This is a genomic window from Ruegeria sp. CF2 (assembly GCF_056537385.1).
On sequence record NZ_JBQFRL010000004.1, the window covers coordinates 1 to 336,374 of the forward strand.

Consider the following 336,374-nt stretch of genomic DNA (forward strand, 5'->3'; position numbering starts at 1 on the left):
ACCGCGTGCGTGGCAAGTGCCACGCACTGCGCTCGCGTCCAAACCGACGCCGGTAACCATCAAGCAATCTCTCAGGCTTTCGTGATGGTTGAGCGAGTAGTACAGGCAGGTCACATCACTGGTGATAGGCTCAGGTCGTCACACGCATTTCAACGCTGAGATCCGTGCCAGACGTTCTCTCAGATAGCCGGCTAGTATCTTTCAAGAAACGCCGGGAAGCGGGATAATTTTTCTAGGGCAAAATGGGATCTATCAATGCTCGAATTAGGCATACCCTGTTCTGCTGATGATCGATCCTAAAAAACAAAATGACCAGCACCCCATATGCTGGTCATTTGTCGAGTGAGCGTGTCGGCCAATGGCCTCACCGGTCGAATGTAGTGTTGCGATTACCGTACCTGAATTGAGCAAAAGGGAATATAAGGGTTTTCCCGTATTTCTGTCCGCAACTGAAGCGCTTTCGGTTGAATCCGCGGCGGACGTAACTCACGAGCGTCGTTAAAACAGCAATAGTGGTGTGCGAGCGTCTTAGTGATTCGGGTGCTTGCAGTGGCGGTCATCTGCCAGACAACCTCGACCGGAGGTCGTCCGTCGGCAGACCTCTGTTTGGTAAAAAACCGTCTTAGCCCTCCGGCGGCCTTGCGGGTCGGCTGGATCAGTTGATCGGAGAATAAAAAAGGGGCCGGTCAGTCGACCAGCCCCAGTCATTCGCGGAACCGAGGGATCAGTTCGACGCGGCCATCAGTTTGTCGTTGTGCTCGCGCAGCGAGTCCGAAACGATCGCGTACCATTCGCCGGATTCACGCATTTCGTTCAGGCCCTTGTTCAGCATGGCCAGGTACTGCTTGCCGAACGGGTTCGAACGGTGCGCGATGAAACGCAGCGACGACAGCGAGGTCACGAAGGGGTTCTCGATCAGGTCGTTCTGGTTCAGGCCCATTTCAACCATGGTGTCCGAGAACAGCTGGACCTCGAAGGTTGCAACATCTGCAGTGCCGGTCAGCACGGCATCCAGACATTCCCGCGCGGTGATCGGCTGCATCAAGGTGATGGTGTCGCCATTGATCAGACCTTGCTGTTCCAGATCGTGGATGAACCAGCCGTCCATGCGGCAGATGGTCGACCCTTTCAGCTCGTCAAAGGTGGTCGCGTTGGCAAACTGGCTTTCGGGCAGGGTGTAGAAACCGACCACGATGTCATAGACCGGGACCGACGAGTCGAACTGCGTGCAGCGCACCTCGGTTTCCCAGGACCATTCGTAGCTGCGGTTGGTGCAGTCCGGCATGTTCCATGCCATCGACACGTCGAACGCGCCCAGCGGCAGAAGGGTTTCCAGGTGCGAGTTCCAGTCGTCAACAAAGCTGACCGAATAGTCGCGGGCGTTGCCGCCCCGCTGCAACGAGGTGGTTGCCAGACGCGGGATGATACCACCGCCATTCAGCGATTCATCTGCGAAGGGCGCCCAGCCGTTACCCGTGACCAGTTTGATCGGCGGCTCATAGACGCTCGAGCGTTTCACGCTTGCAGCGCGCTGCTCTTCCGCGGCGATGATTTCCTGCGCGCTGCGGCCATTCGGCAGGCTGCCGTCTTCACAGGGCAGGGCCAGAACGATGCCCGGCTCAAGCGAGTTCGGGTTGGTGATGACGTTGCGGTTTGCGTTGAAGATCGGCTGGTAGTTCGATGTGCCGTAGGCCGCGATGGCGATGGTTGCCATCGTGTCACCGTCCTGAACCGTATAGTTGGTACAGGCCTCCTGAGCGGCGGCGGCGCCGGCGCTGAGGGCGGTTGCTGCGGTGGCTGCCGCCACCAGTTTCTTCAGATTGATTTCAAACATGTCCACTTCCTCCAGACTTTTGTTTTGTCAGACCTTTCCGGCCCTTATCCGTTTTCCATTTGGTACCGCAGAGCGGTCGAGACGATGTCGCGCCATTCGCCCGATTGCTGCATGATCGCCAGACCCTGATTGAGCGTCTCGAGGATCGCTTCCCCATCCGGATTGTCCTTGTGGGTCATGACGTTGAGCGACTTGATCGCCGCCAGGTTGGGGTTTTCGATGATCTTGTGTTCATAGCCCAGCCGACCGATGGCCTCGACGGCCAGATGCGCTTCGATGGCGACCAGGTCAGCCCGCCCGTCCATGACCGCGTGGAAACACTCGTCCGGATCGACGGGGCGCAAGATGGTGATCGCAGGCTCATAAAGACCTACAGCGTCCATGTGCGAGGTTGACCAGCCCTCGGGGCGGCAGATCGTGGTGCCGACGAATTCCGCGTAGCTGAGCGAGGTTTCGTAGCCTGAGCCATCCTTGGCGAAGAACGTATCGACCACTTCATAGAACGGGTTCGAGAAGTTGTAGGTCTCGCACCGGTTCCGGTCGCTTTCCGAAAGTGTCTCGGCTTCTTCGCAATTCGGGCGCGACCAAGGGAACGTGGCATCGAAGGCCAGGGTGGGCATCAGCAGGTCCAGATGCGACGACCAGTCGTTCACGAACTGGATCTTGTAGGCCTGTTCCGGCGCCGCCCGCAGCATCGCGGTTTCGACTAGGTTCGTGTACAGACCGCGATTGGGCAGGGCTTCGTCGGTAAACGGCGCGTAGTTGCCCCCGGTGATCAGCAACAACTGCCGGTCGCGGATCTCGGGGCGGGTGCCGTCACCGGCGTTGCGGATCAACGCGGCACCTTCTGCGCGGGCGGCCTCGATTTCCTTCTTCGCGGCTGCCTTGGCTTCGATGACAGCCTTGTCGCTGGCCTGCTGGGCCTCCGCAACGCGGGCTTCGGCCTCGGCAATGGCCTTGGCGGCACGTTCTTCCGCGGCCTTGACCAGTTCGGCTGCCATCTCGGCGGCCATGCGCTCGGCCTCGGTTTCCGGTTCAGGCGCGGCGCGGCCGACATCCTCGAGACAGGGGAAGGTCAGAACGTCGCCGACGCGGATGATGTTGGGGTTGGGCCCGATCGTGTCGCGGTTGGCGTCGTAGATGATGCGATAGTCTTCGGTCGCATAGACCTTGATGGCCAGTTCACGCAGGCTGTCGCCGCGCTGGATCTCGTAGGTCGAGCATGCCTCTTGCGCCGAGGCTGCCCCCGTTGCTGCCGCCAGGGCAATGCTGGATATGATCAGGTGTGTTCTCATGGGTCCTGTTGCTTTGCTTTTGTTATTGTCGGGCCGTTTTGATGACGGCGATTGAAATGTTGTCCTGATCCGGATCACCCTTGGCGATCAGTGCCTTGAGGAGGCTGTCGGCGATGTCCTGGGAGAGGGCCGAAGCGTTGTCCTGAAGGATGGACTGGATGTCGTGGTTGCCCAGATACTGCAGCCCGTCACTGCCGAGGATGAGGATGTCATCGGTCGTCAGTTCCAGTGCGTCTTCGGGGCAGTCGACCTTGGGGATCGCCGCGCCCATGATGACCGAGGTCAGCTGGTTGCGGTCGGGATGGGACTGCGCTTCGGCTTCGGACAGCTCCCCTCGGGTTACCTGTGCGTCGATGACCGGTGCCATCGAATGATCTTCGTTGATCTGGGACAGAACGCCGTTGCGGAACAGGTACAATGGGCTGTCGCCGATCGAGATCCAGAACACTTTGTTGCCCAGCAGCAGAACTCCCAGCAGGGTCGAGCCCATGTTGAAGCCTTGTTGCTGGTCGTCGCTGTACCCCGCCACGGCCGCGTTGGCCTGCATTGCGGCCATGGGCAGCGCATCCAGCAGCGTATTCTCCGTCAATTCCGGAGTCTCCAGAACTGCGTCGAGCACTTCGCACCAGGACTTGACCACCAGATCCGAAGCCACTTCGCCCGCGGCGTGACCGCCCATACCGTCTGCCACCACGACATAACCGGCGTTGGCGGCATCAAAGACCCGCGAGGCAACCGCGTCTTCCTGCGTGTCGCGTTGACCCTGATCCAGGATCAGTGCAATGTCATATGCCGGAGTAGCCAGCATCCGTTATGCGTCCCGCCAGTCGAAGTTTTCGTCACAGAAGGCCACGAACCGCAGCGATGTTTCGCTGATGCGGATCAGGTCGCCGCTGGACAGCGGCACGGTGCTGAGGACGGGTTTGCCGTTCAGGCGCACAAGGTTTGCCTTGCCGCCATGGCCCAGATAGCATTTGCGGTCTTCGGGGTCATAAGCAATGACGGCGTGGTTCGACCGTGAAATCCCGGTGTCGCCAAAATCCAATTGGATCGCCTGGTCATCGTTGCGGCCAATCTGCATCAGCCCTTCGGTCAGCGTGATGCTGGACCCCCGCCCGGGGCCACTGGTTACTGCCAGCCAACCGACCGGGAATGTCGCGCCTGCGGTTTCGGTCTTGGCCACCGGCGCGGCTGTTTCGATCAGTTCCTGCACATGTGTGTCAGGGCGCTCGAACCCGAGGAAGGTGGTCTTGACGCGCGACCGACGATCCGAGGCCGGCGCTTCGGCGACTTCCGGGGCGGCTTCGGGTTCTTCGGGCTCGGTGGCCACAGGTTCGGCATTTGCCGCTGCTTCGTCCGGGGCAGTTTCGATTGCAATGGGTTCCGGCAACTCGAACGGGGTCGGCGCCGAGGCCTCTTCCTCTTGGACTTCCTCCAGATCGGGTTCGGCAGTTTCGGCCATGACCGACTGGATGGTCTCTTCTTCTTCGGTTGCCGCAACGTGCAGCGTCACGACCTGTTCGGCTTCTTCCGGCGCTTCAGGCGCGGCTTCGGCTGTTTCTTCGCTCTCTGTTGCCTCTTCCACCGTCTGTTCGGTCTCGGCGAAATCGGGCATCTTCTCTTCAGGGATCAGCTCGTCGGTTTCCTCGTAGCTGTCCGTGCTCAGGTTTCCACCAGCCAGAGCCTGGCGCAGTGCATTGAAGTCCGCAATCGGCTCGGCCTTGTCTGTCGTTTCGACTTCGGGTTCCGACCCTTCGGCTTCTTTGGTTTTGCCGGCACCCTCGAGAAGCCGGCTGAGTGGGCTTTTGTATTTGAACATGGTGTCGACACCTTTTGACTACTTGCACGGGCTTAGGTGACCCGTGGGGCTGCTACGAACCTCTGCGCATGGCGCAGCGGCACTTATGAAGTTGGAAACCTGAAACACTCTTACCTTTCGCGGCGGGCCGGCCCCCACCAGGAGGGCCAAAACACGGCATCCTCCTCAGCAAACACAAACTGGCGGATCAAATACGTACCGGTATGATCACTCCTGCGCCAAAGGCATCACGGCGGTTGTTTCCGACCCGTTTCTAAGCACAACCAACCGTGCTTCGGGCTTGTTTTCGGAAACCAACGCGTTCAGCGCGGTATCCAGACTGTCGGCAGCAATCATCTCAGTTCCCGAGACAGTCTCGCGGACAAGAATGTCGCCGGTCTGCAGGCCACCTGCCGTTGCGGCCGGTGCTCCGGCAACAACCGTCTGCCATTCGGGCAAATCGGCGCCGCGGGCTTCGAACGAGTAACCGTTGGCCAGCCCGAACTCGCGGATTGCGGGCAGGGCCAGGAGGCCGTTCTGCGCGCGGGTCTGTCCGATGGGGCGATACCGCGCCGCGACACGGATATAGCCGTCAGGGTCAACCTGGAGGTTGTCCAGAACCTGTGCGGCAAGCGTCGTTCCGGCGCGCACAGGGTTGCCGTTCAGGGTATAGATCGCTGCGCCTCGCTGAACCCATTCACCGATCGTGGACATGTCCTGGTCGGCATCCACACCGGTGATGGCGATGATGTTTCCGGTCGAGGCGCGCCGCTGCGAAGTCGAGAACGGGATTTTGACATCCCAATGGGCATAGCTGACTTGGGTCTCGGCAAGATTGACCGGAGCGCTCGGTGCAACCGCCGCCACTTCGACGGGTTCTTCGGGCTGAGCCGCTTCTTCCTGTGCTTCCACCGCCGGCGGTGAGACAGCCGCGGCGGTCTGCTCGACAGGCTGGTCTTCTGCCACCTGCTGTTCTGTTTCGGTTGCTGCTGCGGTTTCTTCTGCCTTGGTCGTTTCTGGTGCGATCACTGGTTCGGCCGTCTGCGTTTCGGAAGGTTCGGCCGTTTCGGTGGGCGTCGCGGTCTGGATCGGTTCCGGGTCCGTCTCGGTCGAGCCGCCGGAAATCACGAAGAATCCACCAGCGGCCAGAATCGCGATTGCGGCGACACCCGCGATCAACTTGCCGTTGCTGCCCGATCCTTTTTGGACGACCGTGTCCACTGCCGCTGCGGGCTCGTCCTTCTGGGCAAAACTTGCCGGTCCGTCGTCGTTTTTTTCGCCGTGCCCAAGAGCCAGATCGGAATTGCCGGCCAGCAGGGCTGTTACCACCGCTTCGGCGTTTTCGCTTTCGGCCTTGATGCGGGCCTTTTCGGCCTCTTCGTCCTTGCCGTCCAAGGCGACAATTACCGAAACGGGGCGATAGGCAAAGCTGTCGAATTCGACACCGGGGCCGCGGAACATCCGCAACCAGTCCAGTGCGGATTGAAGGCGGTCGGTCGCGTGGACCTCCATGGCCTTGTCGATCGCCTCAAGGAAGCCGTCCGGGTAACCCTGGAAGCGGCCGGTGAGCGGCTGATAGGGATCTTTCTGTCCGTTGTTGAAGGCATTCAGGCGCGATTGGCCGTCGATCGGGCGCTCGCCGCTGATCGCGTGGTAGAGCGTTGCCGCCAACACATACAAGTCGCTGCTGGGACCTTGCTCCGAGCCGCGCACGTAGAACTCGTGCGGCGAGTACCCATCCTTGATCACCCGAAGCGTCAACAGGGCGGCCGATTGGTTGGCAGCCTGCTCGCGCGCGGCGCCGAAGTCGATCAGGATCGGTTCGCCGTTTTCGTCGATCAGGATGTTGTCTGGCGAAATGTCCCGATGCAGCATCCCGCTTTGGTGGATGAACGACACCGCGGACAGCATCTTTTCGGTGACTTGGACGATAAAGTCCGGGCCGGTTTCGGTCTTGGGGTCCTCGATGTAATCCAGCAGATCGCATCCGCGGATCAGGTCCATCGCGATATACGCAGTATCGTTGTCTTCAAAGACCTGGTGCACGTCGACGATATTGGGGTGGACCAGGCGAGCATGGTTGCGGGCTTCCTGAATGAACAGGTCGATGATCGCGCGCAGGTCGTCCTTGAAGGCCGGATCATTGGGTTCGACCAGGTCACCGTTGCGGCGGCACAAGGCACCCGGATAGCATTCCTTGATGACCACATCGCGTTCCAGGCTGTCACGCGCCAAATACGTGATGCCGAACCCGCCATTGCTGAGGAAGCGAAGAATTTCGTACTGGCCGCGCAGCAGCTTCGCGCCCGGTTGCAGACCTTGAATTTGAGGTTCGTCGTGCGATGCACCGACAGCCTGGTTGTGGTTCATTTCTTCCCGCCCATCATTCCAAAAACTTGCGGCCAAAGTAACCGGGCAATCAGCCCGCGAACACACAACCAACACAACCGCAGGACACTTGAGAACGGTTAGACGTTTCAAATTTGACTTTAATGGGGCCGCCTCGTGGCTTCACTGAGAACGGTTTCGGGCGCAGATCAATATATTGATACTAAAGCTGACGAAGCGCATATATGTAGTGTAGTCCGGCGAAAAAAAGGATTCAGTCCGGGCGCCAGACGACCCATGGTCCACGGATTCGAAACAATGAAATCATGATTCCAGTGTTAACGATTCGCCGCGCCGCGGCTCAATCTTTGCGGGAATGACTCAGGTTCCGGTCTTCGGAGGGGCCGAAGCGACCGTGCTGCCGGCCCACGCCAGGTTGTCGCTGAGCTGCGCCAGTATGCTGATCGCATCCTTGAGTGGCCCTTCGCCGCTCTCGAATTGAAGCAGCAGAAGCAGGTCGGTGGCCTTTTCGAACTCGCCCGGAATCCAGTCGGCTTCGGGATCGATCTCGGACCCGTTTTCCAGCCGTTCAGCAAAATCCTCGACAATTTCCTGACAGCTTTGCAGGAAGGCGGCCGGTTCGATGTCCGAACTGTCGCGCAGGTCTTCGTAAATGCTGGCGATCGCCGCCAGCCAGTCTTCGAGGATCGGGTTGTCCAGCGGCGGCAGCGCAGATTCCAGACTGGGCTGTACCGTTCTGGTGTCCGAGGCTGCGGCTTCGCCCGCGCCGGTCAATGTCTCCAAGAACGGCAGGAAGTCAGCGGCAAGGTCCTGCCGCGCAGCCTCCAGATCCGTTCGGCGGCGATGCGATGCAATTTCAAGCACCTTCTCCGCAAGGTTCTGGCCGCCGCAGGTTTCCCACAAGGCGAAGTCCGGTTCCGGCTCTTGCGCCATGGCGCGAACGGCAACTGGTGTCCCGATCGGTACGATCGCGTGGAACATGCCCGACTTCTCCTTCTCCAACCGCGACAGAACGCGATCGAGGGCGTCGCGGACAGGGGGCAGGTCCGTGTGAGTGACGGCTAGCAAGCTGTTGTCGCGCAGGTTTTGCGGGACTTGTGCCCACAAATGGCGCTCGGTCTCGCGCCAAGCGTTGGTTCCGTTCGTGCACCAGATGGCGCAATCGACGAATTTCAACAAATCAAGCGTTTGTTTGTAAGTGTCGTCCAGCGCACCGGAGCCGGGCAGGTCGAACAACGAGATTTCGCGCAGGGCAGGGGTGTTCAGCCCCACCGAGATAAAATCAGGATTGTCGGCCGCAGCCTTTTCCAGCGCGATGCCGGAATAAACCTTTGGCTCGCGATCCCACCACCCAACGGTCGTTTCAGGGGTGTCCGCATAGGTGACAATCACCAGAGGCAATTTCAGATGTTGCGGACCCGTGGGCAGGATGTCAGCTCCGGCGAGCATGTTGGCAAGACTGGACTTCCCGGCGCCGAATTCCCCTGCAAAACCGATTGAGACCGCGTTTGACAACCGCTCGGCGTGGGACTGTGCCCGCGCGCGCATGTCGTCCAACTCGGGCGTGGACGGAAGGCGTTCGGTTGCGGTCAGAAAACGGTCAAGCTGACGCACTTCCGTTTCGGTTCCGGGAAATTCAATCACTCGGCGGCCTCCGCTTGTCGTTCGTCGCTGTGTTCAGCGCCAAAGGTCGATTGCAATTCGTCCGCGATCCGGCGTGCGCGGTCGAAATCGACCTGCGCCTGGGTGCGCTCGCATGTCTCGCCCGTCGCGGTGCGGTTTTCAAGATGCCCGGCGAGCAGGGCCAAGAAATGGTCCAGAGCGGTGTTCAAGCGCTCCAGCAGGTTCTCGCGTGCGGTATCGATCAGATCATCTCCGATCATTTCGAATTCCTGCACGATCATGCGCTCGGCGCGAGAGACGACGGATTTCCGCGAAATCAGACGCGACAACCAGTTCACCCGCAACTCGACCGTAATACCCCGGGTCAGAGCGGTGGTGTCCGGACGGAACCAGCGCACGGCACTGGTGTTCATACGGCTGTCGGTCGGCTCCTGCCAGCCTGGCAGGGACCGCAGGGACGCGTTGGCCTGCATGTCGATGGCATAGAGTTCGCTGAGCATCCGCTGGCGAATGACCTGAGTCGCACCCTGCACCAGTTCGCGCATGCGTTCGCGCAACGGTGTAAAGTTCAGTTCGGTTGCGCCACCTTTTGCAAGCAACGGGGATTGCCCGTCGGGTCCGCGCACAACCGATACGACGGCTTCGGCCACGGTGTCATCCATCACACCACGCAAGTTTGCCAGAACATCATCCATGTCCCGAGTGATTTCTGCGGTTTTGTCCGATACCAGCTTGCGCAACTCGGCGAGGGTCTTGTCATTCTCGCCAGCCGCATCGTCCGAAGGTTGGCCATCTTCTTCCAGCGCGCGGAGGCGGGCCTTGCTACGCTCCAGCTCGCCCTGGGCAAAGCCGTTCAGATGTTGCCACGCCATACGCAGTTGTTCGTTGCGCGGGCCATCAGTCAGCGCGGTGGTGACATGCCGGCGCAGATCGGGCAAGCCCGAGGCGATCATCGCAGCATACCGCAGAACCGCCTCGCGGCTGATGGGGCCGGGGCCGCGTTTGATCTCTTCGACGCCGGCAAGGTATTGCTTCATCTGTTCGGGATGCGCCCGCAGCCAGGCGAGGATGTGGTCGTGGTTGACGCCGGTTTCGTCCCCTGTCAGTGCGTAATGCGCCCACTGAGCGCTGCCCATCAAAACGTCGATGCTGGACTTCCCCAGCGCCTTTTCCAACCCGTCCAAAACGTCGGCGCGCACTTTCGCCGCGTCTTCCGCACCGCCGCCCAATTCGTCGACCCTGTTGATGAAAACCACGATCTGACCCAGCTCAAGCGCCTGCATCAGCCGGAACAGTTTCAAATCGGCGCGCGACAGGGCCTGGTGTGCGGACAGAACCACCACGAAAAAGTCGGATTCCTTGAGGTACTGGCGCGAAATCTCTTCGCGGATCAACAGCGGATCATTGACGCCGGGCGTGTCGGTCACGGTCAGCGGGAACGGGAAGTGGCCCAGATCGAAATACACCTCGGCCTTGCGGGTGATGTCGCTGTACAAACCCCGGTCCGAGCCCGGATCATGTTCGGCTTCGTCGGTCGGATCATCCCCGGCACAGACATAACGGGCTAGATCATCCGAGGTCAGCTCTTCGAGGTCGTGATGCTGGCCCATCAGCTGTTCGAAACTGTCACCCAGGCGCAGACGAGCGCGGGTTTTCATCGCCTCGACCTGCTCCTCGATCATCTCGCGCTTATAGCTGTCCTCATCGTCGGGGAACATGTTGCGCAGTTCTTCGCCTTCGGCGATCAGCGCCTGCCATTGGCGGTTGTCGAAGAAATGGAATTCGGCCCCCGATGTGCGCCCGGAGGGATGTCCGAAATGCATGTCGGTGATCACGGTCGTCCACGGGTTCACGTCCGACGGCAGAAATTCTGCCTGTCCCGTAAAGCCGTTGATCAGGCGGGACTTCCCGGCCTTGATCTGCCCGACGAATGCAATCGATGGTTTCAGGCCGCTGAGATCGTCAACGATGCGAGAGATGAACTGACAGGTCTCGTCATTGCTCACCTCTTTCATTTCGCTGGCGATCCGGATCAATTCCCGGCGGTTGGTCTCACTCATAACACTACCCTAAAAACTGGTACCCAAGATTTGCTTCAAACTTAACTTCAACTGTCGCGAAAGCGGTGCCATCAGACCGACTCCCGCAGAGATTTCCACAGGTTGACGACGGCACCCAGCTTGCGCGCGTCATGTACGGCGGCGGCTGTATTGCGACCATCCCGGACCAGAGCGACACCCGCGCCCTTGCCACCTGACGGCCGCATGACGATCAGTTGCGGCTGCTCGAGCAGCCCGGCATTGTCGGTATCCCACCCCGCCAGATCCTGTGCGAACCGGGTCAACAGATCATCCGAAGGGTGAAGAGGCTGGCCATCTGCGCACACGCCATCGAACTGTTGGGTCGCACCCTGCGCACTTGTCAGCAGGCGTCCCATGGCGAACCGCTCGGCGCCGTCGAAGAAAGCCGCGGCTACGCTGGGTTCTGCACCTTCAGCGCTGTCCTGCTCTTTCGTATCCTCGACGGGATCGGGGACAACCGAAACCCGTGGCTCGGACGGTAGAACGATCTCGGCACAGGCTTTCTGCATTTCGCTGAACGTGATGCCGACGTCATCCGCCTCCAGCGGCCCGTCCGGTTTCAGAGACACCACTTCGATCGGAGGGGCGGTCGCTGCCAGGTCGGACACGAGCCGCGCCAGCTTTTCGATCAGTGCTTCGCGCGGTTCGATTTCGAAATCCAGAAGGGGGCCGGCGCTCGCCGAATAAACATCCGTGATCCGTGAGCTGTTCACCTCGATCGCCAGTATCGTTCCGTTCTGGGCGTTGAACTCCAAGCGTCTTGGAAGAACCGTTCCCCGGATCAGGTTCAGTATGCTGGCCCGCCGGGCCTCGGCCGTGTCCCCGGTCAACCGAACGGCCGGCGACAAACGGGGCGTCGCAGACCGCCCGATGTTTTCGAGCATGTCGATTATGTCTGTCGCCATCATGCCGTGACCCCCTCTGGTCCCGTCTAAACTGCGGCCGCTACCGGCCCCAGGCTGAGATGTGATTTCGTAAGCGTCAGCCCGATATTCGCGCTGTCGCGGCAGATGTAGCAGACCACGTGTTCCGGATAGGCCCGGGTCCGCATGAAGATGTGCAGCCGGTCGTTCGAAAACACCGAGATTTCCCCAAATCCCGGGTTCTCCGGATCCTGAAGTCCGGCCGAGGCCAACAGCGCTTCGAATGCTTGAACGCCCCGGCCCTGAAACAGATTTGCCACCGCAACGGCGAGGGTTTCCAAGGCTGCGCCATCCTCGGTACCGGTTGCCGACATGCCCAGAAGCATGCCCGTTTCCATGTCGACATATCCCGCTGCGATGCAGTCGGGAATGGTCTCCATGGCGGTGGTCAATGCGGCGTCAATCGTCATCTAAAGCTCTGTTATCCCTTATTAAGCCCAAAGGCGCAGCGGTTCGAAACCGTCGCGCCGCTGAGTAGCATTGCCGTTCGGGGCGGGAAACGGTTTATCGTTTCCCGCGTGTCCCTTGAGGCCCGGTTACAACACATGCCACTCCGCCCTGTCTTTCGGATTTGGCACCGGTTGAATCCTGTCCTGTTCGTCGCGCCCGGTGTGCTCGTGAGCGATCTTGTCGAACTCCTCAAGAAAGGCCTGGAACACGGCGTGCAGCCCGTCCACGTCTTGGGGAATATCTTCGCTGGCCGCGATTTCCCGCCACATCGCCGCCGCGCTGAGCGGAGCTCCTGCCGGCACGCTCAAAAGGTGTTCCAGCGAGGTTTCGCCTTCGCCGACCTGCTCACAAGGCGCTTCGGGTTCCTGGTCTTCAGGGGTTTGGGCCGCAATCAGGCCGTTCGATTCCGGCTCAGGTTCATATGTCGTGGCATCGTCACCCTGTTGCTGGGACAACAGCGAAGCGATGGACGAGACCGAGTCTTCGACACTGGGTGCCGGTGTCTCGTCCTGATCGTCCGTCGCCGGCGCGGGGGACTCGCCAACCAACCGTTCTGACAGCGTGGCCAGCAGGTCTTCGTCCTGCGCGCCTTGATCGGTGGTCTGGTCATCGCAATCTGCGACCAGCATTTCGTCGCCCTCGACGTCGAGCGTATCGTCATCGATCTCGTCAAAGTCTTCGTCGTCCAGCTGAGTCACCGCAGTCGAAGTTGCCGCGACGCTGAGCCGATCCTCTTCCTCGTCCCGGAACAAGGCCCGCAAATCGTCATCGGGCACCGGCGTCATTTCGGCGCGCAAACGGTCGGCGTCATCCGGGTTGATCCGCTCGCGTTCGGTCGACTCGCCGCGGCGCTCCACCCGGGCCGGTCGAACCGGGAAGGTTGCGATCACATCGTCCGAGTTCCGGACCGCCTCGAATCCATCATCCTGATCCAGCGGGTTGGTCAACTTGAAAGGCGCGGGCTCTTCGGCTGCGGTCTGGCGATCGGATCGTTCGGGACGCACCGGTTGAACCGGGGGCGTGCTGGCGAGGCTCTTGTCGATCTGGTAGCGGGCAAGTTTTTCCGCACGGCTGTCCATGATCTGCTCGGTGATCTCAAGAAAGCTGTCGATCATCTTGCCGCCGCCGCTGCGCGACCACAGCTCGGCGTCGCCCGTTTTGTCACGCGCGATGATCGCGTCACGGGCGGAAAACAGGATTGTCCGATTGAACAGGTGCCCCGCTTCGCGGTTGATGCGGCGGAGCACTTTCTGGCGGTCTTTCAGATCCAGTGCGTCCGCGCGCGTGACCAACAGAAGCGAGTTGTGCTGAAGCCGTTCCGGCAACGAAACCCACGTGGCGCGTTCGGTCTCGCGCCAGGCCTGCGTCGAGTGCGTACACCATAGCACCCCGTTGGCTTGACCTACCGCACGGCGCCAGACATCGGCCTGAATTTTGGGGTCCGAAATGCCGGGCGTGTCGATCAGGTCGACGGCCTCGAGAATGTCCGCTTCAAGATAGATGCGGATGAACTGCGCGTCGTTGACGCCCACCTTGTCCAATTCGTCCAAACCAATCGGAGAAGTGGTCCCGTCATGGCGCTGGACGTAAGCCGGTTTGTTGCCCCAACTGAACCAGACCGGCGGCAGCTGGGTGGCTGTCACCTGCGTCGGTAGGGCCTGCTTGCGCAGAAGAAAGTTCATGAGCGTGGACTTTCCGGCGCTGAACTCTCCCATCAGCGCAAAAACCGGTTTGCGGCGGGACCACTGCTCGATGCGTTCCCATGCCCGAGGAGAGACGAAGCGGATTTGTGAATCTTTTGCCATGGCTTTCTTACGCTGCTTCGTTGCTGAGGTCTTTGAGGATGTCGCCGAGGATTTCGTCACGAGATTTCTTCGGCTCGAGCCCGGCCATCAGGTCCGGTGCGGTCCCCGGTGCCTTTTCGGCCGATTGCGAGATGCTCAGAAGGGTTTCCTGCTGCTCGCGCATGAAATCCGACAGGACGGCCCGAACATTTTCCAGAACGGCTGCGATCTGGGTTTCTTCGAGATCCTTGGTGATCGAATTGGCTTCTGATGCGATCAGGCGGGTGTAGTCCGCCGCATAGGCTTCAAACCCTTTCCGGCGTTGCCACCAGCGACGCCACCATGTGCTTTGAAGGTCCAGCGCGATCGTTCTGCCAATGCCCAATGGCGGCGGTACGCGCGGCACAATGGGCGCCTCGATGCTGAATTCGCCCAAGTGGTTACCCAGAAGCTTCTGATACAGGGCCTCGACATCCGCTGCGGCTGCGGAATACAGCGCGCCGGCATCCTTGCGCATTGCGCGGGCAAAGCTGAAATAGGCAGCCTTCTGAAGGGTACGAAGCCCGGCCGGGTCGTATTGCCAGGTGCCCTGTTCGCCGTTCTGCTCGAGATGCGCGATCAACGAGTCCGTGGCACGTTTGACGAAGTTTGCCTCGGCCGAAGCCAGACGTTCCAACACCTTGTCGCGCAGGGATGTCGTCAGTGCAGCAGCTTTCTTGTCATATTCGGCCGCGACGGTGGCGATCGCATCTTCGGGTGATACGCCGTCCAGATCGCGAACAACACCGTCTCCGCCCGACAGGCTCTTGGCGACCGAGGTGGCGCGAATCTGACTTGCGATGTTGCGGGCGCGGTGACGGACCCGGTCCAGAAGGCGCGTGCCTGCGCCTTGGGCGATACGTTCGTTCATGGCCAACAGCAGGTCAGGCAGACCAGAAAGGGCCCAGATCTTGTCCAGCGATGCGGCCTGGTCGCCAAAACCGGCGGCAAGATAGAACGTGTTGAGGGCTTGGCGGGAATCGTCGGTCAGAATATCTGGGTTGCCGGTCAACGCGGCCTCGGCCCACAACGCACTGCCGAAAACAACGCTGGTGCTTGTGTCGATACCATTCTGCTTGAGCGTATCCTGAATTCGGTCGCGAATTTCGGGGACTTGCTTGACCGGGTCGGTCAGTTCGTCGATCCGGTTGACGAACAGAACAATCTGCCGGTTCTCGAACTGCGCGATGATCCGCATCAACGCCATGTCCATAGTGGTCAGCGCCTGGCTTGCCGCCAGAACCACGACGCAGACCTCCGATCCGCGCAGGCTGCGCAGAGTGATCTGTTCGCGCACCATGAACGTGTCGTTGACGCCCGGCGTGTCGCACAATTTCAGCGCGATCGGGTACTGCGGAATGTCCATGTACAATTCCGCGGCTTTGGTCACGTCGGCGAACCGGCCCGTTTTCGGGTTGATGTCCGGATCGTCTTCGTCACCCAGGCAGACATAGCGCTGGATCAGCTCTTCGTCGAAGTAATCGTATTGGTGGCTTTGGCCCAGGATCAGGTCAAAATGCTTGCCAAGGCGTTCCTCGGACTTGGCCTTCATCTGCGCGATCTGACGGCGGATGTCCTCCATCTCGTCGTCGGCGCCTGCGCGATTGGCCAGTTCGCCCAAACGGCCACCGCCGACCATAAGATTGTCCCATTCTTCCTGCTCGAAGAAGGTGAACTTGGATCTGTATTCACCGGGCATGCGGGTGTTGATGTTCAGGGTGGTCACAACCGAGGTCCACGGGTTCACATCCGACGGCAGCAGACCAGGACGACCGGCCAGAATGTTGACGATCGAGGATTTGCCCGCCTTCACCTGGCCGACGAAAGTGACGCTGGCGGTGAAGTTTTCCATACGGGTCTTGAGCGTGGCCAGCCGCGCAGTCGAGCGCGCATCCGCCACCTCTGTCAGTTGGTCGATCTGTGTCGTCAGTGCGGACATGGCTTCCGACATCGGCGCCAATGCCTCGTTTCCTACAGACAAAAGGTGGTCGTTGCGGGCCATGTTCAGCCTCCGGTTCCGGTTGCAGCGATTTGGGTATGCCCGGATTCCGTCAAACTGGCAGGCGCCATGCCTGAAAAGCTGTCGATCCGGGCGATCAGTTCGAGAGCGTTGCCCAGCATCTCGGCCTCTGTTCCGGGCGAGATGGTATCGAAGGCACGCGAATCGGCCAGCACTTCGATCGAGCTGAACCGGGTTCCATTGTCCAGGCGCGCGACCCGACGTCCGGTTGGAAATCCATTGGATTTGGCCGATGGAAGGGGCATTCGCGCATTTGCCAACAGGTATTCGTTGCCCTCATGCGTCTTCAGGGCAATGCCGAAACCTGTGTTCGGGAATTGCTGGTTGAGGTTTTTGAGCTCGCCGACAAAGCTTTCTCTTGCAAGAAAGACGACGTCTTGCTCGGTGGTAGCGGAGTTGATCTGTTCGGTCACGACTGAGACCCTTGTACTGGAGTTGAGCAAAAAACTCGTACGGTGCCGTAAAGGCGAAAAAGACTCATTAACTCCTTGGTAGACAGAATTACCTTCATCACGGTGTTATTTTGACGTGATTGAGATATTTTGGCGTTTGAAATGTGGCGCAATTATGGTGGCCGTTGCATGACAATGCCGCAACTTCAGGGTGTAATAATCAAAATAGACAGGACCGCCGGGTTTGAAACCGGGGTGTGTTTCGGCGTGCGATTTGTTTTGTCGTGATGAATTCGACTGATGTTTAGTGTTTTGTAAAATAAATGAAAAATGGAAAACCAGATCAGAGGATGAGTTCACGCCACGGCAGAAGGCGGAGGGACCGCATTGCTATTGGTTCAGTGCGGGGTTTATAAGGGTGGTCGAGACGTCCCAATGTGATCCACAACGTCAGCGAGAATTTAGCAATTTTTGAAAATTTGGGAATGTGTCCAAAAACAGAACAATTATGGCGCTTTGTTTCGCTCCGAAAACGACGGGTTTCCGCGTCAAGAAATCCATTTGGCGATAAAAATAAACCGGGAAGCCGGATGCCAAACATTCTGGCGCCGTTGCGCGGGTCGATCTTCCCCTCGCCTAGGTCATTTCCATTGTTTCCGAACGGGGGTCAATATTCCGCCGCAGACGGCAAGATTTCCTCTCGCGCTTGTCCAAAAGGTTTGTTATCAGCCCTTCCATTCGGCGCGTCGGCGCCGTGTTGCGGGTGTGGCGAAATTGGTAGACGCACCAGATTTAGGTTCTGGCGCCGCAAGGCGTGGGGGTTCAAGTCCCTCCACCCGCACCATTTTCTTTCTTACCGATCATGCTGCGTGGGCGGATGCTGAGGCGCTACAAAGACGCCGCCGCGCGGCTGGCTTGGTCATAGTGGCCGGACAGGGCCCGCAGGTCACGGGCCAGGTCCCTCAGATCCGGGCCCGACAGGTCGGTGGCTGACAGCCCCTCCAACAGGCATTGTTGGCGAACTTTCCGGTAGGCGTCGCATAGCTCTACGCCTTCCGGCGAGGTGCGGTAGAACACCTCTTTGCCACGCTTTTCCGAGGAAAGCAGCCCGGCCTTCAGCAGTTTCCGCAGGGCGTAGTTCACGGTGTGGCTGTCCTCGATGTTCAGAAGAAAGCAGATGTCGGTCAGGCGCTTGTCGCGTCCGCGGTGGTTGACGTTGTGCAAGATCAGGATGTCGAGCGGTCCCAGATCGGCCTGCCCGGCTGCGGCCATGCAACGGGTCATCCAGCGTGAGAACGCATTATAGACAATGATCAGGCCGAATTCGAGTTCGGAAAGTTCCCAGCCTTCGCCCTCGGCCAAGTGGCGAGACGAAACGATGCGGCGTGTGTCGGGGGAAGAATCGGTCATATTGCGGCCTTTTGATCTGCAAAACGCTGAGAAATTATCAGTGTTTTGGCATGAAGGGCGTGTGTTTTCAACGTGCTGACCTTTGGACTCTGCAGTGTTTTGGTCAAAACGATAACAAAACGTTGACAAATCGCAAACGTTGAGTCAGCTTCTGCGCCAGTACTCAAGCAGGGAGAGCCAAAATGAAACTGATGAAGATTGCCGGTGGCGCTGTTGCCGCGCTGGCCGGGTTGGCCATGCAGGTGCAGGCCGAGACCTGGGACATGCCGACGCCCTATCCGGACGCCACCTTCCATACCGTGAACATCCACGACTTCGCCAAGGACGTGACCGCGGCCACAGACGGCGCCCTTGAAATCAAGGTCCATTCCGCAGGTTCGCTGTTCAAGCACCCCGAGATCAGCAAGGCAGTCCGCAGCGGCCAGGTGCCCGTCGGAGAGTTTTTTCTGTCGTTGTTGGCCAATGACAACCCGGCTTTCGGCGCGGATTCGCTGCCATTCCTGGCCACCAACTATGACGACGCCCAAAAACTGTGGGCGGCACAGAAAGACGTGATCAACGCTCTGCTGGACGATCAGGGCATGATGGTGCTGTACGCCGTGCCGTGGCCGCCGCAGGGCCTTTACACCACCAAGGAAATCAACAGCGTGGATGACCTGGCGGGCCTGAAGTTCCGCACCTACAACGCCACGCTGGAAGAATTCGCCAACCTGGCGGGGGCCGCGCCCACGCAGGTCGAGGTTCCGGACATTCCGCAGGCCTTCAGCACCGGCCGGGTCGAAGCGATGATCACCTCGCCCTCGACCGGGGTGAACTCGAAGGCGTGGGACTTTCTGACCCACTACACTGACATCCAGGCCTGGATTCCCAAGAACGTGGTCGTGGTGAACAAGCGCGCCTTCCGCCGTCTGGATGACGCAACCCAAGCCGCCGTGTTGGAGGCCGCCGCCGCCGCCGAAGCCCGCGGCTGGGAGATGAGCCAGGCCGAGACCGCCACGCAGACCGCGGTTCTGCAGGAAAACGGCATCACAGTAGTGCAGCCGTCCGAAGAACTGATGGCTGGCCTGCGCGCGATCGGTGCACAGATGCTCGAGAACTGGACCGCCGAGGCCGGCGACTCGGGCGCTGCGTTGCTGCAGGCCTATCAGCAGTAAACGATCCGACCCGGCCGGGCGCGACACGTCCGGCCGCGGTTCGACAACAAGGGGAGGGGATGGCGATGCTGCGGCGCAGTCTTGATTTCATCTATCGTGCGGCCGGCGGATTGGCGGCGCTGTTCATTCTGGCCATCGTCTTGCTGGTCTTTGCGCAGGTCGGGTTGAACCTGGCCGACAAGGTCTGGGCCGCGTTGACCGGGCAGGGCGTGGGCCTGACCATCCCGTCCTATGCCGATTTCACCGGATTCTTTCTGGCCGCATCCAGCTTTCTGGCGCTGGCTTATGCGTTGCGCGCCGGAGGGCATATCCGGGTGACGCTGCTGATCGGGCGGATGCCCAAGGGGCCGCGCCGCCTGACCGAGATCTGCGTGGTGACGGTTGCCCTGGCCATGAGCGCCTATGCCACTTGGTATCTGGGCCTGCTGGTGCTGGAATCTCTGGAATATGGCGACCGCAGCCCGGGCATGGTTTCGGTGCCGTTGTGGATCGTGCAGATGCCGGTCCTGCTGGGGCTGGCCATCCTGACACTTGCCCTGATCGACGAACTTGTCGGTCTGCTGGCGGGCCGCGCGCCCAGCTGGGACGGCAAGGGCGAAAACCTTTTGAGCGAATAGGGCCAGCAGATGTCGATTGCCACGCTTTCCATCATTCTTCTTGTTCTGCTGTTCGCCTTTCTGGGGTCGGGCCTGTGGGTGGCGTTTTCGCTGCTGGGGGTCGGGATCGCGGCGATGGCGCTGTTTTCGGATGCGCCGCTGGGGCTGGTCATGGCGACCACCTTGTGGGGGCACAGCAATTCCTGGGCGTTGGCGGCGCTGCCGCTGTTCATCTGGATGGGCGAGATCCTGTTCCGCTCGCGCCTGTCCGAGGACATGTTCACCGGCCTGTCGCCCTGGATGAACCGACTGCCGGGGCAGTTGCTGCATGTGAACGTCTTTGCCTGCGGGATATTTGCGGCTGTGTCCGGGTCGTCGGCGGCCACGGCGGCCACGATCGGCAAGCTGTCGATCCCGGAACTCTCGCGCCGCGGCTATCCCGAGAAGATGATCATCGGTACGCTGGCCGGCTCGGCCACGCTGGGCCTGCTGATCCCGCCGTCGATCATCCTGATCGTCTATGGCGTGGCGACTGAGCAATCCATCGCCCGCCTGTTCGTGGCCGGAGTTCTACCGGGACTACTGCTGGTGTCGCTGTTCGTGGGTTATGTCGCAATCTGGGCGCTGATCAACCGCGCGAGCCTGCCCACCGAGGATATTCGGGCGAGTTTCGCGGAAAAACTGCGTCGCTCGCGCCGACTGGTGCCGGTGATCCTGCTGATCGTCGGTGTGATCGGCTCGATCTATGCCGGGATAGCCTCGCCCACCGATGCGGCCGCCGTGGGCGTGGTGCTGGCGCTGCTTCTGTCCTGGCGCGAGGGCACGTTGACCCGGGCCAGCTTCGTCGACGGGTTGATGGGGGCCACCGTGACCTCGTGCATGATCGCCTTCATTCTTGCAGGGGCCTCGTTCCTGACCGTGGCGATGGGCTTTACCGGCATCCCGCGCGTTCTTGCGGAATGGATCGGGTCGCTGGGCCTGTCCACCTTCACGCTGCTGGCGGCGCTGACCGTGTTCTTCGTGATCATGGGGTGTTTTCTGGACGGGATCTCGGTTGTGGTGCTGACGGCTTCGGTGATCATGCCGATGGTGATGCAGGCGGGGATCGACCCGCTGTGGTTCGGCATCTTCCTGGTGATCGTGGTCGAGATGTCGCAGATCACCCCGCCGGTCGGCTTCAACCTGTTCGTGCTGCAATCGCTGACCGGGCGCGACATCCTGCGGGTGGCGCATGCGGCGCTGCCGTTCTTCTTCTTGATGATCGTGGCGCTGGTGATCATCGTGGCTTTTCCCGGCATCGTGACCTATCTGCCGAACCAGATGTGACGGGGGCGATGCAGGATTTTCCAATCATACGTACCGCCGGCGTGGACGGGCTGTTGATCAGCTTTGCCGCCGCACTCAGCGAACCGGCCAACCGCGCAGCGCTCGCCTTTCGCGCCGCGCTCGAGGCGGAGGGCTGGGCGGGGGTCGAGGAAACCTCGTCCTCGCTGGTCTCGGCCTTCGTCCGGTTCGATCCGCTGCGCCTGACACACGCCACGTTGCACCGGCAGGTGCAGACGCTGTTGGACCAGCGCGACTGGTACGCTGCCGACCTGCCCGGCGGGCGCAGGTTCTGGCGGGTGCCCACCGTCTTTGGCACGGATCTGGCGCCGCAGCTGGGGCAGGCGGCGCAGGCGGCGGGCCTGTCCGAGGCCGAGGCGGTCCGGTCGCTGTCCGAGGCGCGGGTACGGGTGCAGACCATCGGCTTTGCTCCCGGTCAGCCATATCTGGGTGAGTTGCCGCCCGCCTGGGACATCCCCCGGCAAAAGGAGTTGACCCCGCGCGTACCCGAAGGCGCGCTGGTGGTGGCGCTGCGGCAGCTTGTGCTGTTCTCGGTCACCACGCCGACCGGATGGCAACATGTGGGCCAGACCGCCATCCGTTTGTTCCAGCCTGATATGCCCCAACCCTTCCTGCTGCGCCCCGGGGATGAGGTGCAGTTCACCCCCACCGACCCGGAAACGCTGGCGCGGATGCGCAGCGATCCGCGCGGCGGCGCCAGTTGCGAGCCGTTGGCATGAGCGCGCATCTGACCATATTGCGCGCGGGGCCCGGCCTGACGGTGCAGGACATGGGGCGACCCGGGTATCTGGACATGGGCCTGTCGCGCGGTGGTGCGGCGGACCGGCTTGCATTGGCCGAAGGCGCAGCGCTGCTGGGACAGGCCGACAGTCTTGCCGCCCTGGAAATGGCCGGTATGGGCGGCGAATTTCAGGCTGATCAAGACCTGCGCATCGCCCTGACTGGCGCGCGGATGCGGGCGCAGATCGACGGCGCGACCGCAGTCTGGAACGCCTCGCACCTCCTGCCTGCGGGCGCCCGGCTCAGCATCGGTCCGGCCGTGGCCGGCAGCTATGGGTATCTCAGCGTCGGCGGCGGGGTGCAGGGTGACCCGGTATTGGGCGCATGTTCGGCGCATTTGACGGCGGGGATCGGAGCCGTGCTGAAGGCGGGGGACCGCCTGGCGATCGGCTCGGACGCGGGCAGTGCAACCGGCATGACCTTCGACCCCGAGGACCGGTTCTCGGGCGGGGAAATCCGCATCGTGGCCAGTTTCCAGACCGACCTGTTCGCCGGCGACGTTCTGGAGCGGCTGCAAACCACTACGTTCCGCCGGGACGCGCGCGCCAACCGCATGGGCGTGCGGCTGGAAAGCGACGGACCGGGCTTTCATGTCTCGGGCGGGCGCAGCGTGCTGTCGGAAACCATCGTGCCGGGTGACATCCAGGTCACCGGCGACGGCACGCCCTTCGTGCTGTTGGCCGAGTGCCAGACCACCGGCGGTTATCCCCGCATCGGCACCGTTCTGCCCTGCGACCTGCCCAAGGTGGCGCAGGCCCCGGCCGGGGCCGACCTGTGGTTCCGCTTCGTGTCGCTGGACGAAGCGGTGACTGCCGAGCGCGCCGCGGCGCAAACCCGCGCCGCGCTACCCCGGGCGCTACGCCCGCTGATCCGCGATCCGCGCAGCATGTCCGACCTGCTATCCTATCAACTGATCAGCGGCGCCATCGCCCGCGAAGAGGACGTTTTGTAGAAAAGGAGCCTGTGCCATGGCACATCAAGTCGATCTGAACGCCGATATGGGCGAAAGCTTTGGCCCCTGGAAAATGGGCGATGACGCGGCGCTGCTGAAGATCGTGACGTCGGCCAACGTGGCCTGCGGGTTTCATGCGGGCGACTGGGACGTGATGGCCACGACGATGGCGCAGGCGGTCGAAAACGGCGTGGGCATCGGCGCGCATCCCGGCTTTGCCGATCTGCACGGCTTTGGGCGTCAGCGGATGCACTACCCCCTGCCGTCGCTGGAGAACCTGATCCGCTATCAGGTCGGCGCGGCGCAGGCGATGGCACGGGCGGCCGGCGGGCAGGTGCGTCATCTGAAGCTGCACGGCGCGCTGGCCAACATGGCGTCCGAGGATCAGGCGATGGCACGGGCCTGCTACGAGGCGGCGCTGTCGGTGGCTCCGGATCTGATCATCATGGTTCTGGCCGGAACCGCCCAGCAACGCGCCGCGCGAGACCTGGGCTGTCCGGTGGCCTGCGAGATCTTTGCCGATCGCGCCTACAACGATGACGCCACGCTGGTCGACCGCAGCCTGCCAGGCGCGGTGATCCATGACCCCGACCGCGCCGCCGCCCGCATGGTCGAGATGGTCAAGGCCAGGGCGATCATCACCGAAAGCGGCAAGCATATTCCCACTCGGATCGACACGATCTGCCTGCACGGAGACACGCCGACGGCCGTGTCGATTGCGGCCGGTGTCCGCCGTGCCCTGCAGAAGAGCGGGGTGGAGCTCAAGCAGTTCGCCGGTGGCCCTGCCTAGGCTTCTCGATTGACGCGGCTGTTCAATGCGTCCCGCGTTCGATGACGCTGGGGTCCAAAAAGATACTCTCTTCGGGACGTCCGGGATCGACGAGCCTACGCTCCAGCAACGCGATGATCGCGTCAACGGCGGCGTCGATGGGGTTCCGGACTGTCGTCAGGCGGAATGTCGGCCATTTCGCCATGGCAATGTCGTCGAAACCAACAATCGCCAAATCGCCGGGTACGTTCAGAGACAGATCGCGCGCAGCCGATAGCGCCCCGATCGCCGTGGCGTCATTGGCGCAGACAAGCGCATCCAGAGAGGCGCGGGACAACAGACTGCGCGCGGCGCCGTATCCGCTGTCGACCGAGTAATCAGTCGGGTGTTCGGCCACGAGGTCAAGCCCCGCCCGATCCAGCGCCTGGAGGACCCCGGCGCGGCGCCGCGAAGACGAGTAGAACTCCTCGGGTCCGCTGAGAAACCCGAACCGCCGCCGCCCCCGGCTGATCAGCAAGTCGGTGATCATGGTCATGCCATCGGTATTGCGGCAGCAGACATTGTCGACACGGGGCCCTTGAACGGGACGGCCTGACGAGATCATCGGGATGCCGAACCGCGCACATCTGTCGACGATTTCTTCGGACATGCTGCCGCCGCGCAGAATCAATGCGTCCAACGGATAGCGCAGCAGCTCTCGCAGCGCCTGATCCGTGTTGGCGCCGGTTCGGTCGATCAGAATGGGCCATTTCTTCAACCCACTTAGGGCCTGGGCCAGTTCACCAACAAAGGCCGAGTCGTAGGGGCTGCGCATGTTGCCGACGAAAACGGCGACCAAATTTGATTGCCCGGCTTTGAGGCCAGCGGCCAGGGCATTCGGCTGATACCCGGTATCGGCTGCGATCTTCAGGATCCGTCTACGCTTCTCGGAATCGACATAGGCACCGGGCGTGAAAGCCCGCGAAACAGCTGAACGCGAGACGCCCGCAAGGTCCGCAACGGTCTGGGCCGTTGCGCGCCGGGGGCGTTTTGCGTCCTTGTTTCTCTCGCTACACATGCGGTTTGCGTTTCGCCTGTTCAGAGGGTTTCAACATTCTTGCAATGAATCGAATCTTTCATCAAACTGTCACGGTTGGAAGCTAGTGAACACGTGTGCACATTTTGCGAAAGGTGTCAGCCTTTTTCTGGATGTGAAATATGTCATCGGGGAAAATACCCCATAGTTTCCAGGGCTTTGGCCCGCCCGTAGGGGCGCAACATGAATCGGAGGAACTACATGATAAACGTCAAAACAGGTGCTGCTGCTGCCGCGTTCGCGATGATGGCGAATACGGTATCGGCCGAAGTCGAGATTACGTGGTGGCACGCCATGGGAGGAGCCCTGGGTGACACCGTCAACCAGATTGCCGAGGATTTCAACGCGTCCCAGGACGACTACAAGATCACGCCGGTTTTCAAGGGCACGTATGAAGAGACCCTGACTGCCGGCATCGCCGCATTCCGTGCGGGTGAACAGCCCAACGTCCTGCAGGTATTCGACGCGGGCGCCGCCACCGTGATTGGCGCAAAGGGTGCGACCGTTCCGGTTCAGGACCTGCTGGAGCAGAACGGCGTTGCGTTCGACATCGAGGACTATATCTCCGGCGTTCGCTACTTCTATGCCGACAGCGACGGCAAGATGATCGGGATGCCGTTCAACTCGTCCTCGCCCATCATGTATTACAACGTCGATGCGCTGGAAAAAGCGGGTGTGACGCCGCCGAAAACCTGGGAAGAGTTCCAGACCGTGACGGCGCCGGCGCTGAAAGAGGCCGGTTATATCGGCCTGTCGCAGTCGCATCTGCCCTGGATCTTCACCGAGAACTTCCATTCGCGCCACGACCTGCCGTTTGCCACCAACGACAACGGCTATGAAGGCGCTGACGGCACCAAGATTCTTGTCAACAACGACGCGATCAAGGCACACTTCAGCGCCGTCAAAGACTGGAAGGACAACGGGTTCTTCGAATGGTATGGCACCGGCTGGAGCGACAACCAGACCCCGTTCGAAGAAGGCAAGGTTGCCATCTGGCTGGGCTCGTCCGGTTCGTTCGGCGGCCTGTCCAAGAAGGACCTGCCGTTCGAGTTTTCGGCCACCTTCCTGCCCTATTGGGAAGCTGTGACCAAAGAACCCAAGCAGACCTTCATCGGTGGCGCGGCCCTGTTCGCGATGGCCGGCAAGAGCGACGAGGAAAACAAAGCGACCGCGGCGTTCTTCGAGTTCCTGACCAAGCCCGAAACCCAGTACATGTGGCACCGCGAGACCGGCTATGTTCCGATCACCACCGCCGCCTATGAAATGGCGAAGGGCGATGGTCACTATGACCGCGCTCCGGCGGCCGAGGTCGGCATCAAGCAGCTGTCGCTGCCTGCTGGTGAGAACACCAAGGGCTATCGCATGGGCTTCTACGTCCAGATCCGCGACGTGATGAACCGCGAATATGGCCGCATCCTGACGGGTGAAACCTCGGTCGAGGACGCCTTCAAGGCGATCGAGAACGAAGCCAACGGTCTGCTCGAGCGTTTCGCAAAGACCCAGAGCTGATCCCACTCGCCAAGAATCGGGCGGTCGCAGAAGTGCGACCGTCCTCCCTTTTTCGGAGTTTTCATGAAACGCGCTGGTTTTTCCACTCGCTGGCTGCCGGTTCTTCTGCTGTTGCCGCAGCTGTTGATCATCGCGGTCTTTTTTTACTGGCCTGCCGCTCACGCGGTGCAGTCTTCGTTCTTCCTTCAGGATCCGTTCGGGTTTGGGTCGACCTTCGTCGGGCTGGACAACTACAGCGACCTTGCCGGGAATTCCGAGTATCTCAGCATTGCCTGGTTCACGGTGATCTTCACCGTTCTGGTCACGTTCTTTTCGCTTTCGATCGCGTTGTTGCTGGCCGTAAAGGCCGACAATGTGCTGCGCGGCGCCAAGACCTATCGCACGCTGCTGATGTGGGTCTATGCCGTGGCGCCGCCGGTGGCGGGTTTCATCGGCCTGATCCTGTTCAACCAGAGCTGGGGGCCATTGACCGAAATGGCGCGCTCTATCGGGTGGGATTTCAAACTGGGCGTGAATTTCAATGACACCGCCACGGCGATGGTCATCGTTTCGGTCTGGAAACAGGTTCCGGTGAACTTCATCTTCTTTCTGTCTGGCCTGCAATCGATCCCGCGATCGGTGCGTGAGGCGGCTTTGATCGACAACCGCTCATCCACGGGCCGGTTCTGGGACGTCACTTTTCCCCTGCTGGCGCCGACAGGGTTTTTCCTGCTGATCATCAATATCACCTACGCATTGTTTGATACTTTCGGTGTGATCGACACGATGGTGAAGGGTGAGCCGGGCAACAACCCGATGACGTTGGTCTACAAGGTCTATGTGGACGGCTTCCGCGGCAACGACCTGGGTGGCAGCTCGGCGCAGTCGGTTGTTCTGATGGTGCTGGTTCTGGCCCTGACGGTGTTCCAGTTCCGGCTCGTCGAACGGCGCATCCACTACACGTAAGGAGGGCAGACAATGACCGAAGCACATACCCCTGCGATGGCGTCCGCCACTTCACCCACCCAAACGCGAAAGCGCGGCATCCGACTGTCCACGATCCTGGATCACACGATTCTGATCGTCGGATCGTTGTTCATGATGCTGCCGCTGCTGATGATCTTCCAGATGACGACCGTTCCGGATGTCGAGGTCATCAAAACCGGACCCAGCCTGACGATCGGGGACGAACTTGGCCCCAACTTCCAGAAGGCAATGTTCGAGGCCTCGGGCTTTTCCGGCCAGAACACGGGCATGAACATGCTCAAGAACTCGTTCATCCTGGGCATCGGTTTTGCCCTCGGCAAGATCATCATCGGCATGATGGCGGCCTATGCGATCGTCTATTTCCGGCTGCGCTTTGCCACGCTGGCTTTCTGGGTGATCTTCACCACGTTGTTGCTGCCGCTCGAGGTGCGCATTCTGCCCTCGTACGAAGTGGTGCAGAAGCTGGGGATGCTGAACACCTATCAGGGCCTCATCATCCCGCTGATCGCCTCGGCCACCGCCACGTTCTTCTTCAGGCAGTTCTTCCGCTCGGTTCCAGAAGAGTTGGTCGAGGCCGCGCGGATCGATGGCGCCGGCCCGGTGAAATTCTTCATCGACATCCTGGTGCCGCTGTCGCGTACGATGATTGCGGCGATGTTCATCATCATGTTCGTGTTCGGGTGGAACCAGTATCTGTGGCCCACCATGATCACCACCGAAGAGGACATGTTCACCCTGGTGCGCGGGATCAAGCAGATCACGCAGGTGCTGGAGGGCAACCGCATTCCCGAATACGGCCGGGCCAACCTGCTGGCGATCATCGCCATCATCCCCCCGGTCATGGTCGTCATCTTTTTCCAAAGCTGGTTCGTCAAGGGCCTGACGGAATCCGACAAGTAAGGCAGAATCAATGGCTCAGGTATCCCTGAAGAACATCCGAAAAATCTATCCCAACGGCGCCGAGGCGCTGACCCCGTCCAGTTTCGACATCGGTGATGGCGAATTCGTGGTTCTTGTCGGCCCGTCGGGCTGCGGCAAGTCCACTCTGCTGCGCATGGTGGCCGGCCTGGAAGAAATCACCGAAGGCGAACTGACGATCAATGGCCGCGTCATGAATGACGTCGATCCGGCCGATCGCGACATCGCCATGGTGTTCCAGAACTATGCGCTGTACCCGCATATGACCGTGCGCAAGAACATCGCCTATGGTCTGAAAAATCGAAAGACGCCCAAGGACGAAATCGAGCGCAAGGTGGCCGAAGCCGCTTCGATGCTGAACCTGAACGAGTTTCTGGATCGCAAGCCCTCGCAACTGTCGGGCGGTCAACGCCAGCGGGTTGCCATGGGGCGGGCCATTGTCCGCGATCCGGCGCTGTTCCTGTTCGACGAGCCGCTGTCGAACCTGGACGCCAAGCTGCGCAACCAGATGCGGATCGAGATCAAGGCGCTGCAGCGGCGTCTGGGCGTGACCTCGATCTATGTCACCCATGACCAGGTCGAGGCGATGACCATGGCCGACCGCATCATCGTGATGAACGCGGGCCGGATCGAACAGATCGGCACCCCGGCCGAGATCTATCACCGCCCGGCCTCGACCTTCGTGGCCAGCTTCATGGGCGCTCCGCCGATGAACCTGATCGGCGCACGTCTGGAGGGCGGCCGCGTGATGATCAACGGCGACACGGTGCTTGCCACGGCCGAAGGGTCTGGCGCGGTGACTGTAGGTGTGCGGCCCGAAGATGTACTGATCGGGGCGGAGGGCTCGATCGCTTTTCACGTCGACATCATCGAAGAGCTTGGCGCGCACCGCCTGTTGCACGGGCGTCTGGCGGATCAGGAGTTCACGATCCACGTGGGCAAGGATGTCGAAGCCGCGCCCGGAGAAACGCGGATCTCACTCAAGCCCGACGCGATCAGCCTGTTCCACCCGGAAACCGGAAAAGCCCTGTGATCACGAACATCGTGTCGTCTTTGCCGCCGGTCTCGGATGATGTCCGAGACCGCATATTGGCGGCGCCGCGAACGGCCGAGGCGCACCGCGCCCTGATGGCGCAGACACCGGCGATGAACGCGGTGCAACTGGGCGGAAACGCAACCCGGGACGTTCTGGGTGCACGTTTCTCGGCTGCGGCTTGGAATGTGGAACGCTGCCTGTTCCCCGAAGAAAGCGCAGCCCACCTCGCGGCTGTGACCCCGGACATCGTTCTGCTGTCCGAGGTGGACCACGGTATGTCCCGCACCGGTCAATGTCACACGACGGCAAAAATGGCCGACAAGCTGGGTATGGCCTACGCCTTTGGAGTTGAGTTCCACGAACTGGATCTGGGCGGTCCGACCGAGCGGGCCTTTTGCAAGGATGATTTCAACACCCTCGGGTGGCATGGGAACGCGATTCTGTCCTCGGTTCCGTTCAAACGCGTGGCCATGATCCGTCTTGACGACCATGGCCACTGGTTTGCGACCGAGTCCGGGGCGTCGGATCCGCAACAACCGCGGCTGGGTGGCCGAATGGCGATTGCAGCAGAAGTCGCGACCGAGAACGGGCCTGTATGCGTGGTCTCCACCCATCTGGAAAGCAACGCCGCGGCCGCGCATCGACATGCGCAGTTTCAGCTTCTGCTGGATGCGCTCGATGAGTTTGCGCCCGGGATGCCGGTGCTGATCGGGGGCGATCTGAATACCGGCAACCACCTGCCACCGGATTTCGACTGGCGCCGGGAAACCCTGTTTGCTCTGGCTGAGCAGCGCGGCTTTTCCTGGGAGTTCACGACCGAAGGCCACACCACCCGGCCCAGCCTGATCACGCCGCACCCGGACCGGGTGATGAAGCTGGACTGGTTCGCCGGCAAGGGGCTGATCTGCCGCGACCGAGGTCTGCTGTCGTCGCTGACCGCCGACGCCAAGCCGCTCTCGGATCATGACTGCGTTTGGTGCGCGGTTGAGGTGCCTGACGCCGGGTGGCTCCGGCCTGTCCGCGATATTTGGTCACGTGGCCCAACGTCCCGATGAATTTCGGGGCGTTTTTTCGCGGTTCGACTGTGGAAAACGGTTTGGAAACCCCATAAGAACGAGGCCACCTATTCAACAGGCGGAAAACCAGTCCAGTGTTTGACCTCCCCGCGCAGCGCGCGCATCTTGCCGAGAAATTCGATCTGACCCCGTCGCCCGAGCTGGCCGCCAGCATGAGCGACATCTACGACCGCATGTCGCGTGTCGTCACGCCAGCGGACTGGGCGATCTACGCGCCCTATGTCAAGGCGATCAACGAATTGAAGGCCGAACGCAACGCGGTGATCCTGGGCCACAATTACATGACGCCTGAGATCTACCACGGCATTTCCGATTTCGTCGGCGACAGCCTGCAGCTGGCCATCAAGGCGACCGAGGTCGAGGCCGATGTGATCGTGCAATGTGGCGTGCATTTCATGGCCGAGACCTCGAAGATCCTCAGCCCCGAAAAGTCGGTTCTGATGCCTGACATGGAGGCCGGCTGTTCGCTGGCCGAGTCGATCACCGCCGAGGGTATCGCCGAGATGCGCCGCCGTTATCCCGGTGCGCCGGTCGTGTCCTATGTGAACACCACGGCCGAGGTGAAGGCGGCATCCGATATCTGCTGCACCTCGTCCAACGCGGCGCAGATCGTCGCGGCGATGGACAGCGACACGGTCATCATGACCCCCGACCAATACCTGGCGCAGAATGTGGCGCGCGACGTGCCGCAGAAGAACGTGGTCTGGTGGGAAGGCTCGTGCATCGTGCACGAACAATACACGGCGCAGGACCTGCGTGAGTTTCGCGAATGGAACCCGGGCACCCGCCTGATCGCGCATCCCGAATGCCCGCCCGACGTGGTGGCCGAGGCCGACTTCTCGGGGTCTACCAGCGGCATCATCAAATACGTCACCGACGAACAGCCCGAAAAGGCGATGCTGATCACCGAGTGTTCGATGGCGTCGAACATCGCCGACGCGCTGCCGCAGGTCGATTTCGTCGGGCCCTGCAACATGTGCCCCTACATGAAGAAGATCACGCTGGAAAAGGTGCTGTATGCGCTCGATACCATGACCGGGCAGGTCGAAGTTGACCCCCACGTGGCGGAAAAAGCGCGCCTTTCGGTGCAGCGGATGATCGACCTGTCGCGCAAACTGGGAATTTGATCGGGGCGATGCAGACGGTCTCGACCCCTCGGGTGGTCATCATCGGCGGCGGGCTGGCGGCGGTCTATACCGCACTCAAGCTTGCTCCGCATCCGGTAGTGATGATCTCGCCCGAGCCGCTGGGCTCGGGTGCCAGTTCGGCCTGGGCGCAGGGCGGGGTGGCGGCGGCGATGGACCCGTCCGACAGCCCCGAAGCCCATGCCCGCGACACGATGCGCGCCGGTGCGGGGTCGGTCCTGCAGGAAGTGGCCGAGTTCGTCACCCGTGCGGCGCGGGATCACATTCTGGACCTGTCCGATCTGGGCACCGGGTTCGACCGGGACGCCGAGGGCGGGTTCATCCAATCGCAGGAGGCCGCCCATTCGGTGGCCCGCGTGGTGCGTGTCAAAGGCGACCAGGCCGGTGCCGAGATCATGCGCGCCCTGATCGCCGAGCTGCGGCGGCGTGCTTCAGTCCAGGTGATCGAAGGGGCGCTGGCGGTGGGGCTGGAAAGCGACGGGGCCAAGGTCTCGGGCGTATATCTGGCGCCGACCGATGCGCCGGGGGCCGAACCGGTGCTGCTGCGCGGGGCGGCGCATGTACTGGCCACGGGCGGGTCGGCGGGGCTCTATGCGCGCACCACCAACCCGGCGCGGATCCGGGGGCAGGGGATCGGCATGGCCGCGCAGGCCGGGGCCCGGATCGCCGATGCCGAGTTCATTCAGTTTCACCCCACCGCGATCGACGTGGGCGAGGACCCGATGCCTCTGGCCACCGAGGCTTTGCGTGGCGAGTGCGCCGTACTGATCAACCGCCACGACGAACGGTTCATGCAAGGCATCCACCCGGATGCCGAGCTGGCCCCGCGCGATGTCGTGGCACGCGCGGTCTATCTGGAAACCAGGGCCGGCAACCGGCCCGCTCTGGATACCCGTACGGCGATCGGCGCGGCAATCCGCAGTCAGTTTCCGGCGGTGACCGAGGCCTGCCTGCGCAACGGTGTCGACCCTGTGACCCAACCGATCCCGGTGGCGGCGGCGGCGCATTACCACATGGGCGGCGTGGCCACCGACCTGAATGGCCGCAGTTCGCTGGCGGGGCTCTGGGCCTGTGGCGAGGCGGCCTCGACCGGGTTGCACGGGGCGAACCGGCTGGCGTCGAACGGACTGCTTGAGGCGCTGGTCTTTGCCCGCGCCTGCGCCCGTGACATCGCCGGCACCCTGACGGTGGCCGACGCGCCCGAGGTGCGGCTGCGCCTGCCGTCGGGCGGCACCGAACCCGACCCCCAAGCCGTAGCCGAACTGCGCCAGCTCATGACCGATGGCGTGGGGGTGGTCCGCGACGCGGACGGGCTGCACCGCGCCTTGGGCCGGATCGCCGTGTTGGAGTCGCTGCACGGCCAGTCGCACCTGTTCCGAAACATGACCGCAACCGCCACGCTGATCGCGGCGGCGGCGCTGATGCGCACCGAAAGCCGCGGCGCGCACTATCGGTCGGACTGTCCGGATACGGCCGAAGGGCCGGGGCGGCGGTCTGATCTGACATTGGACGAGGCCGTGGCGCTGCGGTCGAAAATCTTCAAGGAAACCGCAACATGCATCATGCCACTGTCCCCGACCTGATCCTCGAACCGATGGTGCGCGCCGCGCTGACCGAGGATCTGGGCAACTGCGGCGACATCACTACCCGGACCGTGATCCCGGCGGACGTGACCTACGCCGCGCGACTGAACGCGCGCGAGGATGCGGTTGTGTCGGGCATGCAGGTGGCGGCCCTGGCGTTCCGGCTTGTGGACCCGACGCTGGAGATCAACCCGCTTGTGGCCGACGGGGACCGTTGCACCAAGGGCCAGACCCTGATGGAAATCACCGGCAGCGCGGCCTCGATCCTTTCCGGCGAACGCGTGGCGCTGAACTTTGCCGGTCGTCTGGCCGGGGTGGCGACCCTGACCGCCGGGCTGGTGGCGCAGACCGCCGGGACCAAGGCGCGCATCACCTGCACCCGCAAGACCACACCGGGCCTGCGGATCGTCGAGAAACTGGCCGTGCTGCATGGCGGCGGGTTCAATCACCGCCATTCGCTGTCCGACGCGATCCTGATCAAGGACAACCACATCGCCGCCGCCGGCGGCGTGCGCGCGGTGTTGGAAGCGGTCAAGGCGCGCGCGTCGCACATGATGAAGGTCGAGATCGAAGTGGACCGGCTGGACCAGCTGGCCGAGGTTCTGGAAACCGGCGGCGCCGATGTCGTGTTGCTGGATAACATGACGCCGGACATGCTGGCCGAGGCCGTGGCGATGGTGGGCGGACGTCTGGTGACCGAGGCGTCGGGCAATGTCACCGTGGACACGGTGGCCGAGATCGCGGCCACCGGGGTCGATTACATCTCGTCCGGGGCGCTGACCCATTCCTATCGGACAGTCGATCTGGGTCTGGATTTCTGATCACGGATCACGATGGTATTGGCCATTCGATTGGATCCAGCCGGAAGTATTTGGACAGCTGTCCGTAAAATTCGGGCGCGGTTTCCCTGAGGGCCTCGGGGCGTTCGAAGAACAGCTCGACCGTGACGGCAAAGAACTCTTCGTGTCCCGTGGCGCCATAGGGGTCGATCACAGTGCGCCGGCCTGTCTCGACCGCGTGCAGATGCGCGTCATACGCGGCCAGAAAAATGCGTTCCCACTCGGCATAGCTTTGACCCTTGGCCAGTACGGGCACACCGTTGGTGCCGCCGGACAGATCATCCAACTGATGGGCAAATTCGTGAAACACGACGTTGTGTCCGTCATGATCGTTTGCCGCGCCCTGCCGGCTGTGCGCCCAGGACAGGATCACCGGCCCCCGATCCCAGCTTTCGCCGGTACGGATGATCTCTTGTTCGGTCACGACATAGCCGCTGTGCCGCTGTTGGCGGGACTTGAAGGCGTTGGGGTAGATCAGGACCGTCGTCAGATTGTCGTACCATTGGTCCGAGTTGACGACCAGAAGGCAGGCCTGTGCAGCAATCGACAGGCGCATCTCGTCCGTGACCTCCAGACCGTCGCAGCCGATGAAATCGACCTGATTCAGGAACAGGTTGATCTTGCCTTCCAAAGTGGCGCGCAGCTTGGCAGGCAGCCGCTCGAGGATCGGCACCGTCGCGTGGATGGTCCGCCGCTCATCATCGCTCAGCGGTGTTTGCAGCAGCGCGGCCTTGGCTTTGGACTTCGACCAGAAATACCAGGCCACCAGACCGGCGATTGTCGCAACAAGGGTCAGAAAAAGCACCATGTGGCGACGGTATCTCTATTGCCCCACCTCGGAAAGCCGATTCATTCGGTCGAGGGTTGCGCGAAGTCCGCCAGCCAGGGCCGTTCGACATCCATGCCCTGATACAGCGCATGCAGCAGCAGATGTGCCGTCACCGGGTCGGGGGCAAGGGGGCGTCGGTCCAGTCGCCCCTCTTTGACCGTCGTATCGGCGTCGAAGATCACCGCATTCTCTTTGATGGTGGTCACCACACGAAGCTGGGCCAGCGTTTCGGGGTCGACCGCGGTCGGGTCGTCCGAAAGGATCACGAAATCGGCCAGTTTGCCCACCTCGATCGAGCCCTTCTGGTCTTCCTCGAAATGCTGCCATGCCGGCCAGATCGTCATCGCCTTGAGGGCCGTCATCACATCGACCCGTTGATGCGGGCCCAGGATGTCGCCTGATCGGGTGCGCCGGGTGACCGTTGCGGCCAGAACCCGCATGCTGTCGGGAAACGCCACGGGCGCGTCGTGATGCGTACCGAACATCATTCCACGTTCCGTCACCCAGCCGGTGGGCGAGATGTTGTCGGCATTGACCGGCCCGACCGTGTGGTCGCGGTGCCAATCGCCCCAGTAGAAGGTGTGCATCGGAAACAGCGAGGGGAACACGCCCAATCGTTTGAGGCTGGCCACCTGATCCTCGCGCAGGAACTGACCGTGCACCAGAACCGGCCGGTTGCCCGGATCGCCATAGGTCAGCTGCGCCTCGTCGATGGCAGCGATCAGCATGTCCGTGGCCCCCTCGCCATTGGAATGGGTCAGGATTTGATGGCCGTTCTCGAAACACCAGTTCACCGCATCCTGCAACTGTTCGCGCGTGATGGCGGCGTATCCGGCATAGCCGGGCGGGTAATCCCCGACCGGATCGTAGTAGGGCCGATCCCGCAACGCGGTAAACCCTTGCGGCGAACCGTCGATTGTCAGCTTGCACCCGCCGACTCGCACCCCGTCGGCATAGGTGCGCGAGGCGTCCGACTCGATGAAGTCGCGCGATTCCAGAACGTCGGGAAAGGCCACGACGTCGATGGGAAGGTCGCCGTCCGCGGCCACCCGGCGCAGGGCTTGAACCGCCGCGCCCGAGGTGCGCCCCTCTTGCGCGGTGGTGTAGCCAAAGCGCGCCCACATCCGGCTGCCGGCGCGCGCGAAAGTCTGCAGCCCGTCTTCGCCGACACTGCCAAGCAGGGGCACCAAGGCGCCGAAAAATGCGTATTCCTCCAACACGCCGTTCGGCTCGCCGGCCTCGTCCTTTCGGATCACACCTCCGGGCGGGTTCTCGGTTTCTGCGGTGATCCCGGCCAGTTCAAGTGCCTTGGAATTGCCCACCCCCAGATGGCCCGATTGGTGGATGATCATGATCGGAACGTCGCGCGATACCGCGTCCAGTTCGGAACGGGTAGGGTGGCGCAGTTCGGCCAGTTGTGCGTTGTCATAGCCAAAGCCGATGATCATCCCCATCGCTTTGACGGTGTCACCATTGGCCTCGGCCCACGCGGACAACGCCGCCTGCAGGCTGGCAATGTCGGTGACCTTGCCATCCGGTGGGGCCAGCAGGTTCGCCGACAAGGCTTGCAAACCGCCCATGACCACGTGGCCGTGGCTGTCGACAAAACCGGGCAGCATTGCGCGCCCGTCCAGATCAAAGATCGTCGTGTCGTCGCCCTGGTGGCTGCGCATCTCGGCCAGTTCACCTACCGCGATGATCCGCCCATCCTTGACCGCGACCGCCTGTACCGTGGGCCTGGCGTCATCGATCGTCAGTATCGGACCGCCGGTATAGATCGTGTCCGCGATCTGTTGGGCCAAAGCCATGTTGCCGAGGGTCAGACCGGCAGCAACGCTCACGGCAGACAGGGACAAAAGACGCATTCCGAACCTCCAGCAGCATATGGCAATGCGCTGGAGTCTAGCACGAAGTTGGCGTCCGGCCCGTGCAATGTTGAATTGCTGATCCGACGTCGGCGTTTACTTGAGCGCGCGCGCCAGGAATTGCCGTGTGGCGTCCTGCTGCGGGTGGGCGAACAGCTGCTCGGGCGGGCCTTCCTCGACGATGCGGCCGTTCTGCAGGAAACACACCTTGTCTGCGGCCTGCCGGGCAAAGCCCATCTCGTGCGTGGCCATCACCATCGTCATGCCCTGCTGTTTGAGCATCAGCAGCACGTCCAGAACCTCGCCCACCAATTGCGGGTCCAGAGCCGAGGTGATCTCGTCGAACAGCATAACCTCGGGCTGCATGGCCAATGCCCGCACGATGGCGACGCGCTGCTGCTGTCCGCCCGACAGTTGGTCAGGATAGTTGTGCATCCGGTCGGCCAGCCCGAAGCGTTCGAACATCTCTTCGATCTGGGGCAGCAGCTCGGCGCGCGTGCGGCCGCGCACGCGGCGCGGCGCCAGCATCACGTTGTCCAGCGCCGTCATGTGCGGGAACAGGTTGAAGCTCTGGAACACGATGCCGATGCGGGCGCGCACCGATTGCGGATCCAGCCCGGGCACCGAGATGTCGACCCCGTCCAGCAGGATCTCACCATCCTCGATCGGTTCGAGCAGGTTGATGCAGCGCAGAACGGTGGATTTGCCCGCCCCGGAGGCACCGATCAGGCAGACCATCTGCCCCTCGTCCACTGTCAGGTCGATGCCGTCGCAGACGGTGCGGTCGCCAAAGCGTTTGACGACGTTGCGCAGGTTCAGTTTCGACATCAACGCCGCTCTCGCATTTGTCGGGCCATCAGGTGGTCGGCATAGCGCGTCGCCGGGATGGTCACGATCAGGAAGATGATCGCCGCGCCCACGTAAGGCGTGAAATTGGCCAGCAGCGATTTGAACACGCCCGCCTGGCGGAAGATCTCGACCGGGCCGATGAAGCTGAGCAGCGACACGTCCTTTTGCAGCGCGATCAGCATGTTCATCTGCGACGGCACGACGTTGCGGACGGCCTGCGGCAGCACCACATCGCGCATCACCTGGCCTTCGGTCAGGCCCAGCGACAGGGCGGCGGCGCGCTGGCTGTGATGCACGCTGTCGATGCCCGAGCGGAAAATCTCGGCCACATAGGCCGAATAGGTCAGGATCAGCGCCAGCGACCCCCAGATATAGGGTGAGTTCCACGGTCGGGTCAGGCCCAGCCCGGGAATGCCGAAGCCGATCAGATAGACGGTCAGGATCACAGGCACGCCGCGGAAGATGTCGGTGAAAGCCGCGCCGAAGATGCGCAACGGGAACAGCGCGGGCGATTTGGTGTCGCGGGCCAGCGCGATCAGCAGCCCCAGCACCGCGATCGCGGGCGCCGACCAGGCAAAGATCATCACGTTGATCTTGAAGGCTTCGAGCAGCTTCGGGAAGGTCTTGACCAAAACCTCGCCGTTGAAAAAGCTCTGCTGGACCTTTGCCCAGCCCGGCGCCAGCGGCACCAGCACGATCAGCGCCACGACGACCAGAACGGTGCTGGTCGCGGCGATCCGGATCGACCGCCGCCGCTGCTGCGCCTCAAAAAGTTCGCGGCGGGTCGGGCCCGCCGTTCTGTTTCGTGTCATGTCACTTGATCAGCGGAACGCCCGTCGTGTCCTGCAGCCATTTGGCCTCGATCTCGGCCAGCTTGCCGCTTTCGGTCAGCGCAGCGATGGCCGCATCCACGCAGGATTTCAGTGGGTTGCCTTCCTCCATCAACATGCCGAACTGATCGGGGTTGTCGCCTTGATCGGCAGGGAACTGGCCGATCACCTTCGACCCTTCGATCATCACCGCGCTCAGGAACAGGGCGGTAGGCAGGTCGAACAGCGCGGCGTCGATCTGGTTCGCGGTCATGGCCGCGTTCACGTCGGCATTGTCGCCATAGAGCAGCGGGTCGGCATCCGGCTGGATCACGCTGGCCAGTTTCGGCACGGCGGTGGTCGACCCGACCGCGCCCCATTGCAGGCCCTTCAGCGCCTCGAGCGTGGGCGGGGTTTCAACGGCGTTTGCGCTGACCAGAACCGCCATCGGCGCGGTGTAATAGGGGGCCGAGAAATCAACGACCTGATCGCGCTCGGGCGTGATCGAGTATTGCTGGATGTTCACGTCGAAATTCTTGGCGCCGGGCTGGATCGCCTCGTCAAAGGACGACCGGACCCAGACCACGTCATCCGCGGCAAAGCCCATCTCCTCGGCCACGGCATAGGCGACGGCGGCTTCAAAGCCCTGGCCGGATTCGGGCGCGTCGTCCATCACCCACGGGTAATAGGCCGGGTTTCCGGTGGCCACGGTGAACTTGCCCTCGGTCAGGGTCTTGCCCGCGGCGCAGTGCCCGTCCGCAAGGGCCGAAGTTGCGGTGAACGCAAGGGTTGCGGCCGCGATCGAAAGCATCTTGGACATGGATCTGGGTCTCCTGTTGGGAATGTCGGGCCCACGGTAGTGTTGCCCGCCGACCCTGTCCAGTTGGTCGCGGTCTATGCCAGACACCGCAAGAAGTTCAAGCCGTCACGCGGGTGGAATGTTGTGGTTCACCCGGAACAGGTTGCCGGGATCGTACCGCCCCTTGATGCGCGACAGCTGCGTGGCATTTGCCCCGTAGGCGCCGGACAGGTGATCGGCCTCGTCCGCTGGCATGAAATTGACATAGGCACTGCCGGTTGCATGCGGCGTCATGCGATCATAGAGCGCACGCGCCCAGGCGATGCAGGTGTCATCCTTGGCCGGATCTTCCCAACGGGTGTGCACGTTCATGATGAAATGGGCCGAGCGTTGGGGATAGGCTGTCGCCGCAGCCTCCACCCGGGCCATCGCACCGCCGACATGGGCAATGAACACCTCGCAGGACGGGTCCGGAAGGGTCGAGATACTGTCCAGAAGCCCTGCGATTGCATCCGCGGGCAGGGCATCAAAATCGTGGCTTTTCCAATAGTTTCTTGCGCCGGGGGTCAGCAGGGGGTCAAAAGCGGCTTGCCAGTCGACGAAGGCGTGCGGCGAGATCACGTCCACGATCGGGTCCCCGAGGGCGCGCAGCGGCTCCATCGCGGCTTCGCCGTTTTCGATGGGACCTGCATAGCAGGCAGCAAAGATCAGCACCTCGCGCCCGTGCCATTCCTCGGGAAGGAAGGGCAGGGGAGGGGCCTTGCGCATCACCGTCCAGACCGTCAGCTCGTCAGGCGCAGTGTCAGCGATCCGCGCGTATTCGGGCAGCAGGGCGGGGCCCTGCTCGATCGGATGCACCACAAGGCCGGACAGCACCTGCGGCCCCAGCGGGTGCAGGCGGAACTCGAACGAGGTAACCACGCCGAAATTGCCGCCACCGCCGCGAATGGCCCAGAACAGGTCCGGGTGGCTGCTTTCCGATGCGGTCACGATCGAGCCATCGGCCAGAACAACCTCGGCCGAGATCAGGTTGTCGATGGTCATGCCGAACTTGCGTGTGGTCCAGCCAAAGCCGCCACCCAGTGTCAGCCCGGCGATCCCGGTGGTCGAGTTGATGCCCGTCGGAACCACCAACCCGTGCGCCTGCGTCTCTCGGTCCACGTCACCCAACACCGCGCCCGGCGCCACACGCGCGGTGCGCGCTTTCGGGTCGACATGCACCGATTTCATCTGCGACAGGTCCAGCATCACCGCATCATCGGCTACCGCATGTCCGGCGATCTGGTGACCGCCCGATCGGACGGACATGATCAGCCCTGCCTCGCGCACGAAATTCACGGCCTTTTGCACATCGCTGGCCCCGAGCGCCCGGATCACAAAGCCGGGTTTGCGGTCGACGATGCTGTTCCAGGTGGTGCGGGCACTATCGTATTCGGGGCTGCCGGGAAGAAAGACGGATCCACGCAGCGACGCGTCCAAAGCGTCCAGCGCTTCTTGGTCCACGGTTTTGGTGCTGCCGTTCAGCGTTATCAGGTCAAACATGATCAGTCCTCCAGATCAGGTGGACAGGTTTCCTGCGGTGCTGCCTCGGGCAATGGGTTGCGCGCCCCATTCGAGCGAAGGGCGCGCAATGCAAATTGGGTCGCTTCAGGCGAAGATGCCGGGATCGATCCGATCAACTGGCGTGATGACGTCAGCCGGAATGTTCAGACGCTTTGCCGCCTTGCGCAGGCTTTCCGCGTCCGGCGCCTCGTACAGGCAATAGGTTTTTCGCTTGTCCGCGCTCAGGAACGAGAAAATCCACTCGATCCCTTCTTCGTCGTTGATTTCCTTGATCTTTACCTTGTCATCGTCGCCAAGCTCAAGCTGTTCGGCGAAGTTCCGTTCGATGATGTACCTTGGCATTATGCACCCCCCTGCGCATGTGCTCGGAGTCTAAGACGCGGATCCTTCAAGTTTTGACCTAAGGGAAACCATACCCAATTCCCGGGCAGTTGCCAACGCTTCGGCCTCAAGCGACAGGGCCGAGCGCAGATCCTGAGCGCGACCGCGACGGCGAAGAGCCCAGGCCCGCGCGGCTTTGCTGTGAGCGATCCACGGCGGTGCGGCCATCGCTGTGTCCACTTGGATCGCGGTTTCGAACAGCTCGTCGGCGGTGTCCCAATCACCCAACACGGCGGACAGAGCTCCCAGCCGCCGGGCCGCGGATCCGGTGCAGACGGTTGTCGCGCCGGCCGTGATCGTCAGGTCCCGGTAGGGCAGCAGCTTGTCGATCAGCGTTTGGGCATGGTGCGTGTTCTCGACCGCGACGCAGATATCCGCCAGATAGGACAGGGTGGTCGAGTACATCGCGTCCTGCGGCAGGTCAAAACCGGTGTCCGCGATCTCATTGAGAATACGCTCGGCGGGCTCGCGAAACCCGAGTTCGGCGGCTATCAGGCCGAAACCGGGTTTCCAGCTGGTTTCGCCGGGACTGTCGGACATGAGCCGTTTGATCACAGGGGCCACTTCATGCAACCGGGCCTGCTCGCGCCGGATGGTGAACATCTGAACGCCGTAGACACCCTCGACATGGGCGCCGTGTGTCTGCCGCCCGATTTTGACGGCTTCGCTCGCATAGGTCTCGGCGCGTTCAAAATCGCCATCCAGTATGGCTACCATTGCACGGGCGTGGATCTGAACCCAGTACAGCTGTCGGTGGTTGTCCTTGTCCGAAATCTCGGTCAGCAGTTTCAACGAGGTGTCGACCAACTGGCGATCCGCCATTTCGGCACCGACAAACAGGCTCAGGGTACGGTCGCGACCCTGATCGATGTTTCCAAGCTTTTCCGCCACTTCGTGCATGGATTCGAGGTTCTTGCGCCAGTTCAGCCGATCTTCGCCCTGGCGCGCCACGAAGGGAGCGCCGAAGCGAGTCATCATGACGGCGAACCGGGATTTGTGATCCCCCAGCCGGGCGGCCAGTTCCATGCATTGCTGGCCATATTTGGTGCCCTCGGCAAAGTCGCCGATGAACATGTAGGCGCGGGCGATCTGGGCCATCAGACGACACCGCCGAACCTCATCTGTCGGCGGCAGGCTGTCCAATGCCTCGAGGCACAGGCTGATCGCCTGGCCGTGCCGTTGACCGGCCATCATGCATGAATCGGCAAAGTGATGTGCCGCGTCGGCAGCAAGGTCCGTCTGGCCTGAGTGCCGGGCGGCGTCCGAGGCTTCCTTCAGTTTGGCGATTCCTTCCGGCAACCTGCCTGCGCTGTCGTAGCTGCGCCCAAGCAGCAGGTTTCCAACGATCGTCTGAGGGCTTTTTTCGTCGCCGAGTTTTTGCGCGGCCTTCAGGGTTTCCGTCGCATTGGCCAGGGCTTCCTGGCTGGCCGACCGTGACAGAGCCATTTCCGTCGCCGCGCGCCACCGGTCATAGGCGGCAGCCCAGTCTTCGGCCTCGGTCAGGTGCCGGGCGGCCAACTCGGGGCGTCGCTCAACCTCGGCCGACCGCAACTGCATCAGCGCGCGGGCGACATTGGCGTGTTGGGCCTTGCGTGTGCTGCTGAGCATGGACTGATAGGCGGTGTCCCTGATCAACGCATGGCGGAATACATAATGCCCTTTGTGGTGCCCGCTTTCAAAGACCAGACCAGCGCGGCACAGCTCAGCCAGACAAGTGTCGAGCTCTGCCGGGGCTTCCGGCATCGACGCGGCAAGCAGAGCCGGTTCGAACTCGCGACCGATAACGGACGCGGCAAGAGCCGTTTGTTTGGCGTCAGGCGATACGGCGTCCAACCGGGCCATCAACGCTCCGCTCAGGGACGAGGGCACGTTCACACCGACCCCGCCGGTTTCGTGTATGGCGCGGGTCAGTTCCTCGACAAAAAGCGGCACGCCGTCGGTTTTGTCGACAATCAGGTCGACCAATTCCGGATCCGGATCGCGGCCCGAGACACGTTGCACCAGATGGGCGACCTGCTCGGCATCAAGCCGCCCCAGATGCAGGGTTTGCACATGGCTGTCCCCTTCGGTCTTCTGCATTTCCCAGCCGGGGCGATGCGTGATCACGATCAGAAGGGGAAGGTCGACGCACAATGCTTTGAAACGGTCCAGCAACGCGTGGGTCGAAGCGTCGATCCAATGGGCATCCTCGACAAACAGGATGACCGGACGTTGGACGGCGCGGGCCTTTACCGTGGTGATCAGCGCTTGGATCGTCAGGTCTCGCTGTTCCTGGGGCGACAGTTCCAGGACCTGCTGGGCCAAGGTGCTGCGCGGGGCGACCAAAGCGGCGAAGGCAGGAAGAACTAGGTCCAGATCCAGTCCTTGCCGCTGGGCCAGCATGTCGTGAACACTCTCCTGCACCCTGTCGTCGTCAAAATCCGGGTCGACGCCCGCATCCTGCGAAATCCGTTCGGCAACCGGGTGAAACGGGCTGCTGGTCAGATAGGGAGAGCAGTTCAGTCTGATGATGTCGGCCTGTTGGACCACGCTTTCGTCCTGCAGAAACTCCTCGATCAGGCGCGACTTGCCGATTCCCGCTTCACCTGACAGCAGCACCACTTCGCCTTTGCCGTCCTGCGCGTGTTTCCAGGATTGCAGAAGGATGCCCTTTTCAAAACTGCGGCCGATCAGGAACCCGTGGGCACCATCCCCGCGAACCGCGTGAAACCGGCTTTCGGCGCTGCGCTCAGCCACGACCTGAACCAGGTCGTGCGCGACATCGAAGCCTTTCAAAGGCACGCTGCCCAAGGATGAAACCTCGAACACGCCATCCAGTGACCCTGTCAGGTCTGTACGGGGCATGACGACGGCGTTTGCCGGGGCTTTTTCCTGCAACCTGGCGGCCAAGTTCAACACCGGTCCGGTCATGGCGCCTTCTTCGAACGAGTTTTCACCGATCGCGTCACCGACAACCACGTCGCCGCTGGCGATGCCGATGCGCACGGCAAGCGGGGTTCCGTCGGGCGTCGTCATCTGCCGGACCCTTCGCACGGCTTCGAGACCAGCTTTGACGGCCCGAATGGCGTGATCCTCATAGGCGCGGGGCCACCCGAAAAAGACCAGCAGCCCGTCGCCAAGGTATTTGGCGACATATCCTCCATACCGGCTGACGGCACCTGCAACGGAATCCTGGTATCGCTGCAACAGGATCCGCATGTCTTCGGGGTCGATCCGGTTGGTCAATTCGGTCGAGCCGACGAGGTCGGCAAAAAAGACCGTTAGATGGCGCCGCTCGGCCGGAGCGCGCGACGGTTGCCCATCCGTGTCGGGCCGTATTTCGGCTGCTGCTGCCGCGATGTCAGATGTTGGCTGCTCGGGCGTTTGTTCATCAGACAGGACGCGGGCGGCAGCCAGAATGACCTTGCGGTGTCCGAGGCTGACTCCAAGCTCTCGGAGATCGTCATTGGTCAGCAGAGGCAATACGCGTGCATCAACGTCATTTTCCGCAAAGGTCTCTGCGTATTGGCCCAGACCAAGATCGTTCAGCCATGTTTTGACCGTGAACCCCATTGACGGATCATGCGTGGTTGCAATTCGTCAATCAAGCGTGAGGAATAAACTTTACATAATCATGATTACGCGGCTTAGGGATCAGAACTCATTCCGCGGCCCACGTGATCCGGTCAGGCGCGGTCAGTCTTTGCCAAGCGTCATATTGCGACAGGAAGACCTGCCCGTTCAGTTCGTCGAGGAAATGTGACTGCTTCAGTCGGTCCATGACCGGGCCCTTGACCTCACTCAGGTGCAGCCCGACACCCATGTCGCGCAGGCGGTGGTTGATCGCCTCAAGGCTTTCGAGCGCCGAGAAGTCGACCTCGTTCACCGCCGAGAACATCAGTACCACGTTGCGGATCTCGCAACCCTCGGTCACGCGCGACTGGACCAGATCCTCGAGGAAGCGGGCATTCACGAAATACAGGCTTTCATCCACCCGCAACGTGACCAGCGTGGGGTCGGTCTGGACCTTGTGGCGCAGGATGTTGCGGAAGTGTTGAGTGCCCGGCACCAGCCCCAGTTCGGCCACATGTGGACGTGAAGTCTTGTAAAGATGCAGAAGGATCGAGATTGCCACGCCGCTGGCAACACCCGCTTCGACGCCGGCCATCAGGGTCAGGACGATTGTAGCGGCGACGGCGGTGAAATCGGCCCGTGAATAGCCCCAGGTCTTTTTGAGGATTGAAAAATCCACCAGGCTAAGCACCGCCACGATGATCGTCGCGGCCAGCGTCGCCTTGGGCAAGAAATAGACAAGCGGGGTCAGGAAGAGTGCGGCAACCGCCAGCCCAACGGCGGTGAAGGCACCGGCCGCCGGGGTCTCGGCGCCCGCGTCGAAGTTCACCACCGAGCGCGAGAATCCGCCGGTGACCGGAAAGCCCCCGGTGAAGGCGGCGCCCAGATTGGCCGCGCCCAGGCCGATCAGTTCCTGATCGGGGTCGACGCGCTGGCGTTTCTTGGCCGCAAGCGTCTGCGCGACCGAGATGCTTTCGACAAAGCCGATGATCGAGATCAGGATGGCGGGCACCAGCAGCACGCCGATTAGGTCCGCGGACAGCCCCGGCAGGGTCAGCGGCGGCAGGCTTTGGGGCACCTCGCCCACGATCTTGACGCCGCGCGCGTCCAGCCCGAAGGCCCAGACCGCCACCGTGGTTGCCACCACCGCCGCCACCGGCCCGGCCTTGGTCAGCACATCGGCCAAAAGCGGTGGTACGCCCACGCGCCGCAGCGCGGGTTTGAGGTTCTTGCGCACCCAGAACAGGAAGGCCGTGGCCAGTGCGCCGATCACCACCGTAATCCCGCTGGTCTGGTCCAAATGCGCCAAGATCGAGCCCAGCATCTCGGGCAGGGTATGGCCATGCGCGCTGACCCCCAGGATGTGTTTCAGCTGGCTGGTGGCGATCAGAATGCCCGAGGCGGTGATGAAACCCGCGATCACCGGATGAGACAGGAAGTTGGCCAGAAAGCCCAGCCGGAACACACCCAGCAACACCAGGAACCCGCCCGACAGAAAGGCCAGTGTCAGCGCCGCCACCGCATAGCCGGCGGTGCCCTGTTCAGCCACCTGCCCCACGGCGGATGCGGTCAGCAGCGACACCACCGCCACCGGACCCACCGCCAGCGCCCGGCTGGTGCCGAAGGTCGCATAGAGGATGATCGGCACGATCGAGGCATAGATACCCGCCTCGGGCGGCAGCCCCGCCAGCAGCGCATAGGCCAGCGATTGTGGGATCAGCATGATCGTCACGATCACCGCGGCGATCAGGTCATTGGACAGCGCCGCCCGGTCATACCGGCGGCCCCAATCCAGAATTGGCAAGTATCGCAACAGGTTGTGCATCGGTTCCACGTTCAAGAGGGCACAGGGCGGGTGTTGGATGGCGCAGGGCAAGAAGCCCTAGCGACCTATTCGGCCGCCACGTTCAGCGGCTCGGGCTTGGCCATCCATTCCTTGCCCTTCAGCATCGCCGACCAATAGACCGGCGGCAGCAGCTTTTCCTTGAGGACCCAGGCCGCGCGGCTGGGTTTGGTGCCGTCGATCAGGAACTTAGGGAAGCTGGGCTTCAGGACACCGCCATAGCCGAACTCGGCCAGCACGATCTTGCCGCGTTCCACCGTCAACGGGCACGAGCCGTAACCGTCATAGGCCGCCACCGGGCCGCGGCCCTCGATATCGGCCACGATGTTGTCGGCCACCACCGGCGCCTGCTTGCGGGCAGCGGCCGCGGTTTTCGCGTTCGGCGCGTTCATCACGTCGCCCAGCGACCAGATGTTGTCAAAGCTCTTGTGGCGCAGCGTGGACTGATCCACATCGACCCAACCCGCCGCATCTGCCAGCGGCGATACCCGGATGAAGTCCGGCGCCACCTGCGGCGGGCAGACATGCATTATGTCGAACTCGACCGTCACCTGCTCGGGCTGCTCGTCGTGCTTGGCGACCTTGAACGTGGCGGTTTTCGCCGCCCCGTCCACCGCCACCAGATTGTGGAAGAAGTTCAGCGTGGCGTCGTATTTCCTGACATACTCCATCAGCGCCGGGACATAGTCCTTGACCCCGAACAGCACCCCGCCCGCATTCATGAACTGGATGTCGATATCCTTCAGAACCCCGCGTCGGACCCACGCATCGCCCGACAGATACATCGCCTTTTGCGGCGCGCCCGCACATTTGATCGGCATCGGCGGCTGGGTGAACAGCGCCCGTCCCGCCTTCAGCCCTTCGACTAACTGCCAGGTATAGGGCGCCAGGTCATAGCGATAGTTCGAGGTCACGCCGTTGCGGCCCAGCGTTTCCTCCAGCCCTTCGACCGCACCCCAGTCCAGCTTGAGCCCCGGAGTCACCACCAGACGGTCGTATTTGACCACTCGGCAACCATCCAGAATGACGGCGTTGTTCTGTGGCTCGAACGCGGCCACGGCGGCCTTGATCCATTTGACCCCGCGCGGGATCAGCGCGCCCATGGTCTTGGCCGTCTGTTCCGGCGTGAACACGCCGCCGCCCACCAGGGTCCAGCCGGGTTGATAATAGTGCACATCCGACGGGTCGATGATGGCAATCGACAGGTCGGATTTACGCGCATGCAGGCTGGCGGCGGTGGCGATGCCCCCTGCCCCGCCGCCCACGATCACCACGTCAAAGGACGCGTCGCCGGTGTCGGTGGGAGTCTTGCCGCCATTGGCGATGCGGCGGGCCACGCCGCTCATGTCATATCCGGCAGCCTTGGTTGAGGTCAGGATGTCAGGCAAGGCTCGGCCCTGCGCGGCCTCGTGCAGCGACCAAAGCGTGGCCGAGCGCGTGCCCGTCCGGCAATAGGCCAGGATCGGACCTGGCAGTTCGGTCAGGGCTTGACCGAAGGCCTTCGCGTCCTCATCCCGAACCAGGCCAGTCTGGACGGGAACGTACCGGGCTTCGATGCCAAGCTTTTCTGCAGCGGCCTCGATCTCCTCGAATGTCGGTTGATCGGACCCTTCACCGTCGGGGCGATTGCAGATGATGGCACGGAAGCCCGCGGCCTTGATCGCCGGGATATCGGCAAGCGTTACTTGTGGCGACACCGAGAGTGCGCCCGAAATCTTTCGGATTTCCATTGTTGTCTCCTGCGGTCAGATCTTGTTGACCGGAACCTTGAGCATCTGGTTGCCGTCATTGTCGGTCGGGATATCACCCGCCCGAATATTGACCTGGATCGACGGGATGATCAGGGTCGGCATCGCCAGCGTCGCGTCACGCTCGGTGCGCATCTTGATGAACTCGTCCCGCGACTTGCCGCCGCCCACATGAATGTTGTGCGCCTTTTCCTCGGCCACCGTGGTTTCCCAGCGGATGTCGCGACCGTTGGGGCCGTAATCGTGGCACATGAACAGACGGGTTTCGTCCGGCAGGCTCAGTACCTTCTGGATCGAGTCATAAAGCGTTCCCGCATCTCCGCCCGGAAAGTCGGCTCGGGCCGAACCGCCATCGGGCATGAACAGCGTGTCACCCACAAAGGCCGCATCGCCGACCACATGCACCATGCAGGCCGGTGTATGGCCCGGTGTGTGCATGGTGAAAGCGGTCATGTTGCCGATCTTGTAGGTCATGCCATCGGTGAACAGCGCATCGAACTGACTTCCGTCACGCTGGAACTCGGTGCCTTCGTTGAAGATCTTGCCGAAGACCTCCTGCACGATCTTGATGTTCTCGCCGATGCCGATCTTGCCGCCCAGCTTCTGCTGGATGTAAGGCGCCGCCGACAGGTGGTCGGCATGGGCGTGGGTCTCGATGATCCACTCCAGTTTCAGACCCTGCTTTTCGATCTCGGCGATCAGCAGGTCGGCATGTTCGAAGGTGATCCGACCGGCGGCATAGTCGATGTCCATCACGCTATCGATGATCGCGCAGGCGTTGGATGTCGGGTCCGAAACGATGTAGCTGATCGTAGCCGTGGCCTCGTCGTAGAAGCCCTGAACCTTGGGTTTGACGCTCAGATCCACCGGATACGCGGAAATCGGTGTCGCGATTGCGTCAGCCATTTTCTGGTTGTGGGTGTCGATTGCCTTTTGGTCGGTCATGATCGTGCCTCCTCTCTGACGCTCAGGCCTTGGCCGAACGTGAAATCAATGGTTGCCCTTGCAGAATGCGCGCCAGGGCCAGCCCGGCGGCGACCGCGCCCAGAAACAGCAGAACCTCCCACCGTCCGGTGCCCAAGGCCGGAATTGCCGCGCCCGGGCAGAATCCTGCGATGCCCCAGCCCACGCCAAACAAGGCTGACCCGCCGACAAGCTTCATGTCGATTTGCTTTGCGCCCGGAATCTGGAACCGGTCCGCAAAAAGCGGCGCGGCGCGTCGCCATATCAGGCGATAGCCGATGAATGTCACCACCAGCGCCCCGCCCATAACGAAGGCGAGGCTGGGGTCCCAGGTTCCGGCCAGATCGAAGAAGTTCAACACCTTGGCCGGGTTCATCATGCCCGAGATCGCGATGCCTGTGCCGAAGACAAGGCCGGTCAGGAACGTATGGAACAGTTTCATTGCCTCACCCTCCGAATACGTGGCGGATCACGAAAACCGTGATGGCGGCAGTTGCCATGAAGGTCGGAACGGCAACCAGGGACCGGGTCGACAACCGCGACAGGCCGCATACTCCGTGACCCGAGGTGCACCCCGAGCCGAGGCTGGCGCCCAGACCGACGATGACGCCGCCGACCACGATCATCAGCGGGCTGATCGGCACCTCGATGGCCGGCATGGAGCCGGTCAGCACGTAGATCAGACCCGGCGCAACGATCATTCCGGCAACAAGCGCCAGTCGCCAGGAAAACTCGGACCCGCTGTCAGGAAAGACCAGACCGGACATGATCCCGGTGGCACCCATGATGCGGCCGAGGCCCAACATCAACAACACTGCGCCCAAGCCTATCAGCAGGCCGCCGCCAAAGGATGCAAAAGGCGTGAATACGGTTTCCATATTATCTGGTCCTGCAGGTTTTGATGCCCAAAAGCGTGTACACCGGGCAGAATTTCATGGTCGCGGTCAACAGCATGATGATGCCGACGATCACAGCGCCATATTTGAAAAGGGGTGCGGCGAACAGGGCCAGCTCGCTGAAGAGTGCAAGGTACAGCAGGACCAACCCAAGAGCCGCGCGCAGCGTGCGGTCGATCGTTCCGACGTTGTTGGTCATATCGCCCTCCATATTCAGGTTTCTGAATGGCATATATGACGCCAGGAGCGTCTCTTCAGTGACAATGTCACGAAAGCCGAAAAGATTCCCGAAAAATCAGGTGCTGTGCGCCAAAGCCTGCAAAGCCGGTGTGTCGGTGAGCGTGATCTTGCCCCGAGATTGCGAAACCAACTCGCGTTTCTGGAAGTCGTGCAGCACCCGCGAGACAACTTCACGCGCGGTTCCCAGTTCGCTGGCCAGTTGTTGATGTGTGGCCTGCACCTCGTTCGCGGGATCGGCCAATGCAAGCAGACGTTCCGCCAGCCGGACATCGATCCGGCCGAAGGCGACGTCATCGACCACGCGCAGAAGGTCGATCAATCGGCGGGAATAGGCCTGGAACACGAAATCGCGAAACGCGTCCTCTTCCGCGGCAAGGCGGTCGAAGGCGGGCTTGGGCAGGACGATCGCGGTGACATCTGTTTCAGCAATGCCTTCGGCGTTATAGGCCTCTTCGGCCAGCATACATGCCGTGGTCAGCACGCAGCTTTCGCCGGCTTCGACCCGATACAAGACGATTTCGCGCCCCGTATCCGAGCTTTGTGAAACGCGGATCCGGCCTTCGTACAGAAACATGAGGCTGTCCGGCACATTGTCGGGCCCGAACACCTGGGCCCCGTTCGGGAACTTCACGATCCGCGCGGCCGCGCGCAACCGGGCGCGGACCGCATCGGGCAGGTGGCTGGTTCCGTGGAACCGCTGGGTCCAGTCAGTGATTGTCATGTGGCTGCTTGCATGGGTGGCCCAAAGCCCTCGTAGATAAGTACGGTTCTGCCGTCTTTCGCCCGGCCCGGATGATACGTTAGTAACGGAGCATCCTGTGCATCTGCCGCATGGCGTAGGACAGAACCGTGGTCACGATCAAGGGAAAGCGCCCGAAGGTGCCTCGGGTCCACCCTGTCAGTCGCGACCCAGATCCTTGAGGATCGGACAATCCGGGCGGTCATCTCCGGCGCATTCGTGGATCAGGTGCGACAGTGTTTCGCGCATGGCTTTCAAGCCTTCGATCTTGGCATCGATCTCTTCGAGGTTCTGTTTGGCGATCCGCTTGACGTCCGCGCTGGCGCGGTGCTTGTCCTCGTACAGCGCCAGAAGCGAGCGGCAGTCTTCGATGGTGAACCCCAGCGACCGCGCGCGCCCGATGAACGCCAGCTTGTGCAGTTCTTTCTCGTCGAAATGGCGGTATCCATTGGTCGATCGTCTGGGTTTGATGAAACCGATATCCTCATAATACCGGATGGTCTTGGCCGGCAAACCCGAGCGTTCGGCGACGTCCCCGATGTTCATGGCGGCTCCTTTCCTATTCGGCGGGTGTGGGTGCGTGTGCGATGGTCTGCGGTTTGCGGTCGGATCCGCTCGGCGGTCGGGCCGCCTTGACCCAACGAAGCCGCAGTGCGTTTGACAGCACAAACACGCTGGACAGCGCCATGGCGCCAGCCGCCAAAACCGGGGACAGCAAGGGTCCGCCAAAGGGATAGAGAACTCCCGCGGCCACCGGGATCAGCAGCGTGTTGTAGCCAAAGGCCCAGAACAGGTTCTGCCGGATATTGCGCATGGTGCGCTGGCTGATATCGAAGGCGTTGACCACGCCGATCAGATCGCCCGACATCAGCACCACGTCTGCGGCCTCGATCGCAACGTCGGTCCCGGTGCCGATGGCAATGCCGACATCCGCGGCCGCCAGCGCCGGAGCGTCGTTGATCCCATCACCGACAAAAGCCAACTTGCCGCCGTTCACGCGCAGGTTTTCCAGTGCAGCGACTTTGCCTTCGGGCAGGACTTCGGCGACGACTGTGTCGATCCCAAGCTGTGCTGCGATGGCATCGGCCGTCGCCCTGTTGTCGCCCGTGATCATCGCCACTTTGAGCCCCAGCGCGTGCAAGGCTTCGATGGCCTCCGGTGTGCTGGGCTTGATCGGGTCGGCCACCGCGATTGCGGCGGCAGCGGTTCCGTCGATTGCGGCGTAGAGCGGTGTTCTGCCCTTGGCGGCCAGCGACGCGCCGTGATCTGAAAGCGCGCTGATGTCGATGCCTTCACGCTCCATCAGACGATCGGCACCGATAAGGATACTGTGCCCTTCGACGACCGCTTGAACCCCATAGCCGGTGATCGACTTGAAATCCTCGGGTTTCGGCAGAGTCAGGCCGCGTGTCTCGGCCGCGCGCACGATGGCGGTGGCGATCGGATGTTCCGAAGTGGCTTCGACGGCTGCGACCAGGCGCAGGACGGTGTCTGCATCCAGCCCTTGGGCGACCACAAGATCAGTCAGTTCCGGGCGGCCTTCGGTCAGGGTGCCGGTCTTGTCCACCGCTACAACAGTGGTTTCCTGCAACATCTGCAGCGCGTCGCCCTTGCGGAACAGAACGCCCATTTCCGCAGCGCGCCCCGTGCCCACCATGATCGATGTCGGCGTAGCCAGACCCATTGCGCAGGGGCAGGCAATGATCAGCACCGCGACCCCGGCAACCAGAGCCATGCTGAGCGCCGGGTCCGGTCCGAACAGCAACCAAACAAGGACTGTCGCGACCGCCACCGCGATCACCGCGGGAACAAACCAAAGGGTGATACGGTCAACCAAGCCCTGAATGGGCAGCTTCGCGCCCTGAGCCTGTTCGACCATCTGAATGATCTGCGCCAGCATTGTATCCGCTCCGATCTTTTCGGCGCGGACGGTCAATGCTCCGGTACCGTTCACGGTGCCACCTACGACGTTTGCGTCAGAGGATTTCTCGACCGGAACCGGCTCACCCGTGATCATGCTTTCGTCGACATAAGAAGTGCCGCTCAGCACTGAGCCATCGACCGGGATCTTTTCGCCGGGCCGCACATGAACCAGATCGCCTACTGCGATCTGATCAATGGGCAGTTCGACAATGCGGTTCTCCCGTTCGACCCGCGCGGTTTTGGCCTGCAGGCCGACCAGCTTGCGGATCGCCTCGCCGGTTCGGCCTTTGGCGCGTGCTTCAAGGAAGCGGCCCAGCAGGATCAGAACCACGATGACCGCGGCCGCCTCATAATAGACATTGGCCGTGCCGGCCGGAAGGATTTCGGGCGCAAAGGTCGAGATCAGCGAGAACCCATAAGCCGCCGACGTGCCCAAAGCGACCAGCGAATTCATGTCTGGTGCGCCTTTGGCAAGTGCTGGAAAGCCCTTGGTGTAGAATTGAAGACCGGGCCCGAACAGGACCAGTGTCGCCAGGACGAACTGAATGTAGTGGCTGGCTTGCAGGCCGATGGTGCTTGCAATCAGATGATGCATGCCGGGAATGACATGCGCGCCCATTTCAAGGATGAAAACCGGCAAAGCCAGGATTGCCGCAAACCCCGTTCGCAGTGCCAGTTTGCGGATTTCGTCAGCTTTGCGATCCTGCGCCGCTGCCTGAGCCGAGTTGCGTGGCGTCGCCGGGTACCCGGCCGCGTTGGCCAGTGCAGCAATGGCTTCAGGTGTCGTCGCGCCCGTTGCAAACTCGACGGTCGCGCTTTCCGAGGCGAGGTTGACCGACGCCGCCAGCACCCCCTGCCCGGCAAGCAATGCCTTCTCGACCCGGCCGACGCATGAAGCACAGCTCATGCCCTGGATGTTGAGCGTGACGGTCTCGGTTACGGCTGGATAGCCCGCCGCCTCCATCGCCTGTGCGATGGATTTGACATCAGCCGGAGCATGGAAATCGACCTGGACGCTCTCATTCGCCAGGTTTACGGCAGCCGAGTCGACACCCGGAACCGCGCTAAGCGCACGCTCAACCCGGGCCACGCAAGACGCGCAACTCATCCCCTGAACCTGAAATTTGGCATGTGAAATATTGGCCATGTCGTCACCACGATTATTCGGTCGACCCTGTACATAAGGGTTCCAGCAAGTGGAAGGTCAAGTCCCTCTTCGGAATACCCCAGCACACCAAGCAAACCATCGCTTCAGGGCAAGAGCAGTTTGCGGCTGTGCTCCGTCGGCAACAGGGCAACGATGGATGGCGACGGATCCTTGGTGAATTGAAGCGGGATCGCTTGGATGCGAAGGTATCACGCAAAGAGAATCACTTGGGAATCGGAAAGGTGCGGCATGACAACGAGGAAAGCATTGATTGGGCTGTGCGCGCTGTCCCTGATTGCCGCCTGTACCGAGACCACGTCGATGTCCGGCGACAAAGCCCCCGGTGATCTTGCCAAAGTGCCCGAAGGCGTGGTCGAGATCGCCGCGCCGGGGCAGGACCTGACCGCCGTTCGGATCATGCCCGAAGACGGTTGTTACTGGTATCGTTACGTGGGTCCGGTCGAAACGACATACCTGCCGCTGAGAACCGCCGATGGCCGCCCGATCTGCGCCCGGGCGTGACGGATCAGCTGCTGGCAGTCGCAAATCTTTCGGGTGGATATAGATGAGCCGTCGCGCCCGGCTGCACCCGGTCATACAGGCCAATAATATGGGCCATGACCATGCGCACACAGCCTGAGCTTGCCCGCCCGCCGATAGACCGGGAATAGGGTGTTCCGTGGATGCGCAGATATGTGTCGCGATTGCCCTGAAACAGGTAGAAAGCGCGTGCGCCCAAGGGGTTGTTGGGTCCGCCGGGCATTCCGTCGGCAAACTGCGCATAGTCCTGCGGATCACGTTTGATCATGTCCGCGGTCGGGGTCCAACGCGGCCATTTGGCTTTGCGCCGGATCGTATAGGTCCCGGGTTCGTAGAGATTGCCACGGGCGATCGCCACGCCGTATCGCATCGCGGTTCCGCCCTCTTCGATGAAATACAGGTAGCGCGCGACGGCATCCACGTGAATGTCACCGGGCACCAGCGACCGGTTGGTTTCGACCCGTTGCGGCAGAAACCGGGGATTCAGCCCCCAAGGGTTCGAGGTGGCCGGGTCATAGTTGGCCGGTGTCACCTGCCTGTCCCAAGCCGCCCATTGAGATGCGGTCGACGCTTCGGCCGATGTCGCGCCGAGAATCGGTTGCGAGAAAACAGCAAGCGAAGTCGCAACAAAATGTCTTCTGGTCAGCATGTCTGCACCTCCAGTCGCCTTGCCGTGGCAGCAAGAAAAAAGATCGGACTAAACGATTCCCTGAAACAGACCCCGAGTCCATTCACTTGTTCGTTGGACGCAAAACCTTGTCGCAACTGGTGTTTTGAGGTCGTGCACAAACGGTTGCCGAAAGCCGCGCATCTGGATCAGACGAATTTTTGAACCGCCCCGGGTGGGTTGTCATAAAACTGTTACGAAAGCGTTACATAAGCTTCGCACGCCCGGACTACTGCACTCAACAAGGCCGCAGGGGGCGGCCAAAGCTGATTCTCAGGAGTGACCATGACCACCATCAAACTGACCGCTTCGGTTCTGGCAATCACCGCGATCGCCGCGTCCGCTGCTTCGGCGCGCGACGCCATCCGTATCGTCGGATCGTCGACCGTATTCCCGTACACCCAAGCCGTGGCCGAGCAGTTCGCCAACAACACGGGCGCAGCTTCGCCCATCGTCGAATCGACCGGTACCGGCGGCGGCATGAAAATCTTCTGCGAAGGCATCGGCGAAAACACCGCCGACATCACCGGCGCATCGCGTGCCATGAAGGCCTCGGAATACGAGCTGTGCCAAAAGAACGGCGTGACCGACATCTCCGAAGCTCTGATCGGTTTCGACGGCCTGTCGATCGCCATCTCGCGCAGTAATGAACAGGGTTGGGACCTGTCGCTGGCCGACATCTACATGGCCCTGGGCGCCCAGGTGCCGGTTGATGGCGAGTGGAAGGACAACCCGTACAAGACCTGGAACGAAATCAACCCCGACCTGCCGGCCGTGGAAATCCTGGCTTATGGACCGCCGCCGACCTCGGGCACCCGCGACGCGTTCGTCGAGCTGGCCATGCATGAAGGCTGCAAAGAGCTGGACTTCGTCAAGAATGGTGATTTCGACAAGAAATGGGTCAAGGAAAACTGCTCGCGCATGCGCACCGACGGGCCCTTCGTCGAAGCGGGCGAGAATGACAACCTGATCGTTCAGCGCCTCGAGGCGGACCCGAACGCCGTAGGCATCTTCGGCTACTCGTTCCTGTACGAGAACCTGGACAAGCTGAAGCCGGTCACGATCGAAGGCGTCGAGCCGAATGCCGATACCATCGCCGACAAATCCTATCCGGTGTCCCGCCCGCTGTACTTCTATGTGAAGAACGCGCATCGCGGCGTGATCCCGAACCTGGATGAGTTCCTGGAAGAATACATGTCGGATGATGCTTTGGCATCCGACGGCTACCTGGCCGAACGTGGTCTGGTTGGCCTGTCCGACGAGCGCCGTGAAGAGCTGCAGGATGCAATCCTGGACGGCCAGAACATGGAACCCAAGTCGTAAGACTTGCAATTAACAGGGCTGTCCGGCCGCGAAACCGGGCAGCCCATTTTTGTGCCTGGGGGGCAGATGACTACTTTCGTGTTTGCGGCGCTGTTGGGCGTCAGTATCCTTGGATATTTGCTGAACAGACGGGCTGCGGCCGGTCTGCGCGCAGATGGGACGTCCCTGCACTCCCTGCCCGGCTATCACGGGCTGTTTTCTTTTCTGTCCACGCTGGTTCCAGTCTTTGTGCTGATCGTACTTTGGCTGATCTTGCAGGGGCCGGTGATCGACCATGTGGTCATGTCGGGCCTGCCTGCCGGCAGCCTTGACGGATTGGACACTGGCGGGCGCCAGCTGGTGCTGGCCGAGATCAAGTCGATCTCGCGCGGTCAGATTTTCGGCGAGCCGGAACAGTGGAAGACGGACGCAGCCCAGCGGTATCTTGAACTGCATCAGATGTCGGGATGGGTTCTGCTGTCGATCGTTGTCATTCTGTCACTGGCCATCGTGGCATTTGCCCGGTCGCGTGTCGGCGTCGAATTCCGCGCCCGCCACAGTGTGGAACGCATCGTTTCCGGCCTAATGATTTTCTGCTCGACCGTCGCCATCTTTACGACCGTCGGCATCATTGCCGCGCTGCTGTTCGAATCCATCCGCTTTTTCGAGATGGTGCCGATCACCGAGTTCTTCTTCGGGCTGAACTGGGAACCGCAGATTCCTCTGCGCGAGGACCAGATTGCGGCCGAAGGTGCCTTTGGCTGGCTTCCGGTCATCCTCGGCACGATCGTCATTACCGTGGTCGCGTTGTTCCTGGCGGTGCCGGTGGGCCTGCTGTCGGCCATCTACCTGAACGAATTCGCGCCCGACCGCTTGCGGGCGGTGGCCAAGCCAGTGCTGGAGATTCTGGCCGGCGTGCCGACCGTGGTCTATGGCTTTTTCGCGATCCTGGTCGTGGCCCCGGCCATGCGCAGTTTCGGAGCCTCACTGGGCATTCCGGTTTCGCCCAACACGGCGCTGGCCGCAGGCAGCGTGATGGGCATCATGCTGATCCCGTTTATCTCGTCCTTTACCGACGACGCCCTGTCAGCCGTGCCGAAATCTCTGCGTGACGGAGCACTGGCGCTGGGTGCGACACGGGCCGAGACGGTTCTGAACGTGCTGTTCCCCGCCGCCATTCCCGGCATTGTCGGTGGCATCCTGTTGGCCGTCAGCCGCGCGATCGGGGAAACCATGATCGTGGTGATGGCGGCGGGCCTGATCGCCTCGCTGACCATCAACCCGCTGGACAGCGTGACCACGGTGACCGTGCAGATCGTCACGCTTCTGATCGGCGACACCTCGTTCGACAACCCCAAGACGCTGGCAGCCTTTGCCTTGGGCATGATGCTGTTCGTCGTCACCCTGATCATCAACGTCTTCGCGCTGCGCATCGTGCGCAAGTACCGCGAAGCCTATGACTGAGGCCAAGAATCATGGCTGACCTGACCGCAGGACAAAACAATTCGCCCAAAGGCGGAGACACCGCCGACGCCGTGCGCGCCGGCCTAGCCCGCCGCAACCGCAAGCAGAAGATACTGCAGGGCCTTGGCCTGGGCGCGATTGGGTTTGCATTTCTGATGCTGTTCATCCTGGTGGCCTCGCTGGTGTCATCCGGATACCAGGCGTTCACCCAGACCAAGATCACGCTCGAGGTCTATGTCGACCCCGAGGAGATCGAGCCCGAAAAGCTGCCGCGGGGCGGTTTCAAGGACGTGTTGCAAGCCTCGCTGTCCGAGTTGCTGCCCGAGGTGGACACCAGCGATCGGGCTACCCGAAAGGCCCTGTCAGGCATTCTGTCCAACGGAGCGCAGTTTGATCTGCGCGACCGGGTGGTGGCCGACCCTGCGCTGATTGGTCAGACCATCACGATGACCGTGCCGGTATCTGACCCGTATGACCAACTGAACAAGGGCACCATCGACCGCGACACGCCCGAACAGAACCGCCGCTTGAACGATGCCGAGATTGCGTGGTTCGATCAGCTCAAGGCCGAAGGCGTGATCAGCAAGCCGCTGAACACCGGCCTGGTCACCAATGCCGACAGCCGGTTCCCCGAATTGGCGGGCCTGAAGGGCGCGCTGATCGGGTCGTTCTGGGCGCTGTTCGTGTGTTTCGTGATTTCCTTCCCGCTGGGCATCGGCGCGGCGATCTACCTTGAGGAATTCGCGCCCAAGAACAAGGTCAGTGACTTCATCGAGGTCAACATCAACAACCTGGCCGCGGTGCCGTCGGTCGTTTTCGGCCTGTTGGCGCTGGCGGTGTTCATCGGCTGGTTCGGGCTACCGCGCTCGGCCCCGTTCGTGGGTGGCATGACGCTGGCGCTGATGACCATGCCGACGATCATCATCGCCACCCGCGCGGCGCTCAAGGCCGTGCCGCCGTCGATCCGCGAGGCGGCCCTGGGCATCGGTGCGTCCAAGCACCAGGTGGTGTTCGGTCATGTGCTGCCGCTGGCGATGCCCGGCATCCTGACCGGTACGATCATCGGGCTGGCGCAGGCCTTGGGGGAAACTGCTCCGTTGCTGCTGATCGGGATGAACGCGTTCATCACCTCGGCCCCGGCTGGCCCGTTCGACAGTGCCACCGCCCTACCCACGCAGATCTTCATCTGGGCTGACAGCCCCGAGCGCGGCTTCGTCAGCCGGACCTCGGCCGCGATCCTGGTGCTGCTGGGGTTCCTGGTCACGATGAATGCAATCGCGATCTATCTTCGCAACAAATTCGAGCGCAGCTGGTAAGCGCAAAGGGGTCATCATGATGAACGACATGAGCAAGATCGAGCCGAGTGCCGCCGTCGACGCCATCAAAATTCAGGCGAAGGGCGTCCAGGTCTTTTACGGCGACAACCAGGCAATCAAGGACGTATCGGTCGACATTCTCGACAAGACGGTAACCGCTTTCATCGGCCCGTCCGGATGCGGCAAGTCCACGTTCCTGCGCTGCCTGAACCGGATGAACGACACGATTGACGTCTGCCGGGTCGAAGGTGACATCCGGATCGACAACGAAGACATCTACGACAAACGGATCGACCCGGTGCAGCTGCGTGCCAAGGTGGGTATGGTGTTCCAAAAGCCGAACCCGTTCCCCAAGTCGATCTACGACAACGTAGCCTATGGTCCCCGGATCCACGGGCTGGCCAGAACAAAAGCCGATCTGGATGACATCGTTGAGAAATCCTTGCGCCGGGGGGCCATCTGGGATGAGGTGAAGGATCGCCTGCACGAGCCCGGCACCGGCTTGTCCGGCGGTCAGCAGCAGCGCCTTTGCATCGCGCGCGCGGTTGCCACTGAACCCGAGGTCCTGTTGATGGACGAGCCGTGCTCGGCTTTGGATCCAATCGCGACCGCCCAGGTCGAGGAACTGATTGACGAGTTGAAGCTGAACTTCTCGGTAGTGATCGTCACGCACTCGATGCAGCAGGCGGCTCGGGTCAGCCAGAAAACGGCGTTCTTCCACCTCGGCAGCTTGGTGGAATACGGGGACACGGGGCACATCTTCACCAATCCCGAAGACCCGCGCACGGAATCCTACATCACCGGGAGAATCGGATGACCCAGGACGCCATGAAGGACAAGCACATCGTCCGATCTTTTGATCAGGAACTCGAGTCCGTTCAGGCGCACCTGATGCGCATGGGTGGGTTGGTCGAGAGCTGCCTGTCGGACGCGATCCGGGCACTGTGCGACAAGGATGTCGAACTCGCCGCGCGCACCGTCAAGGCCGATCGCGCCATCGACGAGTTGGAAGAGATGGTCAAGAACGACAGCGCTAACATCATCGCGCGGCGTGCGCCTACGGCCATCGACCTGCGCGTGGTCCTGGCGACCTTCACCATCGCCAACCAGCTCGAGCGCAGTGGGGACCATGCAAAAAACATCGCCAAGCGTGCCGTGACCCTGGCGGACTCGGCGAGTTTGGACGAAGTCAAATCGGCCATAGCGCGTCAGGCCCAGCTGGTGCAGAGCATGATTGCGGATGCCCTGGATTGCTTCATCCAGCGGGACGCGGACAAGGCCCAGGCCATTCGTGAACGTGACGCTGATGTGGATGCGATGTACAATAACGTGTTTCGCGCTCTGCTGACCCATATGATGGAGAACCCGGGCAATATCACCCCGGGCATGCATCTGCATTTCGTGGCCAAAAACCTCGAGCGGATCGGTGATCACGCTACCGGGATCGCGGAGCAGACCATCTACCTTGTCAGTGGGCAGTTGCCTGATGATGACCGCCCGCGCCTCGACAAGACACCAACGGAAACCACCGAGGTCTTGTGATGCCAACGCCATCGATCCTTGTCGTCGAAGACGAGCCCGCGCAGCGCGAGATCATCTGCTACAACCTCGAGGCCGAAGGCTTTGACGTGCGCCAGGCCGAAACCGGTGACGAGGCGCTGTTGCAGATCAAGGAAGTGCCGCCCGATCTGATCCTGCTGGACTGGATGCTGCCCGGCGTTTCCGGGATCGAGATTTGCCGCCAACTGAAGATGACGGCCGCGACCCGTGCCATTCCGGTGATCATGCTCTCGGCAAAATCCGAAGAGGTCGACAAGGTGCGCGGGCTTGAGACAGGTGCCGACGACTATGTCACCAAGCCTTATTCGGTGATCGAACTGATGGCCCGGGTCAAATCCCAGTTCCGGAGGACCCGCCCCGCAGCCGTGGGCGAGCGGTTGGAATACGATGACATCGTCCTGGATGCCGAGACGCATCGCGTGACCCGTGCGGACGAGGACATCAAGCTGGGCCCGACCGAGTTTCGGTTGCTGTCGACCTTCATGGAAAAGCCGGGCCGGGTCTGGAGCCGCGAGCAATTGCTCGACCGGGTCTGGGGGCGCGACATCTACGTGGATACCCGGACCGTCGACGTGCACATCGGGCGTTTGCGTAAAGCTTTGACCGTGCGTGGGGGGGATGATCCGATTCGCACCGTGCGCGGGGCCGGTTACGCGCTCGGCTGAGCCCGGACCTCTGCCATTTCGCGCAGGTGGCACCCTAGCATCAGGAGCGCCGGCCAGAGCAGATAGGCCTCGATCTCGATGTTTTCGCCGAAGGTTAGCAGCAGCAGGGTCATCAGCAGGCCCAGCGGCAAGCGTCCGCGCGCCGAGCGGACCGCGTCGGTGATCACCACGCCGAGATGCACGGCGAAGGGGACAAGAAACGCCACGAAGCCGGTGATGCCCTTGACGAACAGAAGCCCGTACCAGGTGTGGTGGCTTCCGATGGGCATGTACTCGACCAAATGCGCACCGGGCTTAACGGTTCCGTGACCAAACAGCACCGCGTCTGATTGCCAGCGCTCATAGGCGATGCGTTGCAGGGTTTCGCGCACGCGGGTGCTGTCGGCGCGGGCCGATTTGAAATTCTGCAGTGCCTGGTTGCCAAGATCGATCGCGGCGGCCCCCCACGCCGCGGACGCCGTCGCCACGGCCGACACCAGAAACCATCCGATGCTGCGCGCCACCAGCGGCAAGAGGCGTGGCCCCAGCGTGCAGGCCACCAGCCCGACCAGCCCCATGCGGGATTTCGACGCCAAGATCATGAGAATACCCGCGCTCAGCCCGACGGCCATCCATCCCCGGTGCCGTTCTTCGAGCGCGAACAGGACCATGCATACCCCCAGCAAGGCGGCAAATGGTGACCACGGCGCGAAGAACTGCCACCGGGGCGTCCAACTGGCCGGGTCGATTGTGTAGAGATAGACCGAGAAATACTCGGGGCCCGGCCCACCGACCGCCTTGAGCGGTGAGGTGAAGATCTGGCTGGGCAGGCCCAGATAAGGTGCAGCCAACAGCGGGGGCGCAAGGCACAGGGTCCACAGCCCCAGCTTGCACTGGCCTCGCACCAGAACCTCTCGCCGGATCGGCAGCACGGCCCCGGCCAGAATGAACAATGGAATAAGCGCCCAGCCCTTGGCCCAGCCGATCGAGGACTTGATGGTCTTGCCCAGCCCCAGCCCCCAATCCAGATGGCCGGCCCACAGTGCAAACAGCATCAACAACATGCCGGCCATCCACAGCCAAGCCAGCGCCGGAACCGGCCCGGTGGCCCGCAGGTCCGGACGGATCGCCGGCCCCAGATACAAAGCCAGGGCCGCCAACCCCGCCAGGGACCATCCCAGTACCGGCCCGACGACATAGAGCGCGCCGATGGCATAGAACGGCCATGTCCAGACCAGCGCGCGCCAGACAAGCCGCTCGGCCGGGTTCTGCGGCGCGGCCTCGGTCATGCCGGGGTCTCGCCTGTGTCTTTCAACAGCCGCGAGATCAGCGGGTTGCGAACCCATGCCAGCGTCAGCCCGATCAAAAGCATCAACGTCGCGGCAATCCCGGCCGCGATCGACAGCTTCTTGTTGGGTGAAGACGGCCGGTCCGGCAGCGACGGATTCTCCAGCACCTGGATCAGCGGGTACGAGGCATAGACATCGGTCTTTTTCGATTCCGACCGGGCGATGGCCGAGGCAAAGACGGCTTCGGCCACGGCAAAATCCCTTTGACGGTCTTCAAGTTCAGCGGCCGCCGGCGCCAGCGCGGACAGGCGCGCAGTTTCGGCCGCGACCTGTGCGGCGAGAGTTTTTACGTGCTTTTCCTGCCCCGCGCGCAGGGCGTTTTCGCGGACAAGCTCGCTGAGCAACTGCGCACGCTCTCCCTCGGGGGCGCGGTCCAGACCCGAGAGCTGTTCGACCGACAGGCCGGTCACCTCGGCCGCGCGTTGGACGGCAACCTTCCGTGCGCCTTCATATTCGTCCCGCGCTGCGCGATAGACCGGATGGCGCGGCCCGTAATTGGCATCGGCCTGCGCCAGCTTGGCCGCGCCGGCCGAAACATCCTTGAGCAACGACATATATTGCGCGTCGGCGTACAGCTTCAGCGTCACCGCGGCGGCATCCGGCGGCAGATCCAGCGCAGTCTCAAGCGCCGCGACGCGCTCGGCCTGGCGCGCCAGTGTGCTTTCCTCGGCCCGCAGCGTCTGGCGCGCGCGGTCATTGGCGGCCACCTGCTCACGGTATTGGGCGGCCGAGAGCAGCCCGCTCTGCCGCTGCAACTGCTCGATCGCAGCGCGGGTTTCACGAACCGAGCGCTGATACTCGTCGATTGCGCCACTGTTGCTGGCTTCGCGCGTGGCGATCTCGTCCGCGCGCAAGGCGTCGATCTCGGCAAAGAACGCAGCGACAAGGGCATCGCCGTGGCGTTGCGCGTCCCCCGGGCTGGCGGCCTCCATTTCGATATGGATCAGGCTGGTCTGGTCCACCAGGCGGATGCGCGGCTTGCCGAACGCATCGCGCTCGGCTCCGACGGCGCGTGCGGCCGCATCCAGAATGCGATCGGCCGACAACAGCCGCTTGTAGGTTTCGGTGGGGCTGATCGAGCCGTTGGCAAAGGCCGAATTGGCGTAGGACGAGGCCTGCCCGATATTGGCCAGATTAACCGAGGCCGACGCACCCGACCCCGGCAGGATCAACGAGGCGTGGGATGCGTATTTGACCGGCGCGGTTGCCAGATACCCGCTGATCGGGGCCCAGATGCAGCTGGATCCCAGAAGAAACAACGCAACGTATCGCGGCAGCCGTCCCGCATCGGTCAGCCGCCCGCCCTTGAGAACGCGGCGCCATCCCAGCGACCGGATGTCCGTGCGGCTGATGCGCGCCCAGTCCCAAGGGCGGTTTGGCGCAAGCGTTTGTTGGTTGTCGGAAATCTGGTTCGGCATATCAAATCCTCTCTTACAGGATTGATATACGGATGCGGCTTGGGCTGTCCGCTGCGCAAGGGGTTAGGCCGGGGCGGGTTGGGACAGGCCCCCTATCCGAAAGGATGGGCGCGGGTCAGAACAGGCCCGCCTCGCGCGCGGCCATCGCGGCCTGAGTACGGTTGCTGACACCCACTTTGCGGTACAGCGTTTTCACATGCAGCTTGATCGTGGGCTCGGACAGGTCCAGATCGCGGGCGATCTCCTTGTTCGACTTGCCCTCGGTCAGACCTTTGAGGACCTGGCGCTCGCGCTCGGTCAGTTTCTTGGCCATCGGGTGGGTGTCGTTCGGTTGCTCGGCGCTCATGAAACCGACGGGCAGATATTGCTCACCCATGGCCATGAAACGGATGGCGTTTACCAGAGACTTGGCCGGCAGGGTCTTGGGCACGAACCCGGCTGCCCCCAGCTCGAGCGCACGTTCAGCCAGATCGCGCGAGGCATCGCCGGTGAACAGCGCCACATGCCGCGCGCGATCCATGCCAATGCAGGTTTCCAACCCGCTCAGCCCGTTCATGCCGGGCATGTTCAGATCCAGCAGAACCAGATCAAACGGACCTTCGGATTCGATCTTGGCCTTTGCGGTCGCAAAATCCGGCGCGGTGGTGGGCTCGATCCCGCCCGCGGCCTCGATAAAGGCGACGAGCGTGTCCAGAACCAGTTCGTGATCGTCGGCGATAAGAACTTTCATCAATGAACTCCATGTGCCTCCACCCAGACCTGAAAAGGTTAATAAACCATTGATGATTGGCGGTGAAGCCTGCCGAACGGACAGGCAGATACCCGATCGGATAGGCGCAGCTGGCCGGATGTCCGCGCGGTGCCGCATCCGGGCCGTGTCAGTCAGCCGATTTCTCCGCGTGCTCTCCCGATGCTCGTCTGTTGCGGTCCCGGCACAGCGGGCAGGTTCAGAGCAACAGTTCAGTTCATGTTCGGAGAGTTCCATGCACTTTCAAGCCGCTCACGCCCTTTTCGACGGCGCACACACCACGCCCGGCACCGCGCTGCCGATCACCGAAATCCTCGGGCAACCGGTGGTGAATGCAGAATCCGGGCCGGTCATCACCACGCTTTTGGATGGTCACCGCCGGACCGTCTTTTTCCTGAACGCCCATTGCGCAAATGTCCGGGCAAAGAATGACCAATATCGAGCAGCCCTGACGCAAGCCGACCTCGTCCTGCCCGACGGGATCGGGGTCGAGCTTGCCGCCGCGATGCAGGGCGAACACCTGGCCGAGAACTTGAACGGAACCGACTTTGTCCCGCGCCTGGTCCGGCGCGCGGCCAAGCTGGGCCAGACGGTCTATCTGCTGGGCGGAACGCCCGGCACCGCACAGGCCGCGGCAGCGCGCCTGCAAGACATGGCGCCCGGCCTGAGGATTGCCGGTTGCCGCGACGGGTTTGGGGGCATCGAACGGACGGACGAAGCCTTGGACGAGATCAACCAGTCCGGCGCAGACATCCTGCTGGTGGCCATGGGCGTTCCGTTGCAAGAACTGTGGATTGCGCGGCACCGCGCACGGCTGAACCCGAACCTGGTGCTGGGTGTCGGCGCGTTGTTCGACTTTCTGGCGGGCAACGTCCGGCGGGCGCCCGGGATCGTACGGCGGGTTCGGATGGAATGGGCGTGGCGGTTGGCGATGGAGCCACGCCGCATGGCCCGCCGCTATCTGATCGGAAATTTCGAATTTCTGGGACGGTGCGTCGCCCAGGTTCTTGGCGGGCTGACGCCCAGCCGTATTCTTGACCTGACCGTCGCGCTGGCGGCCATGACGGTTCTGGCCCTGCCGATGCTGGCCATTGCCGCCCTTGTCCGGCTGGACAGCCGCGGCCCGGCCCTGTTCCGGCAGACACGGGTGGGAAGGAACGGGGTGCCTTTCACCGTCTACAAGTTCCGCTCGATGACCACAGACGCCGAAGCGCAAAGGGCAAGCCTCCTGGCGCAGTCCGACCGCGCAGGCGTGTGCTTCAAGGCCCGTCACGATCCGCGTGTCACACGGGTGGGCAAGGTTCTGCGCCGCTTTTCGCTGGATGAGTTGCCGCAGATCCTCAACGTGTTGAAGGGCGACATGTCGATCGTCGGACCGCGCCCTGCCCTGCCCGAGGAGGTCGCCAAATACCCGCCCCGCGCGCTTGAACGCCTGGCCGTCCGCCCCGGGATCACCGGCCTCTGGCAGGTGTCGGGCCGGGCTGCCATCGACTTTGACCGGATGATCGACCTGGACACGGCCTATGTGCGGTCCCGCTCGGCCCTTCTGGATCTGATGCTGATTGCCATGACCGTGCGGGCCGTCGTGTCCGGCCGCGGCGCCTACTGAGAAAACCCAAGGAGAATTGATATGACCAAGATTCGCAAAGCCGTCTTTCCTGTCGCCGGACTGGGCACAAGGTTTCTGCCCGCGACCAAGACCGTGGCCAAGGAAATGCTGCCCCTGATCGACCGCCCGCTGATCCAATATGCCGTCGACGAGGCGCGCGCGGCCGGGATTGAAGAATTCATCTTCATCACGTCACCCGAGAAAACCGCGCTCGAAGCCTATTTCGGGCGGAATACGGCGCTTGAACGCAAGTTGAAGGATGGTGGCAAGACCGAGCTTTTGAACAACCTGCGCTGCGCCGATCTGGAGGATGGCAAATACTGCTTTGTCCGGCAGGACGCGCCCCGTGGATTGGGCCATGCGGTGTCGCTGGCGCGCGAGTGTGTGGGCAATGAGCCGTTTGCGGTGATCCTGCCCGATGACGTCATCAGCGCCCGACGCCCGGCCCTGTCACAGATGGTCCAAAGCTATTGTGACCAGAGCGGCCACATGGTTGCGACCCAATCCGTGCCGTCCGACAGGATCGGGTCCTACGGCGTCGTCGATATCGCCCTGCAGGCCGGGCGTGTTCAAAAGCTGCGCGGCCTGGTCGAAAAGCCCAGCCCCGAGCAGGCGCCGTCGAACTACGGCATCGTCGGGCGGTATATCCTGCAGCCGTCGATCTTTGATCGACTGGCCGGCCAGGCACCGGGTGCGGGAAATGAAATCCAGCTGACCGACGCCATCGCTGCGGATATCCAAACCGCTGGCTGCTCGGGCTACGCCTTTGCGGGTGAACGCTTCGACTGCGGGTCGGTCGCCGGATATCTTGAGGCCACCGCGGTCTTTGCCCTGCAGCGGTCAGAGCTGCGCGAAGGGTTTGAGCGGATCATGGCACAGCGCATGGGCCACCTGCGCCCGGCCGCGTAACGGCGGGCACCTATCCGTTTGGATAGGTGCTTATCCCGATGCCCGACTGTTGCCCGGTCACGCTTTCTGATCTTGTGCAGTTGGACACTAGGAGAATGAAATGCGGATTTTACTTGTAGCCCTGGCAATGATTCTGACCTTGGGCCAGGCACAGGCCCAGGATCTGGCCGAACCCACCGGAGACGTGGTTCTGACGATCACCGGCAACCTGACCCAGTCCGGAGCCGAGGATGGTGCGCGGTTCGACATGGACATGTTGAAATCCTTGCCCGCGCGGACTTTTGCGACCTCGACGATCTGGACTGAAGGTGAGAACACCTTTGTCGGCGTACCGTTGTCGGTGGTGTTACAAGCAGTCGGTGCCGATGGAAGCATGATCCGCGCCACGGCGATCAACGACTATGCGGTCGAAATCCCCATGGACTCGGTCACCGAAAGCGACCCGATTGTGGCCTATGAGATGGACGGCGCCGAGATGTCGCGCCGGCAGAAGGGCCCGCTGTGGATCGTCTACCCCTATGACAGCGACCCGAAATACCAGACCGAGGTGACCTATTCGCGCAGCATCTGGCAACTCGATCGTCTTGAGGTCGTTAAATAGCTTGCAACCGGAATGAGTGCAGTAATGAGTAAAGCGCAGTGAACAATCGATGAGGCTCGGATTGAGCGATACCGATACGCAGGTTTTGCGCCGCCGATGGGTCTTCGGGCTCATCGGCTTCGGCGTTTTGTTGGGTCTGGTCGCGGTGGCGTGGTTGTCGGCGCAGGTGTTTACCGATTTCAACGACCGGCGAGCGGCGCCTTCGGACAATGTCCAATGGACGCTGTCGCAGGTCGAGGTCGACTATCTGTCATACCTGAACGCTCTGGAAACCGCGTCGGCGGCGCAGGAAGCGCAAAATGGCACGTTGGATCTGGTGCGCCGGCGGTTCGATCTGTTTTACAGCCGTGTCGATACACTGGCCCAATCACGCGTATTCCAGCCGTTGCGTCAGGATGACCGGTTCCGCCTGCCGTTGGAGCGGGTGACCCGGCACCTGAACGCCGCGATCCCCTTGATCGACGCGCCGGATGCCGAGCTGTCCGAAAAACTGGACGATCTGAAACGCGCCGCCCTTGAGATCGGTCCGCATGTCCGCACGTTGGCCGTTTCGGGCATCTCGTATTTTGCCACCGAGTCGGACCAGCAGCGCATCCAGACGGCGGCAAACCTGCTGCGGTTGGCGATTCTGTCGGGGGCCTTGCTTCTGACCCTGGGCGCCGTCAGCGCCTATCTTCTGGTGGTCAACCGACGCGCCACGCGGCGCGGCCGGGCCCTGCGGCAGGCGAATGAACGGATGAACACGATCCTCTCCACCTCGTTGGACGGGGTGATCGTGGTCGATGCCAAGGGCGACGTGATCGAGTTCAACCCTGCCGCCGAGGCAATATTCGGCTATGCGGCGGATCAGGCCCGGGGGCGCTCGATCGGTGACCTGATCGTGCCGCCGCATCTGCGTGAGGCACATCGCGCCGGCATGGTGCGCATGCAGTCTGGCGGGGAACGCCATGTCGTCGGCAAAGGCCGTGTCCAGTTGGAGGCGATGCGCGCGGATGGCGAGCAGTTCCCGGTCGAACTGGCGCTGCAGTCGGCCCGGGCGGGCGATCAGGAAATCGTCATCGGCTTTGTCCGCGACATCTCGCAGCAGGTGGCGGCGCAGCAGGAACTGATCCATGCCCGCGACCAGGCCCTTGCCGGCGAAAAGGCCAAGGCCGATTTCCTGACCGTGATGAGCCACGAGATCCGCACGCCGCTGAACGGGCTGCTGGGCAACCTCACGCTGTTGAAAAACACCCGCACGTCGCGAGAACAGGCACGGTTTGTCGAGAACATGGAAATCTCGGGCCAGATCCTCCTTAACCACGTCGATACCGTTCTGGACATCGCCCGGTTCGAGGCCGGGAAACTGTCGGTGGCGTTGCAGCCCTCGAACCTGAACGACATCCTGCAAGAGATTGTGGACGGTCAAAGCGGCAACGCTGCCTCGCGTGGGAACTCCATCTCGTGGCAATGGGTGGGCGAGGCGCGCCCCTGTGTTGCCGCCGATGCCCAAAGGTTGCGGCAGATTCTTCTGAACCTTGTGGGCAATGCCATCAAGTTCACCGAAAACGGCCGGATCTCGATCGAGGTCGAAGTAACCGAGCCTGGCCCAACGGCCGGCGTCAACATCTTTGAATTCCGCATCATCGACACGGGTATCGGTATCGGCCCTGATGAGGTCGACGTCATCTTTGCCGATTTTCACACCAGCGATCCAAGCATCGGTCGGGCCACCGGGGGCACCGGTCTGGGCCTGGGCATCGCACGTCGGTTTGCTCGGGCCATGGGCGGCGAGATCGGCGTTGAAAGCACACCCGGCGAGGGCAGCGTGTTCTGGGTTCGTCTGCCGCTGCAGGACGCGGAATTGGACGCCAACGTTGACAGCGACCAGCCAGAGGTTCAGCACGCCCAGCCGTTGGACGTGCTGGTGGTGGAAGACAACGAGATCAACCGCGAGGTGATCTGCAACATGCTGAAACTGGACGGTCACCGGGTGACGGTTGCCAAGAACGGCCAACTGGGCGTGGACGCAGCGGCAGCGCATCGGTTCGACGTGATCCTGATGGATATCAGCATGCCGGTCATGGACGGCCCGACGGCCACGCGCCAAATCCGCAGCGGGGGCGGGCCTTCGGCGGAGATACCGATCATTGCCGTTTCGGCCAACGTGCTGCCAGATGCGGTCGACGCGTTCCGCGCCGCCGGGATGACGGCCTTTGTCGGCAAGCCGATTGCCCTGGATGCCTTGCGCAAGGCCTTGTCGGTGGTCACCGGCCCCGGAGATTCGACCCGGTCCGAGGACGAAACGGATCATATCGGCGATCTGCGCGCCAGCCTCGGCGCCGACGTCTTTGACCGGTTGCTTGCCAAATACCTGTCCGAAGGGGATGCCGTCGTCGCTCAGCTTGCCCAGTTGGAGGCCGGTGAAGCAGATCTGGACCAGGTCGCGCAGGAGTGTCACAGGCTGGCGGGAAGCGCGGCGACCTTTGGTGCGATGGGGTTCCGCGATGCGCTGATTGCGATCGAGATGGCCGCAAAATCAGCAGAACGTCAGCAGGTCGCCCTTCTGTTGAACGGTCTGCCCGAGGTTTGGGAGCGGGCAAAGGCTGCGTTGCCCGCCCCCGGTGCGATCAAGGGATGAGCAGCGCGGCGGCCCCGACGATGCCCAGCGACCGGGCGATTTCGGTCACTCCGGTGACCTTGCTGTCGTAACAGGCCACGGCATCACCTGGCAGAACATAGGGGTCGAAGTCGTCACGGTCTCCGCGCCGCAGCAGCTTTTCGATATTGCGCTCGATCACGACCGAGGATCCGGTCACTGGGTTGCGCGTGAACAACACTGCGCTGCGGTTGGCGTTTGTCGTCTTCGACCCGCCGACGCAGTTGCTGTCGACCACGGCCTGCAGGAAACGGGTGCCATAAGGCACTTCACGCACGTCGCGCCCGATGGCGGATTCTGCATTGCCCGCGGCCGGTTGGGTCAGGTTCGACATGTATAGCGTCACGCCGGGCGGGCTGATCGGGCTGGGGCGCATCAGCGCGTCCTGGAAGCAGCCGCGGCTGTTGACCACGATCTGGTCGCCGGTCAGCAGCATGATGTCGGTCGGGTCCGATCCTTCGAACACGCCGCGCAGATCCATGCGATAGATGCGCCCCTGGCGGTGCAGTTCGACCGCTGACAGATCGGCATCCGGCCGCACCCCGCCCGCGGCCCGCAGCGCCACCGACAGGTTGCGCCCCTCGGTCGAGGCCCCCAGCGCGCCCTGGCGCCGACGGTCAAGGGAATCGCCCGGAACGCCGCCGATCTCGACCGAGTGCGGCTCGAACACCGCGCCGCGGACACCCACTGTCACCGAGGCGAAATCGCTGACCCGTACGGTCACGCGGGGTTCGATGTCATAGAACTGGGCCGCAACCAGAACGCGGGCCACCTCTTGTTCGACCTGCTCGGTGGTGCGGCCCTGGGCGCGCACGGGCGGCAGGTAGGGCAGCTTGAGGTCTCCGTCACGTGAGACGACATAAGCGTCGCTCAGCAGGTCGTCCCCTTCGATGGTGATCTGGACCATGTCGTTGCGCGACAGTTTCTCGCCCAGCAAGGGGCTGAGCGCCGGTTGCGACCATTTCGCATAGGCATTTGCGCCCTGATCGCCGGCCTGCGGCATGCAGGTCTGGCCGTTCATCGCGGCGGCCTGCAGCAATTGCGTATCGCCCCGCCGACGACCGGGTTCGCGATATTGCGCCTGATAACTTTCGCCGCGCGATACGGCTTCGATGTTGCGCGGGGTCTGCATGCTGCTGCACCCCAGCAGGGTCGAGGCGCTGACGGCCGTAATAAGGAAGGTCTTGAAATTCATGGTCATTTTCATCTCCTGATCTGTCACAGAAGATAAACCGCGCCGCGCGCCCTGCGTCAGTCCGGCATCGGGATGGCGGTTTGTCCCATTCGGATAGGTCCCTCTCCGAACGGTCCCCTGCCCCGTCCGACCGCGTCCGGGACACAGACCCTGGCCACCCGTACAACAGAACCAACAACTGTTTTTCGGGATAACGGCGTCATGACGCACAGCTTTGCACGATCAGGCTTCCTACAGCATCTTTTGGCCTACACCGCCTCCGAAGTGGCGGCCAAGGCGTCGCGCCTGGTCGTCGTGGTGGCCGTTGCCCGTACCCTCAGCCCCGAAGCGATCGGTCTGGCAGCAGCAGCTCTGGCGGCGGGCGACATACTCAAGGCGCTGACCGAGAATGGGGTGAACCAGCGTATCATTCAGGCTCCGTCCGAGGAGTTGGCGCGGCGGTGCAACACGGCGCACCGCATCTTCTGGGTCTGGTGCGCGGGGCTGTGCCTGCTGCAACTGGCGGTCGCGGCGGCGCTGTTCATCATGGGCCACACCATGCTGGCGATGCTGCTGGCGGTGCTGGCCGGGGAATACCTGTTCATGCCGGGGGGCCTGGTTCAGGCCGCACTGGCAATGCGCGAGGGCAAGCTGCAGCAGACCGCCGCGATCGCCGGCGGGCAAGTCGTGGGGGCCAACGCCCTGACGGCGCTGCTGGCGGTGGTCTGGGCTTCGCCCCTGGCGCTGGTCCTTCCGCGCCTGCTGACTGCACCTGTCTGGCTGGTGCTGATGCGCCGCCTGCGTCGGTGGTCGCCTGATCGTCAGGCCGGGTTTGCAGCCTTGAAACCTTTCGTGGTCTACGGCTGGGCCGTTCTGGGCGTCGAACTGGTCAAGGTTCTGCGCCTGCAGGCAGACAAGCTGGTGGTGGGCGCGATGATGGGCGCAGAGGCGCTTGGCATCTATTTCATGGCTTTCAATGCGGGGCTTGGGCTGGCCACTTCGTTCACGCAAGCCTTCTCGGTCGTTCTGTTCCCGCATCTGTGCGCGGCCGCGGACAAGAACGGAGCGCTGCGCCACGGGCTGGGGCTGTCGCTGCTGATCCTGACGCCGCTGGTTTTGCTGCAGGCGGCATTGGCCCCGGTCTATGTGCCGCTGCTTCTGGGACAGGGCTGGGCCGAGATCGCCCCGGTGGTGTCGGTTCTGTGCCTGGCGGCCCTGCCGACGGTGATCTGGTCGGCGGTCGCCGGATGGCTGCGGTCGGAAAACCGCCCCGTCACGGAATTGCGGGTCAGCACGGTTCTGGCCGTGGGCCTGATCGCCAACACGGCCCTGATGGCGCCGCTGGGCTTGATGCCCGTCGCCGTCGGGTATGTCTGCACCTGCAGCGCCATCATGCTGACCGCATCTTGGGCGCTGCTGCCGCGGGGTTCTGCAATCACTCAGGAGGCACGCGCCCAATGACCCGGTTTTCCATCATCGTTCCCTTCCACAATGACGCGGCAACTATTGTCGCCACCCTGAACAGCCTACTTGGGCAGAGCTTTTCGGATTTCGAACTCATCTGCGTGGGCGACAAGCCCTCGCGCCAGACGACCGAAGTTGTCCGGCAATTCTGCGCGCGGGACACCCGGGTGCGGGTTGAGGCCAATCCTAATCGCGGTCCCAGCTCTGCGCGCAACCATGGTGCGGCAGTGGCCTCGGGCGACATCCTCGCGTTCTGCGACGCGGATGACCTGTGGGTCACCCACAAGCTGGCCCAACTGGACCGGTTGTTTGCGGATACCAGCATTGATGCGGCCTTTGGCCAGATCGGGTTCATTTCCGAAACCCCCGGCGATTGTCCGACGCGCTCGACGGTTCCCACCGATCCCCTGACCATTCCGGACCTGCTGGCGGAAAATGCGGTGTGCACGATGTCGAACCTTGCAGTGCGCCGCCAGGTGTTCGCTGCCGTCGGCGGGTTGAACCCGGCAGCGGTCCACAACGAAGATCTCGAGCTGCTGATCCGCTTGGCGGGCGAAGGCCACGTGATCACCGGGGTTGATCGCCTGCAGGTCTGGTACCGGACCAGCGGCAGCGGTCTGTCTTCGGACCTCGAGGCGATGCGGGCCGGGCGCGCACGGGCGGTTGCAACGGCGGCCCGGTATGGCGTTGCACCGTCGCCCGCATCTGAGGCGATCTACATGCGGTATCTGGCCCGGCGTGCGCTGCGTCTGGGGGCAGAACCGTCGATGGCCCGCGCCTATGCCCGCGCCGGGCTGGCGCTGAGTGCACGCAGCTTTCTCAACCCAATCCGTCGCGGTGTGCCCACTGCACTTGGCGCGGCACTGGCCTCCGCCCTGCCGCGCCCGATCCGTCAGGCGCTGTTTGCCCGCTGATCCCAACCAGGAGACCCTAAATGCCCCAGTCATCCATCATCGTTCCCGCCTACAACACCGCCGCGACCCTGGCGGAGACTCTGGCCTCGCTTCTGTCGCAGACCCTTGATGATTTCGAAATCATCATCGTGGATGACGGCTCGCAGGACGAAACCCCCGCCATTGCCCGCGCCCATGCGACCGACCCAAAAGTGCGGGTGATCCGGCAGGAAAACCGCGGCCTCGCTGGGGCGCGCAATACCGGCATCGCGGCCGCGCGGGGAGAGTTCGTCGGCTTCTGCGACGCCGACGATTTGTGGCTGCCCGAAAAGCTGGCCACCCATGTGCGCCACCTACAGGCAGAACCCGACGTTGCGATCAGCTATTCCGGCAGTGCCATGATTGACGAGGGTGGTCGGTTGATGCGCGTCCGCCAGTCGCCGCGCCTGCGGGACGTGACGGCGGCACATGTCCTGAAACGCAACCCGATCGGCAATGGATCTGCAGCGGTGATGCGCAAATCCGCCTTGCTCGATCTGGCCTACCGACCGGCGTTCGAAACCAAGCGCGACTGGGTCTTTGACGAAACCTTTCGCCAGTCCGAGGACATCGAATGCTGGCTGCGGCTGATGCTGACGACGGATTGGCAAATCGGAGGCGTACCGGGGTTGCTGACCCGCTACCGAATCCATGCGACCGGCCTGTCGGCGGCCTTGGACCGGCAGTTGCAGGCGTGGGAGCGGATGGTTGACAAGCTGCGTCCGCTGAACCCCGAATTCTTTGCCCGGCACGAGGCGGCGGCGCGCGCCTATCAGCTGCGCTATCTTGCCCGCCGCGCGGTCAGCAATCTGGATGCGCACAAGGCCTGGGAGCTTGCGCAGCGGTCGGTTTCAACCAGCGCCCTGCCCGTGATCGAAGAACCCGCCAAAACGTTGACCACCATCATCGCGGCCGCAGCCCTGCGCGCGGTCGGGCCAGCGCCTGTTGTTCAAGCCGGTCGCCTCATGCGCCGCCAGACTTCCATCTGAACCGAGGTTTCCAAATGTCCAAGATCACCGTTCTTCACCTTGTTGATGACACCACGGCCGGTGGGGTCATGCGTATGCTCGACCATCTTGCGCAGCTGCCCGAACTGGCCGACGAAGTCCACCAAGAGGTTCGCCCGGTCAAGCGGACCGCCTTCAGCTGGGGCAGTTTCGACGCCGATGTCATTGTGTGCCACATCGCCCCCGGCTGGCGTTGCCTGCCGGCGTTCTCGGCCCTGCGGGCGATGCATCCCACCACGCGGCTGGTGCATGTCGAACACAGCTATACCCGGTCTTTCACCGCCTTGAACGTGCCGCACAAGCGGCGGTTCTTTGCGATGCTGCGCGTGACCTATTCGTTGTTCGATCAGGTTATCGCCGTCAGCAAGGCGCAGGCCGGCTGGATGGCCGAACGTCGATTGGCCCCCGCATCCAAGCTGAGCGTGATCTCGCCGCAGGTTGACCTGAGCGCAGTTGCGCGCGCAGCCGGGCCGGTCGAGGCGGCCCGGGTCATCGGTGCGATCGGACGGCTCGAGCCGCAGAAAGGCTTCGATCTGCTGATCGAAGGGTTTCGCATGTGCCCCAACCCCGATGCGCGGCTTGTGATCTTTGGCGAAGGCAGCCAGCGCGACCGCCTTGCAGCCTTGGCCGCAGGAGACCGGCGGATCGAGTTTCGGGGCCACGCCGACGACCCGGCCGAAGCCTATCGGGTCGTGGACGTGGTGGCGATGCCCTCGCGATGGGAGGCCTACGGGCTGGTGGCGGATGAGGCGCGCGCGGCGCGGCGTCCGGTCATCGTCAGCATGGTCGACGGTCTGCGTGACCGGATCGGGGCAAACGGCGTGATCCCGTGCGGGTCCGATCCCAAGGCGTGGCGCAAATCGATCGAGGCGATTCTGGCGGGTACGCCTCCGGTGGTTCCCGTCCTGGCGCCCAAGGCTGATAGATCCCGCTATGCACAGCGGTGGCAGCAGGTGTTCGACCCGGCCAAACGGTTGTGAGGGCGGCGTGGCCACGGCTACGGCAAGGGGCGCCACAAGAACCAGCGGCAATGTCCGGGCGGGTTTTGCGTGTGCGTGTTGGCCAGGCGACCAAAGGGCTCGAAGCCCGAAGCCTGATAGAACCGTGTGGCGGCCGGGTTGGATGTGTCCAGCCACGCAGAATGACACCCGCGTCGGCGCGCCTCGTCAAAGGCGTGGTCCAGCAACTGCCGACCCAAACCGCGGCGTCGATGGGCCGGGTCGATCCATAAGGTCTTGATCAGCAGCCACCCATAGGAGGTGGCGCCATGCAGGCCGCCAACCCGGCCCGCACCGTCCTGTGCAATCAGCGTGATGCTGGCATTGACCCCTTGCGGCGCGGTTGTCCGCAATTCCGCAAGAAGGGCTTGCTCGACCCAGTCCGCCTGACCGGGGGCGGAAAGAATGGACGGCCCCGCCATCGGTCAGGCCCATGCCCGTTGCGTGGGGACCGGTGCCGCGCCGCTCATGCCGGGGTGGTTTCCGCGTTCAGGATCTCGATCACCATCGCGGCCGTCCAGGTAAAGCTGCTGCCGCCGCAGGGTTCGGCAGTGACTGGGTCGTAATACTCGGCAAAGCCGCTTTGCTCGATCAGGCGCAGGCTGTCGTCGACGATCCGCTGCACGATCCGGGTCTGGCCCGCGCGTTTCAGCCCGTCGGCGATCATGTAGTTCACGATCAGCCAGACCGGCCCGCGCCAGTACCTCAGTCCGTCGAATTCAGAGGCCGCCGGGTCATGGCTGGGCACCAGATACGGGACTGCGGCACCGATGGCGTCCAACCGCTGGGCGATGGCCTGCGCACGGTGCTCGGGGATGGGACAGAAGGCCGCCAACAAGCCGCCGATCGAGGGGCTGTCGATCAACGCTCCGGTGGCCCGGTCAAAGCACAGATATTGCCCGCGGGCCTCACTCCACAGGGCGTCCATCGCCGCGATGCCCGCCTGCGCAAAGGCGCGCGAAGCGCTGGCGATCTCGGCCTCGCCCAGATCGTCGGCCAGCGCAGCAAGGTCAAGGCACGAGCGGATCAGGATCGCGTTGAATCCCGGGTCCAAGACCCGGAACGGCGAGGCGTCATGCAGCCTGGAATTGTCCCAGCCAAGGCCGCGGAAATGTTGCACCAGCCAGATATAGCGGCGGTATTCTTCATCGGTCGGCCTGTGCGCCGGGTTGGCATGGGCTACGTCGCGACGCTGGAACGGGGCCACGCCTTCGGTCGGGACCCGGGCCAGCGCCTCGTCCCAATCGACCGAGTTGTCGCGCCCGGATTCCCACGGGTGGATGATGGCGACCAGACCGGTGCCCTGCGGGTCGCGGTTCGTGTAGAACCATTGATGCCAGGCGTGGATCTTGGGCAGCAGGGCGCGGGCCTGCGCATCAGCCAGCGCCCGGTTTTTCGCCCGCGCATGGATCCGCCGCACGGCGAACCCGGCCACCGCCGGCTGCGTGATGCCCGAGGTGGGAACCGCGCGGCTCGTGGCCCAGACATCCGGCCCCGGGAAATAGCCGTCATTCATCTCGTGGAAGATGATATGCGGCACCATGCCGTCATCCCACTGATGCCGGAACAAGGTCTCGATCTCGCGCCAAGCGCGGGCCTCGTCGAAATGCGAGAATCCAAGGGCGCTGAGCGCGCTGTCCCAGTTCCACTGGAACGGATAGAGGCCGTGGGTGGGCACCGTGTAGTCGCCCCGGTCGTTTCGGGCCAGAACGGCGCGGGCCTGTTCGATCAGATCCTGTTTCATTGCGCGCTCCTCAGGCCACGGCCAGGGTTGTTTCGGGGTCGAACCAGCGCACCCGGTCGGGCTGCGGGGCCAGGGTCAGGGTGTCGCCGCGGCGGACGGTCAGATCACTGTCCAGAACCGCGCGGAACAAGGCGCCGTCCACGCTGCAGGTGACAAGCAGATGCGCGCCCAGGGGCTCGACCACTTTGACTGTGGCGGCCAGGCCCGTATCGGCCGGGCGCAGATCCTCGGGGCGGATGGCGAAATGCAACGGCGTGGTTCGGGACGGCCCGTCGAGGATCCGGCCCGCGACGGTCCATTTGCCGTCTCCGGACGGGGTGGCGGGCAGGAAGTTCATCGGCGGATTGCCGATGAACCCGGCCACGAACTCGGCCGCCGGGTTGCGGTAGACCTCGATCGGCGAGGCCGCCTGAACGATCTTGCCCTGATGCATCACGCTGATCCGGTCGGCCATGCTCATGGCTTCGACCTGGTCGTGGGTGACGTAGATGGCGGTGGTATTGCTTTCGGCCAGAACGCCCTTGAGCTCAGCCCGCATCTCCATCCGCAGCAGTGCGTCCAGGTTCGACAACGGCTCGTCCATCAGGATCACGTCCGGCTCCATCGCCAGGGCGCGGGCTACGGCGACGCGCTGGCGTTGACCGCCGGACAGCTCGCCGGAATAGCGCCCCAGCAGCTGGTCGATATGCATCAGGCCCGCCGTGCGCTCGACCCGGCGCTTGACCTCGTCATTGGGCAGTTTCTGCATCCGCAGGCCGAACCCAATGTTTTCGAACACGGTCAGATGCGGGAATACGGCATAGTTCTGGAACACCATGGCGATGCCTCGATCCTTGGGCGGCAGGTGATCCACCCGGCGCCCGCCGATCCAGACCTCGCCCTCGGTCGCGGTCTCCAGCCCGGCGATGATCCGCAGCAGCGTGGTCTTGCCGCAACCCGAGGCCCCCAGCAGAACCATGAATTCCTGGTCCTGGATGGTCAGGTTGATGTCGTGCAGCGCTTGATAGCTGCCAAAGCGTTTCGCGACATTCTTGATTTGAATTTCTGCCATTATTCCAACTCCTTGGGGCTGTCAGCGGTTGGCGATGCCCCACATGGCGAACAGGTATTTGCGCACGGCGAAGATGAAGATCAGCGCCGGCACGACCAGGATGAAACCGCCCGCGAACTTCAGATGCAGCGGCGAGGTGTCGAGGTTCTGCAGCAAAAAGGCCGTCAGGGTCCGGTTCTCGATCGTCAGAACGGCGGCGGCGAACACCTCGTTCCACGAGATCACGAAGGCGAAGATGGCCGAGGCCGTGATCCCCGGCAGGATCAGCGGCAGCACCACCTTGGTGAAGGCGGTCAGCCGGGTGCAGCCCAGCGTCCAGGCGGCCTCTTCCAGTTCCAGCGGGATGCCGGAAAACAGCGAGAACGTGATCAGCACTGCGAACGGGATCGCCAGCGTGGTGTGCACCAGCGACAGGCCGAATACCGTGTCATCCAGCCCGGTCTGGATGAACATCACCGCCAAGGGCAGCGCCAGCAGCGGCAGCGGAAAGGCCCGGGTCAGCAGGATCAGCAGGCGGAACGCCTCTTTCCCGCGAAAGTCGAAACGCGACAGGGCATAGCCCGCCGGCGCGCCGATCAGGATCGACATGATCATCGTCAGTCCCGCCACCAGGATCGAGTTCTTGAGTGCGGTCAGGATGCCCGCGAAACCGGCAAAGAACCCGAGGCTGCCCAAGTCGAATTCAGGGATGAAGGGCTTGGGAAAGCTGTTCACCGTTTCCGGCGAAGACAGCGTGTTGATCAGAAGGAAATACAGTGGCACCAGCACCCAGGCGCACAGCAGCACCACCGCGGCGATGTAGACATAGCGTCCGGCCCGGCGCGTATCGGGCGCGGCGACATCGGTCGTGACGGTCGTCATATCGTGGCTCCTTTCGGGACACGCAGGGCGCGCAAGATGATCAGGGTGAACCCGATCGAGATGGCGAGGATGATCAGCGCCATCGCCGCCGCTGCGCCGCTGTCAAGCAGGTCGAATTGATAGGCGTAGGTTTCACTCATGAGGACGGGGAACAGGGTTCCTCCCAGGGCCAGCACCACGGCGAAAACCTCGAAGGCCAGGATCACGCGCAGCACCAGTGCCGTCTGCAGCGACGGGCGCAACAGCGGCAGCGTGATGCGGGTGAAGCGTTTCCAGGGCGAGGCGCCGAAGACCTCGGCCGCCTCATAATATTCCTTGGGGATCAGGCCGATCCCGGCCACTAGGATTACCAGCATGATCGCCGTGGCGCGCCAGATCTCGGCCAAGGCGATGGCCAAGAACACCACGCCGGGGTGCTGATAGCTGAGGAAATTCACCGGCCGGTCCACCACGCCCAGCCCAGAAAGCATGGAGTTCAGGAAGCCCGACTGTTCGAAGATCGCCAGCCAGATGATGCCCGCGGCCAGATCCGAGATACCCAGAGGGATGGTCCAGACATACAGCACCAGGTCGCGCCCGCGCTGCATCTTGTTGACCATCGTGGCCATCAGCAGCGCCAGCGCCAGTTGCACCGGAACCACCGCCGCCGCCAGCAGCAGCGTATTCTGCAGCGAGATCGGGAATTTCCAGTACCCGACCACCTGCCGGAAATTGTCCAGCGTGAATCCGTCGCCGGTGTTGAAAGCCTGCTTGGCGACCAGGACGAAAGGATACAGAAAAAACAGGCACAGAAACGCCGTCACAGGCAGGATCAGCACATAGGGCAACACACGAGCGTTCATCTGATCGCTCCTTTCCTTGCGGAAGTTCCGGTGGTTTCGGGCAGTGAGTTCGGGGGGGAGACACCGGGCCTGCATCAGGCCCGGTGCTAGGATCAGGTCAGACCCTTATTCGACAGGGCACGGACCGTCCGAGGGTGCATCCGGAGCCCAGCAGGGCGCGCCGGTCTCCTGCATGATCGCCTCCAACGCGCCTTTCTGATCGTCCAGCACGGTGCGGATTTCCTGACCGCCCAGTACGATCCGCTCGAACGCATCGGTATAAACACGGTTGAATTCACCGCCCTTGTCGCCCAGTCCCGCGGGCAGCAGCCCGGGGTTGGCATCAGCCGAGCCACTCATCTTGGCGACCGCGTCGCCTGCGGCCTTGACGGCCGGCGGCAGGTCGGCGGGCAGGTCAACAGCGACGACCGGGAAGAAGTTGGTGGCACGCAGCGTGGCGATCTGGGTTTCCGGCTTCATCATGTAGGCGACCAGAGCTTTGGACGCTTCCATGTCCGGTGCGGTTTTGGGGATCGCAACACCAGCCAGAACCGGCATGAAGCCGCGCCCGGTCGGACCCGCCGGGGCCGGGAAGGCCACGAAGTCATCAGGCCGCTCGTTGAAGGCCTGCGCCAGACGCGAGGTGTGGTCGAAAACGATCCAGGCGTCGCCCGACAACAGCTGTTCCTGCATGAACGAGAAGTTGGTCGAGGCCGGGTTGGTATGCGTCCACAGCTCGCGGAATTTTTCCCACGCGGTCACGGCATCGTCGCTGGCAAAGGTCCGCACCACGCCGTTCGTATAGGACGGATACAGATAACCCTGGAAGAAGCGGTGCTTCAGGCCCTTGGGCCCGGCCGGAAAGCCGAATTTCGGCTCGCCCGCTGCCTCATGGGCGTTGGCGGCCCATTCGATCAGCTGGTCATAGGTCAGCGCATTGATGTCGGCACCTTCGGGCAAGTACTGCAGCGCTTCTTTGTTGGCCGCCATGATATAGCTGGCCTGCATCCAGGGAATGTATTGCAGGCTGCCTGCCCCAAGCGTCGCCAGCTCGTTGAACGTGTCCGAGGCCGAGGCGACTCCCAGATCATCCAGGTCGACCAGATCGTCGGGGTTCATGGCCGAGAAATCGCCGTGCAGCGCGCCCAGAACGCCGATCGTGCCCGAGCCGGCCTGCAATTCGGCTTGCAGACGCGTCAGCCAGGGGCCGCCGTCATTGGGCTGGTAGTCCACGCCACCCTCGAAGCCTGAAAGAACCTGTTCGCGCATGGCCTGCGCCTCTTCGACCGGCTTGGCCTGTGTCGACCAGAACAGAACCTCGGCCTGCGCCACGTTTGTGACCAGGGCCAGAACAAGGCCGGATGCGGCACCGACCAGCTTGGATTGAATTGACATGGACTCCTCCCAGAGTTTCGATTGGGCCTTTTGCCCGTTCTGCCCGGTGGGGTCGGTTTGCTGTGCTTGTCGTGCGGCGACTCACCCCAGGCGATGGCATTAGCATGGTATAACGATATATCTTCCGTCAATGAATATTTTCCAATCGGTTGGCCCGAACTTTAGTAAGTTGTGGGAATTGCTCGTTGCAATGCCCTAGTGAGTTGGGCATTTTGATGATGCAACGATATATCAGAAGTCCGAGAAATGCCCGCCAAACCCACCCTCGCCAGTGTCGCCAAAGCCGCCGGAGTCTCGATCCCGACGGTCAGCCAGGTGATGCGCGGCACTGGGCGGATTTCCGAGCAGACCCGTAAGAAAGTGCTGCAGGCGGCCGAGGCCTTGCACTATGTCACGGACTCGCGGGCGGCGTCGATGCGATCAGGCGAGAACCGGGAAATCGGATTCGTTCTGAACCAGTTCGCAAACCCGTTCAATGCCGAAGTCGTCAGCGGCGCGGTCGAGTTGCTGGAGGCCGAGGGGTATCTGGTTTCGATCTTGGACACGCGCGACGACGCGGACCGGCAGGGCAAGCAATTGCGGGATTTCATCCGCAACGGGCGCGGCGGCCTGCTGTGGGTTCCCGCACTGGAGACCACGGCGGAAACCCTTCAACTCTTGCGCACGCATGGTTTGCCCACGGTGACCTTTCTGCGCCATGTCAGCCCTGATTTTGATCATGTGGGCATCAGAAATGCCGAAGCGACCGCGACCGCGACCAATCACCTGGCGGAACTGGGGCACAGGCACATCGCATTCTTCGGCGGCATCGGCATGAACCCCGTTCGAAAGCAGCGCATAGCCGGGTATGAGCGTACGCTGCAGGACTTGTCTTTGGGGCCGCCGATCATCTGGCCCTCACCTGACACCAAGCGTGCGGGTATGCAGGAGATGCTGAAATTGCACGACGCCCATCCGGAGGTCACGGCGGTGGTCTGCAATGGCGACATGGTCGCTTTGGGGGCGTGTTTCGGCCTGATGCGGGCTGGGTTGCAGCCGGGGCGGGATGTTTCGATTGTTGGATTTGACGATACCGAGGATGCCTCGGTCGCAATTCCCGCGCTCAGTACCATGGCGGTTTCGCCAAAGCGGTTGGGCCGCAAGCTCGCACGTACTCTGCTGGACAGGATAAAAGACCCTGACATGCCGGTAATCGTGTCCGAAGTTTCAGCCCGGTTCATCGCACGGGAAACCACGGGGCCGCTGCAGAAGGACCGCTGACGAGTCAGGCGCGCGTATCCGGCAAGGTCTCACTCCACTTCCGCAGCTCGTCCAGAAAACCCAGCGCGGTGCGTCCACGGTCGGTCACGGAGTACTGCACCGAAACCGGTGAGGTTTCGAGCACTTGGCGGTGCACCAGGCCCTGTTGCTCCAATTGGCGCAAGCGTTCGGCGATCATCTTTTTGCTGGCGCCACCGATCATCCGGGCCAAGTCATTGAATCGTACCGGCTCGTCTTTGAGATGCCACAGGATCGACCCGGTCCACTTGCCACCAATGATCCGCATGCCGCGCTCGATGGGGCATGGTTCGCTGCACGCATCCACTGCTTGCCGCTTGCCTTGGTCGTCCTGTTCGATACGGGCACGCATCACCTTCTCCAGTCCAGTCACAGGTTACAAAAAGTAAACTGGTTGCAATTCATCACTACTGTTCTCAAGTTCGGTTTCACCCCGACCGAAGTCAAGGGGCAAGCAGTTTCAAAACCAAGGATATGGACATGAGCAAGATCCTGATCGTGAACGGTACGCAGCCTTATGAATTCGCACCTGGCCGCCTGAATGCGTCGCTGGTGCAATGGGCGCAGGACGCGCTGACCGGCATGGGCCACGAGGTGCGCGTGACGACGGTTGCCGAAGGATACGACATCAATACCGAGATCGACGCCCATGTCTGGGCGGATGTGGTCATCATGCAGTTTCCGGTGAACTGGATGGGTGTTCCGTGGGTGTTCAAGAAATACATCGACGAGGTCTACACCGCGGGCATGGACGGCCGGTTGCTGGCCGGCGACGGTCGGACCGCCGACGCGCCCAAGGCAAATTACGGCACTGGTGGCCTGCTGCACGGAACGAAATACATGCTGTCGGTCACCTTCAACGCCCCGCGCGAGGCGTTCGACAACCCGGCCGAGCCGTTCTTTGCCGGGGCCAGCGTCGATGACCTGTTGTGGCCCATGCACCTGAACGCCAAGTTTCTGGCGATGCAGCCCCTGCCCACCTTCGCGGCTTTCGACGTGATGAAGAACCCCCGGATCGATCAGGATTTCCAGCGGTTCGACGCACATCTGAAACAGCATTTCGAGGAGATCGCGCATGTCGCAGCCTGACATTCACCTCTACACCGCGGCCACGATGAATGGCTACAAACCGGTGATTTTCCTGGAAGAGGCAGGCGTACCCTACGACCTTACCCCAATCGACTTCTCCAAACAGGAACAAAAGACGCCGGATTTCTTGTCGCTGAACCCCAACGGCAAGATCCCGGTGATCGAGGACCGGGCCGAAGGCCGCGCGATTTTCGAAAGCGGCGCGATCCTGTGGCACCTCGCGCAGAAATACGGTCAGTTCCTGCCCTCAGATCCGGTGCAGCAGTCCGAGGTGATGCAGTGGATGCTGTTCCAGGTCGGGCATGTGGGTCCGATGATGGGCCAGGCCATGTATTTCCAGCACATTGCTGCACCCAATGGCCATACCGAACCGTTCTCGATCCGCCGCTACGTGGATGAAAGCCGCCGCCTTATGGAGGTGATGAATGATCGCTTGAATGGGCGCGACTGGATCGCGGCGGGGCAATACACGATCGCGGATATGATGCTGTTCCCTTGGGCGCGGGCCTATGTCTGGGCGCGGGTTCAGGTCGATGACCTTCCGCATCTGAACGCATGGTTCGACCGCATCGATGCCCGCCCCGCAGTGCAGAAGGCGCTGACCATTCCCAAGGCCAATCCCCAGTTCTGGGATGCCTCGGCTGATGCCAGCGCCTTTGCGCGGGAGAACGCCGCGCGGTTTGCCGGTGACGTGAAAAAGGACTGAGGCCGCGGCCCGGGCTCCCTAGCCCGGGCCCGCACCACAGCACCTTGGGCGCCGCACCGCCCGCGCGCAGGTCGATGGCCGGGAGGACGCTTTACTCGGGTGTCAAAAGCGGTCAGTCTGAACCATCGGCGCGCTGGGTGATCCCCTCGGGCCGCGCTGTCACATCATTGTCGTCATAAACGTTCAGATGATGCGTCGACCAATTTATTTCGAGAGGTGCCTCATGACCCTATCCAGCAAATTCGCGATGTCGCGGCGTCAATTCCTGGCCACCACCACGGCCGGCGTCGCCATGGTTTCCCTGCACCCGTTTTCTGCCGCCGCCGCAAGCAACCAGGCGCATCTGCGGATCATGGAAACGACCGACATTCACGTTCACGTCTTTCCCTACGACTACTATGCCGACAAGCCGCGCGATACGGTGGGCCTGTCACGCGCGGCCTCGATCATCAACGAGATCCGGGCCGAGGCCACAAACTCGATGCTGGTCGACAATGGCGACTTTCTTCAGGGCAACCCGATGGGCGACTACATCGCCTACGAGCGTGGCATGAACGACGGCGATACCCACCCGATCATCAACGCGTTCAACACGTTGGGCTATGATGCCGCGACGCTGGGCAACCACGAGTTCAACTATGGCCTGAGCTTTCTGGAAAAATCGCTGGCCGGGGCGCAGTTCCCGATCGTGCTGGCCAATATTGCCAAGGAACAGGGCGCCAATCCGCGCGCGGACAAGACGCTGGTGCAGCCCTATGTCATCCTCGACCGCGAGATCGAGTTGGGAGACGGCAGCAAGCAGCCGATCCGCATCGGCGTCATAGGCTTCACCCCGCCGCAGATCATGAACTGGGACCGCCGCCACCTGGAAGGCAACGTGCAGGCCCGCGACATCGTCGAGACCGCCAAAGCCTACGTGCCCGAGATGAAAGAGCAAGGCTGCGATCTGATCCTGGCCCTGTCGCATTCGGGCATCGGCGCGGCCGATCACGCGGACGGGATGGAGAACGCCTCGGTCCCGCTGGCCGGGGTCGATGGCATCGACGCGCTTGTGACTGGGCACAACCACCTGGTCTTCCCCTCGCCCACTTTCGCCGACCGCGCGGGCGTTGACGTGGACAAGGGCACGCTGATGGGCAAGCCGGCCGTCATGGGCGGGTTCTGGGGGTCGCATCTGGGCGTGCTCGACCTGCTGCTGGAACGCGACGGCAACGAATGGCGCGTGGTCACCACCACCTCCGAGGCACGGCCGATCTCGAAGCGCAACGAAGATCGCTCGATCACCGCGCTGGTCGAGGACGACCCCAAGGTGCTGGCCTCGGTCGCGCAGGATCACGAGGAAACGCTGGCCTATGTGCGCCGCGCGGTGGGCAAGACCTCGGCGCCGCTGCACAGCTATTTCGCGCTGGTGGCCGATGATCCGTCGGTCCAGATCGTGTCTATCGCGCAGAAATGGTATGTCGAGGAGATGCTGAAAGGCACCGAACATGAGGGCCTGCCGATCCTGTCGGCCGCGGCGCCGTTCAAGGCCGGTGGCCGGGGTGGCCCGGAATACTATACCGACGTGCCGGTGGGCGATGTGGCGATCAAGAACGTGGCCGACCTTTATCTCTATCCCAACACCGTGCGCGCGGTGCTGGTGAACGGCGCGCAATTGCGCGGCTGGCTGGAGCGTTCGGCCGGGATGTTCAACCAGATCGAGCCGGGCGCCAAGGATGCGCTGCTGCTGAACCCCGAATTCCCGTCCTACAATTTCGACGTGATCGACGGTGTGACCTATCAGATCGACCTGTCTCAGCCCTCGCGCTTTGGCCCGAAGGGCGAAGAGGTCAACCCTGATGCGGCGCGCATCGTGAACCTGCAGTTCAACGGTGCCCCGGTGACCGACGACATGGAGTTCATCATCGCCACCAACAACTACCGCGCTTCGGGCGGCGGATCGTTCCCGGGCGCGATGGGCGACACCATCGTGTTCGAGGCCCCCGACACCAACCGCGACGTGATCGTGCGCTATATCGTCGAGCAAGGCACGATCGACCCCAAGGCCGACGGCAACTGGTCCTTCGCACCGCTGGGCGACACCACGGTTCTGTTCGAAACCGGTCCCAAGGCGCGCGATTACATCAGCGACGTCAAAGGTTTGGCGCTGGAAGACGCAGGCGACGGGGCCGACGGTTTCGCGGCCTTCCGCATCACGCTCTGACCGGCGACAGACACCGGATCGGGCGGCCAATCTGGCCGCCCTTTTCTCTTGGTTTGTGGCTGAAGGCCGGATTATCACACGCATTGGCGGGATGCTTATTTTTCAGGCGATAGGGGAAAAAATGCTCAGAAATAGGGCGAACGAGTTTTCTCAACCAACTGCCTCTGCCGTGCTGCACTGACACCAGGAAAAGGCTGTGGTGCTTTCGCATCCGACAGTCCTTTTGCCCGGAGCTTCCGATAACCTCTTTGTCCGCAATAACTGCCGCGCAAGCGATCGCCACGCCCCCCCGTGCTGTCGGGCGGGGTGTTGTGTCCGTGGTTGGCCGCGCGGGCCGGACCGAGTTGCGGGACCTGCGCCAGCAGGGGTCGCTGAAGCTGCTGTTTCCTCGGCGCGATGGCGCTGACATGCAGGCCGTTCTGGTCAATACCGCCGGCGGCGTCACCGGCGGAGACAGTTTTGACCTTTCCGCCACCGCTCTGGCAGATGCACATCTGACCCTGACCACGCAGGCGGCCGAGCGGGCTTATCGCGCGTCCGGAGCAATTCCGGGCCGGATTCGGACGCACCTGACTGTGGAGGCAGGCGGCCAGTTGAACTGGCTACCGCAGGAAACGATCCTGTTCGACGGTTGCGCGATCGACCGCCGTCTGCGTGTCGATCTGGCCCCCGATGCCGGCCTGCTGCTGGTGGAATCGCTGATCTTCGGACGCGCCGCAATGGGCGAGCAGGTCACATCGGCCCACTTCCAAGACCGCCTCGAAATCTGGCGCGCGGGCCGGGTAGCCCATCTGGACGCGCTGCGTCTGACCGGTGATCTGGCGGCGGAAATGGCCCGGCCGGGCGTTGGCGACGGCGCCGGCGCACTCAGCAGCCTGATACTGATCCGGCCGGATGCCGCCGCGCATCTGGACCCGATCCGCGCGGCCTTGCCTGACACCGGCGGCGTTAGCCTTGTGGGTGAGGACATGCTGTTGATGCGCCTGCTGGCGCCCGACGGTTTCGCGCTGCGCCAGACCCTTGTGCCGATCCTGAACCGGCTGACCCGCAACTCCCTGCCAAGACCCTGGATGATCTGACATGCAACTCTCGCCGCGTGAAAAAGACAAACTGCTGATCGCCATGGCCGCCGAGGTGGCGCGCAAACGCCTGGCCCGGGGCGTGCGCCTGAACTACCCCGAGGCCATCGCGCTGATCACCGATGCAGTGGTGGAGGGCGCCCGCGACGGCCGCTCGGTCGCCGACATGATGGAGGCCGGCGCACAGGTCATCACCCGCGAACAGTGCATGGACGGCATCCCCGAGATGATCCACGAGGTGCAGGTCGAGGCGACGTTCCCCGACGGCACCAAGCTGGTCACCGTCCACAACCCCATCCGCTGAAGGAGATGACGATGAAACACCTGGCTTCCCTGCCCTTCGCCCTGATGGCCGCGCCCGCGCTGGCGCATGACGGGCCGCACCTGCACCCGCATGAAGCCGGCACCTGGCTGGTGCTGGTCTTGCTGCTGGCGATCGGCGGCGTCGCGATCTGGCTGAAGGCGCGCAAATGATCCCCGGAGAGGTCATCCCCGCCCCCGGCGAGATCGAGCTGAACGCGGGCGCGGCGGCGATCACACTGATGGTGGCCAATACCGGCGACCGGCCCGTGCAGGTGGGCTCGCACTATCATTTCGCCGAAACCAATCCGGCGCTGGACTTCGACCGGGCCGCCGCCCGCGGCATGCGGCTGGACATCGCCGCCGGAACCGCCGTGCGGTTCGAACCCGGTCAGCGGCGCGAGGTGCAGCTGATCCCGATCGCCGGTGCGCGGCGTGTCTTCGGGTTCAACGGCGCAGTCATGGGAGACCTCTGATGCCAGCCCGGATCAAACGTTCCGACTATGCCGCCATGTACGGCCCTACCACGGGCGACAAGGTGCGGCTGGCTGATACCGACCTGATCGTCGAGGTCGAACGCGACCTGACCACCTATGGCGAAGAGGTCAAGTTCGGCGGCGGCAAGGTGATCCGCGACGGCATGGGTCAGTCTCAGGCTACCCGCGCCGAAGGGGCGGTGGACACCGTCATCACCAATGCGCTGATCGTTGACTGGACGGGCATCTACAAGGCGGATGTGGGCCTCAAGGATGGGCGCATCGCCCGGATCGGCAAGGCGGGCAACCCCGACACGCAGCCCGGCGTGGATATCATCGTCGGCCCCGGCACCGAGGCCATCGCGGGCGAGGGCCGCATCCTGACCGCCGGCGGGTTCGACAGCCACATCCATTTTATCTGCCCGCAACAGATCGAGGATGCTCTGCACTCCGGCCTGACCACCATGCTGGGCGGCGGCACCGGCCCGGCGCATGGCACGCTGGCCACCACCTGCACGCCCGGCCCCTGGCATATCGGGCGCATGCTGCAGGCGGCCGATGCCTTTCCGATGAACCTGGCCTTTGCGGGCAAGGGCAACGCCTCGCAACCGGCGGCCCTGCGCGAACAGGTCCTGGCCGGGGCCTGCGCCCTGAAACTGCACGAGGACTGGGGCACCACCCCGGCGGCCATCGATTGCTGCCTGACGGTGGCCGACGAGATGGACGTGCAGGTGATGATCCACACCGACACGCTGAACGAAAGCGGCTTTGTCGAAAACACCGTGGCCGCCATGAAAGGCCGCACGATCCACGCCTTCCATACCGAGGGCGCGGGCGGCGGCCACGCGCCCGACATCATCAAGATCTGCGGCGAAGCGCATGTGCTGCCATCGTCGACCAACCCGACCCGGCCTTTTACCGTGAACACGGTCGAAGAGCATCTGGACATGCTGATGGTCTGCCATCACCTCGACAAATCCATCCCCGAGGACGTGGCCTTTGCCGAAAGCCGCATCCGGCGCGAGACAATCGCGGCCGAGGACATTCTGCACGACATGGGCGCCTTCAGCATCATCGCCTCCGACAGCCAGGCGATGGGCCGCGTGGGAGAAGTGCTGATCCGCACCTGGCAGACCGCCGACAAGATGAAGAAACAACGCGGGCGCCTGCCGGAGGAAACAGGCGAAAACGACAATTTCCGCGTGCGCCGTTATATCGCGAAATACACGATCAACCCGGCCATTGCGCACGGGCTTGGCACCCATATCGGCAGCATCGAGGAGGGCAAACGCGCCGATCTGGTGCTGTGGAGCCCCGCTTTTTTCGGCGTGAAGCCCGAGATGGTGCTGTTGGGCGGCACCATCGCCTGTGCGCAGATGGGCGACCCGAACGCCTCGATCCCCACGCCGCAGCCGGTCTATTCGCGGCCGATGTGGGGGGCCTATGGCCGCTCGGTCGAACAGGGCGCGGTGACCTTCGTGTCGGAAGCCGCGCAGGAGGACGGCATCGCGGCGCGTCTGGGCCTGGCCAAGCAGACCGTAGCCGTGCGCAACACACGCGCGATCGGCAAGCGCGACCTGCGGCTGAACGATGCCCTGCCCGAGATCGAGGTGAACCCCGAAACCTACGAGGTGCGCGCCGACGGTGAATTGCTGACCTGCCAGCCCGCAGAAACCCTGCCCATGGCACAACGCTATTTCCTGTTCTGAGAAGGGACGCTCTGATGCTTGCCACATCACAGAAAATCCGCCGCAACGGTCAGTGGGACGAAACCCATGGTACCGTGACGCTGAACTACGAAGACCGCTTTCTGCGCCGCCGGATGCTGCGCACCGCCCAGAACGAGGAGTTCCTGGTGGATCTGTCGCAGACGACCTCGCTGGATGGAGGAGACGCATTCGAACTGGCCGATGGCCGCCTGATCGAGGTGGTCGCCGCCGAAGAGGACCTGTTCGCCGTCACCGGCCCCGATCTGACCCGGCTGGCCTGGCATATCGGTAACCGCCACACCCCCTGCCAGATCGAGCCCGGACGGCTGGTAATCCGTCGCGACCATGTGATCCGCGACATGCTGCTGAAGCTTGGCGCGACGGTCCAGGACATCCGCGCACCCTTCAACCCCGAAGGCGGCGCCTATGGGCACGGACGGACGCATGGCCACAGCCACTGACCTTGATCTACTGACGCTGACGCAATGGCTGTCACCCGCCTACCCGGTCGGGTCTTTTGCCTATTCGCACGGGCTGGAACGTCTGGTTCAATCGGGCGCGGTGCACGATGCGGCCAGCCTGCGGGACTGGCTGCATGATGTGCTGGAACACGGTGCCGGATGGTCGGATGCCCTGTTTCTGACCGCCGCTTGGCGCGCCAAATCCGAGCTGGCCGTGGCCGAACTTGACGATATGGCCCGCGCCTTCGCCGGCCCCTTCGAGCGCAGATTCGAGACTGCGCAACAGGGCGCGGCCTTCTGCGGTGTGACGGCTGCAGTTTGGGGCATCGAACTGACGGAACTGACCTACCCCATCGCCATCGGCTGTGCTGCGCGCCACGCCGGTTTGCCGGTGGAGCCGACCGCGCGACTGTATCTGCATGCGTTCATCAGCAATCTTGTTTCGGCCGCGCAGCGGCTGATGCCCTTGGGCCAGACCGCTGCGCAAGGGGTCGTCCGGGACATGGCGACCTTGTGCGCAAATCGGGCGCACGCAGCGGTGCAGGCCGATCTGTCGGCCCTGTCCGGCACCGCCTTTCTGGCCGAGATCGCGGCCATGCAACATGAAACCCAACAACCAAGGATTTTCCGCACATGAGCAGCATGAACGGCCCTCTGCGGGTGGGCATCGGCGGCCCGGTCGGTGCGGGCAAGACCAGCCTGACCGCCGCCCTCGCCCGCGCGCTGCGCGACACCCATTCGATCGGGGTGATCACCAATGACATCTACACGCAGGAAGACGCCGAGGCGCTGATGCGCATGCAGATCCTGCCGCAGGACCGGGTGATCGGCGTGGAAACCGGAGGCTGCCCGCATACGGCGATCCGAGAGGATGCCTCGATCAATCTGGCCGCCGTGGCCGAGATGGTGCGCCGTCACCCCGAGGTCGAGATCGTTCTGATCGAATCCGGCGGTGACAACCTGTCGGCCACCTTCAGCCCGGAACTGGCGGATGTGACGATCTACGTGATCGACGTGGCCGCGGGCGAAGAGATCCCGCGCAAGGGTGGCCCCGCGATCACCCGTTCAGACATCCTGATCATCAACAAGATCGACCTTGCCCCGCATGTCGGAGCGGACCTGTCGGTGATGCAGCGCGATGCGGCCCGGATGCGCGGCGACCGTCCTTTCGTATTTACCAACCTGCGGAGCGGCAGCGGAACGCGTGAGATCATTGACCTGTTGGACAAGATCGCCGGCATCGACGCCGGACGGCGTGCAACCGCGTAGGACCCACAACACGACTTTGGGCGTTCCCGGTTCCAGAATTTGGAACCTTGCGCCTGCAAGGCAATCCGATGTAACCGGACTCGACCACCGACGCTGTCCTAGCGATAGCCCGGTGCGAGAAAGTTGCAGCCGGGCCGATCCTTCTTGGGGCCGCCCCATCACCTGAGGACCGCCGGTGAGCCCATTCGTCGTCGCGATCATTCTGTCGGCTGCCATCCTGCACGCCGTCTGGAACGCCATCGTCAAAACCGCGGGCGACCGGACGACGACGCTGGGCCTTGTGGCCTTCGGGCATGTGATCCCAGCCAGCGTCATGATCCTTGTCCTGCCTTTTCCAGGCGGCGACAGCTTTGTCTACATCCTTTTGTCCACCGTGGTGCATTTCGGATATTACTTCATGCTGGGCAAAGCCTATCAGCATGGCGACCTCAGCGTGGTCTACCCGATCGCCCGAGGCATCGTTCCGGCGTTGGTGGCGCTTTGGGCCTATCTGTTGCTGGATGAAGTTCTGCCCCTGCAAGCCTGGATCGGCATCGGCCTGATCGCGGTCGGCATCCAACTCAGCAGTTGGAGTTCGCTCCGGCAAGGCGTCGGCGGCGCGGCGCTGGGGTTTGCGGTGGGTACCGGACTTTGCATCTCGGTTTATTCGGTTGTGGACGGCATCGGGGTGCGGCTGTCTGGAAACACGCTCAGCTACTGGGCTTGGGGGGCGTTTCTGCACCTGTTCATCGCCGGCTTCGTGGGCCTGCGACGGCGGCAGGTTCTGACACAGCTTCCGGCGCGCACCTGGGTGATCGGCATCCTGGGCGGTTTCGTGTCGATGTTGGCTTATGGGCTGGTGCTCTATGCCAAGAATTTCGCGCCGCTGGGGGCGGTCTCGGCGTTGCGGGAAACCTCGGTGATTTTTGCGGCCCTGATCGGGTTCGTATTCCTGCACGAAGGCTATTGGGTGCGCAGGCTGGGGGCCGCTATCCTGATGGCGGGGGGCGTGGCGCTGGTTGGACTTTCGGGCTGAGCCGGTCCGTCAAGTGCCGTAACGCGCCATGAACATGTCAACGGCGTTGGTGGCCACTTCGTCGATTTCCTCGTCCGAGAACCGGGTTTGGATCCCCAAAGCCGCCAGCGTCCACAGGCGCACCTTGCACAATTCCGAGAACTGTTCGGCGGCAAAATGCACGTCGTCAATCGCCAGCTCACCTTTGGCCACGGCTTTTTCCAGATACTCGGCCATCTGGCGCTGACCGTTGGCGGGGCCGGCTTCGTAGAACGCTTTGCCCAGTTCCGGGAACCTGTCACGCTCGGCCACGCAGATGCGGAACACCTGCTGCGCAAAATCCGAAACCAGAAACCGGGTCAGATGCGTGGCGGTGATCATCAACGCCTCGCGCACTGGCTTGGTTTCGTCGATCATGGACAACACGTTTTCCGCCATGCGGCAGCACTCGGTCTGCGCCACCTCGGAAAACAGAAGTCGTTTGTCCGGGAAATAGCTGTAGAGCGTTGCCTTCGACACACCCGCCGCGCGCGCGATGTCATCGACGCTGGCGCCTTCGAACCCATCCGCCATGAAAACCTCTCGGGCGCCGTTCAGAACCTGGTCGAATTTCCGTCCGGTACGCACGATGGTTGCGGCTTGGGTCATGGTGTCTCCTTGGCTGAGTGCTGCGTCAAATCTATAAACCAGTCAGTTCAGTTTCAACGGTTTTCAATTCGGCTTGAAAGTTCCGTTACGCGGCGTAGATTAGAATAATTCTAAAACGAGGGTGGCAATGCGGTTTTTCACTCAGCGCAAACACTTCAGAGATCTGACCGAGCAGGAAGTCATCGCGCTTGCGATTTCGTCCGAGGAAGACGACGCACGGATCTATAGGTCATATGCCGAAATGCTGCGCCCCGACTATCCGGCGACGGCCAAAATCTTCGATGGCATGGCTGCCGAGGAAGACGAGCACCGCCGTCGCCTGATCGCTCTGCACGAGGATCGGTTCGGCCCGGTGATCCCTCTGATCCGGCGCGAGCATGTCGCCGGTTACTACGCCCGCCGTCCGATCTGGCTGGTCGAGAATCTCGGAATCGAGCGAATCCGCGAAGAAGCCGAGATGATGGAGCGCGACGCGGAGCGCTTCTATCTGGCGGCTGCCGGTCGCACGACCGATGCAGCAACACGCAAACTTCTGGGCGACCTGGCTGCGGCCGAAGCAGGGCATCAAGCCGCGGCCGCCGAATTGGAAGAAGCTCACCTGGATCACGATGAAAAAGAAGCCGAAAAGGTGATTTCACACCGGCAATTCATCCTGACCTGGGTCCAGCCGGGATTGGCCGGGCTCATGGACGGGTCGGTGTCGACCTTGGCGCCGATCTTCGCGACGGCCTTTGCCACGCACGACCCTTGGACGACCTTTCTTGTGGGCCTTGCAGCGTCAGTGGGCGCAGGTATTTCCATGGGCTTCACCGAAGCGGCATCGGACGATGGCGAGTTGTCGGGCCGTGGATCACCGGTCAAGCGGGGTTTGGCGTCCGGCGTGATGACCACGGTCGGCGGATTGGGCCATGCCCTGCCCTATTTGATCCCGGAATTCTGGACGGCCACGATCATTGCATTCATCGTGGTGTTTTTCGAATTGTGGGCGATCGCGTGGATTCAGAACCGCTATATGGAAACTCCGTTCTTCCGTGCCGCTTTTCAGGTCGTTTTGGGCGGAGCGCTGGTGCTGGCAGCCGGGATATTGATCGGCAGCGGGTGATGACCCTGCTTGCGATGTGGTAATTCTATGTTACCAATCTGCGCATGGTCGATATCTTTCTGCGCACCCTGCCCTTCTTTGCGATCATCGGCCTGGGATACTGGGCCGGGCGCAGCCGGTTCTTCACCGAAGACGCCACGGCCTATCTGACCAAGTTCGTGTTCTATTTCGCGTTGTCGGCGATGCTGTTCCGATTTGCCGCCACGCTGCCCTTTGCCGAGATCTTCAACGCGCGGCTGATGCTGGGCTATCTGATCGGCACGGCGGGCGTATACGCGCTGGCCACGTTGGTCGCCTATCTGCGCGGGCTCGACATCCCCACCGCCGCGGTAGAGGCGCAATGCGCCGCCATCGGAAATGTGGGCTTTCTGGGTCTGCCAATGTTGGCCCTGCTGTTTTCCGAAGCCGCAATCGGGCCGGTCATGCTGGTTCTGACGGTCGATCTGGTGGTGTTTTCCTCTCTGATCGTGATCCTGATCAACGGCGGGCGGGATGGAAAGCTGACAGTTGGGACGCTGCGGCTCATCGGAGTCGGGCTGCTGAAAAACCCCATGATCGTCTCGATCTCGGCCGGGTTGATCTGGTCGGCCCTGCAGATGCCGGTGCCTGACCCGCTGAACGATTTTCTGACCATTCTGGGCGGCGCCGCCACTCCGGGCGCGCTGTTCGCCATCGGCGCCTCGCTGGCCAGCAAATCGGCCGAGCGGGTTCAGATCGCGCTGTGGCTCAGCTTTTGCAAACTGGCCGTGCACCCGACCTGTGTGGCCGTGGTGCTGCTGTGGCTGCTGCCGACTGATCCTTTTGCCGCGGCGGTGGCGATCTCCGCCGCCGCCCTGCCAGTGGCCGGCAATGTCTATATGCTGGCGGCCCACTATGGGGTGGCGCCGCACCGGGCATCTGCCGCCATTCTGCTGTCGACCATTGTCAGCATTCTGACCGTGCCGGTGGTCATCGCGTGGGTTGCCGCATTCTGACGCGGCGACTTCAAAATGCGTGCGAACATTGGTGCCCGGACTTTACGCCGGGGCCTTCGCCCGTTAGCCATGGCACGAACCCAACGTAAGGATGATGCCAGATGGAAACCCTTTCCGAAAACGCCTGTTTCGGTGGCGTGCAGGGCGTGTACCGCCACGCCTCGGCGGCGTGCCAGTGCGACATGACCTTTGGCCTGTTCCTGCCGGCCGAGGCCAAGGACGGTCCGGTTCCGGTCCTGTGGTATCTGTCGGGCCTGACCTGCACCCATGAAAACGCGATGGTCAAAGCGGGCGCGCAGGGCTGGGCCGCCGAACAAGGCATCGCACTGGTCTTCCCCGACACCTCGCCGCGCGGCGAAGGGGTCGCCGATCATGAGGATTACGACCTGGGCCAGGGCGCCGGGTTCTACGTCAACGCCACGCAATCGCCGTGGGCGCCGCATTTCAACATGTGGGACTATGTGGCTGACGAGCTGCCCGCGCTGCTGGTTGAAAACTTCGCCATCGACGGCGACCGGCAGGCCATCACCGGCCATTCGATGGGCGGCCACGGGGCGCTGACGCTGGCGATGAACCTGCCGAGCCGGTTCCGCTCGGTCTCGGCCTTTGCGCCGATCTCGAACCCCACGGCCAGCGACTGGGGCCGCAAGCAGCTGAGTGCCTATCTGGGCGATGACCCGGCCGCCTGGGCCAAACATGACGCGACTCTGATGATGGAGGAAAAGGGCTTTGACGGCCCGATCCTGATCGACACCGGCACCAACGACCAGTTCATCGACCTGCTGCGCCCCGAGGCTCTGGCCAAGGCCATCGCCGAACGCCGCCAGCAGGCCACGAACCGGTTGCAGCCCGGCTATGACCATTCCTACTTTTTCGTGTCCACCTTCATGGAGGACCACGTCACCTTCCACGCCGAAGCCCTGTACGGAGACTGAGGGATGAGCAAATACGACTATGACCTGATCATCATCGGCTCGGGTCCATCGGGCCGCGCGGCGGCGATTCAGGCGGGCAAGCTGAAACGCAAGGTTCTGGTAGTTGACCGCCGTGACCGGTTGGGCGGCGTGTCGGTGCACACGGGCACGATCCCGTCGAAGACCCTGCGCGAAACGGTGCTGAACCTGTCTGGCTGGCGCGAGCGCAGCTTTTACGGCCGTTCGTACCGGGTCAAGGACCAGATCCGCGCCGAGGACCTCAAGGCCCGGCTGCACATGACGCTGGACTATGAGGTTGACGTGCTGGAACACCAGTTCAACCGCAACCACGTTGAAACCATGGACGGCGTAGCCCGTTTCGTGGGCCCGCACGAGATCGAGGTCACTGCCGATGCGGGCGACACCACCCGCCTGACGGCCGCGAAATTCCTGATCTCGACCGGGACGAAAACCTATCGCCCCGATTACGTGCCCTTTAACGGCAAGACCATCGTCGATGGCGACGAGTTCCTGGAAATGGCCGAGATTCCGCGTTCGCTCTGCGTGATCGGCGCGGGCGTGATCGGGGTCGAGTATGCCACGATGTTCTCGGCGCTGGATGTGCGGGTGACGCTGATCGAACCGCGCGAGACCTTCCTGGATTTCATCGACAAGACCCTGATCCAGGAATTCACACACCAGATCCGCGAAAACGGGGTGGACCTGCGGCTGGGCTCGGCCGTGGAAAAGATCGAGGACGCCGGCAAGCATGTCGAGATCACCATGTCAAACGGCCGCCATGTTCGGGCCGAGATGCTGCTGTTCGCGGCGGGCCGCATGGGCAACACCTCGGCGCTGAATCTGGGTGCGGTTGGGATCGAAACCGACCACCGCAACCGCATTTCGGTGGACCGCAAGACCTATCAGACCTCGGTGCCGCATATCTATGCCACCGGCGACGTGATCGGGCATCCATCGCTGGCCTCGACGTCGATGCAGCAGGGCCGCGTGGCCGCCTGCCACGCGCTCGAGACCCCCACCCTGCCCGAAAGCCCTTGGTTCCCTTATGGCATCTACTCGGTGCCCGAAATCTCGACCTGCGGCATGTCCGAGGAAGAGCTGCAGGAACGTGGCATTCCCTACGAGGTGGGCGTGGCCCGGTTCCGCGAGACCTCGCGCGGGCATATCATGGGGCTCGAGCACGGAATGCTGAAGATGCTGTTCTCGCTGAAAACCCGCCGAGTGCTGGGGGTTCAGATCGTCGGCGAAGGCGCGACCGAGCTGATCCACATCGCCCAGGCGGTGCTGAACCTGAAGGGCACGGTGGACTATTTCGTGCAGAACACCTTCAACTATCCGACCCTGGCCGAGGCCTACAAGATCGCCGGGCTCGACGCCTTCAACCGGATGCCGATCCCGGACGAGTTCAAGGTGCGCAAGTCCGAAGCGCCCGAGCCAGCGAAGTTGGCGCCCAAGAAGGCCAAGCAGGCGTGACGACCCTGTATGTCGATGGCGACGCCTGCCCGGTGAAGGCCGAGGCCGAACGCGTCGCCACGCGGCACAAGGTGCCGATGGTGGTGGTCGCAAATGACGGGCTGCGCCCCTCGGCCAACCCGCTGGTTCAGATCGTGACCGTTGCGCAAGGCGCGGACGAGGCTGACAAGTGGATCGCCGAGCGGTGTGGCTCGGGCGACATCGTCATCACCTCGGACATCCCGTTGGCCGCCAAATGCGTCGAGGCCGGCGCGCGGGTGCTGCGCCCCAACGGCGAGGCCTTCACCGCCGCAAATATCGGCCAGCAACTTGCGATGCGCGATCTGATGGCGGATCTGCGCGCCGCCAATCCGCTGGGTGCCGGGGGCGGTGGCAAACCGTTTTCCAAGGCCGACCGATCGCGGTTTCTGGACGCGCTCGAGCGCGAGATGCGCGCCGCCTTGCGCGGCTGAGATTGGCCTTGCATCTCGCCCGGCGGGTTGGTTCAGTCAGCCCCGAACGCAACACAAGCGAACAGGAAACCCCATGCCCGTAGAAGCGGTCGTTTTTGACATCGGCAACGTTCTGATCGAATGGCAGCCCGAGCGGTATTATGACCGCGTGATCGGCGAGGACCGGCGCCGCGAGATGTTCTCGACCGTCGACCTGCACGGCATGAATGACTTGGTCGATCAGGGGCATCACTTCACCGACACGATCTATGCCTGGGCCGAGAAATACCCCGAATGGCGCAATGAGATCCGCATGTGGCACGACAATTGGATCGAACTGGCCGCGCCCGAGATTCCGCATTCGGTCCGGCTGCAGCGCGCGCTTCGGGCCAAGGGTGTGCCGGTCTTTGCGCTGACCAATTTCGGGGTGCAGAATTTCGACTATGCCACAACCGTCTATCCGTTCCTGAACGAGTTTGACCGGCATTATGTCTCGGGGCGGATGAAAATGGTGAAACCGCATGAGCCGATCTACCAGATGGTCGAACAGGATTGCGGCCTGCTACCCGAGAAGCTGCTGTTCACTGACGACCGGATCGACAACATCGAAACCGCCCGTGCGCGTGGATGGCAGACCCACCATTTCGACGGCCCGCAGGGCTGGGCCGAAAGGCTGGTGGCCGAAGGTCTGCTCTCCCCGGACGAGGCCGCCTGATCCTAGGCGGCAGCGGGCTGCGCGGGGCGATTCTCGCGGATTGGGAGGTGCACGATCGCGCTGAAGGCGCCGATGGCCACGCCGATCCACCAGACAACGGTGTAATCGCCATAAAGGTCATACATGCGGCCGCCTAGCCAGATGCCCAGGAAACTGCCAACCTGATGGCTGAAGAATATGATGCCATACAGCGTGCCCATGTAGCGCAAGCCGTAAAGATGCGCGACGAGGCCCGAGGTCAACGGGATCGTCGCCAGCCACAGTGACCCCATGACCAGCGAGAACAGGATCACGGTCAGAGGCGTGATGGGAAACAGGATGAACGCCGCGGCCGCGATCGTGCGCCCGGTGTAGACCGCCGCCAGAAGGTATTTCTTGGGGAAGTGATTGCCCGCCCATCCGGCCAGAAGGGTGCCTCCGATATTGGCGAGCCCAATCAGCGAGATCGCCAGCGCACCCAAAGCAGACGTTGTGGTGATGCCCATCGCATGCAGGACACCGCCGGGTTGGATCGGGCCGCACATCTCGGTCACGAAGGCCGGGAAATGCGCGGTGACGAAGCCCAGTTGATAGCCGCAGCTGAAAAAACCCAAGAATATCAGCGCATAGGACGGGTCGCGGAAGGCCCGGCCCAGGATCTGGCCCATGCTTTCTTCCAATTCGGCCTTGCTGACCTGCGCGGGTGCGCGCATGAAGGGCAGTGTCAGCACAAGGGCCAGAATGGCAATGGCGAAGATGATGAACACCTGCTGCCACGGCAGAAAGGTCAGCATCCATTCAGCCGTCGGCGCACCGATCACCTGCCCGAAGCTGCCCGCTGCCGTTACGATCGCCAGCGACATCGAGCGGTTCTGATCCGTCGAGGCCCGCCCGACCACCGCCAGCACGACGCCAAAGCCCGTGCCTGCGATACCGAAGCCCACCAGCCAGGCATAAAGCTGATGCCCGAAGGGCGTAACGGACCAAGCCGACAGTACCATCCCCGCCGCATAGGTCAGCGCACCAAGAATGATCGCCCGCCGGTCGCCCATCTTTTCGGCGATGGCGGCAAAGATCGGCTGGCCGATGCCCCAGGCCAAGTTCTGGATCGCGATGGCCAGCGAGAAATCAGTGCGCAGCCAGCCGAACTCCTCGGCGATCGGAATCTGGAACACGCCGAACGAGGCGCGCACGGCGAAGCTGACCGTGATGATCACGCATCCGACGATCAGCACCGGGTTGAGCAGACGGGCGGTTGGGGTCATGGGGCCTCCGGTTTCAGCCCGCCGACAGTATCCGCTTGGGCCTGCTCGTCAATTCAGGAGTTTTGCGGTCACGATTAACCAAAATTGATGCGTGCCGGAGGATGCCTTCTTTTCAACGGCGCGGGCGGGCGCTATGGCTCGGGCCATGACCGACATGATCTCGTTGTACGAGGCCCGCGTTGCCGATGGCACCCTGAACCGCGACGACGCGCAAGAGGCCGTTCTGCCCCAGTTCGAGCGTATCCGGGCGGCTCTGGCCGCGCCGGTGAAACGCGGGCTGTTCCGCAAGGCTCCGACTCCTCCCAAGGGCTTGTACCTGTGGGGCGGCGTGGGGCGTGGCAAGTCCATGTTGATGGACATGTTCGTGGAAACGCTAGGCGAAGTTCCGGCCCGGCGCGTCCACTTCCATGCCTTCATGCAGGAAATCCACGCCGGCATGCATGAGGCGCGCGAAACCGGCGTGCAGGATGCACTGGCGCCGGTGGCGGCCTCGGTCGTGAAATCCGTGCGCCTGCTGGCCTTTGACGAGATGCAGATCACCGACATCACCGACGCGATGATCGTCGGACGGCTGTTCGACATGCTGCATGCGGGTGGCGTCGTCGTTGTGACTACCTCCAACCGGCATCCCGACGATCTGTACAAGGATGGCCTGAACCGACAGCTATTCCTGCCCTTCATCCACCACATCAAGCAACAACTCGAGGTGTGGGAGCTGACCTCGCCCACGGATTACCGGCAGAACCGGCTCGAGGGCTCGCCGGTCTATTTCACACCCATCGGACGCGAGGCACGAGAGAAGATCCGGGCCGTTTGGGCCGACTTGTCAGGTGGGCCGGCCGAACCCCTGACCCTGCACGTCAAGGGGCGCGAGGTGGTGTTGCCCGCGTTTCGCAATGGTGTGGCACGGGCCTCGTTCTACGATCTGTGCGGCCGGATGCTGGGGCCGGGGGACTATCTGGCAATTGCTGATGCGGTAAGAGTGCTAGTGCTCGAGGACATACCGCGCCTGTCGCGCAACAACTTCAACGAGGCGAAGCGGTTCGTCACGTTGATCGATGCGCTGTACGAGGCGAAGGTGCGGTTGATCTGTTCAGCGGCCGCCGAGCCCGAGATGCTGTATGTCGAGGGGGAAGGTGTTTTCGAGTTCGAGCGCACAGCCTCGCGCCTGCGGGAGATGCAGGCACTGGACTGGGGACAATAGCGAACGTTGCCTCCGGCGTAGCTGTGACTCAATGAATGGTCAGCCGTTTTCGCGCAGGATGTTGCCCGCGAGGTAGAGCGAGCCGCAGATCAGCACGCGCGCCTGTGGGTTGGCTTTGATGATGGTGTCGAGGGCTTGGGACACATTGCTGGCGGTCGTCGCGGGCAGGTTCACCGATTTGGCGGCGGCGGCGGTTTCTTCGGCGCTCAGCGTGTTGGTCTCGCCCGGGATGGAAACGGCGGTCAGGCTGGCAGCTTCCTGTGCCAGTGGGGAGAGGTAGCCGGTTACATCCTTGGTATTGAGCATGCCGCAAATCAGGTGTGTGGGTCGCGGGGGCAGCTTGGCCAAGACGTCCGCCAGCGCGACACCGGCGGCGGCGTTGTGGCCGCCGTCCAGCCAGAGTTCGGCCTGGGGCGCCTGTTCGACCAGCGGGCCGGTTTTCAGGCGCTGCATCCGGGCGGGCCATTCGGCGCGGGTGACAGCGGCCTCGTAGGCCTCGTCGCCGAGGTCGAGGTGGCGCAGGACCGCCAGTGCGGCGCCGGCGTTCTGGACTTGGTGCGCGCCCAGCAGGTTCGGCAGCGGCAGGTCGCGCAGGCCGTTTTCGTCCTGATAGATCAGGCTGCCATGTTCCTCGTGGACGTGCCAGTGCTGTCCGTGGGCCAGCAAGGGTGCGCCGAGGCGGGCGGCGGTGGCCTCGATGACCTCCATCGCCTCGTCCGGCTGCGGGCCGACGATGCAGGGCACGCCGCGCTTGATGATGCCGGCCTTTTCGGCGGCGATCTTGGCCAGCGTGTTGCCGAGGAACTGTTCGTGGTCGATCGAGATCGGGGTGATGACCGTGACCGCGGGCTTTGCGATTACGTTCGTGGCGTCGAGTCGTCCGCCAAGTCCGACTTCGAGCAATGTGTAGTCGGCAGGTACACGGGAGAAAGCCAGCAAGGCTGCGCAGGTGGTGATCTCGAAATAGGTGATGTTCTCGCCGCCATTGGCGGTGTAGCACTCATCCAGAACGGCGGTCAGGTCGGGTTCCGAGATCAGCTTGCCCGCCAGGCGGATGCGCTCGTGAAAGCGTGCCAGATGCGGCGAGGTGTAGGCATGGGCCGTCAGCCCGGCCCCTTCCAGCCCGGCACGGATCATCGCCTGGGTCGAGCCCTTGCCGTTGGTGCCGGCGATGTGGATCACCGGCGGCAGCTTGTCCTGCGGATTACCCAAAGCTTCGAGCAGACGCCAGACACGGTCCAAGGTCAGGTCGATGATCTTGGGGTGCAGCGCCATCATCCGGTCGAGGATGACGTCGGATGTGGGCGCGGTCATTTCTTGGGCTGGTCTTCGGCAGGCTTGGCCTGCGCGTCAGGCTGTTCGGCTTCGCCTTCTTTCGGGGCGGGCAGATCGCCTTTGATCGCCGGGGGCAGACCCATCAGCATCCGGGTGATCGTGATCAACTCGTCCCGCAGCTCGGTCCGTTTGGTGACGCGGTCCAGCATACCGTGATCCAGCAGGTATTCGGCGCGCTGGAAGCCGTCGGGCAGTTTCTCACGGATCGTCTGTTCTATCACGCGGGGGCCGGCGAAACAGATCAGGGCGTTTGGCTCGGCAATATGCACGTCGCCGAGCATCGCGTAGGAGGCGGTGACCCCGCCGGTGGTGGGATGGGTCAGAACGACGATATAAGGCAGGCCGGCCTCTTTCAGCATCTCCACCGCGACCGTGGTGCGCGGCATCTGCATCAGGCTGAGGATGCCTTCCTGCATTCGGGCGCCGCCGGCGGCGGAGAACAGGATCAGCGGGCGCTTGAGCTTTACCGCCTCTTGCGCGGCGGCGATGATGGCGTTGCCGACATACATGCCCATCGAACCGCCCATGAACGAGAAGTCCTGCGCCGCGGCCACGATGGGGGTGCGGCCGATCTCGCCGGTGGCGACCAGCATCGCCTCTTTCTCGCCGGTCTTTTTCTGGGCCGCCTTCATCCGGTCGGGGTATTTCTTCTGATCGCGGAATTGCAGCGGATCTTCCTTGGGCGCAGGCACTGCGACTTCGGTGAAAATACCGCCGTCGAACAGGTGCTTGAACCGCTCGCGCGGGGTGATCAGCATGTGGTGTCCGCACTGGGTACAAACGTTCTGGTTGTCCGCCAGTTCACGGTGGAACAGCATCGTTCCGCACTCGTCGCATTTGTGCCAGAGATTCTCGGGCACCTCACGGCGGGAGAAGATCGAGTTGATCCGGGGGCGGACGTAGTTTGTGATCCAGTTCATGTCGGAACCTTGCTGATGCGGGTTGCAGTCAAATAAGACGCTACGGAAGGAAATGCAATCAGCGCCTGAGGGCAAGTCGCGCAACCAGCCAGCTGACGATCATCACCGCGAAATCCACGACAAGCCATTGGCGCAGGATACCGCTGTCCGATGTTTCGAACGGAAGATGATAGAGGGCCAGCCCACCCAAGCCGTCAGGCAACGACACAATCAAAAGAGCCGTTACATTGTTGGCAAAATGCATGGCGATTGCGGGTCCCAGCGTTCCTGCTCTGGCGGTGATGTCGGCACTAAGCAGGCCAAAGACGAAGGCCCAACCTGCGATCAGGATCGCATTGTCACCGGCGGCAAGAGGTGCGTAGTGCCCGGCAGCAAAAATCAGGGAGGGTACGCCCATCCAAATCCACGGAGCCCTGAACCGAGCTGCCAGCGATTGTTGCAGGAACCCGCGGAATAGAATCTCTTCGGCGCTGACCTGAATAAGGACAGCCACCAGCGCCAGCGGCAACAGCAGCAGCCACCTGAAAACCGGCAGGTTTGGCTCCAACGGCGGTCCCATATCGTATGGGGGCAGAACAAAAAGCAAGGCGCCCAGCACGACCAGCGCCCGCAGAACCCGCCAGAATTGCCGAGCAGTCAGAATCGGTGGCCCGACCACCGAGATCAGTTTCCGGTGCTGCAACTGTCGCACGGCCAATCCGACGCCCAATGTGGCAAAGGCGAAACTGGAAAGGATGACCAGCAGCGCCAGGGCCGAGGACCCGTCTTCGAAACCGGACACCAATTCGGCCGAACCAAACGAGGTTACAGCGGCAAGTAGAACCAAGTTGAGTGCCAGCACCACGACCGTGATGATCGCGAACCCCAGCAGCAGTCGCCAGAGTTCGGGATAAGCCCTGGCCGGCGCCACCAGGATTTCGTGCGGGGCATAGGCCGGGTGTGGCTGCAGTTCGCGCATCCTAACCGCCCGCCCCGGTCTCGGCTTCGGGTGTCAACGGGGTGTTCGACAGCAACAGTCGTTCCGAGACGGTTGTCAAATACCCGGCCACCGTTTCGAGAAGGCGCATCGAAACAGCCGCGTCACCCTCTACCACGGCGCGCAGCTCTTCCGCGCCGATCCGCAGGAACGAACAGTCGGTCATCGCAACGAGGTCCAGTTGCCGAGGCGCGCCGGTGATGATCGACAGGTCGCCGATCAGGCGGCCTGGCTCGACGACGGAGATGTTGCGCTTTTCGCCGTCCGGCATCGTCCATTCGAGGCTCGCCTGACCTGAGATGCACAGATAGGCCGCGTCAGGCGTTTGCCCGCGCGAGAATATGGTCTGCCCCGCCGCCGCGTCGTACCATTGTGCCGAAAAGGCCAGCAGACGCTGATGTTTTCCGTCAAGCCTCGAAAACAGTTCGGTTGCCGAAATGATCTTGAGTTTTCGGCTGAAGTCTTCGGGTTGTTCGTCATCCGCCTCGACCTTGGAACGCGATACACCGTCGATTCGGCCGTCCTTGATTTCCACGTACATGTCATAGGCTTCGGGATGGCCAAAATGATCTTCCATGAAGATCATGACAGAGTCGGGAAGCAACTCACGCAGCTTGAGGCGCGTACGCAAACGGCTTTCCGAATCGTGGCTGGCAAGAACCTTGTCCAGGATCAGGATGTCGGGCCGCTTGATGGCTGCCCGTGAAAACGCGGCACGTTCCTGGAACACCGTGGGCAGGTTGGCCCCGCCAAGACCGGTCGGCAGATCGTAGATGATAGCCGCCAGGCGACGGGTGAGACCGGCCTCGATCAGGACTTCGGCTACGGCATCCTCGATCTCTTCGGCATGTGCCCCGGCCATCAGCGACACGCGGCCATACAGGGCATTTTCCATTACGGTCAGGCGCGGAACATAGGTTTCGGGTGCCACGGGAATGAACAGCCCGTCGAAAGATGCGTGCAGGTTTTGGGCCTGCGTGCGCCGGATCGACAGGATCTTTTCCTTGTACTCCTCGGGGAAACTGGGGCCGATCTGTTCGGCGGTCAGCATGAACGGCACCGTCAGCAACAATGCCATTTCACGTTCGGACAGGGTTGCCTCACCTTTCGACATGCGGCGTTCGTCGATGTCGAGCAGTCGGTGGTACATGTCCTTGGACATGCCCAAGCGCAGGAACAGCGGGTGATCCGTCCCTTCGCGGCCGAATGTTTTGCGCAGCGTGCCGAGAACCGCCGTCGCGATGCTCAGGGCGTCCTTGTCCAGATCATGGGCCCGCAGCATGGCAAGAAAACGAGCGTCCCCGGCCAGGATGTCCGGTGAAATGTTGCGCGACGGTGAGGCAAACAGAAGGTTGCCCCCCAAAGGCACGGCTGGGTTGAACCGGTCCGGATCGAACCGGTAAACGTATTTGTCCAAGCCCTTTTCCTTGAGACGCGCTGCAACCTTGTCGCGCGCATCCACGATCGCCTTGGCCAGATGGGGGTGCAGTTCGGGATCGAATTGCGACCGCAACGTCCGCCGGAACATGAATTCGTCGATGCCCATCGCCTCGACCAGTTCGAACCACCAATCCCGGATCTCGTCGATGCTCTGCAGCCCGGCAAGGCGTGGGTCGACCCATTCGTCCTCCAGCAGGTCCGGGGAGTTGCCGGCGCGCACGGCTTCGACCTGATAACGTGATGGGGCCTTCAGAGCTTCGGCCTCGTGCTGGGGATGGGGACGCAAAGGCATCAGCAGGTTGTCCCCAAGCGTGCCGTTGAACAAGTAGGGTCGCGAGTGGGCATAGCCGACACGGGCGGCGATCACCGCCTGATGGAGTTCGCGAAGGTTATGCCCAGACAGAAGGACCTCGCCCTGAACCGGCAGAATCTCGCGGATCAGCAACTGGGCCAGCGCCTGTCTTTCCGAGTCGTGCGAGGCCTTGATGGCGACCCGAGCGCCCTTTGGGATCGTCAGGTCGATGTCTTCAAGGATCAACTTGCCGTCTTCGTCGCGCACCGTGACATTGCGCAATTCGATGTCGCCCTGCAGGTGCGGGATGCTCTCCGGCTCGCCATAGAACAGTTCTTCGGGGATCATGTTCTCGGGCGCAAATCGTTCGGTGACGACCTGCCAGCGCAACGACATGTCCTGAACCTGATTGTAATAGGTCAGCAGATCGCGCCAAGGGCCACTGAGGTCCTTGTACGCCCCCAGCGCCGCAACCAGCGCACCGACTGTCACTTCGCCCGTGATAGCGAGATAGCCACCGACCGAATAGAACAGGAACGGCGTCATCTGCGTGATCAGGTTGTTGAGGAACTTCATGAAGAATTTCTTGTTGTAGATCCGGACCCGGATATCGAACAAGGTTCCCAGACGATGACTGAACTGCGCCAGCCGATAGCGCCAACCACCGTTCGCGCGCAGGTCGCTGATACCGGCGGCGGTTTCGCCGATCTCGGTGCTCAGGTGGCGGATCTCCTGAATACGGTCCTTGTTCAAGAGGTTGATCTGGCGCTGCAGGCGCGGGATCAGCCAGGCTTGCAGCGGGATCAGCGCGATCGAGGCCAGCCCGAACCAGACGCTCTGCATGAACAGGAAAGTGACAATCGTCATCATCTGACCGAACTGAAAAACCGGCTGGGCGATCGCGTCGCCCATCAGTCCGCCCATCGGTTCCGCTTCGGACGATATCATCGACACCAGCTCGCCCTGGCTTGTGGTCGAGAAATACGGTTTGGGGAAGCGCAGCATCCGGCTGATCAGGGTGAATCTGAGCCGACGCAACATGCGTTCGGCCAGGATCCCCTTCATGGTGTTGATGCGCATCTTCATGAGGCCGCCAGCCAGGACGGTTCCCAAGAACGCAAAACACAGGATCAGCAGGTATTGGACCTGGGTCACCTTCGTGCCGAACAGCGTTACCGTGTTTCCGGTCGCGCCGATGGCGTCGTTGATGATCTGCTTGGGCAGTTCAAGCGAGGCATAGAGAAACGGAAACGAAAGTACGGTCAACAGCAGCAGAATGAACTGCTGTTTCTTGGAATGTTTCCAGATGAACGCGAATAGGGTGGGTTCCATGCCCCGGCCTCGTCTTGTTTTTTGGACTGCGGCCCGTTGCGGAGGATCCACGGCGACCGGGTGACTGACGGTAAGCTTTGCCCCGTGCTATTTCAAGAACGTGCCCCGGCGTGATCTTGCAAAAATCCGGGCGGCAGGACCGGCGTCGTTCACAATTCGGGAATTTTGCAGTGCTATCTGTCGAAGGCGGGTTTATTCCGCCCGCGGAATCCGACTAAAGAGGTGCAGTTTCAAGCACTGGGCACATGAGCAGACTTCTGGATCGGTATTTCAGCCGCAAGGCAGTTGGGCACTGGAAACGGACGGCGCAGAACGCGCCGCACGAAGACCTGCCCCTGCTTCGCCAGCAGCGTGATCAGGCGCGAGTGCTTCGCGCCCAACTTGATCGGCTGATTCAGATTGCGGACGGGCGCCTGACCCGCCCGCATATCGGCACCCAGAATTTCCCAAGACCGCTTGGCACGGATTGGGCATGGCGCCCGGATTTGTGGGGCAGCCCTCTACCCGTTACGGGCCTGGTATCACTGTCTCGCAAGGCGCAACTTGATGACAGCGTGGCGCTTTTCCATGACTGTCCGCTGGCCGAGATTGCAGTCCGGCAAATGCGCAACAGCGGGGAAAAGGACCTGGCGCCTTTCAGCCTGGCGATCGACGTATTCAGCTTTCAAGGCTCGTTCCTCTCCGTGTCTGTCGAACTTCCGGGCAGCGCCGCCGAGGGTCTGACGCGGCAACACCTGGTCCGGACCCATGTGACGGTCGACAGTGAACGCCCGGCCGAGGTCTTTGCCAGGCTGAATATCCAGAATGGACCGAATACCGAGCAAGTGCTGCGAAAGCTGGAACCGCAACATGCGACGTCCGACATCGATTTTGATCTTGCGCATCTGTCCTTGAACGAACGTCGCATCGAGAAGATGTGGCTGGACCTTATCATCCAGGATCCTGGTATGAACCGTGTGGTGCTGCGGGATTTGACCCTGTGCCGCCATCATCGCGCTGACTTGTGAAAGGAAAGGCCATGGTGGAAACAAAACTCGTCCCGATCCGGTTCGAAGACGGCGTATGGGAAGGCCACTTTTCAAGAAGTACCGCACCCCAACTTGAAGCCCGGTACCGGGATCAGGTCCTGCAAGGTATCGAGGTTTCCGAGGCCGAAGGTGGCTGGCATGTTCGGGTTCCCGTTCCAACGGCCCTGTTGTCCGAAGGTGTACACAGTGTGATTATCCTCGACAGCGCTTCACAGGAAAAAGTGGGTGACATCACCGTAATCGCGGGTGCGCCGGCCGTAAGCGATATCCGAGCCGAGATGGACCTGCTGCGCGCCGAACTTGACCTTCTGAAGCGCGTGGTGCGTCGGTTGAGCGCTGATCAGAGTTGATCGGGCAAAAGCCTGCAGGTTCAACGTAGTCGAAGCCTGCTTGGATGCATTCCTATCTTTTTCGCTGAATTCATGCATGATTGAGCCACCAAGGAAACTCAGGGGGCCGAATGGAACGTGACAGCATTATCAAAGTCATAGCGCTGATGGTAACGGCGTTTGGCATCGGCATAGACTTTACCGGTGCGCTGATGCTGGTGCCGGCGATCGAAAACTCGTTTGATGCCGATATCACGAGTACTCAGTGGGTGTTGAACATCTACGCGTTGTTCTTCGCCATGACCATGGTCGCCGGCGGCCGGCTGGGCGACATGTACGGTCATCGCAAGATCATGATCATAGGATTGTCGCTGTTTCTATTCGCCTCGGTCATGTGTTTCGTATCTCCCAGCCTTGATTTCCTGATCGGCGCACGTGCGCTTCAAGGTATCGGCGCGGGATGCGTGTGGCCGTGCACGCTGGCCTTCGGGGCCACGAGGGTATCCCGTGAGGAACACCGTGCGATGGTTATGGGTTTGATCCTTGCCGGTGTCACGACGGGCAACGTATTTGGTCCGATGATCAGCGGGTTTGTCGCCAATCTTGGGGATTGGCGCCTGTTCTTTCTGGCAAATGTCGTCTTCTCGTGCATCTCGATGGCCACGGCAGTCCTGCTGATGCAGCCTGACAAGACCCACAAGACAGGTGAGCACATCGACTTTACCGGAATGGGTGTCCTTTCTTTTGCTGTCCTTCTGCTGCTGTACGCGCTGGATGTCGGATCGGACTGGGGCTGGCTGTCGGTTCCGCTGATGTTTCTGTTTTTCCTCAGCGCGTCGCTGTTTCTGTTGTTCCCACGCGTGGAAAAACGGGTGAAAGAACCGCTATTGCTGCCGCAGATGATGCAAAATCCGCAATTTCGCATCACCTTGGGTCTGAACATGTTCAACGTCTCGGCAGTCTTTGTGGGATTGCTGTATTTTCCGCAATACATGCAAAAGGTTCTTGGCTGGTCGGTATTTGAATCCGCTCTGGGCCTCGCGCCGCTGACCGTTCTTTTGGCTGTCGGGTCGATCGTGTCTGGCACCTTGTACAATGATTTTGGACCCAAGCGCCTGCTGTTCTGGGGGTATCTCTGCGCTACGATAGGCGCGGCCAGTGTCGTCGTAATGCCGGCCGGGCTGGGGTATTTCCAAATTCTTCCGGGGATGGCTCTGATCGGATTGGGAGCGACACTGACGGTTGGACCGTCGGGCACCGCCGCCGTTTGCGCCGTCAAGCCCGAACGCGCAGGCTTGGTTGGCGGTCTGAGCTTCATGGTGCACTTGGTCTATGGCGCCATTTCGGTCGCCTGCGCGACGGCCATCATGTACATGGTCAGCCTGTCCAGCTTCCGCGAGCACCTTGCCAAGGCCGGCATCGATATGTCCCTGGCCGATCAAAAAGCCATCAATGGCGGTACTTTGACGACCAAGTCCGCGCAGGCTGTCATGCAGAAATTCAGCGCGGCCGAGGCCGAAAAGATCAAATCCGCGTTGTCGATGGCGTTTGACAGCGGGATGGACATGGCTTTTGTCTTTTCAACGCTGTCGGTGTCGATCGGCCTGGTTCTGGCGCTGATGCTGGACGAAAAGAAACTGCACAAAATCGAGAGCTGAGCCAAAAGAAAAGGCCGCGGAAAACCGCGGCCCTTCGGTCACTGTTTGCGCAGCTTACTGCGATGCCCGCTCTGTCGGATTGAAGGCGGACAGGCCTTTGAGAATGTCGATCGCATAGGCCAACTGGTAGTCTTCGTTGCGCAGTTCGGCGGTTTCTTCCGCTTTGGTGCGGTCTTCCTCGATCTGGCGGATTTCATCCTCGGTCAAACTGTCATTGTTCAGGCTGCCCCGCAGGTCGGCCTCGGACCGGGTGCGGGCGTTGCTTTCTTCCTCTTCCTCAGCCTCGGGACGGACGCGGGGCTGTTCCACGATGATGTCGGGGCTGACACCCAAAGCCTGGATCGACCGACCCGACGGGGTGTAGTAGCGCGAGGTGGTCAGACGCATCGCCCCGTCGCCACGCAGCGGCATCACGGTTTGAACCGATCCTTTGCCGAAGCTTTTGGTGCCGACGACGATCGCGCGGTGGTGATCCTTCAATGCACCTGCAACAATTTCGGAAGCCGACGCCGATCCGCCGTTGATCAGCACTACGATCGGCTTGCCCTGGGCAAGATCACCCGGGGTTGCGTTGAAGCGTTCACCATCTTCGGGATTGCGCCCACGGGTCGAGACGATCTCGCCTTCGTTCAGGAATGCGTCCGATACCTTGATGGCTTGGGTCAACAGCCCGCCGGGGTTGTTGCGCAGGTCCAGAACAAAGCCGTTCACCTTGTCGATGCCGCCAGCTTCGGCGATCTGCTTTTCCATCCCCTCTTTCAGGTTCGGGAAGGTCTGATCGTTGAAGGTGGTCACACGAAGCACCACGCTGGTGCCTTCGGTGCGGGCGCGAACGGCGGTCAGTTTGATCGTGTCGCGGATGATGGTCACATCGAATGGGTCGGGTTCGCCTTCCCGCACGACGGTGATGACGATTTCCGAACCGACCGGGCCGCGCATCAGGTCGACTGCCTTGTCCAGCGTCAGGCCCAGGATGCTTTCGCCGTCCACATGAGTAATGAAATCGCCGGCCTCGATGCCCGCTTCGTCCGCAGGCGTGCCGTCAATTGGCGAGACGACTTTGACGAAGCCATCCTCTTGGGTGACCTCGATGCCCAGCCCACCGAATTCACCGCGCGTCTGCACGCGCATCTGCTCGGCGTCGTCCGGGGAAAGATAGCTTGAATGCGGATCCAGCGACGTCAACATGCCGTCGATCGCAGCCTCGATCAGTTCTTCGGGGGCGACTTCCTCAACATACTGGGCGCGGATCCGTTCGAAGATGTCTCCGAACAGGTCAAGTTGTTCATAGACTCCGGCCTTGTTTTCGGCCTCTTGCGCCAGCAGTGGTCCGGCGATCTGGGTAGTCGCAATAATCCCAGCCACGGTGCCGGCCAGACCGGCCATCACAAATCTCTTCATACTCGTCTATCCATCCTTGTCTGTCCGGAACCATGATTCCGGATCCACGGGGCTATTGTTCTCTCTTACCTCTATATAGAGCGTTTCTGGACGATCAGTTCCAGTGCGATCACCGCTTGTTGACAAAATCGCGCCGATTTCTGGTGTTTGACCGGGCATCAGGCCCACTGGCGTCCCTTCGGGGATCACCTGACCGGGGTCCCCATACACCTCCTGAAGGCCGGAGAAGACAAAAAGCAAACCGGGCTGCGGTTCCAGGATCACAAGGTTTCCAAGGTCCAGAAGCGGCCCTCGGTATCGGATCGTGGCCGCTGTCGGCGACAGCACCAAGGCACGTGGTCTGGTTCCCAGTACAAGCCCCGGACGCGTGACCCCTGCGGCGTCCGTTTCGCCGGAACGATGGAGTATGACGCCTTGGGTCGGCAGCGGAATCTGTCCTTTCAGTTGGGACACATCCGCGTTCGAGGCTAAGATTTCTCCATCCGATATCTCAGACAGACCGCTGGCGAACCCATCCAGCGTCTCCGTTGATGAGATCAGGATGGCTGTCCGTACCGGGTCTTCGATGAAGCGGCGCGGCAAGTCGGTACGGTCCGCTATGGCCTCGCTCAGCTTCGTCCTGGCGTTCTGCACGCCTTCCAACCCTTCGGTCAGCGTGTCCGCAGCGCTTTGTTGCAAGCGGCGCAGGGTCTGCACCTCGTCCAGATCCCGGGCCAGCGCCTGGGCTCTGGTGTTCAGGCCAGGGGTGACTTCGGACAGCATCATCCCGGTGCGCGCCGCCCCCAGCGGCCCGGCCGGGTGCAGCATCAGAACCGGTGGCGCCGTGGTTTCGATGGTTTGCAGCACGCCCAGCAACTGGCGGATTTCGCGTTCGCGCGCGTTCAACTCGGCGGTCAGCTGGCTTTCGCGCAAAGCCGCTCGGCGCAGCCCGTCGCGCATGGCGGCCAGCCCGGCCTCGTAGGCCTGGATCGTCTCGGTCAGGGCACGCACGCGGTCGCGGGCGGTTTCGGCCTCGGTCAGCGCGATCGAGGCCTGTTCCAGCATCTGCGCTGCCTCCAGTGCCGCCTGCGCGGGGTCCGGCGCGGCCCGGACCGCCTGCCCCGCCATCAGGGCCGCCAGAAGAAGCGCGCGCAGCCTCATGACAGCAGGCTCTGACCCGTCATTTCCGGCGGCTTGGGCAGGCCCATCAGGTCCAGAACCGTAGGCGCCAGATCGGACAGGCGACCTTCGCGCAGGGCTGCGCCCTCGGGTCCGCCAACCAGCGCCACAGGCACCGGGTTCAGCGTATGGGCGGTATGCGGCCCGCCGGTTTCGGGGTCGATCATGGTTTCGCAGTTGCCGTGATCGGCCGTCAGGATCATCGCCCCGCCCGCCTTTTCAAGCGCGGCGACCACGCGAGCCAGGCCTTGATCAACGGCCTCGCAGGCTTTGATCGCGGCCTGCAGGTCACCGGTATGGCCTACCATGTCGGGGTTTGCATAGTTGGTGACGATCAGGTCATAGCCGGCCTCGATCGCCTCGACGAACTTGTCCGTCACCTCGGCGGCCGACATCTCGGGCTGCAGATCATAGGTCGCCACCTTGGGCGACGGGGCCATGTAGCGGTCCTCGCCGGGCTCGGGCGATTCCTTGCCGCCGTTCAGGAAGAACGTGACATGGGGGTATTTCTCGGTTTCGGCCAGGCGGAACTGGCGCAGGCCCTGCTTGGCGACCCATTCGCCCAGCGTGTTGACGATTTCGCGCTTGGGGAAAACGGTCGTCATATAGGCGTTGTGGCCGTCGGAATATTCCACCATGCCCAGCAGCGCCGACAGATGCGGGCGCGGGCTGGTGTCGAATTCGGCGAAATCAGGTTCGGCAATGGCGCGCAGGATCTCGCGGGCGCGGTCGGCGCGGAAGTTGAGGCAGAAGAAGCCGTCACCGTCGCGGACGCCGTCGAAGTCGGGCAGAACCGTGGGCGCGATGAACTCGTCCGTCTCGCCCCGGTCGTAGGCGGCCTGAATCGCGGCGCTTGCGGTATCAGCCTGCCCGCCCCTCCCCTTTATGATCGCGTCATAGGCACGGCCGACCCGCTCCCAGCGGTTGTCGCGGTCCATGGCATAGTACCGCCCCGAGACGGTGACGATGCGCGCGAACGCGGGCAGGCGGCGCTCCAGCTCGGCCAGGAAGTCCAGCGCCGATTTCGGGGCCACGTCGCGCCCGTCGGTGATGGCGTGCAGGGCCACCGGCACGCCCGCCTCGGTGATCGCCTTTGCGGCGGCGACGATATGGTTCAGATGCCCATGCACCCCGCCATCCGAGACCAGCCCCATCAGATGCGCGGTTCCGCCCGCCGATTTCACCTTGGCGATGAAGTCCTGCAGCGCGGCATTTTCGAAGAACGAGCCGTCCTCGATCGCAAGATCGATCTGGCCCAGATCCATCGCCACGACTCGCCCGGCCCCGATATTGGTGTGCCCGACCTCGGAATTACCCATCTGGCCGCTGGGCAGGCCCACATCAGGGCCATGGGTGATCAGCCGCGCGTGCGGACCCTTGGACATGATCGCGTCGAAAGTGGGCGTGTGGGCCAGATAGGGCGCATTGGCCTGCGTGTCGTCGGACAGACCCCAACCATCAAGGATACACAGGACGACGGGTTTGGGTGCGCTCATGTCGGGTCTCCGGTAACTGCTCTTGTCCGTTCTTCTATCCCCTGCCCGCCGCATCGTGAACCGCCTTTTGCGGCGATGCGCCCCTCTCCGGGTTATTTCCTGATCTGCTGCCAGGGCCGCGCCTTGCGGCCGCGATACTTGACCGTCAGCTCGGGCGGGGCGTCGCTTTCTTCATAGGCGCCTAGGATCACGCCCTTGCCGCGACTTTTTGTGCGCATCTCGACCAACTCGGCCGCCGAACGGGTGGTACGCTGCGACGGACGCCGCGCCCAGGCGAACAGGTGATCATACATCTGCGCGATCACATCAGCATGGGCCGCGCTGTCGCCCAGATCGGTTAGCTCGCCGGGGTCGTTTTCCAGATCGAACAGGATCGGGCGGAACCCGCCTTCGCAATGGATCAGCTTCCACTGTTTCGTGGCCACCATGAACATCGCCGCATCACGCACCGACACGCCCAGCGTTTCCGCGATGGGCGAGGCCGAATAGTCGTATTCGCAGATCGCGAATTTGCGCGGGGTCTCGTCCGCCCGCCCGTGCAGGATGGGCAGCAGCGAGTGGCCTTCTAGGATATGATCAGGCACCGCACCGCCCGCGACCTCGACGAAAGTGGGGGCCAAGTCGATCGACTCGACCAGCGCGTCGCAGGTGCTGCCGCGCGTGGCATCGGCCTGTTCGGACGGGTCAAAAATGATCAGCGGCACCTTGGTCGAAGCGTCGTGGAAGAACGTCTTTTCGCCCATCCAGTGATCGCCCAGAAAATCGCCATGGTCCGAGGTCAGCACGATCATCGTGTCGTCCATGCGGCCGGTCTGCTCCATCCAGTCCAGCAGCCGCCCGATCTGGTCGTCGGCCTGCTTGATCAGGCCCATATAGGCGGGGATCACGGCCTCGCGCACATCCTGCCGCCAGAAGGTCTGACCGATCTTGGTGTGCATGAAGGCGCTCAGCACGGGGTGTGCCGCCGCCCGTTCGGCCTCGGACCGGTTGGCGGGCAGAACCTGTTCGGGTCCGTACATCGAGGCATAGGGCTCGGGGACGATATAGGGCCAGTGGGGCTTTATGTAGCTCAAGTGGCAGCACCACGGTCCGTCATGGGTTTCCATGAATTCCATGCCACGCGAGGTCAGATAGGGGGTCTCGCTGTCCTCTTCGGCGATGTTCGCGGCCTGCGGCGCGTTTTTCAGAAACCAGCCCGACAGCACGTTGCCGTCCTCGTCCAGCCCGGAATTGGCAAAGTCGTGCCAGGGGTTGTCGCCGTCATAGCCCTTGTCGGCCAGCCACGCGTTGTAGGCGCGGGCCGCGTCGGGGTCATAGAACCCGTCAGGGCCTTCGGGGCGCATCCCGTCGTCGCGCTCGAACACGTCGAAACCGCATTCGGCCACGCGCGCGCCGATCAGGCTGTCGGGTTCCAGGCCCAGCCGCGCCATGCCCTCGGCGTCGGCGCGCATATGGGTCTTGCCGACCAGCCAGCAGTCCATCCCCGCCTTGCGCAGATGGTCGCCCATGGTCTGCTCGCCCACCTTCAGCGGGATGCCGTTCCACGAGGCGCCGTGCGACTGCACATAGCGCCCGGTATAGGTGGACATGCGCGAGCTGCCGCAGATCGGCGATTGGATATAGGCCCGCTTGAACCGCACGCCGCGCGCGGCCAGCCGGTCGATATTGGGCGTGTGCAGATGCGGATGGCCGTAACAGCTCAGGTAATCCCAGCGCAGCTGGTCGAACATGATGAACAGGATGTTGCGGGCCTTGGCCATTCAGTGCTGCGCGCCCTGGCTTTCCATCTGCTCCACCATCCGGCGGGCGCGCTTGCAATGCAGCTTGTCACGCAGGGGGCTGTTGGGGTCCACGTCCTTTTGGCACACCACGCATTTGTCGGCCCCCGAAATCGCGTTCAATCCGCCGCAACTGCCTTTGATGGTCTTGCCCATCAGCATCACGCCCAGCGACATGCCGACCATGATGATCAGCAGCAGAACAAACGCGAGGATAAAGGTGCTCATCGGCCGGCCCGCCCTTCAGTTCGATCTCAGCGCATCCTTGAACGCGCTGCTTTGTACCGTGATATAGGCATCTTCGCCGCCTGTCACATCCCGCGAGATGAAAAACACCGCCAAACCCAGCTGATCGGCCAGTTTCAGCCCCCGCTCCTGCCCCAGCGCCAGCATCGCAGTGGCCCAGGCATCGGCCATCATCGCATTTTCGGCCAGAACCGTGACCGAGGTCGTCCGATGCGTGATCGGACGTCCGGTGGTCGGGTCGATGATGTGCGAATACCGCACCCCGTCCTGTTCGAAGAAGTTCTTGTAATCGCCCGAAGTCGCCATGCCGCGGTTGTCCAACGGCACGATGAACTGGATGGTCTGCGACCCGGTTTCGGGTTTTTCGATGCCGATGCGCCAGGCCTCGCCCTTGTCGTTCTGACCGCGGGCCACCAGGTCGCCGCCGATCTCGACCATGTAGCTCTCGATGCCGGCTTCTTGCAGCGTCTCGGCCACGGCGTCGATCCCGTAGCCCTTGGCGATGGCCGACAGGTTGATCCCCACGCCCGGCAGCGCCTTGGCCAGCGCCCCGGCCTGCGCATCCAGCGTCAGCAGGCGGGCCTGCCCCACCTGTTCCAGCGCCGCCGCGATCTCGGCATCCGACGGAACCGGGTCTTCGGGCTTGCGCGGGCCGAAGCCCCACAGCTCGATCAACGGGCCGAGGGTCACGTCGAAAACGCCGCCGCTTTGCTCGTGCACCTGGTTGGCCGCCGCGATCACATAGGCGAATTCCTGTGACACCGGCATCGGGTCGGTGCTGGCCGAGGCGGAAAAGACCGAGACTTCGGAATTCGGGTCCCAGTTGGACATCTTGGCATTCACCTGCGCCAGCGTGTCCTCCACGGAGGCGGACAGAGCAGCCTCGTCCAGATCCTCGCCGATTGCGGTGATGTGATATGTCGTGCCCATGGTTTCGCCGGACAGACGGACGATCTCGGGCTCCTCGTCGAACAGACAGCCAGAAACAACAAGCGGCAGGGCCAGAGCAAGCAGTCGGCGCATGGGGCGATCTCCTGGAAATGCGTTGCCCGGCATATGCCAGCGGCCCCACCCAGAGTCAAACCTGCGTCAGGACGCCAGCGGCAGGAAGCCCAGGATCAGCAGCCCGACCGCAGCGGGCACTCCAAACAGCCACGCACGTTTCTGCCAACCCGGGGGCTGTTCTTTCCACAGTTTGCGGAAATTATGCCCGCAGATCACGACCAGAAGGAAGATCACGGCGGCAACCGCAGGAGACAGATGGAGTTGGGTCACGGGGTCCGGTTTTTCCTTGCGACCCGGCGCGGTTGCACCGGTTTTTGAATTTGCACCCTATACAGGTTTCTCTGCTGCGATAAGGTGGTGAGGACAGCCTGTAGCGTTGAAGGAGGAGACCGCCCATGGCCCCAAGCTCTTACCAGCCCCCGACACGTGGCGACAAGGCCGGGTCAAGCACTTACAGCCAATCCGCCGAGTCGAATTTGTCACATACTCAGACCACTGTCGCCAAATTGCTGGAAGGAAAAGGTGATGCGGTGTTTTCGGTTCGGCCGAATGACACCATCCATTCGGTGGTCGAAATTCTAAAGGAGAAACGCATCGGGGCGGTTGTCGTCACCGATCAGAACGGCGCACTGCAGGGAATCCTGTCCGAGCGGGATATCGTTCGCCGCATGGCGGATACTCCGGGTCAGACGCTGCCACAATCGGTCGAGGCGTTGATGACCCGCGATGTGCGGACCTGCACACCGGACGACCTGCTGATGGATGTGCTGAAGACGATGACCGAGGGGCGATTCCGCCACATGCCGGTTCTTCGCGACGGCAAGCTTTGCGGCATGATCACCATCGGAGATGTCGTGCATTTCCGGCTGAAAGAGCTGGAATACGAAGCCCTGCGCATGAAGCAGATGATCGTCGGCTAGATCGTCACACGTTGTAGTAACGGGCATAGGCCCCATAGGCCTGCCCACCTGTCTTGGTCTGCTTTCGGGCAGACCCCAGGTCCGACATGACCAGCACGGTGACCTGCAAGTTCACGCTGGAAGACTCGCGCATCGCTTGTGCCAACAGGGCGCCGAACAGCGCGACTATGTCTATCTGGGGGGCGAGTTCCGCAAGAACGCTCGTGTTCCCCTGCCCTACGGCCAGCACCTGAGCCTGGCCGGTGCTTTGTTCGGTGAAGGCGTTTACAGCACCAGAACGGCGGACGCATCGCAAATCTTTATACTGCGTGCCTCTCGCAAGCCTGAGGAATTCGGCGCCGTAACTGCCTGGCACCTGGATGCGCGCAATCCCTCGGCATCGTCGATCGCGGCCCGTATGGAACTGGGGCCCCACGATATTGTTTTCATCCAGGAGCAGCCGATCACGACTTGGGGTCGGGCGCTGGATCAATTCCTACCCTCGCTGGTCAATGCGGGGTTGGACGCGGCAAATGGTTGACGCGCCCCGCCCTGCATCGGATATGAGGCCCCACCGACCGATAATCCCCTTGACCTTGACGGGTCGAAAGGGTCCCTGATGGTCGGGATTGTTGATTTGCGTTCGAGGGTTTCATGCAACGGGTATTGATTACGGGCACTGCGGGCTTCATCGGGTTCCACCTGGCCAAGCTGCTGTTGTCCGAAGGGTTTCAGGTCCATGGCTATGACGGGATGACGGATTACTACGACGTCACTCTCAAACAGCGCCGCCATCAGATGCTGTTGCAGACGCCCGGCTTCTCGGCAACCGAGGATCTGTTGGAAAACCACGAACGCCTCATGCAGGTTGCAGACGAATTCCAGCCCGAGGTTATCGTTCACCTCGCCGCTCAGGCGGGTGTGCGTTACAGTCTTGAACACCCGCGCAGCTATATCGATTCAAACGTTGTGGGTACGTTCAACGTGATGGAGGTGGCCCGTCAGCACAAGGTCGGGCACCTGCTCATGGCATCTACCTCTTCGGTTTATGGGGCAAACGAAGACATGCCCTTTACCGAGGTTGAAAAGGCCGACACCCAATTGACGATCTATTCTGCCACCAAGAAGGCGAACGAAGCGATGGGACATTCCTATGCCCATCTCTGGGATCTGCCCACGACCATGTTCCGGTTCTTCACCGTATACGGCACCTGGGGCCGTCCAGACCTGGCTCTGTACAAGTTTGTCGACGCAATTCTGGATGGGCGCCCGATCGACATCTACAATCACGGCGAAATGTATCGCGACTTCACCAATGTGAACGACCTGGTGCGCGGGATCCGGTTGTTGATCGATGCGGTCCCCGTCCGTCCGGACAGCCCCGAGGATATCGAGGAGGGTGACAGCCTTTCGCCGGTCGCGCCCTATCGTGTGGTCAACATCGGAAATGGTGACAAGGTGCGTCTGATGGATTTCGTCGAAGCAATCGAGGAAGCCGTGGGCAAGAAGGCGATCCGGAATTACATGCCCATGCAGATGGGTGATGTTCCGGCGACATGGGCCAATACCGACCTACTGCAACGCCTGACCGGGTATCGTCCGCAGACCGATTTCAAGGATGGAATCGCTCAGTTTGTCGAATGGTTCCGCGAATACCACGGCAAATGATCTAGTGACCCGGACCTGACGTATGCTTGAAACGAACCCCAATTCCCGTCGGATCGCCGTGATCGGTCTGGGCTATGTCGGCCTGCCGTTGGCCGCTGCCTTTGGCAAGATCGGACCGGTTCTGGGCTTTGACATCAATCCCACGCGCATCGACGCGCTGCGCCAGGGCAATGACGCCACGCATGAGGTCAGCGAAGACGAGCTGTCCGCCGCCGGGGGTCTTAGGTTTACCACTGACCCCGCTGATCTGGCGGACTGTGACACGTATATCGTGACGGTGCCCACACCGATTACAGCACAAAAACAGCCAGACCTTGCACCGTTGCTGCGCGCCTCAGAAACGGTTGGACGGGTGTTGAAGCCTGGTGATCTGGTCATCTATGAATCAACCGTCTACCCCGGCGCGACCGAGGAAGACTGCGTCCCGATCCTCGAGCGGGAGTCTGGCTTGCGTTTCAACGTGGAATTCTTTGCCGGGTACAGCCCTGAAAGGATCAATCCCGGCGACAAGGCGCATCGCATCGCCGATATCTGCAAGGTCACGTCGGGATCGACGCCTAAGGCCGCCGATCTGGTGGACGCGCTATATGCGCGGATCATCACGGCGGGGACGCACAAGGCCGAAAGCATCCGCGTGGCCGAGGCTGCGAAGGTGATCGAGAACACACAGCGCGATCTGAATATCGCCCTGGTGAACGAACTTGCCATGATCTTCGGCCGCCTCGGCATCGACACTGATGCGGTGCTGCGGGCGGCGGGCACCAAATGGAATTTCCTGCCCTTCCGCCCTGGCCTTGTCGGTGGGCATTGCATCGGGGTCGACCCCTACTACCTGACCCACAAGGCCGAGGCCGTTGGCCATCATCCTCAGGTCATTCTGGCGGGGCGGCGCCTGAACGATGGAATGGGCGCATATGTCGTGTCCCAGTTGGTCAAGCGGATGATCCGCGAGCGGATCGAGATGACGGACGCCCGGGTCCTTGTCATGGGGCTAACCTTCAAGGAAAACTGCCCTGATCTGCGAAATACCCGGGTCGTCGACATCGTTCACGAGTTGCAGAGCTACGGTGTGACCGTAGACGTTCACGATCCCCATGCCGATCCGCAAGCCGCACGTGACGAGTATGGGATCGACCTGCTGGAGCACCCCAAGCCCGGCACCTATGACGGTATCGTTCTTGCAGTTGCCCATGACGCATATCTTGCGATGGATCCGGCCGAAATCCGAGCGTTCGGAAAGGCCCGGAATGTCCTGTTCGACGTCAAATCCTGCCTGCCGCGCAGCGCCAGTGATTTGAGGCTCTGACCCGCGCCAGCACACTGAAATGAGAGACATTTTCTGACTGTGAGACCTCTGTCCGCAAGGTCCGAGGCCCTGTGGGTTGCCGCCGGCCTGTTCAGTCTTCTGACTGGCGTGCTGGTGCTTGGTCCGCTGTGCTCTGCGTCCTTGCTTTTGTGTCCACGCTGAATGGCGCAGCGACCACCGCGCTGATTGCGATGGGGAATGCAGCACGTTCTCGTCGGGTGGGCTCAGGGCCGGAGCCTATTTCCTGTTGCGATACGTGATCTGGCTGGGATTTTTGGATAGCCGCCAAGGGCGGCGTTTTCCCCGGCTGCGGGGTCTTGGGTATCGTCGTCGTGTCGAACGGACGTTGGCGTTGGTAGAACGCTGCATGCGGGACAACCGCGTTGACCCACTGACGGCAATACGCAGCGTTTTGGGTTTTGATGTTACAAAATGAAACCGGCGCAAGATTGCGCCGGTTTTGTCTTAGCCACCAAAGTCGTCCAGCATGATGTCTTCTCGATCAACACCCAGATCCAGCAGCATGTTGATGACTGACTGGTTCATGATTGGCGGACCGCACATGTAGAATTCGCAGTCTTCGGGCGCCGGGTGGTTCTTGAGGTATTCCTCGAACAGAACGTTGTGGATGAACCCTGTGTAGCCATCCCAATCGTCGCCCGGTTGCGGGTCGGACAAAGCAACGTGCCACTCGAAATTTTCGTTCTCGGCGGCCAGCTGGTCGAAATCTTCAACATAGAACATCTCGCGGCGCGACCGCGCACCATACCAGAAGGTGATCTTGCGTTTGGTGTTCAGACGCTTGAGCTGGTCGAAGATGTGGCTGCGCATCGGGGCCATACCTGCGCCACCACCGACGAACACCATCTCCTTGTCGGTGTCGCGCGCGAAGAACTCGCCGAACGGACCCGAGATCGTAACCTTGTCACCCGGCTTCAGGTTGAAGATGTAGGACGACATCTGCCCGGGCGGAATGCCTTCGGACCCCGGCGGGGGCGAGGCGATCCGCACGTTGAGCATGATGATGCCTTTTTCGTTGGGGTAGTTGGCCATCGAATAGGCGCGCTCGATCGGTTCGGTAACCGTGGATTTGTACTGCCACAGATTGAACTTGTCCCAATCCTCACGGTATTCCTCGGCGACGTCGAAATCGCTGTAGTCGACCTTGTGCGCCGGGGCGGCGATCTGGATGTACCCGCCCGCGCGGAAATTCACATCCTCGCCCTCGGGAAGTTCCAGCACCAGTTCCTTGATGAAGGTCGCAACGTTGTCGTTCGACCGGACGGTGCATTCCCATTTCTTGACGCCAAAGACCTCTTCGGGAACTTCGATCTTCATGTCCTGTTTGACGGCCACCTGGCACGAAAGACGGTCACCACAAGTGGCCTCGCGCTTGGTGATGTGGCTTTCTTCGGTTGGCAGGATCGACCCGCCGCCCTCCAGCACTCGCACCCGGCACTGCGCGCAGGTACCGCCCCCGCCGCAAGCCGACGGAACGAACAGCTTTTCGGCTGCCAACGTCTGCAGCAGCTTGCCGCCGGCAGGAACCGAGATGGTTTTCTCACCGTTGATGGTGATGTTGACGTTGCCCGATGAAACCAGCCGAGACCGGGCCGCCATGATAAGCGCGACCAGGGCCAGAACGATCAGGGTGAAAAGGACAACGCCGAGCGAGAAAGTTTCCATGCCCCTGCCCCTTTACAGTTTGACGCCCGAGAAGGACATGAAGGCCATCGCCATCAGACCTGCGGTGATGAAGGTGATGCCGAGGCCCTGCAGTCCGTCCGGAATGTCGGAATATTTCAGTTTTTCGCGCACGCCGGCCATGGCGGTGATCGCCAGCGCCCAACCAAAGCCGGAGGACAGGCCATAGGTCGCGGCCTCGGCAAAGTTGTAGTCGCGCTCGACCATGAACAGCGAGCCGCCCAGGATGGCGCAGTTCACCGTGATCAGCGGCAGGAAGATACCCAGCGCGTTGTAGAGCGGCGGGAAATACTTGTCCAAAACCATCTCGAGGATCTGCACCATCGCGGCGATCACGCCGATATATGAAATCAGGCCGAGAAAGGTCAGGTCCACATCCGGGAACCCGGCCCACGCCAGCGCACCCGGCTTGAGCAGGTAGTTCAGCAACAGGTTGTTGGCCGGAACGGTGATGGCCTGCACGACCATGACCGAGATCCCGAGCCCCAGCGCCGTCGAGATTTTTTTCGACACGGCGATGAAGGTACACATGCCCAGGAAAAAGCTGAGCGCGAGGTTTTCGACGAAGATGGCCTTTACGGCCAGTGAGATGAGACCTTCCATCAGTGCGCCTCTACCTGCTGGATCTTGTATTCACGTTCCTCGACCTGGTTCGGCTTCCACGTGCGGAAGGCCCAGATGATCAGGCCGATGATGAAAAAGGCCGACGGCGGCAGCAGCAGCAAGCCGTTGGGCACGTACCAGCCGCCATTGTTCACGGTTTCCAGGATGGTCACCCCGAACAGAGAGCCCGAGCCGAACAGTTCGCGGACGACGCCGACCAGCATCAGGATCAGGCCATAACCCATGCCGTTGCCCAAGCCGTCGATGAAGGACGCCACGGGCGGGTTCTTCATGGCAAAGGCCTCGGCTCGACCCATCACGATGCAGTTGGTGATGATGAGGCCCACGAAGACCGACAGCGTCTTTGAGATCTCGAAGGCATAGGCCTTGAGGATCTGGTCGACCAGGATCACCAGCGACGCGATGATGACCATCTGCACGATGATCCGGATCGAGCCGGGGATCTGGTTGCGCAGGCATGAGATGAAAAAGGACGAAAACGCCGTCACGAACATCACCGCCAGCGACATCACGAAGGCCACTTGCAGCGACGAAGTTACCGCCAGCGCCGAGCAGATGCCCAGCACCTGCAACGTGATCGGGTTGTTGTCGACAAGCGGGTCGACCAGCAGATCTTTCTTGGTCTGTGACATCAGATCTCTCCTGCTTGCAGCTTGGCCAGGAACGGAGCATAGCCCGCGTCCCCCATCCAGAATTTCACCAGGTTGTCGACGCCGACCGTCGTCAGGGTCGCGCCAGCCAGCGCATCGATATAGAAGTCGGGCCCTGCGGCGGGCATGGTTTTGGCAACCGTGATCTGCAGATCACCCGCATCGTCACGCAGCTTCTTGCCGCTCCAGAGGGCTTTCCAGCGCGGGTTGTCCACCTCGGCCCCCAGGCCCGGCGTTTCCCCGTGCTGATAGAATTGCAGCCCGAAGATGTCGTTGCCATTCGCTTCGAGCGCGATGAAGCCATAGAGCGTGGACCACAGCCCATAGCCGTGGACCGGCAGGATCACCTTGTCCAGCGCGCCGTTTTCGTCGCGCAGCAGGTAGATCACGCGGTATTTCGCCTTGCGGCCGATGCCGGCAGGGTCGTCGGCAAGCGGCTCGCTCAACTCGGGGTCACCGGCGGCGGCAATGTCGTCGAACGTGGCCGGGTCGAACTGGTCGTCGACGAATTCACCCGTCGCCAGCTCCAGCACATGCGGTTCGAAAGCGGCAAAAGCCTCGGCCACGTCGATGCCCGGCTCATAGACCCCCGCGACCTGCAGAACGTTGATCTGCTTGTCCTTGAGCTTGTTGGCCTCTTGCACCGGGCGCAGGCTGACCGCCGCGGCCGACACGATCATCGAAGCAACCAGGCACACGGCGACCGCGATGAAGATCGTCTTGCCAACCGAGTCCGGCGAGGCCGCCAGGAACCGGGCGATGGCGCCTTTGGGTTCAGGGGATTGCGTATCAGACATGGCGACGCGCCCTCCGTTTGATGTTTGCCTGAACGACGAAGTGGTCGATCAGCGGCGCAAAGACGTTGCCGAACAGGATGGCCAGCATCATGCCTTCGGGGAAGGCCGGGTTCACCACCCGGATCATCACGACCATGACCCCGATCAGCGCGCCATAGATATAGCGGCCCATATTGGTGTGGCTGGCCGAGACCGGCTCGGTCACCATGAAGGCCAGACCAAACGCATAACCGCCCAGCACGACGTGCCAGTACCATGGCATCGCGAACATCGGGTTCGTATCCGACCCGATCAGGTTCAGCAGCAGGGTAAAGCCGATGGTTCCCGCCAGACAGCCCACGATCAGGCGGTAGTTGGCAATCTTGGTCATCAGCAGGAAGGCCAGCCCGACCATGCAGGCCAGGGTCGATGTCTCACCAAAGCTGCCCTGGATCGAGCCGAAGAAGGCGTTCCACCATGTGATGCCCTCGGCCGCCAGCGCCTGATAGCCGTCAGCGGCCGAAACGGCCAGCGCGGTCGCGCCGGAGAAGCCGTCGACCGGGGTCCAGACCGCGTCGCCCGACATGGATGCGGGATAGGCGAAATACAGGAAGGCGCGCCCCACCAGCGCGGGGTTGAGGAAGTTCTTGCCGGTGCCCCCGAACACTTCCTTGCCGATGACCACACCAAAGATGATCCCCAGCGCCACCTGCCACAGCGGCGCGGTGGCCGGCATGATCAGCGTATACAGCATCGAGGTGACGAGAAAGCCCTCGTTCACTTCATGCCCGCGCACGGTGGCGAAAATCACCTCGAAGGTGCCGCCCGCGACCAGCGTGACTATGTAGATCGGCAGGAAATACATCAGCCCGTGCATCACGTTGGCAAAGATGCTGGACGGGTCCAGAGAAATGCCCAAGGCCTGCAGGACGGCGATGCGCCAACCGGTTGCCGACTCCGGGCCCAGCGTCGCGATTGCCGAGTTGGCCTGGAACCCGGTATTGTACATGCCCCACAGGATGCAGGGGATGGTGGCGATCACGACATAGGTCATGATCCGCTTCATATCCACGTAGGACCGCGCGTGCGGTGCCACGGATGTTACGGTTTTCGGAGTGTAGATGAAGCTTTCCACCATCTCGTAGATGGGGAAGAACTTCTCGTACTTGCCGCCCTTGGTGAAGTTCGGCTCGATCCGGTCAAAGAAGCTGCGCAAACCCATGTGGATCAGCCCTCCTTTTCAATCTTGGTCAGGCAGTCGCGCAGCGCCAGCCCGTATTCATACTTGGCCGGACAGGCAAAGCCCACAAGGCCCAAATCCTCTTCATCCAGCTCCAGCGCGCCCAGGGCCTGCGCCGTGTCGGTATCCATCACCAACAGCGCCCGCAGCAGTTGCGTCGGCAGGTAATCCTGCGGCATGAGCTCTTCGAAGGTACCGGTGGGCACCATGGCGCGGCGGCCACCGTTCAGGTTCGACGTGAAGGCGAACAGCTTTTTGGCAAAGGCCGAACCCAGAACCGGCTGCACCGCGTATTTCGACGGCATCGGACGGATCCAGCCCATCGGGATCTGGTCGTGATCCTCGCGGATGATGCAGATCTGGCGCGCGAAGCGTCCCAGATAAGCGAACGGCCCGGTGGCGTGACGCCCCGACAGGACCGAGCCGGAAATGACGCGGGCCTCGCCGTCGACATTTATTATCTCGTCGCGGGTCAGATCCTCGGTCGAGGCCCCCATGACGGTGCGGATCAGACGCGGCTGACGCGCGCCGGGGCCGGTCAGGGCCACCACCACGTTCGGGTCCAGATGGCCCGACTGCAGCAGCCGCCCGATGGCGATCACGTCCTGATAGCCGATGGTCCAGACGGTTTTCGCGGCGGTCACGGGTTCGAGGAAATGGATATGCGTCCCGGCCAGGCCCGCCGGATGGGGGCCGCTGAAGGCCGCAGCCTCGACGCCCGGCAGATCGGCGCCGGGGATCGTGTCGCCATCCTTCTGGCACAGATAGGTCTTGCCTTCGGTCAGCTTGGCCACGGCGGCCAGACCGGCGGCAAAGGCCTCGGCCGCGTCATTGATGATCAGCGCGGCATCGGCAGCCAGCGGCTCGCTGTCCATGGCGGTGACGAAAATCGCGGCGGGCGCGGTGCCCGGCTGCGGCATCTTGGAATAGGGCCGCGTGCGGAACGCGGTCCACAGGCCGGCGGCGCACAGCTTGGCGGTGAGGCCCTGCGCGGTCTCGGCATCGCCCACGCCCGAGAAATCGACACCGGGGTCGTTGGGGTCCGACACTTCGATGACGACGCTCTGCAACACGCGCCGCGCGCCGCGGTTGATGGCCACGACCTTGCCGGTCAGCGGCGCCACCATCATCGCCTCGGGTGCGTCCTTGTGGCAGAACAGCGGCGTGCCGCGCTGGACGAGGTCGCCTTCCTGCACCAGCATCCGTGGTTTGAGCCCGATATAGTCTCCACCCAGCACGCCAACCGAAGAATATGCTGGCCCAGGCTGAATGACCCGTTCAGGCGATCCCTCGATCGGAAGGTCCAGTCCCTTTTTCAGTTTGAAAGTTTGCATGTCGCTACGTTCTTCCAAGCCTTTTTCTTGCGCCCGTCATACAGGGCCCTTTGCTTTGGGCACTGAATGGCGCGGAGTTTCGTCAAGCCCGTCGCTAAAACGACGAGGACCGGCCGAAATCCGCGGGCGTCTCTCTGATTACGGCCCCTTTACGCGGCGAAGCGGCCAAACGCAAACCTGTTACCGCCCAAATCGCGCGCCGTGTAGATATTTTTATCCGAAACCACGGGCAGAGTACCAAAAACTTGGTAGGAAATTTCGTGTCGCACGGATGGCCCTGCTGATATAAGCAGCCGGAATGGAAAATACCGATCTTGAGATTTTTCTGGTCGCGACACCCGGTCTGGAGGCTCCCCTCCTCGCCGAAGCGCAGGAGGCCGGATTCGCTGAGGCCCGACTTGCACCCGGAGGTGTCACGGTTCGTGGCAACCTGCGCGAGGTCTGGCGGGCCAACCTCCAGTTGCGCGGGGCCAACAAGGTGTTGGTTCGGGTGGGCTCGTTCCCGGCTGTGCACCTGGCTCAGCTGGACAAGCGGGCGCGAAAGTTTCCGTGGGGAGTTTTTCTGAAACCCGACGTTCCGGTCCGGGTTGAGGCCACCAGTCGAAAGTCCCGCATCTATCATGCCGGCGCCGCACGGCAACGGATTGAAGGCGCAATCTCTGACACGTTGGGGGCTCCGATCTCGTCCGAGGCGACGGTCCGTGTTCTGCTGCGAATCGAGAAAGACATCTGCACACTTTCCCTCGACAGTTCCGGAGAGGCGCTGCACAAGCGTGGGCACAAGGAAGCAGTCGCCAAGGCCCCCATGCGCGAAACGATGGCGGCTATGTTTCTTCGCAATTGCGGCTTTGACGGATCTGAACCGGTGCTGGACCCGATGTGCGGCTCGGGCACTTTCGTGATCGAAGCCGCGCAGATCGCGATGGGCCTGCCGCCCGGCCGCGACAGAGCCTTTGCCTTTCAGGACTTTGCTGGATTCGACCCCAAGGCATGGGCAGAACTCCGCGCCGACTGGGTCGCGACGCAGACAGATACCGTGTTCTTTGGCTCGGACCGGAACGATGGGGCGATCGCGGCCGCGCAGGCAAATGCCAGCCGCGCCGGGGTGGACGGCGCGACGCAATTCCAAAAACGCGCAGTCGCAGACCTGAAACCGCCCCTGGGCGGGCCGGGTCTGGTAATCGTCAACCCACCGTATGGAGCGCGCATCGGCGATGAAAAACGCCTGCGGTCGCTGTATGGAAGCTTTGGCAAGGTGATGATGTCCAGGTTTTCCGGCTGGCGTGTCGGCGTCGTTACCAGCAACCAGTCTCTGGCGCGCGCCACCCGCCTGCCGTTGCTGCCTCCGGGTCCGATCGTCGATCATGGCGGCACGAAGATACGCCTCCATCAAACCGAAGCCCTGCCCTGACCGGCCAATTCCTGCGGGTCCAAGCGGCAGAGCGAGTTCGGACAAAAAGCACACAGAATCCCTCTTGCGCATCAAATCCACTGGGTATAGATCACGCGCCACGGTCGGAGTGTAGCTCAGCCTGGTAGAGCACTGTCTTCGGGAGGCAGGGGTCGGAGGTTCGAATCCTCTCACTCCGACCAATAAAACAAGGCGCCCTGTGGCGCCTTTTTTTGGTTGGTCGTATCTCCAAACATGTCCGGGGCAGCAACGTGATGAATTATTCGGCATCCGCGCACGATCTGCCATCTGGATAGGCGCTTCCCAGGGAATTGAGCGCAGCGCTCCGAGGGTGGCATTGCCTCGCTCTGCCTGCTTGGTCAGTTCGATGTTATGAACCAAACGTTGACCGTTGTTGTAGTCGAACAGAACCCGGACCGCGCCGATGCGATCCTCGAGGCCCTGAAAGCGGCGGGGAGCGTCGAGGCGCACGTGATCGATGGCGTGTCTGAATTGCCGCGCAAGATTGCTGTCCACAATCCCGATGTCGTTCTGATCGACATCGACAATCCATCTCGGGACATGCTCGAAGAACTGACAACCGCCTCCGGCCCGATGGAGCGGCCGGTTGCCATGTTCGTATCCGGGGCTGCAGGCGGCCTGTCCAAAGCTGCGGTCGAAGCAGGTGTCTCGGCCTATGTCGTCGACGGTCTGCATCCCGAAAGGGTCAAGCCCATCATCGACACCGCCATCGCCCGTTTCCAAGTACTGCGCCAGATGCGAACCGAGTTGGCCGAAACCAGACGCGCATTGGAAGAGCGCAAGGTGATCGACCGCGCGAAAGGGCTGTTGATGAAAGCAAAGGGCATTCAGGAAGATGAAGCATATGCCCTGCTGCGCAAGACCGCCATGAATCAGAATCGTCGGGTGGCCGATGTGGCCGAGGCTTTGGTGACCGCTTCGGGGCTGTTGTCATGAGGGCGGTCTCGCTCCGAGCGGCCTATATGCCGTTGGTCGATGCAGCCCCCCTGATCGTGGCGCACGAGATGGGATATGATCAGGCCGAGGGCATCTCTCTGGACCTGCGCCCCGCCCCGTCCTGGTCCTCGTTGCGGGACATGCTGGCCTTCGGACATGTTGATGCGGCACATCTGCTGTCCCCTGTCCCGGTGGCCATGGCGCTGGGGCTTGGGGGGATCGTCACGCCCCTTTCGGCCGTATCGGTCCTGTCAGTCAATGGAAACGTGATCGGCGTCGGCCGCCAACTGGAAGCGCGGCTACGCGAAAATGGCTATGCCTTCGATTTCAGCGATGCTTTTGCGGCCGGAGCGGCCTTGGCAAAGGCGGCCGGTGGAACGCTGACCTTCGGGGTTCCGTTTCCGTTTTCCATGCATGTGGAACTGCTGCGATATTGGGTCAGCGGTACGGAACTCGCCTCGACCCAGGTTGAGATCCGCACCGTTCCCCCACCGTTGATGGCCCAGGCCCTGGCCGCCGGTGAGATCGATGCTTTCTGCGTGGGTGAGCCGTGGGGGTCGTTTTCCGTCGACGACCGGGTGGGTGCGCTTCTGCTGCCGGGGAACGCGATCTGGTCCTGTGCCCCGGAAAAGGTATTGGCCGTGCGAACGGATTGGGCACAGACGGAACCACATCTGACGGGCGCGCTGCTGCGGGCGATCTGGCGGGCGGGCCGGTGGCTTTCAAATCCCGAGAGCCTGACCACGGCGTCGGAGATGTTGGCGCAGAGGCTCTATCTGGACGTTCCCGCGGACCTGGTCGACCGGGCATTGACCGGTCAATTTGCGATTTCAGCGCGCGGAGACCAGCGTCAGGTCGACCGGTTTGTCACTTTTCATGAAGGCGCAACGGGCTTTCCTTGGCGCAGTCAGGCCAAATGGATCGCGCATCACATGGCGCGAAGATATGGACTGGATCCGTCAGATGCCGAGCGTACGGCAGCCGATGTGTTCCAAAGTGACCTGTATCGGCGCGAGCTGCAGGGAATCGGTGTTGTCATGCCCGCCGATTCTGAAAAGCCCGAGGGTGCCGGCAACGACCCGACGCTAGTGTCCGGCCCGGGTGGAAAGTTGATGTTGCCGCAAAACGTCTTTTTCGACAGTCGGATTTTTGAGCCTTCCCAGTAAGTGCGCCTAATTTTTTTGCACTGCAGCGTCAAATTATGCTGCGTTGCAGAATTTTCACCTGATGGCCGTCAATTTCGGATGACTCATCTGCTCACCGGTGCCTTTATCAGGACAACGGCAGGCAACGTCGCCCACCGTAGGAATTCGCCCGATGTCTTGGGCAAAACTTCTGAGCAAAGCCGCTCGACCAACCGCCTTCTCCTTCCGGCGGTGTGTGTCGGCGGCTTTTTTTTGGCCCGAACGTTGCTCGGGTCGCCACCCAGCCCGGTTTGGGCCGGACCGAAAGGAACAAAGATGAAAAAACTCATTCTGAGTCTTGTTGCGACGACAGCCCTTGTTGCGCCGGCCACCGCAGAAATGCTGGAGCTGGAAAAGGACGAACTGACCTTCGGCTTCATCAAGCTGACCGACATGGCGCCGCTGGCCGTTGCCTATGAGCAGGGGTATTTCCTGGACGAGGGCCTGTTCGTGACGCTCGAGGCGCAGGCCAACTGGAAGGTTCTGCTGGACGGCGTGATCGGCGGCCAGCTGGACGGTGCGCATATGCTGGCCGGTCAACCGCTGGCGGCGACCATTGGTTATGGAACCGAGGCGCATATCATCACGCCCTTCTCGATGGACCTGAACGGCAACGGCATCACGGTATCCAACGAGGTCTGGGCGGAGATGAAACCCAACATCCCGGTGATGGACGACGGCCGCCCGCAGCATCCGATCAGCGCCGAGGCACTGGCTCCGGTGGTCGAGAAGTACAAGGCCGAGGGCAAGCCCTTCAACATGGGCATGGTGTTCCCGGTTTCGACCCACAATTACGAGCTGCGCTACTGGCTGGCCGCCGGGGGCCTGAACCCGGGCTATTACAGCCCCGAAAACGTGACCGGCCAGATCGGCGCGGACGTGTTCCTGTCGGTCACCCCGCCGCCGCAGATGCCCGCGACGCTCGAGGCCGGCACGATCCATGGCTATTGCGTAGGCGAGCCGTGGAACCAGCAGGCGGTGTTCAAGGGCATCGGCGTTCCGGTCATCACCGACTACGAGCTGTGGAAGAACAACCCTGAAAAGGTATTCGGCATCACCGCCGAATTCGCCGAGGAATACCCCAACACGACCTTGGCCGTGACCAAGGCGCTGATCCGCGCGGCGATGTGGCTGGACGAGAACGACAATGCCAACCGTCCCGAGGCGGTCGAGATCCTCAGCCGCCCGGAATATGTGGGGGCCGATTACGAGGTGATCGCCAACTCGATGACCGGCACGTTCGAATACGAAAAGGGCGACAAGCGCGAGGTGCCCGATTTCAACGTGTTCTTCCGCTACAACGCGACCTATCCGTTCTATTCCGACGCGGTCTGGTACCTGACCCAGATGCGCCGCTGGGGTCAGATCCCCGAAGCCAAGGCAGATAGCTGGTATGACGAGGTCGCCAAGTCGGTCTACAAGCCCGAGATCTATCTGCAGGCCGCGCGCCTTCTGGTCGAGGAAGGCTTGGCGGACGAGGCCGACTTTCCCTGGGACAGCGACGGCTACAAGGCGCCCACCCCGGCCGAGGACATCATCGACGGTATTCCCTTCGATGGCCGCGCGCCAAACGCCTATCTCGAAAGCCTGCCGATCGGCCTGAAGGGCGACCAGAAGGTCGTCGGGACCGAAATCCAAGGCTGACCCCGAACCGCCCTGCCCGGCTGCGGTCGGGCAGGGCCCCTGAAACGCCCCGCCATCGCAAGGACGCATCAGATGACAACGGTCGATCCGGAATTCAACGCAGACGCCGCACGGGACGCGCGCCGCGCCCGTCTTTTCACCCGCATCAACGCCGCCGACAAATGGTTCCAGGTGCTGGGCCTCAGCTGGGCCACCCCGGTTCTGAAGGCCGCCGCCGGCGACAACCCCCGCGCCCAGATGGCCGAGATCTGGCGGCTGCTGATCGTGCCGATCCTGTCGATCTGTGCCTTTTTGCTGCTGTGGGCGACGCTGGCGCCCAAGGTGCAGACCTCGCTGGGGGCGGTACCCGGCCCGGCGCAGGTCTGGGAGGAAATGGTCAACCTGAATCAGGACGCGCAGGCCAAGGCCGCCAAACGCGCCAAGTTCGAGGCGATGGTCGAAAAGCGGAACCAGAAGCTGATCGAGGCCGGCCGCGCGGACGAGGTCAAGCAGGTCGCCTATACCGGCGCACCGTCTTACTACCAGCAGATCTGGACCTCGATCAAAACAGTGTTCTTCGGGTTCCTGATCGCCACGGTCGTGGCGGTGCCGCTTGGCATCGCAGCGGGGCTGTCACCGACCGCAAATGCGGCGCTGAACCCGTTGATCCAGGTGTTCAAACCGGTCTCGCCGCTGGCCTGGCTGCCGATCGTGACGATGATCGTCTCGGCCGTCTATGTCACCAATGACGGCTGGTTCGCGAAATCCTTCCTGATCTCGGCGATCACGGTGACGCTGTGTTCGCTGTGGCCCACGCTGATCAACACCTCGTTGGGCGTGGCCTCGATCGACAAGGATCTGGTGAACGTGTCCAAGGTTCTGAAGATGAACACCTGGACCAAGATCACCAAGCTGGTGCTGCCCTCGGCGCTGCCGCTGATCTTCACCGGGCTGCGCCTGTCGCTGGGCGTGGGCTGGATGGTCCTGATCGCGGCCGAAATGCTGGCGCAGAACCCGGGCCTGGGCAAATTCGTCTGGGACGAGTTCCAGAACGGCTCGTCCAGCTCGCTGGCCCGGATCATGGTGGCGGTCTTCACCATCGGCATCATCGGCTTCCTGCTGGACCGGGTGATGTACGCGCTGCAGTCCCTGTTTACCTTTACCAACAACCGGTGAGCGTGATGAGCATCCTCAGCTTCGAAAACGTCTCGAAATCCTTCGGCGAAGGCACCGGGCGCACCGATGTTCTGAACGGCATCGACCTGCAGGTGCAGGAGGGCGAGTTCCTGGTGATCCTGGGCTTTTCCGGCACCGGCAAGACCACGCTGATCAACCTGATGGCCGGGCTGGACATGCCCAGCCGCGGGCAGGTCACCTTCAAGGGCGCGCCGATCAAGGGGCCGGGGCCGGAACGCGGCGTGATCTTTCAGAACTACTCGCTGATGCCGTGGCTGACGGTCAGCGGCAATGTCGGGCTGGCGGTCGATACGGTCTTTCCGGGCCTGCCCAAGGCCGAGAAGGCCGCGAAGGTGGCGCATTACGTCAAGATGGTCGGCCTCAGCCACGCGGCGACGCGCCGTCCGGCCGAATTGTCGGGCGGGATGCGTCAGCGGGTCAACGTGGCCCGGGCGCTGGCCATGAACCCCGAGGTCTTGTTGCTGGACGAGCCGCTGTCGGCGTTGGACGCGCTGACCCGCGCCAACCTGGCCGACGAGATCGAGCGCATCTGGGAAGCCGACCGCAAGACCTGCGTGCTGATCACCAATGACGTGGACGAGGCGATCACTCTGGCCGACCGGATCATCGCCCTGAACCCCGACGGCACGCTGGGGCAGGAGTTCCGCGTCTCGATCCCGCGCCCGCGCGACCGGGCGGCGATGAACACCGATGAAACCTTCAAACGCCTGCGCGCCGAGGTCACCAAATACCTGATGGATGTGGGGATCGAGGCCAAGGTCGAAGGCACCCGCATCCTGCCCGAGGTCACGCCGATCCACGGCGTGCCCACCGCCGTGACCGAGGCGCAGAAGGGCATGATCGACAGCCGGTTCCTGGATTTCTCGCAACTGCACAAGGTCTATCCCACGCCGAAGGGGCCGCTGACCGTGGTCGAGGACTTCGATCTGAAGATCGACAAGGGCGAGTTCATCTCGCTGATCGGCCATTCGGGCTGCGGCAAATCCACGGTGCTGACCATGGCGGCGGGGCTGAACGAGATTTCCAAGGGCGCGATCAAGCTGGATGGCCGCCACGTCGAAGGCGCCGACCCTGAACGCGCGGTGGTGTTCCAGTCACCCAACCTGTTCCCGTGGCTGTCCGCGAAAGAGAACGTGGCGATCGGGGTCGACAAGGTCTATCCGAACGCCAGCCAGGCCGAACGGCAGGACGTGGTGGAATACTACCTGGAACGCGTCGGCCTGGCCGATGCGATGGACAAGCAGGCCAGCGACCTGTCGAACGGCATGAGACAGCGCGTCGGCATCGCCCGCGCCTTTGCCCTGTCGCCCAAGCTGCTGCTGCTGGATGAACCTTTCGGGATGCTCGACAGCCTGACCCGCTGGGAGCTGCAGGAGGTTCTGATGGAGGTCTGGTCGCGCACCAAGGTCACCGCGATCTGCGTCACCCATGACGTGGACGAGGCGATCCTGCTGGCCGACCGGGTGGTGATGATGACCAACGGCCCGCAGGCTACGATCGGCAAGATCACCCGCGTGGACCTGCCGCGCCCGCGCACCCGCAAGGCGTTGCTCGAACATCCCGACTACTACGCCTACCGGCAGGAAGTTCTGGATTTCCTCGAAGAATACGAACACGGCGCCAAGCCGAAATCGCCCGCCCCCAAGGCCATTGCAGCGGAGTGACCCCATGAAACAGAAACTTGTCGTGATCGGTGCCGGGATGGCGTCGGGCCGCGTGCTTGAACATCTGACCGAGACCGCGCCAGATGTGTTCGACATCACGCTTTTCAACGCCGAACCGCGCGGAAACTACAACCGCATCATGCTCAGCCCGGTTCTGTCGGGCGAGAAGACCTATGAGGACATCGTCACCCATGACGGCGACTGGTACGCGCAACGGGGCATCGCCTGCCGCTTTGGCGAGCATGTGGTGAAGATCGACCGCGAGATGAAGGTGGTCGAGGGCGAAAACGGTCATGTGCCCTATGACAAGCTGCTGATCGCCACCGGCTCGGCCCCGTTCATCATTCCGGTTCCGGGCAAGGACCTGCCCGGCGTCATCTCCTATCGCGATCTGGACGACACCAACGCGATGATCGACGCGGCCGCCAAGGGTGGCAACGCGGTGGTGATCGGCGGCGGGCTTCTGGGGCTCGAGGCCGCGGCGGGGCTGGCCGAGCGCGGCATGACCGTCACCGTGGTGCACCTGATGGGCCATCTGATGGAACGGCAGCTGGACGAGGCCGCCGGATACCTGCTGCGCAAGGATCTGGAACGCCGCGGCATCACCGTGCGGACTCAGGCCTCGACCAAGGCCATTCTGGGCGAAGGGCGTGCCGAGGCGGTGCTGCTGGAAAGCGGCGAAATGCTGCCAGCCGATCTGGTGGTGATGGCCGTCGGCATCCGCCCCGAAACCCGGCTGGCCACCGATGCCGGGCTGGACGTGGCCCGTGGGATCGAGGTGAACGCACAGATGCAGAGCTCGGACCCGGATGTGCTGGCCGTGGGCGAATGCGTCGAATTCGACGGCCACCTGTTCGGCCTGGTGGCGCCGCTTTACGATCAGGCCAAGGTCGTGGCCAATACCCTTCTGGGCCAGCCGGACGCCTTCGTGGTCAAGGAACTGGCCACCAAGCTGAAGGTCACCGGCTGCGACCTGTTCAGCGCCGGAGACTTCGCCGAGGGCGAGGGACGCGAGGACATCGTGTTCCGCGACCCGGCGCGCGGGGTCTACAAGCGGCTGGTGATCGAAGATGACCGCCTGATCGGCGCGGTCATGTATGGCGACACCGCCGATGGCAGCTGGTTCTTCGGCCTTATCAAGGACGGCACCGACATCGACGAGATGCGTGACACGCTGATCTTCGGCCCGGCCTATCAGGGGGGCGACACCGCGGACCCTCTGTCAGCCGTTGCAGCATTGCCGCCTGAGGCGGAGATCTGCGGCTGCAACGGCGTATGCAAGGGCACCATCGTCGAGGCGATCGCCGCCGGGGCCACCGATCTGGCCGCCGTGCGCGCCAGCACCAAGGCCAGCGCATCCTGCGGGACGTGCACGGGTCTGGTCGAACAGGTCCTGCAGGTCACGCTTGGCGATGAGTTCCAGATGCCGGCGGCGCAACCGATCTGCGGGTGCACCGACCTGACCCACGAGGACGTGCGCCGCCTGATCAAGGCGCAAGAGTTGAAAAGCCAGGCCGCCGTCTGGCAGGAGCTGGGCTGGGAAACGCCCAATGGCTGCCATGTCTGCCGGCCGGCGATCAACTATTATCTGCTGGCCGACTGGCCGCTGGAATACCGTGACGACCCGCAAAGCCGGTTCGTCAACGAACGCAAACACGCCAACATCCAGAAGGACGGCACCTTCAGCGTCGTGCCCCGCATGTGGGGCGGCATCACCAACCCGGCCGAGCTGCGCGCCATCGCCGACGCGGCCGAGAAATATGACGTGCCCACCGTCAAGGTCACCGGCGGTCAGCGCATCGACCTGCTGGGCGTCAAGGGCGAGGACCTGCCCGCCATCTGGGCCGACCTGAACAAGGCCGGCCTGGTCTCGGGGCACGCTTATTCCAAGGGTCTGCGCACGGTCAAAACCTGTGTCGGCACCGATCACTGCCGCTTCGGAACCCAGGACAGCACCGGCCTTGGCATCAAGCTGGAACAGATCCTGTGGGGCTCGTGGACACCGCACAAGCTCAAGCTGGCGGTCTCGGGTTGCCCGCGCAACTGTGCCGAGGCGACCTGCAAGGATATCGGCGTGGTCTGCGTGGACTCGGGCTATCAGATCGGTATCGGCGGGGCGGCCGGGATGGACGTCAAGGAAACCGAGCTGCTGTGCCAGGTCCCGACCGAGGACGAGGCGATCGAGGTTGTGATGGCCGTCACCCAGGCCTATCGCGAGGGCGGCAAGTATCTGGACCGGTTGTACAAATGGCTGGCCAAGGTCGGCATGGACTGGGTCAGGGCCAATGTGGTCGACGACCTCGAAAACCGCCGGGCATTGGTCGAGCGGTTCGAACTGTCGCAGAGCATCTATCGCAAGGACCCCTGGGCCGAGCATGTCCGCGACAAGGCGCCGAGCTATGCCCCGATTGCAGATTTCACCCTGGAGGCCGCGGAATGAGCTGGATCGACATCGGACATATCGACGACGTGCCGCTGCGTGGCGCGCGTCTGGTGAAAACCCGTCTTGGCTGCATCGCCATCTTCCGCACGGCCGAGGCGGAACTGTTCGCGGCCAGCAATGCCTGCCCCCACAAGGGCGGCCCGCTGTCCGAAGGCATCGTGCATGGCCAGTCGGTGACCTGTCCGTTGCACAATTGGGTGTTCGACCTGAATACCGGCGAGGCCCAAGGCGCGGATGAAGGCCGGATCACCACCTATCCAGTTCGGCTGGAGGCCGGGCGCATCCTGCTGGACGCCCGCGCCGTCACCGAGCGGAGCGCCGCGTGATGGACGGCTCGAACCTGCCCGAGGTGCGATCCACCTGCGCCTATTGCGGCGTGGGCTGCGGCGTGCTGCTGCGCCCGGACGGGGCGGGAGGTCTGACCGTGCGGGGCGACCCGGACCACCCGGCGAATTTCGGACGGTTGTGTTCCAAGGGCACAGCTTTGGGAGAAACGGTCGGGCTGGAGCACCGCCTGCTGACCCCGTGCGCCTTTGGCCGGGACGTGGGCTGGGACGAGGCGCTGCAACTGGTGGCCGACCGGTTCCGCGAAACGATCGCGGCGCATGGTCCCGACAGCGTGGCCTTCTATGTCTCGGGGCAGTTGCTGACCGAGGATTACTACGTGGCCAACAAGCTGATGAAGGGCTTCATCGGATCGGCCAATATCGACACCAATTCGCGGCTGTGCATGGCCTCGACCGTGGCCGGGCACAAGCGGGCCTTTGGCACCGACACCGTGCCGGGCACCTACGAGGATCTGGACCAGGCCGATCTGGTGGTGCTGGTAGGGTCGAACCTGGCGTGGTGCCACCCGGTTCTTTATCAGCGGGTTCTGGCGGCCCGGCAGGCGCGCGGGACCCGGATCGTGGTGATCGACCCACGGCGCACCGCCAGCTGCGATCAGGCCGATCTGCATCTGGCGCTGAATCCGGGCAGCGACGTGGCGCTGTTCAACGGGCTGCTGACCGAGATTCATCGGCTAGGGGCCGTAGACCCGGGCTTTGTCAAGCAAACCTCGGGTCTGGAAGCCGCTCTGGAAACGGCCGGAAACGACCAGATCTCGGAAACCGGCCTGCCTGCCGAAAAACTCGCCGCATTTTTCGATCTATGGATCAATACCCCCCGCGTCGTGACGGTCTTCAGCCAGGGAGTGAACCAGTCTTCCAGCGGGACCGACAAAGTCAACGCCATTCTGAACTGCCATCTGGCCACCGGTCGGATCGGGCGGCCGGGAATGGGCCCGTTCTCGGTCACCGGCCAACCCAACGCGATGGGTGGGCGCGAAGTGGGTGGTCTGGCCAACACGCTGGCTTGCCATCTGGACATCGAAAACGCCGATCATCGGGCCGCGGTTCAGGCGTTTTGGCAATCCCCTTCAATACCGCAGTCTCCGGGGCTGAAGGCCGTGGACATGTTCCGCGCGGTCGAAGATGGGCAGATCAAGGCCCTTTGGATCATCCACACCAACCCGGCGGCAACCATGCCCGAAGTTGACAGGGTCAGCCGCGCAATCGCCGCCTGCCCGTTCACGGTCGTCAGTGACCTGACGTTGCACACCGATACGGCACGTCTGGCCGACGTCGTGCTGCCTGCCGCCGGGTGGGCCGAAAAGAACGGAACGGTCACGAATTCCGACCGAACCATCAGCCGGCAACGCGCCGTTCTGCGGCCACCGGGCCAAGCGCGTCCGGATTGGGACATCCTGGCCGAAGTTGGCCGCCGCATGGGATGGAAAACCGCGTTCGACTACGCTTCACCGGCCGAGATACTCCGTGAATACGCCGCCATGTCCCAAATCGCCGCGCGGTTCGGGAAAGACTTCGACATTTCGGGCTTCTCCGAAATTGACGAGGAAGGCTATGCCGAACTGGAACCCACCCGCTGGCCATTGGGTCGCAGGCGTGCAGGTGGGAGATTTTTTGGTGACGGACACTTCTTTCACTCCGACAGGAAGGCCCGGATCGTTCCCGTTGCCCATCGACCTCCGGCAGCCCTACCCGGACAGCAATATCCCTTTGTGATGAACACCGGACGCACACGGGATCAATGGCACACCATGACCCGGACCGGTCTTTCAGCCCGCCTGTCCGCCCATCTTGCCGAGCCGTTTGTGGACATTCATCCCCAGGACGCCGCCCGCGAGGGGATATCCAGCGCAGACCTTGTCGAGGTCACCAGTCCCGCTGGGCGTGGCATTTTTCGCGCGCGCATCACCCAAGATGTTCGCATCGGTCACGTCTTTGCTCCCATCCATTGGACTGCGGAAACGGCCCCTTCGGGCCGGGTGGACATGCTGGTTCCCGGCACCACTGATCCGTTTTCCGGACAACCCGAAAGCAAGGCCACACCCGTTTCGATCTCGGTCATGCAGGCGGCGTGGTACGCCTTTGCCGTCTCCAGGAGACCCCTGAAACCCTCGGTCGCCTACCGCGCGACGGTCCGAACGGACAACGGTTACAGGACAGAGCTGGCTGATCATGCCCGGATACAGGATTGGGAACAAACCGCCCGCGAATGGTTTGCGCTGGCGGATGCGGACGCGGTCACGGCAGGTGATCCGGCCCGCGGGTCATTTCGCATTGCGTTGTCGCAGAACGGATGCCTGCAAGGGGCACTGTTCGTGTCGCCGCGCGCCCTGCCCCTGATGCGGGACTATCTTGCGACGATGCCTGACATATCACCCGCACAGGTTCTGACCGGCCGCGCACCCGCAGATGCCAAGGACACCGGACCGATCATCTGCGCCTGTTTTGGCGTCGGGTTGAAGACGATCGTCGACGCGATCTCGTGCGGGAAAGCGATCAGTGTCGACGCTATCGGCGCGGCGTTGAACGCCGGAACAAATTGCGGGTCTTGCCGGCCTGAATTGGGGGCCCTGATCGACCGGTATGCCCCGGATGCCGCCGACAACCTGAGCCGACAATTGCAGGGAGACGTCGCCTAACCCGGTCGCATTTCTGTTGACAGGTGATCCCGCGATGGGCAGCATTTTTCCATCGGATCGACAACCAGAGTGATCAAGCCGTGATTGACTGCGCCAAAGATACCCAAGGCCGCCGGGCAACCGGTTGCGACCTCGTCGTCTGACGAGAGGCGGATCTTTTTCGCAGTCTCTGGATGCTGAACCAACAGCCCGGAACGATCTGAAACTTCTGCCCATGGCTTCGTTTTATGCACAATCACGCTGGGCTTCGGCTGGCCGTCGATATTGGCGGCACATTTACCGATACCGTTCTGATGGACGGGCAATCCAATATCCTCGCAACGACGAAAACTCCGACGACACCGGACAACCCAACCGTCGGTGCCGTGACTGGTGCAAAGCGCGTTCTGGATGACGCCAACGCCAGTTTCTCGCAGGTTTCCGGGTTCATTCACGGCACCACGCTGGCCACCAATGCCCTGATCGAGCGGCGCGGTGCCCCGGTTGCGACAATAACCACCGACAGGTTTCGGGACATACTCGAGATTGGGTATGAACGTCGCTACAGCCAGTATGACATCAATCTGGTCAAGCCCAACCTGCTGGTCCCACGCGCTCGTGCCTTCACGATCGGCGGGCGAATGGATGCACGTGGTGACGAACTGACACCGCTGGATGTCGCCGGTATGAGCGATCTGGTGCGCCGGATTGAGGATAGCGACGCCCAGTCCGTGGCGGTATGCCTGATGCATTCCTATGCCAACCCAAAGCACGAGCTCGCCCTGCGGGACCAGTTGCTCAAGGCGCTCCCCGACCTGGCCATCTCGCTCTCGCACGAAGTCAGCCCCGAGGCGCGCGAATTTGACCGCCTGTGCACCACCATCGCCAACGCCTATATCCAGCCCCAGATGGCCGGGTATCTGGCCGAGTTCCAATCCCGCTTCGCCGCAGAGGGGCTGACCTGTCCCATTCTCATGATGACGGCCGGCGGTGGCATGACAACCCTGGAAACGGCCGCCCGCCTGCCAATCCGGTTGGTCGAATCCGGCCCGGCCGGCGGGGCCATCCTTGCCGCACGGATCGCGGCTGAAACCGGTGCGCGCGCCGTAACCAGCTTTGACATGGGGGGGACGACGGCCAAGCTGTGCCTGATTGATGCTTTCCGCCCGCAGACCGCGCGCAGGTTCGAAATCGCAAGGGCCGCGCGCTTCATCAAGGGCTCGGGCATGCCGGTGCGCATCCCCGTGATCGAGATGATCGAAATCGGCGCAGGCGGCGGCTCGATTGCCAGGGTCGATCGGCTGGGTCGCCTGCAGGTTGGCCCCGAAAGTGCCGGCGCACAGCCAGGCCCTGCCGCCTTCGGCAATGGCGGCAGGGCGGCGACCGTGACAGACGCCGATGTGGTGCAGGGCCTGATAGAACCCGGCCGGTTTGCCGAAGGCCGACTGACGATTGACACGGCAGCCGCCGAACAGGCCATCACCGTGGAAATCGGGAGCGCGCTGGACCTGGCACCGGACCTGGCCGCACGTGGTCTCAGCGAAATCGTCGACGAAAGCATGGCCGCCGCAGGTCGGATGCACGCGGTCGAGTCCGGAAAAGAGTTGGCAACCCGAGTGATGATCGCCTTCGGCGGCAATGGGCCATTACACGCAACGCGAGTAGCCCGGCGGTGTCAGGTCGACCAAATCGTGATCCCGAAGGACCCGGGCGTAGGGTCAGCGGTCGGATTTCTGTATGCGCCGGTCGCCTTCGAAATCGTCCGGTCGCGCTATGCCACGCTGGACCAGCCGGATCTCGACGGCCTCAACGCCTTTTTTGACAAAATGACAGCCGAGGCGCTGGCCGTGGTCCGTGCCGGTGCACCTGAAGCCGAATTGTCGATCCGAAAACAGGCCTTCATGCGGTACCACGGCCAGGGTCATGAGATCGAGATCGCGCTTCCGGATCGGGCACTTGGGCCTGCAGACATCGAAACCCTGCGCCGGGATTTCGAATCCGAGTACAGCCGGTTGTTCCGCCGCGCGGTACCGGGAATGTCGATCGAGATTCTCAACTGGTCCGTCGAGGTGTCGTCACCCGCCCCTGCCCTCAGCCGGGTTCCTGACGCAGCCCACCAGCGCACGGTGCGCCCGTACTGCCATCGACGCATTCTGTGTGATGTCAGCGGGCATTGGTGCGACGCCGGTATCTACGATCGATCCGGGCTTGAACCCGGCGATAGCTTGCGCGGACCGGCGCTGATTACCGAGCCTCAAACCACCACATTCGTCAGCGCGGATTTTCAGGCCAGCGTCGATGGCGGCGGCAATCTCTGGCTCAACCGGATACAGGAGGACGCCGAATGAACACGACGAATACCCGTCTGCAGGTCATGTGGAACCGGCTGTTAGCGGTGGTCGAAGAACAGGGCCAGGCGCTGATCCGCGCCGCCTTTTCTCCGATCGTTCGTGAATGCGGCGACATATCCGCCGGCATTTTTGATGTACGCGGCCGTATGCTGGCCCAGGCCGTTACCGGAACGCCGGGCCACATCAACACGATGGCCGAAGCGGTTAAGACCCTGTGCGGGCGATACTCCAGCTCCGAAATGAAGCCGGGCGATATTTTTCTGACCAATGATCCTTGGATCGCATCCGGCCATTTGAACGATTTCCTGCTGATGATGCCGGTTTTTCATCGTGGCAACGTGGTTGGGTTTTCGGCCTGCACCTCGCATCTGGTCGACCTCGGCGGTTTGGGCATGGGTCCCGAAGGCTCGGATATCTTTGATGAGGGGCTTCAAATCCCGCCGTGCAAACTGGTCGACCAAGGTCAGTTGAACGCGCTGCTGATGGATATCGTCAAAGCCAACTCGCGCGAGCCCATCGCCAATGAGGGCGACATCTACGCATTGATCGCGTGCTGCGAAACAGGCGCAGCGCGCCTAGCCGACATGATGGTCGAGTTTGGCATCGATACTCTGGACAGTCTGGCCGACTACATCATCGAAACCTCGCGCCGCGGCACGATCGAGGCCATTTCGGCGCTTCCGAAGGGCACGTGGCACAATGTGCTGACCGTCGATGGGTACGAGTGCGAGATTGATTTGCACGCGGCCCTGACCATCACGGACGACCGGGTTCTGGTCGACTTTTCGGGCACGTCGGGCCTGTCGCGCAAAGGCATCAACGTCCCGCTCAACTATGCAACGGCTTACACGGTATTTGCCCTGCGCTGCATCATCGGCCCAGACATCCCCAACAACGCAGGCTCTTTGGCGCCATTCCACGTGACGGGACCGGCGGATTGCATTCTGAATGCGCAGCCACCCGCTCCGGTGGCCATGCGTCATACCTTGGGACAGATGACCCCGGATCTGGTCTATGGCTGCCTGTCGCAGGCTCTACCGGACGCCGTGCCGGCCGAAGGTGCATCGTGCATGTACGACCTGCCTCTGCGCCACGCACCCGAGGCGGTTTCCCGCGGTGGCACGCAGTTTGCTCTGGAATTGGTGTTCAGCGGCGGAACCGGCGCAAGGCCAAGCCTGGATGGCCTGTCGGCGACGGCCTTCCCCTCGGGTGTTTGGGGCAGCCAGGTCGAGACAACCGAGGCTGTCGCGCCTGTCCTGATCACGCGTCGCGAATTGCGCCAGGACAGCGGTGGCCCCGGTCGCCTCCGCGGCGGATTGGGGCAGGACATCGAAATACGCTCCTCCACCGGCGAGGATTTTATGCTGTTCCTTTCGGTCGAACGCATCGCAAACCCAGCCAAGGGACGGCACGGCGGACTGGCGGGCGCGCCCGGTCGCATCCGTCTCGGCCCCGACGGCCCGGACTTGCCAGGCAAGGGCGAGGTGCGAATTGGCGGCGGCGAAACGCTGATCTTCCAAACTCCGGGCGGCGGCGGATTTGGGCCACCCGATGAAAGGTCACCCGTGGCTGTTCGACAGGATGTGCGGGACGAGCTTGTGAGCGCCCGGGCCGCGCAGCATGTCCATGGGGTAAAGCCATGATCCGTCCCGTTTCCCATGTCGCTGCCATGTCACCCTATGCGTTGGCTCAGCTGGATCCGCCGGCAGGACAGCGCCTTGTTTCGCTGTCGCAGAACGAAAGCCTGCGCCCGCCAAGTCCCTTGGTCGGACAGGCCGTCGCAGAGGCGGCCGCAAACGGGCACCTCTACCCGGAACCGGACTGGACGGCATTGCGTGCGCGACTGGCCGAGCTTCATGATCTGCCCGAGCAAGGTCTGTTGTGCGGGAACGGGTCGATGGAGCTGATTGCGGGTCTGGCGCTGGCCTTTGCCGGACCAGACGCCGCCGTTCTTGCCCCTGCGAACGCATACCCGTTTTTTCGTACCGTGGCGCAGTTGGCTCGCGCCCGTTTCGACACCGCCGCCGAGGTGGACGGATGCGTATCCGTCGACGCGCTTCTGGCGGCCGTGCAACCGGATACCAAGGTGGTGTTTGTGGCCAATCCCGGCAACCCGACAAGCACCCGTATCTCCCGCCGCGATCTGGTGCGGCTTCGGGAAGGGTTGCGGGACAACACCCTGCTTGTGATCGACGAGGCCTATGGCGAGTTCGCCGATGATCTGAACGAGCCGATGTTCGACCTTGTCGCGCGGGGGGACACAGTCGTTCTTCGAACTCTGTCCAAGGCCTACGGGATGGCCGGGTTTCGCGTGGGTTGGGGCCTGTTCCCACCGCAGATCGCCGTCCAGATACGCAAGGTGATGAACCCAAACAATGTGTCGGTGTGCGGACAGGCGGCTGCCTTGGCCGCACTGAACGATCAGGACTACATGCACGAAACATGTGCACTCACGGTCGAGCTGCGCGACCGGTTCGCCGATCGCCTTCGGTCTGCCGGGTTCGACGTTCCCAAAAGCCATACGAACTTTCTTCTGATCCGCTTTGCGGACCAATCCACCGCGACCAGAGCCCACAAAGCTCTGCGGGAAAAAGGCATTTTCCTGAGACCTCAATCCGGCGCGGGACTTGCCAATTGCCTACGTGCCACCATCGGTCAGACTGCAGACCTCGAACTCATGGCCGCGGTTCTGGAACGTTGGGCCGAGGAGTTTCAGCCATGACGCAGAGAAATTTCCACCCATCTAGGGGCCGGTCCCGTTTCGGTATTCTCGTGCCGTTCACGAACACCAATCTCGAACCCGACATGACGATGCTGCGGCCCGAGGGCGTTTCACTGCACTTTGCCCGGATGGGTGGCTATGATCAGGAAGAAATACCCGATGCTGCCCAAATGCACGGTCTTGGCGCCGCCGATCTGGATGAGCCGCTCAGGCTTTTGCTCGGTGTCCGGCCGGATGTCATTCTTTATGGGTGTACCTCGGCAACGCTGACCCATGGCCCGACCTTCGACCGCGAACTTGCCGACCGTATCAAGACCAGCAGCGGGGCGCAGACCGTTACGGCCGCGGGCGCCTTGGTGCATGCGCTGCATACGCTGGAGGCGACACGCATCGGCTTTGCCTCTCCCTATGTCGCAGACATCAATGACTTGGCAATCCGGTTCCTGGCCGAGACTGGCATTTCAACCGTGTCGCGGTCCGAAGTGACAGGCCAGCTGGACAATTACGGCCAAGGCGCCCTGACCCCGCAGGCGGTGTTTGACCTGGGTTTGGCCGCAGACTGCCCCGAGGCCGAGGTGTTGGTTTTGTCCTGTACGGACATGCGCAGCGTGGAAATCATCGACCGGCTTGAGAAAGCTGTTGGCAAGCCCGTTGTCACTTCAAATCAGGCGATGGCATTCCAGGCAATGCAGATGGCCGGGATCACCACGCCGCCGTCCGGATTTGGCCGGCTGATGCTGAACCTGCATCGCTGAAGTCTTAGCGCCAGAATAAGCAGTCGTTTCAGCCGAGACTTTTTGGGGTGTTCAAATCTTAAATGCCCTCAATACCTTGGATTGCTCGTGCTGGAAATACCCGTTGCGGTCACACAGGTCGTTCAAATCGGATTGCAGTTCCTTGGCCTCTTTCGTTCTGCCTTCCTGCGCCAGAACCTGCACTTCGGCCGACAGCAGCCAGGCGACGAAGGCCTCCATCTCCATGTCCCGCGCCAGTTCGAGACCTCGGTTCAGGACCAGTCGGGCATCCGGAAGCTCACCCAACACCGACTGCACCCGAGCCAGAGGAGCCGCTGCGAAACAGCACAGAACATCGATTCCAGCATCGTCCGACACGCGCAAGGCGCGGCGCAACGCAAAGGTGGCGTCAGCCGGTTCGTTTCGCTGCCAGCACCAGATCCCCCGCGCGATCAGCGCAAAACTCAGGTCATAGGCCTTGCCGGTTTCTTCGGCGATCGACAGCACCTCGCGGATACCGGCATCCGCCTCGTCAAACCGATGCATCATGCTGTTGGCGTTGGCACGGGTCGCAAGCCCGAGCACCGAAATCGACCCGGTGGTGCCCGCTTCGGCCACACGGAACACCGTCTGGAACAGATCCGCATGTTGATCAATCGCCGCCCGTGCGGCCGCGAAGTTGCCGTGAAACCACGCAGCCTGGGCCAGTGCAAAGGCCGCGTTTGCCTGCAGGCGCGGATCTTCGGCGTCGGTTGCGGTCCGCAGCGCGCGCTCAGACACCTCCATTGCTTGCCGCACATCCGCCAAGATCGTCAGCATGATCGCCTGGTCGACCTGAAACGCAACGCGCGCGGATGTGTCCCCCAACGCGTCGGACAAGGCTTCCGCCTCGCGTGAAATGGTCAGGATACGGTTGAAGTTGCCGCTGGCCACCAGCGAAACGCGCAGACCGCGCCGGGCGCGTAGCCCGAGGTCAACAGCCACCTGGGTGCCGGTCCGCTTTTGAACTTGGTCGATGCACCGCAGGGCGTTTTCGAAATATGAGACGGCGGCCTCAAACGAAAACAGCTTGATCGACATCTCGCCGCACCGCGTATAAGCTTCGGCGGCCTCCAGCCATAACTCGCCCTTGTCCGCGTGACGGGCGATGGACTGTGCCACGTCCAGATCGTCGGATGTGCCGCGGCTCAGCAGAGTTTCATGGATCGCACGGTGCAGCCTTGCGCGGCGCTGGCGTGGAATACTGCGATACCCGACCTTCTGCACCAACGCATGACTGAACCGCAGCTGCTGGCCGTCCTGAGATTCCGGCAGCTCAAGAAAACCGCGCTCAACCAAGGTCGAAATCTGGGTTTTGGCGTCGAAGCCCAGCCGTTGAAGCGTGTCGGCCAGAACGCCCCAGGTCCACTGCAACCCGCCGACGGCAACCAGCTGTAGAGCTTTGCGGTCCTCGCTTTGCAGGGCATCAATCCGGGATGCGATCAACGGTTGAACCCGGGCGGGGATCTCGATGTCGCCCAGGCTGTCCATCGCTCCGTCCTTGAACCCGGCTTGCGACATGCGGTCCCGCATGTGGTGGGCAAATTCTTCAACGAAAAGCGGTGTGCGGCCGCTCATGGCTTCGATGAATGAGCCCAACTGTCCATCGATGTCGCTCTGGCCCAGCAAGCGCGTGATCAGGTCCTTGCAGGCCGCCTCGCCCAACGGGGCGACCGGAACGACCTTGAGCAAACCCATCGGGTCGTTCGTGAACAGGTTCGCGTTGCGCGATGTGAGGAGGATCAGAACATTCGTTCCCCTCACCTGACCCAGCAGGTTGTCGATGACGTCCAGAGTCCCCTGGTCGGCCCAATGCAAATCCTCGAACAACAGAAGCAGTGGCTTGTCCTGTTTCATCGACAGAACCAGCCGCGACAGCATCTGGTTCAATTGCCTCCGTCGGCGAGACGGGTCCACAGCCGAAAGCGCCGGTTCCGTTTGGAAACGGCTGAAAAGCGAATACAGGGCCGATCGGGTATGCGCATCCAGGAACTTGGTTCCGCCCAGAACCTCGGACAGCTTTTGGTCCAGTTCGGCATCGGATTTGGTGTCCGACAATCCCAACCGGGCATTGATCACACGGGTGATCGGCAGATACGCAGCTTCCTGATCCAACGAAAAGCAGTTGAATTCCAGAACCTGGTGCGCGCCGAGGGGCCAGTTCTCGACCAGCTCATGCAGAAGCCGGGATTTGCCGACGCCGGCCGCCCCCAGCAACAGAACCGAGTTGCCCTTGCCGTCACGCGCCTGATTCCACGCCGCAACAAGCTCGGCCAGTTCCCTTTCGCGTCCGACAAATGGCGAACGTTCGCGACGCGCCCGCGCCATCCAGCGCGACACCTGTTCTTTGCGGCCGGTGATTTCGAATAGCTTGATCGGACCCGCACCCCCGTCCAGCTCGAGATCGCCCACATGGGTATGGTTGAACAGATCACCGGCATTCTCCAAAACCTGACCGGAAACCGTGACCACGTTCTTTCTGGCGGCGGCCTCGATCTTGCTGGCGATGTTCATGACCGGTCCTAGAAAGGCCTGCTCTTCCCCGAGGGTGTGTTGCAACTGGCCCACCAGCAATTCGCCGGAATGAACGCCAACCCGCACATCCAACTGCCGATCGTCCAGCTTGCCGATGCGGTCGATGATCCGCTGGGCGCTGGCTATTGCCTTGACCGCGTGATCCTCGTCCGCGTTCGGTGAACCAAAAACCGCGAGCGCGCCATCGCCCGTGAACAACGTGGTTGCGCCAAACTTTTCGCAGATCGACATGATCAGTTCGATGGCAGGGCCCAGATGGCTGACGGCGTCTTCGGGATCCAAACTGCCGATCATCATGGTCGAACGAACAATGTCGGCGAACAGAACCGTGCACATTCTGCGCTCGGTCGGTTCGATCTGGACCTGTTTCCTCATGTTCAAGCGCCCCCCGACTGCCCGAGTTCAGTATGTCGCTGATCAAGGCCTTTTTCCAGACACCACACAAGGGTGGCGCGGACCATCCACGGCATTGATATTGAGTAAAAAAACTATTAACAATTGGCCTTGTATTGCGAAAGGAACAATTATGAGTGACCACCATACTCGGGGTTTGACCCTGGAAGATGTTCAGCAGATCATTGGCCGCGGCATCCTTGACGAGGCCTTTCGAAAAGAATTCATCGACAACCCCGAAGGCGTAGTAAACCGCTTGGGAATTTCGCTCGATCAGGATGGCGAGGCGCGCAAGCTGTTGGCCGCGATTGGGAACGTCTTTTCCGGTGAATCCGACCTGAAGTCGGCGATGCAAGACATCAAGAATGCCTACGAAGATACGTCCGACGGTGTGATCCGGCCCCGCTGCGCGTAACTTCGCATGAGCGAAAGCGCGGCCGTCTACAGTCACGACCAAGGCGCAGCCCTGCATCAGCTGTGTCTGGTGTCCATGCCGTTTTCTTCTCTGCAACATCCCGGGCTTGGGATATCTCTTCTCGCGCAGCTGGCGCGGGACAACGGCTTTGCGACGACCGAGAAGTACTTCAGCTTCGACTATGCCGAGGCGATCGGCCTCGATGAGTATTTCATGCTGTCTGATGGCCGCTGCTATCAGGCGCTGCTGGGTGAATGGATATTCAGCGATCTGATCTATCCGCGCAGCGATCTGGACGCGATGGACTACCTGACCACGGTGCTTGGTGACTATGTTTCCGGAGTCGAGTGGCTGGCGTTCATGCAAAACGCCATCGCAGCCCGAAAGCAAGCCGGAGCGTTTGTCGAACGTTGCGCCGATGCGGTGATGGAACAGAACCCGACCGTGATCGGGATTACGTCTTCGTTCCAACAGGTCATGGCCTCGATCGCACTGGCCCGGGCCGTGCGGAAACGGTCAGCCGACGTGATCATCGTCATGGGCGGCGCCAACTGCGAGGGGCCGCTCGGGCGCGCGCTTTTGAAGGCGCATCCTGAATTGGACGCGGTCTGCATTGGCGAAGGCGACCATGCCTTTCCCGAGTTTCTGAAAGCTCTGAAGCCCAGCAGACCCTTGCCTGTGGTCGAGGGGTTTCTGAACCGAAGCCAATTGGACAACCCGCTGGAGGATTCTCGACCGCGCCTGACCACGGATCTGGACACGCTGCCCATCCCGGACTTCAACGCCTTCTTTGATCAATTTCAAAACACTGCGGGACTATCAGAGCGCCTTGTGCCATCTGCTACGATCGAAACATCGCGTGGCTGCTGGTGGGGAGCGAAACACCATTGCACTTTCTGCGGGCTGAACGGCCAATCGATGACCTATCGGAGCAAGTCAGCCGAGCGGGCTTATGCCGAATTCTGTACGCTTGCCGATCTCTATGGCCCAGATCTTGTCGTGGTCGACAACATTCTGGATCACCGCTACCTCAAGACCCTGATCCCAAAGCTTGCACAGGACACCAGACCATTCCTGATGCATTACGAGGTCAAATCGAACCTCTCGCCGACCGTGATCGCCCGTCTGGCCGACGCAGGCGTTAGAAAGATCCAACCGGGGATCGAGACCTTCGATACTCCGACCCTTGCGCATATGAGGAAAGGGGTCAGCGGAATTCAGAACATCCAGACGCTGAAGCTGTGTGCCGAGGCCGGAGTTTTTGTCGAGTGGTGTTTCCTCTACGGGTTTCCCGGAGAAAGCCCCGAGGCCTTCGAACGGATGGCAAAACTCATTCCGCTGCTGCATCACCTGCAACCACCCGGCTCGATTGGGCCCGTGCGAGCGGACCGGTTCAGCCCGTATTTTGAACACCCCGAAGCATTTGGGGTCGAAGTCGAACCAGCGAAGCCGTATTCATTCATATTCGACCTGCCGCCCGAAGAAGTCTGGAATTTCGCCTACCATTTCGACATCGTCGACAACGGTCCAAGCCCGCCAGCGCAGCGCGCGGCGTCGACGTTGGATGCTCTTTCCGCATGGCAAAGCGAGGCCGGTACGTCAGCCCTCTACGTCGAGGGCGACGCGGTGATCGACCGGCGAGCGTCAGGACAACGCGTTGTTCACCAATTGGACGAGGCGGCTCGGGCCATCCTTGACCTGAGCCCCGTGATCATCGGCAGGGCGCTTCTTGGTGATCAGATATCCGACTTATGCGGGGTGGACGCTTTTGAAGCCGCGATGGACCGCCTTGAGAAGCTTGGGCTGATTTATGTCGAGGACAAATCCGTGCTGTCCCTGGCCCTCAGATCGCCAGGCTTCCAGCGGGCGCCGACCTGGTCCGAGATCCGCAATGAGCCAGAACGTGCTTTCGCCGCTCAATTTCCAGCAACATTCACAAGTGCACAGGTAGCGGGACCACAACCCGCGGAATGAGATCGGACCCGGAGGCTATGAATTCCCCGGATCCTACCAATACTTAAAGAGCGACCCTGAACAATCCGGTCAGGTTTTCCTCGGTCAACTCGATTGGGTTGCCACCGCACGAGGGGTCGATGATCGCACCCTTGACCAGCTCCGGGATTGCATCTTCGGTCACGCCCAGATCAGACAGCTTGCGCGGGATACCCAGCGAGTCGTTGAACTCCTGCACGAAGGCCCGGAACCCGTCGAACCCGCCCGAAATGCCCAGATAGGCTGAGGCTGCTTCGAACCGGTCGGCGATCACAGGCGCGTTGAACTCCAGTACCGCAGGCATGCAGACCGCGTTGGTGGTGCCGTGATGGGTGTTGAACACCGCGCCGATCGGGTGGCTCATGGCGTGGATCGCGCCTAGCCCCTTCTGGAAAGCCGTTGCACCCATGGCGGCCGCGCTCATCATCTGGGCGCGGGCCTCGATGTCGGTACCATCGGCATAGGCGCGAGGCAGGTACTCCTTGACCAGCCGCATCCCCTCCAGCGCGATGCCCTGGCTCATCGGGTGGTAATGGGGGCTGGAATAGGCCTCAACGCAATGCGCAAAGGCATCCAGCCCGGTCCCGGCGGTGATGAATTTCGGCATGCCCACGGTCAGTTCAGGGTCGCAGATCACCACGGTCGGCAGCACCTTGGGGTGGAAGATGATCTTCTTGGCATGGGTTTCCGAATTGGTGATGACGCTGGCGCGGCCGACTTCCGAGCCGGTGCCGGCCGTCGTCGGCACCGCGATGATCGGTGCGATCGCGTCGGCATCCGCGCGGGTCCACCAATCGCCAATGTCCTCGAAATCCCAGACCGGCCGCGTCTGACCGGCCATGAAAGCGACCATCTTGCCCAAATCCAGCCCCGAACCACCGCCAAACGCGATCACACCGTCATGTTCCCCCGCCTTGTAGGCGGCCACACCGGCCTCCAGGTTCTTTTCGTTCGGGTTGGGATCGACCTCGCTGAACAGGCCCCGGCCAAGCCCTACGGCCTCAAGAATGTCCAGCGTCGCAGCGGTGATCGGAAGATCGGCCAGGCCGCGGTCGGTCACCAGCAGCGGGCGTTTGATCCCAGCCGCCGCGCAGGCCGCGGGCAGTTCCTTGATGCGGCCCGCGCCGAATTTGATCGTGGTCGGATAGGACCAGTTTCCAACAAGACTCATGTCAGTTTTCCTTGTGTCTAAGGCCTGCCCCGGCGAGGGGGTCGGTCCGGGGCAGGCAAATCGTCCTCAGCCCGTCACCTTCTTCAGGTGGTAGGATTTGGGACGTGTCAGGTTGTGATATCCGATGATCGAAAGGCCGCCGCCGCGGCCGGTATTCTTGCACCCGGTCCAGCACAGACCCGGGTCCAGATAGTCGGCACGGTTCATGAACACGGTTCCGGTCTCGATCCGGTCGCCGATGCGTTCGGCCCGCGCCACGTCGCGTGTCCACAGCGAGGCGGTCAGGCCGAACTCGCTGTCATTCATCAGGGCGATGGCCTCGTCATCCGAGGACACCTTCATGATCCCCACGACCGGGCCAAAGCTTTCGTCGCGCATCACGCGCATGTCGTGCGTGACGTTGGTCAGGATCTGCGGCGTCAGATAGGCGCCGCCGTCATCTCCGGCAAAGGTCTCGATATGCGCCACTGCACCGGCGGCCACGGCCTCGGCGATCTGGGCGCGCACCTCGTCGGCAAAACGCACGTTGGCCATCGGCCCCAGCGTCGTCTCCGGATCCAGCGGGTTGCCCAGCTTGTAGCCCCTGACGATCTCGACCGCCTTGGCGACGAAATCGTCATACAGGCTTTCATGCACATAGATCCGCTCGATCCCGCAGCAGCACTGGCCCGAGTTGAACATGGCCCCGTCGATCAGCGTGTCGACCGCCGCGTCCAGATCGGCGTCCTCCATGACATAGCCCGGGTCCTTGCCCCCCAACTCGGTGCTGACGGGGGTAAAGGTACCGGCCGCCGCCCGCTCCATCGCCTGCCCTCCAGCGACCGAGCCGGTGAAATTCACGAAATCGAACGCCTTGCCGGCAATCAGATCGTTGGTCACGTCGTGGCTCAAGAACAGGTTCTGGAACACGTCCTCGGGCACGCCGGCCGAGTGGAAGGCACGCGCCATCCGCTCGCCCACCAACAAGGTCTGCGTGGCATGTTTCAACACAATCGTATTACCCGCGATCAAGGCCGGCGCCACTGTGTTGATCGCCGTCATGTACGGATAATTCCAGGGCGCCACGACGAACACCACACCATGCGGCACGCGCTTGATGTAGCGCTTGAACGTCTCGTCCTCGCCCACGGCAATATCGGCCAACGCATCGCGCGCGATGCCCGCCATATAGGTCGCGCGTTCGTTGAAACCGCCGAACTCGCCGCCGTAGCGCACCGGCCGGCCCATCATATGGGCCAGTTCCGGCACGATCTCGTCATTCATCGCACCCACGGCCGCGACGCCGGCCATCACCATATCGATCCGCTCTTGCAGGGGCCGCGCCGCCCAATCCGCCTGCGCCGCCCGCGCCCGACCCGCAGCGGCGAATGCCGCGTCACGATCCAGGGTGTCCCGCTCGGCAAACACCGATCCGTCGATCGGCGAGATACATTTCAACACCTGACCCATTGGTCACTCCATCCTCAAGAAAAGCAGGCCCGCTGCTTCATCTGGCCAAAAATATCCCGGGGAGCGTGAGGGGCTGGCCCCTCACATCCACCCTCTACGCCCGCTCGAACCCGCGGGCAATCTCCCAATCGGTCACCACGCGCTCGAATTCCTCGATCTCGACCTCGGCGGCACGTACATAGTGATCCACCACGTCATCGCCCATGGCCGCCCGCAGCATGGTCGAGCCATGCAATGCATTCCGCGCCGCGCGCAGGTTGCCCGGAATCATGCCCGTATCCCCCTGATAGACATCGCCCTTGGTCGGCGGCTGCAGCTCCAGCCCCTCCTCGATGCCCGCAATCCCTGCGGCCAGCATGCCCGCGATGGCCAGATAGGGGTTCATGTCCGAACCCGGAATCCGGCATTCCACCCGCACCGCCTTGGTGCCATCGCCACACAGCCGGAACCCCGCGGTGCGGTTGTCCACCGACCAGATGATGCGCGTCGGCGCGAATGTGCCCTTCATGAACCGCTTGTAGCTGTTGATGTAGGGTGCCATGAAACAGGTATAGTCGGGCGCGTATTTCAGCAGGCCCGCCATGTAGTTTTTCATCAGGTCCGACATGCCCAGCGGATCGGCCTTGTCAAAAAACGCCGGTTGCCCGTCCGTCCACAGCGACTGATGCACATGCGACGAACTCCCGACCCGGTCATGATGCCATTTCGGCAGGAAGGTCGCAGCATGGCCGTGCTGCCACGCGATCTCCTTGACCGCGTTCTTGGCGATCGAGTGATACTCGGCGGTCTGCATGGCCGGGGCGTATTTGATGTTCAGTTCTTCCTGTCCGGCCTCGGCCTCGCCCTTGGAATTTTCGACCGGAATGCCCGCATCCCACAGGTGATTGCGGATCGGCCGCATCACATGCTCTTCTTTGGTGGTCTGCAGGATGTGGTAATCCTCGTTGTAGCCCGAGATCGGTTCCAGATCGCGGAAACCCTCCTTGCGGATCTGATCAAAGCTCTTCTCGAACAGGAAAAACTCCAGCTCGGTCGCGCACATCGCCTCATAGCCCATGGCCTTCAGGCGATTGACCTGCTTCTTCAGAATGGCGCGCGGAGAATGCGGGACCTCCTCATGCGTGTGGTGATCCAGCACGTCGCACATCACCATCACCGTGCCCTCCAGCCACGGCACCGGGCGCAGAGTGCTGAGGTCGGGCTTCATGACATAGTCGCCATAGCCGCGCTCCCAGCTGGTCGAGGCATAGCCGTCCGGCGTCGCCATCTCGAGATCGGTGGCCAGCAGGTAGTTGCAGCAATGGGTTTCTTCCCAGGCCCCTGCCACGAAATGACCGGCGTGGAATCGTTTGCCCATCAAGCGGCCCTGCATGTCCACCATGCAGACCAGAACCGTATCGACCGAGCCTTCGGCAACCTGGGTCTTGAGCGTGTCGAAGTTGAGCATGAGCCACCTATTTCTGCGCCGGCGCCACCTGCCGGACTGACGTTTTCGACGGCCTGCCCCCGGTATGAGGGCAGGCCGGTTTCACCTTAGCCGTACCGGTAGGGACGGCCAGCCTTTTGCATGTCGGCATTGTACTTCTTGATGATCTCTACAACCTTGGCCTTGGTCTCGGACTCGGCTGCAATCTCATCCCAGAAGGCCACTGCGGCGGCTTCGACCTGCGCCCATTCTTCATCGGGGATGGAGGTCAGCTTCATCTTGTCGCCATTGACACGCAGCGATGCCTCGCCGCCCCAATACCACCACTGGCGGTAGTAATGCGACTGGTCGGTGCAGACGCGGAACAGGGTCTGCAGATCTTCGGGCAGTTCGTTCCAGCGGTCCATGTTGGCAAAGAACGACCCGGCCCAGGCGCCCGAAATGTTGTTGGTCAGGAAGTAGTTGGTCACATCCGCCCAGCCGACGGTGTAGTCCTCGGTGATGCCCGACCACGCGATGCCGTCCAGCTCGCCGGTCTGCACGGCGACCTCGATGTCCTCCCACGGCAAGGTCACCGGGACCACGCCGAACTGCGACAGGAACCGGCCCGCCGTCGGGAAGGTGAAGACCCGCTTGCCCTGAAGGTCCGCCAAGCTATTGATCGGGTCTTTGGTGGCGAAATGGCACGGGTCCCACGCACCGGCCGAGATGTGCTTGACGCCCACCTTGGAATATTCCTCGTCCCAGATCTCGTTCAGGCCGTACTGGTTGAACAGGACGGGAACATCCAGCGAATAGCGCGACGCAAACGGGAAATAGCCGCCGAACACGGTCACCTCGGTGGGCGAGGCCATCGAGTCGTCATCCGACTGCACCGCGTCGATCGTGCCGCGCTGCATGGCGCGGAACAGCTCGCCCGTGGGCACCAGCTGGTCGGCATAGAACAGCTCGATCTGCATCCGGTCGCCGGCGATCTGGTTGAACATCTTGATGGCCGGGTCGATCACATGCTCAGCCAATGCCGGGCCGGCATAGGTCTGCATGCGCCAGCGGATCGTGGATTGCGCCAGCGCCGGGGTGGCCAGCGCGGCTGCCGGGGCCGCGGCGGCCCCTTTCAGGAATGTGCGTCTGTTCGTCATCTTCTCTCTCCGTTGTCGGTTTCGATGGGCGAGAGACCAACCTCTCGCATGTGCCCCGGTATGTCCGGGGTCATTTGTTGTAGATGTAGTCGGGCAGCCACAGCGCGATCTGCGGGAAGGTCATGATGATGGCCAGCGCCAGCGTCATCACCATCACGAAGGGCAGGATCGAGCCGTAGATGTCGCGCAGCGAAATCTCGGGCGGGGCCATGGCCCGCATCAGGAACAGGTTATAGCCGAAGGGCGGCGTCATGTACGCGATCTGCGTGGTGATCGTGTACAGCACACCGTACCAGATCAGGTCAAAGCCCAGTTCCCCCACCAACGGCACGTACAGCGGCGCCACGATCACCAGCATCGCGGTGTCGTCCAGGAAGGTTCCCATGACGATGAAACTCAGCTGCATCAGGATCAGGATCACCCAGGGGTTCAGGCCCAGCCGCTCGGTGAACAGCGTCTCGATCGCGCGCACGGCGCCCAGCCCGTCGAATACCGCACCAAAGGCCAGCGCGGCCAGGATGATCCACATGAACATGCAGGTGATGCCCAGGGTCGAGCGCACCGAGACCTCGAACACCTTGCGCGTCATCCGCCCTTTCAGCACGGCGGCGGCAAAAGCCGTCAGCGCACCGATGGCCGAGCTTTCGACCAGCGAGGTCCAGCCATTGACGAAGGGCACCATCATCGCCGCGAAAATCGCCAGCGGCAGCAGTCCCGCGCGCAGCAGCCGCAGTTTTTCCGCCATCGGCACGTCGCGCTCTTCCTTCGACAGTGCCGGGCCGAGTTCCGGGTTTATCCGGCACCGGATCACGATGTACAGGATGAACATCCCAGCCATCATCAAACCCGGCAGGATGCCCGCCAGCCACAGCTGCCCCACCGGCTGACGCGCGATCATCGCATAGAGAACCAGCACCACGGACGGCGGCACGAGAATGCCCAGCGATGACCCGGCCTGGATCACCCCGGTTACCATTTTCTTGTCATAGCCGCGCTTGAGCAGTTCGGGCAGCGCAATCGTGGCGCCGATCGCCATGCCTGCCACGCTCAGGCCATTCATCGCCGAAATCAGCACCATCAAGCCGATCGTGCCGATGGCCAGCCCGCCATTCAGTCCACCCATCCAGACATGAAACATCTTGTACAGGTCGTCAGCGATTTTGGACTCGGCCAGAACATATCCCATGAAGATGAACATCGGCAGCGTCAGCAGCGGGTACCATTTCATCAGCTTCATCGCGGCCGAAAACCCGATGTCATAGCCGCCGCGGTCGCCCCATAGCAGCAGCGCCGCCACCACGGCCACGAAACCGATGGCACCGAACACGCGCTGACCGGTCAGCAGCATCAGCATCATGGTCGAGAACATCAGGATGGCGATCAACTCATACGACATCAGATCACCTCGCGCGGGATGTCATCGCCCTTGAGGCGCAGAATATCTTTGAACAGTTCGGAAATGGCCTGCAGCAGCATCAGGATCAGCCCCACGACCATGATCACCTTGATCGGCCACAGATAGGGGCGCCACGCGGTCGGGCTGCGCTCGCCATATTGCAGGGAATAGCTGAGCGAGTCGAAGCCGCCATAGATCATCACGCCGAGGTAGAAGATCAGAAACAGAACGGTGATCGCATCGGTCCAGGCCCGCCGCCGGTGCGACCATTCGCTGTACAGCAGGTCCATCCGCACGTTCGAACCCATCTGGATCGAATACGGCCCACCCAGGATGTAATAGGCGACCATCGCAAACTGCGCGACTTCGAGCGTCCAGAGCGACGGAAGGAAAAAGGTCTTCGAGATCGACGACCACAGCAGGATGCCCATCATCACGAAGATGCCGTACATGACGACCCGCCCGATCCAGCGGTTCATGCGGTCAATGACCGCAATATATCCCCGCATGAAGCTCATACCTGCACCCCTGTCCTCATGTGTTCTGCCCTGCGTCGGAAAAGGTTTCGACCGTGGCGGCCAGTATTGGCGTCAATAGCCCCACGATCCGATTGACCCCGGTCGGCGTGTCGATCAGATCATTGCGGATCTCGATCATCACGTTGGGCAAGCCCCGCACGATACCGTGCTCGCGCAGGGTGTGCGTGACACCATCCTCTGGCGAATAGGGTTCGTTCAACGCCACTCTCAGCCCGCAATGCGCTGCATGGTTCAGCATGACCTGAGCCGCACGGTCATCAGAGTCATGCAAAATCCCCAGTTCGACCGCCCGGGTCTTGCCGTTGTAGATTGGTGTAAAACTGTGGATCGTAATCAGAACAGGCGGTTCTGGGCGGCGGTCCAGCGTTTGCGACAAGAGACCCCGGAACGGTTTATAAATGTCGCGAACTCGCTGGGCGCGCTGTTCCGCGGTCAGACCATGATTGCCTGGCACCGCGAACACCTCGCTGCGCGGCGGCATCGAGTCTTCCCGTTCGGGCGGACGATTGCAGTCATAGACCAGCCGACTGACCCGCGAGTGTACGAGAGGCGCATCCAGGGCGCCGGCCAGTTCAACTGCAACCTCCAGTGCCCCGATATCCCAGGCCGCGTGTGAACGGGCCGCCACGTCGTCCAACCCCAGCCCATCCAAAGCCGCAGGAATGAACCGGCTTGCGTGTTCGCACACCAGAACCGCGCGCGCCACGCCACGCGCGTTCAACACACGTGCGGCGGGCGCTTCCAGCGGGGACAACAGAGATGACTCGGTCTTGGACTGCATGCGTAGCATTTGTTACAGCGGCCTTGAGCCTGTCAAGAAAATTTCTGTAGACAAAATTACAATCGCTCATATCCTGTAGCAAATTGAATAATATGAGGGCACCGATGGCCTCTGTCGCCAAAACGGTCAAACAACGCATTCAGGACGAACTTGAAGGCCTGACCCGCTCGGAACGGCAGCTGGGATCGGTCCTGTTGCAGGATTATCCGATGGGTGGGCTACAATCGATCACCAAGCTGGCAGCGGCGGCACAAGTGTCCACCCCGACGGTCATTCGCATGGCGCGAAAACTGGGTTTCGATGGGTTTCCGGCGTTGCAGGAGGCGCTGCGCGAAGAAGTCGCGGCACAGATCCAAAAGCCGATCTCGAAACGCGACGCCTGGATCGTGGATGATGAAACCGAGCATCCGATCACGCGTTTTGCCCAGGCCGTCTGGACCAACATGCGCCACACGCTGGAGCGGTTGGACAAGTCGATGTTCGACTCAGTAGCCCAGTTGCTGGCCGATACCGAGCGCCATCTCTATGTCGTGGGCGGCCGCATCACCCGCTCGAACGCCGACTATCTGTTCAACCACATGCAGATCATCCGGCCCAACGTGACGATGCTGGGCAACTCGGCCAACGTATGGCCGCAATACCTGCTGGACATGGACGAAAGCTCGGTTCTGGTCATCTTCGACATCCGCCGATACGAAGCGCATCTGGAGAAGCTGGCGCAAGTTGCGTCCGATCGCGGGGTGACTGTCGTGCTGTTCACCGACCAATGGGGGTCGCCCATCGGCAAATCGGCCAACTATACCTTTCACGCTCTGGTCGAAGCTCCATCAAGCTGGGATTCAACGATCGCCCTTCAACTCATTTCGGAAACCCTGATCGCCGAGGTTCAGGAAGCGCGCTGGGAAGAAAGCAAAGAGCGTATAGAGGAGTTGGAGCGCTATTTCTCGACAACACGGATTTTCCGCAGCCACGAGGCGTGACGAATAAACCACCACCTTAGTCCGGAACTTGGCTAGAAATGCCGCATCGGCTTGGTCGCCATTGCGGACGTCATAGGAAAATCACTGAAAGAGGGTCAGGCTGCAATGCTAAGATTTGCCTACGACTGCGCAGGGGCACGGCACATTTTGACTCACGTTTTGTGTTCCGCGAATAGCCAGCTCACACCGCTTCGAGGTTTCCAAGCAGGATCGAAGTCATGTCCACACTGAACACCCCATCTGATACGGTAACCGCAGCGCCAGTTTGATAGTCGACATTCGTGGGCGTGATTGAGGAAAGATCGGCGTTCTGGTCCAGGTAGACCCATTCCGGCTCGTGTGCGGTGGGCAACCCAACGGCAACCTGCAGGATCGCCAGGGCATCCAGTGCATTGACGGTGCCATCCCGGGTGATGTCGGCCGCAATCAGGTTTTCGGGGGCTGCGGGTCCCCAGGTCGGTCCCAAACCGACCGCTATCCGCAAAACCTGCAGCGCATCGAGGGCCGTGATCTCTCCGCTGTCATGGGAATACGATTTGATGATGTCCACATGACCCGGCAACGAACCTGATGGCAAATCAAGATCGAATTGGCCCTGATCGTCGGCCTCTACCGATATCGGGCTGTTTCCAACTGGCGAGAACACGATCTCAGCATCGCTCAGCGCAGGGTTTGAACCGGAAGACTCTACCGTGATTGGACCCGTCACGCCGGCCGAGGCCTCCGGCCCCGTGAGCACGCCAAAGTCAACGGGGATATGATCCGGCCCCTCAAAACCGGCCCCGAAGATTTCGGCGCTGGTGAGTGTGCCACCGTCGGCCGAAAATAACTCGACGGTTTCATCCATGAACTCAATCCGAGCCCCTTGTGCCGTTGACGTCACGCTCAGCTGCCCGGGGTTGCGCAACATCGGGAAGTCGAACAGATCCAACCGATCGGTTCCGGCCTCGAAATCCGTGATCGTCGTCAATCCACTGCCGAACCGCATAACGAAGATGTCCGCGCCGGAACCGCCCTGCATGGTGGTTTCACTGCGACCAGCAATCAGAATGTCGTCACCGCCACCGCCCTGCAAATCAGTGTCTAAGACGCCAGCGCTCAGCATGTCGTCCTGAGCGGTTCCAGTTACGATTCCATTCCCCTCGATGACATTGCCCAAGGAGTCCAAAGACACTGTCAGCTGGGTTAGCCCTGCATCCTGCTGCGATGCCACAAAGATTTGAAGGTCGCCGCCAACATCGGCCACCTCGATAGTCTCAACATTCTGAAGACCGCTATCCAGCGTATCCGCAAAGCTGTCCAGGTAGATCAGCTTGCCATCAGGGGTCATCGTCAGCAGGGTCACCCCGTCATCTCCGCCACCGGCAACGACAAAGACACGTCCATCGACCTCGACGACCTTCATGTCCTGAACTGCGCCAAAACGGGTACCCAACGTATCCAACGCATGATCCTTTGGAATCAGTGTTCCGTCTGCGCGCAGCTCCATCACACTGATGGAGTTGCTGCTGGACCCGGCCACCAGAACCCAGGTGTGTCCATACGCATCAACCGTCTCCAGCGCTGTCGGAGAACTGATCCCAAGCGTTTGGGTTGTCGTGTTGTCCACTTCGATCAGCGTCCCGCTTCCCTGATCGGCGCTGAACACACGGATCGCATTGTCGGCGGCATTGGCGGTGACGACATACTGGTTGCTTCCCACCGCCGCGGTCTGCATCGCCCCAGCATTACCCGCGACCGAGCCCACATGACTGAGTGAACCATTCGAGTTCACCACGTAGGTGCCGATGAGCCCACTGTCCTGATGGGCCACCGTCAGGTAGTCGACCGCCCCCACCGAGTACTGGACCAATGCGGTGACATCACCGCCTCCGGAAATCGCCGCCGTTTCCTGCAGCGCCCCGATCGTGCCATCCGTATTCAACGCGTACCCGACAAGGCCTGTGGCGGTATCGACGTCCAGCGCCAACAGATCGCTTGCGCCCAATGCGACCAGAGCACCAAGGCTGCCAACCTGCAACGATATGGTGCCGCTGAAATACTGATCGTCGTGGAATTGCGGAGCGCCACCGTCCACAAGCTGCCAGACGACGATGCCGCCGCCTGCCCGGGTCGTGCTGTACAGATACGTAACACCGTTAAACGTTTTTAAAGCCGTATCGCCGATACCTGAATCGAGCGCCGGACTCCCCGTTGCAACCACTCTTTCGAACTGAAGCATCAACTCAGATCACCCCCAGTGCCATCGCTGGCAGTCCTTTCAAGGGTGACGCGGTGCCAAGGCAAAGACGAGAACGAAATTGTGGTGAAAACGAGGAATTCGGCTCCAGATTAACTCAATTTTTCAAGGTCCGACCGCATGAATAACTCGGCAGCAGGAAAGAAGAACAGAACTTGGCTTCTTCGGTCTTGCCGCGCGGGTATCCGCGGCCACCAATTGTGAGGGCATGATGACGATGAAACCTGTTTCGCACGAAGTCTCCATCCAGAAGGACTCATCAGATGCAGGGCATGAGAAGCATGTCCGCAAATGGGTCAAAGCGCGTCTGCGCCGATGGGCCGGATCGGGCGTCGGCGGTGGTTTGGCCTCTGCCCTTCTGGCCTTGCCGGCGCTGGCCCAAGCCACTGAGGAGGAGTTGAGCACATTTCAGTTTGCCGATGTCCTGCCCGGTGTCCAGTCGGTCAAACTGCTGCCAAACGGCGACGTCCAACTGAAGCTCTTGGACGGTCGCACAGTCCTGGTTTCCGCGGAAAACGTGCACGTTCTGGACAACGGTTCGATCATGATTGCCGAAGACGTGGCCGTTGAAGTCGCGCAGCTTGCAGTGGCCGCTGAAGCCGCCGGGGCAGCGGCAGCTGGTGGTGGCGGCATGGGAGCCGCAGGCGCGGTGCTGGGTGGTTTGGGTCTGGCCGGTGCGGCCGCCGCTGGCGGCGGTGGCGGCGAAGATGCCGCAACGCCCGCGGAATCGTCACGCCCGCCCAGTCTGAACCTGTCACAATTGCAGGGAAATTCGCTCAACAGCACCACCGCCAACTCGACAGCACCTGATGGCACCGTTTCGGTCGAGGTAACCATCGGGTCGGTCACCAAGACCGTTTCAGCGGGGCCGGACGGCAGTTGGAGCGTTTCGCTTAGCCAAATCGAGGCGGCAGGGTTGCCTCAGGGATTCACATCCGTGACGATCCGACACCTGGATGGAGCCGGAGGTGAGATCGCTGTCGAAACAGCCACGTACAACATCGACACCATCGCTCCGGCCATCGCGGTAACAGGATTTTCCCACGGGGCGGTCATGAATGCGGCCGAGAGCGCGTCAGATCTGGAAATCAGTGGTACGACCGATGCGGAAAACGGTCAGATGGTGACTGTGGGGTTGAACGGTCAGATCTATACCGCAACCGTGTCCGGCGGCACTTGGAGCGTCACGGTTCCTGCCGCCGATCTGGCGTCTCTGCCCGATGGCGCGACCGTCACTGTGACCGCTGATGTGGTGGATCGGGCAGGCAATCCGGCGGGTCAAGCCACCAACAGCTTTGATACTGACTTTTCCGCCCCAGCCATAACAATAGACGCTGTCGCAGGCGGCCAGATCGACCTTGTAGACGTCGGATCAGACCTGACGATTACCGGCACGACGACCGGCGAAGATGGCCAACCGGTTGTGCTGACCTTCAATGGCCAGACTTACAGCGGCATCGCCTCAGGCGGTGTTTGGAGTGTGACAGTTCCCGCAGCCGACCTCGGCGTTCTGGTCAGTGGCAGCCCCATCAGCATCAGTGCCGCAATCAGCGATTCCGCCGGAAACCCGGCCACGCCTGCTGCGGTTTCGGTGCCCGTGGACCTGAGCGGACCGTCCATCTCGATTTCGCCTCTATCCGTCGGTGCGGTGTTGAACGCAGCCGAAGTCGGGGCGGATCTGACGATCAGCGGCACGACCGGAAATGTCACCGATGGCCAGACAGTCACCGTAACTTTGGACGGGCAGACCTACACGGGCCCTGTGTCCGGAGGGACGTGGAGCGTGACCGTGCCGAGCGCGGAATTGATTGCCCTGACCGACGGCGCAACTTTCACCATCACCGCCGACGTGACGGATGCCGATGGCCTCGTGGCCCCGCAGGCGAGTGCAGGAGTTTCCAAAGACGCGACCGCGCCAACGATCAGCATCGACACGTTTTCGGACGGCGGGGTCATGAACGCGGTCGAACAGGGAACCAACCTCAGCATATCCGGAACGACGACCGCCGAAGACGGCCAGACCGTGACCATCGGAATGAACGGCCAAACCTACAGCGCCACCGTTTCAGGTGGAAACTGGAGTGTCAGCGTTCCCTCAGCCGATCTGGCCGGCCTCTCCGACGGTGCCACCGTCACCGTGACCGCCGATGTTTCGGACCTTGCTGGGAACCCGGCCGCACAGGCCACTGGCAGCTTCGACACGGATTTTACGGCCCCCACTCTGTCAATCTCGACGGTATCGGCCGGGGGCGCCATGAACCTGGCAGAGCAATCCGGCGGAATGACGGTCTCTGGCATTTCCGACGCGCCTGATGGAACGGTCGTCTCGATCCAGGTTCAACGAGCGGACGGGACTGTGGATATCTCGGGCACCGCCACAGTGACGAGTGGCGCGTGGACCTACACCGCTTCACCCCTCGACCTGAGCGGCCTTCAAGATGCCGAATCGTACACAGTTTCCGCGTCAGTCAGCGACGCAGCCGGAAATACACAGACGACTTCGACTGGGTTCAACACCGATTTCAGCGCCCCGACCATCTCACTGAACCCCCTGGGAACTGGATCGGTTCTAGACGTCACCGAGAAGGACAGCGACCTGACAGTATCGGGGACAACGACAGCCGAAGATGGGCAAACCATTACTGTCGGGCTGAACGGGCAGACCTATATAGCCACCGGTTCGGGTGGTGTCTGGTCGACCACCATCACTACAGCTGATCTGAACGCGCTTTCCGACGGAACAACCTATTCTATCACCGCATCAGTTTCGGACATCGCTGGTAACCCCGCTACTCAGGCGGCAGCCTCGGTGACCACCGACTACCGACCCATCCTGACCTTGAATGAAGTCGGAACCAACGACGCGGTTTCGCTGAGTGACGCGCAATCCAGCGGCCTGACGGTCAGCGGTTCATCCATAGGTCTCGGCGCAGGACAAACCGTTGAGGTGATGCTGAACTCGGTCTCTGTTGGAACAGCCACGGTCGCGGCCAACGGCACGTGGAGCCTGAACGTACCTGCCACGGCGTTTTCGGGTACAACGGCGGGTGACCTTTTGGATTTTTCGGTTTCAGCGACGGTTACCGGAGGACCGAACCCCCTACCCGCGACAGACCAGGCGACGGCTCACGTTCCAGCGGCCTATTTCATCTCCGAGGCAGGTCGCAGCGGGTCGACGATAGCTTTCGAAATACATGCCGATGCGGACCGGGACATATTCAGCGGGATGGCTTTCACGGCCAACTTGGGTTTTGACCCCGCGGTCGTGACCTATGACACGGGATCCGAGGTCGAAAACACCGATTTTGATCTGTTTCTGGCAAACCCGAACGGGGCGGCGGAAATTAGTTTTGGCGGAGCTGCGACAAGCTTCAGCGACCTGACCCAGCCTATCGTGACGTTCACGATGACGGTGCTGGACCCGACGAAGCCGATCGAGCTGACGATCAACACGCCCGACGGTGGCCCGACCCATTGGGTATTGGGAACAGACGGCACAGACACATTGGCGGCCACGGGTATCGACGATGTCATCCGCGGTGGGGATGGTGACGATGTGATCGATCTGTCCGGCGTGGGCCGAGATCTTATCGTTTTCGAAGCGGACCCGATGGCGAACGGCACCGACATCGTAACGGGTTTCACCCTGGGGCCTGCAGCCGACATGGCCGACGCCATTATGTTCAGCGGGTTGGATGTCTCATCGCTTCGCGGTGATGGAACAGGTGTCGAAACACTGGCGATTGGCGACATGATCGCGACCAACACAGGTTTTGTAGGGCTGACAACCACACTCAACGATCTGACAACCGATACTCTGGAAACCGCTGCCGAAACGCTTACCGGGGCTCAAGCCGGAGATGAGATCTATCTGCTGGCCAGCGATGGAACTGACAGTGTGCTGGTCAAGGTGGACTATTCCGCCCCAACCTCTGCCACGGTCAGCACGGTCGCGCAGTTTGACGGCCTGGGTGATCTGAGCGGTCTGAGCAGCGACAACATTCTGCATACCGATCCGACCGGCGCGTCAAGTTGATCCTGACAAGCATGAAAAGGTGGGGCCGCCCCGGCCCTTTCTTAACGGACCAGCGGAGACATCAATGGCACAGAACGGCCCAGTACCCGTCACTTTCGACACGCATTCCGATCGCTCGTGGCACAGATTTACATCCTACGATTTCGCGCGCTGCAGATTGGAGTGCGAGATCGTAACTGCGGAAGTCTCAGAAGCCGCCGCCGCTTTTCCAATTGCGTTTCGATCCTCGGGGGGCGGGGTATCGCCGCATGCTATTCTGGCGACCGCAGCTTCTCCGGAAACACCATTTGTTTCGGACCAAGGACGCTGGCGGGCCACCTATGTTCCTTCCTTGCTGAGATGCCATCCGTTCTCAATCGAAATGGCCGGTGGCAAAGCTGGATCGCGCACCAACTCAGGCAAGCTTGTTGTAGATGAAACCACCGGACTCGTGTCCTGTGACCAATCCGGCAGCCCGTTCTTCGCAAAGGACGGCTCGATCTCCTCTGAACTGGAAACCCTGAAGGGCTTCTTCAAGAGCTTTCTGGCCGATCGCAACGCAACCCGACGTGCCTGCGCGCTGATAAAGGAATTGGGCCTCTTCGTCGAATTGACTCGTTTTCAGGATGCGGAGTTGCCCGACGGTTGGATGAGCGTGGACTTTCGACGCTTCAACCAACTTGGGCCGGCGCAGACAGCGGTTCTGCAATCTAGCGGAGCGATGCAGTTGATTTACGCTCATCAAGTCTCGCTCAACCATCTTCTGTGGATGCACCACTGCCAGACGCATTCTCCCAAGGTGATCAGCACTCCTGCAAACGGCAGGGACTCCGACCTTGTGGGGTTCTTGGATGCCATTGCCTGGGAACGAGACTTGTCGGATGCGGAGGCCAAATTTGCCTACATCTGATCGACTCATCTTGCCTCTGCTGATCGGTTTGGTGGCCGTGCTCACTGCGGCTTGTGAGCCGGTTCCGGATCTTGCCCCGATTGAGATGGCATTTTCAGAAGGATCAACGGGCGCTGGCGCGACAAAGCCGTCGGGCCATCTGACTCGCAGTTCATTCGGCCAGAGAATACGGCGCGCGGTAGAAACAAGCCCGAACCTGGCACAGAGCGAGACCGGGGTTAACGCCGCCTTTGCCGATATGGACGCGGCAGAAGGAGCCTTTCTTCCGCAGGTGTCACTTGGCGTGAATGCCCGATCGGAACGGGTGGACTCGGATATTGCGGATGTATCGCCATATCTGCGGGTTTCACAGCTTGTATACGACGGGGGAGCTGCCGCCGGAGACTTGGCAGCGGCGCGGGCCCGTATCCTCGAAAGCCGCGGCGATCAGCTTCAAACCGCAGCCGCGACGGCCCTTGCCGCAATTGAAACCTATGTGTTGGTCATCGACCGGCGGAAAATCGTTGAAATCGCTTGGGAAAACGTCCGCCGCCATGAGGAGATCGAGAAACAGATCTCCGACCGCGCCGCGCAAGGGGCCGGTTCCGCGGCCGACGTTCTGACGGCGCGTTCTCGGGTCGCGGATGCCAGGACCAAGTTGGCGGATGCCCGGGCTCAGGCTGATCGTGCCAATGCGCGATTCCAAGAGGTGTTTGGGACCCCACCAGGCAAACTGGATCCCCCTGTCCCAGCGCCCAACCTGGCGAGAAGCGACGCCGACATCGTGATGGACAGCCCGCAGGTTCGACGCGCAGACGCTGCGGTTCTGGCGGCACAGGCAGACCGCTCTGCCGCAATCGCACGACGTCAGCCGGACGTGCGGGTTTCGGCATTTGCCAACCAGGACGACAGCAGGGACGCGAATTTCGGCGTAGACCTCTCGGTCAACTACGAGCTGGACAGCACCGGTCAACGGCGGGCTGCAATTGCCGCCGCCGAAGCGCAGGTCAAACAAGCGGAATATGCCCGTGAGGCTCTTGTTCGGGAAATCCAGCGCGAGCTAGGTTTCATTCGATCCGACCAAAAGGCCGGCGCCCAGCGTCTGCGCGAGGCCCGCATCGCAGTTGCCGCAAATGCCGACAGCGTTGCCGCCACTCAAGAGCAATTCCAGATCGGGCGCAGCAGCTTAATCGAAATACTGGACGCGCAGCGCGATTATGTGAACACCCAAGAGCGCCTGATCCTGGCGGAGCAGAATTACTTCCTAACGAACTACGCCGCGCTCAGCCTTACGGGCGACATCATTGATCTGCTCGGCATCCAGCTCAGAACATGGGGCAACAGACCATGACCCAAAGCAGCCAGCCTCCTACATCCCTGCCCCTCACCAACTTTGAGGCATGTCTGCTGCATGTGGCGGCAGAGCTTGGCCGACCATTGACCAAAGCCAGCCTTTTGGCGGCCCAATCCTCGGTCTCTGGTGGGTTGAAGGTGCAGGACGCGATTGCACTGGCCCATGACCATGGATTGCAGGCGGGCTTCGGGCCGCGCCGGCTGTCGGAGTTTGATCCCAGCCTCGCACCGGCGATACTGTTGCTCGAGGACCAGCGGGCAGTGGTCTACCATGGCCGTTCGAAGTCTGGCCGTCTGTTGATCCACGACCCAGAGCTTGGAGACAGCATTGGTGAGATGGATGAATGCCAGCTCGACGCCGTCTATTCCGGCTATGCGATGTTGTTTCGTCGAGCATACTCCGAGGAAATCAAAAACAACCCAAGCCAACCAAGCCGTCACTGGTTCCGATCAGCGCTTGTGGCCAATCGGTGGTCGTACTTGCAGGTTGCTCTGGCCGCGGCTCTAACGAATATTCTGGGGCTTTCAACCTCGGTTTTCATCATGACCGTTTATGACCGGGTTCTGCCAAATGAAGCCGTGGAATCTCTGGTCGCATTGACCATCGGTGTCGGCATCGCGCTGTTTTTTGATTTTGTGCTGAAGATCCTGCGCGCCAGTTTCATCGACAGGGCAGGACAGAATGCGGACATGTTGATGGGTCGGCGTGTTTTCGATCAACTTCTGAATATCCAGATGAAGTCCCGAACCGGATCAACCGGCGCCATGGCGAACACGGTGCGTGAGTTCGAAACACTCCGCGAGTTCTTTACGTCGGCTACGCTGGTCATGGTGGTTGATTTGCCGTTCATCGGTCTGTTTTTGCTTACGATCTACATGGTCGGCGGACCGCTGGTTCTGATCCCAGCTCTCGCCGTACCAGTCGTGCTGATCGCCGGGCTCGCCATTCAGCCGCTTTTGTCCCGCTTGGCGGAACGCAGTTTTTTGATGGCCAGTCAAAGCAATCCGTGCTGATCGAAACTCTGGCCGGTCTGGAAACGATCAAGACGACAACTGCGGCCGGTACTATGCGGCGACGCTGGGAAGAGGCGATCGAACGACAATCCGGCAACAGTGTTCGGTCGCGTGCCATCACTCAATTCGCCTTGAACCTGACCGGTTTCACGCAGCAGGCGGCCCAGGTCTTGATCGTGTTTTATGGTGTTTTTCTGATATCGGACGGCCTGACCAGCATGGGCGCTTTGGTCGCCTCGGTGATGCTGACCGGAAGGGCTTTGGCACCGTTGGGTCAGCTGTCACAAACCCTTACCCGGTTCAACCAGGCCCGCAGTGCGTATCGGAATCTGGACGCAATGATGCAAGCCGATAGTGAGCGGCCGTCGGGACGCACCTGGATCAGCCGCTCCAACTTCAAAGGGCGTATCACGTTCAACAACGTGTATTTCGCCTACCCAGACCAGGATGAGGACACACTGAAAGGCGTGTCCTTCGACATCAAACCGGGGGAAAAAGTTGCGATTCTCGGGCGGATCGGATCAGGAAAAAGCACCATCGCACGACTGCTTCTGGGATTGTACCAGCCCCGTGTCGGTTCGGTACTTTTGGATGGGATTGATATCCGCCAGATTGATCCGGGGGACCTTCGGCGCAACATTGGGTCGGTCCTACAGGATGTTTGGCTGTTTTCGGGCTCGGTCCGCGAGAACATCGAGGCTGGCGCCATCCGCCCGCGCGACGAAGATCTGATCCGGGCCGGGCGCATTTCGGGCGTCGAAGACTTTGTATCGCGGCATCCCAGCGGGTACGATCTGATGCTGGCCGAACGTGGCGAGGGGCTCTCGGGCGGGCAACGTCAGACGATCGCCCTAGCCCGGGCATTGATCGGGCAGCCGCCTGTCCTGTTGCTGGACGAACCCACCAGCGCGATGGATCTCAAGAACGAGGCGAACATCATTCAGCGGCTGAAGGCAGCGGCTGCGGATACGACTATGGTCATCGTTACCCATCGGGCCAGTCTGCTGGAACTGGTCGACCGGGTCATCGTGATCGAAAACGGCAAAGTGGGCGTTGATGCCGTCAAGTCAGTTCTCACCAAACGAGCCAAAGACGCGCGGGGGCACATGAATGTCGCGGCATCCTGACCTTGCAACATTGGCCCGCGAGATGAACGGCGGCTCGGGGTTTCGCGGTTCGGTTTTGCTGCTGGCCATAATGGGCTGCATGCTGACAGCCGGCGTCTGGGCTTTCGTCACCGAATTGGACGACGTGGTCCGCGCGGACGGTCGCGTTGTGCCGTCTGGCGACGTTCAGGTGATCGAAGCAACCGAACCCGGGGTTCTTCAGGCTGTTCATGTTCAAGAGGGTCAGATCGTCGACAAAAACGCTTTGCTGATGGAATTGGACGCGACACAAGTCGGCAGCGAGTTGGACGCCGAGCGGCAAAGGGCATTGGGACTAAGGGCGCGTATTAAGCGATTGCAGGCCGAAATTGACGGATCCGATTTGCGGTTCGAGCCCGAGCTTGTGCAACAAGCACCGGACGTCGTTCGCTCGGAAACGGCTCTTTATCTCGGCCGAAGATCGGAGTTGGCCGACGAGATCGCCATTCTGGAACGCCAACGTGAGCAGAGGCAGCGCGAATTGGAAGAGGGGTTGGTGGACCGGGTCACTGCAGAAGAAACACTCAAGGTCCTGTCCGAAGAGCGCGCTTTGATGGAGCCTCTGGTCCGCCGCAAGATGGAACCTGCGACAACTCTGCTGGCCCTGCGACGCAGCGAGGCCGAATGGAAGGGGCGCAAGGTAAGAGCCGAGGCCGCTGCAAACCGTCTGGAAACCGGGCTGAGTGAAATCGATGACCGCATCACGGCTACCAAAAGCCGGTTTCGCAGCGCGGCACTGACCGATATTGCCATTGCCACTGCGCAGCTTGCGGCGCTTGAGCCCGCCCTGCCCGCGTTGGAGAACCGCGCGGCGCGCGCGCAGGTTCGTGCGCCAGTCCGGGGCATCGTAAACCGAATCCACCGCACGACCTTGGGCGGTTTGGCCCGCAGCGGCGAGGATCTTGTCGAAATCGTTCCACTGGACGACAACCTGCTGGTCGAAGCCTATGTCCGCCCTGACGACATCGCATTCCTGCGCGCGGGTCAGCAGGTCAAGGTCAAGATCACCGCCTATGATTTTGCCAGATACGGCGCGCTGGATGGTGAAATTGTTCGCATCGGTGCGGATACGATTACACGGTCAGAGCGGCAGGACGAGGAAGTCTTCGTCGTCGAAATCCGAACCAGCGGCACCTTGTTGGACGCCGATGGCTTGGCGGTAGAGATCATTCCGGGGATGATCGCACAAGTTGACATTCTGGCCGGCCGGAAGACCGTTCTCGACTACCTCATCCAGCCTGTTCTCAAGGTAAAGAACCAGGCTTTGCGGGATTGATTATGCAGCCGGCGTCTTGAATTGCTGATCGAACAGGCGGCGGAAGCTGCCATTCTGTTCCATCAACTCATCCAACTTGCCCTGTTCGATCACCTGACCATCCTGAACAACCATGATCTTGTCTGCCTCAAGCACGGTCGACAGCCGGTGAGCGATGACGATCGTGGTCACGTTCTCCGTCAACTTATCCAACGCCTGCTTCACCAGAGCCTCGGACTCGGCATCCAGCGCGCTGGTCGCTTCGTCGAGCAGCAGAATTTCAGCCTTCCGAAGAATGGCGCGGGCAATGGCCAACCGCTGTTTCTGCCCTCCCGACAGAAACGCACCGTTCTCTCCGACTTCAGTGTCGTATCCCTTGGGCAGCGACATGATGAAGTCATGCGCATGCGCGGCTTTGGCCGCATCGCGAATCTCGTCCTCGGTCGCATCGGGACGGGCATATCGCAGGTTTTCCATGACCGTCGCGGAGAACAAAAACGTATCCTGGCCAACATAAGAAATCTTGCGCCGCAGGGAGGCAAAGCTGACATCCTGCAAATTCTGTCCGTCGATCTCGACATAGCCTTGGTCAGGATCGTAGAACCGCATGATGAGGCCGAAGATGGTAGACTTGCCCCCACCCGACTGCCCCACCAGAGCGGTTGTCTTTCCAGCCTCGAAGGTCAGGTTCATTCCATTGATCACCGGCATACCACCGCTGTAGCCAAAGGTGACGTTCCGCAGGCGTACCTCGCCCGGACCGGACCGCAGCTCTTGCGGTTGCGGGCTTTCGCGCATTGGGTCTTCCTGATCCAGCAGTTCGAACATCATCTCGATCGGAACCAACGTGGATTCGATGGTCACCCGCATCCGGGACAGCCGCTTGGCCGGCTCGTAGGCCATCAGCAGCGCCGTGATGAAGGACATCAGCTGACCCGCGGTCGGCGGTTCAGTCCCGGCAATTCCCATAGTGCTGACGACCAACACGCCGGCAACGGCAACGCCGGCAAGGAACTCCATCATTGGGCTGGCGATGGACTGCAGCTTGGCAATTTCGTTCGAGCGTTTTTCAACGCTTCTTATGGCCGAGTTCATCCGCTCGGTCATTCGATCTTCGAGTGCGAAGACCTTGATGATTTTGATCCCGGCCGATGTTTCCTGCAGAACCCGGATGATTTCGGCCAGTGATTTGAGCTCGGATTGCATGATCGAGCGGACGCTTTTCAAAAGATAGCGCACGCTCAGCAGCGCGACCGGCCCAACAATGAAAAATAGCCCCGAAAGCACAGGCTGCTGGTAGACCATCACAAAAATGAGACCCACGAGCGTCAGCGCATCCCGAACGAACGTAGTCACGATCACGTCGACCAGCGTCCGCGCTGCCCCCGCGCCCCGGGTCACACGCATCAGAAGGTCCGAAGACTCGCTTTTGGAAAAGAAATCCACCCCACGCCGAAGCAGTTTTTTGTACAACTTCTCCTGCTGCTCGGCGATGATGCGGTTGCCGGCGCGAGCCAGAAACACGGACTGGACGTAAGATGCCAGCGCCTTGACCAGGAACAGCACGATTACTGCCGACGCGATGATATGAACCTGAGACCGCATGTCAGGCGACGTCATGGCATCGACGATGTTTTCCATCATCCAAGCCGTCCCTGCGGTGGTCGCGGCAACGATCATCATGGCAAACATGGCAACCGCATATTTCTTGCCTTGCGCCCGTAGGCTGTCGCCCACCAGCCGACCGATATGGCCGGATCGCCACTTGGCCCAGGTTTTCCTGATCATAAGGGTCTCCAAATCAAGCTGACGCTTTCTTGCGCGTCAGCGCAGAGTTTGCAAGCTGCCATAGTTACGCGCTTCAATACCGCACCGCAAAGTGTAGCCGGCAGAAGTTAAGGTCACTTCAGCCGGATTTCCAGATGCAGCCCAAGAAACAAGAGCGCATCACCAGTGGTTTGGTTCGTCGTCGTGCAGGTCAAATCCAGCCCGCGGAATTGGTCAATCCCATGCGACATCCCCCAAAAAGATATACCCTGCGCCGTATATCGTCTTGATCAGGCGCGGGTTTTTCGGGTCTTCACCAAGTTTCGTGCGCAGGCGAGAAATACGCACGTCCATCGCCCTGTCAAAGCTTTCACCGGCCGCGCCACCCAGTGTTTCCTGCATCTGCGCGCGGCTGATCAGGCGTTTGGGACTTTCCAGAAACAACCGCAATACTTCGCCTTCGGCATGGCTGAACGGCGTTTCAGCGCCGGTATCGGACTCCAACACATAGCGATCGAAATAGGCCGTCCACCCGTTGAACCGGGCCACATCCGAATGGTGTTGCTGTGCCTTGGGCGCACGCAGACGGGCGCGGATGCGGGCCACCACCTCGGCCGGGTCAAAGGGTTTGGTGATGTAGTCATCGGCCCCCAACTCCAGTCCCGTTACCCGGTCCTGCACCTGCGCCCGGCCCGAGATGATGATGACCGCCGCCCCCTGTTCCAGCGCCAGCCGATGCACCAACGCCAGCCCGTCAGTGTCGGGCAGCGACAGGTCCACCAGACAGACATCCGGCGTGACTCGTTTCAGAGAAGCTTCGAATTCGCGGGCGCGGGCAAAACTCTGCGTTCTAAACCCGGCATCCTCCAGGGCCTCAGTCAGAATCCGGCGGATTTCGGGTTCGTCGTCCAGAATGGTCACCAGGGGTTGGGTCATCAGGCGGCCTCGGTTCGGATCAGCGCGGACAATTGCGCGCGGGTGAAGGGTTTGCGCAGGACCGGTGCCTTGGCAAGAGCCTGACGGTGCAGCGGATCATCATAGGGCAACGAGGTCATCAGAATCACCGGGATTGGCAGAGCAAGCCGTTCGATCAGATCAATGCCGGTGGCAGCGCCCTCCAACCGGATGTCCGACAGGATCAGCGAGATGTCGTCCAGGCTGGTGGCCAAGACCAGCGCTTCATCCGCCGAGGTCGCCTCGATCACCGACAGACCCAGATCGACCAGCATGTCGCGGAACTGGTGGCGCAGATCGTCGCTGTCTTCGACCAGCAGCGCCAGGCCCGACTGAACGGGCGGCGCGGGCCGGTAAGGCAGCCGCAGCATTACGGATGCGCCCGAGGGCGTATTGCGCAGTTGCAGGTCTCCGCCTGCCAGCTTAACCGTGTCATAAACCATCGGTAGGCCCAGCCCCGACCCCTTGCTGCCCTTGGTGGTGAAAAACGGGTTGAGCGCCTTGTCCAGCGCATCGGGCGAAAACCCCGGGCCGGTATCGGATACGGTGATTTCCACCCAAATCCGGCCGATCGCATGGGCACTGATGGTGATCTGGCCGCTGCTGCCGCAGGCGTCGCGGGCGTTCAGCACCAGGTTCAACAACGCGTCCTGAACCATGCCCGGGTCCAGCATCAGCGCCTCGTCCGGCAGGGTGTTGACCACCGACAGCCCCACGCCACGCGGGAGCGAAGGCGAGGCCAGCACCCGCAGATCCTCAAGCAAGCCGCGCATGTCGGTGGCCTGCGGCTGCGGGGTGCGGTTGCCGGTCATGTCCGCGATGCGGTTCAGCAGCTGCCCGCCGCGCCGCGCAGTCTGCTGGGTTGCGGCCACAAGCTCGGCGGCGTCTTCGGGCAGGCCCATCTTTTCCAGTTTGGCCTGCATGCCCAGGATGATGGTCAGCAGGTTCGAGAAATCATGCGCCAGCCCGCTGGTCATTTGCGCGGCCATCGCCCGGCGTCGGGTCTGCTGCAGGGCCACGCGGGCCTGCGTTTCCTCGGTGATGTCCACCGACATGATATAGACGCCGCCCGTGCCATCGGGCGTGAACGAGACACGGATGCGGCGCGAATCCTGATCCTCGGTGAATTCGAACACCGAGGCCTGGCCGTCATAGGCCTGTTGCAGATGCGGCCGGACCCGCTCGTAGGCGTGCGCGCCGAGGGCATGCGAAATGTGCAGCCCCAGGATGTCCGACGGCCGCCCCGGCAGGACCGAACTGAGCCGCCGGTTGGAATAGTCGTACCGCCCCTCGGCATCCAGATGCGCGATATGGGCCGGCATCATCTCGGTGGTCATGCGGGTGCGCGCTTCGATCTCGGTCAGCTGGCGCTTGGCCTCTTCCAGCGCGCTGATCGTGGCGGCCAGTTGCCGGTTGGTGGCCGAAAGCTCTTCGGCATGGCTCAGCAACTGATCCGACAGTTCCTCGGATCGGCTGCGCAGCAGCTCTTCGACCCGCTTGGTGCTGGTGATGTCGGTATAGACGGCAACCCAGCCTCCGGTGGGCAGGGGTGCACCCTCGATCGCGATCACCTGACCGTTGGGGCGCACGCGCTCCATGTAGTGCGGCTCGAACGCCAAGGCCTGTTCGACCCGGACGCTGACCAGATCCTCGACCGATTGATCGCGACCATATTCGCCCCGGCTGGCCAGAAAATGGATCGTGTCGCTGAACAGCGCGCCCGGCTGCACCAGGGCTTCGGGCAGGTCGAACATTTCCTGAAAGCGCTTGTTGCTGACCACAAGGCGCAGCTTGTCGTCATAGATCGACAGGGCCTGACCGATCAGGTTCAGCCCTGCGGTGGTCATCTCTTTGATGCGCTGTTCGGAAATGTCCAAGCCGATCCTCCCGTCAGCACAGGCCTATCACCAGATTTCGGGCAGGTGTAGGGGGGCCGGATGCGACCGGTTGGCCCCTAGCCGGGTTTGCGGGCGATGATCCAGACGGGGTGATAGGTCAGGCGCACGCCTTCGGGGCCGGAAAACGCGGCGCGATAGCGCGTGCTGAAATCGGTCAGGTCTGCGCGGGTCCAGACCTGCGCCGCGCGGCCGTTCACCCCGGTCTCACGCAGGTGGCGCAGCACGTCCAATGGCGTGTCGAACCACAGCGGTTGCCGATCCTGCCACAGGTCGAGGATTTCAACCTCGGGGCCGATGCCTGCGGCCAGATCCTCGGGGGCACGCAAGCCGGGCGCGCGGGCAACTGACCCCAGCGCGGACAGCTCGGCGTACTGGTCGGGGCCGAATCCCGAAATGGCCACCCAGCCTCCGGGTGCAACCTGATGCAGGGCGCGGCGAACCACGGCCGCCGGATCGTCCAGCCATTGGACCGTCGAGGCCGAGGCGATCAGGTCCGGCCGCGCGGGCCATGTCACCTTTCGGATATCGCCGGGCAGGAAATCCGCGCCCCATCGCCGCGCAGTCTCCCGGGCCTCGGCCATAAGGTCGTTGAGCGTGGACCGGCCGAACGAAAACTGCTGGTGCAGCGCCTCAGTCAGATGGCCGGTTCCGCAGCCGATTTCGAACAGGGTGCCAAAATCGCGGGGCGCCCCGAGATCGACCAGCCGCTGCGCCAACGCGCGGGCGATCCGGGCCTGTGGGCCAGCGGCGCAGTGATAGCTGCCGAAGCTGCGGCTGAAACTGCGCCGGATGCGGTCCGTGGGCAGGGCGTTCATGCGAACCACTCCGCCCAGGTCTGCCCCGCCGCGAAAGGCTGGTGCGGGCCGGGGATGCGGCGCACGGCGTCCGATTGGCCCCATGCCATTTCCTGCGCGGCCGTCGGCACGATACGGTCCGACGCGGATATCCAGACCCGGTCGAACCCGGGATCGGGCGCAGGTCCGCGCGCCGCGATGGCCCGCAGTTCCTCGGCCGCGGCGGCAAAATTGATCCCGGGCGCGGGGCCTTCCAGTCCGGCCCGTCGGCAGAACCGGGCAAAGCTGGCCGCGCTCAGGCCATCGGCCGTGGCCACCACCGTCTCGGGCGCGATGCCCCGGTCCGCATCCGCCGGAAACAGCGTGCCGTTGACCGCAACCCGGCGCGCGCAGGTCAGCCCGTGACCCGCCAGCCAATGCGCGGCCGAAGCGACCCCGAAGGAATAGGCCAGCAGCCGGACCGTATCATAGCCGCCGGTTTCGGGCAGCGCGTCGTCGAGGCTGCGATAGTCGTCCACCACCAGAACATCCGCCGCCCCGGACAAGCGCGCAAACGGCGCAGGCCCCAGCGCCCACCCGCCGAACACCAGCGTCAACTGCGCTCCTCCGTCACGGGTCAGCCAATGCCGCCTCATGCTTCGCCTCGCGCCAGTTCGACCATGGCCGCGGTCACCCGGCTCAGTTCGTCGCCCGAGATCACATAGGGCGGCATACAGTAGATGTTGCGCGCGAAGGGACGCAGCCAGACACCGGTTTCCGGCGCCCGCCGATGCGCGATGCGCGGATCGACCGTGTGCTCCATCTCGATCACGCCGATGGCGCCCAGCACCCGCACATCGGCGACGCCGGGCAGGCCACGCGCCGGCTCCAGTTCGGCCTTCATCTGCGTCTCAATGGCCCGCACGCGGGCCTGCCAACCGCCGTCTTCCAGCAGCCCCAGACTGGCGATGCCGGCAGCGCAGGCCAGCGGATTGGCCATGTAGGTGGGGCCGTGCATGAACACGCCGGCCTCGCTGTTGCCGATGCCATAAGCCACCTGTTCGGTGGTCACGGTCGCAGCGAAAGAGACATGTCCCCCCGTCAGCGCCTTGCCCAGGCAGATGATGTCCGGTGTCACCTCCGCATGGGTGGCGGCAAACAACTCTCCGGTGCGGCCGAAACCCGTGGCGATTTCATCGAAGATCACCAGAACATTGTGGGCCTGACACAGAGCTTTGGCCCGGCGCAGAAACTCGGGGTGATAGAAATACATGCCGCCCGCGCCCTGCACGACCGGTTCAAGCACCAGCGCAGCCAGCCGGTGCGCCTTGTCCCGCAGCAACTGTTCCAGAGCGTCGAGCCCGTTCTGCGACGGGTCCTCGGGCCAATCGTCGCCCAGACGTACCGAGGGGCGCGGCAAAAAATGCTGGATCGACAGCGCGCCGCGGAACAGCCCGTGCATGCCGTTGACGGGGTCGCAGACGCTCATCGCCTTCCAGGTGTCGCCGTGATAGCCGCCGCGGATCGTGGCGAACTCGACCTTGTCGGTGCGGCCATGGGCCATCTGGAACTGCACCGCCATCTTCATCGCCACCTCGATCGAGACCGAGCCGCTGTCGCAATAAAAGATCCGGTCCAGCCCCTCGGGCAGCAGGGCCACCATCTTGCGGCCCAGATCAATGGCGGGCCGGTGGGTCAGGCCTCCGAACATGACATGGGGCATCCGGTCCAGCTGTTGCTGCATGGCGGCGGTGATCGCCGGGTGGCGGTGGCCATGGATGGCGCACCACCACGAGGACATGGCGTCGATCATCTTCACTCCGTCCTCGCGGTACAGATACACGCCCTCGGCCCGGTCGATCAGGTGCATGGGGCCCGGGTCGGCCACGTTCGTGTAGGGGTGCCACAGGTGGCGGGCGTCAAATTCCAGCGGGGTCACAGGGCACCTCGGATCGTGTCCATGTCGATCGTCTCGAAGGCGTGGCGCAGGGTGTCCGGTGTCAGGTTCTCGATCCGTCCGAGGCGTCCCAGGTGGGGTACCTGCGACATCTGGATGATGGTCTGTTCGACCTCGGGCTCGGGGTCCCCGATAAAGGCCACGCCGACCACCGTGCAGCCGGCGTCACGCAGCGCCATCAGAGACAGGGTCGTGTGGTTGATCGTGCCCAGGGCCGTCCGGGCCACCAGGATCACCGGCGCCTGCCAGCGGGCAAACAGGTCAAGGTAATAGGCCTGCCGGGTCAAAGGCACCATGACGCCCCCTGCCCCTTCGACCACCAGCGGGCCATCGGTCTGCGGCAGGGTCAGCCGATCGAGGTCGATCTCGACCCCCTCGGCCTCGGCCGACAGGTGCGGCGAGGCGGGCAGATCCAGCAGATAGGCCTCGGGCAGGACCGGTTGGCCGGACAGGCGCGCCACGATCTGGCTGTCGGTCTCTTCCTCAAGCCCCGATTGCACGGGCTTCCAGTATTGCGCACCCAAGGCCGCGGTCAGCCCGGCGGAAAACACGGTCTTGCCAACGCCGGTGTCGGTTCCGGTCACGATCACTGTGGTCATGCGGGTCCTGCCTGTTGTTCGGCGATGGCCTGAAACACCGCCGTAATGTCCTGTGCGTCCACGTTGCCGGTGATCGAGACCCGCAGCCGCGAGCTGCCGCGCGGCACGGTGGGCGGGCGGATTCCGCGCACGTCAAACCCCAGCTGCTGGAGTTTCGCCGCGCGATCCATCGTGGCCGCGTCCTCGCCCACGATGACGGGCACGATCTGGCTGTGAAATCCGGTCAGACCGCACAAACGCGCGGCCTCGGCATGGGCATGGGCCATCCGGTCGCGCGCGGCCAATGTCAGGCCCGGGTCCTGTCCGACGGCCTGCAGCGCGCCCCGCACGATTGCGGCGTCCAACGGCGACGGGGCCGTCGCAAAGATGAACGGCCGCGCCCGGTTGATCAGGGTGTCGATCATTTCACGCGGTCCGCAGATCAGCCCGCCGCTGGCGCCCAGCCCCTTGCCGCAGGTGTGAAGGGTCAACGTCTCAGCGTTCAACCCATGGGCCAGCCCCTGCCCGTTCGGGCCGAAGACGCCCGTGGCGTGGGCCTCGTCCACCACCAGCACTGCCTGCTCGGCCCGGGCCAGTTCGGCCAGGGCGATCAACGGGGCCAGATCGCCCTCCATCGAATAGACGCTTTCGACCGCGATCCAGACCTGGCCCGTGCCGCCTTGCGTACGCCAGTCGGCCAACACCGCGCGTGCCGCCGAAATGTCATTGTGCGCAAAGCCACGGGCCTCGGCCCTGCTCAGGCGCATCCCTTCATGCGCGCTGGCATGGACCAACTCGTCATGCAGGATCAGATCCCCAGCGGCGGGCAGGGTCGAGAAAATGGCTTGATTGGCCTGAAACCCGCCGCCCATGTACAGCGCCGCCTCGGCGCCGAAAAAGGCGGCGGCCTCGGCTTCCAGCGCCTCATGCTCGGGGTGGTTGCCGCGCAGCAGGCGCGACCCGCCCGAGCCCAGCGGAACGCACCGGTCCAGCGCGTCCTGCGCCGCACGTTTCAGAACGTCGGACCCGGCCAGACCCAGATAGTCGTTGGACGCGAAATCCAGCCCCGTGCGGGGCGCAAGCCTGCGCAGCCGATGGCGCGTTTCCAGCACCTTCAGCGCATTGCCCAGCCTTGCGGTCGCTGTCATTCGGCCGCGTCCACGCGGGCCTGGGACTCCGCCTCCATCGGCTGGATGCCCAGCTTGGCGAACAGGATCGCGTCCTTGCTTTCCTCGGGGTTTTCGGCGGTCAGCAGCGTGTCGCCGGCAAAGATCGAGTTGGCACCGGCAAAGAAGCACATGGCCTGCATCTCGTCGCTCATGTCGCTGCGGCCAGCGGACAGGCGGACATGGGATTTCGGCATCATGATCCGCGCCAGCGCGATGATGCGCACGAAATCGATCGGGTCGATCGGCTTGGCGTCAGCCAACGGGGTGTCGGCCTGCGGCATCAGCATGTTGATCGGAACCGAGTCCGGCGCCTCGGGCAGGTTGGCCAGCGTCACCAGCATGTCGATCCGGTCCTCGCCATTTTCGCCCATGCCCAGAATGCCGCCCGAGCAGACCTTCATCCCCGCCTCGCGCACGCGGTTCAGCGTGTCGATTCGGTCGGCAAAGGTGCGGGTGGTGATGACCTCGGGGTAGTAACGCTCGGACGTGTCGATGTTGTGGTTGTAGTAATCCAGCCCAGCATCGCGCAGCTGCACCACCTGGGTGTCGTCCAGCATGCCCAGCGTCATACAGGTCTCCATGCCCATCGCCTTGACGCCCTGAATCATCGCCACCAGCGCATCCATGTCGCGCGCCTTGGGCTCGCGCCAGGCAGCACCCATGCAGAACCGGGTCGAGCCAGAGTCGCGCGCCTTGCGGGCCTCGGCCAGAACGCGCTCGACCTCAATCAGTTTCGAGGCGCTCAGCTTGGAGCCGTTGCGCGCGGATTGCGAGCAATAGGCGCAATCCTCGGCGCAGCCGCCGGTCTTGATCGAAAGAAGCCGCGACATCTGCACCTTGTTGGGGTCAAAATTCTCGCGATGTACGGTCTGCGCCCGATACAGAAGATCCATCAGCGGCAGGTCATAGATGGCCTGAGCGGTTTCGCGGGTCCAGGTGTTCGATGTAGCCGACATTTTATAGATAATTTTTCCCGATGATTCAGATTTACCCGGGTTTATCAATAAAGCCGAAAAACGCAACATCCGCGATGTCACAGGCGCAGAAAATGACCGTGACCGCTAACGGTGATTCAACCGTGAAGTGGCTTGTTGTTCGCCGCCCGATAGGCCTGAACATAACCGCGCGCGACCGAACGGACGGCGCGGCCGATCTGGGTGTATGCCTCGTCCGGCAAATTGGCGAAAGACACCCGCGCGGACCAGTTCGGCGCATCGAAACCGCTGCCGTTCAGCAGCACGATCCCGTAGTCCTCGGCCAGTTTGAACGCGATGTCCAACGGGTGGACGTTCTTCTTGATCCAGTCCACAACCTCTTCGCCGACGTATTTGCGCAGCCAGAATTCGAAGTCGATGATGCCGTAGTAGGCATCGTAGTGATCGCCCGGCTGGACCTCGATCCCCAAGGCTTCGGTCAGCAGGTGGAACCGTCGATGCACCAATTCGATACAGGCGGTCTGATAGGCTTTCTTTGTGTCGGCCAGCTCGCAAAGCGAGAACAGTGTCATCATGACCTGCTGCGGCAGGGACAATCCGGCGGTGTGGTTCAGGGCCACATCCCGGCTGTCGGCCACGAGCCTGTCGACGAATTTGATTTCGCTGGGGTGCAGGCTGAGCGTGCCGTAACGCTTGTCGAGCTTCTGCTTGATCTCGGCCGAATGCGCGGCGAGCTTTTCGTCAAAGATATTATCCTGCGCGACGGCGATCACGCCGAGCCGCCAACCGGTGCAGCCGAAATATTTCGAATAGGAATAAACGCCGATCGTGTTGCGGGGCATGTAGCCCATGACCGAGGTGAAATCATGTACGAAAGTGCCGTACACATCATCGGTCAGGACAATCAGGTCCGGCCTGTGGTTCTCGACCAGATCCGCGAGTTTGCGCAGAGAAGCATCGCTGAGGGCCACCGAAGACGGATTGCCCGGATTGACCAGAAAGAAGGCCTTGACCTTGGGGTCCTTCAGCTTTTCGACTGCAGCATCGGTCAGTTGGAACCCATCTTCCTCGTCCGTTTCAACGTGAACGGACTCGAGGCTGTAATCCTCAAGTTCGGGCATCTCGAGATAGGGCGTAAAGATCGGCGTGCACAGGGCAATCGTGTCGCCCGGGTTCAGCAGCCGATTGGCCTTGAGCGATTTGAAGATATAGCACATGGCCGCCGTGCCGCCTTCCACCGCAAACAGGTCGAACTGCGCATCGGGACGGTGCCCGGCACACATGGCCCACATCAGGTATTCGTGGGCGATGGCGGCGTTGTGTTTCAGAATACGGTCGGGAACAGGGTAGTTGTCGCCGATGATCGAGTCCGTCAGCTCGTGCACGAATTCGTCGGCGTCGAAACCAAAGGCCCGGATGGCGTGGTCGACTACATCCAAAAGCGTGTCGGCGCCCGGCATCTCGGAATTTGCCTTGCCCCACTCCAACAGACGGTCATGGCAACCTGCCATTGCCGGCATCCCCCCCAGACCCGCCGAATGATTCATGACGCGGCGCGACTCGGTCACGGCAAACTGGCCAAGCGCAAAGAACGCTTCACGCGGGCGGGTGGCGACCCAATTGGGATTGCCCCGGCCGGCATTCAAAAAGGCGCTGTTGGATTTGCGCGCCTCGACCGAGGCCAGCTTGATCAGTTCGTCCTTGATCTGAAAGGGGCTGAGGGCTTCGTAATCGTGCAGCTTCAATCTGTCCATGACTCAAGACCTTTCCAAATCAACTGAGGATCAAAACGACGACCATCCCGAATATCGTCAGCAGGGTGTTTCCGATCGCGTAGGGCATGCCGTAGCCCAAGGCCGGAATCCGGCTTTGCGCGGCCTCCTGGATCATGCCGAGCGCAGCCGTCGTTGTGCGGGCGCCCGCGCAGGCGCCAAACAGGATGGCAGGGTGGAACTTGAATACGTAATGCCCGACATAAACTGAGAAAATCATCGGCAAGGACGTGGCCACAATGCCCCATAACAACAGCGCGATACCCGCCTGCTGCAAACCGGCCACGAAACCGGGCCCGGCCGATATCCCGATGACCGCGATGAAGACATTCAGGCCCAGCGTATTCATCAACCACAGCGACGGTGCGGGAATGCGACCGAAGGTCGGGTGAACGGTGCGCAACCACCCCAGCAGCAGCCCGGCCAGCAACGCGCCACCAGTGGTGGACAGGCTGATTGGAAAACCGCCCATTGTAATTGCAAGCGTGCCGATGACACCCCCGATGAAAATGCCCCAGCCCACAAAGGCCAGATCGGTCGTGTCAACGGGCCGGTCGGCGTACCCGATTTCGGCAATGGCCGCCTCGACATGGCGCTTGCTGCCCAGAATGGTCAGAATGTCACCGCGATGCAGAACCGTGCCCGGCAGCAGCGGCAGATCAATCATGTTGCGCGTCAGCTTCGACACATACACGCCACGTGCCTGAGGCATCTTGCTGAGCTCATCCAATGTCTTGCCGTGCACGTCCTTGCTTGTGATCAAAACGTCCAGTTTTTCCGATGGGATGCTCAGCAGTTCGGGCGCATCGGCTTCCTTGAGGCTGGGCTCGAGCGCTCCGACAAGATCACCGCGGCGGCCTGAGAACATCACGACATCACCCGCTTGCAGCACCGTGTCCGCGTCAACCTCGACGATCTTGCCACCTCGGCTGAGGCGTTCGGCATAGACGCGGACGCCCGGCAACAGATCCTTGACCGGCTGGCCGAGCAATTCGCTGCTTTCGGGAATCTCAAAGGCGCGCGCCTCGATCGCGCGATAGGCCGAAACGATGCCGCCACCGGTCTCGACATCCTCGCCGCCACTCAGCTTGGCCTCGTATTCCTTGCAGGCGGCCACCAGGTCAACACCGATCAGGCGCGGGCCGATCTTGGCCAGAATGATCGCCGACCCGATCGTGCCGTAGATATATGTCACCGCATAGGCAACCGGGATCTGGTTGGAATAGGTTTTGGCCTGCTCGGCCGACAAACCCAACTGGTTGATCTGGTCGGTCGCCACTCCGATCGCCGCAGAAATCGTTTGCGAGCCGGCATACAGGCCCGCGGCGTAGCCAAGCTCGAGCCCGGCGATCTTGGCCGACACGACCGGCACGATCAGACACAAGGCGAGGACGCTCAGCGCAAAAAGCACCTCGCGCGCGCCGTCAACCTTGAGGCCGCGAATGAACTGCGGCCCAACGCCGTAACCAACTGCGAAGATGAACAGGATGAAGAAGGTGGACTTCACCGCTGAATCGATACTGATCTGTGCCTGCCCGATCACGACGGCCGCCAACAGGGTGCCCGTGACCGAACCCAGACTGAACCCCATGACCTTGATTGGTCCGACCAAAAACCCGATGCCGATGGCGAGGAAGACAGCCAGTTCCGGATAGGTTTGCAGGATATTCACCAGCCAATCGACCATACTGCGCCTTTCGGGTTTGTTGCGTCGCTCAGTCCACCCTGAACGTCAGCTGTCCGGAGGCCCGGACGGGTGCGATCAGCGCAGGAATTTCCAAGGTCACGATACCCCACGGAAACCGTTTGTCCATTGAATTATCTGAATTTGTTTGGCGCCGGGGCTGCGCGGAACTGTGTCCGCCAGCGGCGGCACAGATCTGGAAAATCGTCGGCAACCGCCTGGATCAATCGAACCTGCGCACTGATTTCGGCCCCTGCGATGTCACGGAATGCAGGGACAGGGAATGATCCATGTTCCGCATACGGTGGCGCAGCATTTCACGACCAAGCCGCGCCAAATCAGCTGCGTATTCAGGGTTTGCGGCGACACTCTCGGCCTCGCCCCGACCGTGGTGGTCGAACAACAACGGCGGCAGGTCAGCTGCGAACTCGACCAGGGTAAAGCGCTCGTCACGTAGGATGCCCAGACACGAGTTGCTGTGACCCGTTCCAAGATCACGCTGAAACTGAGTGGGCGTCAGTGGATCGGCAAAGTCCAGCTCACTGAAGGAATACCGGCGCCAGTCCTGTGGCACGGCACCACGCAGCAGCGGCAACAAGGATCGACCATCCATCGAGTTCGGTATCTCTTGCCCAACCCAATCCAGGATCGTGGGTGCGACATCAATTGACTCGGTCGGCACTTCGACGCGCTGGCCGGCCATCTGAGTGTTGCCGGGCAGGCGAATGATCAGCGGCGTGTGGTAAGCCGCGTCATACACCGACATTTTGCCCCAGGAATAATGATCGCCCAACATCTCGCCGTGATCCGCGGTGATCACCACCAGCGTGTCATCGTACTGGCCGCTGTCCTTGAGAAAGCGGATGACCCGGCCGATATGATGGTCAACCTCGGTTGCCAATCCAAGATAGACGGCCCGCAGGGTCTGAATGTTCTCATCCATCGGCTCCACCTCGGCAAAACCTTGCACGCAGTCTTTTGGTGTATTCGAGGCCAGAGCGGGTCCAAAGAACGGGTGCACGGCCTTTTCGTCCTCGGGGCTGGGCAGACGGTTTGGCAAAGGCAACGCGTTGGGATCGTACATCCGGTTGTAGGGCGCGGGCGCCACCAGTGGCGGATGCGGTCGGATATACGTCAAATGCGCGAACCATCCCGAGTTCCGATAGGCGGCAATTCCGTCCAGAAATCCGTTGGTCAGAAATGCGGTGTCGCTGTCCTCGGCCGTGTAGAGGGCCGGGTCATTCAATTTTGGGGCCGACCCATCCGGCGAAACCGGCTTGTATAGATCCCAGTAGTCTTCAAACTCGTATCCCCGGCGCATCAAGTAGGACCGCCAAGGATAGGACTCCTCAAGGCGCATTTCGAGTACTTCATGAAACCCGTGCATCGGGTTTTCGTAGGTCTTCACCGACGGATCATTCGGATGATGAACCCGAGGATCGGCCGAGGTGTCCGTATAGCCGAACAGCATCGGCAGATAGCCGGCTTTTCGCATCTCGGTCGCGATGTTTGGCGTGTCGTGGCGCAGCGGCGTGCCATTGCGGACCGAACGATGGTTCATCGCATATTGCCCGGTCAGGATAGAGGCGCGGGACGGCCCGCAGGGATTGGTAACGGAAAAATGCCGGTCGAACGAAACGGCCTCGTCCATGAAGGCGCGCAGATTGGGCAGGTTGACATGATCAGCCAGAGCGCCGCGCAGACAATCGGCCCGCAATTGGTCGATGATGATGAAAAGAACATTTCCTGCTTGGCTCATGCCGTGATTCCCATTGGAAAACTGGTGTTCGACGGTGCGGACTGTGTCGGGGTTCCCACGGGCAGGCAACCGGTTTTGCGCCAATTCTCGCCTCTTGGGCGACCCGGGCCGTGCAAACCGGTAACCCCCGCACCCAAATCGCCGCCCGGTTGAACAAAGCCATTGCGGCCCGGAACGGTTTCCCGTCTGATACCGGCATGACGAAACCCTCGATCGCAGTCGAACAGGAAGGCGGAACAGCGCGCGTGATTGTGTCTGGCGAAATGCTGACACAGTCGTTGAGCGCCGTCGAAGATGCCTTTCGCGCCACCCGCCCGGATGCGGCGCATGTGACGGTCGACATGTCCGAAATCGATGCGCTGGACACCGGCGGCGCGTGGCTGATCGCGGACCTGAAAAACCGCTGCGCAGCCATAGGGGCGACCGTGGCTTTCGACGGGTTGAAACCGGCACATTCCGCGCTGCTGGAAACCGTCTCGGAGAACATTCCCAAGGACATTCCCGCCGAGGCCCCACCAAAAGGATTCATGCCATGGCTTGAGAGCCTGGGCCAATCAACGGTGGGCGCCGGGCGCGACACCATGTCGATTCTCGGCTTTCTGGGCCTGACCCTGCACCGGCTGGGCCGCACGATGATCATGCCGTGGCGCCTGCGCCGCGCGGCGGTCGTGTCGCAGATGGAGGAAACCGGGTTCAAGGCCCTGCCCATCGTGGCGCTGATGGGGTTTCTGATCGGCGTGGTGCTGGCTTTTCAGGGGGCCACCCAGTTGAAACAGTTCGGCGCGGAAATTTTCGTGGTCGAGCTGATCTCGATCTCGGTATTGCGCGAGCTGGGTATCCTGCTGACCGCCATCATCGTGGCTGGTCGATCCGGCTCGGCCTTCACGGCCTCGATCGGCTCGATGAAAGTGCAGGAAGAAATCGACGCCATGCGCACATTGGGTCTGGACCCGATCGAGGTGCTCGTCATACCACGGGTTCTTGCACTGCTTATCATGCTGCCGATCCTGGGCTTCGTGGCCGACATCGCAGGCCTTTTTGGCGGCGCCCTGATGAGCTGGATCGATCTGGGCGTCAGCCCCGGAATGTTCATTACGCGCCTGAAGGAAAACACCAGCGTCTGGCATCTGGCGGTTGGGCTGATCAAGGCGCCTTTCTTTGCCATGGTCATCGGGGTGATCGCCTGTTGGCAGGCAATGCAGGTCAAGGGTTCCGCCCAAAGCGTCGGCCAACGCACCACCGCGTCGGTTGTTCAGTCGATTTTCATGGTCATTGCCATCGACGCGCTGTTTTCCATTTTCTTCTCCGAGATCGGTGTCTGACATGGATGGATCCGCTCAGACATCGACCGCCAAGCTGGACGCGCAGCGCGAAGCGGTGATCCGTGTGCGCAATCTGCGCAACCAGTTCGGTCCGCAGGTGGTGCATGACGACCTGAACCTGGATGTCTGGCGCGGCGAAGTGCTGGGCATTGTCGGGGGGTCCGGGACCGGCAAGTCCGTCCTTCTGCGCACCATCGTCGGGCTGAACAAACCGGCGGCAGGCAGTATCGAAGTTTTGGGTGTCGACGTGCTGAACGGCCCCGAGGCCGACCGACGCCGCATCGAGAAACGCTGGGGCGTCGCCTTTCAGGACGGGGCACTGTTTTCCTCGCTGACCGTGCTTCAGAATGTCATGGCCCCGTTGCGCGAACACACCGGTCTGAGCGAGAGCTTGATGCGGGCGCTCGGCAGCCTCAAGATCAGCCTTGTGGGGCTGCCACAGCTGAGTTGCGGCAAGTTCCCGTCAGAGCTGTCAGGCGGAATGCGCAAGCGGGCCGCGCTGGCCCGAGCATTGGCATTGGACCCCGAGATCGTGTTTCTGGACGAGCCCACCGCCGGGCTGGATCCCATCGGCGCCGCGGCCTACGACGAATTGATCGGAGAATTGCAACAGGCCTTGGGATTGACCGTTTTCATGGTAACACATGACCTGGACAGCCTGTACGCGATCTGCGACCGCGTTGCGGTTCTTGCAGAAAAGCGCGTGCTAGTGGAAGGTCCGATTGAAGACATGACCAAGGTCGACCACCCTTGGGTGCAGGAGTACTTCACTGGCCCCCGGGCCCGCGCGGCGCAACAGAAGGGGCAGGACAGGTAGAGGCGATGGAAACCCGGGCGAACTATATCCTGATCGGCGCGTTTACACTGGCGGGCATCCTCAGCGCGTTCGGTTTCTTCCTGTGGCTGGCCAAGTTCGAAGTCACGCGCCAATACGCTTACTATGACGTGCTGTTCGACAACGTGTCGGGCCTGTCAGCCGCCGGTGGCGTCAGCTACAACGGTCTGCCCGTGGGACAGGTGATTTCGCTGGACCTGGATGACGATGATCCGTCCAAAGTAAGGGTCCGGCTTGAGGTTGATGCAGACATTCCGGTGACCACGGACACGATCGCGCAGTTGCAGTCACTGGGGGTGACCGGCGTCAGCTATGTCGAGCTGTCGGGCGGTTCGCCCGATGCCGAGAGGTTGCCGCAGAACAGTGTCATCAAAAGCAAGCGCAGCGCCATCCAATCCCTGTTCGAAGGCGCACCCAAGGTCCTGGACGAGGCGGTGACCTTGCTGGAGAACCTGAACGCAGTGGTGGATGACAACAATCGCAAGGCCGTGTCGGATATCCTCGACAACCTGGCTTCGGCCTCGGGCCGCTTGGACAAGACCCTGAACGATTTTGAATCCCTGTCCAGCGATCTGGGCGGCGCGGCAAAGGACATCGGGGCCTTCACCAAACGCCTGGATCAGTTGGCCGATACCGCAGAAACCACGCTGACCACCGGAACTGATACGCTGAACAGCATCAAAACGGCCTCGGAATCGGCAAAAACCGCACTGGACAGCGCGAACCAGACGCTGGCCACGGCAAACACGGTCATCGAAGACGACGTCCGCCCCTTCATCGAGCGCGGGTCGCAACTCGCGGACCGCCTGATGGGGTTGTCGGATGAAGCCGCGGTCACAATGGCAACGGTGAACAACACGTTTGCAAACGCCAACCAAACGCTCGACTCGGTGACCTCGGCCATGGATACGGCGAAAGGAACTCTGGCATCCGCAGAACGCGCGTTCGACTCGGCCAATCGCGTGATGGACGAAGATGTCGCTCAGGTTGTTGATGACATCCGAAACGCCGCCACCAAAGTGGCCGAAACGGTAACGAACGTGACCGACAAGATCGACCAGATTTCAGCGGACGTTCTGAGCGCGTCGCAATCGGCATCGGACCTGTTGGGAACGATCGACGGCATCGTTCAACAAAACCGCCGGCAGGTTTCAGACTTCCTGCGGGTCGGACTGCCACAATTCGTTCGTTTCGTGGAAGAATCCCAACGCCTTGTCATCAGTCTGGACCGTCTTGTCGACAAGGTCGAGCGCGATCCCGCGCGTTTCCTTCTGGGCACCCAAGCATCGGAGTTCCGTCAATGATCAGGCCCCTTCTTCTGACCCTTGCAATCACGACGCTGGGCGGATGTGCCGGTCTTGGCACGTTGAAACAGGCCTCGAAACCGAACGACCTGTATCTGCTGACCCCCAAGAGCACGTTCTCGCAGTCTTTGCCCCGGGTGCAGAAACAGATCGTCATCCAGGAACCCACTGCGACCGCTGCGGTGAACACCGACCAGATTGCCGTGCAGCCGACGCCCCTGCAGGTCCAGTATCTGCCGCGTGCCCGGTGGGTGGACCGAGCACCTTTGATCGTTCAGGCGTTGATGGTCGAAAGCTTTGAAAACAGCGGTCGCGTCGCCGCCGTGGGTCGTTCCACGGTCGGCCTGCGCGCCGACTACGTCATCGTTCCGGACCTGCGCGAGTTTCAAGGGATTGTCGTCGGAGAAACCGAAAACTCGAAAACCGTAAAAATCGAAGTGCGAATGAACATCAAGATCATCGACGAGTTCGAAGACAAGATCATCGCTTCAAGCTCGTTCCAGGAAGCCGTTGTCTCGACCAGCGACGAGACGCCGGATCTTGTTACCGCTTTTGACACCGCATTGGGCAAAACCATGCGAGACGCAGTTGAGTGGAGCGTGCGGAAGATTCATTCGCACGCTGCCAACAATCCGCGCCCGTCGTTGAACTGACACGGATTGCCCACCCTTTATTTTGACAGGGATTGCGCCAGACGCATCAGGGTCACGGCTTCGGTCCGGTACCCGAAAGGATCGGCCCCACGGGCTGTGTTGCCCATCGCGATTGCATCATCATAGCTCCAGTCGGACAGGTAAGTGCCGCCGCGCAACAACTGGCCGAAACCTGCAATCGCGACGGAAAACCTCACGTCGTCCGTCTGGCGGCCCTGCCCGTCCAAGATCGGTTGCTCGATCAATTGGCCGCGCGTGTCGCCGGGTGTTTTGTACCGCAGCTTGAAATAGCCGATTTCATCACTGCCCGAAGCGGGGGCGGTGTTTCCATACCGTAGCGGTGCATTGCGAATTGCGTTGGAGCCGACCGGCGTGACTTCGTAAATCGCGGTCACGCTGTGGCCAGCACCTATGTCGCCCGCATCAACAGTGTCATTCAAAAAGTCCTCGCGGCGCAAAGCGCGGGTTTCGTATCCGATCAGGCGGTATTCGGCGATTTGGGCAGGGTTGAATTCGACCTGAATCTTGACGTCGTTGGCAATCGGAAACAGCGCACCGGTCAGTTGGTCAACCAGCACTTTGCGGGCCTCACCCAGCGTGTCGATGTAAGCCGCCTGACCGTTTCCGTTCTGGGCCAGGGCCTGCATCGTCGCGTCATCAAGGTTACCGCGCCCGAAACCCAGAACGCTCAGGTATGTTCCGCTGTCGCGCTTGTCAGAGATAAACTCCTTGAGAGCTTCGGGATCGGACAGGCCAACGTTGAAATCCCCGTCCGTGGCCAGAATGACCCGCGTCACCTCGCCCTCGGCGGCCATGTCTTCAGCAACCTGATAGGCTTGCTGAAGCCCGGCTTGTCCCGCTGTGGACCCGCCCGCGTCCAATTGTTCGAGCGCCCGCAGGATCTTGGCCTGATCGGCTGCAGATGTCGGCTCCAGAACCTGGCCCGCACTGCCAGCATAGGTCACGATCGACACCTGATCCTCGGGTCGCAACTTGGGCAACATCAGGCGCAAGGACCGTTTCAACAAGGGCAACTTGCTGGCGTCCTGCATCGAGCCCGAGGTGTCGATGAGAAAGACAAGATTGAGCGCCGGACGCTCCTCGATCACCGGAAGCGTTCCCTGAATGCCGATATGGACCAGTCGAGTACCGGTATTCCAGGGGCTGGGCATGACCGTGATGCTTGGCTGAAACGGCACCGCGCCGTCCGGCGCCGGATAGGAATAGGGAAAGTAGTTTGCCATTTCTTCAATCCGCACCGCGTCACGCGGGGGCAAGTGACCAGCCAGAAGCGAGGACCTGACGATGGCGTAAGATGCGGTATCGACGTCAATCGAAAACGTGGAAACCGGTTCTTCCGCGGTGACCTTGAGTGAGTTGGTTTCGGCGTTTGCAAATTCTTCGGACGACTGCTCGGGTCGCGCTGGCGGACGAAAAGCGTCGCTCGAAACCGAAGGGGCCACTGTGCTGTCGGCGAGGCGGCCTTGCGAGAGAAGGCTGCGTTTTGCCAGAGGTTCCCGGGCTTCATCCACAACCATCGGCGCTTCGACAACGGGTTCCTCGAGATCCATCTCGGCCGTTTCAGCGTCTGATCGACCGGTTGGCCGAACCGCCTGCGGCTGGCCGATCACCCGGGTCTCGGTACCGAACCTGGGGGACAGCACACCGTCCCGTGTCTGCGGCACGATCATGATCAGCGCAACGGCAGCGATGGCTGTTGTAGCGGCCAGCGTGCCGCGGGTCGAAATTGCATTCAACATGGCTTTGGTTCCTTCTGTCACGCGGGCCAACGGGCCTCGCTTGACATTGGGACGCGTACCGGGTCGGGATCCTTGGAGATCAGCAAAGTTTTTTCTGGCCAGCTCCAAATTGACGGCCCGCCGCTTTTCATCTGCTGCAGGCGTTGCGGCATCCATCAGTGTTTTCAGATCATCGAGCTCATCACTCATTGGGCAAGCTCCTCTTGTTTGATCGCGCGCAGGCGCTTTCGGGCTTCGGACAGGCGCCATGAGACCGTGCCCTCGGACACGCCCAGCACGTCGGCGGCCTGTGCATGGGTCATTTCATCATCCAGCGTCAGCGCCAGTGTCTGACGCAGATCTTCGGGCAAGCTCTGCATGGCCCGTTGCAGCCATGACAGGGCCTCGGCCGTCTCGACGGCTTCGGCGCGCCGCATCTTTTCCACATCGCCCCAGCCGATTGCTGCACGGTTTCGGCTGGCCGTTCGACGCCGCGCATCGTGTGCCGCGTTGCAGACGACCCGATACAGCCAGGTCGTGAACTTTGAACTCGCTCGAAAGCCGACAATTTTGGCGGGCAAGGCGGCACATATGTCCTGCGTCAGATCTTCGGCGACCTCGGCGCTGCCGGTCAGCCGAAAGGCCAGCCGGAACACGCGGTCATAGTGCCGCCCAAGCAGCGTCGCGAACGCTTCCGCGTCCCCGTTGGTGGCCGCATGGGCCAATTCTTCATCCGAGGTCAGTTTGCTCATTCTGACTATTCAGACGCAAGACAGGAACGGATCCTTGGACCATTCGAGAAAAAATCAGAAATGGCTGGCCGACGCCTTCTGCCAATCCGCTGCAAATTCCTGCGGCACTGTGTCTTTCAACAAGGCACCTGGCTCGATAAAGGTGTAAAGTTCCGCGTATGAGCACTCGCGCTCGTTGGCAATTCGGCGGTAGATATCGGATGGGCCGAGGTCAGATACGCGCTCTTTCCCCATTGCACCCAGTATTTCGCGAAAGCTTTCCAGGGTGGCGTCATGAAAGCGGTGAACCCGCTTGCGTTTCTGCGGCACGTTGACCGCGCGGCCGCGAATGGGATCCTGTGTTGCGACGCCCGACGGGCAGCGGTTCGTATTGCAATGCAGGGCCTGAATGCAGCCCACGGCGAACATCATCGCCCGCGCCGCATTGCACATGTCAGCCCCCAGCGCGAATTTCTCGATCATGTCATAGCCGGTTGCCACTTTGCCTGAACAGATCACCCGGATCTTGTCCCGCAGACCTACTCCGCGCAGACAGTTGTTCACGAAGATCAGCCCTTCGTTCAACGGTACGCCCAGACGGTTGGTGAATTCCACAGGCGCCGCGCCGGTCCCGCCCTCGGCCCCGTCTACGGTGATGAAATCGGGCAGAATGCCGGTTTCCAGCATGGCCTTGCAGATCCCCATGAACTCGGACCGGTTGCCGATGCACAGCTTAAAACCGACGGGTTTGCCCCCGGACATTTCGCGCAGGTGCTGCACGAAATGCATCAGGCCCGTTGGCCCGTCAAAGGCCGAGTGAATGGGTGGCGAAATCACATCCTGATGCACGGGTACGCCGCGAATAAGCGCGATCTCTTCATCGACCTTGGCCGCCGGCAGAACACCGCCATGGGACGGTTTCGCGCCTTGGGACAGTTTGATCTCAATCGCCTTCACGACATCCTTCTGGGCATTCTGGGCGAACTTGTCCTTGTCAAAGCCGCCCTCTGCCGTCCGACAACCGAAGTATCCGGTGCCAATCTGCCAGATGATATCGCCGCCTTCGGCAAGATGGTGCGGCGACAGCCCGCCCTCGCCCGTGTTGTGTGCGAAACCGCCATCCTTGGCCCCGCCGTTCAGGGCGCGGATCGCGTTGGCGCTAAGTGCTCCGAAGCTCATCGCTGAAACGTTCAGCCGCGATGCGAGATAGGGCTTTTCACACTGAGGACCGCCCAGCATCACACGCTCTTCGCTTTCTGGAACGTCCTTAGGCGCAAGCGAATGGTTGGCCCGGTGATATCCGACTTCGGTGATATCGTACTGGGTGCCGAAGGCCTGAGTGTCGACCTGTCCCTTTGCTCGTGAATACACCAGCGCGCGAATGATCCTATTGAAGGGCCGCCCGCTTTCGTTGGTTTCCACGAAATACTGGCGGATTTCCGGGCTGACGAACTCCAGCATGTACCGGAAATGGCCCAGAACCGGATAGTTGTTCAGTACGTTGTGTTTGGTGGTCAGCATGTCGTACAGCCCGACCAACGCGTAAGGGACGAGCAAAATCAGCAGCCAGAATGCCGGAGGCCAGTACAAACCCCAGACCACGGTCAAAGGCAGAACCACATAGGTCACGACATAATAGATTCGACGTACGATCATCTTGCTCTCCCTTGGGCCAACCGGTCAGAGGTTGGCCTTGAGTTCCTTGACCCAGTTGTCCCACTGCGCGTGTTCACCCTTGGCCAGCAGGATGCCTTCTTTCAGTTTCGACATGCCGAAACCCCAGGCCATCTTGGTATCGATATGCGGAGGCATGACCAACTCGCCGGGCGTGACCATGGCGTCGATGATGAATGGCTTTCGGCTGGCTTTGGCCCGCGCGACGGCCTCGGGGATGTCAGCCGCACGTTCCACACGGACCCCATCCCCACCGCAAACCCTCGCGTATTCCGCAAAGTCCGGGTTCACCAGATCGGTAGCAGCGGGGTTCAGCGGATAACCCGCCACCTCCATCTCCATCTTCACGAAGCCGAGCGTCTGGTTGTTGAAGACCAGCACCTTGATGGGCCACTCGTAGCGCACGGCAGTCACGAAATCCTGCATGGACATGCCAAAACCGCCATCCCCGCAGAACGCCCAAACCTCGCGCTGCGGATCCAGTGCGGCGGCTCCCAACGCCGAAGGCAACCCGGACCCCAGTGACGAATGGTTGAACGACCCCACCATGCGCCGTCCGCCTTTCATCCGCGTCTGACGCGCCACCCAGACCGTGCATTCGCCGATGTCCATTGCAAATATCGCGTCATCGGCAGCCTTGTCGGAGACCTGCCGCGCGAATAGCTGCGGGTGGAGTGGCTCGGTGTCGCGCTCGAGACTGGAGTCGCGGTCTTGCTGCGCCAGCCATTTCGTACACAGCTTGACTTGACGATCGGCAAACGCCCTGTCGTCCTTTGCGGCCAGCTTTGGCAAGAGCAAATCCAGCGTCGCGCCCACATCTCCCAGCAATCCCGATGCGATGGGCGCGCGGCGTCCCAGATGTTCGACGTTGCGATCGATCTGGATGATTTTCGCGTTTTCCGGCAGGAACCACTCGTATGGGAAGTCCGTCCCCAGCATCACCAGCACATCGCAGTCGCGCACTGCATGATACCCGCCGGGATTGCCGATCAACCCGGTCATCCCGACCACGTTGGGATCATCATAGTCAAAAATGTCCTTGCCCTTGAGGGAATGCGTGATCGGCGCGTTCAGCCGTTGGGACAGAGCCAGAACCTTGTCTTTGGCTTCTCTGCATCCCACGCCGGCGAAAAGAGCGACTTTCCTGCCCGCGTTGATGATCTCAGCCGCACGGTCGATTTCGGATTCGGGCGGGATCAGCGTTGATGGCGTTTTCAGGATCGGGTGCAGTTGGTGCAAGCTGGGCACCTGCTGTTCGGATATGTCGATGGGCAGTTCGATCCGCACGACCTCGCGGTTGATCAAGGCGCGTTGCACGGCGATCTGAGCCAGTCGCGGCATCTGGTCCGGCGAATTGATCACGGCCTGATAGCCGCAGACATCCTCGAACACTTTCTCAAGATTGACTTCCTGGTGGTATCCGGTCCCGCGCTCCCGATGAGCGACCTGACCTGTGATCGCCACGACCCCTGCACCCTCACGCCGGGCGTTGTACAGTCCATTGATCAGGTGAAGCGCGCCGGGACCGACGGTTCCGGCACAAATCCCGATCCCGCCGGTCAGATGCGCCTGGGCATAGGCTGCATAGGCTGCGTTTTCCTCGTGCCTGACCCCGATCCATTCGAATCGGCTATCCCCGCGCATGGCTTCAAGCAGGGGGTTGAGCGCATCGCCCGTCACGCCGAAGATCTGGCACCCTCCGGCATCCGCGAGAATATCCAGCAATACCTTGCATACGGAATTCGACGTCATGACCTGCCCTCTGGTTCCGACCCCATCGGGCCTGTCCCGATAGATCGTGGGCAGGTTGCCCTTTGATTGCAAGCCTTTGTACAGCCACCCCGGGCATCGCGCGGATTTGCGGTGGCTTGGTTGCGGCGGTTGAACCCGGGCGGCACAGCCGCTATCCAAATCCAAACCCCACAGGCGGAGAAGCGTCCTTGGCCAAAACTCAGGCGGCAGTTTCGGGGAAGCCCATGATGTACGCCGCCGTCTTTGTCGGCGGGGCGGCTGGGTCGATCCTGCGCGAACTGTTTGCGCTGGAAATCCCGGGGATGCCGTTGCTGACATCGACCTTCGGCATCAATGTCGTGGCCTGTTTCATTCTGGGATGGCTCTACGCCATACGGGGCCGGGTGCATGCCCATGTTCTGCACCTCGGGGCCGTTGGTTTCTGCGGCGGATTGTCGACGTTTTCGTCCTTTGCCGCCGAACTGGAACGGATCGCTGAAACCGACGGCTGGTCGGTCATCTTCCCGTTGGCGGCCGAAGTTATCTGTGGTTTGGGCGCGGCCATTCTGGGCGAGGCAATCGGACGCCGCCGCAGCTCAGGAGGGCGGGCCGAATGACCGATCTGTATCTGCATGCGGTGTTTGGGCTGGGCGGCGGACTGGGAGCAGTCCTTCGCCACTGGGTCGCGCGGGCCATCACCCACGACCTGCCGGTCTCGACGCTGGTCGTGAACGTATTGGGCAGCCTGTTGTTGGGGCTTTGGATCGGGTACCTCGGCGGGCCCGTGGAGATGGCCGAAGAAGAAAAGCGCCTGGTTTTCGGCTTTTGCGGAGGGTTCACGACATTCTCCAGCTTTGCCTACCAGTCTCTTGAACTGCAGCGTGAGCGGACGATTGTCCTTGCGGGTGGAAACATCCTGCTCAGCCTCGGACTGTGCTGGCTGGCCCTGTGGCTGGGACTGTGGATGATGGGCTAGCCGGTCGCTACATGCCCGGCATGTGCATCCGCATGGCCAGATTGCCCAGGATCCAGACCGTTCCAAGAATGATGATCAGCAGAACCAGCGTCGAGAACAGGACCAAATCCAGATCTTCGCGGCTGCTGCGGCGACGGTCGATATGCAGGAAATAGACCAGTTGAACGATTAGCTGCGCCAAACCCAACAGCCCAATTGCAAGGTAGACACCCTTGGTCTCGATGCCGAACCAGTAGGCGATCGCAAACACGGTGAGTGTCAGCAACAGCGAGCCGCCATAGCCGATCACATACCGGCGCCGCTCGCGCCTGTGCATCTCGGACCGTTTATCCATAGGTCAGCCCTCCGAAATACACGATGGTGATGATGCCGATCCAGATCAGATCAAGGAAGTGCCAGAACAGTGCCAGCCGCACCACGCGCGAAATCACGAGGTCGGTCATCCCCATGACCCGCAGTTGAATGCCCAGAACGACCAGCCACACACAGCCCGCAGCCACATGCAGCCCGTGCAGAGGCACCAGCCCGTAGAAGGCGGACAGGAAACCGCTGCGCTGCGGGATGCCGCCCTTGTCCGCCATCGACATGAAATCGCGGATCTCGAGGACCAGAAAACTCAGCCCAAGCAGCAGCGTAACCCCGAACCACAGGACGATCCGACCGCGCGGCAGGTTGTATTTCAGCGCCAGCATGGCAAGTCCAACAGTCAGGCTGCTGGTCAACAAGATCAGCGTCTGGGCAAAGATGCTGTAGAGATCGAACAACTCGTGCGGACCCGGACCACCGGCCTGCGCGTCGATCATGGTGATGTAGACGCCGAACATCAGCCCGAAATAGACCAGGTCGCTCATCAGAAAGACCCAGAAACCGAAGGTCACCACTTCGGTCGCCTTGTGGGCGCTGGCATGACGCCGCCCAAGGTTCAGACCGGGGTAACTGTGGGTTGGTGCAGGCTTCATGTCGCTGCCTCCAGATCCGGTCGGGCAAGCCCGGTGTTTTCTGGGGCGCCTTCGTGATCCCGGTTCACAGGGGTCGCGTTGCGGACCAGGTCCAGCCAGGCCTCGTGCTGCCTGCGCACCTCGTCAGCAGACACCACTTCTTCGGTATCGGTCTGAAAGGTCCACAGGATGAACGACAGGATCATCATCACTGTCACCAGCGCCGCCAGCCACCAGATCCACCAGACCAGCGCAAACATCCACACACCGCTGAGCACGCAGAGCACGAAACCGATGCCGGTGTTGCGCGGCATGGTGATGTCCTCGTACCGGTCGGGGTGCGGGTAGGCCTCGCCACGCTCTTTCGCGGCGGCAAAATCGTCGCGGTCCGTGACATGCGGGATGATCGCGAAATTGTAGGGCGGCGGCGGGGCCGGAATCGACCATTCCAGCGTGCGGGCGTCCCAGGGGTCGCCAACCGGAACGCGGCTCTGTTCCCGGTTGCGGATGCTGACCCACAGCTGCACGACGACCGAAAGCAAGGCCGCCAGAATGACCAGCGCGCCGATGACGGCTGTGATCATGTAGGGGTGAAAGCTCGGATCCTCCCAGCTGTAGGAGCGGCGCGGCATACCCATCAGACCCACGAAATACAGCGGCAGGAAGGTCAGCATGAAGCCCACCGTCCACAGCACGACCGAAACCCGCCCCCAGGCCTCATCCAGGCGGAAGCCGAACGCCTTGGGAAACCAGTAGTTGTAGCCAGCAAGCAAGCCGAACAGGACACCCGGCAGCAACACGTTGTGGAAATGCGCGACCAGGAACAGCGTATTGTGCACTTGGTAATCGACGGTCGGGTTGGCCAGGATCACACCGCTGAGCCCCCCGATCACGAACAGCAACAGAAAGGCCAGCCCGTACAGCATCGGCACCGAGAACCGGATGCGGCCGCGATACAGGGTGGCCATCCAGTCATAGACCTTAACGCCCGTGGGAATGGCGATCAGCATCGTGGCTATGCCGAAGACCGCGTTGATCAGGGCGCTTTGACCCATGGTGAAGAAATGGTGCAGCCAGACGGTAAACGACAGCACCGCAATCGACATGGTCGCGATCACCAGCGAGTTGTAGCCATAGAGCCGCTTGGCCGAGAAGGTCGCGAAGACTTCGGAATAGATACCATAGGCCGGCAGAACCAGCAGGTAGACCTCGGGGTGACCGAACAGCCAGAACAGGTTGGCATAGTTCATCATGTTGCCGCCCAGGTCATTGGTGAAGAAATGGAAATCAAGATACCGGTCGGCGGCCAGCAACAGCGCCGCCACCCCCAAAGGCGGCATGGCGAACACGATCAGGATCGAGCTGCAGATGATCGTCCAGCAATACATCGGCAACCGCATGAATTTCATCCCCGGCGCGCGCAGCTTGTAGATCGTGACGGCAAAGTTGATCCCCGTCAGGGTGGTGCCGATGCCCGACACCACGATCGCCCAGATCCAGTAATCCGGCCCCACGCCCGGATTGAAGGCCGCGCCGGTATAGGGCGGATAGGCCGTCCAGCCGCCGGTGGAAAACTCGCCCACCACCAGGCTGACCATCAGCATCATCCCCGCCGAAACCGTCAGGCCGAGGCTGATCTGGTTCATCACCGGAAAGGCCACGTCGCGCGCGCCGATCATCAGCGGGACAAGGAAATTCGCCAGTCCGAACACGAAAGGCACCGCAACGAAGAAGATCATGATCGTGCCGTGGGTGCTGAACAGCTCGGCAAAGTGTTCGGCCTCGAGGAACCCCTCGCCCGGCCCGGCCGCCTGTTGGGCGCGCATCACGACGCCTTCAAGAACGCCGCGCGCCAGCATGACGATGGCGAAGACGATATACATGATGCCGATCTTCTTGTGATCCGCGCTGGTCAGCCAGTCACGCCACAGCGGCCCCCACAGGCGAAACCAGGTGAGCAGCCCCAGAACCGCGACCACACCGACGATCACGACGCCCGCCGCGGCATTGGCCACGATTTCATTCGTATTGGGGTCTTGGATCAGCCCGGCGATGGGGAAGGCATCCCAGTTCAGACGGCCGAAGAAACCGGACTCGGCAGATGTCATTGCTTGTCCTCCTGGCCGAATTGGGCGGTTCCCGGTTGCTGATCCAGTGGCAGAGGTTGCCCGTTGTGATACCGGCCCAGGATGCTGTGGAACAGATCGCGATCATCCAGACGGAAATACAGCGCATTGTCCGGCATCTGCGCGGTGCCAAGCGCGGCCTGAACCTCGTCCCGGTCCGTCCGCATGGCCAGTATCCGATAGGTTGCCGGGTCCAGAACGATACCGTTCTGCCGAACACGGTCGACCCATGAGTCGAAATCCGGCGGCGGCATCGCGACCGTCTGGAACTTCTGCTTGGTGAAGCCGCGCCCGTTGTACTGGGTGTTTTCGCCCTGCATTTGTCCGGGGGCATCAGCCACGAGATGCAATTGGGTCGTCATTCCCGGCATCGCATAGATCTGCCCTGCCAGGGCTGGAACCATGAACGACTGCATCACCGTGTCCGTCGTCAGTGTCAGGGCGACCTGTTGTTTTGTCGGTACCCCGAACTCACCCACCGTCGCGATGCCCAAGTCGGGGTAGATGAACAGCCATTTCCAATCCAGCCCCACCACCTGCACGCGCAGGGCTGGTTCATCGCCGAACGGGGCCGCGTAAGGGTCCAGCCGGTGGGTTGCTTTCCAAAGATAAAAGGACAGCAGCGCCACGATCACCACCGGCACACCCCACATCGCGGTTTCCAGCATGGGCGAGAAATCCCATTTGGGCCGATAGGCAGCCGGGCTTTGCGCGCGGCGCCGATAGCGTAGAGCGATCAAGGGGACCAAAACCAAAACCGGAATGACCGCGATCAGGATCAACGCGGTTGCGCGCACCAGGTGTGTTTTTTGGACCGCCGCAATAGGACCTTGAGGATCCATGAAACTGTCGCTGGCCAGAGCCGATTGCGCCGTGCCCAACCACAATACGACCACGATCAGCGCTGTCAGTACCGCAGGTATAGTCCTGTTTCCACTCACGCCGGATCGCCCTCATCAAACCTCAGGTTGGTGCAACTATCGGCAGAGTCAGCAAATTTCACAAGGTTTTTCCCCGGCGGCCAGGAACCACGTCACCGTCGAGTTGACTTGACCAGTGGCTCGGGTCAGTCATTGTGTCATGCGTTTACTGCTTTTTCTGATTGGACTGATCGCGTTTTCCGGCGCAGCGATCGCGCAGGACCGAGCTGTGGTCGAGCGGCAGTTTCAGGACTGGTTGCAACAACAGGTCTGGCCGTTGGCACGGGCACAGGGTGTATCGCGCCGCACGTTTGACAGCGCAACCGACGGGGTTCGCCTGAATTGGGAACTGCCTGATCTTGTGCCGCCGGGCTCTCCAGCACGGACACCCCAAAAGCAAAGGCAAGCCGAGTTCGGGTCCCCCGGCCGGTATTTCAACGCAAATTCGGTTCAGGGTGCCGCCGCCGGCGGTCGGCGTATGGCCAAGCGTCATGCGGAAACGCTGCGCCGGGTCGAGGCGCAGACCGGCGTTCCCGCCCGGATCATCCTTGCGGTCTGGGGCCGAGAAAGCGGCTATGGGCAGGTTCCGATCCGGCATGACGCAATCCAGGTGCTGGCCACCAAGGGATTCATGAGCACGCGTGCGGAGTATTTCACCGGCGAACTGATCGCCGCGCTGCAGATCGTCGAGGCCGGTCACGTGAACGGCCGCGCGATGAAAAGCAGTTGGGCCGGTGCGTTGGGCCAGCCGCAATTCATGCCGACCAGCTTTTTGAACCACGCCGCCGACGGTAATGCAGACGGCCGAGCCGACATTTGGGGGTCGGCAGACGACACGATTGCGTCGATCGGAAACTACCTTGCGCGGCACGGTTGGGTCAGCGGCCGCGATTGGGGGTTCGAGGTGACCGTACCGGCGTCTGTGTCCTGCGCGCTTGAGGGTCCCGACCAGGGCCGGGCGATCCGCGACTGGGTTGCCATGGGCATCACACGCGTCTCGGGCCGCCCCTTCCCCGAACACGAGCTGCGCGGCGAGGGCTACCTGATGATGCCAGCTGGCCGGAACGGTCCGGCCTTTGTCGTAACGCCCAATTTCTACGTTCTCAAAGACTATAACATGAGCGACCTCTACGCCCTGTTCGTGGGCCATGTGGGCGATCGCATTCAGTATGGCGTGGGCGATTTCAAAGGGCGCTGGGGCAAGGTGGGCGGTCTGTACCGATCGGATATCGCGACCATGCAGCAGGCGTTGATCGCGATGGGGCACGACGTGGGCGGTGCCGACGGGCTCCCGGGATACAAGACCCGCCGGTCGATCGGCCGCTGGCAGGAAGAAACCGGCCAGCGCCCCACCTGTTTCCCCGAAGCCGGGATGAAGTCGCGGCTGCGTCCCTGACCGCTGGCGATTCGCCTGATCGGGCGAAAGCGAGCGGCGAAATTCTGCCGAAACAGATCGCGCCTCGGGCTGCAATCCGGGCGGCCTGGGCACAAAAATATCGCAACGATACACGCCATCGTTACAAAATTTCAGCGACCACGCGTCACGAAGTTTCTTTCTACCTTTAGGCGATCCGAACTCATGGGAAGGCTTTAACCCTGCCCAAAATAGTGGCACGGTCTCGGCCAGCGAGAGGAAGCTCTTGCATCCACTTCACCGACTGCAATCCAGAAAGCTGCGACGCAGTGTTCCTTGCGAATTGGCACAACCCAAAATTCAAAAGAACCGGGTCCCAGCGGATGTCGGGCAACCAGGGCCGCCGGACGCCATCCCATATGGATGCGCAGACCGCCGCCACAATAATTGGGAGAAGATCATGAACACCATCCTTCGAAACTCGGTGGCGGGCCTGCTGTGCTCGACCTTCATCACCGGAGCCGCGCTGGCCGCGGGCACCCATCCGGTCACCGGCGAGCCGCTGGCCGATGACCAGACCTTCGTCTACCGCGTGCTGGACGAGCACAGCTCGGTCGACCCGCAGGTGGTCGAGGACGTGTCGGGCGCCGAGATTGTCCGCGACCTGTTCGAAGGTCTGATGAACCAGGACGAAGACGGCAACCTGGTTCCGGGCGTGGCCACCGGCTATACCACCAACGAAACTAAGGACGTTTACACCTTCACCCTGCGCGACAACGCCAAGTGGTCGAACGGCGATCCGGTCACCGCACATGATTTCGTTTTTGCGTGGAAACGCGCCGTCGATCCGGCCCTGTCCTCGCCCTATGCCTGGTTCATGGAACTGATGTCGATCGAGAACGCCGCCGAGATCATCGCGGGCGACAAGCCGGTCGACGACCTGGGCGTCAAGGCGATCGACGACCACGCGCTGGAAGTGAAACTGAGCGCGCCGCTGCCCTATTTCCCGCAGATGACCACGCACTCGACCACCTTCCCAGCCCCGCAGAAGGTCATCGAGCAGTTCGGCGATGAATGGACCAAGCCCGGCAACATCGTCTCGAACGGCGCCTATGTCCTGACCGAGCACCTGCCCAACGAACGCTCGGTGCGCGAGCGCAACCCGATGTACTGGGACAACGACAACACCATCATCGACAAGGTCGTGGCGCTGGTCATCAACGATGAAAACGTGGCCCTGACCCGCTATCTGGCCGGTGAGCTGGACCGCACCGAGGTGCCCGCAGGCCAGTTTCCGCGCCTGAAGAAAGAATACCCGAACGAGGCGATCAGCTTCCCGCGCCTGTGCAACTACTACTACACGTTCAACCTGTCCGACGGCGGCCCCGAGGCCTTCAAGGACCCGAACGTGCGTCAGGCCCTGTCGCTGGCGGTTGACCGTAAGATCATCACTGAGAACATCCTGGCCGGCGGTCAGCCCGAAGCCTATACCTTCGTCCCCGAAGCCACCGCAGGGTTCACCCCGCCGGTCGTGGAAATGGCGTCGATGACGCAAGCCGAGCGCGACGAGCTGGCCAAGGAACTGCTGGCCGAGGCCGGATACGGTCCCGACAACCCGCTGAGCTTCGCGATGGTCTACAACACCTCGGAGGCGCACAAGAAAGTCGCCGTGGCCCTCAGCCAGATGTGGAAGCAGAAGCTGGGCGCGCAGGTCGAACTGGCCAACATGGAATGGAAGATCTTCCTGGAAGAGCGCGGCAACCAGAACTTTGAACTGGCCCGTGGCGCATGGTGCGGGGACTACAACGAAGCCTCGACCTTCCTGGACCTGCTGCAGTCGGATTCCGGCTATAACGACGGCAAGTACAACAATGCCAAGGTCGACGAGCTGCTGGCTCAGGCCAAAACCTCGGACGATCCGGCCCCGCTGTACACCGAGGTTGAGCGGATCATCGCACAGGAAACCCCTGTGATCCCGATCTACCACTATGCCGGTGTCTACATGATGGACAGCGACGTGGGGAACTGGCCGGTGAACAACGTCGAGCAGAACTGGTACTCGAAGAACCTCTACAAGATCGCCGAGTAATCATCATCCTTTGATCGCGCCCTGCCCCGGACATGCTCTGGGGCAGGGCCAATAATTGGGGGCATGAAATGCTTGCCTATGTCATCCGGCGACTGCTGATCGCCGTTCCGACGATCCTGTTGCTGATCGTCGCCAGTTTCTTTCTGATGCACTTCGCGCCCGGCGGGCCCTTCACCTCGGAGCGGCCGTTGCCGCCGCAGGTTCTGGCCAATATCGAGGCGCGCTATGGGCTGGACCAGCCGCTGTGGAAACAGCTGTGGGACTACCTGTACAACATCGTGGTGCATTTCGATTTCGGCCCGTCCTTCAAGTTCAAGGACCGCGACGTGAACGACATCATCGCGCAGGGCTTTCCGATTTCGCTGACCTACGGGATGCTGTCCTTCCTCGTGGCCACGCTGGTGGGCGTCAGTTTGGGCATCGCCGCCGCGATCCGCCACAACAGCTGGATCGACTATTTCGCCGTGGGTCTGGGCATCGCTGCCCAGGCGCTGCCGAACTTCATCATGGGCCCGATCCTGATCCTGACCTTCACCCTGTGGCTGGGCTGGCTGCCGGGCGGCGGCTGGAACGGGGGCCAGTGGCAATATTTGATCATGCCCGTCATCGCGCTTGCGACCTCGTACATGGGCTCGATCGCGCGGATCACGCGTTCGTCGATGCTCGAGGTTCTGAATTCGAACTTCATCCGCACCGCGCGGGCCAAGGGCCTGCCCACCAGAACCGTGATCTGGCGCCATGCGCTGAAACCCACGCTGCTGCCGGTGGTTTCCTATCTGGGGCCGGTCTTCGTCTATGTGCTGACCGGGTCGGTGTTTGTTGACATCTACTTCTCGACCGGCGGCCTGGGGCAGGCCTATGTGGGTTCGGCCCTGTCGCGCGACTATGCCGTGCTGCTGGGGGTCACGATCCTATATGGCGTTCTGACCGTTCTGGTGAACCTGCTGACCGACTTGGCTTATGCCTGGTTCGATCCGAAAATCCGTTACTGAGGGGGGTTGGCAAATGCTTGGAAAATCTCAGAAAGCCGCCCATCTGGCCGAAGACATCACCGATTACACGGTCATTCAGGGGCGTTCGCTTTGGCAGGACGCGCGGATGCGTTTTGTCCGCAACAAGGCCGCCATGGCCAGCGTGTTCATCCTGGGCCTGATCGTTCTGTTCACGATCATCGGGCCCTACTTTGCCGTCTGGAGCAACGAGGAAATCGACTGGAACGTCATGGGCGACGTGGCCGGCATGGGGATGCCGTCCATCGAGACCGGGCACTATTTCGGAGTCGACGATCTGGGGCGCGACCTGTACAGCCGGGTCATCCAGGCCACCACCACCTCGTTGCTGGTGGGTCTGATCGGGGCGGCCACCGCGCTGATCGTCGGCACCTGCTACGGCATCGCCGCCGGTTACATCGGCGGGCGCGTCGACGGCGTGATGATGCGCTTCGTCGACATCCTGCTGGCTATTCCGGCCACGCTGGTCATCATCCTGCTGCTGGTCGTGGCGGGGCGGTCGTTCTTCATGCTGTTCATCGCGCTGGGTGCGGTGGGCTGGCTGACCATGGCGCGGATCGTGCGCGGCCAGACCCTGACCCTGAAGAACCGCGAGTTCATCGAGGCCGCCCGCGCCGCCGGTGTCAGCGAGTTCACCATCATGTACCGCCACATCCTGCCCAACCTGCTGGGCGTGGTGATCGTCTATGCCTCGCTGCTGGTGCCCGAGATGATCCTGACGGAAAGCTTCATCTCGTTCCTGGGGCTGGGGATCTCCGAGCCCTATACCTCGTTGGGTCGTCTGATCGCCGAGGGCGCCGGAACCATGGGTTACGGCACGTTGTGGCAACTGATGTACCCCCTGGCATTTTACGTCACCATCATCATCACGATGTTCTTCATCGGCGATGGCCTGCGTGACGCACTGGATCCGAAGGACCGCTGACATGAGCCTGCTTTCCGTAAAGAACCTGAGCGTTCAGTTCGACACGCCCGACGGGGTGGTCGAGGCCGTCAAGAACATCAGCTTTGAAATCGCGCCGGGCGAATGCCTGGGCATCGTCGGCGAAAGCGGGTCGGGCAAAAGCCAGACCTTCATGGCCGCGATGGGGCTGCTACCGCCGGCGGGCCGGGCCACCGGGTCGGTGCTGCTGAACGGGCAGGAAATTCTGAACCTGCCCGTGAACAAGCTGAACCAGATCCGCGGTGCCGATGTGGGCATGATTTTTCAGGACCCGCTGACAGCCCTGACTCCGCATCTGCGGGTTGGCCAGCAGATGCGCGAAGTCTTGCAGGTGCACGAAGGCCTGCAGGGTTCGGCCGCGCGGCAACGGTGCCTGGAATGGCTGGACCGCGTGCGCATCCCTGAGGCCGCGCGCCGTCTGGACCAGTTCCCGCACGAGCTGTCGGGCGGGATGCGCCAGCGGGTGATGATCGCCATGTCGATGCTGTGCAATCCCAAGCTGCTGATCGCCGACGAACCGACCACCGCGCTGGACGTGACCGTTCAGGCCGACATCCTGGACCTGATGGTGCGTCTGCAAAAGGACGAAGGCACGGCCATCGCCCTGATCACGCATGACATGGGCGTCGTGGCCCGCATGTGCGACCGGGTGCAGGTCATGCGCCTGGGTGAGTTCGTCGAGGCCGGTGACACGCGCGAGATCTTCCACGCGCCCAAGCACGACTATACCCGCACCCTGATCGAGGCCATGCCCCGCATCGACGCGGGCGACGCGCCCAAAGCGGTGGAGACCGACGAGGCGCCGCTGCTGAAGGTCGATGACGTCAAGGTGCATTTCCCGATCCACGTTCCGGGCGGCATCTTTGGCCGCAAGGTGCCGTTGAAGGCGGTGAACGGGGTCAGCTTTGACATCCGCAAGGGTGAAACCCTGGGCGTGGTCGGTGAATCTGGCTGCGGCAAGTCCACCCTCGCCCGTGCCGTGCTGCAGCTGATCGAGCCGAGCGACGGGAATGTCAGCTGGCTGGGCCATCCGATCGTCGGGCTGAAACGGGCCGAGCTGAACAAGTACCGCAAGGATCTGCAGATCGTGTTCCAGGACCCGCTGGCCAGCCTGGACCCGCGAATGACGATCTCCGCCTCGATCGCGGAACCGCTGAAAACCTATCGCCCCGACCTGACCGAGCGCGAGCGCAAGCAGATGGTCGCCGAGATGATGGAACGGGTCGGCCTGAACGCCAACATGATCAACCGTTACCCGCACGAGCTGTCGGGCGGTCAGAACCAGCGGGTGGGCATCGCCCGGGCGATGATCAACAAGCCCAAGCTGATCATCTGCGACGAGGCGGTCTCGGCGCTGGACGTATCGATCCAAGCGCAGATCGTGCAGCTTCTGAAGGAACTGCAGCAGGAGTTCGGCCTGTCGATGATCTTCATCAGCCACGACCTGTCGGTGGTGCGCGCGGTGTCGAACCGGATCATGGTTCTGTATCTGGGTCGCATCGTCGAACTGGGCGATGGCGAGGTGATCTGCGCGAACCCGGTTCATCCTTACACGCAATCGCTGATCTCGGCGGTTCCGATCCCGGACCCGGATGTCGAGCGCAGCCGCCAACGGCTGAAACTGCCGGGCGAACTTCCCTCACCCATGGATCCCAAGGCGGCGCTGCGGTTCCTGCCCAGCCGTCTGGCGGCGGGTCAGACCGACTATGTTCCCGCGCTCAGCGAGATTGCGCCTGGGCACTTCGTGGCCGAGCATGATCCGCTGGAAGCGATCATGGCAAACGCTTGATCCTGTCCCCGAAGCCGGACAACCGGCTTCGGGGTCCTTGCCCGTTAAGGCAGAGTTATTGGAACTGGGTGTTTTGACTTTGCCATGAGCAAATGGCACCCTTCGGTCGTTTTCGGCCTGTTTTTTCGGGCATCATTGATTGATCCGGTTTCGCAGCCTAAGAGGAAGCCCCGGATGCACCACGTCCGCCGGCTAAGTTTTTGAATTTGAGAGGTCACATGTCACGCAAGGTCACCAAGGCGATTTTCCCTGTCGCAGGATTGGGCACCCGGTTTCTTCCGGCAACGAAATCCGTTCCGAAGGAAATCATGACGCTGGTCGACCGGCCCCTCGTTCAATATGCCATCGACGAAGCACGCGCTGCGGGTATTACAGAGTTCATCTTTGTCACATCACGCGGGAAATCGGCGCTCGAAGACTATTTCGACCACAATCTCGTGCTGGAGCAGGAACTGAAGGCCAAAGGCAAGGATGATTTGTTGGAGGTTCTCGAGAACACCAACATGGAAAGCGGTGCTATCGCCTATATCCGCCAACACAAGGCTCTGGGGCTGGGACACGCCGTATGGTGCGCCCGCCGCCTGATCGGCGATGAACCCTTCGCGGTCATGCTGCCAGACGACGTTATTGCGGCCGACAAACCCTGCCTGCAGCAGATGGTCGAGGCTTATGAAGAAACCGGCGGCAACATGGTCGCCGCGATGGAGGTCGCACCCGAAAAAACCAGCTCGTACGGGATTCTGGACGCCGCCGACAGTTCCGGCAAGGTGATCCGCGCCCGCGGCATGGTTGAAAAGCCCAAGGCCGACGAGGCTCCGTCGAACATGGCGGTCATCGGTCGATACATTTTGGGGCCATCGGTGCTGTATAACCTCAATCAGATGAAGAAAGGCAGCGGCGGAGAGATCCAGCTGACCGATGCCATCGCCGAAGACATCGGCAACGGTGTCCCGGTTTTCGGATACCGCTTTGATGGTCAACGCTTCGACTGCGGATCAAAAGCGGGCTTCCTGCAGGCTACCGTGGCCTTTGCCCTGGCCCGGAATGACCTGCGCGACGACCTGAGCGCCTATTTGAATGATATTGTTGCCACAGGTCGGGCCGCCCAATAAGCAGCGGTCCTTCACCCACCCTGTGATGACTGCGATAAAACGTCAGAAAATCAGCCGAAAAGCCCATTCGTCATGACCACCATCTATCCTGTCATTCTGTGCGGCGGCTCCGGAACCCGGCTTTGGCCGCTGTCCCGAAAAAGCTATCCCAAACAGTTCGTGCCTCTGGTCGGAAACAGCAGCCTGTTGCAGGACTGTGCGGACAGGATGCGAGGGCCCAAGGACGCGCCGTACGCCAAGCCCCTGATACTAACCAATGAATCGTTCCGCTTTATCGTCACCGAGCAGCTTACCGCCATTGGTGTCGACCCCGGTCCGATCCTTATTGAGCCTGAGGGCCGCAACACGGCTCCGGCGGTCTTGGCGGCCGCGCTTTACCTGTCGAAGGTAGACCCGGAAGCTTTGATGCTGGTGGCGCCGTCCGATCACGTCGTTCCCGACAAGTCCGCGTTCCACGCGGCGGTTTCGCAAGGTGTGACCGCCATCGAGAGGGACCGCCATCTGGTGACGTTCGGGATCACTCCGGACCGGCCGGAAACCGGATATGGATATCTGAAGCTCAGCGCTGCGCCCGACGCGACAGGTGCTGCGGTCGCATTGGACCATTTCGTTGAAAAGCCCGATCTGGATCGGGCCAAGGCCATGATTTCCGATGGCAGTTACCTGTGGAATTCCGGCATTTTCCTGTTTGCGGTGCGCGACATCATCGCTGCATTCCAGGATCATGCACCCAACCTGTTGCCGCCGGTACAGACTGCCGTCGAGGACGCGAAGGCCGATCTTGGCTTTCTGCGACTGGATGCATTGGCCTGGGGGAAAGTCGAAGACATTTCGATCGACTACGCGGTCATGGAACGGGCCAAAAACCTGAGCGTTGTTCCCTATGCCGCCGGCTGGTCGGATGTCGGCAGCTGGTCGGCCGTCCAGGAGCTGAGCAGCCCCGACGAAAACGGCGTTGCGACCACCGGTGAGGTGACGACGATCGACTGCAACAACGTGTTGATCCGGTCCGAGTCAGCCTCCCAAGAAGTCGTGGCCATGGGGCTCGAGAACATGATCGCTGTGGCCATGCCGGATGCCGTTCTGGTGGCCAGCATGGACAAGGCACAGGATGTCAAACAGGCCGTGGCCGCCCTTAAGGCGAAAGGGGCACCGCAAGCCGAAGCTCTGCCGGTCGACCATCGCCCCTGGGGCTGGTTCGAGAGCCTGGTCGTAGGCGAACGATTCCAGGTCAAACGGATTCACGTAAACCCCGGTGCGGCCCTGAGCCTGCAATCCCACCACCACAGGTCCGAGCATTGGATCGTTGTGGAAGGTACCGCCAAGGTCACGATCGATGACAAGGTTCGTCTGGTCAGCGAAAACCAGTCTGTCTACATCCCCCTTGGCGCGGTTCACCGCATGGAAAACCCCGGTAAGGTGCCTATGGTCCTGATCGAGGTCCAGACCGGCGCCTACCTCGGAGAGGACGATATTATCCGGTACGAGGATGTCTACGCCCGCAACTGATCGTGGCTGAACACCTCGGCTCCGGTCGCCAACGGTTCACACTTTGGGCGAACAAGACAGAATCAGCTGGCCGACTTCCATACTAAAAATATCCACAGCCGCCCCGAAAGGGCGGCTTTGTTTCGTATTTGGAAATCCACAAGTAACCAAATCCTTTTTGTGCCGTTCGCACGTGAAAGCGGGGATTCATCCCATCCGCGGCAGGGTGGCGCGCAGCGAATTCCGTGAATCGATGGCCCAAGGAGGATCCCGCCCGTGTCCCAAATCACCCCCCGTTTGAATCTGCCGTTTCTGCAACCGTCACAGGCGCAAAAACACGTTACCCACAACGAAGCGCTGCGGCAGCTGGACCTGATCGTGCAGCTGAGTGTTGTGGCTCTGGATGAAACCATTCCACCTGCGGCACCAGGTCAAGGTGCCATCTACGGCTTGGGGGCCAGCCCGACAGGCGCCTGGGCGGGGAGGCCTGGGCAACTCGCGGCTTGGCTGGACAATGCTTGGGTCTTTGTCACTCCGGCAAACGGATGGCGCGTTTGGGACCAAGCCAACGCCGCGCTCAAGGTCTGGGACAACGGGGGATGGATCGATCCTCCGGTCAATACTGCAAACCTTGCCGGGGTCGGGGTCGCAACCGGATACGATCCGACCAACCGGCTTTCGGTACGAAGCCCAGCCACATTGCTGAGCCACGACGGAAGCGGCCACCAGTTGAAGATCAACAAGGCAAGCGCGACTGACACGGCCTCCCTCCTGTTTCAGTCCAACTGGACCGGCCACGCCGAGATGGGCCTTGCGGGCAGTACCGATTTTTCCATCAAGGTTTCACCGGACGGAGGCTCTTGGACCGAGGCGGTGCGCGTGGATGCCACATCAGGAACGATCAGCGGCTCGGCCGTTCAAGCAAACCCTGAAGATGTAACACCCGGACGGCTGATGCGAGCCGACTACGGATATGGACCGGGCAACCTCGTGGGTCCGGTGACGCAGTCTGGCGGGACCCCGACCGGCGCGGTGATCGAACGCGGCGCAAATGCGAACGGCGAATTCGTTCGTTTCGCGGACGGAACCCAGATCTGCACCCTCGCGGCGAGTTCGGTGGCCTGTACTGCCGGCATGGGGCCACTGTTTGCAAGCGCCCAGAATACTTGGATTTTCCCTGCGCCTTTTGCTGTGGGCAGTACTCCGACCCTGAGCGGCAGCGGTAATGCTCTGGGACGGTTCATCAGCTTCGATTTGCCAACCGAAACGCAGGTAGCGTGGCAAGTTCTGTCGGCGGCGTCCGATCCGGCAACTATAAGCCCGACAGTCGCAGCCATCGGCCGCTGGTTCTGATCACCGAACGCACCCGGTCTTTGGGCCGGGTGCTTATTTGGCCCGCAGGTCGTCGGCCGATTGATCAAGGAACCAAGCATAGGTCTCGCGGATACCATCTTCCAGCTCTATGCGTGCCTTCCAGCCCATCTTGGCCAACCGGGAAACGTCCATCAGCTTGCGCATCGTACCATCTGGCTTGGTGGTGTCCTGCGTGATCCAGCCGGTATATCCGGTGATTTTGGCGATCAGTGCGGCCAGCTCGGCAATCGAAACGTCCTGCCCGCAGCCCACGTTTATGTGGCTCAGCATGGGTTGCGTATTGGCCTGATACACGTCCTGCGGCAAATCCATTACGAACAGCGATGCCTCGGCCATGTCATCGACATGCAGGAATTCACGCCGCGGCTTCCCAGTTCCCCAGATCACCACTTCGTCCAACCCGTCGCGTTTGGCTTCGTGGAAGCGGCGGATCAGTGCTGGCAGAACATGGCTGTTCTCAGGGTGGAAATTGTCGCCCGGCCCATACAGGTTGGTCGGCATGACCGACCGGTAGTCGACCCCGTGCTGGCGGTTGTAGCTTTCGCACAGCTTGATTCCGGCGATCTTGGCGACCGCATAGGGTTCGTTCGTCGGCTCCAAAACACCCGTCAGCAACGCGTCTTCGCGCATCGGCTGCGCTGCTTCACGCGGGTAGATGCAGGAACTGCCCAGCTGCAAAAGACGCCGTACGCCGGCCGCAAAAGCCTGATGGATCACGTTGCACTCGATCATCAGATTTTCGTAAATGAAATCTGCAGGATACGTGTTGTTGGCGTGAATCCCCCCCACCTTGGCAGCGGCCAGGATCACGACGTCTGGCCGCTCGGCCTGCATGAAGGCGCGGACGGCCGCCTGATTGGTCAGATCCAATTCGGAATGGGTTCGGGTCACCAGTTCAAGCGCCTCACCATCAGCCTGGCGCGCCTTGAGCTGACGCAGGATTGCTCCACCCACCATGCCACGATGTCCGGCGATGTAGATCTTGCGCATTTCTGCCTCCTCAGCCGTTTTCCAGGCTGACCGGCAATTCGAACCCGTGCTCTTTCAACAAGGCGTGACGCTTGGCGGTTTTGAGGTCTTCCAGAACCATCTCTGCGCACATTTCCTGCACGGTCAGCTCCGGCTCCCAACCCAATTTGGCCTTGGCGTTCGACGGGTCACCCAGCAGAGTGTCCACCTCGGCGGGTCGGAAATACTGCGGGTCGATCCGCATGATCACGTCACCGGGTTTCAGCGCTGGGGCGTTGTCGCCGTCGATCGCCGTCACGGTTGCAACCTCGTCCACACCGCTGCCCGAAAACTCCAAGGTGAGCCCAAGCTCGGCCGCCGACCATTCGATGAATTGGCGCACGGAATACTGCTTGCCGGTGGCAATAACAAAATCCTCGGGCTTGTCCTGCTGCAACATCATCCACTGCATCCGCACGTAGTCCTTGGCGTGGCCCCAATCGCGCAGACTGTCGATATTCCCCATGTAAAGGCACTTCTCCAAGCCCTGGGCGATGTTGGCCAGACCACGCGTGATCTTGCGGGTGACAAAGGTTTCGCCGCGGCGCGGGCTTTCGTGATTGAACAGGATTCCGTTGCAGGCATACATCCCGTACGCCTCGCGGTAATTGACCGTGATCCAATACGAATACAGCTTGGCCACCGCGTAGGGCGAGCGGGGATAGAACGGAGTCGTTTCGCGCTGCGGAGTTTCCTGGACCAGCCCGTAGAGTTCCGACGTGGACGCCTGATAGAACCGGGTCTTGTTTTCAAGTCCCAGGAACCGGATCGCCTCAAGCAGGCGCAGGGTGCCGATGGCATCGACATCCGCGGTATATTCCGGCGACTCGAAGCTGACGGCCACGTGAGATTGGGCACCCAGATTGTAGACTTCGTCGGGCTGAACCTCCTGAATGATGCGGGTCAGGTTCGAGGTATCGCTCAGATCGCCGTAATGCAGCCGCAGCTTCGGATCAGGCTCGTGGGGGTCCTGATAGATGTGGTCGATCCGCTGGGTGTTGAACGAGGATGCCCGACGCTTGATCCCGTGAACCTCATAGCCCTTTGCCAACAGAAATTCGGCCAGGTAAGACCCGTCCTGTCCGGTAATTCCGGTGATCAGCGCTTTTTTGGTCATCAGTTTGTTCCACCAGTTTCATGGACGCCCATTTGTCGCCCCAAAAACAGCAAGATGTCATGGAATGCAACCCGAGGCCACTGTCAGGCATTGAAACCGGCGGAAGTTTCTCCGAATGTGTGGCCGCCCGAGGTGGCATTGGTAACAAGGGAATTTGAATAATGCGTATTGCGATGATCGGCACCGGATATGTGGGTCTGGTGTCGGGTGTATGCTTCTCGGATTTCGGCCATGACGTCATTTGCGTCGACAAGGCCGAAGCTAAGATCCAGATGCTGCAGGACGGACAGGTTCCGATCTACGAACCGGGACTGGATGTTTTGATGGCCAAGAACGTGGCCGCCGGCCGGCTGAGCTTTACCACTGATCTGACGAATGCGGTGAAAGGCGCGGATGCCGTCTTTATCGCTGTCGGGACACCAACCCGCCGCGGCGACGGCCATGCGGATCTAACCTATGTGATGGCAGCGGCCGAGGAAATCGCCCATGCCATGGATGGCTACACCGTGGTGGTGACCAAATCCACGGTTCCGGTCGGGACCAACCGCAAGGTTCAGGAAGTTGTCGCGGCGGCAAACCCCAAAGCAGACTTTGATGTCGCCTCGAACCCGGAATTCCTGCGCGAAGGCGCTGCGATCGACGATTTCATGCGTCCGGACCGCGTCGTTGTAGGGGTCGAGAACGACCGCGCCGCCGAGGTGATGGCCGAAATCTACCGCCCACTTTACCTGCGCGATTTTCCGATCCTGACGACGGATCTGGAAAGCGCCGAAATGATCAAATACGCGGCAAACGCCTTTCTCGCCACCAAGATCACGTTCATCAACGAAATCGCTGGCCTGTGCGAGCGGGTCGGTGGCGACGTCAAGGAAGTGGCGCGCGGCATCGGCTTGGATGGGCGTATTGGAAACAAGTTCCTGCATGCCGGCCCCGGTTACGGCGGATCATGCTTTCCCAAGGACACCGCGGCGCTTGCGCGGATCGGACAGGAACATGCCTTCCCCATGCAGATCACCGAAACCGTCATGCGCGTGAATGACGAGGTCAAAAAACGCATGATCGAAAAGATCCGCGAAGCCTGTGACGACAGTTTCAACGGCAAGACCGTGGCGGTTCTGGGGGTGACGTTCAAACCCAACACCGACGACATGCGCGACGCTCCATCACTGACCATCGTGCCCGCCCTGATCGGTGGCGGCGCCAAAGTTCGGGTGGTCGACCCTCAGGGCCGATCCGAGGGTGAGGCTCTGCTGCCGGGTGTTGAGTGGGTCGAAGACCCGTATGCCGCAGCCAAGGACGCCGACGCAGTGGTGTTGTTGACCGAATGGAACGAGTTCCGCGCGCTGAACCTGACGCAGATGGCGGCTGAGATGAAATCTCCACGCATGGTCGACCTGCGAAACATCTATTCACGCGACAAGGTCAAGAAATCTGGTTTCGAAACCTATGTCGGGGTTGGGCGCTAGGCGTCCAATCCCCTGGCCTTTGGGTTTCGAACCCGGCTCAATCATAGAGCGGAACGGTGGCCTTGGCCCCAGCTGCCAGCGCCTTGCCCAGATCGCGGCGCACCTGTTCGTACAGGGCAAGCGACTCGTCGGAAAACAGGGTGGCGGGCGGATCGACATGGATGAAGTTTCCCTGCCGGTCCTCTCCGCGCGCGACCATCGCGTAGTCGCGGTCCGCCACCAACTGCTTCGCATTCGGGCTGATATAGCGGATGGCCATCCCGATACGCCGATCGTCCGACCGGTTCGGACCCGAGCCATGAATGGTCAGCCCGTGGTGCAGTGACATCTGCCCGGGCGCCAGTTCGATATGGGTTTTGTCTTCCTCGGCCACTTCGACCGCAATCTCCTGCCCGCGCGACAGCAGGTTGGTCTCGGAATAGGTATCATTGTGCGGAAGTATTGGGTTCTTGTGGCTGCCCCGGACAAAATCCATGCAGCCGCTTTCCACGGTTGCCGGCGACAGTGCCAGCCAGGTCGTAACCTGATCCGGGGTCTCGCCCATCCCCCAATAGGTCAGGTCCTGATGCATGCCAACTGTCTGGACGGTGCGCGGTTCTTTGATGAAAAACTCGGCCGACCAGATCATGATGTCCGGACCCAAGACGCCTTCGACGGCATCCAGTATACGCGGATCCATGGCCAGTCGCGCCGCCAGAGGCATGACGAGGTGTGAGTTCACGCGCTTGTAGGTATTCAGCGGCAGAGGCAGATCGGCGGCCATCCAGTCGCGTTCAATCTGCTCGAGTTCCGAGCGCACCTGCGCGGCCTCGTCAGCAGACAGAATATCCAGCGGAAACAGGAAGCCGTCTTCCCAGTATTGCGCTGCTTGCGATGGGGTCAGTTTGTGCCGGGCCAGGTCTTGGATGTCGGGCATGGGTGCACCTTTTCGGATCGGTTCACGCACAGCCTAGCCGAACCGGTCTTGCGACGAGAACGCAAAGCCTTGCCTGTCAGGACAAGTTCAGCTTAGCCTGATTGCCATGTCGACCCGCATCCCCTCTCTCAACTGGCTGCGCGTTTTCGAGGCCGCGGCCCGCACCGAAAGCTTTGCCCGTGCTGCCGCCCAGCTAAACATGTCGGCCGCCGCCGTCAGCCAACAGGTCAAGGCGCTGGAAACTCGTCTGGGCACGCCGCTGTTTCATCGCCATGCCCATGCCGTCACTTTGACCGAGGCCGGGCGGGCGTACCTGCCGGTCGTGCAGCAATCGCTGGTGATGCTGGAATCAGCCACTACCGGCCTGTTCGGCCAGACCCGGGACCAACGGCTGTATGTCCAATCCGTGTTGTTGTTCGCGCAAGGGGTGCTTGCGGCGGGCCTGACCCAGTTCCAAAAATCCCATCCTCAGATCAACCTGTCCCTGACGACCGGGAACCGGATCGCCGACTTCGCCAATCGTTTTACCGACCTGCAGATCGTGTTCGGCAACCCGACGCTGTTCGGGGCTGAAGGTGACATGCTGTTGACCGAGACCCTTTTTCCCGTGGCGCCACCGCACATTGCCGACCAGATCAGCACTCCGCTGGATCTGGCCCGGTTTCCGCTGATCGAGGTTTCGACCCACAGGGCCAGTTGGCCGCACGTGTTCGAAGCCCTGCGACTGCCGAGCGGGCAAGCCCAGTATTTCTTCGCGGACAACTCGGTGATGGCGGCCGAGCTATCCGCGCAAGGGGTCGGGATCGCCCTGGCCCGCGCGCCCGCGTCTGGCCGGATCATGCGGATGTCGGGCCTGGTGCCATGTCTGCCCGAGGTGGCCGTGCCGGGCCGGGATGCCTACCACCTGATCTACCCATCACGGGCCACATTGCGGCCACCCGCGCACGCGTTTCGCGAATGGTTGCTGGACTACAGCGCGGCAGCCCAGACCCGATAACGGCCCTGCCCGGTCACTTCGCGGATCAACCCACGTTCGGTGAACTTGTCGAGATTGCGCTGCACGGCTGCACGCGAGGCCTGCGTCAACTCCTCGGCCAATGGCGCAGATACCATGGGCCATGCGGTCAGCACATCGATCAAGACCGGCGGCGTCCGCCCGCTGAGATCCGTGGTGGCCTCGCGTGCCCGGGCCTCCCACGCGCTGACACGATCCAGATGCAGCAGCGCGGCCAAAGCTGCCTGCCCTGCCCCCCGAACCCATGCGTTGAGTTTTTCCTCTGGCGTGCCGATGCCGCGCAGCGCCCCGGGGCCCGACAGTGCCAGCGGCATGAACAGTGCCCCGCCCCGACCCATCGTGGCCGCATGCCGCGCAGCGATCACCGCTGCTTCGGTATCCTGTCCATTTCCTTGCGAAAGCGCGCGCCACGCGTGAAAGGCAATGGCCGACTGCGTGACAGGGTGCAGGGCTTGTGCGCTGTCCATCACTTCGGCCAAGTCCGCGATCGCTTCCGGAACTTCGTCTATCCCCTGAGCCATCCGGTCCAGAAAGGCGGCCAGTCCCGATTGCCAGCCGCCGTCCGACGGCCCTGCGCCAGAAGTCAGTCGCCGAACCGCCCAACCCGCCCGAAACAATGCTTGCACATCGTCCCCGGTGGCTCCGATACGCAATCCGGTCCACAGGGCAAGCCGATCAACGCTGATCCGGTCACCGGTCCACCACCCCAGGTCGGATACGTCCATCAGGGCCAGCCGGTGGGTCCACCCCTTTGGACCACTGCGCAACCGCTCGTCCAAGGACCCGAAGGTCAAGGTCAGATCCGCCAAGCCCTGCGCCACTTCTGCCTGAGCTGCGCGCCAGTCCCGCGGGTCGAACAAAGCGCCCCGATCGGCACGCGGACCCGGCGGCAACATGTCCTCGGGCGCCGCTGCATCTTCGGGCGGCAGAAACCAAAGGTCTTCGTCGTCCGGCGGATCGACGTCATAGATACTGCGCGGCCCGTCCAGGACATCGTCCTCGTCCGGGCCCGGGTTCGTGGCCTTGGTCGTCATGCCATGCATTGTTCGGCCAATCGCACCGGTTCACAAGAGGTTTCGCGCAAGGCGGCTCAGCCGGCGAATGTCTGGGCCAGGTAATCCAGCTGCACGGTCAAATCGTTGTCCGGCCGGTTCCCCAACAGCATGTATCCGTATCCGTCGCGCGCCCACCGGGCCGTTGCAAGCCCGCTCAGGACTTCCTGCTTCAACGCTGCATTCGGCGCGCCATCGCCCTGGCGGATCACGCACAGCGCAAAGGGATTGCCATCAGCGTCGGCAAAAACGATCTGAACCAATGGTTTGCCCTTGAAGGACAAAACCTGCGCGGCCTTCAGTTCCAGCCCCGGCAAACCTTCAAGCGAATCCCGGTTCAACGGGCGGCCCAGTTTCTCTTCGGCCAATGAGATCTGGGCGTCGACGACAGCCGGCGGGTATTCCAGCGTTGCAATCGAATCCGCCGTGTAAAGCGACTGGTATAAGGCCGCCTGTTCTGCCCATCCCATCGGCTGTGGGCGGGTCAGCCAAAAGGTCAGAGATACGGCCAACACGGCCGCGGCAGCCGCGACGCCCAACAGGCGCCAGGGCCCAGCCGAAGTCGGAATTCTGGGCGGCAGTTCAACTTGTGGCGCCGCGTCGGGAATGTCACGGAACACCTCGCGAACCACCGGCGCGACCGGATCCAGATCCATCAGGCGCTGCTCCAGTTCCGGATCGTTCTCAACAGCGTTCTCGATGGCATCGCTCTCCTCAGGCCCCAATGAGCCTTGCAGATAGGCCTTTAGCGTATCGTCGGAAAAGGTCATGAGTCCCTCCGTCGGTCGGACGCACCGGCATCCTGCGGCATCGCAGCTTGCAGTTTCTTGCGGGCATTGGAAAGCCGGCTCATGATCGTACCAATCGGAACCTCCAGCAACGCGGCGGCCTCGCGATAGCTGTAGCCCTCGACAAAGACCAGCATGACCGTTTCGCGTTGCGCCTCGGGTAGTTGCATCACCTGTGTAAACACTTCCCGCGCAAAAATATTCATTTCGGCGTCGGTACCCGGCGCGATCAATTCGGCGTCCGGCGTTGTTGCCAACCCCTGGGACTTGCGCACGGTCCGCGCGCGCAGCTCGTTCAACCAGATCGATCGGCAGATCGTCATCAGCCACGAATCCAACCGATCAGTATGCGTAACCTGATGGCATCGCTCCAACGCGCGCAGGCAAGTGGCCTGGGTCAAGTCGTCGGCAACATCCTGCGCCCCGGACAGAGCCAGCGCAAACCGCCAGACGCGTCTGGAATACGCCCCAATCGCCTGACGCACGGCCTGTTCCGAACTGTTTAGGTCATCACTGGGCACCTGGTCGATCCATGTTTAGGCACGCATCCCGCGACGCCAGAACTGGCACAGACAGAGAAGAATTGAAAACGCTTTCTTTCCGGTCGCTTGGCGTCAGCGTCCGATCGCTTCCTCGGACGCTCGCTTGGCAGCCACCAGTGCCAACAATTGGTCCTTGGTTCGTCCGACATGCGCGGACAGAAGCGCACAAGCCTGCTCGACCTGTCCATCCCGGGCAAGGCGCAGCAATTCGCGATGCTCTTTGCGGGCCGGTTCGCGTTGTTGCATCACACTGAGATGCATTCGGATGTACCGGTCCGACTGCAGGCTCACACGGTGCAGCAGCTCGTTGGTCAGGCTTCGGTTCGCGGCCGCATAGAGGGCCGAATGGTACTGGTAGTTCAGCGCGCCCCACCGGCTGACGTCGTTGGCGTCGTACGACGCCTCCATCTGCTCCAGCAGTTGTTCGCAGCGCGCAAAGTCAGATTGGGTCATCTGCGGAATTGCCCGACGGAACAGGTCGGTCTCCAACAGCGACCGCAGGTCGAAGATCTCGCCGATCTCGGACAGGGAATGGCGCGTGACCCGCGCACCGCGATTGTTCGTCAGCTGAACCAGTCCTTCGGCATCAAGCTGTTTCAGCGCCTCGCGCACCGGCATGCGCGACACGTCATAGTCTTCGGCCAATGCCTCCTGACGGATGGTCTCGCCTTCCGCCAGATCACCGCTGAGAATGCGTTCACGCAAGTCGGACGCGATTGCATCGGGAAGGCTTTGACGGGTGATTGCGCGTTTTGCTGCCAAGGGTCTGTCCGCATTTGCATTTTGGATACAAATATCCGCCCCGAGGCGCTTTTCCAACCGCCTATCGGGTTGAACAGGGCTAGGGTTCCCCGCTACCCCTTTGGCAACCGAGATCAAACCCAGGGACGGAACATGAGCGAAACGGTACGGCTGACGCCTGAAGAAATGACCGATCTGAGCCTGAAGGTTCTGTCCCATGTGGGTTATGGCCCCGACCACGCGCAGGCGATCGCGGAACTATTGACCACCTGCCAGATGGACGATTGCCAGTCGCACGGGCTGTTTCGCCTGTTCATGTGCGCCCAGACCATGCAGGCCGGCAAGATCGACGGCCATGCGCAGCCCCGGGTCGCCCCCTCGGACAATGCCATCGTTCGCGTCGACGCGCAGGGCGGCATGTCGTTGCTGGCCTTCGAAACTGGCCTGCCGCATCTGATCGACAAGACCCGCACCCACGGGATCTCGGCCATGGCGATCAACCGCTGTTTTCATTTCTCGGCCCTGTGGCCCGAGGTCGAGGCCCTGTCGGCCCAGGGGCTTGCGGCCATGGCGATGGTGCCCAGCCATTCCTGGGTGGCCCCGGCCGGAGGCACGCGCGGCAGCCTGGGCACCAACCCACTGGCCTTCAGCTGGCCCCGCATGGGCAAAGACCCGTTCACCTTCGATTTCGCGACCAGCGCCTTCGCCCGCGGCGAGATCGAGCTGTACAAGCGCGCGGGCAAACCCCTGCCCGAAGGCGTGGCGATCGACAAAGACGGCAACCCCACGACCGACCCGCAAGCGGCGCTGGACGGCGCGATGCTGACCTTCGGCGGCTACAAAGGCTCGGCCCTGTCGATCATGATCGAACTTCTGGCCGGCCCGCTGATCGACGACCTGACGAGCCTGGAGAGCATGGAGTTCGCCCAAGGCACGGGCGGCGCGCCTTATCACGGCGACATCATCATCGCCTTCGACCCCGACCAGTTCAGCGGCGGGCGGCGACAGGCCAACGACGCGCGGGCCGAGCGCCTGTTTGCCGATATCCTCGATCAGGGCGCGCGCCTGCCGTCACAGCGCCGCTTTGCCGCCCGCGCGCGCAACACCGCCCGGGGATATGCCGAGGTTTCCGCGCAACTGCACCGCGACCTGCTGGCCCTACTGGACTAGGCACCCCAGGTGTCGCGCAGGCGGTAACCTTGTGGCCAGGGGTCGTCGGGGTCCAGCATGTGCTGATGGATGCCGGTGATCCATCCCCGGCCCGAGATCTCGGGCAGGATGGCAGGATGGTCTCCCACCTGGGTCGCGCCCAGTATTCGGCCGGTGAAGCGCGAGCCGATGATCGACACCGCCTCAAAGCTCTGGCCCGGCTGCAACTGCCCCCGCGCGGCCATCAGCGCCATGCGGGCCGAAACGGCGGTACCGGTGGGCGAGCGGTCGACCTTGCCGGGCTGGATCGCCACCGCGGTTCGGCCGGTCAGGCCGGTTTCTGTTTCGGCCAGCGGTCCGCAGAACGCGCAGAACGAGATGTGGTTCCAATCCGGGTTTTCGGGATGCGCAAAGCCCAGCTGCGCATTGGCAGCGTCGGTGATCGCCACCCCCAGACGGGCGATGTCGGCGGCCTCGTCCTCGGTGATGCGCAGCCCCAGCGCCGCGGCGTCGACCACGACGAAACTGTCCCCGCCATAGGCGGTGTCCACCGTCAGGGTCCCCAGCCCTGCGACTTCGAGCGGCGCGGCGAGGCGGTCGGCAAAGCTGGGCAGGTTCTGGACGTAGATCCGTACTGCCTTGCCGTTGCGGCATTCGGCCCGCACCCGCACCAGCCCGCCCGGCGCCTCGAGCGTCAGGTGGGTTTCCGGTTCGGTCATCGGCAGGATGCCCCCGTCCAGCAGCACTGTCGCCACGCATATCGCGTTCGAGCCGGACATGGGCGGCGTGTCCTCGGGCTCCATTATGATGAAGGCGGCGTCGGCATCAGGATGTTTGGGCGGCACCAGCAGGTTGACATGGCGGAACACCCCGCCGCGCGGCTCGTTCAGCACGAAGTTGCGCAGGGTCTGGTCGCGGGCGATGAAGCTGCGTTGCGCCCAGATCGTGTCGCCGGGCGGCGGGGCGACACCGCCGACGATCACATCCCCCACTTCACCCTCGGCATGGGCCGAGATCACGTGGATGGTCTTGCTGCTGCGCATCCCCCGCTCAGAACCGGGTGGCGGCGAAGGGATCGACCGGGATGGACGGATCGGTGCCGTCGATCAGCGCGCCCACCAGTTCGGCGGTGCCGGCCGACTGGGTCAGGCCCAGATGGCCGTGCCCGAAAGCATAAACGAGGTTCGGCGATTTCGAAGACCGCCCGATCACCGGAATGCTGTCGGGCAGCGAGGGGCGGAACCCCATCCACTGCGTCCCGCCTTCGGTCTTCAACCCCGGCAGGAACTGGCGCGCCTTGTTCAGCAAGGTATCGGCGCGTTTGAAATTGGGCGGCAGGTCAAGCCCGCCCAGTTCGACCGCGCCGCCGATGCGCACACCGCCGTTGATCTTGCTGGCCACGAAGGCATGACGCGAGAACGCCAGGTGCAGCCGCAGGTCGAACGCGCCCGGCGGCAGGGTCGTATTGTAGCCCCGCTCGGTTTCGAGCGGGATCAGATCGCCCACCGTTCGGGTGAGGTTGTGCGACCACGCGCCTGCGGCCACGACCACCTTGCTGGCATCCGCCGCACCCTGGTCGAAGCGCACCCAGACGCCCGTGTCCGACAGCTCCAGTGCGCGTACGGGGCGCGTTTCGATCACCCCGCCACGGTCGCGAAACACCTGTGCCAGATGCTCGACCCAGCGTTTGGGATCGACGGTATTCCACCAGTGCGGCGTGAACCCGGCATGGGTAAAACGCGGGCTGAGTCCGGGCTGGATCTCGGCGATCGCTTCGGGGCTTTCCAGCAGATCGAAGGCGATACCATGCTGGCGACGCAGCTCCCACGTGGGCAAGGCGGCGCGGAACTCGGCCGCGCTTTCGTACAATTGCAACTGCCCGTCGCGCTGCATCATCGCCTCGCCACCCGTGTCGGCGATCTGCCGTTCGGTCGCGGCCTGGCACAGGCGCATCAGGTTGGCCTGCGCGGCGACCAGCGCCTGGTATCGGCTGGGGCGGCTGGCCCGCCAGAACCGCCACATCCACGGCGCGATCTGCAGGGCATAAGCGGGCGGGATCGACAGCGGCCCCAACGGATCGAGCAGCCATTTCGGGGCCTTCCTCATGACCCCCGGCGTGGCCAGAGGTTCGACCTCGGGGAAGGCGAACGCCCCGGCATTTCCCGCCGAACTGCCCGCGGCCACGCCTTCGCGGTCCAACACCTGAACCGTGTAACCCCGACGCTGCAATTCCAACGCCGCGCTGATACCGACGACGCCGGCACCTATGACGATGACATCTTTCTTCATGTGATCTCTATACCCGAACGGAACGGATCGGCGGGATCAAAAATCAAGCGGCTTTCGGCCATCACGAAAGCCTGACCGGTGATCGATGGGATCACCCCGCCGTTCGGACCCGGCTGATAGGACAGTCGATAGGGGCTGCCGATGACGCTGGCCTGTACGATTTCTTCACCCGGCGCCAAGCGCCCGTCGGCCGCCAGACAGGCCAACCGCGCCGAACTGCCCGTGCCGCAGGGCGAGCGGTCATAGGCGTCGTCGGGGCACAGAACGAAGTTTCGGCTGTGGACGTCGGGGGCCGGCGCGGCCTCCTGAAAGATCACATGATCGATCGGCTCTCCGGCTTCGCCGCCCACGCCCTGCGCGACCGAGGCCTGCCGAATGGCGACGCCCAGATCGGTCAGTTGCCGGATGTTCGCGGGCTCGACCGGCACCGGGCTGGGATCGACAATGAAAAACCAGTTGCCGCCATAGGCCACATCACCTGTCACCGGCCCGAAATCCGGAACCTCGATCGTAACGGCCTGATGCACCCGCCGGCTTTCGATGTTGGTTACTGTCGCTGTGTTGGGATCGTGCAGCTCCACCGTGACGACCCCTGCGGGCGTTTCGATCCGGTGGATGCCAACACCGATCCGCCCCAGATGGGCCAGCGTCACGGTCAACCCGATCGTGCCATGCCCGCACATGCCAAGCACTGCATCCACGTCGAAATAGATCACCCCGGTCACGCAGGACGGATCGACCGGAGGCACCAGCAGCGCCCCCACCATCGCTGGCTGACCGCGCGGCTCCAACATGATCGAGCGCCAGAACGGGCGATGCTGGGTCGCCAAAAGCCCTGCGCGTTCGGCCAGAGGACCGCTGCCCAGATCGGGCGCGCCGTCCAGAATCACGCGTGTGGGCTCTCCGCCGGTATGGCTGTCGATCACATGCACGCGGCAATTACCCCGCCTTGCCTTGACCAGTCTGCAAACCAGGCGCGGAACAAGCTGTACTGCTGTTCGCAATAGTGGCGCTGCGCATCGGTCAGCGCGTCAGTTTCGTTGAAGTGCAAACGGTATTCATCCTCGCCGTTCAGCACCAGAAGGTGCTTGTAGTACAGAACCAGATCAGGGCCTTCATCGAAACTGGACAGCACGTGGATGGCCTCTGTCAACTCCTGTGCGCGCTGGCGGGCTTCGGCATTGCCTGCTGCCGCTTTTTTCGACAAGGCGGTGAGCAGCAGAACCTCTTTGGGCAGTACGTTGCCGATGCCGGTGATTGCGCCGGTTGCGCCGGAATTGACGATGCCATGGTAGACCGCCGTATCGACCCCCACCATCAGCGTCACCTGGTCATCACGGCTGGTGATGTTCTCAGCCGCATAGCGCAGATCGTCCTTACCACCGAATTCCTTGAAGCCCACCAGGTTGGGATGCTCGGCCCGCAGGGCGAAGAACAGGTCAGCGCGGGTGGCGAACCCGTAATGCGGACTGTTGTAGATGACCGCCGGGATATCCGGAGCCGCCGACAGGATGGCCTTGAAATGGTTGCGCTGCGCCCTGACCAAACTGCCGCGCGACAGGACCCGCGGGATAACCATCAGCCCAGCTGCACCCACCTTTTGCGCATGCGCTGCATGCGCCACGGCGGATTGCGTGTTGACCGCCCCGGTGCCCACCACCACGGGCAGGCCCGCGCCGATCAACCGCTCGACCCCTTCCATCCGCTGTTCGTCGGTCAGCAGCGGCCAGTCGCCCATCGACCCGCAGTAGACGACTGCGGACATGCCCGCCTCGATCATCTGCTGACCCTTTCGCACCAAGGCGTCAAAGTCGGGCTGACGGTCGGGCGTACAAGGGGTCATGAGCGCGGGCATGGTGCCGGTAAAGACGTCGGGTGACATGTGGCCGATCCTTTCCAAGTTGCCCGCGTCCATCGCCGGGCGGTCAGATTTACTGTCTCAGCCCCGCAGTATCGGTTTTTGTATCCAAAATCCATCCGATTCGTCTGACAAAAGAAAAACGCGCCAGGCAGATGGCCCGGCGCGTTGACACTTTCCAACTGAACAGCGGTTCAGCGCAACCGCATCCCGCTTTCCGGGTCGAACAGCATGGCCCGTTCAGGCCGGACCGAGATTCCGATCCGTTCTCCCGTTTTGCTGCGCTGGTCGTCCCGCTCTTCGACGATCAGCTTGTCGCCGTTGGGCGTCAGCAAATAACTGTAGGAGACGCCGCCAAGCGCCTCGGTCAGATCGACAGTACAGGTGTCGCCGGATCGATCCACGGCAATATGTTCCGGACGGATCCCCAGGATCACCTTCCTGGCATCGGTCGGCACGCCATTGGTGACGGGGATCGAGTCCGTCAGAGCGGGGTGACGCACCGTTCCATCAACGACATCGCATTCCAGAAAGTTCATTGCGGGCGAGCCGATGAACCCCGCCACGAACCGGTTGTCGGGGTCGCGATACAGATCCATCGGAGCGCCGACCTGCTCGATCCGACCATCGCGCAGCACTACGATCTTGTCGGCCATGGTCATCGCCTCGACCTGGTCGTGGGTGACGTAGATCATCGTCGCGCCGATCTCCTGGTGCAGTCGGGCGATTTCGACCCGCATTTCTACGCGCAACTCGGCATCGAGGTTCGACAGCGGCTCGTCAAACAAGAAAACCTCGGGGCCGCGGACGATGGCCCGGCCGATGGCGACCCGCTGACGCTGCCCCCCCGACAAAGCCTTGGGCTTGCGCTTTAGATACGGGTCCAGTTTCAGGATTTCCGACGCTTCGGCCACCTTCTTGTCGATCTCGGCCTTGGGCACACCGTTCATGCGCAGACCAAAGCCCATGTTCTCGGCCACGGACATGTGCGGATACAAGGCATAGGTCTGGAACACCATCGCGACACCGCGCTTGGCCGGGTCCATGTGGGTCACATCGCGCTGACCGATACGGATTTCGCCCTCGGTGGTTTCCTCCAGCCCGGCGATCATCCGCAACAGGGTGGATTTGCCACAGCCCGACGGCCCGACGAAAACGCAGAACTCGCCGTCCTCGATTTCCAGATCAATGCCGTGAATGACCTGGGTCTGGCCATAACGCTTGATTGCGCCCTTCAGGGTAACGCCTGTCATGATGCTTGCATCCTGTCCTTGCGGCCCTCGGGGAACCGCCATGCTTCGGCTTCAGCCCCGATCTGGTCGGCCGATCGCCGAACCCGAGGGACCCATTTCTTCAACTGGTCGAAATCCATGCGCTGGGTCGATCCGGTAATCGAGATCGCCCCCAGCACCCGCCCGCCCGATGTCAGGATCGGACAGGCCACGCAGATGATGCCGGGCTCGTGCTCTTCATCATCCATGGCGAACCCCCGTTCGCGGATCCGGGCCAAATCCGCCCGCAGCACCGCCTCCGAGGTCAGCGTCTTGTCGGTAAAGCGGTGAAAGCTTTGCTGCGAGATCGCCTTGTCCAACCGGTCGTCATCCAGAAAGGCGAGCATCGCCTTGCCCACACCGGTGCAATAGGCCGGACCAACCTTTCCGGCCTCGGAATACATCTCGACCGGGTTCTTGGCATTGCGCTTGTCCACATACAGAACCTGGCTGGCATCCAGCTGCGCAAGGTGCACCGTCTCGCCGGTTTCCAGGCTGAGCGCATCCAGGATCGGCCGCGCGATCGGCGCCAGCGAGCTTTGCGTCCAGGCCGAATGCGCCAGCCGCACCAGCCGCAGGCCGGGCGAATAGGTCTGCCGGTCTGGGTCGTAAGACAACATGCCCTGATTGGTCAGCGACTGCAGAAACCGGTACAGGGACGCCTTGGGAAAGCTGCTGCTTTCCAGCAATTCGGCGAACCGCACAGGCCGGCCGAACGCCGCGACCTGTTCCAGCACGTCACATGCCTTGCCGATGGTTCCGTCACCTGCCACGGGTCTGATTTCTCCTCCACTTCCCCTTGCGGACGGGCCGCGAGGGTATTGACAAGCCTAGCCGATTCGATGTGTAGTTTTCAATATATAAAACTTGGTTTCATTATTTGGAACCTCAAAATGGAAGCTAAGGGAGGAAACCATGCATTCCATGTTCAAGCGCACTGCGGCGGCACTGGCGGCCAGTGTGGCACTTGCAGCGCCCGTTTCGGCAGAACTGACCGGCGAGCTGCGAATCTTCCTCGACACATCGAATCCGGCGCCGCGCGCGACGATGGAAGCGATGATCGAGCGTTTCGCGGCACAGCACCCGGGTCTGGAGATCGAGACCACGGTCATCGACCGTGAGGCGTACAAGACCCAGATCCGCAACTTCCTGACGGCGGACACGCCCGACGTCGCGACCTGGTACGCGGCCAACCGCATGAAGCCTTATGTCGAGGCCGGACTGTTCGAAGATGTATCGGACCTGTGGGCCGAGCCGGAAATCGCCGAAAACCTGGCCTCGACCAAGGGCGCGATGACCATCGACGGCAAGCAGTGGGGCGTGCCCTACACCTACTATCAGTGGGGCGTCTACTACCGCAAAGACATCTTTGACGAGCTGGGCCTGTCCGAGCCGACCACCTGGGAAGAAGAGCTGGCCAACTGCCAGAAGATCGTCGACTCGGGTCGCGCCTGCTATACCATCGGCACCAAGTTCCTGTGGACGGCTGGCGGCTGGTTCGACTACCTGAACATGCGCACCAACGGCTTCGACTTCCACCAGAAACTGGCCAATGGCGAAGTCAGCTGGGAAGACGACCGGGTCAAGCAGACCTTCGCCAACTGGAAGCAGCTGATCGACATGGGCGCGTTCATCGACAACCACCAGACCTACAGCTGGCAAGAGGCCCTGCCCTTCATGGTTCAGGGTGATGCAGCGGCCTATCTGATGGGCAACTTCGCCGTGGCTCCGCTGCGCGAGGCCGGTCTGACCGACGACCAGTTGGACTTCTACCAGTTCGTCGCGATCAACCCCGATGTCGAGCTGGCAGAAGATGCGCCGACCGACACGTTCCACATCCCGGCGAACGCGTCGAACAAAGAAGCCGCGCGCGAGTTCCTGCGTTTTGTTGTTTCGGCTGACGAGCAGACCGAAATCAACAACGGCAAGAACCTCGGACAACTGCCCGTCAACGCCAAATCCTCGGTGGATGACGACAAGTTCCTGCAGGAAGGCTTCAAGATGCTGTCGACCAACAGCCCCGGCGGCGTCGCCCAATTCTGGGATCGCGACGCACCGGCGGAAATGGCCAAAGTGTCGATGGAAGGCTTCCAGGAATTCATGGTCAAGCCGGACAACCTGGACAGCATCCTGGCCAAGCTGGAACGCGCACGTCAGCGCATCTACGACAACTGATCGGATGGTGGCCGGGGCAACCCCGGCCACGCCGTAGCCAAACGCAGGACGGGCACGATCCCGTCCTGCCCATTCCAAACCGGGATTGACCATGACCGCTGTCGACGTCACCGAACACGAAAGCTGGTTCCACAGAAATCAGCAACGTATCGCACCTTGGCTGTTTCTGGCTCCGGGCGTGCTGTTCTTCATGGTCTACGTGATCATCCCCGTATTCCAGTCCTTCAACCTGTCGCTTTACGAATGGGACGGGCTGGGCGCGGCCGAATATGTCGGTATGCGCAACTATGAAGACCTGTATTGGGAATGGGTCGACCGTGACGCCTTCTATGTCTCGCTGAAGAACAACCTGATCTGGCTGATCATGTACCTGCTGGCAATCCCGGCAGGCCTGTTCATCGCACTGTTCCTCAACCAGACGGTCTGGGGAATCCGGTTGTACAAATCCCTGTTCTTCTTTCCCTTCGTCATCAGCCAGGTCGTTGTCGGGCTGGTCTTCACCTGGTTCTACGACCCCACTTTCGGACTGCTGAACGAGCTTTTGGGCTTGGTCGGGTTGGGTCCGCTGAACGTCCTTGGTGACGAACGGTTCGTAACCTACGGCATCATTTTCGCGGGCCTCTGGCCGCAGACCGCCTATTGCATGATCCTGTATCTGACCGGCCTGAACGCCGTGGACCCCGAACAGATCGAGGCCGGCCGGCTGGACGGCGCCAAGGGCGGGCGGATGCTGTGGCACATCATCCTGCCGCAACTGCGCCCGGCAACCTTCATCGCCTTCGTGGTGACCATCATCGGCGCGCTGCGCTCGTTCGACTTGATCTCGATCATGACGCAGGGCGGGCCGTTCGGGTCAAGCCGCGTGCTGGCCTATTACATGTTCGAAGTCGCCCTATCGGAATACGGGTTCCGCATGGGCTATGGCGCGGCCATCGCCGTGATCCTGTTCCTGATCATGCTGTGCTTCATCGCCTACTTCCTGTGGTCGATGTACCGCGAAGAAAAGGGGCACTGAGATGTTTCCCAAACCGATCGAAAAACAACCCCGCGCGGCGCAGATTTCCTATCAGGCGATGCTGCCGGTCGCCCTTCTGCTTTGGCTCGGCCCTCTGCTGGCGGTGGCCCTGTTTTCCATCAAGCCCGAGGCGGATTTCACCAACGCCAACTACTGGGGCCTGCCCTCCAGTTTTGAAGGCGCCAGGAACTATGGCCAGGTCTTCTTCAACTCTGACATGCCGCGCTACCTGCTGAACTCGTTCCTGATCACGGTTCCCACGGTGATCGGCGCGGTGGCGCTCAGCTGCATGACCGGGTTCGCGCTGGGGATCTACAAGTTCAAGTCGAACCTGTGGATTTTCTTCATGTTCGTGGCCGGCAACTTCGTACCCTTCCAGATCCTGATGGTGCCGGTGCGCGACCTGACGCTGGACTTGGGGCTCTACAATACGAAAACCGGGCTGGTACTGTTCCACATTGCGTTCCAGACGGGGTTCTGCACCCTGTTCATGCGCAACTTCATCCGCGCCCTGCCCTTTGAGTTGATCGAGGCCGCCCGGGTCGAGGGCATCAGCGAATGGCGCATCTTCTGGTACGTGGTCCTGCCGCTGATGAAACCCGCGATCGCCGCGCTCAGCGTACTGATCTTCACCTTCATCTGGAACGACTATTTCTGGGCCGTCGTGCTGACCCAGGGGGCCGAGAGCCAACCCGTCACCGCCGGCATCACCAGCTTCAACGCGCAGTTCCGCGCAGCGTATCACTTGATGAGTGCCGGCTCGATCGTCGCGGCCCTGCCGCCGGTGGCCATGTTCTTTCTGATGCAGAAACACTTCATCGCGGGTCTGACCCTCGGTGCCGTAAAATAACGCCTAGTCAAGGTTTACAGTCATGACCAAGATCACCTTCATCGGTGCAGGTTCCACGATTTTCATGCAAAATATCGTGGGCGATGCCCTGCTGACCCCGTCACTGGCCGACAGCCATTTTGCCCTGATGGACATTGACCCCGAGCGTCTGGCCGAAAGCGAAACCGTGGCCCGCGCCATGATCCGCTCGGTCGGGACCGGCGCGACCGTGTCCACCCATACCGACCGCCGCGCGGCGCTGGACGGGGCCGATTTCGTCATCACCGCCTTCCAGATCGGCGGCTACAGACCCTGCACCGTCACCGATTTCGAGATCCCCAAGCAATATGGCCTGCGCCAGACCATCGCCGACACGCTGGGCGTGGGCGGCATCATGCGCGGCCTGCGCACCGTGCCGGTCCTGTGGGATGTGGCACGCGACATGGCGCAACTGTGCCCGAATGCCACGCTGCTGCAATACGTCAACCCGATGGCCATCAACACCTGGGCGCTGGCCGAACGGTTCCCGGCACTGAAACATGTGGGTCTGTGCCACTCGGTCCAGAACACGGTCGAGGAACTGGCCCATGACCTGGACCTGCCCAAGGATGAAATCCGCTATCGCGTTGCGGGCGTGAACCATGTGGCGTTTTTCCTGCGGCTGGAACATCAGGGCCGCGACCTGTATCCGGCGCTGCGCCGGGGCTATCACGCGGGCCAGCTGCCCAAGGCGCCGCTGCTGATGCCGCGCTGCCCCAACAAGGTGCGGTACGAGGTGATGGATCACCTGGGCTATTTCTGCACCGAAAGCTCGGAACACCTGGCCGAGTATGTCCCGTGGTTCATCAAGGACGGGCGTCAGGACCTGATCGACCAGTTCCAGATCCCGCTGGACGAATACCCCACCCGCTGCGAAGAGCAGGTCGCGAATTGGAAGGAACAGGCCAAGACCCTGACCGACGGGCGCGACATCGAAGTGATCCGCAGCCACGAATTCGCCGCCGACCTGATGAACGCGATCGTCACCGACACGCCTTATGTCGCCTATGGCAACCTGCCCAATACCGGGCAGATTCCGCAGCTACCGCTGGGCGCCGCAGTCGAAACACCCTGCCTGGTCGACAGCAACGGTGTGCAGCCCTCGGTCGTGACAGACATCCCGCCGCAGCTGGTCGCCCTGATGCGCAGCCAGATCAACGTGCAGGAACTGACCGTGCGCGCCTTGGTCGAGGAAAACCCCGAATACATCTATCACGCCGCCATGATGGACCCGCACACCGCCGCCGAACTGGACCTGCGCCAGATCCGTAGCCTGGTCAGTGACCTGCTGACCGCCCATGCCGACTGGCTGCCGGATTGGTGCCGTCCGGCTCGCGCGGCCTGATCATCCGGCAAACACGCAAGAAACCCACGACCCAATACGAAAAAGAAACACAGACATGAAGAAACGCCGCTCACAGCACTGGTACGGCAAGCTCGACAAGGACGGGTTCATCCATCGGTCGTGGATGAAGAACCAGGGCTTTCCCGATCATGCGTTCGACGGACGCCCAATCATTGGCATCTGCAACACATGGTCGGAACTGACGCCGTGCAACTCGGGCCTGCGCGACCTCGCCGAAGGCGTCAAGCGTGGCGTATGGGAGGCCGGCGGCTTTCCCGTCGAATTCCCGGTGATGTCGCTGGGCGAAACCCAGATGAAGCCCACAGCCATGCTGTTCCGCAACCTGCTGGCCATGGATGTCGAGGAATCGATCCGCGCCTATGGCATCGACGGCGTGGTGCTGCTGGGCGGCTGCGACAAGACCACGCCCGGCCAGCTGATGGGCGCGGCCTCGGTCGATCTGCCCACCATCGTGGTCAGTTCCGGGCCGATGCTGAACGGCAAGTATCGCGGCAAGGATATCGGCTCGGGCACCGATGTCTGGAAGTTCTCGGAAGCCGTGCGCGCCGGCGAGATGACCTTGCAGGATTTCATGAACGCCGAATCCGGCATGAGCCGGTCCAAGGGCGTGTGCATGACCATGGGCACGGCCTCGACCATGGCGTCGCTGGTCGAGGCGATGGGCATGAGCCTGCCCACCAACGCCGCCCTGCCCGCCGTCGATGCCCGCCGGATGGCGCTGGCGCACATGACCGGCAGACGCATCGTCGAGATGGTGGACGAAGACCTCAAGCCGTCGGACATTCTGACCAAGGCGGCGTTTGAGAACGCCATCCTGGCCAATGCCGCGGTGGGTGGGTCCACCAACGCCGTGGTACACCTGCTGGCGCTGGCCGGCCGGGTGGGCGTGGACCTGACCCTGCAGGACTTCGAGATCGGCTCGGACATTCCGCTGCTGGTCAACTGCATGCCCTCGGGCAAATACCTGATGGAAGATTTCTGCTATGCCGGCGGGATGCCGGTGGTCCTGTCCGAGCTGAAATCGCATCTGCGCCCGGCCCGCACCGTTCTGAACAAGGACATCTCGGCCCACTATGAGGGCGCGGAATGCTTCAACCGTGACGTGATCCACGCCTTTGACGATCCGGTGAAACCGGCCGCCGGGCTGCGCGTTCTGCGCGGCAACCTGGCGCCGAACGGGGCCATCGTGAAACCCTCGGCCGCCACAGACAGCCTGCTGGAGACGGAAGGTGAGGCCTATGTCTTCGACAGCATCGAGGACCTGAAGGCCAATATCGACCGCGACGACCTGCCTGTGACGCCCGAGACCATCCTGGTGCTCAAAGGCTGCGGGCCAAAGGGCTATCCGGGCATGCCCGAGGTCGGCAACATGCCGATCCCCGCCAAACTGGTGAAACAGGGCGTACGTGACATGATCCGCATTTCCGACGCACGCATGTCGGGCACTGCCTTCGGCACAGTGATCCTGCATGTCAGCCCCGAGGCGCAGGCGGGCGGTCCTCTGGCGCTGGTGAAAACCGGCGATCGCATCCGCGTCTCGGCCAGCAAGGGCGAGTTGGAACTGCTGGTCGACGAGCAGGAACTGGCTGCCCGCCGTGCGGCCTGGCGGCCCGACGACCCGCATTACACCCGCGGCTATGCCAAGCTGTATATCGACCATGTCCTTCAGGCCGATCGCGGCGCTGACCTTGATTTCCTGGTGGGCAAGGACACCCGCCTTGTGACCAGAGAGAGCCATTGATGACCCAGCCAGCAACCTTCCATGACCTCGACGGCGCGTCCGTCTTCATCACCGGCGGCGGGTCCGGCGTGGGCGCGGCCCTGACCGACGGCTTCCTGGCCCAGGGCGCCAAGGTCGCCTTTATCGGCCGGTCCGACGCCAGCGCGTTCGTCGAAGAGATGCGCGCCAAACACGGCCGCGCGCCCTTGTTCCTGCAGGGCGACATGACCGACACCGCGCTGCTGCACGAAACCATGACCAAGGCCGCCGAGGCCCACGGTCCGCTGAACGTCCTGGTCAACAATGCCGCCAATGACAAGCGCCACAGTCTCGAGGAAACCACGACCGAGTTCTGGGATTGGATGATCGAGGTCAACCTCAAGGCCTATTACTTTGCCTGCCAGCAGGCCGCGCGCCAGATGGCCGAAACCGGCGGGTCGATCATCAACTTCAGCTCGATCAGCTACATGATGGGCAATGCGGGCTATCCGATCTATACGACTGCCAATGCCGGAATCACCGGCATGACACGCTCGCTCGCGCGCGAGCTGGGGCCGAAGAACATCCGCGTCAACGCGCTGGCGCCCGGCTGGGTGCTGACGCAGAAACAACTGGACATGTGGGCCACGCCCGAAGATCTGGCCGCGCATATGGATCGCCAATGCCTGAAGGAACATCTGAGCCCGGACGACATGATCGCACCGACGCTGTTCCTGGCATCGACGGCCAGCCGCGCCATGACCGGTCAATGCATGGTCGTCGATGGCGGCGTGGTCACAACGGGGTGAGGACATGAACACCGAGTGGATCGCAGTAGACTGGGGCACCTCGCATCTGCGCGCCTGGGCGATGCAGGTTGACACGGTGCTGGACCACGCCCAATGCGACCAGGGAATGGCGACACTGGGCCGGGATCAATTCCAGGACGCGCTGCTGACGTTGGTCCAGGGCTGGCTGGGCGCGGCGCCCGTCGACGTGATCGCCTGCGGCATGGTCGGTGCCCGGCAAGGCTGGGTCGAGGCGCCCTATGTAGCGGTTCCGACCAAGCCGATCTCGACCGTTCCGGTGCGCGTGCCCGGCACCGATCCGCGCATCCGCGCCTTCGTGGTACCCGGCCTCAAACAGGACGACCCCGCCGACGTGATGCGCGGCGAGGAAACCCAGATCGCCGGCTACCTGTCCACGCGACCGCATTGGGATGGTGTGATCTGCCTGCCCGGCACCCACACCAAATGGGTGCAGGTCAGCGCCGGCGAGGTCGTCAGCTTCCGCACCTTCATGACGGGTGAACTGTTTGATCTGCTGGGACAGCACTCGGTGCTGAAACACTCGGTGGGAGAAGGCTGGGACGACGACGCCTTTGCCACGGCCGTGGCGGACACGCTGTCCAAGCCCGAGCAACTGGCCGGGCGGCTGTTCGGGCTGCGCGCCGCTGACCTGCTGCATGGGCAGGATCCGGCCACCGCCCGCGCCCGCCTGTCGGGCGCTCTGATCGGTGCCGAACTGGCCGCCACCCGCCCTTATTGGCTGGGCCAGCAACTGGCCATCATCGGGGCCGAGGCCCTGTCGCACATCTATGCCACCGCGCTGCAGCAACAGGGCGCGTTCGTCGAAACCGCCGACGCGACCCAGGCCACGCTGGCCGGTCTGCTGCAGGCCCGCACCCTCACGAGGCAAACTGCATGAGCCGCCCCATCATCGCCATTCTGCGCGGACTTGACCCGGCGCAGGCCGCGGCCGTTGGCCAAGCCATCCTGGACGCAGGGATCGACCGGATCGAAGTACCGCTGAACTCGCCCAACCCGCTGGACAGCATCGGCCGTCTGGCCCGTTCCATCGGCGACCGCGCGCTGGTCGGCGCCGGAACCGTCCTGACCGTGGACGAGGTCGAACAGGTGGCCGCCGTGGGTGGCAAGCTGATCGTGTCGCCCAATTGCGATGCCGAGGTGATCGCGCGTACGGTGGATCTGGGCCTGCAAAGCTGGCCCGGTATCTATACGCCGACCGAGGCCTTCGTCGCCTTGCGCGCCAGGGCCACCGGGTTGAAACTGTTTCCCGGGGTGATGGCCGGACCGGTGGGGCTGGCTGCCATGCGCCCGATCCTGCCCAAGGGCACGCAGGTCTATGCCGTGGGCGGCGCGGGGCCCGAGAATTTCGGCGACTGGCTCAAGGCCGGGGCCGACGGGTTCGGCATCGGTTCGGCCCTGTTCAAACCCGGAATGTCCGTGGACCAGATCGCCGAAAACGCCCGCCGGATCGTCGGCGCCTATGACGGGGCCGCGCGATGAGCCAGGTCTTTGACGACCGCCCCTGCGCGTTGGGCGAAGGCCCGCTGTGGCACCCCGAACGGCAACAGCTGTTCTGGTTCGACATCGTCAACAAGCGCCTGATGACCCGCGACGCGAATGGACCGCAAAGCTGGGATTTCGCCGAGCACGTCTCGGCCGCAGGATGGATCGACCGCGACACGCTGCAGATCGCGTCGGAAACTGGACTGTGGCGGTTCGGGCTTGAGACCGGTCACAAGGACCGCATCGTCGCGCTCGAGGCCGACAACCCGGTGACCCGCTCGAATGACGGGCGGGCTGATCCGTGGGGCGGTTTCTGGATCGGCACCATGGGCAAGCGCGCGGAACCGGGCGCGGGGGCGATCTATCGTTTTTGGCGGGGTGAGCTGCGGCAGCTGGTTCCGGACGTGACCATCTCGAACGCGATCAGTTTCGCGCCCGACCGGTCCTGCGCCTATTTCTGTGACACGGCCACCGGGCAGGTGCGGCGCTGGGGTCTGAACCCTGAAACCGGCTGGCCCGAGGGCGACAGCGCGGTGTTTCTGGACCTGCGCGCCGAAGGTCTGAACCCCGATGGCGCGGTCGTCGATGCCGCGGGCAATCTGTGGGTCGCGCAATGGGGCGCGGCGCGGGTTGCGGCCTATGACGCCGGCGGAACCTTCCTGCGCGCGGTGCCTTTCGCGGCGGCCCATACCTCGTGCCCCGCTTTCGGCGGGCCGGATCTGACGACGCTGTTCTGCACCTCGGCCCGTGAGGGGCTGGATGCGGACACCATCGCGTCGCACCCCACCAACGGAATGACCTTTGCCGCCGAAAACGCGGGCCAAGGTCAGGCAGAACACAGAGTCATCCTATGACCCCCGAACTTGGCGTTTGCTATTACCCCGAACATTGGCCCCAGTCGATGTGGGCCGAAGATGCCGCGCGCATGGTCGAGGCCGGTCTGCGCTGGGTCCGGATCGGCGAATTCGGATGGAGCCGGATGGAGCCGGAACCGGGCCGGCTGACATTCGACTGGCTGGATCAGGCCATCGAGACCCTTGGTGCGGCTGGGCTGAAGGTGGTGCTGGGAACCCCAACCGCCACGCCGCCGCGCTGGATGCTGGACCGGCACCCGGACATGCTGGCGGTGGACGAAAACGGGCAGCTGCGCAAGTTCGGCTCGCGCCGTCACTATTGTTTCAGCCATCCCGGATATATCTACGAGTGCGTCCGCATCGCCCGGATCATGGGCGAACGTTATGGCCGCAACCCGCATGTGGCCGCCTGGCAGATCGACAATGAATATGGTTGCCACGACACCACCGTCAGCTTCAGCGAGCCTGCCCGGCAGGCTTTCCGCCGCTGGCTGGCCGAACGCTATGGCTCGGTCGCGGCGCTGAACGCGGCCTGGGGCAACGTGTTCTGGTCGATGGAATACGGCGATTTCGGTCAGATCGACCTGCCCAACCTGACCGTGACCGAACCCAACCCGGCGCATGTGCTGGCCTTCCGCCGATTCAGCTCGGATCAGGTGGTAGCCTTCAACCGGGCACAGGTTCAGGTGCTGCGGCCGCTGACCGACGCGCCGCTGCTGCACAACTACATGGGCCGGATCCTGGATTTCGACCATTTCGAGGTGGGCGCCGATCTGGATATCGCTACTTGGGACAGCTACCCGATCGGGTTCCTGTCCGACCGGCTCGAGGCCGACGCGGCGCACAAGGCGACCTTTCTGCAGCAGGGCGACCCGGACATGCAGGCCTTTCACCACGATCTGTACCGCGCCGTCGGACGCGGCCGTTGGTGGGTGATGGAACAACAGCCCGGACCGGTGAACTGGGCGCCCTACAACCCGGCCCCCCTGCCAGGCATGGTGCGGCTCTGGTCGCTCGAGGCCGTGGCCCACGGGGCCGAGGTGGTCAGCTATTTCCGCTGGCGGCAGGCGCCTTTTGCGCAGGAACAGATGCACGCGGGCTTGCTGACGCCGAACAACCAACCCGCCCCCGGTCTGGCCGAGGCGCAGCAGACGGCCGCGGATCTGGCTGCGCTGGGACCGGTGGAACCGGTGCAGGCGCGGGTGGCCATCCTGTTCGACTATCCGTCGGACTGGGCTTGGGCGACCCAGCCGCAGGGCGCGGGGTTCAACTATTTCCGGCTGTTGTTTTCCGCCTATCGCGCTCTGCGCCGCGCCGGGCTGTCGGTCGATGTCGTGCCGGCCTCGGGCCTTTGCGACGCCGACTATGATCTGATCCTCGCCCCCGGGCTGGCCACGCTGGACGACGCGCTGGACGACCGCCTGCGGGCGGCTGCGAAACTGACGGTTCAGGGCCCGCGCGCCGGAGCAATCACGGCTGATTTCCAGATCCCGGCCCAAGGCCGCCCCGGCCTGCAGGCGTTGGACTGCGACGTGGCGCTGGTGGAATCCCTACCGCCCGAGATCACCCGCCCGGTTCAGGGCGGCGGAGCGGCGCAACACTGGGTCGAGCGGTTGACCGGCCACGCGCCCGATCAGTTGACCTTCGAAGACGGGACTCCGGCGCTCAAGGGCAGTGACCAGCTTTGGTACCTGGCCGGGTTCCCGGACGAAGGCCTTTGGGACCGGATAGTTGAGATGGCGGCGCAGAAAGTCGGGCTGCCATTGCACCAGATGCCGCCCGGCCTGCGGCGGCGCGAGACCGCGACCCATGACTTCCTGATCAACTACAACGCCACACCGGTGGATTGGAACGGCCACAGCATCGCTGCCTGCGGAGTCGCCATCCTGAAACGCAATCCGCCCGGCCAGGATTGAACCTGAACCGGGCGGATGTGGTGCTCTGGTAGGCGCTTCTTCCTACTCGTCGGTCTTCAGACTGTTTGGATCGAAGACATTGCCGAACCCACTGTTGCCCGAAGGCTGATCGTCAGGCTCGGCTGAGCTTTCGTCGTCCTGACCACCCAATGTATTCGGAGCGAACACATTGCCAAAACCGCTGTTGTTCGACGGTTTGGGCGTGGATTGCTGCGCGTCGCCTTGCTCGGCCTCGCGCTGCTTGCGCTGCTCCTCGCGTTGTTTGCGCAATTCCTGAATGCGCTGCTCGGCTTCCAAACGCTTTTCTTCCTTGACGTCCGCGATGCACTGGGCCGGGTTGTAAGCCATGGCCGTCCCGACGACAGTGATCGTTGCCACGGCAAACATGACCAGCAGCACGGCCGCCATGTTCCCCGAGAAAAAGCTGGGCAGTTTGATCTTGCCCGCCAGCTCCTCGACCGTGGCTTCCTTGCGCGCGGCGGCGACCAGTTCCTGACGCTTCAACTTGGCTTCGTTCAACAGGGCGAAAAACACGGTCAGCGCCACGATGATAAAGGCCAGCGCCGAAATCGCGGGTGTAATGCCGTAGCGCACCTTTTGAGCCAGTTCGATTGTCAGTGTCGGATATTCGCCGAACGTGAAGGTGGTGGTGTTGTAGTTCTCGAACGAGGCAAGAAACGCCAGCACCGCCGCCGAAGCAATCGCCGGGCGCATGAACGGGAGCAGGATCTTGCGAAACGCCTGTGCATGCGTTGCACCAAGGTCCAGTGCCGCCTCGGTCAGCGCCAGGTCATATCGCTGCAACCGGGCCACCAGAACCAACATGCAATAGCTGGCTATGAAGGTGGATTGGCCAATCACGGTCAGGAAAATGCCGTTCGACAAAAAGCTGTCGGCGCCCAGCCCCAGCATCCGGTTGATCCGGTCCCAGAAGACCAGCGTCGAGATACCCAGAACAACGCCCGGGATCAGGATCGGTGCGATGATGATCGTGTAGTAGGTGGCGCGCAGCTTGGGCCAGATCTGGGTCAGCATCAGCGCTCCGGCCAAGCCCATCGCCACCGACAGAACCACGGTTCCCGCGCCGATGATCAACGAGTTCTTGATGCCGTTCAGGATGCGTTGGTCCTGAAACAACTCGCCGAACCACTGGAAGGTCAGGCATTCCCACGGGCTCATGCGCGGGAAACCGGACGAGTTGAAGGCGGTGATCGACATGATCACCAAGGGACCCAGCAGGTAGGCAAAGAAGATCGCCAGATAGACCCAGATGCTGATACGGAGGAAGGACATGTTCATTTCCCGATATCCCCCATGTTCACCTTGAACAGGCGCATCATTGCCAGCACGAACAGGATACAGGTGACCAGCAGAACGATGGCGTAGGCCGCGCCTTGTGGCCAGTCGTTGTTGTCATTGAACTGCTGATAGATCAGTTGCGTGAACCACAGACTGGATGGCCCGCCCAGGATTTGCGGTGCGGCCAGCGCACCGGCCGACAGCATGAACACCATCGTACAGCCGGAACTGATGCCGGGCTTGGCATAGGGGATGACCACCCTCCAGTGGATCCGCCACCACGGAGCGCCCAAGTCGCGCGCCGCTTCGATCTGGTTTCCATCCAGGCTTTCGATGACGTTGTACATCGGGAAGATCATCAGCAGGATGTACGCGTAGCCGAGGCCCGCATAGAGCGCGATGTCGTTGCGAATGAAATCGAACGGCGTGTCCCAGATCCCCAATCCGACGAACAGCGTGTTCAAAACACCCGTCTCTCCGAAGATGATACGCAGCGCAAAGGCACGCAGGATCTCGTTGATCCAATATGGGATGATCAGCATGATCGCGAAGATACGGATGTGATTGCCCTTGGACTGACCCAGGTAATAGGCAATCGGATAGCAAATAATCAGGTTGAAGATCGTCACGCAGACCGCGGCGATCAACGTCCGGAAGAAAACGCGCAGATCAACGGCGTTGTAGGACTGGCTGCCGCCTTCCGGCCCGTAGATCAGGTATTTGTAGTTCTCCAACGTGTACACGTCCTTGGGGCCGCCGATTTCCGGGGGCGGCAGGTTGGGACGGAAGGAAAAGTCCAGCATCGACAGCTGAGGCAGGATGATCAGGCCGATCGTCCAGAACAGGACAAGTCCCAGAATCGCGAGCCCCATGCCGAAACCGTTGCGGTTGAAGAAGTCCCTGAGGAAGCCAGGCATCGTCGGGCCTCCTTATTCCGCAGCCAGCTCACCCGCTGGAACGACGACCGCGTTGCGGGTTTCGTATTCCAGCGTGATGTTCTGCCCGGTGTGATCTTTGAACGACTGCCCATGGTTCGGGATCGAGACCTTGATCTCCTTGCCACCCTCCCCTTCGGTGAAGATGTTGAAGACGTTGCCTTCGAATTCCTCGTGGGTCACCCGTGCCGTGACGAAGTGATCGCCGCTCGTCCCCTCGGGTGCAATCGAGAACGCCTCGGGTCGGATGAACATCATGGCGTCGTCACCTTCGGCCAACTTGCCCTGATTGGCGGTCGATATCCGCGCCACCAGATCGCCGGACCGGTTGGTCGAGATCAGGGCCTCTGCGCCCATCACTCTTTTGACCTTGCCGCGGAAGACATTGTTCTCGCCCACGAACGAGGCAGCAAAAGCGGTTGTCGGGTCGTTGTAGATGGTCTTGCCATCGGCGATCTGGTCGATCACGCCAGCGCGCATCACGGCAATGTTGTCAGACATGGTCAGGGCCTCGCCCTGGTCATGGGTGATGTAGATGAAGGTGATGCCTACGCGCTGCTGAATTTCGCGAAGCTCAGTTCGCATGTGCTGACGCAACTTGAGGTCCAGCGCCGACAGCGGTTCGTCCAGCAGCAGCACGTCCGGTTCGGCGCACAGGGCGCGCGCGATGGCCACACGCTGGCGCTGGCCGCCCGACAATTCGCTGGGCAGCTTGTCGCCCTGGCCCGGCAGCGCGATCATGTCCAGCAGCTCATCCGCGCGTTTGCGGCGCTCGGCAGCGCTGGCGCCCTTGATCTCCATCGAAAAGGTAATGTTCTCCCAGACCTTCATCAGCGGAAACAGCGCAAGGTTCTGGAAGATCAACGCGGTCGGGCGCTTGTTCGGCCCGATGCCCTTCATGTTCTTTCCACCGATCAGCACATTGCCTTCGCTGGGCTCCAGGAACCCGGACACCGCGCGCAGAATCGTCGTCTTGCCGCAGCCCGAGGGCCCCAGGAACGAAAAGAAATCGCCCCCGTTGATGTTCACGTTCGCATCTCGCACAGCGACAAAATCGCCGAAGCGGATCCACAGGTTTTCCAGATCAACTCCGATCCCTGCACTCATTTTTGGTATCTCCCTGTGATGCAGCCTCCGGCCGCACCGCATCGTTGTCCGTCACGCGGGGCAAACGCGTGCGGGGTCCAAAGGCCCCCCGCGCGACAACGCGAGGGGCGCGATCTCAAGGCGATCAGGCGCTCTTGAACTTGTTGACGAACTCGGTCCGGGTCTCGGCGTACCAGGGTGCTTCGGCAGGCCACGGGTTCAGGTTGGCCAGCGAGTCGCCCGGATAGGCCTCGGCAAAGTTCTTCTTGTAGGTGTCGCCCGAATACTGGTCGGCACCCAGAACAGGCGAGTTGTAGCCGTGGCTGTCGATCGCGACACCGGCGGGTTTGGCCTGATAGGCGAAGTCGATGAAGGCGTAGACCTGGTCGATATTGGTGGCACCAGTCGGCATGGACATGCCGTCGACCCAAGCCATCGCACCCTCGACCGGAGCCTGGTAGTGCACCGGTTCGCCAGCGGATTTCAGTGCCAGCGGCGGGCCATCCCAAGTCTGCCCGACGACAACCCCTTCGTTCAGCAGGCCGTTCTTCTGGGTGTCGGCATCGTTCCAGATCAGTTTGATCCGGTCCTTGCGGGCGATACACCAGTCGGTGATCTGACCCCAGACCTTGCGCATGGTGTCTTCGTCGCCATATGCGGCCCAGACCGAGCCGGGCTCCATCTCGCCGATGCGCTCCATGTACAGACCCGCGCCCAACATCATCGAATGCGCGCGACCCATGGTCTTGCCGGCGTTTTCTTCCGACCAGACGTCACCATAGGACGGAGCGTCGCCTTCGGGCAGCCACAGGTCGGTGCGATAGGCAATGCCTTCGGTACCCCAGATATGCGGCAGCCAATGCGCGCCGCTGTCACCAAAGTTCCAGGCATCGGTACCGATCTTGGCCATCGCCGGGTTGACCTTGTCGATCGGAACCCTGTTCATGTCGAACGGCTGCAGAAGCTCCAGCGGCTCCCACTGCAGCGACCGGTTGTTGGTCGGCGAAACGATGTCAAAGCCCTGGCCCTTGGTGGCCTTCATCTTGTTGATGATCTCTTCGTTCGAGCCGATACCGGTGTAGTTAACCTTGATCCCGGTCAGGGTTTCGAACTCTTCGATGAAGCTGGGCGGCAGGTAATCCGACCACATCAGGATGTTGACTTCGCCCGAAGATGCCAGGGCGCTTTTGCTGTACAGAGGTGCCGCCAGCGCAGCTGCGCCGGCCCCTTTCAACACCGTACGACGGCTGAAGTTTGACGATTTGGTCATTCGTGTTTCTCCCGTGTTTGGACTGAGTTTTGTTTTTTATCCGTGCGTCACGTTAGAGTTTTGCGGTCGCCCCGTCAGTCCAAAAAGTGACAGTTTGCGAAATTCTTAGGTCCAGTTCCCTTGGAAGACTAAGCCCGGAGCCCGCCCAAACAGGGCGCGACTCTGCTGGAATTCGCGCGAGGATCATATATCAAAAGGGCCGACGATACCTAACGGCGCATCGGAACTGGCCTCATGTCACACAGGGAGATCACGCGAATTTTTTGCGCATCCGCCTAATAGATGCGCATCATTTCAGCCGCAAAAATCGATTTGCGACAAACTCAGACCAGAATCACGACGCGGTCGGAGCTATTTGCGCATTGACCGACCGTCATGGAACAGGTGGATCTTCTCCGGCGCGGCAGTCACCGAAACCGTCTGGCCACGCAAGCCACGATGGATGCCCGGCAGTTTGCCGATCACCGACTCAGCGCCGGGGGCTTTCGCGAAATAGAGCAACGTCACCTCGCCCAACGCTTCGGTAAAGTCCACGGTCCCGGTCAGGATGGGGTCACCGTCGGCGACCACCAGATCCTCGGGCCGCACACCCACGTTGACCTTCTTGCCGGCGTCGGCGTCTTCGGTAGGTATGGCCGAAACAGCCGTTCCGCCACAGTCCAGCGCAACGGTCGTGGTGGCACCGGTGCCGGTGATCGTGCCCGGCAGCAGGTTCATGGCGGGCGAGCCGATGAACTGGGCCACGAATTCATTGTCGGGCGTCTCGTACAGCTCCAGCGGCGTGCCAACCTGTGCGATGCCTTTGTTGGCCAGAACCACGATCCGGCTGGCCAGGGTCATTGCCTCGACCTGGTCATGGGTGACATAGATCATCGTGCTGTCCGGCATCGCCTCCTTCAGGCGCGCGATCTCGATCCGCGTGGCCACCCGCAGGGCGGCATCCAGGTTCGACAGCGGCTCGTCGAACAGATAGACCTTGGGGTCGCGCACGATCGCCCGGCCGATGGCGACCCGCTGACGCTGCCCGCCCGACAGGGCCTTGGGCAGCCGGTCCAGAAACGGTTCCAGCTGCAGGATCTGCGCCGCGCGGTTCACCGCGGCGTCGATCTGTTCGGCGGGCATCTTGGCGATCTTCAGGGCAAAGGCCATGTTCTCGCGCACAGTCATGTGCGGATACAGCGCATAGCTTTGGAACACCATGGCGATGCCGCGCTGTGCCGGGGGCACATCGTTCATCACCTGCCCCTCGATCTCCAGCGTTCCGCCCGAAATGCGTTCCAGCCCCGCGATCATCCGCAGCAGGGTAGACTTGCCGCAGCCCGAAGGGCCGACGAACACGATCAACTCGCCGCGCTCGATTTCGAGGTTGATGTCCTTCAGGACATCGACATTGCCATAGGTCTTGGCGACATCGGTCAGCTTGAGCTCGGACATGGGTTACCCTTTCTCTCGGACCATCAGGCAGAATTGCGAGGGCGCCAGCGTGGCGCGGCCCTGCGCCTCGACTGCGCCCAGATCCTGACCGATGCAGCGCCAGGTGCCTTCGGGCAGGTCGATTTCGGCGGCGCCATTGCCCAGGTTGAAGGCACAGAACACTTGCTGGCTGTCATCCTCGCGCAGGAAGCTGAGGATCGGGCCGGTTTCGCGCATGTCGGACTGGGTGCCCGACATCAGCGCCGGATATTCATGGCGCAAAGCGATGGCACGGCGATAGTGGTTCAGCACCGACTGCGGGTCGGCATCCATCCGGTCCACGGCGCGCTCGGCCTGCGCGGTGCTGACGGGCAGCCAGGGCGCACCGGTGGTAAAGCCCGACTGTTCGTCCTGCGCGGCCCAGACCATGGGCGTACGGCAGCCGTCGCGGCCCTTGTATTCGGGCCAGAACTCGATGCCATAGGGGTCCTGCAGGTGCTCAAAGGGCACGTCGGCCTCGGGCAGTCCCAGCTCTTCGCCCTGATACAGGCAGGCCGAGCCGCGCAGGCACATCATCAGAACCGCGTGCTGCCGGATGCCGGCCTCGTCCAGATCCCAACGCGAGGCGTGGCGCTGCACGTCGTGGTTGGAGAACGCCCAGCACGGCCAGGCATCGCCGGCTTTGGACAGAAGCTGGTCGAACACGTGCTTGGTGTATTCTGCCGTCAGTCGGCGTTTTTCAAGAAATTCAAAGGCATAGCACATGTGCATGCGCTTGTCGCCACGGGTGTATTCGCCCATGATCTCAAGCCCGCGCTGCGCGTCGCCCACCTCGCCCAGGCATGCGCGACCGTCATATTGGTCGGTCAGGGCGCGCAGTCGTTCCAGAAACGCGATGTTTTCCGGCTGGCTCTTGGAATACAGGTGGTCCTGATGGTTGTAGGGGTTGACCATCGGCGCGATGGTGGCGTTGCGCTGATCCAGCGGCAGCGCCGGGTTGTCGCGCAGTTGCGCGTCATGGAAGTAGAAGTTGATCGTGTCCAGCCGGAACCCGTCAACGCCCATGTCCAGCCAGAACCGCGCCACGTCCAACAGCGCGTCCTGCACGTCGGGGTTGTGGAAATTAAGGTCCGGCTGCGAGGTCAGGAAATTGTGCAGGTAATACTGCTGCCGGCGCGTATCCCACTGCCAGGCCGAGCCGCCGAAGATCGACAGCCAGTTGTTGGGCGGGGTCCCGTCAGGCTTGGGGTCAGCCCACACATACCAGTCGGCCTTGGGGTTTTTGCGGTTGCTGCGGCTTTCGACGAACCACGGATGCTGGTCCGAGGTATGCGACAGAACCAGATCGATCATCACCCGCAGGCCCAGGCCATGGGCGCGGTCCAGCAACGTCTGGAAATCCTCCATCGTGCCGAACATCGGATCGATGGCGCGATAGTCGCTGACATCGTACCCGAAATCCTTCATCGGCGACTTGAAGAAGGGCGAGATCCAGATCGCATCGACCCCCAGACCGGCGATGTAGTCCAGCCGCTGGGTGATGCCCCGCAGGTCTCCGATGCCGTCGCCGTTGCTGTCCTGAAAGCTACGCGGGTAGATCTGATAGATCACCCCGCCGCGCCACCAGTCGGACGCCGTCTTGGTTGAGTGCTTGAGGTCCACGTTGTTCTGCACGTTCATCACACGCCCTTATTTGACTGAACCGGCCAGCAATCCGCGGACCAGATATTTCTGCATTGCAAAGAAGACGACCAGCGGCACCGCGATCGACACGAATGCGGCCGTGGCCAGGATTTCCCAATTGCCGCCACGGGTGCCCAGAAGCTCGACGATACTGTTGGTCATCACGGTTGTTTCGCCGGATGCGTCGATCAGGAACACCTTGGCCACCAGCAGGTCGTTCCATGTCCACAGGAACTGGAAGATGGCGAACGAGGCCAGCGCCGGAAAGCTCAGCGGCAGGATCAGCTTGGTGAAGATTTGAAATTCGGTGGCGCCATCGACCCGCGCATTCTCGATCAGGTCGCGGGGCAGCCCGGCCATGTAGTTGCGCAGAAGATAAATCGCCAGCGGCATGCCAAAGCCGGTATGGGCCAGCCAGACACCCAGATACCCTTTGCCGATGCCGATGTTCAGGTGGAATTTCAGCAGAGGGATCAGCGCCAGTTGCAAAGGTACCACCAGCAGACCGACCACGGCGGCGATCAACAGCGCACGGCCCGGGAAATCCATCCAGGCCAGCGCATAGGCCGCAAAAGCCGCCACCAGGATCGGGATGATCGTGGCCGGAATCGTGACCGTCAACGTGTTGAAGAACGCCTTGGCCATGCTGTCAGTGCTGTCCTCGGCCAGCAGGACCTTGTGGTAGTTGTCCAGCGTGAATTCGGGCGGCAACTCGGCGGTCACGAAGACGCGTGACCCACGGCTGCCGGTGAATTCCTCGGTGTTCTCCATCCGGTAGTCGCCATTGGCCTGAACGGTGATCGTACCGCCCTTGCGCAGCTCGGCCGTCTGGCCCGGCTCAAACGCATCGATCTCGCGGGAGCTGATGCCCCATTTCGAGATGCGCGCTTTGGTTCCGGCGTCGAACAGGTTGCCCTCGATCACATACAGGCCGTTTTCCTGCATCTGGGTGTCGGGCGCGGCGCTGCGCAGCGTCAGGTTCTGCTCGGAGGGGAATATCGCCCGCCACCAGCCGCTGGTCGCGATCTGGTCCGCCGTGCGAAACGACGAGATGAACAGGCCCAGCGTGGGCACCACCCACAGCACCACCAGAAACAGAACCGAGGCATGTACGGCCCACCTGAGCGCCGGGCGGGTTCCTGCGATCTCACTCATGACGCACCCCCTATTCCATTTCCTTGCGCGCGTTGCGCACGTTCCAGACGAGGATCGGCGTCACCAACAGCATGATCACCATGGCCGAGGCCGACCCCACGCCCCAGTCATTGGCGCGGAACAGCTTGTCGAACATGTAGTTGGCCAAGACCTGTGTCTCCCACTGGCCGTTGGTCATGGCAAAAACGATGTCGAACACCTTCAGCACGACGATGGTGATCGTGGTCCACACCACCAGAATCGTCGTCTTGATCTGCGGCACCTTGATCTTGAAGAAGATCTGGAACGGGCTGGCGCCATCCAGAATGGCGGCCTCGACCGTTTCTTCGGGAATGCCGCGCAGGGCCGCCGACAGGATCACCATGGCAAAGCCCGTCTGAATCCAGACCAGCACGATCATCAGGAAGAAATTGTTCCAGAACGGGATCGTCAGCCAGGTCTGCGGGTCGGTTCCGCCAAAGAAGATGTACAGGGCATTCAGCATGCCGATCTGGTCCTGCTCGACCGGACGGGTGTCATAGACAAGCTTCCAGATCACCGATGCGCCCACGAACGAGATCGCCATCGGCATGAAGATCAGAGATTTGGTGACATTGCCCCATCGGATGCGGTCGGTCAGCTGGGCGACCAACAGGCCAAATGCTGTCGACAGCGCCGGGACCACGATCAGCCACAGCATGTTGTTACGCATCGCTTCCCAGAATTTGGGCTCTCCCATCATTTGGGCGTAGTTGTCCAGACCCACCCACTCGTATCCGCCGCCGGGCACCCGGTCGGTCAGGGACAGGCGTAGCGTTTCCACCACAGGGTAGGCCAGGTACAGCCCCAGCGCGACCAGAGCGGGCAATAGAAACAACCATGGCCGGACCATGTTCGCCCGATTGATGTTGCGTCCGGCGTTCGGGCCGCGCGGCGGAAACAGAATCTTGTCCAGAAACTGGTTGGACAAGTAGAAGTAACCAACACAGCCGGATACGCCGATGGCGATCGTCAGCAGACCTTGCAATGCGGGATGCATGTCACCCTCCCTGGCGACAATGGGTCGGGCAACCCTGAGGTCGGATTGCCCGGTTTCATGGCTTTATTGGATCGCGTCCCAAGACGCCTGGATCTCGTCCGCCACGTCTTGCGCGGGTTTGCCACCGGCATAGTCGACCATGCCCGTCCAGAACGTGCCTGCGCCAACCGCGCCCGGCATCAGGTCAGACCCGTCAAAACGGAAGGTGGTCGCACCCAGAAGAATGTCGTTCATCTTCTTCAGCGTCGGATCCGAGAAGGCCGAGGTATCGACACCCTTGTGCGGCGTCAAAAAGCCGCTGAGCGCCATCCAGGTCTCATGCGCCTCGGGGGTCTGCAGATAGGCGATCAGGTCATGCGCTGCGGGGCTGTCATTGGTGATCGCCCACAGGGTGCCAGCGCCCAGTACCGGGCTGCCCAGATCCTTGCTTTCATAAGCCGGGAAGTAGAAGAAATCGGCATCTTCACCCACGACCGTGCCTTCGGGGAAGAAGGCCGGGATGAACGAGGCCTGACGGTGCATGTAGCACTGCGGCGGCGAGCTGAACATGCCTTTGGGGCTGTCGCGGAAATCCGTGGTTGCAACCGCACCGGCCCCACCGGCGACGTAGTCGTCATTGCGGGCGAATGCGCCGAATTCCTCGATCGCGGCCACGACCTTGGGATCGTTGAACTTCAGCTCGTTGGCAACCCACGCGTCATAATCCTCGGGGGATTGGGTGCGCAGCATCATATCCTCGACCCAGTCGGTCGCAGGCCAACCGGTCGCGCCACCCGACCCCAGACCGATGCACCAAGGCGTGCCGCCATCGGCGACGATCTGATCGGTCAGGGCCTTGAGCTCTTCCATCGTGGTCGGAACTTCATACCCAGCGTCCTCAAAGTTCTCGGGTACGTACCAGACCAGCGATTTCACATCGACCTTGTAGAAGAAACCATACAGATGATCCTGACCGTCCGGCCCGGCATAGGTGCCCAGGTCGACCCAGGACTGGCCCGCGGCATAGTTGTCCCGGATCCAGTCGGCGGTCCCGTCAGCAAGCGGCGTCAGAAACCCGGCCTTGGCCATATCGGCTGCAAGACCCGGCTGGGGGAACACGGCGATGTTCGGGGCCGATCCTGCCTCGGCGTCGATGCGGATCTGCTGCTCGAAGCTGTCCGACCCGACATAGGCATATTCATGACCGGTGGCAGCGGCAAATCCGTCCAGAACCTTTTCGACATTTTCCTGGTCCGGACCAAGCCACGGGCCGAACACGGTGACCTTTTCGGCCTGGGCCGCGCCCGCCATCAGGGCAAACGTGGCCGCACCTGCCAAAAGCGAGTGTTTCATTGATTTTCCTCCCAACTGTATCCGCGCGTGTGAGACTCAGTTTTCAAAGCGCTTTGAATGCGGCCGTTATCCGCTAACATGTTGGCCCTGTCAATGGCTAGATTTTGACATGGGCCGTCCGTGTCCATGTTTTCTTGACATATAGCAACGAATGGCAAAACAACTTGACGCAAGCCGCAAATCCCCACACAACAGGGCGCACACAAGCATTGAAAGCCATTTGAAACCGCTATGAACCTCAAACAGCTCTCTCAGATCCTGGGTCTGTCACAGACAACGGTCAGCCGCGCGCTGAACGGTTACCCAGAGGTGAACGAAGAGACTCGCATGCGGGTTCAGGCGGCGGCGGCCAAACATGGCTATCGGCCGAACGCCCGCGCCAAGGGGCTGGCGACGGGTCGTTCGATGGTGATCGGCCACGTGATCCCCAGCTCGTCGCGCCACGAGATGGTGAACCCGATCTTCGGCGATTTCGTCGCCGGCGCGGTCAAGAAATATGCCGAGCACGGCTACGACATGATGTTCACCAATGCCGACGACACCTCGATCGAAGACGCCTATCGCAGCCTGTTCCAACGCGGTGCGGTCGACGGCGTGGTGCTGCAGGGCCCCAAGGTGAACGAGCCGCGGATCGAGGTTCTGACTCGGATGCAGGTGCCGTTCATCGTGCATGGCCGGTCGACCGGCGTGAGCGTGCCCTATGACTGGATCGACGTGAACAACAAAAGCTCGTTCCTGCGTGCGACCCGCTTTCTGATCGACCTGGGCCACCGGCGGATCGCGCTGATCAACGGTCTGGAAGACATGGATTTTGCCCAAAGGCGCCGCGACGGGTATCTTGAGGCGCTGAAACAAGCCGGTCTGTCGCCTGACCCGGCCCTGATGCGCAGCGCCGAGATGACCGAAGTCTATGGCCATCACGAAACCCGCGACATGCTGCGGCTGGACGATCCGCCGACCGCGATCCTGACCTCGTCGATGATCTCGGCGATCGGGGTGCGGCGCGCGCTGGACGAGGCCGGGCTGAAAATGGGCCGCGACGTGTCGGTGATCGCACATGACGACGACCTGTCCTATCTGAAGAACGGGCAGGACGTTCCGATCTTTACCGCCACCCGGTCTTCGGTGCGCCACGCCGGCGAACTGGCCGCCGAGATGCTGATCGAGCGCATCCGCGCGCCCCACGACCCGGCCAAGACTAGATTGCTCGAGGCCGAACTGGTAGTCGGCGGCTCGACTGGTCCCGCCCCCAACAGGTTCTGAACATGAAGTACACCCGCGCTGATTTCCCCAAAGACTTTCTCTTTGGTGTCGCAACTTCTGCCTATCAGATCGAAGGCCACGCACAGGGCGGCGCCGGCCCGACCCATTGGGACAGTTTCGCAGCCACGCCCGGCAACGTGGTGCGCGCCGAAAACGGCGATCTCGCCTGCGACCACCTGCACCGGTACGAACAGGATTTCGACCTGATCCGCGAGGCCGGGTTCGACTGCTATCGTTTTTCCACCAGCTGGGCGCGCGTGCTGCCCGAAGGGCGCGGGCCGGTGAATCAGGCCGGGCTGGACTATTATGACCGGTTGGCCGACGCCCTGCTGGAACGCGGCATCCGCCCCTGCGCCACCCTGTATCATTGGGAACTGCCCTCAGCCCTGGCCGATCTGGGCGGCTGGCGCAACCGCGACATCGCCGACTGGTTCGCCGATTTCACCGAGATCATCATGGGTCGCATCGGCGACCGAATGTACAGCGTCGCCCCGATCAACGAGCCCTGGTGCGTCAGTTGGCTGAGCCATTTCGAGGGCCACCACGCCCCCGGCCTGCGCGACATCCGCGCCACGGCCCGCGCCATGCATCACGTCCTTCTGGCCCACGGCCGCGCGATTCAGGCGATGCGGGGCCTTGGCATGTCGAACCTGGGCGCGGTGTTCAACCTTGAATGGGCCGAACCTGCCGATGACACCCCCGAGGCCCGCGAAGCCGCCGATCTGTACGACGGCATCTACAACCGGTTCTTCCTGGGCGGCGTTTTCAACAAGGCCTACCCCGAGAATGTCCTGCAGGGGCTGCAGGCCCACCTGCCCGACGGGTGGCAGGATGATTTCGACACGATCGGCACGCCGGTCGACTGGTGCGGGCTGAACTACTATACCCGCAAGCTGATCGCGCCCGCCGACACGCCCTGGCCCAGCCTCCAAGAGATCCCCGGCCCCCTGCCCAAGACGCAGATGGGGTGGGAGATCGAGCCAAGCGCGCTGACCCGGTTTCTGACCCGTACGGCCCGGGACTACACGGGCGATCTGCCGATCTATGTCACCGAAAACGGCATGGCCAGCCCCGAGCGGCAGCAGGATGACGACCGAATCGACTATCTGAATCAGCATCTGGCTGCGGTGCAGGACGCGCTGGATCAGGGCGTTCGGGTCAAGGGCTATTTCATCTGGTCGTTGTTGGACAACTACGAATGGGCGCTGGGATTCGAAAAGCGGTTCGGCCTGGTCGATGTCGATTTCGACACGCTGGAACGCCGCCCCAAGGCCTCGTTCCGGGCGATGCAGGCCGCTTTGGCCCAGGGCGATCCGGTCTCGGTTCCGATGGCGCAGCCCAGGGGCGCGATGCACGACCACTGGAATCTGGTGGCCGATATCGGCGGCACCAACACGCGGCTGGGGGTCGTCACCAAAGGCACCCTCACCGATCTGCGCAAATCGCCGACCGGCACCCTGCCGGAGTTTCTGGCCGCCCTGCACGACCTGTGCGCCGAGATCGGAACGCCGCCGCGCGCCGTAGTCGCCGCCGGCGCGGGCCCGGTGCGCAATGGCACGATCCGTCTGACCAATGCCAATCTGGACCTGTCCGAGGCTGACATCGCCTCGGCCACCGGCGCGGACCACACCTTTGTCATCAACGACTTCACCGCCGCCGCGTGGTCGGTGGCCGAAATCACCGGCGATGACGTGCAAGCCCTGCAAGGCGACCCGACCCCGCCCAAGGGGACCCGACTGGTGGTCGGCCCCGGCACCGGGCTGGGCGTCGGCGCGCTTTTGTATTCCGAAGGCCACTATCACACCGTCTCGGGCGAGGGCGGCCATGTCGGCCTGTCACCCCGCACCCGCGACGAGGTGGACGTGTTCGAAGCCGCCCGCCGGATCGCGCCCGAGTGTTTCTTTGGCGACTGCCTGACGCTCGAGGCCGAGATGTTCCTCAGCGGTACGGGCCTGCCGATCCTGTACCGCGCCGCGGGCATGGCCGCTGGCCAACCCGACACGCCAGACCTACCCGCCAAGGACATCCTGCAGGCCGCGCGCGACGGGTCCGATCCGCTCGCCATGCGCGCCGCGCAGATCTTCATCACCCATCTGGGCGCCGTGATGGGCGACATGGCCGTGACCGTGATGCCCACAGGCGGCGTCTTCTTGGTGGGCGGCGTGGCCGAGAAGAACCGCTGGTTGTTCGGCGACGACTTCCTGGCGGCCTTCAACGCCGGAGGCCGGTTCGACGCGCTGCGGCAGGGCTTTGGCGTTTATGTGTCGGAACAGGCCGAATTTGGCATTGTTGGCGCTAACAACTTCTGCAAAAATGCGCTCGCGCGGTAAACTCACCGCCTGATCTTTGCAGAAGGAAGGAGCCGGGACATGATCCTGTGCTGTGGCGAGGCCCTGATCGACATGATCGCGGAACCGACGGTTTCGGGCGCGCAAGGTTTCGTGCCGCATTCGGGTGGCGCGGTGTTCAACACCGCCATCGCCCTGGGCCGGCTTGGTGCGCCTGCCGGAATGCTGACAGGGTTGTCGAGCGACATGTTCGGCCAGCAATTGGCGCAGGCCCTGAAAGACAGTCATGTGGACGGCTCGCAGGTTGTTCTTTCGGACCGTCCGACCACGCTGGCCTTCGTACAACTGCAGGACGGGCACGCAACCTATACCTTCGTCGATGAAAACTCGGCCGGGCGGATGCTGCGCCCCGAGGACATGCCGGACCAGTTGAGCGCGACCTCGGCGCTGTATTTCGGCGGCATCAGCCTGGCCTGCGAGCCCTGCGCCGATGCCTATGCCGCCCTGCTGGACCGCCACGGGGCCGAGCGCGCGGTGATGATCGACCCCAACATCCGCCCAGGCTTCATCCAGGACCAGACCCGCTATCGCACCCGCCTGAACCGGATGATCGCGCAGGCCGATATCGTCAAGGTCTCGGACGAAGATCTGGACTGGATCGTCCCCGGCCCCGAAACGCTGGAGGAAAAAGTGCCGCTGCTGCTGCAGGCGGGCCCCGCCGTGGTGATCGTCACGCGCGGCAGCCAGGGCGCGACCGGGTATCTGGCCGATGGCCGCACGGTTTCAGTGCCGGTCACGCCGGTTCAGGTGGTCGACACGGTGGGCGCGGGCGACACGTTCAACGCCGGGGTTCTGGCGCAACTGCACCGCGCCGGGCTGCTGACCAAACAGGCGCTCCGCGCGATCTCGCCCGACGACCTGCGCGCCGCGCTGGAACTGGGCGGCAAGGTCGCCGCCGTCACCGTATCCCGCGCCGGGGCCAACCCGCCCTGGGCACACGAGCTATAAGTCATCGAAAGCACCGATATGAAACGATCCGAGATCAACCGCATCAAAGCCGAGGCGCAGGCCTTCATCAATTCGTTCGGCTTTGCCCTGCCGCCCTTTGCCGACTGGACGCCCGAGCAGATGCGCAGCCCGCACGCCGCCGGCATCCGCGCCCGCGGCCTTGGCTGGGACATCACCGATTACGGCCAGGGCAGGTTCGACGAGCTGGGTCTGTTCCTGTTCACCCTGCGCAATGGCGACGAAAAGGACCTGAGCGCAGGACGGGGCATGCTCTATGCCGAGAAGCTGCTGATTTCGCGTGACAAGCAGCTGTCGCCGATGCATCGCCACATCGTCAAGGCCGAGGACATCATCAACCGCGGCGGCGGCGATCTGGTGATGGAGATCTACGCCTCGGCCCCCGATGGCAGCATCGACCGCGACGCCCCCGTCACCGTACCCAGCGACGCCTGCCCGGTGACCATCCAGCCCGGCGAGCATCTGCGCCTGAAACCGGGCGAAAGCGTCACGCTGATGCCCGGTATCTGGCACGCCTTCTGGGCGGAAAAAGGCGATTGTCTGATCGGCGAAGTCTCGACCGTCAATGACGACCGCACCGACAACGTGTTCGAGCAGCCGATCCCGCGCTTTGCCACGATCGAAGAAGATACCGCGCCCGAATTCCTGCTGGTCGCCGATTACTGAGCGCGCTGGGCCGGACCAAAGGGCGGGTCCGAGGCCAGCGTCAACGCGACCCGGCCCGGGCTTGCGGCCTGGGCCAGCCGGTCGCGGACGGCCTCGAAGGCTTCGATCGTCACGGGTTCGGCGGGTTTCAGATAGACAAGGTGGAACAGTGCCCGCCCGCCGCGCACCGTCGCCACATCCAGCACCTGAAACGGGCTGTCTGCACAGATCCGGCGGGCCTGCCCAATGATCTCGGCCCGGGCATCGGCCGGCAGCGCCACACCCACGATATCGCGCAGCGCGCCCAGAAACACCTTGATGGGCTGCGGCAGCAGCGCCAAGCACAGCAGCAACACCACCAGCGCATCCGACACCGGAACCAGACCGGCAAGCGGCCCGCCCTCAAGCAGGTTGATCGCGAAAAACGCCGCCCCGGCCCCAAGGCTCAGCACCCCGTCGACCATCGCGGCCCGGGCCTCGACCCGCAGCAGATCGCTGGTCTTGCCGGTGCGGCGCCAGTTCCAGCGGTGATAGGCGAACAGCGTCAGACAGATGGCCGCCATCGCCCCGGCATAGATCAGGATCCATTCCAGAACCACCGGCGCGGCTTCGCCCGTCTTGGCATAGGCCAGCAGACGGTTCACCGCCGAACCAGCCGCCATCACGATGATCCCGAACAGCAGCAGGCTGCGGAACATCACGAAGACGGATTCGTCGATCTCGTATCCGAAGGGGCGGTTCTGGTCCGGGGCGCGTCGGATCGAGGCGGCGACCCATCCCGCCACCACAGCCGTAGCGAAATTGAGCCCCGAGAACAGCCCGTCCAGCAACAGCGCATCGGAGTTTGCCAGCAACCCGGCCACAACCCCCGCACCCGCCATGAACAGGCTGGCCCATTTTGCCGCGTTCAGCGACCGGCGTTCAAAGATCAATGTGTCCTGCATCGGTTCAGCTTTTCCGGTTGATGAGGCTGGCGGTCATTTATGTCCGACAGGCCAACGCGCAAGCCCCGTGTTCATGCCCGTCCACGTATCATGTCGGCAGCCTTCTCCGCGATCATGATCACGGGCGAGGCCGTATTGCCCGACACGATCTTCGGCATGACCGAGGCATCGACCACCCGCAGCCCCTCCAGACCCCGAACGCGCAGCTGTGGATCGACCACCGCGGCGGCGTCGCTGCCCATGCGGCAGGTGCCGACCGGATGAAAGATCGTGGTGGCGATGTCGCCCACCGCATCCAGCAGGCGCTGTTGGTCGTTGATCTCGGGGCCGGGCAGAACCTCTTGCGGGTGATAGGGTGCCAGCGCCCGCGCGGCCATCACCTGCCGGGCCTGCTGCACGGATTTGACCGCCACCTGCCGGTCGCGCTCGGCCGAGAGGTAGTTCAACCTGATCTCGGGCTGGGCCTTCGGATCGGGTGTTGTGATGTGGCAGTGGCCCCGGCTTTCGGGCCGCAGATTGCAGACCGAGACGGTGATCGCGGGGAACGGATGCAGCGGGTCGCCCAGCCGGTCGGTCGACAGCGGCTGCACGTGATATTCCAGATCCGGCGTGGCCAGCATCGGGTCGGACTTGGTGAACATGCCGAACTGGCTGGGCGCCATCGCCATCGGACCCGACCGGGTCAGGGCGTATTGCGCCGCGATGCGCGCCTTGCCCCACAGGCTGTTGGCCATGGTGTTCAGGGTTTTGGCGTTCTGCACCTTGAACACGGTTCGGATCTGCAGATGGTCCTGCAGGTTCGCCCCCACGCCCGCGCTTTCATGCTGAACCGAGATTCCATGCGCCGCCAGCACCTGAGGGTCGCCGATCCCCGACAGTTCCAGCAGCTTGGGCGAGTTGATCGACCCCGCCGCCAGCAGAACCTCGGCCCGGGCCAAGGCCCGGTATTCGGTGCCGCCCCGGGCAAAGCGCACGCCACGCACGGCTTTGCCTTCCAGGATCAGGCCCAGCGTCTCGGCCTCGGTCAGGACCCGCAGGTTGGGCCGTTTCATCGCCGGGCGCAGAAATCCCTTGGCCGTGTTCCAGCGCACGCCGTTCTTCTGGTTGACCTCGAAAAACCCCGAGCCCTCGTTGTTGCCGTCATTGAAATCGGCGCGCGGCTGGATGCCGATCTCGCGCGCACCGTCCTGCACGGCCTTCAGGATCTCCCAGCTCAGCCGCTGTTTCTGAACTTTCCACTCGCCACCGGACCTGTGCATTTCGCTGTCGCCGGCGTGGTGATCTTCGGATTTCAGGAAATAGGGCAGCACGTCGTCCCAGCCCCAGCCCGCATTGCCCAGCTGCCGCCAATGGTCATAGTCGGCCGCCTGCCCGCGCATGTAGATCATCCCGTTGACCGAGCTGCACCCGCCCAGCACCTTGCCGCGCGGATAGACCAGCGACCGCCCGTTCAGCCCAGGCTCGGGCGCGGTTTTCATCATCCAGTCGGTGCGCGGATTGCCGATGCAGTACAGATACCCCACCGGGATGTGGACCCAATGGTAATTGTCCGACTTGCCCGCCTCGAGCAGCAGAACCCGTGTCCTGGGATCCTCGGTCAGCCGGTTGGCCAGCACGCAGCCCGCGGTACCCGCGCCTATGATGATATAGTCGTACTCACCCTCAAGCCGGGCGGTTTCAGATGTGGCGGAATTCATTCTCGGTCTGCTCTGTGCATTGTTCCTGATCCTGCGGAGCGCAGCTTAGCAGCTGTTGCGGTCAATGCACGGGTCCGATGTCGCATTCCGCAACAGTATTTCGCAATCCTGCAGGTCGCGCCCCTGGTCGGCGGCCAGACTGGTGGCAAAGGAGGCCCAGAATGACCCAGACCGCCACCCGCGCCCGCACCGGAGGTCGCGCCGCCCGCCGCGCTCTGCGCGCCGCACCCCGCTTTGACATGTTGCCGGGCCTGACCCGCAACATCCCGCTGTGCGAGGTGATGGACGGGTCGCAGGTCGAGCGGATCGACGCGGCCTCGATGGACATCCTCGAAAACGTGGGCGTGCAGTTCCGCGACCCGATCGCGCTGGCCGACTGGAAAGCGGCTGGAGCCAAAGTTGACGGCGAGCGGGTGTATCTTGATCGCGGGCTGGTCCGCGACTTGATCGCGACGATCCCGTCGGATTTCACCTATCACGCCCGCGACCCGCGCAAGAATGTGCGCTTGGGCGGACCGCACGCGATTTTCGTGCCGATGACCGGCGCGCCGTTTCTGCGCGATCTGGACGACGTGCGCCGCAACCCGACGCTGGACGATCTGGCGATGTTCCACAAGCTCAGCCACATGCTGCCCGCGCTGCATTCCTCGGCTCACCACATCGTGGAACCCTATGATCACCCGATCAGCCAGCGCCACCTGCGCATCACCTATTCGTCGATGAAATATTCGGACAAGACCTTCATGGGCATGACCACCTCGCCCAAGAACGCCGAAGACGTGATGGAGATGTGCGCGATCCTGTTCGGCGAAGAGTTCATGGAGGATCACCCCGTCACCACCGGCAACTGCAACGGCAACTCGCCGCTGGTCTGGGACGAGACCATGCTGGGGGCGATGCGCGCCTTCTGTCGCCGCAATCAGCCGGTGCTATGCTCGCCCTTCGTGCTGGGCGGGGCGAACACGCCGGCCAGCGTACCGGCGGCGGTCGCGCAGCTGAACGCCGAGGCGCTGAGCGCGCTGGCCTATACGCAGGTGATCCGGCGCGGCTGTCCGGCGATCTTTGGGCATTACCTGTCGACCGTCAGCATGAAATCCGGCGCGCCGATGGCGGGTACGCCCGAGATCAGCCTGATGAACTTCATGATCGGCCAGATGGCCCGGCACTACGGCGTGCCCTGGCGCAGTTCGAACACGCTGGGCGGGGCCAAGACATTCGATGCGCAGGCGGGCTACGAATCCGCCACCACTCTGTCGGCGGTGATCCATGCGGGGGCCAACTATATCTGGCATTCGGCGGGCTGGAACGAGGCCGGGATGCATTGTTCAACCGCCAAGTTCGTTGTCGATGCCGAGCAATGCGCCATGGCCTACCGCATGGCCGAGGGCCCTAAATGGCACGACTTCGACGAGGCCGTTGCCGCCGTGTCCGATATCGGCCCCGGCGGGCATTACCTGGGCCATCCGCACACGCAGGACAACTTCCAAGAGGCGTTCTTCATGCCCGAACTGTTCGACAACAACTCGATCGAACAATGGGTGGCCGAGGGCGAGGTCGAAATCACCGAGCGCGCCCTGAACCACGCCCGCAAGCTGTTGGTCGAGTATCAAGAGCCCCACCTGGACCCGTCCACCGACGAGGCGCTGTGCGACTACATCGCCCGGCGCGAGCGGGAAATTCCCGCCGCCGACGAATTGAACCAGCACTATTAGGAAACACTCCACTTGCCCGCCTGCCTGTCAGGCGGGCCTTTTTCATTCGTCCCGCGCGCGCCATTCCTTCCAGCGCAGCACCATGTTGGCGCCGATCTCGGACAACGGTCGGGGCAGCAGGCGTTTGGGCCGGTCCTCGGCGCCGAAATGCTCGCTGATCCCGGACCGCACGCCACAGGCCATTTCGGCCGCTGCGATCCCGGTCAGGGTGCCGCGCGCTGTGCCCAACCCGTTCTGGACGCAGGCGGAATAAACGCCGGTCTCGATCTCGCGGGTGACCGAGACGCCGTTCAGGCTCAGGCACAGATGGCCGGCCCATTCGTACTCCATCGCGATGCCTCGCAACTGCGGAAAGCGCCGGTCGAATTTGCGACGCATTACCGTAGCCGCGCGCCGCAGGTCCGCTGCCCGCGCCTCCATGCCCGGGCGCAGCACGGCGCAGGTGCGGGTGATGATCCGGTTGCCGCCCTGCCCGGTGTCGATCCGGCGCATGGTGGTGCCCATCGGATCGGACGGGGTCACGCCCCAGCGCGGCTGGCCACTCAGCCTGGCCAGCGCATCGGCCTCCAGTTCTCGCGTCATCGCCGCGAACAGAAACAGCTGCATCAGCCGGCCACGCTCCACCCCGAAACTTTCCAGATGGCCGTTCACCGACAGGATCAGCCGACCGGTCGACACCTGCCCTTGCGCAGTCTGCACGCGCCAGCCTGCCCCGTCGCGCTGGAACCCCGTGACCGCACTGTTTTCAAATATCTGCACCCCATCGGTCGCCAAACCCGCCGCCAACCCGCGCACATAGCCCGCAGGCTGCAGCATGAGCGTGCCCGGCGTATACAACCCCGAGACATAGTGCCCGGACCCGGTGAGTTCCTGCATCTGTTGCCGGTCCAGCATCTCGGACCGCTCGCCGAGGCTGTCCAGATGGCGGGCATAGCTTTGGTTGTGCGCATGTCCCGCCGGGCTGGCCGCGCCGTTCACCTTGCCCGCCGGATCGAAATAGTTGGGGTCAATGCCGTATTCCTCGACCGTCGCGCTGGCAAAGGCGATGGCCTGCCGGTTCAGCTCGATCATCGCCCGGTCATCGCCCGCCCCGGCATAGTCGTCCGAGGCCAGATCATGTGGCAGATCGATCATGAAGCCAGAGTTGCGCCCCGCCGCGCCTTCCGCCACGCGCCCGGCTTCAAGCACCACGATCCGCGCATCCGGCACCAGCTGCCGCAGACGCCGCGCCGCAGACAGGCCGGAAAAGCCTGCGCCCACGATGGTGAAATCTGCGGTGATTTTGTCCGAAAGCTGACGCGCGGCAGGTTGCGGGTCCAGCAGGGCATTCCACGCCGCCGGGCCGCGCTGCACCGGCAGGCGGCAAGCGGCGAACCGCGTCAATCCACCGCCTCGTCGGCATCATCGGACAGGTCGATCCACAGCGTCTTCAGCTGCGTGTACTGGTCATGCGCATGCAGCCCGTTGTCCCGCCCGCCAAAGCCCGACTGCTTGTAGCCGCCGAACGGGGTCGAGATGTCGCCCTCGCCAAAGCTGTTCACCGTCACGGTCCCGGCCCGGATCGCGCGGGCGCCGCGCAGCGCGCGCTTGGCGTTGGCGGTGAACAGCGACGCGCACAAACCATATGGCGTGTCATTGGCCATCGCGATGGCCTCATCGAACCCCGCGACCTCGATCACCGACAGAACGGGCCCAAAGATTTCCTCGCGCGCCAGCGGCGCGTCATTGTCCGGAATCTCGACCACGGTTGCTTCGACGAACCCGTTTTCAGCCTTGCCGCCCAGAAGAACTGACGACGCCTTGTCGAGATAGCCGCAGACCTTGTGGAAATGGTCTTTGCTCACCAGCGCGCCCAGCCGGGTTGCAGGGTCCAACGGATCGCCCACAGTCCATTGGCGGGCGTGATGGGCGATGCGCTCCAGCAACTCGGGTTTGACCGCACGATGCACGATCAGGCGTGACGTGGCCGAGCAATTCTCGCCCATGTTCCAGAAGGCCCCGTTCACCACATGGGCGGCAACCCGGTCGACGTTCTCGGCATCCTCCATCACGATGGCCGGGTTCTTGCCGCCCATTTCCAGCACCACCTCCTTGGCGTTGCTTTCGGCCGCATAGGACAGGAATTTCTTGCCCGTCACGGTCGATCCGGTGAAGGACACCATGTCGATATCCATGTGCCGCCCGATGGGTTCACCCACCTCGGCGCCGCCACCCGGAACCACGTTCAAAACCCCGCGCGGCAGCCCGGCCTCGGCCGCCAGTTCGGCCAGACGCAGGGCGGTCAGCGGGGTTTCCATCGCCGGCTTCACCACCACCGAGCACCCGGCCGCCAACGCCGGGCCGATCTTCCACGCCAGCATCAGCAGGGGGAAGTTCCACGGCAGCACCAGCCCCACCACCCCGATCGGTTCGCGCAGGATCATCGCGATGTGGTCGTCGCTGGCGGGCGCGACCTGGTCATAGATCTTGTCGATCGCCTCGGCATGCCATTTCAGGCAGTGGATCGCCTCGGGCACATCCACGGTTTCGCAGTCAAAGATGGTCTTGCCGCTGTCGATGCTTTCCATCACCGCCAGTTCGCGGGCATTGCGGGTCATCAGCTTGGCCAGGCGGATCAACACGTCCTTTCGCGCCGACGGGTGCAGGCGCGACCAGCGGCCGTCATCGAAGGACTCGCGCGCCTTTTCTACGGCCAGGTCCACATCGGCGGCGGCGCAGGCCGCGACCTTGGTCAGCACCGCGCCTGTGGCCGGGTTCACCGTCGGAAACACCGCGCCCGAGATCGCCGGACGATAGCCGCCGTCGATGAAGGCGCCGGTGGGCAGGTCCAGCCCGGCGGCGATGGATGCGTATTCGTCCCGTGTCAACAAGCCCATGCCTCAGCCCTCCGCCATGATGTCTGCGATCTTGCGTTTCAGCACGCGGGTCACCTGTTCCAGCGCGCGCTTGTCATCCTTGTTCAGCCCCTTCAGAGGCGGCCGAACCGCGCCTGCCGGGATGCCGTTCATCGTGACCCCATGCTTGATGGTCTGGATGAACTTGCCGCCCTGTTCGAGGACCCGCATCAACGGCATCAGCGCCGACATGATCCGGCGGCCCTTGGCGAAATCGCCTTGCAACACGCAGGCCTCATAAAGCGCCACATGCTCGCGCGGCAGAAAATTCGACCCGCCACAGACCCAGAACGGCGCGCCCCAAGCGAAGAATTCCAGCGCCTGATCGTCCATGCCGCAGCCGAGCTGAATATGCGGATAGTCCCGCGCCAGCATGTGTACACGGTTGATGTCGCCCGAGCTTTCCTTGATGCCGCAGAAATTGCGGCTGCGCCCGACACGGTCGAGGAACTCAGCCCCCATCATCGTGCCGGTGCGGTGCGGATAGTTGTACAGCATCACCGGCAGATCGGCCGCCTTGTCGATGGCCAGCGCATTAAGGGCGTTTTCCCGGTCGGTCGGCACCGAATAGGGCGGGCTGGCCAGCAGGATGGCATCGGCCCCAATCTGGCGCGCGCCTTGGGCCAACGCGATCGAATCCGGCGTCAACATCGCGCCGGTCCCGACCACCAAAGGCAGCCGACCCTTCAGACGCTGGTGGGTAAAACGCGCCAGTTCCAGCCTTTCATCAACGGTCTGGGCATAGTTTTCGCCCGTGGACCCGCCCGAGATCAGACCGTGCACGCCATTCTCGACCAGGTATTCGATCACCTCGGCCAGCGCATCCCAATCGACGCTGAAATCATCCGCATAGGGCGTCACCACCGGGGTATAGATCCCCTGAAATCTGAACACGGGCGTCATCTCAATCCTCTTGCCGGGCACGCATGAAGCTTGCGCCCGACACCAAGGCTAAGAAAAATACAAGATGTGCACAATGCAGATTCCCGACATGAACGGCCCAGGGTCCGACATGTCGAGGAAAATCAGACGACCATGGGTCGGCCTGAACACCGTCAGCTGAGTGCGTGACCTTCCTGCCAGACCTGGAGCAGCCCGTGGTCGGAGACATGCAGCACATTGGCGCGGGCACCGGCCGCCAAACGGCCAAGATCTGATCTGCCGATCAGGTCTGCGGGCAACCGGGTCGCCATGTCGAAAGCAGCTTGCAAAGGCAGTTGCGCGAAGGCAACAACGTTGCGAACCGCGTCCAACAGCTCGAGATGCGCACCGGCGAGCGTTCCATCGGCGAGGGTCAACCGGTTGCCGTCGCGCAAGATCTGACGGCCGTTCAGCAGGAAGCTGTCGATATCCGACCCGGCGGTCGCCATCGCGTCGCTGACAAGAAAAACACAACCCGGCCCTGTTTTGGCCCGGATGGCATTGCGCACTGAAACCGGGTGGACGTGAATTCCATCCGCGATCAGGCCCGCAGACAGCTCACCAAGCGCCAACGCTGCGCCTACGACGCCGGGCTCTCGGTTACCCATCTGGCTCTGAGCATTGAACAAATGTGTGACGCAACGCGCGCCGGCCTGAGCCGCTTTCTGACAGGTTTCAAAACTCGCATCCGTATGGCCCAGCGAGACGACGATCCCCGCTTGGGTCATGGCATGTATCTGATCATCGGTCACGCTTTCCGGCGCCACCGTAACCTTGAGAACCGGCAACCGTGCGGCTGTGTCCAGCAACAAATCCAGATCAGCCTGCGCCATTGGTCGGATCAGGGCAGCATCATGTGCACCCTTTCGGGCTTGGGACAGGTGCGGACCTTCCAGATGAAGCCCGACAATGCCGGGAACACCCTCGTTCACGGCTGCAATCGTGGCCGCGATGGCCCGGCGCGTGACCTCAGGCGTATCCGTGATCAGCGTTGGCAAGATCGACGTTGCTCCGATACGAGCATGGGCCCGCGACATGGTCCGGAGCGTTTCCAGTTCGGGGGCGTTGTTCAGCATTGCCCCGCCCCCGCCATTCACTTGCAGATCGACGAAGCCCGGAACCAGCAGGCCACCGTCCAGCCGCGACACCCTCGCTGTGCCAGGAGTGTTCGAGACAGGCGTCACGCCCTCGATACGCCCTTCCGCGAACAGAAGGGCATGATCCTGCAGGATACCTGCAGGGGTCAGAATGTCCGCGCCCGCCAGAGCCTGCAGTTCGCTGGTCATACGGTTTCCGTCACCTTGTTCAGATGCCGCGGTGCGTCCGGATCGATCCCGCGCGAGGCGGCAAAGGCCTCGACCATCGCGTAGAAGGAGACGATCAAGCTCAGCGGATCAGTCAGGGCATGCCCCGTGCGGACATGCGGAATGCGCGTCGCGGCAGTAACCCTGTCCGTGGTCGCAAAGACACGGGCACCCTTGGCGCTGATCGCGTCAGCCACCTCCGCCAACGCAGGCTCCGCCGCATCTGCCGCTGCAAAGCTGAGTACCGGAAAACCGTCCTCGACGATGGACACCGGCCCGTGCAGAACCTCGGCCGAGGAATAGCTTTCAGCGTGCAACTGGCAGGTCTCCTTGAACTTCAGCGCAGCTTCGTTCGATACGGCCAGTGCCTGACCTCGGCCAAGCGTGAACAATGACGGGTGAGCACCGATAGCGTCACGCACTTCGGGCCAATCGATCCGGGCCGCCTGATCCAGCTGCTCGGGCAGGTCGCGCAACGCCGCCAGCAACGCCGCATCCTGCCCCCACTCTGCCAACAGCCACAAGCCGGCCACCGCCGAAGTGACGAATGTCTTGGTGGCCGCAACACTCAGTTCGGGGCCCGCCTGTATATCTATGGCGTGATCGCTGACTTCGGCCAACGGTGAAGCCGCGTCGTTGGTCAACGCTACTGTCAATGCGCCGTCGCGTCGGGCATTGCGGGCCATGGCCACGATGTCGGGGCTTTTGCCGGATTGCGACACCGACAGGCACATCGCCTGGCGCATGCGCAGAACCGAGTCGTAGATCGATCCGATCGACGGCCCGACCGAGGCCACCGGCACACCCAAAAGGATCTCCGAGGCGTATTTGAGATAGGTGCAGACGTGATCGGAAGACCCGCGTGCGACCGTCACGACAAATGTCGGGTCCAGTTCGCGGGCAACCGAGGCGACCGCCTCAATATCGGCCTGACCCCGGCTCAGAAGCCGCTCTACCGCCACAGGGATTTCATCAATTTCCCGGCGCATCCGGGTGATCTGCTTTTGCATGATGTGTCCTAGCTGTTGGCCAACCGCAATTCGGCGACAAAATCATAGGCGTCGCCGCGATAGATCGACCGAGTGAATTCAACGACCCGCCGATTGGACAGGTATGATGTTCGAACAATGCGCAGCCCGGCCGCACCGGGTTCGACCCCAAGCAAGCCCGCGTCGGCGCTGTCCAGATTGATCGCCGATATGCGCTGCAGCGCCCGTACTGGCCGGTTTCCATCCCGCTCCAGGACTTCGTACAATGAGGCTTCGACCTCCTGCGGGCGCGGCAGAATGTCGATCGGCAGCGAGGCCCGTTCGATCGCCATGGGCCGGTCATTGGCCATACGCAGGCGCGAGATGCGCGCAACCGCTTCACCCGAGGACAGGGCCAGCGCCATCACCTCCTCGGGCGACGGAGTGTACACGCCGCGCTCAAGCCACTCGCTTGAGGATTCAAGACCGCGTCGATTCATGTCCTCGGTGAACGAGGTCAGCCGTGACAGAGATTGCTCGACCCGAGGCGTGCCGTCGGCCACGAAACTGCCCGAGCCCTGGCGCTGAATGACGATTCCCCGATCTACCAGATCCTGCATCGCCCGACGCACGGTGACGCGGGAAAGGCCCGTGAGGTTTGCGATCTCGCGTTCGGCCGGAAGCGGTGCACTTTCCGCCAGCAGACCATTCTCGATGCCCTCTTCGATCCGCTTGCGCAACCGAACGTATCGAGGCCCCAAGGACTGCTGCATCCAGTCACCGGTCCTGAGGAAGGTTTCGATCGTTTCGGCGGTCATGCTGCCCCCAATCTGGCGCGCTCGGCCAGCTGTGCGGCGAGCTGCAGCGCCCCGTCGAGGGCGGTGCCCGCCGGTTCGATCATCGCGCTCTGCACCTCGGCGGAAAGATAGGCGATGTAATGCGATGCCACCCCGCCCACTGCACAGACCGGCTCGGCATCATCGCGACCAAGGGCCTGAAGCCCTGCAGCGACATAGTCGGCGCCCTCGCGCATCAGGGCCACGGCCACCACATCGCCTTTTTGAGCCGCCGCAATGATTTCGGGTGCGAAATCTGCGATTTCGGCTGGCCGCGCCTGCCCCGCAAATCGCACGATCTGCATCGGGTCTTCGTCAAAACGTCTGCGTACGGATCGTGTCAGCGCGCTGTCGGGGGCTATTCCGTCCGCTGCAAGCAACACCCGCCGCAGCAGCTGCTGTCCTAGCCAATACCCGGACGCATCATCACCGATGAGCGCCCCATATCCGCCAATCAACCGGATTTCGCCCTCGCTTTGCCGCGCCAGGAACGATCCAGTGCCGATCCCGATCAAACATCCATCGACCGCCCCCAACGCCCCGACCACGGCCGAGCGGCGGTCATCCTCGATCTGCACAATGCGCGATGGCAGGTGCCGTGCGATTTCAGCGCCTGCGTCCGCGTCAGTCACGCCTGCCAACCCAGCGTAGACCGGAATCCCGGTCAAAGCCGCTTCGGGCATCGCAGCACGCTCGGCCAGAGCCCGCAGCCCGGCATTCAGCGTTGAGATAGCCGCCGCACGATCGGAATAGACATTGGCACTTCCCAGAACCAGATCATGCCGCCCGGTGGGGCCGGCCATGGCAAACCGGCAGCGTGTACCGCCACCGTCAATTGCAATGAGATATGGGAGGGACTCATCCATATAGATACCTTTACAATACCTTTTGGCTGAAAAAAAGACCTCTTGTGGCCAAGACTCGCTATTTTTTGCGCTCTTTGGTGGTTATTTAGTGAATTGAAACGAATGGTAGACAAAAGGTATCATATAGGTATTATCTTTGGTGCCAAAGGGGAATCACATGACGCCGCAAATGCTGCCGCAAACCGAAATGCTGCGCGACGAATCCGAGGGGCTGGACCTGCGCCCGGACACCGAAGTTCTGCGCCTGCTGCTGGATGCGCAGAAAGCCGCGCTGAACGGGCTGGATGCTTGCCTTCCGGATATCTCGAAAGGTGCGGCATTGATGGCAGAAACCATCCGCGCCGGGGGGCGGCTCTATTATGCCGCCGCCGGGTCGTCCGGGCTGATGGGCTTGGCCGATGGGGCGGAAATACCGGGGACATTCGGCCTGTCGCCAGATTCGATCGCCATCTGCATGGCCGGCGGCATACCAACCGGGGCAGAGATGCCGGGCCACACCGAAGATGACACTCGGACGGCCGAAATCGCCGCTGCCGACCTCTGCCCAACGGACACGGTGATCGCGATATCCGCCAGCGGCACCACGCCCTACCCGTTGACCTTTGCCGGAATTGCAAAGTCCCGCAGCGCCAAAACCATCTGCATCGCCAACAACGCCGACGCACCCCTGTTCGAGCACGCCGATTGCGCAATTTGCCTGAACACCCCGCCCGAAGTCATTGCAGGATCGACCCGACTGGGCGCCGCAACCGCGCAGAAGGCGGCGCTCAACATGCTCTCGACCCTCATGGGTGTCAGGTTGGGGCATGTGCATGACGGCATGATGGTCAACGTGGTCGCCGACAATGCCAAGCTGCGTCAGCGTGCAGAAGGAATCATCCGGAACATAACCGGCGCCACAGCTCAGCACGCCGCTGCTGCCCTAGATCGCGCCGAAGGCAACCTGAAGCTTGCCGTACTTTTGGCCGCCGGCGCCGCAACACCGGCGCAGGCCAGTGACCTGCTAGCGGCATCGGGCGGCCATCTACGCCCGGCGTTGGACCAGATTTGAACCGAGAAGAAGACCAAAAGGGAGAATACATCATGAGAACAACCACACTGACCGCCGTGCTGCTGGCGTCATCGGCCCTGGCCGGTACGGCAATGGCCGAAACCACGCTGACCATCGAGAGCTGGCGCAACGACGACCTGGCCCTGTGGCAGGAAAAGATCATCCCGGCCTTTGAGGCCAAGCATCCCGACATAAAGATCAAGTTCACCCCGTCGGCCCCGGCGGAATACAACGCCGCCCTGAACGCCAAACTGGATGCCGGTTCGGCCGGAGACCTGATTACCTGCCGTCCCTTCGACACCTCACTTGGCCTGTACGAGGCAGGCAAACTGGCCGATCTTTCTGACCTGGAAGGCATGGCAAATTTCTCGGACGTCGCCAAATCGGCGTGGCAGACCGATGACGGATCGGCCACCTTCTGCGTGCCGATGGCCTCGGTGATCCACGGATTCATCTACAACAAGGACGCGTTCGACGAGCTGGGCCTGTCGGTTCCGGAAACCGAAGCCGAGTTCTTTGCCGTTCTGGACAAGATCAAGGAAGACGGCACCTATATCCCCATGGCCATGGGCACCAATGACCAGTGGGAAGCGGCCACCATGGGTTACAACAACATCGGGCCGAACTACTGGAAGGGCGAAGAAGGTCGCCTCGCCTTGATCGAAGGTTCTCAGAAACTGACGGACGAGCCGTGGGTCGCCCCCTACCGCCAGCTGGCCAAATGGGGTGCCTATCTGGGCGACGGGTTCGAAGCGCAGACCTATCCCGACAGCCAGAACCTGTTCACACTGGGCCGCGCCGCCATCTATCCGGCCGGCAGCTGGGAGATCAGCGGCTTCAACAACCTGGCCGATTTCGAGATGGGCGCCTTCAAGCCGCCGGTCCAGAATGCCGGGGACGAGTGCTATATCTCGGACCACACCGACATCGCCATTGGCCTGAACGCAGCATCGCCCAACGCCGATGCGGCACGCACCTTCCTGAACTGGGTCGGGTCCGAGGAATTCGCGCAGATCTATGCAAACGCGCTGCCCGGCTTCTTCTCTCTCTCCAGCTTCGATGTAGCGATGGAGGACCCACTGGCACAGGAATTCGTGAGCTGGCGGAACGAGTGCAACTCGACCATCCGGTCCACCTATCAGATCCTGTCGCGTGGAACGCCCAACCTTGAGAACGAGACCTGGAACGCATCGGCTCAGGTGATCAAGGGTGAGGAATCGCCCGAGGACGCCGGCAAGCGCCTGCAGGACGGGTTGGCCAGCTGGTACGCCCCGCACCAGTAACCCGTCTTTCGTGACGCAAACGGCTCTGGCCAGACGGCCAGAGCCACCCTGAGCTTTCGAGGAACAACATGGGCAATCGCCGGATCAAATGGCACATCGTGGTGTTTCTGGCACCCGCAGTGCTGGTCTACTCGGCCGTCATGGTCTTTCCGCTGTTCAACACGCTGCGGCTGGCACTGTACACCGAGGTCGATCAGGCCCGTGTGTTCGTAGGCCTGGACAACTTCCACACCCTGTTCGGCGACCCGATTTGGTCGGATGCGTTCTGGAACGCACTGGGCAACAATTTCTGGTTCTTCTTCATCCACATGCTGGTGCAGAATCCGATCGGGATCGCACTGGCGGCGATCCTCAGCCACCCACGCCTGCGCTTTGCGGCGTTTTACCGATCGGCCATCTTCATTCCGACGATCCTGTCCTTCGTGATCGTTGGCTTCGCCTGGAAGCTGATCCTGTCGCCGATCTGGGGCATCGCCCCCGATATGCTGGCCGCGGTCGGACTCAAATCTCTGTTCGCGCCTTGGCTGGGCAAAGAGGAATACGCGCTGACCACGCTGGCCCTGATTTCGGTCTGGCAGTTCGTGGGCATTCCGATGATGTTGATCTATGCCGCCCTGCTGTCGATCCCCGAAGAGATCCTCGAGGCTGCCGAAGTCGAAGGCATCACCGGCATGTCCGCATTCTGGAAGATCAAGCTGCCGCTGATCCTGCCTTCGATCGGCATCATCTCGATCCTGACGTTTGTCGGTAATTTCAATGCGTTCGACCTGATCTACGCATCCCAAGGTGCTCTGGCGGGGCCGGACTTCTCGACCGACATCCTTGGCACGTTCATGTACCGGACCTTCTTCGGGTTCCAATTGCAGCTCGGTGACCCGCATATGGGATCGGCCATCGCAACGGGCATGTTCGCCATCATCCTGACGGGGGTCTGCATCTATCTGTTCCTGATCCAGTCCCGCATCCGCCGGTATCAGTTCTGAGGGGCCCGAGGAGAATGAACAAAGCCCGCAGAAACCCCTTCAACATCGCCGCCATGCATGGCGCGCTGATCCTCTATACGCTGATCGCCCTGTTTCCGGTCTTCGTGATCGTGATCAACAGCTTCAAATCGCGAAAGGCGATCTTCCGTGAACCGTTGGCGCTGCCGGATGCCGACTCGTTCTCGATGATCGGATACCAGACGGTGATGAAACAGGGCGACTTCTTCCTGTATTTCCAGAATTCGATGATTGTCACCGTCGTGTCGCTGTTCCTGATCCTGCTGTTCGGCGCAATGGCGGCTTTCGCGCTCAGCGAATACCGGTTCAAAGGCAACACGCTGATGGGCCTGTACCTTGCATTGGGCATCATGATTCCGATCCGCATCGGCACGGTTGCGATCCTGGACATGATGGTGGCGACCGGTCTGGTCAACACGCTGATGGCGCTGATCCTCGTCTACACCGCACAGGGCCTGCCGCTGGCCGTATTCATCCTGTCCGAGTTCATGCGGCAAGTCAGCGACGACCTCAAGAACGCAGGCCGCATCGACGGGCTGAGCGAATACACCATCTTCTTCCGCCTTGTTCTGCCGCTGGTGCGTCCGGCGATGGCGACCGTGGCCGTGTTCAACATGATCCCGATCTGGAACGACCTGTGGTTCCCGCTGATCCTGGCCCCGGCCGAAGAGACCAAGACCCTGACCCTCGGTAGCCAGGTCTTCATCGGTCAGTTCGTCACCGACTGGAACGCGGTGCTTTCCGCGCTCAGCATGGCGATCCTGCCGGTCATGGTTCTGTATGTCATCTTCTCGCGGCAACTGATCCGCGGGATCACTTCGGGGGCGGTCAAATGATCCGGGTTCTGATCGCAGGTTTGGGAAACATGGGCCTCAGCCACGCGCTGGCGCATCATCACCATCCCGACGCCCAGATCGTGGGTCTGGTGAACCGATCCGGGACAGTGGATCACCCGGATTTGCAGGGGTATCCGGTCTTCACCGATTTCAATACGGCGCTTGCAGACACCAACCCTGATCTGGCCGTGATTGCCACCTATTCCGACAGCCATGCTGACTATGCCTGTGCCGCGATGGACGCCGGTGCGCATGTCTTTGTCGAGAAACCCCTGGCCACCACGGTCGCAGACGCACGCCGTGTGGTAGAAAAGGCCACTGAAGCCAACCGCAAGCTGGTGGTTGGGTACATCCTTCGGCATCACCCCTCGTGGATGCGGCTGATATCCGAGGCGCGCGACCTGGGCGGCCCCTATGTCTTTCGCCTGAACCTGAATCAGCAGTCCGACGGCCCGACATGGGAGACGCACAAGGCGCTGATGCAAACCACCTCACCCATCGTGGACTGCGGTGTGCATTACGTCGACGTCATGTGCCAGATTACCGATGCCCGGCCCGTTCGGGTCAACGGAATGGGCCTGCGTTTGTCGGACGAAATCGCGCCCGACATGTACAATTACGGCCAGTTCCAAGTGGTGTTCGAAGATGGCTCGGTTGGTTGGTATGAGGCTGGTTGGGGTCCTATGATGTCCGAAACGGCGTTCTTCGTGAAAGACATCGTTTCACCCAATGGCGCGGTTTCAATTACCGAAGGCAACAGGGGCGCATCCGATGATGTGGACGGCCACACGAAGGTGGGCGGCATTCTGGTGCACAAAGCCAGCGGCGACACCCTGATCGAGATGGATGGCGAACCCGGCCACCAGGAACTTTGCGACGCCGAACAAGCCTACATGCTGCAAGCCATCGCGCGGGACATCGACCTGACCCGCCATATGAATGACGCGGTGCAATCCCTGCGGATCTGCCTTGCCGCCGACCAAAGCATTCGATCCGGCCAGCCGGTCGACCTGAAGGAGACGTGACGTGACCGCCCTGAAACTGACCAATGTGTGCAAGTCCTTCGGACAGGTGAACGTGCTGAAAAACATCGACCTGACCGTCGAGGAGAACGAATTCGTGGTCTTTGTGGGCCCCTCGGGTTGCGGCAAGTCCACCCTGCTGCGCGTGATAGCGGGGCTTGAAGAGGCGACCTCGGGAACGGTCGAAATCGATGGCCAGACCGTCAACGAGGTCCCACCCGCCAAGCGCGGCATCGCGATGGTGTTCCAGTCTTATGCGCTGTATCCGCATCTGACTGTTCGGGGGAACATGGAACTAGGCTTGAAGCAGGCCGGGCATCCCAAGGACGAAATCGCGCGCCGCATCACCGAAGCCAGCCGCATGTTGTCACTGGATCCCTATCTAGAACGTCGCCCGGCCGAGTTGTCCGGCGGTCAGCGCCAGCGCGTCGCGATCGGCCGCGCGATCGTGCGCAACCCCAAACTGTTCCTGTTCGATGAACCGCTGTCGAACCTGGATGCCGCGCTGCGCCTGAACACCCGGGTCGAAATCGCAAACCTGCACCGCCAGATCGACGCCAGCATGATCTACGTGACCCACGACCAGACCGAGGCGATGACTTTGGCGGACAAGATCGTCGTGTTGCGGGACGGCCGAGTCGAACAGATCGGCAGCCCGATGGAGCTGTACAACAACCCCGCCAACCGGTTCGTGGCCGAGTTCATCGGGTCTCCGGCGATGAATTTCGTGCCCGCCGATCGGGTCGGTGGATCTGGCCGGCAACTCATCGGCATTCGCCCTGAATACGCTCGCCTTGGGCAGTCGGGTCCGCTTTCAGGCACAGTCGTTCACGTGGAAAACCTTGGCGCAGATACCAACGTATTGGTCGATATCGGTACCGAAAAGCCTTTTACCGTTCGGGCCTTTGGTCAGCATCAGGTGTCCCCGGGGACGCAGGTCGGCATCGACTATGATCCGGCCAATGCACTGACGTTCGGAGAGGACGGGTTGCGAGTTTGACCGGGCGCGTTCAGCGCCCCCAGTTGTCGGCCGGATCGCTGTCGGCGTAGTCTCGCAGCTGCGGAATGTCCGAGATTTCGGCATGGTTGCGGTTGATCTTCACCCCCACCGCCTTGAGCCGCGAAAACGCACGGCTCAGGCTTTCGGGCTTCATGCCCAGACGCCCGGCGATCAGCATCTTGTCATAAGGCAGCTCGACTTCGCAGGCGCCTTCGTCGCAGTCACACAGGTTCAGCAGGAACTCGGCCACCCGCTGCGCCCCGGTTTGGGCCTTAAGCTGTTCCAGCTGCGACACCAGCGAATGCAAATGTGTGAAGGTCGAAGCCAGGATCGAGATCCCGATCTCGGGATCGGTCTTCATCAAGGAAATCAGCACCGGGCTGGGAATGTGCATGATCTCGCAGGCCGAGACCGCCTCGGCCGAAACCGGATAGGGCACGTTGCGCAGCGCCACCGCCTCGCCGAAACTTTCGCCGCGGGTGAAAACGCTGACCACGGCCTCGGCCCCGGTGGGCGACATGCGGAACAGCTTGACCCATCCGGCCAGCACCACATGCACGGCCTGGGCGCTTTCTTCCTGCACAAAGATCGTCTCGCCACGGTCATACTGGCGCCAGATCGCGTGGCTCAGCAGGGTTTCGACATGCTGATCCGGCAGGCTTTTGAGCAGCAGCGACTGCCGCGCAATGGCTTTTTGTGCTTCATGCGCCACGAAGGCATCCCCTTTCGTCCGGCCGAAATCCCGGCCCATCCATCCCTGCGCCAGCCTATGCCAAACCCGCGCGCCGCGCACCACCCTTTTCCCGGCGTCGCTTGACTATTGTCATGTTCCCGGCGTGCGCGCACCCATAGTCTGCCCGCCAACAGCCAGTTTTCCGGGGAGATCGAGACATGGATTACGAGCGTTTTTTCAGCCAGAGCCTCAGCGACCTGAAGGCCGAGGGCAACTATCGTGTTTTCATCGACCTGCAGCGCAAATGCGGCGCCTTTCCCAATGCCCGCCAGACCGATGGCGCGGCGGCACGGGACGTGCGCATCTGGTGTTCGAACGACTATCTGGGCATGGGCCAGCACCCCTCGGTGCTGGCGGCGATGCATGATGCGCTGGACCGCTGCGGTGCCGGTGCGGGCGGCACCCGCAACATTTCCGGCACCACCCATGACCACGTCCTGCTGGAGCAGGAACTGGCCGACCTGCACGGGAAAGAGGCGGCGCTGCTGTTCACCTCGGGCTACGTCTCGAACTGGGCGGCGCTGGGGACGCTGGCGGCCAGGATCCCCGGCCTGTTCGTGTTCTCGGACGCGCTGAATCATGCCTCGATGATCGAGGGCATCCGCCATTCGCGCGCGCAGAAGGTGATCTGGAAGCACAACGATCTGGACGACCTGCGCGCCAAGCTGGCCGCCGCCGACCCCGAGGCGCCCAAGATGATCGCCTTTGAATCGGTCTATTCGATGGACGGCGACATCGCTCCGATCAAGGAAATCTGCGACCTGGCCGATGAATTCGGCGCCATGACCTATCTGGACGAGGTCCATGCCGTCGGCCTCTATGGTCCCCGCGGCGGCGGCATCGCCGAGCGCGAGGGTCTGATGCACCGTCTGACCGTGATCGAGGGCACGCTGGGCAAGGCCTTCGGCGTGGTGGGCGGCTATATCGCCGCCTCGGCCGCGCTGTGCGATTTCGTGCGCAGCTTTGCCAGCGGGTTCATCTTTACCACCGCCCTGCCCCCGGCGGTCGCGGCCGGGGCCGCGGCCTCGATCCGGCATCTGAAGCAGTCGAATGCCGAACGCGACCTGCAGAAGGCGCGCGTGGCCCAGGTGCGCGCCCGGCTCGACGCCGAGGGCATCCCGCATCTGCCCAACCCCAGCCACATCATCCCGGTGATGGTGGGCGACCCGGTCAAGTGCAAGTTCATCTCGGACACGCTGCTGGAAGAGTTCGGCATCTACATCCAGCCGATCAACTATCCCACCGTGCCCAAGGGCACCGAGCGGCTGCGCATCACGCCCTCGCCCGTGCATACCGATGCCGATATCGACCATCTGGTCGGCGCGCTGTCGGCTTTGTGGCAGCGGTGCCAGATCGCCCGGATGCCGATGGCCGCGCAATAGATTTCTGTCCCTGAACTGGCAAGCCGCCGTGCCCCTGTGCGCGGCGGTTCTTTTTTGCCTCAGACCAGGCAGAGCGCGAAGATCAGTGCCGCAAAGGCGCTCAGCACCAGCGTGAAGCCCCGCAGCCAGGCCGGGCTGCATTCAAGGTCGAGATACCGCGCCAGGATGATGCGGGCCTTGAACAAGGCCAGCAGCAGGATGCCGCCCCCGACCAGCCGGGGCTCAATGGGCACAAGGGTCAGCAGGGCCGAGGCCAGGCTGAGCGCGATCAGGCCGGCCCAGGCGCGGGTCAGGCGATCCGCGCGGGTGTATCGGGCAAAGGAAAAACTCGGCACCGCATCACCCCAACAGATAGATCACCGGAAACAGCAGGATCCAGACCAGATCGACCATGTGCCAGAACTGGCCGCCGGCCTCGATATTGCGGGGATCGTCGCGCCAGGCGACAAGCAGCAGAATGGCGACCCCGGCCAGCACATGCGCGGCATGGAACCCGGTGAGAAGGTAGTAGAACAGGAAAAACGGGTGGGTCTCGTAGCTGATGCCCTGTGCCGCCTTTCCCGCATATTCCGCGCCCTTGATGATCAGGAACACCAAGCCCAGCAGGGCCGCGCCGATCAGCGCCAGCCTTGTGGCGGCGCGGCGTGCGGCCTGTCGCCAGCGTAGGGCCCGCGCCGCCAGAAAGCCCGAGGTGACCAGAACCCCCGTATTGAGCGCGGCCCCGGTGCGGTAGAGATGCGATTGCGCCTCGGCAAAGCCTGCCGGGTCGGTCAGGCGGACGCCCACGAAGGCGGTCAGCCCGGCCCCGAACACCAGCAGTTCCGAGACGATCAGAACCCACATCAGCAATTCGCCGGGCAGCTCGTCGATCAGCGAAGCATCACTCATGCGCCGACCAGTTGGCGATAGATCTGCGGCAGGGCCATGGTCAGGCGGTTGGGGTCGGGGATCACCGCGAACCCGCCTTGCCCGAACATGCGCGGGAACCAGCTTTTGCCGGTCTTGTCGATGGTGACGCCAAAGACCGACTGCCCCGCCCGGCGCGCCTCGCGCACGGCCATGCAGGTGTCTTCGATGCCGTGGCGGCCCTCGTAGTGGTCCAGATCGTTGGGCTTGCCGTCGGTGATCACCAGCAGCAGCCGGCGTTTGCGCGCCTGCGCCGCCAGATCGGCCGAGGCATGACGGATCGCCGCCCCCAGCCGCGTGTAATGGCCCGGCCGCAGCGACGCGATGCGCTGCTCCACGGTGCCGGTCATGGGCTCATTGAACTTTTTGCAGCGCTGCACATAGACCCGCTGGCGTTTCAGCGAACTGAAGGCGTGAATGGCGAAATCGTCGCCGCAGGCGTTCAGACCCCAGGCCAGCGCCGCCAGTGCCTCGCGTTCGATATCGATAACCGCACGCCCCGCGACCGCGCTTTCGGTCGAGCGGCTGACATCCAGCAGGATCGACACCGCCAGGTCGCGCGCCTCGGGGCGGGATTGCATCCAGACGCGCTCGTTGCCCTCGCCATTGGCGTGGCGGTCCACGGCGCTGCGCACGGCGGCTTCGATGTCCAGCTGGTCGCCGTCCAGATGGCCGCGGGTCATCACCCGGCCCGGGCGCAGGGCCTCGAACTGTCGTTTGACGGCGCGGATGCGGCGGGCGGTGGCCGGGTCCTTGCCGAATTCGGCGGCATCCTCGCGGATCTCGGCTTCCGAGGTCAGAACGTTGACGTGATCGGGCAGATACTGCCCCGTGCGCACGTCCCATTCGGGGTAAAGGATGCGGCCCGAGAGGCGTTCGCGGTCCACGTCCTCGGGGGCGAGGTCGAGGTGCAGCTTCAACCGTGTCGGCGGCGCCTTGGAAATCTGGCCCAGCCCGATCTCGTCCTGATCGTCGGCAGCCTTTTTCGCGTTGTCCGGGTCGTCATCGTCGATCCGGCGGTTGAGGTTCAGGAATTCGGCCCAGCTAAGGATCGCTTCGAACTTGTGCAGGATCAGACTGTCCTGCCGCTCGGCCTGGTCGGATTTGCGGCGGCGGGCGCGGTGGGTCTTTTCGCCCGATTCCTCGGGTGGTCCGTCGGTGTCGCGGCTTTCGACCTCGGTGTGTTCGGAAAAGGCGACCGCGCGCAGTTCGGGCCACAGGGGCACCGGGCGAAACGGCTGGTACCCGCGCGGGGCGGCCACGTCGTCGCCCAAGGCGTCGTAAGCATGGGCGCGGGTGGACAGAGGCGCAGGGTCGCCCAGCATCCGGCGGATCAGCTCTTCGACGGCGGCCTCGGCCGGGGGCAGGCCGGGCAGGTCGCGCTGATACAGCACGCCCTTGCACAGTTCGGTGTAAAGCGGGCGCAGGCCCGACGCGTCCTCGAGCGTTGCGGCGACCATCGCGCGGGCCGCCTGCAGGGCGCGCAGATCGGCGCGCAGGGGGTCGTCCTCGTCGATGCGGGTTCCGGCATGGGCGGCCACCGCCGCCAGCCAGACATAAAGCGCGCCATTGGCTTCGCGTGCGGGAAACACCGCCAGCCGGTCGGGCAGGCGCAGGACCTCGCCGTCGAAACTGGCGCGTGGGATCAGCTCGGCCTCGGTGGCCAGCTTGCGCCGCCAGCCCAGCCGGTGGCGCGAGAGCTCGGGCGAAACCGGGCGCAGCTCGACGCCCGGACTGCCGCCCAGCCCCCGGAAAAGAACGGCCAGCCGCCCCGCGACCTGCGACAGGTCGACCGCGGCTCCTTCGTGCACCTCTGGTGCATCAAGGCGGCTGGCAAGGCTGTGCCACAGTTTCCCGATCGTTTCTTCGGGTTCCCATGGCTCAAAGTCGATCCTGACCATCGCCGGCCTCACCCAAAGACGGCGGTGACAAGATCGAGGAGCCCGCGTTTGATATCCTCATCATCAGTGAGAGGTTCGATCATGGCGGCAAGGATGGCGCGGTCGGTGGACATGCCCTGCGCGATCAGCGACGCGGCATAGACGACCAGGCGGGTGGATACGCCTTCCTCGAGGTCCTGACCCTTGAGCCCGCGCAGCTTGCCCGCCAGCCGCACCAGCGGCTTGCAGCGGTCCAGCGGCAGTCCGCTTTCCTGCGCGACCACCTCGGCCTCCATCTGAGGCGAGGGGAAGTCGAATTCCAGCGAGATGAACCGTTGCCGGGTCGAGGGTTTGAGGGTTTTCAGGATGTTCTGATAGCCGGGGTTGTAGGACGCCACCAGCATGAAGCCGGGCGCGGCCTCAAGCTCTTCGCCGGTGCGGTCGATCGGCAGGATGCGCCGGTCGTCGGTCAGCGGGTGCAGCACCACGGTCACGTCCTTGCGCGCCTCGACCACCTCGTCCAGGTAACAGATCGCGCCCTCGCGCACCGCGCGGGTCAGGGGACCATCGACCCAGACGGTCTCGCCGCCTTTCAGCAGGTAGCGCCCGATCAGGTCGGCGGCGGCCAGGTCGTCGTGGCAGGCCACGGTATAGAGCGGCCGACCCAGACTGGCGGCCATATGGGACACGAAGCGGGTCTTGCCGCAACCTGTCGGGCCTTTCAGCAGGACCGGCAGCTTGTTGGTATAGGCGGCGGCGAACACGTCGCATTCGTCGCCCTGGGGCAGGTAGAAGGGGGCGTCTGCCGCCCCCGTTCCCAGTTTCATGGAGCCGTCCATATTCATCACTCCGCCGGGGTTTCCGCGACGCCGGGTTCGATGACCTCTTTGCGCGGAACCCAGATCGAGTAGATGAACAGCAGCGCACCGATGACCACGACCAGACCGGAGCCGAAGCGCATCCAGTAGAAGATCGCGACCTGATCCTGCACATCCATGTAGTAGTCACCCACCACGCGCTGCATGTGCGTCTGGACGGTGCCGGCAAAGGTCAGCACGAAGGTCATGAAGACCATGCCGCCGGTCATCAGCCAGAACGAGGCCATGTTCAGCACCTGATTGTACGGATCACGGTTCTTCAGGATCGGCATCGCATAGGTGAAGATCGCCAGGTTGAGGCAGACATAGGCGCCGTAGAAGGCCAGGTGCCCGTGCGCCGCCGTGATCTGCGTACCGTGGGTATAGTAGTTCACCCCGTGCAGCGTGTGCAGGAAGCCCCAGACGCCGGCGCCGAAGAAGGCCAGCGTGGCACAGCCCAGCGACCACAGCAGCGCGGCCTTGTTGGGGTGGTCCCGACGGCCCTTCCAGACCATGACGAACGCAAAGGCCATCATCGCAAAGAACGGGATCACCTCGAGGCTTGAGAAGATCGACCCGATCCACTGCCAGTAACCCGGCGTACCGATCCAGTAGTAGTGGTGGCCGGTGCCCAAAATGCCCGAGAACAACGCGGCGGCGACGATGACATACAGCCATTTCTCGACCACCTCGCGGTCAACTCCGGTCAGCTTGAGCATCAGGTAGGCCAGGATCGAGGCCATGATCAGCTCCCACACGCCTTCGACCCACAGGTGAACGACGTACCACCAGTACTGCTTGTCGAGGCTCAGGTTGCCCGGGTTGTAGAAGGCGAACAGGAACAGCAGCGCCAGACCCCACAGGCCCAGCAGCAGGATGTTTGTGATGGCGGTCTTCTTGCCCTTCAGAACGGTCAACGACACGTTGTAGAGGAAGATCAGCGCTGCCACGACGATGCCGGCCTTGACCCATTTGGGTTGTTCAAGGAACTCGCGCCCCTCTTTGCCCAGCAGCCAGTTGCCTTCGAACAGGTTGAAGACATAGGTCAGCACCACACCCAGCGTGCCCAGAATCAGGATCGCCAGCTGGATATAGGCCAGCTTGGTCGAGTGGATCTCGCGCTCGGCCTCTTCGGGGATCAGGAAATAGGCCGCGCCAAAAAAGCCGGTGATCAACCACACGATCAGCGCGTTGGTGTGCAGCATCCGCACGATATTGAACGGCAGAAGCTCGCTCAGAAAGTTGGGGGATACATAGATCCAGCCGGCCAGCAGACCGCCGATCACCTGGATCGCGAACAGGCCCATTGCGAATGCGAAATAGGCATAGGCCACTTTTTGGGATTCGTATTTCATTGCTCCGTTCCCTTCTCAGCCCGCGTCATTCGGGGGCCAGTCCTGAGCGTCGATATTGTCCGTCCAGATCAGGAAGTTGGCCAGATCACGGATCTCTTCGTCGCTGAGGTTGAACCTTGGCATCTGCCGGCGACCGGGAATGCCGGTGGGTTGCGCCTCCATCCAGCCCTTGAGGGTTTCAAAGGCCGATTCCGGGTCGTCCAGAACGCCCCAGCGGGTCATCACGTTGGCGACCTCCGGGGCGAAATAGGCACCCTCACCCATGATCGAGTGACAGTTGATGCAGGCGTGTTTTTCCCAGACGTGTTTGCCCCGGATCACGCTCTCATCCAGCTTCGCCGAGTTCGGCGAATTGACGATGTACAGGTGTGAGTGGGCCGACAGGGCCAGAAAGATTAAAATGAAGAACAGTGACCCGCCATAGAATATGTTGCGGGCCATGCTCTTGGTCATGACTTCTCGCATTGCGCTCTCCTTTGCGCCGCTTTGCTGGTGGGGGGACAATGGCGGGATGGGCGGTTTGCCGCCTTAACGAAAGTCAAGACTCTGTCCTGGCACGCGGCCAATAGGCTACATTCCCTTAAAATAAGCGTGAAATGCCCCGAAATCGCCTTGAACCGCTGCTATCAGGGTGCGAAGTCAGATGGAGTTTCCGGGTCCGTGATGTGCTGTTCCGGTGTCTTTGATTCAGCGAGTGAACGAGTAAGAGATGGCGAACTATTCCTATATCGGCTACGCGCCAGGGGTGATCACGGTCAATTTTATCGGCCCTGATACCGTAACTCTCAGCGCCGGTTTCGACCCGGACACCGACCGTCGGGTTTTCGATGTAGCGGATGCGGCCGGCGGTACGCTCGTGAACGGGGACCCGGACAACGGAACTGATTTCAACGGCGACCGCTTCAACAACGAGATCGGCGATGACCTGACGCAGACAGGCGTTGTCACCAGCCTTGACGGATCAACCACGTTTGATTCCGGGGCCATCTATCTGGAAGAATCCTATGCCCTGACCAAACCGGGCGGCGGTACGATCAACATGTACCGCGTCGAGGTTGAGGGGAATCTGGTCGGGTATATCACCTCTGAACCCCTTGTTCCGGGGACCACCTATTCGATGGTCCGATCGAATGTGACCCCGTCGAACGCACCGGACACCTCCGATCCCACTGCCATTGTCGACGTGCCCTGCTTTACCGCCGGTACGCTGATCGAAACACCCACCGGCGCCAAGGCGATAGAAGATCTGACCGAAGGCGATCTGGTTCTGACGCTCGATCACGGCTCGCAACCGATTCGCTGGGTCGGCTCGCGCATCCTGACGTCGGTCGATTTGCAGGCCAACCCACGCCTGCGTCCGATCTGTGTATCAGCCGGAGCGCTGGGAGCGGGTCTACCGCGGCGCGACCTGCGGGTCTCTCCGCAGCACCGGATGCTGGTTCGCTCGGCGATCGCCGTGCGCATGTTCGACGCCCAAGAGGTGCTGATCCCAGCCCACAAGCTGGTCGGCGTTCCCGGCGTTCATGTCGATGAAACCGCCAGCAGCGTGACGTACTACCACATTCTGTTCGACCGCCATGAAATCGTGACCGCCGAGGGGGCTCCGTCGGAAAGCCTGTACACCGGGCCCGAGGCTCTCAAAAGCATTGGCCGCGATGCCCGAGACGAGATCTTCGAGATTTTCCCCGAGCTTGACGATCCGGATCATGTCCCGATCGCCGCTCGGCCCATTCCCGAAACCGGCAAGCGTGCGCGGCACATGATCCATCGGCATGTCAAAAACGCGCGACCATTGATCGACCGGGCCTGAGCCGCTCAGGACGGTACCGCACGCGGACCCACCAAGGCCGGCCACATCGCCACCACATACAGCGCCATCGCGCTGATCCACAGCCCGTCGGCGACCAGCATGGCGGTCAGAAATTGCGCGTCCAACCCGGACCCAATCCAGCGCAAAATCGCGGCCAGAGCCATCGCGCCATAGGCGACGACCACCGGCGCGGGGGCGACCAGCGCCCGGCCACTATGGCCAAGCGCCGCGCGGCTCATGACCGCCAGGGTCATCCCGCCGACGCAGCCGATGCCCAACACATGCAGCGCACCAAGTTCACTGCCGAAGCCCAACAGGCTCATTCCCCACAGAACCAAGCCAAGGCCCAGCATCCCCAGGGCCAGATGCAGCGCAAACAGGATCGGCTGCCGGAGCGCCCAAGCCCCCCGCCAACCTGACAGGCGCAAGCCCTGTATCACTCCGAGGACCAGTGCCAAAATCGCGACCGCGTACCCGGCCCCGAAGATCAGCATCGCAGCGGGCAGCAGCAGGGCCAGCACCATGTTGCTTTTTTCCATCCAATCACGACTGACAGGCCAGTCAGCTTCGGGCACGCCTGCGCGCTTCATTGCGTTGCGCGTAAAGGCCGGAGTGATCCGACCTCCCAGAATGGCGATCATGGAACACAAGGCCAGCAAACCTGTGCGCAGACCGACATCCAGGGTTCCGGCTGTCACACCGATCCAGTCCAGATGGGTCAACAGGTTGGACACCCAGATGTAGGCCAGCAACAGAAGAAAGATCATGTTCTGCGGTTTTGGTCGCCGGATCAGCTGGGTGGCGATCTTGGCCGCAAGAACCGGCACGAAGGCGAGATCGAGCACCGCGACAATCACCGGGTCGATCACACCCGAAAACCACAGTGCCACGCGACCGGCCAACCACAGCGCCGCTGCAGCGGCAATAAACAAGCGCCGCGCCTCGGGGGCGCCGGTCCAGTTGGGAACTGCGGTCAGAAAGAACCCGCCCAGTGCGGCACTGGCATAACCAAAAATCATCTCGTGCGCGTGCCACATCGGCGGGCTCATGGCATAGGGCGCCTCGGTCCATATTTCGATCCCTGCCAGCGTTGCCAGCCACCCTCCCCAGGCCAGACCGGCAAACACGCCGTAAAGACCTGCAAACAGAAAAAAGACCCGGAACCCCTCACCCATAACGCGCGTGATTGCCGATGGCATGCCTGCTCTCCTTGGCCAAGCTGTTCGATGGCCAAGCACTAGCAACCGGCGGACCCGCGCCCCTTAACCAAAATCAAGCGTCGGCGAAAACATGACCCCAAAAAGCACTTATTTTCATGGCTTTTTTCCACCCCATTTCCCTCTGAACGCCCCCTCCGTTGACTTTCGTCAAGGAGAAGACGCCCATCCCGGCGCAGTGTCCGGCCTGCCTCACCAGCAAACGGAGAGTGATCATGTCACTTGGAATCAGCCATTACACCACCGGCCGCGCCTTCAGGGTCGGTCTGGCCATATTGTTGGGCAGCGTCGCTGCTCCGACATTCGCCGAAGAGCCAACCCTGAGCGACGAAGCCTTCGAGGCTTCGAAACAGCTCTACTTCGAACAATGTGCCGGCTGCCACGGCGTGCTGCGCAAGGGCGCCACCGGCAAGAACCTCGAGCCACACTGGAAGAAAACCGCAGCCGACGGCACCGTGACCGAAGGCGGCACCTTGCAACTGGGCCAGGAGCGCCTTGAAAAGATCATCGCGTGGGGCACCGAAGGCGGTATGAACAACTTCTCGGACATCATGACCGAGGAGCAGATCCGCGACATGGCGACCTACATCATGATGGACCCGCCCAAGCCGCCGGAAATGTCGCTGGAACAGATGAAGGCGACCCGCAAGGTCTATGTCGAAGAGGCAGACTATCCGACCGAGCCGCTGCACGGTCGCAACTGGGAGAACTTCTTCGTCGTCATCGAACGTGACGTGGGCAAGGTGGCCGTAATCGACGGCGACACCAAAGAGGTGCTGACCCACATCCCCACCGGCTATGCCGTGCACGTTCTGAAAGCGTCCGAACACCACAGCCTGACCGAACCGGAACATCCCGGCCGTTTCTGGTACACCATGGGTCGCGACGGCAAGATGACCAAAATCGACCTCTGGCAGACGCCGGACAAGATGTTGGTCTCGGAGGTCAAGATCGCCTATGACGCCCGCGACGTCGCAGTTTCCGGCGATGGCAAATACGTCATCGGTGGTGGTTACTGGCCGCCGCACTTCGCGATCGTTGACGCCAAAACCATGGAACCGCTCAAGGTCGTTTCGACCCGCGGCGTGAACGTGGACGGCGACTATGTCGAAGAAAGCCGCGTGGCCGCGATCTACACGACACCAAACGAACCGACCTGGATCGTCGCCGTGAAAGAGTTGGGCCAGTTGTGGCAGGTCGATTACACAGACCTCGACAACCTGCGCATCGACAAGATCGACAGCGCCAAGTTCCTGCATGACGGGTTCTTTGACCCGACGGGCCGCTATTTCCAGATCGCCGCAAACGCGTCGAACAAAATGGTGGTCGTCGATACCGAAACCCACAAGCTGGAGGCGATGATCGACACCGCTGCCCTGCCGCACCCCGGACCGGGCGCAAACTGGGTCGATCCGAACTGTGGACCGGTTGCCGGCACGACCCACCTGGGTGTGGGTACCGTGACCGTTTGGGGCAACGACCCCGAAGGCCACCCGGATCAGGCTTGGAAGGTCTGCTACGAAGTAGAGACGGACGGCCCCGGCCTGTTTGTCCGTACCCACCCGAACTCGGACTACATCTGGGCTGACCAGACCAAACACCCCGAGCCGGAAATCCAGCAGTCGGTGCAGGTCATCTCGAAAGAGACCGGCGAGATCGTGAAAACGATCCAGATCACCGAGGACGAAGGCAGTGCCGCCGTTCACTTTGAATTCAATGCCGACGGCACCGAGGTCTGGGTCTCCAAGTGGAACCTGTCGGACTCCAAGGAACCCAACGGTCAGATCGTGATCTTCGACGCCAAGACGCTGGAAGAGATCGGCCGCATCGACGGGCTCTATGCGCCGACCGGCAAGTTCAACGTCTACAACCGCTCGAACCACGTCACCTGACGGGTTGGCAGCAAGCACAGGAAAGGGCGGGCCCCTCGCCCGCCCTTTCCACGTTTGTCCGTGGCGCCCTGCCCGGCATCCCAACCGCCATTCCAACCGGCCTGACACCCAAGGCCAGACATGACAGCCAAAACGGAGCCTGGACATGACCCAGTCCGAACCGGAAAAGAAAAAACCGATCTGGCGCCGGTATTTCCTGTGGGGAATGCCCGTGGCCGGCATTGCCGCGGCCTTTGTCGCCGGCATCATCTTCTGGGGCGGGTTCAACACCGCCATGGAAGCCACCAACACCGAGAAATTCTGTGTCTCGTGCCATGAGATGCGCGACTATATCTACACCGAGTACAAGGGCACGATCCATGACGTGAACCGTTCGGGCGTGGGCGCGGTCTGTTCGGACTGCCACGTGCCCAAGGACTGGACGCACAAGATCATCCGCAAGATCAAAGCCTCGAGAGAGCTGTACGGCAAGATGGTTGGCTCGATCAGCACGCCCGAGAAATTCGAGGCCAAGCGCATCCATCTGGCCATGAACGAATGGCAGCGGATGAAAAAGACCGACTCGCGCGAGTGCCGCAACTGCCACGATTTCGAGTCGATGATGCCCGAGTTCCAGAAGCCACGCGCGCGGCAGCAGCACCTGAACGCGATGGAGGTGGGCCAGACCTGCATCGACTGCCACAAGGGTATCGCACACTCGAACATCCGTGACCGCGCACCCGAAGATTTTCTGGAAGAGCTCGAAGCCCCGAACCCGGCCTTCGCCCGTCCGATCCCGCCGGAATACCTGGCCAGCCTGGAGCGGATCGAAGCCAAGGAGGCCGCCGAGGCCGAAGCCGAGAAAGCCGCCCGCAAAGCCCAGCAGGAGGCGGTGCAGGCGCAGATCGCTGCAGCGGTCGACACCGCCTTGGCCGAGGAACGCGCCAAGGCCGATGGCACCGCAACCGACGCCGCGGCCTCGGGCGGCAGCGACGTTGGTGGCAACATCGACTGGAACGACGTGGCCAGCACCGATCTGAAACTGTTCTATCCGGGACAGGCTTCGTTCGAATGGGTGCAGAACGGCAAGACCCACGGTGGCGCACGCCCTCTGACCAAGGGTGGCGACCAGTGCTCGACCTGCCACGCCAAGGAGCTGGACGCGATCGGCAACAAGATCGTCGCTGGCGGTGATCTCGAACCGACCCCCATCCCCGGCAAGCGCGGGGTGATCGACGCTACGGTTCAGGCCGCGCATGACGACGAAAACCTGTATATCCGGCTGCAATGGGCGGATGCGGGCCACAATCCCGCGCCCTTCGTCGACGGCGGTAAGATGGACCCGGACAACCCGATCAAGGTCGCCATGATGATCACCGGCACCGGGATCGAGCTGGGCGAACAGGTGGGGTGCTGGGCCTCGTGCCACGCCGACAACACCTATATGCCCTTTGCGCCCGATGCCGAAACCATCGCCGCCAACCCGGACGTGGCCGCACGCCTGACGGCCAAGGACACCGTCACCAAGTACATCAGCGAAAGCCGCACCGAGGTCGAAGTCAAAGGCCGGCGCGGCAAGCCGCTAGGCGGCTGGGACAAGCTGCAGGCCGAAGAGCAGATCGCGCAATACCTGCAGGACGGCACATTCCTTGACCTGATGCGCGTCTATGCCGACGGCAGCGCCACCAATGGCTATCTGCTGGAACAGCGCGTGGTCAACGATGGCGAGATCTCGGCCTCGGCCAGCCTGTCGGGCGGCATGTGGACGGTGGTGTTCTCGCGGCCGCTGAACTCGGGCGCACCGGGCGACGTGCCGCTGGAGCCGGGCAAGACCTACACGGTGGGCTTTGCCATCCACGATGACCACTCGGCCGCACGGTTCCACCACGTCACGCTGAACACCAGCCTCGCGCTGGATGACGACAGCGCCGACATCAACGTGGTCAAACAGTAACGAAAAGGGGCCGGCGATACGGCCCCTTTTCCACGGCCGAGGAGACACGCGACCATGACGACCAAGCCCCTTCTGACCACAGTCCTGACCCTTGTTGCCGCCGAACCGGCCCTGGCCGATGAAGCCGACCAGATCTGCGCCGAGGCCGAGGAACGCTATGTCGAACTCTTCGGCGGACCTTCTGACGCCGTGCAGGATGCCGAGGTGGTGCTGATGTACAAGTACCACTTCTGCCCGGCCCAGATCACGGTCAAGCCCGGCACCACGGTGCGCTGGGTCAACGTGGACAAGCGCACCAGCCACTCGGTGCTGTTGAAGGACGGCAGCCAGCCCGAATCCGACCGCATCTTCCCCGAGGAATCGGTCGAGATGACGTTCCTTGAACCCGGCCCGCAGAACTATCTGTGCGGCCCGCATTGGGAAACGCAGAACATGGTCGGCATGGTCACCGTCGAGCCCTGAACGCAGGCAGACATACAGGCAAACTAAAGGAGCGCGGGCGCAAATCCCGCGCTCCTTAACTTATGTCAAGGAGGCCTCTTTGCGAATGCGCCAGTCTGCGGCCATGACACGCCCGGCCATCCCAGCAACGTCCCGATCCGCCGCTCTGTCCGCGCTCGGAACCGACCGGAACACCCGGGTCCCGATGACATTCAGACCAAGCGAGATTGCACCATGAGCGGTAAGGTTTTTCTGATCGGCGCCGGACCCGGAGACCCCGAATTGATGACCCTGCGCGCCTTGCGCATGCTGCGCGAGGCGGATGTGGTGGTCTACGACCGTCTGGTTTCGGAGGAGATCCTGGCCATGCACGCCCCCGGTGCGCGGCTGATCCCCGTGGGCAAGGCGCCCAAATGCCATACCGTGCCGCAGGACCGGATCAACCAGATCCTGCTGGAACAGGCCCGCGCGGGCCACAGGGTTGCCCGCCTCAAGGGGGGCGATCCGATGATCTTTGGCCGCGGCTCGGAAGAGGCGGCGTTTCTGATGGACCATGGCATTGCGGTTGAATACGCGCCCGGCATCACCGCGGCGCAGGGGGCAAGCTGTTCGACCGGCGTGCCGCTGACCCATCGCGGGCTGGCCACCTCGGTTCAATATGTCACCGGCCATCGTCAGGCCGATAAGGTGCTGGACCTCGACTGGAAGCGCCTGGCGGACCCTGACACCACCTTGGTCATCTACATGGGCGTCGCCAATATTGGCCAGATCGCCATGGGCCTGATGACCGAGAACCTGCCGGGAACGACCCCCGTCCTGGCCGTCGGCAAGGCGACAACCCCGGACGAACGCCGCCTTGTCTCGCGTCTGGACCGTGTCGCCGCCGACGTGCGCGCGGCCGGTCTGGCCGCCCCTACCCTGTTCATCATCGGCAAGGTCGTGTCGCTCTATGCCGAACGGCCGGTTGCCGAGTTGCTGGAGCACGCTCATGGCTAGGACTCTGCCCATTGAACCGGCCCGCCGGGACTGGCCCGGGCGCGCGGTGCTGACCGCCGCCGTGCTGGTGGCCACCTCAGCCTTTGCCGCCGACACGCTGGACCCCAACGCGCTGAAGCGTCTGGTGCATCAGGATTGCGGGTCCTGCCACGGCCTGACCCTGAAAGGCGGGCTGGGCCCCGATCTGCGGGCCGGAAACCTGCAGCACTATGACCCCGAAATCCTGACCGGCGTAATCCTGGACGGCATCCCCGACACGGCCATGCCGCCCTGGCGGCCCCTCATCAGCGAGGAAGAAGCCGAATGGATCGCCCGTTATCTGCTGAAACCGGAGGCCCAATGAAACAGTTTGTCCTTGGCCTCGCGGCCTCGTTGCTGATGACCGCAGCCCATGCCGAACCCACCGCCACCGGAGACCTGGGGCTGGTGATCGAACGGGCCACCGGCTCGGTCCTGCTGGTCGATCAGTCCGACCGCGCCGCGTTGGCCCGGATCGAAGGACTGGGCGATCTGTCCCATGCCTCGCTGGTCTATTCGCCCGACGAACGCTTCGCCTATGTGTTCGGGCGCGACGGCGGGCTGACCAAGGTCGATATCGTGACCCGTCAGATCGCCAAGCGCGTCGTGCAGGCCGGGAACGCCATCGGCGGGGCGATCTCTGACGACGGCACGCTGGTGGCGGTGTCGAACTATGAACCCGGCGGGGTGCACGTCTTTGACGCCGACACGCTGGATCTGGTGGCCGACATCCCCACCGGCAGCAAGACCATCGGCCTGGTCGATGCGCCCGGCCGCCGTTTCGTGTTCACCATGTGGGATAAGGGCGAAACCTGGATCGCCGATTTCGCGCGCGGCAACGACCCGCAGATCACCAAGATCACCGACATGGGCAAAAACCCCTATGACGCGCTGATCACCGCCAATGGCCGCACCTACATCACCGGCCTGTTCGGGCAGGACGGGCTGACCGCGCTGGACCTGTGGGCAGACACCCCCGAACCGATCCGGGTGCTGCCCGGCTATGGGCGCGGTCAACAGGAAATGCCCGTCTACAAGATGCCCCATCTGGAAGGCTGGGCGCATACGGGCGCCGAATTCGTATTGCCGGCCGTCGGCCATCACCAGGTGCTCTGGGTCGATGCCGACACACTCACGGAAACCGGGCGCACCCAGACGTATGGCCAGCCCGTCTTTGCCATGGCGCGGCCCGACGGCCGGCAGGTCTGGGTGAATTTCGCCCACCCGCTGAACGACACGATCCAGGTGATCGACACGGTCAGCAAACAGGTCATCCACGAGTTCAAACCCGGCCCGGCGGTGCTGCACATGGAGTTCACCCCGCGTGGGCACGAGGTCTGGATCAGCGTGCGCGATGCCAACAAGATCATGGTCTATGACACCCAAGGCTTTGAAAAGCTGCGGGAAATCCCAGCCGACAGCCCCTCGGGCATCTTCTTCACCGCGCGTGCGCACAGAACGGGGTTGTAAGCGATGTGCCATATCACCGACCCGATCGACCGCAGGCTGCTGGATGACTGGCAGCGCGATTTTCCCGTTGCCGACCGGCCGTTCCAAGTGCTGGCCGCGGCGCTGGGGCTGGATGAGGCCGAGGTGATCGACCGCCTCGCCCGCATGCGCGCTGCCGGGCGCATCACCCGCGTCGGCGCAACGGTCGCGCCCGGCGTGGCCTCGGCCAGCACCCTGGCCGCCGTTGCCGCGCCCGAGGACAAGGTGGAACAGATCGCCGCCCTGATCGACGCCGAGCCGGGCGTGAACCACAATTACCAGCGCGAGGATGACTGGAACCTGTGGTTCGTAGCCACTGGCCCCGACCGGGCACATGTGGACGCCACCGTGGCCCGGATCAGCGACCGCACCGGGCTGCGCGTGCTGGACCTGCGGCTGGTCCGCCCGTTCAACGTCGATCTGGGTTTTCGCATGTCCGATTGTTCGCGCCGCGTGCCACGGCCGCGTGCGGTCGACCGAAGTGTTCTGCGGCAAGGCGACCGCGACATCCTGCAGGCGCTCAGCGCGGGGCTGCCGCTGATGGCCGACCCCTATGCGGCGCTGGCCCGGTCCCTGAACCGCACCTCTGAGGACGTAATGGACCGCATCCGGGTATTGCACAGGGCCGGCGTCATCTCGCGCCTGGGGGTCATCGTGCGGCATCGGGCGCTGGGGTGGTCGGCCAACGCCATGGTCGTGTGGGACCTGCCCGCCGAGCGGATCGACCACGCGGGCCCCGCACTGGCCGCGCATCCCGGCGTGACCCTGTGCTATGAACGCCAGCCGGTCGAGGGCGTGTGGCCCTATCGGCTCTATTCCATGATCCACGCCCGGTCGCGCAGCGAGGCGCGGGGCATCCTAGCCGGCGCCGCCGCCCTGCCCGAACTGGAGGGCGCCGCGCAAAAGGTTCTGTTCTCGACCCGCTGCTTCAAACAGACCGGCGCATTGATCAAACCAAAAGAGGCCGCCGCATGACCCCGCTGGACGACACCGACCGCCGCCTGCTGAACCGCCTGCAGGAGGACCTGCCGCTGACCCCCCGCCCCTATGCCGATGTGGCGGCCGAGCTGGGGATCACCGAGCAGGACCTGCTGGACCGGCTGGCGCGGATGAAGGCCGACCGGATCATCACCCGGTTCGGCCCGTTCTTCGACGCCGCCGCCATGGGCGGGGATTTCTGCCTGTGCGCCATGGCGGTGCCCGAGGCCGAGTTTGAAACCGTCCTGACCAAAGTCAATGCGCACCCCGAGGTGGCGCATAATTATGAACGCACGCACCGGCTGAACATGTGGTTCGTTCTGGCGACCGAAACGCCCGAGGCGATCACCGCCACGGCCGACGCGATCGAACGCGAGACGGGACTCACGGTTCACCGGTTCCCGAAACTGCAGGAATTTTTCATCGGCTTCCGGGTGGCAGCATGATCGACGCAACCGACAGACGGATCATCGAGGCGCTGCAGGGCGGGCTGCCCCTGGTGCCCACGCCCTATGCGCAGGTCGCCGACGATCTGGGGATCGAGGAAGCCACCCTGCTGAACCGGCTGGCCGCGCTGAAAGCGCGCGGGGTAATCCGGCGGATCGCTGCGGCCCCCAACCACTACAAGCTGGGCATGACATCGAACGGCATGACCGTCTGGGACGTGCAGGACAACCTGATCGGCGAACTCGGCGCCCATATCGGAGCGCTACCCTTCGTCACCCATTGCTACGAACGGCCCCGCGCCCTGCCCGACTGGCCCTACAACCTGTTCGCCATGGTTCATGGCAGCTCGCCCGACGAGGTCGAACAGAAACGCGGCCAGATAGCCGCAATCCTTGGATCGGCCTGCCGGGGCAGCGACATCCTCTATTCCACGCGCATCCTGAAGAAAACCGGGCTGCGCCTGAAAGCGAAAGGCTGAGACCAATGTTCCGCCTGACCGAATACATGCAGCAGCTGGTCAACCCGACGCCGGTGCGCAAACGCCGCCCCGGACCGGTGAAGCCGGTGGTGATCTGGAACCTGACCCGGCGCTGCAACCTGAAATGCCGCCATTGCTACACCGTGTCTGCGGATGTGGCCTTCCCGGGCGAGCTCAGCCACGAGCAAGCCATGGTCACCCTTGAGGATCTGGGCCAGTTTCGCGTCCCGGCCCTGATCCTCTCGGGCGGGGAGCCATTGGACCGGTTCGATTTCTTTGACATCGCCCGGCGCGCGCGTCAGCTGGTGCCGATGCTGGCCCTGTCGACCAACGGCACGCGGATCCACGACGAAACGGCCGACATGATCGCCGACGTGGGTTTCAACTATGTCGGCATCTCGCTCGACGGGATCGGGGCCACGAATGACTGGTTCCGCGGTGTCGAGGGCGCCTTTGATGACGCCCTGCGCGGTGTGCGCGAATGCAAGAAGCGCGGCATCAAGGTGGGTCTTCGGTTCTGCCTGACCGAAGGCACCCAGCACCACCTGCCCGACCTTCTGAAACTGTGCGACGACGAGGGGGTGGACAAGTTCTATCTCTCGCATCTGGTCTATGCCGGGCGTGGCGACAAGAACCGGGGCGAGGACGCGGAACATCAGCGCACCCGGCAGGGGCTCGACCTGTTGCTGGACCGCGCATGGGAGGCTGCCTCGGGCGGGCGCCCGCTGGACATCGTGACCGGCAACAACGACGCCGATGCCGGGTATTTTCTGAACTGGGCCGCCGCCCGGTTCGACGCCGGCGCCGTCGCGCATGTGCGCGAACACCTGGCCCATTGGGGCGGCAATTCCAGCGGTCTGGGCGTGGCCAATATCGACAATCTGGGCCGCGTCCATCCCGATACCTACTGGTCGGACTACACGGTCGGCAACGTCAAGCTCACTCCGTTCTCCGAGCTGTGGTCCGGCGATGACCCGATGCTGGCCCTGCTGCGCACGCGGCCGCGCCCGTTGAAGGGGCGGTGCGGCACCTGCCGGTTGCAGGATGTCTGCGGCGGCAATACCCGCATCCGGGCCCTGCAACTGACCGGCGATCCGTGGGCCGAAGACCCGGCCTGCTACCTGACCAATGACGAAATCGGCGTGGACGGCGCGGGCGAGCGCCTGCAGGTCACGCCTTTCCGGGGGAAAAGCCATGATCCGGCGCATCAGTTCTTTTAAGGCACTCAAATTCGGTACTTTGTGCTCGGTGTTGCTAGCTGGAACGGCTTGGGCGGATGCTCAATCAGATTACGCCGAACATTGCGCCAGCTGCCATGGCGAGGCGCGGCTGGGCGGCGTCGGCCCGGCGCTGATCCCCGAAACGCTCAAACGCATGCGCGGCCCCCGCGTAGCCGCCGTCATCGCCGAGGGGCGCCCGGCCACCCAAATGCCCGCCTTCGCACACGAACTCGACGCGCTGCAGATCGAGGAACTGGCGGGCTGGCTGAAATCTCCGCTGGAGGTGGACCCCGAATGGGATGCCGAACAGATCATGGCCAGCCGTACTCTGGATGCCGATTACGCACCGGTCGATGCGCCGGTTTGGGACAGCGACCCTATGAACATCACGCTGGTGGTGGAAACCGGCGATCACCATGTCAGCGTTCTGGACGGCGACACGTTCGAGGTTCTGGACCGGTTCGAAACCCCCTTTGCCGTGCATGGCGGCCCCAAGTTCAGCCCCGACGGGCGCTATGTATTCATCATGTCGCGCGATGGCTGGGTGCAGAAATACGACATCTGGGCGTTGAAACAGGTGGGCCGCATCCGCGCCGGCCTGAACAGCCGCAACATCGCCATGTCGGGCGACGGCAAGTGGCTGGCCGTTGCGAACTATCTGCCCAACAGCCTGACCCTGCTGTCGACCGAGGATCTGTCGGTGGCCAGGGTGGTCGAGGTCAAGGGCAAGAAGGGCAAGCCCAGCCGGGTCTCGGCCGTGTACCAGGCCCCGCCGCGCGAAAGCTTCGTGCTGGCGCTCAAGGACGTGCCCGAGATCTGGGAAGTGTTCTATGGCGACAACCCGCCGCAATTCGGGCTGGGCCATGATTTCCGGATCGAGGGGCAGTTCAAGAACCCCGACCCCTTCCCCGTCCGCAAGATCACCACGCCCGACTATCTGGACGATTTCTTTTTCGACCAGAGCTATGAATACGTCATGGGCGCGTCGCGCGATGGCAAGGGCGGTCAGGTGATCGACCTTGTTATCGGGCAGAAAGTGGCGGATCTGGACCTGCCCGGCATGCCGCATCTGGGCTCGGGCATCACCTGGGAACGGGGTGGCACCACGGTGATGGCCACGCCGCACCTGACCGAAGGCACCATCTCGGTCATCGACATGGGCACCTGGGAAACGATCAGGCGGATCGAGACCGAAGGCCCGGGCTTTTTCATGCGCAGCCACGAGAACTCGCCCTATGTCTGGGCCGACGTGTTCTTTGGCCCCAACAAGGATGCGATGCATGTGATCGACAAGCAGAGCCTCGAGATCGTCAAAACCCTGCGGCCTGCGCCGGGCAAGACCGTGGCGCATGTGGAATTCACCCGCGACGGCGCCCATGCGCTGGTGTCGATCTGGGAGGATGACGGCGCGGTGATCGTCTATGACGCGCAGACGCTCGAGGAAATCAAACGCCTGCCGATGCGCAAACCTTCGGGGAAATACAATGTCTGGAACAAGATCACCTTCTCGGAAGGCACCAGCCACTGACGGGCGCTGGCCGGTCTGGAAACTGGCCCTTCTGATGTATCCGGCGACGGCGCTGACCGTCGCCATCAACCTGTTTCTGGCCGGGTTGATCGTCCATGCGCTGGGGTTCGGCGCCGTGACACCGGTGGGCGCGCTGATCTGGTGCGTGCCCCTTGGGGTTCCGGCCAGCTGGCTGGCGGGGCGCTGGGTGCGGCGGCTGATGGATGAGGCCGACGGCTGATCCCGGGCGAACGGCCGCCAAACCGAAGTGCCATTTTTTTGACCACCTGATCGAAGTCAAGTCGCGCCGCCTGCCAATCCCTTACGACTCGGGCAAAATCAGATTCGAGTCGGAGTCTCCATGCCCGCCGCCCGCCAACACCACAGCCTCCCTGTCCGCGCGACACGCGCGGCCGCCGGGCTGGCGGGCATCTTTCTTTTGATGTTGCAGGTGCTTGGGCCAGCGCTGGCGAGTCCCGGCCAGGGCACCTGGATGGAGATCTGCTCGGAGGCAGGAGCGGTCTGGGTCCAGGTGGACCTGGAAGACGACACCGACGACCCGACCGCGCCCTGCCCGAAATGTGCCGATTGCGCCCTGTGCGCAATTACGGCTGCGGCGCCGGTCCCGGACCTGCCGCAGCTGCAGCAGCCCGGGTTTGTACAAATCCCACGGTGTGCGTTCACTGATCTGTTGGATCTGTACAACTCCGAACGGCTGTGGCCCGAAACTCGCGGCCCCCCGGCCGCGCCCGAAATCAGAACCGAACGCGCGCCGCGCGCGTCCATGGCGTCAACCCGAACCGAAGGAGGTGCGCCGTGGTCGTGACCCGCGCAGCCCATTTCCTTGTGGCCCTTGTCCTGTCCTGCCTGCTGGCGCTTGGCGCGCGGGCCGACAGTCTGGCCAGCTTCCTGCCCGAGATCGAACCCGCCGAACTGGCGCCCGGTGCCGATGCCATTGGTCCGGTGCGTGAAGACGTGCCGGTCGCCCCGGTGATGAAGGGCGGCGAAACAGTCGCCTGGGCCTTTCTCACATCCGATTTCGTGGGCACCACCGGCTATTCCGGCAAGCCCATTCACGTCGTCGCCGCCATCGACGGTGATGCGGTGCTGACCGGCGTCAAGCTGGTCAAACATTCCGAACCCATCGTCCTGGTCGGCATTCCCAATTCGCGCATGATCGAGCTGACCGAAGGTTATGCCGGGCTAGACCTCAAGCGCGAAGTCGAAACCGGCGGAGAAAGCCACGACCTGGACATCATCTCGGGTGCGACGGTGACGGTGATGGTCATCGACGACAGCGTCGTGCGCGCCGGGATCAAGGTGGCCCGCGCCATGGGTCTGGGCGGGCTGTCCGAGGTGCAGGCCGACGGACCCAAGCGCGAAGTCGACATGGCCAAGACCGACACCCATGACTGGGCCACGCTCTCGGGCGACGGCTCGATCCGGCGGCTGACGCTGGACGTGGGTCAGGTCAACGCCGCCTTCGAGGCCACCGGCGACCAGCGCGCGATCAAACGCCCCGAGAAGGGCAACCCCGAGGACACCTTCATCGACATGCATGTGGCGCTGGTCTCGGTGCCTTCGATCGGCAAGTCGCTGCTGGGCGAGGCCGAGTACCAGAACCTGGTCAATTGGCTGGACGAGGGCGAACACGCCATCCTGGTGCTGGGCCGTGGCAAGTACAGCTTCAAGGGCTCGGGCTATGTGCGCGGCGGGATCTTCGACCGGATCCAGCTAATCCAGGGCGACAATTCGGTGCGGTTCTTCGACCGTCAGCATCGCCGCCTGGGCACGGTGGCCGCCGAGGATGCGCCCAGCTTTACCGAGCTGGACATCTTCAAGATCCCTGCCGATGCCGAGTTCGACCCGACCGAACCGTTCCGCCTGCAACTGCTGGTGCAGCGGGCCATCGGCGCGGTGGAAAAGACCTTCCTGACCTTCGATCTGGGCTACATTCTGCCCGAACAGTACCTGTTGCCGGTCGCGCCCGCGCCCAAGGTCGTGGACGATGCCACCGGCGAAGCCGCCGCCAAGTCAGCCCTGTGGCAGCGCATCTGGAAGGACCGCCAGGTCGAGATCGCCGTGCTGGGCGCCATGCTGCTGGTGCTGACGGCCACCTTCTTCTTCCAGTTCCACGCCACGATGAACGCACGGGTCTTCTACTGGTTCCGCATCGGGTTCCTGACGATGACGCTGTTCTTCATCGGCTGGTACGCCAATGCGCAGCTGAGCGTGGTGAACATCATGGCGCTGGCCGGCAGCCTGCGCGGCGGCTTCACCTGGGATGCCTTTCTGCTGGATCCGCTGGTGTTCATCCAATGGTTCGCCGTGGCCGCCGCGCTGCTGTTCTGGGGGCGCGGGGCCTATTGCGGCTGGCTGTGCCCCTTCGGCGCCCTGCAGGAGCTGACCAACAAGATCGCCCGGGCGTTGAAAGTTCCGCAATGGACCCTGCCCTGGGGCCTGAACGAGCGCCTGTGGCCGATCAAGTACATGATCTTCCTGGCGCTGTTCGGCCTGAGCATCGTGTCGATCCCGTTGGCCGAGAAATACGCCGAGGTCGAGCCGTTCAAGACCGCGATCATCCTGAAATTCATGCGCGACTGGCCCTTCGTGGTTTTTGCGGTGGGTCTGCTGGTGATCGGGCTGTTCATCGAACGGTTCTATTGCCGCTATCTGTGCCCGCTGGGTGCGGCGCTGGCGATCCCCGCCCGTATCCGCATGTTCGACTGGCTGCGCCGCTACAAGGATTGCGGCAACCCCTGTCAGACCTGCGCTAACGAATGCCCCGTTCAGGCCATCCACCCCACCGGTGAGATCAACCCGAACGAGTGCGTCACCTGCCTGCATTGTCAGGTGCTCTACCAGTCCGAGAGCAAATGTCCCGTCGTCATCCGCCAGCTGAAACGGCGGGCCAAGACCGGGTCGGTCAAACTCAAGACCCCCCTCGGACAACCACCGGCGAACCATCCGAACGCCAAACCGCAAACCGTTTCCTAAAAGGAGGAACGATCATGTCGGATCATGACACCAAACTGAACATCACCCGCCGCGGGTTGCTGGGGGCCTCGGCCACCGGGGCCGTGCTGGCCGGAACCGGGCTGGGCGTCGGCGGCACGCTGATGACCGCCAAACAGGCCAGCGCCGCCGCCAAGGTCGAACTGGCCCCCGGCGAGCTGGACGAATATTACGGCTTCTGGTCCTCGGGCCAGACCGGCGAGCTGCGCATCCTGGGCTTCCCGTCCATGCGCGAGCTGATGCGGGTACCGGTGTTCAACCGCTGCTCGGCCACCGGTTGGGGCCAGACCAACGAGTCGCTGAAGATCCTGACCGAGGGCCTGCTGCCGGAAACCAAGGAGTTTTTGGCCAAGCGCGGCATGAAAACCTATGACAACGGCGACCTGCACCACCCGCACATGTCGTTCACCGACGGCACCTATGACGGCCGTTATCTGTTCATGAACGACAAGGCCAACACCCGCGTGGCCCGCGTACGCTGCGACGTGATGAAATGCGACAAGATCATCGAGATCCCCAACGCCAAGGCGATCCATGGTCTGCGCCCGCAGAAATTCCCGCGCACCGGCTATGTCTTTGCCAATGGCGAGGACGAAACCCCGCTGATCAACGACGGCAGCGTGCTGGACGATCCGTCGCAATACGTCAATATCTTCACCGCCATCGACGGTGACACGATGGAGATCGCCTGGCAGGTGATGGTGTCGGGCAACCTCGACAACACCGATTGCGACTATCAGGGCAAATACGCCTTCTCGACCTCGTACAACTCGGAAATGGGCATGAACCTGGCCGAGATGACCGAGAGCGAGATGGACCACGTGGTCGTCTTCAACCTCAAGGAAATCGAGGCCGGCATCGCCGCGGGCGACTATCAGGAGATCAAGGGCGTCAAGGTTCTGGACGGGCGCAAGGGGTCGAACAAGAAATACACCCGCTACATCCCGATCCCGAACTCGCCGCACGGCATCAACACTGCGCCCGACGGCAAACACGTCTGCATCAACGGCAAGCTGTCGCCGACCGTGTCGATCATGGACGTCACCAAGCTGGACGCGCTGTTCGAAAGCGACGCCGATCCGCGGTCGTGCATCGTGGGCGAGCCGCAACTGGGCCTTGGCCCGCTTCACACCGCCTATGACGGTCAGGGCAACGCCTTCACCACGCTGTTCCTGGACAGCCAGATCGTCAAATGGAACATCGACAAGGCCATCCGCGCCTACAATGGCGAGGACGTGGACCCGATCATCTCGAAGGTCGACGTGCACTACCAGCCGGGCCACAACTCGACCTCGATGGGTGAGACCAAAGAGGCCGACGGCAAGTGGCTGATCTCGATGAACAAGTTCTCGAAGGACCGGTTCCTGAACACCGGCCCGCTCAAGCCCGAGAACGAGCAGGTGATCGACATCTCGACCGACGAGATGAAGGTGGTGCATGACGGCCCGACCTTCGCCGAGCCGCATGACTCGATCATCGTGCGCCGCGACATCGTCAACCCGGTCAACGTCTGGGACCGCAACGACCCGACCTGGGAAGATGCGCGCAAACAGGCCGAGGCCGATGGCGTCGATCTGGAGGAAGGCGCCGAAGAGCCCATCCGCGACGGCAACAAGGTGCGGGTCTACATGGTCTCGCAGGCCCCGACCTTCAGCCTCGAGAAGTTCACCGTCAAACAGGGCGACGAGGTCACGATCTACGTCACCAACCTGGATGACGTGGACGATGTGACCCACGGCTTCTGCCTGGGCAACTACGGCATCGCCTTCGAGGTCGCGCCGCAGGCCACCGCCTCGATCACCTTCACCGCCGACCGTCCGGGCGTGCACTGGTTCTATTGCCAGTGGTTCTGCCACGCGCTGCACATGGAAATGCGCGGCCGGATGCTGGTCGAACCGCAGGGAGCCTGACCCATGCGCTGGCCCCTGCTCATCCCGCTTCTGCTCGGCTCGCCGCTTTGGGCGGCGGACTGGGACGTGCCCAACCGGGCGGGGGCCATCACCGAGACACTGGCGCAGGCGGCGGATGGAGACACCCTCCGCCTGAGCCCCGGCGTCTATGCCGAACGCTTGGTTCTGGACCGGCCCGTCACCATCGACGGACAGGGCCAGGCCACCATCGACGGTCAGGGCACCGGTAGCGTCATCACCGTGACCGGGCCCGGCGTCACTCTGCGCGGCCTGACCGTGATCGGGTCGGGGTCGGACCATGGTGAGATCGACAGCGGCATCCAGCTGACCAAGACGGCCCGCGTGGCCGTGGTGGAAAACAACGTGCTGCTGGGCAATCTCTACGGCATCGACATTCACGGCGCCGATGACAGCATCGTGCGCGGCAACCGGATCGAGGGCCGGCAGGACCGCCGTATGAACGACCGCGGCAACGGGGTCTACGTCTGGAACGCGCCCGGCGCTGTGGTCGAAGGCAATGACATCCGCTTTGGCCGCGACGGAATCTTCGTGAACTCGTCGAAGAAGAACACCTTCACTGGCAACACTTTCCGCGACCTGCGCTTTGCCGTGCACTACATGTATGCCGACGATTCCGTCGTCAGCGACAATGTCTCGATCGGCAACGATCTGGGCTATGCGGTGATGTTCACCTCGAACGTGCAGGTGATCAACAACGTCTCGGTCGGCGACCGCGAACACGGGGTCATGCTGAACTATGCCAATGACAGCGTGATCTCGGGCAACGTGGTGAAAGGCGCCAAGGAAAAGTGCACCTTTCTGTACAATTCCAACAAGAACGAATTCACCGACAACTGGTTCGAAGGCTGCGGCATCGGGATCCATTTCACCGCCGGCAGCGAACGCAACCGGATCGTCGGCAACGCCTTTGTCGGCAACCGGACACAGGTGAAATACGTCTCGACCAGATGGGTCGAGTGGTCGGAAGATGGCCGCGGCAACTACTGGTCCGATTTTGCCGCCTATGACGTGAACGGCGACGGCATCGCCGACGCCCCCTATCGCCCCAACGATAGCATGGACCATGTGCTGTGGACCCAACCCGCAGCCAAGCTGCTGCTCGGCTCGCCTGCCGTGCAGCTGGTGCGCTGGTCGCAATCGGCCTTCCCAGCACTGCTGCCGGGCGGCGTGATCGACAGCCACCCCCTGATGCAAGCCCCTCAACCCCCAGCCATGAAAAAGGTGCCTCATGACGGATAAGGCCCTGACCATCGAAACGGTCTGCAAGGATCGCGGCAAGACCCGCGTTCTGAGCGATATCTCCCTGACGCTCGAGCCCGGACAGCGCGTGGCGCTGCTGGGCCACAACGGCGCCGGAAAATCCACCCTGATCAAGTCGATCCTGGGCCTGACGCCCATCCAGGCCGGCACGATCCGCATCGGCACCGCCGCCCCCGGCAGCGCGCAGGCGCGTCGCGACACGGCCTATCTGCCCGAGGCGGTCTCGTTCCACCCGGCCCTGACCGGACGCGAGCAGCTGACCCTGTTCGCCAAGCTGTCAGGCACGAACGCCGACGTGCTCGCCCTGCTGGACCGTGTCGGGCTGGGCGATGCGATGGACCGCCGGATCGGCGCCTATTCCAAAGGGATGCGGCAGCGGCTGGGCCTTGCGCAGGTGCTGCTGGGTCAGCCGAAACTGGCGCTGCTGGACGAACCCACCTCGGGGTTGGACCCGATCTCGCGCCAGGATCTGTACGCCATCATCGACGAACTGGCCGCGCAGGGCACCGCGGTGCTGATCGCCAGCCATGCCCTGACCGAGGTCGAGGCCCGCACCGACCGCATCGCCATCATGCGCAAGGGCCGGATGGTGGCCGATGACACGCTGGCCAACCTGTCGGCGCTGGCCGGGTTGCCGATCCGTCTGCGGGTCCGCGCGCGTGCCAATGCCGACGCGCTGGCCGCCGAACTGGGCGGCAACCGGATAAACGGCGCCTCGGTCGAATTGCTGTGTTCGCCCGCCGACAAGATGCAGGCGCTGCGCCGCATCGCCGGTCTGGGTGATGCGGTGGCCGACGTGGAAATGACCCCGCCCAAGCTGGAAGACCTCTATCGCCACTATGCTCAGGAGGCGCTGCAATGATCCGTTTCCTTGCCATCACCCGCACCGAGATGCTGATCCTGCGCCGCAACCGCTGGCTGCTGGTGGCGACGCTGATCATGGTTCTGTTCGCGCTGGCGCTGACCTTTGCCGGCAGCGCGCCCACCGGCACGCTGGGGGTCGACATGCTGACGGTGTCAGTCGCCTCGATGACCACGCTGTCGGTGTATCTGGCGCCGCTCTTGGCGCTGATGATTTCCTTTGACGCCATCGCCGGCGATGTGGACAGGGGCAGCCTGTCGCTGCTGCTGTCCTATCCGGCGGGGCGCGGAGAAATTCTGCTGGGCAAATTCACCGCCCACCTAGCGGCGCTGGCCTTTGCCATGACGGTCGGTTTCGGCACCGCCGGGGCGGTCGCCGCGTGGTTCGGCGGCGCGGGCGCGGACAGTCTGTTCGCGCTTGGCCGGCTGATCGTCACCTCGATCCTGCTGGGCGCCGTGTTTCTGGCGCTGGGATACCTGCTGTCCGCCCTGGCGAGGGGCGCAACGGCGGCGGCAGGTCTGTCGGCCGGGCTCTGGCTGGTCTTCGTCGTCCTCTATGATCTTGGGCTGTTGGGAGCCGTCGTCATGGACAAGGGCGGCGTCTTCACCCAATCCGTCTTTCCCTGGGTGATGGTGGCCAACCCGGCCGACGCTTTCCGCCTGTGGAACATCGCCGCGACCGAGGGTGTGGCCATGGCGTCCGGCATGACCGGCGCGGCGCAGGCCCTGCCCGTCTGGGCGGCGCCCGCCTCGCTGCTGATCTGGCCGGTGCTGGGCTTTGCCCTGGCCCGGCTGGCGTTCCGGAGGGTCGAGCCATGACCCGCCTTGCCCTGATCGCGCTGATCGCGCTGGCGGCCTGCAAGGAAGAACAGGCCGCCGCCCCGCCGGATCCGGTCGATCTGACCGAAACCGCGCTCAGCTATTTCTGCCAGATGAACGTGGCCGAACACGGCGGGCCCAAGGGGCAGATCCATCTGGAGGGCTATCCCGCGCCGCTGTTCTTTGCCCAGGTGCGCGACATGGTGGCCTATCTCAAAAGCCCCGAGCGCGATGCCGAAATCACCGCGGTCTATGTCAGCGACATGGGCGCGGCCCACAGCTGGCACGAGCCGGGCATCTCGAACTGGATCGCCGCCGATCAGGCCACCTTCGTGGTGGGCGCCGGCGTGGCCGGCGGCATGGGCGCGCCCGAGATCGTGCCCTTTGCCACGCCGGACGCTGCCGCGCGGTTCATCGAAACATATGGCGGCACCGGCCTGCCCCTGACCGACATTCCGGACGACGCGGCGCTTGGCCCCGTCGATCTGACGCAATCCCTGGAGACACCCGCATGACCCGCCTGTCCCGACGCCGTTTCCTGACCATCTCGGCCGCCTGCGCCGCCTTGCCGACCGTCGCGCGCGCCGCACCGGTGGCCCGCTGGCGCGGCACCGCGCTGGGGGCACCCGCCAGCCTGCAGCTGGTCGGGCTGAGTGACGCGCAGGCCGCGCCGATCATCTCCGCGCTCGAGGCCGAACTGGACCGTCTGGAGAATATCTTCAGCCTGTACCGCCCGGATTCGCAGCTGAGCCGCCTGAACCGGGACGGCACCCTGCCCGCCCCGGCGCCGGAACTGCTGCAGGTGCTGACCCAAAGCGCCGCCCTGCATGACGCGACCTGCGGTGCGTTCGACCCGACCATTCAGCCGCTGTGGATGGCGCTGGCGACCGGCGTGCCGGACGCCGAAGTCGCGCAGGCCCGGGCGCTGGTCGGCTGGCAGGGGGTTTCGGTCTCGGCCGAGGCGATCCGCCTGCCCCATTCGGGCCGCTCGGCGCTGACGCTGAACGGGATCGCGCAGGGCGCCGTGACCGACCGGATCGCAGCGCTGTTGCGGGCGCAGGGGTTGACCGATGTGCTGGTCGACATGGGCGAGATCGCCGCCATCGGCACCCGCGCCGACGGGTCGGACTGGCGCGTCGGCCTAGCCGGCCCCGAGGGCGTGACCCGGCGCATCGAACTGCGCGACCGGGCGGTGGCAACCTCGGCCCCCGATGCGACACAGCTGGCCGGGCGTCATGGCCACATTCTGGGCCCGCAGGGTCAACCGGTCCGACATCGGGCGGTTTCGGTCTCGGCCCCTGACGCGGCGCTGGCCGACGGGCTTTCGACCGCGCTGTGCCTGCTGCCCGCCGACCGGATCGCGCCGGTTCTGCAACGCTTCCCCGAGGCCCGGCTCGAGATGCTGATCTGACCGGAATGACCGTCCCGGAACTCTGCCGTTGAAATTTGTCGCGCGATAAGAAAAGGTAAAACAGCGACAAATTCAGAGCGGCGCGGGCCTGGCCCCGCGCCAGAGGCAAGGCATGGCACCCAGAAAAATCCGGAACATGGAGGAGTTTGCGGCGGTCAGCGGGATCTCGCGCCCGACGGTATCGAAATATTTCAACGATCCCGACAGCGTCCGACGGTCGACCCGCGAACGGATCGAGCAGGCGCTGGAGCGGTTCGACTATCGCCCCAACATCTTTGCCATGAACCAGAACCGCAAGCTGACCAAGAATGTCGGCATCGTGGTGCCCTATCTGGCCGACCCGTTCTTTGCCGAGATCGCCCGCAACATCGAAGAAAAATGCATCGAGGCCGGGTTCCGTCCGACGCTCTACAGCGCCTATGGCGACCCCGCGCAGGAGGCCGAGATCCTCGACAGCCTGCGCGCGCTGAAACCGGCGGGCGTGCTGCTGGCACCGCTGGGGCGCGACTCCGACCGGTCGTTCATCGAGAAATTCTGCAAGGACATCCCCACCATCCTGTTCGACAGCAACCTGGAAGGCATGGGCGCGGCCTTTGTCGGGTCGGACAATGCCAGCTTCATCGAACAGACCGTCGATTACCTGTGCCGCAGCGGCGAACCGCCCGCGTTCTTCGAGATGCGGCACCCGGCCAACCCCAACGCCAACAAACGCCGCATCGCCTACATCAAAAAAATGGAGAGCCTGGGCTTTGAGCCGCAGGTGATCAAGGTCGACGGTCGCGGCTGGGGCTTCGAGGAAATCGGTCGCCAGGGCGCGTTCAAGCTGTTGGATCAGCCCAACCTGCCCTCGCGCACCATTCTTTGCAGCAATGACCGGCTGGCCATCGGGTTCCTGTCGGCCTGCTATGAAAAGGGCCTGCGGGTCGGGTTGGGCGAGGATTGCGACCTGCGCGTCGCTTCGCATGACGACCATCCGTTTTCCAAGTTCACCTGCCCGTCGCTGACCACCGCGGCGCATGACTACACCGCAGTATCGAATCGCTCCGTCGAGACGCTGACGCAACTGGTCGAATCCGGTGGGCGGCTGAGCGCCCGCACCGAAACCCTGTTTCCCGCGCGTCTGATACTGCGGAGTTCGGCCTGATTTTCGACACCTTTTTTACGCGCGTAAAATTTTAGTTGACGCGCGACAAATAATTCGTGATGCTTTCCTCCAGGTAATTCGACACCAGGGAGGAAAGAATGTACCTGAAATCCGTTCTATGGGCGGCAAGCGCAGCGGCTTTGACCGCCGGCGCCGCATCTGCAGAGACGATCACGATCGCCACCGTAAACAACGGCGACATGATCCGGATGCAGAAATACACCGACAAGTTCACCGAAGCGACCGGCCACGAGGTGGAATGGGTCACTCTGGAAGAGAACGTATTGCGCCAGCGTGTGACCACCGACATCTCGACCAAGGGCGGCCAGTTCGACATCATGACCATCGGCATGTACGAAACGCCGATCTGGGGCGCGAACGGCTGGCTTGTGCCGCTGGACGGAATGTCCGCGGAATATGACGTGGACGACATCCTACCCGCCATGCGCGGCGGCCTCAGCCACGACGGCACGCTGTATGCGGCGCCGTTCTATGGCGAAAGCTCGATGATCATGTACCGCACCGACCTTATTGAGAAGGCCGGTCTGGAGATGCCCGAGGCGCCGACCTGGCAGTTCATCCGCGAAGCGGCGGCTGCGATGACGGACCGCGACAACGACATCAACGGCATCTGCCTGCGCGGCAAAGCCGGTTGGGGTGAGGGCGGCGCCTTCATCACCGTGACCGCCAACTCGTTCGGCGCGCGCTGGTTCGACGAAGACTGGAAACCCCAGTTCGATCAGCCCGAGTGGAAAGAGGCGCTGACCTTCTTCGTAGACATGATGAACGAATCCGGCCCCGCCGGGTATGCCACCAACGGCTTCAACGAAAACCTGTCGCTGTTCCAGCAGGGCAAATGCGGCATGTGGATCGACGCCACCGTTGCCGCATCTTTCGTGACCAACCCCGACGACTCGACTGTCGCCGATCAGGTTGGATTTGCTCTGGCGCCGAACTCGGAAGGCGTTGACAAGCGCGCCAACTGGCTGTGGGCCTGGGCCCTGGCCATTCCGGCCGGCACCCAGAAAGAGGACGCCGCCAAGCAGTTCATCGAATGGGCCACTTCGAAGGAATACATCGAACTGGTTGCCGAGAACGAGGGCTGGGCCAACGTTCCGCCGGGTGCGCGCACCTCGCTGTACGAGAACCCCGACTACAAGGACATCCCCTTCGCGCAGATGACGCTGAAGTCGATCCTTGCGGCCGATCCGGAAAACTGCTGCGTCAAGCCGACGCCGTATACCGGGATCCAGTTCGTCGCCATCCCCGAATTCGCGGGCATCGCCACCCAGGTGAGCCAGGAATTCTCGGCGGTCTATGCCGGACAGCAGTCGGTTGACGAAGCTCTGGCCAAGGCACAGGCCTTCACGGCCGAAGAAATGGAAGCCGCAGGGTACTGAGGCCTCCTCCCGGCGGGTGGGCAGGTTTCTGTCCCCCGCTCTCCCCCTTCCACAACCCGTGTTAGTCTCGCAGGCAACAAGTCGCCTGAACAGAGAGGTCTTGCGTCATGGCAACTCAACACTCCCGATCCGTCGCACGCCTGATGATGGCGCCCGCCGTGGTCCTGCTGCTGGGCTGGATGCTGGTTCCGCTGACGATGACTCTGTATTTTTCCTTCAAGAAATACCTGCCGCTGCGCGGCGGTGACTTGGGTTGGGTCGGGTTCGACAACTACGTCCGGTTCGTGACCTCGAGTTCCTTCTGGCCCGCCGTTCAGGCGACGCTGGTGATCGTGGGCGGTGTGCTGGCCATCACCGTGGTGCTGGGCATCCTGCTGGCGCTGCTGCTGGATCAGCCGATGTGGGGCCAGGGCGTGGTGCGCATTCTGGTGATCGCCCCGTTCTTCGTAATGCCCACCGTTTCGGCGCTGGTCTGGAAGAACATGTTCATGGATCCGGTCAACGGCCTGTTTGCCCATCTGTGGCGGTTCTTCGGGGCCGAGCCAATCTCGTGGCTGTCCGAGGCGTCGATGCCGTCGATCGTGATGATCGTGTCCTGGCAATGGCTGCCCTTTGCCACCCTGATCCTGCTGACCGCGATCCAGTCGCTGGACAGCGAACAGCTGGAGGCCGCCGAAATGGATGGCGCGCCACCGCTGAAACGCTTCTTTTTCATCATTCTGCCGCATCTGAGCCGCGCGATCACGATCGTCATCCTGATCCAGACGATCTTCCTGCTGTCGATCTTCGCCGAGATCTTCGTGACCACCGGCGGCGCCTTCGGCACCCGCACCCTGACCTATCTGATCTACCAGCGCGTGCTGGAAAGCCAGAATGTCGGGCTGGGCTCGGCCGGCGGGGTCTATGCCATCATCCTTGCCAACATCGTCGCCATCTTCCTGATGCGCATCGTCGGCAAAAACCTGGACGCGTGAGGAGGACGAAAACATGGCCCGCACCGTCACCACACCACGCAAGCTGATCAACACCGCCTTTGCCTGGGCTGTCGGCCTGCTGATCTTCTTCCCGATCCTCTGGACGATCCTGACCAGCTTCAAGACCGAGGCCCAGGCCATCGCCAGCCCGCCGATCTTTCTGAACTTCGACTGGACGCTGGAGAACTATGCCGTGGTTCAGGAACGGTCGAACTACATGCGGTATCTGTGGAACTCGATCATCATCGCGGGCGGGTCCACCCTTCTGGGCGTGATCGTCGCGGTGCCCGCCGCCTGGGCCATGGCCTTTGTGCCCTCGGCGCGCACCAAGGACATCCTGTTGTGGATGCTGTCCACCAAGATGCTGCCGGCGGTGGGGGTTCTGTACCCGATCTACCTGCTGTTCATCCAACTTGGCCTGTTGGACAGCCGCGCCGGGCTGGTGGTGGTGCTGATGCTGATCAACCTGCCGATCATCGTCTGGATGCTGTACACCTATTTCCGCGAAATTCCCGGCGACATCCTGGAAGCCGCGCGCATGGACGGCGCCACGCTGAAAGAAGAAATCCTTTACATCCTGACGCCGATGGCGGTGCCGGGCATCGCCTCGACCGTGCTGCTGAATTTCATCCTGGCCTGGAACGAGGCGTTCTGGACCCTGAACCTGACCGCCGTCGACGCGGCCCCGCTGACCGCGTTCATCGCCAGCTATTCCAGCCCCGAGGGCCTGTTCTTCGCCAAGCTCAGCGCGGCATCGACCATGGCCATCGCCCCGATCCTGATCCTTGGGTGGTTCAGTCAGAAACAACTGGTCCGCGGCCTGACCTTCGGCGCCGTGAAGTAAGGAAAGTCACATGGGACGCATCGTACTTGAGAAAGTCAGCAAGAGCTTTGGCGACGTGGAGGTCATTCCGCCGCTGGATCTGGAAATCAACGACGGCGAATTCGTGGTGTTCGTGGGCCCATCGGGCTGCGGAAAATCCACCCTGCTGCGCCTGATCGCGGGGCTAGAGGACGTCAGCGGCGGCCGCATCCTGATCGACGATCAGGACGCCACCGCGGTGCCGCCGGCCAAGCGGGGCCTGGCCATGGTATTCCAGTCCTACGCACTTTATCCGCACATGACCGTGCGCAAGAACATCGCCTTTCCGCTGCGCATGGCCGGGCTGGACAAGGCCGAGCAGGACCGCCGCGTCGAACAGGCGGCCGAGGTTCTGAACCTGACCGACTATCTGGACCGCCGCCCCGGCCAGCTTTCGGGTGGCCAGCGCCAGCGGGTCGCCATCGGTCGCGCCATCGTGCGCGAACCGGCGGCCTTCCTGTTCGACGAGCCGCTGTCGAACCTGGACGCGGCGCTGCGCGTAGGCATGCGGCTGGAGATATCCGAGCTGCACAACCGGCTGGAAACCACGATGATCTACGTCACCCATGACCAGGTCGAGGCCATGACCATGGCCGACAAGATCGTGGTCCTGCAGGCGGGCGTGATCGAACAGGTGGGCTCGCCTCTCGAACTGTACCGCGCGCCGCGCAACAAGTTCGTGGCCGGCTTCATCGGCTCGCCCAAGATGAATTTCATCGAAGGCCCCGAGGCCGATAAACATGGTGCCCACACGATCGGCGTCCGCCCCGAGCACATTGCCGCCTCGCCCAACAAGGGCCTGTGGAAGGGCACGGTCGGGGTGTCCGAACATCTGGGCTCGGACACGTTCTTTCACGTCCATGTCGACGGCTTCGCCGAGCCGATGACCGTGCGCGCCGGCGGCGAGGTCGGCCTGCGCCACGGCGACACGATCCATCTGACGCCGGAGGAGGACAAGATCCACCGGTTCGACGCGGCGGGGCTGCGGATCGCATGAACCGGCTGGTGGGAAAACGGGCCCTGATCACCGGGGCGGCGCGGGGCATCGGGCTGGCCTTTGCCCGGGCCTATGCCGCCGAGGGCGCGCAGGTGGCGCTGGCCGACATCGACGTGCAGCAGGCGCGCAAAGCCGCGCGCGAGATCGGGCCTCAGGCGATTGCGGTCGAAATGGATGTCTCGCAGCAGGACAGCATCGAGGCGGGCGTGGCCGACGCCGCGGCGCGGATGGGCGGGATCGACATCCTGATCAACAACGCCGCGATCTTCACCGCCGCCCCGATCGTGGAAATCACCCGCGCGGATTACCAGCGCGTGTTCGACATCAACGTCGCCGGCACCTTGTTCACCCTGCAGGCGGTCGCGCGCCACATGATCGAGCAGGGCACCGGCGGCAAGATCATCAACATGGCCAGCCAAGCCGGCCGCCGGGGCGAGCCACTCGTGGCGGTCTATTGCGCCAGCAAGGCGGCGGTGATCAGCCTGACCCAATCGGCGGGGCTGAACCTGATCAAACACGGGATCAACGTGAATGCCATCGCCCCCGGCGTGGTGGATGGCGAGCACTGGGACGGCGTCGATGCCTTCTTTGCCAAATACGAGGGCAAGGCGCCGGGTCAGAAAAAGAAGGAAGTGGGCGAAGCGGTGCCCTTCGGCCGGATGGGCCGGGCCGAGGACCTGACCGGAATGGCGGTCTTTCTGGCCTCGTCCGAGGCCGACTACATCGTGGCCCAGACATACAACGTGGATGGTGGAAATTGGATGAGCTGATGGTGGAGCGCCCCGCGGATACCCGACCGGTCCGGTTGTGTCAGGCCAATTTGGACGCGTTGCCCAAGGGCGTGCTGCGGCCCGAATACGATCGCGCGGCACTGACGCCGGGGATCGTGCATATCGGGGTGGGCAATTTTCATCGCGCGCATCAGGCTTGGTACCTGCACCGGCTGATGCAACAGGGCGCGGCGCAGGATTGGGCCATCATCGGCGCCGGCGTGCGCGCCTATGACGCCGAGATGCGGCGCAAGCTGCTGGCGCAGGACTGTCTGACCACGCTGGTCGAGCTGACCGAGGGCCAGCGTCGTGCCGAGGTGACGGGCGCGATGATCGATTACCTGCCCCCGCAAGAGGACAACGGCCCGCTGATCGCGCAACTGGCCGATCCGGCGATCCGCATCGTCTCGCTGACCGTGACCGAGGGCGGCTATTTCGTGCACCCTGTGACCAAAGGGCTGGACACCGACCACCCCGACATCCGCCACGATGCCGCCAACCCCGACCGTCCGCGCACCGCCTTCGGTGCCATCGTCGCGGGCCTGCGACGGCGGCGCGATGCTGGCGTTGGTCCGCTGACCGGGCTGAGCTGCGACAACCTGATCGGCAACGGGCAGGTTCTGCGTCAGGCGGTGGTGGGGCTGGCGCGACTATCGGACGTGGATCTGGCCGACTGGATCAACACGCAATGCACCTTTCCCAATTCGATGGTCGATTGCATCGTGCCCGCCACCGGCCCGACCGAGCTGGAGCTGGTGCGCGCGCTGGGGATCGACGACGCCGCCCCCGTCACCCATGAAAGCTTCCGCCAATGGGTGATCGAGGATGCCTTTTGCGCCGGTCGCCCGGATTGGGACAAGGTCGGCGCCACATTTACTGTCCGCGTTCATGACTATGAGGTCATGAAGCTGCGCATTCTGAACGCGGGCCACCAGGTTCTGGCCAATGTCGGCGAGATCCTGGGCCTGAATACGATCGCAGACTGCATGGCCGATCCGCTGGTTTCAGCATTCTTCCGAAAGGTTTTGGTCGAAGAAATCGCGCCTTTCGTGCGGCCGGTGCCCAATCAGTCGGTTGCGGACTACGTAACCTTGATCGAGGAGCGGTTCCGCAATCCAGCCATCGTCGACACCACGCGTCGCGTTGCTTTTGACGGATCATCCCGGCATGTGGGCTTTGTACTTCCCACAGTCTATGATGCGTTGGCTGCCGGCGCGCCGATCAATGGGCTGGCCCTGGTCGAGGCGCTGTGGGCCCGCATGTGTGCCGGCACTCGCGAGGATGGAAGTATTATCGAACCCAACGATCCCAACTGGTCCGATCTGGTCACCTCGGCCAACGCGGCCCGTGACAACCCGACCACCTGGCTTGAGCAGACCCAGTACTATCAGGACCTGTCACAATCCGGCGCGTTTCGCGACGCGTTTGACCGCTGGCTCAGGGTGGTCTGGGATCAGGGAGCGCGTCAGGCCCTGACGACGTATCTGGGCGACCAAACCTGACCGGTGCAGGATCTAGCAGTGTGCGGCTTTGCCCAAGCCCTCTTCTGCATCGAACAGGGTCTCGACAACCGACGCCGCATCGTCCAGATGCCGTTCGACGGCTCGGCGCGCGGCGGAGGGGTCGCCGGACTGAATCGCAGAACAGATGGCCTCCATATGTTCGATCCCGGGGCGGTCGCGTTCTGTTGCCGCCAAGGTTATCATCCGCAACCGGCTGATCCGACCATTCAGGCGCTGGACTACATCCCAAGCCACATGATGCCCTGCCCCCTCAAAAATCTCTGAGTAGAAATCGGAAGTGGCGCGGAAGATCGAGCCCGGTGTCTTGTCCACGAAACCTTGCTTGAGCCGCACCAGCGCCCCATGCAGGCTGCTGGCCCTGTCTGATGTGATATTGCGCGCGCAGTTCTCGGCGGCCGCGGTTTCCAGCATGCGGCGGATATCGTAGATCTGCCGTGCCTCGTCCCGTGTGATCGAAGCCACGATCGGCCCGCGCCCGGGCAGAATTTCGACCAGCCCCTCGGCCTCGAGATAGCGGATCGTTTCCCGGATGACTGTCCTGCTGACACCAAGCTGATCACATAGCGGACGTTCCACCAGCCGTTCGCCGGGCTGGAAAACACCTTCGATGATGGCCTCGCGCATACGCTCCTGCACCATGTCGCGCAGGGTTGCCGGAGGATAATCGATCTTGGTGAGTCTTGGCGTTGTCATGGACGGGAATCTACCGGTCGTGCGTTGCCTCAGCAAGGTATGATTGACATCCTGTCTTATGGTATACCATCATGCCGGAAACGGAATCACAGGACCTTTGCGATGCCCGCCACCATCCGTAAAACACTGCTGCATGTCGAAAACACGCTGATCGAAGGTAGCAAAGCCGCCGAGCGCCCTTTGACCTTGATCGCGGCGGTCGCCGTCGTCACCAATCCCTGGGCGGGCCGCGGTTTTGTCGAAGATCTACGCCCAGAGATACACGATTGTGCTCCGGGGCTGGGCCACATGCTGACCGAGATGATTCTCGAGGCGGCCGGCGGCGGTGACCGGGTTGAAGCCTATGGCAAAGCCGCCGTTGTCGGAGTGAATGGCGAGGTCGAGCACGGGTCGGCCCTGATCCATACCCTGAGGTTCGGAAATGCCTATCGCGAGGCGGTTGGTGCAAAATCCTACCTTGCCTTCACCAACACGCGCGGACCGGCGAATGCGGCCATGCAAATTCCCCTGATGGACAAGAATGATGGTGGGCGGCGCAGCCACTATCTGACCATCCACCTGCAGGTCGCCGACGCTCCGGCCCCGGATGAGATCATGATCGCTTTGGGCGCCTCGATCGGAGGGCGCCCGCATCACCGCATCGGAGATCGGTATCAGGATCTGAAGGATTTGGGACATGACGTCGACAATCCGGCAGCTGTCTGAACCATTCGGGCGTCTTGGCTTGCGCTTTGCCGGCCCCCCCGATGGCGAACCTCTGGTCCTGTTGCACGGGGTCGGTATGCAGTCGGAGGCCTGGGCGCCGCAGATCGATACCTTGTCCGACTTGCACGCGGTCTACGCACTGGATCTGCCAGGGCATGGCCAATCCGACCCGATCGCTGTGGGGGCGCAGTTACCAGCATTTGTGGAGTGGCTCCAGGCGGCGCTGGACGCTTTGAACCTGGATCGCGTGAACCTTGCCGGTCATTCGATGGGCGCACTGATTGCCGGCGGGTTTGCGGTCGAACATCCCGATCGGGTCCGGCGCGTCGCCTTGCTGAACGGAGTGTTTCGTCGGGATGACCAGGCCCGGGACTCTGTGCTGGCGCGCGCCGGCTTGATCAGCGCCGGAACGTTTGATCTGGAAACCCCGCTGCAACGCTGGTTCGCAAACAGTCCGGCCGACCGCGCCGCTCGGGACAGGGTCGCCGCATGGTTGGCCGCGGTCGAAATAAACGGCTATTCGGCGGCCTACGATGCCTTTGCCCGGGGCGACATGGTCTACGCTGATCGCTACCCTCAGATCTCTTGCCCTTTGCTGGCGTTGACGGGTGCTGAGGATCCGAATTCCACACCCGACATGACCCGCGCCATCGCCGCGGCCGCCAAAGGGCAGGCGGTTATCGTCGAGGGTCATCGGCACATGGTGAACCTCACTGATCCAAAGACTGTCAACGCGGCCCTTGTTCAATGGCTGAAGACCCCAACGCACGAAAGGTCGCCCGCATGACCGATTTCGACCCTCGCGCCCTGCGCAGCGCGTTCGGAACCTTTCTCACCGGTGTCACGGTGGTCACGACCCATGACGAATCCGGCCGACCGATCGGCTTTACCGCCAATTCATTTTCCTCGGTTTCGCTGGACCCTCCGCTGATCTCGGTCTGTCTTGCCAATACTTCCAGCAATTTCAACACATTCTCTGAAGCCGCCGGTTTCGCCGTCAACATCCTGTCGGAGGATCAGATCAGCGTTTCGAACACCTTCGCACGCCCTTCGCAGGACCGGTTTGCCGGTGTCGATTGGAAGCCAGGACCCAACGGCGCACCAATCCTTGACGGGGTTTCAGCCTGGTTTGACAGCTCGGTTTTCAAGACGGTCGAAGCCGGCGACCACCTGATCCTGATCGGTCGGGTCGAGGCCTTCGACCACTCGATCGCACCTGGCCTGGGCTATGCCCGCGGCGCCTATGTGACGCCTGCCGCCGAAGCCCGGGCGCTCAACCGTCGCGCGGGCGTCGTGGTTTCCGCGCTGATCGAGCGGGACGGCCAGATTCTGCTGCTGGACGATGGCAACGGCGGACTGACCATTCCGGCAACCGAGGACATGGCCAACGGCGCCGATACTGCGCTAGCCCAGCTGATCGCGGGATGTGGGATCAAGGCAGAACCGGGCTTCATCTATTCGGTCTACCAAGACAAGTCGCGACGACAGCATATCTCGTTCCTTTGCCAAGCCGAGGACGGCACCCCAGCCAACGGAGCTTTTACGCAAATCGTCAAGTCGACGCTGATGGATGTCGCGGACCCGGCGATCTGTACGATGCTGGAACGTTTCGCCCGAGAAAGCCGCATGGGCAATTTCGGCATATACTACGGAGATGAAACCAGCGGACGGGTCAAACCGTTGGTTCGGGGGAGTTGAAATGAAGTTCTCGCTGTTTGCGCATATGGAGCGGATTTCGCCAGAGCAGGACCAGAAGCAGTTGTATGACGAGTTCATCCAACTGTGCAAAATCGCCGACGACGGCGGGATGCATGCCGTCTGGACGGGCGAACACCACGGGATGAATTTTACAATCGCACCCAACCCGTTTCTCAGCCTGATTGACGTGGCTCGGCACACCCGGAATGTCCGGCTGGGCACCGGCACCGTGATCGCGCCGTTCTGGCATCCGATCCGTTTGGCCGGTGAGGCCGCGATGACGGACATCATAGCCGACGGACGGCTGGATCTGGGCATTGCCCGCGGTGCCTACAGTTACGAATACGAACGCATGATGCCTGGCATGGATGCGTGGGAAGCCGGGCAGCGCATGCGCGAACTCATCCCTGCCGTGAAACAGCTCTGGCAGGGAGATTACGCCCATGACGGCGAATTCCACCAATTTCCCAAGACCACCTCGTCGCCCCTGCCCCTGCAACCTGGTGGGCCGCCCATCTGGGTGGCCGCACGCGACCCCAACAGCCACGAATTCGCCGTAAGCTCAGGGTGCAACGTACAGGTCACGCCATTGTGGAACGGCGACGACGAGGTCATCGACCTGATGGCCAAGTTCAATGCCGCCTGCTCAAAGTTTCCTGACATGCCGCGCCCCAAGATCATGTTGCTGCGCCACACTTACGTGGCCGAAAATCAGAACGACGTAAAACAGGCCGCCATCGAGTTGAACCGGTTCTACTGCTATTTCGGCGCATGGTTCATGAACAAGCGTGACGTTACCCAGGGGCTGATTGCCCCGCTGAGTGATGCCGAAATAGCCGAGCATCCGTTCTATTCGCCCCAGAACATGGAGCGAGACCTTGTCATCGGAACAGCCGATACCGTGATCGACCGGCTTCGGAGAAGCGAGGAACTGGGGTATGACGAGTATTCATTCTGGATCGACTCCAGCATGCCGTTTGAACGCAAAAAGGCCTCGTTGGAGCGTTTCATCAAGGATGTGATGCCGGCCTTTCAATAGGGGAATTCTGGATGCAACGGTTTCAGAACTATATCGGCGGCAATTTCCGCGATGGCGACACCTGGTTCGAAAGTGTCGACCCATCCACAGGTGAGGCTTGGGCGCAGATGCCCGCCGCCAGCCAAGCTGATGTGGACCAGGCCGTGATGGCTGCGGACAAGGCCTTCAAATCCCCGGAATGGGCGTCATTGACCGCAACGGCGCGGGGCAAGCTGCTATACCGATTGGCAGATCTGATTGCTGAAAACGCGCCCAGACTGGCCGAGCTGGAAACCCGCGACACAGGCAAAATCATCCGCGAAACCTCGGCGCAGATCGCCTATGTCGCGGATTACTATCGTTACTACGCGGGCCTCGCGGACAAGATCGAAGGCGCCCATTTGCCCATCGACAAGCCAGATATGGAAGTTTGGCTGCGGCGAGAACCCGTGGGGGTTGTCGCGGCGATCGTGCCCTGGAACTCACAATTGTTCCTGTCGGCGGTCAAGATCGGCCCGGCCCTGGCGGCCGGTTGCACAGTGGTGCTGAAGGCCTCGGAAGAGGCCCCTGCCCCAATGCTGGAATTCGCGCGGATCTTTCACAAGGCCGGATTTCCGGAAGGCGTACTGAATGTCCTGACGGGCGGGCCCGATGTCGGCGCTGCCTTGACCCGGCACGAAAGAATTGCCCATGTCGCCTTTACCGGCGGGCCGGAAACGGCTCGGCATATCGTGCGAAACTCGGCAGAGAACCTGGCGTCTACCTCTTTGGAACTGGGTGGAAAGTCGCCCTTTATCGTGTTCGAGGATGCGGATCTGGACAGTGCGGTCAACGCTCAGGTTTCCGGAATTTTCGCGGCGTCGGGTCAAAGCTGCGTTGCCGGGTCGCGGCTTGTGGTTCAGGCATCGATCAAGGACGCGGTCCTGGACCGTCTGCGGCAAAAGGCCGAAGCGGTCGTGATCGGCGCACCGGATGATATGGCGACCGAAGTCGGGCCCCTGTGCACGCAGCGGCAGCAGAAATGGGCCGCCGAACTTGTCACCCGGTCGCAGGCCCAAGGCGCGCAATTGATTACTGGCGGCCAGCCACTTGATCGCGCGGGATTCTACTTTCCGCCGACCATTCTGGATTGCAGTCGGGCGCGCGATGCTGATTGCTTGACGCACGAATTCTTCGGCCCCGTCCTGTCGGTCGTTTCCTTCGAAACAGAGGATGAGGCCATCGCGATCGCAAACGATACCCGGTTTGGCCTGGCCTCGGGCGTGTTCACGCAAAACCTCACGCGGGCCCATCGGATGGTTCGGTCAATCCGAGCCGGCATTGTCTGGGTCAACACCTACCGCGCAGTCAGTCCGATCGCTCCGTTTGGGGGGCATGGATTGTCGGGGCATGGGCGCGAGGGCGGGCTGCAGGCTGCATTGGACTACACCAAAATCAAGTCCGTTTGGCTGCGCACCAGCGACGACCCTATTCCTGATCCTTTTGTCATGCGCTGACCCGCCGGCCACCTCGAAATGCGTAAAACTCGGCAGGAAACTCAGAGACCACGAAACAGATCGGCTTGGCAGTAGCTTGCCCACCGTTACACACTGCGCATCCCGGTTGCAGCGTATTCGAGTTGCAAAACAAGGGTTCAGATTCCACAAGCCGATTTCGAATAGTGCGTGAGATTAACCGCGCCCGAGTTCACTTCGCTCTGCCCGATGAAGGGACAGGCTGACTTTGTTGTTCTGGTGATCGATTGTATTCCGGGAAGCTGGCTTGTCAGGTCGAAGTCTTTGAAGCTCTCCGTGTGGTCTTTCCGAAACCACGGCGCCTTCCGAGAGGACTGCTCCGTTTCCATCGCCCGGCGCCGGGTCAGGTTCCTGACGCATCGATGGTTGTGGATTGGAGGCTACTGGTATCCACATGCGGCATTCCGATCGACCTGTCCTGGCAAACAGGCGCCATGCCCGGAAATGTCTCGATCTCCGATCAGTGTGTGCCCGCCCGATCGCGGAAGGAGGTAATCTTTGAAAAACCCCGCGCCTCGATCAATCGACAAATGTCGCGGGCGCAGGGTCTGCGGTTTGGTCAAACCGGAACAGAAGCAGCCTTACTTGGTGGCACTGACATCTCCGGGGATGCACCCACGGGCGCAGAACCTCATGTCGCTGGGCGCAACAGACCAAACGTCAACATCATTCGGCGGCTTGTTCTTGAAGTCGATATCAAGGCAACTTGCGGCCTTCGGAGTGTAGTACTTGTTTCTGGGGTCGACATTGCCGAGTTGGTCAAACCCGGAAATTAGACGCATATTCGGTCCCCATCTTTCGCCATGCAGTGTCAGATTGGAGTAATAAGCCATCAGCTTGATCGATTTACCCTGCGCGAACATCTTGTAGGTCATCTGGACCCCACCGATTGTCTTGTCGATCGGCCCCTGCTCCAACCCGGAACCAATCGAGATGACCCACCGGCGCTTGAGCGGGATGGAAATATCAACTCCGTCTTCACTGCATTCCAGCAATTTGTACGAAAAAATGTTCAGCACGGCGTTTGTTCTAATCGGGTTCGTGTGAAGCCTCAGAACGCTGTAAACCGGCTTGATGGTGGCACTTTGGATCGGAGCACCGTTGACGACACAATTTTTCTGCAGTACCGCAAGTTCCGTCAGAACCATGTCCGAAAAGGACGACGCAAAACCACCCTCCAGGGACTGCGCCATAAGCGCCGACATTCCGGGGGCCTCTCCAACCACGCCTTGATGTCAGCCATCTTCAGTCCTCGGTCGAAATTACTTCAATGTGCTTTGCCTTTTGTTCAATCGGCGTCAGTCAGAGGGACCTGGTTTCTGACGAAGCTAAAATATGTCCGACCGTGTGCCGGCCCTTATAGTCAGCGCGTTGCGTATTAATTGCCAATGCAAGGCAGAACGCCCGCATTGTTGCCCCAACACGAACCTATCCCAAGTCGGAATTTGCGTCTACTGGCTGGCAAAATGCACCTGCGGGCCAAGCGGGATTCAATCAAGAACGCATCCAGCCAGAATTGGCCCAGCCGACGTTCACACTACCCAAGTTTCAGTCTGTCTCTCCGCTACTCATAGCGGTGGCGGTTCGGCGTCAAAATGGTCAAACGCCGGCGTATTGGAAACAAACCGAGCGTCCGTCATAATGATCATAATTATGCCTTTTTGCATACTACAGGGGAAGTGGCGGAAAGGTACCTGTTTACAGGAAGGTTTGGCCGGTGGAAGCACAGGCCAAACCAATGGTTAAAAATGGTCAGCCCAAATGCTCAACTAGCCGTTCCAACAACCGCGCGGCTTCGTCTACGCTCAGAGTCCGGCCGCGAAGATGTATCCGCAATTCGCCCGCTGATACCTCTGCTCGCAATTCTCCGCCTTTGGGCAGCGTCTGAATAGGCAGCCGTTGAATCTGTTTCGGGCGGCCCCCACGCGGCTTTTCCTGAGTCGGTACAGGCGCGTCTTTCAACGCAGCCTCTATCACGGCCAGTTCCGATTTCGGGTCCGTGGCTTCACCCCGGGACAAGGCCTCCCTCAGCTTGGCCTGCGCGCCATCCCGGATAGCCGCGGCAATCCTGAGACCTGCCTTTTCCGACAACGCAACCGGGTACTGCAGTAGGTCGCCCAAGGCTTCGTGAACCACTGCAAAGCTGCGGACCTTGGACCTTTTGGCCTTGGAGGCTGCGGCGAACAGAACATCCACGGCGGCTTCGGTCGACGGGAACACACCCTGCCCCACAGCGAGGACAGCGATGCGCCCACGTTCATACGGGCTGAGGTTTGATCGAAGTTCGTTCTCCTCGACCATCGAAACATACGCCCCTTGCCCTGCGCCAGCCTGCCGCACGAACGCAGGAATTTGGGCGAATTTCGGGTCACCGCCGGCCAAACGGCGGAAGGCGTCCAACCGGCGATAGCCCGATATCAGACCATAGCCATCCTCGGTTTTGGTCACCTCGATCGGCGTCCGCAGCCCGTTGGAGCGCAGAGATTCCAGCAGTTCGGACATTGCCTCTTCGTCATCGACCATGCGGTCGCGCCGCAAGAAATCGGCATCGATCTGATCTATGGGCACCATCTCTGCGACCAGACCGGCGTCCTGGGCATCCCGCCAACGCGCAGCGTCGCCTTGGTCTTTTGCAAGGGTTGCACGGTCGGTCACTGCTGCCATGCCATTCAGCGCCGCGGCCTCGGCCGCGACCTGCGCGATTGGCGGAGTTGACGGGTTGGCCTCGAACGGACTGATCGAGGGTTTCGCGGCGAAACCAGCCTCGAGTTGTTCAAGCTCCGCCGCATCCGGCGCCGTCAGTCTTCTGCGTTTAGCCATCTGCCTGTCCTCCCATCTGGGCGTCGCGCCACCAACACCCGATCAGCACTTCTTTGAATTCCGCGTAAGTTCGATCGAAGGTCTCTCGCCCCCGGACATAGGTGTCGCGGTTAAAGTCACGGTAGTCCGCTTCGTAGATTCCGTTCACCTGTTCTCCGGCCTGCCCTACCAAAGCGGTGTAATCCTGCCGATAGGCGTTCATGAAATCACCGAAATACGCCTGGATCACGTTGGCCATGTCCGTCTGCTGGCTGGCGTCGAACCGGGTGATGATCGCGCGCACGACATCCCATTCGAACTTGAGTTCGGGCAACCCAGCTGCCCTTTGTGCCGCGTTCTCGCCATCCTCGATACTGGCGAATGTGGTGTAGAGCATGTCGAAGAAGCGCCCGGTGGAATCAAATTCCAGGAATGAAGCTCCGAGCGGCACCAGCAAAATATCCGCTGCGGCCAGCGCATTGATCGTTAGGTACCCAAGTGCAGGAGGAGTATCGAGGAACACGATGTCGTAATCATTCAATACCGCCTCGTCCTGCAAGAAGTTGGTGAGCCCGTCCCACAGCGGCCAACTGCGAAGGCCCATCCGCCAGACCGGGATCTGAAATTCAGCCCAATAAAGGTTCAGTTGAGCACCAATGAGATCAATGTTGGGCCAATGGGTCTTCTGGATGACATCTTGAGGTTGGGTTCTCAGTGCCTCTTGCAGAGTTTCATCCAATGGGATTTCGGGTTGACCGGCAGCGGCGCGGACCCTGTTCTCTTCCTGAACCGCGCGCGCATAGTCTTTTGCGATCAAGGGGAAGACTGTCTGCCATTCATCCGCGACGCGACCACCCAGGATCGACGTCATGGATCCCTGGCTATCAAGATCAATCACCAGCACTTTATAACCGTCCAACGCGGCCGACATTGCCAGATGAGCAGCGGTGGACGTCTTGCCCACGCCACCTTTGAAATTGGCAACGGCAACAACTTTTGCCGGCAGATTTTCTGGCCGGTAGGGCAGGTATTCCTTGGTGCTTACACCTTCGGCCGCGAAATGGCGCCTCAAGGTCAGAACTTCTTCGAGGGTGAACCATTTCGATCCTGCTTCGCCTTCGCCTTGCGGGAGGTCAGGATTTGCCTTGAGGACGCGGCGCAGGTGGGCCGGAGCCACCGGGATCAGGTATTTGGTAATCTCCCAAATCGAAAACCGGCGGAGGCGCTTTTCGCCATCGGGCGCATACCCGCGGCGGGCTAGATCTTCGCGCCCTTTGGCACAGAAGGTTGCAGCTTTTGCGAATCGTGATGTCCCGATAGGATCGGGTAACTTTGATGCAGCCTTGGCCGGATCCAGGTTGAAGTACGGCGGTAGAGCAGGTTGTTTAGATTTTGTCACTGTCGATGCCTCGAATAATGTTCGCCTTTCCGGCGTATATCAGGAAATGTACCGAACATTTTCCTTCTGCGCTATCCTCGAAAAAGCAGTTTTCCACAGAAGAATGCCGAAGAGTTCGGTTTCGCGACGAAACCGGCATTTATTCTCAGAAAAGGGCACACCAAAGAGTTTATTTTCTTTAAGGGTTTTAGATTCTTTGACGACAGAAACCATAAATAAATCATATATTTGTGGTCGCATCGGCACCCGGATACAGGACCAAGGGTTCCTGGCTTCGGGTTAAAAGGGACCTGTATACAGGATCAAAGGGTCCCGAATCCGGGGAGAAGGGCACCGATTCGCGGTTCGGCTCTATCGTGGACTATTTAGGGTCTAATCCGAGTGCGTTGATCGCCGCCTACGCGGGTCACGACTCCAAGTTTGAACCAATTGGCGCCCGCTTCTGTGGATAACTGGGTCGCCGATTCGGATAGGTACCTGTCTACGGGATTCACTCCGTCCTGCATATGGGGACCCAAATTTGGTTGATCCACGGGTACCTTTTGTGTCACAAACTTGGGAAACGAGCAGCCGGGCAGAATCATGCCGGATACACAACTGGACACGGATCACCTTTCAGGCGCTTTGCGTCGGGAAACGGTGAAAAAGAATGTGGCCGCGATCCATATTAGCGGCAAGCTGACGCTGTTGCAGCGCAAGCTGTCCAACGTGTTGCTGCTCAATGCCTACGACTCTCTGACCACGGCGCAGACCCATACGATTGATGCCCGCACCCTGGCGATGATGGTGGGCTACAACTCGAACGACTTCGACACTTTGCGCGCCAGCCTGAGAGCGCTTGCCGAGACAGTGGCCGAATGGGACATGCTCGATGAAAAAGGGCGGCAAGAGTGGGGCGTGTCGTCGTTGCTGAGTTTCGCCAAGCTCAAGGGCGGGATCTGCGAATACGCCTATTCCCCGGCCTTGGCGCAGAAGCTGTACGATCCGAAGATCTATGCGTTGATCAATGTGCATATCCAGCGCAATTTCAGCTCGGGGCACGGGTTGGCCTTGTATGAAAACTGTTATCGATTCGTGCGCACCGGGTCGACCGGGTGGTGGGCGCTCGAGGTGTTCCGCAAATTGATGGGTGTGGACGGCAGCGACTATTACACGAGCTTCAAACACCTGAATGCCAAGATCATCAAACCCGCAGTGGCTGAGGTGAACAAAAGCTCCGATATTCTGATCGAACCCGAGTTCCGCAAGAAGGGCCGCAGCGTCACCGACATTCGGTTCCTGATCAAGGCGAACCCGCAGAAGGCAATGTTCGAGATCGACGACAGCGATGGGGTGCGCAACCTGGCGGTCTACAAGACCTTGCGCAAACAAGGGGTGTCCGATCGGCTGGCGCGTCAGTGGATCTCTGAGCATGGTGAGGATTACGTACAGCAGAAGCTGGACTATGTAGCCGGGCAGGGGGACGTGAAATCAACGCTGGGATATCTTTCGGCCGCCCTGCGCGATGACTACAAGGCCCCCGCGGCAGAGACCGTGAAACCGCCTAGTCCCGAGGCGCTGACCGCAGCCAAGCAGCGGGAGGAAGAGAAGGCACGCGAAGATCAAGCTTATGCCGCGCGCGTGGCGGAGCGCGCCGAGCGTGCCCGCAAGCTGGCCATCGTCGAAGACCTGGTTTCGCGGCGAAACCCCACTCAACGGGATGCCGACAAACGCTTGTTCATGTCGACTTTGTCGGACGAGCTAGACCGAGAGAACTTCCGGCAACACGGATGGCGATCAGGTTTGAACGCCAACGCCATTTTTGCCTTTTGGGAGGAGTTGGAGCCCGACGCGTTCCAGACGGAAACCCCCGCCTGAGGCTCAGGCGGGGCAGGGGGCTTATTGATTTTTCAGTGCATTTCGCAGCGCATCCCCAATCGCGCTGTGCTGCGCATTGTGAGAAGATTTTGCGCGTTGTGATTTCGGGATGCCTTTATTCTTTTCACGCGCGTTCTGGCCTTTGACGTCGCGAACTTGCCGGGCAGAAGCTCCGCCATCCTTGCGCATGCTCAACCCGATCCGCTTGCGCGGCACGTCCACTTCAACGACCCGGACGCGCACGACCTGACCGGCCTTGACCACCTCATGCGGGTCTTTCACGAACCGGTCGGCCAACTGGCTGACATGCACCAGCCCGTCCTGATGCACGCCGATATCGACAAAGGCGCCAAAGGCAGCGACGTTGGTCACGGTGCCTTCCAGCACCATGCCGGGTTTGAGGTCGGTGATCTCTTCGACACCCTCCTTGAAGCTGGCGGTCACGAAGCTGGGACGCGGGTCGCGGCCGGGTTTTTCCAATTCAGCAAAGATGTCGCGCACCGTGGGCAGGCCGAACCGGTCATCCACGAACTGTTCGGCACGCAGACCATGCAGCGCACCATCATTTCCCATGATCTGGCGGATGTCGCGGCCGCAGGCCTGCACGATGCGGCGGGCCACGTCATAGGCCTCGGGGTGGACGACCGAGGCGTCCAGCGGCTCATCCCCGTCGCGGATGCGCAAAAAGCCCGCGCATTGTTCAAAGGCGCGGGGGCCGAGGCGCGCGACCTTCAGCAGATCCTGCCGCGACCGGAACGCGCCGTTCAGGTCGCGATGCGCCACGATGGCTTCGGCCAGACCGGGGCCCAGGCCCGAGACATGGGCCAGCAGCGGCGCCGAAGCGGTGTTCAGATCGACGCCAACGGCGTTCACCACATCCTCGATCACGGCTTCTAGAGACTGGCTCAGCCGGTGTTGATCAACGTCGTGTTGATATTGGCCGACGCCGATGCTCTTGGGTTCGATCTTGACCAGCTCGGCCAGCGGGTCCTGCAGGCGGCGGGCGATCGACACCGCGCCACGTAGCGAGACATCGAGATCGGGAAACTCGCGCGCGGCCAGTTCCGAGGCGGAATAGACCGAGGCCCCAGCCTCGGACACCACGACCTTGGTAGGCGCCTGCACCCCTTTGGGCAGCAGTTTCAGCGTGTCGGCCACCAGCCGCTCGGTCTCGCGGCTGGCGGTGCCGTTGCCGATGGCGATCAGTTCGACGTTGTGGGTGGCTATGAGGTTCAGAATGGTGGCCTGTGCGCCGCGCAGATCGTTCTTGGGTTGGAACGGATACAGCGTGTCGGTCGCCACCAGCTTGCCCGTCGCGTCCACCACCGCAGCCTTGACGCCGGTGCGGATGCCCGGGTCCAGCCCTAGGGTGGGGCGGGGGCCCGCCGGAGCGGCAAACAGCAAATCCTTGAGATTGCGCGCAAAAACCTGAATGGCCTCCTCCTGCGCGCGGCTGCGCAGATCGGCTATCAGCTCGACCATCATTGACAGCGATAGTTTCACCCGCCAGGTCCAGCCCGCAACCTTGCGCAGCCAGACATCGCCGGGCCCGTCGCTGCGCGTCTGCAGATGGGCGGCCACGATCGCCTCGGCCCGGGCGGCGCCGGTTTCGGGGTCGGGGGCGATGTCCAGCGTCACGATCCCCTCTTTCGACGCGCGCAGCATCGCCAGCGCCCGGTGCGAGGGCACCTTGGCCCAGGGCTCGGCATGGTCGAAATAGTCGCTGAACTTGGCGCCTTCCTGTTCCTTGCCCTCGATCACCTTCGAGGTCAGCAGTGCCTCGGCCTGCATGAAGCTGCGCAGCTCGCCCAGAAGGGCCGCGTTTTCGGTCAGACGCTCGGTGATGATGTCGCGCGCGCCGTTCAGCGCGTCTTTGGTGGTGGGCACGGCCTCGGTCACATAGGCCTGGGCCAGCGCTTCAGGCTCGGCGCTGCGGTCGGCCAGGATCGCGTCGGCCAGCGGCTCCAGCCCGTTTTCCCGCGCAATCATTGCCTTGGTGCGGCGCTTGGGTTTGTAGGGCAGGTAGATGTCTTCCAGCTGCGCCTTGGTTTCGGCCTGGGCGATGGATTTGGCCAGATCGTCGGTCAGCTTCCGTTGATCCTTGATCGAGTTCAGGATCGTCTCGCGCCGCGCCTCAAGCTCGCGCAGATAGGCCAGCCGGTCGGACAGGGTGCGCAGCTGGTTGTCATCCAGCCCGCCCGTCACCTCTTTGCGGTAGCGCGCTACGAAGGGCACGGTGGCGCCTTCGTCCAGCAGTTTGACCGCCGCGTCCACCTGTTCGGGGCGGGCATTGATTTCCGTGGCGATGGTGCGGGCGATACGGTCCAACGGGGCCTCCTTGATCTTGGGTTGGAGAACCGTCTTAGCCAGCGCCCGCGCCAAGGGAAAGGCGTCGCGTATCGTCGGCGGGCTGAAAATACGGGCATATGCGCGGTTTTGCGCAAACTGGGTCAAAATGCGCGTTCAGATGCGATTGATCCCGGGCCTCGGGTGATTTAAGGGAAGCCCTGTCAAATCAGAGTCACCCCGGAGCGGAACAGCATTCACGCTCCTCGCACGCCGCGCTGCACGCGGCACAACTCTCGGATCGCACGCCCCTGAAAGGCTTAAAAAAGGTAAGGGAACATGGCAGAAAAATCGAACTTCGACATATTGTATACCATCGTAGACGAAGCGCCGGAGCTGGCCAGTGCCTCGTTCCTGCCCATCATCCGCAAATTCGCCGCGGCCGCGGGCGTCAGCGTCGGTACCAAAGACATTTCGCTGGCCGGGCGCATCATCGCGGCCTTCCCCGAAAACCTGACCGAAGAGCAGCGTCAGCCCGACGATCTGGCCGCCTTGGGTGAGCTGGTGAAAACCCCCGAGGCCAACGTGATCAAGCTGCCTAACATCTCGGCCTCGGTGCCGCAGCTGGTCGCCGCCATCAAGGAACTGCAGGGGCAGGGCTATGACATCCCGGACTACCCCGAGGATCCCAAGACCGACGCCGAGAAAGAGATCCGCGCCCGCTATGATGCGATCAAGGGCTCGGCCGTGAACCCGGTTCTGCGCGAGGGCAACAGCGACCGCCGCGCCGCCAAGGCAGTCAAGCGCTATGCGCAACAGCACCCGCACTCGATGGGCGAATGGTCGGCCGACAGCAAGACCAAGGTGTCGTCGATGCCGGGCAATGATTTCTATGCCAACGAGAAATCGGCCACCATCACCGCAGACCAGACCGGTGATGCGCGGATCGAATTCGTGGGCAAGGATGGCAGTGTTACCGTCCTTAAAGACGGCTGGACACTGGAGGAAGGCACCGTTGCCGATGCCACTTTCATGTCGGTCAAGGCGCTGTCGGAGTTCCTGGATGCCGCGATCGAGGACACCAAGAAAGACGGCACGATGTTTTCGCTGCACATGAAGGCGACGATGATGAAGGTCAGTGACCCGATCATCTTCGGCTATGCGGTCAAGTCGTGGCTGGCGCCGGTGTTCGAAAAATTTGGCGACCGCATGGCACAGCTGGGGGTCAACCCGAACTCGGGCCTGGGCGATCTGCTGAACCGCGTCAAGGACGATGCCGAGATCATGGCCGCGATCGAAGCGGTCAAGGCAGACCGTCCCTCAATGTACATGGTGGACAGCGACAAGGGCATCACCAACCTGCACGTGCCGTCGGACGTGATCATCGACGCCTCGATGCCCGCCGTGATCCGCGCGGGCGGCAAGGGCTGGGACGAGAGCGGCAAGAAGGGCGACACCAACTGCGTGATCCCCGACCGCTGCTATGCGCCGGTCTATGACGAGACCATCAATTTCTTCAAAGCCAACGGTGCGCTGAACCCGGCGACCGCGGGTTCGGTGGCCAATGTGGGTCTGATGGCCCAGAAGGCCGAGGAATACGGCAGCCACCCGACCACATTTGAGGCGCCCGCCGACGGCACGATCCGCGTCGTTCCGGCCAATGGCGAAACCCTGCATTCGCACGAGGTCGAAAAGGGTGACATCTGGCGCGCTTGCACCGCCAAGAAAGCCCCGATTGAAAACTGGATCCAACTGGCGATGGACCGTCAGCGTCTGACCGGCTCCGAGGCGATCTTCTGGCTGGATGCGAACCGCGCCCATGACGCCGAGCTGATCAAATACGTCAAGCAGGCGCTCGAGGCTGCGGGCGTAGCTGACAAGTTCCTGATCATGGCCCCGCGTGAGGCGACCCGCAAGTCGCTGGAAACCATCACCGCCGGCAAGGACAGCATCGCGATCACGGGCAACGTGCTGCGTGACTATCTGACCGACCTGTTCCCGATCCTCGAACTGGGCACCTCGGCCAAGATGCTGTCGATCGTCAAGCTGATGAATGGCGGCGGCCTGTTCGAGACCGGTGCAGGTGGCTCGGCGCCCAAGCACGTTCAGCAGCTGGTCGAGGAAAACCACCTGCGTTGGGACTCGATGGGCGAATTCTGCGCGCTGGGGGAATCTTTGAACTTCCTGGCCGACAGCAGCGGCAACGCCAAGGCCGCGGTTCTGGGCGCTGCGGCCGAGGCCGCAACGCAGGGCATCCTGGACCACGACCGCTCGCCCAGCCGCAAGGTTGGCGAGCCGGACAACCGCGACAGCCACTATTGGTTCGCCCGCTACTGGGCCGAGGCACTGGCCGCGCAGTCGGATGATGCTGAACTGGCCGCGCATTTTGCTCCGATCGCCAAAGAGCTGGCGGAGAAGGAAGAGCAGATCCTCTCCGAACTGCTGGCCGCTCAAGGCAAACCTGCAGATCTGGGCGGCTATTACCAAGGCGATCGCACTAAAACTGCGGCGGTGATGCGCCCCAGCGCGACACTGAACGCGATCATTGGCTGATCACAAAAGGCCGGGTTAGACCAAAGCTAAGGTCGGCATCGAACAATGCGTGTTGTTTCGATGCCGATTAGGCAAAGAAGTTTGTGGCAACGTTCTTGCAAGTCGAGGGCGCTGGCAATGGCAGAGACGTCATTTGGCGGATACGCCCGGCCCAAAAAGGGGCAGAAGGGAGTACTGCAGGGCACCCGCACCAAGATCTCAAGTACCTTGAGAATTGATCCTGCAGTTACTCATACTTCCGACTTTCTCTCTTTGGCGCTGTGATTGCCACTCTCTAAATGTGCTTATGTCCAAGGCAAGACTTCAACTGTGAAGTTGAAACAAGTCCGTCGTTTGGACACACAGCGCTGTACCCATAGACTTTTGGCTTAGGCGGATTGCGCGGATGTAAGCTGAGTGCACAGCGTCAGGTGAGTTGTTTTTCGATCCATTGGCCTTAGAAGTCGCTACCGATGACTTGAATTGATCAAAGACTAAGACGATCGAAGTGAAATACCTGGGCTACGGCGTCGATCTGTTCCTGATCATAGATGGGCCACATCTGCATTTTGCACCTCCTGTCAAATCACCGATCGGACCAGAACAAAGCCTTCAGCCGCCGACCGGTGCACCGTCGCGCCGCGCAGGGTGGCCAGTGCGCGCAAGCTGTCGACCGATCGTTCGTGCGGTGCCTGTTTGACCTGGCTTTCGAACTTGCCGAACGCTTCCAGCTTCCGCTCGATCGTGTCCGAGATGTCGACAAACACGTTTGGCACGAAGGCCGGGGTCAGATAGGGGGCGTTCCAATTTGTTTCGGAAAGGGTTTCGTAGGCCAGAATATTGGCTGGATAGTCATGTTGATGCGGGCGGCTTGCCACCAGCGTGGACAGAAAACTCAACTGGTGATCCATATGAATGTCGCCCGGATGCGGAGCGAGGATCAGGCTGGGGGCAATGTCGCGGACCAGCTTTCCCAGTGCACCGTTCAGGTCCGAATGGGCATGTTCTGACAACTCCGCCGCGTCGAAGTCCATCCAATGTGTCTCGGTGACGCCCAGCAGATCATGCGCATTGCGCGCCTCGCGCCGTGTGGTTGCGACCTGTTCATCGGTAAACTTCGGGGGTTTGCCACGAGTGACGACAACCACGTGCACTTCGCGCCCAGCATCGGCCATGCGGGCCATCGTGCCGCCGGCGCCCAGAACCTCATCATCGGGATGTGGAGCGACGATCAGCGCGGGGCCGGCGTGGCCAGTTGTCAGGTCGGAAGCGATCATGGATGTGTCCTCAGTTTCGCGTGAAGGGCAGGGGGTGTATCGGCCCCTGACCATTCAGTTATGTCCAGACAGCGCCCGTCACCGCAGGCCACCGTAAAGCCGCCGTTGCCGATGACCTGGATCTGGCCGGGCAAGCCGATGAAGTAGCCCTCCGGTTCGGTATACCTGACCCCCGTCAGAACCAGTTTCACGCCATCGGGGCCATAGGTGTAGGCGCCGGGGTAGGGCGGACCCGAAGCACGGATCAGGCGATGAATGTCCGCGGCAGGATTGGTCCAGTCAATCAGGCCGTCCTCGGGGCGGCGGCGGGCGCACAGGCTGGCTCCGTCGGTGCGTTGCGGTTCGGCCGGGATGTCGCCATTGTAAATCTGGTTCAGCAAAGGCGGCAGCAGTCCTGAGACGGCACGCAAAGCTCGATTGTACAATTCGCGTGCGGTGACGGTTTCGGGATCCACCGCATAGATGGCCTGAGCGGCAATAGGGCCGTCATCGGTATCTTCGCCCAACCAGAAAAGCGAGGACCCGACGTTTCGTTCTTGCAACAGGATCGTCCAGGGGATGACACCGCGCCCCCGCAAGCGGGGCAGGGCCGATGGGTGAAATCCGATGCAGCCAATCCGCGCCAACGCCCGGAACTCGGGGCCGCAGATCTGTGACCAACCGAGCACAAGGATCAGGTCGGGTTTGACCTTGGCAATCTGTTCGAGAGTCGCGGGGTCGTTGGTTTTCTCGATATGCAGAACCGGGACACCATACTTCGCTGCCGCCGGTGACAGGTCGACGAAATCCGAATGCCGTGCAGACAGGCGCGGCGACAAGGTTACCAGAAGGGCCGGCACATGCCCGGCACCGCACATCGACATCAGGGCTGCAAGCGTAGTCTCGACGGCGCCGACAAGTACGATATTCACGCGTTCATCTCCTGCATGTCCTGGGCCAGCGGGCCATTCGAGTCCATCCATTTCCGGGCCGCCTCGATCCGGTCGTCGCGGCGGGGTTCGTTGTGCAGGGCCGCACCGACTGTTTCGCCCAGAATCTGCAGGTCCAGCGCCAGTGACCGATGCGCCACATACCATAGATCAAGGCTCAGTTTTTCACTGTTGCTGAGGTTGGTGTTGCCGCTGACCTGCGCCCACCCGGTCAACCCCGGCCGAACGGAACATCGGTATTGTCCGGCGGGTCCGAAGTCTTCGATCGTTTCAGGCAGCAAGGGGCGAGGCCCAACCAGGGCCATTTTGTTTTGCAGGATCAGAAGGAGTTGCGGGATCTCGTCGAGGCGCAGGCGTCGGATCATTGCCGTGGCGCGCGTCTGGCGATCCGCATCGGGGTGCAAAGATCCATCCACCGCGCGCGTCTCTTTCATGCTGCGCAGTTTGTAGAGTCGGAAATTGCGACCCTGTCGTCCGGCTCGGATCTGCGAAAACATCAATGGACGGCCGATGGACAAAAGCACCACGACACACGCAATGACAAAGAAGGGAAGCGCGAGCAGGCCCAGCAGCAGGCAGATCAGGATTTCAAGCAACCGGTTCACAAATCAAATCCAACTCGCAACACGCGGGGTCCCGCGACACACAAAAAATCAACCAATACAAAGGGACGCGACACGCCACCCGAGCAACCGCGACTGAAATACCGACAACCCGGGTCGACAAGCGGCGATGCAGCAAGATTGGTCGAAACGGATTCTGTTTGCAAGCCGTCGATGCCGCCGCGGGATGCAGGGGCTGAGAATGCAGGGTTGACCAGAAGATGACGCTGATTTGCCCTCCGTGTTGCGTCAACGATTCGAGCCAAAGTCTGAAACTGTTTCTGACTTGGAGGCTCCGGTTCTAGCACGGAACTTTTTTCTGACTGCTGTTGAGAACTTCAGTGTTGATGTTTGAACATGGTGGATTCGAGCTGTGGATTGCCATGGATAGGCCATGGGGCTGCCGTTGAAGAGAGTAAACAGTTGGGCGAGCGGTTCGCATTTGCCGAACGAAGAGCGGCTGTGGAACCGTGCTTGTGGTGCAGTGATTTTTTTCAACTCTCTGAAACACAAAAAACACCGCACGAGCATACCCACTTTAATAGTAATGTGAGACCCGCTTTCGCACTCCAAGCTCCTAAATTGATGGCGCAGTGGCACAGGCCTCCTTTTTCGCGGATGCAAAGATGTGCAACGGCCCAC

Annotated in this window: 291 protein-coding genes, 2 tRNA genes and 2 pseudogenes; 156 read left to right on the forward strand and 139 right to left on the reverse strand. The window is 62.3% G+C overall.

From position 1 onward, the window contains the following. Window positions 1-724 precede the first annotated feature (724 nt). The 12 genes from ACR0IR_RS15655 to ACR0IR_RS15710 all read right to left on the reverse strand — a co-directional run bounded on the left by ACR0IR_RS15655 (window position 725) and on the right by ACR0IR_RS15710 (window position 16,609). Window positions 725-1,834 carry a transporter substrate-binding domain-containing protein gene (locus ACR0IR_RS15655; protein ID WP_170365726.1) on the reverse strand — a complete coding sequence of 370 codons (1,110 nt, stop codon included), beginning with the start codon at window positions 1,832-1,834 and terminating at the stop codon, window positions 725-727. A 44-nt stretch (window positions 1,835-1,878) separates the two neighbouring features. After that, window positions 1,879-3,129 carry a type 2 periplasmic-binding domain-containing protein gene (locus ACR0IR_RS15660; RefSeq protein ID WP_170365728.1) on the reverse strand — a complete coding sequence of 417 codons (1,251 nt, stop codon included), beginning with the start codon at window positions 3,127-3,129 and terminating at the stop codon, window positions 1,879-1,881. 22 nt (window positions 3,130-3,151) lie between these two features. Beyond that, the gene (locus ACR0IR_RS15665) at window positions 3,152-3,937 is read right to left on the reverse strand and encodes a PP2C family protein-serine/threonine phosphatase (protein WP_170365729.1); all 786 of its coding nucleotides are present in this window, start codon (window positions 3,935-3,937) and stop codon (window positions 3,152-3,154) included. A 3-nt stretch (window positions 3,938-3,940) separates the two neighbouring features. After that, entirely contained in the window at window positions 3,941-4,948 is a 1,008-nt protein-coding gene (locus tag ACR0IR_RS15670; protein WP_170365730.1) for an FHA domain-containing protein, read from the reverse strand. 207 nt (window positions 4,949-5,155) lie between these two features. Further along, window positions 5,156-7,297, reverse strand: a complete 2,142-nt coding sequence (locus tag ACR0IR_RS15675; protein WP_170365732.1) for a serine/threonine protein kinase — start codon at window positions 7,295-7,297, stop codon at window positions 5,156-5,158. Window positions 7,298-7,636: 339 nt separating this feature from the next. Next, window positions 7,637-8,920, reverse strand: coding sequence for a dynamin family protein (locus ACR0IR_RS15680; RefSeq protein WP_170365733.1), 1,284 nt, complete (start codon window positions 8,918-8,920; stop codon window positions 7,637-7,639). Then, on the reverse strand, window positions 8,917-10,959 hold the full coding sequence (locus ACR0IR_RS15685; protein WP_170365735.1) for a dynamin family protein: 2,043 nt from the start codon (window positions 10,957-10,959) through the stop codon (window positions 8,917-8,919). The genes ACR0IR_RS15680 and ACR0IR_RS15685 overlap by 4 nt, the downstream gene beginning before the upstream one ends. Before the next feature lie 71 nt (window positions 10,960-11,030). Then, window positions 11,031-11,885 carry a hypothetical protein gene (locus ACR0IR_RS15690; protein WP_254441595.1) on the reverse strand — a complete coding sequence of 285 codons (855 nt, stop codon included), beginning with the start codon at window positions 11,883-11,885 and terminating at the stop codon, window positions 11,031-11,033. A 26-nt stretch (window positions 11,886-11,911) separates the two neighbouring features. Then, complete coding sequence (locus tag ACR0IR_RS15695; RefSeq protein ID WP_170365737.1) at window positions 11,912-12,313, reverse strand: hypothetical protein; 402 nt, start codon at window positions 12,311-12,313, stop codon at window positions 11,912-11,914. Window positions 12,314-12,439: 126 nt separating this feature from the next. Continuing rightward, window positions 12,440-14,158, reverse strand: a complete 1,719-nt coding sequence (locus ACR0IR_RS15700; RefSeq protein ID WP_170365739.1) for a dynamin family protein — start codon at window positions 14,156-14,158, stop codon at window positions 12,440-12,442. Window positions 14,159-14,165: 7 nt separating this feature from the next. Then, complete coding sequence (locus ACR0IR_RS15705) at window positions 14,166-16,178, reverse strand: dynamin family protein (RefSeq protein ID WP_170365740.1); 2,013 nt, start codon at window positions 16,176-16,178, stop codon at window positions 14,166-14,168. Window positions 16,179-16,180: 2 nt separating this feature from the next. Next, window positions 16,181-16,609, reverse strand: coding sequence for a hypothetical protein (locus ACR0IR_RS15710; RefSeq protein WP_170365742.1), 429 nt, complete (start codon window positions 16,607-16,609; stop codon window positions 16,181-16,183). Window positions 16,610-17,347: 738 nt separating this feature from the next. Between ACR0IR_RS15710 and ACR0IR_RS15715 the strand changes: the two genes are divergently transcribed. Continuing rightward, window positions 17,348-17,432 (forward strand) — tRNA-Leu (locus tag ACR0IR_RS15715). A gap of 44 nt (window positions 17,433-17,476) precedes the next feature. Here ACR0IR_RS15715 and ACR0IR_RS15720 read toward each other — a convergent pair. Beyond that, window positions 17,477-17,998 carry a winged helix DNA-binding protein gene (locus tag ACR0IR_RS15720; RefSeq protein ID WP_170365743.1) on the reverse strand — a complete coding sequence of 174 codons (522 nt, stop codon included), beginning with the start codon at window positions 17,996-17,998 and terminating at the stop codon, window positions 17,477-17,479. Between the two features lie 182 nt (window positions 17,999-18,180). On the opposite strand from ACR0IR_RS15720, the gene ACR0IR_RS15725 reads away from it, so the two are divergent. From ACR0IR_RS15725 to ACR0IR_RS15750, 6 genes are all read left to right on the forward strand, one after another. Then, window positions 18,181-19,152 carry a TRAP transporter substrate-binding protein gene (locus tag ACR0IR_RS15725; protein WP_170365744.1) on the forward strand — a complete coding sequence of 324 codons (972 nt, stop codon included), beginning with the start codon at window positions 18,181-18,183 and terminating at the stop codon, window positions 19,150-19,152. A 65-nt stretch (window positions 19,153-19,217) separates the two neighbouring features. Then, window positions 19,218-19,769, forward strand: a complete 552-nt coding sequence (locus tag ACR0IR_RS15730; RefSeq protein WP_367647296.1) for a TRAP transporter small permease — start codon at window positions 19,218-19,220, stop codon at window positions 19,767-19,769. A gap of 9 nt (window positions 19,770-19,778) precedes the next feature. Continuing rightward, the gene (locus tag ACR0IR_RS15735; RefSeq protein ID WP_170365746.1) at window positions 19,779-21,074 is read left to right on the forward strand and encodes a TRAP transporter large permease; all 1,296 of its coding nucleotides are present in this window, start codon (window positions 19,779-19,781) and stop codon (window positions 21,072-21,074) included. A gap of 8 nt (window positions 21,075-21,082) precedes the next feature. Then, window positions 21,083-21,811 (forward strand): 5-oxoprolinase subunit B family protein, encoded by a 729-nt coding sequence (locus tag ACR0IR_RS15740; RefSeq protein ID WP_170359563.1) that lies wholly within the window; start codon window positions 21,083-21,085, stop codon window positions 21,809-21,811. Then, window positions 21,808-22,824: a 5-oxoprolinase subunit C family protein gene (locus ACR0IR_RS15745; RefSeq protein WP_170365747.1), complete on the forward strand. Its 1,017-nt coding sequence runs from the start codon at window positions 21,808-21,810 to the stop codon at window positions 22,822-22,824. Before ACR0IR_RS15740 ends, ACR0IR_RS15745 begins: the two co-directional genes overlap by 4 nt. 16 nt (window positions 22,825-22,840) lie before the next feature. Then, a complete protein-coding gene (locus ACR0IR_RS15750) occupies window positions 22,841-23,614 on the forward strand; it encodes a LamB/YcsF family protein (RefSeq protein WP_170365748.1) in 774 nt (257 codons plus the stop codon). A gap of 22 nt (window positions 23,615-23,636) precedes the next feature. Here the strand turns inward: ACR0IR_RS15750 and ACR0IR_RS15755 are convergent, their stop codons facing one another. Then, on the reverse strand, window positions 23,637-24,650 hold the full coding sequence (locus tag ACR0IR_RS15755; RefSeq protein ID WP_170365750.1) for a LacI family DNA-binding transcriptional regulator: 1,014 nt from the start codon (window positions 24,648-24,650) through the stop codon (window positions 23,637-23,639). 219 nt (window positions 24,651-24,869) lie between these two features. Here ACR0IR_RS15755 and ACR0IR_RS15760 point away from each other — a divergent pair, with 219 nt between their 5' ends. From ACR0IR_RS15760 to nadC, 8 genes are all read left to right on the forward strand, one after another. Next, a complete protein-coding gene (locus ACR0IR_RS15760; RefSeq protein ID WP_437342618.1) occupies window positions 24,870-26,177 on the forward strand; it encodes an extracellular solute-binding protein in 1,308 nt (435 codons plus the stop codon). A gap of 63 nt (window positions 26,178-26,240) precedes the next feature. Next, on the forward strand, window positions 26,241-27,122 hold the full coding sequence (locus ACR0IR_RS15765; RefSeq protein WP_170365751.1) for an ABC transporter permease subunit: 882 nt from the start codon (window positions 26,241-26,243) through the stop codon (window positions 27,120-27,122). A 36-nt stretch (window positions 27,123-27,158) separates the two neighbouring features. Continuing rightward, window positions 27,159-28,043 (forward strand): ABC transporter permease subunit, encoded by an 885-nt coding sequence (locus tag ACR0IR_RS15770; RefSeq protein ID WP_170341801.1) that lies wholly within the window; start codon window positions 27,159-27,161, stop codon window positions 28,041-28,043. 10 nt (window positions 28,044-28,053) lie between these two features. Continuing rightward, on the forward strand, window positions 28,054-29,094 hold the full coding sequence (locus ACR0IR_RS15775) for an ABC transporter ATP-binding protein (protein WP_170365752.1): 1,041 nt from the start codon (window positions 28,054-28,056) through the stop codon (window positions 29,092-29,094). Then, window positions 29,094-30,152, forward strand: coding sequence for an endonuclease/exonuclease/phosphatase family protein (locus ACR0IR_RS15780; protein WP_170366114.1), 1,059 nt, complete (start codon window positions 29,094-29,096; stop codon window positions 30,150-30,152). Before ACR0IR_RS15775 ends, ACR0IR_RS15780 begins: the two co-directional genes overlap by 1 nt. Before the next feature lie 95 nt (window positions 30,153-30,247). Then, complete coding sequence (gene nadA / locus ACR0IR_RS15785; protein WP_170365754.1) at window positions 30,248-31,300, forward strand: quinolinate synthase NadA; 1,053 nt, start codon at window positions 30,248-30,250, stop codon at window positions 31,298-31,300. 8 nt (window positions 31,301-31,308) lie between these two features. Next, window positions 31,309-32,901: an L-aspartate oxidase gene (locus tag ACR0IR_RS15790; protein ID WP_170365755.1), complete on the forward strand. Its 1,593-nt coding sequence runs from the start codon at window positions 31,309-31,311 to the stop codon at window positions 32,899-32,901. Beyond that, on the forward strand, window positions 32,874-33,722 hold the full coding sequence (gene nadC, locus ACR0IR_RS15795) for a carboxylating nicotinate-nucleotide diphosphorylase (protein ID WP_170365757.1): 849 nt from the start codon (window positions 32,874-32,876) through the stop codon (window positions 33,720-33,722). The genes ACR0IR_RS15790 and nadC overlap by 28 nt, the downstream gene beginning before the upstream one ends. 7 nt (window positions 33,723-33,729) lie before the next feature. Here the strand turns inward: nadC and ACR0IR_RS15800 are convergent, their stop codons facing one another. The 17 genes from ACR0IR_RS15800 to ACR0IR_RS15880 all read right to left on the reverse strand — a co-directional run bounded on the left by ACR0IR_RS15800 (window position 33,730) and on the right by ACR0IR_RS15880 (window position 53,886). Then, complete coding sequence (locus tag ACR0IR_RS15800) at window positions 33,730-34,548, reverse strand: M90 family metallopeptidase (protein WP_170365758.1); 819 nt, start codon at window positions 34,546-34,548, stop codon at window positions 33,730-33,732. A gap of 41 nt (window positions 34,549-34,589) precedes the next feature. After that, the gene (locus ACR0IR_RS15805) at window positions 34,590-36,434 is read right to left on the reverse strand and encodes an amidohydrolase (protein WP_170365760.1); all 1,845 of its coding nucleotides are present in this window, start codon (window positions 36,432-36,434) and stop codon (window positions 34,590-34,592) included. Between the two features lie 96 nt (window positions 36,435-36,530). Next, window positions 36,531-37,262, reverse strand: a complete 732-nt coding sequence (locus tag ACR0IR_RS15810; protein WP_170365761.1) for an amino acid ABC transporter ATP-binding protein — start codon at window positions 37,260-37,262, stop codon at window positions 36,531-36,533. Next, a complete protein-coding gene (locus tag ACR0IR_RS15815) occupies window positions 37,262-38,095 on the reverse strand; it encodes an amino acid ABC transporter permease (protein WP_170365763.1) in 834 nt (277 codons plus the stop codon). Before ACR0IR_RS15815 ends, ACR0IR_RS15810 begins: the two co-directional genes overlap by 1 nt. Window position 38,096: 1 nt before the next feature. Then, a complete protein-coding gene (locus ACR0IR_RS15820; protein ID WP_170365764.1) occupies window positions 38,097-38,912 on the reverse strand; it encodes an ABC transporter substrate-binding protein in 816 nt (271 codons plus the stop codon). Window positions 38,913-39,017: 105 nt separating this feature from the next. Continuing rightward, a complete protein-coding gene (locus ACR0IR_RS15825; RefSeq protein ID WP_170365765.1) occupies window positions 39,018-40,433 on the reverse strand; it encodes an FAD-binding oxidoreductase in 1,416 nt (471 codons plus the stop codon). 105 nt (window positions 40,434-40,538) lie between these two features. Continuing rightward, entirely contained in the window at window positions 40,539-40,796 is a 258-nt protein-coding gene (locus tag ACR0IR_RS15830; protein WP_093963294.1) for a DUF4242 domain-containing protein, read from the reverse strand. Window positions 40,797-40,826: 30 nt separating this feature from the next. Beyond that, a complete protein-coding gene (locus ACR0IR_RS15835; protein ID WP_170365767.1) occupies window positions 40,827-44,387 on the reverse strand; it encodes an AAA family ATPase in 3,561 nt (1,186 codons plus the stop codon). Between the two features lie 88 nt (window positions 44,388-44,475). Further along, window positions 44,476-46,212 (reverse strand): SulP family inorganic anion transporter, encoded by a 1,737-nt coding sequence (locus tag ACR0IR_RS15840; RefSeq protein WP_480779140.1) that lies wholly within the window; start codon window positions 46,210-46,212, stop codon window positions 44,476-44,478. Window positions 46,213-46,277: 65 nt separating this feature from the next. Then, complete coding sequence (locus tag ACR0IR_RS15845) at window positions 46,278-47,960, reverse strand: bifunctional protein tyrosine phosphatase family protein/NAD(P)/FAD-dependent oxidoreductase (RefSeq protein ID WP_170365770.1); 1,683 nt, start codon at window positions 47,958-47,960, stop codon at window positions 46,278-46,280. 15 nt (window positions 47,961-47,975) lie between these two features. Beyond that, window positions 47,976-48,860, reverse strand: coding sequence for an MBL fold metallo-hydrolase (locus tag ACR0IR_RS15850; RefSeq protein ID WP_170366116.1), 885 nt, complete (start codon window positions 48,858-48,860; stop codon window positions 47,976-47,978). 85 nt (window positions 48,861-48,945) lie between these two features. Further along, window positions 48,946-49,383, reverse strand: coding sequence for a DUF6691 family protein (locus tag ACR0IR_RS15855; RefSeq protein ID WP_170365771.1), 438 nt, complete (start codon window positions 49,381-49,383; stop codon window positions 48,946-48,948). Between the two features lie 4 nt (window positions 49,384-49,387). Beyond that, window positions 49,388-49,819, reverse strand: coding sequence for a YeeE/YedE family protein (locus ACR0IR_RS15860; RefSeq protein ID WP_170365772.1), 432 nt, complete (start codon window positions 49,817-49,819; stop codon window positions 49,388-49,390). A 1-nt stretch (window position 49,820) separates the two neighbouring features. After that, window positions 49,821-50,036, reverse strand: a complete 216-nt coding sequence (locus ACR0IR_RS15865; RefSeq protein WP_170365774.1) for a YgaP family membrane protein — start codon at window positions 50,034-50,036, stop codon at window positions 49,821-49,823. A gap of 96 nt (window positions 50,037-50,132) precedes the next feature. Further along, a complete protein-coding gene (locus tag ACR0IR_RS15870) occupies window positions 50,133-50,798 on the reverse strand; it encodes a Crp/Fnr family transcriptional regulator (protein ID WP_170365775.1) in 666 nt (221 codons plus the stop codon). A 177-nt stretch (window positions 50,799-50,975) separates the two neighbouring features. Then, window positions 50,976-51,362, reverse strand: coding sequence for a Cu(I)-responsive transcriptional regulator (gene cueR / locus ACR0IR_RS15875; RefSeq protein WP_170359527.1), 387 nt, complete (start codon window positions 51,360-51,362; stop codon window positions 50,976-50,978). A gap of 13 nt (window positions 51,363-51,375) precedes the next feature. Continuing rightward, window positions 51,376-53,886, reverse strand: coding sequence for a heavy metal translocating P-type ATPase (locus ACR0IR_RS15880; protein ID WP_170365777.1), 2,511 nt, complete (start codon window positions 53,884-53,886; stop codon window positions 51,376-51,378). A 249-nt stretch (window positions 53,887-54,135) separates the two neighbouring features. On the opposite strand from ACR0IR_RS15880, the gene ACR0IR_RS15885 reads away from it, so the two are divergent. Beyond that, window positions 54,136-54,408, forward strand: coding sequence for a hypothetical protein (locus ACR0IR_RS15885; RefSeq protein WP_170341585.1), 273 nt, complete (start codon window positions 54,136-54,138; stop codon window positions 54,406-54,408). Between the two features lie 4 nt (window positions 54,409-54,412). On the opposite strand, the gene ACR0IR_RS15890 is transcribed toward ACR0IR_RS15885, so the two are convergent. Beyond that, window positions 54,413-55,075, reverse strand: a complete 663-nt coding sequence (locus tag ACR0IR_RS15890) for a L,D-transpeptidase (protein WP_093963303.1) — start codon at window positions 55,073-55,075, stop codon at window positions 54,413-54,415. A 303-nt stretch (window positions 55,076-55,378) separates the two neighbouring features. On the opposite strand from ACR0IR_RS15890, the gene ACR0IR_RS15895 reads away from it, so the two are divergent. From ACR0IR_RS15895 to phoB, 6 genes are all read left to right on the forward strand, one after another. Continuing rightward, a complete protein-coding gene (locus ACR0IR_RS15895; protein ID WP_170365778.1) occupies window positions 55,379-56,416 on the forward strand; it encodes a substrate-binding domain-containing protein in 1,038 nt (345 codons plus the stop codon). 66 nt (window positions 56,417-56,482) lie between these two features. Next, on the forward strand, window positions 56,483-57,859 hold the full coding sequence (gene pstC / locus ACR0IR_RS15900) for a phosphate ABC transporter permease subunit PstC (RefSeq protein ID WP_254432953.1): 1,377 nt from the start codon (window positions 56,483-56,485) through the stop codon (window positions 57,857-57,859). A gap of 11 nt (window positions 57,860-57,870) precedes the next feature. Beyond that, window positions 57,871-59,175 carry a phosphate ABC transporter permease PstA gene (gene pstA / locus ACR0IR_RS15905; protein WP_170341579.1) on the forward strand — a complete coding sequence of 435 codons (1,305 nt, stop codon included), beginning with the start codon at window positions 57,871-57,873 and terminating at the stop codon, window positions 59,173-59,175. 19 nt (window positions 59,176-59,194) lie between these two features. Continuing rightward, the gene (gene pstB / locus ACR0IR_RS15910; protein WP_170365781.1) at window positions 59,195-59,992 is read left to right on the forward strand and encodes a phosphate ABC transporter ATP-binding protein PstB; all 798 of its coding nucleotides are present in this window, start codon (window positions 59,195-59,197) and stop codon (window positions 59,990-59,992) included. Then, window positions 59,989-60,717: a phosphate signaling complex protein PhoU gene (gene phoU, locus ACR0IR_RS15915; protein WP_244952437.1), complete on the forward strand. Its 729-nt coding sequence runs from the start codon at window positions 59,989-59,991 to the stop codon at window positions 60,715-60,717. Before pstB ends, phoU begins: the two co-directional genes overlap by 4 nt. After that, a complete protein-coding gene (phoB, locus tag ACR0IR_RS15920; RefSeq protein ID WP_170341606.1) occupies window positions 60,717-61,400 on the forward strand; it encodes a phosphate regulon transcriptional regulator PhoB in 684 nt (227 codons plus the stop codon). Before phoU ends, phoB begins: the two co-directional genes overlap by 1 nt. Here phoB and ACR0IR_RS15925 read toward each other — a convergent pair. From ACR0IR_RS15925 to ACR0IR_RS15935, 3 genes are all read right to left on the reverse strand, one after another. Next, entirely contained in the window at window positions 61,385-62,668 is a 1,284-nt protein-coding gene (locus ACR0IR_RS15925; RefSeq protein WP_170365782.1) for an O-antigen ligase domain-containing protein, read from the reverse strand. The genes phoB and ACR0IR_RS15925 overlap by 16 nt on opposite strands. After that, the gene (locus ACR0IR_RS15930) at window positions 62,665-64,146 is read right to left on the reverse strand and encodes a GumC domain-containing protein (RefSeq protein WP_170365784.1); all 1,482 of its coding nucleotides are present in this window, start codon (window positions 64,144-64,146) and stop codon (window positions 62,665-62,667) included. The genes ACR0IR_RS15925 and ACR0IR_RS15930 overlap by 4 nt, the downstream gene beginning before the upstream one ends. A 115-nt stretch (window positions 64,147-64,261) precedes the next feature. Further along, window positions 64,262-64,876, reverse strand: a complete 615-nt coding sequence (locus ACR0IR_RS15935) for a response regulator transcription factor (protein WP_170341595.1) — start codon at window positions 64,874-64,876, stop codon at window positions 64,262-64,264. Window positions 64,877-65,129: 253 nt separating this feature from the next. Here ACR0IR_RS15935 and ACR0IR_RS15940 point away from each other — a divergent pair, with 253 nt between their 5' ends. From ACR0IR_RS15940 to ACR0IR_RS15955, 4 genes are all read left to right on the forward strand, one after another. Continuing rightward, on the forward strand, window positions 65,130-66,503 hold the full coding sequence (locus ACR0IR_RS15940; protein WP_170365785.1) for a WecB/TagA/CpsF family glycosyltransferase: 1,374 nt from the start codon (window positions 65,130-65,132) through the stop codon (window positions 66,501-66,503). A 21-nt stretch (window positions 66,504-66,524) separates the two neighbouring features. Next, complete coding sequence (locus tag ACR0IR_RS15945) at window positions 66,525-67,412, forward strand: UTP--glucose-1-phosphate uridylyltransferase (RefSeq protein ID WP_170365786.1); 888 nt, start codon at window positions 66,525-66,527, stop codon at window positions 67,410-67,412. Window positions 67,413-67,512: 100 nt separating this feature from the next. Beyond that, complete coding sequence (locus tag ACR0IR_RS15950) at window positions 67,513-68,013, forward strand: putative pterin-binding protein (RefSeq protein WP_254429389.1); 501 nt, start codon at window positions 67,513-67,515, stop codon at window positions 68,011-68,013. 61 nt (window positions 68,014-68,074) lie between these two features. Beyond that, window positions 68,075-70,633 carry a hybrid sensor histidine kinase/response regulator gene (locus ACR0IR_RS15955; protein ID WP_170365788.1) on the forward strand — a complete coding sequence of 853 codons (2,559 nt, stop codon included), beginning with the start codon at window positions 68,075-68,077 and terminating at the stop codon, window positions 70,631-70,633. Here ACR0IR_RS15955 and ACR0IR_RS15960 read toward each other — a convergent pair. Then, entirely contained in the window at window positions 70,623-71,852 is a 1,230-nt protein-coding gene (locus ACR0IR_RS15960) for a polysaccharide biosynthesis/export family protein (RefSeq protein ID WP_170365790.1), read from the reverse strand. The genes ACR0IR_RS15955 and ACR0IR_RS15960 overlap by 11 nt on opposite strands. A 195-nt stretch (window positions 71,853-72,047) precedes the next feature. On the opposite strand from ACR0IR_RS15960, the gene ACR0IR_RS15965 reads away from it, so the two are divergent. From ACR0IR_RS15965 to ACR0IR_RS15980, 4 genes are read left to right on the forward strand one after another with little or no spacing between them, the layout of a single operon-like run. Continuing rightward, window positions 72,048-73,286 carry an oligosaccharide flippase family protein gene (locus ACR0IR_RS15965; protein ID WP_170365792.1) on the forward strand — a complete coding sequence of 413 codons (1,239 nt, stop codon included), beginning with the start codon at window positions 72,048-72,050 and terminating at the stop codon, window positions 73,284-73,286. Then, window positions 73,283-74,203 carry a glycosyltransferase family 2 protein gene (locus tag ACR0IR_RS15970; RefSeq protein WP_170365794.1) on the forward strand — a complete coding sequence of 307 codons (921 nt, stop codon included), beginning with the start codon at window positions 73,283-73,285 and terminating at the stop codon, window positions 74,201-74,203. The genes ACR0IR_RS15965 and ACR0IR_RS15970 overlap by 4 nt, the downstream gene beginning before the upstream one ends. Window positions 74,204-74,223: 20 nt before the next feature. Continuing rightward, window positions 74,224-75,210, forward strand: coding sequence for a glycosyltransferase family 2 protein (locus ACR0IR_RS15975; protein ID WP_170365796.1), 987 nt, complete (start codon window positions 74,224-74,226; stop codon window positions 75,208-75,210). Window positions 75,211-75,224: 14 nt separating this feature from the next. After that, the gene (locus ACR0IR_RS15980) at window positions 75,225-76,208 is read left to right on the forward strand and encodes a glycosyltransferase family 4 protein (RefSeq protein ID WP_170365798.1); all 984 of its coding nucleotides are present in this window, start codon (window positions 75,225-75,227) and stop codon (window positions 76,206-76,208) included. 17 nt (window positions 76,209-76,225) lie between these two features. Here the strand turns inward: ACR0IR_RS15980 and ACR0IR_RS15985 are convergent, their stop codons facing one another. The 6 genes from ACR0IR_RS15985 to ACR0IR_RS16010 form a co-directional block, all read right to left on the reverse strand. Beyond that, the gene (locus ACR0IR_RS15985) at window positions 76,226-76,648 is read right to left on the reverse strand and encodes a GNAT family N-acetyltransferase (protein WP_170365799.1); all 423 of its coding nucleotides are present in this window, start codon (window positions 76,646-76,648) and stop codon (window positions 76,226-76,228) included. A 44-nt stretch (window positions 76,649-76,692) separates the two neighbouring features. After that, the gene (locus tag ACR0IR_RS15990) at window positions 76,693-77,970 is read right to left on the reverse strand and encodes an amylo-alpha-1,6-glucosidase (RefSeq protein WP_170365800.1); all 1,278 of its coding nucleotides are present in this window, start codon (window positions 77,968-77,970) and stop codon (window positions 76,693-76,695) included. A 10-nt stretch (window positions 77,971-77,980) separates the two neighbouring features. Beyond that, window positions 77,981-79,021, reverse strand: coding sequence for an ABC transporter ATP-binding protein (locus ACR0IR_RS15995; RefSeq protein ID WP_170365802.1), 1,041 nt, complete (start codon window positions 79,019-79,021; stop codon window positions 77,981-77,983). Window positions 79,022-79,042: 21 nt separating this feature from the next. After that, window positions 79,043-79,882, reverse strand: coding sequence for a carbohydrate ABC transporter permease (locus tag ACR0IR_RS16000; RefSeq protein WP_170341552.1), 840 nt, complete (start codon window positions 79,880-79,882; stop codon window positions 79,043-79,045). Further along, on the reverse strand, window positions 79,879-80,724 hold the full coding sequence (locus tag ACR0IR_RS16005) for a carbohydrate ABC transporter permease (RefSeq protein ID WP_170341551.1): 846 nt from the start codon (window positions 80,722-80,724) through the stop codon (window positions 79,879-79,881). Before ACR0IR_RS16005 ends, ACR0IR_RS16000 begins: the two co-directional genes overlap by 4 nt. A 105-nt stretch (window positions 80,725-80,829) precedes the next feature. Next, window positions 80,830-82,098: an ABC transporter substrate-binding protein gene (locus ACR0IR_RS16010; RefSeq protein WP_170365803.1), complete on the reverse strand. Its 1,269-nt coding sequence runs from the start codon at window positions 82,096-82,098 to the stop codon at window positions 80,830-80,832. A 246-nt stretch (window positions 82,099-82,344) separates the two neighbouring features. Here ACR0IR_RS16010 and ACR0IR_RS16015 point away from each other — a divergent pair, with 246 nt between their 5' ends. Beyond that, complete coding sequence (locus ACR0IR_RS16015; protein ID WP_170365805.1) at window positions 82,345-83,358, forward strand: LacI family DNA-binding transcriptional regulator; 1,014 nt, start codon at window positions 82,345-82,347, stop codon at window positions 83,356-83,358. Between the two features lie 4 nt (window positions 83,359-83,362). Here the strand turns inward: ACR0IR_RS16015 and ACR0IR_RS16020 are convergent, their stop codons facing one another. Then, window positions 83,363-83,728, reverse strand: coding sequence for a winged helix-turn-helix transcriptional regulator (locus ACR0IR_RS16020; RefSeq protein WP_170359492.1), 366 nt, complete (start codon window positions 83,726-83,728; stop codon window positions 83,363-83,365). 128 nt (window positions 83,729-83,856) lie between these two features. Here ACR0IR_RS16020 and ACR0IR_RS16025 point away from each other — a divergent pair, with 128 nt between their 5' ends. From ACR0IR_RS16025 to ACR0IR_RS16080, 12 genes are all read left to right on the forward strand, one after another. Further along, a complete protein-coding gene (locus tag ACR0IR_RS16025; protein ID WP_170365806.1) occupies window positions 83,857-84,465 on the forward strand; it encodes an NAD(P)H-dependent oxidoreductase in 609 nt (202 codons plus the stop codon). Next, on the forward strand, window positions 84,452-85,171 hold the full coding sequence (locus ACR0IR_RS16030; protein ID WP_170365807.1) for a glutathione S-transferase family protein: 720 nt from the start codon (window positions 84,452-84,454) through the stop codon (window positions 85,169-85,171). The genes ACR0IR_RS16025 and ACR0IR_RS16030 overlap by 14 nt, the downstream gene beginning before the upstream one ends. Window positions 85,172-85,394: 223 nt before the next feature. Beyond that, window positions 85,395-87,374 carry a bifunctional 2',3'-cyclic-nucleotide 2'-phosphodiesterase/3'-nucleotidase gene (locus ACR0IR_RS16035; protein WP_480779141.1) on the forward strand — a complete coding sequence of 660 codons (1,980 nt, stop codon included), beginning with the start codon at window positions 85,395-85,397 and terminating at the stop codon, window positions 87,372-87,374. Between the two features lie 317 nt (window positions 87,375-87,691). Continuing rightward, window positions 87,692-88,453: an urease accessory protein UreD gene (locus ACR0IR_RS16040; RefSeq protein WP_170366122.1), complete on the forward strand. Its 762-nt coding sequence runs from the start codon at window positions 87,692-87,694 to the stop codon at window positions 88,451-88,453. A gap of 1 nt (window position 88,454) precedes the next feature. Next, window positions 88,455-88,757 (forward strand): urease subunit gamma, encoded by a 303-nt coding sequence (locus tag ACR0IR_RS16045; protein WP_170365808.1) that lies wholly within the window; start codon window positions 88,455-88,457, stop codon window positions 88,755-88,757. Between the two features lie 11 nt (window positions 88,758-88,768). After that, on the forward strand, window positions 88,769-88,927 hold the full coding sequence (locus ACR0IR_RS16050; protein WP_170365810.1) for a hypothetical protein: 159 nt from the start codon (window positions 88,769-88,771) through the stop codon (window positions 88,925-88,927). Beyond that, window positions 88,924-89,229 (forward strand): urease subunit beta, encoded by a 306-nt coding sequence (locus ACR0IR_RS16055; RefSeq protein ID WP_170365811.1) that lies wholly within the window; start codon window positions 88,924-88,926, stop codon window positions 89,227-89,229. Before ACR0IR_RS16050 ends, ACR0IR_RS16055 begins: the two co-directional genes overlap by 4 nt. Continuing rightward, window positions 89,229-90,938, forward strand: coding sequence for an urease subunit alpha (gene ureC / locus ACR0IR_RS16060; protein ID WP_170365813.1), 1,710 nt, complete (start codon window positions 89,229-89,231; stop codon window positions 90,936-90,938). The genes ACR0IR_RS16055 and ureC overlap by 1 nt, the downstream gene beginning before the upstream one ends. A gap of 14 nt (window positions 90,939-90,952) precedes the next feature. Then, window positions 90,953-91,399, forward strand: a complete 447-nt coding sequence (locus tag ACR0IR_RS16065) for an urease accessory protein UreE (RefSeq protein WP_170365814.1) — start codon at window positions 90,953-90,955, stop codon at window positions 91,397-91,399. Next, a complete protein-coding gene (locus ACR0IR_RS16070) occupies window positions 91,383-92,036 on the forward strand; it encodes an urease accessory protein UreF (protein WP_254441596.1) in 654 nt (217 codons plus the stop codon). The genes ACR0IR_RS16065 and ACR0IR_RS16070 overlap by 17 nt, the downstream gene beginning before the upstream one ends. Then, window positions 92,033-92,668, forward strand: coding sequence for an urease accessory protein UreG (ureG, locus tag ACR0IR_RS16075; RefSeq protein ID WP_170365817.1), 636 nt, complete (start codon window positions 92,033-92,035; stop codon window positions 92,666-92,668). The genes ACR0IR_RS16070 and ureG overlap by 4 nt, the downstream gene beginning before the upstream one ends. Before the next feature lie 175 nt (window positions 92,669-92,843). After that, a complete protein-coding gene (locus ACR0IR_RS16080) occupies window positions 92,844-93,683 on the forward strand; it encodes an EamA family transporter (protein ID WP_170365818.1) in 840 nt (279 codons plus the stop codon). Window positions 93,684-93,692: 9 nt separating this feature from the next. Here the strand turns inward: ACR0IR_RS16080 and ACR0IR_RS16085 are convergent, their stop codons facing one another. Beyond that, a complete protein-coding gene (locus ACR0IR_RS16085) occupies window positions 93,693-94,310 on the reverse strand; it encodes a TetR/AcrR family transcriptional regulator (RefSeq protein ID WP_170365819.1) in 618 nt (205 codons plus the stop codon). Between the two features lie 127 nt (window positions 94,311-94,437). Between ACR0IR_RS16085 and mbfA the strand changes: the two genes are divergently transcribed. The 6 genes from mbfA to ACR0IR_RS16115 all read left to right on the forward strand — a co-directional run bounded on the left by mbfA (window position 94,438) and on the right by ACR0IR_RS16115 (window position 99,940). Further along, window positions 94,438-95,412 carry an iron exporter MbfA gene (gene mbfA, locus ACR0IR_RS16090; RefSeq protein WP_170365821.1) on the forward strand — a complete coding sequence of 325 codons (975 nt, stop codon included), beginning with the start codon at window positions 94,438-94,440 and terminating at the stop codon, window positions 95,410-95,412. 44 nt (window positions 95,413-95,456) lie between these two features. Continuing rightward, on the forward strand, window positions 95,457-96,386 hold the full coding sequence (locus ACR0IR_RS16095; protein ID WP_170365823.1) for an AEC family transporter: 930 nt from the start codon (window positions 95,457-95,459) through the stop codon (window positions 96,384-96,386). A gap of 101 nt (window positions 96,387-96,487) precedes the next feature. Further along, window positions 96,488-97,321: an S-formylglutathione hydrolase gene (fghA, locus tag ACR0IR_RS16100; protein WP_170365825.1), complete on the forward strand. Its 834-nt coding sequence runs from the start codon at window positions 96,488-96,490 to the stop codon at window positions 97,319-97,321. Window positions 97,322-97,324: 3 nt separating this feature from the next. Continuing rightward, on the forward strand, window positions 97,325-98,794 hold the full coding sequence (gene sthA, locus ACR0IR_RS16105) for a Si-specific NAD(P)(+) transhydrogenase (RefSeq protein WP_170341526.1): 1,470 nt from the start codon (window positions 97,325-97,327) through the stop codon (window positions 98,792-98,794). Next, entirely contained in the window at window positions 98,791-99,246 is a 456-nt protein-coding gene (locus ACR0IR_RS16110; RefSeq protein WP_170365827.1) for a YaiI/YqxD family protein, read from the forward strand. Before sthA ends, ACR0IR_RS16110 begins: the two co-directional genes overlap by 4 nt. Window positions 99,247-99,319: 73 nt before the next feature. After that, window positions 99,320-99,940 carry an HAD family hydrolase gene (locus tag ACR0IR_RS16115; protein ID WP_170365828.1) on the forward strand — a complete coding sequence of 207 codons (621 nt, stop codon included), beginning with the start codon at window positions 99,320-99,322 and terminating at the stop codon, window positions 99,938-99,940. Between the two features lie 2 nt (window positions 99,941-99,942). On the opposite strand, the gene ACR0IR_RS16120 is transcribed toward ACR0IR_RS16115, so the two are convergent. Then, complete coding sequence (locus ACR0IR_RS16120) at window positions 99,943-101,184, reverse strand: MFS transporter (protein ID WP_170365830.1); 1,242 nt, start codon at window positions 101,182-101,184, stop codon at window positions 99,943-99,945. Between the two features lie 145 nt (window positions 101,185-101,329). Here ACR0IR_RS16120 and zapE point away from each other — a divergent pair, with 145 nt between their 5' ends. Next, window positions 101,330-102,388: a cell division protein ZapE gene (zapE, locus tag ACR0IR_RS16125; RefSeq protein WP_170365832.1), complete on the forward strand. Its 1,059-nt coding sequence runs from the start codon at window positions 101,330-101,332 to the stop codon at window positions 102,386-102,388. A 39-nt stretch (window positions 102,389-102,427) separates the two neighbouring features. Here the strand turns inward: zapE and ACR0IR_RS16130 are convergent, their stop codons facing one another. Genes ACR0IR_RS16130 through ACR0IR_RS16145 form a run of 4 tightly spaced genes read right to left on the reverse strand, consistent with a single transcriptional unit; the run spans window position 102,428 to window position 108,683 of the window. Further along, a complete protein-coding gene (locus ACR0IR_RS16130) occupies window positions 102,428-103,702 on the reverse strand; it encodes a bifunctional folylpolyglutamate synthase/dihydrofolate synthase (RefSeq protein WP_170365834.1) in 1,275 nt (424 codons plus the stop codon). Continuing rightward, a complete protein-coding gene (gene accD, locus ACR0IR_RS16135) occupies window positions 103,699-104,643 on the reverse strand; it encodes an acetyl-CoA carboxylase, carboxyltransferase subunit beta (protein ID WP_170365836.1) in 945 nt (314 codons plus the stop codon). Before accD ends, ACR0IR_RS16130 begins: the two co-directional genes overlap by 4 nt. Before the next feature lie 58 nt (window positions 104,644-104,701). Continuing rightward, complete coding sequence (locus ACR0IR_RS16140; protein WP_170365838.1) at window positions 104,702-105,601, reverse strand: CPBP family intramembrane glutamic endopeptidase; 900 nt, start codon at window positions 105,599-105,601, stop codon at window positions 104,702-104,704. Between the two features lies 1 nt (window position 105,602). Further along, window positions 105,603-108,683 carry an ABC transporter transmembrane domain-containing protein gene (locus tag ACR0IR_RS16145; protein ID WP_170365840.1) on the reverse strand — a complete coding sequence of 1,027 codons (3,081 nt, stop codon included), beginning with the start codon at window positions 108,681-108,683 and terminating at the stop codon, window positions 105,603-105,605. Window positions 108,684-108,928: 245 nt separating this feature from the next. Between ACR0IR_RS16145 and ACR0IR_RS16150 the strand changes: the two genes are divergently transcribed. The 3 genes from ACR0IR_RS16150 (at window position 108,929) to ACR0IR_RS16160 (ending at window position 111,698) form a co-directional block, all read left to right on the forward strand. Beyond that, on the forward strand, window positions 108,929-109,690 hold the full coding sequence (locus ACR0IR_RS16150; RefSeq protein WP_170365842.1) for a DUF6478 family protein: 762 nt from the start codon (window positions 108,929-108,931) through the stop codon (window positions 109,688-109,690). A gap of 11 nt (window positions 109,691-109,701) precedes the next feature. After that, a complete protein-coding gene (locus ACR0IR_RS16155) occupies window positions 109,702-110,061 on the forward strand; it encodes a hypothetical protein (protein ID WP_170365844.1) in 360 nt (119 codons plus the stop codon). 110 nt (window positions 110,062-110,171) lie between these two features. Continuing rightward, a complete protein-coding gene (locus ACR0IR_RS16160; protein ID WP_170365846.1) occupies window positions 110,172-111,698 on the forward strand; it encodes an MFS transporter in 1,527 nt (508 codons plus the stop codon). A gap of 54 nt (window positions 111,699-111,752) precedes the next feature. Here the strand turns inward: ACR0IR_RS16160 and ACR0IR_RS16165 are convergent, their stop codons facing one another. The 7 genes from ACR0IR_RS16165 to ACR0IR_RS16195 form a co-directional block, all read right to left on the reverse strand. Then, on the reverse strand, window positions 111,753-113,099 hold the full coding sequence (locus tag ACR0IR_RS16165; protein ID WP_170341494.1) for a S41 family peptidase: 1,347 nt from the start codon (window positions 113,097-113,099) through the stop codon (window positions 111,753-111,755). A gap of 6 nt (window positions 113,100-113,105) precedes the next feature. Beyond that, window positions 113,106-114,239 (reverse strand): murein hydrolase activator EnvC family protein, encoded by a 1,134-nt coding sequence (locus tag ACR0IR_RS16170; RefSeq protein ID WP_170365848.1) that lies wholly within the window; start codon window positions 114,237-114,239, stop codon window positions 113,106-113,108. Then, window positions 114,236-115,753, reverse strand: a complete 1,518-nt coding sequence (gene gpmI, locus ACR0IR_RS16175; RefSeq protein WP_170365849.1) for a 2,3-bisphosphoglycerate-independent phosphoglycerate mutase — start codon at window positions 115,751-115,753, stop codon at window positions 114,236-114,238. Before gpmI ends, ACR0IR_RS16170 begins: the two co-directional genes overlap by 4 nt. 92 nt (window positions 115,754-115,845) lie before the next feature. Further along, window positions 115,846-117,513 carry a sulfatase-like hydrolase/transferase gene (locus ACR0IR_RS16180; protein WP_480779142.1) on the reverse strand — a complete coding sequence of 556 codons (1,668 nt, stop codon included), beginning with the start codon at window positions 117,511-117,513 and terminating at the stop codon, window positions 115,846-115,848. Continuing rightward, window positions 117,514-117,759: a (Na+)-NQR maturation NqrM gene (nqrM, locus tag ACR0IR_RS16185; protein ID WP_170341485.1), complete on the reverse strand. Its 246-nt coding sequence runs from the start codon at window positions 117,757-117,759 to the stop codon at window positions 117,514-117,516. It abuts the gene before it with no gap. 15 nt (window positions 117,760-117,774) lie between these two features. Further along, window positions 117,775-118,800: an FAD:protein FMN transferase gene (locus tag ACR0IR_RS16190; RefSeq protein ID WP_170365853.1), complete on the reverse strand. Its 1,026-nt coding sequence runs from the start codon at window positions 118,798-118,800 to the stop codon at window positions 117,775-117,777. A 66-nt stretch (window positions 118,801-118,866) separates the two neighbouring features. Further along, window positions 118,867-119,052 carry a hypothetical protein gene (locus tag ACR0IR_RS16195; RefSeq protein WP_170365854.1) on the reverse strand — a complete coding sequence of 62 codons (186 nt, stop codon included), beginning with the start codon at window positions 119,050-119,052 and terminating at the stop codon, window positions 118,867-118,869. Window positions 119,053-119,177: 125 nt separating this feature from the next. On the opposite strand from ACR0IR_RS16195, the gene ACR0IR_RS16200 reads away from it, so the two are divergent. Beyond that, window positions 119,178-119,702, forward strand: a complete 525-nt coding sequence (locus tag ACR0IR_RS16200; RefSeq protein WP_093963355.1) for a CBS domain-containing protein — start codon at window positions 119,178-119,180, stop codon at window positions 119,700-119,702. Window positions 119,703-119,706: 4 nt separating this feature from the next. On the opposite strand, the gene ACR0IR_RS16205 is transcribed toward ACR0IR_RS16200, so the two are convergent. Beyond that, entirely contained in the window at window positions 119,707-119,835 is a 129-nt protein-coding gene (locus ACR0IR_RS16205) for a hypothetical protein (protein WP_261392138.1), read from the reverse strand. A gap of 3 nt (window positions 119,836-119,838) precedes the next feature. Between ACR0IR_RS16205 and ACR0IR_RS16210 the strand changes: the two genes are divergently transcribed. The 3 genes from ACR0IR_RS16210 (at window position 119,839) to tviB (ending at window position 122,655) form a co-directional block, all read left to right on the forward strand. After that, on the forward strand, window positions 119,839-120,222 hold the full coding sequence (locus ACR0IR_RS16210) for a polysaccharide biosynthesis/export family protein (RefSeq protein ID WP_170365856.1): 384 nt from the start codon (window positions 119,839-119,841) through the stop codon (window positions 120,220-120,222). Between the two features lie 113 nt (window positions 120,223-120,335). Beyond that, window positions 120,336-121,349, forward strand: coding sequence for a GDP-mannose 4,6-dehydratase (locus ACR0IR_RS16215; protein WP_170341487.1), 1,014 nt, complete (start codon window positions 120,336-120,338; stop codon window positions 121,347-121,349). A gap of 22 nt (window positions 121,350-121,371) precedes the next feature. Next, window positions 121,372-122,655, forward strand: coding sequence for a Vi polysaccharide biosynthesis UDP-N-acetylglucosamine C-6 dehydrogenase TviB (tviB, locus tag ACR0IR_RS16220; RefSeq protein ID WP_170365857.1), 1,284 nt, complete (start codon window positions 121,372-121,374; stop codon window positions 122,653-122,655). 465 nt (window positions 122,656-123,120) lie between these two features. Here the strand turns inward: tviB and nqrF are convergent, their stop codons facing one another. The 6 genes from nqrF to ACR0IR_RS16250 are packed head-to-tail and all read right to left on the reverse strand — an operon-like array spanning window position 123,121 to window position 128,983. Further along, window positions 123,121-124,341 carry an NADH:ubiquinone reductase (Na(+)-transporting) subunit F gene (gene nqrF / locus ACR0IR_RS16225; RefSeq protein ID WP_170341458.1) on the reverse strand — a complete coding sequence of 407 codons (1,221 nt, stop codon included), beginning with the start codon at window positions 124,339-124,341 and terminating at the stop codon, window positions 123,121-123,123. A gap of 12 nt (window positions 124,342-124,353) precedes the next feature. After that, the gene (gene nqrE, locus ACR0IR_RS16230; RefSeq protein ID WP_050603817.1) at window positions 124,354-124,962 is read right to left on the reverse strand and encodes an NADH:ubiquinone reductase (Na(+)-transporting) subunit E; all 609 of its coding nucleotides are present in this window, start codon (window positions 124,960-124,962) and stop codon (window positions 124,354-124,356) included. Next, on the reverse strand, window positions 124,962-125,615 hold the full coding sequence (locus tag ACR0IR_RS16235) for an NADH:ubiquinone reductase (Na(+)-transporting) subunit D (RefSeq protein WP_170341437.1): 654 nt from the start codon (window positions 125,613-125,615) through the stop codon (window positions 124,962-124,964). The genes nqrE and ACR0IR_RS16235 overlap by 1 nt, the downstream gene beginning before the upstream one ends. Continuing rightward, a complete protein-coding gene (locus ACR0IR_RS16240; protein WP_170365859.1) occupies window positions 125,615-126,430 on the reverse strand; it encodes a Na(+)-translocating NADH-quinone reductase subunit C in 816 nt (271 codons plus the stop codon). Before ACR0IR_RS16240 ends, ACR0IR_RS16235 begins: the two co-directional genes overlap by 1 nt. Next, window positions 126,423-127,631 carry an NADH:ubiquinone reductase (Na(+)-transporting) subunit B gene (locus tag ACR0IR_RS16245; protein WP_170365861.1) on the reverse strand — a complete coding sequence of 403 codons (1,209 nt, stop codon included), beginning with the start codon at window positions 127,629-127,631 and terminating at the stop codon, window positions 126,423-126,425. The genes ACR0IR_RS16240 and ACR0IR_RS16245 overlap by 8 nt, the downstream gene beginning before the upstream one ends. Window positions 127,632-127,636: 5 nt before the next feature. After that, on the reverse strand, window positions 127,637-128,983 hold the full coding sequence (locus ACR0IR_RS16250; RefSeq protein ID WP_170365863.1) for a Na(+)-translocating NADH-quinone reductase subunit A: 1,347 nt from the start codon (window positions 128,981-128,983) through the stop codon (window positions 127,637-127,639). Window positions 128,984-129,281: 298 nt separating this feature from the next. Here ACR0IR_RS16250 and ACR0IR_RS16255 point away from each other — a divergent pair, with 298 nt between their 5' ends. The 14 genes from ACR0IR_RS16255 to ACR0IR_RS16320 all read left to right on the forward strand — a co-directional run bounded on the left by ACR0IR_RS16255 (window position 129,282) and on the right by ACR0IR_RS16320 (window position 148,255). After that, window positions 129,282-130,394 carry a THUMP domain-containing class I SAM-dependent RNA methyltransferase gene (locus ACR0IR_RS16255; RefSeq protein ID WP_170365864.1) on the forward strand — a complete coding sequence of 371 codons (1,113 nt, stop codon included), beginning with the start codon at window positions 129,282-129,284 and terminating at the stop codon, window positions 130,392-130,394. A gap of 105 nt (window positions 130,395-130,499) precedes the next feature. Then, window positions 130,500-130,576, forward strand: a tRNA-Pro gene (locus ACR0IR_RS16260). Window positions 130,577-130,766: 190 nt separating this feature from the next. Beyond that, window positions 130,767-131,351, forward strand: a complete 585-nt coding sequence (locus tag ACR0IR_RS16265; protein ID WP_170341425.1) for an ANTAR domain-containing response regulator — start codon at window positions 130,767-130,769, stop codon at window positions 131,349-131,351. Then, complete coding sequence (locus ACR0IR_RS16270) at window positions 131,348-132,517, forward strand: ABC transporter substrate-binding protein (protein WP_170341423.1); 1,170 nt, start codon at window positions 131,348-131,350, stop codon at window positions 132,515-132,517. The genes ACR0IR_RS16265 and ACR0IR_RS16270 overlap by 4 nt, the downstream gene beginning before the upstream one ends. A 294-nt stretch (window positions 132,518-132,811) precedes the next feature. Then, window positions 132,812-134,179, forward strand: a complete 1,368-nt coding sequence (locus ACR0IR_RS16275) for a CmpA/NrtA family ABC transporter substrate-binding protein (RefSeq protein ID WP_170365868.1) — start codon at window positions 132,812-132,814, stop codon at window positions 134,177-134,179. Window positions 134,180-134,251: 72 nt separating this feature from the next. Beyond that, the gene (locus ACR0IR_RS16280; protein WP_068345377.1) at window positions 134,252-135,334 is read left to right on the forward strand and encodes an ABC transporter permease; all 1,083 of its coding nucleotides are present in this window, start codon (window positions 134,252-134,254) and stop codon (window positions 135,332-135,334) included. A gap of 5 nt (window positions 135,335-135,339) precedes the next feature. Further along, complete coding sequence (locus ACR0IR_RS16285; protein WP_170365870.1) at window positions 135,340-137,019, forward strand: ABC transporter ATP-binding protein; 1,680 nt, start codon at window positions 135,340-135,342, stop codon at window positions 137,017-137,019. A 4-nt stretch (window positions 137,020-137,023) separates the two neighbouring features. Beyond that, window positions 137,024-139,459 carry a nitrite reductase large subunit NirB gene (nirB, locus tag ACR0IR_RS16290; protein WP_170365872.1) on the forward strand — a complete coding sequence of 812 codons (2,436 nt, stop codon included), beginning with the start codon at window positions 137,024-137,026 and terminating at the stop codon, window positions 139,457-139,459. Next, a complete protein-coding gene (gene nirD / locus ACR0IR_RS16295; RefSeq protein ID WP_170365874.1) occupies window positions 139,456-139,788 on the forward strand; it encodes a nitrite reductase small subunit NirD in 333 nt (110 codons plus the stop codon). Before nirB ends, nirD begins: the two co-directional genes overlap by 4 nt. Further along, complete coding sequence (locus ACR0IR_RS16300) at window positions 139,788-142,448, forward strand: nitrate reductase (protein ID WP_170365876.1); 2,661 nt, start codon at window positions 139,788-139,790, stop codon at window positions 142,446-142,448. The genes nirD and ACR0IR_RS16300 overlap by 1 nt, the downstream gene beginning before the upstream one ends. A gap of 227 nt (window positions 142,449-142,675) precedes the next feature. Beyond that, a complete protein-coding gene (locus ACR0IR_RS16305) occupies window positions 142,676-144,775 on the forward strand; it encodes a hydantoinase/oxoprolinase family protein (protein WP_170365878.1) in 2,100 nt (699 codons plus the stop codon). Then, complete coding sequence (locus ACR0IR_RS16310) at window positions 144,772-146,421, forward strand: hydantoinase B/oxoprolinase family protein (protein ID WP_170365880.1); 1,650 nt, start codon at window positions 144,772-144,774, stop codon at window positions 146,419-146,421. The genes ACR0IR_RS16305 and ACR0IR_RS16310 overlap by 4 nt, the downstream gene beginning before the upstream one ends. After that, on the forward strand, window positions 146,418-147,500 hold the full coding sequence (locus tag ACR0IR_RS16315) for a pyridoxal phosphate-dependent aminotransferase (protein WP_170365882.1): 1,083 nt from the start codon (window positions 146,418-146,420) through the stop codon (window positions 147,498-147,500). Before ACR0IR_RS16310 ends, ACR0IR_RS16315 begins: the two co-directional genes overlap by 4 nt. Then, window positions 147,497-148,255 carry a maleate cis-trans isomerase family protein gene (locus ACR0IR_RS16320; protein WP_170365884.1) on the forward strand — a complete coding sequence of 253 codons (759 nt, stop codon included), beginning with the start codon at window positions 147,497-147,499 and terminating at the stop codon, window positions 148,253-148,255. The genes ACR0IR_RS16315 and ACR0IR_RS16320 overlap by 4 nt, the downstream gene beginning before the upstream one ends. A gap of 51 nt (window positions 148,256-148,306) precedes the next feature. Here the strand turns inward: ACR0IR_RS16320 and ACR0IR_RS16325 are convergent, their stop codons facing one another. Then, window positions 148,307-151,183: an ATP-binding protein gene (locus ACR0IR_RS16325; RefSeq protein WP_170365886.1), complete on the reverse strand. Its 2,877-nt coding sequence runs from the start codon at window positions 151,181-151,183 to the stop codon at window positions 148,307-148,309. A gap of 151 nt (window positions 151,184-151,334) precedes the next feature. On the opposite strand from ACR0IR_RS16325, the gene ACR0IR_RS16330 reads away from it, so the two are divergent. Further along, complete coding sequence (locus ACR0IR_RS16330) at window positions 151,335-151,616, forward strand: Os1348 family NHLP clan protein (protein ID WP_170341400.1); 282 nt, start codon at window positions 151,335-151,337, stop codon at window positions 151,614-151,616. A 6-nt stretch (window positions 151,617-151,622) separates the two neighbouring features. Then, window positions 151,623-153,590 carry a RiPP maturation radical SAM C-methyltransferase gene (locus ACR0IR_RS16335; protein ID WP_170365888.1) on the forward strand — a complete coding sequence of 656 codons (1,968 nt, stop codon included), beginning with the start codon at window positions 151,623-151,625 and terminating at the stop codon, window positions 153,588-153,590. Between the two features lie 43 nt (window positions 153,591-153,633). Here ACR0IR_RS16335 and ACR0IR_RS16340 read toward each other — a convergent pair whose 3' ends face one another. From ACR0IR_RS16340 to ACR0IR_RS16370, 7 genes are all read right to left on the reverse strand, one after another. Beyond that, on the reverse strand, window positions 153,634-154,779 hold the full coding sequence (locus ACR0IR_RS16340; RefSeq protein WP_170365890.1) for an iron-containing alcohol dehydrogenase: 1,146 nt from the start codon (window positions 154,777-154,779) through the stop codon (window positions 153,634-153,636). 66 nt (window positions 154,780-154,845) lie between these two features. Then, window positions 154,846-156,228, reverse strand: a complete 1,383-nt coding sequence (locus ACR0IR_RS16345; protein ID WP_170365892.1) for an aldehyde dehydrogenase family protein — start codon at window positions 156,226-156,228, stop codon at window positions 154,846-154,848. Window positions 156,229-156,322: 94 nt separating this feature from the next. After that, window positions 156,323-157,675, reverse strand: a complete 1,353-nt coding sequence (locus ACR0IR_RS16350) for a glutamine synthetase family protein (protein ID WP_170341392.1) — start codon at window positions 157,673-157,675, stop codon at window positions 156,323-156,325. 86 nt (window positions 157,676-157,761) lie between these two features. Then, window positions 157,762-158,793: a TRAP transporter substrate-binding protein gene (locus ACR0IR_RS16355; RefSeq protein ID WP_093963096.1), complete on the reverse strand. Its 1,032-nt coding sequence runs from the start codon at window positions 158,791-158,793 to the stop codon at window positions 157,762-157,764. Window positions 158,794-158,863: 70 nt separating this feature from the next. Then, window positions 158,864-160,189 carry a TRAP transporter large permease gene (locus ACR0IR_RS16360; protein WP_170448192.1) on the reverse strand — a complete coding sequence of 442 codons (1,326 nt, stop codon included), beginning with the start codon at window positions 160,187-160,189 and terminating at the stop codon, window positions 158,864-158,866. Beyond that, window positions 160,189-160,707, reverse strand: a complete 519-nt coding sequence (locus tag ACR0IR_RS16365) for a TRAP transporter small permease subunit (RefSeq protein WP_170365895.1) — start codon at window positions 160,705-160,707, stop codon at window positions 160,189-160,191. The genes ACR0IR_RS16360 and ACR0IR_RS16365 overlap by 1 nt, the downstream gene beginning before the upstream one ends. A 16-nt stretch (window positions 160,708-160,723) precedes the next feature. After that, on the reverse strand, window positions 160,724-161,518 hold the full coding sequence (locus tag ACR0IR_RS16370) for an N-formylglutamate amidohydrolase (protein WP_367647705.1): 795 nt from the start codon (window positions 161,516-161,518) through the stop codon (window positions 160,724-160,726). Between the two features lie 95 nt (window positions 161,519-161,613). Between ACR0IR_RS16370 and ACR0IR_RS16375 the strand changes: the two genes are divergently transcribed. After that, window positions 161,614-162,489, forward strand: a complete 876-nt coding sequence (locus ACR0IR_RS16375) for a MurR/RpiR family transcriptional regulator (protein ID WP_170365898.1) — start codon at window positions 161,614-161,616, stop codon at window positions 162,487-162,489. A 181-nt stretch (window positions 162,490-162,670) separates the two neighbouring features. Here the strand turns inward: ACR0IR_RS16375 and ACR0IR_RS16380 are convergent, their stop codons facing one another. Continuing rightward, window positions 162,671-164,710, reverse strand: coding sequence for a dockerin type I domain-containing protein (locus ACR0IR_RS16380; RefSeq protein ID WP_480779143.1), 2,040 nt, complete (start codon window positions 164,708-164,710; stop codon window positions 162,671-162,673). A 229-nt stretch (window positions 164,711-164,939) separates the two neighbouring features. Between ACR0IR_RS16380 and ACR0IR_RS16385 the strand changes: the two genes are divergently transcribed. The 6 genes from ACR0IR_RS16385 (at window position 164,940) to ACR0IR_RS16410 (ending at window position 174,420) form a co-directional block, all read left to right on the forward strand. After that, complete coding sequence (locus ACR0IR_RS16385; protein WP_170365901.1) at window positions 164,940-168,764, forward strand: Ig-like domain-containing protein; 3,825 nt, start codon at window positions 164,940-164,942, stop codon at window positions 168,762-168,764. A gap of 64 nt (window positions 168,765-168,828) precedes the next feature. Next, complete coding sequence (locus ACR0IR_RS16390) at window positions 168,829-169,653, forward strand: SapC family protein (protein ID WP_170365903.1); 825 nt, start codon at window positions 168,829-168,831, stop codon at window positions 169,651-169,653. Window positions 169,654-169,738: 85 nt separating this feature from the next. Then, window positions 169,739-170,983 carry a TolC family protein gene (locus ACR0IR_RS16395; RefSeq protein ID WP_170365905.1) on the forward strand — a complete coding sequence of 415 codons (1,245 nt, stop codon included), beginning with the start codon at window positions 169,739-169,741 and terminating at the stop codon, window positions 170,981-170,983. Beyond that, the gene (locus tag ACR0IR_RS16400) at window positions 170,980-171,999 is read left to right on the forward strand and encodes an ABC transporter transmembrane domain-containing protein (protein ID WP_480779144.1); all 1,020 of its coding nucleotides are present in this window, start codon (window positions 170,980-170,982) and stop codon (window positions 171,997-171,999) included. The genes ACR0IR_RS16395 and ACR0IR_RS16400 overlap by 4 nt, the downstream gene beginning before the upstream one ends. Beyond that, a complete protein-coding gene (locus ACR0IR_RS16405; protein WP_480779145.1) occupies window positions 171,993-173,126 on the forward strand; it encodes an ATP-binding cassette domain-containing protein in 1,134 nt (377 codons plus the stop codon). The genes ACR0IR_RS16400 and ACR0IR_RS16405 overlap by 7 nt, the downstream gene beginning before the upstream one ends. Beyond that, window positions 173,110-174,420, forward strand: a complete 1,311-nt coding sequence (locus tag ACR0IR_RS16410; protein ID WP_170365908.1) for an HlyD family type I secretion periplasmic adaptor subunit — start codon at window positions 173,110-173,112, stop codon at window positions 174,418-174,420. The genes ACR0IR_RS16405 and ACR0IR_RS16410 overlap by 17 nt, the downstream gene beginning before the upstream one ends. On the opposite strand, the gene ACR0IR_RS16415 is transcribed toward ACR0IR_RS16410, so the two are convergent. From ACR0IR_RS16415 to ACR0IR_RS16470, 12 genes are all read right to left on the reverse strand, one after another. Then, the gene (locus ACR0IR_RS16415; RefSeq protein ID WP_170365910.1) at window positions 174,421-176,187 is read right to left on the reverse strand and encodes an ABC transporter ATP-binding protein; all 1,767 of its coding nucleotides are present in this window, start codon (window positions 176,185-176,187) and stop codon (window positions 174,421-174,423) included. A gap of 213 nt (window positions 176,188-176,400) precedes the next feature. Then, on the reverse strand, window positions 176,401-177,102 hold the full coding sequence (locus tag ACR0IR_RS16420; RefSeq protein WP_170341365.1) for a response regulator transcription factor: 702 nt from the start codon (window positions 177,100-177,102) through the stop codon (window positions 176,401-176,403). Then, window positions 177,102-178,967 (reverse strand): PAS-domain containing protein, encoded by a 1,866-nt coding sequence (locus ACR0IR_RS16425; RefSeq protein ID WP_437342621.1) that lies wholly within the window; start codon window positions 178,965-178,967, stop codon window positions 177,102-177,104. Before ACR0IR_RS16425 ends, ACR0IR_RS16420 begins: the two co-directional genes overlap by 1 nt. A 107-nt stretch (window positions 178,968-179,074) precedes the next feature. Further along, window positions 179,075-179,833, reverse strand: a complete 759-nt coding sequence (locus ACR0IR_RS16430; RefSeq protein ID WP_170365913.1) for a methyltransferase domain-containing protein — start codon at window positions 179,831-179,833, stop codon at window positions 179,075-179,077. Beyond that, the gene (locus ACR0IR_RS16435; protein ID WP_170365915.1) at window positions 179,830-180,447 is read right to left on the reverse strand and encodes a pimeloyl-ACP methyl esterase BioG family protein; all 618 of its coding nucleotides are present in this window, start codon (window positions 180,445-180,447) and stop codon (window positions 179,830-179,832) included. Before ACR0IR_RS16435 ends, ACR0IR_RS16430 begins: the two co-directional genes overlap by 4 nt. Then, window positions 180,444-181,730, reverse strand: a complete 1,287-nt coding sequence (gene bioA, locus ACR0IR_RS16440; RefSeq protein WP_170365917.1) for an adenosylmethionine--8-amino-7-oxononanoate transaminase — start codon at window positions 181,728-181,730, stop codon at window positions 180,444-180,446. Before bioA ends, ACR0IR_RS16435 begins: the two co-directional genes overlap by 4 nt. Beyond that, window positions 181,727-182,347, reverse strand: coding sequence for a dethiobiotin synthase (gene bioD, locus ACR0IR_RS16445; protein ID WP_170365918.1), 621 nt, complete (start codon window positions 182,345-182,347; stop codon window positions 181,727-181,729). The genes bioA and bioD overlap by 4 nt, the downstream gene beginning before the upstream one ends. Continuing rightward, the gene (locus tag ACR0IR_RS16450) at window positions 182,344-183,474 is read right to left on the reverse strand and encodes an 8-amino-7-oxononanoate synthase (RefSeq protein WP_170365920.1); all 1,131 of its coding nucleotides are present in this window, start codon (window positions 183,472-183,474) and stop codon (window positions 182,344-182,346) included. Before ACR0IR_RS16450 ends, bioD begins: the two co-directional genes overlap by 4 nt. Beyond that, on the reverse strand, window positions 183,471-184,451 hold the full coding sequence (gene bioB, locus ACR0IR_RS16455; RefSeq protein WP_170365922.1) for a biotin synthase BioB: 981 nt from the start codon (window positions 184,449-184,451) through the stop codon (window positions 183,471-183,473). The genes ACR0IR_RS16450 and bioB overlap by 4 nt, the downstream gene beginning before the upstream one ends. A gap of 116 nt (window positions 184,452-184,567) precedes the next feature. Further along, window positions 184,568-186,184, reverse strand: coding sequence for a bifunctional aspartate transaminase/aspartate 4-decarboxylase (locus ACR0IR_RS16460; protein WP_170365924.1), 1,617 nt, complete (start codon window positions 186,182-186,184; stop codon window positions 184,568-184,570). 19 nt (window positions 186,185-186,203) lie between these two features. Further along, the gene (gene aspT / locus ACR0IR_RS16465) at window positions 186,204-187,889 is read right to left on the reverse strand and encodes an aspartate-alanine antiporter (protein ID WP_170365926.1); all 1,686 of its coding nucleotides are present in this window, start codon (window positions 187,887-187,889) and stop codon (window positions 186,204-186,206) included. Window positions 187,890-188,109: 220 nt separating this feature from the next. Continuing rightward, window positions 188,110-189,645 carry a sulfatase-like hydrolase/transferase gene (locus ACR0IR_RS16470; protein WP_170365928.1) on the reverse strand — a complete coding sequence of 512 codons (1,536 nt, stop codon included), beginning with the start codon at window positions 189,643-189,645 and terminating at the stop codon, window positions 188,110-188,112. A 197-nt stretch (window positions 189,646-189,842) separates the two neighbouring features. On the opposite strand from ACR0IR_RS16470, the gene ACR0IR_RS16475 reads away from it, so the two are divergent. Genes ACR0IR_RS16475 through ACR0IR_RS16490 form a run of 4 tightly spaced genes read left to right on the forward strand, consistent with a single transcriptional unit; the run spans window position 189,843 to window position 193,759 of the window. Further along, window positions 189,843-190,967 (forward strand): ABC transporter permease, encoded by a 1,125-nt coding sequence (locus ACR0IR_RS16475; protein WP_170365929.1) that lies wholly within the window; start codon window positions 189,843-189,845, stop codon window positions 190,965-190,967. A gap of 1 nt (window position 190,968) precedes the next feature. Continuing rightward, the gene (locus ACR0IR_RS16480; RefSeq protein ID WP_170341340.1) at window positions 190,969-191,784 is read left to right on the forward strand and encodes an ABC transporter ATP-binding protein; all 816 of its coding nucleotides are present in this window, start codon (window positions 190,969-190,971) and stop codon (window positions 191,782-191,784) included. A gap of 5 nt (window positions 191,785-191,789) precedes the next feature. Continuing rightward, window positions 191,790-193,106, forward strand: a complete 1,317-nt coding sequence (locus ACR0IR_RS16485) for an MlaD family protein (RefSeq protein ID WP_170365930.1) — start codon at window positions 191,790-191,792, stop codon at window positions 193,104-193,106. Further along, window positions 193,103-193,759 (forward strand): ABC-type transport auxiliary lipoprotein family protein, encoded by a 657-nt coding sequence (locus ACR0IR_RS16490; RefSeq protein ID WP_170365932.1) that lies wholly within the window; start codon window positions 193,103-193,105, stop codon window positions 193,757-193,759. Before ACR0IR_RS16485 ends, ACR0IR_RS16490 begins: the two co-directional genes overlap by 4 nt. 17 nt (window positions 193,760-193,776) lie before the next feature. On the opposite strand, the gene ACR0IR_RS16495 is transcribed toward ACR0IR_RS16490, so the two are convergent. The 4 genes from ACR0IR_RS16495 to ACR0IR_RS16510 are packed head-to-tail and all read right to left on the reverse strand — an operon-like array spanning window position 193,777 to window position 199,655. After that, the gene (locus ACR0IR_RS16495; RefSeq protein WP_170365933.1) at window positions 193,777-195,708 is read right to left on the reverse strand and encodes a vWA domain-containing protein; all 1,932 of its coding nucleotides are present in this window, start codon (window positions 195,706-195,708) and stop codon (window positions 193,777-193,779) included. Further along, complete coding sequence (locus ACR0IR_RS16500) at window positions 195,705-196,250, reverse strand: RNA polymerase sigma factor (RefSeq protein WP_170365935.1); 546 nt, start codon at window positions 196,248-196,250, stop codon at window positions 195,705-195,707. The genes ACR0IR_RS16495 and ACR0IR_RS16500 overlap by 4 nt, the downstream gene beginning before the upstream one ends. 54 nt (window positions 196,251-196,304) lie before the next feature. Beyond that, window positions 196,305-197,885 (reverse strand): FMN-binding glutamate synthase family protein, encoded by a 1,581-nt coding sequence (locus ACR0IR_RS16505; RefSeq protein ID WP_170341330.1) that lies wholly within the window; start codon window positions 197,883-197,885, stop codon window positions 196,305-196,307. A 24-nt stretch (window positions 197,886-197,909) separates the two neighbouring features. Further along, the gene (locus ACR0IR_RS16510) at window positions 197,910-199,655 is read right to left on the reverse strand and encodes a thiamine pyrophosphate-dependent enzyme (RefSeq protein WP_170365937.1); all 1,746 of its coding nucleotides are present in this window, start codon (window positions 199,653-199,655) and stop codon (window positions 197,910-197,912) included. Between the two features lie 224 nt (window positions 199,656-199,879). Here ACR0IR_RS16510 and ACR0IR_RS16515 point away from each other — a divergent pair, with 224 nt between their 5' ends. Further along, a complete protein-coding gene (locus ACR0IR_RS16515) occupies window positions 199,880-200,251 on the forward strand; it encodes a fluoride efflux transporter FluC (RefSeq protein WP_254440382.1) in 372 nt (123 codons plus the stop codon). Next, window positions 200,248-200,610, forward strand: coding sequence for a fluoride efflux transporter FluC (locus tag ACR0IR_RS16520; RefSeq protein ID WP_170365938.1), 363 nt, complete (start codon window positions 200,248-200,250; stop codon window positions 200,608-200,610). The genes ACR0IR_RS16515 and ACR0IR_RS16520 overlap by 4 nt, the downstream gene beginning before the upstream one ends. Window positions 200,611-200,617: 7 nt before the next feature. Here the strand turns inward: ACR0IR_RS16520 and ACR0IR_RS16525 are convergent, their stop codons facing one another. From ACR0IR_RS16525 to ACR0IR_RS16540, 4 genes are read right to left on the reverse strand one after another with little or no spacing between them, the layout of a single operon-like run. Next, window positions 200,618-200,944, reverse strand: a complete 327-nt coding sequence (locus ACR0IR_RS16525; RefSeq protein WP_244952445.1) for a cytochrome o ubiquinol oxidase subunit IV — start codon at window positions 200,942-200,944, stop codon at window positions 200,618-200,620. After that, on the reverse strand, window positions 200,937-201,569 hold the full coding sequence (locus ACR0IR_RS16530; RefSeq protein WP_170365940.1) for a cytochrome c oxidase subunit 3: 633 nt from the start codon (window positions 201,567-201,569) through the stop codon (window positions 200,937-200,939). The genes ACR0IR_RS16525 and ACR0IR_RS16530 overlap by 8 nt, the downstream gene beginning before the upstream one ends. After that, a complete protein-coding gene (locus ACR0IR_RS16535) occupies window positions 201,566-203,656 on the reverse strand; it encodes a cbb3-type cytochrome c oxidase subunit I (protein ID WP_480779146.1) in 2,091 nt (696 codons plus the stop codon). The genes ACR0IR_RS16530 and ACR0IR_RS16535 overlap by 4 nt, the downstream gene beginning before the upstream one ends. Further along, window positions 203,653-204,615 carry a cytochrome ubiquinol oxidase subunit II gene (locus ACR0IR_RS16540; RefSeq protein ID WP_367647706.1) on the reverse strand — a complete coding sequence of 321 codons (963 nt, stop codon included), beginning with the start codon at window positions 204,613-204,615 and terminating at the stop codon, window positions 203,653-203,655. Before ACR0IR_RS16540 ends, ACR0IR_RS16535 begins: the two co-directional genes overlap by 4 nt. Window positions 204,616-204,754: 139 nt before the next feature. On the opposite strand from ACR0IR_RS16540, the gene ACR0IR_RS16545 reads away from it, so the two are divergent. The 8 genes from ACR0IR_RS16545 (at window position 204,755) to ACR0IR_RS16580 (ending at window position 215,732) form a co-directional block, all read left to right on the forward strand. Further along, a complete protein-coding gene (locus tag ACR0IR_RS16545) occupies window positions 204,755-205,990 on the forward strand; it encodes a lytic murein transglycosylase (protein ID WP_170365944.1) in 1,236 nt (411 codons plus the stop codon). 418 nt (window positions 205,991-206,408) lie between these two features. After that, window positions 206,409-208,037, forward strand: a complete 1,629-nt coding sequence (locus tag ACR0IR_RS16550) for a peptide ABC transporter substrate-binding protein (protein WP_480779147.1) — start codon at window positions 206,409-206,411, stop codon at window positions 208,035-208,037. A 68-nt stretch (window positions 208,038-208,105) separates the two neighbouring features. Further along, window positions 208,106-209,029, forward strand: coding sequence for an oligopeptide ABC transporter permease OppB (gene oppB / locus ACR0IR_RS16555; RefSeq protein WP_093963128.1), 924 nt, complete (start codon window positions 208,106-208,108; stop codon window positions 209,027-209,029). Between the two features lie 13 nt (window positions 209,030-209,042). Beyond that, entirely contained in the window at window positions 209,043-209,972 is a 930-nt protein-coding gene (locus tag ACR0IR_RS16560) for an ABC transporter permease subunit (protein WP_170341315.1), read from the forward strand. A 1-nt stretch (window position 209,973) separates the two neighbouring features. Next, a complete protein-coding gene (locus ACR0IR_RS16565) occupies window positions 209,974-211,779 on the forward strand; it encodes an ABC transporter ATP-binding protein (protein ID WP_170365946.1) in 1,806 nt (601 codons plus the stop codon). A gap of 218 nt (window positions 211,780-211,997) precedes the next feature. Next, on the forward strand, window positions 211,998-212,891 hold the full coding sequence (galU, locus tag ACR0IR_RS16570) for a UTP--glucose-1-phosphate uridylyltransferase GalU (protein ID WP_093963131.1): 894 nt from the start codon (window positions 211,998-212,000) through the stop codon (window positions 212,889-212,891). Between the two features lie 72 nt (window positions 212,892-212,963). Further along, window positions 212,964-214,400: a mannose-1-phosphate guanylyltransferase/mannose-6-phosphate isomerase gene (locus ACR0IR_RS16575; protein WP_170365948.1), complete on the forward strand. Its 1,437-nt coding sequence runs from the start codon at window positions 212,964-212,966 to the stop codon at window positions 214,398-214,400. A 255-nt stretch (window positions 214,401-214,655) separates the two neighbouring features. Then, a complete protein-coding gene (locus ACR0IR_RS16580; RefSeq protein ID WP_170365950.1) occupies window positions 214,656-215,732 on the forward strand; it encodes a DUF2793 domain-containing protein in 1,077 nt (358 codons plus the stop codon). 33 nt (window positions 215,733-215,765) lie between these two features. On the opposite strand, the gene fcl is transcribed toward ACR0IR_RS16580, so the two are convergent. Then, window positions 215,766-216,743 carry a GDP-L-fucose synthase gene (gene fcl / locus ACR0IR_RS16585; RefSeq protein WP_170365952.1) on the reverse strand — a complete coding sequence of 326 codons (978 nt, stop codon included), beginning with the start codon at window positions 216,741-216,743 and terminating at the stop codon, window positions 215,766-215,768. A 10-nt stretch (window positions 216,744-216,753) separates the two neighbouring features. After that, window positions 216,754-217,878 carry a GDP-mannose 4,6-dehydratase gene (gmd, locus tag ACR0IR_RS16590; protein WP_170365953.1) on the reverse strand — a complete coding sequence of 375 codons (1,125 nt, stop codon included), beginning with the start codon at window positions 217,876-217,878 and terminating at the stop codon, window positions 216,754-216,756. Between the two features lie 161 nt (window positions 217,879-218,039). Here gmd and ACR0IR_RS16595 point away from each other — a divergent pair, with 161 nt between their 5' ends. Continuing rightward, window positions 218,040-219,344 carry a UDP-glucose dehydrogenase family protein gene (locus ACR0IR_RS16595; protein WP_170365956.1) on the forward strand — a complete coding sequence of 435 codons (1,305 nt, stop codon included), beginning with the start codon at window positions 218,040-218,042 and terminating at the stop codon, window positions 219,342-219,344. Between the two features lie 37 nt (window positions 219,345-219,381). On the opposite strand, the gene ACR0IR_RS16600 is transcribed toward ACR0IR_RS16595, so the two are convergent. Further along, the gene (locus ACR0IR_RS16600) at window positions 219,382-220,260 is read right to left on the reverse strand and encodes a phytanoyl-CoA dioxygenase family protein (protein ID WP_170365958.1); all 879 of its coding nucleotides are present in this window, start codon (window positions 220,258-220,260) and stop codon (window positions 219,382-219,384) included. Between the two features lie 106 nt (window positions 220,261-220,366). Here ACR0IR_RS16600 and ACR0IR_RS16605 point away from each other — a divergent pair, with 106 nt between their 5' ends. Continuing rightward, the gene (locus ACR0IR_RS16605; RefSeq protein ID WP_170365960.1) at window positions 220,367-221,257 is read left to right on the forward strand and encodes a LysR family transcriptional regulator; all 891 of its coding nucleotides are present in this window, start codon (window positions 220,367-220,369) and stop codon (window positions 221,255-221,257) included. On the opposite strand, the gene ACR0IR_RS16610 is transcribed toward ACR0IR_RS16605, so the two are convergent. The 4 genes from ACR0IR_RS16610 to ACR0IR_RS16625 form a co-directional block, all read right to left on the reverse strand. Continuing rightward, window positions 221,230-222,309: a helix-turn-helix domain-containing protein gene (locus ACR0IR_RS16610; protein ID WP_170365961.1), complete on the reverse strand. Its 1,080-nt coding sequence runs from the start codon at window positions 222,307-222,309 to the stop codon at window positions 221,230-221,232. The genes ACR0IR_RS16605 and ACR0IR_RS16610 overlap by 28 nt on opposite strands. A 56-nt stretch (window positions 222,310-222,365) precedes the next feature. Continuing rightward, window positions 222,366-223,097, reverse strand: a complete 732-nt coding sequence (locus tag ACR0IR_RS16615) for a hypothetical protein (protein ID WP_170365963.1) — start codon at window positions 223,095-223,097, stop codon at window positions 222,366-222,368. Next, window positions 223,094-223,636, reverse strand: coding sequence for an RNA polymerase sigma factor (locus ACR0IR_RS16620; RefSeq protein WP_170365965.1), 543 nt, complete (start codon window positions 223,634-223,636; stop codon window positions 223,094-223,096). The genes ACR0IR_RS16615 and ACR0IR_RS16620 overlap by 4 nt, the downstream gene beginning before the upstream one ends. A gap of 93 nt (window positions 223,637-223,729) precedes the next feature. Continuing rightward, complete coding sequence (locus tag ACR0IR_RS16625; RefSeq protein WP_170365967.1) at window positions 223,730-224,419, reverse strand: GntR family transcriptional regulator; 690 nt, start codon at window positions 224,417-224,419, stop codon at window positions 223,730-223,732. Between the two features lie 132 nt (window positions 224,420-224,551). On the opposite strand from ACR0IR_RS16625, the gene ACR0IR_RS16630 reads away from it, so the two are divergent. Beyond that, entirely contained in the window at window positions 224,552-225,568 is a 1,017-nt protein-coding gene (locus ACR0IR_RS16630) for an Ldh family oxidoreductase (RefSeq protein ID WP_170365969.1), read from the forward strand. Here ACR0IR_RS16630 and ACR0IR_RS16635 read toward each other — a convergent pair. From ACR0IR_RS16635 to ACR0IR_RS16660, 6 genes are all read right to left on the reverse strand, one after another. Further along, entirely contained in the window at window positions 225,565-226,590 is a 1,026-nt protein-coding gene (locus ACR0IR_RS16635; RefSeq protein ID WP_170365971.1) for a trans-3-hydroxy-L-proline dehydratase, read from the reverse strand. The two genes, ACR0IR_RS16630 and ACR0IR_RS16635, sit on opposite strands and share 4 nt — an antisense overlap. Before the next feature lie 7 nt (window positions 226,591-226,597). Then, entirely contained in the window at window positions 226,598-227,836 is a 1,239-nt protein-coding gene (locus ACR0IR_RS16640) for an NAD(P)/FAD-dependent oxidoreductase (RefSeq protein ID WP_170365974.1), read from the reverse strand. Further along, window positions 227,833-228,768 (reverse strand): 4-hydroxyproline epimerase, encoded by a 936-nt coding sequence (locus ACR0IR_RS16645; protein WP_170365975.1) that lies wholly within the window; start codon window positions 228,766-228,768, stop codon window positions 227,833-227,835. Before ACR0IR_RS16645 ends, ACR0IR_RS16640 begins: the two co-directional genes overlap by 4 nt. Beyond that, window positions 228,759-229,718, reverse strand: coding sequence for a dihydrodipicolinate synthase family protein (locus tag ACR0IR_RS16650; protein ID WP_170365977.1), 960 nt, complete (start codon window positions 229,716-229,718; stop codon window positions 228,759-228,761). Before ACR0IR_RS16650 ends, ACR0IR_RS16645 begins: the two co-directional genes overlap by 10 nt. A gap of 170 nt (window positions 229,719-229,888) precedes the next feature. Next, window positions 229,889-230,947 (reverse strand): ABC transporter ATP-binding protein, encoded by a 1,059-nt coding sequence (locus ACR0IR_RS16655; RefSeq protein ID WP_170341853.1) that lies wholly within the window; start codon window positions 230,945-230,947, stop codon window positions 229,889-229,891. Beyond that, a complete protein-coding gene (locus ACR0IR_RS16660; RefSeq protein WP_170365979.1) occupies window positions 230,944-231,738 on the reverse strand; it encodes an IclR family transcriptional regulator in 795 nt (264 codons plus the stop codon). Before ACR0IR_RS16660 ends, ACR0IR_RS16655 begins: the two co-directional genes overlap by 4 nt. Window positions 231,739-231,880: 142 nt before the next feature. On the opposite strand from ACR0IR_RS16660, the gene ACR0IR_RS16665 reads away from it, so the two are divergent. From ACR0IR_RS16665 to ACR0IR_RS16710, 10 genes are all read left to right on the forward strand, one after another. Then, on the forward strand, window positions 231,881-233,140 hold the full coding sequence (locus ACR0IR_RS16665) for an ABC transporter substrate-binding protein (protein WP_170365981.1): 1,260 nt from the start codon (window positions 231,881-231,883) through the stop codon (window positions 233,138-233,140). Window positions 233,141-233,231: 91 nt separating this feature from the next. Beyond that, window positions 233,232-234,155 carry a carbohydrate ABC transporter permease gene (locus ACR0IR_RS16670; RefSeq protein WP_093963149.1) on the forward strand — a complete coding sequence of 308 codons (924 nt, stop codon included), beginning with the start codon at window positions 233,232-233,234 and terminating at the stop codon, window positions 234,153-234,155. Window position 234,156: 1 nt separating this feature from the next. Then, the gene (locus ACR0IR_RS16675) at window positions 234,157-235,005 is read left to right on the forward strand and encodes a carbohydrate ABC transporter permease (RefSeq protein ID WP_093963150.1); all 849 of its coding nucleotides are present in this window, start codon (window positions 234,157-234,159) and stop codon (window positions 235,003-235,005) included. A 22-nt stretch (window positions 235,006-235,027) separates the two neighbouring features. After that, window positions 235,028-236,368: an alpha-glucosidase/alpha-galactosidase gene (gene melA / locus ACR0IR_RS16680; protein ID WP_170365983.1), complete on the forward strand. Its 1,341-nt coding sequence runs from the start codon at window positions 235,028-235,030 to the stop codon at window positions 236,366-236,368. A 55-nt stretch (window positions 236,369-236,423) separates the two neighbouring features. Further along, window positions 236,424-238,130, forward strand: coding sequence for an IlvD/Edd family dehydratase (locus tag ACR0IR_RS16685; protein WP_170365984.1), 1,707 nt, complete (start codon window positions 236,424-236,426; stop codon window positions 238,128-238,130). Next, the gene (locus ACR0IR_RS16690) at window positions 238,130-238,897 is read left to right on the forward strand and encodes an SDR family NAD(P)-dependent oxidoreductase (protein ID WP_170365985.1); all 768 of its coding nucleotides are present in this window, start codon (window positions 238,130-238,132) and stop codon (window positions 238,895-238,897) included. The genes ACR0IR_RS16685 and ACR0IR_RS16690 overlap by 1 nt, the downstream gene beginning before the upstream one ends. A 4-nt stretch (window positions 238,898-238,901) precedes the next feature. Continuing rightward, window positions 238,902-239,795 (forward strand): 2-dehydro-3-deoxygalactonokinase, encoded by an 894-nt coding sequence (locus tag ACR0IR_RS16695; RefSeq protein WP_170365986.1) that lies wholly within the window; start codon window positions 238,902-238,904, stop codon window positions 239,793-239,795. Continuing rightward, window positions 239,792-240,397 (forward strand): 2-dehydro-3-deoxy-6-phosphogalactonate aldolase, encoded by a 606-nt coding sequence (locus ACR0IR_RS16700; protein WP_170365987.1) that lies wholly within the window; start codon window positions 239,792-239,794, stop codon window positions 240,395-240,397. The genes ACR0IR_RS16695 and ACR0IR_RS16700 overlap by 4 nt, the downstream gene beginning before the upstream one ends. Beyond that, the gene (locus tag ACR0IR_RS16705; RefSeq protein ID WP_170365988.1) at window positions 240,394-241,254 is read left to right on the forward strand and encodes an SMP-30/gluconolactonase/LRE family protein; all 861 of its coding nucleotides are present in this window, start codon (window positions 240,394-240,396) and stop codon (window positions 241,252-241,254) included. The genes ACR0IR_RS16700 and ACR0IR_RS16705 overlap by 4 nt, the downstream gene beginning before the upstream one ends. Next, a complete protein-coding gene (locus ACR0IR_RS16710; protein ID WP_170365989.1) occupies window positions 241,251-243,170 on the forward strand; it encodes a beta-galactosidase in 1,920 nt (639 codons plus the stop codon). The genes ACR0IR_RS16705 and ACR0IR_RS16710 overlap by 4 nt, the downstream gene beginning before the upstream one ends. 42 nt (window positions 243,171-243,212) lie before the next feature. Here the strand turns inward: ACR0IR_RS16710 and ACR0IR_RS16715 are convergent, their stop codons facing one another. The 9 genes from ACR0IR_RS16715 to ACR0IR_RS16755 all read right to left on the reverse strand — a co-directional run bounded on the left by ACR0IR_RS16715 (window position 243,213) and on the right by ACR0IR_RS16755 (window position 254,361). Next, window positions 243,213-244,469, reverse strand: coding sequence for an ABC transporter permease (locus ACR0IR_RS16715; RefSeq protein WP_170365990.1), 1,257 nt, complete (start codon window positions 244,467-244,469; stop codon window positions 243,213-243,215). Beyond that, on the reverse strand, window positions 244,466-245,386 hold the full coding sequence (locus ACR0IR_RS16720) for an ABC transporter permease (RefSeq protein WP_170341829.1): 921 nt from the start codon (window positions 245,384-245,386) through the stop codon (window positions 244,466-244,468). Before ACR0IR_RS16720 ends, ACR0IR_RS16715 begins: the two co-directional genes overlap by 4 nt. 12 nt (window positions 245,387-245,398) lie before the next feature. Continuing rightward, window positions 245,399-246,511 carry an ABC transporter ATP-binding protein gene (locus ACR0IR_RS16725; RefSeq protein ID WP_170365992.1) on the reverse strand — a complete coding sequence of 371 codons (1,113 nt, stop codon included), beginning with the start codon at window positions 246,509-246,511 and terminating at the stop codon, window positions 245,399-245,401. Window positions 246,512-246,635: 124 nt separating this feature from the next. Then, window positions 246,636-247,760 (reverse strand): extracellular solute-binding protein, encoded by a 1,125-nt coding sequence (locus tag ACR0IR_RS16730; protein ID WP_170341229.1) that lies wholly within the window; start codon window positions 247,758-247,760, stop codon window positions 246,636-246,638. A 351-nt stretch (window positions 247,761-248,111) separates the two neighbouring features. Further along, a complete protein-coding gene (locus tag ACR0IR_RS16735) occupies window positions 248,112-249,194 on the reverse strand; it encodes an ABC transporter ATP-binding protein (RefSeq protein WP_170365993.1) in 1,083 nt (360 codons plus the stop codon). A 3-nt stretch (window positions 249,195-249,197) separates the two neighbouring features. Continuing rightward, a complete protein-coding gene (locus ACR0IR_RS16740; RefSeq protein ID WP_170365996.1) occupies window positions 249,198-250,853 on the reverse strand; it encodes an alpha-glucosidase in 1,656 nt (551 codons plus the stop codon). A 9-nt stretch (window positions 250,854-250,862) separates the two neighbouring features. After that, the gene (locus tag ACR0IR_RS16745; protein WP_170365998.1) at window positions 250,863-252,011 is read right to left on the reverse strand and encodes a carbohydrate ABC transporter permease; all 1,149 of its coding nucleotides are present in this window, start codon (window positions 252,009-252,011) and stop codon (window positions 250,863-250,865) included. Window positions 252,012-252,021: 10 nt separating this feature from the next. Further along, complete coding sequence (locus ACR0IR_RS16750; RefSeq protein WP_480779148.1) at window positions 252,022-253,029, reverse strand: carbohydrate ABC transporter permease; 1,008 nt, start codon at window positions 253,027-253,029, stop codon at window positions 252,022-252,024. A gap of 63 nt (window positions 253,030-253,092) precedes the next feature. Then, a complete protein-coding gene (locus ACR0IR_RS16755) occupies window positions 253,093-254,361 on the reverse strand; it encodes an ABC transporter substrate-binding protein (protein WP_170366000.1) in 1,269 nt (422 codons plus the stop codon). 231 nt (window positions 254,362-254,592) lie between these two features. Here ACR0IR_RS16755 and ACR0IR_RS16760 point away from each other — a divergent pair, with 231 nt between their 5' ends. The 5 genes and pseudogenes from ACR0IR_RS16760 (at window position 254,593) to ACR0IR_RS16780 (ending at window position 259,604) form a co-directional block, all read left to right on the forward strand. After that, complete coding sequence (locus tag ACR0IR_RS16760; protein WP_093963166.1) at window positions 254,593-255,624, forward strand: LacI family DNA-binding transcriptional regulator; 1,032 nt, start codon at window positions 254,593-254,595, stop codon at window positions 255,622-255,624. Window positions 255,625-255,626: 2 nt separating this feature from the next. Further along, window positions 255,627-256,925, forward strand: a pseudogene (locus ACR0IR_RS16765) (GH1 family beta-glucosidase); the annotation flags it as partial. Between the two features lie 48 nt (window positions 256,926-256,973). Then, the gene (locus ACR0IR_RS16770) at window positions 256,974-257,954 is read left to right on the forward strand and encodes a glucokinase (protein ID WP_254441605.1); all 981 of its coding nucleotides are present in this window, start codon (window positions 256,974-256,976) and stop codon (window positions 257,952-257,954) included. A gap of 39 nt (window positions 257,955-257,993) precedes the next feature. Then, on the forward strand, window positions 257,994-258,920 hold the full coding sequence (locus tag ACR0IR_RS16775; protein ID WP_170366003.1) for a carbohydrate kinase family protein: 927 nt from the start codon (window positions 257,994-257,996) through the stop codon (window positions 258,918-258,920). 18 nt (window positions 258,921-258,938) lie between these two features. Further along, on the forward strand, window positions 258,939-259,604 hold the full coding sequence (locus tag ACR0IR_RS16780; protein WP_170366005.1) for a D-lyxose/D-mannose family sugar isomerase: 666 nt from the start codon (window positions 258,939-258,941) through the stop codon (window positions 259,602-259,604). Here the strand turns inward: ACR0IR_RS16780 and ACR0IR_RS16785 are convergent. Further along, window positions 259,598-260,527, reverse strand: coding sequence for a cation efflux transmembrane domain-containing protein (locus tag ACR0IR_RS16785; protein ID WP_170366007.1), 930 nt, complete (start codon window positions 260,525-260,527; stop codon window positions 259,598-259,600). The genes ACR0IR_RS16780 and ACR0IR_RS16785 overlap by 7 nt on opposite strands. A 71-nt stretch (window positions 260,528-260,598) precedes the next feature. Beyond that, window positions 260,599-262,224 (reverse strand): GMC family oxidoreductase, encoded by a 1,626-nt coding sequence (locus tag ACR0IR_RS16790; protein WP_170366009.1) that lies wholly within the window; start codon window positions 262,222-262,224, stop codon window positions 260,599-260,601. A gap of 161 nt (window positions 262,225-262,385) precedes the next feature. Between ACR0IR_RS16790 and ACR0IR_RS16795 the strand changes: the two genes are divergently transcribed. After that, window positions 262,386-263,936 carry a trimethylamine methyltransferase family protein gene (locus ACR0IR_RS16795; protein WP_170366011.1) on the forward strand — a complete coding sequence of 517 codons (1,551 nt, stop codon included), beginning with the start codon at window positions 262,386-262,388 and terminating at the stop codon, window positions 263,934-263,936. 42 nt (window positions 263,937-263,978) lie between these two features. On the opposite strand, the gene ACR0IR_RS16800 is transcribed toward ACR0IR_RS16795, so the two are convergent. The 7 genes from ACR0IR_RS16800 to ACR0IR_RS16830 all read right to left on the reverse strand — a co-directional run bounded on the left by ACR0IR_RS16800 (window position 263,979) and on the right by ACR0IR_RS16830 (window position 271,725). Continuing rightward, window positions 263,979-265,319 carry an NAD(P)/FAD-dependent oxidoreductase gene (locus ACR0IR_RS16800; protein WP_170366013.1) on the reverse strand — a complete coding sequence of 447 codons (1,341 nt, stop codon included), beginning with the start codon at window positions 265,317-265,319 and terminating at the stop codon, window positions 263,979-263,981. Then, window positions 265,316-266,812: an aldehyde dehydrogenase gene (locus tag ACR0IR_RS16805; RefSeq protein ID WP_170366015.1), complete on the reverse strand. Its 1,497-nt coding sequence runs from the start codon at window positions 266,810-266,812 to the stop codon at window positions 265,316-265,318. Before ACR0IR_RS16805 ends, ACR0IR_RS16800 begins: the two co-directional genes overlap by 4 nt. A 3-nt stretch (window positions 266,813-266,815) precedes the next feature. Next, window positions 266,816-267,733 carry a dihydrodipicolinate synthase family protein gene (locus ACR0IR_RS16810; RefSeq protein WP_170366016.1) on the reverse strand — a complete coding sequence of 306 codons (918 nt, stop codon included), beginning with the start codon at window positions 267,731-267,733 and terminating at the stop codon, window positions 266,816-266,818. Window positions 267,734-267,885: 152 nt separating this feature from the next. Further along, window positions 267,886-269,037: an N-acetylglucosamine-6-phosphate deacetylase gene (gene nagA / locus ACR0IR_RS16815; RefSeq protein WP_170366018.1), complete on the reverse strand. Its 1,152-nt coding sequence runs from the start codon at window positions 269,035-269,037 to the stop codon at window positions 267,886-267,888. Continuing rightward, the gene (locus ACR0IR_RS16820; RefSeq protein ID WP_170366020.1) at window positions 269,034-270,065 is read right to left on the reverse strand and encodes an SIS domain-containing protein; all 1,032 of its coding nucleotides are present in this window, start codon (window positions 270,063-270,065) and stop codon (window positions 269,034-269,036) included. The genes nagA and ACR0IR_RS16820 overlap by 4 nt, the downstream gene beginning before the upstream one ends. Before the next feature lie 8 nt (window positions 270,066-270,073). Continuing rightward, window positions 270,074-270,841: a GntR family transcriptional regulator gene (locus tag ACR0IR_RS16825; protein WP_170366022.1), complete on the reverse strand. Its 768-nt coding sequence runs from the start codon at window positions 270,839-270,841 to the stop codon at window positions 270,074-270,076. Beyond that, window positions 270,838-271,725 (reverse strand): glucosamine kinase nucleotide-binding domain-containing protein, encoded by an 888-nt coding sequence (locus tag ACR0IR_RS16830; RefSeq protein ID WP_170366024.1) that lies wholly within the window; start codon window positions 271,723-271,725, stop codon window positions 270,838-270,840. Before ACR0IR_RS16830 ends, ACR0IR_RS16825 begins: the two co-directional genes overlap by 4 nt. Before the next feature lie 157 nt (window positions 271,726-271,882). Between ACR0IR_RS16830 and ACR0IR_RS16835 the strand changes: the two genes are divergently transcribed. From ACR0IR_RS16835 to ACR0IR_RS16860, 6 genes are all read left to right on the forward strand, one after another. Then, window positions 271,883-272,776: an N-acetylmuramic acid 6-phosphate etherase gene (locus ACR0IR_RS16835; protein WP_254441598.1), complete on the forward strand. Its 894-nt coding sequence runs from the start codon at window positions 271,883-271,885 to the stop codon at window positions 272,774-272,776. A gap of 32 nt (window positions 272,777-272,808) precedes the next feature. Further along, on the forward strand, window positions 272,809-274,059 hold the full coding sequence (locus tag ACR0IR_RS16840; RefSeq protein ID WP_170366025.1) for an ABC transporter substrate-binding protein: 1,251 nt from the start codon (window positions 272,809-272,811) through the stop codon (window positions 274,057-274,059). A gap of 68 nt (window positions 274,060-274,127) precedes the next feature. Next, window positions 274,128-275,042 (forward strand): carbohydrate ABC transporter permease, encoded by a 915-nt coding sequence (locus ACR0IR_RS16845; protein ID WP_170366027.1) that lies wholly within the window; start codon window positions 274,128-274,130, stop codon window positions 275,040-275,042. Between the two features lie 14 nt (window positions 275,043-275,056). After that, window positions 275,057-275,896 (forward strand): carbohydrate ABC transporter permease, encoded by an 840-nt coding sequence (locus tag ACR0IR_RS16850; RefSeq protein WP_170341791.1) that lies wholly within the window; start codon window positions 275,057-275,059, stop codon window positions 275,894-275,896. Then, on the forward strand, window positions 275,893-276,921 hold the full coding sequence (locus tag ACR0IR_RS16855) for a Gfo/Idh/MocA family protein (protein ID WP_170366029.1): 1,029 nt from the start codon (window positions 275,893-275,895) through the stop codon (window positions 276,919-276,921). The genes ACR0IR_RS16850 and ACR0IR_RS16855 overlap by 4 nt, the downstream gene beginning before the upstream one ends. A 1-nt stretch (window position 276,922) precedes the next feature. Further along, complete coding sequence (locus ACR0IR_RS16860) at window positions 276,923-277,918, forward strand: ABC transporter ATP-binding protein (RefSeq protein WP_170366031.1); 996 nt, start codon at window positions 276,923-276,925, stop codon at window positions 277,916-277,918. A gap of 10 nt (window positions 277,919-277,928) precedes the next feature. Here the strand turns inward: ACR0IR_RS16860 and ACR0IR_RS16865 are convergent, their stop codons facing one another. After that, window positions 277,929-278,630 carry a Crp/Fnr family transcriptional regulator gene (locus tag ACR0IR_RS16865; RefSeq protein WP_093963736.1) on the reverse strand — a complete coding sequence of 234 codons (702 nt, stop codon included), beginning with the start codon at window positions 278,628-278,630 and terminating at the stop codon, window positions 277,929-277,931. A gap of 179 nt (window positions 278,631-278,809) precedes the next feature. On the opposite strand from ACR0IR_RS16865, the gene hemA reads away from it, so the two are divergent. After that, on the forward strand, window positions 278,810-280,033 hold the full coding sequence (gene hemA / locus ACR0IR_RS16870) for a 5-aminolevulinate synthase (protein WP_170366033.1): 1,224 nt from the start codon (window positions 278,810-278,812) through the stop codon (window positions 280,031-280,033). A gap of 59 nt (window positions 280,034-280,092) precedes the next feature. On the opposite strand, the gene ACR0IR_RS16875 is transcribed toward hemA, so the two are convergent. Genes ACR0IR_RS16875 through ACR0IR_RS16900 form a run of 6 tightly spaced genes read right to left on the reverse strand, consistent with a single transcriptional unit; the run spans window position 280,093 to window position 285,496 of the window. Further along, on the reverse strand, window positions 280,093-280,368 hold the full coding sequence (locus tag ACR0IR_RS16875) for a cytochrome C oxidase subunit IV family protein (protein WP_170366034.1): 276 nt from the start codon (window positions 280,366-280,368) through the stop codon (window positions 280,093-280,095). Window positions 280,369-280,372: 4 nt separating this feature from the next. Beyond that, a complete protein-coding gene (locus ACR0IR_RS16880; RefSeq protein WP_170366036.1) occupies window positions 280,373-280,921 on the reverse strand; it encodes a cytochrome c oxidase subunit 3 in 549 nt (182 codons plus the stop codon). Beyond that, a complete protein-coding gene (locus ACR0IR_RS16885; RefSeq protein WP_170366038.1) occupies window positions 280,918-282,840 on the reverse strand; it encodes a nitric oxide reductase activation protein NorD in 1,923 nt (640 codons plus the stop codon). The genes ACR0IR_RS16880 and ACR0IR_RS16885 overlap by 4 nt, the downstream gene beginning before the upstream one ends. A gap of 8 nt (window positions 282,841-282,848) precedes the next feature. Further along, on the reverse strand, window positions 282,849-283,664 hold the full coding sequence (locus ACR0IR_RS16890; RefSeq protein ID WP_437342620.1) for a CbbQ/NirQ/NorQ/GpvN family protein: 816 nt from the start codon (window positions 283,662-283,664) through the stop codon (window positions 282,849-282,851). After that, a complete protein-coding gene (locus tag ACR0IR_RS16895; RefSeq protein WP_170359704.1) occupies window positions 283,664-285,031 on the reverse strand; it encodes a cbb3-type cytochrome c oxidase subunit I in 1,368 nt (455 codons plus the stop codon). Before ACR0IR_RS16895 ends, ACR0IR_RS16890 begins: the two co-directional genes overlap by 1 nt. Before the next feature lie 15 nt (window positions 285,032-285,046). Continuing rightward, window positions 285,047-285,496, reverse strand: coding sequence for a c-type cytochrome (locus ACR0IR_RS16900; protein ID WP_480779149.1), 450 nt, complete (start codon window positions 285,494-285,496; stop codon window positions 285,047-285,049). Between the two features lie 244 nt (window positions 285,497-285,740). On the opposite strand from ACR0IR_RS16900, the gene ACR0IR_RS16905 reads away from it, so the two are divergent. Continuing rightward, the gene (locus tag ACR0IR_RS16905; protein WP_170366041.1) at window positions 285,741-286,841 is read left to right on the forward strand and encodes a Hint domain-containing protein; all 1,101 of its coding nucleotides are present in this window, start codon (window positions 285,741-285,743) and stop codon (window positions 286,839-286,841) included. Window positions 286,842-286,846: 5 nt separating this feature from the next. On the opposite strand, the gene ACR0IR_RS16910 is transcribed toward ACR0IR_RS16905, so the two are convergent. Then, window positions 286,847-288,040, reverse strand: a complete 1,194-nt coding sequence (locus ACR0IR_RS16910; RefSeq protein WP_170366042.1) for an NnrS family protein — start codon at window positions 288,038-288,040, stop codon at window positions 286,847-286,849. A gap of 233 nt (window positions 288,041-288,273) precedes the next feature. Here ACR0IR_RS16910 and ACR0IR_RS16915 point away from each other — a divergent pair, with 233 nt between their 5' ends. The 27 genes from ACR0IR_RS16915 to ACR0IR_RS17045 all read left to right on the forward strand — a co-directional run bounded on the left by ACR0IR_RS16915 (window position 288,274) and on the right by ACR0IR_RS17045 (window position 316,402). Further along, window positions 288,274-289,950 carry a cytochrome D1 domain-containing protein gene (locus ACR0IR_RS16915; RefSeq protein ID WP_170366043.1) on the forward strand — a complete coding sequence of 559 codons (1,677 nt, stop codon included), beginning with the start codon at window positions 288,274-288,276 and terminating at the stop codon, window positions 289,948-289,950. Window positions 289,951-290,095: 145 nt separating this feature from the next. After that, window positions 290,096-291,883 (forward strand): NapC/NirT family cytochrome c, encoded by a 1,788-nt coding sequence (locus tag ACR0IR_RS16920; protein WP_170366044.1) that lies wholly within the window; start codon window positions 290,096-290,098, stop codon window positions 291,881-291,883. A gap of 54 nt (window positions 291,884-291,937) precedes the next feature. Continuing rightward, window positions 291,938-292,345 carry a cupredoxin domain-containing protein gene (locus ACR0IR_RS16925; RefSeq protein WP_170366046.1) on the forward strand — a complete coding sequence of 136 codons (408 nt, stop codon included), beginning with the start codon at window positions 291,938-291,940 and terminating at the stop codon, window positions 292,343-292,345. Between the two features lie 213 nt (window positions 292,346-292,558). Further along, entirely contained in the window at window positions 292,559-293,320 is a 762-nt protein-coding gene (gene cobA / locus ACR0IR_RS16930; protein ID WP_170366048.1) for a uroporphyrinogen-III C-methyltransferase, read from the forward strand. Further along, on the forward strand, window positions 293,313-293,663 hold the full coding sequence (locus ACR0IR_RS16935) for a c-type cytochrome (protein WP_170391604.1): 351 nt from the start codon (window positions 293,313-293,315) through the stop codon (window positions 293,661-293,663). Before cobA ends, ACR0IR_RS16935 begins: the two co-directional genes overlap by 8 nt. Continuing rightward, the gene (locus ACR0IR_RS16940) at window positions 293,660-294,808 is read left to right on the forward strand and encodes a cytochrome D1 domain-containing protein (protein ID WP_170366050.1); all 1,149 of its coding nucleotides are present in this window, start codon (window positions 293,660-293,662) and stop codon (window positions 294,806-294,808) included. The genes ACR0IR_RS16935 and ACR0IR_RS16940 overlap by 4 nt, the downstream gene beginning before the upstream one ends. A 3-nt stretch (window positions 294,809-294,811) precedes the next feature. Then, on the forward strand, window positions 294,812-295,801 hold the full coding sequence (gene ahbB / locus ACR0IR_RS16945; protein ID WP_170366052.1) for a siroheme decarboxylase subunit beta: 990 nt from the start codon (window positions 294,812-294,814) through the stop codon (window positions 295,799-295,801). Then, a complete protein-coding gene (locus ACR0IR_RS16950) occupies window positions 295,798-296,250 on the forward strand; it encodes an Lrp/AsnC family transcriptional regulator (protein WP_170366054.1) in 453 nt (150 codons plus the stop codon). The genes ahbB (ACR0IR_RS16945) and ACR0IR_RS16950 overlap by 4 nt, the downstream gene beginning before the upstream one ends. After that, window positions 296,247-296,729, forward strand: coding sequence for a siroheme decarboxylase subunit beta (gene ahbB, locus ACR0IR_RS16955; protein ID WP_170366056.1), 483 nt, complete (start codon window positions 296,247-296,249; stop codon window positions 296,727-296,729). The genes ACR0IR_RS16950 and ahbB (ACR0IR_RS16955) overlap by 4 nt, the downstream gene beginning before the upstream one ends. Before the next feature lie 5 nt (window positions 296,730-296,734). Further along, window positions 296,735-297,949, forward strand: coding sequence for a heme d1 biosynthesis radical SAM protein NirJ (nirJ, locus tag ACR0IR_RS16960; protein WP_170366057.1), 1,215 nt, complete (start codon window positions 296,735-296,737; stop codon window positions 297,947-297,949). After that, a complete protein-coding gene (locus ACR0IR_RS16965) occupies window positions 297,924-299,477 on the forward strand; it encodes a nitrite reductase (protein ID WP_170366059.1) in 1,554 nt (517 codons plus the stop codon). Before nirJ ends, ACR0IR_RS16965 begins: the two co-directional genes overlap by 26 nt. Next, a complete protein-coding gene (locus ACR0IR_RS16970) occupies window positions 299,434-299,697 on the forward strand; it encodes a hypothetical protein (RefSeq protein WP_170359679.1) in 264 nt (87 codons plus the stop codon). The genes ACR0IR_RS16965 and ACR0IR_RS16970 overlap by 44 nt, the downstream gene beginning before the upstream one ends. Before the next feature lie 120 nt (window positions 299,698-299,817). After that, window positions 299,818-300,282 carry a DUF2946 family protein gene (locus tag ACR0IR_RS16975; protein WP_254441599.1) on the forward strand — a complete coding sequence of 155 codons (465 nt, stop codon included), beginning with the start codon at window positions 299,818-299,820 and terminating at the stop codon, window positions 300,280-300,282. Continuing rightward, window positions 300,273-302,453, forward strand: coding sequence for a 4Fe-4S binding protein (locus ACR0IR_RS16980; RefSeq protein WP_170366060.1), 2,181 nt, complete (start codon window positions 300,273-300,275; stop codon window positions 302,451-302,453). The genes ACR0IR_RS16975 and ACR0IR_RS16980 overlap by 10 nt, the downstream gene beginning before the upstream one ends. A gap of 14 nt (window positions 302,454-302,467) precedes the next feature. Beyond that, window positions 302,468-304,381, forward strand: a complete 1,914-nt coding sequence (gene nosZ / locus ACR0IR_RS16985; protein WP_170366062.1) for a TAT-dependent nitrous-oxide reductase — start codon at window positions 302,468-302,470, stop codon at window positions 304,379-304,381. Between the two features lie 3 nt (window positions 304,382-304,384). Then, a complete protein-coding gene (locus ACR0IR_RS16990; protein ID WP_170366064.1) occupies window positions 304,385-305,641 on the forward strand; it encodes a nitrous oxide reductase family maturation protein NosD in 1,257 nt (418 codons plus the stop codon). Further along, window positions 305,631-306,524: an ABC transporter ATP-binding protein gene (locus ACR0IR_RS16995; RefSeq protein WP_170366066.1), complete on the forward strand. Its 894-nt coding sequence runs from the start codon at window positions 305,631-305,633 to the stop codon at window positions 306,522-306,524. Before ACR0IR_RS16990 ends, ACR0IR_RS16995 begins: the two co-directional genes overlap by 11 nt. Further along, on the forward strand, window positions 306,521-307,342 hold the full coding sequence (locus ACR0IR_RS17000; RefSeq protein WP_170366068.1) for an ABC transporter permease: 822 nt from the start codon (window positions 306,521-306,523) through the stop codon (window positions 307,340-307,342). The genes ACR0IR_RS16995 and ACR0IR_RS17000 overlap by 4 nt, the downstream gene beginning before the upstream one ends. Then, on the forward strand, window positions 307,339-307,857 hold the full coding sequence (locus ACR0IR_RS17005; RefSeq protein WP_170366070.1) for a nitrous oxide reductase accessory protein NosL: 519 nt from the start codon (window positions 307,339-307,341) through the stop codon (window positions 307,855-307,857). The genes ACR0IR_RS17000 and ACR0IR_RS17005 overlap by 4 nt, the downstream gene beginning before the upstream one ends. Further along, window positions 307,854-308,753: an FAD:protein FMN transferase gene (locus ACR0IR_RS17010; RefSeq protein WP_170366072.1), complete on the forward strand. Its 900-nt coding sequence runs from the start codon at window positions 307,854-307,856 to the stop codon at window positions 308,751-308,753. The genes ACR0IR_RS17005 and ACR0IR_RS17010 overlap by 4 nt, the downstream gene beginning before the upstream one ends. Before the next feature lie 112 nt (window positions 308,754-308,865). Then, window positions 308,866-309,897 carry a LacI family DNA-binding transcriptional regulator gene (locus ACR0IR_RS17015; protein ID WP_170366074.1) on the forward strand — a complete coding sequence of 344 codons (1,032 nt, stop codon included), beginning with the start codon at window positions 308,866-308,868 and terminating at the stop codon, window positions 309,895-309,897. Window positions 309,898-309,995: 98 nt separating this feature from the next. Next, window positions 309,996-311,297 (forward strand): ABC transporter substrate-binding protein, encoded by a 1,302-nt coding sequence (locus ACR0IR_RS17020; RefSeq protein ID WP_170366075.1) that lies wholly within the window; start codon window positions 309,996-309,998, stop codon window positions 311,295-311,297. Window positions 311,298-311,404: 107 nt separating this feature from the next. Further along, window positions 311,405-312,271, forward strand: a complete 867-nt coding sequence (locus ACR0IR_RS17025; RefSeq protein WP_149775359.1) for a carbohydrate ABC transporter permease — start codon at window positions 311,405-311,407, stop codon at window positions 312,269-312,271. 13 nt (window positions 312,272-312,284) lie between these two features. After that, window positions 312,285-313,115 (forward strand): carbohydrate ABC transporter permease, encoded by an 831-nt coding sequence (locus ACR0IR_RS17030; protein WP_170341115.1) that lies wholly within the window; start codon window positions 312,285-312,287, stop codon window positions 313,113-313,115. Between the two features lie 10 nt (window positions 313,116-313,125). Further along, entirely contained in the window at window positions 313,126-314,130 is a 1,005-nt protein-coding gene (locus ACR0IR_RS17035; RefSeq protein WP_170366077.1) for an ABC transporter ATP-binding protein, read from the forward strand. Then, on the forward strand, window positions 314,127-314,900 hold the full coding sequence (locus ACR0IR_RS17040; protein ID WP_170366079.1) for an L-iditol 2-dehydrogenase: 774 nt from the start codon (window positions 314,127-314,129) through the stop codon (window positions 314,898-314,900). The genes ACR0IR_RS17035 and ACR0IR_RS17040 overlap by 4 nt, the downstream gene beginning before the upstream one ends. Next, window positions 314,900-316,402 carry a mannitol dehydrogenase family protein gene (locus tag ACR0IR_RS17045; RefSeq protein ID WP_170366081.1) on the forward strand — a complete coding sequence of 501 codons (1,503 nt, stop codon included), beginning with the start codon at window positions 314,900-314,902 and terminating at the stop codon, window positions 316,400-316,402. Before ACR0IR_RS17040 ends, ACR0IR_RS17045 begins: the two co-directional genes overlap by 1 nt. A 12-nt stretch (window positions 316,403-316,414) precedes the next feature. On the opposite strand, the gene ACR0IR_RS17050 is transcribed toward ACR0IR_RS17045, so the two are convergent. Then, window positions 316,415-317,116, reverse strand: coding sequence for a GntR family transcriptional regulator (locus ACR0IR_RS17050; RefSeq protein WP_170366082.1), 702 nt, complete (start codon window positions 317,114-317,116; stop codon window positions 316,415-316,417). 102 nt (window positions 317,117-317,218) lie between these two features. On the opposite strand from ACR0IR_RS17050, the gene ACR0IR_RS17055 reads away from it, so the two are divergent. From ACR0IR_RS17055 to queF, 6 genes and pseudogenes are all read left to right on the forward strand, one after another. Then, on the forward strand, window positions 317,219-317,821 hold the full coding sequence (locus tag ACR0IR_RS17055) for an amino acid synthesis family protein (RefSeq protein ID WP_170366085.1): 603 nt from the start codon (window positions 317,219-317,221) through the stop codon (window positions 317,819-317,821). Continuing rightward, the gene (locus ACR0IR_RS17060; RefSeq protein WP_170366087.1) at window positions 317,793-318,608 is read left to right on the forward strand and encodes an alpha/beta fold hydrolase; all 816 of its coding nucleotides are present in this window, start codon (window positions 317,793-317,795) and stop codon (window positions 318,606-318,608) included. The genes ACR0IR_RS17055 and ACR0IR_RS17060 overlap by 29 nt, the downstream gene beginning before the upstream one ends. Then, window positions 318,605-319,519 carry a flavin reductase family protein gene (locus ACR0IR_RS17065; protein WP_170366088.1) on the forward strand — a complete coding sequence of 305 codons (915 nt, stop codon included), beginning with the start codon at window positions 318,605-318,607 and terminating at the stop codon, window positions 319,517-319,519. Before ACR0IR_RS17060 ends, ACR0IR_RS17065 begins: the two co-directional genes overlap by 4 nt. A gap of 1 nt (window position 319,520) precedes the next feature. Next, window positions 319,521-320,558: an LLM class flavin-dependent oxidoreductase gene (locus ACR0IR_RS17070; protein WP_170366090.1), complete on the forward strand. Its 1,038-nt coding sequence runs from the start codon at window positions 319,521-319,523 to the stop codon at window positions 320,556-320,558. Window positions 320,559-320,569: 11 nt separating this feature from the next. Beyond that, window positions 320,570-322,033, forward strand: a complete 1,464-nt coding sequence (locus ACR0IR_RS17075; protein WP_170366092.1) for an aldehyde dehydrogenase — start codon at window positions 320,570-320,572, stop codon at window positions 322,031-322,033. Between the two features lie 93 nt (window positions 322,034-322,126). Further along, window positions 322,127-322,524, forward strand: a pseudogene (queF, locus tag ACR0IR_RS17080) (preQ(1) synthase); the annotation flags it as partial. A gap of 108 nt (window positions 322,525-322,632) precedes the next feature. Here queF and ACR0IR_RS17085 read toward each other — a convergent pair. The 3 genes from ACR0IR_RS17085 to ACR0IR_RS17095 all read right to left on the reverse strand — a co-directional run bounded on the left by ACR0IR_RS17085 (window position 322,633) and on the right by ACR0IR_RS17095 (window position 326,249). Further along, window positions 322,633-323,256, reverse strand: coding sequence for a hypothetical protein (locus ACR0IR_RS17085; protein WP_254441600.1), 624 nt, complete (start codon window positions 323,254-323,256; stop codon window positions 322,633-322,635). A gap of 547 nt (window positions 323,257-323,803) precedes the next feature. Continuing rightward, entirely contained in the window at window positions 323,804-324,871 is a 1,068-nt protein-coding gene (locus ACR0IR_RS17090) for a ParB/RepB/Spo0J family partition protein (protein WP_170366095.1), read from the reverse strand. After that, window positions 324,864-326,249 (reverse strand): AAA family ATPase, encoded by a 1,386-nt coding sequence (locus ACR0IR_RS17095; RefSeq protein ID WP_170341760.1) that lies wholly within the window; start codon window positions 326,247-326,249, stop codon window positions 324,864-324,866. The genes ACR0IR_RS17090 and ACR0IR_RS17095 overlap by 8 nt, the downstream gene beginning before the upstream one ends. Window positions 326,250-326,831: 582 nt before the next feature. On the opposite strand from ACR0IR_RS17095, the gene ACR0IR_RS17100 reads away from it, so the two are divergent. After that, window positions 326,832-328,106, forward strand: coding sequence for a replication initiation protein (locus tag ACR0IR_RS17100; protein ID WP_170366103.1), 1,275 nt, complete (start codon window positions 326,832-326,834; stop codon window positions 328,104-328,106). Window positions 328,107-328,127: 21 nt separating this feature from the next. On the opposite strand, the gene ACR0IR_RS17105 is transcribed toward ACR0IR_RS17100, so the two are convergent. Continuing rightward, window positions 328,128-330,434, reverse strand: coding sequence for a Tex family protein (locus ACR0IR_RS17105; protein ID WP_170366105.1), 2,307 nt, complete (start codon window positions 330,432-330,434; stop codon window positions 328,128-328,130). 297 nt (window positions 330,435-330,731) lie between these two features. Between ACR0IR_RS17105 and ACR0IR_RS17110 the strand changes: the two genes are divergently transcribed. Continuing rightward, on the forward strand, window positions 330,732-332,945 hold the full coding sequence (locus ACR0IR_RS17110) for an NADP-dependent isocitrate dehydrogenase (protein ID WP_170366107.1): 2,214 nt from the start codon (window positions 330,732-330,734) through the stop codon (window positions 332,943-332,945). Window positions 332,946-333,505: 560 nt separating this feature from the next. Here the strand turns inward: ACR0IR_RS17110 and ACR0IR_RS17115 are convergent. The 3 genes from ACR0IR_RS17115 to ACR0IR_RS17125 are packed head-to-tail and all read right to left on the reverse strand — an operon-like array spanning window position 333,506 to window position 335,735. Then, window positions 333,506-334,201, reverse strand: a complete 696-nt coding sequence (locus tag ACR0IR_RS17115) for a PIG-L deacetylase family protein (RefSeq protein ID WP_170366108.1) — start codon at window positions 334,199-334,201, stop codon at window positions 333,506-333,508. Further along, entirely contained in the window at window positions 334,198-335,112 is a 915-nt protein-coding gene (locus ACR0IR_RS17120) for a methionyl-tRNA formyltransferase (protein ID WP_170366110.1), read from the reverse strand. The genes ACR0IR_RS17115 and ACR0IR_RS17120 overlap by 4 nt, the downstream gene beginning before the upstream one ends. Further along, a complete protein-coding gene (locus ACR0IR_RS17125) occupies window positions 335,109-335,735 on the reverse strand; it encodes a sugar transferase (RefSeq protein WP_217353610.1) in 627 nt (208 codons plus the stop codon). Before ACR0IR_RS17125 ends, ACR0IR_RS17120 begins: the two co-directional genes overlap by 4 nt. Between the last annotated feature and the right edge of the window lie 639 nt (window positions 335,736-336,374).

Bases quoted from the DNA above. Each gene is read 5' to 3' on its own strand.
- nirD (WP_170365874.1), top strand. From the start codon at position 139,456: ATGAGCTGGATCGACATCGGACATATCGACGACGTGCCGCTGCGTGGC.
- ACR0IR_RS16065 (WP_170365814.1), top strand. From the start codon at position 90,953: ATGCTTGCCACATCACAGAAAATCCGCCGCAACGGTCAGTGGGACGAA.
- ACR0IR_RS16145 (WP_170365840.1), bottom strand. From the start codon at position 108,683: ATGGAACCCACCCTATTCGCGTTCATCTGGAAACATTCCAAGAAACAG.
- ACR0IR_RS15685 (WP_170365735.1), bottom strand. From the start codon at position 10,959: ATGAGTGAGACCAACCGCCGGGAATTGATCCGGATCGCCAGCGAAATG.
- ACR0IR_RS16775 (WP_170366003.1), top strand. From the start codon at position 257,994: ATGATCCTGTGCTGTGGCGAGGCCCTGATCGACATGATCGCGGAACCG.
- ACR0IR_RS16385 (WP_170365901.1), top strand. From the start codon at position 164,940: ATGACGATGAAACCTGTTTCGCACGAAGTCTCCATCCAGAAGGACTCA.
- ACR0IR_RS17090 (WP_170366095.1), bottom strand. From the start codon at position 324,871: ATGGCTAAACGCAGAAGACTGACGGCGCCGGATGCGGCGGAGCTTGAA.
- ACR0IR_RS16520 (WP_170365938.1), top strand. From the start codon at position 200,248: ATGACCGATCTGTATCTGCATGCGGTGTTTGGGCTGGGCGGCGGACTG.
- ACR0IR_RS17025 (WP_149775359.1), top strand. From the start codon at position 311,405: ATGGCAACTCAACACTCCCGATCCGTCGCACGCCTGATGATGGCGCCC.
- ACR0IR_RS16020 (WP_170359492.1), bottom strand. From the start codon at position 83,728: ATGCGTGCCCGTATCGAACAGGACGACCAAGGCAAGCGGCAAGCAGTG.
- accD (WP_170365836.1), bottom strand. From the start codon at position 104,643: ATGAACTGGATCACAAACTACGTCCGCCCCCGGATCAACTCGATCTTC.
- ACR0IR_RS16365 (WP_170365895.1), bottom strand. From the start codon at position 160,707: ATGAGCTTCATGCGGGGATATATTGCGGTCATTGACCGCATGAACCGC.
- pstC (WP_254432953.1), top strand. From the start codon at position 56,483: ATGACTACTTTCGTGTTTGCGGCGCTGTTGGGCGTCAGTATCCTTGGA.
- ACR0IR_RS16280 (WP_068345377.1), top strand. From the start codon at position 134,252: ATGACAACGGTCGATCCGGAATTCAACGCAGACGCCGCACGGGACGCG.
- ACR0IR_RS16205 (WP_261392138.1), bottom strand. From the start codon at position 119,835: ATGCGCGAGTCTTCCAGCGTGAACTTGCAGGTCACCGTGCTGGTCATG.
- ACR0IR_RS16130 (WP_170365834.1), bottom strand. From the start codon at position 103,702: ATGACCGCGCCCACATCCGACGTCATCCTCGACCGGATGATGGCGCTG.
- ACR0IR_RS16970 (WP_170359679.1), top strand. From the start codon at position 299,434: ATGTCTGGAACAAGATCACCTTCTCGGAAGGCACCAGCCACTGACGGG.
- ACR0IR_RS16770 (WP_254441605.1), top strand. From the start codon at position 256,974: ATGCACGACCACTGGAATCTGGTGGCCGATATCGGCGGCACCAACACG.
- ACR0IR_RS16920 (WP_170366044.1), top strand. From the start codon at position 290,096: ATGACCCAGTCCGAACCGGAAAAGAAAAAACCGATCTGGCGCCGGTAT.
- ACR0IR_RS15855 (WP_170365771.1), bottom strand. From the start codon at position 49,383: ATGAAACTGTTCCATACGTTCCTGACCGGCCTTGTCTTCGGCACAGGC.
- ACR0IR_RS15960 (WP_170365790.1), bottom strand. From the start codon at position 71,852: ATGACCATGAATTTCAAGACCTTCCTTATTACGGCCGTCAGCGCCTCG.
- ACR0IR_RS15950 (WP_254429389.1), top strand. From the start codon at position 67,513: ATGCGGATTTTACTTGTAGCCCTGGCAATGATTCTGACCTTGGGCCAG.
- ACR0IR_RS16460 (WP_170365924.1), bottom strand. From the start codon at position 186,184: ATGGACAGATTGAAGCTGCACGATTACGAAGCCCTCAGCCCCTTTCAG.
- ACR0IR_RS15670 (WP_170365730.1), bottom strand. From the start codon at position 4,948: ATGTTCAAATACAAAAGCCCACTCAGCCGGCTTCTCGAGGGTGCCGGC.
- nirJ (WP_170366057.1), top strand. From the start codon at position 296,735: ATGTTCCGCCTGACCGAATACATGCAGCAGCTGGTCAACCCGACGCCG.
- ACR0IR_RS16940 (WP_170366050.1), top strand. From the start codon at position 293,660: ATGAAACAGTTTGTCCTTGGCCTCGCGGCCTCGTTGCTGATGACCGCA.
- ACR0IR_RS16845 (WP_170366027.1), top strand. From the start codon at position 274,128: ATGGGCAATCGCCGGATCAAATGGCACATCGTGGTGTTTCTGGCACCC.
- ACR0IR_RS16750 (WP_480779148.1), bottom strand. From the start codon at position 253,029: ATGCATCCCGCATTGCAAGGTCTGCTGACGATCGCCATCGGCGTATCC.
- ahbB (WP_170366052.1), top strand. From the start codon at position 294,812: ATGTGCCATATCACCGACCCGATCGACCGCAGGCTGCTGGATGACTGG.
- ACR0IR_RS17010 (WP_170366072.1), top strand. From the start codon at position 307,854: ATGACCCGCCTGTCCCGACGCCGTTTCCTGACCATCTCGGCCGCCTGC.
- ACR0IR_RS15695 (WP_170365737.1), bottom strand. From the start codon at position 12,313: ATGACGATTGACGCCGCATTGACCACCGCCATGGAGACCATTCCCGAC.
- ACR0IR_RS16380 (WP_480779143.1), bottom strand. From the start codon at position 164,710: ATGCTTCAGTTCGAAAGAGTGGTTGCAACGGGGAGTCCGGCGCTCGAT.
- bioD (WP_170365918.1), bottom strand. From the start codon at position 182,347: ATGACCACAGTGATCGTGACCGGAACCGACACCGGCGTTGGCAAGACC.
- ACR0IR_RS17110 (WP_170366107.1), top strand. From the start codon at position 330,732: ATGGCAGAAAAATCGAACTTCGACATATTGTATACCATCGTAGACGAA.
- ACR0IR_RS16505 (WP_170341330.1), bottom strand. From the start codon at position 197,885: ATGATCGTACGTCGAATCTATTATGTCGTGACCTATGTGGTTCTGCCT.
- ACR0IR_RS15770 (WP_170341801.1), top strand. From the start codon at position 27,159: ATGGCGTCCGCCACTTCACCCACCCAAACGCGAAAGCGCGGCATCCGA.
- ACR0IR_RS16320 (WP_170365884.1), top strand. From the start codon at position 147,497: ATGACGCAGAGAAATTTCCACCCATCTAGGGGCCGGTCCCGTTTCGGT.
- gmd (WP_170365953.1), bottom strand. From the start codon at position 217,878: ATGACCAAAAAAGCGCTGATCACCGGAATTACCGGACAGGACGGGTCT.
- ACR0IR_RS16045 (WP_170365808.1), top strand. From the start codon at position 88,455: ATGCAACTCTCGCCGCGTGAAAAAGACAAACTGCTGATCGCCATGGCC.
- ACR0IR_RS16910 (WP_170366042.1), bottom strand. From the start codon at position 288,040: ATGCCATCGGCAATCACGCGCGTTATGGGTGAGGGGTTCCGGGTCTTT.
- ACR0IR_RS17005 (WP_170366070.1), top strand. From the start codon at position 307,339: ATGACCCGCCTTGCCCTGATCGCGCTGATCGCGCTGGCGGCCTGCAAG.
- ACR0IR_RS16370 (WP_367647705.1), bottom strand. From the start codon at position 161,518: ATGCTACGCATGCAGTCCAAGACCGAGTCATCTCTGTTGTCCCCGCTG.
- hemA (WP_170366033.1), top strand. From the start codon at position 278,810: ATGGATTACGAGCGTTTTTTCAGCCAGAGCCTCAGCGACCTGAAGGCC.
- ACR0IR_RS16245 (WP_170365861.1), bottom strand. From the start codon at position 127,631: ATGGGTTTGCGCAGCTTCTTTGACCGGATCGAGCCGAACTTCACCAAG.
- nadC (WP_170365757.1), top strand. From the start codon at position 32,874: ATGCATCATGCCACTGTCCCCGACCTGATCCTCGAACCGATGGTGCGC.
- ACR0IR_RS16655 (WP_170341853.1), bottom strand. From the start codon at position 230,947: ATGACAGGCGTTACCCTGAAGGGCGCAATCAAGCGTTATGGCCAGACC.
- cueR (WP_170359527.1), bottom strand. From the start codon at position 51,362: ATGAACATCGGGGACGTCGCCGAACGCTCGGGTTTGCCGGCCAAGACC.
- ACR0IR_RS15825 (WP_170365765.1), bottom strand. From the start codon at position 40,433: ATGTTTGACCTGATAACGCTGAACGGCAGCACCAAAACCGTGGACCAA.
- ACR0IR_RS16115 (WP_170365828.1), top strand. From the start codon at position 99,320: ATGCCCGTAGAAGCGGTCGTTTTTGACATCGGCAACGTTCTGATCGAA.
- ACR0IR_RS16835 (WP_254441598.1), top strand. From the start codon at position 271,883: ATGACGCCGCAAATGCTGCCGCAAACCGAAATGCTGCGCGACGAATCC.
- ACR0IR_RS16435 (WP_170365915.1), bottom strand. From the start codon at position 180,447: ATGAGGCGGCATTGGCTGACCCGTGACGGAGGAGCGCAGTTGACGCTG.
- ACR0IR_RS15945 (WP_170365786.1), top strand. From the start codon at position 66,525: ATGACCAAGATTCGCAAAGCCGTCTTTCCTGTCGCCGGACTGGGCACA.
- pstA (WP_170341579.1), top strand. From the start codon at position 57,871: ATGGCTGACCTGACCGCAGGACAAAACAATTCGCCCAAAGGCGGAGAC.
- ACR0IR_RS16480 (WP_170341340.1), top strand. From the start codon at position 190,969: ATGGATGGATCCGCTCAGACATCGACCGCCAAGCTGGACGCGCAGCGC.
- ACR0IR_RS16915 (WP_170366043.1), top strand. From the start codon at position 288,274: ATGTCACTTGGAATCAGCCATTACACCACCGGCCGCGCCTTCAGGGTC.
- ACR0IR_RS16725 (WP_170365992.1), bottom strand. From the start codon at position 246,511: ATGAGTGCAGGGATCGGAGTTGATCTGGAAAACCTGTGGATCCGCTTC.
- zapE (WP_170365832.1), top strand. From the start codon at position 101,330: ATGACCGACATGATCTCGTTGTACGAGGCCCGCGTTGCCGATGGCACC.
- ACR0IR_RS16010 (WP_170365803.1), bottom strand. From the start codon at position 82,098: ATGTCAATTCAATCCAAGCTGGTCGGTGCCGCATCCGGCCTTGTTCTG.
- ACR0IR_RS16315 (WP_170365882.1), top strand. From the start codon at position 146,418: ATGATCCGTCCCGTTTCCCATGTCGCTGCCATGTCACCCTATGCGTTG.
- ACR0IR_RS16790 (WP_170366009.1), bottom strand. From the start codon at position 262,224: ATGAATTCCGCCACATCTGAAACCGCCCGGCTTGAGGGTGAGTACGAC.
- ACR0IR_RS16340 (WP_170365890.1), bottom strand. From the start codon at position 154,779: ATGAGTCTTGTTGGAAACTGGTCCTATCCGACCACGATCAAATTCGGC.
- ACR0IR_RS16695 (WP_170365986.1), top strand. From the start codon at position 238,902: ATGAACACCGAGTGGATCGCAGTAGACTGGGGCACCTCGCATCTGCGC.
- ACR0IR_RS16410 (WP_170365908.1), top strand. From the start codon at position 173,110: ATGTCGCGGCATCCTGACCTTGCAACATTGGCCCGCGAGATGAACGGC.
- ACR0IR_RS16095 (WP_170365823.1), top strand. From the start codon at position 95,457: ATGGTCGATATCTTTCTGCGCACCCTGCCCTTCTTTGCGATCATCGGC.
- ACR0IR_RS15755 (WP_170365750.1), bottom strand. From the start codon at position 24,650: ATGTGTAGCGAGAGAAACAAGGACGCAAAACGCCCCCGGCGCGCAACG.
- ACR0IR_RS15835 (WP_170365767.1), bottom strand. From the start codon at position 44,387: ATGGGGTTCACGGTCAAAACATGGCTGAACGATCTTGGTCTGGGCCAA.
- ACR0IR_RS16495 (WP_170365933.1), bottom strand. From the start codon at position 195,708: ATGAGTGATGAGCTCGATGATCTGAAAACACTGATGGATGCCGCAACG.
- ACR0IR_RS15790 (WP_170365755.1), top strand. From the start codon at position 31,309: ATGCAGACGGTCTCGACCCCTCGGGTGGTCATCATCGGCGGCGGGCTG.
- ACR0IR_RS16155 (WP_170365844.1), top strand. From the start codon at position 109,702: ATGGTGGAAACAAAACTCGTCCCGATCCGGTTCGAAGACGGCGTATGG.
- ACR0IR_RS15880 (WP_170365777.1), bottom strand. From the start codon at position 53,886: ATGGCCAATATTTCACATGCCAAATTTCAGGTTCAGGGGATGAGTTGC.
- ACR0IR_RS15860 (WP_170365772.1), bottom strand. From the start codon at position 49,819: ATGGAAACCGTATTCACGCCTTTTGCATCCTTTGGCGGCGGCCTGCTG.
- ACR0IR_RS16950 (WP_170366054.1), top strand. From the start codon at position 295,798: ATGACCCCGCTGGACGACACCGACCGCCGCCTGCTGAACCGCCTGCAG.
- ACR0IR_RS17085 (WP_254441600.1), bottom strand. From the start codon at position 323,256: ATGTCGGCGCTTATGGCGCAGTCCCTGGAGGGTGGTTTTGCGTCGTCC.
- ACR0IR_RS16255 (WP_170365864.1), top strand. From the start codon at position 129,282: ATGGAAAATACCGATCTTGAGATTTTTCTGGTCGCGACACCCGGTCTG.
- ACR0IR_RS15965 (WP_170365792.1), top strand. From the start codon at position 72,048: ATGACGCACAGCTTTGCACGATCAGGCTTCCTACAGCATCTTTTGGCC.
- ACR0IR_RS16500 (WP_170365935.1), bottom strand. From the start codon at position 196,250: ATGAGCAAACTGACCTCGGATGAAGAATTGGCCCATGCGGCCACCAAC.
- ACR0IR_RS16395 (WP_170365905.1), top strand. From the start codon at position 169,739: ATGGCATTTTCAGAAGGATCAACGGGCGCTGGCGCGACAAAGCCGTCG.
- ACR0IR_RS17065 (WP_170366088.1), top strand. From the start codon at position 318,605: ATGACCGATTTCGACCCTCGCGCCCTGCGCAGCGCGTTCGGAACCTTT.
- ACR0IR_RS16565 (WP_170365946.1), top strand. From the start codon at position 209,974: ATGAGCCTGCTTTCCGTAAAGAACCTGAGCGTTCAGTTCGACACGCCC.
- ACR0IR_RS16890 (WP_437342620.1), bottom strand. From the start codon at position 283,664: ATGAATATGGACGGCTCCATGAAACTGGGAACGGGGGCGGCAGACGCC.
- ACR0IR_RS15740 (WP_170359563.1), top strand. From the start codon at position 21,083: ATGCAGGATTTTCCAATCATACGTACCGCCGGCGTGGACGGGCTGTTG.
- ACR0IR_RS16005 (WP_170341551.1), bottom strand. From the start codon at position 80,724: ATGAACGCTCGTGTGTTGCCCTATGTGCTGATCCTGCCTGTGACGGCG.
- ACR0IR_RS16995 (WP_170366066.1), top strand. From the start codon at position 305,631: ATGACGGATAAGGCCCTGACCATCGAAACGGTCTGCAAGGATCGCGGC.
- ACR0IR_RS16640 (WP_170365974.1), bottom strand. From the start codon at position 227,836: ATGAAGAAAGATGTCATCGTCATAGGTGCCGGCGTCGTCGGTATCAGC.
- ACR0IR_RS16935 (WP_170391604.1), top strand. From the start codon at position 293,313: ATGGCTAGGACTCTGCCCATTGAACCGGCCCGCCGGGACTGGCCCGGG.
- ACR0IR_RS15745 (WP_170365747.1), top strand. From the start codon at position 21,808: ATGAGCGCGCATCTGACCATATTGCGCGCGGGGCCCGGCCTGACGGTG.
- ACR0IR_RS15665 (WP_170365729.1), bottom strand. From the start codon at position 3,937: ATGCTGGCTACTCCGGCATATGACATTGCACTGATCCTGGATCAGGGT.
- ACR0IR_RS16240 (WP_170365859.1), bottom strand. From the start codon at position 126,430: ATGTCTGATACGCAATCCCCTGAACCCAAAGGCGCCATCGCCCGGTTC.
- ACR0IR_RS16305 (WP_170365878.1), top strand. From the start codon at position 142,676: ATGCACAATCACGCTGGGCTTCGGCTGGCCGTCGATATTGGCGGCACA.
- ACR0IR_RS15870 (WP_170365775.1), bottom strand. From the start codon at position 50,798: ATGACAATCACTGACTGGACCCAGCGGTTCCACGGAACCAGCCACCTG.
- phoB (WP_170341606.1), top strand. From the start codon at position 60,717: ATGCCAACGCCATCGATCCTTGTCGTCGAAGACGAGCCCGCGCAGCGC.
- ACR0IR_RS16015 (WP_170365805.1), top strand. From the start codon at position 82,345: ATGCCCGCCAAACCCACCCTCGCCAGTGTCGCCAAAGCCGCCGGAGTC.
- ureC (WP_170365813.1), top strand. From the start codon at position 89,229: ATGCCAGCCCGGATCAAACGTTCCGACTATGCCGCCATGTACGGCCCT.
- ACR0IR_RS17020 (WP_170366075.1), top strand. From the start codon at position 309,996: ATGTACCTGAAATCCGTTCTATGGGCGGCAAGCGCAGCGGCTTTGACC.
- ACR0IR_RS15660 (WP_170365728.1), bottom strand. From the start codon at position 3,129: ATGAGAACACACCTGATCATATCCAGCATTGCCCTGGCGGCAGCAACG.
- ACR0IR_RS16475 (WP_170365929.1), top strand. From the start codon at position 189,843: ATGACGAAACCCTCGATCGCAGTCGAACAGGAAGGCGGAACAGCGCGC.
- ACR0IR_RS16170 (WP_170365848.1), bottom strand. From the start codon at position 114,239: ATGAGGCTGCGCGCGCTTCTTCTGGCGGCCCTGATGGCGGGGCAGGCG.
- ACR0IR_RS16595 (WP_170365956.1), top strand. From the start codon at position 218,040: ATGCGTATTGCGATGATCGGCACCGGATATGTGGGTCTGGTGTCGGGT.
- ACR0IR_RS17075 (WP_170366092.1), top strand. From the start codon at position 320,570: ATGCAACGGTTTCAGAACTATATCGGCGGCAATTTCCGCGATGGCGAC.
- ACR0IR_RS16070 (WP_254441596.1), top strand. From the start codon at position 91,383: ATGGCCACAGCCACTGACCTTGATCTACTGACGCTGACGCAATGGCTG.
- ACR0IR_RS16700 (WP_170365987.1), top strand. From the start codon at position 239,792: ATGAGCCGCCCCATCATCGCCATTCTGCGCGGACTTGACCCGGCGCAG.
- ACR0IR_RS16975 (WP_254441599.1), top strand. From the start codon at position 299,818: ATGCCCGCCGCCCGCCAACACCACAGCCTCCCTGTCCGCGCGACACGC.
- ACR0IR_RS15730 (WP_367647296.1), top strand. From the start codon at position 19,218: ATGCTGCGGCGCAGTCTTGATTTCATCTATCGTGCGGCCGGCGGATTG.
- ACR0IR_RS16675 (WP_093963150.1), top strand. From the start codon at position 234,157: ATGTTTCCCAAACCGATCGAAAAACAACCCCGCGCGGCGCAGATTTCC.
- ACR0IR_RS16635 (WP_170365971.1), bottom strand. From the start codon at position 226,590: ATGCGCAGCAGCAAGACCATCCACGTGATCTCGGCCCATGCCGAGGGT.
- ACR0IR_RS17015 (WP_170366074.1), top strand. From the start codon at position 308,866: ATGGCACCCAGAAAAATCCGGAACATGGAGGAGTTTGCGGCGGTCAGC.
- ACR0IR_RS16730 (WP_170341229.1), bottom strand. From the start codon at position 247,760: ATGACCAAATCGTCAAACTTCAGCCGTCGTACGGTGTTGAAAGGGGCC.
- ACR0IR_RS17100 (WP_170366103.1), top strand. From the start codon at position 326,832: ATGCCGGATACACAACTGGACACGGATCACCTTTCAGGCGCTTTGCGT.
- ACR0IR_RS15765 (WP_170365751.1), top strand. From the start codon at position 26,241: ATGAAACGCGCTGGTTTTTCCACTCGCTGGCTGCCGGTTCTTCTGCTG.
- gpmI (WP_170365849.1), bottom strand. From the start codon at position 115,753: ATGAGCGCACCCAAACCCGTCGTCCTGTGTATCCTTGATGGTTGGGGT.
- ACR0IR_RS16785 (WP_170366007.1), bottom strand. From the start codon at position 260,527: ATGCAGGACACATTGATCTTTGAACGCCGGTCGCTGAACGCGGCAAAA.
- ACR0IR_RS15820 (WP_170365764.1), bottom strand. From the start codon at position 38,912: ATGTCCAAGATGCTTTCGATCGCGGCCGCAACCCTTGCGTTCACCGCA.
- ACR0IR_RS17030 (WP_170341115.1), top strand. From the start codon at position 312,285: ATGGCCCGCACCGTCACCACACCACGCAAGCTGATCAACACCGCCTTT.
- ACR0IR_RS16140 (WP_170365838.1), bottom strand. From the start codon at position 105,601: ATGCGCGAACTGCAGCCACACCCGGCCTATGCCCCGCACGAAATCCTG.
- sthA (WP_170341526.1), top strand. From the start codon at position 97,325: ATGAGCAAATACGACTATGACCTGATCATCATCGGCTCGGGTCCATCG.
- ACR0IR_RS16805 (WP_170366015.1), bottom strand. From the start codon at position 266,812: ATGGGCTTGTTGACACGGGACGAATACGCATCCATCGCCGCCGGGCTG.
- ACR0IR_RS16560 (WP_170341315.1), top strand. From the start codon at position 209,043: ATGCTTGGAAAATCTCAGAAAGCCGCCCATCTGGCCGAAGACATCACC.
- ACR0IR_RS16690 (WP_170365985.1), top strand. From the start codon at position 238,130: ATGACCCAGCCAGCAACCTTCCATGACCTCGACGGCGCGTCCGTCTTC.
- ACR0IR_RS17035 (WP_170366077.1), top strand. From the start codon at position 313,126: ATGGGACGCATCGTACTTGAGAAAGTCAGCAAGAGCTTTGGCGACGTG.
- ACR0IR_RS16685 (WP_170365984.1), top strand. From the start codon at position 236,424: ATGAAGAAACGCCGCTCACAGCACTGGTACGGCAAGCTCGACAAGGAC.
- ACR0IR_RS15845 (WP_170365770.1), bottom strand. From the start codon at position 47,960: ATGGAAATCCGAAAGATTTCGGGCGCACTCTCGGTGTCGCCACAAGTA.
- ACR0IR_RS16900 (WP_480779149.1), bottom strand. From the start codon at position 285,496: ATGCGAGAAGTCATGACCAAGAGCATGGCCCGCAACATATTCTATGGC.
- ACR0IR_RS16795 (WP_170366011.1), top strand. From the start codon at position 262,386: ATGACCCAGACCGCCACCCGCGCCCGCACCGGAGGTCGCGCCGCCCGC.
- cobA (WP_170366048.1), top strand. From the start codon at position 292,559: ATGAGCGGTAAGGTTTTTCTGATCGGCGCCGGACCCGGAGACCCCGAA.
- ACR0IR_RS16780 (WP_170366005.1), top strand. From the start codon at position 258,939: ATGAAACGATCCGAGATCAACCGCATCAAAGCCGAGGCGCAGGCCTTC.
- ACR0IR_RS16905 (WP_170366041.1), top strand. From the start codon at position 285,741: ATGGCGAACTATTCCTATATCGGCTACGCGCCAGGGGTGATCACGGTC.
- ACR0IR_RS15865 (WP_170365774.1), bottom strand. From the start codon at position 50,036: ATGACCAACAACGTCGGAACGATCGACCGCACGCTGCGCGCGGCTCTT.
- nagA (WP_170366018.1), bottom strand. From the start codon at position 269,037: ATGACCAGCGAACTGCAGGCTCTGGCGGGCGCGGACATTCTGACCCCT.
- ACR0IR_RS16535 (WP_480779146.1), bottom strand. From the start codon at position 203,656: ATGACATCTGCCGAGTCCGGTTTCTTCGGCCGTCTGAACTGGGATGCC.
- ACR0IR_RS15930 (WP_170365784.1), bottom strand. From the start codon at position 64,146: ATGCCGAACCAGATTTCCGACAACCAACAAACGCTTGCGCCAAACCGC.
- ACR0IR_RS16160 (WP_170365846.1), top strand. From the start codon at position 110,172: ATGGAACGTGACAGCATTATCAAAGTCATAGCGCTGATGGTAACGGCG.
- ACR0IR_RS15985 (WP_170365799.1), bottom strand. From the start codon at position 76,648: ATGGCGGGGCCGTCCATTCTTTCCGCCCCCGGTCAGGCGGACTGGGTC.
- pstB (WP_170365781.1), top strand. From the start codon at position 59,195: ATGAACGACATGAGCAAGATCGAGCCGAGTGCCGCCGTCGACGCCATC.
- ACR0IR_RS17070 (WP_170366090.1), top strand. From the start codon at position 319,521: ATGAAGTTCTCGCTGTTTGCGCATATGGAGCGGATTTCGCCAGAGCAG.
- ACR0IR_RS16550 (WP_480779147.1), top strand. From the start codon at position 206,409: ATGAACACCATCCTTCGAAACTCGGTGGCGGGCCTGCTGTGCTCGACC.
- ACR0IR_RS16630 (WP_170365969.1), top strand. From the start codon at position 224,552: ATGAGCGAAACGGTACGGCTGACGCCTGAAGAAATGACCGATCTGAGC.
- tviB (WP_170365857.1), top strand. From the start codon at position 121,372: ATGCTTGAAACGAACCCCAATTCCCGTCGGATCGCCGTGATCGGTCTG.
- ACR0IR_RS16715 (WP_170365990.1), bottom strand. From the start codon at position 244,469: ATGAACATGTCCTTCCTCCGTATCAGCATCTGGGTCTATCTGGCGATC.
- ACR0IR_RS16350 (WP_170341392.1), bottom strand. From the start codon at position 157,675: ATGCTCAACTTCGACACGCTCAAGACCCAGGTTGCCGAAGGCTCGGTC.
- ACR0IR_RS16820 (WP_170366020.1), bottom strand. From the start codon at position 270,065: ATGCAAAAGCAGATCACCCGGATGCGCCGGGAAATTGATGAAATCCCT.
- ACR0IR_RS16670 (WP_093963149.1), top strand. From the start codon at position 233,232: ATGACCGCTGTCGACGTCACCGAACACGAAAGCTGGTTCCACAGAAAT.
- ACR0IR_RS16275 (WP_170365868.1), top strand. From the start codon at position 132,812: ATGAAAAAACTCATTCTGAGTCTTGTTGCGACGACAGCCCTTGTTGCG.
- ACR0IR_RS16270 (WP_170341423.1), top strand. From the start codon at position 131,348: ATGAGGGCGGTCTCGCTCCGAGCGGCCTATATGCCGTTGGTCGATGCA.
- bioB (WP_170365922.1), bottom strand. From the start codon at position 184,451: ATGTCGGCTACATCGAACACCTGGACCCGCGAAACCGCTCAGGCCATC.
- phoU (WP_244952437.1), top strand. From the start codon at position 59,989: ATGACCCAGGACGCCATGAAGGACAAGCACATCGTCCGATCTTTTGAT.
- ACR0IR_RS16880 (WP_170366036.1), bottom strand. From the start codon at position 280,921: ATGAGTGATGCTTCGCTGATCGACGAGCTGCCCGGCGAATTGCTGATG.
- ACR0IR_RS15970 (WP_170365794.1), top strand. From the start codon at position 73,283: ATGACCCGGTTTTCCATCATCGTTCCCTTCCACAATGACGCGGCAACT.
- ACR0IR_RS16615 (WP_170365963.1), bottom strand. From the start codon at position 223,097: ATGACCTTTTCCGACGATACGCTAAAGGCCTATCTGCAAGGCTCATTG.
- nirB (WP_170365872.1), top strand. From the start codon at position 137,024: ATGAAACAGAAACTTGTCGTGATCGGTGCCGGGATGGCGTCGGGCCGC.
- ACR0IR_RS16000 (WP_170341552.1), bottom strand. From the start codon at position 79,882: ATGACGACCGTCACGACCGATGTCGCCGCGCCCGATACGCGCCGGGCC.
- oppB (WP_093963128.1), top strand. From the start codon at position 208,106: ATGCTTGCCTATGTCATCCGGCGACTGCTGATCGCCGTTCCGACGATC.
- ACR0IR_RS16650 (WP_170365977.1), bottom strand. From the start codon at position 229,718: ATGTCACCCGACGTCTTTACCGGCACCATGCCCGCGCTCATGACCCCT.
- ACR0IR_RS16850 (WP_170341791.1), top strand. From the start codon at position 275,057: ATGAACAAAGCCCGCAGAAACCCCTTCAACATCGCCGCCATGCATGGC.
- ACR0IR_RS16335 (WP_170365888.1), top strand. From the start codon at position 151,623: ATGAGCGAAAGCGCGGCCGTCTACAGTCACGACCAAGGCGCAGCCCTG.
- ACR0IR_RS16360 (WP_170448192.1), bottom strand. From the start codon at position 160,189: ATGTCGTATGAGTTGATCGCCATCCTGATGTTCTCGACCATGATGCTG.
- ACR0IR_RS15840 (WP_480779140.1), bottom strand. From the start codon at position 46,212: ATGCACAACCTGTTGCGATACTTGCCAATTCTGGATTGGGGCCGCCGG.
- fghA (WP_170365825.1), top strand. From the start codon at position 96,488: ATGGAAACCCTTTCCGAAAACGCCTGTTTCGGTGGCGTGCAGGGCGTG.
- ACR0IR_RS16485 (WP_170365930.1), top strand. From the start codon at position 191,790: ATGGAAACCCGGGCGAACTATATCCTGATCGGCGCGTTTACACTGGCG.
- ACR0IR_RS16375 (WP_170365898.1), top strand. From the start codon at position 161,614: ATGGCCTCTGTCGCCAAAACGGTCAAACAACGCATTCAGGACGAACTT.
- ACR0IR_RS16030 (WP_170365807.1), top strand. From the start codon at position 84,452: ATGTCGCAGCCTGACATTCACCTCTACACCGCGGCCACGATGAATGGC.
- ACR0IR_RS16575 (WP_170365948.1), top strand. From the start codon at position 212,964: ATGACCACCATCTATCCTGTCATTCTGTGCGGCGGCTCCGGAACCCGG.
- galU (WP_093963131.1), top strand. From the start codon at position 211,998: ATGTCACGCAAGGTCACCAAGGCGATTTTCCCTGTCGCAGGATTGGGC.
- ACR0IR_RS16325 (WP_170365886.1), bottom strand. From the start codon at position 151,183: ATGAGGAAACAGGTCCAGATCGAACCGACCGAGCGCAGAATGTGCACG.
- ACR0IR_RS15890 (WP_093963303.1), bottom strand. From the start codon at position 55,075: ATGCTGACCAGAAGACATTTTGTTGCGACTTCGCTTGCTGTTTTCTCG.
- ACR0IR_RS15675 (WP_170365732.1), bottom strand. From the start codon at position 7,297: ATGAACCACAACCAGGCTGTCGGTGCATCGCACGACGAACCTCAAATT.
- ACR0IR_RS16525 (WP_244952445.1), bottom strand. From the start codon at position 200,944: ATGGATAAACGGTCCGAGATGCACAGGCGCGAGCGGCGCCGGTATGTG.
- ACR0IR_RS16710 (WP_170365989.1), top strand. From the start codon at position 241,251: ATGACCCCCGAACTTGGCGTTTGCTATTACCCCGAACATTGGCCCCAG.
- ACR0IR_RS16895 (WP_170359704.1), bottom strand. From the start codon at position 285,031: ATGAAATACGAATCCCAAAAAGTGGCCTATGCCTATTTCGCATTCGCA.
- ACR0IR_RS15800 (WP_170365758.1), bottom strand. From the start codon at position 34,548: ATGGTGCTTTTTCTGACCCTTGTTGCGACAATCGCCGGTCTGGTGGCC.
- ACR0IR_RS16165 (WP_170341494.1), bottom strand. From the start codon at position 113,099: ATGAAGAGATTTGTGATGGCCGGTCTGGCCGGCACCGTGGCTGGGATT.
- mbfA (WP_170365821.1), top strand. From the start codon at position 94,438: ATGCGGTTTTTCACTCAGCGCAAACACTTCAGAGATCTGACCGAGCAG.
- ACR0IR_RS16120 (WP_170365830.1), bottom strand. From the start codon at position 101,184: ATGACCCCAACCGCCCGTCTGCTCAACCCGGTGCTGATCGTCGGATGC.
- ACR0IR_RS16420 (WP_170341365.1), bottom strand. From the start codon at position 177,102: ATGACCCAACCCCTGGTGACCATTCTGGACGACGAACCCGAAATCCGC.
- ACR0IR_RS16055 (WP_170365811.1), top strand. From the start codon at position 88,924: ATGATCCCCGGAGAGGTCATCCCCGCCCCCGGCGAGATCGAGCTGAAC.
- ACR0IR_RS16470 (WP_170365928.1), bottom strand. From the start codon at position 189,645: ATGAGCCAAGCAGGAAATGTTCTTTTCATCATCATCGACCAATTGCGG.
- ACR0IR_RS16825 (WP_170366022.1), bottom strand. From the start codon at position 270,841: ATGACCGCCGAAACGATCGAAACCTTCCTCAGGACCGGTGACTGGATG.
- ACR0IR_RS16400 (WP_480779144.1), top strand. From the start codon at position 170,980: ATGACCCAAAGCAGCCAGCCTCCTACATCCCTGCCCCTCACCAACTTT.
- ACR0IR_RS16830 (WP_170366024.1), bottom strand. From the start codon at position 271,725: ATGGATGAGTCCCTCCCATATCTCATTGCAATTGACGGTGGCGGTACA.
- ACR0IR_RS16150 (WP_170365842.1), top strand. From the start codon at position 108,929: ATGAGCAGACTTCTGGATCGGTATTTCAGCCGCAAGGCAGTTGGGCAC.
- ACR0IR_RS15735 (WP_170365746.1), top strand. From the start codon at position 19,779: ATGTCGATTGCCACGCTTTCCATCATTCTTCTTGTTCTGCTGTTCGCC.
- ACR0IR_RS15995 (WP_170365802.1), bottom strand. From the start codon at position 79,021: ATGGCAGAAATTCAAATCAAGAATGTCGCGAAACGCTTTGGCAGCTAT.
- ACR0IR_RS17040 (WP_170366079.1), top strand. From the start codon at position 314,127: ATGAACCGGCTGGTGGGAAAACGGGCCCTGATCACCGGGGCGGCGCGG.
- ACR0IR_RS16215 (WP_170341487.1), top strand. From the start codon at position 120,336: ATGCAACGGGTATTGATTACGGGCACTGCGGGCTTCATCGGGTTCCAC.
- ACR0IR_RS16600 (WP_170365958.1), bottom strand. From the start codon at position 220,260: ATGCCCGACATCCAAGACCTGGCCCGGCACAAACTGACCCCATCGCAA.
- melA (WP_170365983.1), top strand. From the start codon at position 235,028: ATGACCAAGATCACCTTCATCGGTGCAGGTTCCACGATTTTCATGCAA.
- ACR0IR_RS15810 (WP_170365761.1), bottom strand. From the start codon at position 37,262: ATGTCGAAACTGAACCTGCGCAACGTCGTCAAACGCTTTGGCGACCGC.
- ACR0IR_RS16990 (WP_170366064.1), top strand. From the start codon at position 304,385: ATGCGCTGGCCCCTGCTCATCCCGCTTCTGCTCGGCTCGCCGCTTTGG.
- ureG (WP_170365817.1), top strand. From the start codon at position 92,033: ATGAGCAGCATGAACGGCCCTCTGCGGGTGGGCATCGGCGGCCCGGTC.
- fcl (WP_170365952.1), bottom strand. From the start codon at position 216,743: ATGCGCAAGATCTACATCGCCGGACATCGTGGCATGGTGGGTGGAGCA.
- ACR0IR_RS16430 (WP_170365913.1), bottom strand. From the start codon at position 179,833: ATGAACGCCCTGCCCACGGACCGCATCCGGCGCAGTTTCAGCCGCAGC.
- ACR0IR_RS15700 (WP_170365739.1), bottom strand. From the start codon at position 14,158: ATGGCAAAAGATTCACAAATCCGCTTCGTCTCTCCTCGGGCATGGGAA.
- ACR0IR_RS16425 (WP_437342621.1), bottom strand. From the start codon at position 178,967: ATGACCACCGCAGGGCTGAACCTGATCGGTCAGGCCCTGTCGATCTAT.
- ACR0IR_RS16085 (WP_170365819.1), bottom strand. From the start codon at position 94,310: ATGACCCAAGCCGCAACCATCGTGCGTACCGGACGGAAATTCGACCAG.
- ACR0IR_RS16250 (WP_170365863.1), bottom strand. From the start codon at position 128,983: ATGCAAACTTTCAAACTGAAAAAGGGACTGGACCTTCCGATCGAGGGA.
- ACR0IR_RS16050 (WP_170365810.1), top strand. From the start codon at position 88,769: ATGAAACACCTGGCTTCCCTGCCCTTCGCCCTGATGGCCGCGCCCGCG.
- ACR0IR_RS17060 (WP_170366087.1), top strand. From the start codon at position 317,793: ATGACGTCGACAATCCGGCAGCTGTCTGAACCATTCGGGCGTCTTGGC.
- ACR0IR_RS17055 (WP_170366085.1), top strand. From the start codon at position 317,219: ATGCCCGCCACCATCCGTAAAACACTGCTGCATGTCGAAAACACGCTG.
- ACR0IR_RS15750 (WP_170365748.1), top strand. From the start codon at position 22,841: ATGGCACATCAAGTCGATCTGAACGCCGATATGGGCGAAAGCTTTGGC.
- ACR0IR_RS15720 (WP_170365743.1), bottom strand. From the start codon at position 17,998: ATGACCGATTCTTCCCCCGACACACGCCGCATCGTTTCGTCTCGCCAC.
- nosZ (WP_170366062.1), top strand. From the start codon at position 302,468: ATGTCGGATCATGACACCAAACTGAACATCACCCGCCGCGGGTTGCTG.
- ACR0IR_RS15925 (WP_170365782.1), bottom strand. From the start codon at position 62,668: ATGACCGAGGCCGCGCCGCAGAACCCGGCCGAGCGGCTTGTCTGGCGC.
- nqrF (WP_170341458.1), bottom strand. From the start codon at position 124,341: ATGGAAACTTTCTCGCTCGGCGTTGTCCTTTTCACCCTGATCGTTCTG.
- ACR0IR_RS16330 (WP_170341400.1), top strand. From the start codon at position 151,335: ATGAGTGACCACCATACTCGGGGTTTGACCCTGGAAGATGTTCAGCAG.
- ACR0IR_RS16810 (WP_170366016.1), bottom strand. From the start codon at position 267,733: ATGACGCCCGTGTTCAGATTTCAGGGGATCTATACCCCGGTGGTGACG.
- ACR0IR_RS16490 (WP_170365932.1), top strand. From the start codon at position 193,103: ATGATCAGGCCCCTTCTTCTGACCCTTGCAATCACGACGCTGGGCGGA.
- ACR0IR_RS15940 (WP_170365785.1), top strand. From the start codon at position 65,130: ATGCACTTTCAAGCCGCTCACGCCCTTTTCGACGGCGCACACACCACG.
- ACR0IR_RS16300 (WP_170365876.1), top strand. From the start codon at position 139,788: ATGGACGGCTCGAACCTGCCCGAGGTGCGATCCACCTGCGCCTATTGC.
- ACR0IR_RS16265 (WP_170341425.1), top strand. From the start codon at position 130,767: ATGAACCAAACGTTGACCGTTGTTGTAGTCGAACAGAACCCGGACCGC.
- ACR0IR_RS16025 (WP_170365806.1), top strand. From the start codon at position 83,857: ATGAGCAAGATCCTGATCGTGAACGGTACGCAGCCTTATGAATTCGCA.
- nqrE (WP_050603817.1), bottom strand. From the start codon at position 124,962: ATGGAAGGTCTCATCTCACTGGCCGTAAAGGCCATCTTCGTCGAAAAC.
- ACR0IR_RS15760 (WP_437342618.1), top strand. From the start codon at position 24,870: ATGATAAACGTCAAAACAGGTGCTGCTGCTGCCGCGTTCGCGATGATG.
- ACR0IR_RS15990 (WP_170365800.1), bottom strand. From the start codon at position 77,970: ATGAAACAGGATCTGATCGAACAGGCCCGCGCCGTTCTGGCCCGAAAC.
- ACR0IR_RS16925 (WP_170366046.1), top strand. From the start codon at position 291,938: ATGACGACCAAGCCCCTTCTGACCACAGTCCTGACCCTTGTTGCCGCC.
- ACR0IR_RS16355 (WP_093963096.1), bottom strand. From the start codon at position 158,793: ATGACGAACAGACGCACATTCCTGAAAGGGGCCGCCGCGGCCCCGGCA.
- ACR0IR_RS17050 (WP_170366082.1), bottom strand. From the start codon at position 317,116: ATGACAACGCCAAGACTCACCAAGATCGATTATCCTCCGGCAACCCTG.
- ACR0IR_RS15980 (WP_170365798.1), top strand. From the start codon at position 75,225: ATGTCCAAGATCACCGTTCTTCACCTTGTTGATGACACCACGGCCGGT.
- ACR0IR_RS16530 (WP_170365940.1), bottom strand. From the start codon at position 201,569: ATGAAGCCTGCACCAACCCACAGTTACCCCGGTCTGAACCTTGGGCGG.
- ACR0IR_RS16720 (WP_170341829.1), bottom strand. From the start codon at position 245,386: ATGCCTGGCTTCCTCAGGGACTTCTTCAACCGCAACGGTTTCGGCATG.
- ACR0IR_RS16745 (WP_170365998.1), bottom strand. From the start codon at position 252,011: ATGAGTGAGATCGCAGGAACCCGCCCGGCGCTCAGGTGGGCCGTACAT.
- ACR0IR_RS16705 (WP_170365988.1), top strand. From the start codon at position 240,394: ATGAGCCAGGTCTTTGACGACCGCCCCTGCGCGTTGGGCGAAGGCCCG.
- ACR0IR_RS16180 (WP_480779142.1), bottom strand. From the start codon at position 117,513: ATGGCCAAGGCCCGCAACATCCTGTTCATCATGTTCGACCAGCTGCGC.
- ACR0IR_RS16515 (WP_254440382.1), top strand. From the start codon at position 199,880: ATGATGTACGCCGCCGTCTTTGTCGGCGGGGCGGCTGGGTCGATCCTG.
- ACR0IR_RS16310 (WP_170365880.1), top strand. From the start codon at position 144,772: ATGAACACGACGAATACCCGTCTGCAGGTCATGTGGAACCGGCTGTTA.
- ACR0IR_RS16755 (WP_170366000.1), bottom strand. From the start codon at position 254,361: ATGAAACACTCGCTTTTGGCAGGTGCGGCCACGTTTGCCCTGATGGCG.
- ACR0IR_RS16345 (WP_170365892.1), bottom strand. From the start codon at position 156,228: ATGGGTCAGGTGTTGAAATGTATCTCGCCGATCGACGGATCGGTGTTT.
- ACR0IR_RS16390 (WP_170365903.1), top strand. From the start codon at position 168,829: ATGGCACAGAACGGCCCAGTACCCGTCACTTTCGACACGCATTCCGAT.
- ACR0IR_RS16740 (WP_170365996.1), bottom strand. From the start codon at position 250,853: ATGAACGTGCAGAACAACGTGGACCTCAAGCACTCAACCAAGACGGCG.
- ACR0IR_RS16735 (WP_170365993.1), bottom strand. From the start codon at position 249,194: ATGTCCGAGCTCAAGCTGACCGATGTCGCCAAGACCTATGGCAATGTC.
- ACR0IR_RS17115 (WP_170366108.1), bottom strand. From the start codon at position 334,201: ATGATCGCTTCCGACCTGACAACTGGCCACGCCGGCCCCGCGCTGATC.
- ACR0IR_RS16545 (WP_170365944.1), top strand. From the start codon at position 204,755: ATGCGTTTACTGCTTTTTCTGATTGGACTGATCGCGTTTTCCGGCGCA.
- ACR0IR_RS16760 (WP_093963166.1), top strand. From the start codon at position 254,593: ATGAACCTCAAACAGCTCTCTCAGATCCTGGGTCTGTCACAGACAACG.
- ACR0IR_RS15655 (WP_170365726.1), bottom strand. From the start codon at position 1,834: ATGTTTGAAATCAATCTGAAGAAACTGGTGGCGGCAGCCACCGCAGCA.
- ahbB (WP_170366056.1), top strand. From the start codon at position 296,247: ATGATCGACGCAACCGACAGACGGATCATCGAGGCGCTGCAGGGCGGG.
- ACR0IR_RS16035 (WP_480779141.1), top strand. From the start codon at position 85,395: ATGACCCTATCCAGCAAATTCGCGATGTCGCGGCGTCAATTCCTGGCC.
- ACR0IR_RS16855 (WP_170366029.1), top strand. From the start codon at position 275,893: ATGATCCGGGTTCTGATCGCAGGTTTGGGAAACATGGGCCTCAGCCAC.
- ACR0IR_RS17045 (WP_170366081.1), top strand. From the start codon at position 314,900: ATGGTGGAGCGCCCCGCGGATACCCGACCGGTCCGGTTGTGTCAGGCC.
- aspT (WP_170365926.1), bottom strand. From the start codon at position 187,889: ATGGTCGATTGGCTGGTGAATATCCTGCAAACCTATCCGGAACTGGCT.
- ACR0IR_RS16965 (WP_170366059.1), top strand. From the start codon at position 297,924: ATGATCCGGCGCATCAGTTCTTTTAAGGCACTCAAATTCGGTACTTTG.
- ACR0IR_RS16450 (WP_170365920.1), bottom strand. From the start codon at position 183,474: ATGACAGCGACCGCAAGGCTGGGCAATGCGCTGAAGGTGCTGGAAACG.
- ACR0IR_RS15725 (WP_170365744.1), top strand. From the start codon at position 18,181: ATGAAACTGATGAAGATTGCCGGTGGCGCTGTTGCCGCGCTGGCCGGG.
- ACR0IR_RS15805 (WP_170365760.1), bottom strand. From the start codon at position 36,434: ATGCGTCTTTTGTCCCTGTCTGCCGTGAGCGTTGCTGCCGGTCTGACC.
- ACR0IR_RS16665 (WP_170365981.1), top strand. From the start codon at position 231,881: ATGCATTCCATGTTCAAGCGCACTGCGGCGGCACTGGCGGCCAGTGTG.
- ACR0IR_RS16190 (WP_170365853.1), bottom strand. From the start codon at position 118,800: ATGCGCCGACTGCTTGCTCTGGCCCTGCCGCTTGTTGTTTCTGGCTGT.
- ACR0IR_RS15895 (WP_170365778.1), top strand. From the start codon at position 55,379: ATGACCACCATCAAACTGACCGCTTCGGTTCTGGCAATCACCGCGATC.
- ACR0IR_RS15705 (WP_170365740.1), bottom strand. From the start codon at position 16,178: ATGGCCCGCAACGACCACCTTTTGTCTGTAGGAAACGAGGCATTGGCG.
- ACR0IR_RS16610 (WP_170365961.1), bottom strand. From the start codon at position 222,309: ATGACGACCAAGGCCACGAACCCGGGCCCGGACGAGGACGATGTCCTG.
- ACR0IR_RS15885 (WP_170341585.1), top strand. From the start codon at position 54,136: ATGACAACGAGGAAAGCATTGATTGGGCTGTGCGCGCTGTCCCTGATT.
- ACR0IR_RS15975 (WP_170365796.1), top strand. From the start codon at position 74,224: ATGCCCCAGTCATCCATCATCGTTCCCGCCTACAACACCGCCGCGACC.
- nqrM (WP_170341485.1), bottom strand. From the start codon at position 117,759: ATGAGCACCTTTATCCTCGCGTTTGTTCTGCTGCTGATCATCATGGTC.
- ACR0IR_RS15690 (WP_254441595.1), bottom strand. From the start codon at position 11,885: ATGGCGACAGACATAATCGACATGCTCGAAAACATCGGGCGGTCTGCG.
- ACR0IR_RS15775 (WP_170365752.1), top strand. From the start codon at position 28,054: ATGGCTCAGGTATCCCTGAAGAACATCCGAAAAATCTATCCCAACGGC.
- ACR0IR_RS16235 (WP_170341437.1), bottom strand. From the start codon at position 125,615: ATGTCACAGACCAAGAAAGATCTGCTGGTCGACCCGCTTGTCGACAAC.
- ACR0IR_RS16840 (WP_170366025.1), top strand. From the start codon at position 272,809: ATGAGAACAACCACACTGACCGCCGTGCTGCTGGCGTCATCGGCCCTG.
- ACR0IR_RS16200 (WP_093963355.1), top strand. From the start codon at position 119,178: ATGGCCCCAAGCTCTTACCAGCCCCCGACACGTGGCGACAAGGCCGGG.
- ACR0IR_RS17000 (WP_170366068.1), top strand. From the start codon at position 306,521: ATGATCCGTTTCCTTGCCATCACCCGCACCGAGATGCTGATCCTGCGC.
- ACR0IR_RS15830 (WP_093963294.1), bottom strand. From the start codon at position 40,796: ATGCCAAGGTACATCATCGAACGGAACTTCGCCGAACAGCTTGAGCTT.
- ACR0IR_RS15935 (WP_170341595.1), bottom strand. From the start codon at position 64,876: ATGAAAGTTCTTATCGCCGACGATCACGAACTGGTTCTGGACACGCTC.
- ACR0IR_RS16510 (WP_170365937.1), bottom strand. From the start codon at position 199,655: ATGACGTCGAATTCCGTATGCAAGGTATTGCTGGATATTCTCGCGGAT.
- ACR0IR_RS16605 (WP_170365960.1), top strand. From the start codon at position 220,367: ATGTCGACCCGCATCCCCTCTCTCAACTGGCTGCGCGTTTTCGAGGCC.
- ACR0IR_RS15815 (WP_170365763.1), bottom strand. From the start codon at position 38,095: ATGACACGAAACAGAACGGCGGGCCCGACCCGCCGCGAACTTTTTGAG.
- ACR0IR_RS16285 (WP_170365870.1), top strand. From the start codon at position 135,340: ATGAGCATCCTCAGCTTCGAAAACGTCTCGAAATCCTTCGGCGAAGGC.
- ACR0IR_RS16885 (WP_170366038.1), bottom strand. From the start codon at position 282,840: ATGGTCAGGATCGACTTTGAGCCATGGGAACCCGAAGAAACGATCGGG.
- ACR0IR_RS16415 (WP_170365910.1), bottom strand. From the start codon at position 176,187: ATGATCAGGAAAACCTGGGCCAAGTGGCGATCCGGCCATATCGGTCGG.